General features: G+C 51.2%; 365 protein-coding genes, 9 tRNA genes, 12 pseudogenes, 2 riboswitches and 1 other annotated feature. Of the genes and pseudogenes, 223 read left to right on the top strand and 163 right to left on the bottom strand.

All coding sequences use genetic code 11. The features are described from left to right. Positions 1–91 precede the first annotated feature (91 nt). The gene (gene narP, locus NAZ64_RS13065; protein ID WP_220569767.1) at positions 92–739 is read right to left on the bottom strand and encodes a nitrate/nitrite response regulator protein NarP; all 648 of its coding nucleotides are present in this window, start codon (positions 737–739) and stop codon (positions 92–94) included. Positions 740–1,556: 817 nt separating this feature from the next. Here narP and pagL point away from each other — a divergent pair. Next, positions 1,557–2,120: a lipid A 3-O-deacylase PagL gene (pagL, locus tag NAZ64_RS13060; RefSeq protein ID WP_220569768.1), complete on the top strand. Its 564-nt coding sequence runs from the start codon at positions 1,557–1,559 to the stop codon at positions 2,118–2,120. A gap of 192 nt (positions 2,121–2,312) precedes the next feature. Here the strand turns inward: pagL and NAZ64_RS13055 are convergent, their stop codons facing one another. Then, the gene (locus tag NAZ64_RS13055) at positions 2,313–2,468 is read right to left on the bottom strand and encodes a virulence protein MsgA (RefSeq protein WP_115285831.1); all 156 of its coding nucleotides are present in this window, start codon (positions 2,466–2,468) and stop codon (positions 2,313–2,315) included. Continuing rightward, positions 2,462–2,527, bottom strand: a pseudogene (locus tag NAZ64_RS13050) (hypothetical protein); the annotation flags it as partial. The gene NAZ64_RS13055 and the pseudogene NAZ64_RS13050, both read right to left, overlap by 7 nt. 194 nt (positions 2,528–2,721) lie before the next feature. Here NAZ64_RS13050 and NAZ64_RS13045 point away from each other — a divergent pair. The 7 genes from NAZ64_RS13045 (at position 2,722) to NAZ64_RS13015 (ending at position 9,257) form a co-directional block, all read left to right on the top strand. Then, positions 2,722–3,573, top strand: a complete 852-nt coding sequence (locus NAZ64_RS13045; RefSeq protein WP_024258095.1) for a DUF6387 family protein — start codon at positions 2,722–2,724, stop codon at positions 3,571–3,573. A gap of 100 nt (positions 3,574–3,673) precedes the next feature. Then, entirely contained in the window at positions 3,674–3,880 is a 207-nt protein-coding gene (locus tag NAZ64_RS13040) for a helix-turn-helix transcriptional regulator (RefSeq protein ID WP_010616890.1), read from the top strand. Positions 3,881–4,202: 322 nt separating this feature from the next. Further along, positions 4,203–5,408: a site-specific integrase gene (locus NAZ64_RS13035; protein ID WP_087528972.1), complete on the top strand. Its 1,206-nt coding sequence runs from the start codon at positions 4,203–4,205 to the stop codon at positions 5,406–5,408. A 1-nt stretch (position 5,409) separates the two neighbouring features. Beyond that, positions 5,410–6,723, top strand: a complete 1,314-nt coding sequence (locus NAZ64_RS13030) for a tyrosine-type recombinase/integrase (protein WP_483640954.1) — start codon at positions 5,410–5,412, stop codon at positions 6,721–6,723. Further along, the gene (locus NAZ64_RS13025; protein ID WP_062934030.1) at positions 6,720–8,351 is read left to right on the top strand and encodes a hypothetical protein; all 1,632 of its coding nucleotides are present in this window, start codon (positions 6,720–6,722) and stop codon (positions 8,349–8,351) included. The genes NAZ64_RS13030 and NAZ64_RS13025 overlap by 4 nt, the downstream gene beginning before the upstream one ends. Continuing rightward, complete coding sequence (locus NAZ64_RS13020; RefSeq protein ID WP_001052044.1) at positions 8,352–8,750, top strand: hypothetical protein; 399 nt, start codon at positions 8,352–8,354, stop codon at positions 8,748–8,750. A 93-nt stretch (positions 8,751–8,843) separates the two neighbouring features. Continuing rightward, positions 8,844–9,257: a hypothetical protein gene (locus tag NAZ64_RS13015; RefSeq protein ID WP_483640953.1), complete on the top strand. Its 414-nt coding sequence runs from the start codon at positions 8,844–8,846 to the stop codon at positions 9,255–9,257. 48 nt (positions 9,258–9,305) lie between these two features. Here NAZ64_RS13015 and NAZ64_RS13010 read toward each other — a convergent pair whose 3' ends face one another. The 14 genes from NAZ64_RS13010 to NAZ64_RS12945 all read right to left on the bottom strand — a co-directional run bounded on the left by NAZ64_RS13010 (position 9,306) and on the right by NAZ64_RS12945 (position 23,820). Continuing rightward, positions 9,306–9,971, bottom strand: a complete 666-nt coding sequence (locus NAZ64_RS13010) for a hypothetical protein (RefSeq protein WP_483640952.1) — start codon at positions 9,969–9,971, stop codon at positions 9,306–9,308. 304 nt (positions 9,972–10,275) lie between these two features. Next, positions 10,276–11,547, bottom strand: a complete 1,272-nt coding sequence (locus tag NAZ64_RS13005; protein WP_087528968.1) for a relaxase/mobilization nuclease domain-containing protein — start codon at positions 11,545–11,547, stop codon at positions 10,276–10,278. A gap of 5 nt (positions 11,548–11,552) precedes the next feature. Beyond that, positions 11,553–11,918: a hypothetical protein gene (locus tag NAZ64_RS13000; RefSeq protein WP_023327753.1), complete on the bottom strand. Its 366-nt coding sequence runs from the start codon at positions 11,916–11,918 to the stop codon at positions 11,553–11,555. A 155-nt stretch (positions 11,919–12,073) separates the two neighbouring features. Further along, the gene (locus NAZ64_RS12995; RefSeq protein WP_483640951.1) at positions 12,074–13,690 is read right to left on the bottom strand and encodes a hypothetical protein; all 1,617 of its coding nucleotides are present in this window, start codon (positions 13,688–13,690) and stop codon (positions 12,074–12,076) included. Then, positions 13,684–13,905, bottom strand: a complete 222-nt coding sequence (locus NAZ64_RS12990) for an ABC-three component system middle component 7 (RefSeq protein ID WP_000632589.1) — start codon at positions 13,903–13,905, stop codon at positions 13,684–13,686. Before NAZ64_RS12990 ends, NAZ64_RS12995 begins: the two co-directional genes overlap by 7 nt. Continuing rightward, positions 13,902–14,660 carry an ABC-three component system protein gene (locus NAZ64_RS12985; protein WP_000503535.1) on the bottom strand — a complete coding sequence of 253 codons (759 nt, stop codon included), beginning with the start codon at positions 14,658–14,660 and terminating at the stop codon, positions 13,902–13,904. The genes NAZ64_RS12990 and NAZ64_RS12985 overlap by 4 nt, the downstream gene beginning before the upstream one ends. Before the next feature lie 309 nt (positions 14,661–14,969). Then, positions 14,970–17,018 carry a hypothetical protein gene (locus NAZ64_RS12980; RefSeq protein ID WP_483640950.1) on the bottom strand — a complete coding sequence of 683 codons (2,049 nt, stop codon included), beginning with the start codon at positions 17,016–17,018 and terminating at the stop codon, positions 14,970–14,972. Positions 17,019–17,094: 76 nt separating this feature from the next. Beyond that, on the bottom strand, positions 17,095–17,259 hold the full coding sequence (locus NAZ64_RS12975) for a hypothetical protein (RefSeq protein ID WP_023142846.1): 165 nt from the start codon (positions 17,257–17,259) through the stop codon (positions 17,095–17,097). Between the two features lie 532 nt (positions 17,260–17,791). Next, positions 17,792–18,835 (bottom strand): hypothetical protein, encoded by a 1,044-nt coding sequence (locus NAZ64_RS12970; RefSeq protein ID WP_023142847.1) that lies wholly within the window; start codon positions 18,833–18,835, stop codon positions 17,792–17,794. A 1-nt stretch (position 18,836) separates the two neighbouring features. Then, positions 18,837–20,096 (bottom strand): hypothetical protein, encoded by a 1,260-nt coding sequence (locus NAZ64_RS12965; protein WP_023142848.1) that lies wholly within the window; start codon positions 20,094–20,096, stop codon positions 18,837–18,839. Between the two features lie 112 nt (positions 20,097–20,208). Then, a complete protein-coding gene (locus tag NAZ64_RS12960; protein ID WP_023142849.1) occupies positions 20,209–21,444 on the bottom strand; it encodes an integrase domain-containing protein in 1,236 nt (411 codons plus the stop codon). A gap of 206 nt (positions 21,445–21,650) precedes the next feature. Then, positions 21,651–21,727, bottom strand: a tRNA-Pro gene (locus NAZ64_RS12955). 73 nt (positions 21,728–21,800) lie between these two features. Beyond that, the gene (gene yejM / locus NAZ64_RS12950; protein ID WP_115285832.1) at positions 21,801–23,561 is read right to left on the bottom strand and encodes an LPS biosynthesis-modulating metalloenzyme YejM; all 1,761 of its coding nucleotides are present in this window, start codon (positions 23,559–23,561) and stop codon (positions 21,801–21,803) included. Positions 23,562–23,592: 31 nt separating this feature from the next. After that, a complete protein-coding gene (locus NAZ64_RS12945; protein WP_001135904.1) occupies positions 23,593–23,820 on the bottom strand; it encodes a YejL family protein in 228 nt (75 codons plus the stop codon). A gap of 179 nt (positions 23,821–23,999) precedes the next feature. Between NAZ64_RS12945 and yejK the strand changes: the two genes are divergently transcribed. Next, entirely contained in the window at positions 24,000–25,007 is a 1,008-nt protein-coding gene (gene yejK / locus NAZ64_RS12940; RefSeq protein WP_079944223.1) for a nucleoid-associated protein YejK, read from the top strand. Positions 25,008–25,034: 27 nt separating this feature from the next. Then, positions 25,035–25,655, top strand: coding sequence for a hypothetical protein (locus NAZ64_RS12935; protein ID WP_000033429.1), 621 nt, complete (start codon positions 25,035–25,037; stop codon positions 25,653–25,655). A 108-nt stretch (positions 25,656–25,763) separates the two neighbouring features. Here the strand turns inward: NAZ64_RS12935 and rplY are convergent, their stop codons facing one another. Together rplY and radD are read right to left on the bottom strand one after the other, a co-directional pair. After that, positions 25,764–26,048, bottom strand: a complete 285-nt coding sequence (gene rplY / locus NAZ64_RS12930; protein ID WP_000494192.1) for a 50S ribosomal protein L25 — start codon at positions 26,046–26,048, stop codon at positions 25,764–25,766. 124 nt (positions 26,049–26,172) lie between these two features. After that, positions 26,173–27,933: a DNA repair helicase RadD gene (gene radD / locus NAZ64_RS12925; protein ID WP_000578121.1), complete on the bottom strand. Its 1,761-nt coding sequence runs from the start codon at positions 27,931–27,933 to the stop codon at positions 26,173–26,175. 151 nt (positions 27,934–28,084) lie between these two features. Here radD and rsuA point away from each other — a divergent pair, with 151 nt between their 5' ends. The 3 genes from rsuA (at position 28,085) to NAZ64_RS12910 (ending at position 30,733) form a co-directional block, all read left to right on the top strand. Next, positions 28,085–28,780 carry a 16S rRNA pseudouridine(516) synthase RsuA gene (gene rsuA, locus NAZ64_RS12920; RefSeq protein WP_001234836.1) on the top strand — a complete coding sequence of 232 codons (696 nt, stop codon included), beginning with the start codon at positions 28,085–28,087 and terminating at the stop codon, positions 28,778–28,780. Between the two features lie 27 nt (positions 28,781–28,807). Beyond that, positions 28,808–29,998, top strand: a complete 1,191-nt coding sequence (locus tag NAZ64_RS12915) for a Bcr/CflA family multidrug efflux MFS transporter (protein WP_000213349.1) — start codon at positions 28,808–28,810, stop codon at positions 29,996–29,998. A gap of 390 nt (positions 29,999–30,388) precedes the next feature. Beyond that, a complete protein-coding gene (locus NAZ64_RS12910) occupies positions 30,389–30,733 on the top strand; it encodes a YejG family protein (RefSeq protein WP_001094639.1) in 345 nt (114 codons plus the stop codon). Positions 30,734–30,736: 3 nt separating this feature from the next. On the opposite strand, the gene yejF is transcribed toward NAZ64_RS12910, so the two are convergent. From yejF to yeiP, 9 genes are all read right to left on the bottom strand, one after another. Then, on the bottom strand, positions 30,737–32,326 hold the full coding sequence (gene yejF / locus NAZ64_RS12905; RefSeq protein ID WP_076726889.1) for a microcin C ABC transporter ATP-binding protein YejF: 1,590 nt from the start codon (positions 32,324–32,326) through the stop codon (positions 30,737–30,739). Position 32,327: 1 nt separating this feature from the next. Beyond that, positions 32,328–33,353 (bottom strand): ABC transporter permease, encoded by a 1,026-nt coding sequence (locus tag NAZ64_RS12900; RefSeq protein ID WP_001137748.1) that lies wholly within the window; start codon positions 33,351–33,353, stop codon positions 32,328–32,330. Further along, positions 33,353–34,447, bottom strand: coding sequence for a microcin C ABC transporter permease YejB (locus NAZ64_RS12895; RefSeq protein WP_000501623.1), 1,095 nt, complete (start codon positions 34,445–34,447; stop codon positions 33,353–33,355). Before NAZ64_RS12895 ends, NAZ64_RS12900 begins: the two co-directional genes overlap by 1 nt. 9 nt (positions 34,448–34,456) lie before the next feature. Then, positions 34,457–36,262, bottom strand: a complete 1,806-nt coding sequence (locus tag NAZ64_RS12890; RefSeq protein WP_024798079.1) for an extracellular solute-binding protein — start codon at positions 36,260–36,262, stop codon at positions 34,457–34,459. A gap of 106 nt (positions 36,263–36,368) precedes the next feature. Further along, positions 36,369–37,925, bottom strand: coding sequence for a cyclic di-GMP phosphodiesterase (locus NAZ64_RS12885; RefSeq protein ID WP_000957761.1), 1,557 nt, complete (start codon positions 37,923–37,925; stop codon positions 36,369–36,371). A gap of 325 nt (positions 37,926–38,250) precedes the next feature. Next, on the bottom strand, positions 38,251–38,823 hold the full coding sequence (mepS, locus tag NAZ64_RS12880; protein WP_000241015.1) for a bifunctional murein DD-endopeptidase/murein LD-carboxypeptidase: 573 nt from the start codon (positions 38,821–38,823) through the stop codon (positions 38,251–38,253). 413 nt (positions 38,824–39,236) lie between these two features. Beyond that, positions 39,237–39,956 carry a phosphatase PAP2 family protein gene (locus NAZ64_RS12875; protein WP_483640949.1) on the bottom strand — a complete coding sequence of 240 codons (720 nt, stop codon included), beginning with the start codon at positions 39,954–39,956 and terminating at the stop codon, positions 39,237–39,239. A gap of 29 nt (positions 39,957–39,985) precedes the next feature. After that, on the bottom strand, positions 39,986–40,972 hold the full coding sequence (locus NAZ64_RS12870; RefSeq protein ID WP_000169350.1) for a CobW family GTP-binding protein: 987 nt from the start codon (positions 40,970–40,972) through the stop codon (positions 39,986–39,988). Positions 40,973–41,182: 210 nt separating this feature from the next. Continuing rightward, positions 41,183–41,755, bottom strand: a complete 573-nt coding sequence (gene yeiP / locus NAZ64_RS12865; protein WP_001136822.1) for an elongation factor P-like protein YeiP — start codon at positions 41,753–41,755, stop codon at positions 41,183–41,185. Between the two features lie 323 nt (positions 41,756–42,078). Between yeiP and NAZ64_RS12860 the strand changes: the two genes are divergently transcribed. From NAZ64_RS12860 to NAZ64_RS12850, 3 genes are all read left to right on the top strand, one after another. After that, positions 42,079–42,333 carry a YkgJ family cysteine cluster protein gene (locus tag NAZ64_RS12860; protein ID WP_010989043.1) on the top strand — a complete coding sequence of 85 codons (255 nt, stop codon included), beginning with the start codon at positions 42,079–42,081 and terminating at the stop codon, positions 42,331–42,333. 387 nt (positions 42,334–42,720) lie between these two features. Next, entirely contained in the window at positions 42,721–42,843 is a 123-nt protein-coding gene (locus NAZ64_RS12855; RefSeq protein ID WP_001519564.1) for a membrane protein, read from the top strand. Position 42,844: 1 nt separating this feature from the next. Beyond that, positions 42,845–43,510: a GNVR domain-containing protein gene (locus NAZ64_RS12850; protein ID WP_483640948.1), complete on the top strand. Its 666-nt coding sequence runs from the start codon at positions 42,845–42,847 to the stop codon at positions 43,508–43,510. Positions 43,511–43,574: 64 nt separating this feature from the next. On the opposite strand, the gene setB is transcribed toward NAZ64_RS12850, so the two are convergent. Then, on the bottom strand, positions 43,575–44,756 hold the full coding sequence (gene setB, locus NAZ64_RS12845; protein WP_220569770.1) for a sugar efflux transporter SetB: 1,182 nt from the start codon (positions 44,754–44,756) through the stop codon (positions 43,575–43,577). A 367-nt stretch (positions 44,757–45,123) separates the two neighbouring features. Here setB and fruB point away from each other — a divergent pair, with 367 nt between their 5' ends. The 3 genes from fruB to fruA are packed head-to-tail and all read left to right on the top strand — an operon-like array spanning position 45,124 to position 48,897. After that, positions 45,124–46,254 (top strand): fused PTS fructose transporter subunit IIA/HPr protein, encoded by a 1,131-nt coding sequence (gene fruB, locus NAZ64_RS12840; RefSeq protein ID WP_220569771.1) that lies wholly within the window; start codon positions 45,124–45,126, stop codon positions 46,252–46,254. After that, positions 46,254–47,192, top strand: a complete 939-nt coding sequence (gene fruK / locus NAZ64_RS12835; RefSeq protein WP_000091249.1) for a 1-phosphofructokinase — start codon at positions 46,254–46,256, stop codon at positions 47,190–47,192. The genes fruB and fruK overlap by 1 nt, the downstream gene beginning before the upstream one ends. 16 nt (positions 47,193–47,208) lie before the next feature. Next, positions 47,209–48,897: a PTS fructose transporter subunit IIBC gene (gene fruA, locus NAZ64_RS12830; RefSeq protein ID WP_000854408.1), complete on the top strand. Its 1,689-nt coding sequence runs from the start codon at positions 47,209–47,211 to the stop codon at positions 48,895–48,897. 64 nt (positions 48,898–48,961) lie between these two features. Here fruA and nfo read toward each other — a convergent pair whose 3' ends face one another. After that, a complete protein-coding gene (gene nfo, locus NAZ64_RS12825) occupies positions 48,962–49,819 on the bottom strand; it encodes a deoxyribonuclease IV (RefSeq protein ID WP_000873912.1) in 858 nt (285 codons plus the stop codon). Between the two features lie 78 nt (positions 49,820–49,897). Further along, positions 49,898–50,947, bottom strand: coding sequence for a YeiH family protein (locus NAZ64_RS12820; RefSeq protein WP_000137966.1), 1,050 nt, complete (start codon positions 50,945–50,947; stop codon positions 49,898–49,900). 120 nt (positions 50,948–51,067) lie between these two features. Between NAZ64_RS12820 and yieE the strand changes: the two genes are divergently transcribed. The 3 genes from yieE (at position 51,068) to cirA (ending at position 55,927) form a co-directional block, all read left to right on the top strand. Then, positions 51,068–51,931 (top strand): DNA-binding transcriptional regulator YeiE, encoded by an 864-nt coding sequence (gene yieE, locus NAZ64_RS12815; protein WP_000548316.1) that lies wholly within the window; start codon positions 51,068–51,070, stop codon positions 51,929–51,931. Positions 51,932–52,120: 189 nt separating this feature from the next. Further along, complete coding sequence (lysP, locus tag NAZ64_RS12810; RefSeq protein WP_000534999.1) at positions 52,121–53,590, top strand: lysine-specific permease; 1,470 nt, start codon at positions 52,121–52,123, stop codon at positions 53,588–53,590. A 345-nt stretch (positions 53,591–53,935) separates the two neighbouring features. Then, positions 53,936–55,927: a catecholate siderophore receptor CirA gene (cirA, locus tag NAZ64_RS12805; RefSeq protein ID WP_079944217.1), complete on the top strand. Its 1,992-nt coding sequence runs from the start codon at positions 53,936–53,938 to the stop codon at positions 55,925–55,927. Positions 55,928–55,970: 43 nt separating this feature from the next. Here cirA and NAZ64_RS12800 read toward each other — a convergent pair whose 3' ends face one another. Both NAZ64_RS12800 and serB read right to left on the bottom strand, forming a co-directional pair. After that, positions 55,971–57,293 (bottom strand): MFS transporter, encoded by a 1,323-nt coding sequence (locus tag NAZ64_RS12800; protein WP_000023806.1) that lies wholly within the window; start codon positions 57,291–57,293, stop codon positions 55,971–55,973. A 32-nt stretch (positions 57,294–57,325) separates the two neighbouring features. Further along, positions 57,326–58,213 (bottom strand): phosphoserine phosphatase SerB, encoded by an 888-nt coding sequence (serB, locus tag NAZ64_RS12795; RefSeq protein WP_023262920.1) that lies wholly within the window; start codon positions 58,211–58,213, stop codon positions 57,326–57,328. 216 nt (positions 58,214–58,429) lie between these two features. Between serB and NAZ64_RS12790 the strand changes: the two genes are divergently transcribed. Both NAZ64_RS12790 and NAZ64_RS12785 read left to right on the top strand, forming a co-directional pair. Then, positions 58,430–59,797 carry an L-serine ammonia-lyase gene (locus tag NAZ64_RS12790; RefSeq protein ID WP_079963592.1) on the top strand — a complete coding sequence of 456 codons (1,368 nt, stop codon included), beginning with the start codon at positions 58,430–58,432 and terminating at the stop codon, positions 59,795–59,797. A 4-nt stretch (positions 59,798–59,801) separates the two neighbouring features. Further along, on the top strand, positions 59,802–60,191 hold the full coding sequence (locus NAZ64_RS12785) for a helix-turn-helix domain-containing protein (protein ID WP_000876817.1): 390 nt from the start codon (positions 59,802–59,804) through the stop codon (positions 60,189–60,191). Here the strand turns inward: NAZ64_RS12785 and fghA are convergent. Continuing rightward, positions 60,180–61,037, bottom strand: coding sequence for an S-formylglutathione hydrolase (gene fghA / locus NAZ64_RS12780; protein ID WP_000425490.1), 858 nt, complete (start codon positions 61,035–61,037; stop codon positions 60,180–60,182). The two genes, NAZ64_RS12785 and fghA, sit on opposite strands and share 12 nt — an antisense overlap. 329 nt (positions 61,038–61,366) lie before the next feature. On the opposite strand from fghA, the gene folE reads away from it, so the two are divergent. The 6 genes from folE (at position 61,367) to mglC (ending at position 68,541) form a co-directional block, all read left to right on the top strand. After that, positions 61,367–62,035 (top strand): GTP cyclohydrolase I FolE, encoded by a 669-nt coding sequence (gene folE / locus NAZ64_RS12775; protein WP_001139611.1) that lies wholly within the window; start codon positions 61,367–61,369, stop codon positions 62,033–62,035. Positions 62,036–62,049: 14 nt separating this feature from the next. Then, positions 62,050–63,192: a DUF418 domain-containing protein YeiB gene (yeiB, locus tag NAZ64_RS12770; RefSeq protein ID WP_001518079.1), complete on the top strand. Its 1,143-nt coding sequence runs from the start codon at positions 62,050–62,052 to the stop codon at positions 63,190–63,192. Between the two features lie 149 nt (positions 63,193–63,341). Next, a complete protein-coding gene (galS, locus tag NAZ64_RS12765; RefSeq protein ID WP_000628630.1) occupies positions 63,342–64,364 on the top strand; it encodes an HTH-type transcriptional regulator GalS in 1,023 nt (340 codons plus the stop codon). Between the two features lie 498 nt (positions 64,365–64,862). Next, the gene (gene mglB / locus NAZ64_RS12760; protein ID WP_001036937.1) at positions 64,863–65,861 is read left to right on the top strand and encodes a galactose/glucose ABC transporter substrate-binding protein MglB; all 999 of its coding nucleotides are present in this window, start codon (positions 64,863–64,865) and stop codon (positions 65,859–65,861) included. A 133-nt stretch (positions 65,862–65,994) separates the two neighbouring features. Further along, on the top strand, positions 65,995–67,515 hold the full coding sequence (gene mglA / locus NAZ64_RS12755; protein ID WP_088523996.1) for a galactose/methyl galactoside ABC transporter ATP-binding protein MglA: 1,521 nt from the start codon (positions 65,995–65,997) through the stop codon (positions 67,513–67,515). Positions 67,516–67,530: 15 nt separating this feature from the next. Then, entirely contained in the window at positions 67,531–68,541 is a 1,011-nt protein-coding gene (mglC, locus tag NAZ64_RS12750; RefSeq protein WP_001275101.1) for a galactose/methyl galactoside ABC transporter permease MglC, read from the top strand. A gap of 74 nt (positions 68,542–68,615) precedes the next feature. Here mglC and preA read toward each other — a convergent pair whose 3' ends face one another. The 8 genes from preA to NAZ64_RS12710 form a co-directional block, all read right to left on the bottom strand. Further along, positions 68,616–69,851 carry an NAD-dependent dihydropyrimidine dehydrogenase subunit PreA gene (preA, locus tag NAZ64_RS12745; protein ID WP_000956097.1) on the bottom strand — a complete coding sequence of 412 codons (1,236 nt, stop codon included), beginning with the start codon at positions 69,849–69,851 and terminating at the stop codon, positions 68,616–68,618. Then, on the bottom strand, positions 69,845–71,086 hold the full coding sequence (locus tag NAZ64_RS12740; protein ID WP_001136404.1) for an NAD(P)-dependent oxidoreductase: 1,242 nt from the start codon (positions 71,084–71,086) through the stop codon (positions 69,845–69,847). Before NAZ64_RS12740 ends, preA begins: the two co-directional genes overlap by 7 nt. 204 nt (positions 71,087–71,290) lie before the next feature. Continuing rightward, positions 71,291–71,536: a DUF2542 family protein gene (locus tag NAZ64_RS12735; RefSeq protein ID WP_000605187.1), complete on the bottom strand. Its 246-nt coding sequence runs from the start codon at positions 71,534–71,536 to the stop codon at positions 71,291–71,293. Further along, positions 71,533–72,252 (bottom strand): outer membrane permeability protein SanA, encoded by a 720-nt coding sequence (gene sanA, locus NAZ64_RS12730; RefSeq protein WP_000920081.1) that lies wholly within the window; start codon positions 72,250–72,252, stop codon positions 71,533–71,535. Before sanA ends, NAZ64_RS12735 begins: the two co-directional genes overlap by 4 nt. A gap of 176 nt (positions 72,253–72,428) precedes the next feature. Then, positions 72,429–73,313 (bottom strand): cytidine deaminase, encoded by an 885-nt coding sequence (gene cdd / locus NAZ64_RS12725; protein WP_000553526.1) that lies wholly within the window; start codon positions 73,311–73,313, stop codon positions 72,429–72,431. Between the two features lie 153 nt (positions 73,314–73,466). After that, positions 73,467–74,162: a CidB/LrgB family autolysis modulator gene (locus tag NAZ64_RS12720; RefSeq protein WP_000989296.1), complete on the bottom strand. Its 696-nt coding sequence runs from the start codon at positions 74,160–74,162 to the stop codon at positions 73,467–73,469. Then, positions 74,159–74,557 carry a CidA/LrgA family protein gene (locus tag NAZ64_RS12715; RefSeq protein WP_000045719.1) on the bottom strand — a complete coding sequence of 133 codons (399 nt, stop codon included), beginning with the start codon at positions 74,555–74,557 and terminating at the stop codon, positions 74,159–74,161. The genes NAZ64_RS12720 and NAZ64_RS12715 overlap by 4 nt, the downstream gene beginning before the upstream one ends. Before the next feature lie 131 nt (positions 74,558–74,688). Continuing rightward, positions 74,689–75,597, bottom strand: coding sequence for a LysR substrate-binding domain-containing protein (locus NAZ64_RS12710; protein WP_000024658.1), 909 nt, complete (start codon positions 75,595–75,597; stop codon positions 74,689–74,691). A 125-nt stretch (positions 75,598–75,722) separates the two neighbouring features. Here NAZ64_RS12710 and mhbT point away from each other — a divergent pair, with 125 nt between their 5' ends. The 6 genes from mhbT to dusC all read left to right on the top strand — a co-directional run bounded on the left by mhbT (position 75,723) and on the right by dusC (position 81,638). Next, positions 75,723–76,964 carry a 3-hydroxybenzoate transporter MhbT gene (gene mhbT / locus NAZ64_RS12705; RefSeq protein WP_483640947.1) on the top strand — a complete coding sequence of 414 codons (1,242 nt, stop codon included), beginning with the start codon at positions 75,723–75,725 and terminating at the stop codon, positions 76,962–76,964. An 11-nt stretch (positions 76,965–76,975) separates the two neighbouring features. After that, positions 76,976–78,013: a gentisate 1,2-dioxygenase gene (gtdA, locus tag NAZ64_RS12700; protein ID WP_001289857.1), complete on the top strand. Its 1,038-nt coding sequence runs from the start codon at positions 76,976–76,978 to the stop codon at positions 78,011–78,013. A 15-nt stretch (positions 78,014–78,028) separates the two neighbouring features. Beyond that, entirely contained in the window at positions 78,029–78,730 is a 702-nt protein-coding gene (locus NAZ64_RS12695; protein ID WP_000170621.1) for a fumarylacetoacetate hydrolase family protein, read from the top strand. An 8-nt stretch (positions 78,731–78,738) separates the two neighbouring features. After that, a complete protein-coding gene (maiA, locus tag NAZ64_RS12690) occupies positions 78,739–79,383 on the top strand; it encodes a maleylacetoacetate isomerase (protein WP_000781183.1) in 645 nt (214 codons plus the stop codon). Positions 79,384–79,397: 14 nt separating this feature from the next. Next, positions 79,398–80,591, top strand: coding sequence for a 3-hydroxybenzoate 6-monooxygenase (locus tag NAZ64_RS12685; protein WP_220569772.1), 1,194 nt, complete (start codon positions 79,398–79,400; stop codon positions 80,589–80,591). Between the two features lie 108 nt (positions 80,592–80,699). After that, a complete protein-coding gene (gene dusC / locus NAZ64_RS12680) occupies positions 80,700–81,638 on the top strand; it encodes a tRNA dihydrouridine(16) synthase DusC (protein ID WP_023220013.1) in 939 nt (312 codons plus the stop codon). A 57-nt stretch (positions 81,639–81,695) separates the two neighbouring features. On the opposite strand, the gene yohP is transcribed toward dusC, so the two are convergent. After that, on the bottom strand, positions 81,696–81,779 hold the full coding sequence (gene yohP / locus NAZ64_RS12675) for a small membrane protein YohP (protein WP_000698460.1): 84 nt from the start codon (positions 81,777–81,779) through the stop codon (positions 81,696–81,698). A 317-nt stretch (positions 81,780–82,096) separates the two neighbouring features. Between yohP and mdtQ the strand changes: the two genes are divergently transcribed. Both mdtQ and NAZ64_RS12665 read left to right on the top strand, forming a co-directional pair. Next, positions 82,097–83,533, top strand: a complete 1,437-nt coding sequence (gene mdtQ, locus NAZ64_RS12670; protein ID WP_420060137.1) for a multidrug resistance outer membrane protein MdtQ — start codon at positions 82,097–82,099, stop codon at positions 83,531–83,533. Positions 83,534–83,598: 65 nt separating this feature from the next. Further along, positions 83,599–84,360 (top strand): SDR family oxidoreductase, encoded by a 762-nt coding sequence (locus NAZ64_RS12665; protein ID WP_220569774.1) that lies wholly within the window; start codon positions 83,599–83,601, stop codon positions 84,358–84,360. Between the two features lie 49 nt (positions 84,361–84,409). Here the strand turns inward: NAZ64_RS12665 and NAZ64_RS12660 are convergent, their stop codons facing one another. Then, on the bottom strand, positions 84,410–84,979 hold the full coding sequence (locus NAZ64_RS12660; RefSeq protein ID WP_001523476.1) for a DedA family protein: 570 nt from the start codon (positions 84,977–84,979) through the stop codon (positions 84,410–84,412). A 158-nt stretch (positions 84,980–85,137) separates the two neighbouring features. Between NAZ64_RS12660 and NAZ64_RS12655 the strand changes: the two genes are divergently transcribed. Both NAZ64_RS12655 and pbpG read left to right on the top strand, forming a co-directional pair. Further along, the gene (locus NAZ64_RS12655) at positions 85,138–85,725 is read left to right on the top strand and encodes a Yip1 family protein (protein WP_001017057.1); all 588 of its coding nucleotides are present in this window, start codon (positions 85,138–85,140) and stop codon (positions 85,723–85,725) included. A 165-nt stretch (positions 85,726–85,890) separates the two neighbouring features. Continuing rightward, positions 85,891–86,832 carry a D-alanyl-D-alanine endopeptidase gene (pbpG, locus tag NAZ64_RS12650; protein ID WP_000911554.1) on the top strand — a complete coding sequence of 314 codons (942 nt, stop codon included), beginning with the start codon at positions 85,891–85,893 and terminating at the stop codon, positions 86,830–86,832. A gap of 58 nt (positions 86,833–86,890) precedes the next feature. Here the strand turns inward: pbpG and dld are convergent, their stop codons facing one another. Next, on the bottom strand, positions 86,891–88,621 hold the full coding sequence (dld, locus tag NAZ64_RS12645) for a D-lactate dehydrogenase (RefSeq protein WP_000095234.1): 1,731 nt from the start codon (positions 88,619–88,621) through the stop codon (positions 86,891–86,893). A gap of 266 nt (positions 88,622–88,887) precedes the next feature. On the opposite strand from dld, the gene bglX reads away from it, so the two are divergent. The 5 genes from bglX (at position 88,888) to NAZ64_RS12620 (ending at position 95,111) form a co-directional block, all read left to right on the top strand. Further along, the gene (gene bglX, locus NAZ64_RS12640; protein ID WP_080177238.1) at positions 88,888–91,185 is read left to right on the top strand and encodes a beta-glucosidase BglX; all 2,298 of its coding nucleotides are present in this window, start codon (positions 88,888–88,890) and stop codon (positions 91,183–91,185) included. A gap of 180 nt (positions 91,186–91,365) precedes the next feature. Next, positions 91,366–92,283 (top strand): glycine betaine ABC transporter substrate-binding protein OsmF, encoded by a 918-nt coding sequence (gene osmF / locus NAZ64_RS12635; protein WP_000155876.1) that lies wholly within the window; start codon positions 91,366–91,368, stop codon positions 92,281–92,283. Positions 92,284–92,286: 3 nt separating this feature from the next. Beyond that, positions 92,287–93,456, top strand: coding sequence for an ABC transporter permease (locus NAZ64_RS12630; protein ID WP_220569775.1), 1,170 nt, complete (start codon positions 92,287–92,289; stop codon positions 93,454–93,456). Further along, complete coding sequence (locus NAZ64_RS12625) at positions 93,449–94,396, top strand: ABC transporter ATP-binding protein (RefSeq protein ID WP_000569166.1); 948 nt, start codon at positions 93,449–93,451, stop codon at positions 94,394–94,396. Before NAZ64_RS12630 ends, NAZ64_RS12625 begins: the two co-directional genes overlap by 8 nt. Further along, a complete protein-coding gene (locus tag NAZ64_RS12620) occupies positions 94,380–95,111 on the top strand; it encodes an ABC transporter permease (RefSeq protein WP_220569776.1) in 732 nt (243 codons plus the stop codon). The genes NAZ64_RS12625 and NAZ64_RS12620 overlap by 17 nt, the downstream gene beginning before the upstream one ends. On the opposite strand, the gene NAZ64_RS12615 is transcribed toward NAZ64_RS12620, so the two are convergent. Both NAZ64_RS12615 and mlrA read right to left on the bottom strand, forming a co-directional pair. Continuing rightward, complete coding sequence (locus tag NAZ64_RS12615; RefSeq protein WP_001261696.1) at positions 95,092–95,199, bottom strand: protein YohO; 108 nt, start codon at positions 95,197–95,199, stop codon at positions 95,092–95,094. The two genes, NAZ64_RS12620 and NAZ64_RS12615, sit on opposite strands and share 20 nt — an antisense overlap. A gap of 59 nt (positions 95,200–95,258) precedes the next feature. Further along, a complete protein-coding gene (gene mlrA, locus NAZ64_RS12610) occupies positions 95,259–95,990 on the bottom strand; it encodes an HTH-type transcriptional regulator MlrA (protein WP_001240418.1) in 732 nt (243 codons plus the stop codon). A 222-nt stretch (positions 95,991–96,212) separates the two neighbouring features. Here mlrA and NAZ64_RS12605 point away from each other — a divergent pair, with 222 nt between their 5' ends. The 3 genes from NAZ64_RS12605 to NAZ64_RS12595 are packed head-to-tail and all read left to right on the top strand — an operon-like array spanning position 96,213 to position 99,128. Further along, positions 96,213–97,898, top strand: a complete 1,686-nt coding sequence (locus tag NAZ64_RS12605; RefSeq protein ID WP_000272841.1) for a sensor histidine kinase — start codon at positions 96,213–96,215, stop codon at positions 97,896–97,898. After that, entirely contained in the window at positions 97,895–98,614 is a 720-nt protein-coding gene (btsR, locus tag NAZ64_RS12600) for a two-component system response regulator BtsR (RefSeq protein WP_000598637.1), read from the top strand. The genes NAZ64_RS12605 and btsR overlap by 4 nt, the downstream gene beginning before the upstream one ends. Before the next feature lie 46 nt (positions 98,615–98,660). Beyond that, a complete protein-coding gene (locus tag NAZ64_RS12595) occupies positions 98,661–99,128 on the top strand; it encodes a YehS family protein (RefSeq protein WP_000950412.1) in 468 nt (155 codons plus the stop codon). A gap of 56 nt (positions 99,129–99,184) precedes the next feature. Here NAZ64_RS12595 and NAZ64_RS12590 read toward each other — a convergent pair whose 3' ends face one another. The 3 genes from NAZ64_RS12590 to metG all read right to left on the bottom strand — a co-directional run bounded on the left by NAZ64_RS12590 (position 99,185) and on the right by metG (position 102,620). Beyond that, positions 99,185–99,715: a YehR family lipoprotein gene (locus NAZ64_RS12590; protein ID WP_483640946.1), complete on the bottom strand. Its 531-nt coding sequence runs from the start codon at positions 99,713–99,715 to the stop codon at positions 99,185–99,187. A gap of 171 nt (positions 99,716–99,886) precedes the next feature. Beyond that, a complete protein-coding gene (locus tag NAZ64_RS12585; RefSeq protein ID WP_000703136.1) occupies positions 99,887–100,345 on the bottom strand; it encodes a YehR family lipoprotein in 459 nt (152 codons plus the stop codon). Between the two features lie 241 nt (positions 100,346–100,586). Next, entirely contained in the window at positions 100,587–102,620 is a 2,034-nt protein-coding gene (gene metG / locus NAZ64_RS12580) for a methionine--tRNA ligase (protein WP_220569777.1), read from the bottom strand. 164 nt (positions 102,621–102,784) lie between these two features. On the opposite strand from metG, the gene apbC reads away from it, so the two are divergent. From apbC to NAZ64_RS12550, 6 genes are all read left to right on the top strand, one after another. Beyond that, positions 102,785–103,894 (top strand): iron-sulfur cluster carrier protein ApbC, encoded by a 1,110-nt coding sequence (gene apbC / locus NAZ64_RS12575; RefSeq protein WP_001005424.1) that lies wholly within the window; start codon positions 102,785–102,787, stop codon positions 103,892–103,894. A gap of 266 nt (positions 103,895–104,160) precedes the next feature. Continuing rightward, a complete protein-coding gene (locus NAZ64_RS12570; RefSeq protein WP_001543027.1) occupies positions 104,161–104,442 on the top strand; it encodes a DUF2574 family protein in 282 nt (93 codons plus the stop codon). 278 nt (positions 104,443–104,720) lie between these two features. After that, on the top strand, positions 104,721–105,263 hold the full coding sequence (gene yehD, locus NAZ64_RS12565) for a fimbrial protein YehD (protein ID WP_000830496.1): 543 nt from the start codon (positions 104,721–104,723) through the stop codon (positions 105,261–105,263). 51 nt (positions 105,264–105,314) lie between these two features. Then, the gene (locus NAZ64_RS12560) at positions 105,315–105,998 is read left to right on the top strand and encodes a fimbria/pilus periplasmic chaperone (protein WP_134944683.1); all 684 of its coding nucleotides are present in this window, start codon (positions 105,315–105,317) and stop codon (positions 105,996–105,998) included. Positions 105,999–106,010: 12 nt separating this feature from the next. Then, entirely contained in the window at positions 106,011–108,491 is a 2,481-nt protein-coding gene (locus NAZ64_RS12555; protein ID WP_000945356.1) for a fimbrial biogenesis outer membrane usher protein, read from the top strand. An 8-nt stretch (positions 108,492–108,499) separates the two neighbouring features. Continuing rightward, positions 108,500–109,507, top strand: coding sequence for a fimbrial protein (locus NAZ64_RS12550; RefSeq protein WP_001269812.1), 1,008 nt, complete (start codon positions 108,500–108,502; stop codon positions 109,505–109,507). 41 nt (positions 109,508–109,548) lie between these two features. Here the strand turns inward: NAZ64_RS12550 and rcnB are convergent, their stop codons facing one another. Beyond that, positions 109,549–109,863, bottom strand: coding sequence for a Ni(II)/Co(II) efflux transporter accessory subunit RcnB (gene rcnB, locus NAZ64_RS12545; protein WP_076726865.1), 315 nt, complete (start codon positions 109,861–109,863; stop codon positions 109,549–109,551). Positions 109,864–110,144: 281 nt separating this feature from the next. Continuing rightward, positions 110,145–110,241, top strand: a riboswitch (TPP riboswitch). Positions 110,242–110,272: 31 nt separating this feature from the next. On the opposite strand from rcnB, the gene thiM reads away from it, so the two are divergent. From thiM to NAZ64_RS12530, 3 genes are read left to right on the top strand one after another with little or no spacing between them, the layout of a single operon-like run. Next, positions 110,273–111,070, top strand: coding sequence for a hydroxyethylthiazole kinase (gene thiM, locus NAZ64_RS12540; RefSeq protein WP_220569778.1), 798 nt, complete (start codon positions 110,273–110,275; stop codon positions 111,068–111,070). Continuing rightward, on the top strand, positions 111,057–111,857 hold the full coding sequence (thiD, locus tag NAZ64_RS12535) for a bifunctional hydroxymethylpyrimidine kinase/phosphomethylpyrimidine kinase (RefSeq protein ID WP_001188961.1): 801 nt from the start codon (positions 111,057–111,059) through the stop codon (positions 111,855–111,857). The genes thiM and thiD overlap by 14 nt, the downstream gene beginning before the upstream one ends. 35 nt (positions 111,858–111,892) lie before the next feature. Continuing rightward, on the top strand, positions 111,893–112,639 hold the full coding sequence (locus NAZ64_RS12530; protein WP_134944684.1) for a GntR family transcriptional regulator: 747 nt from the start codon (positions 111,893–111,895) through the stop codon (positions 112,637–112,639). Here NAZ64_RS12530 and NAZ64_RS12525 read toward each other — a convergent pair. From NAZ64_RS12525 to NAZ64_RS12515, 3 genes are read right to left on the bottom strand one after another with little or no spacing between them, the layout of a single operon-like run. Next, on the bottom strand, positions 112,613–113,578 hold the full coding sequence (locus tag NAZ64_RS12525; RefSeq protein WP_134944685.1) for a PfkB family carbohydrate kinase: 966 nt from the start codon (positions 113,576–113,578) through the stop codon (positions 112,613–112,615). The genes NAZ64_RS12530 and NAZ64_RS12525 overlap by 27 nt on opposite strands. Beyond that, positions 113,575–114,579 carry an ADP-ribosylglycohydrolase family protein gene (locus NAZ64_RS12520; protein ID WP_000642799.1) on the bottom strand — a complete coding sequence of 335 codons (1,005 nt, stop codon included), beginning with the start codon at positions 114,577–114,579 and terminating at the stop codon, positions 113,575–113,577. Before NAZ64_RS12520 ends, NAZ64_RS12525 begins: the two co-directional genes overlap by 4 nt. Then, positions 114,576–115,847, bottom strand: a complete 1,272-nt coding sequence (locus NAZ64_RS12515; RefSeq protein ID WP_262943664.1) for a nucleoside permease — start codon at positions 115,845–115,847, stop codon at positions 114,576–114,578. The genes NAZ64_RS12520 and NAZ64_RS12515 overlap by 4 nt, the downstream gene beginning before the upstream one ends. Before the next feature lie 253 nt (positions 115,848–116,100). Between NAZ64_RS12515 and fbaB the strand changes: the two genes are divergently transcribed. Beyond that, complete coding sequence (fbaB, locus tag NAZ64_RS12510) at positions 116,101–117,153, top strand: class I fructose-bisphosphate aldolase (RefSeq protein ID WP_000129590.1); 1,053 nt, start codon at positions 116,101–116,103, stop codon at positions 117,151–117,153. 52 nt (positions 117,154–117,205) lie between these two features. On the opposite strand, the gene yegS is transcribed toward fbaB, so the two are convergent. After that, positions 117,206–118,105 (bottom strand): lipid kinase YegS, encoded by a 900-nt coding sequence (gene yegS, locus NAZ64_RS12505; RefSeq protein ID WP_151353687.1) that lies wholly within the window; start codon positions 118,103–118,105, stop codon positions 117,206–117,208. A gap of 558 nt (positions 118,106–118,663) precedes the next feature. Between yegS and steD the strand changes: the two genes are divergently transcribed. Together steD and NAZ64_RS12495 are read left to right on the top strand one after the other, a co-directional pair. After that, the gene (steD, locus tag NAZ64_RS12500) at positions 118,664–118,999 is read left to right on the top strand and encodes a type III secretion system effector SteD (RefSeq protein ID WP_079951314.1); all 336 of its coding nucleotides are present in this window, start codon (positions 118,664–118,666) and stop codon (positions 118,997–118,999) included. 121 nt (positions 119,000–119,120) lie between these two features. Further along, entirely contained in the window at positions 119,121–119,537 is a 417-nt protein-coding gene (locus tag NAZ64_RS12495; protein WP_483640945.1) for a CesT family type III secretion system chaperone, read from the top strand. Positions 119,538–119,546: 9 nt separating this feature from the next. On the opposite strand, the pseudogene NAZ64_RS12490 reads toward NAZ64_RS12495, so the two are convergent. The 11 genes and pseudogenes from NAZ64_RS12490 to mdtA all read right to left on the bottom strand — a co-directional run. Further along, a pseudogene (locus tag NAZ64_RS12490) lies at positions 119,547–119,726 on the bottom strand (non-LEE encoded effector protein NleB); the annotation flags it as partial. Positions 119,727–120,177: 451 nt separating this feature from the next. Next, positions 120,178–121,539 carry a prephenate-dependent tRNA uridine(34) hydroxylase TrhP gene (gene trhP / locus NAZ64_RS12485; RefSeq protein WP_079962532.1) on the bottom strand — a complete coding sequence of 454 codons (1,362 nt, stop codon included), beginning with the start codon at positions 121,537–121,539 and terminating at the stop codon, positions 120,178–120,180. 115 nt (positions 121,540–121,654) lie between these two features. Then, a complete protein-coding gene (locus NAZ64_RS12480; RefSeq protein WP_483640944.1) occupies positions 121,655–123,766 on the bottom strand; it encodes a DUF4034 domain-containing protein in 2,112 nt (703 codons plus the stop codon). 10 nt (positions 123,767–123,776) lie between these two features. After that, a complete protein-coding gene (locus NAZ64_RS12475) occupies positions 123,777–124,493 on the bottom strand; it encodes a DUF1266 domain-containing protein (RefSeq protein WP_000498594.1) in 717 nt (238 codons plus the stop codon). After that, entirely contained in the window at positions 124,493–125,695 is a 1,203-nt protein-coding gene (locus tag NAZ64_RS12470) for a cytoplasmic protein (protein ID WP_483640943.1), read from the bottom strand. Before NAZ64_RS12470 ends, NAZ64_RS12475 begins: the two co-directional genes overlap by 1 nt. 268 nt (positions 125,696–125,963) lie before the next feature. Then, positions 125,964–126,686 carry an envelope stress response regulator BaeR gene (gene baeR / locus NAZ64_RS12465; protein WP_000137854.1) on the bottom strand — a complete coding sequence of 241 codons (723 nt, stop codon included), beginning with the start codon at positions 126,684–126,686 and terminating at the stop codon, positions 125,964–125,966. Then, positions 126,683–128,086, bottom strand: coding sequence for an envelope stress sensor histidine kinase BaeS (gene baeS, locus NAZ64_RS12460; RefSeq protein WP_483640942.1), 1,404 nt, complete (start codon positions 128,084–128,086; stop codon positions 126,683–126,685). The genes baeR and baeS overlap by 4 nt, the downstream gene beginning before the upstream one ends. Further along, complete coding sequence (gene mdtD / locus NAZ64_RS12455; RefSeq protein ID WP_001606206.1) at positions 128,086–129,498, bottom strand: MFS transporter; 1,413 nt, start codon at positions 129,496–129,498, stop codon at positions 128,086–128,088. Before mdtD ends, baeS begins: the two co-directional genes overlap by 1 nt. Then, positions 129,495–132,575: a multidrug efflux RND transporter permease subunit MdtC gene (gene mdtC, locus NAZ64_RS12450; RefSeq protein WP_058214835.1), complete on the bottom strand. Its 3,081-nt coding sequence runs from the start codon at positions 132,573–132,575 to the stop codon at positions 129,495–129,497. The genes mdtD and mdtC overlap by 4 nt, the downstream gene beginning before the upstream one ends. Next, complete coding sequence (mdtB, locus tag NAZ64_RS12445) at positions 132,576–135,698, bottom strand: multidrug efflux RND transporter permease subunit MdtB (protein WP_001197797.1); 3,123 nt, start codon at positions 135,696–135,698, stop codon at positions 132,576–132,578. Then, on the bottom strand, positions 135,698–136,939 hold the full coding sequence (mdtA, locus tag NAZ64_RS12440) for a multidrug efflux RND transporter subunit MdtA (RefSeq protein ID WP_000678813.1): 1,242 nt from the start codon (positions 136,937–136,939) through the stop codon (positions 135,698–135,700). The genes mdtB and mdtA overlap by 1 nt, the downstream gene beginning before the upstream one ends. Before the next feature lie 282 nt (positions 136,940–137,221). On the opposite strand from mdtA, the gene NAZ64_RS12435 reads away from it, so the two are divergent. Then, positions 137,222–137,281 (top strand): type I toxin-antitoxin system Ibs family toxin, encoded by a 60-nt coding sequence (locus NAZ64_RS12435; protein WP_105887528.1) that lies wholly within the window; start codon positions 137,222–137,224, stop codon positions 137,279–137,281. Between the two features lie 98 nt (positions 137,282–137,379). Here NAZ64_RS12435 and yegD read toward each other — a convergent pair whose 3' ends face one another. Then, positions 137,380–138,732: a molecular chaperone gene (gene yegD, locus NAZ64_RS12430; protein WP_000469628.1), complete on the bottom strand. Its 1,353-nt coding sequence runs from the start codon at positions 138,730–138,732 to the stop codon at positions 137,380–137,382. A gap of 133 nt (positions 138,733–138,865) precedes the next feature. Here yegD and alkA point away from each other — a divergent pair, with 133 nt between their 5' ends. After that, complete coding sequence (gene alkA, locus NAZ64_RS12425; RefSeq protein ID WP_220569783.1) at positions 138,866–139,735, top strand: DNA-3-methyladenine glycosylase 2; 870 nt, start codon at positions 138,866–138,868, stop codon at positions 139,733–139,735. On the opposite strand, the gene NAZ64_RS12420 is transcribed toward alkA, so the two are convergent. After that, positions 139,703–142,693 carry an MASE1 domain-containing protein gene (locus tag NAZ64_RS12420; RefSeq protein ID WP_220569784.1) on the bottom strand — a complete coding sequence of 997 codons (2,991 nt, stop codon included), beginning with the start codon at positions 142,691–142,693 and terminating at the stop codon, positions 139,703–139,705. The genes alkA and NAZ64_RS12420 overlap by 33 nt on opposite strands. A 330-nt stretch (positions 142,694–143,023) precedes the next feature. Here NAZ64_RS12420 and udk point away from each other — a divergent pair, with 330 nt between their 5' ends. The 3 genes from udk (at position 143,024) to asmA (ending at position 146,232) form a co-directional block, all read left to right on the top strand. Further along, positions 143,024–143,665: a uridine kinase gene (gene udk, locus NAZ64_RS12415; RefSeq protein ID WP_000132082.1), complete on the top strand. Its 642-nt coding sequence runs from the start codon at positions 143,024–143,026 to the stop codon at positions 143,663–143,665. A 90-nt stretch (positions 143,666–143,755) separates the two neighbouring features. Then, positions 143,756–144,337 (top strand): dCTP deaminase, encoded by a 582-nt coding sequence (gene dcd, locus NAZ64_RS12410; protein ID WP_001234783.1) that lies wholly within the window; start codon positions 143,756–143,758, stop codon positions 144,335–144,337. A 38-nt stretch (positions 144,338–144,375) separates the two neighbouring features. Next, the gene (gene asmA / locus NAZ64_RS12405; protein WP_024798500.1) at positions 144,376–146,232 is read left to right on the top strand and encodes an outer membrane assembly protein AsmA; all 1,857 of its coding nucleotides are present in this window, start codon (positions 144,376–144,378) and stop codon (positions 146,230–146,232) included. A gap of 85 nt (positions 146,233–146,317) precedes the next feature. Here the strand turns inward: asmA and NAZ64_RS12400 are convergent, their stop codons facing one another. Then, on the bottom strand, positions 146,318–147,898 hold the full coding sequence (locus NAZ64_RS12400) for a TerC family protein (RefSeq protein ID WP_000454713.1): 1,581 nt from the start codon (positions 147,896–147,898) through the stop codon (positions 146,318–146,320). A gap of 674 nt (positions 147,899–148,572) precedes the next feature. Between NAZ64_RS12400 and NAZ64_RS12395 the strand changes: the two genes are divergently transcribed. The 35 genes from NAZ64_RS12395 (at position 148,573) to wzzB (ending at position 189,387) form a co-directional block, all read left to right on the top strand. After that, positions 148,573–149,712: a polysaccharide export protein gene (locus NAZ64_RS12395; RefSeq protein WP_483640941.1), complete on the top strand. Its 1,140-nt coding sequence runs from the start codon at positions 148,573–148,575 to the stop codon at positions 149,710–149,712. A gap of 5 nt (positions 149,713–149,717) precedes the next feature. Beyond that, positions 149,718–150,167, top strand: coding sequence for a low molecular weight protein-tyrosine-phosphatase Wzb (gene wzb / locus NAZ64_RS12390; protein ID WP_000482224.1), 450 nt, complete (start codon positions 149,718–149,720; stop codon positions 150,165–150,167). Further along, a complete protein-coding gene (gene wzc / locus NAZ64_RS12385) occupies positions 150,164–152,323 on the top strand; it encodes a tyrosine-protein kinase Wzc (RefSeq protein ID WP_220569785.1) in 2,160 nt (719 codons plus the stop codon). Before wzb ends, wzc begins: the two co-directional genes overlap by 4 nt. Before the next feature lie 86 nt (positions 152,324–152,409). Further along, complete coding sequence (wcaA, locus tag NAZ64_RS12380) at positions 152,410–153,252, top strand: colanic acid biosynthesis glycosyltransferase WcaA (RefSeq protein ID WP_000205695.1); 843 nt, start codon at positions 152,410–152,412, stop codon at positions 153,250–153,252. Positions 153,253–153,254: 2 nt separating this feature from the next. After that, entirely contained in the window at positions 153,255–153,743 is a 489-nt protein-coding gene (gene wcaB / locus NAZ64_RS12375; protein WP_000888725.1) for a colanic acid biosynthesis acetyltransferase WcaB, read from the top strand. Then, on the top strand, positions 153,740–154,957 hold the full coding sequence (gene wcaC, locus NAZ64_RS12370) for a colanic acid biosynthesis glycosyltransferase WcaC (protein ID WP_220569786.1): 1,218 nt from the start codon (positions 153,740–153,742) through the stop codon (positions 154,955–154,957). Before wcaB ends, wcaC begins: the two co-directional genes overlap by 4 nt. Next, a complete protein-coding gene (wcaD, locus tag NAZ64_RS12365) occupies positions 154,932–156,146 on the top strand; it encodes a colanic acid polymerase WcaD (RefSeq protein ID WP_000091397.1) in 1,215 nt (404 codons plus the stop codon). The genes wcaC and wcaD overlap by 26 nt, the downstream gene beginning before the upstream one ends. Before the next feature lie 12 nt (positions 156,147–156,158). Further along, positions 156,159–156,905: a colanic acid biosynthesis glycosyltransferase WcaE gene (gene wcaE, locus NAZ64_RS12360; protein ID WP_000480132.1), complete on the top strand. Its 747-nt coding sequence runs from the start codon at positions 156,159–156,161 to the stop codon at positions 156,903–156,905. Positions 156,906–156,920: 15 nt separating this feature from the next. Continuing rightward, positions 156,921–157,475: a colanic acid biosynthesis acetyltransferase WcaF gene (wcaF, locus tag NAZ64_RS12355; RefSeq protein WP_001153603.1), complete on the top strand. Its 555-nt coding sequence runs from the start codon at positions 156,921–156,923 to the stop codon at positions 157,473–157,475. 23 nt (positions 157,476–157,498) lie between these two features. Beyond that, entirely contained in the window at positions 157,499–158,620 is a 1,122-nt protein-coding gene (gmd, locus tag NAZ64_RS12350) for a GDP-mannose 4,6-dehydratase (RefSeq protein ID WP_000048160.1), read from the top strand. Between the two features lie 2 nt (positions 158,621–158,622). Beyond that, positions 158,623–159,588 carry a GDP-L-fucose synthase gene (gene fcl / locus NAZ64_RS12345; protein WP_001041702.1) on the top strand — a complete coding sequence of 322 codons (966 nt, stop codon included), beginning with the start codon at positions 158,623–158,625 and terminating at the stop codon, positions 159,586–159,588. A gap of 2 nt (positions 159,589–159,590) precedes the next feature. Beyond that, the gene (locus NAZ64_RS12340; protein WP_220569787.1) at positions 159,591–160,064 is read left to right on the top strand and encodes a GDP-mannose mannosyl hydrolase; all 474 of its coding nucleotides are present in this window, start codon (positions 159,591–159,593) and stop codon (positions 160,062–160,064) included. Continuing rightward, positions 160,061–161,284 (top strand): colanic acid biosynthesis fucosyltransferase WcaI, encoded by a 1,224-nt coding sequence (wcaI, locus tag NAZ64_RS12335; protein WP_220569788.1) that lies wholly within the window; start codon positions 160,061–160,063, stop codon positions 161,282–161,284. The genes NAZ64_RS12340 and wcaI overlap by 4 nt, the downstream gene beginning before the upstream one ends. After that, positions 161,281–162,723, top strand: a complete 1,443-nt coding sequence (cpsB, locus tag NAZ64_RS12330; RefSeq protein ID WP_000605946.1) for a mannose-1-phosphate guanyltransferase — start codon at positions 161,281–161,283, stop codon at positions 162,721–162,723. Before wcaI ends, cpsB (NAZ64_RS12330) begins: the two co-directional genes overlap by 4 nt. 110 nt (positions 162,724–162,833) lie before the next feature. Next, positions 162,834–164,204: a colanic acid biosynthesis phosphomannomutase CpsG gene (gene cpsG, locus NAZ64_RS12325; RefSeq protein WP_220569789.1), complete on the top strand. Its 1,371-nt coding sequence runs from the start codon at positions 162,834–162,836 to the stop codon at positions 164,202–164,204. 53 nt (positions 164,205–164,257) lie between these two features. After that, entirely contained in the window at positions 164,258–165,652 is a 1,395-nt protein-coding gene (gene wcaJ, locus NAZ64_RS12320; RefSeq protein ID WP_000183166.1) for an undecaprenyl-phosphate glucose phosphotransferase, read from the top strand. A 101-nt stretch (positions 165,653–165,753) separates the two neighbouring features. Continuing rightward, entirely contained in the window at positions 165,754–167,232 is a 1,479-nt protein-coding gene (gene wzxC / locus NAZ64_RS12315; protein WP_220569790.1) for a colanic acid undecaprenyl disphosphate flippase WzxC, read from the top strand. Between the two features lie 21 nt (positions 167,233–167,253). After that, positions 167,254–168,534 (top strand): colanic acid biosynthesis pyruvyl transferase WcaK, encoded by a 1,281-nt coding sequence (gene wcaK, locus NAZ64_RS12310; RefSeq protein ID WP_131046429.1) that lies wholly within the window; start codon positions 167,254–167,256, stop codon positions 168,532–168,534. Beyond that, positions 168,531–169,751 carry a colanic acid biosynthesis glycosyltransferase WcaL gene (gene wcaL, locus NAZ64_RS12305; RefSeq protein WP_079981905.1) on the top strand — a complete coding sequence of 407 codons (1,221 nt, stop codon included), beginning with the start codon at positions 168,531–168,533 and terminating at the stop codon, positions 169,749–169,751. Before wcaK ends, wcaL begins: the two co-directional genes overlap by 4 nt. Before the next feature lie 10 nt (positions 169,752–169,761). After that, complete coding sequence (gene wcaM / locus NAZ64_RS12300) at positions 169,762–171,165, top strand: colanic acid biosynthesis protein WcaM (protein ID WP_220569792.1); 1,404 nt, start codon at positions 169,762–169,764, stop codon at positions 171,163–171,165. A 177-nt stretch (positions 171,166–171,342) separates the two neighbouring features. Further along, positions 171,343–172,236 (top strand): GalU regulator GalF, encoded by an 894-nt coding sequence (gene galF, locus NAZ64_RS12295; protein WP_000981469.1) that lies wholly within the window; start codon positions 171,343–171,345, stop codon positions 172,234–172,236. 335 nt (positions 172,237–172,571) lie between these two features. Continuing rightward, positions 172,572–173,708 (top strand): glycosyltransferase family 4 protein, encoded by a 1,137-nt coding sequence (locus NAZ64_RS12290; protein ID WP_220569793.1) that lies wholly within the window; start codon positions 172,572–172,574, stop codon positions 173,706–173,708. A gap of 159 nt (positions 173,709–173,867) precedes the next feature. Next, positions 173,868–175,304, top strand: coding sequence for a mannose-1-phosphate guanyltransferase (gene cpsB / locus NAZ64_RS12285; protein WP_220569794.1), 1,437 nt, complete (start codon positions 173,868–173,870; stop codon positions 175,302–175,304). Positions 175,305–175,414: 110 nt separating this feature from the next. Further along, the gene (cpsG, locus tag NAZ64_RS12280; protein ID WP_483640940.1) at positions 175,415–176,782 is read left to right on the top strand and encodes a colanic acid biosynthesis phosphomannomutase CpsG; all 1,368 of its coding nucleotides are present in this window, start codon (positions 175,415–175,417) and stop codon (positions 176,780–176,782) included. 29 nt (positions 176,783–176,811) lie between these two features. After that, positions 176,812–178,065 carry a lipopolysaccharide biosynthesis protein gene (locus tag NAZ64_RS12275; protein ID WP_220569796.1) on the top strand — a complete coding sequence of 418 codons (1,254 nt, stop codon included), beginning with the start codon at positions 176,812–176,814 and terminating at the stop codon, positions 178,063–178,065. Beyond that, entirely contained in the window at positions 177,983–179,272 is a 1,290-nt protein-coding gene (gene wzy / locus NAZ64_RS12270; protein ID WP_350405007.1) for an oligosaccharide repeat unit polymerase, read from the top strand. The genes NAZ64_RS12275 and wzy overlap by 83 nt, the downstream gene beginning before the upstream one ends. A 144-nt stretch (positions 179,273–179,416) precedes the next feature. Beyond that, on the top strand, positions 179,417–180,511 hold the full coding sequence (locus NAZ64_RS12265) for a glycosyltransferase (protein ID WP_088758713.1): 1,095 nt from the start codon (positions 179,417–179,419) through the stop codon (positions 180,509–180,511). 12 nt (positions 180,512–180,523) lie between these two features. Beyond that, the gene (locus NAZ64_RS12260) at positions 180,524–181,555 is read left to right on the top strand and encodes a polysaccharide biosynthesis protein (protein WP_079795485.1); all 1,032 of its coding nucleotides are present in this window, start codon (positions 180,524–180,526) and stop codon (positions 181,553–181,555) included. Beyond that, entirely contained in the window at positions 181,548–182,423 is an 876-nt protein-coding gene (locus NAZ64_RS12255; protein ID WP_134944700.1) for a dTDP-4-dehydrorhamnose reductase family protein, read from the top strand. Before NAZ64_RS12260 ends, NAZ64_RS12255 begins: the two co-directional genes overlap by 8 nt. After that, a complete protein-coding gene (gene wecB, locus NAZ64_RS12250; protein WP_088759373.1) occupies positions 182,407–183,552 on the top strand; it encodes a non-hydrolyzing UDP-N-acetylglucosamine 2-epimerase in 1,146 nt (381 codons plus the stop codon). Before NAZ64_RS12255 ends, wecB begins: the two co-directional genes overlap by 17 nt. Further along, complete coding sequence (locus tag NAZ64_RS12245) at positions 183,552–184,748, top strand: glycosyltransferase family 4 protein (protein ID WP_220569797.1); 1,197 nt, start codon at positions 183,552–183,554, stop codon at positions 184,746–184,748. The genes wecB and NAZ64_RS12245 overlap by 1 nt, the downstream gene beginning before the upstream one ends. Positions 184,749–184,771: 23 nt before the next feature. Further along, positions 184,772–185,269, top strand: coding sequence for a WbuC family cupin fold metalloprotein (locus NAZ64_RS12240; protein WP_088758716.1), 498 nt, complete (start codon positions 184,772–184,774; stop codon positions 185,267–185,269). A 182-nt stretch (positions 185,270–185,451) separates the two neighbouring features. Next, positions 185,452–186,858 carry an NADP-dependent phosphogluconate dehydrogenase gene (gndA, locus tag NAZ64_RS12235; RefSeq protein ID WP_220569798.1) on the top strand — a complete coding sequence of 469 codons (1,407 nt, stop codon included), beginning with the start codon at positions 185,452–185,454 and terminating at the stop codon, positions 186,856–186,858. A 236-nt stretch (positions 186,859–187,094) separates the two neighbouring features. Continuing rightward, positions 187,095–188,261, top strand: a complete 1,167-nt coding sequence (ugd, locus tag NAZ64_RS12230) for a UDP-glucose 6-dehydrogenase (protein ID WP_220569799.1) — start codon at positions 187,095–187,097, stop codon at positions 188,259–188,261. 142 nt (positions 188,262–188,403) lie between these two features. Then, positions 188,404–189,387, top strand: coding sequence for an LPS O-antigen chain length determinant protein WzzB (gene wzzB / locus NAZ64_RS12225; protein WP_220569800.1), 984 nt, complete (start codon positions 188,404–188,406; stop codon positions 189,385–189,387). A gap of 80 nt (positions 189,388–189,467) precedes the next feature. Here wzzB and hisIE read toward each other — a convergent pair whose 3' ends face one another. From hisIE to hisL, 9 genes are all read right to left on the bottom strand, one after another. Then, entirely contained in the window at positions 189,468–190,079 is a 612-nt protein-coding gene (gene hisIE, locus NAZ64_RS12220) for a bifunctional phosphoribosyl-AMP cyclohydrolase/phosphoribosyl-ATP diphosphatase HisIE (RefSeq protein ID WP_220569801.1), read from the bottom strand. Then, entirely contained in the window at positions 190,073–190,849 is a 777-nt protein-coding gene (gene hisF / locus NAZ64_RS12215) for an imidazole glycerol phosphate synthase subunit HisF (RefSeq protein WP_000880125.1), read from the bottom strand. The genes hisIE and hisF overlap by 7 nt, the downstream gene beginning before the upstream one ends. Continuing rightward, entirely contained in the window at positions 190,831–191,568 is a 738-nt protein-coding gene (hisA, locus tag NAZ64_RS12210) for a 1-(5-phosphoribosyl)-5-[(5-phosphoribosylamino)methylideneamino]imidazole-4-carboxamide isomerase (protein WP_000586406.1), read from the bottom strand. Before hisA ends, hisF begins: the two co-directional genes overlap by 19 nt. After that, positions 191,568–192,158 carry an imidazole glycerol phosphate synthase subunit HisH gene (hisH, locus tag NAZ64_RS12205; protein WP_001103591.1) on the bottom strand — a complete coding sequence of 197 codons (591 nt, stop codon included), beginning with the start codon at positions 192,156–192,158 and terminating at the stop codon, positions 191,568–191,570. The genes hisA and hisH overlap by 1 nt, the downstream gene beginning before the upstream one ends. After that, on the bottom strand, positions 192,158–193,225 hold the full coding sequence (gene hisB / locus NAZ64_RS12200) for a bifunctional histidinol-phosphatase/imidazoleglycerol-phosphate dehydratase HisB (protein ID WP_000080050.1): 1,068 nt from the start codon (positions 193,223–193,225) through the stop codon (positions 192,158–192,160). The genes hisH and hisB overlap by 1 nt, the downstream gene beginning before the upstream one ends. Continuing rightward, positions 193,222–194,301: a histidinol-phosphate transaminase gene (gene hisC, locus NAZ64_RS12195; protein WP_220569802.1), complete on the bottom strand. Its 1,080-nt coding sequence runs from the start codon at positions 194,299–194,301 to the stop codon at positions 193,222–193,224. The genes hisB and hisC overlap by 4 nt, the downstream gene beginning before the upstream one ends. Next, positions 194,298–195,602 carry a histidinol dehydrogenase gene (gene hisD / locus NAZ64_RS12190; protein ID WP_316987738.1) on the bottom strand — a complete coding sequence of 435 codons (1,305 nt, stop codon included), beginning with the start codon at positions 195,600–195,602 and terminating at the stop codon, positions 194,298–194,300. Before hisD ends, hisC begins: the two co-directional genes overlap by 4 nt. A 102-nt stretch (positions 195,603–195,704) precedes the next feature. Beyond that, the gene (hisG, locus tag NAZ64_RS12185; RefSeq protein WP_000886600.1) at positions 195,705–196,604 is read right to left on the bottom strand and encodes an ATP phosphoribosyltransferase; all 900 of its coding nucleotides are present in this window, start codon (positions 196,602–196,604) and stop codon (positions 195,705–195,707) included. 46 nt (positions 196,605–196,650) lie between these two features. Beyond that, positions 196,651–196,774, bottom strand: a sequence feature (His leader region). Beyond that, a complete protein-coding gene (gene hisL / locus NAZ64_RS12180) occupies positions 196,750–196,800 on the bottom strand; it encodes a his operon leader peptide (protein ID WP_001364200.1) in 51 nt (16 codons plus the stop codon). (Overlaps the previous feature by 25 nt.) A 162-nt stretch (positions 196,801–196,962) precedes the next feature. On the opposite strand from hisL, the gene NAZ64_RS12175 reads away from it, so the two are divergent. From NAZ64_RS12175 to plaP, 4 genes are all read left to right on the top strand, one after another. Further along, entirely contained in the window at positions 196,963–197,787 is an 825-nt protein-coding gene (locus tag NAZ64_RS12175; protein WP_000754712.1) for an SDR family oxidoreductase, read from the top strand. A 45-nt stretch (positions 197,788–197,832) separates the two neighbouring features. Continuing rightward, positions 197,833–198,747 carry a LysR family transcriptional regulator gene (locus NAZ64_RS12170; protein WP_220569804.1) on the top strand — a complete coding sequence of 305 codons (915 nt, stop codon included), beginning with the start codon at positions 197,833–197,835 and terminating at the stop codon, positions 198,745–198,747. 233 nt (positions 198,748–198,980) lie between these two features. Further along, a complete protein-coding gene (gene yoeI, locus NAZ64_RS12165) occupies positions 198,981–199,043 on the top strand; it encodes a membrane protein YoeI (protein ID WP_096335044.1) in 63 nt (20 codons plus the stop codon). Continuing rightward, the gene (gene plaP / locus NAZ64_RS12160; RefSeq protein ID WP_001519005.1) at positions 199,033–200,391 is read left to right on the top strand and encodes a putrescine/proton symporter PlaP; all 1,359 of its coding nucleotides are present in this window, start codon (positions 199,033–199,035) and stop codon (positions 200,389–200,391) included. The genes yoeI and plaP overlap by 11 nt, the downstream gene beginning before the upstream one ends. Positions 200,392–200,526: 135 nt before the next feature. Here the strand turns inward: plaP and sbcB are convergent, their stop codons facing one another. Then, entirely contained in the window at positions 200,527–201,957 is a 1,431-nt protein-coding gene (gene sbcB / locus NAZ64_RS12155) for an exodeoxyribonuclease I (protein ID WP_000216706.1), read from the bottom strand. Between the two features lie 159 nt (positions 201,958–202,116). On the opposite strand from sbcB, the pseudogene NAZ64_RS12150 reads away from it, so the two are divergent. Beyond that, positions 202,117–202,239: pseudogene (locus tag NAZ64_RS12150) on the top strand (hypothetical protein); the annotation flags it as partial. Positions 202,240–202,323: 84 nt separating this feature from the next. Here NAZ64_RS12150 and sopA read toward each other — a convergent pair. Beyond that, positions 202,324–204,672 (bottom strand): annotated as a pseudogene (sopA, locus tag NAZ64_RS12145) (SPI-1 type III secretion system effector HECT-type E3 ubiquitin transferase SopA). Positions 204,673–204,938: 266 nt separating this feature from the next. Between sopA and NAZ64_RS12140 the strand changes: the two are divergent. From NAZ64_RS12140 to NAZ64_RS12105, 8 genes and pseudogenes are all read left to right on the top strand, one after another. After that, positions 204,939–205,031, top strand: a pseudogene (locus NAZ64_RS12140) (heavy metal-binding domain-containing protein); the annotation flags it as partial. Positions 205,032–205,289: 258 nt separating this feature from the next. Further along, the gene (phsA, locus tag NAZ64_RS12135; RefSeq protein ID WP_483640939.1) at positions 205,290–207,566 is read left to right on the top strand and encodes a thiosulfate reductase PhsA; all 2,277 of its coding nucleotides are present in this window, start codon (positions 205,290–205,292) and stop codon (positions 207,564–207,566) included. 14 nt (positions 207,567–207,580) lie between these two features. Further along, positions 207,581–208,159, top strand: coding sequence for a thiosulfate reductase electron transport protein PhsB (gene phsB / locus NAZ64_RS12130; protein ID WP_052907430.1), 579 nt, complete (start codon positions 207,581–207,583; stop codon positions 208,157–208,159). Further along, positions 208,156–208,920, top strand: coding sequence for a thiosulfate reductase cytochrome B subunit (gene phsC / locus NAZ64_RS12125; protein ID WP_001092553.1), 765 nt, complete (start codon positions 208,156–208,158; stop codon positions 208,918–208,920). Before phsB ends, phsC begins: the two co-directional genes overlap by 4 nt. A gap of 123 nt (positions 208,921–209,043) precedes the next feature. After that, positions 209,044–210,216, top strand: a complete 1,173-nt coding sequence (gene dacD / locus NAZ64_RS12120; RefSeq protein WP_000925050.1) for a serine-type D-Ala-D-Ala carboxypeptidase DacD — start codon at positions 209,044–209,046, stop codon at positions 210,214–210,216. A gap of 150 nt (positions 210,217–210,366) precedes the next feature. Further along, positions 210,367–210,834 (top strand): DNA gyrase inhibitor SbmC, encoded by a 468-nt coding sequence (sbmC, locus tag NAZ64_RS12115; RefSeq protein WP_000384326.1) that lies wholly within the window; start codon positions 210,367–210,369, stop codon positions 210,832–210,834. A 118-nt stretch (positions 210,835–210,952) separates the two neighbouring features. After that, complete coding sequence (locus NAZ64_RS12110) at positions 210,953–212,011, top strand: FUSC family protein (protein ID WP_023137033.1); 1,059 nt, start codon at positions 210,953–210,955, stop codon at positions 212,009–212,011. A 244-nt stretch (positions 212,012–212,255) separates the two neighbouring features. Continuing rightward, positions 212,256–212,591, top strand: a complete 336-nt coding sequence (locus NAZ64_RS12105; RefSeq protein ID WP_000450405.1) for a DUF496 family protein — start codon at positions 212,256–212,258, stop codon at positions 212,589–212,591. Positions 212,592–212,624: 33 nt separating this feature from the next. On the opposite strand, the gene pduX is transcribed toward NAZ64_RS12105, so the two are convergent. From pduX to pduA, 21 genes are all read right to left on the bottom strand, one after another. Beyond that, a complete protein-coding gene (gene pduX / locus NAZ64_RS12100) occupies positions 212,625–213,491 on the bottom strand; it encodes an L-threonine kinase PduX (protein ID WP_031617815.1) in 867 nt (288 codons plus the stop codon). Positions 213,492–213,584: 93 nt separating this feature from the next. Beyond that, on the bottom strand, positions 213,585–214,799 hold the full coding sequence (gene pduW, locus NAZ64_RS12095) for a propanediol utilization propionate kinase PduW (RefSeq protein ID WP_000120647.1): 1,215 nt from the start codon (positions 214,797–214,799) through the stop codon (positions 213,585–213,587). Continuing rightward, positions 214,784–215,236 carry a propanediol utilization protein PduV gene (gene pduV, locus NAZ64_RS12090; protein WP_483640938.1) on the bottom strand — a complete coding sequence of 151 codons (453 nt, stop codon included), beginning with the start codon at positions 215,234–215,236 and terminating at the stop codon, positions 214,784–214,786. Before pduV ends, pduW begins: the two co-directional genes overlap by 16 nt. Positions 215,237–215,240: 4 nt before the next feature. Continuing rightward, positions 215,241–215,591 (bottom strand): propanediol utilization microcompartment protein PduU, encoded by a 351-nt coding sequence (gene pduU / locus NAZ64_RS12085; protein WP_000441100.1) that lies wholly within the window; start codon positions 215,589–215,591, stop codon positions 215,241–215,243. Then, positions 215,591–216,145, bottom strand: coding sequence for a propanediol utilization microcompartment protein PduT (pduT, locus tag NAZ64_RS12080; RefSeq protein WP_024797355.1), 555 nt, complete (start codon positions 216,143–216,145; stop codon positions 215,591–215,593). Before pduT ends, pduU begins: the two co-directional genes overlap by 1 nt. Positions 216,146–216,147: 2 nt before the next feature. Then, positions 216,148–217,503: a cobalamin reductase PduS gene (gene pduS / locus NAZ64_RS12075; protein ID WP_024797356.1), complete on the bottom strand. Its 1,356-nt coding sequence runs from the start codon at positions 217,501–217,503 to the stop codon at positions 216,148–216,150. Beyond that, positions 217,500–218,612, bottom strand: a complete 1,113-nt coding sequence (pduQ, locus tag NAZ64_RS12070) for a 1-propanol dehydrogenase PduQ (protein ID WP_001091455.1) — start codon at positions 218,610–218,612, stop codon at positions 217,500–217,502. Before pduQ ends, pduS begins: the two co-directional genes overlap by 4 nt. An 11-nt stretch (positions 218,613–218,623) precedes the next feature. Continuing rightward, complete coding sequence (pduP, locus tag NAZ64_RS12065) at positions 218,624–220,018, bottom strand: CoA-acylating propionaldehyde dehydrogenase PduP (protein ID WP_024797357.1); 1,395 nt, start codon at positions 220,016–220,018, stop codon at positions 218,624–218,626. Continuing rightward, positions 220,015–221,025 carry a two-domain cob(I)yrinic acid a,c-diamide adenosyltransferase PduO gene (pduO, locus tag NAZ64_RS12060; RefSeq protein WP_001029486.1) on the bottom strand — a complete coding sequence of 337 codons (1,011 nt, stop codon included), beginning with the start codon at positions 221,023–221,025 and terminating at the stop codon, positions 220,015–220,017. Before pduO ends, pduP begins: the two co-directional genes overlap by 4 nt. Before the next feature lie 9 nt (positions 221,026–221,034). Continuing rightward, positions 221,035–221,310 (bottom strand): propanediol utilization microcompartment protein PduN, encoded by a 276-nt coding sequence (pduN, locus tag NAZ64_RS12055; RefSeq protein WP_000549824.1) that lies wholly within the window; start codon positions 221,308–221,310, stop codon positions 221,035–221,037. A 3-nt stretch (positions 221,311–221,313) separates the two neighbouring features. Continuing rightward, entirely contained in the window at positions 221,314–221,805 is a 492-nt protein-coding gene (gene pduM / locus NAZ64_RS12050) for a propanediol utilization microcompartment protein PduM (RefSeq protein WP_079842019.1), read from the bottom strand. Continuing rightward, positions 221,802–222,434, bottom strand: a complete 633-nt coding sequence (locus tag NAZ64_RS12045; protein ID WP_094915000.1) for a phosphate propanoyltransferase — start codon at positions 222,432–222,434, stop codon at positions 221,802–221,804. Before NAZ64_RS12045 ends, pduM begins: the two co-directional genes overlap by 4 nt. Next, positions 222,434–222,916, bottom strand: a complete 483-nt coding sequence (pduK, locus tag NAZ64_RS12040) for a propanediol utilization microcompartment protein PduK (RefSeq protein WP_001284383.1) — start codon at positions 222,914–222,916, stop codon at positions 222,434–222,436. Before pduK ends, NAZ64_RS12045 begins: the two co-directional genes overlap by 1 nt. A 3-nt stretch (positions 222,917–222,919) precedes the next feature. After that, positions 222,920–223,195 carry a propanediol utilization microcompartment protein PduJ gene (gene pduJ, locus NAZ64_RS12035; RefSeq protein ID WP_001057755.1) on the bottom strand — a complete coding sequence of 92 codons (276 nt, stop codon included), beginning with the start codon at positions 223,193–223,195 and terminating at the stop codon, positions 222,920–222,922. An 18-nt stretch (positions 223,196–223,213) separates the two neighbouring features. Continuing rightward, positions 223,214–223,564 carry a propanediol dehydratase reactivase beta subunit PduH gene (gene pduH / locus NAZ64_RS12030; RefSeq protein ID WP_076935375.1) on the bottom strand — a complete coding sequence of 117 codons (351 nt, stop codon included), beginning with the start codon at positions 223,562–223,564 and terminating at the stop codon, positions 223,214–223,216. Then, positions 223,554–225,386, bottom strand: a complete 1,833-nt coding sequence (gene pduG, locus NAZ64_RS12025) for a propanediol dehydratase reactivase alpha subunit PduG (RefSeq protein ID WP_220569810.1) — start codon at positions 225,384–225,386, stop codon at positions 223,554–223,556. Before pduG ends, pduH begins: the two co-directional genes overlap by 11 nt. Before the next feature lie 15 nt (positions 225,387–225,401). Beyond that, positions 225,402–225,923, bottom strand: coding sequence for a propanediol dehydratase small subunit PduE (gene pduE / locus NAZ64_RS12020; protein ID WP_001090597.1), 522 nt, complete (start codon positions 225,921–225,923; stop codon positions 225,402–225,404). A gap of 14 nt (positions 225,924–225,937) precedes the next feature. After that, positions 225,938–226,612, bottom strand: coding sequence for a propanediol dehydratase medium subunit PduD (gene pduD / locus NAZ64_RS12015; protein WP_000405048.1), 675 nt, complete (start codon positions 226,610–226,612; stop codon positions 225,938–225,940). A 10-nt stretch (positions 226,613–226,622) separates the two neighbouring features. Beyond that, the gene (gene pduC, locus NAZ64_RS12010; protein ID WP_001256896.1) at positions 226,623–228,287 is read right to left on the bottom strand and encodes a propanediol dehydratase large subunit PduC; all 1,665 of its coding nucleotides are present in this window, start codon (positions 228,285–228,287) and stop codon (positions 226,623–226,625) included. Between the two features lie 18 nt (positions 228,288–228,305). Next, on the bottom strand, positions 228,306–229,118 hold the full coding sequence (pduB, locus tag NAZ64_RS12005) for a propanediol utilization microcompartment protein PduB (RefSeq protein WP_000097500.1): 813 nt from the start codon (positions 229,116–229,118) through the stop codon (positions 228,306–228,308). Next, complete coding sequence (pduA, locus tag NAZ64_RS12000) at positions 229,115–229,399, bottom strand: propanediol utilization microcompartment protein PduA (protein ID WP_001183618.1); 285 nt, start codon at positions 229,397–229,399, stop codon at positions 229,115–229,117. The genes pduB and pduA overlap by 4 nt, the downstream gene beginning before the upstream one ends. Before the next feature lie 524 nt (positions 229,400–229,923). On the opposite strand from pduA, the gene pduF reads away from it, so the two are divergent. From pduF to ldtA, 23 genes are all read left to right on the top strand, one after another. Then, complete coding sequence (pduF, locus tag NAZ64_RS11995; RefSeq protein ID WP_483640955.1) at positions 229,924–230,718, top strand: propanediol diffusion facilitator PduF; 795 nt, start codon at positions 229,924–229,926, stop codon at positions 230,716–230,718. A 216-nt stretch (positions 230,719–230,934) separates the two neighbouring features. Next, complete coding sequence (gene pocR, locus NAZ64_RS11990; protein ID WP_000622326.1) at positions 230,935–231,846, top strand: transcriptional regulator PocR; 912 nt, start codon at positions 230,935–230,937, stop codon at positions 231,844–231,846. Positions 231,847–232,171: 325 nt separating this feature from the next. Then, a riboswitch (cobalamin riboswitch) is annotated at positions 232,172–232,346 on the top strand. A gap of 97 nt (positions 232,347–232,443) precedes the next feature. After that, the gene (locus NAZ64_RS11985; protein WP_220569811.1) at positions 232,444–233,823 is read left to right on the top strand and encodes a cobyrinic acid a,c-diamide synthase CobB; all 1,380 of its coding nucleotides are present in this window, start codon (positions 232,444–232,446) and stop codon (positions 233,821–233,823) included. Next, the gene (gene cbiB / locus NAZ64_RS11980; RefSeq protein ID WP_220569812.1) at positions 233,820–234,779 is read left to right on the top strand and encodes an adenosylcobinamide-phosphate synthase CbiB; all 960 of its coding nucleotides are present in this window, start codon (positions 233,820–233,822) and stop codon (positions 234,777–234,779) included. Before NAZ64_RS11985 ends, cbiB begins: the two co-directional genes overlap by 4 nt. Positions 234,780–234,789: 10 nt before the next feature. Further along, entirely contained in the window at positions 234,790–235,422 is a 633-nt protein-coding gene (locus NAZ64_RS11975) for a cobalt-precorrin-8 methylmutase (RefSeq protein WP_220569813.1), read from the top strand. Next, positions 235,422–236,561 (top strand): cobalt-precorrin-5B (C(1))-methyltransferase CbiD, encoded by a 1,140-nt coding sequence (cbiD, locus tag NAZ64_RS11970; RefSeq protein ID WP_220569814.1) that lies wholly within the window; start codon positions 235,422–235,424, stop codon positions 236,559–236,561. The genes NAZ64_RS11975 and cbiD overlap by 1 nt, the downstream gene beginning before the upstream one ends. Beyond that, positions 236,555–237,160, top strand: a complete 606-nt coding sequence (locus tag NAZ64_RS11965; protein WP_000958838.1) for a cobalt-precorrin-7 (C(5))-methyltransferase — start codon at positions 236,555–236,557, stop codon at positions 237,158–237,160. Before cbiD ends, NAZ64_RS11965 begins: the two co-directional genes overlap by 7 nt. Further along, on the top strand, positions 237,150–237,728 hold the full coding sequence (locus NAZ64_RS11960) for a decarboxylating cobalt-precorrin-6B (C(15))-methyltransferase (RefSeq protein WP_000650990.1): 579 nt from the start codon (positions 237,150–237,152) through the stop codon (positions 237,726–237,728). Before NAZ64_RS11965 ends, NAZ64_RS11960 begins: the two co-directional genes overlap by 11 nt. Continuing rightward, on the top strand, positions 237,712–238,485 hold the full coding sequence (locus NAZ64_RS11955; protein WP_000004870.1) for a cobalt-precorrin-4 methyltransferase: 774 nt from the start codon (positions 237,712–237,714) through the stop codon (positions 238,483–238,485). Before NAZ64_RS11960 ends, NAZ64_RS11955 begins: the two co-directional genes overlap by 17 nt. Continuing rightward, positions 238,466–239,521: a cobalt-precorrin 5A hydrolase gene (gene cbiG, locus NAZ64_RS11950; RefSeq protein WP_220569815.1), complete on the top strand. Its 1,056-nt coding sequence runs from the start codon at positions 238,466–238,468 to the stop codon at positions 239,519–239,521. The genes NAZ64_RS11955 and cbiG overlap by 20 nt, the downstream gene beginning before the upstream one ends. Then, positions 239,521–240,246: a precorrin-3B C(17)-methyltransferase gene (locus tag NAZ64_RS11945; protein ID WP_076935372.1), complete on the top strand. Its 726-nt coding sequence runs from the start codon at positions 239,521–239,523 to the stop codon at positions 240,244–240,246. Before cbiG ends, NAZ64_RS11945 begins: the two co-directional genes overlap by 1 nt. After that, a complete protein-coding gene (locus NAZ64_RS11940; protein WP_076935371.1) occupies positions 240,243–241,034 on the top strand; it encodes a cobalt-precorrin-6A reductase in 792 nt (263 codons plus the stop codon). Before NAZ64_RS11945 ends, NAZ64_RS11940 begins: the two co-directional genes overlap by 4 nt. A 2-nt stretch (positions 241,035–241,036) precedes the next feature. Next, positions 241,037–241,831 carry a sirohydrochlorin cobaltochelatase gene (cbiK, locus tag NAZ64_RS11935; protein ID WP_000709784.1) on the top strand — a complete coding sequence of 265 codons (795 nt, stop codon included), beginning with the start codon at positions 241,037–241,039 and terminating at the stop codon, positions 241,829–241,831. Beyond that, positions 241,828–242,541: a cobalt-factor II C(20)-methyltransferase gene (locus tag NAZ64_RS11930; protein WP_001013552.1), complete on the top strand. Its 714-nt coding sequence runs from the start codon at positions 241,828–241,830 to the stop codon at positions 242,539–242,541. Before cbiK ends, NAZ64_RS11930 begins: the two co-directional genes overlap by 4 nt. Then, positions 242,538–243,275: a cobalt ECF transporter S component CbiM gene (gene cbiM, locus NAZ64_RS11925; protein WP_000764336.1), complete on the top strand. Its 738-nt coding sequence runs from the start codon at positions 242,538–242,540 to the stop codon at positions 243,273–243,275. The genes NAZ64_RS11930 and cbiM overlap by 4 nt, the downstream gene beginning before the upstream one ends. A gap of 1 nt (position 243,276) precedes the next feature. Further along, entirely contained in the window at positions 243,277–243,558 is a 282-nt protein-coding gene (locus tag NAZ64_RS11920; RefSeq protein ID WP_000753212.1) for an energy-coupling factor ABC transporter substrate-binding protein, read from the top strand. Next, the gene (locus NAZ64_RS11915; RefSeq protein ID WP_000147137.1) at positions 243,545–244,222 is read left to right on the top strand and encodes an energy-coupling factor ABC transporter transmembrane protein; all 678 of its coding nucleotides are present in this window, start codon (positions 243,545–243,547) and stop codon (positions 244,220–244,222) included. The genes NAZ64_RS11920 and NAZ64_RS11915 overlap by 14 nt, the downstream gene beginning before the upstream one ends. Before the next feature lie 8 nt (positions 244,223–244,230). Then, positions 244,231–245,046: an energy-coupling factor ABC transporter ATP-binding protein gene (locus NAZ64_RS11910; protein ID WP_000881544.1), complete on the top strand. Its 816-nt coding sequence runs from the start codon at positions 244,231–244,233 to the stop codon at positions 245,044–245,046. Continuing rightward, a complete protein-coding gene (locus tag NAZ64_RS11905; protein ID WP_220569816.1) occupies positions 245,043–246,563 on the top strand; it encodes a cobyric acid synthase in 1,521 nt (506 codons plus the stop codon). The genes NAZ64_RS11910 and NAZ64_RS11905 overlap by 4 nt, the downstream gene beginning before the upstream one ends. Further along, positions 246,560–247,105: a bifunctional adenosylcobinamide kinase/adenosylcobinamide-phosphate guanylyltransferase gene (gene cobU / locus NAZ64_RS11900; protein ID WP_000973193.1), complete on the top strand. Its 546-nt coding sequence runs from the start codon at positions 246,560–246,562 to the stop codon at positions 247,103–247,105. The genes NAZ64_RS11905 and cobU overlap by 4 nt, the downstream gene beginning before the upstream one ends. Beyond that, positions 247,102–247,845, top strand: coding sequence for an adenosylcobinamide-GDP ribazoletransferase (gene cobS / locus NAZ64_RS11895; protein ID WP_023201846.1), 744 nt, complete (start codon positions 247,102–247,104; stop codon positions 247,843–247,845). Before cobU ends, cobS begins: the two co-directional genes overlap by 4 nt. A 26-nt stretch (positions 247,846–247,871) precedes the next feature. After that, the gene (gene cobT, locus NAZ64_RS11890; protein ID WP_220569817.1) at positions 247,872–248,942 is read left to right on the top strand and encodes a nicotinate-nucleotide--dimethylbenzimidazole phosphoribosyltransferase; all 1,071 of its coding nucleotides are present in this window, start codon (positions 247,872–247,874) and stop codon (positions 248,940–248,942) included. Between the two features lie 77 nt (positions 248,943–249,019). Next, complete coding sequence (gene ldtA, locus NAZ64_RS11885; RefSeq protein WP_079982561.1) at positions 249,020–249,949, top strand: L,D-transpeptidase; 930 nt, start codon at positions 249,020–249,022, stop codon at positions 249,947–249,949. Between the two features lie 225 nt (positions 249,950–250,174). On the opposite strand, the gene NAZ64_RS11880 is transcribed toward ldtA, so the two are convergent. Then, positions 250,175–250,250: transfer RNA gene (locus NAZ64_RS11880), tRNA-Asn, on the bottom strand. A 159-nt stretch (positions 250,251–250,409) separates the two neighbouring features. On the opposite strand from NAZ64_RS11880, the gene NAZ64_RS11875 reads away from it, so the two are divergent. The 4 genes from NAZ64_RS11875 to NAZ64_RS11860 all read left to right on the top strand — a co-directional run bounded on the left by NAZ64_RS11875 (position 250,410) and on the right by NAZ64_RS11860 (position 253,288). Continuing rightward, positions 250,410–251,867: an EmmdR/YeeO family multidrug/toxin efflux MATE transporter gene (locus tag NAZ64_RS11875; RefSeq protein WP_001542574.1), complete on the top strand. Its 1,458-nt coding sequence runs from the start codon at positions 250,410–250,412 to the stop codon at positions 251,865–251,867. A 140-nt stretch (positions 251,868–252,007) separates the two neighbouring features. Continuing rightward, a tRNA-Asn gene (locus NAZ64_RS11870) sits at positions 252,008–252,083 on the top strand. A gap of 420 nt (positions 252,084–252,503) precedes the next feature. Beyond that, positions 252,504–252,968 carry an STM2901 family protein gene (locus NAZ64_RS11865; protein WP_047605665.1) on the top strand — a complete coding sequence of 155 codons (465 nt, stop codon included), beginning with the start codon at positions 252,504–252,506 and terminating at the stop codon, positions 252,966–252,968. After that, positions 252,962–253,288 carry a DUF1493 family protein gene (locus NAZ64_RS11860; protein WP_000228159.1) on the top strand — a complete coding sequence of 109 codons (327 nt, stop codon included), beginning with the start codon at positions 252,962–252,964 and terminating at the stop codon, positions 253,286–253,288. Before NAZ64_RS11865 ends, NAZ64_RS11860 begins: the two co-directional genes overlap by 7 nt. On the opposite strand, the gene NAZ64_RS11855 is transcribed toward NAZ64_RS11860, so the two are convergent. After that, positions 253,277–253,438: a cytoplasmic protein gene (locus NAZ64_RS11855; RefSeq protein ID WP_079944179.1), complete on the bottom strand. Its 162-nt coding sequence runs from the start codon at positions 253,436–253,438 to the stop codon at positions 253,277–253,279. The two genes, NAZ64_RS11860 and NAZ64_RS11855, sit on opposite strands and share 12 nt — an antisense overlap. Positions 253,439–253,483: 45 nt before the next feature. Here NAZ64_RS11855 and NAZ64_RS11850 point away from each other — a divergent pair, with 45 nt between their 5' ends. After that, positions 253,484–254,938, top strand: a complete 1,455-nt coding sequence (locus NAZ64_RS11850; protein ID WP_076935361.1) for an AMP nucleosidase — start codon at positions 253,484–253,486, stop codon at positions 254,936–254,938. 245 nt (positions 254,939–255,183) lie between these two features. On the opposite strand, the pseudogene NAZ64_RS11845 reads toward NAZ64_RS11850, so the two are convergent. Continuing rightward, positions 255,184–255,279 (bottom strand): annotated as a pseudogene (locus NAZ64_RS11845) (Arm DNA-binding domain-containing protein); the annotation flags it as partial. A gap of 577 nt (positions 255,280–255,856) precedes the next feature. Beyond that, on the bottom strand, positions 255,857–256,414 hold the full coding sequence (locus tag NAZ64_RS11840) for an NAD(P)H-dependent oxidoreductase (protein ID WP_023201872.1): 558 nt from the start codon (positions 256,412–256,414) through the stop codon (positions 255,857–255,859). A 114-nt stretch (positions 256,415–256,528) separates the two neighbouring features. Here NAZ64_RS11840 and NAZ64_RS11835 point away from each other — a divergent pair, with 114 nt between their 5' ends. Then, positions 256,529–256,870 carry a winged helix-turn-helix transcriptional regulator gene (locus NAZ64_RS11835; RefSeq protein ID WP_023137514.1) on the top strand — a complete coding sequence of 114 codons (342 nt, stop codon included), beginning with the start codon at positions 256,529–256,531 and terminating at the stop codon, positions 256,868–256,870. A 317-nt stretch (positions 256,871–257,187) separates the two neighbouring features. Here NAZ64_RS11835 and NAZ64_RS11830 read toward each other — a convergent pair whose 3' ends face one another. The 5 genes and pseudogenes from NAZ64_RS11830 to mtfA all read right to left on the bottom strand — a co-directional run bounded on the left by NAZ64_RS11830 (position 257,188) and on the right by mtfA (position 259,284). Further along, positions 257,188–257,469 (bottom strand): Arm DNA-binding domain-containing protein, encoded by a 282-nt coding sequence (locus NAZ64_RS11830; protein WP_310887704.1) that lies wholly within the window; start codon positions 257,467–257,469, stop codon positions 257,188–257,190. 165 nt (positions 257,470–257,634) lie between these two features. Continuing rightward, positions 257,635–257,710: transfer RNA gene (locus NAZ64_RS11825), tRNA-Asn, on the bottom strand. 168 nt (positions 257,711–257,878) lie between these two features. Beyond that, positions 257,879–258,143, bottom strand: a pseudogene (locus tag NAZ64_RS11820) (Arm DNA-binding domain-containing protein); the annotation flags it as partial. Positions 258,144–258,310: 167 nt separating this feature from the next. Next, positions 258,311–258,386, bottom strand: a tRNA-Asn gene (locus NAZ64_RS11815). 100 nt (positions 258,387–258,486) lie between these two features. Beyond that, positions 258,487–259,284 (bottom strand): DgsA anti-repressor MtfA, encoded by a 798-nt coding sequence (mtfA, locus tag NAZ64_RS11810; protein WP_000598920.1) that lies wholly within the window; start codon positions 259,282–259,284, stop codon positions 258,487–258,489. 88 nt (positions 259,285–259,372) lie between these two features. Here mtfA and NAZ64_RS11805 point away from each other — a divergent pair. From NAZ64_RS11805 to ymcF, 5 genes are all read left to right on the top strand, one after another. Further along, positions 259,373–259,462: transfer RNA gene (locus tag NAZ64_RS11805), tRNA-Ser, on the top strand. A 590-nt stretch (positions 259,463–260,052) separates the two neighbouring features. Then, entirely contained in the window at positions 260,053–260,472 is a 420-nt protein-coding gene (locus NAZ64_RS11800; protein ID WP_000394197.1) for a translesion error-prone DNA polymerase V autoproteolytic subunit, read from the top strand. Positions 260,473–260,474: 2 nt separating this feature from the next. Further along, entirely contained in the window at positions 260,475–261,743 is a 1,269-nt protein-coding gene (locus NAZ64_RS11795; protein ID WP_183058210.1) for a Y-family DNA polymerase, read from the top strand. 454 nt (positions 261,744–262,197) lie between these two features. Then, entirely contained in the window at positions 262,198–262,410 is a 213-nt protein-coding gene (gene cspE / locus NAZ64_RS11790) for a transcription antiterminator/RNA stability regulator CspE (RefSeq protein ID WP_000208509.1), read from the top strand. A 10-nt stretch (positions 262,411–262,420) separates the two neighbouring features. Beyond that, on the top strand, positions 262,421–262,609 hold the full coding sequence (gene ymcF, locus NAZ64_RS11785) for a cold shock small protein YmcF (RefSeq protein ID WP_024131109.1): 189 nt from the start codon (positions 262,421–262,423) through the stop codon (positions 262,607–262,609). Positions 262,610–262,868: 259 nt separating this feature from the next. On the opposite strand, the gene ompC is transcribed toward ymcF, so the two are convergent. Next, entirely contained in the window at positions 262,869–264,080 is a 1,212-nt protein-coding gene (ompC, locus tag NAZ64_RS11780) for a porin OmpC (protein ID WP_183052435.1), read from the bottom strand. A gap of 650 nt (positions 264,081–264,730) precedes the next feature. Here ompC and drpB point away from each other — a divergent pair. The 4 genes from drpB (at position 264,731) to NAZ64_RS11760 (ending at position 267,772) form a co-directional block, all read left to right on the top strand. Next, positions 264,731–265,042, top strand: coding sequence for a cell division protein DrpB (gene drpB, locus NAZ64_RS11775; protein ID WP_483640937.1), 312 nt, complete (start codon positions 264,731–264,733; stop codon positions 265,040–265,042). Positions 265,043–265,121: 79 nt separating this feature from the next. Further along, a complete protein-coding gene (locus tag NAZ64_RS11770) occupies positions 265,122–265,817 on the top strand; it encodes a phosphohydrolase (RefSeq protein ID WP_115285905.1) in 696 nt (231 codons plus the stop codon). 73 nt (positions 265,818–265,890) lie between these two features. Beyond that, positions 265,891–267,321 carry a DNA cytosine methyltransferase gene (locus NAZ64_RS11765; RefSeq protein WP_001157315.1) on the top strand — a complete coding sequence of 477 codons (1,431 nt, stop codon included), beginning with the start codon at positions 265,891–265,893 and terminating at the stop codon, positions 267,319–267,321. Next, a complete protein-coding gene (locus tag NAZ64_RS11760; RefSeq protein WP_000785978.1) occupies positions 267,302–267,772 on the top strand; it encodes a very short patch repair endonuclease in 471 nt (156 codons plus the stop codon). Before NAZ64_RS11765 ends, NAZ64_RS11760 begins: the two co-directional genes overlap by 20 nt. Here NAZ64_RS11760 and yedA read toward each other — a convergent pair. Beyond that, a complete protein-coding gene (yedA, locus tag NAZ64_RS11755; protein ID WP_220569818.1) occupies positions 267,761–268,681 on the bottom strand; it encodes a drug/metabolite exporter YedA in 921 nt (306 codons plus the stop codon). The genes NAZ64_RS11760 and yedA overlap by 12 nt on opposite strands. 168 nt (positions 268,682–268,849) lie before the next feature. Here yedA and NAZ64_RS11750 point away from each other — a divergent pair, with 168 nt between their 5' ends. From NAZ64_RS11750 to dgcQ, 3 genes are all read left to right on the top strand, one after another. Continuing rightward, on the top strand, positions 268,850–269,767 hold the full coding sequence (locus NAZ64_RS11750; protein WP_085920526.1) for a DUF808 domain-containing protein: 918 nt from the start codon (positions 268,850–268,852) through the stop codon (positions 269,765–269,767). Positions 269,768–269,843: 76 nt separating this feature from the next. After that, positions 269,844–270,029 carry a YodC family protein gene (locus NAZ64_RS11745; RefSeq protein ID WP_000232161.1) on the top strand — a complete coding sequence of 62 codons (186 nt, stop codon included), beginning with the start codon at positions 269,844–269,846 and terminating at the stop codon, positions 270,027–270,029. Positions 270,030–270,193: 164 nt separating this feature from the next. Further along, the gene (gene dgcQ, locus NAZ64_RS11740; RefSeq protein ID WP_001119828.1) at positions 270,194–271,906 is read left to right on the top strand and encodes a cellulose biosynthesis regulator diguanylate cyclase DgcQ; all 1,713 of its coding nucleotides are present in this window, start codon (positions 270,194–270,196) and stop codon (positions 271,904–271,906) included. Here the strand turns inward: dgcQ and NAZ64_RS11735 are convergent. Both NAZ64_RS11735 and yodD read right to left on the bottom strand, forming a co-directional pair. After that, positions 271,885–272,700: a mannosyl-3-phosphoglycerate phosphatase-related protein gene (locus NAZ64_RS11735; RefSeq protein WP_131046125.1), complete on the bottom strand. Its 816-nt coding sequence runs from the start codon at positions 272,698–272,700 to the stop codon at positions 271,885–271,887. The two genes, dgcQ and NAZ64_RS11735, sit on opposite strands and share 22 nt — an antisense overlap. Positions 272,701–273,009: 309 nt before the next feature. Next, the gene (yodD, locus tag NAZ64_RS11730) at positions 273,010–273,237 is read right to left on the bottom strand and encodes a YodD family peroxide/acid resistance protein (protein ID WP_000844798.1); all 228 of its coding nucleotides are present in this window, start codon (positions 273,235–273,237) and stop codon (positions 273,010–273,012) included. Between the two features lie 128 nt (positions 273,238–273,365). Here yodD and dsrB point away from each other — a divergent pair, with 128 nt between their 5' ends. Next, the gene (gene dsrB / locus NAZ64_RS11725) at positions 273,366–273,560 is read left to right on the top strand and encodes a protein DsrB (protein ID WP_000867218.1); all 195 of its coding nucleotides are present in this window, start codon (positions 273,366–273,368) and stop codon (positions 273,558–273,560) included. 38 nt (positions 273,561–273,598) lie between these two features. Here dsrB and rcsA read toward each other — a convergent pair whose 3' ends face one another. From rcsA to fliF, 14 genes are all read right to left on the bottom strand, one after another. Next, positions 273,599–274,222: a transcriptional regulator RcsA gene (rcsA, locus tag NAZ64_RS11720; protein WP_000103971.1), complete on the bottom strand. Its 624-nt coding sequence runs from the start codon at positions 274,220–274,222 to the stop codon at positions 273,599–273,601. 281 nt (positions 274,223–274,503) lie between these two features. After that, positions 274,504–275,298: a flagellar biosynthetic protein FliR gene (fliR, locus tag NAZ64_RS11715; protein ID WP_000616953.1), complete on the bottom strand. Its 795-nt coding sequence runs from the start codon at positions 275,296–275,298 to the stop codon at positions 274,504–274,506. 8 nt (positions 275,299–275,306) lie between these two features. Next, positions 275,307–275,576, bottom strand: a complete 270-nt coding sequence (gene fliQ, locus NAZ64_RS11710; protein WP_000187355.1) for a flagellar biosynthesis protein FliQ — start codon at positions 275,574–275,576, stop codon at positions 275,307–275,309. A gap of 9 nt (positions 275,577–275,585) precedes the next feature. Continuing rightward, a complete protein-coding gene (fliP, locus tag NAZ64_RS11705; RefSeq protein WP_001253411.1) occupies positions 275,586–276,323 on the bottom strand; it encodes a flagellar type III secretion system pore protein FliP in 738 nt (245 codons plus the stop codon). Next, positions 276,323–276,700, bottom strand: a complete 378-nt coding sequence (gene fliO / locus NAZ64_RS11700) for a flagellar biosynthetic protein FliO (protein ID WP_000978275.1) — start codon at positions 276,698–276,700, stop codon at positions 276,323–276,325. The genes fliP and fliO overlap by 1 nt, the downstream gene beginning before the upstream one ends. Continuing rightward, a complete protein-coding gene (fliN, locus tag NAZ64_RS11695) occupies positions 276,700–277,113 on the bottom strand; it encodes a flagellar motor switch protein FliN (protein ID WP_001282111.1) in 414 nt (137 codons plus the stop codon). The genes fliO and fliN overlap by 1 nt, the downstream gene beginning before the upstream one ends. Beyond that, entirely contained in the window at positions 277,110–278,114 is a 1,005-nt protein-coding gene (gene fliM / locus NAZ64_RS11690; RefSeq protein WP_000502811.1) for a flagellar motor switch protein FliM, read from the bottom strand. Before fliM ends, fliN begins: the two co-directional genes overlap by 4 nt. Before the next feature lie 4 nt (positions 278,115–278,118). Beyond that, positions 278,119–278,586, bottom strand: a complete 468-nt coding sequence (gene fliL, locus NAZ64_RS11685; RefSeq protein ID WP_000132169.1) for a flagellar basal body-associated protein FliL — start codon at positions 278,584–278,586, stop codon at positions 278,119–278,121. Positions 278,587–278,690: 104 nt separating this feature from the next. Next, positions 278,691–279,914, bottom strand: coding sequence for a flagellar hook length control protein FliK (fliK, locus tag NAZ64_RS11680; protein ID WP_001529216.1), 1,224 nt, complete (start codon positions 279,912–279,914; stop codon positions 278,691–278,693). Then, complete coding sequence (fliJ, locus tag NAZ64_RS11675; protein ID WP_000046981.1) at positions 279,911–280,354, bottom strand: flagellar export protein FliJ; 444 nt, start codon at positions 280,352–280,354, stop codon at positions 279,911–279,913. The genes fliK and fliJ overlap by 4 nt, the downstream gene beginning before the upstream one ends. A 21-nt stretch (positions 280,355–280,375) precedes the next feature. Then, positions 280,376–281,746, bottom strand: coding sequence for a flagellar protein export ATPase FliI (fliI, locus tag NAZ64_RS11670; protein ID WP_000213257.1), 1,371 nt, complete (start codon positions 281,744–281,746; stop codon positions 280,376–280,378). After that, positions 281,746–282,453 (bottom strand): flagellar assembly protein FliH, encoded by a 708-nt coding sequence (fliH, locus tag NAZ64_RS11665; RefSeq protein WP_000064158.1) that lies wholly within the window; start codon positions 282,451–282,453, stop codon positions 281,746–281,748. The genes fliI and fliH overlap by 1 nt, the downstream gene beginning before the upstream one ends. Next, positions 282,446–283,441 carry a flagellar motor switch protein FliG gene (fliG, locus tag NAZ64_RS11660; protein ID WP_000067735.1) on the bottom strand — a complete coding sequence of 332 codons (996 nt, stop codon included), beginning with the start codon at positions 283,439–283,441 and terminating at the stop codon, positions 282,446–282,448. Before fliG ends, fliH begins: the two co-directional genes overlap by 8 nt. Continuing rightward, positions 283,434–285,116, bottom strand: coding sequence for a flagellar basal-body MS-ring/collar protein FliF (gene fliF, locus NAZ64_RS11655; RefSeq protein ID WP_001276830.1), 1,683 nt, complete (start codon positions 285,114–285,116; stop codon positions 283,434–283,436). Before fliF ends, fliG begins: the two co-directional genes overlap by 8 nt. Positions 285,117–285,332: 216 nt before the next feature. Between fliF and fliE the strand changes: the two genes are divergently transcribed. Then, entirely contained in the window at positions 285,333–285,647 is a 315-nt protein-coding gene (fliE, locus tag NAZ64_RS11650; protein WP_000719037.1) for a flagellar hook-basal body complex protein FliE, read from the top strand. 120 nt (positions 285,648–285,767) lie between these two features. On the opposite strand, the gene NAZ64_RS11645 is transcribed toward fliE, so the two are convergent. The 3 genes from NAZ64_RS11645 to yedE form a co-directional block, all read right to left on the bottom strand. After that, the gene (locus NAZ64_RS11645; protein WP_001629111.1) at positions 285,768–286,154 is read right to left on the bottom strand and encodes a hypothetical protein; all 387 of its coding nucleotides are present in this window, start codon (positions 286,152–286,154) and stop codon (positions 285,768–285,770) included. A gap of 270 nt (positions 286,155–286,424) precedes the next feature. Continuing rightward, positions 286,425–286,658 (bottom strand): sulfurtransferase-like selenium metabolism protein YedF, encoded by a 234-nt coding sequence (gene yedF / locus NAZ64_RS11640; RefSeq protein WP_000790504.1) that lies wholly within the window; start codon positions 286,656–286,658, stop codon positions 286,425–286,427. Next, the gene (yedE, locus tag NAZ64_RS11635; RefSeq protein WP_001519382.1) at positions 286,655–287,860 is read right to left on the bottom strand and encodes a selenium metabolism membrane protein YedE/FdhT; all 1,206 of its coding nucleotides are present in this window, start codon (positions 287,858–287,860) and stop codon (positions 286,655–286,657) included. Before yedE ends, yedF begins: the two co-directional genes overlap by 4 nt. A 185-nt stretch (positions 287,861–288,045) precedes the next feature. On the opposite strand from yedE, the gene yedD reads away from it, so the two are divergent. Then, a complete protein-coding gene (gene yedD, locus NAZ64_RS11630; protein ID WP_058110804.1) occupies positions 288,046–288,459 on the top strand; it encodes a lipoprotein YedD in 414 nt (137 codons plus the stop codon). A gap of 39 nt (positions 288,460–288,498) precedes the next feature. On the opposite strand, the gene amyA is transcribed toward yedD, so the two are convergent. The 4 genes from amyA to fliD form a co-directional block, all read right to left on the bottom strand. Then, positions 288,499–289,983 carry an alpha-amylase gene (gene amyA, locus NAZ64_RS11625; protein ID WP_000795489.1) on the bottom strand — a complete coding sequence of 495 codons (1,485 nt, stop codon included), beginning with the start codon at positions 289,981–289,983 and terminating at the stop codon, positions 288,499–288,501. A 71-nt stretch (positions 289,984–290,054) separates the two neighbouring features. Further along, positions 290,055–290,423 (bottom strand): flagella biosynthesis regulatory protein FliT, encoded by a 369-nt coding sequence (gene fliT, locus NAZ64_RS11620; RefSeq protein ID WP_000204899.1) that lies wholly within the window; start codon positions 290,421–290,423, stop codon positions 290,055–290,057. Further along, entirely contained in the window at positions 290,423–290,830 is a 408-nt protein-coding gene (gene fliS / locus NAZ64_RS11615; RefSeq protein WP_000287764.1) for a flagellar export chaperone FliS, read from the bottom strand. Before fliS ends, fliT begins: the two co-directional genes overlap by 1 nt. A 14-nt stretch (positions 290,831–290,844) precedes the next feature. Further along, entirely contained in the window at positions 290,845–292,248 is a 1,404-nt protein-coding gene (fliD, locus tag NAZ64_RS11610) for a flagellar filament capping protein FliD (protein WP_031605229.1), read from the bottom strand. Between the two features lie 255 nt (positions 292,249–292,503). Between fliD and NAZ64_RS11605 the strand changes: the two genes are divergently transcribed. The 9 genes from NAZ64_RS11605 to sdiA all read left to right on the top strand — a co-directional run bounded on the left by NAZ64_RS11605 (position 292,504) and on the right by sdiA (position 301,061). Beyond that, positions 292,504–293,772 carry a FliC/FljB family flagellin gene (locus tag NAZ64_RS11605; RefSeq protein ID WP_220569819.1) on the top strand — a complete coding sequence of 423 codons (1,269 nt, stop codon included), beginning with the start codon at positions 292,504–292,506 and terminating at the stop codon, positions 293,770–293,772. 78 nt (positions 293,773–293,850) lie between these two features. Then, a complete protein-coding gene (fliB, locus tag NAZ64_RS11600; protein ID WP_220569820.1) occupies positions 293,851–295,056 on the top strand; it encodes a flagellin lysine-N-methylase in 1,206 nt (401 codons plus the stop codon). Positions 295,057–295,252: 196 nt separating this feature from the next. Next, positions 295,253–295,972, top strand: a complete 720-nt coding sequence (locus NAZ64_RS11595; protein ID WP_001087453.1) for an RNA polymerase sigma factor FliA — start codon at positions 295,253–295,255, stop codon at positions 295,970–295,972. A gap of 58 nt (positions 295,973–296,030) precedes the next feature. Continuing rightward, positions 296,031–296,582 (top strand): flagella biosynthesis regulatory protein FliZ, encoded by a 552-nt coding sequence (gene fliZ / locus NAZ64_RS11590; protein WP_000218082.1) that lies wholly within the window; start codon positions 296,031–296,033, stop codon positions 296,580–296,582. A 146-nt stretch (positions 296,583–296,728) separates the two neighbouring features. Next, positions 296,729–297,529 (top strand): cystine ABC transporter substrate-binding protein, encoded by an 801-nt coding sequence (gene tcyJ, locus NAZ64_RS11585; protein ID WP_220569821.1) that lies wholly within the window; start codon positions 296,729–296,731, stop codon positions 297,527–297,529. Between the two features lie 153 nt (positions 297,530–297,682). Then, positions 297,683–298,669 carry a D-cysteine desulfhydrase gene (gene dcyD / locus NAZ64_RS11580; RefSeq protein ID WP_052929656.1) on the top strand — a complete coding sequence of 329 codons (987 nt, stop codon included), beginning with the start codon at positions 297,683–297,685 and terminating at the stop codon, positions 298,667–298,669. Positions 298,670–298,689: 20 nt separating this feature from the next. Beyond that, positions 298,690–299,358 (top strand): cystine ABC transporter permease, encoded by a 669-nt coding sequence (gene tcyL, locus NAZ64_RS11575; RefSeq protein ID WP_001158238.1) that lies wholly within the window; start codon positions 298,690–298,692, stop codon positions 299,356–299,358. Further along, the gene (gene tcyN / locus NAZ64_RS11570) at positions 299,355–300,107 is read left to right on the top strand and encodes an L-cystine ABC transporter ATP-binding protein TcyN (protein ID WP_001273026.1); all 753 of its coding nucleotides are present in this window, start codon (positions 299,355–299,357) and stop codon (positions 300,105–300,107) included. Before tcyL ends, tcyN begins: the two co-directional genes overlap by 4 nt. A gap of 231 nt (positions 300,108–300,338) precedes the next feature. After that, on the top strand, positions 300,339–301,061 hold the full coding sequence (sdiA, locus tag NAZ64_RS11565; RefSeq protein ID WP_001157169.1) for a quorum-sensing transcriptional regulator SdiA: 723 nt from the start codon (positions 300,339–300,341) through the stop codon (positions 301,059–301,061). Positions 301,062–301,128: 67 nt separating this feature from the next. On the opposite strand, the gene NAZ64_RS11560 is transcribed toward sdiA, so the two are convergent. Together NAZ64_RS11560 and NAZ64_RS11555 are read right to left on the bottom strand one after the other, a co-directional pair. Beyond that, positions 301,129–301,353 (bottom strand): DUF2594 family protein, encoded by a 225-nt coding sequence (locus NAZ64_RS11560; protein ID WP_000106483.1) that lies wholly within the window; start codon positions 301,351–301,353, stop codon positions 301,129–301,131. Continuing rightward, entirely contained in the window at positions 301,350–301,505 is a 156-nt protein-coding gene (locus NAZ64_RS11555; RefSeq protein ID WP_000546183.1) for a hypothetical protein, read from the bottom strand. The genes NAZ64_RS11560 and NAZ64_RS11555 overlap by 4 nt, the downstream gene beginning before the upstream one ends. A gap of 311 nt (positions 301,506–301,816) precedes the next feature. Here NAZ64_RS11555 and uvrY point away from each other — a divergent pair, with 311 nt between their 5' ends. The 10 genes from uvrY to NAZ64_RS11505 all read left to right on the top strand — a co-directional run bounded on the left by uvrY (position 301,817) and on the right by NAZ64_RS11505 (position 309,034). Beyond that, positions 301,817–302,473 (top strand): UvrY/SirA/GacA family response regulator transcription factor, encoded by a 657-nt coding sequence (gene uvrY / locus NAZ64_RS11550; protein WP_000611323.1) that lies wholly within the window; start codon positions 301,817–301,819, stop codon positions 302,471–302,473. Beyond that, positions 302,470–304,302, top strand: a complete 1,833-nt coding sequence (gene uvrC, locus NAZ64_RS11545; RefSeq protein ID WP_001289475.1) for an excinuclease ABC subunit UvrC — start codon at positions 302,470–302,472, stop codon at positions 304,300–304,302. The genes uvrY and uvrC overlap by 4 nt, the downstream gene beginning before the upstream one ends. 56 nt (positions 304,303–304,358) lie before the next feature. Next, positions 304,359–304,907, top strand: coding sequence for a CDP-diacylglycerol--glycerol-3-phosphate 3-phosphatidyltransferase (gene pgsA, locus NAZ64_RS11540; protein ID WP_001160192.1), 549 nt, complete (start codon positions 304,359–304,361; stop codon positions 304,905–304,907). A gap of 151 nt (positions 304,908–305,058) precedes the next feature. Further along, positions 305,059–305,134 (top strand) — tRNA-Gly (locus NAZ64_RS11535). Positions 305,135–305,185: 51 nt separating this feature from the next. After that, positions 305,186–305,259, top strand: a tRNA-Cys gene (locus NAZ64_RS11530). Positions 305,260–305,270: 11 nt separating this feature from the next. Further along, positions 305,271–305,357, top strand: a tRNA-Leu gene (locus NAZ64_RS11525). A gap of 248 nt (positions 305,358–305,605) precedes the next feature. Further along, the gene (locus tag NAZ64_RS11520; RefSeq protein WP_220569823.1) at positions 305,606–305,938 is read left to right on the top strand and encodes a hypothetical protein; all 333 of its coding nucleotides are present in this window, start codon (positions 305,606–305,608) and stop codon (positions 305,936–305,938) included. Positions 305,939–306,151: 213 nt separating this feature from the next. Next, the gene (locus tag NAZ64_RS11515; RefSeq protein ID WP_220569824.1) at positions 306,152–307,591 is read left to right on the top strand and encodes an SH3 domain-containing C40 family peptidase; all 1,440 of its coding nucleotides are present in this window, start codon (positions 306,152–306,154) and stop codon (positions 307,589–307,591) included. Between the two features lie 212 nt (positions 307,592–307,803). Next, the gene (locus NAZ64_RS11510; protein ID WP_000240837.1) at positions 307,804–308,130 is read left to right on the top strand and encodes a glucose-6-phosphate dehydrogenase; all 327 of its coding nucleotides are present in this window, start codon (positions 307,804–307,806) and stop codon (positions 308,128–308,130) included. A gap of 238 nt (positions 308,131–308,368) precedes the next feature. Further along, on the top strand, positions 308,369–309,034 hold the full coding sequence (locus NAZ64_RS11505) for a YecA/YgfB family protein (protein WP_000781521.1): 666 nt from the start codon (positions 308,369–308,371) through the stop codon (positions 309,032–309,034). Between the two features lie 74 nt (positions 309,035–309,108). Here the strand turns inward: NAZ64_RS11505 and tyrP are convergent, their stop codons facing one another. Further along, positions 309,109–310,320: a tyrosine transporter TyrP gene (gene tyrP / locus NAZ64_RS11500; protein ID WP_079904279.1), complete on the bottom strand. Its 1,212-nt coding sequence runs from the start codon at positions 310,318–310,320 to the stop codon at positions 309,109–309,111. 226 nt (positions 310,321–310,546) lie between these two features. On the opposite strand from tyrP, the gene NAZ64_RS11495 reads away from it, so the two are divergent. After that, entirely contained in the window at positions 310,547–310,786 is a 240-nt protein-coding gene (locus NAZ64_RS11495) for a YecH family metal-binding protein (RefSeq protein WP_000377239.1), read from the top strand. 45 nt (positions 310,787–310,831) lie between these two features. Here NAZ64_RS11495 and ftnA read toward each other — a convergent pair whose 3' ends face one another. Both ftnA and NAZ64_RS11485 read right to left on the bottom strand, forming a co-directional pair. After that, positions 310,832–311,329, bottom strand: a complete 498-nt coding sequence (gene ftnA / locus NAZ64_RS11490) for a non-heme ferritin (protein ID WP_220569825.1) — start codon at positions 311,327–311,329, stop codon at positions 310,832–310,834. 239 nt (positions 311,330–311,568) lie between these two features. Further along, positions 311,569–311,904 carry a YecR-like family lipoprotein gene (locus tag NAZ64_RS11485; RefSeq protein ID WP_000803229.1) on the bottom strand — a complete coding sequence of 112 codons (336 nt, stop codon included), beginning with the start codon at positions 311,902–311,904 and terminating at the stop codon, positions 311,569–311,571. A 255-nt stretch (positions 311,905–312,159) separates the two neighbouring features. On the opposite strand from NAZ64_RS11485, the gene NAZ64_RS11480 reads away from it, so the two are divergent. Next, positions 312,160–312,798, top strand: a complete 639-nt coding sequence (locus tag NAZ64_RS11480) for an RpiB/LacA/LacB family sugar-phosphate isomerase (RefSeq protein WP_000684804.1) — start codon at positions 312,160–312,162, stop codon at positions 312,796–312,798. 178 nt (positions 312,799–312,976) lie between these two features. Here the strand turns inward: NAZ64_RS11480 and NAZ64_RS11475 are convergent, their stop codons facing one another. Next, the gene (locus NAZ64_RS11475) at positions 312,977–313,480 is read right to left on the bottom strand and encodes a non-heme ferritin-like protein (protein ID WP_000741707.1); all 504 of its coding nucleotides are present in this window, start codon (positions 313,478–313,480) and stop codon (positions 312,977–312,979) included. 557 nt (positions 313,481–314,037) lie between these two features. Between NAZ64_RS11475 and NAZ64_RS11470 the strand changes: the two genes are divergently transcribed. The 4 genes and pseudogenes from NAZ64_RS11470 to otsA all read left to right on the top strand — a co-directional run bounded on the left by NAZ64_RS11470 (position 314,038) and on the right by otsA (position 317,428). Further along, entirely contained in the window at positions 314,038–314,595 is a 558-nt protein-coding gene (locus NAZ64_RS11470) for a DJ-1/PfpI family protein (RefSeq protein ID WP_000754796.1), read from the top strand. A gap of 228 nt (positions 314,596–314,823) precedes the next feature. Continuing rightward, positions 314,824–315,006: pseudogene (gene araH, locus NAZ64_RS11465) on the top strand (L-arabinose ABC transporter permease AraH); the annotation flags it as partial. A gap of 222 nt (positions 315,007–315,228) precedes the next feature. Beyond that, complete coding sequence (otsB, locus tag NAZ64_RS11460) at positions 315,229–316,032, top strand: trehalose-phosphatase (protein ID WP_000840114.1); 804 nt, start codon at positions 315,229–315,231, stop codon at positions 316,030–316,032. Continuing rightward, positions 316,007–317,428 carry an alpha,alpha-trehalose-phosphate synthase gene (gene otsA / locus NAZ64_RS11455; RefSeq protein WP_483640936.1) on the top strand — a complete coding sequence of 474 codons (1,422 nt, stop codon included), beginning with the start codon at positions 316,007–316,009 and terminating at the stop codon, positions 317,426–317,428. The genes otsB and otsA overlap by 26 nt, the downstream gene beginning before the upstream one ends. Positions 317,429–317,445: 17 nt before the next feature. Here otsA and uspC read toward each other — a convergent pair whose 3' ends face one another. Together uspC and NAZ64_RS11445 are read right to left on the bottom strand one after the other, a co-directional pair. Further along, positions 317,446–317,874, bottom strand: a complete 429-nt coding sequence (gene uspC, locus NAZ64_RS11450) for a universal stress protein UspC (protein WP_220569826.1) — start codon at positions 317,872–317,874, stop codon at positions 317,446–317,448. Further along, a complete protein-coding gene (locus NAZ64_RS11445) occupies positions 317,871–317,987 on the bottom strand; it encodes a hypothetical protein (protein ID WP_001617301.1) in 117 nt (38 codons plus the stop codon). The genes uspC and NAZ64_RS11445 overlap by 4 nt, the downstream gene beginning before the upstream one ends. A gap of 682 nt (positions 317,988–318,669) precedes the next feature. Between NAZ64_RS11445 and flhD the strand changes: the two genes are divergently transcribed. The 15 genes from flhD to bglB all read left to right on the top strand — a co-directional run bounded on the left by flhD (position 318,670) and on the right by bglB (position 334,291). Then, complete coding sequence (gene flhD, locus NAZ64_RS11440) at positions 318,670–319,011, top strand: flagellar transcriptional regulator FlhD (RefSeq protein WP_001518146.1); 342 nt, start codon at positions 318,670–318,672, stop codon at positions 319,009–319,011. After that, positions 319,008–319,592 carry a flagellar transcriptional regulator FlhC gene (gene flhC, locus NAZ64_RS11435; RefSeq protein ID WP_000605987.1) on the top strand — a complete coding sequence of 195 codons (585 nt, stop codon included), beginning with the start codon at positions 319,008–319,010 and terminating at the stop codon, positions 319,590–319,592. Before flhD ends, flhC begins: the two co-directional genes overlap by 4 nt. 124 nt (positions 319,593–319,716) lie before the next feature. Then, positions 319,717–320,604, top strand: coding sequence for a flagellar motor stator protein MotA (motA, locus tag NAZ64_RS11430; RefSeq protein WP_000906312.1), 888 nt, complete (start codon positions 319,717–319,719; stop codon positions 320,602–320,604). After that, complete coding sequence (gene motB / locus NAZ64_RS11425; protein WP_000795653.1) at positions 320,601–321,530, top strand: flagellar motor protein MotB; 930 nt, start codon at positions 320,601–320,603, stop codon at positions 321,528–321,530. The genes motA and motB overlap by 4 nt, the downstream gene beginning before the upstream one ends. A gap of 4 nt (positions 321,531–321,534) precedes the next feature. Next, a complete protein-coding gene (gene cheA, locus NAZ64_RS11420) occupies positions 321,535–323,550 on the top strand; it encodes a chemotaxis protein CheA (RefSeq protein WP_000061307.1) in 2,016 nt (671 codons plus the stop codon). Between the two features lie 20 nt (positions 323,551–323,570). Further along, positions 323,571–324,074 (top strand): chemotaxis protein CheW, encoded by a 504-nt coding sequence (gene cheW / locus NAZ64_RS11415; protein WP_000147295.1) that lies wholly within the window; start codon positions 323,571–323,573, stop codon positions 324,072–324,074. 236 nt (positions 324,075–324,310) lie between these two features. Continuing rightward, on the top strand, positions 324,311–325,972 hold the full coding sequence (gene tar, locus NAZ64_RS11410) for a methyl-accepting chemotaxis protein II (RefSeq protein ID WP_076166152.1): 1,662 nt from the start codon (positions 324,311–324,313) through the stop codon (positions 325,970–325,972). Positions 325,973–326,132: 160 nt separating this feature from the next. Then, a complete protein-coding gene (gene cheR / locus NAZ64_RS11405) occupies positions 326,133–326,999 on the top strand; it encodes a protein-glutamate O-methyltransferase CheR (RefSeq protein ID WP_000204370.1) in 867 nt (288 codons plus the stop codon). Further along, complete coding sequence (cheB, locus tag NAZ64_RS11400; RefSeq protein WP_000036389.1) at positions 326,996–328,045, top strand: protein-glutamate methylesterase/protein glutamine deamidase; 1,050 nt, start codon at positions 326,996–326,998, stop codon at positions 328,043–328,045. Before cheR ends, cheB begins: the two co-directional genes overlap by 4 nt. Before the next feature lie 17 nt (positions 328,046–328,062). Beyond that, entirely contained in the window at positions 328,063–328,452 is a 390-nt protein-coding gene (cheY, locus tag NAZ64_RS11395) for a chemotaxis response regulator CheY (RefSeq protein ID WP_000763861.1), read from the top strand. 10 nt (positions 328,453–328,462) lie between these two features. Beyond that, entirely contained in the window at positions 328,463–329,107 is a 645-nt protein-coding gene (gene cheZ / locus NAZ64_RS11390; protein ID WP_000983586.1) for a protein phosphatase CheZ, read from the top strand. A gap of 193 nt (positions 329,108–329,300) precedes the next feature. Further along, the gene (gene flhB / locus NAZ64_RS11385) at positions 329,301–330,452 is read left to right on the top strand and encodes a flagellar biosynthesis protein FlhB (protein WP_000797081.1); all 1,152 of its coding nucleotides are present in this window, start codon (positions 329,301–329,303) and stop codon (positions 330,450–330,452) included. Then, positions 330,445–332,523: a flagellar biosynthesis protein FlhA gene (gene flhA / locus NAZ64_RS11380; protein WP_109182823.1), complete on the top strand. Its 2,079-nt coding sequence runs from the start codon at positions 330,445–330,447 to the stop codon at positions 332,521–332,523. Before flhB ends, flhA begins: the two co-directional genes overlap by 8 nt. Next, positions 332,523–332,915, top strand: a complete 393-nt coding sequence (gene flhE, locus NAZ64_RS11375; protein WP_001233619.1) for a flagellar protein FlhE — start codon at positions 332,523–332,525, stop codon at positions 332,913–332,915. The genes flhA and flhE overlap by 1 nt, the downstream gene beginning before the upstream one ends. A 236-nt stretch (positions 332,916–333,151) precedes the next feature. Beyond that, positions 333,152–334,291: a beta-galactosidase BglB gene (gene bglB / locus NAZ64_RS11370; RefSeq protein WP_483640935.1), complete on the top strand. Its 1,140-nt coding sequence runs from the start codon at positions 333,152–333,154 to the stop codon at positions 334,289–334,291. Positions 334,292–334,344: 53 nt separating this feature from the next. On the opposite strand, the gene mrdA is transcribed toward bglB, so the two are convergent. After that, the gene (gene mrdA / locus NAZ64_RS11365) at positions 334,345–336,216 is read right to left on the bottom strand and encodes a penicillin-binding protein 2 (RefSeq protein WP_023200532.1); all 1,872 of its coding nucleotides are present in this window, start codon (positions 336,214–336,216) and stop codon (positions 334,345–334,347) included. A 188-nt stretch (positions 336,217–336,404) separates the two neighbouring features. Beyond that, complete coding sequence (gene argS, locus NAZ64_RS11360) at positions 336,405–338,138, bottom strand: arginine--tRNA ligase (RefSeq protein ID WP_001025360.1); 1,734 nt, start codon at positions 338,136–338,138, stop codon at positions 336,405–336,407. 236 nt (positions 338,139–338,374) lie between these two features. Between argS and NAZ64_RS11355 the strand changes: the two genes are divergently transcribed. Both NAZ64_RS11355 and cutC read left to right on the top strand, forming a co-directional pair. Continuing rightward, positions 338,375–338,944, top strand: coding sequence for a VOC family protein (locus tag NAZ64_RS11355; RefSeq protein ID WP_000024796.1), 570 nt, complete (start codon positions 338,375–338,377; stop codon positions 338,942–338,944). 19 nt (positions 338,945–338,963) lie between these two features. Continuing rightward, positions 338,964–339,710 carry a copper homeostasis protein CutC gene (gene cutC / locus NAZ64_RS11350; RefSeq protein ID WP_001185780.1) on the top strand — a complete coding sequence of 249 codons (747 nt, stop codon included), beginning with the start codon at positions 338,964–338,966 and terminating at the stop codon, positions 339,708–339,710. Positions 339,711–339,945: 235 nt separating this feature from the next. Here cutC and cmoB read toward each other — a convergent pair whose 3' ends face one another. From cmoB to NAZ64_RS11325, 5 genes are read right to left on the bottom strand one after another with little or no spacing between them, the layout of a single operon-like run. Next, positions 339,946–340,917: a tRNA 5-methoxyuridine(34)/uridine 5-oxyacetic acid(34) synthase CmoB gene (gene cmoB / locus NAZ64_RS11345; protein WP_031605237.1), complete on the bottom strand. Its 972-nt coding sequence runs from the start codon at positions 340,915–340,917 to the stop codon at positions 339,946–339,948. Next, positions 340,914–341,657: a carboxy-S-adenosyl-L-methionine synthase CmoA gene (cmoA, locus tag NAZ64_RS11340; protein ID WP_000019607.1), complete on the bottom strand. Its 744-nt coding sequence runs from the start codon at positions 341,655–341,657 to the stop codon at positions 340,914–340,916. The genes cmoB and cmoA overlap by 4 nt, the downstream gene beginning before the upstream one ends. A 40-nt stretch (positions 341,658–341,697) precedes the next feature. Further along, positions 341,698–342,093, bottom strand: coding sequence for an MAPEG family protein (locus NAZ64_RS11335; RefSeq protein ID WP_220569828.1), 396 nt, complete (start codon positions 342,091–342,093; stop codon positions 341,698–341,700). Positions 342,094–342,145: 52 nt separating this feature from the next. Continuing rightward, the gene (locus NAZ64_RS11330) at positions 342,146–342,964 is read right to left on the bottom strand and encodes a DUF72 domain-containing protein (RefSeq protein WP_000639226.1); all 819 of its coding nucleotides are present in this window, start codon (positions 342,962–342,964) and stop codon (positions 342,146–342,148) included. Continuing rightward, on the bottom strand, positions 342,961–343,527 hold the full coding sequence (locus NAZ64_RS11325) for a hydrolase (protein ID WP_000916144.1): 567 nt from the start codon (positions 343,525–343,527) through the stop codon (positions 342,961–342,963). Before NAZ64_RS11325 ends, NAZ64_RS11330 begins: the two co-directional genes overlap by 4 nt. Positions 343,528–343,851: 324 nt before the next feature. Between NAZ64_RS11325 and aspS the strand changes: the two genes are divergently transcribed. From aspS to ruvC, 4 genes are all read left to right on the top strand, one after another. After that, positions 343,852–345,624 (top strand): aspartate--tRNA ligase, encoded by a 1,773-nt coding sequence (aspS, locus tag NAZ64_RS11320; protein ID WP_001258627.1) that lies wholly within the window; start codon positions 343,852–343,854, stop codon positions 345,622–345,624. Between the two features lie 93 nt (positions 345,625–345,717). Continuing rightward, on the top strand, positions 345,718–346,170 hold the full coding sequence (nudB, locus tag NAZ64_RS11315) for a dihydroneopterin triphosphate diphosphatase (protein WP_000653693.1): 453 nt from the start codon (positions 345,718–345,720) through the stop codon (positions 346,168–346,170). Positions 346,171–346,199: 29 nt separating this feature from the next. Then, positions 346,200–346,940 carry a YebC/PmpR family DNA-binding transcriptional regulator gene (locus NAZ64_RS11310; RefSeq protein ID WP_000907242.1) on the top strand — a complete coding sequence of 247 codons (741 nt, stop codon included), beginning with the start codon at positions 346,200–346,202 and terminating at the stop codon, positions 346,938–346,940. A 36-nt stretch (positions 346,941–346,976) separates the two neighbouring features. Continuing rightward, entirely contained in the window at positions 346,977–347,498 is a 522-nt protein-coding gene (gene ruvC / locus NAZ64_RS11305) for a crossover junction endodeoxyribonuclease RuvC (protein WP_000022509.1), read from the top strand. A 1-nt stretch (position 347,499) separates the two neighbouring features. Here the strand turns inward: ruvC and NAZ64_RS11300 are convergent, their stop codons facing one another. Next, a complete protein-coding gene (locus NAZ64_RS11300; RefSeq protein WP_023208334.1) occupies positions 347,500–348,099 on the bottom strand; it encodes a YebB family permuted papain-like enzyme in 600 nt (199 codons plus the stop codon). Positions 348,100–348,307: 208 nt separating this feature from the next. Here NAZ64_RS11300 and NAZ64_RS11295 point away from each other — a divergent pair, with 208 nt between their 5' ends. The 3 genes from NAZ64_RS11295 to ruvB all read left to right on the top strand — a co-directional run bounded on the left by NAZ64_RS11295 (position 348,308) and on the right by ruvB (position 350,989). After that, entirely contained in the window at positions 348,308–349,000 is a 693-nt protein-coding gene (locus NAZ64_RS11295; protein ID WP_220569830.1) for a hypothetical protein, read from the top strand. A gap of 358 nt (positions 349,001–349,358) precedes the next feature. Then, positions 349,359–349,970: a Holliday junction branch migration protein RuvA gene (gene ruvA, locus NAZ64_RS11290; RefSeq protein WP_000580333.1), complete on the top strand. Its 612-nt coding sequence runs from the start codon at positions 349,359–349,361 to the stop codon at positions 349,968–349,970. An 8-nt stretch (positions 349,971–349,978) separates the two neighbouring features. Then, positions 349,979–350,989 (top strand): Holliday junction branch migration DNA helicase RuvB, encoded by a 1,011-nt coding sequence (gene ruvB / locus NAZ64_RS11285; protein WP_000568502.1) that lies wholly within the window; start codon positions 349,979–349,981, stop codon positions 350,987–350,989. A gap of 78 nt (positions 350,990–351,067) precedes the next feature. On the opposite strand, the gene znuB is transcribed toward ruvB, so the two are convergent. Together znuB and znuC are read right to left on the bottom strand one after the other, a co-directional pair. Next, positions 351,068–351,853, bottom strand: a complete 786-nt coding sequence (gene znuB / locus NAZ64_RS11280) for a zinc ABC transporter permease subunit ZnuB (protein WP_000571508.1) — start codon at positions 351,851–351,853, stop codon at positions 351,068–351,070. Further along, positions 351,850–352,605 (bottom strand): zinc ABC transporter ATP-binding protein ZnuC, encoded by a 756-nt coding sequence (gene znuC, locus NAZ64_RS11275; protein WP_000203023.1) that lies wholly within the window; start codon positions 352,603–352,605, stop codon positions 351,850–351,852. The genes znuB and znuC overlap by 4 nt, the downstream gene beginning before the upstream one ends. A gap of 78 nt (positions 352,606–352,683) precedes the next feature. On the opposite strand from znuC, the gene znuA reads away from it, so the two are divergent. The 3 genes from znuA to lpxM all read left to right on the top strand — a co-directional run bounded on the left by znuA (position 352,684) and on the right by lpxM (position 356,052). Next, on the top strand, positions 352,684–353,628 hold the full coding sequence (gene znuA, locus NAZ64_RS11270; RefSeq protein ID WP_000939597.1) for a zinc ABC transporter substrate-binding protein ZnuA: 945 nt from the start codon (positions 352,684–352,686) through the stop codon (positions 353,626–353,628). A 15-nt stretch (positions 353,629–353,643) separates the two neighbouring features. Beyond that, positions 353,644–354,963, top strand: a complete 1,320-nt coding sequence (gene mepM / locus NAZ64_RS11265) for a murein DD-endopeptidase MepM (RefSeq protein ID WP_001184028.1) — start codon at positions 353,644–353,646, stop codon at positions 354,961–354,963. Between the two features lie 117 nt (positions 354,964–355,080). Continuing rightward, positions 355,081–356,052, top strand: a complete 972-nt coding sequence (lpxM, locus tag NAZ64_RS11260; RefSeq protein WP_000448401.1) for a lauroyl-Kdo(2)-lipid IV(A) myristoyltransferase — start codon at positions 355,081–355,083, stop codon at positions 356,050–356,052. A gap of 72 nt (positions 356,053–356,124) precedes the next feature. Here the strand turns inward: lpxM and pyk are convergent, their stop codons facing one another. Further along, positions 356,125–357,567, bottom strand: coding sequence for a pyruvate kinase (pyk, locus tag NAZ64_RS11255; RefSeq protein WP_000091156.1), 1,443 nt, complete (start codon positions 357,565–357,567; stop codon positions 356,125–356,127). A 123-nt stretch (positions 357,568–357,690) separates the two neighbouring features. Then, entirely contained in the window at positions 357,691–358,560 is an 870-nt protein-coding gene (locus NAZ64_RS11250; RefSeq protein ID WP_001056719.1) for a MurR/RpiR family transcriptional regulator, read from the bottom strand. 341 nt (positions 358,561–358,901) lie between these two features. On the opposite strand from NAZ64_RS11250, the gene zwf reads away from it, so the two are divergent. From zwf to kdgA, 3 genes are all read left to right on the top strand, one after another. Further along, complete coding sequence (zwf, locus tag NAZ64_RS11245) at positions 358,902–360,377, top strand: glucose-6-phosphate dehydrogenase (protein ID WP_000301711.1); 1,476 nt, start codon at positions 358,902–358,904, stop codon at positions 360,375–360,377. 234 nt (positions 360,378–360,611) lie between these two features. Then, positions 360,612–362,423, top strand: coding sequence for a phosphogluconate dehydratase (gene edd, locus NAZ64_RS11240; RefSeq protein ID WP_001069124.1), 1,812 nt, complete (start codon positions 360,612–360,614; stop codon positions 362,421–362,423). Between the two features lie 37 nt (positions 362,424–362,460). After that, a complete protein-coding gene (kdgA, locus tag NAZ64_RS11235; RefSeq protein WP_000800497.1) occupies positions 362,461–363,102 on the top strand; it encodes a bifunctional 4-hydroxy-2-oxoglutarate aldolase/2-dehydro-3-deoxy-phosphogluconate aldolase in 642 nt (213 codons plus the stop codon). Between the two features lie 99 nt (positions 363,103–363,201). On the opposite strand, the gene purT is transcribed toward kdgA, so the two are convergent. Further along, on the bottom strand, positions 363,202–364,380 hold the full coding sequence (gene purT / locus NAZ64_RS11230) for a formate-dependent phosphoribosylglycinamide formyltransferase (RefSeq protein WP_220569831.1): 1,179 nt from the start codon (positions 364,378–364,380) through the stop codon (positions 363,202–363,204). A gap of 130 nt (positions 364,381–364,510) precedes the next feature. Between purT and yebG the strand changes: the two genes are divergently transcribed. From yebG to ptrB, 4 genes are all read left to right on the top strand, one after another. Then, the gene (yebG, locus tag NAZ64_RS11225) at positions 364,511–364,801 is read left to right on the top strand and encodes a DNA damage-inducible protein YebG (RefSeq protein ID WP_131046098.1); all 291 of its coding nucleotides are present in this window, start codon (positions 364,511–364,513) and stop codon (positions 364,799–364,801) included. Between the two features lie 67 nt (positions 364,802–364,868). Next, complete coding sequence (gene yebF / locus NAZ64_RS11220; RefSeq protein WP_001042123.1) at positions 364,869–365,222, top strand: protein YebF; 354 nt, start codon at positions 364,869–364,871, stop codon at positions 365,220–365,222. A 93-nt stretch (positions 365,223–365,315) separates the two neighbouring features. After that, the gene (locus NAZ64_RS11215; RefSeq protein ID WP_023213135.1) at positions 365,316–365,975 is read left to right on the top strand and encodes a tellurite resistance TerB family protein; all 660 of its coding nucleotides are present in this window, start codon (positions 365,316–365,318) and stop codon (positions 365,973–365,975) included. Between the two features lie 212 nt (positions 365,976–366,187). Then, positions 366,188–368,239 carry an oligopeptidase B gene (gene ptrB, locus NAZ64_RS11210; protein ID WP_000936990.1) on the top strand — a complete coding sequence of 684 codons (2,052 nt, stop codon included), beginning with the start codon at positions 366,188–366,190 and terminating at the stop codon, positions 368,237–368,239. 34 nt (positions 368,240–368,273) lie between these two features. On the opposite strand, the gene exoX is transcribed toward ptrB, so the two are convergent. From exoX to NAZ64_RS11195, 3 genes are all read right to left on the bottom strand, one after another. Continuing rightward, the gene (exoX, locus tag NAZ64_RS11205; protein WP_000944278.1) at positions 368,274–368,972 is read right to left on the bottom strand and encodes an exodeoxyribonuclease X; all 699 of its coding nucleotides are present in this window, start codon (positions 368,970–368,972) and stop codon (positions 368,274–368,276) included. Between the two features lie 23 nt (positions 368,973–368,995). Next, entirely contained in the window at positions 368,996–369,652 is a 657-nt protein-coding gene (locus tag NAZ64_RS11200) for a carbon-nitrogen hydrolase family protein (RefSeq protein ID WP_023237226.1), read from the bottom strand. 107 nt (positions 369,653–369,759) lie between these two features. Beyond that, on the bottom strand, positions 369,760–369,990 hold the full coding sequence (locus NAZ64_RS11195; protein ID WP_000856224.1) for a DNA polymerase III subunit theta: 231 nt from the start codon (positions 369,988–369,990) through the stop codon (positions 369,760–369,762). Between the two features lie 137 nt (positions 369,991–370,127). Between NAZ64_RS11195 and yobA the strand changes: the two genes are divergently transcribed. Genes yobA through NAZ64_RS11180 form a run of 3 tightly spaced genes read left to right on the top strand, consistent with a single transcriptional unit; the run spans position 370,128 to position 371,748 of the window. Then, on the top strand, positions 370,128–370,502 hold the full coding sequence (gene yobA, locus NAZ64_RS11190) for a CopC domain-containing protein YobA (RefSeq protein ID WP_000168393.1): 375 nt from the start codon (positions 370,128–370,130) through the stop codon (positions 370,500–370,502). Next, positions 370,503–371,378, top strand: coding sequence for a copper homeostasis membrane protein CopD (gene copD, locus NAZ64_RS11185; RefSeq protein WP_220569833.1), 876 nt, complete (start codon positions 370,503–370,505; stop codon positions 371,376–371,378). It begins immediately after the preceding gene. A gap of 16 nt (positions 371,379–371,394) precedes the next feature. After that, positions 371,395–371,748 carry a YebY family protein gene (locus NAZ64_RS11180; protein WP_000722368.1) on the top strand — a complete coding sequence of 118 codons (354 nt, stop codon included), beginning with the start codon at positions 371,395–371,397 and terminating at the stop codon, positions 371,746–371,748. 382 nt (positions 371,749–372,130) lie between these two features. On the opposite strand, the pseudogene NAZ64_RS11175 reads toward NAZ64_RS11180, so the two are convergent. Then, positions 372,131–372,760 (bottom strand): annotated as a pseudogene (locus NAZ64_RS11175) (tyrosine-type recombinase/integrase); the annotation flags it as partial. Position 372,761: 1 nt separating this feature from the next. On the opposite strand from NAZ64_RS11175, the pseudogene NAZ64_RS11170 reads away from it, so the two are divergent. The 4 genes and pseudogenes from NAZ64_RS11170 to NAZ64_RS11155 all read left to right on the top strand — a co-directional run. Beyond that, positions 372,762–373,049, top strand: a pseudogene (locus NAZ64_RS11170) (hypothetical protein); the annotation flags it as partial. Then, complete coding sequence (locus tag NAZ64_RS11165) at positions 373,021–373,680, top strand: DUF4376 domain-containing protein (RefSeq protein ID WP_253777006.1); 660 nt, start codon at positions 373,021–373,023, stop codon at positions 373,678–373,680. The pseudogene NAZ64_RS11170 and the gene NAZ64_RS11165, both read left to right, overlap by 29 nt. A gap of 10 nt (positions 373,681–373,690) precedes the next feature. Beyond that, positions 373,691–374,023: a DUF1353 domain-containing protein gene (locus NAZ64_RS11160; RefSeq protein ID WP_220569834.1), complete on the top strand. Its 333-nt coding sequence runs from the start codon at positions 373,691–373,693 to the stop codon at positions 374,021–374,023. A gap of 48 nt (positions 374,024–374,071) precedes the next feature. Beyond that, positions 374,072–374,181 (top strand): annotated as a pseudogene (locus tag NAZ64_RS11155) (tail fiber assembly protein); the annotation flags it as partial. 90 nt (positions 374,182–374,271) lie between these two features. Here NAZ64_RS11155 and NAZ64_RS11150 read toward each other — a convergent pair. From NAZ64_RS11150 to NAZ64_RS11140, 3 genes and pseudogenes are all read right to left on the bottom strand, one after another. Next, positions 374,272–374,457, bottom strand: coding sequence for a PagK family vesicle-borne virulence factor (locus tag NAZ64_RS11150; RefSeq protein WP_411006459.1), 186 nt, complete (start codon positions 374,455–374,457; stop codon positions 374,272–374,274). Positions 374,458–374,700: 243 nt separating this feature from the next. Further along, a pseudogene (locus NAZ64_RS11145) lies at positions 374,701–374,877 on the bottom strand (tail fiber assembly protein); the annotation flags it as partial. 16 nt (positions 374,878–374,893) lie between these two features. Continuing rightward, entirely contained in the window at positions 374,894–375,664 is a 771-nt protein-coding gene (locus NAZ64_RS11140) for a transporter substrate-binding domain-containing protein (RefSeq protein ID WP_115285943.1), read from the bottom strand. Positions 375,665–376,057: the final 393 nt, after the last annotated feature.

The following is a 376,057-nucleotide window of genomic DNA, read 5'->3' as shown; positions in this document are numbered from 1 at the left end:
CGGCGGGCGGTGATAGAGCGCAGTATCCGGCTGGCGCAGGAGAAATAAGACCCTGACGGCCCGGTGGCGTGGCGCCATCGGGCCTGGCTTGTTACTGCATTCCGCGTGTTTGTAAAAATAGAATGGTCGCCGCGACGCGCGAGCGCACGTTTAGTTTGCGAAGTAGATTACGAATGTGCACCTTAACCGTCTGCTCAGAAATATTCAGTACTGACGCAATCTGTTTGTTAGAAAGCCCCTGCGCCAGCTCATGCAAGACATCTAACTCTCGTTCGGTCAGGATACTAAAGGGATCTTCCTGCGTGCCAAACCGTTCGCGCTCACGCAGATATTCATTGACCCGATCGCTAAAGACTTTACCGCCGTTAGCGCCTTTGCGAATGGCCTCCAGCAGCACTTCCGGATCGCTATCTTTGAGCAGATAACCGTCGGCGCCGGCGTCGATCAGCGCGTAGATGTCGCTGGCGGAATCCGAGACGGTAAGAATAATAATTTGCGCCGTCACACCATCCCGGCGTAGCGCGTTCAGGGTATCTAACCCGCTCAGACCTTTCATATTCAGATCCAGCAGGATCAGATCGGGCTCAATGCGATTCGCCAGATCGATCGCACTCGCCCCGTCACCCGCTTCGGCAACGACATAAAAAGCCGGATCCAGTTCCAGTAATTGACGAATACCTCGCCGCATAAGTGGATGGTCGTCCACAATAAGCACCTGAAAAGGTGTTACTTCAGGCATGCTATATCTCCTGAGTTTTATTAGAATGATTATTGTTTTCAGCGCGGAAATCGTCCAGATTTGCCACATTGTCAAGCGCGTAAATTTTACCCTAATTAGTGCATGGGTAAGTAGTAAAACCTGTGACAGGCGAGTAATTAGCTGAACGATAGAAAGGATAAAACAACCTGTTGTGAGAGAAAACAGAATACTCCCTGAGGTTGAATACTGGTCTGGACGCTTTTTTCGGACAATGTGACATAACAGAAGTGTGGCATATATTGCTGCGCCTTTGCACCCGTAAGTCCAGACAATCTGTACTGGCAGGAAATTCCTTATTAAAAGTCATAGCGTCTAAAGCTTTTCATTATTAACAAATCATTTTAATTGAATTTATTTATGGTTTTATTAATGTCAATGAAATACATCTGAGCAGAACGAATAAACCGCGACATCTGTTAAATTAAATATCAAGTCAATAGTAGAGATATTTTCATGCGATAAATAGATTCTGACGATATTCTTATCATAAATGAAAATGTGGTCAGGAATGAGAGTCGTTCACTTATAACTTATCCTGGATGTGCCTGAACAACACTCGCGGCGTTTTGAGCACCCGTTGGGGCGACTCAAGGGGAGATCGTAGTGAGTATGTTTCGATGTCTGCACACAGTCCATGTCCAGCCTGTTTGCATCAAAAATGCTGGTTGGAGTAATTATGAAAATAATATTAATACTGGATGCTATATCAGCCGTTTCTGTGAGCGTAAGCGTGGCGTAGAAAATTTTAAATATGTTAGCCGGTAAAAATAACTATTGACATTGAAATGGTGATGGAGTGTATATGAAGAGAATAGTTGTATATATATTATTACCTTGTGCATTCGCATGTTCTGCTAATGATAATGTTTTTTTTGGTAAGGGCAACAAACATCAGATCTCTTTTGCTGGGGGAGAAAGTATAAGGAGAGGAGGGGTTGAGCACTTATATACGGCTTTTCTGACATACAGTGAACCCAGCGATTTTTTCTTTTTACAGGCAAGAAATAATCTGGAGTTAGGAGGATTTAAGGCTAAGGGGAACGATGATTGCAGTAAACATTCTGGCAGCGTTCCCTGCAATAAATATAACCAGGGCGTATTGGGTATCTCGAAGGATGTGGCGCTGGTTCATTTCGCTGGTATCTATACCGGTATTGGTCTGGGGGCTTATATAAAATCTAAGTCGCGAGATGATATGCGTGTCAATTCTGCATTTACCTTTGGAGAAAAAGCGTTTCTTGGCTGGAACTTTGGGGCTTTTTCTACAGAAGCTTATATCCGGCATTTCTCGAATGGATCACTCACGGATAAAAATTCAGGGCATAATTTTGTAGGTGCTTCAATTAGTTATAATTTCTGAAGTTGAATAACAATTAGCGAGTTGCTGGCTGAAGGAGTAATTCATCACCGTACGTTGTCTACAAAAACGTGTTGTGACTAGCCGATCGTTATCGACCCTATGGCGACAGGGAGGCTAATTGTTAGTGACAAAGAAGTGGTAAGCCATTTACGTTACCAGAACGTTTTATTATTGCTGCGACAGATTGCTTACTCATTTACCTGTCACTGCAAACATTTCTTCCAGCATAGGGTGTAGATGCGCTTTTTCTGTTTTAGTACAAACATGGTTTACGCCGATCAGCTCATGCAAAATCAGTTCATGCAAAATAACGTCTCTGGCATCAGCTAACTTTTTAATTGTAGGCATAAAAAAACCAGCCCTGACAGGCTGGTTTTTAAGGGGAATTTTGGTCGGCACGAGAGGATTAAATAAAACAATATAATATATTGATTATAATTGATTTTTTTAATTGCATTGTATCAGTGTATGCCTAAGCGTATGCCTAAAAGGTAAAATCATCTTAGATGGAGGAAAAACACTGCTACCCTAAAAATTTCACCTGACTGAAGGGTTGCAGTAAGCTAAAGCCACCACATGGATTCAAGGGGCGGGCTGGATGATGAAAAACTGGTCAACGGAACACACCAAAGAAGTTAAAAAATGGCTGGATGTTGATAGCTATCGTAAGTTTGAAGAGCTTCCGCTCATACAGCTTTACCATGAGCTACTGGCAAGAACACTGTTCTTTAAGCCGTATCATGAGGAATTTGAAGCAGAAGCGGTTAGGCTTTACATCGACAGGATCTTCACTGGAAAACCGTTTCTCATCACAGAAAAGCATCTCGGCTATCTCACAAGAGAGGATACCCTTTACCAGCCACCGCACTTCTTTCTCACAACCACCGAACGACTGGCACAGTTGAGCATCAACGGTCTGCGAAATTCACTGTTCTTTTGGGATGGGAGTGATGAGTATTCGGTTAACCGTGAATTCCTCGATAGCCCTGTATCAGAAGCTCTCCCCAAGTTGTTCAGGGATACGGTCATGGTCGAAATTGACCTTGCGAATGGAACTGATGAGGAAATAGCTGAATCACTCAAAGCAGCGCTACCTCAATGGCGTAAAGTCAGAGGTATCGAGGCAGATACAACGGACGCTATCCGCTTCGGTTATGGAACGATTAAGAAACTCATCAACTACAGATTGATACCCATGATCGACATCCTTGTATGGTCAACCTTGCATAAGGTTCGCATATCAGAAGATCGACTTTCACGCCTCCTTTACACCGACGATGATGATGAAGAACAGACCCGACTTAATCACCAAATTCGGGACACAGACAGACCACTGGCGATAAAAGCAGCCAGTATACCTTTCATCCGACAGTTTCATCTGTTCATCAACAAAAACAGCCATCTCAAAAACATCAGAGTTTCAGACGTGATGAAAATCGCTGATTCTGACTAAGGCCAACCTCCATTAGCTCTGGCGTTCCCAGCTTCTGTCTCTTTCCCGCTGATTCATTCGTATAGTCGTTTCCATCAAAACGAAAGAAGAGGAAACGACTATGAATCAGCACAACACCCGTCTTATTCGCCTCCCTGAAGTTCTCAATCGAACCGGTTATGGTAAAGCCTGGATCTATCATCTAATCAGCAAAGGATGTTTCCCATCACCAGTGAAAATTGGATCTCGTGCAGTTGCTTTCATTGAAAGTGAAGTGGAAGAGTGGATTCAATTAACTATCGAAAATTCAAGAAAGCATGTCGCCTGAAATAAAATTACAGCCTTCATATTTATGAAGATTAATTCTCAGATTTGTAAAGTTTATATCTTTAAAAAACCTATATTTAACGTAATTCTTTACGTTTTTTCAGGCAGGGCTTATGCCATAGGTATTTAAAGGTGGTTTCTTAATATCGGGTATGGATACCATCAACTAGCCGTACCTGTTTATTTGACGTCAAATAAATTTTTTCAAGCCATTAATATATATACCAAATAAACTAAAGTCATTGTAAAAAATTTGAATTATTTTGAATTGGAATATATTTAATAAGTGAGAGTGATATTAATTTGTAAAGAATGAGGTCAAAATGGGATATAAAGTAAAGAAATTCATCATGAGTAATGGGGAGCGAGGATGCCTGATCCTTGATAAAAATAGTAATTTACCAGCTTACTATCAAAATCTATTTCTTACTACAGACATAAGAAATAGAGGCGCAACCGCCTCAACTATGGAAATAGTTGCAACTAACTTACTAATTTTTAGTAATTTCTTAGATAGTAGGAAAATTAATATAGTTGAGAGAATTGAGCTTAAAAAGTATCTCAGTGTTGCAGAAATAGATGATCTGGTAAGATATGCGAAACAAAGATTCGATAAACAAAAAATTATAAATATAAAATCAGCAAGTAATAAGTTTATTGCGAAGAGAACCTTTAGTTATAGAGTACACGTTTTTTCACGCTACCTTAAGTGGTTATGTGGATTAGTTCATTCGTCAAAGGGGATTCATGCAAAGTATGAAGTAGAAGTATTTATTGAAAGTATCAGAGCACATATTCCAAGAAACAGTTCATTGAATATGAATGAAATATCTGAAAAATCGTTAAACGAAGAAGAGATCAATGTGCTTTTCCGTCTATTGGAAATTGGTGGGATTGAAAACCCTTTCCATAAGGAAGTACAGGTCAGGAACAGACTAATATTTACCTTGCTCTTAAATTTAGGTTTAAGGGCTGGAGAGTTGCTCAATCTTAAAATAGATGATTTTGATCTCAGAGACAACACTTTAAGTGTAGTCAGAAGACATGATTCAAAAGAAGATGGAAGATCTTATCAACCATTAGTAAAGACTGGAGAAAGGGTTATTCCGTTATCTGATGAGTTAGCCAGTGAAATTTTTGATTACATAAGCAATAGCAGGGAAAAAATGACAAAAAGGAAAAAGCATAATTTCTTATTGGTGGCTCATTGCACCGGAAAAAACGCAGGAGAACCCTTAAGCATTTCAGCTTATGAGAAGGTGATATCAACACTGAAACGAGCAAGTCCAAAGCTATATAATCTTTCAGGTCATAGGTTAAGGCACTCTTGGAATTATATGTATTCTAAAGGAATAGAAGGCGCTGAATTAGAATATACTAGAAGGAAAGATTTAAGGAATTATCTAATGGGTTGGTCAAAGGAGTCAATCATGTGTGATAGATACAATTTTAAATATATATCCCAACAAGAGAAGGATGTCGTCCTAAAGGTCTATAAATCAGTAAGTAAAATAATTAGTGGGGTTTAATGTGGAAATCAAATGTATTGAAAGTGAGCAGATTTTTTTTGCTAAGATGAATAGATATAGTTTCAAACTGTCAGATAAGAAATGGCAACTTGATAAAGAAAACTGCGTATACCCTCATAAAGTTGTAGATATAATGCCTACAAAAATGAAACTTAGCTACTTAAAAACATTAGCTTACTATGCGTCTGAATATAGTTCTTTTTATATACAAAATATTAACACTCTATTTTATAAGTGGTTTAGTGCAATAACCATAGATACTATTGATGACAAAGCAATATATCAATTGAATGTTTATTTAGGTTCAGAAAGAAACTACAAACTAAACTTAATTAAGGCTTTCATCATTAAATGGAAAAATCTCAATTACCCTGGGGTAGAAGCGACTGCCATTAGAATGCTGGAGAAAATAAAAATCATTCCAAACCAAACAGGAGATGCAGTTAAAAGACGAGATCCAAATAAAGGACCTTTAACTGAAACGGAATTCAATAACATCATTAACGCCGTTGGAAAATTTTATCATGAGAAGAAAATTCAATGCTTTTTGTATTGTTATATCCTTTTGCTGGCAATAACAGGAAGAAGGCCATTACAATTAATATCTCTAAAAGCTAAAGATCTCATTAAAAATGAGAGAGGGTGCTTTTTGAATGTACCAAAAGTAAAACAAAGAAAATGTTTCAGAAAAGAATTTAACATGGTTATGATAAAACCGTTCTTATATGACAGCTTATCAATGCTAATTAATAAAAATCAGGCGTTTGTTGAAGATAAATTCAGTGTTGGGATTAGTAACTATAGAGGCGAATTACCAATCTTCATGAATTTAGATAAGATTACGGAAACAAAAAGGATTGAGGATTTTTTATATGATTTAACAACAGATTTTTTCCATATGAAAAATTCAGTTATGTCAAAACTATTAAAACACTTTCCGTCAAAATTCGATGTTAGGTCAGAAAGGACTAACAGCTATATAGAACTTAATGCTAGAAGATTCAGATATACGTTAGGAAGTCGACTGGCTAATGAAGGAGCCTCAATTGAGGTGATTGCTAAAGCGTTAGATCATAAATCAGTAAACTCTTCTATGATATATATAAAAAATAATCCTGACAACGTTTATGACATCGATAAGAGACTAAGTGCGTTTTTTAACCCCTTATCTAATATACTTATGGGCATAGAGATTGAAGAAAACAAGAACTTTTTTATCAAGTATGTTTCAGATGCATTTTTCTTATTGGAAGATACGAAAGAGGATTTGAAATGTTTAACGTGTAAAAAATTCAATTCCTGGAGAGCATTATGAACAATATATTTATTTTTGAACCAAGCAATAAAAACAACCCTCACGATAATGTTATTAAGTTTATCGAATTTTGTAAGAGTACTATTTCTAATAATAATTTAACAACTTCATGGGAAAGCAATAAATGGAAAGGTTTATATAGGTTTACTAAGTTTAACTCAAAAAACAACCTAAACAGCAAGGAGTGCTTAGATGATAGCTTTATTAATTTTGCTAAAGCATATATGTTGCATGTGCATTCATTCAATAAATCTAAGACGAAACACTCAACATTATCAATGTTGAAGATTGTCGAATTCGTTTTACTTAAAATCAATATGGAAGCTAATGTAAACTATTGCAACAATTCAATCTTTGATGAATGCATAAGGATAGCCTCTGAAAAGTATTCTAAAGCACATGCATTTGCTATTGGGAAAGAACTTGAGAAATTGAGTTCATTTTTAAATGATAATAGGATGACTAACTCATTTTATTTATTTTGGGTAAATCCAATTAGGTATAGGATTACTCAGTCTTGGACTGGTTATGATTCTTCACTGGAAGGCCATTCTAGATTGCCTGATATCAAATCAGTTATTGCGATTGCTGAGATTTTTTCAAAGCGGGATGAACAATTATCGTCAAGAGATATATTTACTACATCTGTGCTTGCTTTACTTATGTGTGCACCGAGTAGGATATCGGAAATTTTAGCTTTGCCAGCGGATTGTGAAATCACAGAATGTGATGGCAAGGGCATTCAAAGATACGGTTTAAGATTTTTTTCAGCAAAAGGGTATGAAGGCAATATAAAATGGATTCCAACTTTAATGATACCTGTAGCTAAAAAGGCTATTAGCAGATTAAAAGAATTATCAAGTCAAGCGAGGTTATTGGCTGCTGAAATTCAAAAGAATTACTCTAATTCAACGAAGGGAACCCTTAAAGAGAATATACCTCCTGATCTCTTTTGGTATGATAGAGAGAAGAAAATCAAATATTCTAATGCGCTTTGCTTGTTAACTGAAGGACAGTTAAATCAAAATAAAAAGGAAATGTCAGATAAATTATTCAGACCTACAACGAATTTTTTTAAAACTGATATCGTTGATTCTGATTATATAAAAGGGTATTTTAATGTTTTTAAAAGACATGGTTATATAAATGAAGATGGTAGCCCATATTTGCTAAGAACACATCAACTGAGGCATCTTCTCAACACATTTGCTCAAATAAATGGTATGGATGAATTTAGTATTGCTCGCTGGTCTGGACGTAAGCTTATTTCTCAAAATGTTTCTTATGACCACAGATCGCATCTTCAAATGTCTAAAGCAATAAGAGAACAAAAGTTATCAGTATGTGTTAATGAGCACAGAATAAAGGATATTCCAGTGGTGGATCTTAATGAGTTTGACTCACTTAGTAGTGGTGCAGTACTTGTATCAAAACATGGCTACTGCAAGCACTCATATGCGTTTAAGCCGTGTGAACATTATCCGATTGAGAATTCTGGTTTAGATAACGAAACGATTTCAAACATTCACGATAAAATTTTAAAAAGAACACTGTATGATAAACATGATGGGAACATAAATGCTGATAGATGGTATGAATTCCATAAGAGAATAAAAAAAGGAGAATAAATGGCTAAGCATATAAATGGTTATCATGAGAAGAAGATTGTAGATGTTATTAACACATGGTCTATAGATGAAAAACTAACCTGGGATGCTTTGTGCGACAGGTTAGTAAGGATTATTGGGAAAAGACCATCAAGACAATCCTTAAGTAGTCATGTAAGGATTGCAGAAAGCTTCAGTGTGAAAAAGGCCACTATCAAATCTGGTGCAATACACACTGTAAAACCTGCTAATTTAAAAGTGGCTTCTCAACGAATTAGAAGACTTGAAGCAGAAAATGAAGCTTTGAAGGCATTAAATGAACGCTATTTAGAGCAGTTCAAAGTATGGCTTTATAATGCTCACCTTAAACAAATAACGATTGAAGAACTTAATAATCCGTTACCTGCAAAATACCTTTAATAAAATTGATAGGTTTTAACTATTGACATGATTGATAATTATGGTATTTCTTTAATTGTCAGGATGACAAAAAAAATTGCAAGGATGCATATTATGGAAAAAATAAATATTAATCTTATGGAAAGGTATCTTCTTCTGCTTGATCGATTCGTTGATAAACTCGCTGAATCAGGTTTCTCAGATCAACGAATTATAGAACAATCATATCTTTTTTGTGCAGGATTTTATATCAAATACCAAAGTGGTATCGAAAAAATGACCTTCTCCAACAGGGAGGTTGTTTTAACCTTTCTGCTACTTTCATATTATACTCATATAAATAAACTTGATGATGATTTGATCAACAAAGAGCGTATGAAGCATGTATGCTCTTCATTGATTAACTTTATAGTCAGTAATGGTAGCCGAACAGAGAAAGTCTATGCTAATGAGAAAAGGAAATATGATGCTTCGACCCTAAAAAGATCGTTATCCATCAAAGAGAAGAAAAGAAAATATGGATTGTAATTATTTTAAAAGCCCGTAGTAGGAATCTACGGGCTAACTCTTTGTTGCTTATTTTTTTACTAAATCGATAAGATTTCTGATTTCATGATCAAATCTAGCGCTTCTTCTTTTAATCCATTTGATACAAACGAAGCATCCGATCCTTGATAGGAAATATGTGAGCCACATATACTTGTGCTCATCCCACACATATCCATCTTTAAAGCCCCAAGGCAATGTGAGAAATGAAATAAGTGCAGCAGCACAAAGTAAAATGAAAACAATAGAGAATAGTTTCGAAACAGGCATTGCTCTGTAATACGATGCTGTAGAAGCATTATGGAACAGCATTGTCAGAAAAGCGGGGATGACAACTTTTTTCCTGTTTAAGTTTACTTCATGTTCTCCCGTGTTCTTATTAACGATAAGTGCATCTTTATACACATTATACGAACCATCCTCACTATACTGGCGAAGCTCGTATTTATAAATAGTGTGTGAACTTCTGAAGGGGATACCATAGTCGGAAATCTGCTTCTCATCCCCAGCGTCGGTTTTTACCCAGATCTGATTATTGCTTGGGTTGGAATTAATGACAGTGCCAGAGAAAGTCTTAACAAACGTGTAAGTTTCACCAAACAGATAAAACTTTGAGGCTGTAATCTCTGCTTTCCGGCGATCAGAAAGACCAACATTGACTTCTTCATTGCGGCGTTTCGTGGTGGAGATGCTCATACAAGTTCCTTTGTGTTAGATGTTAAATTCATATTCGGTGTATGAAGAAATCAGGGACTACAGATGAGATGGTATCTGCCATTTCAAAACCTGCATGTTAGTTGAATACTTAAATAGACTAGTTAAATCAGTCTGTTATATTCTTTGGTGTGAAATCACATTTTGACTGGGTTTACAGGAAAGGCAAATCACTTGTACCGATCGATTAAAGATTAATGATAGATGCAGGCTATCAACAAAGGAATATCGATCGGTATAAACGATCAATTTATTGACCTGTATCTATCAAAAAGGCTTGCCAGCCTTACATCGAAAGCGAAGCTCTTCTGGATTGAGGTGCTGATTCAATGAGATTTTTTTGGGGGAGAGGCGTAATCTCTACCATTCTCACGCTAGTGATGGTTTTGTGTTTTTGAGGGCGTTTAAGGGTTGGGATTTTGAGGTTTTTGAAGATGGTAATAATGGTATTGAGATAGGGGATGGTCTCTAACCATCTGAACGTTGAAGCCCTATAGCTTCGCTTGGGCGCTACTTTTAACGTTTCGGTTGCTATCGCTTCTTTGTTAGTTGCAACAGCTTCTGGGAGAAGCGCTTCGACAGAAGCGATAGAGTATTCGTCCTGACCAGCAGCTCGTTTATCGAGGATAAGTGCTTCTATGGGGCGGTTAACGTATTCTGTCGTTGTTTCAGGAGCATCTATAGTTATGACCATATCATGAGTTGCACTAACAGATGTTTCTCTGACAGATGATTTCAGTTTAAACAGGAAAGCATTATCACGTTCCTGTTGGTAGTCGATTCTGCTTTGCAAGGCAGACCAGGAATACCCTTTTCCCAATTGAGATGCTTTGAAAGCAATCCCGTTGTATTCGAATGAGAAGCCGTTCATGCGTCCAGTAGAGGCAATGTTAGGGATTGGCCTGATATTTTGTGCCACAAGCTGTTGCACGAAGTCGGTAATCGATTGCCTGGTATCAAGCAGTTCGTTAAGGGCGTTTTGGATTAATCCTTTTGGGCATAGCTCACCAGTTCTCTTTTCTATCATCATCTCATTACGGGATTTTTTGAGCTTCGGTTTAGGTGAGGGCGCTGCTAGAGATGCTTTCGGTCCTTTGGTTCTTGTTAGCTGGTAGTCTTGTTCAAGATCCTGGATGATACGGGTGCTGATAAGGTTCTCATTTTTACCTAAGTAGAGCTTCCCCGAAGTTGCATCTATGCGACTTGCAACTATATGTATATGTTGTCCATCTTTATCATCATGTAGGACATAAGCGCGTAGATGCGTATCAGAGAAGCCCATACGCTTCATATAGTCATCGGCTAACAGCTTCCATCGGTGTATAGGTAGACTCTCACCAGCAGGCAGACGCAGAGAATTGTGCCAAACAGGTTTACTGACATCGGAGCGTAGGAGCTTCGTAGCGTTGAACTCTGCACTTAGTGCTTCTGCGAAGCTTTCTATGACATTGCCGCCGACTACATACGGATCTGACTTGTGGTGCGAAGCAGGTTTTAATAAATAAGAAATAAGTCCATTAAAGGTTTTTCCTCTTTTGATTTTTTGCATCCCTTTCATGCAACCTACCTGACAGATGTGCTTGAAGCGGTAAGGCATGAGCGAAGCTCTGAGATCTGGCGCTTCACTGCGAAGATTTCTGTCTTTGTAAGCTGACCACCAGTGCTTTTACTTTCGAGATGAATAAGTAGCTTGTTCAGCTTCTGTGAAATTTCGCTAAGGGATTTCCAGGCTTCAATGTTGATAGGCGGCACAGCTACTGGAATCTTATCGAGAAAAGCCAAGCGAAACCATTCACCTTTACTTTTGTCTCCACGCCTTGCATTGAGAAGCTGTAGTTCTTCATGGTTCAATCTAACACTGATGCAATGTGTTCTTAACAAACTTTCAGGTGATTCTTTTTTATATATTTTATTAAAAGTATTTTTCATACGAACTCCTTTCGTGTTTTCTATCAAAAACATATTCCTTATGTTCTTATTTACTTATATTTGATTCAAGAGGGATGTCAATGTGTAGGTGTTATTTTGTAATAAACAATATAATAATGGCCACCACATTAGTACATGGCGGCCATTATAAATAATTATTTGTTGTTGGATTGAATGTTCCATGAAACTTTGAATGCAGGGTATTTTCTGCTTATACGCATAAAGCTTGCCTTTCTCAAAGTTGATCTTGTTTTTTCACTATAAATATTTAATTGATCGAGTGATATAAAAACTTGTTTATCAATAGTGTTTAATGTATTAACTATTTTTTCTATAGCTGCGACTTCAACGTTTTTGAAAACAATGGAATCTTCAATTGCTATGGGTAATTTTGTTGTATGTAAAAAGCTCACATCCAAAGCCAGCATATTCGCATAAGATTTACCTGTCCCAGAGTCAGAGTGATGTTCGAAAATATAATTTGTATCACTGAAAATGATCTGTGGTGGTATTCTGTCGGAACCATAGAATTTTGTGTTGTATAATTTGAGGTTCTCGTTTAATAATTTAGATATTTTTGACAGAATTTCTTCTGTCTTTTCTTTTAATTCTACCTTTATAGTGCTTGATGCTTGTTTAAGAGCATCTTGGCGCTCGCGGTAATTAACCGTATCTTCAACTTCTTTTTTCTTTATAGATAATGACAAAACTTCATCAATAATCTCGTCTGGTCTATCGACTGATGCAGCTATTTCTTTGATTTTGAGATCGATTATACTAATTTCAGCATCAATCTCATTTAATTGGAATATAAGGCGTTCTTTTTCTTTTTTTAACTCATCATTCAAGATTTTTGAAATTGATAAATGGAAACCCTCGACTTCATTTAGTTTATCAATGTTAACAGTTGGGAAAAAATCGACAACTTTGCTGAAATATCTTTTGGGAATAGGCTTTGTATCAGAAATATTTTCTTCAATTCTAAATAACTTACTCTCGAGAGAGTATTTTTGTTTGAGATATTTATCTTTTTCGATGGCTAAACTTAGGCTTTTTTCATCAAGGATAGCTTTTATGTTGGCTGCAAAAAGGTCTAGATCTTTTTTTATAGTGTCAATTTTATTGTCGATAACATTTAAATCTTGTTTTGCTTGCCTATATTCTTTTAAATTTACTTTTTTGACAAAACCCTGCTTGAACGCTATATCAATATTCTTTCTGCTTACTTCGTTTTCGGATTTCTTTTTTTCAATTTCTTCAATTAAGTTATAATAGCCGAAGGACTTAATGAGAAATTCTTTGATAGATGCATATCCTTCCCCTGTATAGCGTAGAAGAGGTTTATTTGGATTGTAATTATCTTTTCCCCAAATTCTCGTGAATCTGGAAACTAAATTTCTTAATGACGGATCGTTTGATGAAAAACCATATTTCTGAGCCAAGAAGATTCTAAAATCTTCAATTGACCACTCTAATTTTTCTTCGTTATTTCTAAAAAACACACTATTATTGGTTTCGGTATTTCTTATAAAGTGATAGGATTTTCCATCAAATTCAAAAGTAAATTCGATGTTTAGATGACCAACTTGAGAAATAACGTCTTTGCATAGGGTGATAAAATCATCACCACCAAAAACATAATCAATTAACATTAGAACTGATGATTTACCGATAGAGTTGGCACCATTTTTAGGTCCCAATATGGCATTCAAACCATTTTTGAAAATCAGTTCTTTTCTAATTAATTTTTCACAGTATATGTTCTTTAGCATTTTATTACCGTCCCATTAGCTGGGTTTAGTATGATTTTCTCTAAAATAAACAAAAAATCGAGTGAGTAAACAAATTCGTCCAGAGATGAGAAGTTGCTTGATGTTTTTTCGTATAAATCAGTAATCTTAATTTCGTTAAACTCAGTTTCTAAGATGATTGTCATCTTGTATAATATTGAATCTTGGATTGAGATAGATTTACTTGGTGTAATCATGAGTAAACCTCGCAATTTTGGATGAAAAAACACACCAAAACTTCGGCGGCTACACTATTAGTTTCCTTTGTGTTTGTTTTTATCCAATTAATCAAATGGTTATATATTTCGGATTGAGATAAATTCTCTCTTTTTAAAATCAAATAGTATGTTTTAACTTCGTTGAATATTATTTCTGATGTGTTTGGAACTCGTTGATCGAGTTGTTGGAATAATTTTTTTATTTCAGTGTAAAAATAAGCAACTTGAGCTTTGACCTTTATCTTGAATGCAGGGCCAGAGTCGGGAAGAATTTTATCATCAACTCTCATAGCTTTGTACGATAATTGAGAACCCTCACTTGGTTCAAGAGTTGATAGTATATCAATTATCTCTTTGATCTCTTCTTCAATCTTAAAATTAAATTGGCTGTTTTTGATTTGTGCTGCTTGTCTCAACTGCTTTTTGATAGCGTACATTTCCCGATAACCCTCAATCGTTCTTGGGTTGTCGAACAACTTATGACAGTCTCTGCACAAGGCAATTAAATTATCTTCGCTATCAACATCATCGCAAAGAAGTTGCTCATCTTTAAGTAATTCCTTTTCCTCTTCACGAGGGGAAAATGGATATATGTGTGCTACTTCATAGAGCTTTATTTTTCGTTTGCCATTCTGAACCATTAAAGGTTTAAAGCATTTTGGGCAAAGACCACTTACCTCATCATATAAAACTATATGCGTATTATGATTGATGTTCTTGCGTTCTTCACCCACGAATGACTCCTTGCGAAGGGGAAATGACTTTCTGTGGATATTTTATTATTATAACATCAATAGGATTTAGCTTTAATTATTGTAAATGTGATCAATATCACGTTTGTGGCGGGGTTTGCAACCTGTGGCTAACTTTCTTTAAAGAATCTGTATTCTTTTGTCTTCGTTTTCTGATGGTGAAGCTGGGAAGCGGCTATGTGATCAAAGAATAGACTTGTTTTCCTTTTCAACCGAAGGGAAGAAAAGCAAGGGAACTTAGTGAAGCGTAGCTTCGATAAGTTAGCCCTTGCTTTTACAATTAAGATTAATCTACGGATTAAAAGGCTCTATTTCTATATACAGATCATTGTCAGGAAAAATTTCGCAGAATTTTTTTATAGCATTTTCAAGAAGCTTGTTTGGATTAGTATAATCTCTGCTATAGCGACCAGACTTAGAGTTAATAAAATAGATATTATCTGCAATAAATAATTCGCCTGCAATCCTGGCTGGTTTGAAACCGGTTAATGATGGATGACCATTATTATTTATTTCTTTACCAATTACCAAGGCACCTTCATGTGTGATAGCCCAGATCAAGAAAGAACTTCTAACATTATTTTTTAAATCTTTTGTAATCTCTTTAAGTGATTTTTGGCTGCGGCCATAGAAAATCTCTGAAGTTTTATTGCCTGTAATTTTTCCGCCATAATATTCTTCCTGCTTAAGATAAGTTGGTGCTCTTAATCTTCCATAGGAATCATCCAGATAGCTTGCATAATCATACTCTTTAGTCATCAGGAAAGAAAATAATGAAAGCAGGAAACTATTTTCTCTATATGATGGAATCTCATTAAGAATATCATGAAGTACTTCCTCATTGGAGGCAAGAATTTTCATTACATCTAAAATAGCATTGGAATTGTAAATATCTTTATATATTATAGCTGATACGGCATCACCTTGAGGAATATCTGTTGCGTCAAACAAAATATCGAATGCGTCTTCGCCATTCAATTTAAATGATGCTACCCAATGATATCGGGCATATGATTGGGTTAAAAAGTCAATTCTACTTTTTTTACAATGTATCTCTGCTTCAAAAGCATTACTCTTACTAAAGTCATATTTCAAGAAATTTTCCCTAATCTCTGATATTTCCTTTAGTTTTATAGAGAATTCAACCTTTGGAAGGGCATCGACATTAGAAGTCTCGATCTCCAGCACCTTTAAATATATTAATTGAATTAGACTACAAGTGTTGATGGCAAAATCACAAGACAGTCTTACTTTTTTTGGTGTTAGGGATATTAGTATGTCAGGTATGAAAACTTCATGGGGAGCCATCCACCTTGTTTGGTCATCTTTTTCTTGGACTATCAATCCCCAGCTAAATTTTGATTCAATATCAACCTTTTTATACCTTGCCCTAACAAAGGGGCCTAATCGGTCATCATGAATATATATAGCTTTACTTTTGTTCCTTTCCTTATAGCCTAATATAGTAATTGTATAATCATTTTTTCTTGTATGTTTGTTATTTTCCGCTATTCCATAAATTGACCCCCTCAATAAAAGTGGGATCTTGCTATCGATATGTGTTTTAACAATGTCATGAAAAGATTCATTGTTTAATTGTTCTACTTTGAAGAGGTGATGCTTTATTTTCTCTACATCTATAGTTCTCAACATTTGTTTAGTAGTTAATGAAGTATTTGGGAAGCTATTGTGAGAGTTATTTATATGGTTGATTGCATTAATTGTAATTTCGCTGCAAGATGGTATTGTGCGTATATCACAATAATTTAAGGCGTGAAGTGAAGACCAAACAGCAGTAGTTGAATATGCTGCTACTACCATATCTTGTTCTTGGAAAGCAATTGATTCAACTTTGAGCGGTATCCCAAAAAGATCAACACAATACTCACGTGTTATGCATTTTTTATCATCACTATTAATTAAACTATCATAAGGCTTCAGGCATGTTTTCCCAATGAATGTTTTAGGTAATGGTTTGATGACCATAAAACCAAGGTAAGTTTCTTGAAATATTTTTATTTCATCAGAAGTAATACCATCTTCTAAATATTTGTCGAGGATTTTATGACTCAACTCAGTAGAAAAAAAATGGAGTCGAGACGTTTTATATCCTTTATTATTAAATCCTTTTACATAATATTGTTTGTAGTCTTCCAGGTAATCTTTATCAATATAAACAGGTTCAAGCAAAACTGATTTGCATTTTATGTCTTTCAAGTATCGATATATATAATCAATCTGTATTTTATTATATACATCAGGAAACTTGGAATCAAAGCACTCTTTAATAAGATTGCTAAGGGTTTGCTTTTCAAATTTACAAATAAGATAAGGCGTCATAATTAAATGTTTTCCTTAACATACTTATATAAATAAAAAAAAGAGCAATTCATAAATTGCTCTTTTTTATAGGATCTTAGGCTTCGTAAGATTTTGAAAGTAATTGCTCGTCAATCAAACGTTTTTTGGATTCCAGCTCAAACTTTCTATCTTCTTTCTTAAGATACTCTTTCAACAACAGAACTTTTTCATTAGTAAAAGTCATTTCATTTGCAGTCTTTAGCAATTCGAATGTGCTCATTTAATGACCTCCTTACACCTTCAATATTTCTACAAGTTATACACTGTTTCTATCAATTTGTCAATGACTTAATTAACTTACGTCTTTGGCCAAGTTTTGGACAGATGTATTACCTACATTTGCTTCAAGATACCTATATAGAAGTTATCGATAGAATAAAATTTAGACTGTTGAGTAAACTATAACATGTTGTTTTATATTGATAAATTGGAAAGTCCGTACCTTTCATTCTATTACAACAATGAAATTCTCTCAATGCTATCTACATACTACGGCCTTAGACTTGCTGTAGCTTGACGGCTAGTATCATTTCTAACAATACAGTCTGTCAGATATCGAATACAAAGCCAACACTTACAACAATAAACTATTAGACGAATTAATTGAGGGTGAGTTTAAAAAGATAAATATTAAATCGGGAGTAATTACTTGGTTGATTATTGCTATGTTCTGTAGAACATAGCTGGGTAAGTATATAATTGTATTCATTTTACTTTGTTAAGTTTAAAGCCTCATTGAAGAGGCCTCTTTATCAAATAGTGAATGCATCAGTAAAGTTTTTTCTTGGCACGTTCCAGTAGTCAAGAAAACAAAAAATCATACTCTTTAATTCAATAGATGAATCAGTATGAGATTTAAATGTTTTGTTCATTGCCAGGCTTTCTAACTCTCTTGCCACCACAAAAAGGTTCTTATAAACTTCTCTTTTGGAGAAATATTCACCAAGTATTTGAGATGGAAGCATTTCAAATTGTGTGCTGATATTTGACCTTATTTGATTAGCTGTAATTTTACCATCGTAAGCAAATCGCTCGACCAACGATAAAGATAATTCTATAAGTTTACGCATACCATCTCTACCCTTAGTTCCATACGTAAACCCATCTGCCAGTTTTACTATTCTTTCATCCACTGTTAGATATGATAGTTCTTTTAGCAAAAAATCTATTCCAATACATACCAATGACATAAGATAATAAAATGAACGAGAAGCAATTTCTTTTTGATTAGGTTTGGTTAAAATTTGCTCAAGAAAGAAATAGGCTTGATTTATCCATGAATTACAATTGTCGAAATTTAACCCCTGAGATAATAAACCTTTGCTATCTAAAATCCGTTGTTTCCAATCACCGTCTAATTTTCCAAGACCATAGTTATCAAATAAATGAAACAATTCTTCATCTGATATTCTCATTTCTAAGCGGGTTTGTGATTTTTGTAATTTACTTAAAAAGTTGCCATCTAATACAGTTATGTTTAGTTTACGTCCGAAATCTTTTACTTCGGATCTTTTTTCTGTTGATGCAACGATCGCATTACCGGCACCAACTGCTTCAGCTAAACCTTTAGTCCAGAAAATTCTTTCTATTGCCTGTGGTGTTTTTTTATTTTTTATATCAACAATTGTAATTTCTCTCGAAATAGAAGATGTTCTACTATATAGCCATAAATCAATATCAGTGATATCAAACCCTTCATAAACAAAGGGTACGCCTCTAACAACATAATAACCGGCCTGCATGAAATAATCTCTTAGTAATTCTTCCATTACCTCGCCTTTATTAACTTTTTTCATATTAGTATCCTTTCCCTGTTCTCAATGCTTGAATCATTTCATTTGTATCATTCGGATTTTGTGCCAACTGCTTTCTTCTTATATCTGTTCTATTATCTTCTGGACCAATATATCTTGTGATAACTGCACTGGGTAGATCAGGTAGTGATTGTTCGCTTATATCGCCTTGTTTTATTGCTTGTAAAGCTAATTCTCCAATTTCCCGTTTGAGCAACTTCATCATTGGGCCACGACGACCATTACGAACCCCTTCTCGGACCGATACAACTCCTTTTAATTCTAAAACTTTATAATCTTCACCAATTGCCCTTACAGGCCCAACTTCTCGACCGTCAACTAATGCCTGAAGTAATAATTCCACCGCTGATATCTGGCCTCGTGCATAAGAACTTTTTGTCATTCCATATGTTAATGAACTTAAGAAAGCTTTAGCTAAATCGAAAGCATCTTCAATTAATGAGTTTCCATATTTTGAAAAAGCTGAGGGTAGTGTAATATATCCGATAGTTTCACTACTATTGCTAACAATATTTACGTCAAAAAGTCCTATTGAATTAACTTTTGAGAATAATTTTTCTCCAAGTTTTTGTTTTACCTCTTGAACTGACAGACATGCAACCGATTTGATCTTTAATTCAATTTCTTTTAATTTAGACTGTTCATCAGAGTTTAAAGAATCAAGAACTGCTTTTATTTTTTGAGTGGAGTCTCGTCGGAAAAGATTTCCGTTGAAATATATTTTATTTGTTTTATCCAACTTCTCCACATCAGTAAACCCTATAACCTCACTGTCTTCCATCACCCCTTTAATTTCATTTTGAGATAATCTGAAAAGATCTGATATTTCCTCTGTTAATTCTGATTCTGAAATCGGCTTTATAGAGGATTTTTCAGCTATCACAAGAGATGATTGTTCTTTTGAATTTGGTGTGAGTGAGTCAAATATATTTGATGTGTGGGTTAATATTGTACTATTAGTAATACCTAAGACACCAATACCAGACTTTCCTTTTTCTACCAAGTCCTGTTTTTCTAAAACGTCAATTAAATATGGTAATTCAAATTTAGTTATATTTGAAGCGTGTGCTAAAGTAAGTAGCTTGTCATTACTTACCGAAAGATCTTTTGTTGCTGAAATCGCTGATAATAAAATACCAGCTTTCCCTGAAAGATAAGTGTTCTCATAGCTAACTTGGGAGGTTACTTTCTGAAGTTTTCCAGTATGATGTATTATCCATGCACCTTTAGTTTTACTATCCATCTCAAATCTCACTGTGATTATTTATTCATTGACCAGTTCACTATTTATAAGGCTATACGTTAATTTAAACTATTGGTTTCTTGTTTGTAAACTACAAGATTTTTCTTTAAGGCTAAATGTGATGAGCAACTGAAATGATGCTGGTTTTACCATAAGAAACAGCCTCCACATGCTTACCCCACCAACTCATCATCTCTCTACGTTGTGCAAGGTATTGAGAGCGATTGTAGGCTCTCCTGACTTCGTTAGTATCAATGTGAGCTAACGCAGCTTCAATCACGTCAGGAGGAAATCCTTTCTCGTTAAGAATAGTTGAAGCGATTGATCTCATACCATGAGCCACCAGCAGATCTTTGAAGCCCATACGTTTCAATGCCATGTTTGCTGTCTGACTATTCATTGGTTCAAGCGGATTACGGTAGCCTGGGAAAACATAATCTCTATGCTTACTGATGGGCTTCATCACTTCCAGAATAGACAAAGCCTGCTCAGAAAGCGGAACGATATGCTCACGCTTCATCTTCATGCGACCAGCAGGGATACGCCATTCTTTTGCGTCGAAGTCGATCTCATCCCAGCGAGTCATTGATGCTTCTGCTGGGCGAGTCATCGTCAATAATTGCCATTCAATGAGACAGCGGGTTTGTCGTCCGATGCTGGCAAATGCCAATGTTTTCATCAAAAGGGGGAGTTGCTCTGGAGGTAGGGCAGGGCGGTGCTTTACCTTTGGTTTATGGAATGTTCGTCCGATTCGTGCTGCGGGGTTTACAGATACCAGCCCAGAATTGAGGGCGTAATCCATAACTTCATTGATACGCTGGCTTAGACGTTTAACCGTTTCGAGTCTTCCGGCAGCGTGTGTTGGCTCTAACGCTCCAATGAATTGCTGAGCCGTGATGTTAGCAATGGGTATAGAGCCAATATGTGGGAACACATACTTGCTCATAGATCGCCAGATATCGTTTAACGTATGGGTTGCCAGCCCCGCAGATTCTTTGGTTTTGAACCATTCGGAAGCAACTTTTTGAAAGGTGTTCTCAGTAGCATTTTTTTGCCGCAACTGTTCGGTTCTTTTATGCTCCTGTGGATCAATATCTTTGCTCAATAGAAGACGGGCATCTTCACGAAGTTGACGTGCCTCAGAGAGAGATACAGCAGGGTAAGCACCAAAGCTAATCATGGCGCGTTTGCGAGTGAAAGGTTTGTAATAGCGGAATCGCCAGAGTTTTGAGCCACCGGGCTTAACCAGTAGTTCTAAGCCGTCCCCGTCATACAGGATAGTGGCACGTTCAGTCGCTTTGGAATTTTTGACTTCGGTGTTGTTAAGGGGCTTTGTCTGACGCGCCATATCATTCTCCAATCACTGGTTAGGCATATGGCTCAGACGACACAATGGATTGTATGCCTAAAGATATGCCTAAAAATGTTGGATTTCACTGTATCAGTGTGGACTTTGCTAGACAACAGAAAAACAGAAGGTCTGTGCAACCTACTGTTTATTCTGTTTTTTATAGTCTTGTCTGGACTTCATTAGACAAAACGTTGGGGTAAATTTGGTCGGCACGAGAGGATTTGAACCTCCGACCCCCGACACCCCATGACGGTGCGCTACCAGGCTGCGCTACGTGCCGACTTGTGGGTGCTAATACTACCTCTTTCCAACGCGAATGCAAGGGGAAACGGTGCTAACTGATTTATAATTAATCAGTTAGCGATAAAACGTTTCTCTTCTGTTAGCACTTGCAGCAGCAGACTGAGCTGCGGCTTCTGATCTTTGATCTTCTCGCCGTGTAAGTCATAGGTCTGATAATGACCGTTATTATTGAGCACCAGAGTCATTTGCGGCGTCGTGATTGCCAGCGTACTGCCGTCTGCCGCCGTTACCCAGTTATGACGACGTGGAACGGTAAAGATGTCCTGGCCCTGTGAATATTCGTTCGCTGGCGTGCTGACATGTAACAGGCGTTGCATCAACGTGGTCATTACATCGGTATGATCGGTAAGCGCATTAATACGCTGCGCAGGCGTCCCCGGCCAGTGGATCACCAGCGGTACTTGCAGATGACCTTGCGACCAGTCGAAGCGATTTTCTTCCGGCGTCAACGGTATGCCGCGTCCTGCGGTAATGATCACGACGGTATTGTCGAATTTACCGGCCTCTCGCAGCGCGTTCAGAACCCGATTGATTTGCGCATCCACGTCGCTGGCGGCGCTGGCGTAACGCTTAACAAAATTCTTCTGATTACTGTCATCAATGTTAGTACCGTTAAACGATACCCATGAGAACCAGCGGTTATCTTCCTGTGCGTAGCGTCCAAGCCAGTCTATCCACTGGCTGGCCGTTTGCGCATCAGACTGCGTCTGCGCTGTCGGCATCGAGAAATCGGACAGTAATGCCTGACGGTAAAGCGGGCTGGCGAAGCCATCCGAAGAAAACAGTCCCAGTTGGTAGCCTTGCTGATTCAACGCGGTAATGAGCGCCGCAGGGGTTCTGGTGGATAACACGCCATCCATATAGCCTGGCGATATGCCATAGAACAGGCCGAAAATACCGTTATCAGTGGTATTCCCTGAACTCATGTGACGGGTGAAGTCGATGTTTTGCTCGGCAAAGGTAGCCAGCTCCGGCATCTGCTTCTCAAAGCGGGAATAGTTCAGGCCGTCTACGGTAATGAGCAGCACATTCTGACCGGTGCCCATATCGCGATAGTGCAAATTGCTGAGCGGGTACTGTACGGAGACCGCTTCCGGATTGCCTTGCTCTACCAGACGACGCTGATATTCCTGCGCATCCAGCAGACCGTGTTTTTCAAGAAAACGTCGCGCCGTCATCGGATAAGAGAGCGGCAGGTTTGCCCGCTGCATGGTAATCGGCCGGTAAAAATTAGCGTCTGCCCAGATGTAGATAAGATGCGACGCGATAAAGGAGACGAAAAAGAATGCCGCAAGCGGCCTTGCGAAATGGCGGCGGCGCGTGAGACTGCGCAGCTTTTGCCAACTCCATGTCGCAAATAGCATCTCAATCAATAAGATAACCGGCACGCTAATAAACATAAGCTGCCAGTCGCGCGCCGTTTCGTTCTGGTCAGGGTTGATGACCAGCTCCCAGACAATGGGATTAAGATGCAGGTGAAAACGGGTAAAGACTTCGCTGTCGATAAGCAACAACGTCATACCCGCGGTCGCCAGAATGGCTGATAAAAACCGCATCAGCCGCTGGGACATCACGATAAACGTGAGCGGAAAAAGAATAAGCAAATAGGTGGCGAACACCAGAAAGCTAAAGTGCCCGACAATGCTCAGGTAGGAGTATATGCGACCCGCAAGCGTTGTCGGCCAGTCGGCGACAAACAGGTAACGGCTGCCGAGCAACGTAGCCAACAGTATATTGAACAGAGCGAACCAGTGCCCCCAGCTAACCATCTGGGAGACTTTTTCACGGTAGCGCTGACGATGAGTTACCATACCTGTCGCTTGTTTCTCCGGAGTCGGCTTTTTAGTGCGCGTTGTCTTCGCTAATCGAAGACTGCAAGGCGCGGGCAAAAGAGTTCGCAATCGCCTGGCGTTGAGCCGGCGCAACGCTGGTGTTGATAAGGTTGGTGACCATATTTCCCAGCACCATCAGGGAAAGATCGGTCGGCGCCTTATGTTTTTCCAGTACACTGAGCAGTTCGCTCAGCAATTGTTCAACATGTTCATCACTATAGCGGGAGAGTTGTGGCATAAATCAAAATCTGTTTGTTCATGAAAGGGCAACATATTACCGTAGCAACAGTTTTTTTTCTGCATTTTTATCCCCTAAATCATTCGCGTTACGGATAACGCCTGAAATGGCAGGGCGATTGCTTGCGTCTTCCGGCAGGCGGTGGTTGAATACCGCCCGGTCTTAAAGGAGAGTTTATCATGAGTCTGGATATCAACCAGATTGCCCTGCACCAGCTTATCAAGCGCGATGAGCAAAATCTTGAGCTGGTCTTGCGCGATTCATTGCTGGAGCCGACAACCACCGTTGTCGAGATGGTGGCTGAACTGCATCGGGTCTATAGCGCCAAGAATAAGGCGTATGGCCTGTTTAGCGAAGAGAGTGAACTGGCGCAAGCGCTGCGGTTGCAACGTCAGGGGGAAGAAGATTTTCTTGCCTTTAGCCGGGCGGCGACCGGACGCCTGCGTGACGAACTGGCGAAATATCCCTTTGCGGACGGCGGCATTGTATTGTTCTGCCATTATCGTTACCTGGCGGTGGAGTATCTGCTGGTTACGGTACTGAACAACCTGAGCAGTATGCGGGTCAATGAAAATCTGGACATTAACCCGACGCATTATCTTGATATCAATCATGCGGATATCGTGGCGCGTATCGATCTTACTGAGTGGGAAACTAATCCGCAATCGACCCGCTATCTGACGTTCCTGAAAGGTCGGGTAGGGCGCAAGGTCGCTGACTTCTTTATGGATTTCCTCGGCGCCAGCGAAGGGTTGAACGCCAAAGCGCAGAATCGCGGCCTGTTGCAGGCAGTGGATGATTTCACCGCAGAAGCGCAGTTGGATAAAGCAGAACGTCAGAACGTGCGCCAGCAGGTGTACAGCTATTGCAACGAGCAATTACAAGCCGGGGAAGAGATTGAGCTGGAATCGCTATCTAAAGAGCTTTCCGGCGTCAGTGAAGTCAGCTTCAGCGAATTTACCGCCGAAAAAGGCTATGAGCTGGAAGAGAGCTTTCCGGCGGATCGCAGTACGCTGCGCCAGTTAACCAAATATGCCGGCAGCGGCGGCGGGTTAACGATTAACTTTGATGCGATGCTGCTGGGCGAGCGGATTTTCTGGGACCCGGCGACCGATACCCTGACTATCAAAGGGACGCCGCCGAATCTGCGCGACCAGTTGCAGCGACGCTCGTCGGGCGGGAAATAAAGGCATACGACATAAAAGGACGCCGTAGTGAGTAAAGGAATACGTCAGAAGCCGCCTGTTAATTTCAGTTTATTTCGGCAGGTTTTGTATGCGCACATTGTCGCATTTTTGATGATGTTGGTGCTCGGCATGGTGTTCACCGTTCTCTCGTTGGTACTGTTTTATACTTATGGCGCCAACTGGTTACTGAGCTTGTTCATATGCCCGCTGTTCTTGTTAAGTGGTTTATTCATTACTGGATTTGCTTTTAAATCAACCTGGTCCAGCATACGTTACTATTACGACAAGGGGCAGTTGAAACGGTATGGACTCAATCTTGATGCAACTTTGACGCATAAAGAGAAGGTGGAAATACGCATCGATAATGCAAAGCGTCAAGTGCGTGTAGATGAACTGGAGCTCCATGTCTTATTTGATTTTCAGTTTGATAGCAAGACATGGAGCTGCGGCGACTTACTGACCAATGAAAAGGTATTTGATGCGTTGAATGACGGGCAAACGATACCAATACGAATTTTGCCATGGAAACCAGAAAGTGCCAGCGTTCGTCAACGGGCATTATTCAATCGGCTTAAAGGTATGAATACCGCGGCGGAAACTACAGATCCTCGATTAGGGGAGGCGCTAATTGAATGTGGCGAGGTGTAAGAAAGCAGAAAAGCAAAGTGGGTTCTCGTTGCTCTGCATGTCGTCAAATTCAATTAAACGCATAAAAAAACCCCGCCGGGGCGGGGTTTTTCTTCAACTTCCAGGCGATTACGCGCGAACGAAGTCGATGTGAGTCAGCTTCGGTTTGTAAGCGTGACGCTGTACAGCCTGAGCTTTAACTTTTACTTCTTTACCGTCAACAACGAGGGTCAGAACTTCGCTGTAGAATTCAGCTTTAGCTTGCATGTTCATCACCTGGTCGTGGTCCAGTTCGATAGCAATCGGGGCTTCAGAACCGCCGTAGATGATTGCCGGGAACTTGTTAGCGGCGCGCAGGCGGCGGCTCGCACCCTTACCCTGCTCTTTACGTACTTCTGCGTTGATAGTAAACATTTAAATCTCTCTTTAATAATTCCTGCTACAGGCGACCCAGCAACAGGTAAGTGATCTGCTTTGCGTATGCAAAGGCGGGCGGGATTCTATACTCAAATCGCCGTTACATCAATGAAAAGTACAATTAACCACGTAATTCGTGCGCCCGGCGGAAGCGGCCTTCATAGTCGAACACTTTTTCACGCACCTGCCAGTACTGGCCTTTCATCCGCGCGACCACAAAATCGGGATGCCGCAACAGCGCCTGCTGCGCGACAATATCCGCCGCCGTGATCCAGCGTAAAGGAACGCCAGGCGTGCGCGTATGCGGGCGAATAAATAGCTGTTCGAAAGCGGTACGCTGGGCGGGCGTGTGCAAGCGGAAGCGCTCACTGACATCCGCGCCGTCCTCGTCATAGTAAGTGATTTTCAGCCATTCGCCTTTCTCATCCTGCCCATGCTGCATCGTCATTCCGCTACAGCGCAGGACTAACGCATCCTTGAGCCTGAGCGCCGCTTTTAACATATCGTCCGGGTCGACCAGAATGGCGTCACATTCCCGGCAGCGTCGGGCGGCAATATCGTTTTCGGCATTACACTGCGGGCAGTTTTTGAAGCGAAAGCGAAAATCGCACTGCTCGCGATGGCCGTCGTCATCCTCAAACCAGCCCTGGCAGCGACGGCCAAAGTGTTCAATCAGCGTGCCGTCGGCAGTGGTTTTCCCCCAGAAGGTGTTGGCAAAGCCGCAGGCCGGGCAAAATACCTGGACAGGGACGTTATCGCTTTTTCCCTTCGGGCTACCGACCTCCGGGGCATACAGGTCGTGCGGGTTGCCTGCGTAATCAAGAATCAGGCAATCGGTCTTTCCCGGCGCAAGGCGCAGACCACGCCCGACAATTTGTTGGTAAAGACTAACTGACTCGGTGGGACGTAGAATCGCGATGAGATCAACGTGTGGGGCGTCAAAGCCGGTGGTCAGCACCGAGACGTTAACCAGATAGCGAAAACGCTGCGCCTTGAAATTATCAATCAGCGCGTCGCGCTCGGGCCCTGGCGTATCGCCGGTAATCAGCGCCGCGTCGTCCGCCGGAAGCAGACCGACAATCTCTTTCGCATGTTCGACCGTGGCGGCGAAAATCATCACGCCTTTGCGCGTTTGCGCAAATTCCATAATCTGGCTGATGATGTGCGGCGTAATCCGCTGCTGCTTTTTCAGCTCGCGGTTCAGGTCGGCTTCGCTGAACAGCCCATTGCTTTGGGCCTGCAGGCGGCTGAAATCGTATTGGACCACTGGCATATCAAGCCGCTCAGGCGGCGTCAGATAGCCGTGTTTAATCATATAGCGCAGCGGCAGTTCATAAATACAGTCGCGAAACAGAGCGTTGTCGTTGCCGCGCACCATACCGTGATAATGAAATTGATAAATCCAGCCTTTTCCGAGGCGAAAAGGCGTGGCGGTTAGCCCAAGCAGACGTAAGTGAGGATTAACTTTACTCAGGTGAGTGAGGATTTGCTGATACTGACTGTCTTCATCGTCACCGATGCGGTGGCATTCATCGACAATCAACAGCGAAAACTCCTCCTGGAAGGCGTCAAGATTACGCGCCACCGACTGTACGCTGCCGAACACGACTTTGCCCTGACTCTCTTTACGTTTGAGTCCGGCGGCGAAAATATCCGCTTCCAGCCCCAGCGCGCAATATTTGGCGTGGTTCTGCGCGACCAGCTCTTTCACATGCGCCAGCACCAGTACCCGTCCGCGGGCGACGCGCGCCAGTTCGGCGATCACCAGGCTTTTACCTGCGCCGGTCGGCAGAACAATCACGGCGGGCGTACGGTGGCGGCGAAAGTGGCTGAGCGTGGCGTCTACGGCTTCTTGCTGGTAGGGGCGGAGTGTAAAAATCATGGTCTCACTACGTTAAACGGTTCCGGGAATAGTATGCCATGAATCATTTCCCTTGAGGGATATAGTTAGCCCGCTATACTGAGCGGATAGCAATTCCCTTTTTTCGGGTAGAATGCCCGATTTCCGTATTATTACAGGCTAAATCACACACATGCGACTTGATAAATTTATCGCTCAGCAGCTTGGCGTCAGCCGCGCTATTGCCGGGCGTGAAATTCGTGGTAACCGCGTTACCGTCGATGGCGACATCATTAAAAATGCGGCCTTCAAACTGCTCCCGGAACATGCGGTTGCGTATGACGGCAATCCCTTAGCGCAGCAACACGGGCCACGCTATTTTATGCTTAACAAGCCGCAGGGATACGTTTGTTCAACCGATGATCCCGATCATCCAACGGTGCTGTATTTCCTGGATGAGCCGGTGGCGTATAAGCTGCATGCCGCAGGACGTCTGGATATCGATACTACCGGTCTGGTGTTAATGACAGATGACGGTCAGTGGTCGCACCGCATTACGTCGCCGCGCCATCACTGTGAAAAAACCTATCTGGTGACCCTGGAGTCGCCGGTGGCTGACGATACGGCAGCGCAATTTGCGAAAGGCGTGCAGTTGCATAATGAAAAAGATCTCACTAAACCCGCTACGCTGGAGGTGATAACACCTGTGCAGGTTCGTCTGACCATCAGCGAAGGCCGTTATCATCAGGTGAAGCGGATGTTTGCCGCAGTAGGCAATCGCGTTGTGGAACTGCACCGCGAACGGATTGGCGCCATTACGCTGGATGAGAATCTGGCTCCCGGCGAGTACCGCCCGTTGACTGAAGAAGAAATCGCCAGCGTCGGCTAACTATCTCGTTAAATTCAGGAGTTCGATGTGACCACCCGGCAGCACTCTTCCTTTGCCATTGTCTTTATCCTTGGCCTGTTGGCCATGTTAATGCCGCTGTCGATTGATATGTATCTTCCAGCGCTGCCGGTGATTTCTGCGCAATTCGGCGTGCCTGCCGGTAGCGCGCAGATGACGCTCAGCACCTATATTCTGGGTTTTGCGCTGGGTCAGCTTATCTATGGACCGATGGCGGATAGCCTCGGGCGTAAGCCGGTCATCCTGGGCGGGACGCTGGTATTTGCCGCTGCGGCGGTCGCCTGTGCGTTGGCGCAGACTATCGATCAACTGATCGTGATGCGTTTCTTTCACGGTTTGGCGGCCGCGGCGGCAAGCGTCGTCATCAATGCGCTGATGCGGGATATTTATCCAAAGGAAGAGTTTTCGCGCATGATGTCATTTGTCATGCTGGTCACTACGATAGCGCCCTTAATGGCGCCCATTGTCGGCGGCTGGGTGTTGGTATGGTTAAGCTGGCACTATATCTTCTGGATACTGGCCATTGCGGCGATTCTGGCGTCAGTCATGATCTTTGCTCTGATTAAAGAGACGCTGCCCGTTGAGCGGCGTCAGCCTTTTCATATTCGTACCACAATAGGTAACTTTGCCGCGTTGTTTCGCCACAAACGCGTACTGAGCTATATGCTGGCGAGCGGGTTTAGTTTTGCCGGTATGTTCTCTTTTTTAAGCGCGGGGCCGTTTGTCTATATCGAAATTAATCATGTTCCGCCGCAGGATTTCGGCTACTACTTCGCGTTGAACATCGTATTTCTGTTTGTGATGACGATTATCAACAGCCGTTTTGTCAGACGGGTAGGGGCGCTAAACATGTTTCGGGCCGGGCTATGGATTCAGTTTGCGATGGCGGTGTGGATGGTTTTCAGCGCGCTGATGGGCATTGGATTCTGGGCGCTGGTGGTCGGCGTTGCGGCGTTTGTCGGCTGTGTGTCGATGGTTTCGTCCAATGCGATGGCGGTCATTTTGGATGAGTTTCCGCATATGGCCGGAACGGCGTCTTCGTTGGCGGGCACTTTCCGCTTTGGTATTGGCGCTATCGTCGGCGCGTTGCTGTCGCTGGCTACCTTTACCAGTGCGTGGCCGATGATCTGGTCGATTGCGCTTTGTGCCGCCTGTTCCATTCTGTTTTATCTCTACGCCAGCCGTCCCAAAAAACGGTGACGGGCGCGCTGTCCCTCAATGGCGCCGAACAATGCGCAGGCGGCGTTGGGGGACGCTATCCGCTACACGATGGCAAAGCCAAACGGCTTTCATAGTTGATGTATATCAATTACCAATTCATCATTTTCCTCCTTTATGTTTATTTTATGTAAAATCCATTTATGTAAAAAGTCACATCATTGTAGTTAAAAAGGTTGAGTTAGATCGCAGAAACGGGTACATATAGCCCGCCGCTATCTCCGCGTCGGTAAAACTATTTTAACTCCCGCTTGCTGTAGAGCCACTGACGGAGAGAAGGGCGTTAGCAATCTGTTTAAGGACGGGTTGTCAATGATGTGTTAATATAAATGTAAGTAAATTGTGAAGTAATTGTGCTTCCGGGGAAAGAAAGTGAATACATTACAGCTCTCAATTGTTCACCGTCTGCCGCAAAACTATCGCTGGTCGGCGGGTTTTGCGGGGTCAAAGGTTGAACCGATTCCGCAAAACGGGCAGAGCACCGAGAATAGTCTGGTGGCGCTTAAACTGTTGAGTCCGGCAGGCGATAGCGCGTGGTCAGTGATGCATAAGCTCAGCCAGGCGCTAAGCGATATTGAAGTTCCTTGCTCCGTGCTGGAATGCGAAGGGGAGCCATGCCTGTTCGTTAATCGTCAGGATGAGTTTGCCGCCACCTGTCGGCTGAAAAATTTCGGCGTGGCGATAGCGGAACCTTTTTCTAACAATAATCCTTTTTAGGCGTCAGCTTAACGCGAGTAGCTGACGCGTATAGGACTGTTGCGGTGCGGTAAACACGCGCTCGCATTGCCCCTGTTCAACCACCTCCCCCTGTCGCAGCACGATAACCTGATGGCACAGCGCGCGTACTACATGCAGATCGTGGCTAATGAAGATATAGGCCAGACGGTGCTTTTGCTGGAGCGATTTCAGGAGGGCAAGAATCTGCGCCTGAACGGTTTTATCCAGCGATGAGGTCGGTTCATCCAGAATAATAAGCGACGGTTTTAAAATCAGTGCCCTGGCGACGGCGATACGTTGACGCTGCCCGCCGGAAAACTCAGCGGGGTAACGATGCCGCGTTTCCGGGTCCAGGCCGACTTCCATCATGACCGCTTTCACCTGCTGTTCGCGCTGCGCGCCTGAAAGCGTAGGCTGGTGGACGCGCAGGCCTTCTTCGATAATTTGCAACACGTTTAAACGCGGGTTTAGCGATGAGTTCGGGTCCTGGAATACGACCTGGATACGGTGGCGAACAGGTAAAAGCTGGCGGCGGTTTAACGTATCCAGCGATTGACCGTCAAACACGATGCGGCCTTCGGAGCGGATAAGCCGTAACAGCGCCAGACCGGTGGTACTTTTTCCCGATCCTGACTCGCCGACCAGACCCAGCGTTTCGCCTGGATGCAGGGTGAAACTGATATTGTTAACCACCACATTATGATCCACGACGCGCTTCAGAATGCCTTTGCGGATCGGGAAGGCGACGCGCAGCCTGTCCACTTCCAGCAACGGCGTCTGCCCGGCGGGGAGCGGAACCGGATCGCCTGTGGGTTCGCTGTTGAGTAGTTTTTGCGTGTACGGATGGGTCGGCGCGGAGAGCAGCGTGTCGGCGCGTTGGTTCTCTACGCACTTGCCGTGTTGCATTACCGCCACTGAATCCGCCAGTTTTTTTACAATGCTGAGGTTATGGGTGATAAACAGCAATCCCATATTGAGCTCGCGCTGGAGTTCCCGCAGTAGAGATAAAATCTGCGCCTGTACGGAGACGTCGAGGGCGGTGGTCGGCTCATCGGCGATCAGTAATTCCGGCCGTGTTAACAGCGCCATGGCTATCATGACGCGCTGGCGTTCGCCGCCGGAAAGCTGATGCGGATAATCGCGCAGACGCTGGCTCGCCTGGCGGATACCGACCCGATCCAGACAACCGATCATCTCCGCCCTTGCCGCCTCCCGACGCATTCCCCGATGGAGCGACAGCACTTCATAGAGCTGTTTTTCCAGCGTATGCAGTGGGTTAAGTGAAACCATCGGTTCCTGAAAAATCATGGCGATTTTATTGCCGCGCACGCCGCGTAGCGTCTGCTCGCTGGCATGAAGCAATGATTCGCCGTGAAAGCGAATATCGCCGGAGAGGTAGACGGCGGGAGGGGTAGGCAAAAGACGCAGAATGGAAAGCGCCGTCACGCTTTTTCCTGACCCGGACTCGCCGACCAGCGCCAGCGTTTCCCCGGCGTTCACCTGTAACGAAATGGCGTTAACGACAGGGCGCACGTGCTGTTGCTGACGGAAACCTACCGATAAATTTTCAATCGCAAGCAATGGAGATGTCATCTTATACCGCCTTAGCAGGATCAAAGGCGTCGCGTACCGCTTCGCCGATAAAAATCAGCAGCGATAGCAGAATGGCGACAGACAGAAAGGCGGCGATCCCCAGCCAGGGAGCCTGTAAGTTGTTTTTCCCCTGTAAAAGAAGTTCGCCGAGAGAAGGGGAGCCAAGCGGCAGACCAAATCCCAGAAAATCCAGCGACGTCAGGGTGGTGATGGAGCTACATAAAATGAACGGTAAAAATGTCAGGGTAGCGACCATCGCATTAGGCAACATATGGCGCAGGATAATGTCACGATCGCTGACGCCAAGCGCCTGCGCGGCGCGGATATAGTCAAAATTGCGGGTCCGTAAAAATTCGGCGCGCACCACGCCCACCAGACTCATCCAGCCAAACAGTACGGTTATGGCCAGCAGCCACCAGAAGTTAGGCTGCACTACGCTGGAAAGTAAAATAATCAGAAACAGGGTCGGCATCCCCGACCAGACTTCGATGAGACGTTGTCCCCATAAATCGACTTTGCCGCCATAATAGCCCTGTAGCGCGCCCGCCAGTACACCCATGACGCTGGAGCAAATCGTTAACATCAGGCCGAATAAAATAGAAATGCGGGTGCCGTACAGGATGCGGGCGAAAACGTCGCCGCCATTCGCATCGGTGCCCAGCCAGTTTTTCGCCGAAGGCGGGGAGGGGAAAGGCTGCGTGGTGGCAAAATTAATGGTATTGGCGCCAAAGCGTACGGGAGCCCACAACACCCAGCCCCGATTCTCAAGCTGCCGTTGTAGCCAGGGGTCCTGATAATCTGCCGTTGTCGCCAGCGGGCCGCCGAAATCGCGCTCGCTGTAATTTTTTACCAGCGGAAAATACCACTGGCCTTCATAGCGCACCAGCAATGGCTTATCGTTAGCAATCAGTTCCGCGCATAAGCTCAGGCTGAACACGATCAGGAAAATCCATAGTGACCAGTAGCCCCGGCGATTATGGCGGAAACGCGCCCAGCGGGCCTGATTGACCGGGCTTAATCGCGGCATTATCGTCCCTCAAAATCAATGCGTGGATCGACCAGCGTATAGCTGATATCGCTCAGGATATTCAGTAATAAGCCAATCAGGGTAAAGATATAAAGCGTGCCGAACATCACCGGATAGTCGCGCGAAACAGTTGCTTCATAACCCAGCAGCCCCAGGCCGTTGAGCGAGAACATGACTTCAATTAGCAACGAGCCGGTGAAAAACATACTGATAAAAGTGGCGGGAAACCCGGCGATCACCAGCAGCATGGCGTTACGAAAAACATGTTTCCAGAGAATGTTTTTTTCACTCACGCCTTTAGCGCGAGCGGTAACGACATACTGTTTACGCACCTCGTCGAGAAACGAATTTTTCGTCAGCATCGTCAGGGCAGCAAAACCGCCGATGACGGTCGCCAACACCGGTAGCGTAATATGCCACAAATAATCGGTGATTTTTTGGTACCACGGTAACGTGTCAAAGTTGGCGGAGACCAGGCCACGTAGCGGAAAGATATCGTAGTAGCTGCCGCCGGCAAAAAAGACGATTAATAAAATAGCGAACAGAAAGGCGGGGATCGCATAACCGATAATGATAAACGCGCTGCTCCACACATCAAAGCGACTGCCGTTATGGACGGCTTTGCGGATCCCCAGCGGGATAGACACCAGATAAATAATCAGCGTGCTCCATAATCCCAGGGTAATGGAGACGGGAAGGCTATCTTTGATCAGCGTCAGTACGGATGCGCTGCGAAACAGACTGTCACCGAAGTCAAAAGAGAGATAGTCCCGTAGCATCTTGAAATAACGCTCATGCAGCGGTTTGTCGAAGCCATAGCGATGGGTGATCTCCGCGATCACCTCCGGATCGAGTCCCCGGCCGCCGCGATAATGGCTGTCGCTGATATTGCCGACGCCGGTTTGCGCATGACTGGCGCGAACGCCTTCGCCGCTGGCACCGGGCAACGCGCCGCCCTGGCCAAATTCAATCGCGGCAATCGCTTGATCGACAGGGCCGCCGGGAGCGATCTGCACGATAAAAAAGTTAATGGTAATAATGGCCCATAGCGTGGGGATCACCAGTAACAGACGGCGGATAAGATAGGCGCCCATTGATTCTTACTACCTCCTGGCTGCCGGTAGTTTGGCGGCTTTGTTGACATCATACCACCAGGTATCTAACCCGATGGTATATACCGGGCGAATCGCCGGATGGGAGAATTTATCCCACCAGGCGAGCCTGTCTTGCGCCATATACCACATCGGCAGCATGTAATAGTTCCAGGTCAGCACGCGATCCAGCGCCCGTCCCAGCGGCACCAGTTTCGCTTTATCACCCTGCGCTGCGATAATTTGCGCGATCAGTTTATCCACCACCGGGCTTTGTACGCCGGGAGCGTTATAACTGGAGTTAATGTATTCCGACGCCCATGAGATTTGTAGATCGGAGCTGGGCCAGGGCATCGCCCGCCATAGCCTCGGCATCATGTCATAGTCGCGGCTGCGCATCCGGTTGGTGAGCTGAGAATTATCAACCTGACGGATAGTCATCGTAATGCCCAGACGCTGAAGATTATGCTGGAAGGGTAGAACCCACTGGCTATTACTGCTGGCAGGAAGGAGAAGTTCAAACGTCAGAGGCTTACCGGTGACGCTATTGACCCGTTGCTGTCCGTTGAGCACCCATCCGGCCTGCGTCAACAAGGCGTCAGCTTTAAGAAGATTTTCGCGATCGTAGCCGTCGCCGTTAGAGACCGGCGGCTGATAGATCTGAGTGAAGACTTCAGGAGGAAGATCTTTTTTCATCGGCGCGAGTAATACCAGCTCATCGGCGTCAGGATAATTTCTGGCGGCGTACTCGGTATTCTGGAAGTAACTGTTGGTTCGGCTCCAGGCATTATAGAACAACGCTTTATTCATCCACTCAAAATCGAAGGCCAGGGTGACGGCTTCACGTACCCGTCGGTCTTTAAATACCGGGCGCTGAATATTAAAGGCCAGCCAGCGTGTGTCCTGCGCCGACTCGTTTTTCTGCTCTTCTTTAATGATGTAATGATTATCGAAATTTTTACCGATGTAGCGCGTTGCCCAGTTTTTAGCGTCGTTTTCCAGCCGTAGATCAAATGCGCCCGCTTTAAACGCCTCGAAAGCGACATTGTCATCAAGGTAGTAATCGTAGCGGATAGTGTCGAGGTTAAAACGTCCACGATTGACCGGCAGATTAGCCGCCCAGTAGTTTTTGACGCGTGAATAGACAATGTACTGGCCCATTTTCCACTGAGTAATCCGGTATGGCCCGCTGGCTAAGGGCGGCGTTGAAAGCGGATCGCTGAGTTTGTGATTTTTCCAGAATTTTTCGGGCATGATCGGTAGTGAAAACAGACTAAGCATGTCTTCTTTACCAGGCTTCGCCAGCTCAATTCGCACGGTTAAAGGCGCAATCGCCTTCACGGTAGTACCTTTATAGACCAAACGGAACTGCGGTACGCCTTCGGTCATAAACTTATGAAAGGTAAAGGCCACATCGCGGGCGGTAATGGGCGTGCCATCGTGAAAACGAGCGCGGGGATTAATCGAGATTTCCACCCAGGAATAGTCGGCGGCATAGCGGGCATGGTCGGCAATCAGCGGATAATAGCTTCCGGGCTCATCATCCGAGGTGGTAAAAAGCGTATCGTAAAGGGCTTCGGTACGTACGCCGGGATTGCCGCGCAGCGAATAGCGATTGAAATTATCGAACGTACCAATGGCGGAAAGCGTCATCTGACCGCCTTTCGGCGCAGCAGGATTCACATAATCAAAGTGATCAAAGTTAAAAGCATACTTAGGTTCGCCGAGTACGGCGAAAGCGTAGCTTTCTTTGATTTCCTGGGCCTGGGCGCCAGCGCTAACCAGTGCGACAAGCAGAAGCATTACGCGCGCAATCATCTGAAGGCGGTTTCCTTATCGTATTGCCCGCTGCAAACCGGCAGGCGTTTCGCTGAATAATAAGTGACGTTGCGTCTGATGTGAATCCGTTAAAACCGTAAGGGGACTACCATTCAGGCACGGAAGGCGCCGACATCCACAGCACGAAATCTTTTAGGGGTAAAGGACGGCTAATCCAGTACCCCTGCAAGTAATTAACACCGTGATCGCGTAGCCAACGGGCCTGCTCCGGCGTTTCAACGCCCTCGGCCACCGTCAGCATATTCAGGCGTCTGGAGAGCGTCAGCACGGTATCCAGAACCGGAGACGTGACGGTTTCCGTACCGATCGCCTGGATAAAGCCGCGATCGATTTTCAGATAATCTAAAGTAAATCGCTCCAGATAAATCAGGGCGCTATGGCCTGTACCGAAATCATCTATAGCGATTTCAAACCCGGCGGAATGCAGCCATTCGAACAGTTTGGCCGCTTCGTACTGCTGAAGCATATCGCGTTCAGTGATTTCCAGCACGATATGAAAATGGTGCGCGGGCAGGGCGTCCCTGAGCCGGTGCATATCCTCTTTAAAACTGTCGCTGTGCAGATGTTCCGGCGCGATGTTAATGCCAAATTTGGCACCGACGGGCATCACCTTCTGTAGCGTGGGAGCGTCGCGGGCGATCAGCTCGAACAGATGCTGCGTTAACGGTACGATAAGTTGTTGCGCTTCGGCATAGTGGATAAAGGCATCCGGCGGAATCTCGCCTGCCGTAGGGTGACGCCAGCGCAGTAAGACTTCAAGCCCGGTGACGTTCAGCGTACGAGTATCGACGACGGGCTGATAAACCACATAAAACTGCTCGTGTTTGATCGCCGTTAAAATCTCTTTGCCCGGTCGCGTCCGGAGGGCATAGATAAAGTAACAGATAAACCCCGCTACGATGCCGCTAATGCAGCCCAGCATCAACGCATACCACAAGTCATTGTAGGTCCAGCTATCGGCATAAAGCTGTATTTTAAGCGGCAGGCCGTTGATAGTTGCCTGTCGTGATGGCGCGCCCGGCAGCTCCGCGACGGTCAGCAGACGCGAAGAAAAAGTCGACAGCGCGGTATTGCCGACAATCAGCGCGATGCCGTTAAAATCGTCCTGGCGCGTGGTATAGAGTAAGTAGGGCGTCAGGTTAATATTCAGCGATGTGAATACGCCGCTGTCATTTAATAATGGGTTTCGATACCAAATCACCATTGTCGGTTTGTTGGGCATCATTGGCGTGCCGGGCAGAATCGCCATAGCAACGTCTTTGCGGATATCTATATCCGGTACCAGTTGCTGAAGCGGCATATTCATGGCGCCAGTGGCGGAAGAGCAAAACACTTTTTTATCTTTAATCAATAAGAAGGCGCGGACATTAAGGCTAAAAGCGGCTCTTGAGGTAAGTTCTGCGCCAACCTGCTGACAGGTGTTGATCGTCAACGGCTGAAGAATATCGGTGGTGGCTTTCAGGTCGGCGAAATAGCTGGCCAGGTAATGTTGTACATCAGAAAGGAGCGTATTGTATTTAACATCCCGTTTATGCCACGACAGGAAAAATTGCAGGCTACCAATAAGTAATGCTGCTGCCATCCCCGTAATGATACAGGTAAGCAGGATTTTCCGACCGGAAGAGGAGTCGCGTGTTAGCATAATTCCTGGTGTGACCTGAAAAGGCGGATGCCGGTTAAACTGGTTGATTTATAAGACTATAGCCTGGATTACCCCGGATAGTCATGCTTTTCTGTGATGCGCAGGAAAGCGTATTGTCGCAGTAGTCGTTGGCGGAAACGACCTGAATGTCTGATGGCGCTATGTTTATCAGGCCTACGTTCGTGTGTTGTAGGCTGGATAAGAGGCCACACGTCGCTATTCGATAAAACGGGTTCAGAAGGGATAATAAGCAAAAGCACTGCCGAAGCAGTGCTTTTTATGTCGTCTCATCAGGTAAGCCAAGGGAGGTGCTGCCTGATGAAGATTAACTGCGGCTCAGAACTCGACGCGCTTCATTGTAGCGTTTTTTCCAGTACGGTTCGTTCATACTGGAGATAATTACGCCGCTACTGGTAGACGCATGGACAAACTGGTTATTGCCGATATAAATACCGACATGGCGACCAGTGGAACCGGCGCGGAACAGAACCAGATCGCCCGTACGCAGGTTATTGCGTGAAACTGCTTTGCCCATTTCCTGCTGTTCATAGGTTGAACGCGGAAGCTCTAAACCAAACTGTTCACGGAAGGTGCGCTGTACAAAGCTGGAACAGTCGACGCCTTTCTTAGTGCTGCCGCCCAGGCGGTAACGCACGCCTTTCCAGTCAGCATACTGATCCATAATCCGCGACTTAACGTCGAGGTTACGCACCATATTTTCAAATTCATCCTGAGAGGCTTGCAGTGAAGAGCTATCGCTATTGCCCACAGCATGCGTCTCAGAATGCATATTCTTTGCGGTATTGGTGGTTGTGCTACAAGCAGAAAGCAGAACCGCAACTGCAATCGCAGGAATCCCGCGCAAAATATATCTCAAAATCGGTTGAGATTTGACCATGTTGTTTGTTTTCCCTTGAAGTCCTTAACGATAAATATCGTTATAAAAATGCCAAACGTGATGAGACTAATTACCTGCACAGCCTGAGACAATTCTTTGTGCACAAATCTGTGGCGGAACGCACAAATTTATTCGCAATGAGAATAATTATCTGGCGAGGCAAAACGAGTTTGAGATTACCCGATTGTTGCTGTCATTGCGAGCGATTTCGCGTGATTTTTTATAAGAATTTATGATACGAAAAGTGAACTATCAGCACGGGTCAAATTAAGCGCAAATCGTTTAAAAATCGTGCAACCTGTTCATTTTGCAGAGGAATAATATGACCGAAAAATGATGGGCTGGGAAAATATCATCATAAATTACCTTCAACGATGTAAAACTATCGCTGAAGGTAATGTTAATTACATAGGTTATTTGTTTAAAATTTGTTTATTTCCGCCCGGGAGATAATTCTCAAAAAGCGCTATCGCCCGGTCGCTGAGCGGGGTCATCAGCCACCAGGGGAGGCCAATCAAAATAACCGTGAGCGACCCGACCACAATATCGGTGAACCAGTGAGCGCCAATCATAACGCGCGGAAACGCGAAAACCACAAATATAATAAGGGCGATAATCCCCGCCTTTTTGCCGAAATAACGCAGCATAAAGGCGGAAAATATCAGCAGCATCATACCGTGATCGCCTGGGAAACTGTCTTTTGACGCGTCTTTTGTCGGGATGTACAGCAACTCACTGACGCGATAAATATGCTCAAAAGAGAGCGTTGGGCTGGCGCGCTTGACGGGGATCAGCGCCTGACCGAGTTGGTTAAGCACCACCGCTGTTAGCAGCATGACCAATCCGATTATCACAATGCGCCGCCGGCCCGACGCGTTTTCTTTTAGCCAGAAACTGAGCATCAGTCCGCCCATCGCCAGCAGCGAACAGCCGTCAAACGCCCGATTATTGGTAATAGCGACCCACCAGAGGAACGCGTGGCTTTCCACCAGTTTCTGGTTAAAGAAGTGGAATATGCCGGAATCAATGGTGAACCAGAAACCGTGATTGACGGGAAGATACCATGACAAAAACAGCGCCAGACCGGCGGCATTAAGCAGAATTATCAAGGAATAGCGGGTTTTCATCGTCATTTCGCCATAGTTTTTAAACGGTGGCAACCTTACGCGTGCGTCGCTAAACGAAGCTTCAACAAGGCCGTCTGTAACGTATTCCAGTCGGTTTCTGTGTTTGAGATAAGTTCAACCCGGCTATCCGGCGGCGCGACACTCTGTGTTTCGATGTGCAGGTCATCGCCCTGGCGATTGATGCGTACCAGCCCCTCTTGTATGCGCATAACGCCTTTCACCCGGCCCACCGGCGCCAGACGCGCCCATTCGAGGAGGCCAATGGTGTCAAACACGGTATCGGCATCGAAAATCCAGCCGCAGGCCTGATGACCTTGTCCGCTATTGAGGCTGCGTCGCCAGCGCTGCTGAGCGGGCAGATTTAGCGCAGCGAGTCCTTTTTTACTGGCATGAGTGTGAGAATGTGCGGCGCTGGCCGGCAGTTCCGCCAGATTTTGTCGCGGTAAATCCAGAAGCTTACCGTCTATCTGTCCATGTTCGGCATGAATCAGTTGGCGATCGCCGCCGTACTGTCGCCACCACTGTTGCAGGGCGGCATCGCTCTGCGCCGTGGCGCGATCGGTCTTATTGGCGATGATAATATCGGCTGAGGCGAGCTGATCGCGGAAATTTTCATTGGCGACGCTCTGTTGGTCCAGTAGCAGGCGAGGGTCCAGGATGCAGAGCGTGGCGCGTAAATCAATCCACGGCTCATAAACCGGCGCAGTTAATAAATCCAGAATCTGTTTTGGGTGCCCCAGTCCGGTTGGTTCAATCAGCAACCGGTCAGGTTTGCCCTGGCGTAGCAGCGTGTTGAGCCCCACCTGCATAGGCAATCCGTTGACGCAGCACATGCAGCCGCCGGGGATCTCTTTTAGCAGTGCGCCGCTGTCGGCAAGCAGCGCGCCGTCAATACCCACTTCGCCAAATTCATTGACCAGGACGGCCCACTTTTCAGCCGGATCTTTATGGGCTAATAAATGAAGGATAGAGGTGGTTTTTCCGCTACCGAGAAATCCAGTAATAAGATTGGTTTTGGTCACGTCAGCTCCAGAATATTGATACAACATAACAACTTTAATAATCCTGGCGAATAAACGTGAAAAAGAGAAGCGCTGAGTTGACGAAGTCGTGCTTCTGCCATCTTAAGAGCAGAAAATGTTAAATTTTTAACGTTTCTCTTGCCTGTGCAGAACAGTCAATAAAGAAAAGGATCAGACTGCGCCCTGGGGCGCAGCCGAAAAATGCGAAACTTAATCCGCGCGCCCCATATAACGGCGCTCTTCGATATGAATGCGGATTTTCTCACCTGCGCTCAGGTATTCGGGAACCTGAATCACCAGACCGGTGCTTAATGTCGCGGGTTTGTTACGTGCGCTGGCGGACGCTCCTTTAATACCCGGCGCGGTTTCGACGATTTCCAGATCCACGGTCTGCGGAAGCTCTAGCGCCAGCAGTTGGCCGTCCCAGGTCAGAACCTGCATATCCGGCATTCCGCCTTCAGGCATAAACAGCAACTCTTCTTCAATCTGATCTTTGGTGAAGGTATACGGCGTATAGTCTTCTTTATCCATGAACACATATTCGTTGCCATCGACATAAGAAAAGTCAACGCCGCGACGGCTCAGGGTGACGGTATCAACGATATCGTCGCCTTTGAAACGTTCTTCCACTTTCAGACCGGTGCGGACATCGGAAAAGCGCATTTTATACAGTGTGGCGGCGCCACGGGCGGTAGGCGACTGAATGTCGATATCTTTCACAATCAGCAATTTGCCGTTGTAGTTCAGTACCATACCTTTTTTGATTTCGTTCGCTCTTGGCATCGAGGAGATCCTGTTGTAGAGATTATCTAAAATATCGCGTAAAACTACTCGCGCCGGGCCGTCCAGGCAAGTGGAATTGTCACTTTTGCTGGTGCAAAAAAGGTGATACTGTTCGCCCGCTTTCCGCTCCGCGTTCAACGAGAATACGCGATGGCATGTCGCCCGGAGGGGGGAAGTGTGCTGTGTTGTCCCTTCTGTTTCCAGCCTTGTCTTCGGAATGTCTGAGGGCAGGCCTGATCATGATGACGTCCACATTTTAAATCTGGATTTTTCTTTGGACAAATTCTGTTATCTTTCATTTGGTTATAAATAGAGGGCTGAGCATGGACTGTCGTAGCGGTTGTGGCGCTTGCTGTATTGCGCCTTCAATTTCGTCGCCGATACCCGGAATGCCGTATGGCAAGCCGATGAATACCAGATGCGTGCAGCTTTCGGAAGATAACTTGTGCCTTATCTTTGGCTCGCCTTTACGCCCAAAAGTGTGCTCTGGTTTGCAACCGACAGGGGACATGTGTTTAACGACCCGGGAAGAGGCCATTATTTATTTGCTGGAACTCGAACAGAAAACCTTACCATGAGCTATGCCGTTTTTGATAAACGTGCAGGGGCTTACGTTATATCCCGAAATAGTCTGCAAAAGCTGCGCCTCAAATTACCTCCTTTTACCATTAAATAGCGTAATACATGATTCCCTTATTTCGTGGCTTCTGAAGCGGTAGATGTCGCCGCTCAACCCCGTTGGTGCCTGAACGTGTACCGAATGAACCGTCACATAAAACAAAAACGATCAATTTTATTTATATGATAGTTTTTATCTATTAAAAAGAGGAATTTTGATCGATTTTAATTATTTATAACGATCGATATCATGAATTTGATAGTTTATATCTATCATTGATGTATTTACCGATCGATATAACCAGTGTGAATGTATTGTTATTTTCCTTTAAAATACTCGAATTCTTATGTGTGGGTTTTATCTTATGAAGAAATATACGTTCGCAGCCAGGGCGTTTATTTTTACGCTGGTGTTGCTTTTTGTTATTTCAGTATTCGGGTTGACTATTAGCGTTTTAAAAGGGATGTGAAATGCGGGGAGAAAATAGTGAAATTGATTTAGTCGACGTTTCCTTATTCCTTATAAGAAAATGGCTAAGTATCATGATCGCTACCTTTATTTTTGTTGCCATTGGCTATGTTTTTGTGAGCGTGCAGCATGATACAAAGGTTGTGAGTATGACAATCAAACCTAATCTGGATACGCCTGCTACCTATGCGTTATGTGGCTATACTAATGATATTCAATGTAAAACAACGGTTATCCTTAACCAGTTTAGCCGTTTCTTGCCTACGGAATATAAAAATAAAATAAGTTTTGACGCGAAAGATCAGCTTGTCCTTTTTAAGGCGCAGGGGAGGGAAGAAAGCGTCAATAATATTATTTCCACCCTGAAAAATAGTGTTGATAAAATGGCAGCATGGTATATCGATGACGGTGACATTAAACGTTATAGCGTTCATAAAAATATGTTACAAACGGAAACATATGCAAAGCTATCATTGTTGTCGGAGGCGGTTAAAAATAATGCTAACATTGAAGTGATAGATGTTGCTGTAACACCAAAATATAAGATGCGGCTGGTGTTGGTCCTTTGCGGGCTGATGGGCGTAATTTTCTCAATAACCGGTCTTTTATGTAAGAGGGCGCTTACAGAATATCGTATTGAGAAAAAGACAATGAATGACCGTGCATGAACATTGCGCAGAGATAAACTCTGCGCTGAAATGTGTCGAAGAGTAAAAGTATCAGGCTTGCAAGTTAAACATCTTTAATACGCGCCAGGCAGCACATGGTGGCGACAATCATAACTAACGCAAACCAGAAGACCGCATGATAATTCCAGATTTCTGCAGCGATTCCCGCCAGCGAACCGGCAATGATCCAGCCGACGCGAATGGTATTGGTATACAGCGTGGTGGCTGAACCCGCCTGGCCTGGCATGAGATCCTGAAAATAGAGCATGCCAATCCCGCCAAGAATGCCGATGTAAATCGCGTTCAGCAACTGCAAGCCGAGCAACGTCGCCGGTGCGTGCGCCAGCAACATACCCGCATAAAAGCACAGTCCGGCGACAACGGCGATGCACATTAACAGGCGTTTTCCCAACCGTTTGGCGAAGTAACCTGCAATCAGCATTGTGGGAATCTCCAGCCCGGCGGCGGTGCCCATCATCACGCCTGCAAGTTTTTCCGGAAGATGCAGCTCATTGATGATAAACAGCGGCATATTAATGATATACAGGCTGTTAGTTCCCCACATTAACGTACAGATGACAAACAACAACAGCGTATCGCGGCGATTACGACGCGGTGCTTCCAGCGTGCCGGTTGCCAGCGGCGCATCTTTGCGCATTGACGGTAAAAAGAACCACACCATGACGCCGCAGACGATAAAAGCTACCGCCGCGCTCAAATACATCACCGTAAAGCTAAAACCCATCGCCAGCGCATAGGCCAGCGGCGGCCCAATGACCCAGGCCAGCGAGACCTGGGCGCGGAGGATTGAGCTGAACATCACCGCTTCACGACCTGTACGATCGGCATGTTCTCGGGCCAGCGCAAACATCTGCGGGTTGGCGGTAGAGCCGAAGCTACTGAGAAAGACGCCGATGAACAGCAAAATAAAGTAGTTGCGGTTCCAGGCAAACAACACGCAGGCCAACATGCCCAGCACACAACAGAAAACGATCAGTTTTTTGCGATCGCCTTTTTTATCTGAGCGACCCGCCAGAAACTGGCTCACGATAATGCCGATAACCGCGCTGCCGGTAAAAAAGAATCCCACCATGCCGGGACGGGCGTGAACCTCATCCGTCAGAAAAATACTGAGCGTCGGCGTCTGTAACGCACCGGCAATACCGGTGAGAAAAGCGACGATCAAAAAGGCGGTAGACGTCAGGTCAAATGATTTAGGCGCAGCGGCGGCGGGACTGTTGTGCATGTTTCTATATCAGTGGTGTGAAGAGAGGCGGAGTTTACGCTGCCCGTCAGAAAATAAACAGGCGTCTGAATCAAAATCGACACGAAAAATCAAAATAGCATTCCAATTTGTTATCAGGGGGGCTGACGGAAGCTGAAAGAAAAAAGCTGAAGTCTTTTATGCGTCAGCTATTAATGGTCTGTTGGAGAAAAAATGTGCTTTACCTCAAAAAATTGCTACAAAACCGGTAACTTTTCTTGCGTGCTGAAGCAGAAAGATCCAGACTTCTTGAAACGTTTCAGCGCGATCTGGTTTTTTTGATAACTCAGATTGGCGCTTTTTTTCTCATAGTGGCTGAATCGTTTCAATTCAGCAGGAGAGGAGACACATGTTCCAGTTATCGGTTCAGAACATTCATCCGGGTGAGCAGGCCGGAAATAAAGAAGAGGCCATTCGGCAAATCGCCGCCGCGTTAGCGCAGGCGGGGAATGTGGCGGGCGGCTATGTTGACGGTATGCTGGCGCGCGAACAGCAAACCTCGACCTTTCTTGGCAATGGTATTGCGATTCCCCATGGCACAACAGACACGCGCGATCAGGTGCTGAAAACCGGCGTCCAGGTTTTTCAATTTCCGCAGGGCGTTACCTGGGGAGAAGGCCAGGTCGCCTACGTGGCGATTGGTATTGCCGCCAGTTCGGATGAACACCTCGGCCTGCTGCGTCAGCTGACGCATGTGCTGAGCGATGACTCCGTGGCTGAACAGCTGAAATCCGCGACAACGGCGGAAGAGCTGCGCGCATTGCTGATGGGCGAGAAGCAAAGTGAACAATTAAAACTTGATAACGAGACGATGACGCTGGATGTCATCGCCAGCTCGCTGGTCACATTGCAGGCGCTAAATGCGGCGCGTCTGAAAGAGGCGGGAGCGGTTGATGCGGCGTTCGTCGCAAAAACGATTAACGACAGTCCGATGAATCTGGGGCAAGGCATCTGGCTGAACGACAGCGCGGAAGGCAATTTGCGCAGCGCTGTTGCGGTAAGCCGTGCGACCCAGGCGTTTGACGTAGAGGGTGAAAAAGCAGCCTTATTAGTCACTGTCGCGATGAACGACGAGCAGCCGATTGCCGTGCTAAAACGCCTCGGCGACCTGTTGCTGAACAATAAAGCCGATCGTCTGCTCAGCGCCGACGCCGCGACGCTGCTGGCGTTGCTGACCAGTGATGATGCGCTGACGGATGACGTACTGAGCGCGGAATTTGTAGTGCGTAATGAGCATGGTCTCCATGCCCGTCCGGGCACCATGCTGGTGAATACGATTAAACAATTTAACAGTGAAATTACCGTGACAAACCTTGATGGAACCGGCAAACCGGCAAACGGACGTAGTCTGATGAAAGTGGTGGCATTAGGCGTGAAGAAAGGCCATCGTCTGCGCTTTACCGCGCAGGGTGAAGATGCTGAACAGGCGCTGAAAGCGATTGGCGATGCGATCGCCGCCGGTCTCGGGGAGGGCGCATAATGAGCAGGCGTGTCGCCACCATTACCCTTAATCCGGCTTACGATCTGGTTGGGTTTTGCCCTGAAATCGAACGCGGCGAAGTGAACCTGGTGAAAACCACGGGTCTGCACGCGGCGGGCAAAGGCATTAACGTTGCCAAGGTGCTGAAAGACTTAGGCATTGACGTCACCGTCGGCGGTTTTCTCGGTAAAGATAACCAGGACGGTTTTCAGCAATTGTTCAGCGAACTGGGTATCGCTAACCGCTTTCAGGTGGTTCAGGGCCGGACCCGCATCAACGTGAAGCTGACGGAAAAAGATGGCGAAGTGACCGACTTCAACTTTTCCGGCTTTGACGTGACCCCCGCAGACTGGGAACGCTTTGTTAACGACTCCCTGAGCTGGCTGGGCCAGTTCGATATGGTCTGCGTCAGCGGTAGCTTACCGGCTGGCGTGAGTCCGGAAGCGTTCACCGACTGGATGACGCGTCTGCGCAGCCAGTGTCCATGCATTATCTTTGATAGTAGCCGTGAAGCGTTAGTCGCCGGTCTTAAAGCTGCGCCGTGGCTGGTGAAACCGAATCGCCGCGAACTGGAAATTTGGGCGGGTCGTAAGCTCCCGGAAATGAAAGATGTGATTGATGCGGCGCACGCGTTACGCGAACAGGGTATCGCTCATGTGGTGATTTCGCTGGGGGCGGAAGGCGCGCTGTGGGTTAACGCCTCAGGAGAATGGATCGCTAAACCACCGGCGGTTGACGTGGTAAGTACCGTCGGCGCAGGCGATTCCATGGTTGGCGGATTGATTTACGGCCTGCTGATGCGCGAGTCCAGCGAACATACGCTGCGTCTGGCGACGGCGGTTGCCGCGCTGGCGGTCAGCCAGAGCAATGTGGGTATTACCGATCGTCCTCAGTTGGCCGCAATGATGGCGCGCGTCGACTTACAACCGTTTAACTGACAGCAGGAGAGGCATAATGAAAACGCTGCTGATAATTGACGCTAATCTCGGCCAGGCTCGCGCTTACATGGCGAAAACCCTGCTTGGAGCGGCGGCGCATAAAGCAAATCTGGAAATTATCGACAATCCGAATGATGCTGAACTGGCGATCGTGCTGGGCGAATCTCTGCCGAACGACAATGCTTTGAACGGCAAAAAGGTTTGGCTGGGGGATATTGGTCGCGCCGTCGCGCATCCGGAACTGTTTCTGAGTGAAGCCAAAAGCCATGCGACCCCTTACAGCGCCCCTGCTGCGGCTGCTCCTGCGGCGAGCGGCGGTCCGAAACGCGTGGTCGCGGTAACGGCCTGCCCGACCGGCGTCGCCCATACTTTTATGGCGGCTGAAGCCATTGAAACAGAAGCGAAAAAACGCGGCTGGTGGGTAAAAGTCGAAACGCGCGGCTCCGTGGGGGCCGGCAATGCCATCACCCCGGAAGAGGTGGCGGAAGCGGATTTAGTGATTGTGGCGGCGGATATCGAAGTGGATCTGGCGAAGTTTGCCGGTCTCCCGATGTACCGCACGTCGACCGGCCTGGCGCTGAAAAAGACGGCGCAGGAGCTGGATAAAGCCGTAGCGGAAGCGACGCCGTATCAACCGGCGGGTAAGGCATCGCAAGCGGCGACCGAAGGGAAGAAAGAGAGCGCTGGCGCATACCGGCATCTGTTGACGGGCGTTTCTTACATGCTGCCTATGGTGGTTGCCGGGGGACTGTGTATTGCGCTTTCCTTCGCCTTTGGTATTGAAGCCTTTAAGGTGCCGGACACGCTGGCGGCGGCGCTGATGCAGATTGGCGGCGGTTCGGCGTTTGCGCTGATGGTGCCGGTACTGGCGGGTTATATCGCTTTCTCCATCGCGGATCGCCCAGGCCTTACGCCAGGTCTGATTGGCGGTATGCTGGCGGTTAGCACCGGTTCCGGTTTTATCGGCGGGATCATTGCCGGCTTCCTTGCCGGGTATATGGCGAAGCTTATCAGTACCAAACTGAAACTTCCGCAAAGTATGGAAGCGCTGAAGCCAATCCTGATCATCCCGTTAATTTCCAGTCTGGTGGTGGGGCTGGCGATGATTTACCTGATCGGTAAACCGGTTGCCGGGATTCTGGAAGGGCTCACCCACTGGCTGCAAACCATGGGGACGGCAAACGCGGTGCTGTTGGGCGCGATTCTCGGCGGGATGATGTGTACCGACATGGGCGGCCCGGTGAACAAAGCGGCGTATGCGTTTGGCGTTGGTCTGCTGAGTACGCAAACTTACGCGCCGATGGCGGCGATCATGGCCGCAGGTATGGTACCGCCGTTAGCGCTGGGTCTGGCGACGATGGTGGCGCGTCGTAAGTTCGACAAAGCGCAGCAGGAAGGCGGTAAAGCGGCGTTGGTGCTGGGGCTGTGCTTTATCACTGAAGGCGCTATTCCGTTTGCGGCGCGCGACCCGATGCGTGTACTGCCGTGCTGTATCGTTGGCGGCGCGTTGACCGGGGCTATTTCTATGGCGGTAGGCGCAAAATTGATGGCGCCGCATGGCGGTCTGTTTGTTCTGCTTATCCCAGGCGCAATTACGCCGGTATTGGGATACCTGCTGGCAATTGTGGCCGGTACGCTGGTGGCAGGGCTGGCTTATGCCGTCCTGAAACGTCCGGAGACGGAAGTCGCGGCAAAAGCGGCGTAAGAGAAACACGCTAAAAAAGGCAGAGCGCGCTCTGCCTTTTTTATTGCCTGAAGAACATTGAGCGTCAGGCCACCGCTTCGGCAATTTGCTGGGCTTTTAACCACGCAATCTCTTCCGCCCAGATATCAGGATTGATGGTCTCCAGTATCAGCGGAATACCGTCAAAACGCGCATCCTGCATAATCCAACGAAACGCATCGTGGCCGATATTGCCTTCACCCAGACTGTGATGGCGGTCAACGCGGCTACCGAAGGCGCTTTTGGCGTCGTTCAGGTGCATTCCGCGCAAATACTGAAATCCGACAATTTTCCCGAATCCGGCGAACGTTTTTTCGCACGCCTCTGGCGTACGCAGATCATATCCGGCGGCAAAGGCATGGCAGGTATCGATACAGACGCCAACGCGCGACTTATCTTCCACGCCGTCGATGATGGCGGCTAACTGTTCAAACTCAAACCCCAGATTACTGCCCTGACCGGCTGTATTTTCGATAACCGCCGTAACGCCCTCGGTCTGCGCGAGGGCAATATTGATGGATTCCGCGATCCGCGCCAGGCAATCCTCCTGTGCAATCTGCATCAAATGGCTACCGGGATGAAAATTAAGCAAGGTTAAGCCGAGTTGTTCACAGCGTTGCATTTCATCGAGAAAGGCATCACGTGATTTTTCCAGTGCTTCACTGACCGGATGGCCCAGATTAATCAGGTAACTATCGTGGGGAAGGATTTGCGCCGCCGAGAAATGATACTTTTCACAGGCGATTTTAAAGTCATCAATGACCTGGGGAGTTAGGGGGGCGGCACGCCACTGACGCTGGTTTTTTGTGAAAAGCGCAAAGGCCGTTGCGCCAATTTCAGCCGCGCGGGCAGGGGCGTTAGCCAGACCGCCAGCAGCGCTGACGTGCGCTCCGATGTATTTCATAAAAGACTCCTGTTAAACCCGCTAACGGTTCATTACGAACGCTATGATAACGGGTTAACAGGCGTGAAACGTAATAATTTATGCGATAAGGCTATGGATTAGGACGTTAATGGCGCCACCGCCAATAATCAGCCAGGCGAATAATGCCAGCGCCATCAGCAGCGGTTTCGCCCCCGCTTTTTTCAATGCGCTAACGTGAGTGGTCAGACCCAACGCCGCCATTGCCATCGCCAGCAGCACCGTGTCCAGCGTCACCAGCATATCCACCACGGCTTTCGGCAGCAGGTGGAAAGAGTTGAAGATCGCCACTACGATGAAGAAAATAGCAAACCACGGAATGGTAATTTTGCTTTTTTCCGCGCCGGTCGCCGGGGAAAGCTGTTTAACGCGTGCTGCCAGAATGATCAGGAACGGCGCCAGCATCATGACACGCAGCATCTTAGCGATAACTGCCGCATTTTCCGCATCCGGGCTAACGGCGTGACCCGCTGCGACCACTTGCGCGACTTCATGCATGGTTGAGCCGATATAGATGCCGTAAGTTTCCGGGCTGAACCAGTGCGCCAGCAGCGGATACATTGCCGGGTAAAGGAAAATAGCAATGGTGCCGAAAATAACGACAGTCGCGACGGCTACAGTAACCTTACTGGCTTCCGCTTTTACCACCGGTTCTGTCGCCAGTACCGCCGCCGCGCCGCAGATACTGCTACCGGCGCCAATCAGCCAACTGGTGTGCCTGTCCAGACCAAAGACTTTTTGGCCTAAGAAGCAGGCCAGCATGAACGTGCTGGAAAGCGTTAATACGTCAATCACAATACCGCTAATGCCCACATCGGCGATTTGTGAAAAGGTAAGGCGGAAGCCGTAAAGGATAATCCCTAAACGCAGCAGATGTTGTTTTGCAAACAGCACGCCGCCGTCGCATTGTTTCCATATTTGTGGATAGACGGTATTCCCGATAACCATACCCAGCAGGATAGCCAGGGTCAGGGCGCTGAACCCCGCGCCTGCAACGGCAGGGATAGCGCCGCCCCACAGGGCGACTCCTGTAATGACGGCGCTCAGAGCGAGCCCCGGTATAAAATGCCACATTGTACGACGATGATTCTGCAAGGTGAGTTCTGTCATAACCTTCTCCTGTATATGGACAATAAGGTTACGGTGATCTGGTTTAAAAATAAAATTGATTATATATTTATAATTAATCTTTATAAGTGGTAAGTGAAACGCTATCGGTGGGATACGACTATGCATATTACGCTACGACAACTTGAAGTGTTTGCTGAAGTACTGAAAAGCGGTTCAACAACCCAGGCGTCGGTCATGCTGTCATTATCGCAGTCCGCCGTTAGCGCCGCGCTCACCGATCTGGAAGGTCAGCTCGGCGTACAGTTGTTTGATCGGGTGGGGAAACGGTTGGTGGTCAACGAACATGGGCGCTTATTATATCCGCGCGCGCTGGCATTGCTGGAGCAAGCGGTAGAAATTGAGCAGCTATTTCGTGAAGATAACGGCGCGATACGGGTTTATGCCAGTAGCACCATCGGCAATTACATTTTACCCGCCATGATTGCCCGCTATCGCCAGCATTATCCGGCCTTGCCGCTGGAACTCAGCGTGGGAAACAGCCAGGACGTGATTAACGCGGTGCTGGATTTTCGGGTTGATATCGGCCTGATTGAAGGGCCGTGTCACAGTACAGAGATTATCTCTGAGCCGTGGCTGGAAGATGAGCTGGTGGTCTTTGCCGCGCCGTCCTCGCCGCTGACGCAGGGGCCGGTGACGCTGGAACAGCTTGCGGCATCCCCATGGATTTTACGCGAGCGCGGTTCCGGTACGCGGGAAATTGTCGATTATTTGCTGTTGTCGCATTTGCCGCGCTTTCATATGGCGATGGAGTTGGGGAATTCAGAAGCGATCAAACATGCGGTGCGTCATGGACTGGGGATAAGCTGTTTATCGCGCCGGGTGATTGCTGAACAACTCCAGGCGGGAACCCTGGGCGAAGTCGCGGTGCCGTTACCGCGCCTGGTGCGCACGTTGTGGCGTGTTCATCATCGGCAGAAACATCTTTCTAACGCGTTGCAGCGTTTTTTGAGTTACTGTGAATAAAGGTGAAGAGGAGGGCTGCCCGGGCGGCATCGCCATTTTTAGTATCCGCTTACGTATACGTTATTCTCTGCTTTACTTATAATCCGTGGCCGGTCATGAAGGTCTCTTATAACCGCGCATTTGTGTCGGAAGGATAGTATTTCGTCTGTTACAATCGCGCCTCATTTTTTGGATGGATAGCATTTTCACATGGGTTCCAAAACTAAAACCACAGAAGCGCCCGCGCTACGTCGCGAATTAAAGGCGCGTCACCTGACGATGATTGCCATTGGCGGCTCCATCGGGACAGGTCTTTTCGTTGCATCTGGTGCGACAATTTCTCAGGCGGGGCCAGGCGGCGCGCTGTTTTCTTATATTCTGATTGGTTTGATGGTCTACTTCCTGATGACCAGTCTTGGCGAGCTGGCGGCCTATATGCCGGTATCTGGCTCGTTTGCGACATATGGTCAGAACTATGTGGAAGAAGGCTTTGGTTTCGCGCTGGGCTGGAACTACTGGTACAACTGGGCGGTGACTATCGCTGTTGACCTGGTTGCCGCACAATTGGTGATGGGCTGGTGGTTCCCGGACACGCCGGGCTGGATCTGGAGCGCGCTATTCCTCTGCGTCATTTTCTTGCTGAACTACATTTCCGTGCGCGGTTTTGGCGAGGCGGAGTACTGGTTCTCGTTAATTAAAGTCGCGACCGTTATTATCTTCATCATCGTTGGCGTAGCGATGATTATCGGTATCTTTAAAGGTGTTGAGCCGGTCGGCTGGAGCAACTGGACGACGGGCGATGCGCCTTTCGCTGGCGGTTTTGCGGCAATGATTGGCGTCGCGATGATCGTGGGCTTCTCTTTCCAGGGAACTGAGCTGATTGGTATTGCCGCCGGGGAATCTGAAAACCCGGAGAAGAATATTCCGCGCGCGGTGCGTCAGGTGTTCTGGCGTATTCTGCTGTTTTATGTTTTCGCGATTTTGATTATCAGCCTGATCATTCCTTATACCGATCCAAACCTGCTGCGTAACGACGTCAAAGACATTAGCGTCAGTCCGTTTACCTTAGTGTTCCAGCATGCGGGCTTGTTGTCTGCGGCGGCGATAATGAATGCGGTTATCCTGACTGCAGTACTGTCTGCGGGTAACTCCGGGATGTATGCCTCGACCCGTATGCTCTACACCCTGGCCTGTGACGGTAAGGCCCCGCGTATTTTTGCGAAATTGTCCCGCGGCGGCGTACCGCGCAATGCGCTTTATGCCACCACCGTGATTGCCGGTCTTTGCTTTTTGACCTCAATGTTCGGCAACCAGACGGTCTATCTGTGGCTGTTGAACACCTCCGGTATGACGGGCTTCATCGCCTGGCTGGGGATTGCCATTAGCCATTATCGCTTCCGTCGCGGTTACGTGATACAAGGGTATGATGTGAATGATTTGCCGTACCGTTCCGGGTTCTTCCCGCTGGGGCCGATTTTCGCCTTTGTACTGTGCCTGATTATTACGTTGGGGCAGAACTATGAAGCGTTCCTGAAAGATACCATCGACTGGGGCGGCGTCGCGGCGACCTATATCGGTATTCCGCTGTTCCTGCTTATCTGGTTCGGCTACAAGCTGATAAAAGGTACGCATTTCGTGCGCTATAGCGAAATGCACTTCCCGGAACGCGTTAAAAAGTAACGCGGTATTCTCGTCATAGGCCGGATAGGCTTTATGCCGCTATCCGGCACGGACTGCCTGAACCTGACCCTTCTAACCCTCTCATTCGAGAGGGTTTTTTGTTTTTTCTTTATGATTGGTTCAAATGACATAATTATTAACAATTAAATTGATAATTATTATCGTTTGCTTTATCGTTACGCTCGAAATCAGAAAGGATGAAGATTCGGGCGCGACCGTCACTAATGAGCCCGACTCGCCTGCATAAAAAGAGTTCGCCGTGATAACCGTTATCGCAGGCGAAACGTAATGCGTTGTGAGCGATAACCGATTTTTTTTGTCGTATTTACCTCATGGAGAAATGGAATGTTTAGGTTTAACCCTTTCGTTCGGGTAGGGCTTTGTATGTCCGCAGTTACGTTGGCCTGGCCGGTTGCCGCGGCAACGGATGATGGTGAAACCATGGTCGTTACCGCGTCCGCCATCGAACAAAATCTGAAAGATGCGCCAGCAAGTATCAGCGTCATTACCCAGCAAGATTTACAGCGCAGGCCCGTGCAAAACCTGAAAGATGTCCTGAAAGAGGTGCCGGGCGTGCAGCTCACTAACGAAGGGGATAACCGTAAAGGCGTGAGTATTCGTGGTCTGGACAGCAGTTATACGCTGATCCTGATCGACGGTAAGCGCGTTAACTCCCGTAACGCGGTCTTCCGCCATAATGATTTTGATCTGAACTGGATACCGGTTGACGCTATCGAACGCATTGAAGTGGTGCGTGGCCCCATGTCCTCGCTGTATGGCTCCGATGCGCTGGGCGGCGTGGTCAACATTATCACCAAAAAAATTGGTCAGAAATGGCACGGCAGCGTCACGGTTGACTCCACTATTCAGGAACATCGCGACCGTGGCGATACCTATAACGGTCAGTTCTTTACCAGCGGTCCGCTGATCGACGGCGTGCTGGGAATGAAAGCCTACGGTAGTCTGGCGAAACGCGGAAAAGACGAGCAGCAGAGTTCCGCCACCACCGCTACGGGTGAAACGCCGCGCATTGAAGGATTTACCAGCCGCGATGGAAACGTCGAGTTTGCCTGGACACCAAACGAAAATCATGACGTTACCGCAGGCTACGGTTTTGATCGCCAGGACCGGGACTCCGACTCGCTGGATAAAAACCGTCTGGAACGGCAAAACTATGCGTTGAGCCATAACGGACGTTGGGATCTCGGCAATAGTGAGCTCAAATTCTACGGCGAAAAAGTGGAAAACAAAAACCCCGGCAACAGTAGCCCTATCACGTCAGAAAGCAATTCGATTGACGGGAAATACGTTCTGCCGTTAGCGTCTGTCAACCAGTTCCTCACCTTCGGCGGCGAATGGCGTCACGATAAACTGAGCGATGCGGTGAACCTGACCGGCGGTTCCAGTACTAAAACCTCCGCCAGCCAGTATGCTCTGTTCCTTGAAGATGAGTGGCGCATCTTTGAACCGCTGGCGCTGACCACCGGTATTCGTATGGATGACCATGAAACCTATGGCGATCACTGGAGCCCGCGTGCTTATCTGGTCTATAACGCAACGGATACCCTGACGGTGAAAGGTGGGTGGGCCACGGCCTTTAAAGCGCCGTCGCTATTGCAATTAAGTCCGGACTGGGCGACCAACTCCTGCCGTGGCGGATGCCGCATTATCGGTAGCCCGGATCTGAAACCTGAAACCAGTGAAAGCTGGGAGCTCGGCCTTTATTACCGTGGCGAAGAAGGCATACTGGAGGGCGTGGAAGCGAGCGTTACCACGTTCCGTAACGATGTGGACAATCGCATCAGCATTAGTCGTACCCCTGACGTTAACGCCGCGCCCGGCTATTCCAACTTTGTCGGTTTCGAAACCAACAGTCGGGGACAGCGCGTTCCGGTCTTCCGTTATTACAACGTGAATAAAGCGCGTATTCAGGGCGTGGAAACCGAGTTGAAAGTTCCGTTTAACGAGGCGTGGAAACTGTCGTTGAATTACACCTATAACGACGGACGCGACGTCAGTAATGGCGGGAACAAGCCGCTTTCCGATCTGCCGTTCCACACCGCGAACGGTACGCTGGACTGGAAACCGGTGCAGCTCGAAGACTGGTCATTCTACGTATCAGGGAATTATACCGGGCGTAAGCGGGCCGACAGCGCAACGGCGAAAACGCCGGGTGGGTACGTGGTCTGGGATACCGGTGCGGCATGGCAGGCGACGAAAAACGTTAAACTGCGTGCGGGCGTTCTGAACGTGGGCGATAAAGATCTCAAACGCGACGACTACGGTTATACCGAAGACGGACGTCGTTACTTTATGGCGGTGGATTACCGTTTCTGACAGAGACTGGCGACAGCCGCGTTTTGCCGCTGTCGCCAGAATGTTATAACCGATGCAGCCTGGAGAGCAGCGCCAGCGACAGAGTCGTTAGCAGAATGGCGATTAACGCATAGATATAAACGCCCGACCACGCCCAGCTATTTTTCACCATAATTACCGGCACACCGGCCATTGCCGCGCCGACATAGCTGAACAATCCCCGAAAGCCGGTAATCGATCCCGCCGCATCCTTATGGGTCACATCCAGACAGCCGACGGCAAAAAGCATATGCGGTCCGTATAAGGCGAAGCCCATGATGGTGAACAGAATCGCGGTGAGGGTGTAAGAGGTATCCTGAACCAGCGGCACCAGCACGATGCATATGCACAGCGCTAACGCGAAGATTAATCCGGTCATCCAGCGGTTACTTTTGAACATAAAGTCAGACAAGTAGCCTGCCAGCAACCCACCTGCCAGTCCGCCCGCCTCAAACCAGGAAATAATCGAGTTCGCTTTTATCAGGCTCCAGCCGTGAACCTGTGAATAGTAAATCTGCGGCCAGTCGTTAAGGATGGTGCGCGCAATATAAACCGACATATCGCCGATAATAATGATCCATACCAGTGGATTGGTCAGGATATATTTTACAAAAATCTGCCAGAAGCTCAGGTTGACCGGGCTGGCCTTGACCTGGGCCAGTTCCGTCGGGTCGTTACGCCACTGCCCCACGTTGGGCAAACCTAACGTACCGGGACGATCTTTAATGGTAAATAGCGCCACTATCCCCATCAGCAGCGAAATGGCGCCGGGAACATAAAACCCCATTTTCCAGCTACCGCTAAAGGCGATAGCAAAACTGGTCAGCAGCGGCGCGAGGCTGCCGCCGATATTGTGCGCCGCTTCAACGATAGCCCACCAGCGTCCCCGTTCGTTTTTCGAAAACCACGAGGCCATAATTTTCGCCATCGGCGGAAAGCTGGTGCCCTGTAATATCGCGTTGAGACTGTACAGCACGTAGAATGCCGCCACGCTGTCGGAAAAGCCGAACAGAATATTTACAATCCCCACGCCAATCAGCACCGGGCCGGTCATAGCTTTCGGGTTAATTTTATCGACCAGCATCCCGCCGACAAACTTCATCGCGCCATAAAGAATGTAAAAAATAGAAGACATAATGGCGAAGTCTTCTGCGGTCAGCGACGTTTCCGTCAGCATGGCCGGCATCGCGGCGGAGAAGTTTTTACGGGTAAGATAAAAGACGGCATAAGAGATAAAGACCGAGGCGATAATCTCAAAACGAAATTTTTTATAGGTCTGGTCTATCTCTTTTTTCTCTTTTACAATCGGCTTATCGGGCTGGCTGAAAATAAATGTTTTTATACTCATTTTAAAATTCCCTTCCGGCGAGGTGAGTCGCGTTATAATTCATCTTCAATAAGAAAAAGAAGCAATTCGAAACCGTGATAATTAATCTGATGGTGGATTTTTTCCCGTACAACCGGCTTCGCTTTCCAGGCAATACCGGTGCCAGCATGTTCTAACATCGGCAGATCGTTGGCGCCATCACCGCAGGCAATAATATTCTCCGTGGCAATATTTAACCGGGCAGCCAGGTCAACCAGCGTCTGTTTTTTGTTTGCGGCGTTCATAATCGGCAAGGTAATGTTATCCGTCAGAACGTTATCGCGTATTTCAACCGTATTCGAAAAGGCATAATCCAGTTGATACCGTTCTTTTAGACGCTGGGTGAATATATCCAGTCCCCCGGAGATAATCGCGGTTTTAAATCCTTTGGCCTTGATGACTGGCAGAATAGTTAACAGGCCTGGCGAAAGGGTCATGCGATCGCATACGGCGTTCAGCACTGCTTTCGGTGTGCCTTTCAACATTCCGATGCGTCGGGTAAAACTGGCGTTAAAATCAAGCTTGCCCTCCATCGCCTGTTGGGTAATGGCGGTGATTTGCGTCGACATGCCAAGCGCGCGGGCAATTTCATCCACGCCTTCTTCCGCAATAAATGTCGAGTCCATATCAAACGCGATAATACCGTTAGCAGGCAGTGGCTGCGGCTTAATAAAAAAATCAAACTGCCATTGCAATGAGAGTTCGCGTAAATAGCGATAAAATTCAGGCGTCAGACATTCTGTTGGCAGCGTAAGCTTTAAATAAGCGGTATTGATAAGCGCGGCATAACGTTTATCAAATAATAGCGGAAACGGCATGGTGACGGCATCAAATAACGTTTCCTGTAATTTTTTCTGAAACGTATCGATATCCTGTGTGGTAATAAAATAAATAATGCTCATATGATAACTCCCTTAATTTACGGGTATTATAATGGCTCTTTTGCGACGTGGAATCTTGTGCTATCACAGATATCACAGCCAGAAAAGGGCTAAAAAAGCGTTGTTTTTGATACCAGGTAAAGTTCAGACACAAAAGGTATCACTTTTGATATGCCAACTGTGCGAGGATGTTATTTATTACTGAATGCGAATGACACTGAAAGGATTGATATAACGATGGAGAGTTGCCTTGATATATTCAAAATAGTAATAGGTCCATCCAGCTCACGTACCGTAGGGCCGATGCGCGCCGCCTGTCACTTTATTTCATTGCTCAGAGAACAAGAGACGTTGCCGCTAATTCGGGAAATAGAAATCGAGCTGTATGGCGCGTTATCGTTAAGCCGCAAGTGCCACAATGTGGATACCGCCCTTTATCTTGGGCTGCTGGGCTACCAGCCGGAGAATGTCGATCTCCGCTCGCATATGGCGGTGATTAAGCGTGCGGAAAATGAAAACAAAATCGAACTCCCGCTCTCCGACGCGGGCGGAATCACGATAAAAGTCAAGATTATCGCCAATCACCAGGCGCATCCAGGTCATCCTTATGCCATGACGTTTCGCGCCAGAGATGATTATTTCACGGTGTATGAAGAGACCTGGTTTTCGACCGGCGCCGGGCAGGTCCGCAAACATGGCGAGCCGCTGACGCCATCGCTTCCTTTGCGTACAGTGTCGCCCTTTGAATTTAGTCATGCCGCGCAGTTGCTGGCGCTGTGTCGGCGTAACGGCCTGTCCGTGGCGGCGCTGATGATGAAAAATGAGCTGTGCCGCCACTCGCCACAGACGTTGCAGAATTATCTGGCGCAAATATGGGACGTGATGCAGCAGGCGGTTTATCGCGGCCTGCATACTGAGGGGGTATTACCCGGTCCCTATCAGGTACCGCGGCGCGCCTGTGCGTTACATAAGACGTTACAGGCTAACCGCTCCGCCAGCGATTTTTTAACCGCGCTGAATTGGGTCAATGCCTTTGCGATTGCGGTAAGCGAAGAAAATGCCAGCGGCGGACAGATTGTTACCGCGCCAACCAATGGCGCGTGCGGCATCATTCCGGCAGCGCTCTGCTGGTATGATAAATTTGTCACGCCGCTGGAACCCGGTGCTCTGACCCGTTTCTTCCTGACCGCCGCCGCTATCGCGATATTGTTTAAACAAAACGCCTCTATTCTGGGATCTGAAGTTGGCTGTCAGGGGGAAATCGGCGTGGCGTGCTCAATGGCGGCGGCGGGCCTGGCTGAACTGATGGGCGCATCCGTGGAGCAAACGCTGAGCGCCGCTGAAATTGCCATGGAACATCATCTGGGATTGACCTGCGATCCGCTGGGCGGGCAGGTACAAATTCCCTGCATAGAGAGAAATGCCATCTCTGCCGTGAAAGCGATAAACGCAGCGACGATGGCGATGAGTCGCGTAAGCGAACCCTGTATTTCGCTCGATGAGATCATTGCTGCGATGTACGAGACCGGTAAAGACATGAGCGCTAAATACCGTGAAACGTATCATGGTTCGCTGGGGAAAATTCAGCCGCGCAAGAGAGGGTAACAGCGTGAAATACAATACGATGAATAACGACGAGATTATCCTGTCGTTGTGCGCCCGCTTAAAGGAGACGCGTCTGTCTCTTTCGATGACCCAGCAGCAGCTTGCCGATCGCGCGCACGTTGGCATCGCCACCATCAAGCGTATCGAGAAGGGGGGAGGGCTCAATCTTGATACGCTAATTTCTCTCCTGCGGGCGCTGGATAAGTTGCATAATCTTGATGCGGTGCTGTTTGAATCCGAGCTGCGTAATTTTCACGAAAGTTATGAAGGCGGAGAGGGCAGCGGCCGCCTTCAGGTACGCCAGCAGGCCGCGGATTTAAATAATAAATCTTCCGCGCCGCAGTCGGAGGAGGTGAATTACAGCGCGGCGCTGGAAAATTCATTATGTTGGTGACGTCTCACGCTCGCCCCGTAAATACCGGGCATGAAAGCGCAGATGGTCCTCGATGAAGGACGCAATAAAATAATAGCTATGATCGTAACCGGGCTGGATTCGTAGCGTCATCGGCCAGGCGGTTTGCCGCGCGGCTTCCGCCAGTACGGCGGGCTGAAGCTGATCGGCGAGGAACTGATCGCTGTCGCCCTGATCGATGAGCACAGGAATGGCGTCCTGCGGCTGGCTGGCCAGCATTAATTCGCAGCTATCCCACTCAGTCCAGGCTGATTCATCTTCGCCGAGATAAGCGGTAAGCGCTTTGATTCCCCACGGCACGCGGCTGGGGTTGACGATGGGCGCAAAAGCAGAGACGCTGGTATATTTGCCCGGATTTTTCAGCGCCATGATTAACGCGCCGTGGCCGCCCATCGAGTGCCCGCTGATGGCGCAACGGTCGCTGACGTTAAACTGTGTCTGGATGAGCGCCGGAAGCTCATCGCGCAGGTAATCGTACATGCGATAATGGCTGGCCCAGGGCGGCTGTGTGGCATTGAGATAAAACCCGGCGCCGTGGCCTAAATCGTATCCGCTATCGTCGGCGACCTGTTCACCGCGTGGACTGGTATCCGGCATCACCAATACAATGCCCAGTTCTGCTGCGATACGCTGCGCGCCTGCTTTGGTGGTAAAATTCTCATCATTGCAGGTCAACCCGGACAACCAGTACAGTACCGGAGGCGGTTCATTATCCTGAGTCGGCGGAAGAAAAATGCTGAATGTCATGGCGCAGTTTAGCGTGGCGGCATGATGACGCCAGCGCTGCTGCCAGCCGCCAAAACATCGGTGCTCTTCGAGCATTTCCATGCGGGGGCTCCTTTTATGGTGAACCTGATAAGGTATGCAGATTCTTCATAATACAGATTATTCACCGCGTTGTGAGTAACTTTCACTTCCGTAATACATAAACATGCTTCATCATTTAAATAACGTTGCGTTAACAAATATGCCCTTTGTCCTGCCAGCATTCTTGCACCGGAAAAGATGTCATGAAAGGCAGCGACAATTTCAACAATTATGGGCGTGAATACTGGATTATGTGCGCTACCTCACGCACAATAATCACACTGTCACAATATTGACAAACTTTGCCCCATGCAGGGCAGAGGCGCCACACCTGCAGGAGAACACGATTAATGCCATCACTCAGTAAAGAAGCGGCCCTGGTTCATGACGCGCTGGTTGCTCGGGGGCTGGAAACGCCGCTGCGCCCGCCTATGGATGAACTGGATAATGAAACGCGAAAAAGCCTTATCGCAGGGCATATGACTGAGATTATGCAGTTGCTGAATCTCGATTTGAGCGATGACAGTCTGATGGAAACGCCGCATCGTATCGCTAAGATGTACGTTGACGAGATTTTCGCCGGCCTCGACTATGCCAATTTCCCGAAAATTACCCTCATTGAAAATAAAATGAAGGTGGATGAAATGGTCACCGTCCGCGATATCACGCTGACCAGCACCTGTGAACATCACTTCGTGACCATTGATGGCAAAGCGACCGTCGCGTATATCCCCAAAGATTCCGTGATCGGCCTGTCGAAAATTAACCGCATCGTGCAATTCTTCGCCCAGCGTCCACAGGTTCAGGAACGTTTGACCCAACAAATTCTGACGGCGCTGCAAACCTTGCTCGGCACCAATAATGTAGCGGTATCGATTGATGCGGTGCATTACTGCGTGAAAGCGCGCGGTATTCGTGACGCAACCAGCGCCACGACGACGACGTCGCTGGGCGGATTGTTTAAGTCCAGCCAGAATACGCGCCAGGAGTTTCTGCGTGCCGTTCGCCATCATCCATGATTAAGGCGGAGACGATGGAGCGTAATGTCACGCTGGATTTTGTACGTGGCGTCGCTATCCTCGGTATCCTGCTTCTTAACATTAGCGCCTTTGGATTGCCGAAGGCGGCTTATCTCAATCCCGCCTGGTACGGCGCGATCGTTCCCGAAGACGCCTGGTCCTGGGCGATTCTCGATATTGTGGCGCAGGCTAAGTTTCTTACGCTGTTCGCGTTGTTGTTTGGCGCGGGGCTACAAATGCTGCTTCCGCGTGGTAAACAGTGGATTCAGTCGCGCTTAACGCTATTGGTACTGTTAGGTTTTATCCATGCGTTATTCTTTTGGGACGGCGACATTCTGCTGGCCTACGGTCTGGTCGGGTTAATTTGCTGGCGACTGGTACGCGACGCGCCTTCGGTAAAAAGCCTGTTCAATACCGGCATACTCCTTTATCTGGTCGGGATTGGCGTGCTACTGCTGCTGGGCGTGGTATCGAGTAGCGAAACCAGCCGCGCCTGGACGCCGGATGCGTCGGCAATATTGTATGAAAAATACTGGAAGCTGAACGGCGGCATGGAGGCTATCAGCAACCGGGCAGAGATGCTGTCGAATAGTTTACTGGCGCTCGGCGCGCAGTATGGCTGGCAACTGGCAGGTATGATGCTGCTGGGCGCCGCGCTAATGCGTAGCGGCTGGCTGAAAGGTCAGTACAGTCTGCGGCACTATCGCCGTACCGGGGTTCTGCTGGTGGCGTTAGGGCTAATGATCAACCTGCCTGCGGTCATTTTACAATGGCGGCTGGACTGGGCGTACCGCTGGTGCGCCTTCTTATTGCAGGCGCCGCGCGAACTGAGCGCGCCGTTGCAAACGCTGGGCTATGCCGCGCTGATGTTTGGCTTCTGGCCGCAGCTTAGCCGATGCAGACTGACGCTTGCCATTGCCTGCGTAGGGCGAATGGCGCTGACCAATTATTTGCTGCAGACGATCATCTGTACCACGCTGTTTTATCAGTTTGGCTTATTTATGAAATTCAATCGACTGGAACTCTTGTTCTTTGTCGTTCCGGTATGGGCAATAAACCTTCTCTTTTCCGTCATCTGGCTACGTTTCTGGCGACAGGGACCGGTCGAGTGGTTATGGCGTCAACTCACGTTGCGCGCGTCAGGATCGCTCAGATAACGATCTGGATCACATTCATTAACAAAATGGCTGTAACCGTTTCCATCCCTGTGATGTTTCTCACGCAGCCCTGGGCAGGGTGCTGACAAAATAGCCGCCTGCTAACGGGGCATTTGTGAGCATTTTTGAACTCAAACAGGGCAGTGAATATGATCACCATTCGTGATGTAGCGCGCCAGGCTGGCGTGTCTGTAGCGACCGTTTCCCGCGTACTGAATAACAGCGCGTTGGTCAGTCCCGACACCCGTGACGCCGTTATGCAGGCCGTCACTCTGCTGGGATATCGGCCAAATGCGAATGCGCAAGCGCTGGCCACCCAGGTGAGCGATACCATCGGCGTCGTGGTCATGGATGTTTCCGATGCCTTTTTCGGCGCTCTGGTGAAAGCCGTAGATCTGGTCGCGCAGCAGCACCAGAAATATGTTCTCATTGGCAACAGTTATCATGAGGCGGAAAAAGAGCGTCATGCGATTGAAGTCTTGATCCGTCAGCGTTGTAACGCATTGATTGTTCACTCAAAAGCCTTAACCGATCGCGAGCTGAGCGACTTTATGGATCAGATCCCCGGCATGGTGCTGATTAACCGTATCGTGCCGGGTTATGCGCATCGTTGTGTCTGTCTCGACAATGTGAGCGGCGCCAGAATGGCGACCCGAATGTTGCTGAATAATGGACATCAACGCATCGGCTACCTGGCCTCCAGCCACCGTATTGAAGATGACGCGATGCGCAGAGAAGGGTGGTTTCACGCGCTGCAAGAGCAGGGGGTTGCTGCGTCGGAGAGCTGGATTGGCACCGGCACGCCGGATATGCAGGGCGGCGAGTCGGCAATGGTTGAGTTGTTGGGACGCAATCTGCAACTGACGGCGGTATTTGCCTATAACGATAACATGGCGGCGGGCGCGCTGACGGCGTTAAAAGATAACGGCATCGCCATTCCCTTGCATCTGTCTGTCATCGGTTTCGATGATATCCCTATTGCTCGTTATACCGATCCTCAGCTGACTACCGTGCGCTATCCTATTGCTTCTATGGCGAAAATCGCGACCGAGCTGGCGTTACAGGGGGCCGCAGGCACCCTGGATATCACGGCGACGCACTGCTTCATGCCGACACTGGTGCGGCGCCATTCGGTGGCGTGGCGACAGAATGCGGTACTGATCACTAACTGATTACGCACCGCATGTAACCGTTTTCAATCTGTGAGTAAATTCACAGTTTATTAACATTGTGATAGCTATGATGACAACGTTTGTCGCACTGTAACTAATGTGTAACAGTTAGTTGTCAGTTTTGCTGGGGTATTTCGCTTATAAAAACCGTTATCACAATATCCCGCGACTACCGGACAAAAATAAAGAGTTGAATAAGAGCCTATCCCATTAGGGCTATTTTACTTGCCATTTTGGACCTGGGCAGTGCTCGCCAAAACGCGTTAGCGTTTTGAACGCCGCTAGCGGCGGCCCGAAGGGCGAGCGTAGCGAGTCAAACCTCACGTACTACGTGTACGCTCCGGTTTTTGCGCGCTGTCCGTGTCCAAACTGGCTGCGCCAATAACGCCTGGTGGGATAGGCTCTAAATACGCTTCGGTGTTCAGTAACACGCGTTAACGTGCTGAACAGCCGGGCATTTTTTTACGCTATACCCTACATAATAAAACCGGAGCTACCATGAATAAGAAGGTACTGACCCTTTCTGCCGTGATGGCAAGTCTGTTATTCGGCGCGCACGCGCACGCGGCTGATACTCGTATTGGCGTGACGATTTATAAATATGACGATAACTTTATGTCCGTGGTGCGTAAGGCTATTGAAAAAGATGGCAAATCCGCGCCGGATGTTCAGCTACTGATGAATGACTCGCAAAACGATCAGTCCAAACAGAATGATCAAATTGACGTTTTATTGGCGAAAGGGGTTAAAGCTCTGGCGATTAACCTGGTCGACCCGGCAGCCGCCGGTACGGTGATTGAGAAAGCGCGCGGGCAAAATGTGCCGGTGGTGTTCTTTAACAAAGAGCCTTCCCGCAAAGCGCTGGACAGCTATGACAAGGCGTATTATGTCGGGACTGACTCTAAAGAATCCGGTGTGATTCAGGGCGACTTGATTGCCAAACACTGGCAGGCGAATCAGGGTTGGGATCTGAATAAAGACGGTAAAATTCAGTATGTTCTGCTGAAAGGCGAGCCGGGGCACCCGGATGCGGAAGCCCGTACGACGTATGTGGTGAAAGAGTTAAATGCTAAAGGTATTCAGACCGAGCAACTGGCGTTAGACACCGCCATGTGGGATACCGCGCAGGCAAAAGATAAGATGGATGCCTGGCTGTCTGGCCCGAACGCTAACAAGATTGAAGTGGTTATCGCGAATAACGATGCGATGGCGATGGGCGCGGTAGAGGCGCTGAAAGCGCATAATAAATCGTCGATTCCGGTCTTTGGCGTCGATGCGTTACCGGAAGCTCTGGCGCTGGTGAAATCGGGCGCGATGGCCGGTACGGTACTGAATGACGCCAACAATCAAGCGAAAGCGACATTCGATCTGGCGAAAAACCTCGCCGAAGGCAAGGGCGCGGCTGACGGCACCAACTGGAAGATTGAGAATAAAATCGTGCGCGTGCCTTATGTCGGCGTGGACAAAGACAATCTGAGCGAATTTACCCAAAAATAACTTTTCCGTCTGTGGGCGCAATTTTGTTGCGCCCTGAAACCGTGGAAGGGTGACGTGCCGCAGACCGGATAACGTATTTCTTTTGCCATCCGGCGCGGATAGTCATAATTAAAAAGGCCGACAGGGTATCATTATGGGCAGCACGATCTCTCCGTCGTCGGGTGAATATTTGTTGGAAATGCGTGGCATTAACAAATCATTTCCCGGCGTGAAAGCGCTTGATAATGTCAACTTAAACGTTCGTCCGTACTCTATTCATGCATTAATGGGCGAAAACGGCGCAGGCAAATCAACATTATTAAAATGTCTTTTCGGTATTTACCAAAAAGATTCCGGCAGCATTGTATTTCAGGGAAAAGAAGTGGACTTCCATTCGGCGAAAGAAGCGCTGGAGAATGGGATTTCGATGGTACATCAGGAGTTAAATCTGGTATTGCAACGTTCGGTCATGGATAACATGTGGTTGGGACGTTATCCCACCAAAGGTATGTTTGTCGACCAGGATAAAATGTACCAGGATACCAAAGCGATATTTGATGAACTGGATATCGATATTGACCCACGCGCGCGCGTAGGAACGTTATCCGTTTCGCAAATGCAGATGATCGAAATTGCGAAGGCGTTTTCCTATAACGCTAAGATCGTTATTATGGATGAACCGACCTCATCGTTAACTGAGAAAGAGGTTAATCATCTGTTCACCATTATTCGCAAGCTGAAAGAACGCGGCTGCGGCATTGTTTATATCTCGCATAAAATGGAAGAAATTTTTCAATTGTGCGATGAAATTACTATTTTGCGCGACGGTCAGTGGATTGCCACCCAGCCGCTGGAAGGGCTGGATATGGATAAGATCATTGCGATGATGGTCGGGCGTTCCCTGAACCAGCGCTTTCCGGATAAAGAAAATAAGCCGGGCGATGTGATTCTGGAGGTCCGTCACCTGACCTCGCTGCGCCAGCCTTCCATTCGCGATGTCTCCTTTGATTTGCACAAGGGCGAAATTCTGGGCATTGCCGGCCTGGTTGGGGCAAAGCGTACCGATATCGTCGAAACGCTGTTTGGCATTCGTGAGAAGTCGTCCGGGACAATCACTTTACATGGCAAGAAAATTAATAATCACACTGCGAACGAAGCGATTAACCACGGTTTTGCGCTGGTGACGGAAGAACGTCGTTCCACCGGAATTTACGCCTATCTGGATATCGGATTTAACTCATTAATTTCGAATATCCGTAATTATAAAAATAAAGTGGGGTTATTGGATAATTCCCGGATGAAAAGCGACACCCAATGGGTCATTGACTCCATGCGGGTAAAAACGCCGGGGCATCGCACGCAAATTGGTTCGCTTTCCGGCGGCAATCAGCAAAAGGTGATCATTGGTCGTTGGCTATTAACGCAGCCGGAAATATTAATGCTGGACGAACCGACCCGCGGCATTGATGTCGGCGCAAAGTTTGAAATTTATCAGCTTATTGCGGAACTGGCGAAAAAAGGCAAGGGGATCATCATTATCTCTTCTGAAATGCCGGAGCTGTTAGGGATTACCGATCGTATCCTGGTGATGAGTAACGGTCTCGTTTCCGGCATTGTCGATACTAAAACAACAACGCAAAACGAAATTTTGCGTCTTGCTTCTTTGCACCTTTAAGATCAGGGGCTCCTTATGAGTGCGTTAAACAAGAAAAGCTTTTTGACCTGGCTGAAAGAGGGCGGAATTTACGTCGTTCTTTTAGTGTTGCTGGCGATTATTATTTTCCAGGACCCGACTTTTTTAAGTTTGCTGAATTTAAGTAATATTCTGACGCAATCTTCGGTACGTATTATCATCGCACTGGGCGTGGCGGGACTCATCGTCACCCAGGGGACAGACCTGTCGGCGGGGCGTCAGGTAGGGCTGGCGGCGGTCGTGGCGGCAACATTACTGCAATCAATGGAAAACGCCAACAAAGTGTTTCCGGAAATGGCGACCATGCCGATTGCGCTGGTCATCCTGATTGTCTGCGCGATTGGCGCGGTGATTGGCCTGGTGAACGGCATCATCATTGCTTACCTGAATGTGACGCCGTTTATTACCACGCTTGGCACGATGATTATCGTTTATGGAATCAACTCCCTTTACTATGACTTTGTCGGCGCTTCGCCCATTTCCGGCTTTGACAGCGGCTTTTCCACCTTTGCACAGGGCTTTGTGGCGATGGGCAGTTTCCGGCTCTCCTACATCACCTTTTACGCTCTGATTGCGGTAGCGTTTGTCTGGGTGCTGTGGAATAAAACCCGCTTTGGTAAAAACATTTTTGCTATTGGCGGCAACCCGGAAGCGGCAAAAGTTTCTGGCGTAAACGTGGCGCTGAACCTGCTGATGATTTATGCGCTCTCCGGCGTGTTTTATGCCTTCGGCGGCTTACTGGAAGCAGGGCGTATTGGTTCTGCCACCAACAACCTCGGCTTTATGTATGAACTGGATGCGATTGCCGCGTGCGTTGTCGGGGGCGTATCGTTTAGCGGCGGAGTGGGTACGGTCTTCGGCGTGGTGACCGGCGTCATTATCTTTACCGTCATCAACTATGGCCTGACCTATATCGGGGTAAACCCGTACTGGCAGTACATTATCAAAGGCGGCATTATCATTTTCGCCGTGGCGCTGGACTCGCTGAAATACGCGCGTAAGAAGTAGTTATCCAGACCTATTGCTTTGCTTATCAGATAACCCGGCGCAGCGAAACTGCGCGCCGGGCTTCATACCGTGAGCTACAGCGTTAACGCGTGTTCTTTTTCGCCTTTTTTAAATTTGACCTCGCCTAAATCAATACAGGCGACCGGGCAGACATGACCGCACAGCAGACAACCGACGCATTTTTCCGTATTGCAATGCGGCGTGCGGCTGTGTTCATCCCACTCCATCGCCTGATGACCGCCGTCATAGCAGGAGATATAGCAACGTCCGCAGCCGACGCATTTCTCCTGATTAATTCGCGGATAGACGATATAGCTGCGATCCAGCTCTTCCGCCGGGATAATATTGCCATTCGCCAGCCCGATCATCTCCTGTAATGAGGCAAATCCCTGATCGGCCAGATAGTGGCTGAGGCCGCTCGCCATATCTTCTACAATGCGGTAACCGTATTGCATAATGCCTGTCGTCACCTGTAGGGTCGCCGCGCCCAGCAGCAGAAATTCGGCAGCGTCTTCCCAGGTTTCAATGCCGCCGATACCGCTAATCGGGAAATCGCGCAGTTCAGGGTGCATTCGCAACTGCTGGATAAAACGCAGCGCAATGGGTTTCACCGCTTTTCCTGAATAACCGGAGATACTGGATTTACCGTTAACCACCGGCATCCCGATTTTGCGGTTCAGGTCGATGTTAGTAATGGATTTCACGGTGTTGATGGTGGCGATACCGTCGGCTCCGCCGCGTTTAGCGGCCAGCGCGACTTCGCACATATCGCCAATATTCGGCGTCATTTTCGCCAGCATTGGCAAAGATGAACCGCGTTTTACGGCGCGGCAGTATTTTTCAACCAGCTCCGGGCTTTGCCCTACATCGCTTCCCATGGCGTGCGAGGTCATCTGCGGGCAAGAGAAGTTACACTCAATCATATCCGCGCCGGCTTCTTCAACCAGACGCGCCAGTTCCTGCCACTGCTGCTCATTTTCCCCCATGATGGAAGCAATCAGCACCTTATCCGGATAATCCTGTTTTAGCCGTCGAATGGCGGCCAGATTCTCTTCCAGCGGATGCTCAGCAATTTGCTCCATGTTTTTGAAACCAATAAAACCGGTATCTTCTTTCGTCAGGTGATCAAAACGTGGAGAGACTTCGTTGGCAATAAAAAAACCAATGGTTTTAAAAACGATCCCGCCCCAGCCGGTATCATAGGCTTTGGCGCACATCTCATAACAGTTGCCTACCGGAGAAGAAGAAAGGCAAAACGGATTGGGAAACTTAACGCCGCAAAAGGTAACAGACAAATCTTTTGTTAACATGAGCAGGCCTCCTCTAAATAATGATGAATAGCCTGAGCGGCTTCTTTTCCGGTTTTTACCGCATAAACGACGGTCTTATCACCTTTAACAATATCGCCAGCGGCAAAGATCGCCGGGTCGTCGGTTTGATAATTGTGCGTGTCGATAATATTATGCTGCGCTTTTATCTCCGCAAAGTTATCCAGTCGCGCGTGCTGCCCCACGGCCAAAATAATATTTTCCGCTTCCAGCGTCAGTTCTCCTGAGTGGCGTACATGGTGGAAGGTCACTTTATTTCCGCTGACGGCGACAGGCGTAAAACCATCAATAATCGATACGCCTAATGCCTGCGTGCTGGTAAATTCTTTTTCGCTGGCGGGGAATTCGGCTAATTCTTCCCGTGCCACGCAGGTGACGGAAGGACAGCCGAGAATTTTTAACGTACTGGCGACATCCATCGCTACGTCGCCGCCGCCAATAATTAATGCGCTACGCGGAACGCTAATATCGCCGTCGGCCTGACGGGCGCGCTGTAAAAAATCAACGGCAATCTCTACGTGACTGGCTTGCTCAAATAACGGTAAATCAGAGCCACAGGACATCCCGACGGTCATCAGCACGGCGCGATATTCGGCTTTGAGTTGCGCAAGCGATAGCGACCCGCCCACCTCACAATTACATTTAATATTGACGCCCATTTCTACAATGCGGGCAATTTCCTGATCGAGTACGCTTTGCGGCAGACGAAATGCCGGGATGCCGTGACGCAGCCATCCGCCGGGCTGCGGCTGTTTTTCGTAAATGGTGACGTCATAGCCTAAATGCGTGAGCGTCACGCTTGCCTGCAAACCTGCCGGACCCGCGCCAATAATCGCGACTTTCCCGCGTGTTTTACTCCCGGGCTGATAAATCTGCATGGCAGTCTGCTGTTCAAAATCGGTAATAAAACGTTGCAGGCGTGCAATATCAATAGGTTTATCTATTCCGGAACGTGTACATCCGCGCTGGCATAATTTTTCCGTCGGACAGACTCTGGCGCAGACGGCGCCAAGCGCGTTATTTTCCCGGATAGTTTCCGCTGCGCCTTTAAAATTGCGAAAGTAAATAGAACGAATAAATTTCCCCGGATCGGTTTGCGCCGGGCAAGCCTGACTACAGGGCGCATCGTGACATAATAAACAACGGGAAGCCTCTTTTATTGCCAGTAATGGCGTAAAACCAGGCGTGAGTTCATCCAGATAATTTTGTTGCGGCATATAATCTTCCTTAATGCTTGAATAAATTAAGGCGAAACGCAAATAACGCGTTTTAATAATCCAAAATCTACCGCCAGCCTAAGCATTGAAAGAAGGGTATTCTGTGAAAGAATTCACAAAAAAATGAAACCAGAATGCAAAACAGCATTTGTTCCTTATATCATAATAATAACTATTCTCAATTTTAAAGGGATAATAAATAGATTAACGATAAAAAAGAAGATAAATAATCATTCCCGTAAATAAAAAACCGCAACCGGTATAAAGAAAAAGATAAGACCAATATTGTACGGGATCGGCATGGCGATAGACATAAACCGGTTTTCGCGCATTTTTGACAACTTTATCTACCGCGCCGGTTCGCCAGCCTTTCCAGGCCTCACGGAAGCAAAAAAGCGGGAGTAGCAGAAAGGCTAATATGACAAATATCGTCTGTACATCCATGATCATTTCCCTTTTTTCTTTTCCAGTTCAAGCAATTGTTCCGGCGTAACGGCCGGATATCCCTGGGCGTCATTCGGCACCTGATGCTGCGTGGGAATAGGTACCAGCGGGCCTAAAAAACGCGGTTCGCGTTTAAAAATATAGAGATCCGCCAGCGCGCTAAAGCGGGCGCCAAATTCGCGCAGGCGCACTGTCAGCATATTTTTGGGCGAAGGTACCGCGTAACACTGCGCCTGAATGCCCATATGCAACGCAATAAACAAGGCGCGTTCGCAGTGGAAGCGCTGAGTGATGATAATAAAGTCGTTGGTATCAAACACTTTGCGGGTACGCACAATGGAGTCAAGCGTACGGAAGCCAGCGTAATCAAGCACAATGTCCGCAGGATCGACGCCCGCCGCGATAAGGTCTTTGCGCATGGTCATCGGTTCGTTATAGCTTTGCAGGGCATTGTCGCCGCTGAGCAGCAGGTAATTGACTTTACCGCTATTGTAAGCGTTTAACGCGCCCTGGATACGGTAACGATAGTACTGATTAATGACACCCTTGCGATAGTATTTGGCTGTCCCTAACACGACGCCAACCTGGCGGTAGGGGAGATCCTGTAGCTCGTCATAGATATAGGGCGCTGTTTTCCAGCTCATCCACCGATCGAGGCCAAGCACCGTCAACAGCAGCAAGCCTACCAGGACCAACAGGCTGTAAAACACGCGCTTTAACATGCAGGAAACTCGATACCAGGATGAAAGTACGATCAGGCTACTGTACCCGAAGACGTAGCGCAAGAAACCGCCGTCTGATTGCGGAGATTTTCAGCATGATTTCCCTTGTATCGGGTCGCGGGAGAGGAGAGTCAGGCCGGATAAGACGCCAGTGCGTCGCTATCCGGCACATTTGCTTAGCCGAGAAGCACGCGGTCAATATTATGGCAACCTAACGCTTTCAGCGTTGCGGCGGTGGCATCCCATTGAATTAATGCCGCATCGCCTTTTTCCGCCAGAATCGCACGCTGAATATCCGCATAGTCATAGCCATTGAGACTCAGCAGGTTTAGCGCGCCTTGCAGCGGGGGAAGTGTAGGGTTAAAGGCGGCGTTTTCCGCATAGCTGCCGGTGAAAATACGGCCATCTTTACATTCCAGCGCCACGCCGCTCGGTGAGTGGCTATAAGGCATATGGCTCTTATTGGCTGCCGTAATCGCCGCTTGCGTTAGCGTATCGCCCGTTAACGTAAAGCCATGATCCTGCTCGTCCATCAGCAGCGTTTTGATCTCCAGATCTTTTGGCCCGAAAGCGTCAGGCAGATAATCGCGTAACGTATGCGGCGCGCGGCCCGGCAGATGAATGCGCAGATCCAGACCGCTGTTCAGCTCGTTCATAAACTGGCGACAGTGGCCGCAAGGCGTGTAGTTAACGGTGACGGCGGCGAGCCCTTTTTCGCCGCGTAGCCAGGCGTGGCTAATCGCGCTTTGTTCAGCATGCACAGTTTGTTGCATGGTGGCGCCCAGGAACTCCATATTCGCGCCGAAATACCAGTTGCCGCTAACGCCGCGCGCAATCGCGCCGACGTTAAAATGGGACAAATCGGTACGGGCGCAGGCCGCCGCCAGAGGTAACAGTGCGAAAGCCAGCGCGTCTTCGTCCAGTCCCGCCGTATTTTTAAGCGTCGAGACCTGCTCTGCGGTCAGCATGGCGGGAAAATGGTGGTCCGCCAGGATAGGGGCCAGCGCTGATTGCAAATTATCCGCAAGCTGGGCAAAAGCAGTTTGAAAACGTGGATGCATGGCGTTGCCTCATAACAATGTAATGGAACCGTAGTTTACGGGCCTGCTATGTCTTAATATGTGATCTAAATCTCATTGCTTATGCAACTTGTGAAACTTAAATGAAAAATGCGCGACGTATCGCAAATTTTAACCCGGTCTTTTGTCCCGTCGTTAGCGCATTACCGCCAGAATGAGCGGAAACAAAAAGGGCGCTACCAGCGAGGTAATAATGCCGCAGATCACCAGCGCCAGGGAGCTAAACGCGCCTTCCTGGTAATCCAGCTCGGCGCAGCGCGCAGTACCGAGCGCATGTGAGGCGGTCCCCATTGCCAGCCCGCGTGCGGCTTTAGTACGGATGTGCATCGCGTTTAACAGCGTGTGGCCAAACACCGCGCCCAGAATACCGACAAAAATTACGCATACCGCGCTGATCGCAGGGATGCCGCCGATGCTGCCGCCCACCGCCATCGCGATAGGCGTAGTCACGGATTTAGGCAGTACCGATGCCGCGATTTCAGGCGTTGCGCCCATCAGCAAGGCAACGGATGTCCCGGTAATCATCGCTACCAGACTGCCGACAAAACAGATGCTAATAATGGATTTCCAACGCGCGCGAATCTGGTGCAACTGTTCATAAAGGGGATAGGCCAGCGCCACCACCGCCGGTTGCAGCAGATCGTTAAGTACTTCGCTGCCTTTGAAGTAGTGCTCGTAGGGAATACCGGTCAGCAACAGAAAAGGAATAATGACTACCATTGCCACCAGCAGCGGATTCAGCAACGGCATTTTAAAATGCGCCGCCAGTCTGCGGGCGGCGAAAAATACCGCCAGCGTCAGCGGTAACGACCACCAGATATATGTCATCATTTTTTCGTTCCCTTCTGCCCAACCACTTTACGTTCACCGTGTATCAGATGTGAACTCCAGCTTACGACCACAAAAACGACCAGCGTACTGATAGCGCAAGAGACCACCACCGGGCCGAATTGCGCGCGCAGTAAATCAAAATATTGCATGACCCCAACGCCAATCGGCACAAACAGCAACGCCATATAACGAATCAGCACATAACAGCCGGGGTTAACCCACTTTGCCGGCAGAATTTGCAGCGCCAGCAACACAAACAGAATTAACATCCCGATAATGCTGCCGGGAATAGTGATAGGAAGCAGTGATGCAAGAAAAATGCCTGCGTACAAACAGGCATAAATCAATACAAAAGCGCGTATATATTGCCAGATAATATTCAGTGACTTACTCATGTTTAAAGCCCTTGATGAGATGGATTCATCATACAATTAAACGTTAAAACGTGCTACCGATCACATCATGAATTCTTAGCATAGTGGGTATAGACAGCAGGAACATCGGGCAATGCCCCTGGTCGGCGGCGTTAAACCTGGGCTAAAAAATACAAAAAGCGACTCAGGGCCAAAGACGGCGTCTCATTCTTACGCCAGAACATCCCTACGCTGCCTTTTTGCTCAATTTTTGGCAAGTTTAAAATCGCCAGTTGCCCCTGGCTGGCATAGCGTTGCGCCAGCCGTAAAGAAAGAATAGAGATCATATCGCTGCTTTGCAGCAAATTGGTGCTGACGTTCATTGACGCCGATTCAATGGTGTTTTCCGGGAGCATGACGCCATTATCGACGAGGGCGTTATCAATACTGATGCGAATAGGGGTGCCGGTTGGCCAGACTATCCACCGCCAGTGCGCCAGATCGCTCCAGGCAATCTGCGCTCGCGCGGCCAGCGGATGGTGCGGACGCGCCACAAAGCAGACCGGCTCGGTATAAAGTACCTGATAATTAAGCGGCAGTTGCAGGGCACGGCCGCCGACACGCCCTACCACCACATCCACCTGACCGGCAAGCAAATCGTGCAGCAGCGGCGTCATTACCTTTTCTTCAATATTCAGATGCAGCGTCGGCATTTCGTTAAGTAGGCTCAGAATCGCCTGTGATACGCAGTCAGTCGCCACGGGCGAACAGCCGATCTTCAGGCTGCCAACCAGGCCGCCCTGCTTGAAACGGGCGATTTCATACTGTGAACGCTCCAGATCGTTAATTAGGCGCTGGGCGTGCTGGAGCAGTAATTTACCGCCTTCCGAGGGGCGTAGCCCTTTACTGTGGCGCTCAAAAAGCGTGATGCCTATCTCATCTTCGAGTTGAGATAGCCACTTCGATAGCGCCGGCTGGGAGATATTCATCATCCGGGCGACGTGCGTTAGGTTGCCCTGTTCGCCCAGCGCAACCAGCGTTTGTAGGTGATGTAATTTCAATTTCTGCGCCCAGTTCGCCATTCGCTATAACCTCCAGGTTATGTCTCTGCCTGAAAAGCCATTGTACATTTTATCGCTCACTCTACAAACTCGTAACATAGCAAACATAAAAACAACATCTATCTCCCTGCACTGAGGCATTAGCTATGACTCAACGACGTGATCTACAAGCCCTTATTGATGCCGCGCCCGTCGGCAAAATGCAGTGGCGCGTTATCATCTGCTGTTTTCTGGGGCTTACGGCTGGCGCGCTGCTATGCGGGCCGCTGGCGGATCGCTTTGGCCGCAAGCGGGTCATTGAGCTTTGCGTAGCGCTATTCGGCGCATTGAGCCTGCTTTCCGCTTTCTCGCCGGATATAGAAACCCTGGTGTTGCTGCGCTTCTTAACCGGTCTGGGACTGGGTGGAGCGATGCCGAATACCATCACCATGACGTCGGAATACCTTCCCGCTCGTCGACGCGGAGCGCTGGTCACGCTGATGTTCTGCGGTTTTACCCTGGGGTCGGCGATGGGTGGGATTGTGAGCGCGCAACTGGTGCCGCTGATTGGCTGGCACGGAATTCTGGCGCTAGGCGGCATCTTGCCTTTGATGCTGTTTTTCGGCCTGTTGTTCGCGCTGCCGGAATCTCCCCGCTGGCAGGTACGTCGCCAACTACCGCAAGCCGTTGTCGCCCGGACGGTCAGCGCCATTACCGGCGAGCGCTATCACGATACGCACTTCTTTCTGCATGAGACGGCAGCCGTCGCCAAAGGCAGTATTCGCCAGCTTTTTGCCGGGCGACAGCTTGTCATTACCCTGATGTTATGGGTGGTGTTCTTTATGAGCCTGCTCATTATCTATCTGCTTTCCAGCTGGATGCCGACGTTACTTAACCATCGCGGTATTGATCTGCAACAGGCGTCGTGGGTGACTGCCGCATTCCAGGTTGGCGGCACGCTTGGCGCGCTGTTACTCGGCGTGTTGATGGACCGGCTTAACCCGTTCCGGGTACTGGCGGTGAGCTATGCGCTGGGCGCGGTTTGCATTGTCATGATAGGCCTGAGCGAAAACGGCCTTTGGCTGATGGCGCTGGCGATTTTTGGTACCGGCATCGGTATTAGCGGTTCCCAGGTAGGGCTGAATGCTCTGACGGCGACGCTGTACCCCACCCAAAGCCGGGCGACGGGCGTGAGCTGGTCGAACGCCATTGGACGCTGCGGGGCGATTGTCGGTTCGCTCTCCGGCGGCATGATGATGGCCCTCAATTTCTCTTTCGATACGTTGTTTTTTGTCATTGCTATTCCGGCGGCTATCAGCGCGGTAATGCTTACCCTGCTGACGGTGGTTGTCCGCCTTTCGATTTCTGTACCTGACGACCTGCCGCGTGCCAGCGTCGTAAACGAATAAGGAGAATCTCCATGTCTGAAATAAATCAGAACGTAAAAGATAGCCGTCAGCAGTATTACCAGCATATTTCCGGGCAGAATCTGACGCCGCTGTGGGAGTCGTTACATCACCTGGTACCGCAGACGCCAAACGCCAACTGCGCGCCGGCCTACTGGAATTATCAGGAAATTCGTCCGCTACTGATGGAAAGCGGCAATGTCATTGGCGCGAAAGAGGCGATCCGCCGGGTGCTGGTGCTGGAAAATCCGGCATTGCGCGGTCAGTCGTCGATCACGGCGACCTTATACGCTGGTTTACAGCTGATCCTGCCCGGCGAAGTCGCGCCGAGTCATCGCCATAACCAGTCGGCGCTGCGTTTTATCGTCGAAGGTAAAGGCGCATTTACCGCGGTGGACGGCGAGCGCACGCCAATGCATACCGGCGATTTTATCCTGACGCCGCAGTGGCGCTGGCACGATCATGGTAATCCGGGGTCAGAGCCGGTGGTATGGCTGGATGGTCTGGATCTGCCGTTAGTCAACCTCCTGGGCTGTGGGTTTGCGGAAGACTATCCCGAAGATCAGCAGCCGGTAACGCGAAAAGAGGGCGATTATCTGCCGCGCTATGCAGCGAATATGCTGCCGCTGCGCCACCAGCGCGGGAATTCGTCGCCGATTTTCAATTACCGTTACGACCGCAGTCGCGAGGCGCTGCACGATCTGACCCGTATGGGCGATCCGGATGAGTGGGAAGGTTACAAGCTGCGTTACGTTAATCCCGTCACCGGCGGTTATCCGATGCCGTCAATGGGCGCGTTCCTGCAACTGCTGCCAAAAGGCTTTGCCTCGCGTGTGGCGCGGAGCACCGACAGCACTATCTACCACGTCGTTGAAGGGGCAGGGCAGGTCACTATCGGCAACGAAACTTTTCATTTTTCCGCAAAAGACATTTTTGTGGCGCCGACCTGGCATGAGGTGTCGTTTCGCAGCAGTGAAGACACGGTGTTATTCAGCTTTTCGGACAAGCCGGTTCAGGAAGCCCTGGGGCTGTTCCGCGAAGCACGTTATTAATTAGGGAGAGAGAACATGACCAAATATGTATTCCAGCCGCAGGCCCCGGTGACAGTACCAGTGGCGGGTAGTGATGAGCAGTTTCCGGTACGTCGCGTTTACTGCGTGGGTCGCAACTATGCCGCCCATGCCCGTGAAATGGGCTTTGATCCCGATCGCGAACCGCCGTTCTTCTTTTGTAAACCAGCGGACGCTGTCGTCCCGGTAGCGGCGGGGGATACCCTGGAGCTGCCGTATCCGGCGCAGACCGATAACTACCATTATGAAATTGAGCTGGTGGTGGCGATTGGTAAAAAGGGGAGCGATATCCCGCTGGAAAAAGCCCATGAATATGTCTGGGGATACGCCACCGGTCTGGACATGACGCGTCGCGATCGTCAGATGGAAATGCGTCAGATGGGACGCCCGTGGGAAATTGGCAAAGCGTTCGATCTCTCCGCGCCCATTGCGCCATTACACAAAGCCGCTGAAACGCATAATGTGGATAACGCCCCTATTTGGCTACAGGTTAACGGCGAAGACCATCAGCGCAGCGATATTCGTCATCTGATTTGGTCGGTGAATGAAACCATCAGCTATTTGTCCGGCTTTTTTGAATTGCAGCCAGGCGATTTGATTTTCACCGGTACGCCAGAGGGGGTGGGCGCCGTGGTGAAAGGGGATGTCATCACCGGGAACGTAGAAGGTCTGACGCCGATTGCTGTGAAAATTGTCTGAGGTGAACGATGAAGCTGTACAGTTTCTTTAATAGTTCGGCGTCTTATCGTGTACGTATTGCGCTGGCGTTAAAGGGGATTGATTACCAGACGGTGGGCGTCAATATTCGTATCGGCCAGCAGAATGCGCTGGCCTACCGACGGATGAATCCGGTAGGCCTGGTGCCGACGCTGGTCACTGATGACGGCGAATCGTTGGGGCAATCGCTGGCCATCGTCGACTGGCTGGACCGACATTTTCCGCAAACGCCGCTGCTGCCGACGAGCGACCCGGCGCGCAGCCAGGCGCTGGAAATTGTCTACGCTATCGCCTGCGATATACACCCAATCAATAACATGCGCGTGTTGCGCTACCTGACCGATGAGCTGAAGGTTAGCGAAGAGGATAAAAAACGCTGGTACGCCCACTGGATACAGCAAGGGTTAAGCGCGGTAGAGCAGCTATTGCGTAAAAGTCAGTCCGGACGATTCTGCGTGGGCGACGCGCCTGGACTTGCGGACTGCTGCCTGATTCCTCAGTGGGCGAATGCGCTCAGGATGGGCTGCGATTTATCAGGCTATCCGCGCTGTAAAGCCGTTTATGACGCCTGCGTACAGCTACCGGCGTTTATTGCCGCCGCGCCGGAAAATCAACAAGATAAAATCCCGGCCTGAAAAGGAGAATGACCATGACTCACGTGACAAGCGCAATTATTGTAGGTGGCGGAATCGGCGGCGCGGCGACCGCGCTGTCGCTGGCGCGCCAGGGAATAAAAGTCATGCTGTTGGAAAAAGCGCACGAAATTGGCGAGATTGGCGCGGGTATTCAGCTTGGGCCGAACGCTTTTTCGGCGCTGGATAGTCTCGGTGTGGGCGATGTTGCCCGCCAGCGTGCGGTGTTTACCGATCACATTACCATGATGGATGCCGTGAATGCCGAAGAAGTGGTATGCATTGAAACCGGACAGGCGTTCCGCGACCATTTTGGCGGGCCGTATGCGGTAATTCACCGGGTAGATATTCATGCAACGGTATGGGAAGCGGTGCTGACGCACCCTGGCGTGGAGTATCGTACCTCGACCCATATTGTCGATATCCGCCAGACGCCGGATGACGTTACGGTGTTTGATGAGCAGGGAAATAGCTGGACGGCGGATATTCTCGTGGGCTGCGACGGCGTTAAATCGGTCGTGCGGCAAAGTTTACTCGGCGACGCGCCGCGCGTAACGGGGCATGTAGTTTATCGGGCGGTGATTGATTGCGACGATATGCCGGACGATTTACGTATTAACGCACCGGTGCTGTGGGCAGGCCCGCATTGTCACCTGGTTCATTATCCGCTGCGCGGAGGCCAACAGTACAATCTGGTGGTGACATTCCACAGCCGCCAGCAAGAAGAGTGGGGCGTGAAAGACGGCAGTAAAGAAGAGGTGCTCTCTTATTTTGCCGGCATTCATCCCCGCCCGCGTCAGATGCTGGATAAGCCGACCTCCTGGCGCCGCTGGTCGACCGCCGATCGCGAGCCGGTCACGAAATGGGGAACCGAGCGTATCACTCTGGTGGGCGACGCCGCGCATCCGGTGGCGCAATATATGGCCCAGGGCGCCTGTATGGCGCTGGAAGACGCCGTCACGCTGGGCAAAGCGCTGGAACGCTGCGACGGCGACGCGCAGCAGGCATTTGCGCTGTATGAGTCGGTGCGTATTCCCCGCACGGCGCGTATCGTCTGGTCTACCCGCGAGATGGGGCGTCTCTATCACGCCGCCGGGGTGGAGCGTCAGGTGCGTAATCTGCTGTGGAAAGGGAAATCGCAGGAGGCGTTTTATCGCGGTATCGAATGGCTGTACGGCTGGAAAGAAGATAACTGTCTTGAGCCGCGTTGAGCGCTTTACGTGACGTAGCGTGGCGTTTGCGCCGCCACCCGGCAAAAAGTTTTGCTCATCGCAGAGAGGCGTTATGATAGCGCCTCTTTTTTTGCTGTGGATACCGATATGCGTGTTTTACTGGCGCCGATGGAAGGCGTGCTCGACGCGTTAGTGCGCGAGCTGCTGACCGAAGTGAATGATTACGATCTCTGCATCACCGAATTTGTGCGCGTGGTGGATCAGCTGCTGCCGGTAAAAGTGTTTCATCGCATCTGCCCGGAGTTGCATCACGCCAGCCGCACGCCGTCCGGCACGCCGGTGCGTATTCAGCTTCTGGGCCAGCACCCGCAGTGGCTGGCGGAAAACGCCGCGCGGGCGACGGCGTTGGGATCGTATGGCGTGGACCTGAACTGCGGCTGTCCGTCAAAAGTGGTGAACGGCAGCGGCGGCGGCGCGACATTGCTCAAAGATCCCGAACTCATATATCAGGGCGCGAAAGCGATGCGGGCCGCGGTACCGTCGCATCTGCCGGTGACGGTAAAAGTGCGTCTCGGCTGGGATAGCGGCGATAGAAAATTTGAAATCGCCGATGCGGTGCAGCAGGCCGGCGCCAGTGAACTGGTGGTGCATGGCCGTACCAAAGCGCAGGGCTACCGCGCCGAGCATATCGACTGGCAGGCGATCGGTGAAATACGCCAGCGTCTGACTATTCCGGTTATCGCGAATGGCGAAATCTGGGACTGGCAGAGCGCGCAGGCATGTATGGCGGCCAGCGGCTGCGATGCGGTGATGATTGGCCGTGGGGCGTTAAATATTCCTAACCTGAGCCGGGTGGTGAAGTATAACGATCCGCGTATGCCGTGGCTGGAAGTGGTTGCATTATTACAAAAATATACCCGACTGGAAAAGCAGGGCGATACCGGTTTATACCATGTCGCGCGTATTAAACAGTGGTTGGGATATTTACGTAAGGAATATATTGAGGCGACGGAACTCTTTCAGTCGATTCGGGCGTTAAACCGTTCGTCCGAGATTGCGCGGGCGATTCAGGCTATTAAAATCTAATCTCTACAGCGTCCAGAACGTGTGCCGGACAGATACTATCGCTGCCCGGCGCAGGAATCAGAAAATCATCTTAAACACGCCCGTTACCACCAACAGCCCAATCAGAAAAATAATTAAGATTGCCCATAGAAGAATTTTCATTGTTTGTCCCTTTATTGGTAAATACAAACAAAGTATAGGAAAGTATTAAGCCATCTGCTGCCTTGTTGGGCGTGGCGACGTTTAACTCATGAAGGCTGCTGGCGCGTATTGCAGCAAAATTGTTCATTTATTAACGAGTTAGTGGGGCTTTATACTGAAATATCACATCAAAAAATGTATTGCATGAAATTATTTGCTAATCATATAAATTTCAAAATATGTCTTTTGTTGTCTGATGATGTATTGCCACGCGTAACTAAAAAATAGATCGCCGTAAGACGTACTCTCTGCACACCTTTTTTTATCAGAACACCTCCATGAATCGTAATTCTTTCCTTGCCGCGACAGCGAGCTTACCGCTTTTTATTTTGCTGGCGGGCTGCGCCCCTATGCACGATACCCGCCAGTCGCTGACCCAGCAGACGCCCTCTTCTCATGTTGATTCCAGCCTGCCGGCGGCATTGAAAAACGGTTGGCCGGATAGCCAGTGGTGGAAGGCGTATCACGATGCGCAGCTTGACGCGCTGATTGATAATGCCATACAGCATTCGCCGGATATGCAGGTGGCTGAACAGCGTATTCAACTGGCGGAAGCGCAGGCGAAAGCGGTTGAGGCGCAGGACGGCCCGCAGCTCGACTTTTCTGCCGACATTGAGCGCCAGCGAATGTCCGCGGAAGGGCTGATGGGGCCATTCGCGATTACCGACCCCGCGGCGGGAACGACCGGGCCGTGGTATACCAACGGTACATTCGGCCTGACGGCGGGCTGGGATCTGGATTTATGGGGGAAAAACCGCGCTGAAGTTACCGCGCGGATCGGGGCGGTCAAAGCGCGCGAAGCGGAGCAGGAGCAGACCCGACAATTGCTGGCAAGCGGCGTGGCGCGACTCTACTGGGAGTGGCAGACGCAGGCGGCGCTGAAAAATGTGCTGATGCAAATCGAGCATGAGCAGCAAAACGTGGTGACGGTAAACCGGGAGCTGTATCAACACGGCATTACTTCTTCTGTTGAAGGGGTCGAGACCGATATCGACGCCAGCAAAACCCAGCAGCAGCTGAATGACGTTAACGGTAAAATGAAGGTGATTGAAGCGCGGCTCAGCGCGTTAACCAATACGCAATCGGCGGCGCTCAAGCTGCGTCAGGTGAGTCTCCCCGCCGTTGAAAGCCAGTTACCGTCGCAACTGGGCTATTCGTTGCTGGCGCGCCGGGCGGATCTACAGGCCGCGCACTGGTACATTGAATCCTCGATGAGCAGCATTGACGCCGCGAAGGCTGCGTTTTATCCCGATATCAATCTGATGGCTTTTTTACAGCAGGATGCGTTACATCTGAGCGATCTGTTCCGCCATTCCGCACAGCAATATGGCATTACCGGCGGGCTGACGCTGCCGATTTTCGACAGCGGCAGGCTGAATGCCAACCTCGATATCGCCAAAGCGCAAAGCAACCTTTCTATCGCCAACTACAACAAAGCGGTGGTAGATGCGGTTAATGATGTGGCGCGCGCCGCCAGTCAGGTAGAGACGCTGGCGCAGAAAAACCAGCATCAGCAGCAGATTGAGCATGATGCGCAGCGTGTGGTCGGTCTGGCGCAAGCGCGCTTTAATGCCGGCATTATTGCGGGTTCCCGCGTGAGCGAGGCCAAAATCCCGGCACTGCGCGAGCAGTGTAACGGCTTGCTGTTGCAGGGCCAGTGGCTGGATGCCTCCATTCAGCTTACCAGCGCGCTGGGCGGCGGTTATCATTCCTGATTTTTCCGGATGATTCAGACAGGGTTCCTATACTTAGGCTGTGTATGATTCATCCGGAGAGGAATATGACCAAAGTCGCAATTGTAACGGCATCAGATTCGGGAATTGGCAAAGCGTGTGCGTTGTTATTAGCACAAAACGGTTTTGATATTGGTATCACCTGGCATTCTGATGAACGCGGCGCGCAGGAGACGGCGAAAAAAGCGGCGCAGTTTGGTGTGCGGGCAGAGACCATTCATCTTGACCTGAGCCAGTTACCCGAGGGCGCGCAGGCCATTGAACATCTTATTCAGCGCCTGGGGCGCGTTGACGTGCTGGTCAATAATGCCGGGGCGATGACCAAATCCGCGTTTATTGATATGCCGTTTACGCAGTGGCGGCAAATTTTTACCGTGGACGTCGATGGCGCGTTTCTCTGCGGGCAGATCGCCGCCCGGCATATGATTAAACAAGGAGAGGGAGGGCGCATTATCAACATCACCTCCGTCCATGAGCATACGCCGCTTCCGCAAGCCAGCGCCTATACCGCGGCGAAACATGCGCTGGGCGGATTGACTAAATCCATGGCGCTGGAACTGATTGAACATCATATTTTGGTCAACGCCGTCGCGCCAGGCGCTATCGCCACGCCGATGAATGATATGGATGACAGCGACATTGAGCCGGGATCGGAACCCTCGATCCCTATTGCCCGACCGGGTTCTACGCATGAAATAGCCAGCCTCGTCGCCTGGCTGTGTTCGGAAGGCGCAAGCTATACCACCGGTCAGTCGCTGATTGTCGACGGCGGGTTTATGCTGGCGAATCCGCAATTCAACGCAAAATAAACGCCGGGTTGCCGGATGGCGGCGTTATGCCATCCGGATACCATCGGGTTTAACGGGCCTCCGCTTTTCCGCGTCTTTTCAGCCACCAGCGCACGCCCACCACCAGGACGATGGCCAGAATCAGCCAGACCCCATGCCTGAGATGCTGATCGAGGTCGTGCAGCCATGGCGCGATCACCTCGCCGCCAAGATATCCCAGCGTGGTAAACAGCAGCGCCCAGATCAGCGCGCCTACAATATTCAGCGGCAGAAAAATTTTAGGCGGCAGGCGGCTGGCGCCAATCAGCAGCGGGCCAACCACCCGGAAGCCGTACATAAAACGCGTGCCGATCACAAACAGATACGGATGGCGTTGGATCATTTTCTGCGCGCGACGAATCTTCGTATGATAACGCGGGAAACGACGCAGGATCTTCCCGCCATAGCATCGTCCTAACAGGTAAAGTAGCTGATCGCCCATCATCCCTCCCAGCGCGACGGCCGCCGCCACCAGCGGAAACTTGAGCAATCCCTGATGCGCCGCGACGCCCCCCAACAGGGTAACGGTTTCACCTTCGGCCATACTGCCGATAACCAGCGCCGCATAGCCATAATGCGTAATAAGCGTGTTGATATCCATGCGTAAACCACCTCCGGCATTAAGCATACACCCTGGCAAGAGGCGTGCGCGGCAAAGCCGACGTTTTACCGGAGACTATTTTGCCATTGCTCATAAAATAACCAGAAACTGAATTATACTTGAACATACTGGCATCTGAGGCAGCAGAAGGGGGCAGTATGAACCATGTATGGGGGCTTTTTTCCCATCCCGATCGGGAAATGCAGGTGATCAAAAGCGAAAACGAAACCGTTTCGCATCACTATACGCACCATGTTTTGCTGATGGCGGCGATTCCCGTCGTCTGCGCCTTTATCGGCACGACGCAAATCGGCTGGAATTTTGGCGACGGCAACGTGTTACAACTCTCGCTGTTTACCGCTTTTGCGCTGGCGGTCTTGTTCTACGGCGTGATGCTGGCGGGCGTCGCGGTGATGGGACGCGTCATCTGGTGGATGGCGCGAAACTATCCGCAACGGCCATCGCTTGCGCGCTGTATGGTTTTTGCCGGCTATGTCGCGACGCCGCTGTTTTTAAGTGGTCTGGTGGCGCTCTATCCCCTGGTATGGCTATGCGCTTTGGTCGGCGCTGTCGCGCTCTTTTACACCGGCTATTTGCTGTATTTGGGTATTCCGACTTTCCTTAACATTAATAGAGAGGAAGGATTAAGCTTCTCCAGTTCGACGCTCGCTATCGGCGTACTGGTTCTGGAGGTGCTACTGGCGATCACCGTGATCCTGTGGGGATACGGCTACCGCCTGTTCTGATGCGAAAAAGGGCTGGCGCAAAAGCCAGCAATGCAGCATTTGCTGACGATTCTTCTGTAGCGGCAACGCTGGCGTGCCGCTATGATGCCACTGCTAGCTTGAGTATAATCTTAGCTCAGGCGGTGTGCGTTACGGCGCGCGTGAATCATTATCAGAAATCTCATCATGCTGAAATTCCGAGCTTCATTCCTGAGCCTTGCTCTGATGTTGGCCGTACCTTTTGCCCCGCAGGCTGTGGCGAAAACGGCAGCGACAACCGCGGCGTCTCAACCTGAGATTGCCTCCGGTAGCGCAATGATTGTTGATCTCAACACCAATAAAGTGATCTATTCGAACCACCCGGATCTGGTGCGTCCGATTGCCTCGATAACCAAATTAATGACGGCGATGGTCGTGCTCGACGCGCGATTGCCGCTGGATGAAATACTGAAGGTCGATATCAGCCAGACGCCGGAAATGAAAGGGGTTTACTCCCGCGTGCGCCTGAACAGCGAAATTAGTCGCAAAAATATGTTGCTGCTGGCGTTGATGTCATCCGAAAACCGTGCGGCGGCAAGCCTGGCGCACTATTATCCTGGCGGTTATAACGCGTTTATTAAAGCGATGAATGCGAAGGCGAAAGCGCTGGGCATGACGCATACCCGCTTCGTTGAGCCGACGGGGCTGTCGATTCATAACGTCTCGACCGCGCGGGATTTAACAAAACTGCTGATTGCCACGAAGCAATACCCGCTGATTGGCCAGCTAAGCACCACGCGCGAAGACATGGCGACATTCTCGCATCCGGCGTATACGCTGCCGTTTCGCAATACCAACCATTTGGTCTACCGTGATAACTGGAATATCCAGTTAACGAAAACCGGTTTTACCAATGCGGCGGGGCATTGCCTGGTGATGCGTACCGTGATCAATAACAAACCGGTCGCGCTGGTGGTCATGGATGCGTTCGGCAAATATACCCACTTTGCGGACGCCAGTCGCCTGCGTACATGGATTGAAACCGGTAAAGTCATGCCCGTTCCGGCTGCCGCGCTGAGCTATAAAAAGCAAAAAGCCGCGCAAATGGCGGCAGCCAGCGCCGGAGCGCAAACCGCACAGAACGATTAAGTCGCCGCAGGCCCGGCAGGCATCGCGCCGCCGGGCATTCACGGTAAACCGCACGGTGTTAATGCGTTTCGTCGGGCGTATTTTCCTGCCAGAATTTCCGCTTACTCGTTTTGCCGATACCGGGGTTCATACTGTTGGTTGGGTCATTTTGCCGATAAAAACGCGTCAGCGTTTCCGGCGCTTTATACAGATGTCCCACGTTGTGCTCCGCCGGGTATTGTGCCCCGCGCGCCTGCAACAGCTCCAGCATTTGCGCTTTCAGCGCATGGACGTCGACGCCTTTCTTCACGATATAGTCCTGATGAAAAACGTGGCACATAAAGTGACCGTAATAGAGTTTATGTACCAGTTGGCTGTCGATTTCCGGCGGCAGATGCTCGAACCAGTCGGTATCGTTGCGGCGCAGAGCGATATCCAGCGCCAGAATATCTTCCACTTCATCAGCGTGTACGGCCTGATAACGAATCGCCGCGCCAGCAGCGGCGAAGCGGTGCAGGAAGGCTTTGCTGCCTTCTTCCGGCGTACAGGTGAAGAAACCGCCCTCAGCGGATTTAAAAAATTCATTCAGCCAGCGTTGCGCTTCTGCGACGCCGTCTCCCGCCATTTTTAACAGCAGATGATGCTCATATTTATCGCGCCAGTTTTTCATTCGCGGCGGCAGATGGCTGGGAAACAGGTGGCCGAATTTCTGCATCGCGCGGTCGGTGAAATGCGGACGGAAAAATTTTACTTTTTCCAGCATCGCATCGGTTCGGCCTTTTAGCGTGAAAAAGAATGGCATCTTGTCGGTGCCGAGTTTATCGATCATCAGAAAGGTATCTTTACCGTACTGCTCCGCAATATCGTAGATATCGCGATGCATATATTCTCCCGCCACTGGCAGATTGTCGAAGTTCGCCAGAATATGCCGACGGATTTCAGTCAGTACCGCGGGCTGATTGGTGCCGATATAAAAAACCTGCTGATTTTTTTCCGCTGCAAAGGTATCAAGGCGAACGGCAAAAACCGCCAGTTTTCCGGCGCAGCCGGAAGATTCAAACAAACGGTCCGGGTCGGCGTTATAGCGGGCGGGCGTATCGGCGTTGATATCTCGTACCCGCGTCACATAGTCGTGATCGTGCGCATGACGACCATCGTGGCGCACATCCTCATCTTTAATCCGTTCATCATCCAGCTTGCTCAGGATCTGCTCCGGGGTATGCCCAAGATCGATACCCAGATGATTGACCAGTTGCAGTTTGCCTTGCTCGTCAATACGGGCAAAGAGCGACATCTCGGTATAGGCCGGGCCGCGCTGCACCAGCGAGCCGCCGGAGTTATTACAGATGCCGCCGATGACCGACGCGCCGATACACGACGAACCAATCACCGAGTGCGGTTCACGGCCCAGCGGTTTAAGCGCTTTTTCCAGCGCATAGAGCGTCGTACCGGGCCAGGCCAGAACCTGTTGGCCGTTATCCAGTAAGTGCAGCTTATCCAGCCGCTGGGTGCTGATAATCACAATATCGCGATCGTAGTCGTTGCCGTTCGGCGTGGAGCCTTCCGTCAGACCGGTGTTGGCGGCCTGCATCAGAATAATTTTGTCAGCGTTAACGCAGGCGTTGAGCACACGCCACAGTTCCAGTAACGAACCCGGGAAAACAACGGCCAGCGCGTCGCCCTGACCGGAACGGAAACCCTTGCGATAGCGGGCGGTTTTGGCGGGGTCTGTCAGCAGGTGAGAATGGCCTACCAGGCGGGCCAGCTCATTCAGGAACGTTTTATTATCAGTCATTGTTATGGAAGACATTCTCCACTCCTTGTGGTGGGACAAAATATCAGCGTTAAGCATAGCGCTTTGTATGACAATACGCTTTCTCATTCAAATTGTATCTGTGTTGGTAGTATTCATTTGCCGCCTTGATACCATTTGCTGGCGGCTGCGTATTCGACTGTGCGGAAAATTAGGAGAATAACCTTCGCTTTCTTCTCCTCTCGCGTTTAGGCTTATGGCAAACTGCGGTTTTTATTCTGTTTTTACCGCCTCGTCGGGATAAAGATAAAGAGAGACTCAACATGAAATGGTTATGTTCAGTAGGTGTTGCTGTGAGTCTGGCGATGCAGCCAGCATTGGCGGAAAACCTGTTTGGCAATCACCCGCTGACGCCCGAAGCGCGCGACGCGTTCGTCACGGATTTACTCAAGAAAATGACTGTCGATGAAAAAATTGGTCAGTTACGTCTGATTAGCGTCGGCCCTGATAACCCGAAAGAAGCGATCCGCGAGATGATCAAAGACGGGCAGGTAGGGGCGATTTTCAATACCGTCACCCGCCAGGATATCCGTCAAATGCAGGATCAGGTGATGGCGTTGAGCCGCCTGAAAATTCCTCTCTTTTTTGCCTATGACGTGGTACACGGCCAGCGAACCGTCTTCCCAATAAGCCTCGGTCTGGCTTCTTCTTTTAATCTGGATGCGGTAAGAACCGTAGGACGCGTATCGGCGTATGAAGCGGCGGACGACGGTCTGAATATGACCTGGGCGCCGATGGTGGATGTCTCCCGCGATCCGCGTTGGGGACGCGCCTCCGAAGGCTTTGGCGAAGATACATATTTAACCTCCATCATGGGCGAAACCATGGTGAAAGCGATGCAGGGCAAAAGTCCGGCGGACCGCTATTCGGTGATGACCAGCGTGAAACATTTTGCCGCCTATGGCGCCGTTGAAGGCGGTAAAGAATACAACACCGTGGATATGAGTTCCCAGCGTCTGTTTAATGACTATATGCCGCCGTACAAAGCGGGGCTGGATGCGGGGAGCGGCGCGGTGATGGTGGCGCTGAACTCGCTGAACGGCACGCCTGCGACGTCAGATTCCTGGCTATTGAAAGATGTCCTGCGCGATGAGTGGGGCTTTAAGGGAATTACCGTTTCCGACCACGGCGCTATTAAAGAACTGATTAAACACGGCACCGCGGCCGACCCGGAAGATGCGGTGCGCGTGGCGCTAAAGGCAGGGGTGGATATGAGCATGGCGGATGAGTATTACAGCAAATATCTGCCGGGTCTGATTAAGTCGGGCAAAGTGACGATGGCGGAACTGGACGACGCGACGCGCCATGTGCTCAACGTAAAATATGACATGGGATTGTTTAACGACCCCTATAGCCATCTGGGGCCGAAAGAGAGCGACCCGGTGGACACCAATGCCGAAAGCCGCCTGCATCGTAAAGAGGCGCGGGAAGTGGCGCGGGAAAGTGTGGTACTGCTGAAAAACCGGCTGGAAACGCTGCCGCTGAAAAAATCGGGCACCATTGCCGTTGTTGGGCCGCTGGCCGACAGTCAACGTGATGTAATGGGAAGCTGGTCTGCTGCTGGGGTCGCGAATCAGTCGGTGACGGTGCTGGCGGGTATTCAAAATGCCGTCGGCGATGGGGCGAAGATCCTCTATGCCAAAGGGGCGAATATCACTAACGATAAAGGCATCGTCGATTTCTTAAACCTGTATGAAGAGGCGGTGAAAATCGATCCGCGCTCACCGCAGGCGATGATTGATGAGGCGGTGCAGGCGGCGAAACAGGCCGATGTAGTGGTCGCAGTGGTAGGCGAGTCGCAGGGGATGGCGCATGAAGCCTCCAGCCGTACCAATATCACCATTCCGCAGAGTCAGCGCGACTTAATCACCGCTCTGAAAGCCACCGGTAAGCCGCTGGTACTGGTATTAATGAACGGCAGACCGCTGGCGCTGGTAAAAGAAGATCAACAGGCCGATGCGATTCTGGAGACCTGGTTTGCCGGGACGGAAGGCGGCAACGCCATTGCCGATGTGCTGTTTGGCGATTACAACCCGTCAGGCAAACTGCCGATCTCCTTCCCGCGTTCGGTGGGACAAATTCCGGTCTATTACAGCCATCTCAATACGGGACGCCCGTATAATCCTGAAAAGCCAAACAAATACACCTCACGCTATTTTGACGAAGCGAATGGCCCGCTCTATCCGTTTGGTTACGGTCTGAGCTACACCACATTTACGATGTCTGACGTCACGCTCTCCTCACCGACAATGCAACGCGACGGCAAAGTCACGGCCAGCGTAGAGGTCACGAACACCGGTAAACGCGAAGGGGCAACGGTCATCCAGATGTACTTACAGGATGTCACGGCGTCAATGAGCCGCCCGGTGAAGCAATTAAAAGGCTTTGAAAAAATCACCCTCAAGCCCGGCGAACGTAAAACCGTGAGTTTCCCGATTGATATCGAGGCGTTGAAGTTCTGGAATCAGCAGATGAAATATGACGCGGAACCCGGCAAGTTCAACGTCTTTATCGGCGTGGATTCCGCTCGCGTTAAACAAGGATCGTTCGAGCTACTGTAAGCCTGCCGTCATCAGGGCGCGATAGCTGCGCCCTGTCTGGCAATGACTTTTACTGTCCCCCCTTTTATTGCCTGCCACGTCACTTACACTGGCGGAAAATCCCAGGTTAAACGCAGACTTTTCAACTATGCTTTTTTCTCAAGTCTCTGAAAAAGGCCGTAAAAGGATGAGGAAAGCATCATGACGATCTCAAAGCTATGGGTAAGTTCGCTGGCGTTGCTGGCGACGGTGAGTTTACCTCTACAGGCGGCATCGCCCGTGACGGTCGGGTCAAAGATTGATACCGAAGGCGCGCTGCTCGGCAACATGATTTTGCAGGTACTGGAAAGCCACGGCGTTAAAACGGTCAATAAAATTCAGCTCGGAACGACGCCAGTCGTTCGTGGCGCGATTACCGCCGGAGAGCTGGATATCTATCCGGAATACACCGGTAACGGGGCGTTCTTTTTTAAAGATGAAAACGATCCGGCATGGAAAAATGCAAAGCAAGGCTTTGAGAAAGTCAAAAAACTGGATGCGGAGCAGAATAAGCTGGTCTGGTTGACGCCTGCGCCGGCCAACAACACCTGGACCATCGCGGTACGCCAGGACATCGCGGAAAAAAATAAACTCTCCTCGCTTGCCGATCTCAGCCGTTATCTGAAAGAGGGCGGCACTTTTAAACTGGCGGCGTCTGCGGAATTTATCGAACGGGCGGATGCGCTGCCGGCATTTGAAAAAGCCTATGATTTTACCTTGAATCAGAACCAGCTCTTGTCGCTGGCGGGCGGCGATACGGCGGTCACGATCAAAGCCGCCGCGCAACAAACATCCGGCGTTAACGCCGCGATGGCGTATGGCACCGACGGCCCGGTCGCCGCGCTGGGTCTGCAAACCCTGAGCGACCCGAAAGGCGTCCAGCCTATCTATGCCCCCGCGCCGGTAGTGCGTGAATCGGTGTTACAAGCCTATCCGCAGATAGCCGACTGGCTGCAGCCCGTTTTCGCCAGCCTTGATGAGAAAACGCTGCAACAGTTGAACGCCAGAATCGCCGTAGAAGGGCTGGATGCGAAAAAAGTCGCCGCAGATTACCTCCGACAAAAAGGGTGGGTGAAGTAATCTGTGAGTGACGCTGCCAAAAAAATTACGGTTAATCGTGTGCTGTTGCTGTTGGTTGTTCTGACCCTGCTTGCTGTCGCGCTACCTTTCATTAATTACGCCCCGAATCGTCTGGTGAGCGGCGAGGGGCGCCAGTTATGGGAGATCTGGCCGGCGACCATCTGGATGCTGACTGGAGCGGGATGCGCGCTGTTTACGCTGTGCTTTGTACCCGGTAAACGCGGTAGCGTACTGACGCTGATGATGGCGCAGACGCTTTTTATTGTCATGCTGTGGGGAGTCGGCAGGGCGGCGACCCAGTTGGCGCAGGAGGGCAGCCCGCTGGCGCGTACCAGTCTGGGAAGTGGATTGTGGCTGGGCCTCGGTCTGATGCTGCTGGCCTGTAGCGATGCGATCCGCCGTATTACCGTTGGGCCGCTGTGGCGCTGGTTGCTGCACGCGCAAATTGTCATTGTCCCGCTGGTGCTGCTGTTTTCAGGCTCGTTCGACAACCTCTCGCTTCTGAAAGAGTATACCAATCGCCAGGATGTTTTCGATGCCGCGCTGGTGCAACATTTGATGTTACTGGCGGGCACGGTGCTGCCGGCGCTGGCGATCGGACTACCGTTGGGCGTCTGGTGTTATTTTTCCGCCTCACGCCAGGGGCCGGTGTTTACCGTGCTGAATGTGATCCAGACTATCCCTTCCGTCGCGCTGTTTGGCCTGCTGATTGCGCCGTTGGCCGGAATGGTGAAACAGTTTCCGTGGCTTGCCGCATTCGGCGTCGCGGGAACCGGCATGACGCCTGCGCTGATAGCGCTGGTGCTCTATGCGTTATTGCCGCTGGTGCGCGGTGTGGTCGCCGGGCTCAATCAGGTGCCGTGCGATGTGCTGGAGAGCGCAAGAGCAATGGGAATGAGTAGCGGCCAGCGCTTCAGGCATGTGCAACTGCCGCTGGCGCTGCCAGTTTTTTTACGTAGCCTGCGGGTAGTAATGGTCCAGACAGTGGGAATGGCCGTCGTCGCCGCGCTGATTGGCGCGGGAGGTTTCGGCGCGCTGGTGTTTCAGGGGCTATTGAGCAGCGCCATTGATTTAGTTCTGTTGGGCGTCATTCCGGTGATTGCGCTGGCGGTAGTGATCGACGCGCTGTTTGATTTATGGATCGCGTTTTTGAAGGGAGCAACCGATGATTGAATTTAACCATGTCAGTAAAACCTTCGGCGATCAACAGGCTGTTAGCGACCTCAATTTGCACTTTAGCGAAGGCAGCTTTTCGGTGTTAATTGGCACCTCCGGTTCGGGAAAATCGACCACTCTGAAGATGATTAACCGGCTGGTAGAGCATGATAGCGGAACGATCCGTTTTGCCGGGGAAGAGATCCGCAGCCTGCCGGTGCTTGAACTGCGCCGTCGCATGGGCTATGCCATTCAGTCTATCGGTCTTTTTCCCCACTGGACGGTGGCGCAAAATATCGCCACCGTACCGCAACTACAAAAGTGGTCGCGTGCGCGGATTAACGATCGTATTGATGAACTGATGGCATTATTGGGTCTGGAAAGCGCGCTGCGCGATCGTTATCCGCATCAGCTTTCCGGCGGGCAACAGCAGCGGGTCGGCGTTGCGCGGGCGCTGGCTGCCGATCCGCAGGTATTGCTGATGGACGAGCCTTTCGGCGCGCTTGATCCGGTAACGCGCGGCGCATTGCAGCAGGAGATGACCCGCATTCATCAGCTACTGGGACGCACCATCGTACTGGTGACGCACGACATCGACGAGGCGCTACGCCTCGCCGACCATCTGGTGCTGATGGACGGGGGCCACGTTATCCAACAGGGATCGCCGCTTTCTATGCTGACCTCGCCGGAAAATGATTTCGTGCAGGCGTTTTTTGGCCGCAGCGAGCTGGGCGTAAGGCTGCTTTCGTTACGTAGCGTAGGCGATTATGTACGCCGGCATGAACAGCTCAGCGGCGACGCGCTGGTGGAAGAGATGACGTTACGCGATGCGCTATCGATGTTTGTCGCCCGCCGGTGCGACGTCCTGCCGGTGGCGAATCAGCAGGGCGAGCCCTGCGGTACGCTCCATTTCCGCGATCTGCTTTCGGAGACGTCCCCCCGTGAAACAACTGTGTGATCCGCTTCTCTGGCTTATTGTTCTGTTCTTGCTTCTGCTGTTTGGATTGCCTTATAGCCAGCCGTTCTTCGCCGCGCTGTTTCCCGATTTACCGCGCCCGGTCTACCAACAGGAGAGTTTTGCCGCCCTCGCGCTCGCCCATTTCTGGTTGGTGGGCATCTCAAGTTTGTTTGCCGTCGTGGTGGGCGTCGGCGCAGGGATTGCGGTCACGCGAGAAAGTGGGAAAGAGTTTCGTCCCCTAGTGGAGACTATCGCCGCCGTCGGGCAGACCTTTCCGCCGATCGCGGTACTGGCGATCGCGGTACCCGTTATGGGTTTTGGTCAGCAACCGGCCATTATCGCCTTGATCCTGTATGGGGTGTTGCCCATCCTGCAGGCGACCCTGGCAGGGCTGGGCGCGGTGCCTGCCAGCGTGATGAGCGTTGCCAGCGGTATGGGAATGAGCCGTCGCCAACAGTTGTATCAGGTTGAGCTGCCGCTGGCCGCGCCGGTGATTCTGGCGGGCATCCGAACCTCGGTGATTATCAATATTGGTACGGCGACCATCGCTTCAACGGTGGGGGCCAGTACGTTAGGCACGCCGATCATTATCGGGCTTAGCGGCTTTAATACGGCCTATGTTATCCAGGGGGCGCTGCTGGTGGCGCTGGCGGCGATCATTATCGATCGCCTGTTTGAAAGGCTGACGCGCGCGCTTACCCGGCACGCAAAATAAAACTGTAACCTGCCAGCATCACGCCGCCGATACCGCCAATAGCCATCAGCAGGAAAAGGGCGATCACCCCGATTTTCGCTACGCGCATTATGTACTCCTTATGTTAATAAAGGGAGTATACATTAAAGCGAATTTGTTAGCTGCTGTTTAAACGCCAAGGGGATGAATGTCGCGTCCCTGGGCGCGCCATGCCAGGAGTTGCTGCTGCTGCGCCAGCGTCTGGTTTTCTCCGCACCATACCAGTAACGTCTTGCCGTCAAACAGTTCCGGGCGGAACTGGCTAAGCGAGTGCGCCAGCACGTCGATTCGCCATCCCTGTTGGCTGGCGACCCAACCTTCCAGCCACAGGCGGGTGGTATCATGGATATTCCAGCCGATCACCAACGCATCTTTTCCCTGTTTCTTACGCGCAGACGCCAGGCAGAGCGCAATATAGTTGATCAGGATACCGTCAAGAATGCCGAGCAGCGCCTGAAGGGCAGGTTGTTGGCACTGTAATCGTCGCCGCAGCGGGACGAACAGGTTAGTGGTCAATGTTTGGGCTGGATAATCCTGACCGCGTTCTTTGACCCATAACCGTAAACTGTGCAGATTACTGCTTTGCAGGTAGTGCAGCAGGATCTCCTGCTGTTCGCGCCAGCCGTTAGGTTGTTCGCTACTGTCGCTACTGAGCAGCACTTTGACTTTGCTGACCTGGACGCCGTTATCTATCCAGCGCTTGATTTCGCGGATTCTGTCGATATCGGCATCGTTAAACAGACGATGACCGCCATCCGTTCGCTGTGGTTTTAAAAGTCCATAACGTCTCTGCCATGCGCGCAACGTGACAGGATTGATATCACAAAGCAAAGCCACTTCACCAATTGTGTAAAGCGCCATCGTTTCACCCTTGCTCGCGAAGTCCCGGTTTAACTTTAGACGCTCTTTTAGGAACCAGGAAGTTTTGCCTGTTTTTTATGCATTAAAACGCGAAGTAGCGGGTTGCGGCGCGGCGTTTAAGTGATCGTATTCACGAATTCATATTTTTATGCAACAGTTCAAAGAAAGTTAATCGTACTCAATGTATGTTACGCGCTTTTAATTGAAGTGTGGTTTGCGGGTATGTACGAGTTTAATCTGGTGTTGCTGCTGCTTCAGCAGATGTGCGTGTTTCTGGTCATTGCGTGGCTAATGAGTAAAACGCGCCTGTTCATCCCGCTTATGCAGGTCACGGTTCGTCTGCCGCACAAGCTTCTGTGTTACGTCACGTTTTCTATCTTCTGCATTATGGGCACTTATTTTGGGCTGCATATCGAAGATTCGATTGCCAATACCCGTGCGATTGGCGCGGTGATGGGCGGCCTACTCGGCGGGCCGATCGTCGGCGGGCTGGTCGGTCTGACCGGTGGGTTACATCGGTATTCTATGGGCGGCATGACGGCGCTGAGCTGTATGATTTCCACCATCGTCGAAGGGCTGCTGGGCGGGTTGGTACACAGCGTTCTCATACGTCGCGGACGCCCGGACAAAGTGTTTAGCCCGCTGACGGCGGGAGCAATTACGTGTGTTGCCGAACTGGTGCAGATGCTGATTATTTTACTGATAGCCAGGCCGTTTGACGATGCCCTGCATCTGGTCAGTAATATTGCCGCGCCGATGATGGTGACGAATACCGTTGGCGCCGCGCTGTTCATGCGTATTTTGCTCGATAAGCGCGCCATGTTCGAAAAATATACTTCGGCATTTTCTGCTACCGCGCTGAAGGTCGCCGCGTCAACGGAGGGGATTCTGCGTCAGGGATTTAACGAAGTGAACAGTATGAAGGTGGCGCAGGTGTTATATCAGGAGCTGGATATCGGCGCCGTCGCCATCACCGATCGTGAAAAACTGCTGGCTTTTACCGGTATTGGCGACGATCACCATCTACCGGGCAAACCCATTTCATCAGGTTATACGCTGAAAGCAATTGAAACCGGAGAGGTGGTTTATGCCGATGGTAACGAAGTGCCGTATCGCTGTTCGCTACACCCGCAGTGTAAACTCGGTTCGACGCTGGTGATTCCGCTGCGTGGCGAAAATCAGCGAGTCATGGGCACCATTAAATTGTACGAAGCGAAAAACCGGCTGTTCAGCTCAATTAACCGCACCCTGGGAGAGGGTATTGCACAGCTTTTATCCGCGCAGATCCTGGCCGGGCAGTATGAACGGCAGAAGGCGTTGCTGACGCAGTCAGAGATCAAGCTGTTGCACGCGCAGGTGAATCCGCATTTTCTGTTTAATGCACTCAATACCATTAAAGCGGTGATTCGCCGCGACAGCGAACAGGCCAGCCAACTGGTGCAGTACTTGTCGACCTTTTTTCGCAAAAATTTAAAACGCCCGTCGGAAATCGTCACGCTGGCGGATGAAATTGAACACGTGAACGCTTATCTGCAAATTGAAAAAGCGCGTTTTCAGTCGCGTCTGCAGGTACAGCTTGATGTTCCATCGACGCTTTCACGTCAGAAATTGCCTGCGTTTACATTACAGCCGATTGTTGAGAACGCCATTAAACATGGCACGTCGCAACTGCTTGATACCGGCAACGTCGCTATTCGCGCCCGGCGCGAAGGGCAGCATTTGATGTTAGATATTGAAGATAATGCGGGACTGTATCAGCCTTCCGCCGGCAGTAGCGGGCTGGGGATGAGTCTGGTGGATAAACGTCTGCGCGAACACTTTGGCGATGATTATGGTATTAGCGTAGCCTGCGAGCCGGACTGCTTTACCCGAATTACATTACGACTTCCACTGGAGGAGGACGCATGATTAAAGTGCTGATTGTGGATGATGAGCCGTTAGCGCGGGAAAATCTGCGGATTTTGCTCCAGGGGCAGGATGACATTGAGATTGTGGGAGAGTGCGCGAACGCGGTAGAAGCGATTGGCGCGGTACATAAGCTGCGACCTGATGTGCTGTTTCTGGATATTCAGATGCCGCGTATCAGTGGACTGGAGATGGTAGGAATGCTTGACCCGGAACACCGCCCGTATATCGTTTTTTTAACCGCGTTTGACGAATACGCCATCAAAGCCTTTGAAGAACACGCTTTTGATTATCTGCTCAAGCCGATAGAGGAGAAACGGCTGGAAAAAACGTTACATCGTCTGCGTCAGGAGCGCAGTAAACAGGATGTTTCGTTGCTGCCTGAAAACCAGCAGGCGCTTAAATTCATTCCCTGTACCGGACACAGCCGGATCTATTTGTTGCAAATGGATGATGTCGCCTTTGTCAGTAGCCGTATGAGCGGCGTTTATGTGACCAGCAGTGAAGGGAAAGAGGGGTTTACCGAGCTGACGCTGCGCACGCTGGAAAGCCGGACGCCGCTACTGCGTTGTCATCGTCAGTTTCTGGTGAATATGGCCCATTTGCAGGAAATTCGGCTGGAGGATAATGGGCAGGCAGAGCTGATTTTACGCAACGGCCTGACGGTGCCGGTAAGCCGTCGCTATCTGAAAAGTTTAAAAGAGGCGATTGGCCTGTAAAAGACTGTTAGAATATCGTTTTGCCATAGAAACGACCGAAGGCCTCATGCTGAGTAACGATATTCTGCGTAGCGTGCGCTACATTTTAAAAGCTAATAATACCGATCTGGCGCGTATCCTGGCGCTGGGTAACGTTGATGCTACGCCGGAGCAGATTGCAATCTGGTTGCGCAAAGAAGAGGAAGAGGGGTTTCAGCGTTGCCCAGATATCGTGTTGTCCTCATTTCTCAATGGCCTCATTTATGAAAAACGCGGCAAAGATGAGGCGGCGCCTGCATTGACGGCGGAACGTCGTATCAACAACAATATTGTGCTGAAAAAGCTGCGTATCGCCTTTTCGCTAAAAACAGATGATATCCTGGCGATACTTACCGATCAGTTGTTTCGTGTCTCGATGCCAGAGATCACCGCGATGATGCGCGCGCCGGATCATAAGAACTTCCGCGAATGCGGCGATCAGTTTATGCGTTATTTTCTGCGCGGTCTGGCGGCCCGTGAACACGCGGCGAAGTAATTCTGCGGTATTGTTCCCGGCAGCGTCCTGTCTGACCGGGAAAACGCATTATTATACTAATTGATTCTATGATACCCGCTCTCTTCCAACAGTTTCTGCGAGCGAATCATTGACAGATAGTGCGCGGAACAGTTGTCAATTGATGATCCTGGCAATTTACAGAGGTCGCTCATTTTTGCCTGGGTAAAGTCAATATTCACATATTCCGTAGCATAGCTATCATAATAGTCGATTCGCTCAGTCAAACCCGATATACCCTGATAAGCTTCGCTGACTTGACTTAGCATTTTTTGTGCTTCTTCTTTATTATTGGCTTTCAGGGTTTTATAAAGTATTTTATTTTCAGATGTTTGACGTAAAACGATATCACCTTTGTAGTAATAGGTTAACTTGATTTCAATACCGTTGAGATTACCTACATAGCGTTGTGTTTCCTCTGACTCTTTGTTAGCGGCTATCTTTTTGATAAACGCTGTCATGTTATTTTGGTTTCCCTGGAGAGTATCGTTTTTCTGATCGCAGCCAGTTATGCTAACCGATAGAGAGCGCGCGAATAGTGGCAGCGCCATAAGGCGTAGAATCCGCATAACAATTCCTTGTCGTTAAGTATTGGTGTGGCCAGGAATTCAGGGATTATAGGCTTTGGCGAGGGGACTTACAGCGAGGCTGTCTTTTTTCGGAATTCATAAAGAAAAGACGCTGCCGAAGCAGCGCCCTGAGCGACTTTATCAGTCGATGCAATACATTATGCCTGCCAGTTATTTCGCTTCTTTAAAACCAGCGGCTTCCAGCAGCGTCTGGGTTTGTTTCATGCTGATACCTTTGCTGGTATCGCCGGACACCATTGTCCCAGAGATTCCCTGTAACGCTTTAAAGTCCACTTTTTCCATATCCACAGAGACGTTTTCCTGGGCATAGGTATCTTCATAGGTTAATTTTTCTTCTACTCCGGCGATATTTTTATATTTCGCGCTCAGCGGATCGAGAATTTTGGCGGCATCTTCTTTCGTTTTAGCGCCTACAGTGGCATAGCTGATTTTACTTTCAGACGTCTGCTTAATGATTTTGTCACCTTTATAGGTGTAGGTAATTGAAATTTCTGTCCCCGCCAGGTTTGCGTTAAAGGTCTTTGATTCTTCTTTATCGCCACAGCCAGCAAGAGAGAACACCAGTACGGAAGCCAAAGCCGCGGACAATAACTTGCCAGAAATTTTCATCTAAAACTCCATTTTATATAATGATTGGGTTATTTAAAATAACTTCAATGAATTAATTTAACCCAGTAATAGCAATGTATCAGGGAGAGATAGAATATGACTTTTAGCCGTTATTTAGCAGTCCGGATATGGAGTCTTGGCCCTATTGCTTATTAAGGAAAAAGTTAAAACGCGCGGATGGGGCGATATGCCACTCAGGATTAAGCGGTTAAAAAAGCCGGAGCATGCTCCGGCTTGTTGCTTATTTCACCTGCTGGCCAGGCTTCGCGCCGTCATCAGGGCTTAACAGGAAGATATCTTTCCCGCCAGGGCCGGCGGCCATCACCATTCCCTCGGAGACGCCAAAGCGCATTTTGCGCGGCGCGAGGTTGGCGACCATTACCGTCTGGCGGCCAATCAGCGCCTGCGGGTCCGGGTAGGCGGAACGAATGCCGGAGAAGACGTTACGCTTCTCGCCGCCCAGATCCAGCGTCAGACGCAGCAATTTGTCAGATCCTTCCACAAACTCGGCGTTTTCAATCAGCGCCACGCGCAGATCGACTTTCGCAAAATCGTCAAAGGTGATGGTTTCCTGAATCGGGAAGTCGGCTAATGGGCCGGTAACCGGCGCGGCTGCGGCTTTCACCTCTTCTTTAGACGCTTCAACCAGCGCTTCAACTTGCTTCATGTCGATGCGATTGTAGAGCGCCTTAAAGGTGTTGACCTTGTGACCGAGCAACGGCTGTTTAATAGCATCCCAGTTCAGTTCGCTGTTCAGGAAGGCTTCAACGCGTTCAGAAAGCGTCGGCAGTACCGGTTTCAGATACGTCATCAGCACGCGGAACAGGTTGATGCCCATCGAGCAAATGGCCTGCAGGTCCGCGTCGCGGCCTTCCTGTTTAGCCACCACCCACGGCGCTTGCTCGTCAACATAACGGTTAGCGACGTCGGCCAGCGCCATAATCTCACGGATAGCTTTGCCGAATTCACGGCTTTCCCATGCTTCGCCAATCACCACAGCAGCGTCAGTAAAGGTTTTATACAATTGCGGATCGGCCAGTTCAGCCGCCAGCACGCCGTCGAAACGCTTATTGATAAAACCGGCGTTACGCGAGGCCAGGTTGACTACTTTATTGACGATATCGGCATTGACGCGCTGGACAAAGTCTTCCAGGTTCAGGTCGATGTCATCAATGCGTGAAGAAAGCTTCGCGGTGTAGTAGTAGCGCAGGCTGTCGGCGTCAAAGTGTTTCAGCCAGGTGCTGGCCTTAATAAAGGTGCCGCGAGACTTAGACATCTTCGCGCCGTTCACCGTCACGTAACCGTGAACGAACAGGTTGGTCGGCTTACGGAAGTGGCTGCCTTCCAGCATGGCCGGCCAGAACAGACTGTGGAAATAGACGATGTCTTTGCCGATAAAGTGGTACAGCTCGGCGTCGGAGTCTTTTTTCCAGTACTCATCAAAACTGGTCGTGTCACCGCGCTTATCGCACAGATTTTTGAAGGAGCCCATATAGCCAATCGGCGCGTCCAGCCAGACGTAGAAATATTTGCCCGGCGCGTTCGGGATTTCGAAACCAAAATACGGCGCGTCGCGGGAAATGTCCCACTGCTGCAGGCCGGATTCAAACCACTCCTGCATTTTATTCGCCACCTGCTCCTGCAGCGCGCCGCTGCGGGTCCACGCCTGCAGCATTTCGCTGAATGACGGCAGATCAAAGAAAAAGTGCTCGGAGTCACGCATTACCGGCGTCGCGCCGGACACCACGGATTTCGGCTCGATAAGTTCGGTCGGGCTGTAAGTTGCGCCGCAGACTTCACAGTTATCGCCGTACTGGTCCGCGGATTTACATTTCGGGCAGGTGCCTTTCACAAATCGGTCCGGCAGGAACATGCCTTTTTCCGGATCGTAGAGTTGAGAGATGGTGCGGTTCTTAATAAAACCGTTCTCTTTCAGGCGCGTATAAATCAGCTCGGACAGCTCGCGATTCTCGTCGCTGTGCGTTGAGTGGTAGTTGTCGTAGCTAATATTAAAACCGGCGAAATCGGTCTGGTGCTCCTGGCTCATTTCACCGATCATTTGCTCCGGCGTAATACCAAGCTGCTGCGCTTTCAGCATGATCGGCGTGCCATGAGCGTCATCGGCACAGATGAAGTTAACCTCATGGCCGCGCATTCGCTGGTAACGGACCCAGACATCAGCCTGGATGTGCTCCAGCATATGGCCGAGGTGGATAGAGCCGTTGGCGTACGGCAGCGCGCACGTTACCAGAATTTTCTTCGCGACTTGAGTCATAGTGGGTATTACTTCTTCTGTTGTAAAAAAGGGCTTTGATAGTACCAAAATGGTAATTACCGCGCCAATCGATAAGGGCATTTATCCGTAAATGAATAATTGTTACCGCTGGAGTAAACTACAAAGTTACAATCGTACTTTTCAGAACTACAAAAGGAGTCGGGATGAACGAACAATCCCAGGCCAAATCACCAGATACCCTGCGAGCGATGGTCGCCGGGACGCTGGCGAATTTTCAGCACCCAACCCTGAAGCATAACCTCACCACGCTTAAGGCGTTGCACCACGTCGCCTGGATGGATGATACGCTGCACGTTGAGCTGGTCATGCCGTTCGTCTGGAACAGCGCGTTTGAGGTCTTAAAAGAGCAATGCAGCGCCGATCTGTTACGTATTACAGGCGCAAAAGCGATCGACTGGAAACTGTCGTACAACATTGCGACGCTGAAACGCGTCAAAAATCAGCCTGGCATTAATGGCGTGAAAAACATCATTGCCGTGAGCTCCGGTAAAGGCGGGGTGGGTAAATCGTCCACGGCGGTAAACCTGGCGCTGGCGTTAGCGGCTGAAGGCGCAAAGGTCGGGGTTCTCGATGCCGATATTTACGGTCCGTCGATCCCAACCATGCTTGGCGCAGAAGATCAGCGCCCGACATCGCCAGACGGTACGCATATGGCGCCGATTATGTCTCACGGCCTGGCGACCAACTCGATCGGCTATCTGGTGACTGACGATAACGCGATGGTATGGCGCGGCCCAATGGCCAGTAAGGCGCTGATGCAGATGTTACAGGAGACTCTGTGGCCGGATCTGGATTATCTGGTACTGGATATGCCGCCGGGAACCGGGGATATTCAGCTAACGCTGGCGCAGAACATTCCTGTTACCGGCGCGGTGGTGGTAACTACGCCGCAGGATATCGCGCTAATCGACGCCAAAAAAGGTATCGTGATGTTCGAGAAGGTGGAAGTGCCGGTGCTCGGCATTGTGGAAAATATGAGTATGCATATTTGTAGCAACTGTGGCCATCACGAACCGATCTTCGGCACGGGCGGCGCGCAGAAGCTGGCGGAAAAATATCATACTCAGCTTCTGGGTCAGATGCCGCTGCATATTAGTCTGCGCGAAGATCTCGATCGCGGTACGCCGACGGTGGTTAGCCGTCCGGAGAGCGAATTTACCGCGATCTATCGCGAACTGGCCGATCGCGTTGCGGCACAGCTTTACTGGCAGGGTGAAGTGATTCCGGGTGAAATCGCCTTCCGCGCGGTGTAATTTCTGGCGTTAAATCTTATTCATCGCATCAATGATATATTGATGCGATGAATATATGGAATGGAAAAGCTGCGTAATATTGTTTATCCTGCCTGTATAATCCATGTCTTTTTCTGAATAATTTGCCTCAATGCATCATTTGAATTGATCAAACCTATCTCATTAATCTACCATTCCAATTGGTTTTAGCAGGGACGTTAATACATAATTCAACGGAAAAATGGCTTGTACGCTGTTTTCCACTTAAAACAGGAATAATGAGCGCAATGAAGAAAAGTTTATTCTTGGGATTTATAACTCTGGCTTATGGAATGAGTTTACAGGCTTTGGCTTCTGATACGGCAACCTTAACCATTACCGGGAGGGTTGTTGAACCAACATGCAGTACTGATGTTGTGAATAATACGGTGCAGCAGCGATGTGGTCAGACTCTTCATCATACAGATATTAACAATGTTACCCCCACTCCTGCACAAGGCATTGTTACTGAAATTGTCGCTGTTCCTGGGGATTCCACACGACAGATAGTGTTAAATCGCTACGACTAAGAAAATATATTGTTTATTAAGCCTCTATCATTTCAATGAATGATAGGGGCTTTTTTATTTGCGGTACAAATAATTATTGTCAATTAATTACGCTAATTTATTAAATTTTAAAATAGTACTCACCTTCACTTATTTGCTACAACTATATTGATATTTGTAACTTGTTTTAAATCAATAAAACAACACGTTTACATTGCAGTAACGTTTTTGGTGTGCGAATTTAAATCCAAGAGTTAACCCTCTTAACAAATAGAAATTATTTTATTAAGGAAGATACTATGAAACGTTCAATTATTTCTGCTGCTGTACTGTCTGCTGTATTTATGAGTGCTGGGGCGTTTGCTGTTGATACGGATTCTGGCATATTGAATATTAATGGTAAGGTAACCGGAACTTCATGTCAGTTTGTTGATGGCGCGACAGAGGCTACAATTACATTGTCTAGCATTCCGGATTCTTTATTCAATGAGGTTGATGTCGGGAATGATGTTACGTATGGAGAGGGGCGTGCCAGTTCACCATTGCAAATTAAATGTGCAAACGCTTCAAATGTTAAGGTTTTCATTTCTGCTAATGACGTTGACAATAACGATATTATTATACCTACTATTGGCTTGGATACTGGAGTAGGTTTTAAACTGTTCCATAACAATAAATCGATTGCTAAATCTGGAAGCGAAGGTATTCCTTTAAGTGACTTTCCAGCAGCAGACGATGGTGTATATAAACTCGATCTTGCAGCTCGTTACGCTAAAAGGACAATGGCTGTAACCCCTGGTGATGTAAATGCCACTGTGACTCTGAAAGTTGTTCAGGAATAAATTATAACCGGCAGTATTGTACTGCCGGTAGTTAATCTGAAGGGATAATGAATGAAAGGATTTTACGCATTAATTATATCATCAATCATTATGCCCGCCCATGCGGGGATTGTGATCTACGGTACTCGCGTTATCTACCCAGCAGATAAAAAGGAAGTATTAGTCCAGTTGATGAACCAAGGGAGCCGATCTTCACTGGTTCAGTCATGGATTGATGACGGCGACAGTTCTTTACCGCCGGAAAAAATTCATGTGCCATTTATGATTACACCTCCGGTTGCAAAGGTGGCTGGAAACTCAGGCCAGCAGTTGAAAATTAAAAAAATGGCACATATGCTGCCTAACAACAAAGAAAGTTTATTTTTCCTCAATGTACTGGATATTCCACCGAACAATCCAGATAATGTAGGAAAGAATGTGCTCAAGTTCGCGATGCAGAATCGAATTAAACTATTTTATCGGCCGAAAGGGATTTCGCCAGTTAATATGCATACGTTTCAAAAACTGTCTATGAAACGTAACGGCAGTATTTATTCCATTAAGAATGATGCCGCTAACTGGATCACAGTGACGGAAGTAAAAGCTAATAATGTTAAAATAAATAACGAAAGTATTATGCTTGCACCGCTCTCCAGTGCAGATGTGGCATTAAAAAGTGCTAATGCCAATCAGTATAAAATGACCATTATTGACGATCACGGTAATTATATTAGCGATAACGTCAGCTTAAAATAACAGGAGCTGGTTATGTTAAGGATGACTCCGATTGCTTCGGCGGTATTACTGTTGCTACTCGGCATTGATGCCCATGCCGCAGAAGAAACGTTTGATACAAATTTTATGATGGGTGGAATGAAAGGTGAGAGGGTTTCTGATTTTCGCCTCGATGATAACCAACCCCTGCCAGGCCAATATGATATTGACATCTACGTCAATAAGCAGTGGCGTGGTAAGTATGATATTACTGTTAAGGATAATCCGGATGACACCTGTTTATCCCGCGATGCATTAACGCGTCTGGGGATAAATATACAAGCGTTGGACAAGCAGAATGAATGCCCAACCTTGAAGCAGGCGGTACAAGGGGGCAGTTATGCCTGGAATATTGGCACGTTTCGTCTGGATCTTAGCGTTCCACAGGCGTTTGTCGATGAACTTGAGCAAGGGTATGTTCCTCCGGAAAACTGGGATCGTGGCATTAATGCCTTCTATACCTCGTACTATGCCAGCCAGTATTACAGCGACTATAAGGATTCTGGCAACAGTAAAAGTACCTACGCGCGTTTCACCAGCGGGTTAAACCTGCTGGGCTGGCAGCTGCATTCCGATGCCAGCTATAACAAAACCGATGACAGCAGCGGGGAGTGGAAAAGCAACACCCTGTATTTGGAGCGTGGCATCCCACAAATTCTGGGCACTCTGCGTGCCGGGGATATGTATACCTCATCAGATATTTTTGATGCGGTGCGTTTTCGTGGCGTACGGCTGTATCGCGATATGCAGATGCTGCCGAACTCAAAACAGAATTTTACGCCGCTGGTGCAGGGGATTGCGCAAAGTAACGCGCTGGTCACCATCGAACAGAACGGTTTTGTGGTTTACCAGAAAGAGGTTCCGCCAGGCCCGTTCTCTATTGCGGATTTACAGTTGGCAGGCGGCGGTGCGGATCTTGATGTTAGCATCAAAGAGGCTGACGGATCGGTAACAACCTATCTGGTGCCCTATGCTGCGGTGCCCAATATGTTGCAGCCGGGTGTTTCAAAATATGATTTTGCGGCAGGGCGTAGCCATATCGAAGGCGCCAGCAACCAGACCGATTTTGCGCAGATGAGCTACCAATACGGGCTGAATAATCTCTTAACGCTGTACGGCGGCACCATGCTGGCGGATAACTACAATGCATTTACGTTGGGTACTGGCTGGAATACGCGTATCGGCGCGATTTCCGTCGATATGACACAATCGCATAGCAAGCAAGACAATGGTGATGTGTTTGACGGGCAAAGTTACCAGATTGCCTATAACAAGTATTTGACGCAAACCGCCACCCGTTTTGGGCTTGCTGCCTATCGTTACTCGTCACGAGATTACCGAACGTTTAACGATCACGTTTGGGCCAATAACAAAGACAGCTATGATCGTGATGAAAATGATGTGTACGACATTGCGGATTATTATCAGAACGATTTTGGTCGTAAGAACAGTTTTTCGGCGAACGTCAGCCAATCTTTGCCGCAGGGCTGGGGCTCTGTATCTTTGAGCACGCTGTGGCGTGATTATTGGGGGCGTAGCGGTAACAGTAAAGATTATCAGCTGAGCTATTCCAATAGCTGGCAACGGATTAGCTATACCTTTTCCGCCAGCCAGACTTACGATGAAGATCATCACGAAGATAAGCGTTTTAACGTCTTTATCTCTATTCCGTTCGATTGGGGAGATGATATTAGCGCTCCGCGCAGGCATTTGTATGTGTCTAACTCAACGACCTTTGATGATGACGGTTTTGCGTCAAATAATACCGGGCTTTCCGGCACCGCAGGCAGTCGCGATCAGTTTAACTATGGGGTGAATCTCAGCCATCAACGGCAGGACAGCGAGACAACGGCTGGCGGTAATCTGACGTGGAATGCGCCAGTTGCGACGCTTAACGGCAGCTATAGTCAGTCGTCTAAATATACACAAACTGGCGGCAGTATTTCCGGGGGGCTGGTGGCTTGGTCTGGGGGCGTGAATTTAGCCAACCGACTGTCGGAAACGTTTGCCGTGATGCATGCGCCGGGCCTGGAAGGAGCGTATGTTAATGGGCAGAAATACCGCACCACCAACCGTAATGGCGTGGTGGTCTACGATGGTTTAACGCCGTATCGTGAAAACCACTTGATGCTGGATGTCTCCAACACTAATAGTGAAACCGATCTGCAAGGGAATCGGCGTAATACAGCCCCATATCGGGGGGCAGTCGTTCTGGCGACGTTTGATACCGACCAACGTAAACCTTGGTATATCCGGGCGCAGCGTCCCGATGGTTCACCGCTGACCTTTGGTTACGAAGTAGAGGATATTCATGGACATAATATTGGCGTGGTAGGCCAGGGAAGCCAGCTCTTTATTCGCACCAATGAAGTACCGCCGGAAATAAATGTGGCGATTGATAAACAACAGGGACTTTCATGCTCAATCACTTTCGGCAAAACGATTGATGAAAGTAAAGTTTATATTTGTCGGTGAGGAATGTCATGAGATATTTATTGATGTTGTTTATGATTTTTATATCTTCAAATTTGCAAGCGTATTGTTATATTATAAATCCGGAATCTGCTAGTAATACAAAAATAGAGGATGTAATTGAAATTAAATTAGATAGCAGGAATGTTTTTGAAAAAGAAGTATCAATGGTATTTCCAGATTCTTTCTCTGGATTCCATTGTATGGGAGGGACTGCTGTAGAAAACCGCTTTAAGACAACGTATTCAAGTGGTAATGGGGAGACTGTAAGATATAAAATAAATGATGGTAGCGGACATAGGTTGTATGTTGATGTGACATTGTTTGTTGACGGTAGCCAAACAGGAAAACAAAAAGCCAATGAGACTTCTCAAGCCAGTAAACTAAACAATAACTTAAAATACAAGGTGTTGGCTAAGGTGGTAAAAGTGGAGGCAGATGATAATAGTATTGAAGCCAAATCTGCAGGTGAAGTTTTTTTGTTAGGAAATTATATCAAAGTTAAACCATTGGATTGTCATGGTGCAGTTATTTGTGCTCATGATAACACCAACCATGAATATAGTTTTAAAGTGCCGATAAAAATATTTTTTACTAAGACAACATGTTCTTTGTCTAATAATGAGATTACATTGCCTCCTATTTCATTAAGTGATCTGTTGGCTGGTAATGCTCAGGTCGAATACTTTCCTGATGCACTGAAATTTACATGTGATGGAGGGCTGGGAATGACGACAAGTATTGTAAATTATCATTTTTCTGCCGTTTCAGCAACCAATGGAGATTATTTGGCAAATGAATTAACAAGCGCCGATAGTGCAAAAAATGTTGGGTTTAAAATTTTCCTTAATGATAGCCTTATTCATGTAAACTCTGATGAGAAAAGGCAACTGTTAGGGTATAATAAAGAAATGACTGAAGCTTCAGAACTGAAGCTGGGTGTACAATACTATAAATATGGTAACGTCCAACCGGGCAATGTAAAAAGTAGTGTTTATATTATTACAAGTTATCAGTAATCAATGCTAAGCACACTCTCCTTAACGGAGAGTGTGCTTTTTTATCGATGATAAAAAATCTCGCCATCATAGGCTTTGATGATTTTTCCATCGGTATCGTTAATCAGTACATACGCGCCGCCCATATAGGTCCAGTGAGTACCGGCATCTGGCGCGGGCAGATTACGTAATTTCCACTGTTTAATATTGTACTCATCGGTGCGGTACATCTGCGGAACGCTATCGCCGGGCTTGAAGTGGGTGAAGTCGGCGATAAAGCTTTTTAACTCATATTGATCAATGCCCGTTGTCGCGGGGGCGGCCCATGCAAAACTGGTTGCAAGCAACAGCGCGCAAGGCAGCAACTTACTTTTCATACTTTTACCCTCCACATATGCGGGTCAGTTAACATCGTGTGTATCATTTCTGCTGGTGGCGTATCTGACAAGCGCTATTTTGTTATCTCACGCCCCTTTTCGTAAAAAGTGTAAACGAAAGCGTCGTGCAGCAACATATCCGCCAGCAAGTTTGCCAGAACCAAATAGGTTTTGAGAACTATCTGATAACGCTGAAATTATCGTCCGCCGCTGGCTGTAAATTTACATTGTCTGGCGCAGACAGTATGCTTAATAGCGAAACCCCGCTTAACACGGCGGGGCTTGACGACTCGGGGTGCCCTTCTTTGTGAAGGCTGAGAAATACCCGTACCACCTGATCTGGATAATGCCAGCGTAGGGAAGTCTGACACTGCTCGTGTCCCTTCTTCACGCGGGCAGGAGCTGAACCATGCAGCCTGACCTGCACTGCCGCACGCTTGCGGCGCATACGTTAAAACACTTTCGCGCGCTCTCCCCGCTTACGCACTGTATGACGAATGACGTCGTACAAACGTTTACCGCCAATACGCTGCTGGCGCTGGGCGCTTCACCCGCCATGGTGATTGATCCCGTCGAGGCCAGACCGTTTGCCGCCATCGCCAACGCCTTGCTGGTTAATGTCGGAACCTTAACCGCCTCACGCGCTGACGCGATGCGTGCGGCGGTAGAAAGCGCTTATGATGCCAAAACGCCGTGGACCCTTGATCCTGTCGCGGTGGGCGCGCTGGAATTTCGTCGGCGATTTTGCCTGGATCTCTTGTCCCTGCGCCCGGCGGCAATACGCGGCAACGCCTCGGAAATCCTGGCGTTATCCGGCATGGCGCTGGGCGGACGCGGCGTAGATTCCACCGAGGCGGCGTTGGCCGCACTGCCTGCGGCGCAGGCGCTGGCGCGTCAGATAGACTGCATCGTTGTGGTTACCGGAGAGGTAGATTACGTCACTAACGGTCAGCGCACGCTGAGCATTCCCGGCGGCGATCCGTTAATGACTCGCATTGTAGGCACCGGCTGCGCGTTGTCGGCGGTCGTCGCCGCCAGTTGCGCGTTACCGGGCGCCGCGCTGGACAATGTCGCGTCGGCCTGCTGCTGGATGAAACTGGCTGGACAGACCGCGGCAGAGCGTAGCGAAGGACCGGGCAGCTTCATCCCGGCTTTTCTTGATGCGCTCTATCATCTGGATGTGGAGGCGGCCAATGCAACGAATTAACGCGCTGACGATTGCTGGCACCGATCCCAGCGGCGGGGCCGGTATCCAGGCGGATCTTAAGACTTTTTCCGCGCTGGGCGCATATGGCTGTTCGGTCATCACCGCGCTGGTGGCGCAAAATACCTGTGGCGTACAGTCGGTGTACCGGATAGAGCCGGACTTTGTCGCCGCTCAACTTGATTCCGTGCTCAGCGATGTGCGCATTGATACCACGAAAATCGGGATGCTGGCGGAAACCGATATTGTCGAGGCCGTGGCGGAACGACTACAGCGCCATCATGTACGTAATGTGGTGCTGGATACGGTGATGCTGGCGAAAAGCAGCGATCCGTTGCTCTCGCCCTCTGCGATAGAAACATTACGCGTCCGGCTGTTGCCGCAGGTATCGCTGATTACGCCTAATTTGCCGGAAGCCGCAGCGTTGCTGGATGCGCCCCATGCGCGTACGGAACAGGAGATGCTGGCGCAGGGGCGGGCGTTACTGGCGATGGGGTGTGAAGCGGTATTAATGAAAGGCGGGCATTTAGAGGATGCGCAAAGCCCGGACTGGCTCTTTACCCGTGAGGGCGAGCAACGTTTTAGCGCGCCGCGTGTGAACACCAAAAATACGCATGGGACGGGCTGTACGTTGTCGGCGGCGCTGGCGGCGTTACGGCCACGGCATCGCAGTTGGGGAGAGACGGTAAACGAGGCGAAGGCATGGCTTTCGGCGGCGCTGGCGCAGGCGGACACACTGGAAGTGGGGAAAGGCATTGGTCCGGTACATCATTTCCACGCGTGGTGGTAGTATACTGCCTACAGACCCGTCGTCAGGAAAGATAAATGGAACAAGCGCATACCCGGCTCATCGCGCAACTGAATGAACGAATTTCAGCGGCGGATAATACGCCGCTATACATGAAATTCGCCCAGACGGTAAAGGATGCCGTGCGCAGCGGTATTCTTGAGCACGGTAATATTTTGCCTGGCGAACGCGATCTCAGCCAGCTTACCGGCGTCTCGCGCATCACGGTACGAAAAGCGATGCAGGCGCTGGAAGAAGAGGGGGTCGTCACGCGCGCCCGTGGCTACGGTACGCAAATCAATAATATCTTTGAATATTCCCTGAGAGAGGCGCGGGGATTTTCTCAGCAGGTTGTCTTGCGCGGCAAAAAACCGGATACGCTATGGGTTAACAAACGCGTGGTAAGTTGTCCGGATGAGGTCGCGCAGCATCTGGCGATCCCCGCAGGCAGCGACGTCTTTTTACTCAAACGCATTCGTTATGTTGATGAGGACGCGGTATCGATTGAAGAGTCCTGGGTGCCCGCGCATCTGATTCATGATGTCGACGCGATTGGCATTTCTCTGTATGACTATTTTCGTCGCCAGCACATTTACCCTCAGCGTACCCGATCCCGCGTCAGCGCCCGGATGCCGGATGATGAGTTTCAGTCGCATATTCAAATGGATGGTAAAGTGCCGGTGCTGGTGATTAAGCAGGTGGCGCTCGATCAGCAGCAGCGGCCTATTGAATACAGCATCAGTTATTGTCGTAGCGACCTATACGTTTTTGTGTGCGAGGAGTAGCGCCTCGCGCGTGGGCGCGCAGTCGCCGCCGCGATGCCCGACCACCCAGCTTGCCACCGCATTTCCCAGCAGTACGGCATCCGCGAGCGACCAGCCTGACGCTAGTCCTGCCAGCACGCCGCCAGCATGGCTGTCGCCCGCGCCGATGGTATCCACCACGGTTGCCGGAAACGCTGGCACAACGCCGGAAGATTGCGCGCTAAAATACCACGCTCCGTCTTTATCGTGGCGCACCACCAGCGGCGCGGAAAAGCGGTTTACCCATGCTTCGCCGAAAGTGCGCGTATTGGTCGCAAGTCCGGCGCGTTCCGCGGCGATGATGGCTTCCTGGCGATTGAGGGAGACGATGGGCCGGCAGGCCATAATGCGCGCCATTGCATCGTCTGTAATGTCACCGATTCGTGGGCCAAAATCGATAAAAGGCGTGACATCGTCGACGGTTTCCAGCCACTGGATCAGTGGTTCGCCACAGGACGAGGCCAGTTGATAGCCGGACAGGTAGACAAGACTGCCCCGCGGTGTCCTGAGCTGCGACAGCCAGTCCGCATTCCACTGGTTTTCCACGCCGCTAAAAGACATAAACGTGCGTTCGCCATCCGGTTCGACTAACGCCAGACACCAGCCGTTATCTCCTTCAACCGCGTCAATCACGCTGGATAATCCCTCTTTTGCCAGACGGCGGCGAATCCTCTCCGCCCACACGCCCTGGCCCAGCGGCAGCGCATTGCTGGCGTCAATCCCCAGTCGTTTCAACGCCACGGCAATATTCAGCGCACAGCCGCCGACATTGACGCTCTGTTGTTGCAGTTCAATATCGCCTCCGCGACGCGGCAACGTCCAGGCGTCGGCAATGATATCGATCACTGCCGCGCCGATAACGGTGAGCGGACGCCGGGTATGCAGGGTCGGTAATAATGTCAGCAACCGTGCGCCGTTCATAGTGCCTCCCGCCGTTGACGATAACTCGCCAGCGCAACGGCATAGCGCGCAAAATCCAGCTGATTAACCTCGTCCAGCGTTTGCTTTAACTGGGGGTTAATGGCGCTTACCCCGTGCAACGCGCCGCAAATGGCGGTGGCCATCGCGCCGATAGTGTCGGTATCGCCGCCGAGGTTAGCGCACAGCACGGCACAGCGGTTAGGATCGGTATTCGCCAGCTCCACCATGGCGATAGCGCAGGGAACCGATTCAATGGTGCTGGTTCCCGCGCCGATGATCTGATAGAGCTGTTCGCTGGCAGATTCGACGCCGTCGGCGTGGCGGACAATGTTTAGCGCCAGTTCCAGACGTGCCGATAGCGAGGCGCTAAACGTGGTAATACGCGCTGTCTGCGCCTGATGGGCGACGGCGGGGAGCGAGTCGGCAATACTTTGCCACGTGTCGCCGTTAACCGCTCGCGAGACGGCCCAGGCGACAACCACGGCGCCAGCCACCGCCAGATCGGATTTATGCGTCGGGCTGGAGGCTAACGCTACTTCTGCTATAAAGGCTGTCAGGTTAGTTGGCGGCAACAGGCAGCCCAACGGCGAAACGCGCATGGCCGCGCCGTTAGTCACGCCGTTATTTTCCAGCGCCGCGATGGGTTTGCCGTCGCGAATCGCATTCAGCGCAATTTTTGACGTCGGGCCGAGTACATTTTTATTGAACGCATCAAAGCGTTCTGCCCAGGCGAGGATGTTACGTCCAATAATCTCGGGATCAATGCTGCCTTCGCATTCGAGTAGCGCGTCGGCCAGGCAGAGCGCCATTGCGGTATCATCCGTAAACTCCGCGCGGTTAAAATAGCAGGCGGCATTATTCTCTTTTGGCCCGGGCAGAAAGCGGTCAATCCAGCCGAAATGCGCTTTGACGCGCGTTCTCGGCCACAGCTCAGAGGGCATTCCCATCGCATCCCCTAACGCTTGCCCGTAAAGAGCACCGAGAATACGTTCTGCTTTCATTTTACTTCCCCTTGTGTCAACGCAATATCGCGATCGTCAATAGCAGTGATCTCTTTGTCCGATTCGCGAAAGAAAATCATAAACAATAGCGCGATGACGGCAATCATCACTGCGCCAAACGTCCACATGCCCGCCCAGTTGAATGTCAGACCGTTAACCGGTTGCGGATAAGCAAACATTTTTTCCATCATCACGCCGCCGAGACGATACCCCAGCAGGCTGCCGAATCCCTGACAGCAGAGGGTGATAAGCCCTTGCGCAGCGGTACGCATATGAACCGGCGCTTTTTTATCGACATAAATGTAGGCGGTGACGTAGTAGAAATCGTAACTTACGCCGTGCAGCAAAATACCGAGGAACAGCAGGGTGTAAGTGAAGTACGTCTCCGCGCCGCCATAGACAAAAAAGCCGTAGCGGATCGCGGCGGTAATAAGACCAAGCAACAATACCTTTTTAATACCAAAGCGCTTAGTGAAAAAGGGCAGAGCCAGCATAAAGAAGATTTCAGAGAACTGGCCGAGCGTCATCCAGCCGGTGGCGTTTTTCATTCCCACTTCTGTCAGATAGCCGTTAGCGAAGATGTAGTAGAAGGCCAGCGGCATCGCAAACAGAAAGGAACAGAAGAAGAAAACGAGAAAGTTTTTATCGCGCAGCAGGACCAGCGCATCCAGCCCCAGCATCACTTTAATATCCATCTTGCCGGTGCTTTTTGGCGGCGTGTCTGGCAGACAGAACGCAAATACGCCCAGCAACGCTGAACTTGCGGCGGTTATGAGCAGTGGAATGTTGGTGGGGGAAATATCGTTATAGCCTAACATTTGCGGCAGGAATCCACAGGCGAGGCCGGAGGCAATCCACCCAATGGTTCCCATAACGCGAATGCGTGGAAAATCGCGTTCAACGTCCGGTACGTTAGCGAAGGCAATGCTGTTTGTCAGCGCGATGGTCGGCATATAGGTCAATGAATAGGCCAGAAGCAGCGGAAAGAATCCGACAAAGGTGGTTTGCTGCGCCGCGAAATACATCAGCACGGCGCCTGCAAACATCAGTACCGCCAGGACTTTTTGCGCTGAGAAAAAACGGTCGGTAACGGAGCCGACCAGAATCGGCGACAGGATCGCCGCAATGGCGGTACAGGCATAAGACCAGCCTATTTCACCGGCGGAAAACCCGCTTTTATTTAGCCATAGCCACAGGGGGACGAACCAGGCGCCCCAGATAAACCACTCCACGAACATCATGAACGACAGTTTAAAGGTCGTTTTCATTTTTGAATCCTTCATGACAGGTAAGGTACGCCATGAGAATACCATTTAATAATACCTTTTAAATACCAATGAGCATTAATTTTGACCGATCTAACACTTTTTTGGACGTGAATCGAGTCAGCAGATAGCGCCGAAAAAATGCGCTAAAGTTGGCAAAAATGGTCGGTCAGTACCAGGCTTATTGCGACCCGCAATCTGCGGGACAGGACTATTCACCTTCCGATACCCTATCGGAACTTACGGGAGCATAGCTATGACTGATATTGCGCAGTTGCTTGGCAAAGACGCCGACAGCCTTTTACAGCATCGTTGTATGACCATTCCGTCCGATCAGCTTTATCTACCCGGCAAGGATTACGTTGACCGGGTGATGATTGACAATAATCGTCCACCAGCCGTTCTGCGTAATATGCAGACGCTCTATAATACTGGTCGCCTGGCGGGAACAGGATACCTTTCGATACTGCCCGTCGATCAGGGGGTGGAGCACTCCGCCGGCGCTTCTTTTGCGGCCAACCCGCGCTACTTTGACCCAAAAAACATTGTTGAATTGGCGATTGAGGCCGGCTGTAACTGCGTGGCCTCTACCTACGGCGTACTGGCCTCGGTTTCACGGCGTTATGCGCACCGTATTCCGTTTTTGGTCAAACTGAATCACAACGAAACATTGAGCTATCCGACAGAGTACGATCAGACCCTGTACGCCAGCGTTGAGCAGGCGTTCAATATGGGCGCCGTGGCGGTAGGCGCGACGATCTATTTCGGTTCGGAACAGTCTCGTCGCCAGATTGAAGAGATCTCCGCCGCTTTTGAGCGTGCGCATGAGCTGGGTATGGTGACCGTATTGTGGGCTTACCTGCGTAATTCTTCCTTTAAAAAAGACGGCGTCGATTACCATGTATCCGCTGACCTGACGGGGCAAGCCAACCATCTGGCCGCTACGATTGGCGCGGATATTGTGAAACAGAAAATGGCCGAGAATAATGGCGGTTATAAAGCGGTCAACTTCGGCTATACCGACGATCGCGTGTACAGCAAACTGACCAGCGATAACCCGATTGATTTGGTACGTTACCAGTTGGCGAACTGCTATATGGGACGCGCCGGGCTTATCAACTCCGGCGGCGCGGACGGCGGCGACACTGATCTCGGCGACGCGGTTCGTACCGCGGTGATCAACAAACGAGCCGGTGGAATGGGGCTAATTCTGGGACGTAAAGCCTTTAAGAAATCGATGGCTGATGGCGTGAAGTTGATTAACGCCGTACAGGATGTCTATCTGGATAGCAAAGTCACCATCGCCTGAGTTTAACGAAGAAAAGCCGGATGTGAACGCATCCGGCCAGCGACAGGTGTTATTAACGTAGCAACGGGCAGTCTGGCGGTAGCCGACAGCGTAATGCGCCAGGCAGCACCTCAATATGAAATTCTTGCCCGCTGAGTGGTTCGCCATCCAGATTAAACGTGATTTCATGCGGCGCATGAATATCAAACCACGCCGAGGTGCCGTCAATAATATTCGGATTGTCATCTGACTGCGTGAGCGTGGAAAACAGCGCCGGCAGCAGCTCTTCGCCGGTAAAAATCCGTAGCTGTAACAGTCCGTCGTTAATCAGCGCGGTGGGACATAATTGCTGCCCGCCGCCGGCCTGACGACCGTTGCCGATGCCGATCACCAGCGCATCTCCCTGCCAGTGAAAGTTTTCGCCACGTATTTCGCAGCGGTCAGGGGTCAGCGTATCCATTCTCATCAGACCGTGAATAAGATAGGAGACGCCGCCCAACGCGGCTTTAAGTTTTTCCGGCGTTTCGGTGGTAATGCGGGTGCCAAAACCGCCCGTCGCCATATTGATAAAACAGGTTTTATCATTGACCCTGGCCATATCAATTTCCATCGCGTTTCCGGCAATCGCCAGTTTCAGCGCTTTGTCCAGCGCTTCAGGAATACCGGCGCTAGTGGCAAAATCGTTGGCAGTGCCGAGCGGCAAAAGGCCCAGTGCAGGGGCTACGCCGTCGCGGATCTGGATGAGCGCGGTTGACACTTCATTAATGGTACCGTCTCCGCCGCCGGCAATCACCGTTTCAACGCCCAGTCTACGGGCTTCATCAACGTAACGCTGCGCGTCGCCTTTTTCCCAGGTTACCCGAACGTGAATCTGTATGCCTTCGTCGCGAAGTAGAGTAATGGCCTCACGTAGCGGCTGGTTATCAGCGCTTTTGCCATTGAGGATCAGTAAGCTGGCGGGAAAGTTAGCCATCCGTTATGCCTTAATAGGTTGAACAACAATCTCCAGAAAGTGTATAGCAGAAATGAAAAAGCGAGGTCAGAACAGGATGAAAATTGAAATGTTGCGCACTTATTGCTTTACCGTTTTTCTTCCTGCTGTACGCAGCGGTAAGTGAAGCATGGTTTAAGGCAAATGGCGACAAGAGAGATGCCGGTATGCGCATTGAGTAGTGCTTGTGAGAGTGCAAGGAAATCACAAGGGGGAGTCAGACGCTTTCCGATATAGCGCCTTTGATAACGAAACGGAGAATTAACAAGACGAACATACGTCAGTTATCAGTATTAATTTCAAACACCATAATATCAGATAAAAACCTGATATTTATTACCAAACATACTTTTTAATAGCATAAAATCGAAATGTTCTTTAGACTGCTTTGGCAGGAACAAGACGCACTATTAGCAGTACACTATTCTTGTTATCAAATAAAACCTATTTAGATGATGACTTAGCGCGGTGTCTTATAGTCGTGCCTGAGGTACCGCTTTTCTCATAAACATAAACAGGCATGTGCATGAAGAGGTTTATATGAATGTCACTTCAGGCGTGAATGCGCAAACGCCATTGCTCCCTCCTTCTGAACGGGGTAATGACGAAAAACCAGTAGCTGAAATCGTTGAGTTTAACGCTTACGGCAATAAACCCAGATGTTTAATGTGTCTGGGAACCTCGGCATTGTTTACAAGTGTTTTCAGTGGGGTATGCTCAGGGGCTGTCGCCAGTGTCAGTAGTGGTGCTACATATACTACCGCCCTGACGGTTTTAGGCGCATCGTTTGGCATAGGGGGGATTGGTATGATGGGAATATGCGCCGGACTATACCTTAGCGCAAATGGTGTCAGAACCCGGCCAGCCTGGCCATAAATGAGCAAACACAGCAAGTCATAGGGAAAAGACGAATTCTGACGATGACACGGGGTGTTGCGCGTCAAGACAAGAGGCTTATGACTTATATAGAAACTCTTTAAATAGAGTATGGGGTGTTATGTATTCAAAAGCCGATCGCTTATTAAGACAGTTTTCACTAAAATTAAATGTCGATTCAATTGTCTTTGACGAAAACAGATTATGCTCATTTATTATAGATAACCGTTACCGTATCTTACTAACAAGCACTAACAGCGAGTATATAATGATATACGGTTTTTGCGGAAGACCTCCGGATAATAATAATCTTGCTTTTGAATTTCTCAATGCTAATTTATGGTTTGCAGAGAATAATGGACCACATTTGTGTTATGATAATAACTCACAATCATTATTACTGGCTCTCAACTTCTTACTCAATGAAAGTTCTGTAGAGAAACTTGAATGTGAAATTGAGGTAGTTATTAGATCAATGGAGAATCTGTATCACATTTTACAGGATAAAGGAATAACTCTGGATACCGATTATACGTGACGGTGGGAAGGGCGTTTGGTGATCTGGTGGTAATAGAGGATAATCAACCCCAGCAAAACTTACATGGCCTGATGAAGGTGGACTGAACGTAGGTGCGATGGTTTGAGTATTACTTTGACATGAAATCAAACCTCTAATCCGGGAAAACATTATTTTAATCCTTGTAAAAGCGGCATTAAAACGTGCCATAACTTTACACGCTTAAATTATCGATTTTTAACCTTAATTTAATAACCTGGAAACTTTTTGTATAAGTTCGCACAAAGTAGTTCTTGATTTAATTCACTGATTTTAAACGTAAACGTCAGAATGCCAAGCCCTGAGTCTGACCGGATGCGGGGAGGATTGTGACTTGCTGGCTGGCAATGGATAGGGGAGGTCTCTAAACCAAAGCGCCCATTTGCGCTTTGGTTAGTGTGGTCAATTTTTGGATGTGGCGGAAAGTACCACTTTTTTATTGATTATACGCAAAAAATAAGCCTGCGTAAGGGAGATTACGCAGGCCAAGGAGGTGGTTCCTGGTACAGCTAGCATTTATGGGTTATGTTTTTCAGCGCGTTGAATAATACCCGCATTGAGCGAAGCGGTATGTGATCAATTTCTAAGAATCTTCCCGCCATGAAAAAATAACCGCAATTAACTACTTAGCATGGGGGTTACGCGTTGATTCGCCTGAGAAATTACGCATCAATAGTGCGTAATCCAGCGTAACGTCCTGCGGGACGGGCATCCAGACGGTATAGCCATCGCCAGGCGCCACCGGCATAGCGTCGCCTTTGGCGTTCTCCATCTGTTCCAGGGTGAAATTGATATTTCCCTGCGGTGTCATCAGCTCCAGACTATCGCCAACGGAGAATTTATTTTTCACCGCCACGGCCGCCAGTTGGCCTTTACGCTCGCCGGTGAACTCGCCGACAAATTGCTGGCGTTCGGAAACGGAGTACCCGTACTCGTAATTCTGGTAATCGTCGTGCGTATGGCGACGCAGGAAACCTTCGGTATAGCCGCGATGAGCCAGACCTTCCAACGTTTCCAGCAGCGTAGGGTCGAAGGGTTTACCCGCGGCGGCGTCGTCGATGGCCTTACGGTAGACCTGCGCGGTACGGGCGCAGTAATAAAAGGATTTGGTGCGGCCTTCGATTTTCAGCGAGTGGACGCCCATTTTCGTCAGGCGCTCCACGTGGGCGATAGCGCGCAAATCTTTTGAGTTCATGATATAGGTGCCATGCTCGTCTTCGAACGCGGTCATGTATTCGCCCGGTCTTTGGGCCTCTTCTATCATAAACACTTTATCCGTCGGCGCGCCGATACCGAGCGTCGGCTCAACGTTCTGTACCGGAATCGGTTCGTGCTTATGCACGATGTTGCCGACAACGTCTTCTTTTCCTTCCTGCACGTTATATTCCCAACGGCAGGCATTGGTGCAGGTGCCCTGATTCGGATCGCGTTTATTGATGTAGCCGGAAAGCAGGCAGCGGCCGGAATAGGCCATGCATAGCGCGCCGTGGACGAAAATTTCTATTTCCATATCCGGCACCTGCTGGCGAATTTCCTCAATCTCTTCCAGCGACAGCTCGCGGGAGAGAATCACACGGGTCAGCCCCATCTGCTGCCAGAATTTTACCGTCGCCCAGTTTACGGCATTAGCCTGTACCGACAGGTGAATCGGCATTGCCGGGAAGTGCTCGCGTACCAGCATAATCAACCCTGGATCGGACATGATCAGCGCATCCGGGCCCATCTCGACGACGGGTTTCAGGTCACGGATAAAGGTTTTGAGCTTGGCGTTATGCGGGGCGATGTTCACCACCACGTAGAATTTTTTTCCGAGCGCGTGGGCTTCGTTGATGCCACGCTGCAAATTTTCGTGATTGAATTCGTTATTACGCACGCGTAAAGAGTAGCGCGGTTGGCCCGCATAGACGGCATCGGCACCGTAAGCGAAAGCGTAACGCATATTTTTCAGCGTTCCCGCCGGCGAAAGGAGTTCTGGTTTAAACATCATTTTCTCGTTCTGATGACAGGTCAGATCCGCCTCACCTGATGAGGCGGCTGGAGGAGAGTCCTCACTTTAAGGGCGGGCATTGTAGCGCCGTGGGAGAGGGGAGTAAACCACCTTACACCATTGAGTTGACCTGTCCCGGCAGCTCTGAATTCGGGATGCGGACGGTATACCAGGCGAAACGAAAGCGTTTCCAGAAAGAATCGAAATGCAGGTGGTCCAGGCAGTCCATAACGATTTCATTATCCGGATAAAGCGTGAAGGCAAAATGCGCCCAGCGTGCGCTTAGCTTCATATTAAACAGCGTTCGATCGTGTTTATTACCGTGCAGGCGCGATAGGGTCACCATAGCGTGTAGCGTGCCTTTGTTGGCCTCTTGTTGCACCAGTTCCAGATGCTTATGCGCCAGCGTAATATCCTTCACTTCAAAAATATTCAGCAGGAACAAGCCCCAGGCCTCTTTATGTCCGAACTGATGCGCCAGCCAGAGATTATCGAGTAGTTCTTTTTCATAAGCGGAACGTTTTTCGGTATCAGGTTCTTGTTTACTCAGACGCTGGTTGCAGACGCCGATGCTGAAATGAATATTTTGCAGGTCATTTTCATAGTCGGTATAGCCTCCGTTATCTATTAATTTGTACGGGGTGCTCTCGCGCAGCGCTAACTGCCGGTGCAAAATCTCCGCCGCGCGCTGAAAATACCCTAACGCGATGGCAGGATCGTAAGGTAGTAGGCCGTTGTTCTCTTTATTATTGTGTTCAAGGCCCAGCAGGTTTAGCGCGGCGGGTATATTTCTTTGTGCGCCCAGCTCTGCCAGCGGCACGCAATGTTCCGGGAGCCCGAACCAGTTGAAATTTTTAATCGCCGCCCGCCAGTTATGGTTATATTGAATGTCGGCGACGCTATCGAGCCAGGCGAGGCCTTGCGCCTCATCCTTTTCGAAACCCAATAGCCCGGCGTACTGAAAGTAGCCACGACGGATTTTCGGCACTGCGAATTCCGTTTGCTGCGCATTCTGGCAGAGAAAATTATACATCCACCAGGTGTCAGGAAAATCGCGCAGGGCGAACTTTATCGTGTCATCAGAGAAGTAATTGTTGAGCTTAACTTTTTCCACGATCGAACGCTGAAGGGTTCGCCAGAGCGCGACATTATCGTCCAGATCGCTATAGCAGACCCGCAGCCACTCCAGCGCGTTGTGGCGAGATTCCTGAATATGCGCTCGCAGGCTAATCTCTTCGGCTTTGGCGATAATACGTTCCTGTTCTGCCGGGGAGTCAACCTCTTTGATGCGCAGATCGCGGTGATCGTCCCACCAGATTAATAGCTCCAGATGTTCACGTTCTGCGGCAGAAAGGTGATCGCATACGCTTGATTCCAGAAATTCGCGGATTTCCTCGTGAGACCCTCTCCAGCGTGGCATACGAAACGGGATATATTCATCCAGCACGTAAAATGCCGTCGGGAAAATAGCCAGGCAGACGGCGAGCCAGTATTTTTGCCCGGCATCGTCATTGCACTCCGGCAGCACGGACGGGCGTGGCAGATTTGGGCAAACCGCGTCGGCAAACGACAGCCCGGAATGGGCCATCAGCGCGTCCACCTCCTGCGGTGAATGGCGATGATATTCAGCCAGATCTTCCATTAATGGCTGCCCGGCAACATCCGCGCCCACGAGGAACTCAACCAGCCAGTCGGGCTGGCCGAAGACTTTTGAGTTGGTGCTGGTCAGGGCCGCCGCCATCCACTGGCGCGGTTCACAGTCGATAGCATTGAGCGCGGCGATGACCATCCGTTCGTTGCAGGCGGCGGCGCAGATCCACATCGCTCGGGTGGTTTCTCTCGCCCAGCCATAGCTGCGGTAAAGCCACGCACGGTGATTCCAGTATTGCGCCTCGGCAAGCCAGGCGTGAGTGGAGCGGGGACGAGCGCGCTGCCAGTTTTTGATCAGCGCTAATCCTTGCGGCCCAGCCTCAACCAGCGTGTCCATATCGTAAAAAGGGTTGTCCATTTGATTCCAGGCGAAGAAATAGCGCTTTTCCGCTTCGCGGCTGGTAAAGCTCTCCGTCAGCGCCTGGTTGTAGCGTTCGTCCAGTTCGTCATAGCGTTCTTCGCGCAGCAGGCCGGGAATATCGGCGATATGCCACTCTCGTTGCCCGTCATTGAGGGGATTTTTGTGGTTGCACATCTCAAACATAGCGTTGAGCAGACGATCATCCTGTTCCATAAAGCGTCCTTTAAATCGGCTCGAAAATTTTGAATTCATTCCACGGCAGTTGTCGCCAGCGGCTGACAGGGTCTTGCAGATAATGGGTGGCTTCCTGTAAATCCCGTCCGGCAAGCGCTGTTGGCGTGTCACGTAGCGTGAGCCATACCCGGCGGGCGCGAACGTAGGCGGTGGCGTAATCCTCCCAGGAATCAAAACAGTCCTGAGCGCGCTGGGCGTTAAGTAATAACACCAGCCAGGCCTGATGTACGTCGCACCAGCCGAGCCCGGCGATACAGCGGGTCAGAAAGGCGGTGCGCATACAGTCGAAGGCCAGCGCGTCGCGGACCTGGCCCTGGGCCGCCAGATGATGATAAAACGTGCGCGGCGAGCTGCCGATGCCCGCAGGCCAGCGGCGTAAGATATCCTCAACCTTGTGGCGTAACGCCGCGCCGTCGAGGTTTTCGCTCAAGCCCAGCTCTTTTTTTACCTGCTGCGCCAGATAGCGGCGTTTGTCATCGTCAAGTTTGAAGACCAGCTCAACGCCTTTGGTCGGTAGCCCGTTGCGCCGGGCAAGGATATCAGCCAGCGCCAGCGCCCATTGACGCCGCCGGGTATCGCGACGCAGATCCTTCAGGCGATCTTTTTCTTTCTCCTCGGCGATACGGGACGCAATCAGCGGTTTGTTTTTTTTGTAGTTGCGCCAGCTAAAAAATAGGGCGGCAATAATAAGAACAATCCAGAACATTATTGCACCTCCTTGATGACAGGTAGGTAACGCGTGGTTTGTAGCGTCAGGCTTTCAATTTCGAAAGGTTCGCTACTGGTGTTTTTCCCGGCAAGCGTAGGATGCCATTCATGCTGCGGAAACAGCATTTCCGCAGCCGTCGCCACGTTAGGATCAACAACCTGAAGGTAGCGCAGCGCCTCCGGGGCGCTGTGTAGCAGCAGCCACTGTAAAGCTACCGGAGGCGTAGGGAAGTGCTCCATTAAATGAAAATTGTCATGCAGCACATTGAGCAGAAAATTGAGGTCATGAATATGAGTAATAAATTTCCAACCTGAATATTCCGGCGTTGCTTCATAAACTATTCCCATCTCTTCGCAATCGGCGTGGCGCTCAGGAAGTGGTTGCAGATGGCGTAACAGAGATAAAACATCGTTAGCATATTTCTTAATAGGATGGCGATTTTGCTTACCTTTAATCTGATCAATGCTCAGGCTGTTATTACCAACCACCAGGCTTATTGTGACGTGGGGAATATTATTGCCGTCGCGCAGGCTGAACAGGCGAAGTTTTTGTTGTTCAATTTGTCGGGCGTAGTAATCACCGTAGCCGCCGGAAAGCGCGCCTTTATTTTCAAAATCTCCGACGCAGTGTTGCATATGCCAGGATTCATACGCCATCTCACTGCGCAGGCCGGGGTTTGTTGCATCAAACTCAACCAGCACACCGTTATTCACCGCCATCACCGGTTTTAGCGCCTCGCTGTTGGAGGGATACCAACCTTGTTCACGCAGGCGCTGCATTTTTTGATGCTCCGCTTCGCGCATTGCCAGCACGGTAAAGCAGTTGATGCGCTGTAGTTTAGTTTCCAGCCGCGTTCCTTCCTGCCGCGAAAGAAATTCCACTAAATCTCTTTCCATTGCCACGAGTTGCGGGTGCTGAACGTTAAGGTAGTAAAAGTGCTCATCGCCACCCAGCTTTGGCGCCAGCCAGGCGGGGATTTCTGCATCAGCGCTAAAATAAACGGCATAATCGGCGACGGAGCGCACAGGATAAACATGAGGAAAGTCACCGATGATCCAACGATAAAAATGGTTGCTTAACCAGCGCTGGATATTTTCGCTGTCGCCGCGTTGTTGGCTCCGGGAAAAAATAGACGATTTTACATTTGGCGCATTTATTATATTGCGTGGTTTATAGCGGTGAGATGACGTTTCTGTCATAAAAATCCATGTATAATTAAGCTGGTACTATGTTTATGTATTTTTAGATTCACTTAATGAATTAATGCGCAATAAGTTTAAAAAACTACTCACAGTATATCGGTAAACTAAAAAGAGCGGCCAAATAATTTATTGTCCCCGATCGCGTTCGTCGTGGTTTTCGGGATACCGCTCGGCCAAAGGAAAGAGGGCAGTGTGTTAATTCCGCCAGAATAGCGTTGGCGGAAAATATCGTCTTACGACCTTGTTATTGTTATGCCAATAATCATTATACCAGGCGACACGCATCCGCTTCCCAGCGATATCCCACCCCGTAGACTGCGCGTATAAATGACTGTTCGGCATCCAGCGATTCCAGTTTACGGCGCAGGTTTTTAATGTGGCTGTCGATAGTACGATCGGTCACCACACGGTAGTCGTCGTAGAGGTGGTTTAACAACTGCTCGCGGGAAAAAACTTTACCCGGTTCAAGCGATAAGGTTTTTAGCAGGCGGAATTCAGCGGGGGTTAAATCCAGCGCTTTACCACACCAGGAGGCCTGAAAGCGGCTTTCATCAATCATTAACGGGCTTTCGGCATCCTGCTGCTGGAGTTCGCGCTGCGGTTTACAGCGGCGCAAAATGGTTTTCACGCGGGCCACGACTTCGCGCGGGCTGTAAGGCTTACAGATATAATCATCGGCGCCGATTTCCAGCCCAAGCAGCCGATCGATCTCTTCGATTTTGGCCGTGACCATCACAATGGGGATGTCGGAAAAACGGCGAATTTCCCGGCATAGCGTCAGACCATCGGTACCCGGCAGCATCAGATCCAGCAGGATCAGATCCGGCGGCGTTTGACGCACATACGGCAGTACCTTGTCGCCATGATTGATGAGCGTGGGGGCGTAACTCGCCGCGCGTAAGTAGTCAATAAGCAGCTGTCCCAGCTTGGGTTCATCTTCAACAATCAAAATGCGCGGCGTGTTTTCATCAATGGGTAATTCAGTCATACTTCTCTCTGTAAATCGCGATCCAGCGGTAACTCTACTGTAATGCTAACCCCGCCAAAAGGCGAATGAGCGGCGTGAAGATGACCGTTATGCGCGTGTACAATATTGACGCATATCGCCAGCCCCAGTCCAGAACCGCCGCTGGCGCGGTTACGGGACACTTCCGTGCGGTAAAAACGGTCAAAAAGCTTTTGTAACTGTTCATCGCTGACGCCCGGTGCAGAATCGGCAAAGGTCAGGAATAATGATTTGTCGCGTTGTTCGGCGGAAATATGCAGGCCGCCGCCGCTGTCGGTGTAGCGCAGACTATTTTCCAGTAGATTATTAAACAGTTGCATCAGGCGATCCGGGTCGCCGAAGACGGTCATACTATCCGGCAACGTGTAATGTAGCGTTAGCCCCCGGCTGGTAAAGCGCTCTCTGAACGCGCCGCCAGCGACTTCCAACAGGGGGACAAGATCGACGGTCGTTTTTTGGTAAGCCAGCGCGCCCTCGTCAGACAACGAAAGCTGATGCAGGTCGTCAACCAGTTTGGTAAGCGTACCGACTTCCGCCTGTAGCGAGGTAACCGATTCTGGCGTGAACTGGCGAACGCCATCCTGAATGGCTTCCAGTTCGCCGCGCAATACCGCCAGCGGCGTGCGCAGTTCGTGGGAAATATCCGCCATAAAGTCGCGGCGCATCTGCTGGTTTTTTTCCAGCGTGCTGGCAAGCTGGTTAAAGTCCTGCGCCAGTTTTCCCAGCTCATCGGCGCTGGTTGGGGTCACGCGCGTGGTAAAATCCCCCGCCGCCAGTCTGTGCGTACCCTCGACCAACCGTTTGACCGGGGCGAGCAGGCCACGCGCCAGCAAAAATGTCGCCAGCGCGGCCAGCAACGTTGATAACGCCACGATCATCCAGCTGGCGCGCCGCTGCTGCATATCAAAATTAATATCCGTATTGCGCGTCAGCCGCTCGACAGGCGAGGCGATAATCGCGCCGACTTCGACGCCATTGACCAGAATGGGGCGGCGAGTACCGTCATGCGGCACCGGACCGCGTGGGCCGACCAGCACCCGGCCATTTTGATCGACGACCCAGAATTGGGTGCGCCAACCGTGCGGCGGCATACCGGGGCCGGGTTTATCGCGGTCGTTGTCATGCTCAAATGAACGCAGAATCTGGAAAACGAAGCGATCATTGTTACGTAAAAAACGCCAGTTGCCGTGTTGCTGGTACTGGCCGCCCAGCGCATCGCCCAGCATTTGTAGCCGCTGCTCGTTGCCGTGTTTGATATAGTCAATAAATCCGCGTTCAAAACTGACGCGCACGGCCCAATGCATACTGATCAGCAGCACGATGCAGGTGGCGAAAATCGCCAGAAACAGCTTGCCGGTGATTCCGGGCCGCCAGACTTTCATTACAGGCTCCTTTTACGCCGTGAAATGACCATGTTTTGCTGTGTATCGTTCGGCACGCGGGCAAAAATTATCGCCGGTAGCGCGATAATAACCGCCATACATAACCAGGTGTACATAAAGACGTGATGTGTGGCGCTACTGTCTATCCCGATATGCTGTTGGCCAAACATACCCAGCAGCATTCCGGCAATAGTGACGCCGATACTCATCGAGAGCTGCATAATCATCGATAATAAGCTATTGCCGCTGCTGGCCAGCGTATCGGGAAGGTCTTTTAGCGTTAAGGTGTTCATGGAAGAAAAGCGCGCCGAGTTCACCATTCCCTGCAAAAGCAGTACCAGCGGCAGGAGATAATACCAGCCGAGCAGCGCGACCGACATAAACAACAGGCTAACCAATGCCAGTCCGAGCGTGGTCGCCACCAGAACCCGACGATAGCCAAAACGGTTAACTATCTGCACCACAATCCGCTTCATTCCCATGCTGCCCAGCACCATGGGGATCATCATCAAACCGGCATGAAACGGTGAAAAACCAAGACCAATTTGCAAAAAGACCGGCGTCATAAACGGCAGCATACCGCTGCCGATACGCCCGGCAAAACTGCCCAGCAACCCCAGTGAAAACGTGGGCGTGCGGAACAATCGCAGGCTGAATAACGCGCCTGAGTTTTTTTTGGCATGGAGGAGATAGAGCAGAATGGCTGCCGCGCCGCCCGCAGCAAGTCCGGCTAATGTCCAGGGCGAAATCCCCATGCTTTTACTACCGTCCAGCGCCAGCGTGAGTACCGCCATGCCGATAGCTAACAGCAGGAACCCCGGCAGATCAAAGCGCCGGGTCTCTATGGTGTAGTTTGGCATCAGCATAAAGGTCGCCATAGCGCCGACAATTCCCACCGGGATATTGATCAGAAATATCCAGTGCCATGAAGCATATTCCACCAGCACCCCGCCCAGCGCGGGGCCGAGTAACGGCCCGATCTGTCCCGGTAGGGTGACGAAGGTCATCGCCGCCATATATTGCGTGCGCGGCACGATTTTCATGACCGTCAGGCGTCCGACTGGCACCATCATCGCGCCGCCTACGCCTTGTAAAACCCGCGCTAATACCAGTTGATTAAGCGTGCCGGAGAGGGCGCAAAACAGCGAACCCAGCGTGAACAGCACAATGGCGGCAAAGAAAATATTACGCACGCCGATTTTATCTGCCAGCCAGCCGCTGGCGGGGAGCATCACGGCGACGGTAAGAACATATGACACCACTACCATGTGCATATGCAGCGGGCTTTCCCCCAGGCTTTTCGCCATGGAGGGCAGCGCAGTGTTGACGATGGTGGTATCCAGCGACTGCATAAAAAAGCCGAATGCCACAATCCAGAGTTGCCAGCGGGTGTTGTCAGGAAGTTCTGTCATATCTCTACTACCGGTTTGCTATTTTTACGCGAAAAACGCAGCCGCAGACGGTCGAAAAAGAGGTACACCACTGGCGTGGTATAGAGCGTCAGAAGCTGGCTCATGACCAAACCGCCGACAATGGTTATCCCCAACGGCTGTCGTAATTCCGAACCGTCTCCGCCAGATAACACCAATGGCAGTGCGCCGAACAGCGCCGCCAGCGTGGTCATCATTATTGGACGGAAGCGTAACAAGCAGGCCTGGAAAATGGCTTGTTCCGGCGTCAGGCCGCCGCTTCGTTGCGCTTCAAGCGCAAAATCGACCATCATAATGGCGTTTTTCTTCACAATGCCAATTAATAGCATGATCCCTATCAGGGCGATTAGGCTGAAAGGGGCATTGAAGAGCTCCAGCGCCAGAAGCGCCCCAACGCCCGCCGATGGCAGAGTAGAGAGAATGGTCAGCGGATGGACGTAGCTTTCGTACAGTATCCCCAGCACAATGTAGACGGTAGCGATCGCCGCCACTATCAAAATAAGCTGCGAATTCATGGTCTGCTGGAAGACTTGCGCCGTTCCGGAAAAACTGCCGCGTACCGTCGGGGGGACGCCAAGCTGCGTCATGGTGCGATTAATGGCCTCCGTCGCCTGCGATAACGATGTGCCGGTCGGCAGGTTAAAGGCAATCGTGGACGCCGCGGAAAGTCCCTGATGGTTCACCGACAGCGGCGCATTGGCGGGCCGCCATTGGGCGAAATAAGAGAGGGGGATCGCTTTTCCGTCGCGGTTGATAACAAACATTTTCTCCAGCGCGCTGATATCCTGGCTATAGCGCGGATCGACTTCCATCACCACTTTATACTGGTTCATCGGCTGATAAATGGTGGAAATTTGCCGCTGGCCAAAAGCATTATTTAACAGGCTGTTTGCGGCCTGAACATCAATGCCCAGTCGTGACATGGTGTCGCGGTCGTAGATAAGGTTCATCTCCGCGCCGTTATCCTGCTGATCGGAGTTTACGTCCGCCAGTTGCGGCAGGGCCGAGAGCGCTTTGCGTATTTTCGGCTCCCATTCGCGCAGTGCCGCCAGAGAGTCAGACAGCAACGTATATTGGTAACTGGCGTTAGCCTGCCGCCCGCCGACGCGAATATCCTGTACCGCCATCAGAAACAGCCTGGCGCCGGGTTCTTTTGCCAGTTTGACCCGCAGTCGATCAATGACTTGCTGCGCCGTCTCTTTGCGTTCGCCGCGCGGCTTCAGCGTAATAAACATCATGCCGCTATTCACCCGCGATCCGCCGGTAAAACCAGTGACATTATTCACCGCCGGATCGTCGCGAATAATTTTCATAAAATCCTGCAGCTTGCCGCGCATGGCCTGGAAAGAGATGCTCTGGTCAGCCTGAATACCGCCCATCAACACGCCGGTATCCTGCTCCGGAAAGAATGTTTTAGGGATGGCGATATAAAGCCAGATGTTCAGCGCAACGGTGCCAAGAAAAACCACACCGACAAGACGCGTATGGTTAAGCACCCATTTTAACGACGTGCCGTAACCCTGTTGCAAGGCGACCAGCAAACGGCCAACGCCCCGTTTACGCGGTTGGGTGTGCGGTTTGCTTGATTTAAGCATCCAGCCGCACATCATCGGCGTCAGCGTGAGCGAGACCACCAGCGAAATGCCAATCGCCACCGAGAGGGTAACGGCGAATTCCCGTAATAAGCGTCCTGGCAGGCCGCCCATTAACAGCAGCGGCAGAAATACCGCCACCAGCGACAGACTCATGGAGATGACCGTAAACCCAACTTCTCGCGTACCCTGTAATGCCGCCTGCAAAGGTTTCATTCCCGCCTCCAGATGGCGAGCGATATTTTCCAGCACCACAATGGCATCATCAACGACAAATCCGGTCGCGATAGTCAGCGCCATCAGCGACAGATTGTTGAGGCTGAAGCCGCACAGATACATGGCGGCGAAGGTGCCGATGAGCGAAACGGGAACGGCGACGGCGGGGATTAGCGTGGCGCGCCCGGAACGCAGGAATAAAAACACCACCAGGATCACCAGCGCGACAGAGATAGCCAGCGTCTCTTCTACCTCTTGCAGCGATGCGCGAATCGTCGGCGAACGATCCTGGGCGATTTGTAAATCGATAGCGGCGGGGATCATTGCCCGCAGTTCCGGCAGTTTTGCCCGGATGCCGTCGACCGTCTGAATAATGTTGGCCTCCGGCAGCTTGCGGATCATCAACAAAATAGCGGGGTTAGCGTTCGTCATCCCGGCGTTACGGACATCCTGCACCGAGTCGGTGACGCTGGCGACGTCGCCCAGGCGTACCGCCGCGCCGTTGTTATAGTGAATAATCAGCGGCTGGTATTCGGCGGCGGTTTTCAGTTCGTCGTTGGTCTGGATTTGCCAGCGGTGGACGCTATCTTCAATTGCGCCTTGCGGTCGGCGTACGTTGGCGCTGTCGATCGCTTCGCGGACCTCATCCAGCGAGACGCCCTGGTTAAAGAGCGCCTGCGGGTTTAAGCCTACACGTACTGCGGGCAGGGAGCTGCCGCCGACGTCAACATCGCCGACGCCGTCAATTTGCGCGATGGTTTGCGCCAGTTGGGTAGAGGCGAAATCATACAGTTTGCCCTGTGACCAGCTCTCCGAGGTGAGCGTTAAAATCATAATCGGCGCGTCGGATGGATTGGCCTTGCGATAAGTCGGGCGGCTGGGCATTCCGCCTGGCAACAAGCTTTGCGCGGCGTTGATGGCGGCCTGCACGTCGCGCGCCGCGCCGTTAATATCACGATCGAAATTAAATTCGAGAATAATGCGCGTACTGCCGAGCGAGCTGCTGGAAGTCATTTCATTGACGCCTGCAATGCGTCCCAAAGAGCGTTCCAACGGCGTCGCCACCGACGAAGCCATGGTTTCCGGCGAGGCGCCCGGCAGCGAGGCGCTAACCATAATCACCGGGAAATCGACCTGCGGCAGCGGGGCGACCGGCAGCAGACGGAAGCCCAGAATGCCGCACAGCGTAATGGCGGCGGCAATCAAAATGGTGGCGACCGGGCGGTAGATGAAAAGGGCGAAAAAGCGCATCTACGCCTCCTCTTTATGGCGCGGAAAGCGACTTTTCACGTACAGCGACAGGCGGTCAAACAGGAGATAAATCACCGGTGTGGTAAACAGAGTTAATACCTGGCTGACCAGTAGGCCGCCCACCATCGCGATCCCCAACGGGCGACGTAATTCCGCGCCAACGCCGGTACTCAACATTAATGGCAATGCCCCGAGCAACGCCGCCAGCGTGGTCATCAGAATCGGTCGAAAACGCAGCAGACAGGCCTGGAAGATAGCGTCGCGCGGACTCATCCCCTGTTCGCGTTCGGCGGCGAGGGCGAAGTCAATCATCATGATGGCGTTTTTCTTCACGATGCCGATCAGCAAAATAATGCCGATAATGGCGATAATATCGAGCTCGCTACCGGCGATGATCAGCGCCAGCAGCGCGCCGACGCCCGCCGTAGGCAGCGTTGAGAGAATCGTGATCGGATGGATAAAACTCTCATACAGCACGCCGAGCACGATATACATCGCCACCACGGCGGCGACAATAAGCCAGACGGTGCTGCCCAGCGCCGCCTGGAAGGCGAGCGTACTGCCCTGAAACTGCGTTGTAATATCCGCTGGCAGGGCGAGCGTTTTTTCCGTATCGAGAATCGCCTGCACCGCATCGCCGAGCGAATAGCCCTCCGGCACGTTAAACGAAAATGTCGTAACCGGGAACTGATCTAAATGATTGATAGAGAGCGGAGCGAAGCGCTGCTCAATGCGGGCAATTGCGCTGAGCGGTACGGTGCCGCCGTCGCGGCTCGTCAGGCGAATCGTCTCCAGCGCCGCCAGTCCCGGCGTGCTGGCGGTATTATGTTCCAGTACGACGCGGTACTGGTTCGCCTGGGTATAAATCGTTGAAATCAGGCGTTGCCCGAACGCGTTGTAGAGCGCGTTATCCACATCCGCCATGCTGATACCCAGACGGCTGGCGCTGTCGCGGTCGACATTCACCCAGGCCGCTAATCCCCGATCTTGCCAGTCGCTGCTTACCTCAGAGAGCTGTGGTAACGACTGTAGCGCGTTCTGCAGTTTTGGCACCCAGTGACTGAGCGCATCGAGCGTCGTGGCCTGCAGGGTAAACTGATACTGCGTGCGGCTGACCTGCGTGTCGATGGTTAAATCCTGCGTCGGCTGGAGATACAGCGCCACGCCGGGAATCGTCGCCACGGCGGTTTGCAGCCGGGAGATCACCTGCTGCACGCGGTCATCACGCGCATCCAGCGGCTTGAGATTAATTTGCAGGCGCGCGCTATTCAGCGTGGGGTTAGCGCCGTCTACGCCAACAAAAGTCGTCAGACTTTGCACCGCCGGGTCCTGTAATATCCGCTCCGCCACTTGGCGCTGACGTTGCGCCATACTGGCATACGATGACGATTGCGGCGCCTGCAGCGTCCCCTGGATAATGCCGTTATCCTGTACCGGAAAGAACCCTTTCGGGATGACTATCCACAGCATAACGCTGAGCAGGAGCGTGGCGAATGCCACGCTCAATGTAAGCCACGGATGGTTGAGCACTTTCGCTAATCCGCGTCCGTAGCTGGCGATCACGCGGTCAAACATCCGCTCGCAGGCGCGGGAAAAGCGGTTTTGTTTACGCAGAGATTGCTGGCTGAGCATACGCGCGCACATCATGGGCGTGAGCGTCAAAGAGACGACGGCGGAGATTAAAATCGCTACCGCCAACGTCACCGCAAATTCGCGGAACAGTCGACCAACAATATCGCCCATAAAGAGCAACGGGATCAGCACCGCAATCAGGGAAAAGGTGAGGGAAATAATGGTAAAGCCGATTTCGCCCGCGCCTTTGAGCGCCGCCGCCAGCGGTTTTTCTCCTTTTTCGATGTAGCGCGAGATGTTCTCGATCACCACAATCGCATCGTCCACCACGAAACCCGTGGCGATAGTGAGCGCCATCAGCGTCAGGTTATTAATGGAAAAATCCAAAAATACCATCACCGCAAAGGTGCCGATAAGCGACAGCGGTACGGCGACGCCGGGAATAATTGTGGCGGGAATGTTACGTAAAAACAGATAGATAATCATGACGACCAGCGCGATCGCCAGCATCAGTTCAAACTGGGTATCGCGCACGGAAGCGCGAATATTGGTGGTGCGATCGGACAGGACCGTGACCTTCACCGATTTCGGCAGGCTCTCGGTAAGCTGGGGCAGCATCTGGCGAATGCTGTCCGCTGTCGCAATGATATTGGCGCCAGGCTGGCGTTGAACGTTCATCACGATAGCCGGCGCTTGATTCGCCCATGCGCCGAGCCAGCTATTTTCCGCCCCCTGTTCGACGGTGGCGACATCGCCCAACCGTACCGGCGCGCCGTTTTGATACGCGATGATAAGCCTGCGGTATTCGTCGGCAGACTGCATCTGATCGTTAGCAGAAAGCGTCACCGCCCGTTCGGGGCCATCCAGACTGCCTTTCGCCGAGTTGACGTTGGCGCCGGTAATTGCGGTACGGACCGTTTCGCTGGTCAGACCGAGCGCGGCGACAGCCTGAGCATTCAGTTTTACGCGTACCGCAGGGCGCTGCCCGCCGGCAAGCGTCACCAGTCCGACGCCGGAGACCTGCGAGATCTTCTGCGCCACGCGGGTTTCTACCATGTCCTCTACTTGGGTCATCGGCATCGCGTTTGAGGTGACGGCAAGCGTCATAATCGGCGGGTCCGCCGGGTTGACTTTGCTATAAATCGGCGGATTCGGCAGGTCGGAAGGCAATAAATTGGTGGCTGCGTTAATCGCCGCCTGTACTTCCTGCTCGGCAACGTCCAGCGGCAGCGTCAACTGAAACTGTAGCGTTACCACCGATGCGCCGCCGGAGCTTTGCGACGACATCTGCTTAAGTCCCGACATCTGGCCGAACTGGCGCTCAAGCGGCGCGGTGACGGCGGAGGTCATGACATCCGGGCTGGCGCCAGGGTAGAGCGTAACAACCTGAATAGTGGGGTAGTCGACCTCCGGCAAAGCGGCGACGGGCAGGAAGCGATAGCCGATAATCCCGGCGAGTAAAATCGCCGCCATCAGCAGAGTGGTGGCCACGGGGCGCAGAATAAACAGACGCGAAGGGCCGCCCGTGCTGCCCGGAGGTAATACCTGCATCAGGCGCGCGCTCCTTTTTGACCTTCATGGCGGGAAGGGGATTTTTCATCCGCCACGGTGGTTTGCGGCTCAACGACCTCGACTTTTGCGCCTTCCGTCAGCCGATCAATACCATCGGTAACGACGCGATCGCCTGCCGACAAGCCTGCGCTGATCACCACGTTTCGGTTATCCTGAATACCGATTTTTACCCGCTTCTTGCTGACGTTATTTTCGTCGTTCAGCACCCACACAAAGTGGCCCTCATTGCCCATTTGCACCGCCGCGGCAGGCACCACAACGGCATTTTGTTCGGTATCGACCAGCATCCGGGCGTTCACAAATTGATTGGGGAACAGCGTATCGTCCTGATTGGTAAAGCGCGCTTTAATTTTGATCGTTCCCGTCGTGGGATCAATCTGGTTGTCCAGACTGAGCAACACACCTTCGCTCAATTTGTGCGAGTTAGTCCGATCCCAGGCTTCTACGACCAGCGCTTTCCCCGCTTTCTGTGCCTGAACTACGGTCGCGATATCGCTTTCCGGCAGAGTAAAAATGAGATCAATCGGGTGCGTTTGCGTAATGACGACAATACCGGCGGTATCGCTGCTGGAAATCTGGTTGCCGACATCCACCTGTTTCAGACCCACGCGTCCCGAGACCGGGGCCGTGATACGACTCCAGTCGAGCTGTAACTGCGCGCTGGCGACATTGGCTTCATCCGCTTTAATGGTTCCCTGGGTTTCGTTGACCAGCGCCTGTTGCGCATCCAGTTCCTGACGGGAAACCAGATTGGTTTTTGCCAGTTGCTGATAGCGCGCCAGATCACGACGCGCATTCGCCAGCGTAGCGTTATCTTTCGCCAACTGTCCCTGAGCCTGCGCCAGGGCGACCTTAAACTGGCTGGGATCGATTTGCGCCAGCAGATCGCCTGCGTTGACCTGCTGACCTTCCTGAAAGTGCAGGGCGATGAGTTGACCATCCACGCGGCTACGTACCGTAACGGTATTCGCTGCGGTCACGGTACCCAGCCCGCTCAGATAGCGCGGTACGGCCTGCGTGGTCGCGGTCGCGGCCTGTACCGGCGCCAGAGGGCCGTCGCGCATACCGCGGCGACCTGCGGCGGCGGTATGCGGCGCTTGCGCGGCGACGCCCGGCGCGGCGGTCGGGCTTTCGCTACGGCTATGCCAGAACCAGAATGCGGCGGCGGCCACTACAACCCCAATCGCTATTGCCCAGCGGAAAGTATTACTGCCTTTCATCGGTATAAGTTTCTCATCCTGAAACGTTTTGCGGAATGTTGCTCCCTCTATTGTAGTCAGCAGGGAAGGGAGAAAAATGGAGGAATTATGGAACACGGTCGGGATTATTCTGAATGGCGACCCGCTTTGCGAGGCGCTACGCAACTCTCATCGGTGAAAATCGTTAACGCGCCGGAGTGCGGTAAAGTGGCGGCACGGCAATGAAGGTAAGCCACCGATTTCAGCAGGACGCTGAAACGGGAAAGCCCCTCCCGAGGAAGGGGCCAAAATAAGGAAAGGGTTATGATGAAGGTAGTCATCATACTGGTGATACTCTTAGTGATTAGCCTACCAGCTTACTAAGACACCAGGGGGAGGAGGAATCCTCCCTTACCCTCACTCCTGACGTTAAGCCACATCAAGAATAATGTCAATCCATCAGCACTGAGCTTGCGAGGCGCTTAGCGGAAAACAACCTCCGCCCAGCGCGCCAGTCCTGCGGTGACGGAGCCGAAATCATCGCCGCCAGCGACGGGTATGCCCGGTAGCTGTTCGGAAAGCGCTTTTTTAATCAATGGAGAACGGGCGCTGCCGCCGGTCAGATAGATGACATCCGGTTTTTCCTGCGCGCTGTCCAGCGCCAGTTGCACCTGTTCCAGAATACGCGCCAGCGGTTGATCCAGCGCCGCTTCCAGTCCTTGCTGGCTGATAGCGACCGCCAGGTCGTCGCTGATAAATGGCAGCCTCGCCGTAACATCCGCCTGGCCGGAAAGGGCGATTTTGCTCTCTTCCGCGCAACGTACCAGGCGGTAACTAAGCCGCTGGCGCCAGACCTTGAGCAGCAACGCGACCTTGTCTGCTTCACGCGCGTTGCGAACCAAATCGTTCAACAGACGACCATTCGCGCTACTGTAAAAATCGCTTTGCGCCGGGACGTCGTTAATCGCCACGGCGTTCCACCACGGCAGCACCGGCAGGGCGATGCCTTTTTCGGTTTCGCCGCCCATGCCCAGCAAAGGCATCAGATTTTTAAAGGCCAGCGCGATATCCAGATCGTTTCCGCCCACGCGGCAACCGCTGTGCCCCAACAGGCTGTTTTCACGATCGGCGCGCTGACGCCACTGCGGCCCCATCAGCAGCATGGAACAGTCGGTGGTGCCGCCGCCAATATCCACGACCAGCACACGCTTCTCTTCCCGCAGCGTAGCCTCGTAGTCCAGGCCCGCCGCAACCGGTTCGTACTGGAATACCACCTCCTGAAAACCGGCGCGTTTTGCCGCCCGCTCCAGAATACCCTGCGCCTGGCGGTTCGCGTCATCGCCGCCCAGTCCCTGAAAGTTGATCGGGCGACCGATTACCGCCTGGGTAATGGCCTCCGGCAATTGGCTGTGCGCCGTATGACGAATATGTACCATCATGGCGCAGACCAAATCTTCAAACAGCGCGACCTGCTGCGGTTTCAGGCCGCTGGCGCCTAAAAAGGATTTCGGCGATTTGACAAACCAGACCTCCTGGGGATCGTCAATATAGTGCGCCAGCGACGCCAGACCAAACTGTACGCTTTGCGCGCCAACCTCAATATCTTCCTCGCGGTTGTAGCGTATCGCGCGGCGTAGCAGCGCCTGGGTTTCTTCGTCCGTTGCCGGCACATCATGATGGCGATACAGCCACTCGCTCACCGCTTCGCGCGTCGGCGCGCACAGCATAGACGGCAGTAATGCGCTGTTATTCTCCATTGTCAGCAACTGTGGATGCCCGTCGCGCATAATGGCGACCGAGCAGTTTGCCGTACCGTAATCAAATCCTATAAACACCTTAAAATCCCCATGCCAGTGAAGAAGGGGCGTGACTTTAGCGAAATGTCGTCGCGGCGACAACTGGAATATGAAAGCAAGGCGTTACGTGCGATTAGCGTTTATGCTGAAAAGTCAAATAAAGGAGAAAAGTATGTTTACCCTGAGCTGGCAGCCGCCTTACGACTGGTCGTGGATGTTGGGCTTTCTTGCCGCGCGTGCGGTGGACGGCGTGGAAACGGTAGGCGAGGGCTTTTATGCGCGCAGCCTGGTGGTGAGCGAGCATCGCGGACTGGTCAGCGTGAGGCCCAATCTGCCCACCCACACTGTGCAGGTGAGCGTAAGCGCCGGATTACTTCCCGTCGCGCCGGCGTGTCTGGCGAAGGTTTCGCGTCTGTTTGATCTTGACTGCCAGCCCGCGCAGGTTGCCGCCGTGCTGGGGTCACTGGGCGAGGACAGACCGGGGCTGCGTTTACCGGGATCGGTTGATACGTTTGAACAAGGCGTGCGGGCGATACTGGGGCAACTGGTGAGTGTCGCGATGGCGGCAAGGTTGACGGCGAAAGTGGCGCGCCGCTATGGCGAGGCGTTGCCGGATGCGCCCGATTATGTCTGTTTTCCCGGTCCGGAAACGCTGGCGTTGGCCGATCCGCTGGCGCTTAAAGCTCTGGGGATGCCTCTGCGGCGCGCCGAAGCGCTGATTCATCTGGCGCAGGCGACGTTGGCGGGAAAACTGGCGCTCGCCGCGCCGCCGGATATTGAGCAGAGCGTTAAAAATTTACAAACGTTTCCGGGAATTGGCCGCTGGACGGCGAACTATTTCGCCCTGCGCGGTTGGCAGGCAAAAGATATCTTTTTACCCGATGATTACTTAATTAAGCAGCGCTTTGCCGGGATGACGGTCGCGCAGATCCGTCGCTACGCGGAGCGCTGGAAACCGTGGCGTTCCTACGCGCTACTGCATATCTGGTATACCCACGGCTGGCAACCGTCAATGGATAGCGAAATAGCTGGTATTCAGTAATAAATCCAGCGGTTGTGCTTCGGCGATAGTGTCGCCATAAATCAGATCCACGCCAATACGGGAGAGCGTATCCAGCACCTGTGGGTTTTGTACCGGCCCGGCGAGCGTTTTGATGTCCAGATGCTGGGCGTGTCCCTGGATGATCGAGGTCAGCATTTCATCCATTAAACTTTCATGAACGTTGGCGATAAGGTCGCTATCCAGCAGTAAATAATCGACGATATGCGGGGGCAGTAAATTAAACAGCTGTAAATCGCGCCCGACATGGCTGAGAATCACCTGGCAGCCGCGTTGCCGCAGTTTTCGCAGAGTCGCAGCGGCGGTCTGCGCCTGCTTAACGATAACGTCAGCCGGGATAATCAGGTGTAATAACCGTGGCGGCAGTGGGCTATGCTCCAGTTGTTCCAGCAGCTCATCAATAAGGGTCGCGCTGCATAATCCCGCGGCGGACAGCGGCAGCGCAACGCTTAATCCCTTGCTGGCGACGGCGGTCGCCGCATGGTGGAAAAACTCATGGAATACCCGTCGGTCAAGCGCGTGATGCAGCGCGGAGTCGGCTAACCCTGCCCGGAACGCGCGCTCTTCCATCACTTCCCCTTCGCTGGTCCACAGCCTGAGTGAGACCAGCCAAAAGCTGGTGGCCTCCGGCGTACGCGGCGGCGCGACGTTTCTGGCAAGCATCAGCAGGTGGTTATTTTTAATCATATGCCACTGTTCTTCCAGCGGCATCATTCCCTTTGAGGAGGTTAATGCGTGCTGCGGTTCGTACACGGTCAGACGGCCTCGACCGCTATTTTTCGCGGCGTAGCAGGCAATATCGGCCTGAGACACGACCTCTGTGAGCTGGCAGTTATGTTTATTTATCATTGTGATCCCGGCGCTGGCGCCGATCCGATGCAGGCGTCCTTCCCACATAAAGTGATATTCATTAACGGCGTTGATAAGCCGCGTCACGATAAAGCGCGCGCTGTCACTATTACAATCCGGCAGCAACAGGCCAAACTCATCGCCACCCAGACGGGCCAGAAGATCGCCGGAGCGAAGCATACTGAGCATCAGTGACGCGAGCTCGCGCAATAAGGCATCGCCGGCGGCATGTCCCGCGCTGTCGTTAACCGCTTTAAAACGGTCCAGATCGATAAACACCAGCGCATGATGTTGAGGCGATTCCTGTATTGTTTGCAGGCGCTGTTGAAGCTGCTTTTCAAAACTGGCGCGGTTGGCAAGATGGGTGAGGGCGTCATGCGTTGCGCTGTAGCTGAGCTGGCGTAACATTTTTCGTGATTCGGTAACGTCCTGGATAACCAGAACCGAACCAATCTTATCGCCGTCAAGCGTACTGAGCGGCGTGATACTGTAATGAATATCGTAGCTGCCGCCGTTATGACAATGGAGCACTATCTCCTGTTCCATGCCCGATCGCGACCTGTCGGCGCGATAAATATCCTCCAGCAGCGGCCCCTTATCACCTGACGTAATGCGCAGAACCGTTAATAATGGCGCGCCTAAAGCATCCTCTTGCCGCCAGCCGCTCATCTTCTCGGCGATCGGGTTCATAAAGGTGATATTCATCGCGACATCAATACACACCACCGCTTCCCCGATAGAGTCAAGCGTGATGTGCAACCGTTCTTTTTCCTGAAACAGCGCGTCGTTCGCCTGTGTAATACGCTCCATCAACCGCTGGTTTTCCTGCTCGCTTTGCTTGAGATCGTTAATATCTTCAATCTGAGCAATAAAATAGAGAGGTTTATTGTCTTTATGCCGAACCAGCGAGACGGCCAGCAGCGCCCAGACGACATCGCCGTTGCGGGTGTAGTAGCGTTTTTCCATGGAATAGCTATTGATGTCGCCGCGCACCAGCATGTTTAGCTGTTCAAGGTCATTATTCAGGTCTTCCGGCCAGGTCAATTGCTGAAATGTCATCGTGCGTAATTCATCCTGGCTATAGCCAAGAAAATGGCTCAGAGATTTATTGACCTGTAGCCACTGACCCTCCGTACCGACCAGCGCCATACCAATGGCGGAATACTCCATCGCGTTGCGAAAGCGGGATTCGCTCTCGGTGATATGTTTGCGTTCCGTGCGAAACGCGTACATCACCATCGTCATCATATTGGCAGGCAGCAGGATCATTAAAAAAGGCAGCCACGGCATATTGACCATCACGTCGGTTTTCGGCGTGGCGAGCAGCGTGGGGTCATTGGCCAGCATGAGCGAGACCACGATAACGGTAGCTAAAAAAATTAAAAACGCCTCCATTCGCGGCAGGCGCACCGCACTCCACATCAACAGGACGATAACGCACGTAAACGGCCACGGAATATAGCGCATAGCGAGCCAGCTTAGCGCCAGCGTAATGACCAGCGTCAATAGCGTTTCCAGCAACAGATGCGGGTCGCGATGACGCAACAGATAGTGTGGTTTAAACAGTAAACCTAACGGTACCAGCGTCAGCGCGCCGATGGCTTCCGATAATACCCAAATCAGAAACGCTTTCGAGGCGACCGCTTCCGGCGCTATCAGCCAAAATAACAGGCCGCCGAGTAGCGGCGGAATCACGGCGCTGCCGATAGCCAGACGAAACCAGTCATTCAAATTTTGTAAGGGGTTGTAGCTGGGGAGCAGTTTTCGCAGCAGTATCGCGCCAGTGGCCGCCTCGATAATATTTATTGCCGTCCAGCTAAAGTTAAGCGAGGCGGCAGGAAATAAAGTCAGTGAGGCGCCGATGCTGCCGAGCGAGCAGGCGACCGCGATCCCTGGCCACAGACGGCCCGCATGGCGGTAAAACGCGACCATCATAATGGAGGTAGGGAACCACAGCGGCGCCAGTTGGGTGCCGACACGCGATAATACGAGCGAAAAGAGCGTAAAGACAAACGCGACCAGGCCTAAACTGACCAGACGCAATAGCGGGTGGGGGACGGTAACGAAAACATGTTGGGATGGTTTACTCATTACCACTCTATCCGAATCGCCGGTAACGTCGCGGAATACCGGACGCGTCAGTTTACTCTGTGATTATGCTAGTATAAACGCGTAATGATTTATACGCTGGCTGAATATAAATTGTGGCTTCCGGCGTATTCCTCCTCCAGACGGGTCGATAAATCCGCTGTCCGCGTTAAAACTGAACGCTTTTACGTCGCGACGTCGAATGCGCCGCCAACAAATTCACCGTGGCATAGCGCCGGACTGGTATCGCGCTGCTGAAATCCCTATAATTGCCGCGTTTGGCGTTTCGGCGCCCCCCTTCCTTACATCCAGGTTAATCAGGTCGCTAAATTTATGACTGATCAGTCTCATCAGTGCGTCATTATCGGTATCGCTGGCGCATCGGCTTCCGGCAAGAGTCTTATTGCCAGTACCCTTTACCGCGAATTGCGTGAACAAGTGGGTGACGAACATATTGGCGTTATTCCCGAAGACAGTTATTACAAAGATCAAAGCCATCTGTCGATGGAAGAACGCGTAAAAACTAACTATGACCATCCGAATGCGATGGATCACAGCCTGCTATTTCAGCATCTTCAGGCGCTCAAGCGCGGTTCGGCGATTGAATTACCGGTATACAGTTATGTTGAGCATACCCGTATGCAGGAAACGGTTCGCGTAGAACCGAAGAAAGTGATTATTCTTGAAGGTATTCTGTTACTGACCGACGCGCGTTTGCGTGAAGAGATGAACTTCTCTATTTTTGTCGATACGCCGCTGGATATCTGTTTGATGCGCCGTATCAAACGCGATGTGAACGAGCGTGGTCGCTCAATGGATTCGGTGATGGCGCAATATCAGAAAACGGTGCGTCCGATGTTCCTGCAATTTATTGAGCCTTCCAAACAATATGCGGATATTATCGTGCCGCGCGGCGGTAAAAACCGCATCGCTATTGATATTCTGAAAGCGAAAATCAGCCAGTTCTTTGAATAAATCTGGCGAATTGTGTACCGTTCAGTGATAACCTGGTTAGCCCTTGATGTGCTTGATTTAAGGGCTTGATGCGCGAAAGGAGAAAGTGCCATGCGTTTATGCGACCGAGATATTGAAGCCTGGCTGGATGAAGGCCGTTTGTCTATCACTCCGCGACCTCCCGTAGAGCGCATTAACGGCGCGACGGTCGATGTACGTCTTGGCAATAAATTTCGAACCTTCCGTGGCCATACGGCGGCGTTTATCGATCTGAGCGGGCCGAAAGATGAGGTCAGCGCGGCGCTGGATCGCGTGATGAGCGATGAAATCGTTTTGCCGGACGGCGAGGCATTTTATCTGCATCCGGGCGAGTTGGCGCTGGCCGTCACCTTTGAATCCGTTACCCTGCCGCCGGATTTAGTGGGCTGGCTGGATGGTCGTTCCTCGCTGGCGCGTCTGGGGCTGATGGTGCATGTGACGGCGCACCGTATCGATCCTGGCTGGTCGGGCTGCATTGTGCTTGAGTTTTACAACTCCGGGAAGCTGCCGCTGGCGTTGCGTCCGGGTATGCTCATCGGCGCGCTGAGCTTTGAGCCGCTGTCAGGCCCGGCGGCGCGGCCTTATAACCGCCGTCAGGATGCCAAATATCGCGATCAGCAGGGCGCTGTTGCCAGCCGGATTGATAAAGACTGAGCCATTCGGCGCAATACTGCCGGTCCATTGAGGGTAGCATGAGACGATTTCTGACGACGCTGATGATTCTCCTGGTCGTGCTGGTGGCCGGATTCTCTGCGTTGGTATTGTTGGTCAATCCGAATGATTTCCGCGCCTATATGGTGCAGCAGGTTGCCGCGCGTAGTGAATATCAGTTGCAACTGGACGGGCCGCTGCGCTGGCACGTATGGCCGCAACTCAGCATCCTTTCCGGGCGAATGACGCTAACGGCGCGAGGCGCCAGCGAACCGCTGGTGCGGGCTGACAATATGCGCCTGGACGTCGCTTTATGGCCGCTATTGAGTCATCAGCTTCATGTTAAGCAGGTGATGCTGAAAGGCGGGGTGATTCAACTGACGCCGCAAACGGAAGCGGTACGCAGCGATGATGCGCCGGTCGCGCCGAAAGATAATACCTTGCCGGACGTAGCGGAAGATCGCGGCTGGTCGTTTGATATTCGTAGCCTGCGCGTTGCCGACAGCGTGCTGGTTTTCCAGCATGAAAATGATGATCAGGTCACGGTGCGCGATATTCGTCTGAATATGGAACAAGATGCCGAGCATCGCGGCACGTTTGATTTTTCGGGACGCGTGAACCGCGATCAGCGGGATCTTGCTTTATCGTTTAGCGGAACGGTGGATGCTTCCGATTATCCGCATAATTTAACCGCGGGTATTGAGCAACTGCGCTGGCAATTGCAGGGCGCGGATTTACCGGCGCAGGGGATTGAGGGGCAGGGACAACTGCAGGCTCAGTGGCAGGAAGCGCAAAAACGTCTTTCATTTAACCACTTAAATTTAACGGCGAATGACAGTTCTCTGACCGGGCATGTTCAGGTAACGCTGGCGGAGCAGCCGGAATGGCAAATTGACCTCCAGTCCAGCAATCTTAATCTGGACAACCTGTTGCCGCATCATAGCACCGTGGCACAGACGGGCGGCGCGGTGTCGCAGGGGCAAAATACGCTCCCCCTGACCAGGCCAGTTATCGCGTCGCGTGTTGGTGCGCCGCCTTATCAGGGGCTGCAAAGCTTTACGGCGGAGATTACTTTACAGGCGGATTCAGTTCGCTGGCGGGGAATGGACTTTACCCAGGTTTCGACGAAGATGTCTAATCAGGCCGGATTGCTGGATATTACTGAGTTGCAGGGGAAACTGGCCGACGGAGAGATGTCGCTGCCCGGCACGCTTGACGCCCGCACCGCCAGTCCGCGCATCGAGTTCCACCCTCGCCTCAACCATGTTGAGATTGGGACTATCCTGAAAGCCTTTAATTATCCGATTAGCCTGACCGGTAAGATGTCGCTGGTTGGCGATTTCTCCGGAGCGGATATTGACGCGGAGGCATTTCGCCACAGCTGGAAAGGAAAAGCGCATGTTGACATGAGCAATACGCGCCTTGAAGGAATGAATTTCCAGCAACTGGTGCAGCAGGCCGTAGAGCGAAGCGGCGGCGACGCGCAGCAGTCGCAGGAAAATATGGACAATGCGACCCGACTGGATCGCTTCACGACCGATCTGACGCTAAATAAGGGCACGCTGACGCTCGACGACATGGTCGGGCAATCTTCTATGCTGGCGTTAACCGGCAGCGGAACGCTGGACCTGGTTAAGCAGAGCTGTGATACGCAATTTAATCTGCGTGTGCTGGGCGGATGGAACGGCAATAGCAACCTGATCACCTTCCTGAAAGAGACGCCGGTGCCGCTGCGCGTCTATGGCAAGTGGCAGGAGCTGAACTATACCCTGCAAGTGGATCAGTTATTGCGCAAGCATTTACAGGATGAGGCGAAGCGTCGGCTCAACGACTGGGCGGATCGCAATAAAGATACCCGCAACGGTAAAGATGTGAAGAAACTGCTGGATAAGCTGTAGTTTTTGGCCAAAGGGCAGAGCCGGATGGCGAGGTTAACGCGCCTCCGGCCTGCCTGGTAAGCAGGCCGGGGCAGGCGAACAGACGTTACATCTCCTGGTCTGGCTCGCCGTTATGCAGCGGAATTAACTGCACTTTCTGCACTCGATGGCTTTCTACCTGCAATGTTTTCAGCAAATAATCGCCCACCTGAACCTCTTCACCGGTTTGCGGTATGCGCTGCAAATATTCCATCAATAATCCGGCAATCGTATGGTATTCCCGTTTTTCATCCAGCGGTAGCGGCACGTACTGCACCAAATCCTCCAGCGGCATATGGCCGTTTGCTGTCCAGGAACCGTCCGGGTTCTTCTGAATATCGTGGCGGGCGTCAATTTCCTCGACTTCATTCGGCAGATTACCGGCGATAGTCTCCATGACATCGCTTAATGTCACAATGCCTTCAACCGAGCCAAACTCATCTACGACAAAGGCAAAATGGGTTCTGGCGTTACGGAACTGCTCCAGCGCAGGCAGCAGCGGCAATGTTTCCGGGAAAACCAGCGGTTGGCGAATCAGCGCCCGCAGGTTGAGCGGTTCGCCGCGCAGCGATTGTTGCAACAGATCGATGACGTGGACGACGCCGAGTAAATCTTCCTGTTCATTTTCACCCGTCACGACCAGACGCGTATGCTGGTTCTTTTCCAGCAGAGCGCGGATTTCCGCTTCCGGCGCGTTGAGATCGATATGCTCGATATCGTGGCGCGACGTCATGATGCTACTTACGGTGCGCTGGTTGAGATTCAGCACCCGCTCGATCATCCTGCGCTCCTGCGGATTAAAAATCTGGCTGTCGTCATGGTCTGCCAGCATCGCAGCGGTTTCCGCATCCAGTTCGGCATCCTCTTTTTTACCGCTAATCAGCCGCATCACGGCCTCCGTTGTGCGCTGGCGCAGCGTATGGTTAGCGGAAAGAAAACGGCGGCGGTTAAAAATAGCCAGTTGGTTGAGCGCCTCGATCATCACCGAGAAGCCGATAGCCGCGTACAGATACCCTTTCGGAATGTGGAAACCAAACCCTTCCGCCACCAGGCTAAAGCCGATCATTAGCAGGAAGCTAAGACACAAAATGACAATGGTGGGATGGTTGTTCACAAATCGGGTCAGTGACTTGCTGGCAAGCAGCATCAGGCTAATGGCGATTATCACTGCCGCCATCATGACCGCCAGGTGATCGACCATCCCCACGGCGGTAATCACGGAGTCGAGAGAAAAGATAGCGTCCAGCACCACGATTTGCGCGACCACCGCCCAGAATTTCGCCCCCTTACGCTGGGTAGGGTTGGCGCTATCTTTCCCTTCCAGCCGTTCGTTGAGCTCCATGGTGGCTTTAAAGAGCAGGAAGAAGCCGCCGAACAGCATAATCAGATCGCGGGCGCTGAAGCTTAACGCCTGTACGCTAAAAAGCGGCTTAGTCAAGGTGACCAGCCACGAGATTGACGCCAGCAGCAGCAGGCGCATGATCATCGCCAGTATCAGGCCGGTAATGCGCGCGCGGTCGCGCTGCCCCGGCGGTAGTTTTTCAGCGAGGATGGCAATAAAGACCAGGTTATCAATGCCGAGAACAAGTTCGATAACGATTAACGTTACCAGTCCGGCCCAGATTGACGGATCGGCAATCCATTCCATAGTAAGAGCAATACCTTCTGTAATATGACAATTGTCACAATTCGATCATGGATAATACGGCGGAAAAATGCAATGCCGCAGAGCAATTTATCTTTGTTACGCGGCTATAAAATAACTTTAAAATAGCCGTAATGTTTCTGTCGGAAACTAAATAATGTCAAGAATATATTTAGGAAATATCGCAGGTGGAGTGGAGTAAATAAATATTGTCAACATCAATAAAATCCTAAAATCATCTGTTAATTCATTTAATATTAATCTTAAAAATATAGAATGGCGGGTTTGTTACCTTGCCTGTCATTAGGTTAGCTGCAACAATTCTTGCAGGATTAAGATAGCGCTCTTAAATATCCTGTCACGACATCGAGAAAACTATTAATACGTAACCTTTATTTCGCTGAAGATTTTTATCTGAACCAGGATGAAATCGGAGGGGAATGCGAAAATTTAGAATAATCAGTGTATTGGTAGCTAAGAAGCCAGGGGCGGTAGCGTGCCTGAAAGCCTGAATATAAGCCTTTATTATTCTGTCAATAGCCTGCGGATGAATTGATTTTTTTTCAGAATGATGCCAGTTAATTTTCTCTGCCATTAACTGCAAGGTAAATGTGCACGGACGAAGCCGCTATTTAAATTGCACAGGATAATGACTCTGCCAAAGTGATAAATAATCAATGATGAAATCCAAAATGAAATTGATGCCATTATTGGCGTCGCTCAGCTTGATAAGTGGTTGCACAGTACTTCCGGGCAGCAATATGTCTACGATGGGGAAAGATGTGATCAAACAGCAAGACGCTGACTTTGAGCTCGACCGGATGGTCAATGTGTATCCGCTGACGCCACGGCTGGTTGAGCAATTACGCCCGCGGCCCAATGTCGCGCAACCGAATATGTCGCTGGACCAGGAGATTGCCAGCTATCAGTATCGCGTCGGGCCTGGCGATGTGCTGAATGTCACCGTCTGGGATCACCCGGAATTGACCACGCCAGCAGGCCAGTACCGCAGCTCAAGCGATACCGGCAACTGGGTTCAGCCGGACGGCACCATGTTTTATCCCTACATTGGCAAGGTTAGCGTCGTCGGTAAAACTTTGTCAGAGATTCGCAGCGATATTACCGGGCGTTTAGCGAAGTACATCGCGGACCCGCAGGTGGATGTCAATATCGCCGCTTTCCGCTCGCAAAAAGCGTACATCTCCGGCCAGGTGAATAAATCCGGTCAGCAGGCCATTACTAACGTACCGCTAACCGTCCTGGATGCGATTAACGCTGCGGGCGGCCTGACCGATATGGCGGACTGGCGCAACGTCGTGTTGACGCACAACGGCAAAGAACAGCGCATTTCGCTACAGGCGCTGATGCAAAATGGCGATCTTAGCCAGAACCGCTTGCTCTACCCTGGCGACATTCTGTATGTGCCGCGCAATGACGATCTGAAAGTCTTTGTCATGGGCGAAGTGAAAAAACAGAGCACCCTCAAAATGGATTTCAGCGGCATGACGCTCACCGAAGCATTAGGCAATGCGGAAGGCATCGATCTGACCACCTCCAACGCCAGCGGCATTTTTGTGATTCGTCCGTTGAAAGGCGAGGGAGGACGCGGCGGCAAGATCGCCAATATCTACCAGCTTGATATGTCTGACGCCACGTCATTGGTGATGGCGACGGAATTCCGACTTCAGCCTTACGATGTGGTGTACGTCACGACCGCGCCGGTTGCTCGCTGGAACCGTCTGATCAATCAGTTGCTGCCGACCATTAGCGGTGTCCGTTATATGACGGATACGGCCAGCGACATTCATTCCTGGTAATCGTTATGTTTAACAAAATCTTAGTGGTCTGTGTGGGGAATGTTTGCCGTTCTCCGACGGCGGAACGTTTGCTAAAGCGCTTTCATCCCTCGCTGACGGTTGCATCCGCCGGATTAGGCGCGCTGGTCGGCAAAGGCGCCGATCCTGCGGCGGCGAGCGTGGCGAGCGCCCACGATTTGTCTTTGGAAAATCACTGCGCAAGGCAAATTTCCGCGCGTCTGTGCCGGGAATATGACCTGATTCTGACGATGGAGAAACGTCACATCGCCGCCCTGTGCGACATTGCGCCGGAAATGCGCGGCAAGGTAATGCTGTTTGGTCACTGGGACAGCGAGCGTGAAATACCGGACCCGTATCGCAAAAGCCGCGATGCGTTTGAGGCGGTGTACACATTACTGGAAAGGTCTGCCCGCCAGTGGGCGCAGGCACTGAATGCAGAGCAGGGAAAACCATGACAGAAAAAGTAAAACAATCTGCGGCGGTTACGGGTAGCGATGAAATCGATATCGGGCGCCTGGTCGGAACGGTGATTGAAGCGCGTTGGTGGGTGTTGGGGACGACGGCCATATTTGCGCTGTGCGCGGTAATTTATACGTTCTTCGCCACGCCCATCTATAGCGCCGATGCGCTGGTACAGATTGAACAAAACACCGGTAATTCGCTGGTACAGGATATCAACAGCGCATTAGCGAATAAGCCGCCGGCTTCCGATGCGGAAATTCAACTCATTCGATCGCGTCTGGTGCTGGGGAAGACCGTTGACGATCTGGATCTGGATATTGCCGTCACCAAAAACACCTTTCCGCTCTTCGGCGCCGGGTGGGAACGGCTGATGGGACGTCAGAATGAAATGGTGAAAGTCACGACATTCACCCGACCAGAGACGATGAGCGGACAGATCTTCACCCTCAAAGTGCTGGGCGACAAACGTTATCAGTTGGTTAGCGACGGCGGATTTAGCGCGCAGGGCGTTGTGGGCCAGCCACTTAATAAAGACGGCGTGACGATGCAGGTAGAGGCGATTGACGCCCGTCCTGATACGGAATTTACGGTGAGTAAATTCTCAACGCTTGGCATGATTAATAACCTGCAAAATAACCTCACCGTAACGGAAACCGGCAAAGATACCGGCGTTCTGAGCCTGACGTTCACGGGAGAGGATCGCGACCAGATCCGCGAAATTCTCAACAGTATTACCCGTAACTATCTGCAACAGGATATTGCGCGGAAATCTGAAGAGGCGGGGAAGAGCCTGGCGTTTCTGGCAAAACAATTGCCGGAAGTCCGCAGCCGTCTGGATGTGGCGGAAAACAAGCTAAACGCTTTCCGCCAGGATAAAGACTCGGTGGATTTACCGCTGGAGGCGAAGGCGGTGCTCGATTCGATGGTTAATATCGACGCCCAGTTGAATGAGTTGACGTTTAAAGAGGCGGAAATTTCCAAGCTCTTTACCAAAGCGCATCCGGCTTACCGCACCCTGCTGGAAAAACGTAAAGCGCTGGAAGATGAAAAAGCCAAACTGAACGGGCGGGTGACGGCAATGCCGAAAACCCAGCAGGAGATTGTGCGTTTGACCCGTGATGTGGAGTCCGGCCAGCAGGTCTATATGCAACTGCTTAATAAACAGCAGGAGCTGAAAATCACCGAAGCCAGCACCGTTGGCGACGTGCGCATCGTTGACCCGGCGATTACCCAGCCGGGCGTGCTGAAGCCGAAAAAGGCGTTGATTATTCTCGGCAGCATTATTCTGGGATTAATGTTATCGATTGTCGGCGTGCTGCTGCGCTCGCTGTTTAATCGTGGTATCGAAAGCCCGCAGGTGCTGGAGGAGCACGGGATCAGCGTCTATGCCAGTATTCCGCTGTCGGAATGGCAAAAAGCGCGCGATAGCGTCAAAACCATTAAAGGGATTAAGCGTTACAAGCAGAGCCAACTGCTGGCGGTGGGCAATCCGACCGATCTGGCGATTGAGGCGATTCGCAGCCTGCGCACCAGCCTGCATTTCGCCATGATGCAGGCGCAAAATAATGTACTCATGCTCACAGGCGTCAGCCCCTCTATCGGCAAAACCTTTGTTTGCGCCAATCTGGCGGCCGTCATCAGCCAGACGCATAAACGGGTATTACTGATCGACTGCGATATGCGTAAGGGCTACACCCATGAACTGCTCGGCACCAATAACGTGGACGGCTTATCTGACATTCTGGCGGGCAAAGGCGAGATAGCCTCCTGCGCGAAACCCACGGCGATCGCTAATTTTGATCTTATTCCGCGCGGTCAGGTGCCGCCTAATCCATCGGAACTGCTGATGAGCGAGCGCTTCGGCGAGCTGATCGCCTGGGCAAGCAGCCGCTACGACCTGGTATTAATCGACACGCCGCCGATTCTGGCCGTGACGGACGCCGCGATTGTGGGTCGTCACGTCGGGACGACGCTGATGGTGGCGCGTTATGCCGTCAACACCTTAAAAGAGGTGGAAACCAGTCTGAGCCGTTTTGACCAGAATGGCATTCAGGTCAAAGGCGTCATTCTCAACTCCATTTTCCGCCGGGCGACGGGCTACCAGGATTATGGCTATTACGAATATGAATACCAGTCAGATTCCAAATAAAAAATAAGGCGTGCCGGATGGCGCGGCCTGTGACTGTAGGCCGGACAAGCGTAGCGCCATGCGGCAAAACTATCTGGGGAATAAGCATGACAACAGACAATCCGCTGATCTCAATTTATATGCCAACCTGGAACAGGCAGCAGTTGGCTATCCGGGCGATTAAATCAGTACTACGTCAGGACTACCGTCACTGGGAGATGATCATCGTGGATGATTGCTCCTCGTCTTATCAGCAGCTACAACAATTTGTTGAGGAGCTGAACGACCCGCGCGTCCGTTATACCCATAACGCCAGGAATACCGGCGCCTGCGCGGTTCGCAACCAGGCCATTATGCAGGCGCAAGGGCACTACATTACCGGTATTGATGATGACGATGAATGGACGCCCAACCGTCTGAGCGTGTTTCTGGCCCATAAACACCAGTTGACTACGCACGCCTTTTTGTATGCCAACGACTATGTGTGCGAGGGCGAGGTCTACTCTCAGCCTGCCAGCCTGCCGCTGTATCCGAAATCCCCTTATTCGCGCCGCTTGTTCTACAAGCGCAATATTATTGGCAATCAGGTTTTTACCTGGGCCTGGCGTTTTAAAGCGTGTTTGTTCGATACCGAACTCAAGGCGGCGCAGGACTACGACATTTTTCTGCGCATGGTGGTGGAGTATGGCGAACCGTGGAAAGTCGAAGAGGCGACGCAAATTTTACATATCAACCACGGCGAGATGCAGATTACCTCTTCGCCGAAAAAGTTCTCCGGCTATTTCCATTTTTATCGTAAGCACAAAGATAAATTTGATCGCGCCAGTAAAAAATACCAGCTTTTTACGCTGTACCAAATTCGCAATAAGCGAATGACCTGGCGCACGTTGCTGACGTTGCTCTCCGTGCGTAATAGCAAACGCCTGGCGGCCGGGCTGCGGGGGCGATAACGATGCTGGAAGACTTACGCGCGAATAGCTGGAGCTTACGCCCCTGTTGCATGGTGCTGGCCTACCGTATCGCTCATTTTTGTTCCGTCTGGCGCAAAAAGAATGTGCTGAATAATCTGTGGGCCGCGCCGGTGCTGGTGCTGTATCGCGTGATCACGGAATGCCTGTTCGGGTATGAAATCCAGGCCGCCGCGACCATTGGTCGGCGGTTCACTATCCATCATGGTTACGCGGTAGTGATCAACAAACATGTCGTCGCCGGCGACGATTTTACCATTCGCCACGGCGTCACCATTGGCAATCGCGGCGCGGACAGCCTGGCTTGTCCGGTGATCGGTAACGGCGTTGAGCTGGGGGCGAATGTCATCCTGCTTGGCGATATTACTATTGGTAATCACGTCACGATTGGCGCGGGTAGCGTGGTGCTTGACAGTATTCCGGACCATGCGCTGGTGGTGGGAGAAAAAGCACGGGTGAAGGTCAGCACATGAATATTCTGCAATTTAATGTACGGCTGGCGGAAGGCGGCGCGGCGGGAGTGGCGTTGGATCTCCATCTGCGGGCATTGCAAAAAGGGCTGACGTCGCGTTTTGTCTATGGTTATGGCAAAGGCGGAAAAAAAAGCGTCAGTCACCACCGCTATCCGCAGGTGATAAAACAGACGCCGCGCGGCACGGCAATCGCCAATATCGCGCTATTTCGTTTCCTGAATCGCGATCTGTTTGGCAATCTCGACAATCTTTACCGCACGGTTATCCAGACATCCGGCCCGCTGGTGCTGCATTTTCATGTTCTCCACAGTTACTGGCTAAACCTGGCGGACATCGTGACGTTTTGCGAAAAAGTCAAAGCGCAAAAAGCGGACGTCACGCTGGTCTGGACGCTGCACGATCACTGGAGCGTCACCGGGCGTTGCGCCTTCACCGACGGTTGCGAGGGCTGGAAAAGCGGCTGCCAAAAATGCCCGACCCTAAGCAATTATCCGCCGGTCAGGGTGGATCGGGCGCACCAGCTTATTGACGGCAAACGTCAGCGCTTTCGGGACATGCTGCGGCTGGGCTGCCGGTTTATTTCGCCGAGCCAGCACGTGGCCGAGGCCTTTAACAGCGTTTATGGCGCGGGGCGCTGCCAGATTATTAACAACGGTATCGATCTGGCGACCGAGGCGATTCTCGCGCAGCTATCACCTGTGCCGCTGAATCCGGGCAAACCGCGGATCGCCATTGTGGCGCATGACTTGCGTTACGACGGCAAAACTGACCAGCGTCTGGTACACTACATGATGGCGCTGGGCGAAAAAATTGAACTGCATACCTTCGGTAAATTTTCGCCTTTTACCGGCCAAAACGTCGTTAATCACGGTTTTGAAACCGATAAGCGCAAATTAATGAGCGCGCTCAATGAGATGGATGCGCTGGTCTTTAGCTCACGGGTCGATAACTATCCGCTGATCTTGTGTGAAGCGCTCTCGATCGGCGTACCGGTACTCGCTACCCACAGCGAGGCGGCACAGGAGGTGCTGGCGAAATCCGGCGGCCAGACCTTTGCCGCTACAGATGTACTGCGCCTGGCGCAGCGGCGTAAGCCAGAGATTGCTCAGGCGGTATTTGGCGCAACGCTGGACGCCTTTCGTATGCGTAGCCGCGTCGCGTACAGCGGTCAACAGATGCTGGAGGAGTATGTCTCGTTCTATCAGAATCTGTAGCTATCTGCTGCTGCCGCTGATCTACCTACTGGTCAATGTCAAGATTGCCCAACTGGGGGAAAGCTTTCCCATTACCATCGTCACTTTTTTACCGCTGTTGCTGCTGTTATTTGTGGAACGCATTAGCGTAAAAAAATTGATGATCGCCTTAGGCATCGGCGCGGGGCTTACAGCATTTAACTTCCTGTTCGGCCAGTCGCTGAATGCCGGTAAATATGTCACGTCCACGATGCTGTTTGTCTATATTGTGGTCATTATCGGGATGGTCTGGAGTATCCGATTCAAAACCATTTCCGCGCATAACCACCGAAAGATTTTGCGTTTTTTTTATCTGGTGGTGGGTATGGTGGTCGCGCTCGCCGCGGTTGAGATGGCGCAAATTATCCTTACCGGCGGCAGCAGTATTATGGAAGGAATTTCGAAATATCTCATTTACAGTAATAGCTACGTACTGAACTTCATAAAATTTGGCGGTAAGCGTACCACTGCGCTTTATTTTGAACCGGCATTTTTCGCTTTGGCACTAATCTCAATTTGGCTGAGCATCAAACAGTTTGGTATCAAAACACCGAAAAGCGATGCTATGATTCTGGCAGGGATAATATTATCAGGATCATTTTCAGGGGTAATGACCTTTATCCTGTTTTATCTTCTGGAGTGGGCGTTCCAATATTTGAATAAGGATGCGATAAAGAAAAAACTTCCACTGGCGCTGGTCTCATTAACCCTGTTTTTGGTTGGGGTAATTATTGCATTTCCTTATATCGCGACACGACTTGGCGATTTAGGGACGGAAGGCTCATCTTCTTATTATCGTATTGTGGGCCCCTTAGTCATGGTCGGATATTCCTTGACCCATATTGATGGTGTAGTCAGATTTGGCTCACTTTATGAATATGTTGCATCATTCGGAATCTTTAACGGTGCGGATGTCGGGAAAACCATAGACAATGGATTGTATCTGCTGATTATTTATTTTTCCTGGTTCGCAGTGCTAATGACGCTGTGGTATATGGGGAAAGTTTTAAAAATGGCGCTAAATGCGTTTGGCGATAATCGCAATTTTCGGGTACAGCTCTATCTTTTTACGCCGGTGTCGCTGTTTTTTACCGGTTCAATATTTAGCCCGGAATATGCTTTTTTAATCGTCTGTCCGTTCATTTTGCGCAAGGCGTTAAAAATTTCATAACGGGGTGGTGGCATGTTTTTAAGCGTCGTTACCGTCGCCTTTCGCAATTACGAAGGGGTGGTAAAAACCTGGCGCTCGCTGCGCAATCTGGCGCGCGATCCGGGTCTGTCATTTGAATGGATCGTAGTGGATGGCGGTTCGGAGGACGGCACGCGCGAATTTCTGCAAAAACGTCACGGTGAGTTTAACCTGCGTTTTATCAGTGAAAAGGATCGCGGTATTTATGATGCCATGAACAAAGGCATTGCGCTGGCGCAGGGGCGCTATACCCTGTTTCTTAATTCCGGTGATGCGTTCCATGATGATGCCGCGCTGTTTGTCCGCCAACTGGCGCGACAAAAGGGCGAGGCGATGTATATTGGCGACGCGCTGCTGGATTTCGGCGGCGGGCATAAAATACGCCGGAAGGCTAAACCCGGGTATTATATCTACCATAGTTTGCCAGCCAGCCATCAGGCGATATTTTTCCCGACGGCAGCGTTAAAAAAGTATCCTTATGATCTGCAATATCATGTCTCTTCAGATTATGCGCTGGCGGCCCGTCTCTATAAAGCAGGCTATCCTTTTCGGCGAATTAACGGACTAGTATCTGAATTTTCGATGGGCGGCGTGTCAACCTCGAATAATCTGGAATTATGTCAGGATGCAAAAAATGTACAGCGAAAAATATTACGTGTGCCAGGATTTTGGGCGCAATTATCCTATTTATTACGTCTGAAAACGACGGGTAAAACAAAAGCGCGGTATAACAAAGTCTAATCACCGGGAGTTATTATGCAGGATCTTAGCGGCTTTACGGTGCCGAAAGGGTTCCGCGGCGCTAATGCGCTAAAAGTACAATTATGGTGGGCGGTACAGGCGACATTATTCGCCGGGTCGCCGCAAATATTGTATCGCTGGCGAGCCTTTTTGCTGCGTCTGTTTGGCGCCAAAATTGGAAAGAATGTGGTTATCCGACCGTCAGTAAAAATTACCTATCCGTGGAAATTAACCGTCGGCGATTATGCCTGGGTAGGCGACGACGCTGTGTTATATACGTTGGGTGAAATTAATATTGGCGCACATGCGGTTATTTCACAAAAAGGGTATTTGTGTACCGGTAGCCATGATTATACCAGCGCCCATTTCGATATTAACGCCGCGCCGATTGTTATTGGCGAAAAATGTTGGCTGGCAACCGATGTTTTTGTCGCGCCCGGCGTGACGATAGGTCATGGCACCGTCGTCGGCGCGCGCAGCAGCGTATTTAAATCATTACCGGCAAATGCGATTTGTCGGGGCAATCCCGCAGTGGTAACGCGCCAGCGCGTTCAGAAAGTTACTCCCTAACGGGACTATTTGAGGAAATGAAAATGTCAAAAGTCGCTCTCATTACTGGCGTAACCGGACAGGATGGGTCTTACCTGGCAGAATTTCTGCTGGAAAAAGGGTATGAGGTGCATGGTATCAAGCGCCGCGCGTCATCGTTTAATACCGAGCGCGTGGACCATATTTATCAGGATCCGCACAGCTGCAACCCGAAATTTCATCTGCATTATGGCGACCTGACCGACGCCTCCAACCTGACCCGCATTTTACAGGAAGTGCAGCCGGATGAGGTCTACAACCTGGGCGCAATGAGCCACGTGGCGGTGTCGTTTGAGTCGCCGGAATATACCGCCGATGTGGATGCGATGGGCACGCTGCGCCTGCTGGAGGCGATTCGCTTCCTCGGTCTTGAAAAGAAAACGCGGTTCTACCAGGCCTCCACCTCTGAACTGTACGGTCTGGTGCAGGAAATTCCGCAGAAAGAGACCACGCCGTTCTACCCGCGTTCCCCCTATGCGGTGGCGAAACTGTACGCCTACTGGATCACCGTCAACTACCGTGAATCCTACGGCATTTACGCCTGTAACGGCATTCTGTTTAACCACGAGTCCCCGCGTCGTGGCGAAACCTTCGTCACCCGTAAGATCACCCGCGCCATCGCCAATATCGCGCAGGGACTGGAGTCCTGCCTGTATCTCGGCAACATGGATTCGCTGCGCGACTGGGGCCATGCGAAAGATTACGTACGGATGCAGTGGATGATGTTACAGCAGGAGCAGCCGGAAGATTTCGTGATTGCCACCGGCGTGCAGTATTCCGTACGCCAGTTTGTGGAGCTGGCGGCGGCGCAACTGGGGATAAAACTGCGCTTTGAAGGCGAAGGCATTAATGAGAAAGGGATCGTGGTATCCGTTACCGGACACGATGCGCCGGGCGTGAAACCGGGCGATGTGATTGTGGCCGTTGATCCGCGTTATTTCCGTCCGGCGGAAGTGGAAACCCTGCTGGGCGACCCGTCCAAAGCGCATGAGAAACTGGGCTGGAAACCGGAAATCACCCTGTCGGAGATGGTCTCCGAGATGGTGGCGAACGATCTGGAGGCCGCGAAAAAACACTCACTGCTGAAATCTCACGGTTACGAGGTGGCCATCGCGCTGGAGTCCTGAGAATGAATAAGCAACGAATTTTTGTGGCGGGCCATCGCGGGATGGTGGGCTCCGCCATTGTACGGCAGCTTGCGCAGCGCGGCGACGTGGAACTGGTGCTGCGCACCCGCGATGAGCTGGATCTGCTCGACGGGCGCGCGGTACAGGCGTTCTTTGCCGGGGCGGGTATCGACCAGGTTTATCTGGCGGCGGCGAAAGTGGGCGGCATTGTCGCCAACAACACGTATCCGGCGGATTTTATTTATGAAAACATGATGATAGAGAGCAACATTATTCACGCCGCGCACCTGCACAACGTGAACAAACTGCTGTTTCTCGGTTCGTCCTGTATCTATCCGAAACTGGCAAGGCAGCCGATGGCGGAAAGCGAGCTGCTGCAGGGAACGCTGGAGCCGACTAACGAGCCGTATGCCATCGCCAAGATCGCCGGGATTAAACTGTGCGAGTCCTACAACCGGCAGTACGGTCGCGACTACCGTTCGGTGATGCCAACCAACCTGTACGGCCCGCATGACAATTTCCATCCGGACAATTCACATGTGATCCCGGCGCTGCTGCGCCGCTTTCATGAGGCTGCGCAGAGCCATGCGCCGGAGGTGGTGGTGTGGGGCAGCGGCACGCCGATGCGCGAATTTCTGCATGTTGACGATATGGCGGCGGCCAGTATTCACGTGATGGAGCTGGCGCGCGAAGTGTGGCAGGAGAACACCGCCCCGATGCTGTCGCACATTAACGTCGGCACTGGCGTGGACTGCACCATCCGCGAGCTGGCGCAGACTATCGCAAAGGTGGTGGGTTACCAGGGCCGGGTGGTGTTCGACGCCACGAAGCCGGACGGTACGCCGCGTAAATTGCTCGACGTCACGCGCCTGCATCAGCTTGGCTGGTATCACGAAATTTCACTGGAGGCAGGGCTTGCCGGTACTTACCAGTGGTTCCTTGAGAATCAGCAACGGTTCCGGGGGTGACAATGTTTTTACGTCAGGAAGATTTCGCCGCCGTGGTGCGGACCACGCCCCTCATCTCCCTCGATTTCATCGTGGAAAACGGCCAGGGGGAAATTTTACTGGGCCAGCGTCTCAACCGTCCGGCGCAGGGCTACTGGTTTGTGCCGGGGGGGCGGGTGTGCAAAGACGAAACGCTGGAGGGCGCCTTTGCACGCCTGACGCAGGCGGAACTGGGCGTGCGTCTGCCGCTGGCGGCAGGGACGTTTTATGGCGTCTGGCAGCACTTCTATGACGACAACTTTTCCGGTGAGGATTTTTCAACTCACTACATCGTGCTCGGCTTTCGTCTGCGCGTGGCGGAGAGCGATTTACATCTGCCTGACGCCCAGCATGGCAGTTACCGCTGGCTGACGCCGGAACAGCTTCTGGCAAGCGACAATGTTCATGAGAACAGTCGGGCCTACTTCTTTCCTGACGCGCCGGCGGTGGGCCTATGAAGATCCTGGTCTATGGCATTAACTATTCGCCGGAACTGACCGGTATCGGCAAATATACCGGCGAAATGGTGGCGTGGATGGCGCGGGAAGGCCATGAGGTGCGGGTCATTACTGCGCCGCCGTACTACCCGCAGTGGAAGGTCGGCGAGCGCTATTCCGCCTGGCGCTATCGCCGGGAAGAGGGCGAGGCTACCGTCTGGCGCTGCCCGCTGTATGTGCCGAAACAGCCCTCCACCCTAAAACGACTACTTCATCTGGGGAGCTTTGCATTGAGCAGTTTTTTCCCACTGATGGCGCAGCGTCGCTGGAAGCCGGATCGGATTATCGGCGTTGTACCGACGCTCTTTTGTACGCCGGGAATGCGCCTGCTGGCGACACTCTCCGGCGCACGTACCGTTCTGCATATTCAGGATTACGAAGTGGACGCCATGCTCGGCTTAGGAATGGCGGGAAAAGGCAAGCGCGGCAGCGTAGCGCGGTTAGCGACGGCCTTTGAACGCAGCGCGCTGCGTAACGTTGATAATGTTTCGACCATCTCTCGCTCCATGATGAATAAAGCGCGGGAAAAGGGCGTCGCGGCGGAAAAAATCCTCTTTTTTCCGAACTGGTCGGAAGTGGCGCGCTTTCAGGACGTTAATGACGCTGACGTGACGGCTTTGCGTCAGCAGCTTGGCTTGCCAGAGGGCAAAAAAATTGTGCTCTATTCCGGCAATATCGGCGAAAAGCAAGGGCTGGAAAAGGTAATTGACGCCGCGGAACGATTACGCGATCGACCGTTGATTTTTGCGATTGTCGGCCAGGGGGGCGGCAAGGCGCGGCTGGAGAACATGGCCCGCGAACGCGGCCTGGCAAATATTAAATTCCTCCCGCTGCAGCCTTACGACGCCTTACCCGCGCTGCTGAAAATGGGCGACTGCCATCTGGTGGTGCAAAAGCGCGGCGCGGCGGATGCGGTACTGCCCTCCAAGCTGACTAACATTCTGGCGGTCGGCGGCAATGCGGTAATTACCGCTGAGCCACACACCGAATTAGGGCAACTTTGCGCGCGCTATCCGGGCATCGCCGTTTGCGTGGAACCGGAGTCGACCGACGCGCTGGTCGACGGGATTAGCCAGGCGCTCGCCATGCCGAAAAACAACATGGTGGCACGTGAATACGCCGAACGCACGCTCAATAAAGAGAACGTGCTACGCCAATTTATTGCAGATATTCGGGGATGATAATGCGTCAGACAAAACTTTACCCGGTTGTGATGGCCGGTGGCTCCGGTAGCCGATTGTGGCCGCTTTCTCGCGTGCTTTATCCAAAACAGTTTCTGTGCCTGAAAGGCGATCTCACCATGCTGCAAACCACCATTTGCCGTCTGAACGGCGTGGAGTGCGAAAGCCCGGTGGTGATCTGCAACGAACAGCACCGTTTTATCGTCGCCGAACAGCTCCGCCAGCTCAATAAGCTGACGGAGAACATTATTCTTGAGCCCGCCGGGCGCAATACCGCGCCGGCGATTGCGTTGGCGGCGCTGGCGGCGACGCGCCAGCATACGGACTGCGATCCGCTGATGCTGGTACTGGCGGCGGATCATGCGATCGCCAATGAAGAGGCCTTCCGCGACGCGGTGCGCGGCGCCATGCCCTATGCCGACGCGGGCAAACTGGTGACCTTCGGTATCGTGCCGGATCTGCCGGAAACCGGCTATGGCTATATCCGGCGCGGTGATGTCGTGCCGGGCGCGACGGATGCGGTGGCTTTTGAGGTGGCGCAGTTCGTTGAGAAGCCGGGGCTGGAAACCGCTCAGGCCTACGTCGCCAGCGGCGATTACTACTGGAACAGCGGCATGTTTCTGTTCCGCGCCGGACGCTATCTGGAAGAACTGAAAAAGTTCCGCCCCGATATTCTGGCCGCCTGTGAACAGGCGATGCGCGGCGTCGATCCGGATCTTGATTTCATTCGTGTGGATGAAGAGGCCTTCCTCGCCTGTCCGGAAGAGTCCATTGACTACGCGGTGATGGAACGGACGGCGGACGCGGTGGTGATGCCAATGGACGCGGGCTGGAGCGATGTCGGCTCGTGGTCCTCGCTGTGGGAAATCAGCGCCCACACCCCGGAGGGAAACGTCCACCACGGCGACGTCATCAGCCATAAAACGGAAAACAGCTACGTTTACGCCGAATCCGGCCTGGTGACCACCGTCGGCGTGAAGGATCTGGTGGTGGTGCAGACCAAAGACGCCGTGCTGATTGCCGATCGCCACGCGGTGCAGGACGTGAAAAAGGTGGTGGAGAAGATCAAGGCCGACGGACGCCATGAGCACCACATGCACCGCGAGGTTTACCGTCCGTGGGGCAAATACGACTCCATCGACGCGGGCGAGCGCTATCAGGTGAAGCGCATTACCGTCAAGCCGGGGGAAGGACTGTCGGTGCAGATGCACCATCACCGCGCCGAGCACTGGGTGGTGGTGGCGGGGACCGCCCGAGTCACCATCAACGGCGAGGTTAAGCTGCTCGGTGAAAACGAGTCCATCTATATTCCGCTGGGGGCGACCCACTGCCTGGAAAATCCGGGAAAAATACCGCTCGATTTAATTGAAGTACGTTCCGGCTCGTATCTCGAAGAGGACGACGTGGTGCGGTTCGAGGATCGTTACGGGCGGGTCTGACGCCTGCAACGGTGCCCGGTAAGCGCAACGCGCCATCCGGCAATGAACAACAATAACGATGTTGGCCATTTACGGTCAGGGCTAACTGTTGCCTGAAGAAGGGTAAGCACATGACAAAATTAACCTGTTTCAAGGCCTACGACATTCGCGGCAGGCTGGGCGAAGAGCTCAATGAAGATATCGCGTGGCGGATTGGCCGCGCTTACGGCGAATATTTAAAACCGAAAACCATCGTGCTGGGCGGCGACGTGCGCCTGACCAGCGAGGCGCTGAAGCTGGCGCTGGCGAAAGGGTTACAGGACGCGGGCGTCGACGTGCTGGATATCGGTATGTCCGGCACCGAAGAGATTTACTTCGCCACCTTCCACCTCGGCGTGGACGGCGGTATTGAAGTGACCGCCAGCCATAATCCGATGGACTACAACGGTATGAAGCTGGTGCGCGAGGGCGCCCGCCCGATAAGCGGCGACACCGGTCTGCGCGACGTTCAGCGTCTGGCGGAAGCGGGCGACTTCCCGCCGGTGAACGAGGCCGCGCGCGGCAGCTACAGACAAATCAGCCTGCGCGACGCCTACATCGACCACCTGCTGGGCTATATCAGTGTTAACAATCTCACCCCGCTGAAGCTGGTGTTTAACGCCGGCAACGGCGCGGCGGGGCCGGTCATTGACGCCATCGAAGCACGTCTGAAGGCGCTGGGCGCGCCGGTGGAGTTCATCAAAATCCACAACACCCCGGACGGCACCTTCCCGAACGGCATTCCCAACCCGTTGCTGCCGGAGTGTCGCGACGACACCCGCAAGGCCGTTATTGAACACGGGGCGGACATGGGTATCGCCTTTGACGGCGACTTCGACCGCTGCTTCCTGTTCGATGAGAAAGGGCAGTTTATCGAGGGGTACTACATCGTCGGGCTGCTGGCGGAAGCGTTTCTGGAAAAACACCCGGGGGCGAAGATTATCCACGACCCGCGCCTGACCTGGAACACGGAGGCAGTGGTGACGGCGGCGGGCGGGACGCCGGTGATGTCAAAAACCGGGCACGCCTTTATCAAGGAGCGGATGCGTACGGAGGATGCCATTTATGGCGGGGAAATGAGCGCGCATCACTATTTTCGTGATTTTGCCTACTGCGACAGCGGGATGATCCCGTGGCTGCTGGTGGCGGAGCTGGTGTGCCTGAAGGGACAGTCGCTGGGTGAACTGGTCCGTGACCGGATGGCGGCGTTCCCGGCGAGCGGGGAAATCAACAGCAGGCTGGCGGAGCCGGCGGTGGCCATTGCGCGGGTGGAAGCGCACTTTGCGGAAGAGGCGCAGGCGGTGGACCGCACGGACGGCCTCAGCATGTCGTTCGCCGACTGGCGTTTCAACCTGCGCTCGTCGAACACCGAACCGGTGGTGCGCCTGAATGTGGAATCACGCGGCGATATTCCGCTGATGGAAGCGCGAACACGCACTCTGCTGGCGCTGCTGAATCAGTAACGTCAGATCTCCCCTTACCGCCTGCGGGTAAGGGGCCAATCACAGGAACAACGATGACAAATCTAAAAAAGCGCGAACGAGCCAAAACCAATGCATCGTTAATCTCTATGGTGCAACGCTTTTCAGATATCACCATCATGTTTGGCGGGCTGTGGTTCATCTGTGAAGTCAGTGGACTGCCATTCCTGTACATGCACCTGTTGGTGGCGCTGATTACGCTGGTTGTTTTTCAAATGCTGGGCGGGATGACCGATTTTTATCGCTCCTGGCGCGGCGTCAAAATGTCGACAGAGTTAACGCTGTTACTGCAAAACTGGACGCTGAGCCTGATCTTCAGCGCCGGTCTGGTGGCGTTTAATGATGACTTTGACAACCGCCTCGCCACCTGGCTGGCCTGGTATGCGCTGTCCAGCCTGGGCTTAGTGTTATGCCGTTCATTTATTCGTTTCGGCGCGGGCTGGCTACGCAATCGTGGTTATAACACTCGCCGGGTCGCCGTCGCCGGGGATTTGCCTGCGGGCCAGACGTTGCTGGATAGCTTCCGTAATGAGCCGTGGCTGGGTTTTGAGGTGGTGGGCGTCTATCACGATCCTAAACCGGGCGGCGTCTCTGCTGATTGGGCCGGGAACTTCGAGCAGTTAATTGACGATGCGAAAGCCTCGCGAATTCACAATGTTTATATCGCCATGTCGATGAGCGACGGCGCCATGGTGAAAAAACTGGTGCGCGAGCTGGCCGACACCACCTGCTCGGTGATCCTTATTCCCGATGTGTTCACCTTTAATATTCTCCACTCGCGCGTGGAGGAGATGAGCGGCGTTCCTGTCGTTCCGCTGTATGACACGCCGCTGTCAGGGATTAACCGTCTGCTTAAACGGGCAGAGGATATCGTGCTGGCGTCGCTGATTCTGCTACTCATCTCACCGGTACTGTGCTGCATTGCGCTGGCGGTCAAATTGAGCTCGCCCGGGCCGGTGATTTTCCGTCAGACGCGCTACGGGATGGACGGCAAGCCGATCAAAGTCTGGAAGTTCCGCTCAATGAAGGTGATGGAGAACGATAAGGTCGTTACCCAGGCGACGCAAAACGATCCGCGCGTCACTCGGGTAGGTAACTTTTTGCGTCGTACCTCGCTGGATGAATTGCCGCAGTTTATCAACGTATTAACTGGCGGGATGTCCATCGTCGGTCCTCGTCCTCACGCGGTGGCGCACAACGAACAGTATCGTCAGTTGATTGAAGGTTACATGCTACGCCACAAGATGAAGCCGGGCATCACCGGCTGGGCGCAAATTAATGGCTGGCGCGGTGAGACCGATACGCTGGAGAAAATGGAAAAACGCGTGGAATTCGACCTGGAATACATCCGCGAATGGAGTATTTGGTTCGATATCAAAATCGTTTTTCTGACGATTTTTAAAGGGTTTGTTAATAAAGCGGCGTATTAAGAACCTGACCCACAAGGCTATTTTACTTGCCATATTGCACCAGGGCAGTGCTCAATCTGGCTGCGCCAATGACGCCTTGTGAACAGGTTCTGGAGAAAAGAATGAGTTTACGACAAAAAACGATCAGTGGCGCTAAATGGTCGGCTATCGCCACGATAGTGATTATCGGTCTGGGGTTAATTCAGATGACGGTGCTGGCGCGGATCATCGACAACCACCAGTTTGGCCTGTTGACCGTCTCGCTGGTGATTATCGCGCTGGCCGACACGATCTCGGACTTTGGCATCGCGAACTCGATTATCCAACGTAAAACGATTGGGCATCTGGAGCTGACCACGCTCTACTGGCTAAACGTTGGGCTTGGGATTGTGGTATTTGCGGTGGTCTTTTGGCTGAGCGATGCGATTGCCCATGTTTTGCATAACCCGGATCTCGAGCCGTTAATCAAAACGTTGTCGCTGGCGTTTATTGTGATCCCTCACGGGCAGCAGTTCCGCGCGCTGATGCAAAAAGAGCTGGAGTTCAATAAGATCGGCATGATCGAAACGACCTCCGTGCTGGCGGGGTTCACCTTTACGGTGATTAGCGCCCATTACTGGCCGCTGGCGTTAACCGCGATTCTCGGCTATCTGGTGAACAGTGCGGTGCGAACGCTGCTCTTTGGTTACTTTGGCCGCAAGATTTATCGTCCGGGGCTGCATTTTTCGCTGGCATCGGTGTCCACGAACCTGCGTTTTGGCGCGTGGCTGACGGCGGACAGTATCGTCAATTACATCAACACGAATTTATCGACGCTGGTACTGGCGAGAATTCTCGGCGCAAGCGTCGCCGGGGGATATAACCTCGCGTACAACGTGGCGGTTGTGCCGCCGGCGAAGCTTAATCCCATCATTACTCGCGTGCTATTTCCGGCATTCGCCAAAATCCAGGACGATACCGAGAAGCTGCGCGTCAACTTCTATAAGTTGCTTTCCGTGGTGGGAATTATCAATTTTCCCGCGCTGTTGGGCCTGATGGTAGTGGCGAACAATTTTGTGCCGTTAGTGTTTGGCGAGAAGTGGAACAGCATTATCCCGATCCTGCAATTGCTGTGCGTGGTGGGGCTGCTGCGCTCGGTCGGCAACCCGATTGGTTCGCTGCTGATGGCGAAAGCGCGCGTGGATATCAGCTTTAAGTTCAACGTGTTTAAAACGTTTCTGTTTATCCCGGCAATTCTCATTGGCGGCCATCTGGCGGGGGCGATTGGCGTGACGCTGGGGTTCCTGGTGGTGCAAATCATCAACACCATTCTGAGCTATTTCGTGATGATTAAGCCAGTACTCGGCTCCAGCTATCGTCAGTATATTCTCAGCCTGTGGCTACCGTTTTATCTCTCATTGCCAACATTTATTACCAGCTACGGTGCAGGAAAGCTGGTCGACGGCTATTTACCGTTGTCAGGGGTATTCGCACTACAGGTTGTAGTCGGTATTTTGAGTTTTATTTTAATGATTATTTTTTCACGCAATGCGCTGGTGATGGAAATTAAAAATCAGCTTGTTGGCAGTGCAAAAATGAAAAAGTTATTACGTGTCGGATGACGGGGATATAAGAGGCTATTTATGAAATTATTAATTTTAGGCAACCACACATGCGGCAACCGTGGTGATAGCGCCATTATGCGCGGTTTGCTTGATGCCATCCGTCAACAGGCGCCAGAGGCGGAAATGGATGTAATGAGTCGTTTCCCGGTGAGTTCCGCCTGGTTGCAGGGGCGCCCGATTATTGCCGACCCGCTGTATCAGTTAAGCCAGAAACAGCAGGCGGCGGCAGGGCTTAACGGTCGGGTGAAAAAAGTATTACGCCGTCGTTTTCAGCATAAAATTTTATTGTCTAAAGTCGCCCAGGAAGGATCGCTGCGTAATTTTGCTATCGCGCCGGAATTTGCCGAATTCGCGCAATTTATTGCGCAGTATGACGCCGTCATTCAGGTGGGCGGTTCAAACTATGTCGACTTATACGGTTTGACTCACTTTGAATATCCGCTGTGCGCGTTTATGGCGAACAAACCAATTTATATGGTGGGACATAGCGTCGGCCCTTTCCAGAACCCTGACTTTAACCAGCTCGCCAATTATATTTTTGGACGCACCAGTGCGTTGATCCTGCGTGAAACCGTCAGCCGCGATCTGATGACCGCCGCGCAGATCGATACCCGGAAAGTGGAGCAGGGGGTGGATACCGCCTGGTTAGTCGAACGCCGTCACGACGAGTTTGTTGCCAGTTATGCTGTCCAGCACTGGCTGGACGTCACCGCGCGCCGCAAAACCGTCGCGATTACGTTGCGCGATCTGGAGCCGTTTGATAAACGCCTGGGCACCACTCAGCAGGCCTATGAGCAGGCATTTGCCCAGGTCGTGAATCGCCTGATTGCGGACGGTTATCAGGTACTGGCGCTGTCGACCTGCACCAGTATCGATCGCTATAACCGCGATGACCGGATGGTTGCGTTACGGATGGCGAAGTATGTAAACGACTCAGAGCATTTCCATATCGCGATGGACGAACTCAATGACGTGGAAATCGGAAAGATCCTCGCATCCTGCGTACTGACCATCGGGACGCGCCTGCATTCCGCCATTATCTCCATGAATTTTGGCACACCCGCTATCGCCATTAATTATGAACATAAATCCGCCGGGATTATGCAGCAGCTAGGCCTGGCGGAATTGGCTATTGATATCCGTCACTTGCTGAACGGTTCATTACAAAGCGTGGTGGCCGATACGCTCAATCAATTGCCTGCGCTAAAGGCAAAAGTGGCTAACGCCGTCACCGAGGAGCGGGCGAAAGGGTTCACGATGATCAAATCCGTTCTCGACAGAATTCGGGAGGAACAATGAAAGTCAGCTTTTTTCTGCTGAAATTTCCACTTTCATCGGAAACCTTTGTGCTGAATCAGATTACTGCGTTTATTGATATGGGCCATGAGGTGGAGATTGTCGCGTTACAAAAAGGCGATACCCAACATACTCACGCCGCCTGGGAGAAGTATGGCCTGGCGGCGAAAACCCGCTGGTTACAGGATGAGCCCCAGGGACGGCTGGCGAAACTGCGCTACCGGGCATGTAAAACGCTGCCGGGGCTGCATCGGGCGGCGACCTGGAAAGCGCTCAATTTTACCCGCTATGGCGATGAATCACGCAATTTGATCCTTTCCGCGATTTGCGCGCAGGTGAGCCAGCCTTTTGTGGCGGATGTGTTCATCGCGCACTTTGGTCCGGCGGGCGTGACGGCGGCCAAACTACGCGAACTGGGCGTGCTTCGCGGCAAAATCGCGACTATTTTCCACGGGATTGATATCTCCAGCCGCGAGGTGCTCAGGCATTACACGCCGGAGTATCAGCAGTTGTTTCGTCGTGGCGATCTGATGCTGCCCATCAGCGATCTGTGGGCCGGTCGCCTGAAAAGTATGGGCTGCCCGCCGGAAAAGATTGCCGTTTCGCGCATGGGCGTCGACATGACGCGTTTTACTCATCGTCCGGTGAAAGCGCCAGGGATGCCGCTGGAGATGATTTCCGTCGCGCGCCTGACCGAGAAAAAAGGCCTGCATGTGGCGATTGAAGCCTGTCGGCAACTGAAAGCGCAGGGCGTGGCGTTTCGCTACCGCATTCTGGGGATTGGCCCGTGGGAACGTCGGCTGCGCACGCTCATTGAGCAGTATCAGCTAGAGGATGTCATTGAGATGCCGGGGTTTAAACCGAGCCATGAAGTGAAGGCGATGCTGGATGACGCCGATGTTTTTTTGCTGCCGTCGATTACCGGTACGGATGGCGATATGGAAGGTATTCCGGTGGCGCTGATGGAGGCAATGGCGGTAGGGATTCCCGTGGTATCTACCGTGCATAGCGGTATTCCGGAACTGGTGGAGGCCGGCAAATCCGGCTGGCTGGTGCCGGAAAACGATGCGCAGGCGCTGGCGGCCCGACTCGCTGAGTTCAGCCGGATTGACCACGACACGCTGGAGTCGGTGATCACGCGCGCCCGTGAAAAAGTGGCGCAAGATTTTAATCAGCAGGCGATTAATCGCCAGTTAGCCAGCCTGCTACAAACGATATAAACGAGGTGGTATGCCCACGACTAAATTCTCCCGACGTACCCTCCTGACGGCAGGTTCCGCGCTTGCTGTTCTCCCTTTTCTACGCGCCTTGCCGGTACAGGCGCGTGAACCTCGCCAGACCGTCGATATTAAGGATTATCCGGAGGATGACGGTATCGCCTCGTTCAAACAGGCCTTCGGCGACGGGCAGACCGTGGTCGTACCGCCAGGATGGGTGTGTGAAAATATCAATGCGGCGATAACGATTCCGGCGGGAAAAACGCTGCGGATACAGGGCGCGGTGCGTGGGAATGGCCGGGGACGGTTTATTTTGCAGGACGGGTGTCAGGTGGTGGGGGAGCAGGGCGGTAGTCTGCACAATGTGACGCTGGATGTTCGCGGGTCGGACTGTGTGATTAAAGGCGTGACGATGAGCGGCTTTGGCCCCGTCGCGCAAATTTTCATTGGTGGTAAGGAACCGCAGGTGATGCGTAATCTCATTATCGATGACATCACCGTTACCCACGCCAACTACGCCATTCTCCGCCAGGGATTTCATAACCAAATGGACGGCGCGCGGATTACGCATAGCCGCTTTAGCGATTTGCAGGGGGACGCCATTGAGTGGAATGTCGCGATTCACGACCGCGACATCCTGATTTCCGATCATGTCATCGAACGCATTGATTGTACCAATGGCAAAATCAACTGGGGGATCGGCATCGGGCTGGCGGGTAGCACCTATGACAATAGTTATCCTGAAGACCAGGCAGTAAAAAACTTTGTGGTGGCCAATATTACCGGATCTGATTGCCGACAGCTGGTGCACGTAGAAAATGGCAAACATTTCGTTATTCGCAATGTCAAAGCCAAAAACATCACGCCAGATTTCAGTAAAAAGGCGGGTATTGATAACGCAACGATCGCAATTTATGGCTGTGATAATTTCGTCATTGATAATATTGATATGACGAATAGTGCCGGGATGCTCATCGGCTATGGCGTCGTTAAAGGCAAATACCTGTCAATTCCGCAAAACTTTAAATTAAACGCTATTCGGTTGGATAATCGCCAGGTTGCTTATAAATTACGCGGCATTCAAATTTCCTCCGGTAACGCCCCCTCTTTTGTCGCCATCACCAACGTACGGATGACGCGTGCTACGCTGGAACTGCATAATCAACCACAGCATCTTTTTCTGCGTAATATCGACGTGATGCAAACTTCAGTCATTGGCCCGGCGTTAAAAATGCGCTTCGATTTGCGTAAAGATGTCCGTGGTCAATTTATGGCCCGCCAGGACACGCTGCTTTCCCTCGCTAATGTTCATGCCATCAATGAAAACGGGCAGAGTTCCGTGGATATCGACAGGATTAATCACCAAACCGTGAATGTCGAAGCGGTGAATTTTCCGCTGCCGAAGCGGGGAGGGTAAGTACCGCTATTTTTACGAAAATTCCTGGGAAAAAGTTGTTCATACTTAATGTTATGGTGCCGACTAAGACGTAATGTAGAGCGTGCCATCATTATCCCTGGCAGCAGAGTAATTCATGCTGGCGAAAACAAGCTAAAGAGCTATAATTCAGCAACCATTTTACAGGTGGAAGAAACAATGATGAATTTGAAAGCAGTTATACCGGTAGCGGGTTTGGGTATGCATATGTTGCCTGCCACCAAGGCAATCCCAAAAGAGATGCTACCGATCGTCGACAAGCCAATGATTCAGTACATTGTCGATGAGATTGTGGCTGCAGGGATCAAAGAAATCGTACTGGTGACTCACGCGTCTAAAAACGCCGTTGAGAACCACTTCGACACCTCTTATGAACTTGAATCACTTCTTGAACAGCGCGTTAAGCGTCAGCTTTTGGCGGAAGTGCAATCTATCTGCCCACCGGGCGTAACGATTATGAACGTTCGCCAGGCGCAGCCGTTAGGGCTGGGGCACTCTATTCTGTGCGCGCGTCCGGTCGTGGGCGATAACCCTTTCATTGTGGTACTCCCGGATATTATTATTGATGATGCTACCGCCGATCCGCTGCGCTATAACCTTGCGGCGATGGTGGCGCGTTTCAATGAAACGGGTCGCAGTCAGGTGCTGGCGAAGCGCATGAAAGGTGATTTATCGGAGTATTCCGTTATCCAGACGAAAGAACCTCTGGATAATGAAGGCAAAGTCAGCCGGATTGTGGAGTTTATCGAAAAACCGGATCAGCCGCAGACGCTGGATTCCGATTTGATGGCGGTAGGCCGTTATGTACTTTCAGCCGACATCTGGGCGGAACTGGAAAGAACCGAACCGGGCGCCTGGGGCCGCATCCAGCTCACCGATGCCATTGCTGAACTGGCGAAAAAACAGTCGGTTGACGCGATGCTGATGACGGGTGACAGCTATGACTGCGGTAAAAAAATGGGCTACATGCAGGCATTTGTGAAGTACGGGCTGCGCAACCTGAAAGAAGGAGCGAAGTTCCGTAAGAGCATAGAGCAGCTTCTGCATGAATAAGTATTAACAACCGTGATAAATGGTTGGTGATAAACATAATAACGGCAGTGAACATTCGAAGCGGCAAGTTGGCTGAAACGAGTGTTGACTGCCGTTTTAGTTTTGTATAAAGGACTTAAGTAACAAGGGGTTATCTGGAGCATTTTAATGCTGATTTTATAAGATTAATCCTTGTTTCCGGATGCAATTAATAAGACAATTAGCGTTTAAGTTTTAGTGAGCTTTGCCCTGCTGGGCGAGGTTTGTAACAAGTCGATATGTACGCAGTGCACTGGTAGCTGATGAGCCAGGGGCGGTAGCGTGTATTTCATTCCACTGTGAGGATGAGGAAGGTAGTGGAAAATATCATATTTTTAACATTAGATCTTGTTTACCCAGACGATACAGGCGGCCGTAAATTATCATTAGGCAGAATATTGTATGAGCAAGAAAAAGGAAATAATGTAACTGTAATCCATTATAATTATAAAAAACAGAATGAAGAGAATGCTCGCCGTTTTTTTAAAGAAAATAATATATGCTTTTATTCATTTAGTCCGAAGCATAATCTCCATGGGTTTGCCAGAATTTTTTGTTACATGAAGTCATGCATAAATAAGATGCCTGAACCCTATTATATGATGTATAAAGATGATGATTTTCATCATTTTTTAGGAGAAAAAATTGAAGAAATAGCACCAGCGCTAATATCTATAGAGTCGATTTTTTTAGGCGGGATAGAGAATATAATAAAGTCAAAGAGAATAAAAATAAATTATACATTTCATAATGTAGAGTCTGACTTTTATTTGAGTTTGTTTGTTTCTGAGGTGAATAAGATAAAAAAAGCACATTATTATATTCAGTCTTTATTGTTAAAAAATATTGAACGAAGAATATTAAATAACATGGGTGTTGATGTTACATATACATTCTTATCAAAAGAGGATATGAATGTGTATATGAAAAAATATAACATCAGCCGTAAAAATATTATAATTAATCATAATAATATCAAAACATCTGGAAAAGTTAACAGGCAAGTGAATTTTTCTGAGCCATTTTTCCTTTTTCCAGGAAGTCTGGATTTCCCTGCAAACAGTTTTGCAATAAAAAAAATGTTCGAAACGCCAAACTTAAATTGGGATTTATTGCCAAAAATTATAATAACAGGAACTGCTTCCGATAATACACGAAAAAAATTCCTAGGTTTAAAAAATATTCATTTGGTTGGTAGAGTTTCTGAAGACGAATTATATGAATTATATTCAACATGTATTGCATGCATTTCGCCAATTGTGACAGGCGCGGGTATCAAGATAAAAAATCTAGAGGCTATAAAATTAGGCGTTCCTCTAATAGCAACAAAGTTTTCCTGTGTAGGTATAAATATCCATAATGAAAACATTATCCTCACAGAAAATAACTTTAACTGTTTTTATAAAACAATGGTTAAATATTATAATGAGGTTTTCAAGTTAATTGCAACTTAAAATAAGTATTGTTTGCATTTTATAGACTGCGATTATTGAAGCTTATATTAATGTAACTAATAGCGTGTATAGTTCATTTAAGGGATGAGTTTATCAGCTAAGTATTAAATCTTTCTCATAAAAAATATTATGTTTTACTAGACTAAATAAAGGTTTTAAATGACTAATATGCGGTTGTGCCCGGTGGTAATGGCCGGAGGTATAGGCAGTCGCTTATGGCCCCTATCTAGGGAGTTATACCCTAAGCAATTCCTTTGCCTCCAGGGTAAAACTACTATGCTACAGGCTACAATTAACCGATTAGATGGACTTAGGTGCCAAGAGCCTATTGTTATTTGTAATGAACAGCATCGATTTATCGTCGCCGAGCAGCTAAGAGAGATAAATAAATTAGCCGGTAATATTATACTTGAGCCCTTTGGCCGTAATACCGCTCCTGCAATAGCGCTTGCGACAATTGCTATGAGAAATAATAGCGTTGACCATGACCCATTATTGTTAATTCTGGCTGCTGACCATATCATTCAAAATGAAGAGGCCTTCCGCGACGCGGTGCGCGGCGCCATGCCCTATGCCGACGCGGGCAAACTGGTGACCTTCGGTATCGTGCCGGATCTGCCGGAAACCGGCTATGGCTATATCCGGCGCGGTGATGTCGTGCCGGGCGCGACGGATGCGGTGGCTTTTGAGGTGGCGCAGTTCGTTGAGAAGCCGGGGCTGGAAACCGCTCAGGCCTACGTCGCCAGCGGCGATTACTACTGGAACAGCGGCATGTTTCTGTTCCGCGCCGGACGCTATCTGGAAGAACTGAAAAAGTTCCGCCCCGATATTCTGGCCGCCTGTGAACAGGCGATGCGCGGCGTCGATCCGGATCTTGATTTCATTCGTGTGGATGAAGAGGCCTTCCTCGCCTGTCCGGAAGAGTCCATTGACTACGCGGTGATGGAACGGACGGCGGACGCGGTGGTGATGCCAATGGACGCGGGCTGGAGCGATGTCGGCTCGTGGTCCTCGCTGTGGGAAATCAGCGCCCACACCCCGGAGGGAAACGTCCACCACGGCGACGTCATCAGCCATAAAACGGAAAACAGCTACGTTTACGCCGAATCCGGCCTGGTGACCACCGTCGGCGTGAAGGATCTGGTGGTGGTGCAGACCAAAGACGCCGTGCTGATTGCCGATCGCCACGCGGTGCAGGACGTGAAAAAGGTGGTGGAGAAGATCAAGGCCGACGGACGCCATGAGCACCACATGCACCGCGAGGTTTACCGTCCGTGGGGCAAATACGACTCCATCGACGCGGGCGAGCGCTATCAGGTGAAGCGCATTACCGTCAAGCCGGGGGAAGGACTGTCGGTGCAGATGCACCATCACCGCGCCGAGCACTGGGTGGTGGTGGCGGGGACCGCCCGAGTCACCATCAACGGCGAGGTTAAGCTGCTCGGTGAAAACGAGTCCATCTATATTCCGCTGGGGGCGACCCACTGCCTGGAAAATCCGGGAAAAATACCGCTCGATTTAATTGAAGTACGTTCCGGCTCGTATCTCGAAGAGGACGACGTGGTGCGGTTCGAGGATCGTTACGGGCGGGTCTGACGCCTGCAACGGTGCCCGGTAAGCGCAACGCGCCATCCGGCAATGAACAACAATAACGATGTTGGCCATTTACGGTCAGGGCTAACTGTTGCCTGAAGAAGGGTAAGCACATGACAAAATTAACCTGTTTCAAGGCCTACGACATTCGCGGCAGGCTGGGCGAAGAGCTCAATGAAGATATCGCGTGGCGGATTGGCCGCGCTTACGGCGAATATTTAAAACCGAAAACCATCGTGCTGGGCGGCGACGTGCGCCTGACCAGCGAGGCGCTGAAGCTGGCGCTGGCGAAAGGGTTACAGGACGCGGGCGTCGACGTGCTGGATATCGGTATGTCCGGCACCGAAGAGATTTACTTCGCCACCTTCCACCTCGGCGTGGACGGCGGTATTGAAGTGACCGCCAGCCATAATCCGATGGACTACAACGGTATGAAGCTGGTGCGCGAGGGCGCCCGCCCGATAAGCGGCGACACCGGTCTGCGCGACGTTCAGCGTCTGGCGGAAGCGGGCGACTTCCCGCCGGTGAACGAGGCCGCGCGCGGCAGCTACAGACAAATCAGCCTGCGCGACGCCTACATCGACCACCTGCTGGGCTATATCAGTGTTAACAATCTCACCCCGCTGAAGCTGGTGTTTAACGCCGGCAACGGCGCGGCGGGGCCGGTCATTGACGCCATCGAAGCACGTCTGAAGGCGCTGGGCGCGCCGGTGGAGTTCATCAAAATCCACAACACCCCGGACGGCACCTTCCCGAACGGCATTCCCAACCCGTTGCTGCCGGAGTGTCGCGACGACACCCGCAAGGCCGTTATTGAACACGGGGCGGACATGGGTATCGCCTTTGACGGCGACTTCGACCGCTGCTTCCTGTTCGATGAGAAAGGGCAGTTTATCGAGGGGTACTACATCGTCGGGCTGCTGGCGGAAGCGTTTCTGGAAAAACACCCGGGGGCGAAGATTATCCACGACCCGCGCCTGACCTGGAACACGGAGGCAGTGGTGACGGCGGCGGGCGGGACGCCGGTGATGTCAAAAACCGGGCACGCCTTTATCAAGGAGCGGATGCGTACGGAGGATGCCATTTATGGCGGGGAAATGAGCGCGCATCACTATTTTCGTGATTTTGCCTACTGCGACAGCGGGATGATCCCGTGGCTGCTGGTGGCGGAGCTGGTGTGCCTGAAGGGACAGTCGCTGGGTGAACTGGTCCGTGACCGGATGGCGGCGTTCCCGGCGAGCGGGGAAATCAACAGCAGGCTGGCGGAGCCGGCGGTGGCCATTGCGCGGGTGGAAGCGCACTTTGCGGAAGAGGCGCAGGCGGTGGACCGCACGGACGGCCTCAGCATGTCGTTCGCCGACTGGCGTTTCAACCTGCGCTCGTCGAACACCGAACCGGTGGTGCGCCTGAATGTGGAATCACGCGGCGATATTCCGCTGATGGAATCGATGACTTATCATATTAAGTCTCTATTACAATGAATTCAATTATAAATTTGTATAAGAAAAATATGTTAAATAGATACTTGCAACAATCAAGTTCATTTTTTGCAAGGATAGGTGTTTCACTAATATCAATGGTCTTAAGCGTCATAATTGTTCGAGTATATGACAAAAGTACTGTAAGTGCCTTTTTCCTTTTTGTTAGCTACACAACATTTTTGACACAAGTATTTTTGTTAGGTATGAGCCCATTCCTAAATATCTTAGCGGCTAAGAAAATTCGACCCTCAAGTATTTATAAAGAAATTATTAAAAAGTTATATATATCTATACCTATAACGGTCGTTGTATTGTGGGGGTTGAATGAAACCTTTGAGATTGAAGGCGTATGTCTATTGTTTTTAGCTACTGTTATTAGTGGATTAAGCAGTGTGCTAACAGAGTTAATGAAAGGAAATGGTCTATACATAGCATCTCAGTTATATAATGGTGGTGTAAATACATTATTATTTATAATTTTACTTGCATCTAATAAATTACTTGGCCATGATACAAGTGTCTTAATATTATATTTGATATCATTATTGATTTCATTAGTGATGAATTATTATCAGTGGCAGTCAAGTTATAATAAAGTATATGTGATTGATATTTCTCAGGAAGATGAAATTATATTTAATAAAATTCTTCCAATCTATTTATCAACTGTTGTCATATATCTATTCTCCCAAGTTGATCTGTGGGTTGTCTCTAAGAATTTTGATTCTTCCATAGTCGCTCAATATGGTCTAGCAATAAGGTTAGCAGCACTATTGAGTTTCTCAACATTATCAGTGCGCGCAATAGCTGCTAGTCGTATACCTTTATTAATTCACGATAAAAAGTTATTACAAAAAGAAATTTATTATAGCTGTAACTTTTCATTTGTGGTAAGTCTCTTAACGCTGCTATCGTTGCTCGTTTTAGGTTATTGGTTGATAGGTATGATTTTTGGTGCAGATTATCAGTATTCGTGGTTTATATTGATGATTTTTGCGGTAGGGCAAATTGTCAACGCTGCTACAGGACCTTGCGATTTTCTGTTAAGCCACACAGGACACGGTATATCGCTTATGTGGATAACTTTTATTTCATTCATACTTTTGATAGCTTCATTTACGGGAATCCAATTTTTAGAAAATAAAAATGTGTTTTTATATTGTAGCGTCGTGTCCTTTATTATTGCTGTGCAGAATTTAAGTGTGGTATATATGGCGTTTAAAAAAACAGGTATTCTGGCGCTACCATATTTCAAAAGAGAATATTTACGTGTCGAAAAGTAATAGAACTTTAATCATTTCCTTTTTGCTGTTGTATATCATATCTGCGTTAATATCAATGTTTCAGACCTTAACGCAAAATAACTATCCGGGAGAATTAGAAGAATTCACACGATCTATATCTACTGTTGAAGTTATTCTATTGAGCATGTTAAACATTATCTCGTTCATAGTTTGCTACTTCGTGTTTCTCGTGCTTTCAAGCTTTAGACTTAAATTTAATAAAAATATCAGTGTGATTTTTAATAAGAGAAGAATCAATAAGATATTTTTGTTTTTATTAATAGCGCAAATATTTTTTTTAGTAACAACGGGAGTAGGAAAAGTAACTACTAATGCTAACGAAATTACAACTTCGATTTACAGTCCTTTATTTTCTTTTCTAAAACCAGAGCCTTTTATATATTTATTTTTTCTATATTTCCGAATGAATAAAAATTTCTCTTACAAAGGCGATATTCTATTTACAACAAATATACTATTGTTTGTTTTTTTTAAAATACTTCAGGGGTGGACAAGCTTCCTTCTTATACTATTTTTTTTAGAAATGTACGCTCGATATCGGCTAAAAAATAAAAAAATCATTTTATTATTACCCCTGTTTATTATTTTTTTTGGTGGCTGGGTATATCAGTATGCCTTTGTATTAAAAAACGAAATTCGTGGGAATGATGTTGCTCCTTTGAGTTATTACCAGGGAGTTGAGCAGCTAACATCCAGGCTATCAATGAATCCTGTTTCTTTAGGTGCATATGAAAATTACGATGTGGTTGTGCATCTATATCAAAAAGAAAATAGAGTTTTTAAAGAATCGGAATCTTTATTGAGACCAATACTACCTGGAGGTTTTATAAATAAAGATTTTAGAATACTTAATAATAATGTCATGGCATCATTTTATCCGGATTTAAACCCATATACGAGTTCTGATTTTGGTATTGTTATGTATTACAGTATATTGTTTAATTCCAGTTTGCCTGACTTTATACTGTTAACAATACTTACTATAATGTTGTTTTTGATAGCGAAAGTATATTTTGATTCTATGTCCTCTTATGATGGACAATATGATATCTTACTTTTTTTTATTGTTTTTTATTCATTTTATACAGTAAGTATAGAAAACGTATTTGGACAAGGATTCTTTCCATACATATTTAGTACTATATTTTTTTACGCAACTGGTGGGATCAAATTTAACCGAAGATAGATATTATAATTGTTAGTATTTCAAATGTTGAATAAGTTAAAAATCCTTATATAGATGAATATAAGACAATTTTAATATTAACTGCCTTATCATGAAAAGATAATAATCTTACAGCATGTATAGTAATAAAATAGTAGGTATTTAATGTTCGATGAAAAAAAAGAGTACGTTATCGTTAGTGCTACTGCATTAGCAGCAAGCGGGGCATTGACTATTTTACGGCAGTTTATTGATCAAGCATCAATTAATGAAAATAATTTTATTATATTCGTACCCTCTATCTTGGATTTACCTAATTATCAAAATATTACTTATGTTAAGACAGCACCTAAAGGTTGGCTGAAAAGAATTTATTGGGATTGGAGGGGATTGAATAATTTTATAAAAAGAGAGTCACTTAGAGTTAAAAAAGTTATTTGTCTACAAAATTCAAGCATGAATGTACCTTATCCACAGATTATTTATCTTCATCAACCTATACCCTTTAGTAATTTCGACTTCTTTTTCAAAGAGCTTACTCTAAATAATTTTAAATTATTTCTATACAAAAAGTTTTATGCTATATTTATTTTTAAGTTTATAAATAATCAGTCTATTTTTGTGGTTCAAACAGAGTGGATGAAAAGTAGCCTTTTAAACCGATGCCAAAAATTAAATGTAAAGCAAGTTATTGTTTTAAGACCAGATATTAAGTTGTTTGAAACTAGGATTAATAATGAGAAAATATTAAAAAATACATTGTTGTATCCAGCGACAGCATTAAGCTATAAAAATCATATGATTATTCTTAAAAGCTTAATTTTGCTAAAAAAACAATATGGTATGAAGGATATTAAGTTTCAGGTTACTTTTAGTAGAGGGCAGTATAAATTATTTGATCGTTATGTTTGTGAGAATGAACTATCAACTAATATAGAATATTTAGGCGTGATATCTTATCTCGAATTGCAAAAAAAATACCTCAGTGCATCACTGGTTGTATTTCCTAGTTATATAGAATCATATGGATTACCGTTAATAGAAGCCGCCATCTTAGGTAAATGGATTGTATGTAGTGATTTGCCATATGCACGGGATGTCCTTAACAAATACGAAGGGGGAGTTTTTGCTAAATACAATGATGAAAATGATTGGGCTAACGCAATCTATGATGTACTAAAAAACAAATCTTATTCACAAATTAGGCCTTATGAGAATAAGAATTTTTCTTCTTGGCCGCGTTTTTTTGATCTAATTTAATAAAGGTAAAAAATGTTTAAGAATTCTACATTATTAATAACTGGTGGAACTGGTTCTTTCGGTAATGCTATTTTAAATCGGTTTTTGGAAACTGATATCAAGGAAATTCGTATTTTTTCTCGTGATGAAAAAAAACAAGATGATATGAGGAAAAAATACGCCAGTAGTAAGCTTAAATTTTACATTGGCGATGTTCGCGATTATAATAGCATATTAGCTGCAACAAGAGGAGTTGATTTTATCTATCATGCAGCAGCATTGAAGCAAGTACCGTCATGTGAATTTTACCCGATGGAGGCTGTTAAAACAAATATAATTGGGACTGATAATGTTTTAGAAGCAGCAATTGCTAATAAAGTTTCACGTATAGTTTGCTTAAGTACTGATAAGGCTGTTTATCCCATTAATGCTATGGGCACATCAAAAGCGATGATGGAGAAAGTTATTGTTGCTAAATCCAGAAATGCTCCTGATGGAATGGTGATATGTGCTACGCGCTATGGAAATGTCATGGCCTCACGTGGCTCGGTAATACCGCTTTTTATAAACCAAATTTTAAGTGGCAAACCAATTACCATTACGGATCCCAATATGACGCGTTTTATGATGAGTTTAGATGATGCTGTTGATCTTGTTCTGCATGCTTTCACTCATGGTAGCAATGGTGACATTTTTGTTCAAAAATCACCGGCAGCAACGATTGAAGTCTTAACGCAAGCAATTCTTGAGGTTATACAATCACCTAAGCATCCAATAAATATTATTGGTACAAGACATGGGGAAAAATTGTATGAGGTGCTCTGTAGTCGTGAGGAGATGTTAGTTGCACAAGACCAAGGCAATTATTACAGGATTCCTTGTGATAATCGTGATCTTAATTATGAAAAATATTTTGAGAAAGGTAATAAGGACGTAGAAAAGGTCGAGGATTATAACTCTCATAATACTTATCGTTTAAGTAAAGATGAGATGATTGTATTATTACGTAAGCTTACTTATATCAATAAAATTGAATCGGGTAATAAGGCTGATTCAGATGTCTAAGAAAATTCTAATTATTGGTGCCAATGGGATGTTGGGCAGTTCTTTATTGCGCTTTTATTCGAAACTTTCTGAATATGATGTATTAGGCACGGTAAGAAATGATGAGGCAAAGTTAAAAATTTCCAAACAAGGATTCACAAATACAATTAGTAATGTTGAATTTTATAATTTAGACGTAATTAATAAAATTATAGCTGAATTTCATCCGGATTATGTTTTTAATTGCGTAGGGATTATAAAACAGCTTAATGCTGCTAAAGATTATTTGGTATCAATCTCTGTTAATTCGCTATTACCTCATCAGTTGGCACAAATCTGTTCTAGGCATAATGCAAAGCTAATCCATTTTTCGACCGATTGTGTGTTCAGTGGAAGACAAGGTTCCTATTGTGAAACGGATATACCTGATGCTTCTGATTTATATGGTAAAAGTAAACAACTTGGTGAAATTGACTATGATGGTCATTTGACATTGCGTACTTCTATTATAGGACATGAAATTTCAAGTAACCATAGTTTAGTTGATTGGTTTTTGTCCCAAAATCATACGGTTCATGGCTATTCAAAAGCAATTTTTTCTGGATTACCCACTGTGTATGTAGCCGAGGTTATTCACAAATATATATTACCTAATGAAAGCTGTATCGGGTTAAGACACTTAAGTGTTGCGCCGATTAATAAATATGAGTTATTAGGCTTAATTAAAAAACAATATTGCCATAATATTAAGATTATAGAATCTACTGAACTGGTTATTGATCGTAGCCTTGATTCATCCTTATTTCGTAGAGAAACGAACTTTGTACCTTTGTGTTGGTCAGAATTAATTGAGAAAATGAATAATGAATACAATGAATATTTCAGATAAAAAAATAAAAGTAGTTACTGTAGTTGGAACTCGGCCAGAGATTATTAGATTATCTCGAGTGATGTCTGTATTAGACCAATATACAGATCATACAATTGTACATACTGGTCAAAACTATGACTATGAATTAAATGAGATATTTTTTCGCGAACTTAAGATTAGAAAACCCGATTATTTTCTTAACGCGGCAGGTTGTACTGCAGCTGAAACAATTGGTAATGTAATCATTGAGGCTGATAAGATCTTTGAAAAGATTACTCCAGAAGCACTTCTGATTCTTGGTGATACAAATAGTGCTCTTGTTGCTATTGCAGCTAAACGACGGAAAATTCCAATTTTCCATATGGAGGCAGGGAATCGATGCTTTGACTATCGAGTTCCGGAGGAAATAAATAGAAAAATTGTAGATCACATTTCTGATATTAATCTTACTTACAGTGAAATAGCTCGTGAATATTTATTACATGAAGGTGTTCCCGCAGATCAGATTATAAAAACTGGTAGTCCCATGCGCGAGGTATTAAATTATTATTATAATGATATTAAAAAATCTTCTGCACTCGAAAAACTCAATTTAGTAGCTGATGGTTATTTTCTGGTAAGTGCTCACAGGGAAGAAAACGTTGATTCTTTAGACAAATTAGCTAGTCTGATAGACATATTAAATTCGATATCTGAAAAATATTCTTTGCCTGTTATTGTTTCAACACATCCTAGAACTCATAATAGAATGAAAAATCTTAACGTTACTATCAATAGTAATATAAGATTTATGAAACCTTTTGGTTTCTTTGATTATATTTCTTTACAGGAAAATGCTCATGTAGTGCTCTCTGATAGTGGCACAATTACTGAAGAATCATCTATTTTAAACTTTCCTGCGCTTAATCTTCGAGAGGTTCATGAAAGGCCTGAAGGCTTTGAAGAGGCGGCTGTAATGTTTGTAGGCTTGAATGGCGAACGTATATTTCAGGCAATAGAAATTCTTCGTGAACAAAAACGTGGACAATGTGAGCGTGATTTATATCTCGTTTCTGATTATTCTGTTGACAATGTCTCACTTAAGGTTCTACGAATTATCATGAGTTATACAAATTTCGTTAATCATAAAGTTTGGAAGAAGTCATAATGCGGATAGTGTTAATTTGCGATGATTATCTACCTAATAGTACACGCGTAAGTGCTAAAATGATGCATGAGCTTGCTTGCGAATTTCTAAGACAAGGGCATGAATCAATAGTTATATGCCCAAATAATGGAGTTGATGTAAAAAAAATCACTCATATAAAGCTTGATGGCGTTGATATTTTTAACTTTCCCAATGGAAAAGTTAAAGATACATCAAAATTTAAACGTGCGATTAACGAAAGTTTACTTTCCATAAATGCTTGGCGTCACTTATCAACTGTAATTAAAAATAAAAAAATTGATGGGGTGGTTTATTATTCACCTTCAATTTTTTTTGGTCCGCTAGTCAAAAAAATAAAAAATTATTGGCATTGTAAATCGTACTTGATTTTAAGGGATTCATTTCCACAATGGCTTATTGATCAGGGAATAATTCGGAGTGGTGGGTTTACGGATAAATATTTCAGGTTCTTTGAAAAATTAAATTATAAATCTGCCGATTATATCGGAGTTATGTCACAAAAAAACAAAGAATTGTTTTTGAAACTTTATCCCGAGTTTTCTAATGTTTGTGTACTATATAATTGGGCTAATCTGAAAAACTGCGATTCAATTCGGCCAAGTAAAATACTCAAACAGCATTCATTATCTAAAAAAATTATATTTTTTTATGGTGGTAATATTGGCCATGCCCAAGATATGGGTAATTTAATGCGACTTGCATTGAGAATGAAGACATTTGATAATGTTCATTTTCTTTTTATAGGGCAGGGTGATGAGGTTGAATTGGTTAAGAGTTTTATTAAAACCCACTCCCTGAAAAATTGTACGTACTTACCAGCAATCAGCCAGCATGAATATTCATCCTTATTAAGAATCGTTCATGTCGGGTTATTTAGTTTAGCAAAAAATCATTCAGTACATAACTTTCCGGGAAAACTTCTTGGATATATGGCCAATAAATTGCCAATCTTAGGCAGCGTTAATGATGGAAATGACTTAAAGCAAATTATCGAAAAATCTCACTCAGGTTATGTACATATCAATGGGGATGACCAGAGTTTATTGGATTCAGCAGTTATATTAGCTAATGATGCCCTCCTCCGAAAAAAAATGGGGGAAAATGGTTGTTCACTTTTACACGAACTATTTTCTGTAGAGTTTGCAGCTGAACATATTGTATTACGGCTACAGTAATTTTTATAAATATAGGTCCTCCTATGCAAGTTAGTTTGTTTTCAGCAAAACAAATGCAAGAGTTGATTGACGTTGCGAAAAAATCTGAACGACTTAGAGCGCATTTAAGCTTACATGCAAGTCACCAAGATAAAGTTCAAATGCTTCTAATTGCCTTAATCAAAGGTACATATATCCCTCCTCATTTTCATAAAAACATATGGCAATGGGAGTATTTTCAAGTCATTAATGGTGAGGTTGAGTTATATGTATTTGATGAAAATGGTAAGGTAAAAAATATATTTCAATTAGGCGGCCAGCATGGTGCATTATTCGCTAAAATAGAACCTAATACTATTCATACACTTGTCTGTCGTTCATCACATGCTGTTGTATTAGAGGTTAAAGAAGGACCATTTCTCGAGTTAGATGCAAAGGTGGTACCATTCTGGTCATGTATTGAAAGTTATAAAGAAATCTCTCGAGAAAAAATTATTTACAAATTAGAGAATTTAAGTGTCGGGCAAGTGTATAAAGTTTAATAATCTATAATATAGCTTATTGGAAGTATAACTTCTATAATGTACATTATTAGCCATATCTCATTTTATTTAATATATGCAAATAATGAACTATTATATTGATGAATATTGGGTTAACATCTTTGATACATTAAAATCGTGCGTTCTCGTCGCGCGGTGACCACACCTGACAGGAGTATGTAATGTCCAAGCAACAGATCGGCGTCGTCGGTATGGCAGTGATGGGGCGCAACCTCGCGCTCAACATCGAAAGCCGTGGTTATACCGTCTCCGTTTTCAACCGCTCCCGTGAAAAGACCGAAGAAGTGATTGCCGAGAATCCCGGCAAAAAGCTGGTGCCTTATTACACGGTGAAAGAGTTTGTTGAATCCCTCGAAACGCCTCGTCGTATCCTGTTAATGGTGAAAGCGGGCGCAGGTACTGATGCAGCTATCGATTCGCTGAAACCGTATCTGGAAAAAGGCGATATCATTATTGATGGCGGTAATACCTTCTTCCAGGACACAATCCGTCGCAATCGCGAGCTGTCTGCGGAAGGTTTTAACTTTATCGGTACCGGCGTTTCCGGTGGTGAAGAGGGCGCGCTGAAAGGGCCATCTATCATGCCTGGCGGTCAGAAAGATGCCTATGAACTGGTGGCTCCGATCCTGACGAAGATTGCTGCCGTGGCGGAAGATGGCGAACCGTGCGTGACCTATATAGGCTCCGATGGCGCGGGTCACTACGTCAAGATGGTCCACAATGGTATTGAATATGGCGATATGCAGCTTATCGCTGAAGCTTACTCCCTGCTGAAAGGCGGCCTGAACCTCAGCAATGAAGAGTTGGCGAACACTTTTACTGAGTGGAATAACGGCGAGCTGAGCAGTTATCTGATCGACATCACTAAAGACATCTTCACTAAAAAAGATGAAGACGGAAACTACCTGGTGGATGTCATTCTTGATGAAGCCGCCAACAAAGGGACCGGTAAATGGACCAGCCAGAGCGCGCTGGATCTGGGCGAACCGCTGTCGCTGATTACCGAATCTGTCTTTGCGCGTTACATCTCTTCGCTGAAAGCGCAACGTGTTGCCGCATCTAAAGTGCTCTCCGGACCGAAAGCGCAGCCGGCAGGCGACAAAGCGGAATTTATCGAGAAAGTGCGTCGTGCGCTGTATCTTGGCAAGATCGTCTCCTATGCGCAGGGCTTCTCGCAGCTACGCGCCGCGTCTGATGAATATCACTGGGATCTTAACTACGGCGAGATTGCTAAGATTTTCCGTGCGGGCTGTATCATTCGCGCTCAGTTCCTGCAGAAGATTACCGATGCTTACGCAGAAAACGCCGGTATTGCCAATTTGCTGTTAGCGCCTTACTTCAAGAAAATTGCTGATGAGTACCAGCAGGCGCTGCGTGATGTTGTGGCTTACGCGGTGCAGAACGGCATTCCGGTGCCGACATTCTCTGCGGCAGTGGCCTACTATGACAGCTATCGCGCCGCAGTACTGCCAGCTAACTTAATTCAGGCGCAGCGTGACTACTTTGGTGCGCACACCTATAAACGTACTGATAAAGAAGGCATTTTCCATACCGAATGGTTGGAATAATTTCTGCAAAAATGTTTAAGCCCGGTTTAATACCGGGCTTTTTTTTATCTCTATTCTTATTGATTTATCGCTTTTGCTTAATATTAACTTAATAATCTGTGTTTATCTTAATGAAGATAATCTGAATTGTTTTCGTCTGCGTTGCGCTTTATATACTCAGGCGTTAAAACTTTAATATCTTATCAGGATGCGAAATACATCATGATTCATAATTAAGTTGATTCTGAGAGCGAATAATGAAAATCACGATATCCGGGACGGGTTATGTTGGCTTGTCTAATGGTTTGCTTATTGCACAACACCATGAAGTGGTGGCGTTAGACATTGTTCCTTCCCGTGTTGAACTGTTAAATGATCGGATATCTCCGATTGTTGATAAAGAAATTCAGCAATTTTTAAAGGAAGATAACATCACATTCAGGGCAACGCTGGATAAGTTTGATGCGTACCAGAATGCTGATTACGTCATCATTGCTACGCCTACGGATTACGATCCAAAAACCAACTATTTTAATACGTCCAGTGTGGAATCGGTCATTCAGGATGTGATCAGCATCAACCCCGCAGCCGTGATGATTATTAAGTCTACGGTGCCGGTTGGCTTCACGGCGGCAATGCGTCAGAAGTTTGCGACAGAAAATATCATTTTCTCTCCGGAGTTTTTACGCGAAGGTAAAGCCCTTTACGATAACCTTTATCCCTCCCGTATCGTGATTGGGGAACAATCTGAGCGCGCCAGAGAATTTGCCGCATTACTCCAGGAAGGCGCTGTTAAACAGGAGATTCCGACGCTGTTTACGGACTCCACTGAAGCGGAAGCCATTAAACTTTTCGCCAATACTTATCTCGCTATGCGAGTCGCTTATTTTAATGAATTAGACAGCTATGCTGAAACGTTAGGGTTAAATACCCGACAAATTATTGAAGGGGTGTGCCTCGACCCGCGTATTGGCAATCATTACAATAATCCCTCTTTTGGTTATGGCGGATATTGTTTGCCAAAAGATACCAAACAGTTGCTGGCTAATTATCAGTCGGTGCCTAATAATATTATCTCCGCTATCGTTGAAGCAAACCGTACGCGTAAAGATTTTATTGCCGATTCTATCCTTGCCAGAAAGCCTAAAGTGGTAGGAATTTATCGCCTGATTATGAAGAGTGGCTCCGATAACTTTCGCGCCTCATCGATTCAGGGGATAATGAAACGTATTAAAGCGAAAGGCGTAGAGGTCATCATCTATGAGCCGGTAATGCAAGAAGAAACTTTCTTTAACTCACGTCTTGAACGTGATTTGCACTGCTTTAAACAGCAGGCGGATGTCATTATTTCCAACAGGATGGCGGCAGAGCTTTTGGATGTCGCTGAAAAAGTGTATACCCGCGATCTTTTCGGTAGTGATTAATAAGGCAATCGGGGCTGATGAGTTCCGATGATTTATTGACCAAATGGAAATAATGTCTGATTTTTATCATTAATCCTATGGCATATATTTGCTTTATGACTACACTGTCTCCAGCTTCATCCTTTTTTTAGTTAGGGTATCTATGACAGTGGATAGTAATACGTCTTCCGGGCGTGGGAACGATCCGGAACAGATTGATTTGATTGAGTTATTGCTACAGTTATGGCGTGGGAAGATGACCATTATTGTAGCCGTTATTATCGCCATTTTGCTGGCCGTAGGCTACCTGATGATAGCCAAAGAAAAATGGACATCCACGGCGATTATTACCCAACCTGATGCCGCGCAGGTTGCCACCTATACCAACGCGCTCAACGTCTTGTATGGCGGGAATGCCCCCAGAATCTCTGAAGTGCAGGCGAATTTTATAAGCCGCTTTAGCTCTGCGTTTTCCGCATTATCGGAAGCGCTGGATAATCAGAAAGAGCGGGAAAAGCTCACCATTGAACAGTCGGTAAAGGGGCAGGCGCTGCCGCTCTCGGTTTCTTATGTGAGTACTACCGCTGAAGGGGCGCAGCGTCGGCTGGCGGAATATATCCAACAGGTGGATGAAGAGGTCGCTAAGGAACTGGAAGTTGACCTGAAAGATAACATCACGCTGCAAACCAAAACGTTGCAGGAGTCCCTTGAGACGCAGGAAGTTGTGGCGCAGGAACAAAAAGATCTGCGTATTAAGCAAATCGAAGAAGCGTTGCGCTATGCGGATGAGGCCAAAATCACGCAGCCGCAGATTCAGCAAACCCAGGATGTTACCCAGGACACGATGTTCCTGCTGGGGAGCGATGCGCTAAAATCGATGATACAGAACGAAGCGACGCGTCCACTGGTCTTTTCTCCGGCCTATTACCAGACGAAGCAGACACTGCTGGACATTAAAAATCTGAAAGTGACTGCCGATACGGTGCACGTCTATCGTTATGTGATGAAGCCGACGCTGCCGGTTCGTCGCGATAGCCCGAAAACAGCCATTACCCTTGTGCTGGCTGTATTGCTGGGTGGGATGATCGGCGCCGGGATTGTGCTGGGGCGCAATGCGCTACGTAGCTATGAGCCAAAAGCCTTGTAAGCTTCTTTGCCGGATGGTGGTCGGCTACGAAAGGTAAAATCTCTCATTAAAAAACCGGGCATTGCCCGGTTTTTTTACGCTTATTGATGACGCTTACGAAGATTGTCGATCACGGTGGTGAGGTTGAGATCCTGATCCTGCAACAGCACCAGCAGGTGGTACATCAAATCAGACGCTTCATTGGTCAGCTCAACACGATCGTTAACGGTGGCCGCCAGCGCGGTTTCCACACCTTCTTCGCCAACTTTTTGCGCAATACGTTTAGTACCGCTGGCGTACAGTTTCGCCGTGTAAGAGCTGGCCGGATCGGCGGTTTTGCGCTCTGCCAGTAGCTGCTCCAGTTGATACAGGAATAACCACTGATGGCCGGCGTCGCCAAAGCAGCTGCTGGTACCTTTGTGGCAGGTCGGCCCGACAGGGTTTGCCAGCACCAGCAGTGTATCGTTGTCGCAATCCGGCGCAATGCTGACGACATTCAGCACATGGCCTGAGGTTTCGCCTTTGGTCCATAAACGCTGTTTCGTGCGTGAGAAGAACGTGACATGGCCTGATTCAATGGTTATGTCCAGCGCTTGTGGGTTCATATAGCCCAGCATCAATACTTCGCCGGATACCGCATGTTGCACGATGGCTGGCATCAGGCCATCGGTTTTTTCCCAGTCCAGCTCACGGCGTTGTTGCTCTGTTAACATATCCTGATCTCCACGCCCTGGCCTGCCAGGTACGCTTTTAATTCGCCAATATTGATGATTTGCTTGTGAAAAACGGAGGCGGCAAGCGCGCCGTCGACATCGGCATCACGGAATGCCTCAAGAAAGTGTTCCATCGTGCCCGCGCCGCCGGAGGCGATCAGCGGCACGCGGCAAACGTCACGGACTTTTTTCAACTGCGTCAGATCGTAACCGTTACGCACGCCGTCCTGGTTCATCATATTCAGGACGATTTCCCCCGCGCCGCGCTGTTGTACCTCTTGCACCCAATCCAGCGTCTCCCACTGCGTTACGCGGGTACGGTTTTCATCGCCGGTATACTGGTTAACATGGTATTTCCCCGTGGCGTCGTCAAACCAGGTATCAATCCCGACGACAATGCACTGTACGCCAAAACGGTCAGCCAGACGGGTAATCAGCGTTGGGTCAGCCAGCGCCGGGGAGTTGATAGAGATCTTATCCGCCCCGAAAGAAAGAATTTTGGCGGCGTCGTCAATTGACCGGATACCGCCCGCTACACAAAACGGAATGTCGATCACCTCGGCAACGCGCGCCACCCAGCTTTTATCGACTACGCGACCATCGCTGGAGGCGGTAATGTCATAGAACACCAGTTCGTCCGCGCCTTCGTCGGCATAGCGTTTGGCTAGCGGAACGATATCGCCAATGATCTCATGGTTGCGAAACTGTACGCCTTTCACCACCTGACCATCACGAACATCCAGACACGGAATTATACGTTTTGCCAGCATTGGATGGCCTCCTTAACGGTAAATTTCCCTTCTAACAGAGCGCGTCCGACAATCACGCCGCGCACGCCGGTGCCGCGCAGGGCGGCAATATCATCGATATCGCCAATACCGCCGGAGGATTGAAAGGCGATCTGCGGATATCTGGCGCATACCTCTTCGTACAGCGAAACGTTAGAGCCCGCCAGCGTGCCGTCGCGAGAAATATCGGTACACAGTACATGTTTCAGGCCGACGGGGAGATAGGTCTCCACCAGTTGTTCCAGCGAGACGCCGGAATTTTCCTGCCAGCCGCTAACCGCCACCTGCTTGTTGCCGTGTTCGTCTATGCGAACGTCCAGCGCCAGCACCAGCGCCTGCGCGCCAAAACGTTCAAACCAGCCTTTCACCACGTCAGGGGATTTCACCGCCGTTGAACCGATGACCACACGGGCAACGCCAGCTTTCAGTAATGCCGCAACGTCTTCTTCGGTACGCACGCCGCCGCCGACCTGAACAGGCACGTTCACGCCCGCGACCAGGGTTTTAATCAGCGGTATCTGTCGCTTCGCCGGATCTTTAGCGCCGGTCAGATCTACCAGATGCAGCACCCCGGCGCCCTGGGCGGCGTAATCCTGCAAACGGGGCAGGGGATCGTTACCGTAATCCCGCTGGCGGGCGTAGTCGCCCTGATGGAGACGCACCACGGTGCCGTCAATTAAATCTAATGCCGGAATAATCATTACATCTCCAGGAAGTTTTTCAGCAACTGAGCACCCGCCGCGCCCGAACGTTCCGGGTGGAACTGTACGCCGAAGAAATTATCTTTCTGTACCGCTGCGGTAAACGGCTCGCCGTAATTGCACTGGGCGATAGTCCACGGGTTGACCGGCATCGCGTAGCTGTGAACAAAGTAAAAATAGGCGCCATCTTCAATGCCCTGAAACAGCCGATTGCCCGCCTGCGGATACACGCGATTCCAGCCCATGTGCGGCAGCGGCAGACCAAAGTCGGTCATTTTCGGCACGTCTTGTTCGATAATGTTCAGCAGATCCACGCCGCGCGTCTCTTCGCTGCGACGACCCAGCAGTTGCATCCCTAAGCAGATACCCAGTACCGGCTGAGTACACGCTTTAATTAAGTCGATCAGTTCACGTTCGCGCAGTTGATCCATAGCGGCCTGCGCCGTGCCGACGCCGGGCAGAAAGAGTTTGTCAGCGCGTAATACGATTTCCGCTTCGCGGCTAACCACCGGGGTGTAACCGTGGCGCGCCACGGCGGATTTTACCGAGCTTAAATTGGCGCAGCCGGTGTCAAGGATGACGACGTTCATCACAGCACTCCTTTCGAGGACGGTAATGTATCGCCCTCCACGCGAATAGCCTGGCGTAGCGTCCGACCAAAGGCTTTAAACAAACTTTCGACACGGTGGTGATCGTTCTTACCCTTAGTCTTGAGATGCAGAGTGACGCCCATCGTGTAAGAGAGTGAGCGGAAAAAGTGTTCAATCATCTCTGTGCTCAAATCGCCCACACGCTGGTAGGTAAATTCAGCTTTATATTCCAGATGCGGACGACCGGAAATATCCAGCGCGCAGCGCGCCAGACATTCATCCATCGGCAGTACAAAGCCAAAACGGCAGATACCGCGTTTGTCGCCGAGTGCCAGTTTTAATGCCTCACCGAGCGCCAGTCCGGTATCTTCTACCGTATGGTGATCGTCGATATAGAGATCGCCCTTAACGGTAATCTCCATACGAAAGCCGCCGTGGGTGGCGATTTGATCGAGCATATGGTCAAAGAAGCCGACGCCGGTATTAATCTTGCTGTTGCCTTCGCGATCCAGCCAGACGCTGACATCAATCTGTGTCTCTTTGGTGTTGCGGACCACATGCGCATAACGATCGCGTTTCGTTAGCTGTTCGCCAATCATCGTCCAGTTCAGCGTTTCACGGTGATAGCGTAAACCAGTAATGCCCATGTTATCAGCGAGCTGGATATCGGTCGCACGATCGCCAATCACATAGCTGTTGGCGCTATCCATCGCTTGTTCCGCAAGATAACGCTCCACCAGCTTCACTTTGGGCTTGCGGCAGTCGCAGTCGTCTGCGGGCAGGTGAGGGCAGATCAGCACCTCATCAAAGCGTACGCCCTGTGAGGTGAAAATCTGCATCATCAGGTTGTGCGGTCCGTCGAAGTCCGCCTGCGGGAAGCTTTGCGTGCCAAGTCCATCCTGGTTAGTGATCATCACCAGCTTAAAACCGGCTTTTTGCAGCTTCAGCAATACGGGAATCACCTCTGGCTCAAAGGCCAGTTTATCAAAGCGGTCTACCTGAAAATCGCTCGGTGGTTCGGAAATTAAGGTTCCGTCCCGGTCGATGAAAAGATACTTCTGACTCATACTGGCTCCGCACGTAAGGCGTCAATGACGCGCTGGTTTTCCTGGCGGGTGCCGACCGTAATCCGCAGGCAGCCGCTTAAAGAAGGTTGTTTATTCTGATCGCGTAAGATAATGCCCTGATCCCATAAGGATTTAAACACGCTGCTGGAGGCGGTAAACCGCGCCAGAATATAGTTGGTTTCAGAGTCAAAGACGTGTTCTACGCAGGCGGTCTGTTGCAGGGCATTCACCAGATACTGACGTTCCTGCACTGTCTGCGCCACGCGATTGCGCATTGCGTTTATTCCCTGCGGACTCAGCGCCTGGGCGGCGATATCCGCCACTGGCGTAGAAAGCGGATAAGGGGCGATCACTTTTAACAGCAGGTTGATCACCTCTTCATTAGCCAGCGTAAAGCCGCAGCGCAGACCCGCCAGCGCAAAAGCTTTCGACAATGTGCGCAGGATAACCAGATGAGGATATTCAACCAGCCAGCCTGTCAGCGTGGCCTGTGGGCAAAACTCAATATAAGCTTCGTCGGCGACGACTATCGCTTTACCGCGTGTCAACTCCAGCAGCGTGCGCAGATCCTGCGGGTTGATAAGTTGCCCGGTGGGGTTATTGGGGCTACAAACGAATACCACTTTTGTGCCGTCAAGGTTGTCGGAAATCCCTTGTAGATCCAGCTGCCAGTTTTCAAGCGCGGGAACCGTCCGGCGCTCTACGCCAAGGGTTTCGGCGCTGACGCTGTACATACCGTAAGTGGGCGGACAGTAGAGAATGGCGTCTTTCCCCGGTTCGCAGAAGGCGCGGATCACCAGTTCGATCCCTTCATCCGCGCCGCGGCTGACCAGCACCTGCTCCGGCTTTACGCCAGCATATTGCGCGTAGTTTTCAATCACGGCCTTTGGCTGGCATTCCGGGTAGCGGTTAAGCGTTTGTTGGGTGAGCTGAAACTCCACCGCTGTCGGGAATTCATTCGCGTTCAGCCAGACATCGCCGTTACCGCCCAGACGGCGGGCGGACTGATACGGTACCAGGTTGCGGACATTTTCACGGGCTAAGTCAGCGACGCTGAGAGTGTTTTCAGTGCTCATGCTTGCTCCTTGAGGGCGTTTACGCGCAGGGTCACGGCATTTTTATGGGCGGTCAGACGTTCTGCCGCCGCCAATGTTTCAATGGTTGATGCCAGAGCGGAAAAGCCCGCTTTCGACAGTTCCTGAACGGTCATCCGTTTCTGGAAATCCGCTAACCCAAGGCTGGAACAGGTAGCAGTATAGCCATAGGTCGGTAAGACATGGTTGGTTCCGGAAGCGTAATCACCGGCGGATTCCGGCGACCAGTCGCCGAGAAATACCGAGCCTGCGCTGGTAATCGCATCCACCAAATCGCGCGCATTGCGCGTCTGGATGATTAAGTGTTCCGGCCCATACTGATTAGAGATGGCGACGCACTGCGCTAAATCTTTGGTCACAATCAGACGACTGGCGCTCAGGGCCTGCCGGGCGGTGTCCGCGCGCGGCAGTTCTGCAAGTTGACGTTCTACCGCCTCCGCCACCTTGCGGGCAATGTCAGCATCAGGCGTCAGCAGGATCACCTGCGAATCCGGACCGTGTTCTGCCTGGGAGAGCAGGTCAGACGCGACGAAATCCGGTGTTGCGCCGCTGTCGGCGATCACCAGTACTTCAGACGGCCCGGCAGGCATATCGATAGCCGCGCCGTCGAGGCGTTGGCTGACCTGACGCTTGGCTTCGGTTACAAAGGCGTTGCCGGGGCCAAAAATTTTATCCACTTTCGGTACGGACTCGCTGCCGAAGGCCAGAGCGGCAATCGCCTGCGCGCCGCCGACGTTAAAGATTTCCTGCACGCCACACAGTTGCGCCGCATAGAGGATTTCATCAGCGATGGGCGGCGGCGAGCACAGAACCACGTTCTGGCATCCCGCAATGCGCGCCGGCGTCGCCAGCATCAGCACCGTTGAGAAGAGCGGAGCCGAGCCGCCGGGAATATACAGACCGACGGACGCGACGGGACGCGTAACCTGCTGGCAACGCACGCCTGGCTGGGTTTCCACATCTACAGGCGGTAGCGTCTGCGCGGAATGGAACGTTTCAATATTTTTGACGGCAGCGGCCATCGCCTGTTTTAATTCGTCGCTCAGACGCGCGCCGGCGGCGGCGATCTCTTCAGGGGTAACGCGTAGCGCTGTCACTTCTGTTTTATCAAATTTAGCGCTGTATTCACGCAGGGCATCGTCACCGCGCGTTTTTACATTATCCAGAATATCGCTGACCGTCCGGGTAATACTGTCAGAGGCGGAAACCGCCGGACGCGTCAGCAGCGCACGCTGCTGCTCAGGGCTACAGCTGTTCCAGTCAATCAGGGTATTGAAGCTCATGGTTTTTACTCCATCACAGGGTTCCGCCTTATCCGGCCTACTGAACCCAAAATATCAACGCATTACGTAGGCCTGATAAGCGCAGCGCCATCAGGCGTCAGATCACTCCATCATCTTCTCGATCGGCAGTACCAGAATCGAGCTGGCGCCAAGCGCTTTCAGTTTCTCCATGGTTTCCCAGAACAACGTTTCGCTGCTGACCATGTGCATCGCCACGCGCTGTTGCTCGCCCGCCAGCGGCAGAATTGTCGGCCTTTCGGCGCCTGGCAGCAGGGCGATAACCTCTTCCAGGCGTTCACTTGGCGCGTGCATCATGATGTATTTCGATTCGCGCGCCTGAATCACGCCCTGAATACGGGTCAGCAATTTATCGATCAGCTGTTGCTTGCTCTGTGCCATTTCACCGTCGCGCTGAATCAGACAGGCTTTAGAGCGGTAGATAACTTCGACTTCACGCAGGCCGTTAGCTTCAAGCGTCGCGCCGGTAGAGACCAAATCGCAGATAGCGTCGGCCAGCCCCGCGCGCGGCGCGACTTCGACAGAACCATTTAACAGACACGATTTAAAAGAGACGCCTTTCTGATCGAGGTAGCGTTTGAGGAGGTGCGGATAAGAGGTAGCGATACGTTTACCGTCCAGCGCCGCCGGGCCGTCCCAGGCTTCGTCAACCGGCGTTGCCAGCGATAAACGGCAGCCGCCGAAGTCAAGACGGCGCAGGGTAAAATAGCGCGGATCTTCGCCCTGCGCGCGGCGATTGAGTAGCTCTTCTTCCAGCACGTTCTCGCCGATAATGCCGAGATCGACCACGCCATCCATCACCAGACCCGGAATGTCATCATCACGCACGCGCAGGATATCAATCGGCATGTTTTCCGCCATCGCAATCAGGCGCTGAGTGTGTAAATTAATCTTTATGCCGCAGCGGGCCAGCAATTCTCGTGAATCATCGCTTAAACGGCCTGATTTCTGAATAGCTATGCGTAAGCGGGTGTTGTCTAACATTCTGCGTTCCTCTTTATCCTGTCTGAACCGGTCTGTATCGCGCGCCAAAAAAAAGCCCCCGGAAGATGATCTTCCGGGGGCTTTCTCATGCGTTCATGCACCACTGGAAGATCTGAATGTCTTCCAGCACACATCGCCTGAAAGACTAGTCAGGATGATGGTGATGATGGTGGTGTTTAAATTGAACGCGTGTCATAAAAATTCCGATGAATGCTTATTCATTTGATACCTTTTAACCTAAACCACTTTTACGCCTTAAAGCAAGCGCTTTTTTCATTTCGCATTTATAGTATGAATTGTCAGTCACGGCGGGCTGGCGTAGCCTTATGTATGAGGCGTTAAAGTCAGGAGAAAATGGATGAAAAAGGTCGCAATTGTCGGTTTAGGTTGGTTAGGCATGCCGCTGGCAATGTCGCTGGCAGCGAGAGGCTGGCAGGTTACCGGCAGCAAAACCACCCTTGACGGGGTGGAAGCGGCCCGTATGAGTGGAATTGAAAGCTATCCGCTGCGTCTGGAGCCGGAGCTGGTCTGTGAGGCGGACGATCTTGACGCTCTGCTGGATGTCGATGCGCTGGTGATAACACTGCCCGCGCGCCGTAGCGGTCCGGGAGAGGATTTTTATCTGCAGGCGATGCAGGAGCTGGTCGACAGCGCGCTGGCTTATCGTATCCCGCGTATTATTTTTACCAGTTCGACGTCTGTTTACGGCGATGCGCAAGGCGTGGTGAAAGAGAATACGCCGCGTAATCCGGTCACGGCCAGCGGGCGTACCCTGAAGGAACTGGAAGATTGGCTGCATAATCTGCCGGGCACGTCAGTGGATATTCTGCGGCTGGCGGGGTTGGTCGGGCCTGGGCGCCATCCCGGACGTTTCTTTGCCGGAAAAACCGCGCCGGATGGTCAACACGGGGTCAATCTGGTGCATCTTGAAGACGTGGTTGGCGCAATTACCCTCTTGCTACAGGCGCCGAAAGGAGGGCACATCTATAATATATGTGCGCCGGCGCATCCAGCCCGCAACGTGTTTTATCCGCAAATGACGCGCTTGCTGGGAATGGCGCCGCCGCATTTTCGTGACGCACCGGACAACGGCAAAGGGAAGATTATCGACGGTAGCCGGATTTGTAATGAGCTGGGATTTGAATATCAATATCCCGATCCGCTGGTGATGCCGATGGAGTGAGTCGCTGTCCAGCAGGTGGTCGCCATATAGCGCAAGGGGACGAGTATGAAACCACTGCTGGACGTTCTGATTATTCTTGATGCGTTAGAAAAAGAAGGCAGCTTCGCGGCGGCGTCGGCAAAATTATTTAAAACGCCGTCCGCCCTCAGTTATACCGTTCATAAGCTGGAAAACGATCTTAATATCCAACTGCTCGACCGTAGCGGGCACCGCGCGCGATTTACGCGAACCGGTAAGATGCTACTGGAAAAAGGCCGTGAAGTGCTGCACACCGTTCGCGAGCTGGAAAAGCAGGCGATTAAACTGCATGAAGGCTGGGAGAACGAACTGGTCATCGGTGTGGATGATACCTTTCCCTTTTCTCTTCTGGCCCCGCTTATCGACGCTTTTTATCAACGCCACAGCGTGACGCGCCTTAAATTTGTTAATGGCGTTCTCGGCGGTTCATGGGAGACGCTGACGCAGGGAAGGGCGGATATCATTGTTGGCGCCATGCGCGCGCCGCCGCCTGACACCGGCTTTGGCTTTGCAAGACTGGGCGATCTTGAACTGGTGTTTGCTGTCGCTCCGCATCATCCGCTGGTTCATGAAGAGGAACCGCTTAGCCGCCAGACGATCAAACGTTTTCGCGCGATTGTGGTTGGCGATAGCGTCCATTCCTCGCGATCAATAGGGTCTGAACTGCTCGACGCTCAGGAAGCGATTACCGTGTTTGATTTTAAAACCAAGCTGGAGCTGCAAATTAGCGGACTGGGGTGCGGCTATTTACCGCGTTATCTGGCGCAGCGATTTTTGGAAAGCGGCGCGCTTATAGAGAAGAAAGTTGTGGCGCAAATCGCCTATGAACCGGTGTGGGTTGGCTGGAATGAACAGACCGCCGGGCTGGCCAGCGGCTGGTGGCGGGATGAAATTTTAGCAAATAATGCTATTGCTGGGGTGTATGCAAAATCGCCGGTTTAAAAATCAATCGCTTATGAAAAATAATTTTTTGAACGCGCTCGCATTCTCTTGTCATTTCACTTCAATTTAGGGCAGAATACGCCGCTTGCAAAAAATGACACTAACCGACGTTTTAATACGCGTCGGTTATTTTTTTGCTTCAAACACATCATTCAATACCAAGAGGCCGGGCTTCGTACCGGATAGATACTTACTTAAAAATCGACAGTTGTTGTCGCTGAGGAATCCAGAAAATGGGGCAATTTTTTGCTTACGCGACGGCATTCGCCGTAAAGGAGAATGACCATGTCGCATAACGTTACTCCAAACACCTCTCGCGTGGAATTACGTAAAACGCTTACGTTAGTTCCGGTTGTAATGATGGGTCTTGCCTATATGCAGCCGATGACGCTGTTCGATACATTTGGTATCGTTTCAGGCCTCACTGACGGTCACGTACCGACGGCGTATGCATTCGCGTTAATCGCGATTCTGTTTACGGCGTTGAGCTACGGGAAACTGGTGCGTCGCTATCCTTCCGCGGGTTCGGCGTACACCTATGCCCAGAAATCCATCAGCCCGACCGTTGGCTTTATGGTGGGTTGGTCTTCTCTGCTCGATTATCTGTTCGCGCCGATGATCAACATTCTGTTAGCGAAAATTTATTTTGAAGCGCTGGTGCCCTCCATTCCGTCATGGGTGTTTGTCGTGGCGCTGGTGGCCTTTATGACGGCCTTTAACCTGCGCAGCCTCAAATCGGTCGCTAACTTCAACACCGTGATTGTGGTGTTACAGGTGGTGCTGATTGCGGTCATTCTGGGCATGGTGGTTTATGGCGTATTTGAAGGCGAAGGCGCCGGTACGCTGGCGAGCACTCGTCCGTTCTGGTCCGGCGATGCGCACGTTATCCCGATGATTACGGGAGCGACGATCCTGTGCTTCTCCTTTACTGGCTTTGACGGCATCAGTAACCTGTCGGAAGAGACCAAAGATGCTGAACGCGTGATCCCGCGTGCGATTTTCCTGACCGCGCTGATTGGCGGCCTGATCTTCATCTTTGCAACCTATTTCCTGCAATTGTACTTCCCGGATATCTCTCGCTTTAAAGATCCGGATGCGTCTCAGCCGGAAATCATGTTGTACGTGGCGGGTAAAACCTTCCAGGTGGGCGCGCTGATCTTCTCTACTATCACCGTGCTGGCTTCCGGTATGGCAGCGCATGCAGGCGTAGCGCGCCTGATGTACGTAATGGGGCGCGACGGCGTATTCCCGAAAAGCTTCTTCGGTTACGTTCATCCGAAATGGCGTACGCCAGCGATGAACATCATCCTGGTCGGGGCGATCGCGCTGCTGGCGATTAATTTTGACCTGGTGATGGCGACGGCGCTGATTAACTTTGGTGCGCTGGTCGCGTTTACCTTTGTTAACCTGTCGGTGATTTCGCAGTTCTGGATCCGTGAGAAGCGTAATAAAACGTTGAAAGATCACTTCCAGTATCTGTTCCTGCCGATGTGCGGCGCGCTCACGGTTGGTGCGTTGTGGGTTAACCTGGAAGAGAGCTCAATGGTACTGGGCCTGATCTGGGCGGGTATCGGGCTGATTTATCTGGCGTGCGTAACTAAAAGCTTCCGCAACCCGGTTCCACAGTACGAAGACGTCGCGTAATCGCGCGTATTATTGGTAATAGTAAAACCGGAGGCAGTGCCTCCGGTTTTTTGTCTGTCATCCAGCATGTTTACCAGATGGCTGCGTCACTATTTATCCGCTCTGGATTAACAATGCCCGTCAGGCATTGGTCAATTACACAATCTCAGTTGCGTACTGCCACAGTGATTTCAGCAACCCCAGCTTCGTTTTATCTTCCGCATACTGCTGAGAAAGCATCTGCAATTCATTGGCATACTGTTGTAAAAACTCCGGCGTCAGCACCTGACGGCGATGCTCCAGCCAGCGCTGCTGCTCTGCGTCATCCAGCGTACCGGGAAAATTGCGTGCGCGGTAATTAAACAGTAGCTTCTCAATGCGCTTATCGACAAAGGTAATATCCAGCGCAGGCAGGTTACGCGGCTCGGTTTCGAGTACGATTTTCATGGCTGCGCGATCGGCATCGCTGAAAAAACCATCATAGAGCTGGGCATCAACGTTATCCGAGGCGGCAAAAGGTTCGGCTTCGGCAAAAATCGCCACCACTTTGTCGCGGACCTGCGGGTTTTCACGCAACACTTTCAGGTTATCCAGGCAGTGCTGGCGGTTAATTCCCAGCCGGTCGGCATCCTCCGGGCGCAAGGTATTCGCCTGCGCCAGTACCGGACATTTATTGATATGCACCAGCTTTACCGGCACTGCGGCGAGATCGCCAAGATCGGCTTTGGCCGTATAAAGCCGCTCGCGAAGGGTGTCGCTGTCTAGCTCAAGAAGAGGAGAAATATCGCCTGCTAAATCGACCATGATCACCGCGTTACGGTTTTCAGGATGCCACGCCAGCGGCGCGACCCAGCTTGTATTACCGCGCCACGCGCCAAACATGCCGGAGACATGCACCAGCGGCTTCATTTGCGGAACGTCAATCAGCGCCGCCAGTTTATGTTTACTGCGGTGGCTATAAAGATAATCAAACAGCCGCGGCTGGCGTGTTTTCACCAGTTGCGCCATCGCAATAGTGGCGTAGACATCCGCCATCGCATCATGCGCGTTGCTGTGTTCGATCCCGTTCGCCTGGGTTAAATGTTCCAGACGAAAGCTGGGCAGGCCGTCGTCGTTTTCCGGCCAGTTAATTCCCTCCGGGCGCAGCGCATAACAGGCGCGCATGACATCCAATAGATCCCAACGTGAATTATCATGCTGCCAGCTCCAGGCGTAGGGATCGTAAAAGTTGCGATAAAAAATATTGCGCGTGACTTCATCATCAAAGCGCACATTGTTGTAGCCCACAACGCAGGTTTTAGGAACGGTAAACAGCGCATGAATGCGTCTGGCGAAAGCGGCTTCGTTTTCTCCTTTCTCACGCGCTTCCTGCGGCGTGATGCCGGTAATCAGCACTGCGCCGGGCTGCGGTAGATAATCATCGGCGGGTTTGCAATAAAACACCTCCGGCTCGCCAATAACGTTGAAGTCGTTATCCGTACGGAGCGCGGCGAATTGCGCAGGTCTGTCGAGGGCCGGATGCGTACCGAAGGTTTCGTAATCGTGGAAGAGGAATGTGCTCTGTATGCTGTCGTTTTTAACTGTCACTTGATGTACACGCCTGATGTTATATGTATATGAAATATTTTATTCTTTCATTTTGTCGTTGATTGATTGTATTTGTACACCAATTGATATTGTTGCTAATGTTCGTACATGCGATGGTGAGTACATAAACATTAAAATCATCGAGTACAAAATACTAAAATGACCATCAGCGACACTAAGCTATGCTCCCTCTATGGTAAACCATATTCCGGTCCATCTGAAATTACTGATTCCGATTTAGTACTGTATGGAATTTGGGCCAGGGTCAATCTGGCCGGGATCTCAAAAAATGCATGGACTAAAATGGGTCTATTTACAAAGGGACACAACGCTGTGTCCCTTAATTCCATGCGGGCTGAGGCTGGACTACGCCCAGGCCAGTGGCAGGATGGATGACAGAACACTCGGGAAATATTTTCTGGCATGACGTTGCATACTATCCGCCACAGCGCTGGTACAGGTAAAGGCACCCTGGAGGCCGTGAAAACGGTCGGACCAGTCGGTAAACTGTTCGCTGGACGGGAATATCGCCGGAGACAGCTCCCAGGCTTTCTGCATCAGCGCCTCCGCATAGCCTCTCAGGGCGGGCGGAGAGTCATGCTCAGTGCCGAAAATGGCGCTGGAGGAATAGCGTGCGAATGCGGTACTGAGACAGAACAGGGTTTCCGCCTGCTTCTGTGGGGTGGCGTCAGTCAGGTGATAAGCACTGAGGATGTGCTGGTAGTGTGCCGGGCTGAGTTTGCCTTCAGGAAGCAAGGGGGCAAAAATGGTGTTCAGACGCGACACTGAGGCATCATCAATCAACTTCACGGTGGAATGTTTCTGGTTCGTGGCGGCAATAAACTGCTGGTTCAGCTCCCCGTGCTCTTCAGTGCTGAGGATGATATCAATCAGTTCCCCAAAGCGTCGCTGCACGGCCTGCTGATTAAATGCGGCGAGAAACACCGGAAAGTCATGACGGAATAACTCTACCGGAGAGATTTGCGCGGTGGAAACGTTCTCTCCGGCTCGCAGCAGGTAAAAGTTGTCCCATGTGGTGTCAGGAGTAGGGTTTAGCATTGTTAACAGCGTGTCAGTGGAGAGCATCATCGCCGTGTCTGAATCTTGGGAGGAAAGCAGCAAGAAATTATCTGCAGCGCGGGTTGTCCAGTCCGGGCTGCCGTCATAATTACCAAAGAGCCCGTTATGGATGTGGGGAGACACCGCCGGGTGAGCAAGATACTGTTCATAAAGCGCTGCAGCTTTCTGGCGGGTGCCATCAGTGCAGTCCACGCCTGTCATACAGTGTAAAATCACCTGATTAAAGAGTCCGCTGTGAGTGGTCATGGCGGCGCTGTTCCTGTCAAACGAATCCAGCAACACAGGCAGTATGCGCTGCTGATAATATGTGACAGGAGCCGGCAGGGGAACGCCATTATAGGTCTGGCACTGGTGGGCAAAAAAACGTTCCTAAACAGGTCTGAGCCACTCGCTGATAAGTGCACTTTGCGTATAGGGAGGGTGGGCCAGTACGCTCAACAGCGAACTTTCAACTGGCCGGATATGTGCCTCTGATAAGTGGCTACCCCGCAATGACTTAACCAGGTCTTCTATTGCCCGGATTTTTTCCTGACTGTATTTATCGGGCAGGCTGTCAATGGTCATCAGAATACTTTTACCATTATTATGTTCATGATTTAAAAATCCATCCACAGCGCTCTCAGTCCAAAGGATTGGCATTTGCAGCCAGATATCACCTAAACGAATAAAATTTACGCACCCTGAATCTGACGGAGGTGATGAATTATCCGGTTCATTTAAAATAACGCCAGAGAGGTTGGTTTTGTGATGCATAAGCGTATTTTTTAATGTTGTATTAATAAAAGAAGGTTGTTGTTGTGTAGTAATTGAATACTGTAAAAACACTTCATTCATGTCTGAATTACTAAATTTCGTATTATTGCAGATTACATCGCTCAGTGTCGAACAAGTGAACCGGCATTCGTCAAAATGTAAATGAGATATATCAGAATAAGTAAATTTTGAATTTGAAAAGTTGAACCCCTTAATAATATCGCCGTCTCGCTCCATGAAGCTGGGGGGCAATATTTTGCTGAATGTAATATTACGGAAATCTGCGTTTGAAAAATCGCGATCTGCGGTCGTAAGGGTTTCTCCGGCTTTCTGCCGTAAAACTGCATCCGTGAGTTTCTTAGCCCAGTCGGCAGGTGATGACGGGGAAGACGTAGCCTGAAGTGAGAGGGAGGGGGATGCTGGTGGTGTTCTACCTTCAGAAACCGTGGGCCTGTTATTAGCTGATACAGAGACTCCACCGGGGAGCGGGGCCGCACCTGTCACTCTGTAATTATAATCACATGATTGATTTGCAATATGCTTACGCATGAATGCTGCATTCATTTTTGAGGCATCTTCTGCTGAAATGTTTTTCTTACCTGCATTATTTGTATCTTTAATATTTTTAACAGTAATCAATGTTTTGTTTAAGGTGTTTTTATCTTTCGGCTGAAAGAAGTCTTTTATTTTTTGTGGTAACGCGAACTCAATCGGTGAGTCCTTTCCTGTTTTAAATTTTTCATTTAAAGATGTATGCGTGTTTTTAACACTGGTTATTTTTGAGGCGAGCCCGTTTTTCGTATGTTCACGAATAGAGGTAATTAATTTTTTAACCTGGTTAGGAATAGTAGAAAAATTAATTGCGCCTGATGATATCTTCATTAGAATTCCTTATCAACATCATTATGGAAAAACGGTCTGGATTTTTAACGCCTTAAAAGTAAGCTTCATATGTCGGTATGGCGATGGAGATCACAATTCACCATGTTATCTGGCAGGTTTCTTTCAGAAAGTGTCCATCCTGTCATCATGTCACCGTATTGTGGGACGCTGACGTATCTGCGGAAAAATACAGGCATAAGAGAGCGGGTCGGGTAACGGAGCCCGTGTGCGCGCAAAAGTAAACCCGCTTCGATGCGCAACCAACGTTTTTCGCCGGCATTCGGGATATCGTCGGCGGACGTTCCGGCGCGTATGAGAAAGAACTGCGTAAAGCGCGTGAAATCGCTTTTCAGGAAATAATCGTTTTCTTTTAAATATTATTACGTGTTATTGGAATTGTATCATTTTTATAATTAACAGCGGGTTGTTTGGTAATTCTGCTGATTATTCAATGACAGCCATGTGCGTGTTCAGGAAATGTAAAATATTTATAAAATAAAAGGTTTTATCGTGTTGGCGTGTTCATTTTAACAACTATTTCAAATTGTGATTGAAGCCGACATTTCATAATACAAATTAAATATAATCTTCAGCTATATCTAATAACAGGAGGTTATATGAGCATTAGTCGTCGTTCTTTTTTGCAGGGGGTAGGCATCGGCTGCTCTGCCTGCGCGCTGGGCGCTTTTCCGCCCGGGGCGCTGGCACGCAACCCGATTGCCGGCATTAACGGTAAAACCACGCTAACGCCAAGCTTGTGCGAAATGTGTTCCTTTCGTTGCCCTATTCAGGCGCAGGTAGTCAATAACAAGACCGTTTTTATCCAGGGCAATCCTTCTGCGCCGCAGCAGGGGACGCGCATATGCGCCAGGGGCGGGAGCGGCGTCAGCCTGGTCAATGACCCGCAACGGATTGTAAAACCTATGAAACGCACCGGGCCACGCGGCGACGGTGAATGGCAGGTGATTAGCTGGCAACAGGCTTACCAGGAAATCGCGGCGAAAATGAATGCCATCAAAGCGCAGCATGGCCCCGAGACCGTGGCTTTCTCTTCCAAATCGGGCTCGCTCTCCAGCCATCTTTTCCATCTGGCTACGGCCTTTGGTTCGCCTAATACCTTTACTCACGCCTCAACGTGCCCTGCCGGGAAAGCCATTGCGGCAAAAGTGATGATGGGCGGCGATCTGGCGATGGATATCGCTAACACGCGCTATCTGGTTTCGTTTGGCCACAATTTGTATGAAGGGATTGAAGTTGCCGATACCCATGAGCTAATGACCGCGCAGGAGAAGGGGGCCAAGATGGTGAGCTTCGATCCGCGTCTGTCGATATTTTCCAGCAAGGCGGATGAGTGGCATGCTATTCGTCCCGGGGGGGATTTAGCGGTTCTGCTGGCGATGTGCCACGTCATGATTGATGAACAACTCTACGATGCGTCTTTTGTTGAGCGTTATACCAGCGGATTTGAACAGTTAGCACAGGCGGTAAAAGAGACGACGCCGGAATGGGCCGCCGCGCAGGCCGATGTCCCTGCCGACGTCATTGTCCGGGTGACACGCGAACTGGCCGCCTGCGCGCCTCATGCTATCGTCAGTCCTGGTCATCGCGCGACGTTCTCGCAGGAAGAGATCGATATGCGGCGTATGATTTTTACGCTTAATGTACTGCTCGGTAATATTGAGCGCGAAGGCGGGCTATATCAGAAAAAAAACGCGTCGGTTTACAACAAACTGGCCGGAGAAAAGGTCGCGCCAACGCTGGCGAAACTCAACATTAAAAATATGCCGAAACCGACGGCGCAACGAATCGATTTGGTCGCACCGCAGTTTAAATATATCGCTGCTGGCGGCGGCGTGGTGCAAAGCATTATTGACGCGGCGTTAACTCAGAAGCCTTACCCGATAAAGGCGTGGATTATGTCGCGGCATAATCCTTTCCAGACCGTCACCTGTCGTTCGGACCTGGTAAAAACCGTTGAGCAACTGGATCTGGTGGTTAGCTGCGATGTCTATTTGAGCGAGAGCGCGGCGTATGCCGACTATCTGCTGCCGGAATGCACTTATCTCGAACGGGACGAAGAGGTATCGGATATGTCGGGACTGCACCCGGCTTACGCTCTGCGCCAACAGGTCGTAGAGCCGATTGGCGAGGCGCGTCCGAGTTGGCAAATCTGGAAAGAACTTGGCGAGCAGTTGGGATTAGGGCAGTACTATCCGTGGCAGGATATGCAGACGCGCCAACTCTATCAATTGAACGGCGACCATGCTTTAGCGAAGGAACTGCGACAGAAAGGGTATCTCGAATGGGGCGTTCCGCTGCTATTACGCGAACCAGAATCCGTTCGTCAGTTTACGGCACGTTACCCCGGCGCTATCGCGACGGACAGCGACAACACCTATGACGAACAGCTTCGCTTCAAATCGCCCTCCGGCAAAATCGAACTTTATTCCGCAACCCTGGAGGAATTGCTCCCAGGCTACGGCGTTCCGCGCGTTCGTGACTTTGCGCTTAAAAAAGAGAATGAGCTTTACTTCATTCAGGGCAAAGTGGCCGTGCATACCAATGGCGCGACGCAGTACGTACCTTTACTCAGCGAGCTAATGTGGGATAACGCGGTCTGGGTCCATCCGCAAACGGCGCAAGAAAAAGGCATTAAGACCGGCGATGAGATCTGGCTGGAAAATGCTACGGGTAAAGAGAAAGGTAAGGCGCTGGTGACGCCCGGAATCCGCCCGGACACGCTTTTTGTCTATATGGGATTTGGCGCTAAAGCTGGGGCCAAAACGGCGGCGACGACACACGGTATCCACTGCGGAAATTTACTGCCGCACGTGACGAGTCCGGTATCCGGTACGGTAGTGCATACCGCAGGCGTGACGCTGAGCCGGGCATGAGGGAGGAGGGAACCATGAATCATTTAACGAATCAGTACGTCATGCTGCATGATGAAAAGCGTTGTATCGGCTGCCAGGCGTGTACCGTTGCCTGCAAAGTGCTTAATGACGTACCGGAGGGATTTAGCCGCGTACAGGTACAAATTCGCGCCCCTGAACAGGCATCCAACGCACAAACCCATTTTCAATTTGTCCGCGTCTCCTGTCAGCACTGTGAAAATGCGCCATGTGTCAGCGTTTGTCCTACCGGAGCGTCATATCGTGATGAAAACGGGATCGTGCAGGTGGATAAATCGCGCTGTATTGGCTGCGATTATTGTGTTGCCGCATGTCCTTTCCATGTGCGCTATTTGAATCCGCAAACCGGCGTCGCCGACAAGTGTAACTTCTGTGCCGACACGCGGTTGGCGGCTGGCCAGTCTCCGGCGTGCGTATCCGTTTGCCCAACGGACGCGCTGAAATTCGGCAGGCTGGATGAGAGCGAGATCCAGCGCTGGGTCGGTCAGAAAGAGGTCTATCGCCAGCAGGAGGCGCGTAGCGGCGCGGTCAGTCTGTACCGTCGTAAAGAAGTCCATCAGGAGGGTAAAGCATGAATACTATCTGGGGAGCGGAACTACATTATGCGCCAGATTATTGGCCGCTGTGGTTAATTTACGCAGGCGTCGTGGTGCTGCTCATGCTTGTTGGGCTGGTTATCCATGCGTTATTGCGCCGGATGCTGGCGCCAAAAACGGCGGGCGGCGAAGAGCATCGTGACTATCTCTACTCGCTGGCGATTCGCCGTTGGCATTGGGGAAATGCGTTACTGTTTGTTTTATTACTGTTAAGCGGTTTATTTGGTCATTTTTCTCTCGGCCCTGTAGCGCTAATGGTACAAGTGCATACCTGGTGTGGTTTTGCCTTACTGGCTTTCTGGGTCGGGTTTGTGCTGATCAACCTCACCACAGGTAATGGGCGTCACTATCGGGTAAATTTTTCCGGACTGGTAACGCGCTGCATACGCCAGACGCGTTTTTACCTTTTTGGCATTATGAAAGGGGAAGCGCATCCGTTCGCGGCAACAGAGCAGAATAAGTTCAATCCACTGCAACAACTGGCATATCTGGCGATTATGTACGCGCTGGTACCGCTGTTAATCATCACCGGTTTGCTGTGTCTCTATCCGCAGGTTGCGGGTCTGGGCCCTGTGATGCTGGTGCTGCATATGGCGCTTGCTATCATCGGCTTACTGTTTATTTGCGCGCATCTCTATCTGTGTACTCTTGGCGACACGCCGGGACAAATTTTCCGTAGCATGGTTGACGGCTATCATCGTCATCGTACCGCGCCGCGCGGGGATAAGTCCGCCGTCTGAGCGTATCCATAAAATAAAGTCAGCAAGAAAATGTGCCTTGTGTCACATTTTCTTGCAATTTATCCATGTTTGTTTAACTGAACTTCCGTAAAAAGAACGGCAAATAGAGACCATCCTGAGGACATGCTGTTGAAACGCCGTTTGTTTATTGCCGCTTCTTTATTCGCGATGCACCTTTCTCCTGCGCTTGCGGCCGATGCCGTAAGTTTTGCTCCCCAACCGCCAGCCATTGATGCAGGCGCCTGGGTGTTGATGGATTACACTACGGGACAGGTTCTTACCGCCGGTAATGAACACCAGCAACGTAATCCCGCCAGCCTTACCAAGCTAATGACGGGCTACGTCGTCGATCGCGCCATCGATAGTCATCGTATCAGCCCTGACGATATCGTCACCGTTGGGCGCGACGCCTGGGCGAAGGATAATCCGGTGTTTGTCGGCTCCTCGTTGATGTTTTTAAAAGAAGGGGATCGCGTGTCGGTGCGTGATTTAAGCCGTGGCTTAATCGTGGATTCCGGTAACGATGCCTGTGTGGCGCTGGCGGATTATATCGCGGGCGGGCAGCCGCAGTTTGTGGCGATGATGAACAGCTATGTGAAAAAACTCAATTTGCAGGATACCCATTTTGAAACCGTCCACGGTCTGGATGCGCCGGGACAACATAGCTCCGCGTATGATCTGGCCGTACTCTCCCGGGCGATTATTCACGGCGAACCTGAATTTTATCACATGTACAGCGAGAAAAGCCTGACCTGGAACGGCATCACGCAGCAGAACCGCAACGGCTTGTTGTGGGATAAGACCATGCATATTGATGGGCTTAAAACCGGACACACATCGGGGGCGGGATATAATCTTATCGCATCGGCGGTGGACGGGCAGCGTCGACTTATCGCTGTTGTGATGGGAGCGAAAAGTTCGAAAGGCCGTGAAGAACAGGCTCGAAAACTGTTGCAGTGGGGCCTGCAAAACTTTGCGACGGTGCAGATTTTGCACAGCGGTAAAAAAGTGGGCAGCGAGCGAATCTGGTATGGAGACAAAGAAAAGATTGCGCTGGGTACGGAACAGGATTTCTGGATGGCGCTGCCTAAAGCGGAAATTCCGCATATCAAAGCAAAATATGTGCTGGATAGAAAAGAGCTGGAGGCGCCAATCGCCGCTCATCAACAGGTAGGTGAAATAGAGCTCTACGATCGGGATAAACTGATCGCTCAGTGGCCGCTGGTTACTCTGGAATCGGTGGGTAAAGGCGGTATGTTCTCTCGTCTGAGCGACTATTTTCAGCATAAAGCGTAAGCCGTTGTCACACATCGTTCACCGCCATCTGAGGTGTCAAAAGGGCGGGATTGCGAGGTTGCTCACAAAATGATCACGCAGTCCTTGTGACCGTAAAAGGCTGTAATTATACTGTACATTCATACAGTATAGTAAAGTGACGGAGGCAGCATGGATTACGAAATCAGGCAGGAACAAAAACGCAAGATAGCCGGTTTCCACATGGTCGGTCCATGGGAACACACCGTGAAGCAGGGTTTTGAACAACTGATGACATGGGTGGATCGACAGCGGATCGTGCCAGTTGAATGGATAGCCGTCTATTACGACAATCCAGATGTCGTACCTGCGGAAAAACTCCGCTGCGATACCGTGGTGTCCGTGGCAGAGAATTTCATCCTGCCGGACAATAGCGAAGGCGTAATCGTGACCGCCATTGAAGGCGGCGAATATGCCACTGCTGTCGCGCGAGTGGAAGACCGTGACTTTGCGAAGCCGTGGGAACGGTTTTTTGACGTCCTGGAGCAGGATAGCGCTTATCAGATAGCCTCTGCGCCCTGTTTTGAAACCTATCTGAATAACGGTATGGAAGATGGATACTGGGATATTGAAATGTATATTCCGGTACAGCGGAAGTGATCGACTGGTTTCCTGGCTGAAAAGAGCGGACGGATAATGTGTTCCGTCCGCCAGTGCGCTATTTTTGCTATAAAGCAGGTACAATGCATTTTTTGCTATTCCCGTAAGGAGCGCAAGCGTGCGTGCCGATAAGTCATTAAGCCCTTTTGAAATACGGTTGTACCGTCATTATCGCATCGTGCATGGCATACGTATCGCCCTGGCGTTCATTCTTACCTTTCTGCTGGTTCGTCTGTTTTCTATTCCCGAGGGCACATGGCCGCTAATCACGTTAGTGGTGATTATGGGGCCCATCTCATTCTGGGGAAATGTAGTGCCTCGTGCTTTTGAGCGCATAGGCGGTACGATTTTGGGCGCGGCGTTAGGGCTGGTGGCGCTACGCCTGGAGCTCTTTTCCTTACCGCTGATGCTGGTGTGGTGTGCGATAGCGATGTTTTTGTGCGGCTGGCTGGCATTAGGGAAAAAACCGTATCAGGCGCTACTGATAGGCATAACGCTCGCCGTTGTTGTCGGCGCTCCTGCTGGTGATATGAATACGGCATTATGGCGTGGCGGGGATGTGATTTTGGGGTCGCTACTGGCAATGTTGTTTACCGGCATCTGGCCCCAGCGCGCCTTTTTGCACTGGCGCATCCAACTGGCGCATTGCGTCACGGCGTATAATCGGGTGTATCAGGCAGCGCTGTCGCCGAATTTGCTGGAGCGCCCCCGGTTGGATAAACATTTGCAACGATTGCTGAACGATGTCGTCAAAATGCGCGGGCTGATAACGCCCGCCAGTAAAGAAACCCGGATACAAAAATCTATTTTCGAGGCCATTCAGACCATCAACCGCAATCTGGTTTGTATGCTTGAATTACAAATCAATGCCCACTGGGCGACGCGCGCCAGCCATTTTGTGATGCTTAACGCGCACACATTGCGTGAAACCCAGCAGATGACGCAGCAAACCTTGTTAACGATCGCCCACGCGTTGTATGAAGGCAACCCGCAGCCGGTACTGGCAAATACCGGTAAACTGAATGATATTGCTGCCGAGTTGCGGCAGCTAATGAACGAGCAGCAGGGCGACGCGGTGGCTGAAACCCCCATCCACGGCTATGTTTGGCTAAGTATGGAAACGGCCCGACAGTTGGAACTGCTTTCGCATTTGATCTGCCGGGCTTTGCGCAAATAAAAAGCAGATGGGGCGAATGAATTTGTTGCTGCTTCGATTCAGCAAAGATTAAGAGTATGATACTAATATAAGGATAAAATGAGTGCTACTGGCAACGATTTTATCTCCGAACCTTCAGGTTTCCCCAGACGGCGACGTAACGGTGTTTCCTCTGGCGGCTTGAAGTATGACGGGGATAAACGTAATGTTTATCCACTAGCAGTTGCTTAACGAATCCGAATCTCACATTATCAGGGGTGTAAAAATGGAAACAACCAAGCCTTCTTTCCAGGACGTGCTGGAGTTTGTTCGTCTGTTCCGTCGCAAAAATAAACTGCAACGTGAAATTCAGGACATTGAGAAGAAGATCCGTGACAACCAGAAGCGTGTGCTGCTGCTGGACAACCTGAGCGACTACATCAAGCCAGGTATGAGCGTTGAGGCGATTCAGGGTATCATCGCCAGCATGAAAAGCGACTATGAAGATCGCGTTGATGACTACATCATTAAAAATGCCGAAATCTCCAAAGAGCGTCGCGACATTTCCAAAAAGCTGAAAGCGATGGGCGAAATGAAACACGCCGATGTAAAAGCCGAATAATGCGCTACGGCAGTGGGAGCGTATATCAGGCTCTCACTGCAGTTTGACCCCGCCTGTGACCATCTTGAGTAAATGTTGTTTTGGCCAGTGTCGGGTAAGTTTTTTCTCTGCCAGCTTACCTTTCAGGCGCGCAATATCATGACGTTTCCGGTCCAGCATCAGACCCACCACGCTACCGCTATGCGCCACGTTCAATCCGTATAAATCACACTCTTCGACCAGCGACAGCAGGGCGGTAAAGCCCGGCTTAGGTAACAGCGTCTGGCTGGCGATAGCGCTAAGCGTAGCCGCCTCACCCAGTCGGAGCGGATTTTGCGTTATACAGGCTTCCTGCACCAGATTCCAGGCCTGCTGCAAGGTTGCTGAACTTGCTATTAATTTCTGCTGGCGAGGGAGACGGTGGTAATCTTGCGTGCGCAGTGTGACCGGGCTTTCCAGTACCAGCAAATCGATTGGCGGCGGTGGCTCGCAGGCGATTTGCGTGGCCGCATTATTATGATCAAACAGCGTTAACTGATGAAAAACGGTGCTATCAGTGGGTTCGATTGAGACGCAAAGCTGTGCAAGGGTGGTTTCATCCAGCGAATGGCCAAGATGATGCGCCGTTGCCACCGCCGTAGCGGCGATATCTGCGGTGCTGCTGGCCATGCCTTTGGCAACAGGAATTGACGAACGCACATCGACGCGAATCTCGTTACTCCAGTGCGCAGGATACTGCCAGTGCGCCAGAACGCGCTCCACCATCGCCCGCGACAATGGACGCTCGTTTACCAGCGGCGGCGCAGCCGTGACTACTACGGTGCTGTACCAGTCAACGGGGCAGGAGACCAGTTTCTCACTGCCCAGAATCCATCCCTGGATAAGTTCCCCGCATGAGGCGGGGCATTGCGCAACAGCCACGTTATCACCTTTCAGGTACGAATAGTGTGCGCGCATAGTGTCATGGTAAAAGCGTTATTACCATGACTTGCCGCAATGCGTCGTATGACCCTCTCAGGCTGGTACACAAAGCCCTTCCGTGGCAGGTAGCGCAATGCGCATAACGTCTTGTGCGATCATTAACTCTTCGTTGGTGTTGATGACGGCGACTTTCACCAGGGCGTTCTCCGTCTGGATAAATGTCGCATTACGTTGATTTTTCTCTTCATCAACGGCTAAGCCCAAAAATTGCAAATTATGGCACACCGCCGATCTGGCGCGCGCTGAGTTCTCGCCAATGCCCCCAGTGAATACCAGCGCATCCAGTCCTCCCATTTGCATAATATAGCTGCCAATGGTGGCGCGAATGCGTTCGGCAAACAGAGTGAGAGCGAGTTTAGCCTGCCGGTTACCGGTATTGGCTGCCTGTTCGACATCGCGGTAATCAGACGACACGCCAGAAACGCCCAGCAAGCCTGACTCATTATTTAATAACTGATTCAACTGTTGCGGCGTTTTGCTTTCGCGCTGGGCTATCCACGGCAGAATAGAGGGATCAATATCTCCGCTACGGGTGCCCATCATCACGCCTGACTGCGGCGTAAAGCCCATCGACGTATTGACCGAACGCCCGTTCTTGATGGCGCAGATGCTGCTACCGTTTCCAAGATGACAACAAATCACCCGTAATGCGCTGAGTGGTACGCCCAGCTTTTCCGCCAGAACGCCGCTGACATACTTATGGCTGGTGCCATGAAAGCCATAACGGCGAATCCCCAGTTCAGCATAATAATGCCAGGGAAGCGGGTAAATATAGGCGGGTTCATCCAGCGTCTGGTGAAATGCCGTATCAAACACGGCTACGGAAGGGGCATCAGGCAACAGTTGACGAAAAACGTGAATACCCAACGCGTTTACCGGGTTGTGAAGCGGGGCCAGTTCAGCAAGACGTTCGATTTGCGCTAACGTTTCATCCGTGACCAGCGTCGAGTCTTTAAAAAACTCACCGCCGTGCGCCACACGATGGCCCACCCCGTCAATGTCCCGCAGACTGTTAATGATTTGATAACCCAGCAGCTTTTCCAGAAGCAGCGTTACCGCATCGCGATGATCGGCAACGGGGACGGTTTCCTGCCATTTTTGGCTGTGCGTCTTAATTGTCACCTGCGCATCCGCCATACCGATACGTTCAATCAGCCCCTGACAGAGCATGTCGCCCTGCGGCATCTCCAGCAGCTGGAATTTTAACGATGAGCTGCCGGCGTTAATGGCCATTATTTTGTAAGACATAAAGGTTCCTTCGAATTCAGAAAATCCAGCACGGCGCCGAGACCCGAGTTATTCAGCGCGCTGGTAATAAAAATCTCCTGTGCGCCAGCCTGCGTAAGCCATTCCGCAACCAGCGAAATACGCTGCGGCTCGGCCAGATCGGCCTTAGTGACTAGGCCAATCGTCGGTCGGTTCATCGGGGCGGTAAACCCCGGAGAAAAGGGCGACCACTGGGCGTCGGCATTTAACACCAGGGCGATAACGTCGGCCTCGCAGGCGCTGGTCAGCAGGGCGCTATACAGGCAGCGGTTCTCCAGGTACTCGCCCGGCGTGTCGATGGCCATCGGCGACCATTCAATGGCCTGGGTTTTCTTATAATGGAGCGCTTCGCCGCGCAGGCTTTGGGTCAGCGAGGTTTTCCCGCACTGGCTGGGGCCGATAAACATCAAACGCTTCATTGGCTTACGTCCGGGTAATCGAACAGGTGGTGAATTGCATCATCTCGCCCAGCGTGCGCGTCACCTGCTTGAGGGCATATTCCACAGCAGAAACGTCGCCGGTCAGCACCACGGCACCGGTAAAGCGATCGAGAAAACCAATTTCCACCGCGCCGGATTTGGTGGCGATATCGCAGGCGATAATCGATGCTTCGCTCGGCGTGATGGTAAGGATGCCAATGGCGGAGACCGCATCCGGCAGGCCCAGTTTCTTAAAGAGATCTTTCCCTGGATTAGCAATCAGGTGCGCGAGAGTGACCTGTTTCCCCGGCACGTATTCCTGAATCATGCGATCCGTTGTCGGTTGTCTTTCCATTATCCCTCCACCATCTGTCGCCACATGGCTTCATGCGGGCGCGGGATCACCGAACGGTAAACCAGCAACCCTTTCTCGCCCGCGCTTTCGCTGGCAACCGTCACGGCGTTATTGACGTCTGAAACGTCGCCCGCCACCACCATGTAGCATTTACCGCCGATGCCGAAGGCCATATGCACCCGCACCAGGGTGACGTTTGAGCCTTTCACCGCCCGGTCTGCGGCGCTGATGCAGGCCGCCACGCTCCAGGTTTCGACGATACCGACCGCCTGGAGTTTCTCGACGCTATTCAGGCCGCTGATGGCCGGAAGTACGCTGGGATGAATATTTGCCAGCACCAGGCTGTCGACGAGCATCTCGCCGGCCTGCGACGTACCGGTTTCAATGGCCTGCTGGACAGCGCCGATATCTCCGCCGAGCATCAGTAAAAACTTCCCCGGACAGATGGTCTTGCTGACCAGCAGATCGACGTTGGCGCTTTTCAGCATGGCATCACCAAGCTCCATGCCTTTGGCGATGCTGGTGAGTTCTAAAATTCCTATAGCCTGAGACATGGTTAACCTCTTACAACCGTGATGGCCTGTTCGCTGATGGCCGATACAACGCCGTCGATGCTGGCGTGAACGGGGGCGCCGAGCGCGCCAGGCGGGATATCGGCAACGCATTGCCCGCGCGTCACGCGCTCGCCGACGGCAACAGTCGGTACTGCGCTGGCACCAATATGCTGGCGCAGCTGCAAAGTGACTTTTTCTACTGACGGCTCTTCTTCAACCAGCGGAGCTTCCTGGTACCAGGGGCTTAGTCCCAGTTTGGCGATCAGCCGCTTCACCGGCACCAGGCGATATTTCGCCATTTCGTCGGTCGGATTCAGCGGCCCTACGTAGCGCTGGTTTTGCGCCCGCAGCTCGCGTTTTAACATGCGATTGATGCGCATCGGCGAGATCCCCACCGGGCAGGCCACGCTTTCACAAATGTTGCATTCCGAGCAGGTAAGGGCGCTCAGCAGCAACTGCGGCGTGGCGGCCTGGTGAAAGTTCAACGCCCGCACCAGCAGGTGCGGAGAGAGTTCGTGGCCGATCAGGTGTCGCGGACAGAGATCGGTACACAGTCGGCACTGTTCGCAGACGGTGCGCGCGACGGAAAGCACCGTGCGCTCGTCCTGCATTCTCCGCTGGATAAGCAGATGGCTTTTGGGGAGCACCAGCAGGCCGCCGGTAGTTTTCGTCACCGGGTTATCAAGAGAGGTAATCAGGCCACCCATCATCGGGCCGCCGTTAATAAAACCAGGGTCGTCGACCGTTGCGCCGCCCGCCAGCGCCAGCACTTCATGCAGTGACATGCCGATAGGAACGGTAACGGTCAACGGTCTGGCGACCGCGCCGTTTACGGTCAACGTGCGACGAGTGACCGGAAACTGCTGCTCGACCGCCCGGGCAATATTCAGCACCGTTTGCACGTTATTGACGACCACGCCGACGCTGGCCGGTAGCGCAGCCGGGGCGACCCGGCGGCCGGTTGCCATCCAGATAGTCAGCACCTCATCGCCCGCTGGATAAACATCCGGCAGAATATGCAGGCGGATACCGGCGGGCAGTAGCGGGGTAAGGGCGTCGATGGCCCGGCGGTATTTTTCTTTCAGGGCAATCACCCCTTCGCGCGCGCCGGTCGCCGTCATGGCATACTGTACGCCGCGCACAAGGCGCGCAGCTTGCTGCCACATCAGTTGCTGGTCAACTTTGAGCATCGGTTCACACTCGGCGGCGTTCACCAGAAAAATCTCTACCTGCGCCTGTAGTTTGACGTGAGCGGGAAAACCTGCGCCGCCCGCGCCGACAACGCCCGCTGCGCGGACGCGCTCGCGAATTTCATCAGCGCTATGAGACATTTCAACGACGTTGACGGCGGTACTCATAGCAGTTCCTCCAGCAGTTCCCGAATGGCTTCGGCATTGGCCGGGCGCGGGTTAGTGCGCAGCGTAACGTCCGCCAGCGCAGCCTGCACCATCGCCGGAATGCGTGCGGAAAAGTCGGATCTTCCTTCTTTAAGCGCAACGGCCAGTGAGGGAAGGGCACAGCGTTGCTTAAGCAGTTCGATTTGCTGAATCAGCGCATTGATCGCCGCAACGTCATTGGCTTCTGCCGGGCAAAAACCGCAGGCTTTGGCCATCCGCGCGTAGCGTTTGGCGGCGCGCGGGTCACCCGCGTTAAAGCGGATCACCGTCGTGAGCAGCAGCGCATTGGCCAGCCCGTGCGGCAGATGGAACTGTCCGCCGAGCTGGTGAGCTATCGCGTGGTTAAGACCCAGTCCCGCCTGGCTGAATGCCATCCCCGCCAGCGTTGAAGCATTGTGCATTTTCCCGCGCGTCGCTACGCAGTCGCCTTTTTCCACCGCCGTGGGCAGATACTGGAACACCAGTTTGGCGGCTTTTTCCGCCAGCGCGTCGGTAAAGTCGCTGGCGTGCGGTGACACCCAGGCCTCCAGGGCGTGGGTCAGCACGTCCATACCGGTGTTGGCGGTAATCTGCGGCGGTACGCTGACCACCAATTCCGGGTCAAGGATCGCCATATCCGGATACAGCGCATTGTTGAACAGCGGGTACTTGATGCCTTTATCCGGGTCGCTAATTACGCAGGCGCTGGTCACTTCCGAGCCGGTGCCGCTGGTGGTCGGGATCGCCACGCAGGTTTCGATATTGATGCCGCTTTGCTGGCTAAACCAGACAATCGCTTTTGCCGCGTCCATTGCCGAGCCGCCGCCAAAACCGATCACCACCTGCGGTTGCAGGGCCTGCATTTGCGCAATGCCCTGCACCACGGTATGGATGGTGGGGTCCGGCGTTATCTCGCTAAAGACGCTGATGCGGTTATCTGCGGGCAGCGCGTTACGCAGCGTATCCAGCAGCGGAGAGCGCGCCAGAAAACCATCGCAGATTATCCAGATGTGCTTATTGGTAAAGCGCTTGAGCACCGCCAGGCTGCCCTGACCGCTGTACAACCGCGTTTGTAGTGAGAAGGTATTCATCGCGACCTCGGTTAGCGAATAGAAAAGCCGTTGGTCAGTACGCAGCGCCGGGAGCGGGCAAAAGTACGCGCTGACGTGGTCCCTTCACCGGTTGGCGTGGCGATAGTGAAGGTGGTAAAGCCTTCGCCGCCGACGCCGATCCCGGCATAAGAGGGGCCGTTTTTGACGAATATCGAGGTTTGCAGCGTGCGGGCCGCGAGGTTCAGGCGCGACACGTTCTGCGAGTGCATAATGGCGGTATGATGTAGCCCCTCTTCAACCTTCAGGGCCAGCGCCAGCGCGCTATCGAAATCGCTGACTTTTACCACCGGCAGCATCGGCATCAACTGTTCACTGGTGACCCACGTATCGTCGGCGTTGACAACGGCAATCAGCAGACGCGGCGCTTTTGCAGGGACAGCGATCCCGGCGGCTTCCAGCATGGCCGATGGGCTCTTGCCGACCAGTTTTTTATTCGCCTGGCCTTCAGGCAGGCAGGCGGCGCGGAGTTTGTCGGTATCGGCAGGGCTTAGCAACAGCGCGCCGAAGGTTTGCATTTGCTGCACCAGACGCTCGGCGACGCTCTCCACTACGATCAGGCTCTTCTCGGCAATGCAGGGCAGGTTATAATCGAATGACGCGCCGTTGATGATATCTTCTGCCGCTTTCACCAGGTCCGCTGTTTCATCGACGATGCAGGGCGGGTTACCCGCGCCAGCGCCAATCACCTTCTTACCGCTCTTCATGCCCATTGCCACAATGCCCGGGCCGCCGGTAATGGCCAGTACTGCGATTCGCGGGTGGGCCATCATCTGCTGGGTCGCTTCGAAGGTGGGTTCAGCTACAGTCACCACCAGATTGCGGATGCCGCAGCAGCGGAAGGCAATCTCTTCAATCAGGCTAATCAGCTTCAGAGAGACCTTTTTCGCGCCCGGATGCGGGCTAAAGTAGACGCTGTTGCCCGCAGCTAACATGCTGATGCTGTTATTGATGATGGTTTCCGTCGGGTTGGTGCTTGGGGCGACTGAACCGATGACGCCAAACGGCGAGTATTCAAAGAGTACCATGCCGCCGTCACCGGTCAGCGCGGTGGTGGTGAGGTCTTCTACGCCCGGCGTGTTGTCCAGCGCAGCCTTGTTTTTGAGGAATTTATCTTCTTTGTTGCCCATCCCCGTTTCATTGGCGCTCTCTTCCGCCAGGGTCGCCAGCAGCGGCGTCAGCTCCTGACGCATCGCGCTGATAATGGCGCTGCGGGTTTTTAGCGGGCACTGCTGATAACGTAAGAACGCCTGGTGCGCGGCATCGATAGCCTCGCTCACGGACTGGAAAATCCCTTTGCCCTGAGGCTGGGCCGGTGTTTGCGCTGGCGTGGTTAATTGCTCGCTAAGAATGGTGCGAATCAGGGTTTCGAGTTCAGAAGTATTCATTGATGAGTTCCCACGTTAATAGCCGCGATGGCGGTCTGTGCTATATCCATGTCCTGCTCAACGCTGCCGCCGCTGATGCCAAGACCCCCAATTAATATGCCGTCGCGCCACAGGGCGTAACCGCCGCCAAAGGTGACCACTTTTCCCTGTAAATGACTTTCCAGGCCATAAAGCGCCGCGCCTGGCTGAACGACATCGCTCAGCTCATGGGTCGCCGTTTTCATCGCCACTGCGGTCCAGGCCTTTTTCGGCGCCAGCTCGCTGCTGACCAGCAGGGCGTCCGGCATCCGCCAGGTCACAGTTTCCGTGCCGTGCGCGTCAACGATGCTGACGACTACCGGAACCTGCAGTTGCTGCGCGCGCTCAACGGCGGCGCGGGTGAGCTGGTGTAGATCGTGGAATGAGAGGGCCACGGGCGTTGTCTCCTTGCTGCGGGTCGGCTGGCTGGCAGCCAGATAGCGCTTGCTAACTTCACGGATGATGTTGGCCTGGTGCGCATCGCTATCTTCCGCGCGGGCCAGGGCGTACAGGCAGTCCGATAAGCGGTTGATGTAGCGCATCAGCACCTGGCGTACGTTGACTTCAGTTGCCAGTTCAACCAGACGGCGTTCGGCGCGGCGCGCCAGCGTGCGGGCAAAATGTAATCGGCTCGCGGCTTCGCAGCGTCCGGGTAAAATAAAGCTGTGCAGCGGTTCGACGCGGGCCATCGCCCGATCGATAGCGGCTTCCAGGGCCGAAATCTCTTCGCTGCTGATGTAGCGCTGTTTGGGCGACGGCTGCTCGCTGTCGCTGGCCAGCTCTGCGCTAAACCAAAAAAGTTGCTGCTGGATGGCCTCAAGTAAGGTGCGGTGATTTTCATCCGCAGCGGCGCAGGCGCACAGGCTCAGCGCGGCGTTCAGCTCATCCAGCGTGCCGTAGGCTTCAACCCGCGGGTGGGTTTTGCTCACCCGCTGGCCGGTAAACAGTGATGTGGTGCCAGCGTCACCTGTTCGGGTATAAATCGCCATAACCGCCCCTTAACACGAAAGCGTATCTACAATGCCGACAACGGCGAGGTCGATGGCCTCATTTGGCCCGGAAAAAACGTGCCTGGCGCTGGAGCCGCCGCTGAGCAAAACCAGTTCGCCGACGCCCGCGCCGACGGAGTCCACGGCCACTTCATCGCCGGAGGTAGGCGAGGCGGGGAGTTCGCCATCGGCGCTGACCCGACGCACCAGCAGCAGCTTTTTCCCAATCAAAGAAGGTGATTTTTGCGTGGAGACAACCGCGCCCGTGACTCGTGCCAGATGCATGATTTACTCCTGCTTAATTAATTGAATATTCCGCGCATTGGCCGCGTCACGCGCCATGGCGGTCACGATGCATTTGCGGTGGACAACCACACGCCCCCGGCTTAGCAGCGCGACATCGCGATAGCTCAGCACCGAACCCGCATGCAGAACCAGCGGCAGTCCGTGCTCGTCGGTGAATACCAGCGGCAGACGAGCCAGTTTTTTGACCGGGATAACCGGCAGCAGCTGGCTGTGCAGGTTGAGCTGAACGCGGATGCCGAACGCCAGCGCGTCGTGAATTTTCCGGGCTGCGGCATCGTCGGTTTCTGCATCCGCAAGCTGACCCAGCAGCGGCAGGTCGACGAGCAGGATGCGTAGCGACGCGTGCTGACAGAACAGCGCTGGACAGTCGGCATCGCGAAGTTGCGTAACGCTCAGCGTCGCCGTGCTCCGGGCACGGCGCTGCAGCCGGGAGACAATCTCCTCGACAATGCGCTGCAGGGTTTCGCCGTTCATCGCGGGCCTACCAGCCGGGCAAAGGCCTGCGGGTTATCGGCACCAGCGGCGTTGGCTTCATCGGTATCAATGTGCATTTCGAGGCGCATGTCCGGTGAAACGCGAATCGCCACGTTGTTGAAAATCAGCCCGCGATCGTCGCCTTCAATCGCCACGGAGACCCTATCGCCGTGGGAAACCCGCAGGATCAGCGCATCAAGCGGCGACATATGGATATGCCGCTGCGCGACGATAACCCCGGAAGGTAGCTCCAGTTCGCCAAAGGGGCTGACCAGGCGGATGCCCGGCGTCCCCTTCAGGTTGCCGGACATTCTCAGCGGCGCGGCAATCCCCAGCGTTCTCGCATCGGTACGCGAAATTTCCACCTGGCTTACCGAGCGCAGCGGACCGAGCAGGCGCACATTTTTGAGCTGTCCTTTCGGCCCTACCAGGGTGACGGTTTGCTCCGCGGCGTATTGTCCCGGCTGCAGCAGCGCTTTTTTCTCGCTGATGGGATGGCCGGGAAACAGCCGCTCATAATCCTGTGCGGACAGGTGGATATGACGGTTTGAGACGCCCAGCGGAATAGGCCGCTGGCGCATCTTGTCGAGAACTTTACGAACCGTTGATTGCAGAAGCTCTTTATCCATTACGCTTCACCTCGCTTGCCGGAATGAATGCAAAGCGTACGAGGTTCGCCCTTCTGGCGCGGACATTTTGGATCCAGACACAGATTGCAGCTGACCAGTTCTGATTCCTGCGGGGCCTCTTCTGCTGTCGCTTCAGAAACGACATCAGCTATCTCTGACGCTTCAGGCTCAGGTTCAATGACGGAGGGTGGGGGTGTCTCTGCGAGCAGGATCCCTTCTCCGGGCCTGGCGATAACCTTGTGGGCCACCAGGCCATTCCGCTGTTCGGCGAAATGCGCACCGGTGGTGATAGCCGCCTGAACGGAGGCCACATCACCGGTAATTTTAATCACCATCCAGCCTGAACCATTGGTCTTTTCGAGGGCGAGCAGCGTGATAGAAGCGGATTTCGCCATGATATCGGCGCAGCTGATAGCCAGTGCCAGACCACAAACCTCAAGTAATCCCAGTGATTGCTTCACGCGGTGCTCCTTATTCGCCATCGATTAGGCTGATTTCGGTAAAATGGCCTCAACATCGCTGTGCGGACGCGGGATAACGTGGCAGGATTTCACTTCACCCACGACGCTTGCCGCCGCGCTGCCTGCATCTACGGCTGCTTTAACCGCGCCGACGTCGCCGCGAACCATGACGGTAACCAGGCCAGAACCAATTTTTTCGTAGCCCACCAGCTGTACGTTGGCGGATTTAACCATTGCATCGGCGGCTTCAATGGCGCCGACCAGCCCTTTTGTTTCAACCAGTCCCAGTGCGTTATTCATACTGCCGTTCTCCTGTGATTAAGCATGGAGATCCCGAAAAGGGATCCCTTTGACCAGCCGTGCCGCGTTATTACCGGTGTTGCGTTGGGCCTGACTGTCCTGATGATGCATCAGCGTAAAAAGCGGCGCCGATGCGGGTAAATTCTTGTAATGCACGACCAGCGAGTGTCGATCGCAGGCAATGCCAACCAGCAGCGGCGAGCTGCGCGCCGCCTGCCAGGCGCTGTCAACGACATCTCCAGCCGGGTGATGCTGAAGCAGGAAAGGGATGCCTTCCTCTTCGATACCCAGCAGCACTTCGTGCCAGAGGCTGGCGCAGTCGCTGATAACGGTAATGACGATAGCCGGGGCGCTGTGATTACTGTCCATGTGCAAATTCCTTATACCAGGAGAGAATCAGGCCGGTGGCCACTGCGTTTCTTGGGCCTTCGCTGCCGCGAATATTTCCTCGCCCGGCGACCAGGCGGTAGTGCGCCAGCGCATCGGTGACCAGCTGCGGAACTTCAAAATCCAGCGACGAGCCGCCGACCAGCACCACGAACGGAATATCGCGAATGTTGCCGGTTGGACTGACCTGGCGCAGCGCGCGCAGGGCGTTGGTGACAAAGACGCGTTCTTTAGCGCTGCGGCGAATAGCACGCACTTTTTCCAGCGCTAAGTCGCCGGGAAGCGGCACCAGTTCGTCCGGTTTCACCACGCAGACGCGGGCGAACACGGCGGGAGGCAGCGGCGTCGGGAAGAACTGGACGCTGCCGTCCTCGTGGCGTAAGTGGAACAGGCTTTCGACCTTAGCCAGCGGGTATTTTTTGATCTCTTCCGCCAGATAGCGGTCTTCCAGCCCCAGTTCGCGGGCAATAATCATCGTGACCATGTCGCCTGCCCCGGCGAGATGGGTGGCGATGATTTCGCCTTTAGGGTTGATGATGGAGGCATCGGTGGAGCCCGCGCCGAGGTCGAGGATCGCCAGCGGTCGGGTGGTACCCGGCGTGGTCAGCGCGCCCAGAATGGCGGCTTCAGCCTCAGCGCCGCCGATCTGCACGTCGATATTAAGCTTCTGCTCAATTTCACGGGCAATCATCGCCATCTGCAGACGGTCTGATTTCACCATCGAGGCGATGCCGACGGCCTGCTCCAGCGAGAACTCCCCGGCCAGACCGCCGGTGACGCTCACCGGAACCGAGGTGTCAACGGCCAGTAGATCCTGAATGAAAATCTCACTGCTCGGCTTGTTGGTCAGTTCGGCCATGGTCTGGCGCACGTGCTCCAGCATGCCGCCGATATTGGTCCCGGCCTCGCCGGTGACGTTGTCGAGCTTGCCGCAGCCGTCCACCGCTTTCATGATGGCTTCGGCACCGGCGGCAACATCCACGCGCACGGTACGACTCTGCGCCTGCAGCTCCAGGTTACCGGCGGGTATTGCGCGCGCTTTGACGTCGCCGGATGGCGTTTTAACCACCACGGCGGAACGGTTGCCGATCAGCGCGCGCGCCATCGGGACGATGTTTTTTGTCTCATCGGCGTTGAGATTAAATACGGTGGCGATACCGTAAGGGTTAGAGAGGGTTTCGATAACCTTTCCCGGCACGGCGACTTCAATCGCCGCCAGCATCCCCAGCGGAATGCGGTCGATGTACAGAACTTCATCGACAATCGGTAGCGATTTTTCCAGCCGGTTGCTGACCAGTACGCCATCGTCGCGCTGCAAAATGACGCCGGTAATCTGGTATCCGGCGCGCATTGAGGCGTTGATAACATTGGCGATATCGGCAAAATCAAAGGCTGACGATACCACCAGAATATAGGACGAGTCCGCCGGGCGGGTTAACAGCTCCTCCGGCGTAATCGTGATACCCACACCAAGGCCTACTCCGCCCGGCGTTTTTGGGTTATGGCCGATCATTGTCGATTCGGTGATGATGGTTTCGGTAATGGTTTCCATCGCCACATCGCCAATCACCGGCGTGGCTTCGTTAATGCGGATGAGTGAAATATCGCTGACATTGATCCCCGCGCGCTTTGCGACGAGGGCGAGCGCTTCCTGAATGCCGAACACGTTACGCAACGTGCCTTTGATCCCGGTCGTTTCCGCCAGCGCGCTGTGGGTGATTGTCAGCGCGCCAGCCTCATTCAGAGTCGCCAGGGCGACTTCCGTCGATGAGTTGCCGATATCAATGCCAGCTATATATCGCATCACATACCCCTGTAATTAATCGTCGCCTTTGAGTTTTTTACGCTCAACGTACAGCCCTGCCGCTTCACGAACGAAAGCTGCGCAAATCTTTGCCTGATAACGGTTTTCGAGATCGTCGGCGATAGCGAGCAGCTCTTCTTTCGTTGAACGATACGGACGAAGGGCGTTGTAGATTTCCAGAATGCGATCGTCCGGTACCGCGGTCAGTTCGGCGGCGCGTTCGAAGTTCATCGCCAGCCGGTCGCGGCCCGCATCTTTGGCGATAGACGCCTGTAAGCGCAGGGTTTCCGGGGTAATACGCATATCCTGAGCGGTGACTTTATTGCTCAGCACGTTTTCCAGCGTAAAGTCGTCCAGCGTTTTATTGGTGGCGGTTTTCACCCATTCCGGGTGTTTGTTCGCCAGCGGGTAGTCGCTGACCTTTGCGCTGCGGGACGTGCCGCCTGCCGCAGGAGCCGCTGCTGGCGCATCGCCCTGCAGGCTGTTCATGCGGCTCAATACGTCCCGGACCATCGATTCAATTGCGTCGGTATTCATGGAGTTATCCTTTATCAAAGCGCCACGCGCAGTTCCTGCGGGTTTTTGCCCGTCACGACGTACTTGGTCTCTTTAATGTGCAAAATGGCCGACTTTGCCTGGTACTTCGGGCGTGCCATCTGGTCATTGAGCGTAGGGACCGGCTGCGGTGATTCGCGTTTCGCATAACGGGCGGCGTTTTTACCAATCTGACGGTAGGTTTCCAGCGTCAGCAGCGGTGCCTGCGGGAACAGCTCCAGGTTGGAGAGCGGCGGTAGCCCCTGCTGGTGGATAACCGTAGTACCTTTCGACTGGATGCCGATGGAGATGCCGGATCCGCTCAGGCGGTTACCTTCAACGGCGACGAACGCCACGTCGGAAGATTTAAAGCAGCGAATCACGCGCGCCTTGATGCCTTCTTCTTCAATACCGGCAATGACTTCGCGCAGAATGCTCTTATGCGGTAAGCCCACGATATTGACGGTTTGCGCCAGGCCAAATGCCGGGCCGACGGCGATAATGACTTCGTCCTGCTGAGTGCCCTGGCGCGCTTCGCCCACTTCGGTCAGAAAGCCGTCGCCCGCAGGCGCAGCGGTCTGTGGTGCTGTGGATGCCGCAGGCGCATTAAACGAGACGGGTTTATCGCTGCCCTTCATATCGCGGAGCACGTCTTCAATTATCTGGCGCAGCAATTTTTCATTAATTTCCATTTCTCACCCCTTAATCAATCTCGTTGGGATCAAGAGCGCCAGGGATGTTTTTAATCTCTTCCCAGCGTTCTCCCTGCAGGCGATAACCTGTTGCCGGACCGGCATAGTCATTGACGTCATTAACCGCAGAGAGCACTTGTCCGTCGCCGACGATAATGGCGGAGGTGTGCAAATAGTCGCCGGTTAGCTTGGCTTTCTGGATGTTGAGCATGTCCTGGGCCACGTCGGTAAACCCGCCCTGCGCCAGCGCTTTAACGACTTCCAGACCGTTGCGGTTTTTATTGATGATTTCCTGGGCGAACTTGATGTCTTCGACGATGTTACGCTCCGGCATATCTTTCGAACCGTGGGCATAGGTCGCGGCTTCAACTTCTTCATCGGTAATCGGCGGTAGTCCCATTCCGGCAAACACGGCCTGCAGCGCGCGGGCGGCTTTGTTACGGATGGCGATAACGTCCTCTTCGCGAACCGGGCGCAGACCGCCGTCCACTTTCAGGTCACGCTGGATAACGTTGTAGTCGTCAAAGTCTTCCGCATCTTCGTTGGAACCGGCGAACATGTTGTCGTAGTTCGGCACTGCGGAATAACCAGAGGAGATAAAATCGGTACCCGGCAGAAACTGCATCAGCAGGCGCGCGGTACGACGCATATCGGAGTGGGTGAAGGTCTGGTCGTTACTGGAGGCGCATTCCAGATCCAGCGACGAGCAGATCAGGTTTTCCGCCAGCACGGCACGAATGCCTGACGGCACGGCAGACGGTACGCCGATGCAGCTTACTGAGCCGTTTTGCAGCCCCTGAACGCCCGCGGCTTTGGTGATATAGATGCAGCGCGCTTCCAGATACAGCATGGATTTGCCTTCGGCGTAGCCCATCTGCACTTCGGATCCGGAGCCGGAGGTGAAGCGCATTTTCAGGCCGCGAGAGGCGTAGGAAGAGGCTAAGAAGCCCTTCGACCATGGGGTATCGTCACCGTCGGTGAAGACCGGCTCGGTGCCGTAAACGGAGATGGTTTCGGCGTAGCAGGTGTGGCCCAGCATGCCGAGCTTCAGCTCGGTGGCTTCTTCCAGCGAGCACTGAGTCAGTACACCCGGACGACCAACCTGAGAACCAACCAGCAGCGCGATGGCGTTGAACGGCGCATAGCGTGCTACCGCAACCGTGGTTTCTTGTTCGTCAAACCCGCGCCATGCGCCTTCGGCGGCGTCGGCGGCGATTTGCACCGGGTTGTCTTTAACGTTGGTGACGTGCGCCTGCTGAGATGGCGTGCGGCGGGCGCGCATTTTCTGCATCGCCATCATCATCTCAACCACGTTCATATGCGAAACCACTTCAACAATTTTCGCCGGGGTCATCGCGGTGGTTAGCGGGACGATTTCGCTGCGCTTGACGTTCGGATCGCAGAGCATGTTAGCCAGCTTGACCGAATCCATCGCCATCACTTCTTCGGCGCGGTTCAGGTTGATGCCGTAGCGGGCGATAAAGTGGTCGATCAGGTCGAATTCGCTAACCGGTTTTCCGTCCAGCTCGGTTACCGCGCCGTTAACGATTTTTATCGACGGTTTTGGGTCGTTCGGGCTTTCCATCGCGATAAAGCCTTCTTCGATCCACTCCTTAACAAAGCCGTCCTGATTCACAGGGCGTTTCGCCAGTGCTTCAAATCTTTTCGATCTCATGAATCAGCCTCGTGGGTATCAGATGTAGGACGGGCGATCGTTTTTCGGTTCAGAACCGAGGGTCGCAAGGACGGTTTTGCCGATTTCGCGTGCAGAGGTCACCGCCTGACGGACCGCGCCGGAGTCGCCGGAAATCACCAGAATGGCTTCGTTACTAAAGCTGGTGCCGTGCGCCGGAGAGCTGTACGCCACGACTTCAACGTTGGCTGACTTCAGGGCGGTATCGGCCATCAGTACGCCGACGGAAGCCGGAGCGCCGACGATGACGCCGCAGGCACGGCCAATCGGCGCGCCGAACGCTTTTTCCAGGGCGTAGCTGGCGCGAGCGGTGTACTGCAGCTCGATATGCCCGGCTTCGTTGCCGTAAACATCGCCGAAGGTGCGGTCCAGCTCTTTCAGCGCGACTTCGATACCGCGCTTGACGTCGGACACGTCGTTACCGCCTAAAATAATCAGCGAACCGTGGCCCGCGCCGCCTTTGGTATCGCGCGGCAACTCAATGCTGACTACTTCGGTATTGGTGGCTTTCACCGCTTCGTCCGCCGCCATAATGTGTGGGCCTGCGCCGGTGCGGGCGCCGAGAATGCCGATGGAGCGATAGCGCTTCTCGAGCTTCATCGCATCCAGCAGGGCGGTATCGACGTTAGCGATAACCAGGCCAAGGGTGTCGCCAATGGCGGTCCCGACAAATTCCGTTAAACTGCAGCTTTTTTCTGCCATAGCCGTCTCTCGTATAGGTTGGGGTTGACCAGGGATGGCCTGTTGTTCCGGCGTTGCCACACGGGCAATCACCTGCGCCATGATCTGTTCCACCAGCTCATTGCTGCTCATTGGCTAATTCCCTTCGGTAAGATTTTTTCTACATCGGTGTGAGGGCGTGGGATGACGTGTACGGCTTTCACTTCACCCACGTTGCGTGCGGCTGCGGCACCTGCATCGGTGGCCGCTTTGACCGCGCCAACATCGCCGCGCACAATGACGGTTACCAGCCCGGAGCCAATCTTTTCATAGCCCACTAACATCACATTGGCTGACTTAACCATTGCATCAGCGGCCTCTATGGCTGCGGTTAAGCCTTTGGTTTCTACCATTCCTAGTGCTTCTTGTTGCATAAAGACCTCGCATGGAGTGTTCCGATAGTTGGGACTATAAGAAGATGCGAGGAAAAAGAATGGCTGACTTGCTGTTGAGCATCAGAAAATAATGGGGAAGCAATATGACTAAATTGCCTTTTATTTTTATAACTGATTGATAATTAACATTTAATTTATTATTGTCTATATGATTATTTTGTTTTTATTATTTCATTTTTACATTTTTGTTAGTGACGAGAGTATTTCTATTTGATATAGCGAAAGACGCAAAATGTGATGCTTATTCGAAATTGATAAGTTGGCTTGTGCAATATTTTATTATTTCAACAGGCGTATTTTATAGCTCAAATTTCCCGTGTGATGGGCTGATAAAAATATCGGAAAAGCAAAATTTTGCTATCGCAACACGATTTTTCCGGAAGGCAGGCCCGCAGGTTGCCAACAATTTACAGGCGGCACTTTTTATAGTGAGGTTAGCTGTACTCTACCGCCAGCCGAAACTTGCGCTGGCCAGGACACGAACTTTGCTCAGAAGGTGTCACATGAATGATTCTCTAAAGGCGCAATGTGGTGCGGAATTTTTAGGCACCGGACTCTTTTTGTTTTTTGGTATCGGTTGTTTGAGCGCGCTCAAAGTCGCAGGCGCCAGCCTCGGATTATGGGAGATTTGCATTATTTGGGGGCTTGGGATTTCACTGGCCGTTTACCTTACAGCCGGGATCTCCGGCGGACATCTTAACCCTGCGGTGACGATTGCGCTGTGGCTCTTTGCCTGCTTCCCTAAACAGAAGGTATTGCCTTATATTATTGCCCAGTTTGCCGGCGCTTTTGGCGGCGCTCTGCTGGCGTATGTGCTTTATAGTAGCCTTTTTACTGAATTTGAGACTGCGCATCATATGGTGCGCGGTAGCGTCGAAAGTTTGCAATTAGCCAGCATTTTCAGTACCTATCCGGCCGCAGCGCTAAATGTATGGCAGGCTGCGTTGGTGAAAGTGGTCATTACGTCGATTCTGATGGGCATGATCATGGCATTGACGGATGATGGCAATGGCATTCCTAAAGGGCCGCTTGCGCCTTTGCTTATTGGGATATTGGTTGCCGTTATCGGCGCGTCTACTGGACCCCTTACCGGTTTTGCAATGAACCCGGCGCGTGATTTCGGTCCCAAACTGTTCACATGGTTAGCGGGGTGGGGGAACATGGCGATGAGCGGTGGGCGAGAGATCCCTTATTTTATCGTGCCGATTGTCGCGCCTGTTATCGGCGCCTGTGCCGGAGCAGCCATATATCGCTATTTTATTGGTAAGAATTTACCTTGTAACCGCTGTGAACTGTAAGAAAATGCGAACCAGATTCACAGCAATGATGTATCGTAAAAACAGGTGAGATAATTTCGTGATCTGCTTTCACGAACTGATCAAAACGTCTCCCAGCAATGGGAGACTTTTGATATTGTCATTGTACTTTTTATCAGGGCCAGGATAATGCTAATAAAAAGTGAATGTAAATAATGTGTTTTGTTTATAACAATAAATTAACTGAGGGGTTTTATCATGATTTCTGCGAGCGCTCTGAACTCAGAACTCATTAATAAAATCGCACAGGATTTTGCACAAGCCACCGGTCTGGCGGTTGTGGTTGTCAATATTCATGGTGATGAAATATCTGAGCTATTCAATTTCACGCCGTTTTGTCAGTTGATGCGGCAGCATCCCCAGCATAGTACACGTTGTCGTATGAGCGATCGCTGCGGGGGACTGGAGGCATCGAAGTCCGATCAACCCTGTATTTATCGTTGTCATGCCGGTCTAACGGATTTTTCTATTCCGCTGGTAATCGCAGGGCATTTAGTTGGCTTTGTTTTATGCGGGCAGGTTCGTTTAAGTAATGACGTGGAGCTGGTAAACATTCTTAATGTCGACGATCGCTGGCAGGCTGACCCTGAGCTCTTGAATGAATTTCGGAATGTGCCAGAGATGGACTATTCACGCGTTATCGCTTCCGCCGATCTTCTTAAACTGATTGTTGAGAATTGCCTGAAAAAACAGCTCAATTTCGTGGTTATCAAAGACAATCCGCAGCAATCGGAGGCAAATAAAACCACTCGTGGTCCCACTCCGCATGACAGTAAAATGAAAAAAGCGCTTCGCTATATTGATGCGCATTTGTCCGACGATCTTCGTCTTGAGGATGTCGCCTCACATGTCTATCTCAGCCCCTATTACTTCAGTAAACTATTCAAGAAATATCAGGGAATCGGATTTAATGCGTGGGTAAACCGCCAGAGAATGGTTAGCGCCAGAGAATTGCTTTGCCATAGTGACTGGAGTATTGCCAGTATTGCGCGTAATTTAGGCTTTTCGCAAACCAGCTATTTTTGCAAAGTCTTCCGCCAGACCTATCAGGTTACGCCGCAGGCTTATCGCCAGCAGATAAATGAGAATTCTCATCCTCCATCGTTATGAATAGCAATATTTTGCTATTGCCGATTTTTGATAGTCTTTTGTATCTTAATCATTTCAGAAAGAAAATTTATCTGGTGTAACAATAAATTGTCATAGCGCAACAAAATAATAAAATTTAGGGCATAAACTGCACCAGTTTTTATTTTTGTGATGAAGTACAGTGTCAGGAAAGATAAGTTTTATTACGCTTTGTCGATACGTTTTATCGTCAATATACCGGTAAGGATGAGTAGATTAACGTCAGATGAGCAACCGCTCAGGCTATTGCTCATAGAAATGTAAAACGTAGCACATTATTAATTGTCGTTATGGGTGTGCCGTACAGCCATAACGTAAACCAACAGGTTTGCCACATTTGTGGTAGGGAAGGGGGTGAAAATCCCCCGCAGCCCCCGCTGCTGTGATGCTGACGACCCCGTAAAGACCACTGATCGCAAGATTGGGAAGGACGGGCGAGGAGGACGCTAAGCCAGAAGACCTGCCTGTCGGTGATAACCAACAACTTCGGTGGGAAGTGGGTTGCGAAGACGCGTACAGTCGAAAGACTGAACATGCGCGTACCTGTATACCCCTACCACCCTGAACAGGATCAGGGTAATGGCGGCAAGGCATCACGCATTTATTCTTGCAGGCACAGGAAGCGGTTGCGGCAAAACCACGGTGACGCTTGGTTTGTTGAGGCTGCTGCAAAAACGCGCGCTGCGCGTACAGCCGTTTAAAGTTGGGCCAGATTACCTTGATACCGGCTGGCATACCGCTATCTGTGGCGTGGCGTCCCGTAATCTTGACAGTTTCATGCTTCCTCCTCCTGTTCTCAACGCCTTATTTTGCGAACAAATGCGGCAGGCGGATATCGCTGTCATTGAAGGCGTCATGGGGCTGTATGACGGCTATGGCGTCGACCCCAATTACTGCAGCACAGCCGCGATGGCGAAACAGCTTGGTTGCCCGGTCATCCTACTGGTGGACGGCAAGGCTGTTTCAACGTCGCTTGCGGCTATCGTGATGGGATTTCAGCACTTCGACCCGACCCTCAACCTCGCGGGCGTAATTGTGAATCGCGTCACTAGCGACGCCCACTATCAGCTCCTCAAAAATGCCATTGAACATTATTGCTCACTGCCGGTACTGGGGTATGTCCCTCCTTGCGACGGCGTCGCATTACCTGAACGCCACCTGGGGTTGATTACTGCCAGAGAATCCCTCGTCAATCAGCAATCATGGCATGATTTTGCCGCCACGCTGGAACAAACAGTGGATGTGGATGCGCTACTCTCGCTGAGCGTGTTATCAGCGCTTCCGGCGGGAATGTGGCCTGAACGCCCTGGTAAAACAGCGGGGGCAGGGCTGACGCTTGCTCTGGCTGATGATGAGGCCTTTAACTTTTATTACCCCGATAACATCGATTTGCTGGAGCGTGCCGGCGTTAACATTATGCGTTTTAGCCCACTGCATGACCGCGCATTGCCTGATTGTCAGATGATCTGGCTGGGCGGTGGATATCCTGAATTATACGCCGCGGATCTGGCGGCAAATACGGCGATGTTAAAACATTTGCGGGCGGCGCATCAGCGCGGCGTGGCGATTTACGCGGAGTGTGGCGGTCTGATGTATCTGGGGAGCACTTTGGAGGATAGCGGTGGGGAAATTCATCAGATGGCGAATATTATCCCCGGTCACAGCAAAATGGGTAAGCGACTTACCCGCTTTGGCTACTGTGAGGCGCAGGCTATGCAGCCAACGCTATTGGCGGTGCCTGGCGAGATAGTGCGCGGCCATGAATTTCACTACTCAGATTTTATCCCCGAAACACCCGCCGTTATGGCCTGTCGTAAGGTTCGCGATGGCCGCGTGTTACAGGAATGGACTGGCGGCTGGCAGACAGGCAACACGTTTGCCAGCTATCTGCACGTCCATTTCGCCCAGCGTCCGGAAATGTTGCAGCACTGGCTGGCGGCGGCGAGGCGCGTATTATGACGATTCTTGCCTGGTGTATCGCCTGGGTGCTGGATTTTATCATCGGCGACCCTCAACACTGGCCCCATCCGGTACGCTGGATAGGCCGATTAATTACGTTTGTGCAGCGTATTGTGCGTCGCTATTGTCCCGGCGATAAAGCGCTGCGGATTGGCGGCGGCGTAATGTGGGTTGTGGTTGTCGGGGCGACCTGGGGCGTGGCATGGGGCGTACTGGCGCTGGCGCAGCGGATTCACCCCTGGTTTGGCTGGAGCGTCGAAGTCTGGATGATCTTTACCACGCTGGCCGGACGCTCTCTGGCCCGCGCCGCGCAGGAGGTTGAACGACCGTTGCGGGAGAACGACCTTGCGGAAAGCCGAATAAAACTCTCCTGGATCGTCGGGCGCGATACGTCGCAACTTCAGCCAGCGCAGATCAATCGCGCCGTGGTGGAAACGGTTGCAGAAAACACCGTTGACGGCATTATCGCGCCGCTCTTTTTCCTCTTTCTCGGCGGCGCGCCGCTGGCGATGGCCTACAAAGCCGTCAATACCCTGGATTCAATGGTGGGCTACAAACATGAAAAATACCGGGCGATTGGTATGGTCAGCGCCCGTATGGACGACGTAGCGAACTATCTTCCTGCCCGACTGAGCTGGCTGTTGCTGGGCATTGCGGCAGGACTGTGTCGCCTGAGTAGTTGGCGGGCGCTGCGTATTGGCTGGCGTGACCGTTATAACCACAGTAGCCCAAATTGCGCCTGGTCGGAAGCGTGTGTGGCCGGCGCCTTAGGTATCCAGCTCGGTGGCCCAAATAACTACTTTGGCGAGCGTGTGGACAAGCCCTGGATCGGCGACGCGCAGCGCGATATTTCCGTGGACGATATTTCCCGAACGATTCGATTGATGTGGGTCGCTTCAACCCTGGCGCTGGCGTTGTTTATTGCGGCGCGGTGCGGGTTATCTGGTGTGGCCTGAGGACGACAGTATGCATTATATCCAGCAGCCCCAAACCATTGAGGCCAACAGTTTCACCATTATTAGCGACATTATTCGCGAAACGCGTCCTGATTACCGTTTCGCCAGCCCGCTCCATGAGGCCATTATCAAGCGGGTTATTCATACCACCGCCGATTTCGACTGGCTGGACATTTTGTGGTTTTCTGCCGATGCGCTGGAGCAGCTTTGTGATGCGCTACGCCATCCGTGCATTATTTATACCGATACCACGATGGCGCTGTCCGGCATTAATAAAAGATTACTGGCGACGTTTGGCGGCGAGTGTCGCTGTTATATCAGCGATCCGCGCGTGGTGCGCGCCGCACAAACGCAGGGGATTACCCGTTCAATGGCCGCCGTCGATATCGCTATCGCCGAGGAGGAGAAAAACAAGCTCTTTGTTTTCGGTAATGCGCCGACGGCCCTGTTCCGTTTGCTTGAACATAACGTGACGGTGAGCGGCGTGGTGGGCGTACCGGTAGGCTTTGTCGGCGCGGCGGAGTCCAAAGAGGCGCTCACCCATAGCCATTTCCCCGCGGTTGCCGCGTTAGGGCGTAAAGGCGGCAGTAACGTGGCTGCCGCTATCGTCAATGCGCTGCTCTATCACCTCTGGGAGGCCTGATGAGCGAGCTTTCTTTTGACACGCCGGTCTGGCACCACGGTAAAGCGTTACGTAAAGGATATACCACCGGTTCCTGCGCGACGGCGGCGGCAAAAGTCGCCGCGCTGATGGTATTGCGTCAACATCTGATTCATCAGGTCTCCATCGTCACGCCGTCGGGCGTCACGCTATGCCTGAACGTGGAGTCGCCGCACATTGAAGGCCAGCAGGCGATAGCCGCAATTCGTAAAGATGGCGGCGATGATGTGGATGCCACGCACGGAATGCTGATTTTTGCCCGCGTTACGCTCAACGACAGCGGTGAGATTACGCTCACTGGCGGCGAAGGTATTGGTACGGTAACGCGTAAAGGGGTTGGACTGCCGCTCGGGAGCGCCGCCATCAATCGTACGCCGCGCCATACCATTGAGTCAGCGGTACGCGAAGCGATAGGCCCGGCGCGTGGGGCCGATGTGGAGATTTTTGCCCCGGAAGGCGAAGCGCGGGCGCAAAAAACGTATAACTCGCGGCTTGGCATTCTTGGCGGCATTTCCATTATTGGCACTACCGGCATTGTGACGCCGATGTCGGAAGAAAGCTGGAAACGCTCGCTATCGCTGGAACTGGAGATCAAACGGGCGTCAGGATTAACGCGGGTGATACTCGTGCCGGGCAACCACGGCGAACGGTTTGTTCGCGAACAAATGAGCGTCGACACACAGACGGTCGTCACCATGAGCAATTTTGTCGGCTACATGATTGAAGAGGCGGTACGGCTGGGATTTTGCCAGATAGTGCTGGTGGGGCATCCTGGAAAATTGATCAAAATCGCCGCCGGGATCTTTCATACCCATAGCCATATTGCCGATGCGCGCATGGAAACGCTGGTCGCGCATTTAGCTTTACTGGGCGCGCCGCTGGAGTTACTCACCCTGGTCAGCGATTGCGATACCACCGAAGCGGCAATGGAGCACATTGAAGCATATGGCTTCGGGCATATCTATAACCATCTTGCCAGGCGTATTTGTTTGCGAGTCATGCAGATGCTGCGTTTTACCAAAACGCCGCCTGTCTGCGACGCCATCCTGTTTTCTTTTGATAACTATATTCTCGGCAGTAATCGTCCCGTCGACGAGATTGCTAAGGAGCTGCAATGCTAACGGTCGTGGGTATGGGGCCCGCTGGACGGCATTTGATGACCCCTGCGGCGCTGGAAGCGATAGACCATGCCGATGCGCTGGCAGGCGGTAAACGCCATTTGGCGCAGTTTCCGGCGTTTGGCGGCGAACGATTTACGCTGGGCGCGGATATTGGCGCGTTGTTGTCCTGGATTGCCGCCCGTTGGGATAAAGGGATCGTGGTGCTGGCCTCCGGCGATCCGCTGTTTTATGGCATCGGTACACGCCTGGTGGCGCATTTTGGTATCGAACAGGTTCGCATTATCCCTGGCATCAGCGCCGTACAGTATCTGTGCGCACAGGCTGGAATTGATATGAATGACATGTGGTTGACCAGTAGCCACGGTCGTTGCGTCAGCTTCGATCAGTTAGCGAACCATCGCAAAGTGGCGATGGTCACGGATGCCCGCTGCGGGCCGCGAGAAATCGCGCGGGAACTGGTCGCGCGGGGCAAAGGGCATCGCTTAATGGTGATTGGTGAAAATCTGGCGATGGAAAATGAGCGGATCCACTGGCTACCCGTCAGTGCGGTCAACGCCGACTATGAAATGAATGCAGTGGTGATCCTGGATGAAAGATGAGCTTTTTCTGCGCGGCGAGAACGTGCCAATGACCAAAGAGGCGGTACGGGCGCTGGCACTGTCGAAACTTGAGCTCCACCGCGCCAGTCACCTTATTGACGTCGGGGCGGGAACGGGAAGCGTCTCAATTGAAGCGGCGCTGCAATTTCCTTCGTTGCAGGTGACGGCTATCGAGCGTAATCCTGCCGCGCTACGACTGCTTGATGAGAATCGTCAGCGCTTTGCCTGCGGCAATATCGATATTCTCCCCGGCGAAGCGCCAATGACCATAACCGGGAAAGCCGATGCGGTGTTTATGGGCGGCAGCGGCGGGCATCTGACGGCGCTGATTGACTGGGCGATGGGCCATCTGCATCCCGGTGGCCGTCTGGTGATGACCTTTATCTTGCAGGAAAACCTCCATAGCGCGCTGGCGCATCTTGCGCGCATCGGCGCATGCCGAATGGACTGTGTACAGCTTCAGCTTTCATCGTTAACGCCGCTGGGGGCGGGACACTATTTCAAACCGAACAACCCTGTTTTTGTTATCGCCTGTCAGAAGGAAGAAAACCATGTCAGAGACATTTGATCCACGCTGTGTATGGTTCGTCGGCGCCGGGCCGGGCGATCGCGAGCTGATCACGCTTAAAGGCTACCGCCTGCTGCAACAGGCGCAGGTAGTTATCTATGCCGGTTCGCTGATCAATACCGAACTGCTGGATTACTGCCCCGCGCAGGCAGAACGCTACGACAGCGCCGAACTGCATCTTGAGCAGATTATCGAGCTGATGGCTGCGGGCGTGAAAGCGGGAAAAACGGTGGTGCGGTTGCAAACGGGCGATGTCTCGCTGTACGGCTCCGTACGTGAGCAAGGCGAAGAGTTAACCCGCCGTGGTATCGACTGGCAGGTAGTGCCTGGCGTCAGCGCGTTTCTCGGCGCTGCGGCGGAGCTGGGTGTGGAATATACCGTACCGGAGGTATCGCAGAGTCTCATTATTACCCGTCTGGAAGGGCGTACGCCAGTACCGGCGCGCGAACAACTGGAGGCGTTCGCCAGTCACCAGACGTCAATGGCGATTTATCTCTCCGTTCAGCGTATTCACCGGGTGGCGGAACGTCTCATTGCCGGCGGTTATCCGGCAACTACGCCTGTCGCGGTCATCTATAAGGCTACCTGGCCGGAAAGCCAGACCGTTCGCGGCACGTTAGCGGATATTAGCGACAAAGTACGTGATGCTGGCATCCGTAAGACGGCGCTAATCCTGGTCGGGAATTTTCTGGGTAAGGAGTATCACTACTCAAGACTTTATGCAGCGGACTTTAGCCATGAATACCGTAAAGCCTGAATCCATTGCGTTGTTTTGCCTGACGCCCGGCGGTGTGGCGCTGGCAAAGAGACTCGCCGCGATGTTGCCGTTAACCTGCTTTACCAGTGAAAAACTGCGGGAAGAGGGATTTATTCCCTTCGATGGCGGATTCGCTAATACCGCGCGGCAGGCTTTTACCACTTATACCGCGCTTATTTTTATCGGCGCGACCGGCATTGCCGTTCGTGTCCTGGCGCCGTTAGTGAACGATAAGTTCAGCGATCCGGCGGTGGTCGTCATTGATGAACGTGGTCAGCATGTCATTAGCCTGCTTTCCGGTCATGCGGGCGGGGCCAATGCCTTGACGCGCTACCTGGCAGGAATGTTAGGCGCCGATCCGGTGATTACCACGGCAACGGATGTCAATGAGATGTCCGCGTTGGACACTTTAGCTTTCCAGCTTAACGCCCGCATGACCGATCTTCGCACGGCGGTAAAAACCGTTAACCAGATGTTGGTCAGTCATCAACGTGTAGGGTTATGGTGGGATGTCGAACTAACGGAAGAGATCGACCAGTGCGATATTCGCGGTTTTATCCCTGTTGATGATTTGCAGCGGCTGCCTGAACTGGATGCGCTTATCTGCGTCTCTTTGCGTAATGACCTCCCTGAGCTTCCCGTACCGCACTGGAAACTGGTGCCCCAGCGTGTGGTGGCGGGAATTGGCTGTCGCCGCGATACGCCATTTCCCCTGTTAGCGACATTACTGGCGCGTCAGCTTGAAGCGCAGAAACTCGATCCGCTGGCGTTAAAAGCGATTGGCAGCGTCACGCTCAAAAAAGGGGAACCGGGGCTTATTCAGCTCGCCTCCTGCTGCCGCGTGCCTTTTAAAACCTTTACCGCCGAAGCGTTGCGCGAATTCGAACACCATTTTCCCGGTTCTGGCTTCGTCAGAAAAACGGTGGGCGTTGGCAGCGTATCCGGCCCGGCTGCGTGGTTATTAAGCCAGGGACAATTGTTAGGCGAAACCCTGCGCGAACAGGGCGTCACTATTACTTTGGGAGTTTCACACTGATGTTAAGCGTAATCGGAATTGGCCCTGGCTCACAGTCAATGATGACCATGGAAGCGATTGAGGCGTTACAGGCGGCGGAAATCGTCGTCGGTTATAAAACCTACACCCACCTGGTGAAAGCCTTTACCGGCGACAAACAGGTGATCAAGACCGGCATGTGTAAGGAAATTGAACGCTGCCAGGCGGCTATTGAACTGGCGCAGGCCGGTCATAACGTAGCGCTCATCAGCAGCGGCGACGCCGGTATTTACGGCATGGCGGGTCTGGTGCTGGAACTGGTCGGCAAGCAAAAACTGGACGTCGAGGTGCGGCTCATTCCTGGCATGACCGCCAGCATCGCCGCCGCCTCTTTACTGGGCGCGCCGCTGATGCATGACTTCTGCCATATCAGTCTCAGCGACCTGCTGACCCCGTGGCCGGTAATTGAAAAGCGTATCGTTGCCGCCGGAGAGGCAGACTTTGTTATCTGTTTTTACAACCCGCGCAGCCGCGGGCGCGAAGGGCATCTGGCGCGCGCGTTTGACCTGCTTACCGCCAGTAAAAGCGCGCAGACGCCGGTTGGCGTGGTGAAATCCGCCGGACGTAAGAAAGAGGAAAAATGGCTGACTACGCTCGGCGATATGGATTTTGAACCGGTAGATATGACCAGTCTGGTCATCGTTGGTAATAAGACGACCTATGTTCAGGATGGGCTGATGATAACGCCGCGAGGTTACACGCTGTGAATGAGGGGGAAGTGCTGGTGGTGGGCGGCACCAGCGATGCGCGCGCGTTATGCCGACAACTGGATGCGGCGAACGTCGCGTACACCTTATCCGTGGCGACGCCAGCCGGAAAAGCGCTGGCTGGCGACATTAAAGGACAGGTGCGCTGTGGTCGTCTGGAGTACGGGCAGATGGTCGCCTGGCTAAAAGAAAACCGTACTCGCTGGGTAATAGATGCATCGCATCCTTATGCAGAAATGGTCAGCCATAACCTCCTTCGCGCCTGTGAAACGGCAGGCGTGTTGTTAAGTCGTTATCAGCGTCCGGAGCAGCTTAGCAATCTGACGCATCCGCTTCTCTATACGGCGCGCAGTATTGCCGATGCCTGCGAGATAGTGAGGCGTTTTGGTCCGCGCGTGTTACTGACGACCGGCAGTAAAGATCTGGCCGTCTGGCGTGCCGGACTGGCGGAAAAAACGTTGCTGGCGCGTGTACTGCCCGTGGCGGAGGTGATTCAACGCTGCAGCGAACTGGGGTTCGGCGTTGGAGAAATTTTCGCACTGTGTGGGCCGTTCAGCGCTGATTTTAACGCCGCGTTTTACCACCAGTGCCGGGCCGACGTAGTCATTACCAAAGCGTCCGGCGCGGAGGGGGGATATCAGGAAAAAGTTCAGCCCTGTCTGGATGCGGGCATTCCCTGCATCGTTATTGCGCGCCCGACGCCGCTTGTGACGGGTGATGAGTTACTGGAAAGCCAGGCCGCCTTTGCGCAGCGTTTATCGCGCTGGCTGGCCGCAGCTAAGGAGTAAAAATGAAAAAAGCGCTTCTGGTGGTCAGTTTTGGCACCAGCTATCACGACACCTGTGAAAAAAACATTGTGGCGTGCGAACGTGATCTGGCGGCGTCCTGTCCCGATCGCGACCTGTTTCGCGCCTTCACTTCCGGAATGATCATTCGCAAGCTTCGCCAGCGTGACGGTATCGACATCGATACGCCATTACAGGCTTTGCAAAAGCTTGCCGCACAGGGATATCAGGACGTGGCGATTCAGTCGTTGCACATTATTAACGGCGACGAATATGAAAAAATTGTCCGTGAAGTACAACTCTTGCGTCCGTTATTCACTCGCCTGACGCTGGGCGTGCCGCTGCTGAGCAGCCATAACGATTATGTGCAGCTAATGCAGGCGTTGCGACAACAGATGCCATCGCTCAGACAAACGGAGAAAGTCGTTTTTATGGGCCACGGCGCCAGCCATCACGCATTCGCTGCTTATGCCTGTCTCGATCATATGATGACCGCGCAGCGCTTTCCGGCGCGCGTCGGCGCCGTAGAAAGCTACCCGGAGGTCGACATCCTGATCGACAGCCTGCGTGACGAAGGCGTCACCGGCGTACATTTGATGCCATTAATGCTGGTGGCGGGCGATCACGCCATTAATGATATGGCTTCAGACGACGGCGACTCATGGAAAATGCGCTTTAACGCGGCGGGCATTCCGGCGACGCCGTGGCTGAGCGGGCTGGGAGAAAACCCGGCTATCCGGGCGATGTTTGTCGCGCATTTGCACCAGGCGCTGAACATGGCGGTAGAGGAGGCGGCATGAACGGTAAATTATACGCATTAAGTACCGGGCCAGGCGCGCCCGACCTGATAACCGTCCGCGCAGCGCGAATTCTTGGCTCGCTGGACATTCTATATGCGCCTGCCGGTCGTAAGGGGGGCGATAGTCTGGCGCTGTCGATTGTGCGCGACTATCTCGGCGAGCAGACGGAAGTACGTTGTTGCCATTTCCCTATGAGCGCTGACGGCGCCGAGAAAGAAGCGGTCTGGAACGAGGTTGCCGCCGCGCTTACCGCAGAGGTGGAAGCGGGTAAACAGGTCGGTTTTATTACCCTGGGCGATGCGATGCTATTCAGTACCTGGATTTTTTTACTCCAGCGAATCGGCTGCCCGGAGTGGCTGGAGATTGTCCCCGGCGTCACGTCCTTCGCCGCGATAGCCGCCCGCGCGAAAATGCCGCTCGCCATAGAACGGCAATCGCTGGCGGTTATTTCTTGTACCGCGCCGGAAGCGGAAATAGCCCAGGCGCTACAACAGCATGATAGCCTGGTGTTGATGAAAGTGTATGGCCGATTCGCCCGTATTAAAGCGTTGCTGGCGCAGGCTGGCCTGCTGGAATGCGCCTTAATGATGTCCGAGGCCACGCTGCCCGGCGAGCAGTGCTGGCGCCATCTCCACGAGGTCAACGATGATCGACCGTTGCCCTATTTTTCGACCATTCTGGTCAATAAACAGTGGGAGTATGCAGAATGAAACTTGAACAGCAGCTTAGACAGTTGTCTTTCAGTGGACTGGCTGCAGCGCTATTGCTGATGGTTGTCCCGCAACAGGCGTTTGCGATGCATATCATGGAGGGCTTTTTACCGCCAGTGTGGGCGCTGGCCTGGTGGTTACTGTTTTTACCCTGCTTGTGGTATGGGCTGGTGCGCTTACGGCGTATTGTGCAGGAGGATAATCATCAGAAGGTACTGCTGGCGCTGTGCGGCGCGTTTATTTTTGTCCTGTCCGCGCTCAAAATTCCGTCGGTAACGGGGAGTTGTTCACATCCGACCGGCGTTGGTCTGGCGGTTATCTTGTTCGGGCCCGGGGTGGTGGCGATTCTCGGTGCGGTTGTGCTGTTGTTTCAGGCGCTATTGCTGGCGCACGGCGGCCTGACGACGCTTGGCGCAAACGGAATGTCGATGGCGGTGATTGGCCCGGTTGTCGGTTATCTGGTGTGGAAAATGGCCTGCCGTGCCGGACTGCGCCGCGATGTCGCCGTTTTTCTGTGCGCGATGCTGGCGGATTTGGCGACCTATTTTGTGACTTCAGTCCAGCTTGGCGTTGCGTTTCCCGATCCCCATGCCGGAGCGACAGGGTCTGTTGTGAAGTTTATGGGGATTTTCTGCCTCACACAGATTCCTGTCGCCATTGCCGAAGGTTTATTAACCGTCATGATTTATGACCAGTTGACTAAACGGCAAGTGATTACCGTACAAGGACATTAAAATGAAAAAAACGTTGATGTTGTTAGCGATGGTGGTGGCGCTGGTGATTCTGCCGTTTTTTATTAACCACGGCGGTGAATATGGCGGTTCAGACGGAGAAGCGGAAAGCCAGATTCAGGCTATTGCGCCGCAGTATAAACCCTGGTTTCAGCCGTTATATGAACCTGCCAGCGGTGAAATTGAAAGCCTGCTGTTTACCCTTCAGGGCTCTCTTGGCGCGGCGGTGATTTTTTATATCCTGGGGTATTGCAAAGGTAAACAACGCCGTGATGACCGGGCTTGATCGACTCAGCTATCAAAGCCGCTGGGCACACGTTGCGCCGCAGCGCAAGTTTTTGCTGTGGCTGGCGATGATGATACTGGCGTTTGTTCTGCCGCCTGTAGGGCAGGGCATTGAGCTGCTGATCATTGCCGGATTGAGCTGTTGGCTATTGCGCATATCCCTCTGGCGCTGGTGTCGATGGATGGCGATACCTTTTGGATTTTTGTTGGTCGGCGTGATAACGATTATCTTCAGCATCAGCCGCGAGCCGCAAATGCTGCTGGCTGGCATCTCTGTCGGGCCGTACTGGATCGGGATTACCCGTGCGGGCGTGGTTACGGCGAATGAAACGTTCTGGCGTAGCCTGACGGCGCTGTCCGCGACGTTGTGGCTGGTGATGAACCTACCGTTTCCGCAGTTAATTAGCTTGCTTAAGCGCGCGCATATTCCACGCCTGCTTACCGAGCAAATCCTGTTAACGTGGCGCTTTCTCTTTATTCTTCTGGATGAGGCGGTGGCAATTCGTCGCGCGCAAACGCTGCGTTTTGGTTATTGCAGCCTGCCGAACGGCTATCGATCTCTGGCGATGCTGGCTGGACTCCTGTTTACGCGAGTGTTAATGCGTTATCAGCAAATGACCACCACGCTGGATATCAAACTGTATCAGGGTGATTTTCATCTGTAAGGACTATTATGCTTGCCACTTCAGACCTGTGGTTTCGTTATCAGGATGAGCCGGTACTTAAAGGGTTAAATCTGGATTTTTCGCTTTCGCCTGTTACCGGTTTGGTGGGCGCGAACGGCTGTGGGAAGTCTACGCTTTTTATGAACCTGAGCGGCCTGTTGCGTCCGCAAAAAGGGGCCGTGTTGTGGCAGGGAAAACCGCTGGATTACAGCAAGCGCGGACTACTGGCGCTGCGCCAGCAAGTTGCGACGGTTTTTCAGGACCCTGAACAGCAGATTTTTTATACTGATATCGATAGCGACATTGCGTTTAGTTTACGTAATTTGGGGGTGCCGGAGGCAGAAATCACGCGCCGCGTCGACGAGGCGCTAACGCTGGTTGACGCCCAACATTTTCGCCATCAGCCCATTCAGTGTTTGAGTCATGGGCAAAAAAAACGTGTGGCTATCGCCGGAGCGCTGGTGCTACAGGCGCGCTATCTATTGCTGGATGAACCCACTGCTGGTCTCGATCCCGCAGGGCGCACTCAGATGCTTGCTATCATCAGGCGGATTGTGGCGCAGGGAAATCATGTCATTATCTCCAGCCATGATATCGATCTTATTTATGAAATTAGCGATGCCGTATACGTGTTACGTCAGGGCCAGGTCCTGACGCATGGCGCGCCTGGCGAGGTTTTCGCGTGTACGGAAGCGATGGAACAAGCGGGGCTAACCCAGCCCTGGCTGGTCAAACTTCATACTCAACTGGGACTGCCGCTGTGTAAAACAGAAACGGAGTTTTTTCATCGAATGCAAAAGTGCGCATTCAGGGAGGCGTCATGACACAGGCAGTTATGTTGCAGGGGACGGCATCCGACGTCGGCAAAAGTGTGCTGGCGGCGGGTTTATGCCGCATTTTTTATCAGGATGGTCTGCGTACCGCGCCGTTTAAATCGCAAAATATGGCGCTTAATTCTGGTATTACGCCGGATGGCAAAGAGATGGGGCGGGCGCAGATTTTTCAGGCGGAAGCCGCGGGGATCACGCCAGATGTGCGTATGAATCCGGTGCTGCTCAAACCGACCAGCGATCGCCAGGCGCAGGTCGTGCTGATGGGGAAAGTGGCGACCAATATGGATGCGGTTAGTTACCATGACTATAAACCGCGTTTGCGTGAGCAAATCCTTGCGGTCTATAACAGCCTGGAGCAGGAATATGACGTTATTGTGCTGGAAGGCGCCGGAAGCCCGGCGGAAATCAATCTGCGCGATCGTGATATCGTCAATATGGGAATGGCGGAAATGGCCCAGTGTCCGGTTATTCTGGTGGCGGATATCGACCGGGGCGGCGTATTCGCCGCTATTTATGGCACGCTGGCGCTGCTGCATAAACAGGAGCGTGACAGAGTAAAGGGCGTCATTATCAACAAATTCCGCGGCGATGTGGCGCTGCTCTATTCCGGTATCGAACAAATCGAATCGCTTACCGGCGTCCCGGTCCTGGGAGTGATGCCGTGGCTGGATGTGGATCTGGAAGATGAAGATGGCGTCGCGCTGCAAAACGATAAATATCGCGGTAACGCCCCCCGTGATATCACTATTGCCATTGTGCAACTGCCACATATTTCTAACTTTACGGATTTTAACGCTCTGGCGGCGCAGCCGGATGTGCGCATACGCTATATTCGCCGCCCGGAAGCGTTGACTGACGTTGATCTGGTGATCCTGCCGGGCAGTAAGAATACGCTGAGCGACCTCGCCTGGCTGCGCGAAAGCAGGATGGCGGATGCGGTATTGCAGACACATCGGCAGGGCGTGCCAGTGATGGGAATTTGCGGCGGCTACCAGATGCTGGGCGACACCATTGTGGATGAGGTGGAGTCGGGGCTGGGTACGCAGCCGGGCCTGGGGCTGCTTAATACGATCACTCGCTTTGCACAGGATAAAACCACGACGCAGGTTAACGCGACAATGTCAGGCGAGCTGCCCGGCTGGCTGGCTGCCGCGGCGGGGCTACCGGTACGCGGCTATGAAATCCACATGGGGGAAACGGTGCTGCAGGAAGGATGCTGTACGGCCATGACGTTACAGAAAAATGGATGCTCTGTGGCGGATGGCGCGGTCACCGCCGACGGACTGGCATTTGGCACTTACCTTCACGGCCTGTTTGACAGCGATGCGTTTACCCGTGCGGTGGTCAATGGGTTACGGGCGCGAAAAGGACTTGCGCCGTGGGAAACGACTTTTTGTTATGCGGAGCATAAAGCGCGGCAATTTGATCTGCTGGCGGAAGCGATGCGGCAACATATTGATATTGATAAAATTTATACCATCATGCAACAACATCAGGAGCCGGTATGATGATTCTGGTGACGGGCGGGGCGCGTAGTGGTAAAAGCCGTCATGCTGAAACCTTAATTGGCGATGCGCCGCAGGTACTGTATATCGCCACCTCGCAGATTCTTGATGACGAGATGGCGGCGAGAATTCAGCATCATAAAGATGGCAGGCCGGCACACTGGCGGACCGCAGAATGCTGGCGGCATCTTGATACGTTGATTACCGCGGATCTTGCCCCTGACGACGCGATTTTGCTGGAATGTATTACCACCATGGTGACGAATCTGCTGTTTGCGCTGGGAGGAGAAAACGATCCCGAACAGTGGGATTACGCGGCGATGGAGCGCGCCATTGACGATGAAATTCAGATTTTAATTGCAGCCTGCCAGCGCTGCCCGGCGAAAGTGGTACTGGTGACAAATGAGGTGGGAATGGGGATCGTCCCGGAAAATCGTTTGGCGCGCCATTTTCGTGATATTGCCGGTCGGGTCAACCAACGACTGGCGGCAGCGGCGGATGAGGTCTGGCTGGTGGTCTCAGGTATTGGAGTCAAAATTAAATGAGTAAGCTGTTTTGGGCCATGCTCGCTTTTATTAGCCGCTTGCCCGTGCCGTCACGCTGGTCGCAGGGACTGGATTTCGAGCAGTATTCGCGTGGGATCGTGATGTTTCCCTTTATCGGATTGATTCTGGGGGGCGTAAGCGGCCTGATTTTCATCCTCCTGCAACCCTGGTGCGGTATTCCGCTAGCGGCGTTGTTCTGTATTCTGGCGCTGGCGCTGCTGACCGGTGGTTTTCACCTGGATGGGCTGGCCGATACCTGCGATGGCATTTTTTCCGCGCGCCGCCGTGAGCGAATGCTGGAGATTATGCGTGATAGTCGCCTGGGAACCCATGGCGGGCTGGCGCTTATTTTCGTGCTACTGGCAAAAATTCTGGTGGTCAGTGAACTGGCGTTACGTGGAACGCCAATGTTGGCGGCGCTGGCGGCGGCCTGTGCGGCTGGGCGTGGCAGCGCCGTTTTATTGATGTACCGTCATCGCTACGCCCGTGACGAGGGGCTCGGCAATGTATTTATCGGTAAAGTCAGCGGACGGCAAACCTGCATTACTCTGGGATTGGCGGTAATCGTCGCCACGGTATTACTGCCTGGTATGCAAGGACTGGCCGCAATGGTGGTCACACTCGCGGCGATTTTCATCCTTGGCCAGTTGCTTAAACGTACGCTTGGCGGTCAAACCGGCGATACGCTGGGCGCGGCGATCGAACTTGGCGAACTGATCTTTCTGCTGGCTCTGTTATGAGCCGATTATTACGGACGAGACATCTTATGCAGACACTACACGCTTTACTCCATGACATTCCTGCGCCGGACGCCGAGGCGATGGCGCGTGCGCAGCAACATATTGACGGCCTACTCAAACCGCCGGGCAGCCTGGGCAGGCTGGAGGCCTTAGCCGTTCAGCTCGCAGGAATGCCGGGTCTTAACGGTATGCCGCAGGTAGGTGAAAAGGCGATGCTGGTGATGTGCGCCGACCATGGCGTCTGGGATGAAGGCGTGGCGGTTTCGCCCAAAATCGTGACGGCGATTCAGGCGGCGAATATGACGCGGGGAACAACCGGCGTATGCGTGCTTGCCGCTCAGGCCGGTGCGAAGGTGCATGTCATTGATGTTGGTATTGATGCTGAACCTATTCCTGGCGTAGTTAATATGCGCGTCGCGCGCGGCTGCGGAAATATTGCCGTTGGCCCGGCGATGAGTCGCTCGCAGGCTGAGGAGCTTTTGTTGGAGGTTTCCCGCTACACCTGCGACCTGGCGCAACGCGGCGTGACCTTATTTGGCGTAGGGGAGCTGGGAATGGCGAACACTACGCCAGCCGCCGCGATGGTCAGCGTTTTTACAGGAAGTGATGCAAAAGAGGTGGTGGGGATTGGCGCTAATCTTCCGCCTTCCCGCATCGATAATAAAGTGGACGTCGTGCGGCGGGCGATTGCGATTAATCAGCCCAATCCGCGCGACGGCATTGATGTGTTATCGAAGGTGGGTGGTTTTGATTTGGTCGGGATGACCGGCGTGATGCTTGGCGCGGCAAGGTGTGGCTTACCCATATTGCTGGATGGCTTTCTTTCCTACTCGGCAGCGCTGGCGGCCTGTCAGATTGCGCCTGCGGTGAGACCTTATCTGATCCCGTCGCACTTTTCGGCGGAAAAGGGCACCCGCATCGCGCTCGCGCATTTGTCTATGGAGCCCTATTTGCATATGGCGATGCGGTTAGGTGAAGGAAGCGGCGCGGCGCTGGCGATGCCGATCGTGGAAGCCGCGTGCGCCATGTTCCACAATATGGGGGAGTTAGCGGCCAGTAATATTGTCCTGCCGGAGGGGAACGCAAACGCAACATAACCCGGGCGCACAACACCAGCCATGTGAGAAAAAAGCTATACTTAACGCACACCTGCCGCGACAAAGGAAGGGATATAATGCGTCGTACCACACCTTTTTTTCCGTTTTTCGTCTTGTTGGTAAGCCATTTCTCGCTGGCTATAAGCTATCCGTTGCCGCCCGAAGGCAGTCGTCTGGTAGGACAACCTGTCACAATTGCCGTACCGCAGAACAATACTCAGCCCTTAGAGTCATTTGCCGCCCGCTACGGTCAGGGGCTGAGTAATATGCTTGAAGCGAATCCCGGCGTGGATGTGTTTTTACCTCAGTCTGGTTCCACACTGGTGGTGCCGCAGCAGTTGATTCTGCCTGACACCGTTCGTGAAGGTATTGTGGTAAACGTCGCCGAGATGCGCCTTTATTATTATCCCGCAGGCACGAATACGGTTGAGGTGCTACCTATTGGTATTGGTCAGGCTGGCCGTGAAACGCCGCGCAACTGGGTAACTGCGGTTGAACGCAAACAAGATGGCCCGGTTTGGGTGCCAACGGCTAATACGCGTCGGGAATATGCTAAAGAGGGAAAAACGCTGCCAGCGATGGTGCCTGCGGGGCCGGATAACCCTATGGGGCTATACGCAATATATATCGGCAGGTTATATGCCATCCATGGCACTAACGCTAACTTTGGCATTGGCCTTCGCGTCAGTCAGGGCTGTATCCGTTTACGCAATGACGATATTAAATATTTATTTGACAATGTTCCTGTAGGAACCCGCGTTCAGATTATCGACAGGCCCGTTAAATTTTCGGTAGAGCCGGATGGCAGTCGTTGGCTAGAGGTACACGAACCGCTTTCTCGCAACCGTGCTGAATTTGAGTCAGACAAAAAAGTTCCATTGCCCGTTACGCCAGTGCTGCGCACGTTTATCAAAGGGGATGGCGTTGATACTTCGCGGGTTAATGAGGTGCTGGAGCGCCGTTCCGGAATGCCGGTCAACATTAGCGCAGGCAGGTCTGGCCTTTAAATATCCTGCCACATTGCTGGTTTTCATGGGCTGGAGTATCTGTATTAGTAGTGAGTGTCATGGCAGGGGCTTCATTTTCTCAGCGAACCGTGAGGCCCCCGATTAAGTCCCCAAAAACTATGGGTGTCAAAAAAACCGGCAAACCTTATCAGGTCAACCGGGTAAAGATAATTTTTTGTTTTTTAAACGTCTCCGGACTCACCAGGATGTCCCGAAACTAAAATCTGGCTCCTCTGACTGGACTCGAACCAGTGACATACGGATTAACAGTCCGCCGTTCTACCGACTGAACTACAGAGGAATCGTGTGGGGTCGTATATTAGCGGCGGAAAAATTTTTGTCAAACCCCATTTAACCCCTTACAGATTCGATTGCGGGTTATCTCATCACTTTGTTGCATTTGCAGACATTTTTTCTGCAAAAAGCTTTGCAGCCTTACGATTTCTCGCTCATTATTGAAATGTGGTTTCAACTCTCTTCTTTAAGGTCCATTTTGAACGTCTCCACTGCCTTACGCCAGGTTGTCGTCCGTACGCCCTGGTATGCCAAACGCAAGAGCTACAAAGTGTTGTTCTGGCGTGAAATCACCCCACTTGCTATCCCCATTTTTCTGGAAAATACCTGTGTTTTGCTAATGGGCGTGCTCAGTACTTTTCTCGTCAGTTGGCTGGGCAAGGAAGCAATGGCGGGCGTGGGGCTTGCCGACAGTTTTAATATGGTAATTATGGCTTTTTTTGCGGCTATCGATCTTGGTACTACGGTGGTGGTCGCCTTTAGCCTGGGCAAGCGCGACAGGCGACGGGCAAGGGCGGCGGCGCGCCAGTCGCTGGTGATTATGACGCTATTTGCCGTTGTGTTGGCAGTGGTCATTCATTATTTCGGCAGTGAAATTATTAATATTGTCGCAGGCGAGGCGACGCCAGAAGTAAAGGGGCTGGCGTTAACGTACCTTGAACTGACGGTGCTGAGTTATCCGGCTGCGGCAATTGCGCTAATCGGTAGCGGCGCGCTGCGTGGGGCTGGTAATACGAAAATCCCGTTGATGATTAACGGCGGGATGAACATTCTCAATATTATCATCAGCAGCATCCTGATTTACGGGGCTTTCTCCTGGCAAGGGCTGGGTTTTGCCGGCGCGGGGCTGGGATTAACCATTTCGCGCTACATCGGCGCGGTAGCGATTATTTGGGTGCTGATGATTGGTTTTAATCCGGCGCTGCGCATTCCGCTGAAAAGCTATCTGAAGCCGCTGAATTTCGGCATTATCTGGGAAGTGATGGGTATTGGTATTCCGGCGAGCATTGAGTCAGTGCTGTTCAACGGTGGCAAGCTACTGACACAAATGTTTGTCGCCGGAATGGGCACTAACGTTATTGCGGGTAACTTTATTGCCTTTTCCGTGGCGGCGCTTATCAACCTGCCGGGTAACGCCCTTGGTTCGGCGTCGACTATTATCACCGGTAAGCGTCTTGGTACCGGACAAATTGGTCAGGCAGAGCGTCAACTGCGCCATGTATTCTGGATGTCGACTATCGTACTTACGGCAATCGCCTGGGGGACAGCGCCGTTCGCGGGTCTGTTTGCCTCATTTTATACCCAGGAGCAGGACGTAAAAGAGGTAGTGAAAGTTCTGCTCTGGCTTAATGCTGCCTTTATGCCAATTTGGGCGGCCGCGTGGGTGTTGCCGTCGGGTTTTAAAGGCGCGCGCGATGTGCGATTTGCGATGTGGGTATCGATGCTGGGGATGTGGGGCTGTCGCGTTGTGGCAGGGTATACGCTTGGTATTGTGCTGGGTATGGGGGTTGTAGGGGTTTGGCTGGGGATGTTTCTTGACTGGGCCGTGCGCGGCGCACTGTTTTACTGGCGTCTGGTAAGCGGGCGCTGGCTGTGGAGATACCCGCGCGTAAAGAGGGAGTAAGCGCTTTTTGCTGTGAAAATCATCAGGAAACGGTGAATTTTAACCGAAGTGTGGAATAAAACAGCAAACGAACTTTTTTTGTGAAAACAGGCTTTGACAAGCCAGGGGCACCTCGTTAATATTCGCCCCGTTCAAACGATTCCTCTGTAGTTCAGTCGGTAGAACGGCGGACTGTTAATCCGTATGTCACTGGTTCGAGTCCAGTCAGAGGAGCCAAATTTCTGTTTCGGGACATCCTGGTAAGTCCGGAGACGTTTAAAAAACAAGAACTTATCTTTACCCGGTTGGCCTGCGAAGGCCTACCGGGTTTCTTGACATCCATAGTTTTTGGGGACTTAATCGGGGGCCTCACGGTTCGTTGAGAAAATGGAGCCCCCTCCTATGGCATTAACCGATACCGCTATCCGCAAGATCAAACCCGTATCAGTATGCTGACATATAGATGTGTTCGGTTCAAACGGAGCGATCACACAAGCTTGCCAGGTGATGCCCTTGGTGGGAATCGCGACTGTCTCTTTCATCTGATTTCAGATATTTCCCGTGATCTTGATCCGTTCTTTCCCAAAAGATTGATTTCTTTCATTCGAAACAAGGCTGTATAATAAGTAAACCAAAATAGCAGCTATAGAGTTTCTAATGGATACAGTAGAAGAACTAAATGGAACATACTTCTATGCAGGAAAATTCAATCTGACTGCTGCCGAACTTCTGTTTATGATTTTTTGTGAGAATACCGCAAGCCAGTTTGGGATTGGTGTTGCAGATTTCGGGGCCGTTGTTGCTCTGGTATCAGGTCGCAATAATCTCTGGACAAGGGCGAAACCCGCTGGAGCGACTAAAGGCACATCATACGCGTCCAGGACTGCACGTGCAGTGTTTAAAAAGTCAAAATTTCCCTTTGGAATATCCCTTCCGACATGGTTAGGCGGTTACACCCCGTGGACAGCCAGACGTGTTATGGTTCGTAACATTGCGCCGTTTGTTGGACGTTCCATTCCTTTGATCGGGGAAATTATCCTTGCCGCAGATGTGTCACAAATAACATATCGCACTATACGCGACTACAATACCATTGCTCGGGGCAATGATAAGTTATGGTAGACAATATTGAACAGCAAGTTTACGAGCTTGTACGGCCTTATGCTGGCACATATCTGTTCAACATTAAGCAAGTGGAATTAACACCAGAGATTGACCTTGATACTGATCTGAGCATTGATGAACTTGAAGCCGAAGATCTCATGAATAAGTTCTTCGAGAAACTCAATGTCGAGCGAGGTAACTTCAGAATAGAAACCTATTTTCCTAATCACCCTTTTTCATGGCATCCGTTCAAGAAAACGGAGCCTGTACCCGTCCCAGATTTCACTATCAGCATGCTGATCGAGTCAGCAAAAGCCGGGAAATGGTTATATGACTAATTTTAATGAATTTAACAAATGGCTGTACCAGTGCCCTTCTTTTTGAGCGATGATGGTGGCGCTAAGATAGTTCTCTTTTCTTTTTAAAGGGTTCATGTTTACTGCCGCCGCCCTTACGCTAACCCTTTTAGTTTCTTCCTTTGCTGTCATACTATCGAATGACGTGCCTCACCTGTGAACGCTAAGGAGAATAATATGGAAAATAAAGGCACAAACCTGACGCCCGAGCAAGCGCTGGATCGCCTGGAGGAGCTGTACGAGCAGTCGGTTAACGCGCTCCGTGAAGCCATCGCTGACTATGTTGATAACGGCACGCTGCCCGATCCCCATGCCAGGCTTAACGGACTGTTTGTTTATCCTTCGCTGTCTGTAAGCTGGGATGGCGCGACACCGAACCCGCCTAAAACACGCGCTTTTGGACGCTTTACTCATCCCGGCTGTTATACCACTACCGTTACGCGGCCTGCGCTATTTCGCGCTTATCTTCTGGAACAGCTTAACCTCGTTTACCATGATTATGGCGCGCATATTACGGTGGAGGCCTCGCACCATGAGATCCCGTATCCTTACGTGATCGACGGCTCAGCTCTGACGCTGGATCGTTCTATGAGCGCCGGGCTAACGCGCCATTTTCCTACCACAGAACTGGCGCAGATTGGCGATGAGACAGCAGACGGTCTGTTCCACCCCGGCGAATTCTATCCGTTATCGCACTTCGACGCGCGTCGTGTTGACTTCTCGTTGGCCCGGTTACGGCACTATACCGGTACGCCGGTTGAACATTTTCAGCCCTTCGTTTTGTTTACCAACTACACCCGCTATGTCGATGAGTTTGTGCGCTGGGGATGCAGCCAAATTCTTGATCCTGACAGTCCCTATGTCGCGCTTTCCTGTGCCGGCGGAGTTTGGATCACGGCAGAAACGGAAGCGCCGGAAGAGGCTATTTCCGATCTGGCCTGGAAGAAGCATCAGATGCCCGCCTGGCACCTGGTAACGGCAGATGGGCAGGGGATTACGCTGGTAAATATCGGTGTCGGCCCTTCAAATGCTAAAACGATTTGCGACCATTTGGCCGTGTTGCGGCCTGACGTCTGGCTTATGATTGGGCACTGTGGAGGGTTACGAGAAAGTCAGGCGATTGGTGATTATGTGCTGGCCCATGCCTACTTACGCGATGATCATGTGCTGGATGCTGTTCTGCCGCCTGATATTCCTATTCCAAGCATTGCGGAAGTACAGCGTGCGCTGTACGACGCTACCAAAGCGGTTAGCGGAATGCCCGGCGAAGAGGTGAAACAGCGACTGCGCACGGGAACGGTCGTCACCACGGATGACCGTAACTGGGAGCTTCGTTATTCCGCATCGGCGTTGCGATTCAATCTTAGCCGCGCGGTTGCGATTGATATGGAGAGCGCGACGATTGCAGCCCAGGGCTATCGCTTTCGTGTGCCTTACGGCACGTTGCTTTGTGTTTCTGACAAACCTTTACACGGTGAAATTAAACTGCCCGGGCAGGCAAACCGGTTTTATGAGGGGGCTATTTCAGAACATTTGCAAATTGGTATTCGTGCTATTGATTTGCTACGCGCAGAAGGTGATCGTTTGCACTCACGTAAATTACGCACGTTTAATGAGCCACCGTTTCGCTAACGAAATGAGCTGTCGCCTGCTGTTGGACAGGAGCGGAAGAGGCGTATTTATATGATATGGAAAGTGGCTGAGTGAAGCCTTATCGGGAGGCGATTCTGCATCCCGCTAAGGCCTTATTGTGCCGCGAGCTCCATCACCATCACCGGATACCTGTCGCTGATAATCACGTCTACGGCAGGAAACGCGCCGGAAGGCGAAAGCATTGCGTCGCACTTCGCGCTCCTTGAGCGCCTGACCCACCAGCTCGGATTGACAAGCAGATACAGATCGTGTGAATCGGTCAGTTTAAAGGGGTTATCAAAAGGCTTGATACTGCGGATTTTCGTGTCGGACAGGAATATAGGGTGGTCACGCCATTATCGAACTGAAATGGCCCCAAATCAGACCACCAATTTCGCCGGATACGCAGGAAAAACCAGACACACATCGGGAAAGATTTTCACTATAACTTATTGAAATATAAGGTAATAAGAATTTATAAGTAAGCCTGAAAACAGGAATTTGGCTCCTCTGACTGGATACTGATATTGATTTATCATATTGAATTTATGAAGATTTTATTTTTAAAATTGGAGTGAAGCCCTCAATAAGGCGCCAAACGCAATAACTATTCTGAAATGTGATATTTGTCATGTTTTAGATTACTCTTTGGCCGTAAGTGGGCATAACAGACAGCTTTGTGTCAAAGTGGACATCGGTTATGTAATTACCTGAGTGCCAAAGCCAAAATATCAGTACGATAACCAACTCAATACGAAATTTGTGAGTTGGTTTGTAATGGTTCGGTTAAATTTCACTGTGTTCTTTTGGCTTAATTACAAATAAGGCAATCAAGACACTAATTGATGCAGCAAGCAGAACCATATTATTTACTGCATCATAAGCGAAAATATATGAGAACGGGCTATCAAATTAACATTACTTACTTGTTACTAACTCACTGTAAGTTAATTTAGTTAAGTACTTAACATAGCCTACTGCGTTTTCTTTAATCACTTCTCTGGAAGGATTATATTCTGCACCATAAAAGGCAAAGTGTGGAACATATTCAGCACCAACATATTTAATCGTAATTTCAAATGGGCGAAGTACTTCTTGCATGGTAAATTTATAACGGCCATTCGCCATATAGTCTGCAAGTTCAATACCGGCAGTTACAGCCAAAGCTATTTTTTTATTCTTCAGCTTATCGCCTGTAGAGCCGTATGCCCATCCATAAAGAAACACTTCATCCAGCCATTGTTTCAACATGGGAGGGCAGTTGAACCAGTAAACTGGGAACTGCAAAACCAGCGACTCATGTTGCTCAACCAGTCTTTGCTCAGTCTCGATATTGATCCTGCCGTCAGGGTATGCTTTATAAAGCTCATGGACAGTAAACTGATCAGGATACTTTTTTAACTCATTTATCCAACACTGATTAACAACTGAATTTTCAATATTTGGATGAGCGACAACTATAAGCGTTTTTTTCATCATTTCCTCATTCAGGACTGACTTGCGATTGGGTTACTCAGGAGTATATGATTGGCCCTGTCGTTTGTGAAGTACGCAAATTTAGGTTATATACTTACCAAAAGGAGAGTGTAAATGGTGACTGAGACATGCTCACAGACTGGTATCAACCTGGAGGAAACCGATTTTGGTTATACTCTTTCCTTAATTAGCGGGAAATATAAAATGATAGTTATGTACTGGTTAAATGAAAATAAACCAGTCATGCGATACAACGAGCTTAAACGCCGCATCGGTACGATTTCTTTCAAAACTCTGAGTAATACTCTGAAAGAACTCGAACAAGATGGAATAATCAATAGGGTGGAGTATCCTCAAATACCGCCCAAAGTTGAATACAGTCTTTCAAAACGAGGGGAATCATTAATGCCAATTCTGGATTTAATGTGTGATTGGGGTGGGAAAAACCGCAACTAATAATTTAGTGGTGTGGATACAGATGATGAACAACTCTGAGTAATTCTCAACTGTTCATAGCAGACTTCGGCGATCGGTGTAATGATTGGCATCGCTCAGTCCGGCTGGTGACTGGTGATGCTTAGCGATTGATCAGATCGCACAATCCGGGCTGAGTTCCCTCAAAGCGATCTGCTATTCCACACTATTTAGGAACACGTTATCGTAGCTTAGCTGATAGCCTGCATATCATGATAGATAAATGCAGATATTTTCTGAATCACTTCAAAGTGTAATCCTTAGGGGGCGAATGGCTATATCCCGTTCTTAGCCGACTGTCAGAACTGGCTATACACCTGCGCCACATACCGCTCACGCTCGTCACCATGCCCCAAATCCATCGCTACCATCGCCAGCGCCTCTTTCCTGCTAAACTCCTGCGCCAGATAGTGACGAAGGCTAGCTTCTAGCTTCTTCTCTTTGCCATCAATGCGGTACTTCATGTACCAGAGTTTTGAGCCGTTGGGTTTGATCAGCAGGTTGGGTTCTGAACCGTCGGTGATCTTGAAGGATTTCTCGGTGAGTTTGATCTTGCGGATAGCGGTATCGGTTAATGCCATAGGAGGGGGCTCCATTTTCTCAACGAACCGTGAGGCCCCCGATTAAGTCCCCAAAAACTATGGATGTCAAGAAACCCGGTAGGCCTTCGCAGGCCAACCGGGTAAAGATAAGTTCTTGTTTTTTAAACGTCTCCGGACTTACCAGGATGTCCCGAAACAGAAATTTGGCTCCTCTGACTGGACTCGAACCAGTGACATACGGATTAACAGTCCGCCGTTCTACCGACTGAACTACAGAGGAATCGTGTGAACGGGGCGCATAGTAACGATGTGCGATCGGCTTGTCAAAGGGGGAAATAAGATTGCGCGTTTGTTTGCTGACAAAAACAACAAAGCGTTGAAGTTTTGATCTAATCCCTGCTTTGCCCCGGCATGGCGCAACTTTGTCTGTAATTGCACAAGTCAAATTTTCCTGAAGGATTTTTTCATCAGCCTGTTTTTTTGCGTTCGGGTCAATCCCCTGAGCCAGCTACCTTTTAGCCTCGTCACGGCATTATCTGGCATCGGCAAGCGATACAGCAGGGTAAACCCCAATGGAAAACACCTCCTGATTGCCATAATAGCGGTAGCCCAACTGCCAGTATTTCGAACCGATAGAGGCCAAACCCGCCAGTGAGCTTGACGGCCTTTTCCGCTGGTCTGGCATTTTTTACTTTGGTATCAGTCAGTGACATGACGGTTCCCTCGGCGTACCGGTAAAACGCAAATCGAACCAGCTTTACCAGCAAAAGGGTATAGCTTCGAATGATTTTTAGTGAACGAGGGTGAACCTGAAGAAGGAGATAACCAGTTGATATAAATGCAGAAAGCAGACGTCAGTGAACGTCTGCTTCCCTAAATTTGGCTCCTCTGACTGGACTCGAACCAGTGACATACGGATTAACAGTCCGCCGTTCTACCGACTGAACTACAGAGGAATTGTTTCAACGAGGCGCATAATACTGGGCCCGCTATAACGTGTCAACAGTAAAATTAACGCGCCAATTCAATTGGTTAATTAACCCACAAAGTGAGGAATTAATGTTCGGATTCCTCGCCGTAGTCGCCTTCGGCAGCGCTTACCCGTAAGCGCTGAGAAGGATCCTGGCGATAGAACTGGCAAAAACGCTGCCATAGCGCCGGGAAACGCGGAGCAAACAGTTCTGGCGCGCTGAAAAAATACTCTGACAACACGGCAAAACATTCTGCAGGGTCGGTGGCGGCATAGGCATCTATACTGGCAGCGCTTTCGCCAACAAGATCGATTTCATCCTGAATATTATTCATTGCCGCGTGGAGATCGTGTTCCCAGCCAGCCACATCGCGCAACGGGATGAAAGGGATGCCGCTGGCGCGATCGCCATTACGCATATCCAGTTTGTGCGCGACTTCATGAATAATGAGGTTGAAACCCGAAGCATCGAACGAGTCCTGGATATCCAGCCAGTTCAGAATGATGGGCCCTTGTTGCCAGCTTTGCCCCGACTGTACGACACGCTGGCTGTGCACCAGACCTATGTCATCTTCCCATTCATCATCTACCACAAAGGGCGCGGGATAAATGAGCACTTCATGAAAACCATCAAGCCACTCAATACCGAGCTCCAGGATCGGTAAGCAAAAAATTAACGCAATACGTGCACTTTTTAACGAGTCGAGCTCAAATCCCTGTAGCGCTACCAGTCTTTTCTGCTGCAAAAAACGTTCGGCTAGCGCAATAAGCCGAGCCTGTTCTTGCGCGGTGAGGTTTACCAGAAGAGGTATAGCCAGCGCATCATCCCACGGCCAGTCTTCATTCTGGGTTATTTCTTGTGCTTTCCAGGGCCACTTAATCATCGTTTTGCTCGTAAACTCGTCACTTGAACAAAATTACCCGAATAGGGTCTGTTAAAATGCCAAATTACCTGGCATCATTGCAATATACGGAGAGATGCCGGAGCGGCTGAACGGACCGGTCTCGAAAACCGGAGTAGGGGCAACTCTACCGGGGGTTCAAATCCCCCTCTCTCCGCCACAATTCAAACACTTAGCTCATCTTCTTTCAGCGATCAGTCTCACACTTAGAATACACTTAGAATATTCTGTTAGAATATTACGTGAAAAACGTATCGCCATCTTATGCTTTTTCTGCCAGAAGAGGGGGCCAGGGATGGTGTTATTTTTACTTTTCGATCATAAGTCAACTCCTGGTTTTCTGCCCCGCTCTTTCGCCGTACCCCATCTGGATTAATATTGATGTCACTAGCGGCGATTTAACGCCGTCGTCCTCGGTAATCGTCGTACCCGGCCTGTTGCCCGAAATGTTCCCCTGTAGACATGGGCGCAGGGCGAAAGATTAATTGCTGTCAGGGAAACGCGCTGGCGCGTGGCGATAACTTACGCTGCGGGACTGTCGACGCTGTACAGAAAATCTGGCCTCCAGGCTGGCTTAAATATGCGCACATGACAATACAACCGGAAAATTTACAAAACCCATAATTTGAACTGAGAGAGAAACTTACAAACGAAGCGACGAAGATTTAAACAGCCGTAGCGACTCCGGTATCTTGCGCGCATGTTCAAATAATACTACTGTATATAAAAACAGTATTCGAGGTATGGATTATGGAATTTTTCAGACCTACAGAGTTGCGCGAAATTATTCCTCTCCCATTTTTCAGTTACTTAGTGCCGTGTGGATTCCCCAGCCCCGCGGCGGACTACATTGAGCAGCGTATCGATCTTAATGAGTTGCTCGTTTCTCATCCCAGCTCAACATATTTTGTCAAAGCCACGGGTGATTCAATGATTGAAGCCGGCATCAGCGACGGTGACCTGCTGGTGGTGGATAGCTCACGGAACGCTGACCACGGTGACATTGTAATTGCGGCAATTGAAGGAGAGTTCACCGTAAAACGGTTGCAGTTGCGCCCGACAGTGCAGTTAATCCCCATGAACGGCGCCTATCGACCTATACCTGTCGGCAGTGAAGACACGCTCGACATATTTGGGGTGGTGACCTTTATCATTAAAGCGGTCAGTTGATTATGTTCGCGCTCTGCGATGTTAATAGCTTTTACGCCTCCTGCGAAACGGTCTTTCGTCCTGATTTATGTGGCCGACCGGTGGTGGTGTTATCAAACAATGATGGCTGCGTTATCGCGTGTAGCGCCGAGGCGAAACAGCTCGGTATCGCACCAGGTGAGCCATACTTCAAACAGAAAGAACGCTTCCGGCGATCCGGTGTTGTTTGCTTCAGCAGTAATTACGAGCTTTACGCTGATATGTCGAACCGGGTAATGACCACACTCGAGGAGATGGTGCCGCGGGTAGAAATTTACAGCATTGATGAGGCTTTTTGTGATCTGACGGGGGTACGAAACTGCCGGGATCTGACAGATTTCGGGCACGAGATAAGAGCGACGGTCCTGAAGCGCACGCACCTGACTGTCGGTGTAGGCATTGCCCAGACGAAAACCCTTGCCAAGCTGGCTAATCATGCTGCGAAAAAGTGGCAGCGCCAGACCGGCGGGGTGGTTGACCTATCGAACATCGATCGCCAGCGTCGGCTGCTGGCCCTGATACCCGTAGAGGATGTCTGGGGTGTCGGCAGGCGTATCAGTAAGAAGCTCAATGCCCTGGGCATCAAGACTGCTCTCGATCTCTCTGAACAAAGTACCTGGATCATCAGGAAACACTTCAATGTCGTGCTGGAGCGTACCGTGAGAGAGCTTCGCGGAGAGCCATGTCTGGAGCTTGAAGAGTTTGCGCCGGCAAAGCAGGAAATCGTTTGTAGCCGCTCTTTCGGCGAGCGGGTCACAGACTATGAAGAAATGCGCCAGGCTATTTACAGCTACGCTGCGCGCGCGGCAGAAAAACTCCGCGGCGAGCACCAGTACTGCCGTTTCATCTCAACATTCGTCAAAACATCACACTTTGCCCTGAACGAGCCCTACTACGGTAACAGCGCCGCGGTGACGCTTCTCACCCCCACGCAGGATTCACGCGACATTATCAATGCGGCTGTGAAGTGCCTGGATAAAATCTGGCGCGACGGCCATCGCTACCAGAAAGCGGGGGTGATGCTGGGTGACTTCTTCAGTCAGGGCGTAGCGCAACTCAACCTTTTCGACGATAACGCGCCGCGCGCCGGTAGTGAGAAGCTGATGGAAGTACTGGACCATCTTAACGCAAAAGCCGGGAAGGGGACGCTGTACTTCGCCGGGCAGGGGATGTCGCAACAGTGGGCTATGAAGCGAGAAATGCTTTCGCCTCGGTACACCACAAGATACTCTGATCTACTGCGTGTTAAGTAACTTGTGCGATCAATGCCTGAGATGGTTGCCAAATCATCCCCGTTCTCTAACCGGTTTTGGTCGCACAAGATCACAGGAACCTCTCACGATGAGGCGCATGTATCCTGGTTTACGACATCAGGAAATGTGGCGCGTTTATTGCCAGGTAGGCGTTGTGAGACGTCACTTATTTACGCCAGGTTTCAGCCGTAGCGACGGACATGGATAAAAAGAATATGGCAATCAGCGGGATAATGCTAAAAAACAATTAATATTTTTTTAACAAAACTAAAGCTTGCTATGTGCAGTTAACCATGCGTTAATGGTTGTGCGGTTTGATACAAACTTATCTGAAGTAGTGATTGTAATATTTCTCATCATTTGTTCCTCTTGAGATCTCCTTTAGGTTTTTTTCTCTCTGATAATTTTCTTCAGGCCATTTTGCCCAAGGGCTCATTCAAAAGGTAACAATATTATGACGACGAAAATCACTGGTTTAGTAAAATGGTTTAACCCTGAAAAGGGCTTTGGTTTCATTACGCCTAAAGATGGCAGCAAAGATGTGTTTGTGCATTTTTCCGCCATTCAAAGTAATGAATTCCGCACTCTGAATGAAAATCAGGAAGTGGAGTTTTCAGTAGAGCAGGGACCAAAAGGTCCATCAGCGGTCAACGTTGTGGCGCTTTAAGGCAACTGATATTACTAATAAAATTCACTTCCGGTGTCCATGTTGCCATGGTTCACAATACAGAACATCGACATTCGATGTTACTGAGCAAAACCCGTTTGGCGCGAAATGTATTTTTTGTAAGTCAACCATGATCACTTTTGATAATGTTGGATTATACATTCGCTCAGGACAGGTTCCGCCAGATTTTAGAAAATAATTCATATTAGCTCCGTACAGGAGCTTTTTTATGCCCGGATGATTATCATCTATAGACGCTGACATCCATCATCTATAGTGGCATTTTCCTTTCCCCAAAAGTGTTATTTCTCTTGCAGACAGCGCCTGAAAAGAGCGACGTTGTCTTCATCTATCCGATGAAGCCAGGTCACCTGTCTTTGCGCCGTTATCCGTTATTTAATTCTTGCCCTATAATAACAAGCCCGCGCTAAGCACGGGCTTGAATAACATAAAGCGTCTTAGAACTGGTAGACCAGACCAACACCTACGATATCATCGGTTGCAATACCGTTGTTTGCGTAGAAGTCATCATCTTCGTCCAGCAGGTTGATTTTATAATCAACGTAGGTGGACATATTTTTGTTGAAGTAGTAAGTCATACCGACGTCAACATATTTAACCAGATCTTTGTCGGTGTAACGATAGTTACCACGGCTATCTATATCCTGGCCGCCTAAATCTTTGCCCTTAGACTGCAAGTAGGCGATGGACGGACGCAGACCGAAATCGAACTGATACTGCGCAACCACTTCAAAGTTCTGGGTTTTGTTAGCGATACCGCCGCCACCTAACTTACCGTCTGCAGATTGATAGTCGCCGTCTCCATAAGAGGTCATATTGCGGGTTTCAGAGTACATCGCCGCCAGGTATACGTTATAGGCGTCATATTTGACACCTACGGTCCAGGCTTCGGCAGTTTCACCGCCGGCATCATTGTTGCCATAGTAATGATGACCATCACCATATCCATTACCCACTTGGGCATCGGTACGGTCTGAGCTTGAATAAGCAGCCCCCAGGCTTAACCCGAAGTCAAAGTCATAAGAGGTAGAGATGCCGAAACCGTCACCGTTTTCTTTATCTATGCCGCGGTTAGTTCCGTTACCGGAGCCTTCCTGGCCAAATCCGTTATTGCCACTTTCGTTATTACCCTGGTATTGCAGTGCGAAGTTCCAGCCTTCCACTAGGCCGAAGAAGTCGGTGTTACGATAGGTGGCCAGGCCGTTAGCACGCTGAAGCATATATACATCTGTCTGGGTGTAAGAGTCGCCGCCGAATTCCGGCAGCACATCGGTCCAGGCTTCAACGTCGTAGATAACACCATAGTTACGGCCATAATCGAAAGAGCCGTACTCGCCGAATTTCAGACCGGCAAAGCCCAGACGAGTCCAGGACGTATCCCTGTTACCTTCAGTGCCACTCGCCTGCATGTTGTATTCCCACTGACCATAGCCGGTCAGCATATCGTTGATCTGCGTCTCACCCTTAAAGCCAATACGGGCGTAGGACTTATCGCCGTCGTCGCCTGCATTGTCAGAGAAGTAACGCAGACCATCAACTTTGCCGTACAGGTCGAGTTTGTTGCCATTTTTATTATAAATTTCAGCCGCATTTGCTGCGCCTGCCACTAATAACGCCGGGACAAGCAGTGCCAGAACTTTTCTGTTCATTATGTATTCCCTTATGATAATAATTTATATGAATATGTAGCCACTTCAACAAAACTACAAATTGATACTATTCTATGAAGTTCATGGAATTTAAAAAATAACATGTAACAAAGGTATTTAAAATATTTCAATTTGTTTCTATTTGGTTTTTTATAATAAAGACTATATAAGTAACTAAGAATATATATTCTATAATTATCATTTTTTATCAATGGGTTATGTGTTTTGATTTGATGGTTGTTGGTGTGAATATAATTTGTTTTTTATATGTATTTGATGCTTTGATTATGAAAAAACATAAAAAAAAACCGGCATAAATGCCGGTAATGTGGGTAATGATAAAATAAATGATAAAAGGCTAATAACCGAATCATTCTGACACTTAATGATAATAAAATAAAACGCTATCGCGGTGCGTAAAAATAAGTTGTTCTGGTTATGGGTTATTCTGCATCAGAGTGCGATTCAATCACCATTCCCTTATTTAACAGCAGGTTCAGCGCCAGGCGTAACATTAACTGAGAATAAACTATTTGTGGAATGAATAACCAAAACAGGTGGATAAGGTATTCTATGGTCGAAATGTGACTAATGTCACATTATAATGTAATTAATGTCATATGACTTACATCACAAAAGCGGAGTAAAGTTTGAGTACCAGGGAGGACAACGCCACCCGTAGCATGGGTGGCAAATTAGCGTTATGGGTTTTTTATACCTTTTGCGGCTACTTCATCTGGGCGATGGCGCGTTGCGTGTGGCTGATGTCCGCCATACAAACCGAGCCGGTTCTCGGCCCAATCAGCACTCCTGGCAGCGCAACGGAAAAATGGCTTAACGCGCTTTCGCTGGGCGTCGTCTGGCTTATTCTGGGGAGTATTGTCTGGTATACCCGGCCTCGCAAAAACAGGGCTTATCCCGCCGACACTCAGCCAGAAACGCGCAAGCACGCAGGGATGTAAAGTGGTGGCGGATATGTCAGGATAGCGAACCCTGTGCTCAGGCATGTAATAAAAATGGTCTGCTATAAAGAGAGGGCGTATGGACTCAGGATACTGGCAATCGCAGTTTGAAGACTGGCTACGTCACCACCACCAGGAACAGGATGCCGCGCATGACATCTTCCATTTTCGTCGTGTTTGGGCAACCGCGCAAACGCTGGGGAAAAACAGTCCTGTCGACTGGCTGGTGGTGCTATCGGCATGTTATTTCCATGACATTGTCAGCCTGGCGAAAAATCATCCGCAGCGGCATCGCTCTTCCATTCTGGCGGCGGCAGAAACCCGGCGTATTTTTCTGCGGGATTTTCCTGACTTTCCGGCAGAAAAACTGGCGGGCATTTGTCATGCTATCGAAGCGCATAGCTTCAGCGCAAAAATTGCGCCTACCACGCCAGAGGCAAAAATCGTGCAGGATGCAGACAGGCTGGAGGCGTTGGGCGCTATTGGTCTGGCGCGGGTCTTCGCGGTCTCCGGCGCGCTGGGCGTCGCGCTGTTTGATGCCGACGATCCCTTTGCCGACAGACGGCCTCTTAACGATAAGCAATTCGCGCTCGACCATTTTCAAACCAAGCTGCTGAAACTGCCGCTGACGATGCAGACCGAACGGGGCAAGTACCTGGCGCAGCGTAATGCGGATTTTCTGGTGTCGTACATGGCGAAACTGAGCGCTGAGCTGAAAGGCGACTATGAAACACGGGATGAGGCGGTCATCCAGATGTTTGCTACGCATCAGTAACCCCTGTCGCTGAAACGTAAACCGCGTCATTTTATGTTAGTCTGTCGGCAATTATTTTTGGCCGGTTAAATGTATGCAGGAAAATATTTCAGTAACACACGCCCGGAACCTCATCGCCGACGACGCCGGAAGCGAGATCCAGGCGATGCTGAGTCAATTGCTGGAAATCTACGATGTTAAAACGCTGGTGGCGCACCTTAACGGCCTGGGCGAGCAGCACTGGAGCCCGGCCATCTTAAAGCGCGTAATGATGAACGCGGCATGGCATCGTTTGAGCGACAATGAACTCACCTGTCTTAAAACAGGGTTGCCGACGCCGCCAGCGCATCATCCGCATTACGCCTTTCGTTTTATCGATCTCTTCGCGGGCATCGGCGGCATTCGCCGCGGATTTGAAGCGATAGGCGGACAGTGCGTGTTTACCAGCGAATGGAATAAGCACGCGGTACGGACATATAAAGCGAACTATTTTTGCGATCCGCTGCAACATCGCTTTAATGAAGATATCCGCGATATCACATTGAGCCACCGGGAAGGGGTCAGCGATGATGAGGCGGCGGAACACATTCGCCAGCATATTCCGCAACATGATGTCCTGCTGGCGGGCTTTCCCTGTCAGCCATTTTCTCTGGCGGGCGTTTCCAAGAAAAATGCGCTGGGCCGCGCCCACGGCTTTGCCTGCGAGACTCAGGGGACGTTATTTTTTGATGTCGTAAGAATTATCGACGCTCGCCGCCCCGCGCTGTTTGTGCTGGAAAACGTGAAAAACCTTAAAAGTCACGACCAGGGCAACACTTTCCGCATTATTATGCAAACGCTCGATGAACTGGGATATGACGTGGCGGATGCCGCTGACAATGGCCCGGACGATCCGAAAATTATCGACGGGCAGCACTTTCTTCCTCAGCATCGGGAACGTATTGTGTTGGTGGGATTCCGTCGCGATTTAAACCTGAAAACCGATTTTACGTTACGCAATATCGCCCGCTGTTATCCACCGCGCCGTCCGACGCTGGCAGAACTGCTGGAGCCCGTCGTCGAAGCCAAATATATCCTGACGCCGGTGCTGTGGAAATATTTATATCGCTACGCGAAAAAGCACCAGGCGCGGGGAAACGGTTTTGGCTATGGCATGGTTTACCCTGACAATCCGGAAAGTGTGGCGCGCACGTTATCTGCTCGCTACTACAAAGATGGCGCCGAAATTCTGATCGATCGTGGTTGGGATATGGCGAAAGGCGAAGTGAATTTCGACGATGCTGGCAACCAACAACATCGTCCCCGCCGACTCACGCCGAGAGAGTGCGCGCGTTTAATGGGATTTGAGGCGCCGCAAACGTACCAGTTCAGGATACCTGTCTCGGATACGCAGGCCTATCGCCAGTTTGGCAACTCCGTGGTGGTGCCGGTATTTGCCGCGGTAGCAAAGCTGCTGGAACCCAAAATTCACCAGGCGGTGACGCTGCGTCAGAGAGAGACGGTAGATGGCGGACGTTCACGATAAAGCCACGCGCAGTAAAAATATGCGCGCGATAGCGACCCGCGATACGGCTATTGAAAAACGTCTTGCCGGCCTGCTAAGCGCGCAGGGGATTACGTTTCATACTCAGGACGCGACATTACCGGGCAAGCCGGACTTTGTGGTGAATGACTATGATTGTGTGATTTTTACTCACGGCTGCTTTTGGCATCATCACCACTGTTATCTGTTCAAAGTACCGGCCACGCGAACGGCTTTCTGGCTGGAAAAAATCGGTAAGAACGTTGAGCGCGATGAGCGCGATATTCAGCGTTTACAGGCGCTTGGCTGGCGGGTACTGATCGTCTGGGAGTGTGCCTTGCGCGGACGAGCGAAATTGAGCGACGCGGCGTTGGCGGAGCGCCTGGAAGAGTGGATCTGCGGCGGCGGCGCCAGCGCGCAGATCGACACCCAGGGGATTCATCTACTGGCGTGAATCTTCCGTTTTACACGGCGTGACCACCGCCCTGGCGGGAAACAGGTACTTACCCAGAGTCACCAACACTACGGCAAACACAATCACACCCAGCGCGGCCCATTCAACGGGCGATAACCTCTCACCGCCCAGGCCAGTGCCAAGCAACACGGCGACAACCGGATTCACATAGGCGTAGCTGGTCGCCAGCGCCGGACTGACGTTGCGAATCAGGTACATATAGGCATTAATGGCGATAATAGAACCGAACAACGCCAGGTAGCCGACGGCCATAAACCCCGATAAGCCAAGCAGCGTGGCGAGCTTTTCGCCGGAAAGAAATGCCGCGCAAAGCAATACCACGCCCGCCGCCAGCATTTCAATCGCACCCGCCATCATGCCCACAGGGAGGGCGATGCGCGAGCCGTAAACGGAACCAAATGCCCAGCTCATCGAACCTATCAGGATCAAAATCGCGCCCCACGGATTGCCGCTTAAGTTGCCGCCGCTGTTCAGCAGAATAATCCCGGCAAGTCCAATGGCAATCCCCACCCATTCTAATTTGCGCGTTTTAATACCAAAAAAGTAGCTAAAGCACAGCGTAAATAGCGGGACAGTGGCGACCACGACGGCAGCAATGCCCGATGGCACGTTTTGATGCTCCGCCACCGTCACCAGGCCGTTACCCACCGCCAGCAGCAGTAGACCAATCAGCGCGGCGTTGATGGTCTGGCGCAGCGGCGGAAGTTTTTCGCCGCGCAGCAGCAAAAACGCCATGAGCAACATCCCCGCCGAGAGAAAACGTACGCCTGCCATCATCAGCGGCGGCCAGCTTTCAACGCCTATGCGGATAACAAAATAGGTAGACCCCCAAATGATGTACAAGGCAAAAAGCGCGCCAAAAAGAGGTAATAACTGCCGGAAACGCATAATCACTCACGGTGAAATAAAAAGGGTGGATATAGTAAACGTCAAAATTATTATGCTGCGAGCATTATAATTGTCCTTTTGGAATAAAAAGGCGTTGACCCGCGCCGCCGGTTTCGGCATTGCGCGTTTTGCTACATACTTAACGTCTTAGAAGAAAAGACCGAGGAAATCATTTTGGCAGGAAGTAGCTTACTGACATTACTCGACGATATCGCCACGCTGCTGGACGATATTTCGGTAATGGGCAAATTGGCCGCGAAAAAAACCGCGGGCGTACTGGGAGACGACCTGTCGCTCAATGCGCAGCAGGTGACCGGCGTTCGCGCTAATCGCGAGCTGCCAGTGGTATGGAGCGTGGCGAAAGGATCATTAATCAACAAGGTTATTCTGGTGCCGTTGGCGCTGCTGATAAGCGCATTTATCCCGTGGGCCATCACGCCTTTATTAATGTTAGGCGGCGCGTTTCTCTGCTTTGAAGGGGTAGAAAAAGTCCTGCATACCTTTGAGGCGCGAAAACACAAAGAAGACCCGGCGGAGCGGCAAAAACGTCTTGAGGCGCTGGCTGCGCAAGATCCTTTGGCCTTTGAAAAAGATAAAGTAAAAGGGGCGGTCCGTACCGATTTCATTCTGTCCGCTGAAATTGTGGCCATTACCCTGGGGATTGTCGCGCAGGCGCCGCTGCTTAATCAGGTGTTGGTGCTGGCGGGGATTGCGTTGGTTGTGACCATTGGCGTGTATGGCCTGGTGGGTATTATTGTCAAACTGGATGATATGGGGTACTGGCTGGCGGAAAAGCGTAGCGTGCTGGCGCAGGGCGTCGGTAAAGGATTACTGATTATCGCGCCCTGGTTAATGAAAGCATTATCCATTGTCGGTACGCTGGCGATGTTTCTGGTTGGCGGCGGAATTGTCGTACACGGTATTGCGCCGCTACACCATGCCATTGAACATTTTGCGCAGCAGCAGGGGGCTTTCATGGCGCATACGATCCCTGCGGGGCTGAATCTGGTGCTCGGCTTTATTATCGGCGCCATTGTGGTGGCGCTGGTGAAAGGTGTGGCGAAAATTCGCGGTGTTTCGCACTGATTTTCTACAATGAATTATGCAAAATTGCCCATCCTCGTCTAAGGTGAAAACGTTTCATCTGATACAGGAGGCAGGTATGGTCTTTTCTGTCAGTGAGGAAGTTACCGTGAAAGAGGGTGGGCCCCGGATGATCGTCACCGGTTATTCCAGCGGAATGGTAGAGTGTCGCTGGTATGATGGTTTTGGCGTAAAGCGGGAGGCATTCCATGAGAATGAGCTCGTGCCAGGCAAGGAAAGGCGCGTGCGGGACGAAGCCCGATGACAAAACGCCCGGTTAATGCCGGGCGTTTTGCTGTGGAGAAAAAGAGTCGTCGCGCTGCGACATGCAGCTACCTGGTTATGCCAGGATTGAGTGGTATCCCTTGATGAGGTCTGGCTACCGTAAGCCATCAGGGGGAGTTGTATCAATAACCAGGAGTTACCAGGGTGCCGCACGAAACACTGTTAGACAATCAAGGCTGGTTTAAAAAGCTGGCGCGGCGTTTTGGTCCCGGTCATGTCGTCAACACCTGTTTTCTGATCGTGATGCTGTTCTCGACGCTACTTACCTGGCGGGAAGTGATGATACTGAAAGACGCGTATGTCGCCAGTCAGCGCAATCATCTGGGGAGCGTCGCGAATGTCCTTGACCGCCAACTGCAATTCAACATGGACAGGTTGATCTTTTTACGCAACGGTATGCATGAAGCGCTGGTGGCGCCGCTGGCTTTTTCCGCATTGCAAAGCGCGGTGACGCAGTTTGAGCAACGACGCGTCAGACATTTCTGGCAACTGGAGCTGGATAAGCGGCGGACATTGCCGTTATATGGCGTTTCCGATCAATTTGTCGCCCGGACGACGCTTCTTTCGCGGGAGAGTCGTGACCTGGCAAATGAATTGACCGCCACGCTGGAGTTAGGGTATCTGGCGCGTCTGGCGCGCTCATCCGCCATGCTGACGCTGGAGACGATGTATGTTTCTCGCTCAGGGTTTTACCTCTCAACTCTCCCTACGGCGTACGGTAGCGATATTGTCTCCCGTTACTATCAGTACGTGACCCAGCCCTGGTTTATCGAGCAAAGCCAACGGCGTAATCCACAGCGCGGCGTGCGGTGGTTTACCTCCGCACAGCCCTATGTTGCTGACGAGCAGAAAAAAGTGACAGCCAGTCTACCGCTGGATCACGATAATTACTGGTATGGCGTACTGGCAATGGATATTCCCGTCGCGTCATTACAGCGGTTCCTGCGCGATGCGGCTGAAAAGGATATTGAAGGGGAATATCAGCTATATGATAACCATCTCCGTTTGTTGACGGACTCCGCGCCGGAACAACAAACCGCGAATACGTTAAATGACCGTGAGCGCGCCTTACTGGCGCGTGAAATAGAAAAAGATACCCTGGGCGGGCTGCGTTTAGGAACGCATTATGTAAGCTGGGAGCGGCTGGATCATTTTGATGGCGTCCTGCTGCGCGTGCATACACTACGTGAAGGCATCCAAGGGAATTTTGGCAGTATTAGTATCGCGCTGACGCTGTTATGGGTGCTTTTTACGGCGATGCTGTTGATCTCCTGGGGCGTTATTCGACATATGGTCAAAAACATGTTTGTTCTGCAAAATTCGCTGCAATGGCAGGCATGGCACGATCCGCTGACCCGGCTATATAACCGTGGCGCGCTGTTTGAAAAAGCGTCCAGGCTGGCAAAGCGCTACCGGGAAGCCCGCCAGCCATTTTCTGTGATACAGCTGGATTTAGATTATTTTAAAAGCGTTAACGATCGCTTTGGTCATCAGGCAGGCGATCGCGTGTTGTCCCATGCCGCTGGGCTCATTGGCAGCACCATTCGAGCGCACGACATCGCCGGACGGGTAGGGGGCGAAGAGTTTTGTATCGTGCTGCCCGGCGCGACGAAAGCGCAGGCGCTGCAGATTGCCGAACGCATACGCCAGCGCATTAATGACAAAGAGATTCTGGTGACGAAAAGCACGACGCTTCGTATCAGCGCGTCAATGGGGATCAGTAGCGCGGAGGAATACGGCGACTATGATTTTGAGCAGTTGCAGTCGCTGGCCGACAAACGGCTTTATTACGCCAAACAGTCCGGACGTAACCGTATTTGCGCCAGCGACGCGACTCAGGAGCGGGAAAAGAAATAGTCCATGCCTTCGCGCCAGCCATCCGGCCCTTCGTTCTGGCTACGGTAGACGCGCTGAGGATCGTCGTTACGCAAGTGTACGCCCTCCCGGTTTAGTCCTTTAACGACAACCGCATAATCCATCACATCCAGTAAGGGCGCATCATTGGGGCCGTCTCCTAGCCCCAACGTCAGAGGACGCGCGCGCCACTGCCGACGATATGCTTCTATCAGCCAGTTAGCAGCCTGATCTTTACCGGCGGAGGCGTCCAGCACATGCCAGAAACGGGCGCCATGGACAAATTGCAGTCCCAGGTCATTTAAATGGGCGACAAACTGCGCCATGCGTTCATCGCTATCGCGCCAGATCAGCGACACCGACGCTTCATGCAGACGGGTTAGGGCAGACTGTGCCCGGTTTAGGCCCGTCCATTCGCTTATCACCTGATCGTCAACGTCATCAAACGTGGTGAACTTAAACTGTTCCTTTTCACGCAATTTATGCAGGACGAGGCGGATTTCGTTGTGAGAAATACCGGCTATCAGACGGGGATAGTGGGGATGGTCTTCCCAATGAACGTCCAGTTGGATCACTGCGCCGTTTTCCGCAATCAGCGGCAGTCCCTGTAGATTTAATGTCGTCTGGAGCTGGAGCATTTCAGCCGCGGTTTTACTGCTACAGAGGATCACGGGCACGCCGCTTTCATGCAGGCGAGTAAGCCAGGGGGCCGCGGGCTGCCACTCAAAAGTGTGGCTGTTCAGCAATGTGCCGTCCAGATCGGTAAAAATCAGCAAGGGGTCATGGATTGAGAGCATTTTTTCCTCATTTTCCGTTGCAACGGCGGGCTTATTTCCAGGAAAAGTCCTAAAGCACACCCGAAAGAAGTCGAACGCTAACTGGAACCGATCCCGTCGCTTCCAGGCAGCACATGCGTTGTCACACTTTTGCTACCGAACTATTAGCGCGCTTAATCATTCATGTAAAAAATATTTACTTGTCATGCAAAAAAATTGCAGATAAGGTAAATCTCACATCAGATTTCCTGGTGTAACGAATTTTCAAGTGCTTCTTGCATAAGCAAGTTTGATCCCGACCCGTAGGGCCGGGATTTTTTTCGGCCATTTTTAACGGTTTACTTCTGTTACACTAAAATCATGAATATCCAGCTCGAATGCTTCAGCTAATTCATGCCATGTATGATATTCCCGTCCGTCTACGCTCACCCGCTCAGGATCTTCCTGGCTACGGTGAACCTCGCTTTCGCTGATTTCATTGATGGCCGCCAGTAGCGCATCTACATCGACGCTCACTTCGCGCTTGGCCGTATCACTGTACTCTTTTGCCGTTTTCATCTTCACTACCTCACGGGTTCCTGACAGCCTAAGTATAGACCGTTGAGAAAACCAGCAAACACGCCGGCAAGGCGCTGTCAGACGCAGAAAATTGTTCTACACTGGCACAAAGCGACAGGAGGAAAATGATGAAGGTGAATGATCGGGTAACCGTTAAAACGGACGGCGGTCCCCGCCGACCGGGCGTGGTACTGGCAGTGGAAGAATTTAGTGAAGGCACAATGTACCTGGTTTCGCTGGAGGATTACCCGCTCGGCATCTGGTTCTTCAATGAGTCAGGTCACCAGGATGGTATTTTTGTCGAGAAGGCGGAGCAGGACTAATTGAGCCGGACTGGAGGTACATTGCCAGTCCGGATGTCTCAGCGCATGTTAACAAAAATGCCGTTAGTGACGTTATCTGTCAGCCGTACTACGTGATAGATCACTTGTTTATTATGCGTTTTTATCTTTCTTTTTATATTCCCCTTATGGGAGGATACTGTTTTTGCTTTAATATTCATTCTGTCAGAAATCTGAATGGTTCCCTGACCTTCCATCCACATTCGCAACATGCTGGATTCAGTTCGACTTAACGATAATGTTGGTAAATTTATGGTTCCTGAAATACCCGACTCTTTTTTCAGAATATCGCCAAGAATGGTATCCAGCGAGTCAGGTTTAATCGATTTAGAGCTAATCAATAAGTTTTTTCTTACTAATAAATATTCATCAAAATGCACATTAGCAATTGCCATAAAAACAATAAATAACGTGTCAGGATGTTGATTAATGATTTGCTTTATTTGTTGACTGTCTGAAGGCGTATGAATGAAACAGTCCTCATTAATAAACACCACCGAAGGCTGATGCGCGCCACAAGCGATAGCGAGTTCGTCAACGGTTTCGATGTCGTTGATTTCCCTTTTTTTCACCCCTCTGCTGACCAGATACCCGCTTAACCCTAGCCGGGTGTAACTGCATAAATCCATAATAATCGTTGACATGGCATACCCTCACTCAATGCGTAACGATAATTCCCCTTACCTGAATAACTCACCATAATCAGACGGAACACGAATAGTCACCTTAGACAACGCTTACGCGGTTTTTCAGGCGAACTTACTATCCCGTAAAGTTACATATAATTTGCCAGGAATCATCTTAAAGTAAAGTGAATGTTGCGTTATGTGAGTGAAGTAAAAACAAATAAGGGGCAGCGGATATATCTTGGTGAATGTTTTTTAAAATTTATTTTCGGATAAACCTTAGTAAAACAGGATAAAAATTATGGGTTATTATTTATCGGCATCTCGCTAACAATATCAGCAAGCAAATTGAAAATTTCGCTGAATAAATGTTCGCAAAACGGCGCAATTAATGGCATTAGCGCGGCCATCAGCATAATGCCGACGGTGAGTGTAAGCGGGAAACCGATAACAAATATCGAGAGCTGCGGCGCCATGCGGTTTAATAGCCCCAGCGCCAAGTTGAGCGTAAGCAGGAGGGTAATGACCGGCAATGCCAGCATCAGTCCGTTTAAGAAAATGAGCCCTCCGGCCCTGGCGAGCGCCATAAATGCATTACTGTTCACCGGGTTACTCCCGATGGGCAGAGTGTGGAAGGTATCGACCAGCAGCGAAATAAGCCACAAATGGCCATTAAAGGTGAGAAACAGTAGCATGGCGAGCATATCCATAATACGCGCCAGAACCGGCATATTCAGGTGGCTGCCCGGGTCGACGAAGGTGGCAAAGGAAAGCCCCATTTGCAGACCGATAAACTCACCTGCGGTACGCACCGCCGCAAAGGCGAATTGCATGGTAAATCCCAGCGCAATACCGATCAGAATTTGTTGCATCGCCAGCCATAAGGCGGCAATAGAAAAAAGCGGCGTATCGTTTGCCGGTAGCGACGGCGCGATAACGAGGGTAATCATTATTCCCAACCCCAGTTTTACCCGCTTGGGAATAGCGCGCTCGCTGAGAATGGGCGCCGTTGAAATCAGCGCCAGTACGCGCAGCAAAGGCCAGAAATAGAGATGCAGCCAGTATAGCCATTGCTCGCTTGTAACCTGAATCATCGTTCTGTTTATCCGATGATATAAGGTAAATTGCTGAACAGAGTGCGTACGTAGTCCAGCAACAGGTTGAGCATCCACGGGCCGGCAACGATAATTGCGATGAATACCGCGACGATTTTAGGGATAAACGACAGCGTCATTTCATTAATCTGAGTCGCGGCCTGCAAGATGCTGATAATGAGGCCGGTAATCAGCGCGACGAGTAACAGCGGCGCAGCCAGGGCGAGAGCAACTTTCATCGCCTCGGTCCCCATCATCATGACGGATTCAGGAGTCATTTTGCGCCTCTAACTGTAAAAGCTTTGGGCCAGCGACCCCACAAGCAATTGCCAACCATCAACCAGCACAAACAGCATCAGCTTAAACGGCAGGGCGATTGTCGCTGGTGGCACCATCATCATCCCTAACGCCATCAATACGCTGGCGATCACCAGGTCGATAATCAAAAAAGGGATGAAAATCGTAAAACCGATCTGAAATGCCGTCTTTAATTCGCTGGTGACATAAGCGGGCAGGAGGATACGCATCGGTACTGCTTCCGGTCCCTGTAACGGACCGCTATTGGCCAGACGGGCAAACAGCGCCAGATCGGCTTCGCGGGTTTGGCGCAGCATGAACGCGCGTAACGGTTGCGCGCCTTTATCCAGCGCTTCCTGCATAGAAATTTTCTGCTCGCTAAACGGCTGGTAAGCGTCCACGTAAATCTTGTCAATGACGGGCGACATAATAAAAAAGGTCAAAAACAACGCCAGTCCGAGTAACACCTGGTTTGGCGGTGCCGAGGGCGTGCCCAGCGCGTTACGCAACAGGCCAAAAACAATGATGATACGCGTGAAGCTCGTCATCATCAGTAAAATCGCCGGCAGAAACGTCAGCGAGGTGATGAAAACCAGCGTCTGGACGGATAATGACCAGCTTTGGCCTCCGCCCGCTAATGGTTGGCTGATAAGCCCCGGTAGTTGCGCAGCGGCGGCGGGACTAAAAAGCCACAGACCCGCCAGAGAAAGGAATAACAAACGGCGCATCAGGATCTCCCGGAACGCTTGAGTAAGTTCTTCATCATGTTCTGGAAATCCGCCGGTGGGGCAACGGGTGCTTCCGTGTCATTCTCCGCGGGCGGGAGGGTGTGCAGCAGGTTGATCTGCGAGGCGGTCACGCCCAGTACCAGACGCGCATTTTCGACCTCGACAATCACCACGCGTTCGCGCGGGCCAAGCGAGGCGCTGGCTGACACCTTGAGTCCCCGGACGCTATTTCCTTTTGGTACGAATCCCATACGCTTAATCATCCAGGCCGCCGCCAGAATGAGCGCAATAATGCCAATTAATGCGCCGCTCACCTGCATGAGCGGCGATCCGGCTGGCGCGGTGGGCTGAGAAACCGTGGCTTCTGTCTTCATCATTAACGACTCAAACGACGCATACGCTCGGATGGCGTAATAATATCGGTGATACGTACGCCGTATTTATCCGCCACGACGACCACTTCACCCTGGGCAATCAGGTAGCCATTAATCAGGATATCCAGCGGCTCGCCCGCCAGCCCGTCCAGCGCGACGACCGACCCCTGCGTCAGACGCAACAGTTCTTTAATGGTCATTCGCGTGCGGCCCAGCTCTACGGTCAGTTTGACCGGGATATCCATAATCAGATCGATATCCTGCATAGCACCGCTGACATCGCCGCCGCCAAGCTGTTGGAAAACCGCGTCGGCGGCGCTTTTATTGGTGGTCGCTTTTTGCTCGTTTAACGCGTCAGCCCACAGATCATCCAATGCGCCAGTATTCTCATCGGACGGATTATTCATGTCACTCATTTGGGCTGTTCCTCATTCAGCGAATTCAAAATTGGGTTGATCAAATGTTCTACGCGTAGCGCATACTGTCCGTTTACGGTGCCATATTGGCTGGTGAGTACCGGAACGCCGTCCACATGAGCAATAATGCGGTCGGGTTTTTCAATCGGCAGTACATCGCCGGGTTTCAGCTTCAAAATCTGGGAAAGACGTAACGGAATATCGGCAAAATTCGCCACCAGCTCCAGTTCAGAGTGCTGAACCTGACGCACCAGGTTATCACGCCAGTTCTGATCTTCATGGCGCGAGTTTTCCAGCGGCGGGTTCACCAGCAGCTCACGCAGCGGCTCGATCATGCTAAATGGCAGACAGATGTTAAATTCACCGGTCAGATTGCCGATCTCCACATGAAACGGCGTATTGACGACGATATCGTTCGGCGAGGTGGTGATATTGGTAAATTTCACCTGCATTTCGGAACGTACATACTCCACTTCCAGCGGATTAATGGCTTTCCATGCGTCGCTATAGCCTTCCAGCGCCAGTTTCAGCATACGGTTGATGACACGCTGTTCCGTATGGGTAAACTCGCGGCCCTCGACTTTGGTCGGAAAACGGCCGTCGCCGCCGAACAGGTTATCGACGGCAATAAACACCAGACTCGGCGAGAACACCACCAGCCCGGTGCCGCGTAGCGGCTTCAGGTGGATCAGGTTCAGGTTGGTCGGTACCGGCAGGTTACGCGCAAATTCGTGATACGGCTGAATACGTATGGCACCCACGGTAATATCCGGGCTGCGGCGCAGCAGGTTAAATAATCCCATCCGGAACTGGCGTGCGAAACGCTCGTTAATAATCTCCAGCGCCTGCAAGCGTTCACGCACGACGCGACGCTGGGTATTGGGATCGTAAGGGCGAATATCGCTATCGCTTGCGATACCGGGAGTGGGTTCGTCTTTGGTGTCGCTGTCGCCGTTCAACAGCGCATCGATTTCAGCCTGAGAAAGAATACTATCGCCCATATCGTTACCGCAGAATAAAAGCTGTATAAAGCACGTCAGTGACGACCTGTTTTGGTTGTCCGGCAACGAGCGGCGCGGCCAGCGTCTCTTTAATGGCGGCAATCAGTTTTTGTTTGCCAGCTTCTGTTGAGAGCTCGGCGGCATTCTGGCGGGAAAACAACAACAGCAGACGGCTGCGCACTTCCGGCAGATATTCATTTAATCGCGCGCGCGTCGCTTCGTCTTTCAGACGCAGGGTCACGCCGATATACAACACGCGATCCGCATCGCCCAGATTGACGGTAAACGTATCCAGCGCAAAAAATACCGGCGCAGGCGGCGGAGCCGGTTCTGCTTTAGCGTTCGTGGTCGGTTGCTGCTGCATACGCCAGTAGCTATAACCGGCGGTCGCGCAGGCGGCGAGGGTAATCAACACCAGCAAAGGTATCCAAATCGAGCGTTTGCTCTTTTTGTTAATCGCGGAGTCAGTCATCTGATACGGGCTTCCTGTTTCGGTACTGCTTATTGGCTGATTATCCCGTGTCCTGTCCACGACAAAGCGTGGAAAAGACGCGGATAATCATGCTACCTCTGGCGTTAGGCGAAGATATCCACTGCGCCATTGCCGCGCGCGGCGGCCTGAAGCGAGGCCGGCGCCGCTAACGCTATGTCATCTTCAGCGCCAAACGCGTCCGGGTGTTGGGCGCGGCCAGACTGCTGTTGCGATGAAGACTGCTGCTGTCCGGCAAAGCTTTCGCTACTGATACTGCTTTGTCCCAACTGAATGCCGCTTTCCGCCAACTGAGTGCGCAACATGGGCAGGGCGGCTTCCAGCGCGGCGCGGACATGGCTGTGCGGCGATACCATCTGGAGCTGCGCCTGATTGTCATCCAGCTTGAGCGAAATATGCACCTGACCTAACTCTTCCGGATGCAATCGAAGCTGCGCGCTTTGCTGTCCCTGACGCGTAAATAACATGACCTGCTGACTGAACGTTTGCTGCCATTCATGGCTGCCTAACGGCGCGCTGAGTACCGGGGCTGAGGCGACAGGTAGCGGTTGCGGTTGCGCCGTGGCGCTGCTGAGCGTCGGCATTGCCGCGCCATGCGTTACTGGCGCGGACGGGCTATCCACCTCCACTTTCGCGCTGGTCGCGGCGGCAGCGACCACCAGCGGCGTCAGTGCTGGACCCGTGGCGCGATCGTCGCTGGCGCGCGCAAGCGACGCCTCGGTTTTCCCTTTTTCATGCTCGCTAAAAGAGAGCGTATGTGTCTCTTCCTGCGGCGCCGATGGCATGTCGCCGCGCAACAGTGACGGCAAGGCGATGTGATTTTCAGCCGGCGTCTCTCCGGCGACAGGCGTCGCGACAGGTTGTCCGGGCAGCATGGCGAATAAGGCGCTCAGACTGGCAAGATCCTCATCGCTCAGCGCGGGCGTTTTCTCATCATGCTGCGCCGTTTTACTCAATGCGGCCAGAGCGCTGGTTTTCAACGATGGCGTTAGCGTAGACAGTAGATGCTGCGCTTGTGTCAGATCGGTAAGCGTTTCATCCGTCGCATTCGCTTTTTGCGCCAGCAGGTCGGCAAGCTTCACCGCCTGGCCCGGCTCGCCATGTTGGGTCAGTAACCCTTTCGATAATTTGCCGCCTGCCGCCTGTAAATCGGCCAGCGTGATGCGGGCGTCTTTGCCCTGTGCGCCGTCTGCGCCTAACGCGCCCGCCAGAAGCGCCAGAAAGTCCTCGGCTGAACCGGTGGTTTTTCCTGACGTCAGACCCGCGGTCATGTCGGTATCGGTGGTGATCAGTTGGGGCAGGGTGATCATTCGGGTTTCCTCATTGCTGCACGCTGAGCAAATTCATCCATCTTTTTCTGATCCATGCGGTTTTCAGCTAACAGCGCTGCCGCGGTTTGTCGGTCCTGTAAGGTTTGCCAGGCCTGAAGTCGCTGCTTTTTCTCACGCCAGCTCTTCAGCGCCAGGTCGACTTTTTGCGTCCACTGCGTAAGCTGGAGGCGATGCTGCTCTATCGCCTTTTCCAGTGTCTGAATAAACTGCTGATAGTTGATCCAGCGATTACTGGCGATGCCGTTGCCCATATCGGTGTTCAAATTACTGCGATACTCATTCTGATAATCGATCAGCATTTTGAGCTGTTCTTCCGCCTGTTGGCAGCCGCGACGCATTTCGCCCAGTAAACGCGCCGCGTCATCTACCTCTTTTTCGGCCAGATCTTTGAGTGTTTCCAGAGCGCCATGTTGTGCCATGATCGTCGCCCTCCTGCTTTATCACACCGTCGGGAAAATTAAATCGAGCGCCTGCAGAGAGTCTTCCCAGTCGGCCCGTTCAAAAATGCCTTGCTGTAAAAACGCTTCCAGTTGCGGCCATAAGGTAATGGCTTTATCGAGCATCGGATCGCTGCCTTTGGCATAGGCGCCGACGCTGACCAGATCGCGGTTACGCTGGAAACTGGAAAGCAACTGTTTAAATAGCCGTACCCGCGCATAGTGCTGCTCGGTAATGAGCGCGGTCATCGCCCGGCTGATTGACGCCTCGATATCAATGGCCGGATAGTGCCCGGCCTCCGCCAGACGGCGGGACAAGACAATGTGCCCGTCGAGGATTGCGCGTGCCGAGTCGGCAATGGGATCTTGTTGGTCGTCCCCCTCGGTCAACACGGTATAAAACGCGGTGATAGAGCCACCGCCGTGGATGCCATTACCGGCACGCTCGACCAGCGCCGGCAGCTTTGCGAACACCGAAGGCGGATAACCTTTGGTGGCTGGCGGTTCGCCGATTGCCAGCGCAATTTCACGCTGCGCCATCGCATAGCGCGTCAGCGAATCCATAATCAGCAACACATGCTGTCCGCGATCGCGAAAGTCTTCGGCGATGCGGGTGGCATAGGCGGCGCCCTGCATTCGCAGCAGCGGCGAGACATCCGCCGGGGCGGCAATCACCACCGAACGCGCGCGACCGTCGGGGCCGAGAATATTTTCGATAAAATCTTTAACTTCGCGGCCACGTTCGCCGATAAGTCCCACGACAATCACGTCCGCCCGCGTGTAGCGCGCCATCATGCCAAGCAGAACCGACTTACCGACGCCGGAACCGGCAAAGAGTCCCATACGCTGACCGCGCCCTACGGTTAACAACGCGTTGATAGCGCGTACGCCGGTATCCAACACATGTTCGATTGGCGTTCGCTGTAGCGGGTTAAACGGCGGCGTGATTAACGCGCCAGTTTCCAGCGTATCCGGCGCAGGCAGTCCGTCGAGCGGTTTACCGCCGCCATCCAGCACCCGACCAAGCAGGGCCGGGCCGAGCGGTAACTGTTTGCCGCTTTGCAGACCGTCGCCATGCCCGTTACGGGCGTAAACGCGGGCACCGGGCAGAATGCCTTCGACCTCTTCCAGCGGCATTAAAAACAGACGCTGGCCGTTAAAACCGACGACTTCCGATTCCACCTCTTTGGTTTCAGGACCGTCCTGGCGCTCAATAATGCAGGTGGCGCCCAGCGGAAGCTGGAGACCGGTGGCCTCCAGTACCAGGCCAGTGGCGCGGGTTAAACGTCCATAACGACGCACCGCCGGCAATAACGCCATTTTTGCTTCAAAGTTATCGAGCGCGGTAAGCCAGCGGGTCAAACGCGTGGTCATCAGAGCACTCCCGGTGCCGCCAGGCGACACAACTCTTGCCAGCGAGTAGCGACGCTGGCGTCCAGATCGCCTTCATCGGCGGAGACTTTACATCCGCCGTGATGCAACGTTGGGTCCCCGCGTAACCGCCATCCGTGAAGGCTGAGCGTGGCGCCCAGCATCTCTTCCACCCGCTGTAAGTCGTCCGGATGCACGCGCAACTGCGGCTTGCCGCTAAAGAGCGGCTCTTGCTGCAACAGTTGTTGGATCTGTTTAATCAGCGCTGAGTTGTCCACCGCCGGCGTTTGGCCGATGACCTGACGCGCAGCCTCCAGGGCCATTTGCATCAGCCGTGAGGCGATAACGCTATCGAGCGCGTCAAGCGTGTTCTGAAACTCGCTCACTAACTGCTGCATACGGGCATGAATCGGCGCCTGCTGCGTCTGCGCCTGGGCTTGCCCTTGCTCCAGCCCCTGCGCTAACCCTTCCTGGTATCCCTGTGCGTGTCCTTTTTGCCGTCCCTCCGCCAGCCCGGCATTATAACCTTGTTCATGGGCCTGTATTTTTAGCTGCGCCAGCTCCTGTTCCAGCTGCTGTTCGGCAGTGAGTTCGGGCTCCGGCGTATCGTCTGTCAAGGTCACGTTATCAGCCTCAACCGGCACAAACGTCTCCGGCGGCGGGGCGAGATCGTCGGGGGTCCAGACTTGCCACGGCAATTCATTAGACATAGGTATCCTCGCCGCTGCCAATCACCATTTCGCCGGTTTCCGCCAGACGACGCACAATAAGCAGAATTGCTTTCTGCTCGTTTTCCACCTGAGACAGACGAACCGGGCCACGGTTGGCAAGGTCGTCGCGCAGGATATCGGCGGCGCGCTGGGACATATTGCGCAGGAACTTCTCGCGTAATGGCGGTTCGGCGCCTTTCAGAGCGATCAGCAGCGATTCGGAATCCACTTCCTGCAGCAGACGCTGGATACTGCGATCGTCCACATCCACCAGATTTTCGAACAGGAACATCTCGTCGATGATTTTCTGCGCCAGTTCGCCGTCGAATTCGCGCACAGCGGTAATAACCGCTTCTTCCTGCTGCGTTTTCATCAGGTTGATAATTTCCGCCGCGGTTCTTACGCCGCCCATTTTGCTGCGTTTCAGGTTCTGACCGTCGAGCAGGCCATTCAGCACTTCGGTCAACTCCGCCAGCGCCGCCGGCTGTACGCCGCCAAATGTCGCGATACGCAGCATCACATCATGACGCAGACGCTCGTCAAACAGCGCCAGAATATCGGCGGCCTGACTGCGTTTGAGGTGGACCAGAATGGTGGCGATAATCTGCGGGTGTTCGTCGCGAATCAGGTCGGCGGCGCTCTGCGGTTCCATAAAGTTGAGCGTTTCGATACCGCTGGTGGTATCGCGCGTTTCCAGAATATCTTCCAGCAGGCTGGAGGCGCGTTCTTCGCCCAGCGCTTTAACCAGTACGGAGCGCAGGTATTCGTTGGCGTTAATATTCAGCGCGGCGAACTGCTCCGCTTCTTGCTCAAACTCTGATAGTACGTCCGTCAGTTGTTTGTTGGAGATCTGACGCACGTTAGCCATCGCCGTACTTAGCGCCTGCACTTCGCGGGTGGAGAGGTGTTTAAACACCTCTGCCGCCCGGTCTTCGCCAATGGTCATCAACAAAATGACGCTTTTATCGGTACCGCTAAGATTACTCATGATCGTTACTCATCCACTGGCGAATGACCAGCGCCACCACGCGCGGATCGTTGTCTGACATTTCGCGAATACGCTGGCTCATCACCTCAGCGCCCAGACGCTGGTTAGCCCGGCGTTGCTGGAGCTGCTCGTCTTTGCTAAGGCGTACTTCCACGGCTTCTTCGGTTTCCTGGCGAACCTGCGCCTGTTCCTGCGCCGCTTTCGCTTCTTCAACACGGCGCGTCAACTGCGGACGTACCGCTTTGCGCCACAGAATCCAGGCCACCACCAGCACCAGTAACCAGCGACCTGCCGCGAGCAACTGATCGATAAAGGACTGCTGTTGCCAGAAGGGCAGTTCGCCGCCGGTGTCATCCACTGCGCTAAACGGTGAATTCACCACGTTTAGCGTATCGCCGCGTTTATCAGAAAAACCCATCGCTTCACGGGTTAGATCCTCGATCTGTTTCATCTGATCGGCGGTCAATGGCAGCGGTTTGCCATCTGCCAGCGTTTTGTAATTCACCACGACGGCCACGGAGAGACGCTCAATATCGCCCACATTCATTTTGGTGTGACGAATGGTGCGGTCCACTTCGTAGTTACTGGTTTCATTACGCTGTGTATTGCGCGGGCCAGCACTGTTACTGTTGGTACTGGTGCTGGTTTGTGGCGTATTCTGCGCGTTTTGTTGATTGGTCGGCGGCGTGGCGATCGGCGCCTCGTTAGGCGGCGCTGGTTGGTTCGACAGCGCGCCAGGCACGCCGCCGGGATAGCCCGCGCCTACCTGTTCGCTAATATTCAACTGACGTGAACGCAGGGTGGCCTTCGACGCATCGCCGTTCGGGCTGTAGTGCTCTTCCGTCTGTTCTTTATTGGCAAAATCCAACTGGGCGGTTACCTGAGCGTGAACATTACCGTTCCCGACGATAGGCGACAGAATGGCTTCGATACGGCGTTGGATGCGGCTTTCCACATCATTAGCAAATTTTAATTGCGCGTCATTAAGGTCGCGACCGCTGGTATTGGATTGCGTGAGCAGATGACCGGATTGATCGACCAGAGTGACGTTTCCTGGCGGCAAACCGGCGACAGCGCTGGAAACCAGATGTACCACGGCGCTAATTTGTCCTTCATCCAGCGCCCGACCCGGTTCCAGTGTGACGGTGACGGAGGCGGAAGGGGATTTTTGTTCCCGCACAAATAGCGACGGCTTTGGCATCGCCAGGTGAACGCGGGCGCTTTTTACCGGCCCCAGCGTCTCGATCGTCCGGGCCAGTTCACCTTCCAGCGCGCGCTGATAATTCACCTGCTCGCTGAACTGGCTGATACCGAATTTTTCCTGATCAAGCAGTTCAAAGCCTACCGCGCCGCCTTTAGGCAGCCCCTGCTGCGCCAGACGCAGACGCAGTTCATGCACTTTGTCGGCGGGCACTTCAATCGCGCCGCTGCCATTGGCAAAGCGATAGGGGATATTCATCTGGGTCAACTGCGCGACGATCGCGCCGCCGTCCTGATCGGAAAGGTTGCTAAATAGCGTGCGGTAATCGGGCGTTTTAGCCCACAGCACCATCGCAACGACGATCGCCACGGCGGCGGAACCCGCCACAATTAACGGAATTCGGGGATTCGCGCGTAGGCGATTAAGCCACTCGAGAGGTTTAGGTTGGGTTGCAGTCGATGCAGTCGCACTCATCTCGCACCTCGTGACTGATCGTGGACGGCGTTTTTTGCAAAGTGGAACAAGACTCACTCCCGGGTCAGCAAACTCGAAAAATTGACGGTCTCATTATTTGTGGTTTCGAATTTTTCTATGCGCTAAAAACCGAGGTTTTTTATCGTTATTTAACGCCTTTATCTTATTGACAAACTGGTAATCTCTGCTGCGTAAAAAATCATCCAGGGGAATAGCATGGCAGCAATACAGGGGATTGAAGGGGTTATTAGCCAGTTACAGGCGACGGCGATGGCCGCGCGCGGGCAAGACACGCACTCGCAGTCGACGGTGAGTTTTGCCGGCCAGCTACATGCTGCGCTGGATCGTATTAGCGACAGACAAACGGCGGCGCGCGTTCAGGCAGAAAAATTCACTCTGGGTGAGCCGGGCATTGCGCTTAATGACGTAATGGCCGATATGCAAAAAGCGTCCGTCTCCATGCAAATGGGGATTCAGGTGCGCAACAAGCTGGTCGCCGCGTATCAGGAAGTCATGTCCATGCAGGTTTAAGCCAGAGCTGACAACACATCCGCAGCAAACTCCCGGGCGCTTACCTACGTCAGCGGCGGGGGACGCGACGCCCATGCAACCAGTGCGTGATTATGTGGGCTTGTTTTTTGCGAGGCGCGCTCATTTTATTGATAAGCGGGTTGCACATTGTTGCAGGGACTTATTAAAAATAGGGTACGCCTGTTTACTGACGCCATTCATTCCTACTATTCGTTCTGATGCTATTGTCATTGAGTTTGCAATCCAGAATGTTCCTGCAATATATGCGCCGTTGCGATAATACACGGTAAATTCTTTACTAATACCTGGAATATCTGTTTCATGGAGATCCAGTATATACCCATACGGGGACAGATTATCAGCGAGACAGCGGGCAATGGCGCTCGGATGTGCATTGACCACTGTGACGGGTGAGTAACGGGCAGCGGCAAGACAGACGACTCCAATAATGGAGATGAAAATAATTTTTATCATTTTTTTGGCTTCTGCTGTGCATAAATAAATCATCACCTGATAATGTCAGTGAGTAAAAATATAAATACCTAATACCTGATAGTCTTTTATGCGTAGAGGGAAAATAATAATTATTTTATGTTTTGCTTAAAATAGTCATGGGTTTTTCATCGACTCAGACAAAATTAAAACGGTATACGTTATATAATAGATTTATGCCACGGCGCACAAGACGACCTTGTCTGATTTCTTTTATGCGTTTTAGATTTTTGCCGGTTACGCCGTAAAAGGTCTCCCGCCGTAACGTACAGCGGGAGTATGCGCTTATTTTTGAATCAGATAACGAATTGTCGGGCCATCCTGCTGAATATCCAGCACCGTATAACCGTGATTGCGCGCATCCAGCGGAATATTATTAATGGATTGCGGGCAGTCGCTCACCACCTCCAGGATCTCACCTTTTTTTAACTGCGGCATCGCTTCCAGAGTGGCGACCGCCGGGTACGGACAAGGTTCGCCAACCATATCCAGACGGTAATCAGGGACGATATTTTTCATACAGATTCCTTAGCAGGCGTCAGCCCCGCACGGCGGAAAAAACGTTTTTCCCAGCCGATGATTAACATCAGCGCGGTAAATAACAACAGATAGGTGACCAGCAGACCGCCCAGCGGACCAAAGGTATTCAGCAGGTTAACTTTATCCCAACTGGTCGCCAGCGCGGGCGCGAAATCATCCCAGTAGTAAGCCAGGATGGTCGAACCGATGACATTGCCGAGGCCCACCCACCAGTAATGCACCTGGCCTTCTACGGCGCGGTACATCCAGCCGGTTTCGCAGCCGCCCGCCAGCACGATGCCAAAACCGAACAGCAGTCCGCCAATGACCGCATTCGGGCCAGCCCACATAATTTTAGGTGCAACGCCCAACTGCACGTAGCTGAAAATACCAATAGCGCTGACCGCCATGCCGAAAATAATCGCTTTCGCCATATGGGCGCGTCCGGAGATCCACAGATCGCGAAAGGCCGAGGTAAAGCAGATTTGCGCGCGCTCGATCAGCAGCCCAAACCCGACGCCGAACAGCATCGCCAGCCCCAGTTTCGGCTGATGCATTGCCGTTAATAACGCCCAGCCAATCATGCCGATAAAGACCAGCATACCGAGCCTGAAACGCCGTCTTGCCTGATCCGGTTTCTGCGTCAGTGGCGAAGCCGCGGAGACCTTTTGCATTTTCACCGGTATGCGAAATATCGGCAGCAACGTAAAGCGGGCGCCGAACCAGGAACCGATAGCGGTCGCCAGCGCAAAGAACCACGCGTGTAGGGAGAACTGCGGGATTCCGGTAAAAAAGGCGGCCAGGTTACACCCCATCGCCAGACGCGCGCCGAAGCCAGCGATCATGCCTCCGACCACCGCCTGTACGATACGGATTCGGCTGCGCGGCATACGCAGTTTTACGTTGTTGGCCCACAGCGCCGCGGCGAAACAGCCGCCGAACATGCCGAGGATCATCATGCCGTCGATACGCGTCAGCGGCGTACCCTCCAGATGAATCAGCTTGTAGTAGCCCCACTGTTCGGCATGGACGCCAAAAAGCTGCAAAATTTGCCCGCCCCAGCGGGTAAATTCGCCCGTCACGGCCCAGAACGTGCCGGTGATGCCAAAATAGTAGGTAGAGAGAATACCGGCTGCGATCACCGCAGGGGCCGGCGCCCAGAATTTAATTAACCAGGTTTGCTTGAAGTGTTGCCATGACATGTGTTTAGCCTCTGAACTCAGAAGGTGTGAAACAAGAAGTGCGCATACTACACCGATCACAGAATTTGCCTACACCTAATAAGCGGTAATACCGACTGGATCAAATTGCGGCCAGCGCCTGGAAAGGCTGGCGGCGTCAGAGCTTTAATGCCACAATTCCTCTTTCTTCTGATGCAGGATGAATGATGAAAAAAGTAGCGATCGTTGGCGCATTGCTGGTTCTGGCCGGATGCGCCGAGGTGGAAAACTATAATGATGTGGTGAAAACGCCCGCGCCGGCCGGTCTGGAAGGGTACTGGCAGTCAAAAGGCCCGCAACGTAAGCTGGTGAGCCCTGAAGCTATCGCCAGCCTGGTAGTGACTAAAGAAGGCGATACGCTGGACTGCCGCCAGTGGCAGCGCGTTATTGCTCTGCCGGGCAAGCTGACCATGCTCTCCGGTGACTTAACCAATGTTACGGTTAAGCGTGAGCTCTATGAGATTGAGCGCGACGGGAATACCCTGGAATATGATGGCATGACGCTGCAACGGGTCGCTCGTCCGACGCCGGAGTGCGCCGCCGCGTTAGAAAAAACGCCGCTGCCGACGCCGCTGCCGTAATTTCGCTTCCCGGCAGCGCTCTGCCGCCGGGAACGCTCATCACACGTCCTCAATGACCCACACGCTGACGCTGCCTGCGTTGCAGAAGAACGTCGCTTCGCCTTGATCATTAGTTACAACATGCTCACTGCGGTTTCCCAGAAAATCACGCCAGGTCTTGTTAGCGTAATTGTCGCCGAGCAGGAGGGTTTTTTCACCGTCGTCGCCATTGGAAAGTACAACCACACAGCCTGGATTCTCTTCAGTACCGCTGCGACTAAAGGCGATACAGTTAGGATGATCGAAAAAGAGTGTTTGTATACCGTGCGCAAAACGCTGACGAGCAAGGATCAGCCGATCCAGTTGGTTAATCACCGGCATGTCGACCCGACAGGTCTCGCCATTTTCGCCGCTATCCTCATAGCTGGCGCCGTATAAATCGGGATAAAACACTGACGGCACGCCGTTTTCACGAAGCAGGATCAGCGCATAGGCTAATGGTTTGAACCAGGGTTCTACTGGCGCTTCCAGCGCCTGTAACGGTTGTGTATCGTGGTTAGCGACCAGCGTCACCGCATGAAAAGGGTCGGCTTCTACCAGCGTGCCGGTGAAAATGTGGCGCATGTCATACTCCGCGCCCTGGCGCGAGGCTTCGTGAAATTTCATCTGCAACGGCGCGTCGAACAGCATGGTTTTCCCGTCGACCTGATCGATGTACGTTTGCAGTTTATCTACTTCATGCGACCAGTATTCTGCGACAATAAACAGCGGTTTTGGTGCAACCGCCTGTACATGCTCAATCCATTCTTTATAAAACCAGGCGGGTATATGTTTTACCGCGTCCAGGCGAAAGCCGTCACAGTGGGTTTGTTCCATGACCCAACGAGCCCAATATTTAATCTCTTCCGTAACCGCGTGATTGCGAAAATCGATATTTTCCCCCATCAGATAGTCGAAATTACCCATCTCATCATCAACCTGATCGTTCCAGCCATCGCCGGTATAGTCATTGACGATCTTAAAAATGCCGTCTTCGTCGGGATTCTCGATGTGATCAATGCCGCTGAAACAGTGATAGTCCCAAATAAAGTTGGAATACTGGCCCGCGCGGGCAGGGAAGGTGTAGCGCGTCCAGCCTTCGCATTCAATGATGTTGTCATCGATTTGCGTGCGGTCATCCTGATTCACGCGCTGAACGCGAATACGTTCTTTTTCGTCTGCGCCCATTTTGTGGTTCACGACGACGTCGAGCAGCACCGCAATATTATTTTTTTTGAGCGCGTCTATCGCCGTCAGTAACTGGCGTTTATCGCCGTACTTTGTCGCGATAGTTCCTTTTTGGTCAAATTCGCCGAGGTCAAACAGGTCGTAGGTATCATAGCCTACGGAATAGCCGCCGGAGGCGCCTTTACAGGCGGGCGGTAGCCAGACCATATTGATACCGATATCATTCAGCCCATCAGCACGTTCCGCCAGCTCAGACCAGAGTTTACCGCCGTCGGGATAATACCAGTGGAAGTACTGCAATAACGTGGGGTTTTTCATCTTCCGTGCTCCAGAAGTCGTTTAGCCGACCTCTGGAGTATGGAAGAATTTTCATACGAGACGGGAAAATATTATGAGGCGCCAGGCGCATCTGGCACGAGTAACATACCGGAAAGACGCCCATAAGCGTTGTTGAGTGATTTTTGGCGGGTGGATTGTCCGATCAAACTACTGAGTTCATCCAGTCGCTGTTGCAGCAGCCCTTTCAGGAGCTGCTCATTATCCAGCGTTTGTTTGATGTATCCGGCGACCATATCCTGAATACTTCGCGTAATGCCCGGTGGAGTTTGCTTTTCCATCACCGTTTCAATACTTTGCAGATAGGAGACCTCTTGTTGCAGTAAGAGATCCCATTCACCTCGCTGCGCAAGTTCAAGCAGCGATTGACTGAGCAGCGCAATACGCTGCCAACGGTTGATAAACTCCACGGTTGAGGTCATTAACGAGACTCCTGGAAAGATGCTTTCGGTGAAATCTGTTTCCAGGCTTCTGCAATATTGCTGAGTAACCCTTCCACTTCTTCGATGGCCTGAGCGTCGTTACGCAAATTAGCCTGCAGTAAACGGCGAATCATATAGTCGTATAGCTCGGAAAGATTCGTCGCAATCTCACCGCCTTTTTCCTGATCGAGACCGGCTTTCAGCCCGTTATCGATAATATTGATGGCTTTGCTTAACGCTTCACCTTTCGCGACAACATCGCCTTGTTCTAAAAACAGGCGAGCGCGCACCAGAGCGCTATTCGCGCCATCAAACAACATTTCAATCAACTGATGCGGGCTGGCGCTCATCACGGCGCTTTCCACGCTGACTTGCGCATAAGCTTTGATACCGCTCGCGGTGTACATGGTGACCTCTGTTATCAGGACTTGTTCATAGCAGTAAACTGCTGACTTAGATAAGTACTGGTGTTATTCAGTTTATTCATCATGGTATCCAGCTGCGAAAACTGTGCTTTGTAACGGGCAACGGTGTCATCAATACTGGCGCTAACAGCCAGGTATTGCTTGGTCAGTTTTTTCAGCGTGGCGTTAATGCTATCCTGAGCATTGTCGATAATACCGTCATCCGCCAGATAACTTTTCACTTCGGTGGCAATTTTGGTGGTGATGCCCGTTTCTTTACCATCGCCCACTAATAACTCGCGCACAGAGGCGGTATTTTCATCCAGCGCTTTTTTAAGCTTGGTATCATCAATTTTTAGTTTGCCAGTCGTACCGTCAGATGAAATACCAATTTCATTAAGCGTTTTAAATGCGCCAGTACTACCGCCATTAGCAAACTGAGCGCGAATTCCTGTTTGAATTGTACGAACTACGCTATCGCCTATCAGCGCGCCATTGTCCTTGTCCTGAGTTTCCGCGCCGGGGTCTACTTCTTTATATTTGGTGAGCGTATTGAATGTATCAATAAGAGAATTATAGGCATCGACCCAGCCTTTAATCGCTTCAGTCGCTTTTTCATTACTCTTGGTAACGGTGACCCGCACGTCGGTAACTTTTTTAGTCAGCTCAAGCGTAACTCCCTGAGGTGCATCGGTAATTTTGTTGCTCGGACGTTCTATATCAATACCGTTCATCGTTAGTTTTGCATTCTGTGCGCTGACTAACTCTTCCATCTCGCCAGTACCAGTATTGCTATCATAGGCCAGCAAATCGTTTAGTTTGCTATCTCCTTCCACGGAGACGGTCATTTTATTTTCCAGTCCCTCTGCAGCCGTCAAAACTAAGCGATATTCCCCCTCTTTAACCTTAACAATACTGGCTGAAATGCCGCTATCTGTATCGTTAATCGCTTTGCTGATGTCATCTAGCGAGGTCTGATCTTTATTAAGCGTAATCTCCAGCGGCTCTTTACGGCCAGGCTGTTCAATTTTAATGGTACGTGTGGCAGCGGCGTCACCCAACGCTTCTTTCGTTGAGGCTATTTTCGTCGTCGTGCTTAATGACTGAGCCTGAGCCAATTGCGACACGCTAATCGTGTAAATCCCGGGCGCGGCGCCTGCTTCAGTGGATACTTTCAGATCTTCAGTGCTGCTAGTGACGTTACTGCTTCTGAACAGTTCAGCTTTGTTTAACGCGCTATTCGCTGTCTGGAATTTTTCCAGGGCGCTTTTCAACGTACCGTATGCGGTTAAGCGAGCAGTATTATCGGTTTGTTGCTGAGTGATCGGGTTTAAGCGCTTTTTTTCAGCAATAGTCAGGTTTGTCAGCAATGTATCTAGTGGTAAGCCTGAGCCAACGCCCAATGATGAAAATGAAGCCATGCCTGATTCCTTTTGATTGCAAACAGTAGTTAAGCGCGTTATCGGCAATCTGGAGGCAAAGTTTAATGATAATTTTGCAAAAATAATGCGCGGAATAATGATGTATAAAGCGGCTATTTCGCAGGCTAAGAAAAAAATTGGGGGAAGTGAAAAATTTTCTAAAGTTCGAAATTCAGGTGCCGATACAAGGGTTACGGTGAGAAACCGTGGGCAACAGCCCAATAACATCAAGTTGTAATTGATAAGGAAAAGATCATGGCACAAGTCATTAATACAAACAGCCTGTCGCTGTTGACCCAGAATAACCTGAACAAATCCCAGTCCGCTCTGGGTACTGCTATCGAGCGTCTGTCTTCCGGTCTGCGTATCAACAGCGCGAAAGACGATGCGGCAGGTCAGGCGATTGCTAACCGTTTCACGTCTAACATTAAAGGTCTGTCTCAGGCTTCCCGTAATGCGAACGACGGTATTTCCATTGCGCAGACCACTGAAGGCGCGTTGAACGAAATCAACAACAACCTGCAGCGTGTGCGCGAACTGTCTGTCCAGGCAGCAAATGGCTCAAACTCTGGTTCCGATCTTAAATCCATCCAGGATGAAATCGATCAGCGCCTGAACGAAATTAACCGTGTCGCGGAACAAACCGATTTTAACGGGAAAAAAGTATTAAGCCAGGATGGGCAGCTGACCATTCAGGTTGGGGCGAATGACGGCGAAACTATCACAATCGATCTTCAGAAAATCGATAAAACCGAGCTGGGCTTAGATAAATTAGATGTAACTAAAGGAATCGCAACCACTGTAAGCTCTGGAGCCTCGGTAGTTGGTGATGTAAAAATTGCGGCAGCTGATTTCGATAACGCAAAAACAACTGGTGGTCCGGCTGCGGATAAATTATCTCTGACAAAAGATGATAAAGGTAATTACTTTGTCAAAGATGTTACTGCGACGGCTAAATACTATGCAGCTACCGTAGATATGACAACGGGTAAAATTAGTTTTGATTCGGATAAAGATGTAACTGCAACTGCGGGGACTCCGCCAGCAGTAACTACCTTATCACGTGAAGTGAAATTTGATGGAGCAGATCTAAAAGCCGATCAGTCTTTAGTGAAATATAAAGATGATAAGGGTAAAGATCTCTATGCTATCCAAACCTTAGATAAAGACGGAAATGCAACTTTCAAATCTGTCACGTTTGCCGCGGACGGTAAAACAACAGAGGGTACTACCGTAGCCTTGGCTGCAAACGTTGATCCGCTGGCAAAAATCGATGATGCGCTTAAAACCGTTGACGCTTTCCGTAGCCAATTGGGGGCGGTGCAGAACCGTTTTGAATCTGCTATCACTAACTTGGGCAACACCGTCAACAACCTGTCTTCTGCACGTAGCCGTATCGAAGATTCCGACTATGCGACCGAAGTCTCCAACATGTCTCGCGCGCAGATTCTGCAGCAGGCTGGTACTTCCGTTCTGGCGCAGGCTAACCAGGTTCCGCAAAACGTCCTCTCTTTACTACGTTAATCCGGCGATTGATTCACCGACACGTGGTACACAATCAAGGCAGCGAAAGCTGCCTTTTTTAATTCCGGAGCCTGTGTAATGAAAGAAATCACCGTCACTGAACCTGCCTTTGTCACCCGCTTTTCCTGTTCTGGCTCGGCCTGTCGCGACCACTGTTGTAAGGGCTGGAAAATCACGCTGGATAAGACGACGGTCAAAAAGTACCTTACCAGCAAGGATGTAACCATCAGAGAGATTGCCAAAAATAGTATTATTCTTTTAAAGAAAGACCCAAATAACTGGGGGGAGATTAAATTACCATCTGGGACAGGAAGCTGCCCTTATCTGGATGACGATCGTCTGTGCAGGGTACAAAAAACACTGGGAGCTAAAGCATTAAGTTATACCTGCACTACGTTTCCGCGGGTGTTCCATACTTATAAAAACGAGGTACGACATTCTCTAAGCCTTGCCTGCCCGGAAGTGACTGCGCATATTTTAAACGATGCTGATGCGGTAACACTGAATGAAAAGGCGATCATTCAGCAGAAGTACAATACCGCGCCGCTATTCTCCCCACAGCAAAAACTACTTAACTTGTTTTGCTTGACTTTGATTAACCATGCTGCCAGCAATCCGGATGCGGCATTATACGCGTTGATCAAGTTTGTAATGTATGTGCAGAAGTTTCCCCGGATTGATGACGCTGCATTAGGGGAGATTGAGCAAGTGTATGGCACGTTAGTTTCCCAGTTGCAGTCCGGTTCGTTAACTCAGGAACTCGCTAATATTACGCCGGATAAGAAATTCAAAACATCCCTGGTACTGTTGATGCAGGATTATTTCAGGACGCTCCCACCGAGCAGAGGAAGCTATGTCCTCGATCACTACATCCAGTGCCTTCTGCGGGTGCTGACGGCGGAAGAGGGCGTTTCAATGGAGCAGAAGGTTAGCGATATTGAGTCCTCATTAGCGCGCTGTTTACAGGCGGATGAGCAGCAGAAGAACTGGGCTTTCAGAAATTTAATTCTCTATAAAATTTGGGAAAGTAATTTCCCCAACCAGCCGAATGTCGACCCGTTACGCGCGCTGTATATTATCGTGGCGGAATATGCCTTTATTAAGCTATTAACGGCAGCCAGCGTGCACGAGCGCGGGCGGCTTGAGTGGGATGACGTTACTAATATTGTGTATAGTTTTCACTCCCGCAGCCAGCATAACAGCGAGGTGGCGAAGAATTTTCATCGCCATATAGAAACGGTACGTACTGGCGACGATCTGTCGATGATTCATCTTCTGACATAGTTTTGTTCGGGGTGGGCTTTTGCGCATCCCGTTTATCCTATCTGGCTGATTTTATTCTGCTCTTTGAGCCGCTAAAAAGGCGCTACAGGTTACATAAGTGAAATAACCCTTCTTTTATAGCCTTATTCCTTCGATAGAACCCTCTGTAGAAACGGATAATCATGCCGATAACTCATTTAACGCAGGGCTGTTTATCGTGAATTCACTGTATACCGCTGAAGGTGTAATGGATAAACACTCGCTGTGGCAGCGTTATGTACCGCTGGTGCGTCACGAAGCATTGCGCCTGCAGGTGCGATTGCCGGCGAGCGTGGAACTGGACGATCTGCTACAAGCGGGCGGCATCGGGTTATTAAATGCGGTCGACCGATATGACGCTTTGCAAGGAACGGCATTTACCACTTACGCAGTGCAGCGTATTCGTGGGGCGATGCTGGATGAATTACGCAGCCGCGATTGGGTGCCGCGTAGCGTCCGGCGTAATGCCCGCGAAGTGGCGCAGGCGATGGGACAACTGGAGCAGGAACTGGGGCGTAATGCGACGGAAACCGAAGTGGCGGAACGTCTTGGCATTCCTGTTGCGGAGTATCGTCAGATGTTGCTCGATACCAACAACAGCCAACTTTTCTCTTACGATGAGTGGCGGGAAGAGCATGGCGATAGCATCGAACTGGTGACTGAAGAACATCAACAGGAAAATCCGTTACATCAACTGCTGGAGGGCGACCTGCGACAGCGGGTAATGGATGCGATTGAATCGCTGCCGGAACGCGAGCAACTGGTGTTAACGCTGTATTACCAGGAAGAGCTCAATCTCAAAGAGATTGGCGCGGTACTGGAAGTTGGCGAATCGCGGGTCAGCCAGTTGCATAGTCAGGCCATCAAACGATTACGCACCAAACTGGGTAAGTTATAGGTCGCGCATGGTCGCACCCGAAAAGTGCCGCACAACGTATAGACTACCAGGAGTTCTCATGACGGTGCAGCAACCTAAAAGGCGGCCTTTGAGCCGCTATCTTAAAGACTTTAAACACAGCCAGACGCATTGCGCGCATTGTCACAAACTGCTCGACCGCATTACGCTGGTTCGCCGTGGCAAGATCGTTAATAAAATCGCTATTTCACAGCTGGATATGCTACTTGACGACGCTGCCTGGCAGCGGGAGCAGAAGGAGTGGGTGGCGCTGTGTCGCTTTTGCGGCGATTTGCACTGCAAAAAGCAGAGTGATTTTTTCGATATTATCGGTTTCAAGCAGTATTTGTTTGAACAAACCGAGATGAGCCATGGCACGGTGCGGGAATATGTCGTGCGTTTACGACGTCTTGGCAATTACCTCAGCGAGCAAAACATTTCCCACGATCTGCTGCAGGACGGTTTTCTCGATGAAAGCCTGGCGCCATGGTTGCCGCAAACCAGTACCAATAATTACCGTATCGCACTACGTAAATACCAGCAATATAAAGCGCATCAGCAGATTGCGCCCAGACAGAAATCCCCCTTTACCGCCAGTTCTGATATATATTAAAAAAGCATAAGATGTAGCAGAGTCGTGTTGGTGAAACGTGGCAAACCTTCTACATTAGGCTGAGTCCCCCAAAGGTTCGCGAGACGTGACGATGCGCCATGGCGGGACACAGTCTATGGTCATTAACGGCAATATTCGGGGTTACTATGAAATTAGCACTGCTGGGACGTCAGGCACTGATGGGAGTAATGGCTGTAGCGCTGGTGGCGGGAATGAGCGCGAAGAGCTTTGCCGATGAGGGTTTGCTGAACAAAGTTAAAGAACGCGGCACGCTGCTGGTAGGGCTGGAAGGTACCTATCCGCCGTTTAGCTTTCAGGGCGAAGACGGCAAATTAACCGGTTTTGAAGTCGATTTCGCCGAGGCGTTGGCAAAACATCTGGGCGTTAAAGCGTCGCTGAAGCCGACCAAATGGGACGGAATACTGGCGTCGCTGGACGCTAAACGCATTGATGTAGTGATAAACCAGGTCACGATTTCAGACGTCCGCAAGAAAAAATATGATTTCTCTACGCCTTACACTGTCTCCGGCGTTCAGGCGCTGGTGAAAAAAGGCAATGAAGACACGATCAAAACGGCGGCCGATCTGCAGGGCAAAAAAGTTGGCGTTGGGCTGGGGACTAACTATGAAGAGTGGCTACGTCAACATGTTCAGGGTGTGGATATCCGTACTTATGACGATGATCCTACAAAATACCAGGATCTGCGCGTAGGCCGTATTGACGCGATTTTAGTCGACCGTCTGGCGGCGCTGGATCTGGTGAAAAAAACCAAAGGTACGCTGGCCGTCACCGGTGATGCGTTTTCGCGTCAGGAGTCCGGCGTTGCGTTACGTAAAGGCAACGAAGACTTGCTGAAGGCGGTAGATAACGCCATTGCGGAAATGCAAAAAGATGGCACCTTAAAAGCCCTCTCTGAAAAATGGTTTGGCGCTGACGTGACCCAATAATGCTCTACGTTGCCCGGCAGGCAGAGCGCCGCCGGGCAATATCAACCTCATACTATGTCAGCAGACGGAGGCGCGTGAATCGGCGCCTTTTTTATTTCCGTTGGATCAACGTGCATAATAAAAAGAACACACCACAACGTTACCGGAGGCTCAATGCCACTACATCACTTAACGCGCTTCCCTCGCCTGGAGCTTATCGGCGCGCCGACCCCGCTCGAATACCTGCCGCGATTGTCTGATTATCTTGGCCGTGAGATTTACATTAAGCGCGATGACGTTACGCCCATTGCAATGGGCGGCAATAAACTGCGCAAGCTGGAGTTTCTGGTGGCCGACGCGCTGCGAGAAGGGGCGGATACGCTGATAACCGCAGGGGCGATTCAGTCAAACCATGTCCGTCAGACGGCGGCAGTCGCGGCCAAATTGGGACTGCATTGCGTCGCTTTGCTGGAAAATCCAATCGGTACCACCGCGGAAAATTACCTGACGAATGGTAATCGCCTGTTACTGGATTTATTTAATACGCAAATTGAGATGTGCGATGCGCTGACCGATCCGGATGCGCAGTTGCAAACGCTGGCGACGCGCATTGAAGCGCAAGGGTTCAGGCCCTATGTGATTCCGGTCGGCGGCTCCAGCGCGCTGGGCGCAATGGGATACGTAGAGAGCGCTCTGGAAATCGCCCAGCAGTGTGAAGAGGTCGTCGGGCTCTCTTCGGTGGTGGTGGCCTCCGGCAGCGCCGGAACGCACGCCGGGTTAGCTGTCGGGCTGGAACATCTGATGCCGGATGTCGAACTGATTGGCGTGACCGTTTCACGTTCTGTCGCCGAGCAGAAACCCAAAGTGATTGCCTTGCAGCAGGCTATTGCCGGTCAGCTGGCGCTGATGGCGACGGCGGATATTCATTTATGGGATGACTATTTTGCCCCGGGTTACGGCGTGCCAAATGACGCGGGGATGGAGGCGGTGAAACTGCTGGCGAGCCTGGAGGGGGTGCTGCTGGATCCGGTATATACCGGCAAAGCGATGGCGGGTCTGATAGACGGCATCAGCCAGAAACGCTTTAACGATGACGGGCCGATTCTCTTTATTCACACCGGTGGGGCGCCTGCGCTGTTTGCCTACCATCCTCATGTATAACCTCCAGGTAATCAACGCGAATGCAAGAAAGTATCCAACTGGTTATTGAATCGCTGCCGTATTTGCTTAAAGGCGCCGTCTTTACCCTGCAACTGAGTATTGGCGGTATGTTTTTTGGTCTGCTGCTGGGATTTGTGCTGGCGCTGATGCGGATGTCTCCGCTATGGCCGGTTCGCTGGCTGGCGCGCTTTTATATCTCGATTTTTCGCGGTACGCCGCTTATCGCCCAGTTATTTATGATCTATTACGGCCTGCCGCAATTTGGTATTGAGCTGGACCCTATCCCGGCGGCGATGATTGGTTTATCGCTCAATACCGCGGCTTACACGTCCGAGACGCTGCGCGCGGCGATCTCGGCTATCGACAAGGGACAATGGGAAGCGGCGGCGAGCATTGGCATGACGCCGTGGCAAACGCTACGTCGCGCTATTTTGCCGCAGGCGGCTCGCGTCGCGCTTCCGCCGTTGAGCAACAGCTTTATCAGCCTGGTGAAAGATACGTCGCTCGCCGCGACGATTCAGGTGCCGGAGTTGTTCCGCCAGGCGCAGTTAATTACCTCGCGAACGCTGGAGGTGTTTACCATGTATCTGGCCGCGTCGTTAATCTACTGGGTAATGGCGACCGTCTTATCGGCACTGCAAAACTATTTTGAAAACCAGCTTAACCGCCAGGAGAGAGAGCCAAAATGAGTGCGATCGAAGTTACCAACCTGGTCAAAAAATTTCATGGTCAAACGGTGCTGCACGGTATTGACCTTGAGGTGAAGCCCGGAGAAGTCGTCGCCATTATCGGCCCGAGCGGCTCAGGGAAGACAACGTTATTACGCTGTATTAACCTGCTGGAACAACCGGAAGCGGGCACCATTAAAGTGGGCGATATTATCATCGATACCGCCCGCCCATTCAGCCAGCAAAAAGGGTTGATTCGCCAGCTACGCCAGCATGTCGGCTTTGTCTTTCAGAGTTTTAACCTGTTCCCGCATCGTACCGTGCTGGAAAATATCATTGAAGGTCCGGTGATTGTAAAGGGAGAGCCGAAAGCCGAGGCGACGGCGCTGGCGCGGGAACTGTTAGCCAAAGTCGGGTTGGCCGGTAAAGAGTCCCGTTATCCGCGCCGCCTGTCGGGCGGGCAACAGCAGCGCGTGGCGATTGCACGCGCGCTGGCGATGCGCCCGGAAGTGATTCTGTTTGATGAGCCCACGTCGGCGCTTGATCCTGAATTAGTCGGCGAGGTGCTTAATACGATTCGCCAGCTGGCGCAGGAAAAGCGCACGATGGTGATCGTCACTCACGAAATGAGCTTTGCGCGTGACGTGGCTGATCGGGCAATATTTATGGATCAGGGGCAAATCGTCGAGCAGGGGCCGGCGAAAACCTTGTTCGCCGATCCTCAGCATCCGCGTACCCGCCAGTTCCTTGAGAAATTTTTAGTGAAATAATGCCTTTTCAACGCTCGCCCGAATTAGCCGCGCCTTGGGCGAGCGCAATGAATAATTATGAAGCCATTCTGCCAGATTATTAACCTCGCTCTCAGGCGGAAGCCAAAAAGTGTAATGCCGCTCAAGTATTCTACGTTTCGTCCGATATTTCTTATATATAAACACTATTTATGTGTTAATTTAAGTCATTCATAATAATGATTATCAATATCAAAGGCGTGACCATAAAATATGCAGGAAAATGATTTCTTCACCTGGCGACGCGCAATGTTGTTACGCTTTCAGGAGATGGCGGCAGCAGAGGATGTTTATACTGAATTGCAATATCAGACACAGCGGCTGGAATTTGATTATTATGCCCTGTGTGTTCGTCATCCCGTTCCCTTTACCCGGCCTAAAATATCGCTTCGTACCACTTATCCTCCGGCGTGGGTAACGCATTATCAGTCCGAAAACTATTTCGCGATCGATCCGGTATTAAAGCCGGAAAATTTCAGGCAGGGTCATTTACATTGGGATGACGTGCTATTTCATGAAGCGCAGGCGATGTGGGATGCCGCCCAGCGTTTCGGATTACGCAGAGGCGTAACCCAGTGTGTGATGTTGCCGAACCGGGCGCTGGGCTTTTTATCTGTCTCCCGTAGCAGTTTACGCTGCTCCTCGTTTACCTACGATGAAGTGGAGCTGAGGTTGCAACTGCTGGCGCGGGAGAGTCTTTCGGCGCTGACAAGATTTGAAGACGACATGGTGATGGCGCCTGAGATGCGTTTCAGTAAACGTGAGAAAGAGATTCTGAAGTGGACGGCGGAAGGGAAAACCTCATCGGAGATCGCCATTATTCTGTCGATTTCTGAAAATACCGTTAACTTCCATCAGAAAAACATGCAGAAGAAATTCAATGCGCCAAATAAAACACAGATTGCCTGCTACGCTGCGGCGACAGGTCTGATATGACGTGCTGACGATGCTTCGCGCCAGACGCGAAACCGGCTGAAAGCGATGCTAACAGCCGGTTTTTTTACTACTGGCGGTAAGCCTGTTTAATTTGCTTAACCGTACTGGAAAATACCGCCGCTTGTGCTTCATCATCCATCTGCGCGATCTGTTTTTCCATTTTAAGAATCACGCGCCCTGCATCGGCCTGGCCCATCGCCTGCAGCATCAGCGTTAACATGGCTTTCAGGCAGTTGACTTCAGTAGCCAGTTCTTGATTATTCTCAGCGGTGGAAAAATCAGGCGTACTCATTTATTTTCCTCGTTATGTTTCAGTGAAAATGTGCGATAGCAGATGTTAAGGCGGCGGAGTATACCATAAGCTACGCTAAAAATAGCAGTGGTTGTTTTTTGATCAAAAAGGGGAAGGTTTACCCACAAAATAAACGTTGCCGCGTGATGCATATATTTTCTTCATTCTTTGTTTATTACGCGTATTTCACTCGTTAATTATTGTTACAAAGTTGATTCTCTAATTAGTGTTTAGACAGCGGAACGTGAAATTTTTGTCACCATTATGAAATATCAGCCCGGGACAGCGCCGCCAGAAGGGGCTACAACGTTGGCAGTTGCCACATGACGTACAACATAATTTCCAAAAACGAGAGCAAAATCGAATACCCGGTGTTTTTTTACGTTTCAAAGTTGAGATAAAACCAGCTAATATAAGGACGATTAACTATCAGTAGCGTTATCCCTATTCTGGAGATATTCCTTTGATCAACGTTCTTCTTGTTGATGACCACGAACTGGTGCGCGCAGGGATACGACGCATTCTTGAAGATATAAAGGGCATTAAAGTTGTCGGTGAAGCGTGCTGCGGAGAGGATGCGGTAAAATGGTGCCGTACTAACGCCGTTGACGTTGTGCTGATGGATATGAACATGCCCGGTATTGGCGGCCTTGAGGCGACGCGTAAAATTGCCCGATCGACAGCGGATATCAAAGTGATCATGCTGACCGTCCATACGGAGAACCCGTTGCCCGCCAAAGTGATGCAGGCTGGCGCAGCTGGCTATCTCAGCAAAGGCGCTGCGCCTCAGGAGGTGGTGAGCGCTATTCGTTCGGTGTATTCCGGACAACGTTATATCGCCTCCGATATCGCTCAGCAGATGGCGCTCAGTCAGATCGAGCCTGCAAAAACGGAAACGCCGTTCGCCAGTTTGTCTGAACGCGAGTTGCAGATTATGCTGATGATCACCAAGGGTCAGAAGGTCAATGAGATTTCAGAACAGCTGAATCTCAGTCCTAAAACGGTGAACAGCTATCGCTATCGTATGTTCAGTAAATTAAACATTCATGGCGATGTTGAGCTGACTCACCTGGCAATCCGCCATGGCCTGTGTAATGCGGAGACGTTAACAAGCCAGTGAGTGAAATATTTGACGCAAAGGCGTTTTTGAAAACCGTTACCAGCCAACCCGGTGTCTATCGTATGTATGACGCCGGCGGTACGGTTATTTATGTCGGTAAAGCAAAAGACCTGAAAAAGCGTCTTTCCAGCTACTTTCGCAGCAACCTGGCTTCGCGTAAAACCGAAGCGCTAGTTGCGCAAATTCAACACATTGATGTCACGGTAACGCATACCGAAACGGAAGCGCTGCTGCTTGAGCATAATTACATCAAGTTGTATCAACCGCGTTACAACGTGTTGTTGCGTGATGATAAATCCTATCCTTTTATTTTTCTGAGCGGCGATACCCATCCGCGTCTGGCGATGCACCGTGGCGCTAAACATGCGAAAGGCGAGTACTTCGGCCCATTTCCTAACGGCTATGCCGTGCGGGAAACGCTGGCGCTGTTACAGAAAATTTTCCCTATCCGCCAGTGCGAAAACAGCGTGTATCGCAACCGCTCGCGTCCTTGCCTGCAATACCAGATTGGCCGCTGCTTAGGCCCCTGCGTTGCAGGACTGGTCAGCGAGGAGGAGTACACACAACAGGTGGAGTATGTCCGGTTGTTTTTGTCCGGCAAGGACGACCAGGTCTTAACACAGCTGATTGCCCGGATGGAAAAGGCCAGCCAGGATTTGGCATTTGAAGAGGCGGCGCGTATTCGCGATCAGATTCAGGCGGTACGCCGGGTCACGGAGAGACAGTTTGTCTCCAATGCAGGCGACGATCTCGACGTGATCGGCGTGGCTTTTGATGCGGGTATGGCCTGTGTGCATGTGCTGTTTATTCGCCAGGGTAAGGTGCTGGGCAGCCGCAGCTATTTTCCAAAAGTGCCTGGCGGTACGGAACTGGGCGAAGTGGTGGAAACCTTTGTCGGGCAGTTTTACCTGCAGGGTAGCCAGATGCGTACGCTACCGGGCGAGATACTGCTCGATTTTAATCTTAGCGATAAAACGCTGCTCGCCGACTCGTTGTCGGAGCTTGCCGGACGGCGTATTCATGTCCAGACAAAACCGCGCGGCGATCGCGCCCGTTATCTCAAGCTGGCGCGGACCAACGCGGCAACGGCCTTAATTACAAAACTCTCGCAGCAGTCCACCATCACGCAGCGTTTGACTGCGCTGGCGGCGGTATTAAAACTTCCTGCGATCAAGCGGATGGAGTGTTTTGACATCAGCCATACCATGGGGGAGCAAACGGTCGCATCCTGTGTGGTATTTGACGCTAACGGGCCGTTACGCGCCGAGTATCGTCGTTATAATATCGCGGGCATCACGCCGGGTGATGACTACGCGGCGATGAATCAGGTGCTACGTCGGCGTTATGGCAAGGCCATAGAAGAAAGTAAGATTCCGGACGTTATTCTGATCGACGGCGGAAAAGGGCAGCTCGCCCAGGCGAAAGCCGTTTTCGCTGAGCTCGATGTCCCCTGGGATAAGCATCGTCCTTTGCTGCTTGGCGTCGCCAAAGGCGCGGACAGAAAGGCCGGTCTGGAAACACTCTTTTTTGAACCGGAAGGCGAGGGGTTTAGCCTGCCGCCGGACTCGCCGGCGCTGCATGTTATTCAGCATATTCGCGATGAGTCGCACGATCACGCGATCGGCGGGCACCGTAAAAAACGCGCGAAGGTTAAAAATACCAGTACGCTGGAAACTATTGAAGGCGTTGGGCCTAAACGTCGCCAAATGCTGCTGAAATATATGGGCGGTTTGCAAGGACTACGTAACGCCAGCGTAGAAGAAATTGCAAAAGTGCCGGGTATTTCGCAAGGTCTGGCAGAAAAGATCTTCTGGTCGTTGAAACATTGAGGCCACTGTAGCAACATAGGGGTAATTTCACTGACAACAGATAGTTACCCGTCACTATGCAATTTAATATCCCTACGTTGCTCACGCTGTTTCGCGTCATCCTGATTCCATTCTTTGTCGTGGTGTTTTATTTGCCGTTCGCCTGGGCGCCGATGGTCAGCGCGCTGATTTTCTGTATTGCCGCTATTACCGACTGGTTTGACGGCTTTCTGGCGCGACGCTGGAACCAGAGTACGCGTTTCGGCGCTTTCCTCGACCCCGTCGCCGACAAGGTGCTGGTGGCGATCGCCATGGTGCTGGTCACCGAGCATTATCATAGCTGGTGGGTGACGTTACCTGCGGCGACGATGATCGCCCGCGAAATTATTATCTCTGCTCTGCGTGAATGGATGGCGGAGCTGGGCAAACGCAGTAGTGTAGCGGTCTCCTGGATCGGTAAAGTCAAAACTACCGCGCAGATGGTGGCGCTGGCGTGGCTCTTGTGGCGCCCGAATATCTGGGTAGAGTATGCCGGGATCGCGCTTTTCTTTGTCGCAGCGGTGCTAACGTTGTGGTCCATGTTGCAATATTTGAGCGCTGCACGCGGAGATTTGCTTGATCAGTGATCGTTTCGCCGCAAATTTCAGCAAACGATCGTGAGTGACGAAAAATATCGTTGACTCAGTGCGTCAGGTAAGTAGAATGCAACGCATCGAACGGCAGCACTGATTGCCAGACGATAACAAAATCAAGTGATTAACAAAGTTGCTTGATACTGCGGGAATAGCTCAGTTGGTAGAGCACGACCTTGCCAAGGTCGGGGTCGCGAGTTCGAGTCTCGTTTCCCGCTCCAGTTTAAAAGCATTGGCGTAAAGCGGATGCTGGCTGAAAAGCAAAAAAATTTGGCGCGTTAACAAAGCGGTTATGTAGCGGATTGCAAATCCGTCTAGTCCGGTTCGACTCCGGAACGCGCCTCCAATTTTTCCCGAGCCCGGATGGTGGAATCGGTAGACACAAGGGATTTAAAATCCCTCGGCGTTCGCGCTGTGCGGGTTCAAGTCCCGCTCCGGGTACCATGGGAAAGACAAGAATAATCAAAGCAATAAGCAGTGTCGTGAAACCACCTACGGGTGGTTTTTTTGTGCCTTCAGTTTGTATGCCGACCGCGAGCGTGAACTTTCCAGCGCGATACACAGTAAAAACATCGGTAGCGGCATTTCTGCCAGTACAGCAGTTATGTGCTACCGACCCGCAAGAAGTTATGCCTGGTAAATACTAAACGTCGGGTAAATCAGCCGATAAAATCCATTAATCTCTATAAAAAATGCTGATATGTTTTATGCCTGCTTTATTAAAGAGAGTAGGTCTGCCAGTGAAATATACCGATAATGCAAAATTATTTATTAGCTTCATTAATATTGGGATTGTAGGTTGCGCTTTTTTACTTTTTTTTATTTTGTATGAGCCTGAGAGTGCAATCGCAACCTACTCTCTTCCAGGCGAGTTTTCCTCTTCGACATGTGATGCGCGTAATTTTATTGGCTACGTCGATGAAAATGATTTTGCAGAGTATATAAAAAAAGTAGAACTGACGCGCTACAGTATGTATTGTCTGAAAAAAACAGGGGCGGGCCAGTGGAGTATTTATGCAAATTAAACGAGTATATAACTGTTCAGGGGTGTTTTCTGCACAATTTAATTAAAGGTAGATAGCGAACTAATATTCATCATAAGGTAATGTGATCCGCTTCATGCTTTAATCACGTTTTGCAATATTGTCTTAATAACAGGTCAACTACAGATAATTTCGAGTTTTCGTGAATGGCGGTTTTGGTCAGTCTCTATATTATGCTTTCCCCGCTTTACGGAGATGATGATGCAAAAGAAAACCTGGGCCGTTTTATTGATACCATTGTGCCTCACCGCTTGCCACCAGACGACCAACCGATCAACAGCCAAAGATGAAATTCTCACAGGGAGCTATATTGACCCGACCAAAACACGCTTTCCGTTAGCGGATTATTCACAGTCAGTTGATAAATGGATACCTCCGGACTCGGCTGATTACACTATTCCGGTTATTGATAGTGCTACCCAACAACGCTACTTTAACGCACTAAAATCTCATTATTTCGGAATGGACAGTGAAGCGCACTCGCCGTGGAATGGTTTTTATATTACCGCATTGCTGAAAAAAAACGCAGCACAGGCCCGGGATGCCAGTATTAAGCAGTTTCTTAGCGACGGCAGTGCTTATTGGGGGGAAAACTTCAGACTTTATACCTCTCGCTGGAAAGAGGGGGTTAGAGGGAATACGGATACGCAGATTGACAATATCTATCATGCCTCCCGGCGAGGCATTATGGTCAGGGAAAGTTTGATCAGAGCGCTGCCAACGGACGACCCGCTCTTTAACGATCCCCGTCAGGCGGGCGAGGGGTATCCGTTTGATAATTTACAAATGTCTTCGCTGCGTCCCGGTACGCCGGTCTATACGCTGACGAAGAGCAAAGACCAACGCTGGCAATATGTCGTTTCACCAGTGGTAACTGGCTGGGTTCATAGTGAAGATATTGCCAGTACGGATCAGAAATTTATAACACAGTGGGTTTTGCTTGCTCATAAGCAACTGGGGGCATTTATCAACGCGCCGGTTTCTGTCCATGCCGCAGGCGTCTATTATTTCACCGGGCGACCGGGCACTATTTTACCGTTCCGACATCAACGGGCGGGCCAGTTCCTGATTGCGGCGCCAGTTCGCGGCAGCAACGGTCGCGCGTTTATCCATTGGGTCTGGCTAAGCGGTAACGAGTTTACGGCTATGCCGTGGAAAATGACGCCGGAAAATATCGCCGTGCTAATGAAAGCAATGCACGGCGCCCCCTACGGTTGGGGAAATTTTAACTTTTATAATGATTGTTCAGCCGAAGTCCGCAGCCTGTTAATGCCGTTTGGCATATTCCTGCCCAGACATTCATCCGCGCAGGTAGAGGCTGCTGGACGGGTGGTCGATCTTAGTCATAAAAATCCCCAAATGCGGATCGATTATCTCACCAGATACGGAAAACCGTTTACTACGCTGGTCTATATTCCAGGGCATATTATGCTGTATATCGGTAACACAACCATGAATGGGCAGGTCGTACCGATGACTTATCAGAATATCTGGGGATTGCGCCCAAACCATGCTAATAGCCGGAGCATTATCGGTGAGGCGGTATTTTTGCCGTTACTGCGTTTTTATCCTGAAAATCCTGAGTTGATATCGCTGGCTGGTAATGTTCTGTTTAAACTTGGTTATATAGAATAGGTTGACAAACCGTGTTATTGCGGAAGACATGATTGAGGCAACCGTGCGCGTGGATATAAAGAGAGTATCCCTGTAAACTGTGTCTGAAAAGAGTATGCGCTATAGTGCGGGCTGTTTATTTGAAATACTATCTGGAGCTGATTCTGGATGTGATTATGTGCCTCACACATTGAAGTGAGAGTTATTGTTGGCGGTATCTGGCTGGAGGCTGGGTGGTAAAAAGACGTAATTTATTGCATTTTAATAACGGTGCCCGGTCAGAGCGCGATCTTGGGGATCTGGTCACTAAAGTTTTTGAGAAAGCGGCGAAAAAAGAACCGCAACCGCTATACACATTTAGCCTGCCGTTGCTGAGTGTGCAGGATGAGATCCGTGTTTACTGTAAGAAAAAAAATATCAAAATAGGGTACGATACGCTGTTTATGGAAATAACCTTTTCTGCTGACAGAGAAGCGGTAGACGAACTCATTAAACACTTTTTTACTGAAAATAAGCTCTATTTGAGAGGGCGGTTTTATCTGTCCGCGGCGGTGGTATAAGTTAGCATGAGTATAATATAGCGAGAAACCCATCTCTCGCTTTTGTGTGGGGCGAGCCTTTCCTGGCGGAAAATCTGCGCCCTGATCCTCCTTTTGTGCGTTAACTTCCGGAATCCTCCTCATTTCGTGTTAATCTGGCCCCTGATGGTTGCCATCCAAACTGCCTGCAAAAAAATTATTTCTATCCGCTGCAATGTAAGAGGCCTACAGGCGGAAGTCATCACTGAGGAAAAGCGTTATGAAAATGGAACCATTAAACGAGAACGAGCTGGAATGGCTGGATGATGTGCTGACGAAATACAATACCGATCAGGCCATTTTGGATGTCGCGGAGCTGGACGGTCTGATTACTGCGGTACTAAGTTCTCCGCGTCCCATCGAGCCGGAACAGTGGCTGGTCGCGATATGGGGGGGACCCGCGTACGTACCGCGCTGGACATCTGAAAAAGAAATGACGCGATTTATGGATCTGGTGTTCCAGCACATGGCGGACACAGCCGCCCGGCTTGAAGACTATCCAGAACAGTTCGAGCCGCTGTTTGGCCTGCGAGAAGTTGATGGCCATGAATTAACGATTGTTGAAGAATGGTGCTTTGGTTACATGCGCGGAGTGTCGCTGTCCGACTGGTCTGACTTGCCGGATACGCTAAAACCGGCGCTGGAAGCGATTGCCTTACACGGCACTGAAGAAAACTTTGCGCTGTTGGATAAAATGAGCCCGGAAGCGTTCGATAAAAGCGTTGATGCTATCCGTATCGCGGCGCTTGAGCTGCATGCCTGGTGGATGGCGCATCCGCACACGACGCCGCTACAGATGCCGATAAAAGCAGAGGTGAAAGTGGGGCGTAACGATCCTTGTCCATGCGGGAGCGGCAAAAAATTTAAGCAGTGCTGCCTGCATTAATGGCTCGTAAACGGCCATAGCGTGATGATTATCGAGCCTGGACGGCGTCCGGGCCCGGTAATCTTTGCCTGGCATTAACTTGGATCGGGCAGGAACCCCAGTGCGATCGAAAACTGGACGCCAATCACGACAATGCCGCAGATAAACACCAGCGCCAGCGCTGGCGTGCCGCCTGCCACACGATATCCCGCCTGAGGGCTCTGTTTACGGCATTGCCAGACCAGCATGGCAGGGATGAGCAGTGCCAGCACTGCCAGCGCTACGCCGGCATAGCCTAATGCCATCACAAATCCACGTGGGTAGAAAAGCGCAAACGCCAGCGGCGGCAGAAAGGTAATCAGCCCGGTTTGCAGACGTCCGGACACCGTACTGCGGCGCTGGAATAGATCAGCCAGGTAATCAAATAATCCTAGCGCTACGCCCAGAAAAGAGGTCGCCAGCGCCAGATCGGCGAACAGGTGGACCGCCAGTTCGACATGTGGCGAAGCGACCACTTCTCTGAGCGCCTGCAGCAGGCCATTTAACCCGGCATGGCTGGCCAGTAGCCCTCTGAATGTCGGCGAGTCGATACTTCCCAACGTGGCGAGCTGCCAAAAAATATAGGCCACTAGCGGAATGGCGCTACCCGTCATAAAGACCCAACGCAGCCGGCGAATATTGCCGTTCATATAACTCACAATACTCGGTACGCTTCCGTGAAAACCAAACGAGGTGAAAATGACCGGTATGGCGGATAACGCCAGCCCCTGCTGTAAAGGAAGCGTAAGAAGATTTACTTTATGAATATGTGGCGTGAGCAACGCAAGCATGATGACCAGAAAAATGATCTTTGCGCTAAACAGGAAGCGGTTAAAAAGGTCGACCAGCGAGGTGCCCACACATACCACCCCACCGGCAACAAAGGTGAACAGCAGCACCCCGGCAGCGGGCGAGAGCGTGGCGCCAAGCCAGTTATTAATACTGGATGCCAGTAATTCTCCGGCTCCGGAAATGTAGGCGGCGGTGAGCGCATACATTAAGAACATCATACTGAATCCCGTAAGCCACTGTCCGTAACGTCCAAGATAGCGTTTTGCCAACGAGCCCAGCCCGGTATCTGCCGGAACGTGTTGATATACCTCCAGTAATAGTAGCGCGGTATAACACATCAGCGCCCACAGGCCAATCAACAATCCCAGCGTGACGCTGAAACCAACGCCAGCCGCTGCCAGCGGCATTGCCAGCATCCCGGCGCCGATAGTGGTGCCTGCCACGATAAAAATACTGCCCAGAGTTCTGTTTTTCACGCTTTCTACTACCCCGGTAACAAAGAACGGTGATATCCGCGGCGCAGGGTAAGGCATTACGCTATTTTCGTCAAATGGTCGTTACAATGGGTGTACTGTAAAATTTACAGTTCCGGGCATAAAAGCGAATATGGGAAGAGACGCGGACAACCGCCGCAAACCTGCGCTAGCGCAAAGTCGCTCGCACACGGACACATTAGGCTACGAGTTTTATTCAGGAGGGGTTATGGATTCCATTCACGGTCACGAAGTACTCAATATGATGATTGAGTCTGGCGAGCAGTACACGCATACCTCGCTGGAGGCGGCAATAAAAGCGCGCTTTGGCGAGCGGGCACGATTTCACACCTGTTCAGCGTCAGATATGACGGCGGCGGAACTGGTCGCGTTTCTGGCGGCGAAAGGAAAGTTTATTGCTGTGGAGGGCGGTTTTTCAACGCATGAGAGTAAAATCTGCCGCCATTAATACGCCACGGTGAGAGCTCGTCTCACCGTGTAAGGACGTGCTGGATTAATTTTGCGTATCCAGTGTGGAGAGTTCTTTATCAATAAAATAAAGCCCTTCGCCGCTTTTTCCCGCCAGCGTTAATTTATCAATAATAGATTTGAACAATTTTTCTTCTTCATGCTGCTCGGCCACATACCACTGCAAGAAATTAAATGTCGGATAATCCTGGCTGGTCATTGCGGCATGAGCCAGTTCATTAATTTTTTGCGTAATAAGCTGCTCATGCTCATAGGTCGCGCGGAACAGCTCATCCAGTGAGGTGTACTCAGCGAAGGGCGAAGAAACGGTATTAATGCGCGGCAGGCTTCCGGTATCGGTAAGGTAGTCAAACAGGCGCTGCATATGCGTCATCTCTTCTTGCGCATGGCGACGAAGAAATACGGCTGCGCCTTCAAAGCTGTGATAGCTGCACCACGCGCTCATTTGTTGATAGAGCAGGGAGGAATACAACTCCAGATTCATTTGCTCATTCAGCTTGTCGATCATTTCTGTTTTCAGCATGGTTCCGCTCCACAAATAGCAAAAGATATACAGTAATGTGGCGCCACTATAATTTGTTATTTTATTATTTGCAAAAGGTAAAATATTATTTTTAATTATTAAAAATACGAATGGGAATAAAACGCATTAGCGCCAGTGTATAGCGTATAGAAATAAAGGAAAGCCAGCACCTTCATGCTGGCAATAGCGACCCTGCACTCTCCTTCATTGTACATTGTGTCGGCGTTAAGCCAGCCGCCTTAATAATAAAGCGGCATGATTTGCGGGACGGCAACGCCCCGGCACTGCCAGGAGAGGGTAAATCGGGTGTTCAGACACAACGAGCCCGCATAAATGCTACAGGTTCCTACCGGCTGACCAAACGAAACGGCATCGGCATAGCCCATCTGCTGGCATTCGCGTGTTGCGGTCCCGTGAGATACATAGTCATCTGTCCGTGAAGTAAAAAATAGCGGCTGGTTATACGTCAGGCGCACGATGCCGCTTATCGGGCTGGCTTCGCTGACCTGCGCTTGTCGAGTAATGGTGCATCCCGTCAGGGCTAGCAGTGAAAGAGTAAAAATAAGAGGCTTCATAAAATCGCTCCGACAGTTCGGTATCAGACCATGCTACCTCGTGTCTTGCACCGTCAATGGCTGGAATAACTTACGGATTCACCTTGATTAAAGGTAACGGCAGGGGATTTACTGCGGGAACAGAAAATGTGTGAGCGTCTCTTCATTTAATGAAACTTAGTTTCATTAAATTTGAATGCGTGTTCGTAAATGTGTAGTGTGGGCAAAACGTCATGATTTACGCAGGCGCGACCGTCTGCATTCAGGAGGAACACAATGAAAATTGCACTGATGATGGAAAATAGCCAGGCCAGCAAAAATGCCATCATTTATAACGAACTTAGCGCCGTCGCCAATGAAAAGGGATTTCCCGTTTTTAACGTCGGCATGTGCGACGAAAATGACCATCACCTGACGTACATTCATTTAGGCATCATGGCAAGTATTCTGCTTAATGCAAACGCGGTTGATTTTGTGGTTACTGGCTGTGGCACCGGGCAGGGCGCGCTGATGTCGTTAAATATTCATCCAGGTGTCATTTGTGGCTATTGCATCGATCCGGCAGATGCTTTTCTGTTTGCGCAGATCAACAACGGTAATGCGTTGTCCCTGCCATTTGCGAAAGGCTTTGGCTGGGGCGCTGAGCTGAACGTGCGTTTCATCTTTGAAAAAGCGTTTACCGGGCGTAAAGGCGAGGGGTATCCGCCTGAGCGCAAAGCGCCGCAGGTACGCAATGCGGGCATTTTGAACCAGGTTAAGGCCGCGGTCGTCAAAGAGAATTATCTGGATACACTGCGGGCTATCGATCCTGAACTGGTTAAAACGGCGGTTTCAGGGCCGCGTTTCCAGCAATGTTTGTTTGAAAACGGCCAGAATAAAGAAATAGAAGCGTTTGTACGTGAGATGCTGGGGTAATGCCCGGACAAGCCAGAGACGATTCGCGCCTGTCGGCTGGCATGATGTGCCGATAATACGCCAGTAGCGACAGGCGCCACCTCTGGCAAACAGATCAGAAACGGTGTAGGCCGGATAAGCTGCTTCGCGTTGCTATCCGGCTAATAACGTCTCAATATTGTCGCTCGGGGAGCCGCTATCAGTGATGCTGATAGGTCACGACGTTAAGGAGATGCTGATCGGTTTGCGCCAGGCATAACCCTGCTCGTTTAGCGCTGCGAACTTCTTCGAGAATAGTTTGTAAAAGTACGCCATCCTGCTGCTGCTCTTTTTCCAGGGTATGGAGAAAATCAAGCGTTGAGGCATCATTCAGCGCTTTCGCTTCATCTGCCAGACGCGACAGCGTGCTGGCGCGTTGCTGATAATCCTCCAGGGTTTTCTGGAACAATTCTTCCAGAGAGCAGAGCTCTTCACCCGGAACGTCAATGGCTTTAACGATAGGGGTGGCGCCGGCGTTTTTCATAAAATTAAACATGCGCATCATTTGCGTCACGTTGCCTTGCGCCTGGGTACGAAGAAAGGTGGCGGTGCCTGTTAAACTGTGTTCAGAACACCATTCGCTTAGATGGAGGTAAAGATTTGATGCGTAAAACTCAAGGTTCATTGGCGTGTTGAGCTTTTGAACCATTCCTACAGCTGCCATAACAATATCCTTATTTCCAGAAAGTGTTGATGTGCATGACAGACGAGAATGCAACGGGCCGTTGTCACTTTCTTACATCTATCATCTATGCACAATAAATACTCTTAGCAGAAGAACTCCGTTCCGCCAGTCCCTTATGCGATCTCATTTCCTGTTTATCGATCGGTAATGAGAATAGCGCGTCAATAAAAATAAGAAAATCCTTAAATGCAATTGTTTATCTTTTTTTACATTTTCAGCGGTGTGATTTTTTCAGGTGTAATGGCTTTTGGTATGACATGATTTCAATACTTTGAAAGATAAAGGGTATTCTATTTTTCACTGATTTATGAAACATTGTTTCAGATCATGAGGTGAGACTTTCAAGTATGGTAATTTCAATAAAATAAACATTAGTCAGTCTGGATATCACACGCATAAACGGTTGAGAGCAAATATGCCTGTTTTTATAAACTAGCCGATTTTGCGGTAGATCATTTTTAATGTCATTAATCATACGAGTACGTTATTCGGTTGAGCGCAGTTTTGATGGGTGACTCGTTAACAAGGAGCAGTCAATGAAAAAGGTCGCGGTGCTGTTGGCACCAGGATTTGAAGAAGCAGAGGCCATTGTTACTCTTGATATTCTGCGACGTTTGCATATCGACGTCGAAACGCTGGCGTGTGCTGAATCACGGGCGGTGGTGAGTTACCATGATATTCCTATGGTTGCGGACAGCACGCTGAGTGAACGCCAGCAGGCGCTTTTCGATGCGGTAGTGCTGCCGGGCGGTCCGCAGGGGAGCGCTAATCTGGCGGCTAATCCGGCGGTGATCGCTTTCGTTGCGCGTCATGATGCGGCAGGCAAATTTATTTGTCCTATCTGTTCCGCGGCGGCAAGGGTGCTGGGTGCTCACGGATTGCTGAAGGGGCGTCGTTATGTCTGTTCCGGCGACCTGTGGAAAGCGGTTCCGGAAGGTGTCTATGTGGATGCGCCCGTTGTTGAAGATGGTAATTTAATTAGCGGTAAAGGCTTGGGTCATGTCTTTGATTTCGCGCTAACCCTTTCCGCCAGACTGCTGGGAGACGATGCGCCGGTTCGCGAACAGGCTGAACATATCTATTATCCCTGGTAATCGTTATTCACCCAGGGCCGTAAGGATTAGCTGGCTGATGTTATGGATTAATGTGCTGGCTTTCCTGCCTTTTGGCTGATGAATTCGCTCTGGGTTATGTCATTTTCCGCTAAAACTATTCCTGCCATCAGCATTTATCTAATGAATGAAAGACAGTGCACCGTTTTACGCCTTCTCTAACAAGAATCGTTTGATTTTACCCTACATAAAAAACGCTAAAGCTGGTCAATGACTTCCCAGGGTTATGAGTTAATCGTTATTTCTGCGTGTGTCTTAGGGGGTGTATTCCTGAAAGGCGGCCTCGGAAAAGTCTCATATGTGGTGGCGAGCGTACTGATATCAGGAACGGTGGAGAACGCGATGAACCTGTACAACATTTCACCTTTTGCACAGTGTGTGGTTCGCGGCTGAATCCTTCTGGCAGCAGTTATTTTCGACCATTATAAGCAAAAAGCGAAGCGTACGATTTGATGAATTAACACTCAACTAAACAGTATAGCTTCACGTCATCGCCAACCGCTACCCCGTCTGGCGATGGTCTTTCTAAATGGCGAGCAGCGTCACACTGTCTATACTTACATGACTAATGAGACCGTTTGTGAGTCTCAATATGATGATAAGGAGGAGACCAGGGTGGCAGAACCGTTAACCGTATCCCCCGAACTCACTGCGAACTATGCGTATTTTTTTGACCTTGATGGCACATTGGCAGAGATAAAGCCTCATCCCGATCAGGTAGTGGTACCGCATAAAATCCTTCAGTTGTTAGACCGTCTCGCGGCGCACAACGCAGGGGCACTGGCATTGATTTCAGGGCGTTCAATGACTGAGCTGGATGCTTTGGCGAAGCCTTTTCGCTTTCCGCTCGCCGGCGTTCACGGGGCAGAGCGTCGTGACATCAATGGTAAAACCCATATCGTGCGCCTTCCTGAAGCGGTAGTCCGTGAGGTGGAGGCGTTATTACGTTCGACGCTTGTAGCGCTGCCCGGAACGGAGCTGGAGACGAAGGGGATGGCGTTTGCGCTGCACTACCGTCAGGCTCCGGAACATGAAGCGGCGCTGTTGGCGCTTGCGCAACACGTTACGCAGCACTGGCCGCAACTGGCGTTGCAGCCTGGTAAATGTGTTGTGGAAATCAAACCTAAGGGAACCAATAAAGGCGAAGCCATTGCCGCCTTTATGCAGGAGGCGCCCTTTGCGGGACGGATTCCCGTTTTTGTGGGCGACGATTTGACCGATGAGGCTGGCTTTGGCGTGGTGAATCACGCTGGCGGAATTTCCGTAAAAGTGGGCGTCGGGGCAACCCAGGCGGCATGGCGGCTGGAAAGCGTACCCGATGTCTGGCGCTGGCTGGAGCAAATCAATTATCCACAACAAGAACAACAAGTAATGAATAACAGGAGAGATGGCTATGAGTCGTTTAGTCGTAGTATCTAATCGAATTGCCCCCCCGGATAATAAAGGCGGCGCCGGCGGCCTCGCCGTTGGCGTGCTTGGCGCGCTAAAAGCGGCTGGCGGGTTGTGGTTCGGCTGGAGTGGCGAGACAGGTAACGAGGATGAGCCATTAAAAAAGGTGACAAAAGGTAATATTACCTGGGCATCGTTTAACCTGAGTGAACAAGATTACGAAGATTATTACTGTCAATTTTCCAATGCGGTTCTCTGGCCTGCGTTCCACTATCGTCTGGACCTGGTACAGTTTCAGCGTCCTGCATGGGAAGGCTATATGCGGGTGAATGCGCTATTAGCGGATAAGTTATTGCCCCTCATTAAAGAGAACGACATCATTTGGGTGCATGACTACCACCTGTTACCGTTTGCCAGCGAGCTGCGTAAACGCGGCGTGAACAACCGAATTGGTTTTTTCCTGCATATTCCATTCCCGACCCCGGAGATTTTTAACGCTTTACCGCCGCATGATGAACTGCTGGAGCAGTTGTGTGACTTTGATCTGCTCGGGTTCCAGACCGAAAATGATCGCCTGGCTTTTCTGGATAGCCTTTCGAGTCAAACGCGAGTCACGACTCGCAGCGGCAAGCAGAATATCGCGTGGGGTAAAGACTTCCAGACAGAAGTGTATCCTATCGGTATTGAGCCCGATGAGATTGCTCTGCAGGCTGCCGGGCCGTTGCCGCCTAAACTGGCGCAGCTCAAGGCGGAACTGAAAAATGTGAAGAATATTTTTTCCGTTGAGCGGCTGGATTATTCGAAAGGGCTGCCGGAACGTTTTCTGGCGTATGAAGCGCTACTGGAAAACTATCCGCAGCATCGGGGAAAAATTCGTTATACCCAAATTGCGCCTACGTCACGCGGCGAAGTACAGGCATATCAGGATATTCGCCACCAGCTTGAGACGGAAGCAGGCCGGATTAATGGGAAATATGGACAATTAGGCTGGACGCCGCTCTATTATCTGAATCAGCATTTCGACCGTAAACTGTTAATGAAGATATTCCGTTATTCAGACGTCGGGCTCGTCACCCCGTTGCGTGACGGGATGAACCTGGTGGCGAAAGAGTTTGTCGCCGCGCAGGACCCCGCTAATCCTGGCGTCCTGGTACTGTCACAGTTTGCCGGCGCGGCGAATGAACTGACGTCGGCGTTAATCGTCAATCCTTACGATCGGGATGACGTGGCGGCGGCGCTCAATCGCGCGTTAACGATGCCCCTTGCCGAGCGTATTTCGCGCCATGCGGAAATGCTGGACGTGATCGTTAAAAATGACATTAACCGCTGGCAGGAGCGTTTTATTCATGACCTAAAGGAGGTCACGCCGCGTAGCCCTGAGCGTCAGCAGCAGAACAACGTGGCGACGTTCCCTAAGCTGGCCTGAAATATTGCGAACAGCGACTAGTCGCCCGCTAAGGGCACCAACAACACATCTACCTGGCTGGCGCTGACGACACTTTTTGCCGAGCAGGACGCGCGCGAAAAGAAACTGTGGTTATGGTTGCCGCAAATGACCAGATCAACATGGTGTTTGCGGCACACAGCCAAAATATGCTGGCTTAACTCACCTGATGCGATGAAAGTTTGTTCAATCGGATAATCCGCCTTTTCCCCCAGCATCTTAAGAAAATTCTCGGTCTCCTCATGCATAACCGCGCGTAAATCCTCCATCATGGGCGCGGTGAACTGGTTATACAGTTCGGGATCGGAAGCGAGAGTAATCAGGCTTACTTTCGCCTGAACAGGGCGGGCGATAGAGACCGCTTTAGCCAGTAGCTGGTGACTTTCCGGGGTGACGGCAACGGCGACAAGAATATGGGTGTAGCTCATAACTCGCTCCTTGATTGCAAGAATATGAGATTGTGCTTTAGCTTTACTCTGTTTATCGCATTTCTGCAATGCGCTAATGCCACATTAATGTGAAGGACATCATAATTAATCATTAATTATTCTTATGTAAAGAATCGTGGCATAAGACACTTTTTACACACCACCAGGATGCTTCATTTAAACGGGTGAACAAGGAAAGCTAAAAGTTAAATCAAATGAGCTTATTTTTAACAGCGGAGGGCGTATGCTGTGACGAGATTAATTAATAACGTTTAATATTTAAGCCACTGTTTACTAAAGGTAAAATAAAAGCGTTTCTAAAATAGAAATAATAGCCTGTTATCTATTATCCTGGCGTTATTTTAACAGAGAGAAACAAAAAAGAATTTGGTGTTGACGTACCCCTATTCAGCAGTGTGGAATAGAAAAAGTGAACATTAGGTTATTAATTAAACAAAGTAAAAGCCATGCTGATGGTTTTATCGTAAGTATTCCGTTAAATTATGTGATCTACATCACATATTTTCTAAAATCGCCGTCCCGCTCCGTTGTATGTCACGAAGCTGACGAGTAGAGTTGCGTCGAATTAGGAAAAATCTTAGGCATTTGTAAAAATTGATGTAAACGTGTAAGGCGAATCTCAGTGGGAAGCTGCGTTATACGTCACAATGTCCACAATGTCTGAGCGCTGCTATGCATTTGACCTTTTTGCTTCTTTTACCGGGCCTTCCCGGCGACATCACGGGGTGCGGCTACGTCGCACAAAAATAAAGTTGGTTATTCTGGATGGGAACAATGCATACATCCGAGTTGCTAAAACACATTTATGACATCAATTTGTCATATTTACTCCTTGCACAGCGTTTGATCGTCCAGGACAAAGCATCTGCGATGTTCCGCCTCGGTATCAACGAAGAGATGGCAAACACACTGGGCGCGTTGACCCTGCCGCAGATGGTCAAACTGGCGGAGACGAACCAGTTAGTTTGTCATTTCCGGTTTGACGATCATCAGACGATCACCCGTTTGACTCAGGATTCGCGCGTCGATGATTTACAGCAGATTCACACAGGTATCATGCTTTCAACGCGTCTGCTCAATGAAGTGGACGATACGGCGCGTAAGAAAAGGGCATGATAATGAGTGAAAAAAGCATTGTTCAGGAAGCTCGCGATATCCAGTTGGCGATGGAGTTGATTAATCTTGGCGCTCGTCTACAAATGCTGGAAAGCGAAACACAGCTCAGCCGTGGTCGCCTCATCAGGCTGTACAAAGAATTACGCGGTAGCCCGCCGCCTAAAGGGATGCTGCCATTTTCGACAGACTGGTTTATGACCTGGGAGCAAAATATTCATGCCTCCATGTTCTGCAACGCCTGGCAATTTTTACTGAAGACCGGCTTATGCAGCGGTGTGGATGCGGTGATTAAAGCTTATCGGCTTTATCTTGAGCAGTGTCCGCAACCGCCTGAAGGGCCGTTGTTGGCGCTGACTCGCGCATGGACGCTGGTGCGTTTTGTTGAAAGTGGGTTGCTTGAATTGTCGAGCTGTAACTGCTGCGGTGGGAACTTTATTACCCATGCGCATCAGCCCGTGGGCAGCTTTGCGTGTAGTTTATGCCAGCCGCCATCCCGCGCAGTAAAAAGACGTAAACTTTCCCGAGATGCTGCCGATATTATTCCACAACTGCTGGATGAACAGATCGAACAGGCTGTTTAACCGAAACGGTGTGGACAAACACTCCAGCAGCGGTAAGTCATTACCGCTGCTTTTTTTTGCCTTGCCTTCGCGTTAATCGCCCGACTGCGCATCCTGTCATAGTCAACAGCGGAAGGATGATGTCGTGCTTATCTTATTAGGTTACCTGGTGGTTATCGGTACAGTTTTCGGCGGTTATGTCATGACCGGCGGACACCTTGGGGCACTCTATCAACCTGCTGAACTGGTCATCATTGGCGGCGCGGGGATAGGGGCGTTCATTGTCGGCAACAACGGGAAGGCCATCAAAGGCACGATGAAAGCGATCCCGTTGTTATTTCGTCGTTCGAAATACACGAAATCTATGTACATGGATTTGCTGGCGTTGCTCTATCGCCTGATGGCCAAATCACGCCAGCAGGGGATGTTCTCCCTTGAACGCGATATTGAAAATCCGAAAGAGAGTGAAATCTTCGCCAGTTATCCGCGTATTCTGGCCGATGCGGTAATGCTTGATTTTATTGTCGATTATCTGCGCCTGATCATCAGCGGCAACATGAATACGTTCGAAATTGAAGCGTTGATGGATGAAGAGATTGAAACCCATGAAAGCGAGGCGGAAGTCCCGGCCAACAGTCTGGCGATGGTGGGGGATTCGCTGCCTGCCTTTGGTATCGTCGCGGCGGTAATGGGGGTGGTTCACGCTCTGGCTTCAGCCGATCGTCCGGCAGCGGAGTTGGGGGCGCTGATTGCCCATGCCATGGTAGGTACGTTCCTCGGTATTTTACTGGCTTATGGATTCATTTCACCGTTAGCGACCGTTTTGCGCCAGAAGAGCGCCGAAACCACCAAAATGATGCAGTGCGTAAAAATTACACTGCTGTCTAATCTGAACGGCTATGCGCCGCCGATTGCCGTGGAATTTGGTCGTAAAACGCTTTATTCCAGTGAGCGTCCATCGTTTATTGAGTTGGAAGAACACGTTCGCGCAGTGAGAAACCCAAACCAGCAGCAGACGACTGAGGAAGCATGAAAAATCAGGCTCATCCCATTGTCGTCGTAAAACGCCGCAGGCACAAACCGCACGGCGGCGGGGCGCACGGTTCCTGGAAAATTGCCTACGCCGATTTTATGACGGCGATGATGGCTTTTTTTCTGGTGATGTGGCTGATTTCCATCTCCAGCCCTAAAGAATTAATTCAGATTGCCGAATATTTTCGTACGCCGTTGGCCACCGCGGTAACGGGGGGAAATCGGATTGCCAATAGCGAGAGCCCGATACCAGGCGGCGGCGATGATTACACCCAACAGCAGGGTGAAGTGGAAAAGCAGCCGAATATCGACGAGCTGAAAAAACGGATGGAGCAGAGTCGCTTAAACAAACTGCGCGGCGATCTGGATCAGCTGATCGAATCCGATCCCAAACTGCGCGCGTTACGTCCGCATCTGAAAATTGATTTGGTTCAGGAGGGGTTGCGCATCCAGATTATCGACAGCCAGAACCGCCCGATGTTTAAAACCGGCAGCGCCGAAGTTGAGCCGTATATGCGCGATATCCTGCGTGCGATTGCGCCAGTGTTAAACGGTATACCTAATCGCATTAGCCTGGCCGGCCATACCGATGACTTTCCCTACGCGAACGGCGAAAAAGGCTATAGCAACTGGGAGTTATCCGCCGATCGCGCCAATGCTTCGCGTCGCGAACTGGTCGCTGGCGGGCTGGATAACGGAAAAGTATTACGGGTGGTTGGCATGGCCGCCACGATGCGGTTGAGCGATCGCGGTCCTGATGACGCCATCAACCGTCGTATAAGCCTGCTGGTGTTAAACAAACAGGCGGAACAGGCCATTTTGCATGAAAACGCTGAAAGCCAGAATGAGCCGGTAAGTGTATTACAACAGCCTGCGGCAGCCCCGCCGGCAAGCGTACCCACATCGCCAAAAGCGGAACCGAGGTGATAGCGTGAGCATGGATATTAGCGATTTTTATCAGACATTTTTTGATGAAGCTGACGAGCTGTTGGCTGATATGGAGCAGCATCTGCTGGATTTGGTGCCGGAATCCCCGGACGCTGAACAACTGAACGCCATTTTTCGCGCGGCGCACTCCATTAAAGGCGGCGCGGGCACATTCGGCTTCACTATTCTGCAGGAAACCACGCATTTAATGGAAAACCTGCTGGATGAAGCCCGACGCGGTGAAATGCAGCTCAATACCGACATTATCAACCTGTTTTTGGAAACGAAAGATATTATGCAGGAACAGCTCGACGCCTATAAAAACTCCGAAGAGCCGGATGCCGCAAGCTTCGAATATATCTGCAATGCGCTACGCCAGTTGGCGCTGGAGGCGAAAGGCGAAACCACGCCGGCGGTCGTAGAAACCGCGGCACTAAGCGCGGCGATCCAGGAAGAGAGCGTAGCCGAAACCGAATCGCCTCGTGACGAGAGTAAACTGCGCATTGTACTTTCACGGTTGAAAGCCAATGAGGTCGATCTGCTTGAAGAAGAGTTGGGCAATCTGGCTACTCTGACGGATGTCGTTAAGGGGGCGGATTCACTGTCGGCAACTCTGGATGGCAGCGTCGCGGAAGATGACATTGTCGCGGTGCTCTGTTTTGTCATCGAGGCCGATCAGATCGCTTTTGAAAAAGTGGTCACCGCGCCGGTTGAAAAAGCGCAAGAGAAAACCGAGGTAGCACCGGTAGCGTCTCCGGCAGTCGTTGCGCCAGCCGCCAAAAGCGCGGCCCATGAACATCATGCGGGGCGTGAAAAACCTGCGCGTGAACGCGAGTCCACCAGCATTCGCGTGGCGGTAGAGAAAGTGGATCAGCTCATAAACCTGGTCGGCGAGTTAGTGATTACCCAGTCAATGTTGGCCCAGCGTTCTAACGAGCTGGACCCGGTAAACCACGGCGATCTCATTACCAGTATGGGGCAGTTACAACGTAACGCCCGCGACTTACAAGAGTCGGTGATGTCGATTCGCATGATGCCTATGGAGTATGTCTTCAGCCGTTTCCCGCGTCTGGTACGCGATTTAGCGGGCAAACTGGGCAAGCAGGTAGAGTTGACGCTGGTGGGGAGTTCCACTGAACTTGATAAAAGCCTGATCGAACGCATTATCGACCCGCTGACGCACCTGGTGCGCAACAGTCTCGACCACGGGATTGAAATGCCGGAAAAACGCCTTGAGGCGGGGAAAAATGTTGTCGGCAATCTGATCCTTTCCGCAGAACATCAGGGCGGGAATATTTGTATTGAAGTGACCGATGACGGCGCGGGGCTTAACCGTGAGCGTATCCTGGCGAAGGCCATGTCGCAGGGGATGGCGGTGAATGAAAACATGACCGACGATGAAGTAGGCATGTTGATCTTCGCGCCGGGATTCTCAACTGCGGAACAGGTCACGGATGTCTCCGGTCGCGGCGTTGGCATGGATGTGGTGAAACGTAACATTCAGGAGATGGGCGGTCACGTTGAGATCCAGTCAAAGCAAGGCTCCGGCACCACGATTCGTATTCTGCTGCCGCTGACGCTGGCCATCCTCGATGGGATGTCGGTTCGCGTGGCGGGGGAAGTTTTTATCCTGCCGTTGAATGCGGTGATGGAGTCGCTGCAACCGCGTGAAGAGGATCTTCATCCGCTGGCGGGCGGCGAACGGGTTCTGGAAGTTCGCGGCGAGTATTTGCCGCTGGTCGAATTGTGGAAAGTGTTTGACGTGGACGGGGCGAAAACCGAAGCCACGCAGGGCATTGTTGTGATCCTGCAAAGCGCGGGACGCCGTTACGCGCTGCTGGTCGATCAGCTCATCGGTCAGCACCAGGTGGTGGTCAAAAATCTGGAAAGCAATTATCGCAAGGTACCGGGGATTTCCGCCGCGACGATCCTGGGCGACGGCAGCGTCGCGCTGATTGTTGATGTTTCCGCATTGCAGGGTTTAAACCGCGAACAACGTATGGCGATCACAGCCGCCTGATTGAGTGAGAAGGGAATAATATGACCGGTATGAGTAATGTAAGCAAACTGGCCGGCGAGCCGTCAGGTCAGGAATTCCTGGTGTTTACACTGGGAAATGAAGAGTACGGCATCGATATCCTGAAAGTGCAGGAGATCCGTGGCTATGACCAGGTGACGCGTATCGCCAATACACCGGCCTTTATAAAAGGGGTGACTAACCTGCGCGGCGTGATTGTACCCATTGTCGATCTGCGCGTGAAATTCTGCGAAGGCGACGTTGAGTATGATGACAATACGGTAGTGATCGTACTGAATCTGGGGCAACGCGTCGTCGGGATAGTGGTAGACGGCGTGTCTGACGTACTGTCGTTAACGGCGGAACAGATCCGTCCGGCGCCAGAATTTGCCGTGACCTTGTCAACAGAATATTTGACGGGATTGGGTGCGCTCGGCGAGCGTATGCTGATTCTGGTGAATATCGAAAAACTGCTTAACAGCGAAGAGATGGCGCTGCTGGATATCGCAGCATCACACGTCGCGTAATAACGTTGCCGGATGGCGTCGCGCCATCCGGCAATATTCACCGTTATGCTTCCACCAACGGTGAGAGTGCCTCTTCACCGCCCGCGCCCAGCCCCTGCATTTTGCGCTGACATCGTCGCTGCGACGCTGTTATTGTCAATATCGTCTTCCGGAACAGCGTATTTCCTTTTTGCAAAAGTAAAGTTATCACCGCAGGTGCCGATAACGTTGATAACTCGTTATCAGGAAGGTGCCTTATGTTTAACCGTATCCGCGTTGTCACAATGCTGATGATGGTGCTGGGGGTTTTCGCACTGCTACAGCTTGTTTCCGGTGGTTTGCTGTTTTCTTCATTACAGCATAACCAGCAAGGTTTTGTTATTTCTAACGAATTACGCCAGCAACAAAGCGAACTCACGTCGACATGGGACTTAATGCTGCAAACGCGTATTAACCTGAGCCGCTCCGCCGCACGCATGATGATGGACGCTTCTAACCAGCAGAGCAGCGCCAAAACGGATTTACTCCAGAATGCAAAAACGACCCTCGCACAGGCGGCGGCGCACTACGCCAATTTCAAAAACATGACGCCATTGCCAGCGATGGCGGAGGCCAGCGCGAACGTCGATGAAAAATATCAGCGCTATCAGGCCGCATTAGCCGAACTTATTCAGTTTCTGGACAATGGCAATATGGATGCCTACTTCGCCCAGCCAACCCAGGGAATGCAAAACGCGTTGGGCGAGGCGCTGGGCAATTACGCCCGGGTGAGCGAAAACCTGTACCGCCAGACATTTGATCAAAGCGCTCATGACTACCGTTTTGCGCAATGGCAACTGGGGGTTCTTGCGGTCGTGCTGGTGCTGATTTTGATGGTGGTTTGGTTCGGCATTCGTCATGCCCTGCTTAACCCATTAGCGCGAGTGATTACTCATATCCGTGAAATTGCCAGCGGCGACCTGACGAAAACGCTCACCGTCTCAGGGCGTAATGAAATTGGCGAACTGGCGGGAACGGTTGAACATATGCAACGCTCGCTGATTGACACCGTGACACAGGTTCGCGAAGGTTCGGATGCGATTTATTCCGGCACCAGTGAAATTGCCGCCGGTAATACCGACCTCTCTTCCCGTACCGAACAGCAGGCCTCCGCTCTGGAGGAGACGGCTGCCAGCATGGAACAACTGACGGCCACCGTGAAGCAAAACGCCGATAACGCCCGTCAGGCTTCGCAACTGGCGCAAAGCGCCTCCGAGACCGCGCGTCATGGCGGCAAAGTGGTCGACGGCGTGGTAAACACCATGCACGAAATTGCCGACAGTTCGAAAAAAATCGCTGACATTATCAGCGTTATCGACGGTATTGCTTTCCAGACAAACATTCTGGCGCTGAACGCGGCGGTAGAAGCGGCGCGCGCGGGAGAGCAGGGGCGCGGTTTTGCGGTCGTGGCAGGCGAGGTGCGTAATCTGGCCAGCCGCAGCGCCCAGGCGGCGAAAGAAATAAAAGCGTTGATTGAAGATTCCGTCTCGCGTGTCGATACCGGTTCAGTGCTGGTGGAAAGCGCCGGGGAAACCATGACTGACATCGTCAATGCCGTTACGCGCGTCACGGATATCATGGGCGAAATCGCCTCCGCTTCGGATGAGCAAAGCCGGGGTATCGATCAGGTCGCTTTGGCCGTTTCCGAAATGGATCGCGTAACGCAACAGAACGCCTCGCTGGTTCAGGAGTCCGCAGCGGCCGCCGCCGCGCTGGAAGAGCAGGCCAGCCGTCTGACCCAGGCGGTATCGGCTTTCCGCCTGGCATCGCGACCGCTGGCGGTAAATAAGCCTGAGATGCGTTTGTCAGCGGACGCTCAGTCCGGCAATACGCCACGGCCCTTAGCCGCCGGGGATGATGCGAACTGGGAAACCTTCTGATCGACGTGCGCTGTGTGCTGTCGGTTATCGATTAATTTGCGAACCCGCCGATCCCTTTCGTCTGGTTCGCATAGATAAAAGCAAAAAATGTGTAATACGGGAAGCATGGCGCTGCCGCAGGGCGCGCCCGTTGTATTTTGAATGTGATTAAGAAGGCGCTATGACATCATCTCTGCCCTCCGGGCAAACGTCAGTATTGTTACAGATGACACAGCGCCTCGCGCTGTCCGACGCGCATTTTCGTCGGATATGTCAATTAATCTACCAGCGCGCAGGGATCGTGCTGGCCGACCATAAGCGGGATATGGTTTATAACCGCCTGGTCCGTCGGCTGCGTACCCTGGGACTGGATGATTTTGGCCGTTATCTCAGTATGCTGGAGGCTAATCAAAACAGCGCTGAGTGGCAGGCTTTTATCAACGCTCTGACTACCAACCTGACCGCTTTTTTTCGCGAGGCGCACCATTTTCCCATCCTTGCGGAACATGCGCGTCGCCGCCACGGCGAGTACCGCGTCTGGAGTGCGGCGGCATCGACAGGAGAAGAACCTTACAGTATCGCCATTACGCTGGCGGATGCGTTGGGGATGGCCCCCGGTCGCTGGAAAGTATTCGCCAGCGATATTGATACTGAAGTGCTGGAAAAAGCGAGAAGCGGTATTTATCGCCTCAGCGAACTGAAAACGTTATCGCCGCAGCAGCTACAACGTTACTTCATGCGCGGTACGGGGCCGCATGAAGGACTGGTGCGCGTGCGTCAGGAACTGGCCAATTATGTTGAATTTTCCTCCGTTAATTTGTTGGAAAAGCAGTACAACGTACCCGGTCCCTTTGACGCGATTTTTTGCCGTAACGTCATGATCTATTTTGATAAAACGACTCAGGAGGACATTCTGCGCCGTTTTGTTCCACTCCTTAAACCTGACGGACTGTTGTTTGCCGGTCACTCAGAAAACTTTAGCAACCTCGTGCGCGAGTTTAGCCTGCGCGGACAGACGGTGTATGCGCTAAGTAAGGATAAAGCATGAGTAAAATCAGGGTATTGTCAGTTGATGATTCCGCGCTAATGCGCCAAATCATGACTGAAATTATTAATAGCCATAGCGATATGGAGATGGTGGCGACTGCGCCGGACCCGTTGGTCGCCAGGGATCTCATCAAAAAATTTAATCCGGACGTATTGACCCTGGACGTTGAGATGCCGCGTATGGACGGCCTCGATTTTCTGGAAAAACTGATGCGCCTGCGACCGATGCCGGTGGTGATGGTCTCTTCGCTGACCGGGAAAGGTTCCGAAGTGACGCTACGGGCGCTGGAGTTGGGGGCCATCGATTTTGTCACCAAACCGCAGCTTGGCATTCGTGAAGGTATGCTGGCGTATAGCGAGATGATTGCCGAAAAAGTGCGTACCGCCGCGCGGGCCCGCATCGCCGCACATAAACCGATGGCGGCCCCGGCAACCTTAAAAGCCGGTCCGCTGCTCAGTTCGGAAAAACTGATTGCTATCGGCGCTTCAACGGGCGGTACTGAAGCTATCCGACATGTGCTGCAACCGCTGCCGCTTTCCAGTCCGGCAGTGATTATTACGCAGCATATGCCGCCTGGCTTTACCCGCTCGTTTGCCGAGCGTCTGAATAAACTCTGTCAAATCAGCGTGAAGGAGGCGGAGGACGGCGAACGCGTATTGCCAGGTCATGCCTACATTGCGCCCGGCGACAAGCATATGGAGCTGGCGCGTAGCGGGGCGAATTATCAAATCAAAATTCATGATGGCCCGCCGGTAAACCGGCATCGGCCTTCCGTGGATGTGCTGTTTCATTCGGTGGCGAAACACGCGGGGCGCAACGCCGTAGGCGTCATTCTTACGGGGATGGGCAACGATGGCGCCGCTGGAATGTTAGCGATGTACCAGGCTGGCGCCTGGACCATTGCGCAAAACGAAGCAAGTTGTGTGGTGTTCGGCATGCCGCGCGAGGCCATCAATATGGGTGGCGTAAGCGAAGTGGTCGATCTTAGCCAGGTAAGCCAGCAGATGCTGGCGAAAATCAGTGCCGGACAGGCGATACGTATTTGAACCAGGAGTAGTATTTTATGGCGGATAAAGAGCTTAAATTTTTGGTTGTGGATGACTTTTCGACCATGCGTCGTATCGTGCGCAACCTCTTAAAAGAGCTTGGATTTAACAATGTGGAAGAGGCCGAAGACGGCGTCGATGCGCTGAACAAGCTCCAGGCGGGCGGCTTTGGTTTTATTATCTCCGACTGGAACATGCCGAACATGGATGGCCTGGAGCTGCTGAAAACCATTCGCGCCGATAGCGCCATGTCGGCGTTACCCGTGTTGATGGTCACGGCGGAAGCCAAAAAAGAGAATATTATCGCCGCCGCACAGGCTGGCGCCAGCGGTTATGTCGTAAAACCGTTCACCGCAGCGACTCTGGAAGAGAAGCTCAACAAAATCTTTGAGAAACTGGGCATGTGAGGATGCGATGATGATGCAACCATCTATCAAGCCTGCTGATGAAGGCTCAGCAGGAGACATCATTGCGCGCATCGGTAGTCTGACCCGAATGCTGCGCGACAGCCTGCGTGAACTGGGGCTGGACCAGGCGATTGCCGAAGCGGCGGAGGCGATCCCTGATGCGCGCGACCGTCTGGATTACGTCGTCCAGATGACGGCGCAGGCGGCGGAACGCGCGCTAAACAGTGTCGAAGCTTCGCAGCCGCATCAGGATGCGATGGAAAAAGAGGCGAAAGCGCTAACCCAACGTTGGGACGAGTGGTTTGACAATCCGATCGAGCTTTCCGACGCCCGTGAACTGGTGACGGATACGCGCCAGTTTCTCAGGGATGTCCCGGGCCATACCAGCTTTACTAACGCGCAACTGCTGGACATCATGATGGCGCAGGATTTCCAGGATCTGACGGGTCAGGTGATCAAACGCATGATGGACGTGATTCAGGAGATTGAACGCCAGTTGTTAATGGTGCTGCTGGAAAACATCCCGGAACAGAGCGCGCGACCAAAACGCGAGAACGAAAGCTTACTCAACGGCCCGCAGGTGGATACTTCGAAAGCTGGCGTCGTCGCCAGTCAGGATCAGGTGGACGACCTGCTGGACAGTCTTGGATTTTAAGCTTTTTTGACCTGATGGCGCTGCGCTTATCGGGTCCGAATCCGTCAACCCGGCCGGATACGAGACTTTCTTATCGTATCCGGCTATCTCTATTAACGCCATAAACCCCGCCTTTTTTACTGCTTACTCTGCCCATTGGCGTAAAGCGGTTCTGGCATCATTCTCGCTTATCAATCTATCCAGGGTTTGCTGCGTGGCAGAAGAGAGCGACGACGACAAAACAGAAGCCCCCACACCCCACCGACTTGAAAAAGCGCGGGAAGAAGGGCAGATCCCCCGTTCCAGAGAACTGACCTCACTGCTGATATTGCTGGTGGGCGTTTGTATTATTTGGTTCGGCGGCGAGTCGTTAGCGCGGCAACTGGCGGGAATGCTCTCAGCAGGCCTGCACTTCGATCACCGTATGGTGAACGATCCTAACCTGATCCTGGGGCAGATAATTTTGCTGATTAAAGCGGCGATGATGGCGCTGCTACCGCTCATCGCGGGCGTGGTGCTGGTGGCGCTTATCTCGCCGGTTATGCTTGGCGGCCTGATTTTTAGCGGTAAGTCGCTACAGCCAAAATTTTCTAAATTAAACCCGCTACCGGGAATTAAGCGCATGTTTTCGGCGCAAACCGGCGCGGAACTGCTAAAAGCGGTGTTGAAATCCACGCTGGTCGGCTGCGTTACCGGCTTTTATCTCTGGCATCACTGGCCGCAAATGATGCGCCTGATGGCAGAGTCGCCGATCGTCGCAATGGGAAATGCGCTGGATCTGGTTGGACTCTGCGCGTTACTGGTGGTACTGGGCGTGATTCCGATGGTGGGATTTGACGTGTTTTTCCAGATCTTTAGCCACCTGAAAAAATTACGCATGTCGCGGCAGGACATTCGCGACGAATTTAAAGAGAGCGAAGGCGATCCGCATGTTAAGGGCAAAATTCGCCAGATGCAACGTGCCGCCGCGCAGCGCCGCATGATGGAAGATGTGCCGAAAGCGGACGTCATCGTCACTAACCCGACACACTATTCCGTGGCGCTGCAGTATGACGAAAACAAAATGAGCGCGCCGAAAGTGGTTGCGAAGGGGGCTGGATTAATAGCGCTGCGCATTCGCGAGATCGGCGCTGAACATCGGGTTCCCACTTTAGAAGCGCCGCCGCTGGCGCGGGCATTATATCGCCACGCCGAAATTGGTCAGCAAATTCCCGGGCAGTTATATGCTGCCGTTGCGGAAGTGTTGGCCTGGGTCTGGCAGCTTAAACGCTGGCGGCTTGCGGGCGGGCAACGTCCTCCACAACCTGAGAACCTTCCGGTGCCAGAAGCGCTGGATTTTATGAACGAGAAGAATACTGATGGCTAATCTGGTCGCGATGCTGCGCCTGCCCAGCAACCTGAAATCGACGCAATGGCAAATTCTTGCCGGGCCGATCCTCATTCTGCTGATTTTGTCGATGATGGTGCTGCCGCTACCTGCTTTTATCCTCGACTTATTGTTTACCTTTAATATTGCGCTATCGATCATGGTGCTGCTGGTAGCGATGTTTACCCAGCGTACTCTGGATTTTGCCGCGTTTCCGACCATTCTGCTGTTTACCACGCTACTGCGTCTGGCGCTTAACGTAGCCTCAACGCGCATTATTTTGATGGAAGGGCATACCGGCGTGGCGGCGGCGGGAAAGGTGGTGGAGGCGTTTGGTCATTTCCTGGTCGGTGGTAACTTCGCGATCGGGATTGTGGTTTTTATCATCCTCGTCATTATCAACTTCATGGTCATCACCAAAGGCGCCGGACGTATTGCCGAAGTCGGCGCGCGCTTTGTGCTGGACGGTATGCCCGGCAAGCAAATGGCGATTGACGCCGATCTTAATGCCGGTCTGATTGGTGAAGACGAGGCCAAAAAACGGCGTTCGGAAGTCACTCAGGAAGCCGATTTCTACGGCTCGATGGACGGGGCAAGTAAATTTGTGCGCGGCGACGCCATCGCCGGTATTCTCATCATGGTCATTAACGTGGTCGGCGGACTGCTGGTCGGCGTATTGCAGCACGGAATGAGCATAGGCAGCGCGGCGGAAAGCTACACCCTGCTGACCATTGGCGACGGCCTGGTCGCCCAGATCCCGGCGCTGGTTATCTCCACGGCGGCGGGCGTCATTGTGACCCGCGTCAGTACCGATCAGGATGTAGGCGAGCAGATGGTTGGCCAACTGTTCAGTAATCCAAGGGTGATGCTGCTGGCGGCGGCGGTGCTGGGGCTGCTTGGCATGGTGCCTGGAATGCCTAACCTGGTATTTTTACTCTTTACCGCCGCTTTGCTCGGCCTGGCATGGTGGCTGCGCGGGCGTGAAGAAAAAGCGCCGGAGGAGCCGCAGCCGGTAAAAATGCCGGAAAATAACTCGGTGGTCGAAGCCACCTGGAATGACGTACAGCTTGAGGATTCACTGGGAATGGAAGTGGGCTACCGCCTGATCCCGATGGTGGATTTTCAACAGGATGGTGAATTGCTCGGACGTATTCGCAGCATTCGTAAAAAATTCGCGCAGGATATGGGGTTCCTGCCGCCGGTGGTCCATATTCGCGACAATATGGATTTACAGCCTGCGCGCTACCGTATTTTGATGAAAGGGGTAGAGATCGGCAGCGGGGACGCCTATCCGGGACGTTGGCTGGCTATTAACCCCGGCACGGCGGCGGGAACGCTACCGGGCGAGAAAACCGTCGATCCAGCTTTTGGCCTTGATGCCATCTGGATTGAAAGCGCCCTGAAAGAGCAGGCGCAAATTCAGGGCTTTACCGTTGTTGAAGCCAGTACCGTTGTGGCGACGCACCTTAACCACTTGATTGGCCAATTCTCCGCCGAACTGTTTGGCCGCCAGGAAGCGCAGCAACTGTTGGATCGTGTCTCTCAGGAGATGCCTAAACTCACGGAGGATCTGGTCCCCGGCGTCGTGACCCTCACGACTTTACACAAAGTCCTGCAAAACTTATTGGCGGAAAAAGTCCCGATTCGCGATATGCGCACCATTCTGGAAACGCTGGCGGAACATGCGCCGTTACAAAGCGATCCGCATGAATTAACCGCCGTGGTACGCGTGGCATTAGGACGAGCGATTACGCAACAGTGGTTCCCCGGTAATGAAGAAGTGCAGGTGATTGGCCTGGATACCGCGCTGGAGCGTTTGCTGCTTCAGGCATTGCAGGGCGGCGGTGGACTTGAGCCGGGGTTGGCGGATCGCCTGCTGGCGCAGACCCAAGAGGCACTTTCTCGCCAGGAGATGCTTGGCGCGCCGCCGGTATTACTGGTTAACCATGCGCTACGTCCATTATTGTCTCGCTTTTTGCGGCGCAGTTTACCGCAGCTGGTGGTGTTGTCGAACCTTGAGCTTTCCGATAACCGTCATATCCGCATGACGGCGACCATTGGAGGAAAATAATGCGTAAATGGCTGGCGTTGTTGCTCTTTCCCCTGACGGTTCAGGCCGCAGGCGAAGGCGCGTGGCAGGATAGCGGTATGGGCGTAACCTTAAATTACCGGGGCGTTTCCGCATCGTCTTCGCCATTGTCGGCGCGTCAGCCGGTTTCCGGTGTGATGACGTTGGTCGCCTGGCGTTATGAACTGAATGGCCCGACCCCCGCGGGCTTACGGGTACGTTTATGTTCCCAGTCCCGTTGCGTAGAACTTGATGGTCAGAGTGGCACGACCCACGGTTTTGCCCATGTTCCCGCAGTCGAGCCGCTCCGCTTTGTCTGGGAAGTCCCCGGCGGCGGCCGGCTTATCCCGGCGTTAAAAGTGCGGAGCAACCAGGTGATTGTGAACTACCGCTAATCGCCCCTTTCTTTGCCAGGTAGCAGACCTGACTCTCTTTTTGAATAAATAGAAACGCCGTTTTATAAAATGGTGAGATAGGTTGCCGGACTCTTTGCGTTTTTGCCATTTACGCTCTGGCAATGGCAGAAACAAAAAGGTTTCCGCCCAGCTTAGCTTTTACTGTAGCGAATCGACTGCGTCGGCGGTAAAACTGCACGCAGCACTGAATTCGACATTACACAGAGGTTAAGCAAATGATGGTTTATCCAGTCAAACACAGTCCGCTATTGCGTCAGCCTGAGCATTTTATCACCAGAGATGAACTAAAAGCCCTGGTGCAAAAGGTGACGCATAACCTGGTCAATATTAAAGATGAGACAGGCGAATTTTTATTGCGACTGGACGACGGACGCGTGATCGATACTAAAGGCTGGGCCGGATGGGAGTGGACGCACGGCGTGGGCCTGTACGGAATGTATCACTATTACCAACAGACCGGTGACCAGACGATGCGTAAGATCATTGATGACTGGTTTGCCGATCGCTTTGCGGAAGGCGCGACGACGAAAAACGTTAATACGATGGCGCCGTTTTTAACGTTGGCGTATCGCTATGAAGAGACGCGTAATCCAGCGTATTTACCGTGGCTGGAAACGTGGGCCGAATGGGCGATGAATGAAATGCCCCGAACCGATCACGGCGGAATGCAGCACATCACGCTGGCGGAGGAAAATCATCAGCAGATGTGGGACGACACGCTAATGATGACGGTGCTGCCGCTGGCGAAAATCGGTAAGCTGTTGAACCGGCCGGAATATGTGGAAGAGGCAACCTATCAGTTCCTGCTACACGTGCAGAATTTGATGGATAAAGAGACGGGGCTGTGGTTCCACGGCTGGAGCTATGACGGTCATCATAACTTCGCTAACGCTCGCTGGGCGCGCGGCAACAGTTGGCTGACCATTGTGATCCCGGATTTTCTTGAACTGCTGGACTTGCCGGAAAACAATGCCGTGCGCCGTTACCTGGTCCAGGTACTGAATGCGCAGATCGCCGCGCTGGCGAAATGTCAGGATGAAAGCGGTTTGTGGCATACGCTGCTTGACGATCCGCACTCTTATCTTGAGGCGTCGGCGACGGCGGGTTTTGCCTACGGTATTCTTAAAGCGGTGCGCAAACGCTATGTCGAACGGCACTATGCGCAGGTGGCGGAAAAAGCTATTCAGGGGATAGTGAAACATATCTCGCCGGAAGGCGAACTGCTGCAAACGTCATTTGGCACTGGCATGGGCCACGATCTCGATTTTTACCGTCATATTCCGTTGACCTCTATGCCTTACGGGCAGGCGATGGCAATGCTGTGTTTGACGGAATATCTGCGTAACTATTTCTGATGTATGCGGATATTCCGGCCGTATCCTTGTCTGATGACGCTTTGCTTATTTGACTATGGCGCCTGATCCGGCTGTGTGGTATCAGCCTGTGGATCAAACAGGTGGTCAAGGATTTTTCGCATGATGGGCGCGGCGGTAACGCCGTCGCTTCCGCCGTTTTCCAGAATCAAGGCAATAGCGACCTTAGGGTTTTTATACGGTGCAAAAGCGGTATAAAACACATGATCGCGCAGGCGAATGGGGATCATTTTCGCGTTGTAGGTCTGATTTTCTTTCAGGCTAAATACCTGCGACGTGCCGCTTTTGGCCGCAATGCCGTAGGGCGCGGTGTGAAAGAACTTATAGCCCGTTCCGTTGGGTGCATTCGCCATGCCATACATCGCCTGACGCACCAGTCCCCAGTATGGTGACGCCGGATCGGCTATCTGTGCCGGTGTTCCTGAAGGACGATACGGAACCACCGTTTTGCCGCTCTCTTCATTGAGTAACAGGTGAGGGGCAATCACCTTACCGTTGTTGATGAGCGCCACCATCGCTTTTACCATCTGGATGGGGGTGGCAATCCAGTAACCCTGGCCGATGCCGACAGAGATGGTATCGCCCTGATACCAGGCTTTTTTATGGACCCGCTGTTTCCATGCGCGGCTGGGAAGCAGCCCGTCATACTCTTCATTAAGGTCGATGCCCGTCGGTTTGCCATAGCCGAACTGAGACAACATCGTGTCGATACGGTCAATACCCATCATATAAGCGACCTGATAGAAAAAGGTATCCGCAGATTCCTCAATCGCTTTAGTGACATCCAGCATACCGTGTCCGGTTTTTTTCCAGTCCCGGTAATGACGCTGCGTGCCGGGAAGCGTCCAGGTTGGCGCGCCAAAGAAGGTGGTTTGCGGCGTAATAATCCCGCATAACAGCGCGGACATCGCCATATAGGGTTTAACCGTTGACGCCGGGGGATAAAGCCCTTGCGTCACGCGGTTGATCAGCGGCAGATTTTTATCGTGCAGCAGTTTGCCGTAATCCTGATAGCTAATGCCTTTTACAAAGGGGTTCGGGTCGTAGCTGGGCATAGATACCATCGCCAGCACTGAACCATCGTGCGGATCTTCAACCAGTACGGCAGCACGCTGCCCGGCCAGCAAACTTTCAATGTACTCTTGTAAATGGAGATCCAGCGTCAGGTGAATGTTCTTACCCGCGATGGGAGGAACGTCTTTCAGCAGGCGGACAATACGCCCGTGATTATCCACCTCGACCTCCTGATAACCGGTTTTGCCATGAAGATCGTTTTCGTAGTAACGCTCAATCCCCTGTTTACCGATGTTATGGTCCGCCGCGTAATTCTCTGCCAGCCCTTTTTTATCCAGCGCTTTAAGGTCGTTATCGTTTATCTTTGACACGTAACCGAGCACATGCGCCAGCTCCGCGCCGTAAGGATACTGCCGATCCTGATAGCTATTGATCGTGACGCCGTTGAAATGAAACTGATTGACCGCAAAGCGTGCGATTTCAACATCCGTTAGCGCGTTTTTGAGCACTACCGGACGATAGCGGCTACTGGATTTTAGCGCGCGGCGAAAGTCGGCGATATCGTCGGGGGAGAGATCAACAATAGGGGTGAGCTGTTTTAGCAGCGCATCCATATCGGCAATTTTATAGGGCGTAACCGCGATATCATACCAGGTTACGTTACGCACCAGCGGAATGCCGTTGCGATCGTAAATGATGCCGCGCGTGGGCGCGACGGGTAGCATCTTGATATCGTTCTCATTCGAACGGGTGGTGTAGTAGTGGTGCTGGCGGATTTGCAAGTTATAGAGGTTGAAGATCAGGATACCAAAGCAGACAACCACTACACCAAACGCCACAATCACACGTCTCAGGAAGAGTTTCTCTTCCGCATCAAAGTCTTTAAAAGTCATTACCTGTACCTGAACAATCCGCCGCCTAATGATACGGGGCGGTCAGCGCCAGCACAGGTAAAAGATGTTCCATCTCTCTATAGAAATGTGTCATTCCTTGTGATTTGTTACAGATATACCGCTGTGGCAATAAAAAGACCTGAGTCCGTTACCCGGAGTCAGGCCTGATGATGTTAACGACGGCGCGTTTACATGCGTTCTACGGTTTCGATACCCAGCGTATCCAGACCCAGTTTCAGCGTCTTCGCCGTCAGTTGCGCCAGTTTTAGGCGGCTATTGCGAACCGCGTCATTCTCGGCGCTGAGAATAGGGCAGTGCTCGTAGAAGCCGGAGAACAGCCCGGCGACGTCATACAGATACGCGCACATGACGTGCGGCGTACCTTCACGCGCGACCACCGTCAGGGTTTCTTCAAACTGCAGCAGACGGGCAGCGAGTTGCGCTTCGCGATCTTCGCTAATGATAACCGGCGCGCTCGCCAGCGCCTGCTCGTCGATGTCCGCTTTACGGAAAACAGACAGCACACGCGTATAGGCATACTGCATATAAGGAGCGGTATTGCCTTCGAAAGCCAACATATTATCCCAGTCGAAGATATAGTCAGTGGTGCGGTTTTTTGACAGATCGGCGTATTTCACCGCGCCAATACCGACGGCGTTAGCCAGTTTTTCCAGCTCGTCAGCCGGCATATCCGGGTTCTTCTCCGCCACCAGACGACGCGCGCGCTCCAGCGCCTCATCCAGCAGGTCCGCCAGTTTCACCGTACCGCCCGCGCGAGTTTTAAACGGTTTACCGTCTTTACCCAACATCATGCCGAACATGTGATGTTCCAGCGGAACGGAATCCGGCACATAACCGGCTTTACGCACAATGGTCCAGGCCTGCATCAGGTGCTGGTGCTGACGGGAGTCAATGTAGTAGAGCACGCGGTCGGCGTGCAGCGTTTCGTAACGGTATTTGGCGCAGGCGATATCGGTAGTGGTATACAGATAACCGCCATCTTTCTTCTGAATAATGACGCCCATCGGGTCGCCTTCCTTGTTTTTAAACTCATCAAGGAAAACCACCGTTGCGCCTTCGCTTTCAACCGCCAGGCCTTTGGCTTTCAGATCGGCGACGATGCCCGGCAGCATCGGATTATACAGACTTTCGCCCATCACATCGTCACGCGTCAGAGTGACGTTCAGACGATCATAGGTGATCTGGTTTTGCGTCATCGTGATGTCAACCAGCTTACGCCACATCTCACGGAAATAGGTATCACCGCTCTGCAATTTGACGACGTAGTTACGCGCGCGCTCGGCAAACGCTTCATCTTCGTCATAATGCTTTTTCGCATCGCGGTAGAATCCTTCGAGATCCGCCAGCGCCATGTCGCCCGCGTTTTCCTGCTGCTGTTTTTCCAGCCAGGCGATAAGCATACCGAACTGGGTGCCCCAGTCGCCGACGTGGTTAGCGCGAATAACATGATGGCCCAGAAACTCCAGCGTGCGTACTGCCGCATCGCCGATAATCGTGGAGCGTAGATGACCGACGTGCATCTCTTTCGCGACGTTGGGCGCGGAGTAGTCGACGACAATCGTCTGACGAGTCGGCTGAGAAACGCCCAGACGATCGGAGGCCAGCGCCTGCTGCACCTGTTCAGCGAGAAAAGCCGGTTCGAGGAAAATATTGATAAAGCCAGGGCCGGCGATTTCAACCTTGCTGGCGATGCCGCTGAGATCCAGATGAGTCAGCACCTGCTCTGCAAGTTGTCGGGGGGCCATACCCAGTTTTTTCGCAACTGCCATCATGCCGTTGGCCTGATAGTCGCCGAACTGAACTTTGGCTGACTGACGAACCTGGGGCTCGCAATCTGCAGGCGCGCCTGCAGCAATCATGGCCTGACTAACTTTTTCTGAGAGAAGAGCCTGAATATTCACCGGAATACCTTACGTTTATGAAGCGGACTGTATTGCCCGCGCCAGTTTAAGAATTAGGGCGGGAGTATACTGCAAATGCCCGTTGGCGTCAGCATTGCGCGCGCGGCGCGTCGCCTGAAATATACGCAACAATAATCTGCATAAGCATTCAATAAACGCCCAATCAAATCAAAGGTTGGTTGCCGGGGCGCAACAGCGTAAATTAGCGGTTTTCACAGCAAGAAGAGCGTCCTGATATGGCGAACTGGCAACACATTGATGAACTGCATGATATTTCCGCAGATTTACCGCGATTCACTCTGGCGTTCAGAGAACTTTCCACTCGCCTTGGTCTGCAGATCAGCGCCCTTGAGGCCGATCACATTTCATTGCGCTGTCACCAGAATACGACGGCGGAGCGTTGGCGTCGCGGTTTTGAACAATGCGGCGAGCTACTGTCGGAAAATATCATCAACGGCAGGCCGATTTGTCTGTTTAAACTGCATGAACCAGTATGTGTGGAACACTGGCGGTTTTCTGTTATTGAATTACCGTGGCCGGGAGAAAAACGCTATCCACACGAAGGGTGGGAGCATATTGAGATCGTGCTGCCCGGCGAGCCGGAGACCTTGAACGCGAGGGCTCTCGCGTTGTTGTCGGATGAGGGGCTTAGTCAGCCGGGGATAGTGGTTAAAACCAGTTCGCCACAGGGTGAGCATGAACGTTTGCCAAACCCTACGCTGGCCGTGACCGATGGCCGCGTCACGGTAAAATTTCATCCATGGTCGATTGAAGCGATTGTCGCCAGCGAACAGGCGGCCCATTAACCTGCCGAGCGGAGTGAATATGGCGTTACTTGAGATCTGTTGTTACAGCATGGAATGCGCGCTCACCGCACAGCGAAACGGCGCGGATCGTATCGAACTGTGTGCCGCGCCGAAAGAAGGGGGGCTTACGCCTTCGCTGGGTGTCTTACGCAGCGTGCGCGAGCATATTACGATTCCCGTACATCCGATTATTCGTCCTCGCGGCGGAGATTTTTACTACACTGACGGCGAATTTGCCGCCATGCTGGAAGATATCCGTCTCGTCAGAGAGTTGGGTTTTCCCGGGCTGGTTACTGGCGTGTTGACCGTTGATGGGGATGTCGATATGTCGCGAATGGAAAAAATAATGGCGGCGGCCGGACCGCTGGCGGTGACATTCCACCGCGCCTTCGATATGTGCGCTAATCCCTTCAATGCGCTAAAGAATCTGGCTGACGCAGGCGTAGCAAGAGTACTGACTTCCGGACAAAAAGCCGATGCGGCGCAAGGTTTATCAATAATTATGGAACTTATTGCCCAGGGGGATGCTCCAACCATTATGGCTGGTGCGGGGGTTCGTGCAAATAACCTGCAGAATTTCCTCGATGCCGGAGTACGGGAAGTACACAGTTCCGCCGGAGTCTTACTGCCTTCGCCGATGCGCTATCGCAATCAGGGGTTATCGATGTCTGCCGATATACAGGCGGACGAGTATTCTCGCTATAGGGTAGAGGGTGCGGCGGTCGCTGAAATGAAAGGAATCATTGTTCGCCATCAGGCCAAATGATTTTTACCGTTGCATCATGTCGCCCAATATGATGCTTGCTCGTACCAGGCCCCTGCCAATTCAACAGGGGCCTTTTTTTCTCCTTCATATTTCAAGCCGCAGCAGCGTTGGCCGCCTCGCGCACCCCGGTCACGTAGCTACCTACGTTCCCGGGGATTTGCTGCGTTGCCGCCTTGCTGCAACTTGAACTATTTTGGAGAAACGGTGCTATACGTAACGGTCATTCGGCAATCCATCACGGTTTACGCGCAATCAGCACCGCGCGCTGCGGGGCGGGATAGCCTTCCACCGTCTTGCTGCGATCGTTCGGGTCAAGAAAATCGGCCAGCGACTCGGTAACCATCCATTCGGTACGGCGCTGCTCTTCGGTGGTAGTGACGCAAACGTCAGCGATACGCACATCAACAAAGCCGCATTTTTCCAGCCATTTTTTTAATGCCGGCGCGGAAGGAATAAAATAGACGTTACGCATCTGCGCGTAGCGGTCACCCGGCACCAAAACGGTATTTTCGTCGCCGTCGACGACCAGCGTTTCCAGTACCAGTTCACCCTCGTTGACCAACTGATCTTTTAACTGCCACAGATGCTCCAGCGGCGAGCGACGGTGATAAAGCACCCCCATCGAGAAGACGGTATCAAATGCTTTCAGCGCCGGGAGTTGTTCAATGCCCAACGGCAGCAGATGCGCGCGCTGATCGTTACCCAACAGTTTACGCACCGCCTCAAACTGGCAGAGGAAAAGCTGCGTAGGATCGATGCCGACCGCCAGATGTGCGCCCGCGCCAATCATCCGCCACAGGTGATAGCCGCTGCCGCAGCCGACATCAAGGATCGTCCGGCCGGTTAAATCTGACAGATGCGGCAGTACGCGATCCCACTTCCAGTCGGAGCGCCATTCGGTATCAATATCTACGCCATAAAGCGAGAACGGGCCTTTACGCCACGGCATCAGATTACGCAGCAATGTATCAATACGCTTTAGCTGACCTTCACTGAGCGGCGTTTCGCTTTCCGCCGTGACGCTGTGCAGTAAATCCAGCCGCCAGGGCGTCATTTCCGGTAAAAATTCTACCGCGTTCGACCACTGTTTAAACAAGCCATGCTGCTGCTCGCGTTGCCAGGCGGCAATCTGCGCGGGCAATGTTTCCAGCCAGTGGGAGAGATGATTTTTAGCAATGAGCTGATAAAAGTTACCAAACTCGATCATGCGGCAACTCCGGCTTTTAACGCGACAAGCGACCCGAAGTTAAAGCACTGGAACCACAGTTCACTGTGTTCGAAACCCGCCTTACGCAGGCGCGCTTTATGTGTTTCCACCGAGTCGGTGAGCATCACGTTTTCCAGCATACTGCGCTTCTGGCTGATCTCCAGTTCGCTGTACCCATTAGCGCGTTTAAAATCGTGGTGCATGTTGAATAACAGCTCGCCCACTTTCGCGTCTTCAAAGCTAAATTTTTCCGACAGTACCAGCGCGCCGCCGGGATTCAACCCCAGGTAAATCTTATCCAGCAATGCCTGGCGTTCGGCAGGTTCAAGGAATTGCAGGGTAAAATTCAGCACCACCATCGAGGCGTTTTCAATAGTGATATCGCGGATATCGCCTTCAACGACTTCAACCGGCGTAGGCGCTTTATACGCATCAATATGACGGCGGCAGCGTTCAATCATGGCCGGGGAGTTATCGACGGCGATAATGCGACAATGCTCATGGCGGATATTACGCCGAACAGACAGCGTCGCGGCGCCCAGCGAGCAGCCCAGATCGTAGACCTGCGTGTTCGGCTGCACAAAGCGTTCAGCTAACATGCCGATCATGGAGATGATGTTGGAGTAGCCTGGTACCGAACGCTGAATCATGTCGGGGAAAACTTCGGCTACTCGTTCATCAAAAGTCCAGTCGCCGAGACGGGCGATAGGCGCAGAAAAAAGCGTGTCGCGGTGAGACATAACGTATACATCCGGGAAAAATAAAGGCGCATATTGTGCGCTAATACAGGGAGAAAACCAACTCCCAGGGCATATACCACAGGTTTGCCAGCACCATCAGCAACAATGCGCACCAGGTCGCGCTCATCCCCGCCCGCCGCCAGCGGAACAGGCGGTGGTGAAAACCGTAATAATGCATCAGCCGACCGGCGATTAAAATGATGCCGCAGAAATGCACCATCCACGTTTCGGCGCCGTTCATTTCCATAAACAGCAGCAGCACCAGCGCGACAGGAATATATTCCACCGCGTTGCCATGAATACGGATGGCGCTTTGCAATTCGCTAAAACCGCCGTCGCCATAGGCGACACGGTACTGCATTCGCAAGCGAACGACATTAAAAGAGAACTTCATTAATAATAACGCACCCAAAACGGCATACAGCGCGCTTACCATACAAACTCCCTTTTAAAATGGCTGATGGCACTGTCTATGATAGGGGGCATTTTCAGAAAAGAGAAGATTGCTGTGGAATGGACGGAGCAGTGCCGATTTCCGGTAAGACGCTGCGTAAATCATGCCAAAGCGTATTCACCAGTTCCGGCGCCTGCGCGATATCCGGAGTATGTAAAAACAGAAAAGGCGTGGTGGTCTGCCGCCACTGCGGGAGTTTCTGCAACCAGGCGGCGAAAAATTCACGGTTTTGCGCCATATTATCGCTACCGATAAAACGCACCATCGGGTGGCTGGCCGTCACGACCGCATGTACCGGGACTTTGGGTTTTTTTCGCTGCGCGTCGCGGACGGCCTCGCTGTGGGGATGGGCGGCATGTACCGGACGACTATCCAGGATCACGCGGTTTACGCCGCGCGCGTGTAACCCGCGATTGAGCCGCTGTTCATCCTCACCTTTGTCAAAAAAACACGGATGACGAACTTCTACGCCGTAGGTAAACGTGGCGGGGAGCGCATCAAGAAACTGCCATAAGGCGGGGAGATCGCGCGGTCCAAAGGCGGCGGGCAACTGCAGCCAGTATTGGCCAATACGCGTTTCCAGCGGTGCCAGCCGGGTAAAAAACGCCTGTACCAGATCGTCGCAATGGCGCAGCGCGGCCTGGTGAGAAATGGTGGCGGGAAATTTAAAGCAAAAACGGAAATCGTCCGTAGTTTGCGCATACCAGCGATCGACAATTTCCGCTTTCGGCAGCGCGTAAAGCGTGGTGTTGCCCTCCACGCAATTAAAGTGGCGGGCATACTCTTCCAGACTGGTGATGCCGAGCCGCGCCCATTTCGGGTGCGACCATTGCGGCAAGCCAATGTAGATCATAAGGCGTTTAAAATATCCTCTACGCTGCGTACCCGGCCAATGCGCGGGAAAATATGCGTCATACTGCTCTGATGCTGCTCACTGCTGGCGGCGCTACAGGCATCTTCGGCAATAATAAGGTTAAATCCCAACTCCCAGGCGTTGCGCGCTGTGGATTCGACGCCGATATTGGTTGAGATCCCGCACAATATGATGGTGTCGATACCCCGGCGGCGAAGCTGTAATTCCAGGTCGGTGCCGTAAAACGCGCCCCACTGGCGTTTAGTCACTTCCAGATCGCTGTCCTTTTTACCCAAGGCCGTAGGCCAGGTCCACCAGTTTTCCGGCAACGCGTGCGCAGGCGTTGCGGCATCCACCGGCTGTTTTAACGCTTCGGCATAATCATCAGACCATCCAACGCGTACCATAACCACGGGCGAGCCGTTGGCGCGACACTTTTCTGCCAGCCGCGCGGCGCGGGCGACCACCTCATTTGCCGTATACGGGCCGCCGGCAAACGGAAGAATTCCTTCCTGTAAATCAATAACCACCAGGGCGGTTGTGGTCGCGTTGAGTTTCAGCATGATAATCATTCTCCTAAAAATAGCGGATTTCATTACACCTTAAGCGCGATTAAAGAGGAAAGCGGCGACAAATATTGTTAATTTTTGTGAGCATACGCAATACCCGCGTGAAAAACCCGGGTACAGTCAGTATGAACCGGGCGTCGATACCGCATGAAACGGGCAAGTTATCGCTCCCATGCTGGATTGACTCTTATCGTGCGGCAGAATTTCCAGTATAATAGCCGCCTTTTTTCATCCAGTTGTGACATACAGCTAAAGCTGCGACTTCGTCGCCTGCATGGCAGGCAACAATCCGCCTGCGGCTAAGTTAAGGGATATCTCATGCGTACAGAATATTGCGGACAGCTACGTCTGTCCCACGTGGGGCAGCAGGTGACTCTGTGTGGTTGGGTCAACCGTCGTCGTGATCTTGGCAGCCTGATCTTTATCGATATGCGCGACCGCGAAGGTATTGTGCAGGTGTTCTTCGATCCGGATCGTGCGGACGCGTTAAAGCTGGCCTCTGAACTGCGTAATGAGTTCTGCATTCAGGTTACGGGCACCGTGCGTGCGCGTGACGCGAAAAACGTCAATGCGGATATGGCGACCGGCGAAATTGAAGTGCTGGCGTCCTCTCTCACTATCATCAACCGCGCAGACTCACTGCCGCTTGACGCTAACCACGTTAATACCGAAGAGGCGCGTCTCAAGTACCGCTATCTGGATTTGCGTCGTCCGGAAATGGCGCAGCGCCTGAAAACTCGCGCCAAAATTACCAGCCTGGTGCGTCGTTTTATGGACGATCACGGTTTCCTTGATATTGAAACGCCGATGCTGACCAAAGCCACGCCGGAAGGCGCGCGCGACTATCTGGTGCCTTCGCGCGTGCACAAAGGTAAATTCTACGCGTTGCCGCAGTCGCCGCAGCTGTTCAAACAGCTCCTGATGATGTCCGGTTTCGACCGTTACTATCAGATAGTCAAATGCTTCCGTGATGAAGACTTACGTGCTGACCGTCAGCCGGAGTTTACTCAGATCGACGTCGAGACCTCCTTCATGACCGCGCCACAGGTGCGCGAAGTGATGGAAGCGCTGGTGCGCCATTTGTGGCTGGAAGTGAAAGGCGTGGATCTGGGGGATTTCCCGGTCATGACGTTTGCCGAAGCGGAACGTCGTTACGGTTCCGACAAACCAGACCTGCGTAACCCGATGGAGCTGGTGGATGTCGCTGACCTGCTGAAATCGGTAGAGTTCGCGGTCTTCGCGGGCCCGGCTAACGATCCGAAAGGCCGCGTGGCAGCGCTGCGTGTGCCTGGCGGCGCACAGCTTAGCCGTAAGCAGATCGACGATTACGGTAACTTTGTTAAGATCTACGGCGCGAAAGGCCTGGCGTATATCAAAGTTAACGAGCGCGCGAAAGGTCTGGACGGGATTAACAGTCCGGTGGCCAAGTTCCTGACCGCCGACATCGTCGACGCTATCCTTGAACGTACCGGCGCGCAGGACGGCGACATGATCTTCTTCGGCGCAGATAACAAAAAAGTGGTTGCCGATGCGCTGGGCGCGCTGCGTCTGAAACTGGGCAAAGACCTGAACCTGACCGACGAAGACAAATGGGCGCCGCTGTGGGTGATTGACTTCCCGATGTTCGAAGACGACGGCGAAGGCGGTCTGACCGCGATGCACCATCCGTTCACCGCCCCGCGTGACATGACGGCGTCTGAACTGAAAACTGCGCCGGAAGAAGCCGTCGCTAACGCTTACGATATGGTGATTAACGGCTATGAAGTGGGCGGCGGTTCGGTGCGTATTCACAACGGTGAAATGCAGCAAACCGTATTTGGTATTCTCGGTATCAATGAGCAGGAGCAGCGCGAGAAGTTCGGCTTCCTGTTGGATGCGTTGAAATACGGTACGCCGCCGCACGCGGGCCTGGCGTTTGGTCTGGACCGTCTGACCATGCTGTTGACCGGCACCGACAATATTCGTGATGTTATCGCCTTCCCGAAAACGACCGCCGCCGCGTGTCTGATGACCGAAGCGCCGAGTTTCGCCAACCAGGCAGCGTTGACGGAGTTGGGTATTCAGGTTGTGAAGAAAGCCGAGAATAACTGATATGAACAATGTACACGACATCATTCGCGTGATATCACGGCGGCCCGCAAGGGCGAGTCTCATCCGTCACCCAACAGCCAACAACGAGGTCGCGTGAAGGATAAAGTGTACAAGCGCCCCGTTTCGGTCCTGGTGGTTATTTTCGCGCAGGATACGAAACGGGTGCTAATGTTGCAGCGACGCGATGACCCGGATTTTTGGCAGTCAGTGACTGGCAGCATAGAAGAAGGGGAGACCGCGTTGCAGGCCGCCGTACGTGAAGTCAAAGAAGAGGTCACGATTGATGTTGCGGCAGAGCAACTGACCTTAATCGACTGCCAACGTACGGTGGAGTTTGAAATTTTTTCACATTTACGTCATCGCTATGCGCCGGGCGTCATGCACAATACAGAATTCTGGTTCTGCCTTGCGTTACCGCATGAGCGGCAGGTGATATTCACTGAACATCTGACGTACCAGTGGCTTGATGCGCCTGACGCGGCGGCGCTTACCAAGTCCTGGAGTAACCGGCAAGCGATTGAAGAGTTTGTCATTAACGTCGCCTGAAAAGGCGCGCTTTTTTTGAGGAAATATTTATGGCAGGTCATAGTAAATGGGCCAACACCAGACATCGTAAAGCTGCGCAGGATGCCAAGCGCGGTAAAATCTTCACTAAAATTATTCGTGAACTGGTAACGGCAGCTAAATTGGGCGGCGGCGATCCGGATGCCAACCCGCGTCTGCGCGCGGCTGTAGATAAAGCGCTGGCCAACAACATGACCCGCGACACTCTGAACCGTGCCATCGCTCGCGGTGTGGGTGGTGATGAAGACTCGAACATGGAAACCATCATCTATGAAGGTTATGGTCCTGGCGGCACGGCCATTATGATTGAGTGTCTGAGTGACAACCGTAACCGTACCGTAGCGGAAGTGCGTCATGCTTTCAGCAAGTGCGGCGGTAATCTGGGTACCGATGGCTCAGTGGCGTACCTGTTCAGTAAGAAAGGGGTCATCTCCTTTGAGAAAGGCGATGAAGACACCATCATGGAAGCCGCTCTGGAAGCTGGCGCGGAAGATGTTGTGACCTATGATGATGGCGCGATTGATGTTTACACTGCCTGGGAAGAGATGGGCAAAGTGCGTGACGCGCTGGAAGCGGCGGGTCTGAAAGCGGACAGCGCCGAAGTGTCCATGATCCCGTCAACCAAAGCGGATATGGATGCGGAAACCGCGCCGAAACTGCTACGTCTGATCGATATGCTGGAAGACTGTGACGATGTTCAGGAAGTCTACCATAACGGTGAGATCTCTGATGAGGTGGCGGCGACCCTGTAATGGTGCTGTTAAACGCCGGCGGGCAGGGGGTATAGCGTGTCGATTATTCTCGGTATTGACCCCGGCTCGCGCATTACCGGTTATGGCGTTATCCGCCAGGTAGGCAGACAACTGACCTATCTGGGCAGCGGATGTATTCGCACCAAAGTCGATGATTTGCCGTCTCGTTTGAAGCTCATATACGCAGGCGTGACGGAAATCATCACGCAGTTCCAGCCGGACTATTTTGCTATCGAACAGGTGTTTATGGCGAAGAACGCCGATTCAGCCCTCAAGCTGGGACAGGCGCGCGGCGTCGCGATTGTCGCCGCGGTCAACCAGGAACTGCCCGTGTTTGAATACGCGGCGCGTCAGGTGAAGCAAACCGTCGTCGGTATTGGTAGCGCGGAAAAAAGCCAGGTTCAGCATATGGTGCGCACGTTGCTCAAACTGCCCGCTAACCCGCAGGCCGATGCCGCAGATGCGCTGGCTATCGCCATTACGCATTGCCACGTTAGCCAGAACGCGATGCAAATGAGCGAGAGCCGACTCAATCTGGCGCGGGGAAGGTTGCGCTAAATCATTCTCCCTCAGCCTCGCGTTGAGGGGTTTCAATTCCACAGGCGCTAATTAATTCTAAATTGGGATGATGCCACAGGCTGGCTGGCGTCACCGTCTTACGATCCCACGGGATTGAACCTAAAAACCAGAACTTCCAGAAGGTGAGTTTCGCATCAGGATTGCTGTGAAGTAATTCTTCGAATGTCTCAATATCGCCTACCGGAATACACAATGCTTCTTTATAGATATCAAACACAAATTTCGAGCAGAACTGGCGCGATGACTCGTATTTAAACCCCGTGTGATAAAACTTATTCAGCCGGGCGGGAACCTGTTCCATGATGGCGAGTTTCTGTTCGACCGTCAGGCCGCCGCACAGGCGACGAACCGCGTAACGTTGTCCGGCTGAACGTTGTATAAACAGTGACAGCGTGGTGACGGTTGAGAGGGGGACGCGACTTTCCGCCACCAGATAGTCATCACCATTATGACCAATAATAATCCCAACATGGTTGCTCCAGCACTGTGAAGCGGTGGATATCTGGCCGAAAAGCGCGGCACCTATACAGGTAAAGACGATATCCCCGGTTTCATATTGGACAGAATAATGTTTTTTCATCTCTGCATTCCATTATTTGAAATAAATTCCTTTTATTTATTCTACAGGGTAGTTAGCATTATACCAGATAAATGACAAGCCTTAGTGTCATCGAAATATGCATGGTGAATATTTCATTTATTGGAATTAATGTCGCAAATATATCTGAGGGGAATTAAGGTGGTAAATTTCTCATCATCTGATCTCTCATATTGACAGGGAGTATGACGTGGTTGATGATAGACCAATGAGAATAGGTTGGATGTTTTATTTTTCTTATGTTTTTGTTGCTATTATCTTTCATCTGTTTATTAGTTTTTGTTATTGTTTGAGTATTGATATGGCAGAGGCTAATACCGTTGTTTTTTTATTAAAGCCAGGGACGATTTCATTATTATTTTTACTTCTCCCTGCCAGGCGGTTCAGAACCAGACTGTTGGCAACATTGAGTTCAGTTTTCATTACCTTAGTATTTAACCAGTGGCATTTGGTTGCAGGGAATAAAGAACTGGTTTTGTGCCTGCAGGCAGCGTGCTTTATGGCTTTCCTGGCTATGACATCGGTAAAAAAATCCGGGTGGATGATTAGCGCATCATTATTTTTGGTTTGTGCGGCCGGAACGATTCGCCAGTGCTGGCTGGAACAGCTGTTTAACGCTGCCGATATATATATTGTTGATGATGGGCGGAGCTGTGGCGCCAGCGGCCACTGCTTCCAGTATATTGCAGCAAAAGGTCGTGGGTTAGCAGCAAAACGACAGGCACTTTTTAGTAGCGAAGAGTATGTGAATATTTATTATAGTTATTCAGAAGGGATACCAGCCGTGAATTTCGATGGCATGAAAAATGAGTTTGTACAATATTTATTGTGTCATGGCGAATTAAAATCTGTTGCGCGCGACGATAAAACAACATGCGATTAAATTCAGCTCTAGTGGTTAATATTATTAAATCTATTATCGGGTCTGTTTTTTTGGTGCCCCGATGTTCCGCTGTTGGCATTCGTACTGGATACATTATTAGTGTTATCAGGATACTCATTATTGAAGACTACCGAACGTGCGCCACGGCATGTTGGCAAAAGTTATTCGCGTAGGACGCAAAAAGTTGTCAATGAGTGTACGACTTATTTTGTACGCAGCGGGGAGCGTACCCGTCGTTAACCATCGCGGGATGTCGGAGTAGAGAAATATCGGGATACGTGTTTTTCATCTGGATAAACATCCAGTCTTTTTTTATGATAGTGCATTATCTTTTCAGCCCTTTACGCAGGAGCGTCATGTGATAGGCAGACTCAGAGGCATTATTCTCGAAAAACAACCCCCGATCGTGCTGCTGGAGACAGGGGGCGTAGGCTATGAAGTACATATGCCTATGACCTGCTTTTACGAGCTGCCGGAGGCCGGGCAGGAGGCAATCGTCTTCACCCACTTTGTGGTGCGTGAAGATGCGCAGTTGTTGTACGGATTCAACAATAAGCAAGAGCGCACGCTGTTTAAAGAGCTAATTAAAACGAATGGCGTCGGGCCTAAGCTGGCGCTGGCGATTCTCTCCGGCATGTCGGCGCAGCAGTTTGTGAATGCGGTTGAGCGCGAAGAGCTTGGCGCACTGGTGAAGCTGCCGGGTATCGGCAAGAAAACCGCCGAAAGGCTGATTGTCGAAATGAAAGACCGCTTTAAAGGGCTACATGGCGATCTCTTTACGCCAGCGGTCGATCTGGTATTGACATCGCCGGCCAGCCCAGGCTCGGAAGATGCAGAACAAGAAGCAGTTGCTGCGCTGGTGGCGCTGGGTTATAAACCGCAAGAAGCCAGTCGGATGGTAAGCAAGATCGCCCGTCCGGATGCAAGCAGTGAAACACTGATTCGCGACGCGTTACGCGCCGCGTTATGAGGTAAAGGATGATAGAAGCAGATCGCCTGATTTCAGCAGGCGCCACGATCGCAGAAGACGTCGCCGATCGCGCCATTCGCCCGAAGTTTTTGGCGGAATATGTCGGCCAACCGCAGGTGCGCTCCCAGATGGAGATCTTTATTCAGGCGGCAAAACTGCGTGGCGATGCACTAGATCACTTGCTGATTTTCGGCCCGCCAGGGTTAGGTAAAACGACTCTGGCGAATATCGTTGCCAATGAAATGGGCGTCAATCTCCGAACCACGTCCGGCCCGGTGCTGGAAAAAGCAGGCGATCTGGCGGCTATGCTCACCAATCTTGAACCGCATGATGTGCTGTTTATTGATGAGATTCACCGGCTTTCACCGGTGGTGGAAGAAGTACTCTATCCGGCGATGGAAGATTACCAGTTGGATATTATGATTGGCGAAGGGCCTGCTGCACGTTCAATTAAAATCGATCTGCCGCCGTTTACGCTCATTGGCGCGACGACGCGCGCCGGGTCGTTAACGTCCCCGCTACGCGACCGTTTTGGTATTGTGCAGCGCCTGGAGTTCTACCAGGTGCCCGATCTGCAGCACATCGTCGGGCGCAGCGCAAGGCACATGGGGCTTGAGATGAGCGATGACGGCGCGCTGGAAGTGGCGCGTCGGGCGCGCGGTACGCCGCGTATAGCCAACCGCCTGCTCAGACGTGTGCGTGATTTCGCCGAGGTGAAGCATGACGGGGCTATTTCAGCGGAAATTGCCGCGCAGGCGCTGGATATGCTGAACGTCGATGCGGAAGGGTTTGACTATATGGATCGCAAGCTGCTGCTGGCGGTTATTGATAAATTCTTCGGTGGACCGGTCGGCCTGGATAACCTGGCGGCGGCGATTGGCGAAGAGCGTGAAACCATTGAGGATGTGCTGGAGCCGTATCTGATTCAGCAAGGCTTTTTGCAGCGCACGCCGCGTGGGCGTATGGCAACGGTGCGCGCCTGGAACCATTTCGGGATCACGCCGCCAGAGATGCCTTAGCGCCTGAAGTCGCTGCGCTCATCAGACCTGGGCGATTTTGTAGGCCCGGTAAGCGCAGCGCCACCGGGCAACACACGCTTAGCTTGCCTGCTTTTTCATCATACTGAAGATAAACAGCAGCGCGGCACACAGCACTACGGATGGCCCTGCCGGGGTATCATAAAAGGCTGAGAAGGTCAGTCCACCTGTAACCGCTATCATACCTACACCAACGGCGACGCCCGCCATCTGCTCTGGCGTACGGGCAAAGCGACGCGCGGTTGCGGCGGGGATAATCAGTAGCGACGTAATGATCAGCGCTCCGACAAACTTCATCGCTACGCCGATAGTTAACGCCGTTACCAGCATCAATAGCAGCTTCACGCGCTGTAACTTCACGCCATCGACAAAGGCAAGATCCGGACTGATAGTCATTGACAGCAAGTTGCGCCACTGCCAGAAGAGAATGGCCAGCACAATAACGACCCCAATAGCGATCGAGATAAGATCTTCCGGCGTGACGGCCAGCAAATCGCCAAACAGATAAGCCATTAAATCAACGCGGACGTTGGACATCAGGCTGACCACGACCAGTCCTAAAGATAAGGCGCTGTGCGCCATAATGCCCAGTAAGGTATCAATCGCGAGGTGAGGGCGTTTCTCCAGCCATACCAGACCGGCGGCCAGCAGCAGCGTAACGGCGATTACCGCATAAAAGGGGTTAACGTCCAGCAACAGGCCAAAAGCCACGCCCAGAAGCGACGCGTGAGCCAGCGTATCGCCAAAATAGGACATCCGACGCCAGACCACAAATGAGCCCAAAGGACCAGCGGCGCAGGCCAGCATCATCCCGGCCAGCCAGCCGGGCAGTAATAATTCAATCATGAGTGACCATTTCCCCGGCGCAGTACAATACGACCCTGTAAATCGTGGCGATGATTATGATGATGGCGATAAATCCCTAATTGCTCCGCGCCTCGCGGGCCAAACATAGAGATAAATTCCGGATGCATAGACACCACTTCCGGCGCGCCGGAACAGCAAATATGATGGTTCAGACATAACACTTCATCCGTCTTTGCCATGACCAGATGTAGGTCATGCGACACCATCAGCACGGCGCAATCGAGTTCACGGCGCAGCTGATCGATAAGGTCGTATAACGCGACCTGGCCGTTGACATCCACGCCTTGCGTCGGCTCATCAAGTACCAGCAACTGCGGCCTATTAAGCAGAGCACGCGCCAGCAGTACGCGCTGTGTCTCACCGCCGGAGAGTTTTTGCATGGGCGCGTCAATCAAATGTCCGGCCTGAACGCGTTTAAGCGCCGGGAGAATATCCGTTTTTTGCGTGCCGGGACGTAAACGTAAAAATCGGTTTACCGTCAGCGGAAGCGTGGTATCGAGATAGAGCTTTTGCGGGACATAGCCGATACGGAGTTGCCCGTTGCGCTTGATCACCCCTTCATCAGGGGCTACCAGTCCTAAAACCACGCGTACAAGCGTTGACTTCCCCGCGCCGTTAGGGCCGAGAAGCGTTAAAATTTTTCCGGGGCTCAATTCAAGCGACACGTCAGAGAGGACGCGGCGTTGACCAAATGAGACCGAGACGTTTTCCAGTGAAACTAAACTTGTCATGTTAATTTTAGGCTTGCAGAAGTGATAGAATGTTATAATATCACATTTCACACATTCATTACGATGATTAGTCGCATTATGTTACAGAAAAATACGCTTCTTTTCGCAGCATTATCCGCCGCGCTTTGGGGGAGTGCAACCCAGGCTGCCGACGCCGCCGTTGTCGCTTCGCTTAAACCGCTTGGGTTTATCGCTTCCGCCATTGCTGATGGCGTTACGGATACGCAAGTATTACTTCCGGATGGGGCTTCCGAGCATGATTATTCATTGCGTCCATCAGACGTAAAACGCTTACAGGGCGCGGACTTAGTCGTCTGGGTTGGCCCGGAAATGGAAGCCTTTATGGAGAAGTCGGTCAGGAATATTCCTGATAATAAGCAGGTTACCATTGCACAACTTGCCGATGTAAAACCGTTACTCATGAAGGGCGCGGATGATGATGAGGATGAACATGCGCATACGGGCGCCGATGAGGAAAAAGGTGACGTACATCACCATCATGGCGAATATAACATGCATCTTTGGCTCTCCCCAGAGATAGCGCGGGCTACAGCGGTTGCAATCCATGAAAAATTAGTGGAACTTATGCCGCAAAGTCGAGCCAAACTCGACGCCAACCTGAAGGATTTTGAGGCACAATTAGCCGCAACCGATAAACAGGTCGGTAACGAGCTCGCGCCGCTCAAGGGGAAAGGGTATTTCGTTTTTCATGACGCCTACGGTTACTACGAAAAACACTACGGACTCACCCCGCTCGGTCACTTTACCGTGAACCCTGAGATACAACCTGGCGCGCAGCGTTTACATGAAATAAGAACACAGTTGGTTGAGCAAAAAGCAACCTGCGTTTTTGCTGAGCCACAATTCAGGCCAGCGGTCGTGGAAGCCGTGGCGAGAGGGACATCCGTTCGAATGGGAACACTGGACCCCCTCGGGACGAACATTAAACTGGGTAAAACAAGCTATTCAGCGTTTTTAAGCCAATTAGCCAACCAGTATGCGAGCTGCCTGAAAGGAGATTAACGAGGAAGTGAATACGTGCAACAGATAGCCCGCTCTGTCGCCCTGGCATTTAATAATCTGCCCCGACCCCACCGCGTTATGCTGGGGTCACTTACCGTTCTGACACTGGCCGTCGCCGTATGGCGGCCCTATGTTTACCACCCAGAATCCGCACCAATCGTTAAAACTATTGAACTGGAGAAAAGCGAGATTCGTTCCCTCTTACCGGAGGCCAGCGAACCCATCGATCAGGCCGCGCAGGAAGATGAAGCTATTCCTCAGGATGAGCTGGACGATAAAACCGCAGGCGAAGTCGGCGTCCATGAATACGTCGTCTCCACAGGCGATACGTTAAGCAGCATTCTGAATCAGTACGGCATCGATATGAGCGATATTAGCCGACTTGCCGCTTCTGATAAGGAGCTGCGCAATCTGAAAATTGGCCAACAGCTTTCCTGGACACTGACCGCCGATGGCGATTTACAGCGTCTGACATGGGAAGTCTCCCGCCGTGAAACGCGTACCTACGATCGCACTGCCAACGGTTTTAAAATGAGCAGTGAAATGCAGCAGGGGGACTGGGTCAACAGTCTGCTGAAAGGTACGGTAGGGGGTAGCTTTGTCGCCAGCGCGAAAGAGGCCGGTTTAACCAGCAGCGAAATCAGCGCAGTGATAAAAGCCATGCAGTGGCAGATGGATTTTCGCAAGCTGAAAAAGGGCGATGAATTTTCGGTTCTGATGTCGCGCGAGATGCTGGATGGCAAGCGTGAACAGAGTCAGTTGTTGGGCGTGCGGATGCGTTCCGATGGTAAAGATTACTACGCCATTCGCGCCGCTGACGGTAAATTCTATGACCGTAACGGTGTTGGCCTGGCGAAAGGCTTTTTACGCTTCCCGACCGCAAAACAGTTCCGCATCTCCTCCAACTTCAATCCGCGTCGTCTGAACCCGGTTACCGGACGCGTTGCGCCGCATCGTGGCGTTGACTTTGCGATGCCGCAGGGTACGCCGGTGCTGTCGGTGGGGGATGGCGAGGTCGTGGTCGCTAAACGTAGCGGCGCTGCCGGTTACTACATTGCGATTCGTCATGGACGCACCTACACCACACGTTACATGCACTTGCGTAAGCTGCTGGTGAAACCGGGGCAAAAAGTGAAACGTGGCGATCGTATTGCGCTTTCTGGTAACACCGGGCGTTCCACAGGGCCGCATCTGCATTATGAGGTATGGATCAACCAGCAAGCCGTTAACCCTCTGACAGCAAAATTGCCGCGCACGGAAGGTCTGACGGGGTCAGATCGTCGTGAATACCTGGCACAGGTGAAAGAGGTTCTGCCGCAACTGCGCTTCGATTAACAAATGCGCTGACAGAGCCGGTACGCGATGTGTACCGGCTTTTTTTGTTTTGTGTGCGGCGCAGACGTCGCTACACTATTCACAATTCCTTTTCGCGTCAGCAGACCCTGGAAAAGCATGGAAACCAAAAAAAATAATAGTGAGTATATCCCTGAATTCGAAAAATCCTTTCGCTATCCGCAGTATTGGGGCGCCTGGTTGGGCGCTGCGGCAATGGCGGGGATCGCATTAACACCGGCATCATTCCGCGACCCTTTGCTGGCGACGCTGGGGCGTTTTGCCGGACGGCTGGGGAAGAGTTCCCGTCGCCGGGCGCTAATTAATCTGTCGTTGTGCTTTCCGCAACGTAGCGAAGCTGAGCGCGAAGCGATTGTCGATGAGATGTTCGCCACCGCGCCACAGGCAATGGCGATGATGGCTGAGTTGGCGATGCGCGGTCCGAAAAAAATTCAACAGCGTGTTGACTGGGAAGGTCTGGAAATCATTGAGGAGATGCGTCGTAACGACGAAAAAGTCATTTTTCTCGTACCGCATGGCTGGGGCGTCGACATTCCAGCCATGCTGATGGCCTCTCAGGGGCAAAAAATGGCGGCGATGTTTCATAATCAGGGTAATCCGGTTTTTGATTATATCTGGAACACAGTGCGTCGGCGTTTCGGCGGACGTTTGCATGCGCGTAATGACGGGATTAAACCCTTTATTCAGTCTGTTCGTCAGGGCTACTGGGGCTACTACCTGCCGGACCAGGATCACGGCCCGGAGCATAGTGAATTCGTTGATTTCTTTGCGACATACAAAGCGACGCTGCCTGCGATTGGTCGGCTGATGAAAGTGTGCCGCGCACGCGTGATACCGCTTTTCCCGGTGTATAATGGTAAAACGCATCGCCTGACTATCCAGATTCGCCCGCCAATGGACGATCTGCTCACGGCTGACGACCACACTATCGCCAGACGGATGAACGAAGAGGTCGAAATTTTTGTCGGCCCGCATCCGGAACAGTACACCTGGATCCTGAAGCTGCTCAAAACCCGCAAGCCAGGCGAGATTCAGCCGTATAAGCGTAAAGATCTTTATCCCATCAAATAAATAAAGCCTCTCGTAAGAGAGGCTTTATGCTGACAAACCCTGTACTACCTGATGAACAGGCGTGGGGGAGTTTTACTCAACGGTCAAAATACGCGTGGTATTGGTTGAACCGACGGTGCTCATGACATCGCCCTGAGTCACGATCACCAGGTCGCCGGAAACGAGATACCCTTTATCGCGCAGCAGATTAACAGCTTCATGCGCCGCGACAACGCCATCAGCCGCGCTATCAAAATGCACCGGCGTTACTCCGCGGTAGAGCGCGGTCAGGTTCAGCGTGCGTTCATGGCGCGACATGGCGAAAATCGGCAGGCCGGAGCTGATACGGGAAGTCATTAGCGCGGTACGACCGGATTCCGTCATGGTGATGATCGCGGTAACGCCTTTCAGATGGTTTGCCGCATACATCGCAGACATGGCAATGGCTTCTTCAACGTTGTCGAACTGCACGTCGAGACGGTGTTTAGACACATTGATGCTGGGGATTTTTTCTGCGCCCAGACAGACGCGCGCCATTGCGGCAACGGTTTCAGAAGGATACTGACCGGCTGCGGTTTCGGCAGACAGCATAACCGCATCCGTGCCATCCAGGACGGCGTTCGCTACGTCCATCACTTCCGCACGGGTCGGCATCGGGTTGGTGATCATCGACTCCATCATCTGCGTTGCGGTGATGACTGCGCGGTTTAGCTGACGCGCACGGCGAATCAGCGCTTTCTGGATACCAACCAGCTCCGGATCGCCGATTTCAACGCCCAGATCGCCACGTGCGACCATCACAACGTCAGAGGCCAGAATGATATCGTCCATGGCGTTTTGGTCGCATACCGCTTCGGCGCGTTCGACTTTAGCCACAATTTTCGCGTCGCAGCCGGCGTCGCGTGCCAGGCGGCGTGCGTAGTTCAGATCTTCGCCGCAGCGCGGGAAGGAGACGGCCAGATAGTCAACGCCTATCAGCGCAGCGGTTTGAATATCGGCTTTGTCTTTTTCGGTCAGCGCTTCAGCAGAAAGCCCGCCGCCGAGCTTGTTAATGCCTTTATTGTTAGACAGCGGACCGCCGACGGTGACCTCGGTAAAGACTTTCATGCCCTGGACTTCAAGCACTTTCAACTGCACTCGACCATCGTCAAGCAGCAGGATATCGCCAGGAACGACGTCTGCCGGCAACCCTTTGTAATCAATGCCGACTTTTTCTTTGTCGCCTTCGCCTTTACCCAGGTTAGCGTCTAACAGAAATTTGTCCCCGATATTGAGGAACACTTTGCCTTCTTTAAAAGTGGAAACGCGAATTTTTGGCCCTTGCAGGTCGCCTAAAATAGCCACATGACGCCCCAGTTTGGCGGCAATCTCACGGACTTTATCAGCACGCATTTTATGATCTTCCGGCGAGCCGTGAGAGAAGTTCATACGTACTACGTTTGCGCCCGCGGCGATAACCTTCTCAAGGTTGTTATCGCGGTCAGTTGCCGGGCCTAACGTGGTAACGATTTTGGTTCTGCGAAGCCTTCTGGACATGTAATACTCCGTTGACTAAAACAACTTGGTGTTGCGTGAACATTGATCCGGTCGTTCTGAAACCTTAACGGTATAAAATGAACGTCCCCGGATGACGAAAAGGGTAGAACATTGTTATTGCTTTTAGCGGTCATCACTCCTGATGAGTAATTCTTTATCAAAACGCGATTCCTTGAGCGCTTCCTTGACACGCTTCAAGTTATCTCTGAATTTTGCCCCGCGACGCAAAGTAAATCCCGTTGCCAGCACATCTATCACGGTCAGTTGAGCAAGTCGAGAGACCATGGGCATATAAATGTCTGTATCTTCCGGTACGTCGAGGGTAATGGCCAGCGTGGCTTCGCGTGCCAGCGGCGTTCCAGCGGAGGTCAGGGCGATCACCATCGCATCGTTTTCCCGCGCCAACTGCGCCAGTTCCACCAGGCTTTTGGTTCTGCCAGTATGCGAAATGAGCACGACGACGTCATCATCGTTACAATTCATACAGCTCATCCGTTGCAGCACGATATCGTCGGAGTAAATCACCGGTACATTGAAGCGAAAAAACTTATTCATGGCGTCATGCGCGACCGCGGCGGAGGAACCAAGACCAAAAAAGGCGATTTTTTTTGCCTGGGTCAGTAAATCGACCGCGCGGTTGACGGCCGATTTATCCAGCGACTGGCGAACATGGTCGAGACTGGCCATGGCGGACTCGAAGATTTTTCCTGTATAGGCCTCAACGCTGTCATCTTCATCCACATTGCGATTAACATAGGGGGTGCCATTTGCCAGACTTTGCGCCAGATGCAGTTTAAAATCAGGAAAGCCGCGGGTATTCATGCTGCGACAGAAACGGTTCACCGTTGGCTCGCTAACGTTAGCTTCCTGGGCCAGCATGGCAATGCTTAAGTGAATCGATCTGCCTGGGGCGGCCAGAATAACATCGGCGACTTTTCGTTCAGATTTGCTTAAATGTTCCAGTTGAGACTGGACTTTTTCCAGCATATTCATGATTAGCAAGGCTCATGGGTATTAGCGATTTCAATGATGCGCGAAACCGAGCGCGTTTTGTTAGATATTACTCCTGGCGGCTGTCAAAGGGGGCAAAATGGCTAAAAAAGGTGTCGTTTTTTTTCATTACATGACCGACGTCGGATTTTAAGTTCCAGCTTGTGTGGAAAAGCGACAATTTTATTAGGCGTTTTGCCGATTATATTGCCAATCAAACGCCGGTTCACCTATGAAAAGGCGTTTACGGTTTCCGTAATCTCGTAAAAGCAGTACAGTGCTGTGTAATAAAATTACAACGATATCCTGGCTAAAGTACCAGGAGATTAACTGAGGAGAATGACATGGCGGTAACGCAAACAGCCCAGGCATGTGACCTGGTCATTTTCGGCGCGAAAGGCGACCTGGCGCGCCGGAAACTGCTGCCTTCCCTGTATCAGCTTGAGAAAGCCGGCCAGATCCATCCGGATACCCGGATCATTGGGGTGGGGCGCGCGGACTGGGATAAAGAAGCTTATACCCACGTCGTGCGTGAGGCGCTGGAAACCTTCATGAAGGAAAAAATTGATGAAGGCTTGTGGGATACGCTGAGCGGCCGTCTGGATTTTTGTAATCTTGACGTGAACGATACGCCTGCGTTTAGTCGCCTGGGCGATATGCTGGATCAAAAAAACCGTACCACCATTAACTATTTTGCGATGCCGCCCAGCACGTTTGGCGCTATTTGCAAAGGGTTAGGGGAGGCTAAACTCAACGCCAAACCGGCGCGTGTCGTGATGGAGAAACCGTTGGGTACTTCGCTGGCGACCTCGCGTGAGATTAACGATCGGGTCGGCGAATACTTTGAAGAGTGCCAGGTATATCGTATCGACCACTATCTGGGCAAAGAAACGGTTCTCAACCTGCTGGCGCTGCGTTTTGCCAACTCGTTATTCGTTAATAACTGGGATAACCGCACTATCGATCACGTTGAGATTACCGTAGCGGAAGAGGTGGGGATTGAAGGGCGCTGGGGATATTTTGACCAGGCCGGTCAGATGCGCGATATGATCCAGAACCACTTGCTGCAAATTCTCTGCATGATTGCCATGTCACCGCCGTCTGACCTGAGCGCCGACAGTATTCGCGATGAAAAAGTAAAAGTGTTGAAATCGCTGCGCCGTATTGATCGCTCCAACGTGCGTGAAAAAACGGTTCGTGGTCAATACACCGCGGGCTTTGCGCAGGGTCAAAAGGTGCCGGGCTATCTGGAAGAAGAGGGCGCGAATAAAAGCAGCAACACCGAAACTTTCGTCGCGATCCGCGTCGACATCGATAACTGGCGTTGGGCGGGCGTGCCATTCTATCTGCGCACCGGCAAGCGTCTGCCAACCAAGTGCTCTGAAGTCGTGGTTTATTTCAAGACGCCTGAACTGAACCTCTTTAAAGAGTCCTGGCAAGACCTGCCGCAGAACAAATTGACGATTCGCCTGCAGCCGGATGAAGGCGTGGATATTCAGGTGCTTAACAAAGTACCGGGGCTGGATCATAAGCATAATCTGCAGATCACGAAGCTTGATCTGAGCTACTCCGAGACCTTTAATCAGACGCACCTGGCGGATGCATATGAGCGCCTGCTGCTGGAAACGATGCGTGGCATTCAGGCGCTGTTTGTCCGCCGTGACGAAGTGGAAGAAGCCTGGAAGTGGGTGGACTCCATTACCGAAGCATGGGCGATGGACAACGACGCGCCGAAGCCGTATCAGGCGGGCACCTGGGGACCGGTAGCGTCCGTGGCGATGATTACCCGTGACGGTCGTTCGTGGAATGAGTTTGAGTAAATTTACCACTCACTCTTAGGTGGTATTTTACCGGTAACATGATCTAACACAGATTGTAGAATCATTTTTGCACTTTTAAGCCTCGTGTGGATTCACCTGCGAGGCTTTTTTTATTACACTGCCTGAAACGATTTTGCCCCATTATCCCCGGACATCATGTATTTCACTGTCTTTCCACATTGATGAAACGCATGGTAAACCCGGTAGCCGGACAGATAAATTTCAGGAGCCTCTATGAATCCTAATTTGTTACGCGTAACACAGCGCATTGTCGAACGCTCGCAGCAGACCCGAAAAGCCTATCTTGCCCGCATTGAGCAGGCGAAAACCGCCACGGTCCACCGATCTCAACTGGCCTGCGGCAACCTGGCGCATGGCTTCGCCGCCTGTCAGCCAGAGGACAAAGCCTCGCTGAAAAGTATGTTGCGCAATAATATCGCCATCATCACCTCCTACAATGACATGCTCTCTGCGCATCAACCGTATGAACATTATCCGCAGATTATTCGTCAGGCCCTGCATTCCGTGAATGCGGTAGGTCAGGTCGCAGGCGGCGTACCGGCAATGTGCGATGGCGTTACGCAAGGGCAGGATGGCATGGAGTTGTCATTACTCAGCCGCGAAGTGATAGCGATGTCGGCAGCAGTAGGCCTTTCTCACAATATGTTTGACGGCGCGTTATTCCTCGGCGTATGCGACAAAATCGTTCCGGGGCTGGCGATGGCCGCGCTCTCTTTTGGCCATTTACCCGCGATTTTTGTTCCGTCAGGCCCGATGGCGAGCGGCCTGCCGAATAAAGAAAAAGTCCGTATTCGTCAGCTATATGCGGAAGGAAAAGTAGACAGAATGGCGCTGCTGGAGTCGGAAGCCGCCTCTTACCATGCGCCGGGCACCTGTACATTTTACGGCACCGCCAACACCAACCAGATGGTGGTGGAGTTTATGGGAATGCAGTTGCCGGGTTCTTCGTTTGTGCATCCGGATGCGCCGCTGCGCGAGGCATTGACTGCCGCTGCCGCACGTCAGGTAACCCGTCTTACCGGCAACGGCAATACGTGGATGCCGCTCGGTAAAATGATCGACGAAAAAGTTGTGGTGAACGGCATTGTCGCGCTGCTGGCTACCGGCGGCTCCACCAACCACACCATGCATCTGGTTGCAATGGCGCGCGCGGCGGGAATTCTGATCAACTGGGATGACTTCTCGGATTTGTCGGAAGTGGTTCCGTTGATGGCGCGTCTGTACCCGAACGGTCCGGCGGACATTAACCACTTCCAGGCGGCGGGCGGCGTACCGGTATTGATGCGTGAGCTGCTCAATGCCGGATTGCTGCACGAAGACGTTAATACTGTCGCAGGCTTCGGCCTGAAACGCTATACGCTGGAGCCCTGGCTCAACAACGGCGAGCTTGACTGGCGTGAAGGCGCGGAAAGGTCACTGGATAACGATGTCATTGCCTCTTTTGATAAGCCGTTCTCTCCTCACGGCGGTACTAAGGTGCTAAGCGGTAATCTGGGACGCGCAGTAATGAAGACGTCTGCGGTACCGGTTGAAAACCAGATCATTGAAGCGCCTGCCATGGTATTTGAAAGTCAGCATGATGTGCTGCCTGCGTTTGACGCGGGTCTGCTTGATCGGGATTGTGTCGTTGTCGTGCGTCATCAGGGACCAAAAGCGAATGGAATGCCAGAATTACATAAACTCATGCCGCCACTTGGTGTATTATTGGACCGCCGTTTCAAAATCGCGTTAGTTACTGATGGACGACTTTCAGGCGCTTCGGGTAAAGTGCCTTCAGCTATCCACGTAACGCCGGAAGCCTACGATGGCGGCTTACTGGCAAAAGTGCGCGATGGCGACATCATTCGCGTGAATGGGCAGACAGGTGAGTTAACTCTGCTGGTCGACGAGGCGGAACTTGCCGCTCGTCAGCCTCATATTCCGGACCTGAGCGCGTCGCGCGTCGGAACGGGGCGTGAGTTGTTTGGCGCGCTGCGCGAAAAGCTGTCGGGTGCGGAGCAGGGCGCAACCTGTATCACTTTTTAAGATGACACACTAGTAATCAGGCGAGAGAAGAATTCCGATGAAAAACTGGAAAACAAGTGCAGAAGCAATCCTGACCACCGGCCCGGTTGTCCCGGTCATTGTAGTCAATAAACTGGAGCACGCGGTGCCGATGGCTAAAGCGCTGGTGGCCGGGGGCGTTCGCGTTCTGGAAGTGACTTTACGTACGGCCTGCGCGATGGATGCTATTCGCGCTATCGCTAAAGAAGTACCGGAAGCGATTGTCGGCGCCGGAACCGTTCTCAATCCGCAGCAGTTGGCGGAGGTGACGGAAGCGGGCGCGCAGTTTGCGATTAGCCCGGGACTGACTGAGCCACTGCTGAAAGCCGCGACGGCAGGCACTATCCCATTGATTCCCGGTATTAGCACCGTTTCTGAACTGATGTTGGGCATGGACTATGGTCTGAAAGAGTTCAAATTCTTCCCGGCGGAAGCGAATGGCGGCACTAAAGCGTTGCAGGCGATTGCCGGTCCGTTCTCTCAGGTACGTTTCTGCCCAACTGGCGGCATCTCTCCGGCAAACTATCGTGACTATCTGGCGCTGAAAAGCGTGTTGTGCATCGGCGGTTCCTGGCTGGTGCCGGCCGACGCGCTGGAAGCGGGTGATTACGATCGCATCACCAAACTGGCGCGCGAAGCGGTAGAAGGCGCGAAGCAGTAAGCCGTTAAATGCCCGATGGCGCTTGCTTATCGGGCTTACGAGTGGCGATCAGGCAGGTCTGATAAAAATGCGCTAACGTCGCCATCAGGCGATGGCGCATTAGCCTTTTACCGTCACGCGACTGGCGGCCTTTTTCGCTCTTATCACCGCTTCTTCAACGTTTTCACCTGTCGCTAACGCTACACCAAGACGACGGGTGCCGTCGATCTCAGGCTTACCAAACAGCCGTACCTGCACTCCGGCCCCTACCGCCGCGTGAACATTATCAAACGTCACATTTTGACTGGTAAGCTGCGGCAGAATCACGGCCGAGGCAGCAGGACCATACTGGCGAATAGCGCCTACGGGCATTCCCAGAAAGGCGCGCACATGCAGCGCAAACTCAGAGAGATCCTGAGAAATCAACGTGACCATTCCGGTATCGTGCGGGCGAGGGGAGACTTCGCTGAAAATGACTTCATCGCCACAGACGAAGAGTTCAACGCCGAACAGGCCATGACCGCCTAACGCCAGTACCACATGACAGGCAATCTCTTGTGCCCGCTTCAGCGCCAGTTCGCTCATCTGCTGTGGCTGCCAGGATTCGCGATAGTCGCCATCTTGCTGACGATGACCGACCGGCGCGCAGAAATGCACGCCATCGACGGCGCTAACGGTGAGCAGCGTAATTTCAAAATCAAATTTAACCACGCCTTCCACAATCACGCGACCCGCGCCAGCGCGTCCGCCCTGTTGAGCATACTCCCATGCCTGCGCGAGCTGTTCGGCCGAGCGGATAAAGCTCTGGCCTTTGCCGGAAGAGCTCATGACCGGTTTGACGATGCAAGGAAAACCCACTGCGGCTACCGCATCATGAAAACTGGCCTCACTGTCGGCAAAGCGATACGTCGATGTCGGCAGACCTAATTCTTCTGCGGCCAGGCGACGGATCCCTTCGCGGTTCATCGTGAGCTGCGTTGCACGAGCGCAAGGCACGACATTCAGTCCTTCGCCCTCCAGTTCACGCAGCATATCGGTGGCGATCGCTTCTATTTCCGGCACGATATAATGCGGTTTTTCCACTGTAATCACATGACGTAGCGCCTCGCCGTCCAGCATATTAATGACGTGTGAACGGTGAGCCACATGCATGGCGGGAGCATCAGGATAGCGATCGACGGCGATAACCTCGATCCCCAGGCGTTGGCATTCAATCGCCACCTCTTTTCCCAATTCTCCTGCCCCTAATAACATCACCCGCGTTGCTGCCGGACGCAGCGCAGTGCCTAATAGCGTCATATTTCTGTCCCCTTATTTACCTGCGCGCAGTATATACGAAAACGTTTGCGTATGTCTTTTCGAATAGATTGCTTTTCTTGCTGCCTTGTAATATACTGTATATAAACACAGGTAAATAAGGGGCTGCAAAATGGCGGTTGAAGTTAAATACGTAGTCATTCGCGAGGGTGAGGAGAAGATGTCATTTACCAGTAAAAAGGAAGCCGACGCCTGGGATAAAATGCTCGATACTGCCGATCTTCTTGATACCTGGCTTGGGCAGTCGCCAGTCGTGCTGGAAGATGGGCAGCGCGAAGCGTTGTCGCTGTGGCTGGCGGAACATAAAGAGGTGTTAAGCACTATCCTCAAAACCGGTAAGTTGCCTTCTCCGCAGGCGGTTGAAAAGGACGCCGTGAGTAAAACGAAAAAGCAAGCCGCCTGAACCCACACTTGCGCTCCCGGCGTTTTGTACCATGCTTTTCCTGAATCATTGTGCTAAGGAGAAAAGTATGAATAAAAGAGGAGCGTTGTTGAGCCTGCTGTTGTTATCCGCCAGCGTATCGGCATTTGCGGCATCCACCGAGAGTAAATCGGTTAAGTTTCCGCAGTGCGAAGGGCTGGATGCCGCCGGGATTGCGGCAAGCGTGAAGCGCGACTACCAGCAAAATCGTATCGTGCGGTGGGCAGACGACCAAAAAAAGGTCGGGCAGGCTGACCCGGTCGCGTGGGTTAATGTGCAGGACGTTGTAGGTCAAAATGATAAATGGACAGTTCCGCTAACTGTTCGCGGTAAAAGCGCCGATATTCATTATCAGGTCATCGTTGATTGCAAAGCCGGCAAGGCGGAATATAAGCCCCGCTAGCAGCGTAATTTGCGCTTCTTTTGCCGGAACAGACAATTCCTGACATCCCCTCAGGTACGCTTGACCATTATTGGTCTGTATTTGAGGGGTACTATGGCTAACTGGTTGAACCAATTACAATCACTTCTTGGGCAAAAAGGCGCTTCCGCATCGCCTTCCGGTGAACATGGGTTAAATAAACTGCTGGTTCCCGGCGCGCTGGGCGGTCTGGCTGGACTGTTGGTCGCCAATAAGTCTTCGCGCAAATTATTAACCAAATACGGTACTGGCGCTTTGCTGGTGGGCGGCGGCGCGGTGGCGGGTTCCGTATTGTGGAATAAGTACAAAGATAAAGTACGCGCTGCGCATCAGGGGGAGCCGCAATTCGGCAGCCAAAGTACGCCGCTGGATGTTCGCACTGAGCGACTGATCCTGGCGCTGGTTTTTGCTGCAAAAAGCGATGGGCATATTGATGCCAAAGAACGCGCGGCGATTGAGCACCAACTGCGAGAATCAGGTGTAGAAGAGCAAGGGCGTGTGTTTATCGAGAAAGCTATTGAGCAGCCGCTTGATCCACAACGTCTGGCACAGGGCATTCGCAATGAAGAAGAAGCCCTGGAAATCTACTTCCTGAGCTGCGCCGCCATTGATATTGACCACTTTATGGAACGTAGCTACCTGAATGCGTTAGGAGACGCACTAAAAATTCCTCAGGAGGTTCGGGACGGTATCGAGCAGGACTTGCAGCAGCAAAAACAGGCGCTACCAGGCTGATAACCTGCCATTAAGTAACATGTTTCGCTTGCATCATGCGTGTCTTTTGCCACCCTTATAGGATGGATAGTTTACGTCATTCATGTTGCAGGATAGCGGCGAAGCAGTGACATCTCAGGCGCTTACCGAGGTGAGCGACCGGGACTACCATGCTACACCGCTGTGTTTGCCGCGTGATATATAACAAATATTAACGCAAAAGAAAAAACGACATGTTGCCAAAAGCCAATCGAATTCCCTATGCCATGACCGTACATGGCGATACGCGCATTGATAATTATTACTGGCTGCGAGATGACACTCGCTCGCAGCCGGAAGTCCTTGATTACCTGCATCAGGAAAATGAGTATGGCCGGAAGGTCATGTCCTCTCAGCAGGCGTTACAGGACCGCATTCTAAAAGAAATTATCGATCGTATCCCGCCCAGAGAAGTTTCCGCTCCGTATGTGAAAAACGGCTATCGCTACCGTTATATCTATGAACCCGGCTGCGAATATGCCATCTATCAACGACAATCGGCGTTAAGCGAAGAGTGGGATGTGTGGGAAACCTTGCTCGATGCGAACCAGCGGGCCGCGCACAGCGAATTTTATACGCTCGGCGGACTTGCCATTACGCCGGATAATACCATCATGGCGCTGGCAGAAGATTATTTATCCCGTCGTCAGTATGGGTTGCGTTTTCGTAACCTCGAAAGCGGTAACTGGTATCCGGAACTGCTGGATAACGTTGCGCCTGAATTTGTCTGGGCCAATGATTCCCTGACCCTTTACTATGTACGTAAGCATAAGAAGACGCTGCTGCCCTATCAGGTTTGGCGGCACACGATTGGCACTCCGTCATCGCAAGATGAACTGGTATATGAAGAGAAAGACGATACCTTTTATGTCAGCCTGCATAAAACCACTTCGCAGCATTATGTGGTAATTCATCTTGCCAGCGCCACCACTAGCGAAGTGCTGTTACTTGACGCGGAACTGGCCGATGCCGAGCCGTTTTCATTCTTACCGCGCCGCAAAGACCACGAATATAGTCTCGATCACTATCAACATAAGTTTTACCTGCGTTCTAACCGGAACGGTAAAAACTTTGGGTTGTACCGTACCCGCGTGCGCAATGAAAACGCCTGGGAAGAGCTGATCCCTCCGCGCGAGCATATTATGCTGGAAGGGTTTACCCTGTTTACCGACTGGTTAGTGGTCGAAGAGCGTCAACGGGGGCTTACCAGCCTGCGGCAAATTAACCGTAAAACCCGTGAAGTGATAGGCATTGCCTTTGACGATCCGGCTTACGTGACGTGGCTTGCCTATAATCCCGAACCTGAGACCTCCCGGCTGCGTTACGGCTATTCTTCAATGACGACGCCAGATACCTTGTTTGAACTGGATATGGATACCGGAGAACGACGGGTACTTAAACAGACGGAAGTGCCTGGGTTTGATTCTGGCTGTTATCAGAGCGAACACCTGTGGATCACCGCACGCGACGGCGTCGAAGTGCCGGTATCGCTGGTTTATCATCAGAAGTATTTTCGTAAAGGGCAAAATCCGCTTCTGGTTTACGGCTACGGATCTTACGGTTCCAGTATTGACGCCGACTTCAGCAGCAGCCGACTGAGCTTGCTGGATCGTGGCTTTGTTTACGCAATCGTACACGTTCGCGGCGGCGGTGAGCTGGGGCAGCAGTGGTATGAAGATGGCAAATTCCTCAAAAAGCGGAATACTTTTAATGATTATCTTGATGCCTGCGATGCCTTATTAAAACTGGGTTACGGTTCGCCGTCGCTGTGTTATGGGATGGGCGGGAGCGCGGGCGGAATGCTAATGGGCGTCGCTATCAACGAACGCCCCGAGCTTTTCCACGGCGTTATTGCCCAGGTACCCTTTGTTGATGTATTAACCACGATGCTGGATGAGTCGATCCCACTAACGACAGGAGAGTTTGAAGAGTGGGGGAACCCGCAGGATATTGAGTATTATGACTATATGAAAAGCTATAGTCCTTATGACAATGTCAAAGCGCAGGACTATCCGCACCTGCTGGTGACGACAGGATTGCACGATTCCCAGGTGCAATACTGGGAACCGGCGAAGTGGGTGGCAAAATTACGCGAGCTAAAAACGGACCAACGTCTGCTGCTGTTATGTACGGATATGGACTCCGGGCACGGTGGTAAGTCGGGGCGGTTTAAATCCTACGAAGGCGTCGCGCTGGAGTTCGCCTTTTTAATTGGCCTGGCGCAGGGAACCTTACATAGCGCATAGACGCGCGCCCGCAATGGCTTGTCAGCGTTGCGGGTTATTGTGGTGTTCCATTGCTGCGTTGCTCGCCAGCCTGAACATCTTCCAGGTAGTGTTTAAGCGTCAGGCGAAGTTCCGGGCTCATATTATCAAGGTTATTAAAAAGCCAGCGTAAATAGCCCGGATCGCGTTTTGCGACTTCAGATACCGCCTTACCGCGGTATTTACCGAACGGGAAAGTGGTTAACAGCGCAGGACGGCCCGTGATATTGACCATTTCTTCCGCGGTCCAGCCGGTGGTTTGCATAATATCAATAAGCAAGGCGGCGGTGATATAGCAATCATAAAGCGCCCGGTGATGGTGCAGCCCCGGCGGCGTTTGTACGCTTAGTTTGCGCGATTTATAGAGCGCCATATTGCTGTATTTTATTCCCGGCCACAGGCGTCGCGACAACTTCATGGTACAGATCCACTCACCCGGCAATTCAGGTAATACGCGTCTGTCGAAACTGGCATTGTGAGCGACATACCATTCACTACCGTAATAAAGCGGTATGACATCTTCAATCCACGGCTTATCGGCGACCATGGCTTCGGTAATACGGTGTATCGCCATCGCCTGCGGCGTAATAGGGCGATCGGGGCGTATCAGGTGACTCATGGGATTGACAATGTTGCCATCAATGACATCAACAGAGGCTATCTCTACGATCCCACCCTGCAGCCCGCAGGTTTCCGTGTCTATAATCCGCAACATGATTCATTCCTCACCGAAAGACCTTAGCGTAATGGAATGATATCGCCTTGCCAACCCTCTGTTGTGCGCAGGCCCGTCAGTAATAGCGAACCGCAATCGGCACGAACAATAAGTTGCCCGCTTTCATCCCACAGCGCGCTACTGCCACAGGCATTGGCCATCAGTACGGCCAGCGCATATTTATGCGAAAAACGTTGTAAGCGTGAGGTAGAGGCATGGAGTTCAGGCTCGTTAAGACATTGACTGGTTGTGAATAACGTAAATGAGGGATCTATATCACCACCTTCTGGCTGCTCATCCACCACGTTGATAGCGCTTCGCTGCCTGGCAATACAGGCGCCATGACTTTTGTGAAACATGAGCGGCGACGCTAGCCATGGGGCAAAAATAGCGATGCCTTTTACGAAGCGGCAGTTATGCTCAACAGGCATACCCACAATGATAGTCATATGGTGGGTATCGGCCGCATGAGTGAGCGGCTGTAAAAGCGCCTCGTCAGGCGGGGCGGGCAATGATTTATTCCTTTCGTCGCAGCCTAATAGCGACAGTGACGGAAAGACCAGCAGTTCGCACTGTTGACGAGCCGCAAGCTCAATATATTCCAGATGATGGGCGACATGCTCCGCCAGCGAGGCGTTCAGGGGCGCATACTGCGCAGCAGCAATTTTCCAGGAGGACATAATGACTTCCTTTTCATAGTCTCTACAGCCATTCTAAAAAGCATAGGTTAAGAATCGCCTTATAATGTAGTCGTCTGCATGTAAGGAAGTGTAACGTTATATAATTTTTATTTAACTTTGGGTTCGTAAGGGAGTCGGGATAGTGATACGGAAGCCAGACGATGGGCAATCAGCCGCTCGCGAAACCAGGCGCGTAGATGCTCTGGCTGCTCACGTTCGACCGCCTCCGCGACAACTGGCATATTGTAGCGCTCTTTAAATGCCACCCCGGCTGCCGCCAGGTCCACATTGACTTTATCCATTTCCGCTTGTTCAAGCTGAGCCAGATTTGTTTTCATACGTGTCTCCTTTTTTGTTGCCGCCAGAAGGTACTAAGAGTCCGCGGTAATGGCAAGATGGAAATGATGATCCTCGACTCATTGATTGTTGAAGGTTATTCTTTGTAACGTAGGTATAACAAAAAGGAATAGTGAATATGGCTTCTTCTGCACCATCGCGACGTTTAGCTTTACTGCTGCTGGCATCGACATTTGCGACGCCAGCGGCCTGGGCACATGCGCACCTGACGCATCAGTATCCAGCGGCGAATGCTGCCGTTACGGCCTCGCCACAGGCGCTGACCCTGAACTTTTCTGAAGGGATTGAGCCAGGGTTCAGCGGCGCAACCATTACTGGCCCTCAGCAAGAGCTCATCAAAACGCGCCCGGCAAAGCGAAATGAACAGGATAAAACGCAGTTGATTATCCCGCTTGAGCAGCCGTTAAAATCTGGCGCTTACACGGTAGACTGGCACGTTGTGTCGGTGGATGGACATAAAACAAAAGGGAAATACACCTTCAGCGTGAAATAAATGATGCTGACATTCGTCTGGATAACTCTCCGATTTATTCATTTTGCTAGTTTGATGCTGGTCTACGGCTACGCGCTTTACGGCGCCTGGCTGGCACCCGCATCAATTCGTCGTTTAATGACGCGTCGATTTTTACATCTGCAACGACATGCCGCCGCCTGGAGCGTTATCAGCGCGGCTTTTATGCTGGCGATTCAGGGCGGACTGATGGGCGGCGGCTGGCCCGATGTTTTTTCCGTCTCGGTGTGGGGCGCGGTACTGCAAACCCGCTTTGGCGCGGTCTGGATATGGCAAATTATCCTCGCGCTGGTCACGCTGGCGGTGGTAGTCATTGCGCCGGTAAAAATGCAACGACGGCTTCTTATTCTAACCGTTGCTCAGTTTATCCTGCTGGCAGGCGTTGGACATGCGACGATGCGCGATGGTGTAGCGGGAACATTACAGCAGATTAACCATGCTCTGCATTTGCTCTGTGCCGCAGCCTGGTTTGGCGGGCTGTTGCCAGTGGTTTATTGTATGCGCATGGCTCAGGGACGCTGGCGTCAACATGCCATTAGCGCCATGATGCGTTTTTCTCGTTATGGTCACTTTTTTGTGGCGGGCGTATTGCTTACAGGCATTGGCAACACGCTATTTATCACGGGATTTACCGCTATCTGGCAGACCACCTATGGACAGTTGCTTTTGTTAAAATGTGCGCTGGTGGTGCTTATGGTAGCAATTGCGCTGACGAATCGGTATGTTCTCGTACCACGTATGCGACAGGAAAATCCCCGGACTGACCTATGGTTTGTCAGGATGACGCAAATTGAATGGGGAGTTGGAGGCATAGTTCTGGCGATCGTCAGCCTGTTTGCAACCCTCGAACCTTTCTGATGGACTGGCATAACGAATGAAAAAAATACTTCTTCCGGCGCTTCTGCTGGCCACTTCGGGCGTAGCGTTGGCGGCGCCGCAGGTGATTACCGTAAGTCGTTTTGAAGTAGGAAAAGACAAGTGGGCGTTTAATCGGGAAGAGGTCATGTTGACCTGTCGGCCTGGCCAGGCGCTCTATGTGATCAACCCCAGTACGCTGGTGCAGTATCCCTTGAATGCCATTGCCGAACAGCAAGTAGCGGAGGGTAAAACGCGCGCTCAGCCTATTGCCGTCATTCAAATCGATAACCCGGCGAAGCCCGGTGAGAAAATGAGTCTGGCGCCGTTTATCGAACGTGCGCAAAAGCTTTGTGATCCATCCAATAGCTGACTGATTTTTAATAAAAAACCGTAAACCTTCACGAAAAGGCTTACGGTTTTTTTATCTCTGATGACAGACAAAACGCCAGGTTTTTTCAATCACCTTCGTCACAAACTGGAAAACCTGGCGTCGTCATCTATTCTTAAAGGGCAAGGCGATTTAGCCTGCATTAATGCCAACTTTTAGCGCACGGCTCTCTCCCAAGAGCCATTTCCCTGGACCGAATACAGGAATCGTATTCGGTCTCTTTTTATTTTTCTTATAAAACAGTTACTTATGATCAATGATCCGAAATTTTCCGAAATTTTTCCGAATTTCTGTATTCCGGTCTTTTTGGTTATATCACAATCAAATTAAATTTAACATTTATTTCACAACGAAAATTGGAGTATTAGAGCATCATATAAGCTTTATCATCACGCTCATCGAGATAGAGTTTCGTGGTGTTCGCTGATGTGTGGCCCAGGAGTTTTTGGGCGAACACCTCGCCGTGCTCGTTTTTGTACAGCCGCCCGGCCAGACTTCGGATCTCGTGAAATGTCGGTGGATTATTGCTGAAGTTAACACCGGAGGCTTTTCTTGCTTTTACAAATGTCTTTGTCAATCCATCCGGATGAATATTCCCGGTTGGGCTATTTTTCCTGATTCCGGCACTGATCATGAAATCAGTGCGGCTTACCAGTCGGCAGCGATCGATTACCGTTCCCAGGCGTAACCCCGTCGCCCGAAGTGTCAGGGAGAGGGGAATGGCTATTTTCATTCCGGTTTTAATCTGAGTTACGTATAAGCGGTTGTCAAAAACATCACTAAATTTCATATTTACGATATCCTCCCTACGTTGACCAGTAACGAGCGCTAAATCCATCGCGAGAGGGAACCATGCAGGCATATGCTCTGCTGCCGCTCGTGTGGCGTTATACGTTTCCAGTTGCAAGCGTTCCCTGGCAACCTTAATTTCAGGTGCTCGGGTTGGCTCAACCGGATTCGTTGTTATTCTTCCTTCCACAATTGCCTCACGAAAATCATTCATCGGTAACCGTAAACCGGATGGGTTGCTGAATGCTGTGGAGCGGTATTTCAGGGAGAGGGCCATCACAGCCAGTGTTAACGACCAGAACACAGGGATTATCGCCGGTACCGGGGATGATCCGGAACTGAGTTCGTTGTATCTGGACTGTTCACTGTGACCGCAGACACAAAATATCCAGGAGCATTACCGTATCGTCGCGCAGGTCTGGAGTGCCGGTGAAGGCAGTAATGTTTCGGTAATGGTGACAGGCACTGCCGGACAGGATATTGCCGACGGTAGCGCCACATACCGGATTACCGTCAAACTGTACCGATATTGCCCCTCCTGATATTCCAGCCAGTCATATTGCTGTATTTGACTCTGAAACCGAAACGTGGAGTCTGAACGAAGACCATCGCGGCGAAACAGTGTGCGACACGCAAACCGGCAATCCGATTTATATTTCAAAACCCGGCCCGTTACCGGAGAACACCACCACACAGGCCCCCACATCACCAATAGATAAATTTGAAAACGGTCAGTGGGTGGCTGACCTTGCGACCGCACTCGGTCAGAAATACGCTGAGATTAATGCGTGGCGTAATGCGCAGGAAAACGGTAACTATCCGTTCACACTGAATGATCACCACTGGGACTGCGGTAAAGCGTCGCAGGACCGACTGTCGCCAGTAACGGCGGTGGCAAAACAGGGAGCGCTACCGCCAGGATTCTTCTGGACGGATGCAGATAACATCGATGTGCCAATGAGCGCAGACGAACTGATTAAACTCGAAGCCGCTATGCAACAAAACATGGTACTGGTGGGTTTTAAAATCCACGAACGCCAGCGGCAGATGAAGGACGAAGTGAACAGTCTCACCAACGCACAGGCTGTACTGGATTACGTGGTTGGCTGGCCGGAAAACCGTTAAGGAATGTATTATGAGCTGCTTCACAACCCCGGCCATTCTTGAAATGCCTGGCCACTACCTTTGGCGTGTACATGAACCTTTTGAATTTTACCTCAGCGACGACAACAGCGACGTAATCAGCGTACCAGCCGGATTTGTAACTGATCTCGCCACCGTTCCACGCATCTTCTGGTCAGTCATGCCGCCAGACGGCAAATACGCTAAAGCGGCAATAATCCACGACTACCTTTACGACAATGCGCTGCGCACGAAAAAAGAAGCCAATTTGATATTCCTGGACGGAATGACCGTGCCTGGCGCGCCGAAGTGGAAACGGATTGAGATGTATCTGGCGGTCAGGTGATTTGGCAGGGGAATGTATGGGAAAGAACGTAAATACTGTGAATGATTTGCCACAGATGACGAGATTAAACGGCTGGAAGCATGGGAACTCTACAGCGTAATGGTAAACAGGGTGCATACATCTGCCTCTCCTGGCCGGATAAACCAGCCAGTCTGTAGTCGTTACTGTGGTATTTTAATTATCCATGTATCACAAATTACTTGTTTACACGGTAATTAATCACCCCGGTTAATAAAAGGTTGTTTCGTTTACCAGCATATTTTACCCTCTGGTAGTGCTGGGATTGATATACCTGCTGGCCAGATTTTACACCACGGAAACGAAATGCCCGGGAATCCTTTATTACCGCTTTCAGTGGCCATTGCAGATGAAGAAAATGTTATGGCTGATATAGCAAAAACCAGCGCTAACAATACACTGTTAAATTTATTCATAATATTATCCACATAGTTGAGAGTTATGCTGCCTTCTTAACTTTTACCGCAATCCTTTTACCAGGATAAAGCAGAGGCGAAAATTTTTCTTGTCTGTCTACTGATTGTTAAGCAAGTATTTACTTTGAAATGGAATAATAAGTGTAGTAATTTCATTCTCTACAGAAAATTTACTTGTATCTGAATGAACTCGTGTAGATACCAGAACCAAACTAACGCCTAAAAAACTGCAAGTTAGTAGTATTACTGTGATAATGCAGACCATCTGATTGCTGTGAAGGTGGCCTCATCTGAAACGCCTGTTAAGTCCAGCGTTTTAAGCTTCCTGATATAAGCCATCCATTTAGCCTGGCTGGCTTTATCGTCGTCACTGCTTTCACCCCGCGCCAGTTCTGTTCGTCAGTCGGCAATGGTGCTTGTCAAAACTTTGTGGCGGCTACTCTGGATTTATCTGCCACTTTCTGGCAAGTATGATTCTGTTTTCATCAGATAACCAGCTATTTACAGCATCAAGAAGATACTGATTATCCTTCGCCATCATATAGACTTTATTACCGGCAGTGTCGGGGAGGATACTCCTGGTTGATACGCAGAAGACGCCTGGCTCTTTGTTCTGGTAATAAGTACCTTCGAGCAAGTCGGTAAACATGACATCAGCGCTGCGTTCACGAATCCTCTGCAGAGTGGCATCATTATCTTTTTCGCGAATAACATCTGCATACCTGATATGCTTGTCAACATAGTCCAGATTTGTACCACCTGGATTAACAACAATCCGCACGCCCTTACGGTCAATATCTTCAAGAGATTTGAAGTCATTAATCCTGTTACATTGCGTCAGCGCTATTTTCCCATTTTTAAGTACCGGAGCAGAAAGTGCGAACTGTTTTCTTCTGCCGGGAGTTTCTGTAATCCCTCCCATTGCAATATCAAATTTGTCTGCTGCCAGGTCAGTTGACAGTGTAGGCCAACTGCTAGGTACAAACAGGATATTCAGGTGCAGAGCTTTGCCCAGTGAATATGCCATATCAATATCAAAACCGATTAATTTATTTTGTTTGTTGTGAAATGCGAGGGGAGCATAGTCACCAGGCACCCCCACACGTAACTCTTTGCTTTCTTTAATCTCCTGCCAGGGTTTTGCCATCGCGGAATGAATACCTGAAAGTGACAACAAGATAACAAACATAAAATATACTTTTTTCATTACTCTTACCCTAATGTTTGATCAGTAGACTACAGATGAGATTGTCTTCTCTCCATTGCACCGGTAACCTATACTGGGCAGGGAATCCAATAATAGTGGTATATTAAACGGGAGATCCTCTCGCCACGATATACTATCCGCTATGAAGACCTGCTTCGGGTTAAGTGACAGCTTCAATTAAATTTTCACCCTGATTTTTCACATTTCTGATGTGATGGATTACCGCAGTCACGTTGTTTGCAAGAGCGTGCCTTGGTAGGCTGCCTGCTGTTTAGTCAGAACTGACTGTAATCGTGTTTATAGGTCGTACAGTTCACTATTGTGATGTAACGTCGTATGTTGATCAGCAGATCGTATGCTGACGATTTCAAAAGTACATAATTAAGTACATTT

It is taken from the genome of Salmonella sp. A1325 (genome assembly GCF_056991255.1).
Note: the sequence above shows the minus strand (reverse complement) of the source record. Positions and strands in the feature narration are given on the sequence as shown.

Excerpts from the sequence above, each read along its gene's own strand:
- NAZ64_RS12340 (WP_220569787.1), top strand. The coding sequence starts at position 159,591 with ATGTTTTTACGTCAGGAAGATTTCGCCGCCGTGGTGCGGACCACGCCC.
- steD (WP_079951314.1), top strand. The coding sequence starts at position 118,664 with ATGAATGTCACTTCAGGCGTGAATGCGCAAACGCCATTGCTCCCTCCT.
- pduD (WP_000405048.1), bottom strand. The coding sequence starts at position 226,612 with ATGGAAATTAATGAAAAATTGCTGCGCCAGATAATTGAAGACGTGCTC.
- hisF (WP_000880125.1), bottom strand. The coding sequence starts at position 190,849 with ATGCTGGCAAAACGTATAATTCCGTGTCTGGATGTTCGTGATGGTCAG.
- ldtA (WP_079982561.1), top strand. The coding sequence starts at position 249,020 with ATGCGTCGTACCACACCTTTTTTTCCGTTTTTCGTCTTGTTGGTAAGC.
- pduW (WP_000120647.1), bottom strand. The coding sequence starts at position 214,799 with ATGTCTTACAAAATAATGGCCATTAACGCCGGCAGCTCATCGTTAAAA.
- wcaJ (WP_000183166.1), top strand. The coding sequence starts at position 164,258 with ATGACAAATCTAAAAAAGCGCGAACGAGCCAAAACCAATGCATCGTTA.
- pduS (WP_024797356.1), bottom strand. The coding sequence starts at position 217,503 with ATGAGTACCGCCGTCAACGTCGTTGAAATGTCTCATAGCGCTGATGAA.
- NAZ64_RS12175 (WP_000754712.1), top strand. The coding sequence starts at position 196,963 with ATGAAAAAGGTCGCAATTGTCGGTTTAGGTTGGTTAGGCATGCCGCTG.
- fliG (WP_000067735.1), bottom strand. The coding sequence starts at position 283,441 with ATGAGTAATCTTAGCGGTACCGATAAAAGCGTCATTTTGTTGATGACC.
- cobT (WP_220569817.1), top strand. The coding sequence starts at position 247,872 with ATGCAGACACTACACGCTTTACTCCATGACATTCCTGCGCCGGACGCC.
- NAZ64_RS11770 (WP_115285905.1), top strand. The coding sequence starts at position 265,122 with ATGGACTCAGGATACTGGCAATCGCAGTTTGAAGACTGGCTACGTCAC.
- NAZ64_RS11160 (WP_220569834.1), top strand. The coding sequence starts at position 373,691 with ATGAGCTGCTTCACAACCCCGGCCATTCTTGAAATGCCTGGCCACTAC.
- NAZ64_RS12850 (WP_483640948.1), top strand. The coding sequence starts at position 42,845 with ATGCGGGGAGAAAATAGTGAAATTGATTTAGTCGACGTTTCCTTATTC.
- osmF (WP_000155876.1), top strand. The coding sequence starts at position 91,366 with ATGACGATCTCAAAGCTATGGGTAAGTTCGCTGGCGTTGCTGGCGACG.
- NAZ64_RS12265 (WP_088758713.1), top strand. The coding sequence starts at position 179,417 with ATGTTCGATGAAAAAAAAGAGTACGTTATCGTTAGTGCTACTGCATTA.
- pduE (WP_001090597.1), bottom strand. The coding sequence starts at position 225,923 with ATGAATACCGACGCAATTGAATCGATGGTCCGGGACGTATTGAGCCGC.
- yegS (WP_151353687.1), bottom strand. The coding sequence starts at position 118,105 with ATGGCTAACTTTCCCGCCAGCTTACTGATCCTCAATGGCAAAAGCGCT.
- NAZ64_RS11915 (WP_000147137.1), top strand. The coding sequence starts at position 243,545 with ATGACCGGGCTTGATCGACTCAGCTATCAAAGCCGCTGGGCACACGTT.
- otsA (WP_483640936.1), top strand. The coding sequence starts at position 316,007 with ATGAGTCGTTTAGTCGTAGTATCTAATCGAATTGCCCCCCCGGATAAT.
- NAZ64_RS12515 (WP_262943664.1), bottom strand. The coding sequence starts at position 115,847 with ATGAAAACGACCTTTAAACTGTCGTTCATGATGTTCGTGGAGTGGTTT.
- preA (WP_000956097.1), bottom strand. The coding sequence starts at position 69,851 with ATGTTAACAAAAGATTTGTCTGTTACCTTTTGCGGCGTTAAGTTTCCC.
- alkA (WP_220569783.1), top strand. The coding sequence starts at position 138,866 with ATGTTTACCCTGAGCTGGCAGCCGCCTTACGACTGGTCGTGGATGTTG.
- NAZ64_RS12105 (WP_000450405.1), top strand. The coding sequence starts at position 212,256 with ATGGAAACAACCAAGCCTTCTTTCCAGGACGTGCTGGAGTTTGTTCGT.
- cobS (WP_023201846.1), top strand. The coding sequence starts at position 247,102 with ATGAGTAAGCTGTTTTGGGCCATGCTCGCTTTTATTAGCCGCTTGCCC.
- NAZ64_RS12890 (WP_024798079.1), bottom strand. The coding sequence starts at position 36,262 with ATGATTGCGCGCGTAATGCTTCTGCTTGTCGCACTGGTTAGCGCTGGC.
- phsA (WP_483640939.1), top strand. The coding sequence starts at position 205,290 with ATGAGCATTAGTCGTCGTTCTTTTTTGCAGGGGGTAGGCATCGGCTGC.
- flhC (WP_000605987.1), top strand. The coding sequence starts at position 319,008 with ATGATAATGAGTGAAAAAAGCATTGTTCAGGAAGCTCGCGATATCCAG.
- thiD (WP_001188961.1), top strand. The coding sequence starts at position 111,057 with ATGCAACGAATTAACGCGCTGACGATTGCTGGCACCGATCCCAGCGGC.
- yobA (WP_000168393.1), top strand. The coding sequence starts at position 370,128 with ATGGCTTCTTCTGCACCATCGCGACGTTTAGCTTTACTGCTGCTGGCA.
- mdtQ (WP_420060137.1), top strand. The coding sequence starts at position 82,097 with ATGAATCGTAATTCTTTCCTTGCCGCGACAGCGAGCTTACCGCTTTTT.
- amyA (WP_000795489.1), bottom strand. The coding sequence starts at position 289,983 with ATGAAAAACCCCACGTTATTGCAGTACTTCCACTGGTATTATCCCGAC.
- fliR (WP_000616953.1), bottom strand. The coding sequence starts at position 275,298 with ATGATTCAGGTTACAAGCGAGCAATGGCTATACTGGCTGCATCTCTAT.
- tcyJ (WP_220569821.1), top strand. The coding sequence starts at position 296,729 with ATGAAATTAGCACTGCTGGGACGTCAGGCACTGATGGGAGTAATGGCT.
- NAZ64_RS11860 (WP_000228159.1), top strand. The coding sequence starts at position 252,962 with ATGGTAGACAATATTGAACAGCAAGTTTACGAGCTTGTACGGCCTTAT.
- NAZ64_RS13010 (WP_483640952.1), bottom strand. The coding sequence starts at position 9,971 with ATGAGCATCTCCACCACGAAACGCCGCAATGAAGAAGTCAATGTTGGT.
- cobU (WP_000973193.1), top strand. The coding sequence starts at position 246,560 with ATGATGATTCTGGTGACGGGCGGGGCGCGTAGTGGTAAAAGCCGTCAT.
- narP (WP_220569767.1), bottom strand. The coding sequence starts at position 739 with ATGCCTGAAGTAACACCTTTTCAGGTGCTTATTGTGGACGACCATCCA.
- wcaI (WP_220569788.1), top strand. The coding sequence starts at position 160,061 with ATGAAGATCCTGGTCTATGGCATTAACTATTCGCCGGAACTGACCGGT.
- znuA (WP_000939597.1), top strand. The coding sequence starts at position 352,684 with ATGTTACAGAAAAATACGCTTCTTTTCGCAGCATTATCCGCCGCGCTT.
- mtfA (WP_000598920.1), bottom strand. The coding sequence starts at position 259,284 with ATGATTAAGTGGCCCTGGAAAGCACAAGAAATAACCCAGAATGAAGAC.
- NAZ64_RS11520 (WP_220569823.1), top strand. The coding sequence starts at position 305,606 with ATGCTGATATGTTTTATGCCTGCTTTATTAAAGAGAGTAGGTCTGCCA.
- copD (WP_220569833.1), top strand. The coding sequence starts at position 370,503 with ATGATGCTGACATTCGTCTGGATAACTCTCCGATTTATTCATTTTGCT.
- NAZ64_RS11850 (WP_076935361.1), top strand. The coding sequence starts at position 253,484 with ATGGAAAATAAAGGCACAAACCTGACGCCCGAGCAAGCGCTGGATCGC.
- NAZ64_RS11325 (WP_000916144.1), bottom strand. The coding sequence starts at position 343,527 with ATGCTGAAACTCAACGCGACCACAACCGCCCTGGTGGTTATTGATTTA.
- NAZ64_RS11195 (WP_000856224.1), bottom strand. The coding sequence starts at position 369,990 with ATGAAAACAAATCTGGCTCAGCTTGAACAAGCGGAAATGGATAAAGTC.
- NAZ64_RS12585 (WP_000703136.1), bottom strand. The coding sequence starts at position 100,345 with ATGAAAATTTCTGGCAAGTTATTGTCCGCGGCTTTGGCTTCCGTACTG.
- NAZ64_RS12570 (WP_001543027.1), top strand. The coding sequence starts at position 104,161 with ATGAAGAAAAGTTTATTCTTGGGATTTATAACTCTGGCTTATGGAATG.
- hisH (WP_001103591.1), bottom strand. The coding sequence starts at position 192,158 with ATGAACGTCGTCATCCTTGACACCGGCTGCGCCAATTTAAGCTCGGTA.
- galF (WP_000981469.1), top strand. The coding sequence starts at position 171,343 with ATGATGAATTTGAAAGCAGTTATACCGGTAGCGGGTTTGGGTATGCAT.
- udk (WP_000132082.1), top strand. The coding sequence starts at position 143,024 with ATGACTGATCAGTCTCATCAGTGCGTCATTATCGGTATCGCTGGCGCA.
- baeR (WP_000137854.1), bottom strand. The coding sequence starts at position 126,686 with ATGACTGAATTACCCATTGATGAAAACACGCCGCGCATTTTGATTGTT.
- NAZ64_RS11505 (WP_000781521.1), top strand. The coding sequence starts at position 308,369 with ATGAAAATGGAACCATTAAACGAGAACGAGCTGGAATGGCTGGATGAT.
- NAZ64_RS12480 (WP_483640944.1), bottom strand. The coding sequence starts at position 123,766 with ATGGAACAGGATGATCGTCTGCTCAACGCTATGTTTGAGATGTGCAAC.
- NAZ64_RS12885 (WP_000957761.1), bottom strand. The coding sequence starts at position 37,925 with ATGCTAACACGCGACTCCTCTTCCGGTCGGAAAATCCTGCTTACCTGT.
- cbiK (WP_000709784.1), top strand. The coding sequence starts at position 241,037 with ATGAAAAAAGCGCTTCTGGTGGTCAGTTTTGGCACCAGCTATCACGAC.
- cbiB (WP_220569812.1), top strand. The coding sequence starts at position 233,820 with ATGACGATTCTTGCCTGGTGTATCGCCTGGGTGCTGGATTTTATCATC.
- NAZ64_RS12595 (WP_000950412.1), top strand. The coding sequence starts at position 98,661 with ATGCTGAGTAACGATATTCTGCGTAGCGTGCGCTACATTTTAAAAGCT.
- cpsB (WP_220569794.1), top strand. The coding sequence starts at position 173,868 with ATGACTAATATGCGGTTGTGCCCGGTGGTAATGGCCGGAGGTATAGGC.
- phsC (WP_001092553.1), top strand. The coding sequence starts at position 208,156 with ATGAATACTATCTGGGGAGCGGAACTACATTATGCGCCAGATTATTGG.
- lpxM (WP_000448401.1), top strand. The coding sequence starts at position 355,081 with ATGGAAACCAAAAAAAATAATAGTGAGTATATCCCTGAATTCGAAAAA.
- flhA (WP_109182823.1), top strand. The coding sequence starts at position 330,445 with ATGGCTAATCTGGTCGCGATGCTGCGCCTGCCCAGCAACCTGAAATCG.
- yeiP (WP_001136822.1), bottom strand. The coding sequence starts at position 41,755 with ATGCCAAGAGCGAACGAAATCAAAAAAGGTATGGTACTGAACTACAAC.
- fruB (WP_220569771.1), top strand. The coding sequence starts at position 45,124 with ATGTTCCAGTTATCGGTTCAGAACATTCATCCGGGTGAGCAGGCCGGA.
- fliS (WP_000287764.1), bottom strand. The coding sequence starts at position 290,830 with ATGTACACCGCGAGCGGTATCAAAGCTTATGCGCAAGTCAGCGTGGAA.
- NAZ64_RS11975 (WP_220569813.1), top strand. The coding sequence starts at position 234,790 with ATGCATTATATCCAGCAGCCCCAAACCATTGAGGCCAACAGTTTCACC.
- mdtC (WP_058214835.1), bottom strand. The coding sequence starts at position 132,575 with ATGCGCTTTTTCGCCCTTTTCATCTACCGCCCGGTCGCCACCATTTTG.
- hisD (WP_316987738.1), bottom strand. The coding sequence starts at position 195,602 with ATGAGCTTCAATACCCTGATTGACTGGAACAGCTGTAGCCCTGAGCAG.
- lysP (WP_000534999.1), top strand. The coding sequence starts at position 52,121 with ATGGGTTCCAAAACTAAAACCACAGAAGCGCCCGCGCTACGTCGCGAA.
- NAZ64_RS11485 (WP_000803229.1), bottom strand. The coding sequence starts at position 311,904 with ATGAAGCCTCTTATTTTTACTCTTTCACTGCTAGCCCTGACGGGATGC.
- mglC (WP_001275101.1), top strand. The coding sequence starts at position 67,531 with ATGAGTGCGTTAAACAAGAAAAGCTTTTTGACCTGGCTGAAAGAGGGC.
- NAZ64_RS12245 (WP_220569797.1), top strand. The coding sequence starts at position 183,552 with ATGCGGATAGTGTTAATTTGCGATGATTATCTACCTAATAGTACACGC.
- fbaB (WP_000129590.1), top strand. The coding sequence starts at position 116,101 with ATGACTGATATTGCGCAGTTGCTTGGCAAAGACGCCGACAGCCTTTTA.
- tcyN (WP_001273026.1), top strand. The coding sequence starts at position 299,355 with ATGAGTGCGATCGAAGTTACCAACCTGGTCAAAAAATTTCATGGTCAA.
- NAZ64_RS11310 (WP_000907242.1), top strand. The coding sequence starts at position 346,200 with ATGGCAGGTCATAGTAAATGGGCCAACACCAGACATCGTAAAGCTGCG.
- mglB (WP_001036937.1), top strand. The coding sequence starts at position 64,863 with ATGAATAAGAAGGTACTGACCCTTTCTGCCGTGATGGCAAGTCTGTTA.
- mlrA (WP_001240418.1), bottom strand. The coding sequence starts at position 95,990 with ATGGCGCTTTACACAATTGGTGAAGTGGCTTTGCTTTGTGATATCAAT.
- NAZ64_RS11560 (WP_000106483.1), bottom strand. The coding sequence starts at position 301,353 with ATGAGTACGCCTGATTTTTCCACCGCTGAGAATAATCAAGAACTGGCT.
- yebF (WP_001042123.1), top strand. The coding sequence starts at position 364,869 with ATGAATAAAAGAGGAGCGTTGTTGAGCCTGCTGTTGTTATCCGCCAGC.
- cpsB (WP_000605946.1), top strand. The coding sequence starts at position 161,281 with ATGATAATGCGTCAGACAAAACTTTACCCGGTTGTGATGGCCGGTGGC.
- NAZ64_RS11605 (WP_220569819.1), top strand. The coding sequence starts at position 292,504 with ATGGCACAAGTCATTAATACAAACAGCCTGTCGCTGTTGACCCAGAAT.
- fliL (WP_000132169.1), bottom strand. The coding sequence starts at position 278,586 with ATGACTGACTCCGCGATTAACAAAAAGAGCAAACGCTCGATTTGGATA.
- NAZ64_RS12255 (WP_134944700.1), top strand. The coding sequence starts at position 181,548 with ATGTCTAAGAAAATTCTAATTATTGGTGCCAATGGGATGTTGGGCAGT.
- NAZ64_RS11920 (WP_000753212.1), top strand. The coding sequence starts at position 243,277 with ATGAAAAAAACGTTGATGTTGTTAGCGATGGTGGTGGCGCTGGTGATT.
- motB (WP_000795653.1), top strand. The coding sequence starts at position 320,601 with ATGAAAAATCAGGCTCATCCCATTGTCGTCGTAAAACGCCGCAGGCAC.
- NAZ64_RS12495 (WP_483640945.1), top strand. The coding sequence starts at position 119,121 with ATGTATTCAAAAGCCGATCGCTTATTAAGACAGTTTTCACTAAAATTA.
- cmoB (WP_031605237.1), bottom strand. The coding sequence starts at position 340,917 with ATGATCGAGTTTGGTAACTTTTATCAGCTCATTGCTAAAAATCATCTC.
- NAZ64_RS13035 (WP_087528972.1), top strand. The coding sequence starts at position 4,203 with ATGGGATATAAAGTAAAGAAATTCATCATGAGTAATGGGGAGCGAGGA.
- gndA (WP_220569798.1), top strand. The coding sequence starts at position 185,452 with ATGTCCAAGCAACAGATCGGCGTCGTCGGTATGGCAGTGATGGGGCGC.
- mhbT (WP_483640947.1), top strand. The coding sequence starts at position 75,723 with ATGACTCAACGACGTGATCTACAAGCCCTTATTGATGCCGCGCCCGTC.
- NAZ64_RS11865 (WP_047605665.1), top strand. The coding sequence starts at position 252,504 with ATGGATACAGTAGAAGAACTAAATGGAACATACTTCTATGCAGGAAAA.
- exoX (WP_000944278.1), bottom strand. The coding sequence starts at position 368,972 with ATGTTGCGGATTATAGACACGGAAACCTGCGGGCTGCAGGGTGGGATC.
- NAZ64_RS12695 (WP_000170621.1), top strand. The coding sequence starts at position 78,029 with ATGACCAAATATGTATTCCAGCCGCAGGCCCCGGTGACAGTACCAGTG.
- fliM (WP_000502811.1), bottom strand. The coding sequence starts at position 278,114 with ATGGGCGATAGTATTCTTTCTCAGGCTGAAATCGATGCGCTGTTGAAC.
- NAZ64_RS12720 (WP_000989296.1), bottom strand. The coding sequence starts at position 74,162 with ATGATGACATATATCTGGTGGTCGTTACCGCTGACGCTGGCGGTATTT.
- cbiG (WP_220569815.1), top strand. The coding sequence starts at position 238,466 with ATGAATACCGTAAAGCCTGAATCCATTGCGTTGTTTTGCCTGACGCCC.
- dcd (WP_001234783.1), top strand. The coding sequence starts at position 143,756 with ATGCGTTTATGCGACCGAGATATTGAAGCCTGGCTGGATGAAGGCCGT.
- NAZ64_RS12735 (WP_000605187.1), bottom strand. The coding sequence starts at position 71,536 with ATGATCATGGATGTACAGACGATATTTGTCATATTAGCCTTTCTGCTA.
- NAZ64_RS12855 (WP_001519564.1), top strand. The coding sequence starts at position 42,721 with ATGTGTGGGTTTTATCTTATGAAGAAATATACGTTCGCAGCCAGGGCG.
- fliO (WP_000978275.1), bottom strand. The coding sequence starts at position 276,700 with ATGATGAAGACAGAAGCCACGGTTTCTCAGCCCACCGCGCCAGCCGGA.
- NAZ64_RS12260 (WP_079795485.1), top strand. The coding sequence starts at position 180,524 with ATGTTTAAGAATTCTACATTATTAATAACTGGTGGAACTGGTTCTTTC.
- NAZ64_RS12655 (WP_001017057.1), top strand. The coding sequence starts at position 85,138 with ATGAACCATGTATGGGGGCTTTTTTCCCATCCCGATCGGGAAATGCAG.
- mrdA (WP_023200532.1), bottom strand. The coding sequence starts at position 336,216 with ATGACTTTTAAAGACTTTGATGCGGAAGAGAAACTCTTCCTGAGACGT.
- hisIE (WP_220569801.1), bottom strand. The coding sequence starts at position 190,079 with ATGTTAACAGAGCAACAACGCCGTGAGCTGGACTGGGAAAAAACCGAT.
- mdtB (WP_001197797.1), bottom strand. The coding sequence starts at position 135,698 with ATGCAGGTATTACCTCCGGGCAGCACGGGCGGCCCTTCGCGTCTGTTT.
- cbiM (WP_000764336.1), top strand. The coding sequence starts at position 242,538 with ATGAAACTTGAACAGCAGCTTAGACAGTTGTCTTTCAGTGGACTGGCT.
- NAZ64_RS12470 (WP_483640943.1), bottom strand. The coding sequence starts at position 125,695 with ATGACAGAAACGTCATCTCACCGCTATAAACCACGCAATATAATAAAT.
- NAZ64_RS12395 (WP_483640941.1), top strand. The coding sequence starts at position 148,573 with ATGATGAAATCCAAAATGAAATTGATGCCATTATTGGCGTCGCTCAGC.
- fliZ (WP_000218082.1), top strand. The coding sequence starts at position 296,031 with ATGACGGTGCAGCAACCTAAAAGGCGGCCTTTGAGCCGCTATCTTAAA.
- NAZ64_RS11955 (WP_000004870.1), top strand. The coding sequence starts at position 237,712 with ATGTCAGAGACATTTGATCCACGCTGTGTATGGTTCGTCGGCGCCGGG.
- NAZ64_RS11965 (WP_000958838.1), top strand. The coding sequence starts at position 236,555 with ATGCTAACGGTCGTGGGTATGGGGCCCGCTGGACGGCATTTGATGACC.
- NAZ64_RS12240 (WP_088758716.1), top strand. The coding sequence starts at position 184,772 with ATGCAAGTTAGTTTGTTTTCAGCAAAACAAATGCAAGAGTTGATTGAC.
- wcaL (WP_079981905.1), top strand. The coding sequence starts at position 168,531 with ATGAAAGTCAGCTTTTTTCTGCTGAAATTTCCACTTTCATCGGAAACC.
- plaP (WP_001519005.1), top strand. The coding sequence starts at position 199,033 with ATGTCGCATAACGTTACTCCAAACACCTCTCGCGTGGAATTACGTAAA.
- NAZ64_RS11215 (WP_023213135.1), top strand. The coding sequence starts at position 365,316 with ATGGCTAACTGGTTGAACCAATTACAATCACTTCTTGGGCAAAAAGGC.
- znuB (WP_000571508.1), bottom strand. The coding sequence starts at position 351,853 with ATGATTGAATTATTACTGCCCGGCTGGCTGGCCGGGATGATGCTGGCC.
- tar (WP_076166152.1), top strand. The coding sequence starts at position 324,311 with ATGTTTAACCGTATCCGCGTTGTCACAATGCTGATGATGGTGCTGGGG.
- NAZ64_RS11835 (WP_023137514.1), top strand. The coding sequence starts at position 256,529 with ATGGTGACTGAGACATGCTCACAGACTGGTATCAACCTGGAGGAAACC.
- NAZ64_RS12960 (WP_023142849.1), bottom strand. The coding sequence starts at position 21,444 with ATGGCGCGTCAGACAAAGCCCCTTAACAACACCGAAGTCAAAAATTCC.
- NAZ64_RS12275 (WP_220569796.1), top strand. The coding sequence starts at position 176,812 with ATGTTAAATAGATACTTGCAACAATCAAGTTCATTTTTTGCAAGGATA.
- ftnA (WP_220569825.1), bottom strand. The coding sequence starts at position 311,329 with ATGCTGAAAACAGAAATGATCGACAAGCTGAATGAGCAAATGAATCTG.
- sbmC (WP_000384326.1), top strand. The coding sequence starts at position 210,367 with ATGGATTACGAAATCAGGCAGGAACAAAAACGCAAGATAGCCGGTTTC.
- cirA (WP_079944217.1), top strand. The coding sequence starts at position 53,936 with ATGTTTAGGTTTAACCCTTTCGTTCGGGTAGGGCTTTGTATGTCCGCA.
- NAZ64_RS12990 (WP_000632589.1), bottom strand. The coding sequence starts at position 13,905 with ATGATTACACCAAGTAAATCTATCTCAATCCAAGATTCAATATTATAC.
- pduH (WP_076935375.1), bottom strand. The coding sequence starts at position 223,564 with ATGGACAGTAATCACAGCGCCCCGGCTATCGTCATTACCGTTATCAGC.
- btsR (WP_000598637.1), top strand. The coding sequence starts at position 97,895 with ATGATTAAAGTGCTGATTGTGGATGATGAGCCGTTAGCGCGGGAAAAT.
- fcl (WP_001041702.1), top strand. The coding sequence starts at position 158,623 with ATGAATAAGCAACGAATTTTTGTGGCGGGCCATCGCGGGATGGTGGGC.
- NAZ64_RS13025 (WP_062934030.1), top strand. The coding sequence starts at position 6,720 with ATGAACAATATATTTATTTTTGAACCAAGCAATAAAAACAACCCTCAC.
- NAZ64_RS12525 (WP_134944685.1), bottom strand. The coding sequence starts at position 113,578 with ATGAACGGCGCACGGTTGCTGACATTATTACCGACCCTGCATACCCGG.
- edd (WP_001069124.1), top strand. The coding sequence starts at position 360,612 with ATGAATCCTAATTTGTTACGCGTAACACAGCGCATTGTCGAACGCTCG.
- NAZ64_RS12665 (WP_220569774.1), top strand. The coding sequence starts at position 83,599 with ATGACCAAAGTCGCAATTGTAACGGCATCAGATTCGGGAATTGGCAAA.
- NAZ64_RS12420 (WP_220569784.1), bottom strand. The coding sequence starts at position 142,693 with ATGAGTAAACCATCCCAACATGTTTTCGTTACCGTCCCCCACCCGCTA.
- cpsG (WP_483640940.1), top strand. The coding sequence starts at position 175,415 with ATGACAAAATTAACCTGTTTCAAGGCCTACGACATTCGCGGCAGGCTG.
- NAZ64_RS11855 (WP_079944179.1), bottom strand. The coding sequence starts at position 253,438 with ATGACAGCAAAGGAAGAAACTAAAAGGGTTAGCGTAAGGGCGGCGGCA.
- wcaA (WP_000205695.1), top strand. The coding sequence starts at position 152,410 with ATGACAACAGACAATCCGCTGATCTCAATTTATATGCCAACCTGGAAC.
- wzc (WP_220569785.1), top strand. The coding sequence starts at position 150,164 with ATGACAGAAAAAGTAAAACAATCTGCGGCGGTTACGGGTAGCGATGAA.
- pduO (WP_001029486.1), bottom strand. The coding sequence starts at position 221,025 with ATGGCGATTTATACCCGAACAGGTGACGCTGGCACCACATCACTGTTT.
- fruK (WP_000091249.1), top strand. The coding sequence starts at position 46,254 with ATGAGCAGGCGTGTCGCCACCATTACCCTTAATCCGGCTTACGATCTG.
- yodD (WP_000844798.1), bottom strand. The coding sequence starts at position 273,237 with ATGAAAACGGCAAAAGAGTACAGTGATACGGCCAAGCGCGAAGTGAGC.
- NAZ64_RS11745 (WP_000232161.1), top strand. The coding sequence starts at position 269,844 with ATGGTCTTTTCTGTCAGTGAGGAAGTTACCGTGAAAGAGGGTGGGCCC.
- thiM (WP_220569778.1), top strand. The coding sequence starts at position 110,273 with ATGCAGCCTGACCTGCACTGCCGCACGCTTGCGGCGCATACGTTAAAA.
- NAZ64_RS12965 (WP_023142848.1), bottom strand. The coding sequence starts at position 20,096 with ATGGATAGTAAAACTAAAGGTGCATGGATAATACATCATACTGGAAAA.
- NAZ64_RS11840 (WP_023201872.1), bottom strand. The coding sequence starts at position 256,414 with ATGAAAAAAACGCTTATAGTTGTCGCTCATCCAAATATTGAAAATTCA.
- yejK (WP_079944223.1), top strand. The coding sequence starts at position 24,000 with ATGAGTCTGGATATCAACCAGATTGCCCTGCACCAGCTTATCAAGCGC.
- mglA (WP_088523996.1), top strand. The coding sequence starts at position 65,995 with ATGGGCAGCACGATCTCTCCGTCGTCGGGTGAATATTTGTTGGAAATG.
- maiA (WP_000781183.1), top strand. The coding sequence starts at position 78,739 with ATGAAGCTGTACAGTTTCTTTAATAGTTCGGCGTCTTATCGTGTACGT.
- NAZ64_RS12980 (WP_483640950.1), bottom strand. The coding sequence starts at position 17,018 with ATGACGCCTTATCTTATTTGTAAATTTGAAAAGCAAACCCTTAGCAAT.
- NAZ64_RS12900 (WP_001137748.1), bottom strand. The coding sequence starts at position 33,353 with ATGCCGCGATTAAGCCCGGTCAATCAGGCCCGCTGGGCGCGTTTCCGC.
- wcaB (WP_000888725.1), top strand. The coding sequence starts at position 153,255 with ATGCTGGAAGACTTACGCGCGAATAGCTGGAGCTTACGCCCCTGTTGC.
- pduB (WP_000097500.1), bottom strand. The coding sequence starts at position 229,118 with ATGAGCAGCAATGAGCTGGTGGAACAGATCATGGCGCAGGTGATTGCC.
- wcaC (WP_220569786.1), top strand. The coding sequence starts at position 153,740 with ATGAATATTCTGCAATTTAATGTACGGCTGGCGGAAGGCGGCGCGGCG.
- fliT (WP_000204899.1), bottom strand. The coding sequence starts at position 290,423 with ATGACCTCAACCGTGGAGTTTATCAACCGTTGGCAGCGTATTGCGCTG.
- NAZ64_RS11800 (WP_000394197.1), top strand. The coding sequence starts at position 260,053 with ATGGAATTTTTCAGACCTACAGAGTTGCGCGAAATTATTCCTCTCCCA.
- NAZ64_RS11985 (WP_220569811.1), top strand. The coding sequence starts at position 232,444 with ATGGCGGCAAGGCATCACGCATTTATTCTTGCAGGCACAGGAAGCGGT.
- wzb (WP_000482224.1), top strand. The coding sequence starts at position 149,718 with ATGTTTAACAAAATCTTAGTGGTCTGTGTGGGGAATGTTTGCCGTTCT.
- NAZ64_RS11555 (WP_000546183.1), bottom strand. The coding sequence starts at position 301,505 with ATGCATCACGCGGCAACGTTTATTTTGTGGGTAAACCTTCCCCTTTTT.
- wcaK (WP_131046429.1), top strand. The coding sequence starts at position 167,254 with ATGAAATTATTAATTTTAGGCAACCACACATGCGGCAACCGTGGTGAT.
- znuC (WP_000203023.1), bottom strand. The coding sequence starts at position 352,605 with ATGACAAGTTTAGTTTCACTGGAAAACGTCTCGGTCTCATTTGGTCAA.
- NAZ64_RS13020 (WP_001052044.1), top strand. The coding sequence starts at position 8,352 with ATGGCTAAGCATATAAATGGTTATCATGAGAAGAAGATTGTAGATGTT.
- NAZ64_RS12530 (WP_134944684.1), top strand. The coding sequence starts at position 111,893 with ATGGAACAAGCGCATACCCGGCTCATCGCGCAACTGAATGAACGAATT.
- dld (WP_000095234.1), bottom strand. The coding sequence starts at position 88,621 with ATGTCTTCCATAACAATGACTGATAATAAAACGTTCCTGAATGAGCTG.
- yedA (WP_220569818.1), bottom strand. The coding sequence starts at position 268,681 with ATGCGTTTCCGGCAGTTATTACCTCTTTTTGGCGCGCTTTTTGCCTTG.
- NAZ64_RS11250 (WP_001056719.1), bottom strand. The coding sequence starts at position 358,560 with ATGAATATGCTGGAAAAAGTCCAGTCTCAACTGGAACATTTAAGCAAA.
- NAZ64_RS13045 (WP_024258095.1), top strand. The coding sequence starts at position 2,722 with ATGAAAAACTGGTCAACGGAACACACCAAAGAAGTTAAAAAATGGCTG.
- setB (WP_220569770.1), bottom strand. The coding sequence starts at position 44,756 with ATGCACAACAGTCCCGCCGCCGCTGCGCCTAAATCATTTGACCTGACG.
- NAZ64_RS11645 (WP_001629111.1), bottom strand. The coding sequence starts at position 286,154 with ATGATTTATTTATGCACAGCAGAAGCCAAAAAAATGATAAAAATTATT.
- NAZ64_RS12615 (WP_001261696.1), bottom strand. The coding sequence starts at position 95,199 with ATGCGCGTAGCGAAAATCGGGGTGATCGCCCTTTTCCTGCTGATGGCT.
- rcnB (WP_076726865.1), bottom strand. The coding sequence starts at position 109,863 with ATGAAAAGTAAGTTGCTGCCTTGCGCGCTGTTGCTTGCAACCAGTTTT.
- fliP (WP_001253411.1), bottom strand. The coding sequence starts at position 276,323 with ATGCGCCGTTTGTTATTCCTTTCTCTGGCGGGTCTGTGGCTTTTTAGT.
- pduP (WP_024797357.1), bottom strand. The coding sequence starts at position 220,018 with ATGAATACTTCTGAACTCGAAACCCTGATTCGCACCATTCTTAGCGAG.
- tcyL (WP_001158238.1), top strand. The coding sequence starts at position 298,690 with ATGCAAGAAAGTATCCAACTGGTTATTGAATCGCTGCCGTATTTGCTT.
- uspC (WP_220569826.1), bottom strand. The coding sequence starts at position 317,874 with ATGAGCTACACCCATATTCTTGTCGCCGTTGCCGTCACCCCGGAAAGT.
- fliE (WP_000719037.1), top strand. The coding sequence starts at position 285,333 with ATGGCAGCAATACAGGGGATTGAAGGGGTTATTAGCCAGTTACAGGCG.
- yejM (WP_115285832.1), bottom strand. The coding sequence starts at position 23,561 with ATGGTAACTCATCGTCAGCGCTACCGTGAAAAAGTCTCCCAGATGGTT.
- hisA (WP_000586406.1), bottom strand. The coding sequence starts at position 191,568 with ATGATTATTCCGGCATTAGATTTAATTGACGGCACCGTGGTGCGTCTC.
- NAZ64_RS13040 (WP_010616890.1), top strand. The coding sequence starts at position 3,674 with ATGAATCAGCACAACACCCGTCTTATTCGCCTCCCTGAAGTTCTCAAT.
- purT (WP_220569831.1), bottom strand. The coding sequence starts at position 364,380 with ATGACGCTATTAGGCACTGCGCTGCGTCCGGCAGCAACGCGGGTGATG.
- NAZ64_RS12710 (WP_000024658.1), bottom strand. The coding sequence starts at position 75,597 with ATGGCGAACTGGGCGCAGAAATTGAAATTACATCACCTACAAACGCTG.
- NAZ64_RS12740 (WP_001136404.1), bottom strand. The coding sequence starts at position 71,086 with ATGCCGCAACAAAATTATCTGGATGAACTCACGCCTGGTTTTACGCCA.
- NAZ64_RS11445 (WP_001617301.1), bottom strand. The coding sequence starts at position 317,987 with ATGATTAATTATGATGTCCTTCACATTAATGTGGCATTAGCGCATTGC.
- dusC (WP_023220013.1), top strand. The coding sequence starts at position 80,700 with ATGCGTGTTTTACTGGCGCCGATGGAAGGCGTGCTCGACGCGTTAGTG.
- cbiD (WP_220569814.1), top strand. The coding sequence starts at position 235,422 with ATGAGCGAGCTTTCTTTTGACACGCCGGTCTGGCACCACGGTAAAGCG.
- yejF (WP_076726889.1), bottom strand. The coding sequence starts at position 32,326 with ATGACATCTCCATTGCTTGCGATTGAAAATTTATCGGTAGGTTTCCGT.
- NAZ64_RS11475 (WP_000741707.1), bottom strand. The coding sequence starts at position 313,480 with ATGGCAGCTGTAGGAATGGTTCAAAAGCTCAACACGCCAATGAACCTT.
- fliH (WP_000064158.1), bottom strand. The coding sequence starts at position 282,453 with ATGTCTAATGAATTGCCGTGGCAAGTCTGGACCCCCGACGATCTCGCC.
- NAZ64_RS11200 (WP_023237226.1), bottom strand. The coding sequence starts at position 369,652 with ATGTCCTCCTGGAAAATTGCTGCTGCGCAGTATGCGCCCCTGAACGCC.
- NAZ64_RS12895 (WP_000501623.1), bottom strand. The coding sequence starts at position 34,447 with ATGGGCGCCTATCTTATCCGCCGTCTGTTACTGGTGATCCCCACGCTA.
- NAZ64_RS11355 (WP_000024796.1), top strand. The coding sequence starts at position 338,375 with ATGGCGAACTGGCAACACATTGATGAACTGCATGATATTTCCGCAGAT.
- NAZ64_RS12400 (WP_000454713.1), bottom strand. The coding sequence starts at position 147,898 with ATGGAATGGATTGCCGATCCGTCAATCTGGGCCGGACTGGTAACGTTA.
- NAZ64_RS12660 (WP_001523476.1), bottom strand. The coding sequence starts at position 84,979 with ATGGATATCAACACGCTTATTACGCATTATGGCTATGCGGCGCTGGTT.
- asmA (WP_024798500.1), top strand. The coding sequence starts at position 144,376 with ATGAGACGATTTCTGACGACGCTGATGATTCTCCTGGTCGTGCTGGTG.
- yieE (WP_000548316.1), top strand. The coding sequence starts at position 51,068 with ATGCATATTACGCTACGACAACTTGAAGTGTTTGCTGAAGTACTGAAA.
- cdd (WP_000553526.1), bottom strand. The coding sequence starts at position 73,313 with ATGCATCCACGTTTTCAAACTGCTTTTGCCCAGCTTGCGGATAATTTG.
- rplY (WP_000494192.1), bottom strand. The coding sequence starts at position 26,048 with ATGTTTACTATCAACGCAGAAGTACGTAAAGAGCAGGGTAAGGGTGCG.
- pduK (WP_001284383.1), bottom strand. The coding sequence starts at position 222,916 with ATGGCGAATAAGGAGCACCGCGTGAAGCAATCACTGGGATTACTTGAG.
- flhE (WP_001233619.1), top strand. The coding sequence starts at position 332,523 with ATGCGTAAATGGCTGGCGTTGTTGCTCTTTCCCCTGACGGTTCAGGCC.
- pduT (WP_024797355.1), bottom strand. The coding sequence starts at position 216,145 with ATGTCTCAGGCTATAGGAATTTTAGAACTCACCAGCATCGCCAAAGGC.
- nfo (WP_000873912.1), bottom strand. The coding sequence starts at position 49,819 with ATGAAATACATCGGAGCGCACGTCAGCGCTGCTGGCGGTCTGGCTAAC.
- trhP (WP_079962532.1), bottom strand. The coding sequence starts at position 121,539 with ATGTTTAAACCAGAACTCCTTTCGCCGGCGGGAACGCTGAAAAATATG.
- yohP (WP_000698460.1), bottom strand. The coding sequence starts at position 81,779 with ATGAAAATTCTTCTATGGGCAATCTTAATTATTTTTCTGATTGGGCTG.
- NAZ64_RS12685 (WP_220569772.1), top strand. The coding sequence starts at position 79,398 with ATGACTCACGTGACAAGCGCAATTATTGTAGGTGGCGGAATCGGCGGC.
- NAZ64_RS12590 (WP_483640946.1), bottom strand. The coding sequence starts at position 99,715 with ATGCGGATTCTACGCCTTATGGCGCTGCCACTATTCGCGCGCTCTCTA.
- cutC (WP_001185780.1), top strand. The coding sequence starts at position 338,964 with ATGGCGTTACTTGAGATCTGTTGTTACAGCATGGAATGCGCGCTCACC.
- NAZ64_RS11760 (WP_000785978.1), top strand. The coding sequence starts at position 267,302 with ATGGCGGACGTTCACGATAAAGCCACGCGCAGTAAAAATATGCGCGCG.
- pyk (WP_000091156.1), bottom strand. The coding sequence starts at position 357,567 with ATGTCCAGAAGGCTTCGCAGAACCAAAATCGTTACCACGTTAGGCCCG.
- wcaF (WP_001153603.1), top strand. The coding sequence starts at position 156,921 with ATGCAGGATCTTAGCGGCTTTACGGTGCCGAAAGGGTTCCGCGGCGCT.
- NAZ64_RS12625 (WP_000569166.1), top strand. The coding sequence starts at position 93,449 with ATGATTGAATTTAACCATGTCAGTAAAACCTTCGGCGATCAACAGGCT.
- pduU (WP_000441100.1), bottom strand. The coding sequence starts at position 215,591 with ATGGAAAGACAACCGACAACGGATCGCATGATTCAGGAATACGTGCCG.
- cheZ (WP_000983586.1), top strand. The coding sequence starts at position 328,463 with ATGATGCAACCATCTATCAAGCCTGCTGATGAAGGCTCAGCAGGAGAC.
- pocR (WP_000622326.1), top strand. The coding sequence starts at position 230,935 with ATGATTTCTGCGAGCGCTCTGAACTCAGAACTCATTAATAAAATCGCA.
- fliI (WP_000213257.1), bottom strand. The coding sequence starts at position 281,746 with ATGACCACGCGTTTGACCCGCTGGCTTACCGCGCTCGATAACTTTGAA.
- NAZ64_RS11180 (WP_000722368.1), top strand. The coding sequence starts at position 371,395 with ATGAAAAAAATACTTCTTCCGGCGCTTCTGCTGGCCACTTCGGGCGTA.
- cheR (WP_000204370.1), top strand. The coding sequence starts at position 326,133 with ATGACATCATCTCTGCCCTCCGGGCAAACGTCAGTATTGTTACAGATG.
- cheB (WP_000036389.1), top strand. The coding sequence starts at position 326,996 with ATGAGTAAAATCAGGGTATTGTCAGTTGATGATTCCGCGCTAATGCGC.
- serB (WP_023262920.1), bottom strand. The coding sequence starts at position 58,213 with ATGAGCATTATTTATTTTATTACCACACAGGATATCGATACGTTTCAG.
- cmoA (WP_000019607.1), bottom strand. The coding sequence starts at position 341,657 with ATGTCTCACCGCGACACGCTTTTTTCTGCGCCTATCGCCCGTCTCGGC.
- NAZ64_RS12520 (WP_000642799.1), bottom strand. The coding sequence starts at position 114,579 with ATGAAAGCAGAACGTATTCTCGGTGCTCTTTACGGGCAAGCGTTAGGG.
- NAZ64_RS11905 (WP_220569816.1), top strand. The coding sequence starts at position 245,043 with ATGACACAGGCAGTTATGTTGCAGGGGACGGCATCCGACGTCGGCAAA.
- yedF (WP_000790504.1), bottom strand. The coding sequence starts at position 286,658 with ATGAAAAATATCGTCCCTGATTACCGTCTGGATATGGTTGGCGAACCT.
- fliB (WP_220569820.1), top strand. The coding sequence starts at position 293,851 with ATGAAAGAAATCACCGTCACTGAACCTGCCTTTGTCACCCGCTTTTCC.
- hisG (WP_000886600.1), bottom strand. The coding sequence starts at position 196,604 with ATGTTAGACAACACCCGCTTACGCATAGCTATTCAGAAATCAGGCCGT.
- NAZ64_RS12605 (WP_000272841.1), top strand. The coding sequence starts at position 96,213 with ATGTACGAGTTTAATCTGGTGTTGCTGCTGCTTCAGCAGATGTGCGTG.
- pduM (WP_079842019.1), bottom strand. The coding sequence starts at position 221,805 with ATGAACGGCGAAACCCTGCAGCGCATTGTCGAGGAGATTGTCTCCCGG.
- dsrB (WP_000867218.1), top strand. The coding sequence starts at position 273,366 with ATGAAGGTGAATGATCGGGTAACCGTTAAAACGGACGGCGGTCCCCGC.
- NAZ64_RS12945 (WP_001135904.1), bottom strand. The coding sequence starts at position 23,820 with ATGCCACAACTCTCCCGCTATAGTGATGAACATGTTGAACAATTGCTG.
- NAZ64_RS11765 (WP_001157315.1), top strand. The coding sequence starts at position 265,891 with ATGCAGGAAAATATTTCAGTAACACACGCCCGGAACCTCATCGCCGAC.
- flhD (WP_001518146.1), top strand. The coding sequence starts at position 318,670 with ATGCATACATCCGAGTTGCTAAAACACATTTATGACATCAATTTGTCA.
- NAZ64_RS12975 (WP_023142846.1), bottom strand. The coding sequence starts at position 17,259 with ATGAGCACATTCGAATTGCTAAAGACTGCAAATGAAATGACTTTTACT.
- NAZ64_RS12820 (WP_000137966.1), bottom strand. The coding sequence starts at position 50,947 with ATGACAGAACTCACCTTGCAGAATCATCGTCGTACAATGTGGCATTTT.
- apbC (WP_001005424.1), top strand. The coding sequence starts at position 102,785 with ATGAACGAACAATCCCAGGCCAAATCACCAGATACCCTGCGAGCGATG.
- NAZ64_RS12560 (WP_134944683.1), top strand. The coding sequence starts at position 105,315 with ATGAAAGGATTTTACGCATTAATTATATCATCAATCATTATGCCCGCC.
- yeiB (WP_001518079.1), top strand. The coding sequence starts at position 62,050 with ATGGAGCGTAATGTCACGCTGGATTTTGTACGTGGCGTCGCTATCCTC.
- NAZ64_RS13055 (WP_115285831.1), bottom strand. The coding sequence starts at position 2,468 with ATGCCTACAATTAAAAAGTTAGCTGATGCCAGAGACGTTATTTTGCAT.
- NAZ64_RS12790 (WP_079963592.1), top strand. The coding sequence starts at position 58,430 with ATGGAGAGTTGCCTTGATATATTCAAAATAGTAATAGGTCCATCCAGC.
- dcyD (WP_052929656.1), top strand. The coding sequence starts at position 297,683 with ATGCCACTACATCACTTAACGCGCTTCCCTCGCCTGGAGCTTATCGGC.
- pduF (WP_483640955.1), top strand. The coding sequence starts at position 229,924 with ATGAATGATTCTCTAAAGGCGCAATGTGGTGCGGAATTTTTAGGCACC.
- kdgA (WP_000800497.1), top strand. The coding sequence starts at position 362,461 with ATGAAAAACTGGAAAACAAGTGCAGAAGCAATCCTGACCACCGGCCCG.
- gtdA (WP_001289857.1), top strand. The coding sequence starts at position 76,976 with ATGTCTGAAATAAATCAGAACGTAAAAGATAGCCGTCAGCAGTATTAC.
- ptrB (WP_000936990.1), top strand. The coding sequence starts at position 366,188 with ATGTTGCCAAAAGCCAATCGAATTCCCTATGCCATGACCGTACATGGC.
- NAZ64_RS12995 (WP_483640951.1), bottom strand. The coding sequence starts at position 13,690 with ATGCTAAAGAACATATACTGTGAAAAATTAATTAGAAAAGAACTGATT.
- pduQ (WP_001091455.1), bottom strand. The coding sequence starts at position 218,612 with ATGAATACCTTCTCACTACAAACGCGGTTGTACAGCGGTCAGGGCAGC.
- NAZ64_RS11480 (WP_000684804.1), top strand. The coding sequence starts at position 312,160 with ATGAAAATTGCACTGATGATGGAAAATAGCCAGGCCAGCAAAAATGCC.
- dacD (WP_000925050.1), top strand. The coding sequence starts at position 209,044 with ATGCTGTTGAAACGCCGTTTGTTTATTGCCGCTTCTTTATTCGCGATG.
- mepS (WP_000241015.1), bottom strand. The coding sequence starts at position 38,823 with ATGGTCAAATCTCAACCGATTTTGAGATATATTTTGCGCGGGATTCCT.
- cheW (WP_000147295.1), top strand. The coding sequence starts at position 323,571 with ATGACCGGTATGAGTAATGTAAGCAAACTGGCCGGCGAGCCGTCAGGT.
- mdtD (WP_001606206.1), bottom strand. The coding sequence starts at position 129,498 with ATGACAGAACTTCCTGACAACACCCGCTGGCAACTCTGGATTGTGGCA.
- hisC (WP_220569802.1), bottom strand. The coding sequence starts at position 194,301 with ATGAGCACTGAAAACACTCTCAGCGTCGCTGACTTAGCCCGTGAAAAT.
- bglB (WP_483640935.1), top strand. The coding sequence starts at position 333,152 with ATGATGGTTTATCCAGTCAAACACAGTCCGCTATTGCGTCAGCCTGAG.
- NAZ64_RS12045 (WP_094915000.1), bottom strand. The coding sequence starts at position 222,434 with ATGGATAAAGAGCTTCTGCAATCAACGGTTCGTAAAGTTCTCGACAAG.
- NAZ64_RS11875 (WP_001542574.1), top strand. The coding sequence starts at position 250,410 with ATGTGGTTTCAACTCTCTTCTTTAAGGTCCATTTTGAACGTCTCCACT.
- NAZ64_RS11335 (WP_220569828.1), bottom strand. The coding sequence starts at position 342,093 with ATGGTAAGCGCGCTGTATGCCGTTTTGGGTGCGTTATTATTAATGAAG.
- fghA (WP_000425490.1), bottom strand. The coding sequence starts at position 61,037 with ATGGAAATGCTCGAAGAGCACCGATGTTTTGGCGGCTGGCAGCAGCGC.
- gmd (WP_000048160.1), top strand. The coding sequence starts at position 157,499 with ATGTCAAAAGTCGCTCTCATTACTGGCGTAACCGGACAGGATGGGTCT.
- NAZ64_RS11795 (WP_183058210.1), top strand. The coding sequence starts at position 260,475 with ATGTTCGCGCTCTGCGATGTTAATAGCTTTTACGCCTCCTGCGAAACG.
- hisB (WP_000080050.1), bottom strand. The coding sequence starts at position 193,225 with ATGAGTCAGAAGTATCTTTTCATCGACCGGGACGGAACCTTAATTTCC.
- zwf (WP_000301711.1), top strand. The coding sequence starts at position 358,902 with ATGGCGGTAACGCAAACAGCCCAGGCATGTGACCTGGTCATTTTCGGC.
- rsuA (WP_001234836.1), top strand. The coding sequence starts at position 28,085 with ATGCGACTTGATAAATTTATCGCTCAGCAGCTTGGCGTCAGCCGCGCT.
- pduV (WP_483640938.1), bottom strand. The coding sequence starts at position 215,236 with ATGAAGCGTTTGATGTTTATCGGCCCCAGCCAGTGCGGGAAAACCTCG.
- NAZ64_RS13015 (WP_483640953.1), top strand. The coding sequence starts at position 8,844 with ATGGAAAAAATAAATATTAATCTTATGGAAAGGTATCTTCTTCTGCTT.
- NAZ64_RS11910 (WP_000881544.1), top strand. The coding sequence starts at position 244,231 with ATGCTTGCCACTTCAGACCTGTGGTTTCGTTATCAGGATGAGCCGGTA.
- NAZ64_RS11300 (WP_023208334.1), bottom strand. The coding sequence starts at position 348,099 with ATGAAAAAACATTATTCTGTCCAATATGAAACCGGGGATATCGTCTTT.
- NAZ64_RS11330 (WP_000639226.1), bottom strand. The coding sequence starts at position 342,964 with ATGATCTACATTGGCTTGCCGCAATGGTCGCACCCGAAATGGGCGCGG.
- NAZ64_RS12550 (WP_001269812.1), top strand. The coding sequence starts at position 108,500 with ATGAGATATTTATTGATGTTGTTTATGATTTTTATATCTTCAAATTTG.
- pduN (WP_000549824.1), bottom strand. The coding sequence starts at position 221,310 with ATGCATCTGGCACGAGTCACGGGCGCGGTTGTCTCCACGCAAAAATCA.
- NAZ64_RS11735 (WP_131046125.1), bottom strand. The coding sequence starts at position 272,700 with ATGCTCTCAATCCATGACCCCTTGCTGATTTTTACCGATCTGGACGGC.
- NAZ64_RS12860 (WP_010989043.1), top strand. The coding sequence starts at position 42,079 with ATGGACTGTCGTAGCGGTTGTGGCGCTTGCTGTATTGCGCCTTCAATT.
- wzxC (WP_220569790.1), top strand. The coding sequence starts at position 165,754 with ATGAGTTTACGACAAAAAACGATCAGTGGCGCTAAATGGTCGGCTATC.
- wzzB (WP_220569800.1), top strand. The coding sequence starts at position 188,404 with ATGACAGTGGATAGTAATACGTCTTCCGGGCGTGGGAACGATCCGGAA.
- NAZ64_RS12800 (WP_000023806.1), bottom strand. The coding sequence starts at position 57,293 with ATGAGTATAAAAACATTTATTTTCAGCCAGCCCGATAAGCCGATTGTA.
- yedD (WP_058110804.1), top strand. The coding sequence starts at position 288,046 with ATGAAAAAAGTAGCGATCGTTGGCGCATTGCTGGTTCTGGCCGGATGC.
- radD (WP_000578121.1), bottom strand. The coding sequence starts at position 27,933 with ATGATTTTTACACTCCGCCCCTACCAGCAAGAAGCCGTAGACGCCACG.
- folE (WP_001139611.1), top strand. The coding sequence starts at position 61,367 with ATGCCATCACTCAGTAAAGAAGCGGCCCTGGTTCATGACGCGCTGGTT.
- fliN (WP_001282111.1), bottom strand. The coding sequence starts at position 277,113 with ATGAGTGACATGAATAATCCGTCCGATGAGAATACTGGCGCATTGGAT.
- NAZ64_RS11945 (WP_076935372.1), top strand. The coding sequence starts at position 239,521 with ATGTTAAGCGTAATCGGAATTGGCCCTGGCTCACAGTCAATGATGACC.
- NAZ64_RS11515 (WP_220569824.1), top strand. The coding sequence starts at position 306,152 with ATGATGATGCAAAAGAAAACCTGGGCCGTTTTATTGATACCATTGTGC.
- wcaE (WP_000480132.1), top strand. The coding sequence starts at position 156,159 with ATGTTTTTAAGCGTCGTTACCGTCGCCTTTCGCAATTACGAAGGGGTG.
- NAZ64_RS13000 (WP_023327753.1), bottom strand. The coding sequence starts at position 11,918 with ATGAAAAATACTTTTAATAAAATATATAAAAAAGAATCACCTGAAAGT.
- fliQ (WP_000187355.1), bottom strand. The coding sequence starts at position 275,576 with ATGACTCCTGAATCCGTCATGATGATGGGGACCGAGGCGATGAAAGTT.
- NAZ64_RS11140 (WP_115285943.1), bottom strand. The coding sequence starts at position 375,664 with ATGAAAAAAGTATATTTTATGTTTGTTATCTTGTTGTCACTTTCAGGT.
- mdtA (WP_000678813.1), bottom strand. The coding sequence starts at position 136,939 with ATGAAAGGCAGTAATACTTTCCGCTGGGCAATAGCGATTGGGGTTGTA.
- NAZ64_RS11930 (WP_001013552.1), top strand. The coding sequence starts at position 241,828 with ATGAACGGTAAATTATACGCATTAAGTACCGGGCCAGGCGCGCCCGAC.
- bglX (WP_080177238.1), top strand. The coding sequence starts at position 88,888 with ATGAAATGGTTATGTTCAGTAGGTGTTGCTGTGAGTCTGGCGATGCAG.
- NAZ64_RS11830 (WP_310887704.1), bottom strand. The coding sequence starts at position 257,469 with ATGGCATTAACCGATACCGCTATCCGCAAGATCAAACTCACCGAGAAA.
- phsB (WP_052907430.1), top strand. The coding sequence starts at position 207,581 with ATGAATCATTTAACGAATCAGTACGTCATGCTGCATGATGAAAAGCGT.
- metG (WP_220569777.1), bottom strand. The coding sequence starts at position 102,620 with ATGACTCAAGTCGCGAAGAAAATTCTGGTAACGTGCGCGCTGCCGTAC.
- cheY (WP_000763861.1), top strand. The coding sequence starts at position 328,063 with ATGGCGGATAAAGAGCTTAAATTTTTGGTTGTGGATGACTTTTCGACC.
- fliD (WP_031605229.1), bottom strand. The coding sequence starts at position 292,248 with ATGGCTTCATTTTCATCATTGGGCGTTGGCTCAGGCTTACCACTAGAT.
- NAZ64_RS11495 (WP_000377239.1), top strand. The coding sequence starts at position 310,547 with ATGGATTCCATTCACGGTCACGAAGTACTCAATATGATGATTGAGTCT.
- cspE (WP_000208509.1), top strand. The coding sequence starts at position 262,198 with ATGACGACGAAAATCACTGGTTTAGTAAAATGGTTTAACCCTGAAAAG.
- yedE (WP_001519382.1), bottom strand. The coding sequence starts at position 287,860 with ATGTCATGGCAACACTTCAAGCAAACCTGGTTAATTAAATTCTGGGCG.
- NAZ64_RS11470 (WP_000754796.1), top strand. The coding sequence starts at position 314,038 with ATGAAAAAGGTCGCGGTGCTGTTGGCACCAGGATTTGAAGAAGCAGAG.
- ruvB (WP_000568502.1), top strand. The coding sequence starts at position 349,979 with ATGATAGAAGCAGATCGCCTGATTTCAGCAGGCGCCACGATCGCAGAA.
- sanA (WP_000920081.1), bottom strand. The coding sequence starts at position 72,252 with ATGTTAAAGCGCGTGTTTTACAGCCTGTTGGTCCTGGTAGGCTTGCTG.
- NAZ64_RS12970 (WP_023142847.1), bottom strand. The coding sequence starts at position 18,835 with ATGAAAAAAGTTAATAAAGGCGAGGTAATGGAAGAATTACTAAGAGAT.
- pduC (WP_001256896.1), bottom strand. The coding sequence starts at position 228,287 with ATGAGATCGAAAAGATTTGAAGCACTGGCGAAACGCCCTGTGAATCAG.
- NAZ64_RS12170 (WP_220569804.1), top strand. The coding sequence starts at position 197,833 with ATGAAACCACTGCTGGACGTTCTGATTATTCTTGATGCGTTAGAAAAA.
- cpsG (WP_220569789.1), top strand. The coding sequence starts at position 162,834 with ATGACAAAATTAACCTGTTTCAAGGCCTACGACATTCGCGGCAGGCTG.
- pduG (WP_220569810.1), bottom strand. The coding sequence starts at position 225,386 with ATGCGATATATAGCTGGCATTGATATCGGCAACTCATCGACGGAAGTC.
- rcsA (WP_000103971.1), bottom strand. The coding sequence starts at position 274,222 with ATGTCAACGATTATTATGGATTTATGCAGTTACACCCGGCTAGGGTTA.
- fliK (WP_001529216.1), bottom strand. The coding sequence starts at position 279,914 with ATGATCACCCTGCCCCAACTGATCACCACCGATACCGACATGACCGCG.
- sdiA (WP_001157169.1), top strand. The coding sequence starts at position 300,339 with ATGCAGGAAAATGATTTCTTCACCTGGCGACGCGCAATGTTGTTACGC.
- ugd (WP_220569799.1), top strand. The coding sequence starts at position 187,095 with ATGAAAATCACGATATCCGGGACGGGTTATGTTGGCTTGTCTAATGGT.
- wecB (WP_088759373.1), top strand. The coding sequence starts at position 182,407 with ATGAATATTTCAGATAAAAAAATAAAAGTAGTTACTGTAGTTGGAACT.
- NAZ64_RS13005 (WP_087528968.1), bottom strand. The coding sequence starts at position 11,547 with ATGAAAGGGATGCAAAAAATCAAAAGAGGAAAAACCTTTAATGGACTT.
- yebG (WP_131046098.1), top strand. The coding sequence starts at position 364,511 with ATGGCGGTTGAAGTTAAATACGTAGTCATTCGCGAGGGTGAGGAGAAG.
- galS (WP_000628630.1), top strand. The coding sequence starts at position 63,342 with ATGATCACCATTCGTGATGTAGCGCGCCAGGCTGGCGTGTCTGTAGCG.
- NAZ64_RS11960 (WP_000650990.1), top strand. The coding sequence starts at position 237,150 with ATGAAAGATGAGCTTTTTCTGCGCGGCGAGAACGTGCCAATGACCAAA.
- fliJ (WP_000046981.1), bottom strand. The coding sequence starts at position 280,354 with ATGGCACAACATGGCGCTCTGGAAACACTCAAAGATCTGGCCGAAAAA.
- pduA (WP_001183618.1), bottom strand. The coding sequence starts at position 229,399 with ATGCAACAAGAAGCACTAGGAATGGTAGAAACCAAAGGCTTAACCGCA.
- aspS (WP_001258627.1), top strand. The coding sequence starts at position 343,852 with ATGCGTACAGAATATTGCGGACAGCTACGTCTGTCCCACGTGGGGCAG.
- NAZ64_RS12875 (WP_483640949.1), bottom strand. The coding sequence starts at position 39,956 with ATGACGATGAAAACCCGCTATTCCTTGATAATTCTGCTTAATGCCGCC.
- NAZ64_RS12715 (WP_000045719.1), bottom strand. The coding sequence starts at position 74,557 with ATGAGTAAGTCACTGAATATTATCTGGCAATATATACGCGCTTTTGTA.
- yehD (WP_000830496.1), top strand. The coding sequence starts at position 104,721 with ATGAAACGTTCAATTATTTCTGCTGCTGTACTGTCTGCTGTATTTATG.
- ompC (WP_183052435.1), bottom strand. The coding sequence starts at position 264,080 with ATGAACAGAAAAGTTCTGGCACTGCTTGTCCCGGCGTTATTAGTGGCA.
- fliF (WP_001276830.1), bottom strand. The coding sequence starts at position 285,116 with ATGAGTGCGACTGCATCGACTGCAACCCAACCTAAACCTCTCGAGTGG.
- pbpG (WP_000911554.1), top strand. The coding sequence starts at position 85,891 with ATGCTGAAATTCCGAGCTTCATTCCTGAGCCTTGCTCTGATGTTGGCC.
- pduJ (WP_001057755.1), bottom strand. The coding sequence starts at position 223,195 with ATGAATAACGCACTGGGACTGGTTGAAACAAAAGGGCTGGTCGGCGCC.
- NAZ64_RS12475 (WP_000498594.1), bottom strand. The coding sequence starts at position 124,493 with ATGTTCTGGATTGTTCTTATTATTGCCGCCCTATTTTTTAGCTGGCGC.
- baeS (WP_483640942.1), bottom strand. The coding sequence starts at position 128,086 with ATGAAAGTCTGGCGGCCCGGAATCACCGGCAAGCTGTTTCTGGCGATT.
- wcaM (WP_220569792.1), top strand. The coding sequence starts at position 169,762 with ATGCCCACGACTAAATTCTCCCGACGTACCCTCCTGACGGCAGGTTCC.
- wcaD (WP_000091397.1), top strand. The coding sequence starts at position 154,932 with ATGTCTCGTTCTATCAGAATCTGTAGCTATCTGCTGCTGCCGCTGATC.
- pgsA (WP_001160192.1), top strand. The coding sequence starts at position 304,359 with ATGCAATTTAATATCCCTACGTTGCTCACGCTGTTTCGCGTCATCCTG.
- fruA (WP_000854408.1), top strand. The coding sequence starts at position 47,209 with ATGAAAACGCTGCTGATAATTGACGCTAATCTCGGCCAGGCTCGCGCT.
- NAZ64_RS12555 (WP_000945356.1), top strand. The coding sequence starts at position 106,011 with ATGTTAAGGATGACTCCGATTGCTTCGGCGGTATTACTGTTGCTACTC.
- NAZ64_RS11150 (WP_411006459.1), bottom strand. The coding sequence starts at position 374,457 with ATGAATAAATTTAACAGTGTATTGTTAGCGCTGGTTTTTGCTATATCA.